This is a genomic window from Desulfitobacterium dichloroeliminans LMG P-21439 (assembly GCF_000243135.2).
Lineage (GTDB): Bacteria > Bacillota > Desulfitobacteriia > Desulfitobacteriales > Desulfitobacteriaceae > Desulfitobacterium > Desulfitobacterium dichloroeliminans.
The window spans coordinates 2,750,485-3,211,857 of the sequence record NC_019903.1 but is presented as its reverse complement, the minus strand read 5'-3'; the positions used below and the strand labels follow the sequence as shown (position 1 = coordinate 3,211,857).

Here is a 461,373-nt window from a genome sequence, read left to right as displayed (position 1 = left end):
TTTGGAAGGTCGCCGGTACTCCTGTGATCAGATCTCCTGAATCGACTAAATGCGTGGCGGTATATACATTCCCAACTTGTGTGAAGGTATCGGGGTTGCTTCCGTTAATTTTGAAGTTGCTTAATTTTGTAACAGGTACACTCGAGGTAAAGGTTAGAATAATAGTATCACCATTCATAGCTTTAGTCGTATCTGCATTATTCGAGGAGATCTTTACATTACTGATGATGGGTTGTGCTACGATATTTACCGTAGCTTGAGCGGTCTTTAGGCCATCCACTGTTGTGGCTGTAATTGTTGCCACACCCTGGGCTAAAGGAGTGACTACACCCTGAGTATTAACCGTTGCCACGGCTAAGTTGCTGGAAGTCCAGGTAACCTTCTTATTTGTTGCGCTGCTAGGGGATACTGTGGCGGTTAGTACACCTGTTGATCCGCCCGCAGACAGATTCAGGGTGGATGGGCTCAATGTGACACCGGTTACCTTTGTCACATCAGTTACTTGGGAATTAGCCACGGTAACCCTACAAGTCTTTTTCTTGCTTCCGTCTTCCGCCGTTGCTGTGACATAAGCTCGACCGGCGCTGACACCGACGACTTTACCATTGGAATCAACCGTTGCAACAGCCGTGTTGCTGGATTCCCAGGTGACCTTTTGATTTGCTTTTTTAGGAGCGATTTTCACGGCTAGGGTCGAACTTTCTCCGACCTTAAGGTACATTCTCTTTTTTAGAATGATAGAAGACACTTTGTGTGTTTTATAAGTCTTTTGGATTTGCTCATCTTTGGTTTTTTCGGAGATGCTATAGTTGGATTTTTCATGTGATTGAGCCCAAGATGGGGGTGAGGCTAACACAGGTAATGAAGAAGTTAAGATTAAACTCGCCATACAGATCGTTGAGAATAAAGCTTTCGTTGTTCGTTTCACTCGGTGTTCCTCCCTTAATTTTACTGATACGAAATTCTCTGAAGGGCACTGGATTTTTTTCGCCCTTATATTATCTACTACGAAGGGGTACAGGTATTTTATGGGGTGGCTACCTAATTTTATGGTAATAATTTGATGTTTATTGCGTCCTTATTCGTGCTTTGTACGAACGATGGATATTAAAAAAGTCAAGCCTTCATGCAAAATATTTTCGACTTATAAATTGTAGAAAATCTAAAATTCGATATTGACTTAGCATTTAACTTGTGTTAATTTTTACATGTCGGTACAATATTTACATTTGCAATAATTGATATAAGCAATAATTATTGACGCCAAGTTATCATTTTGTAGACGATACTCGAACTATTATTTTTTTTACATACTTTATGAAAGTAAGAACTTGGACTACATATTTGGTTAATTTTTTCTGTTGTTATTAGGGATGGATAGATTTGGGATTCATGACGTCGGGTTTTTGAGTCCTAAAAAATAAACTATTATTATTTTTATGAGGAGGAGAAAAATGAAAAAGACCCTAGCTATTATCTTATCTGCATCACTCGTTCTCTCTGCAACTGCATTGCCAGCCTTTGCTGCAGTTGACACAACGACATCTTCCACGATTCCTGCGGAATCAGCAGCACCTGTTGCTGCACCGGCAGCTCCAAAAGCTCCAGCAGCTACCAAAGCACCGGCAGCTGCAGCACCTGCAACCATGATTAAAGGTGATACTTACACTGTGGTAAGTGGAGATGTTCTCTGGAGGATCGCTCAGAAACATAACATGACAACAGATGCGTTGATTAAATTGAATCCACAACTCAAAAACACCAACTTAATCTTCCCTGGCGATAAAATCGTCGTCAAAGCTACCCCAGCTGCTGCTCCTGCAGCACCTGCTGTTGCTGCTAAAAAACTATACCAAGGAGTTGGTATGGTAGCTAACTATCGTGACAACAGTGCAAGAGGCGCTAATAACGACAACTTAAACATTACTACCGCTAGTGTATTATTCGATGACAAAGGTAAGATCGTCGAGCTCGAGTGGGATGTCGTGGAAATTACCCCCAAGATGTTCCCAGGCTGGATGGATCCTGCAGCAGAGGACAAGTCTTTTTACAAAGATGCTCAAACTAAGGGATTCCCTTGGGAAACCAAACGTGAAGAAGGCTACGCGTATGATATGACTCATTTGAAAGCAAAAGGCGCAGCTGATAACCTCTCTAAAAAAGAATGGTTCGAGCAACTTGACGTTTATGAAGAGCTCTTCAAAGGTATGACTGTAGCAGAAGTAAACGATTGGTTCGCTAAATACTGCGGTCCAGACGGAAGACCTTACAAAATGGCTTACCTTGATAAGCTGACAGATGCACAAAAAGCTGCTATTCCTGCTACCTTCACAGATGCTGAAAAGAAAATGCTTGTAGACGTTACAACTGGTGCTACCATGGCACTTCAAGATCCTCACTCCCGTTTCATCGATGCTTTAAACAAAGCAAACGATGACCAAAAAGAAGTAAAATTCTAAGATCAACTAACTCTTAGCGTAAAGGACCCTGATCACACGTTTGTGCGATTAGGGTCCTTTTGTTGTGCGCCACGCATCTACCCGATTTCTATGGTCCATTACAACGGAAGGCGAAAAATATTTAGCAAAATAATAAAGGTAAAATTCCAGTTCGTATTGAATTCTAGTATAAACTGGAATTTTGCTTACAGAGGAGGATTTAATGAAGATGAAGAAAAAGCAAGTTTTGCTTGTCCTGTTATTATCCGTGATGCTTGTATTGACAGGATGTACTTCGAACCAAATGGAAATTTTCGATGCTTCCCATAAAACGCAAAAGGCAACATCCATGCAGCAGCACCTTACCGTATCTCTAGATTTAAGCGGTTCAGGATTGCAACCGGATGTTCAGGCACAAGTCGACAGTATTGCGGCGATGCTTAATGAGTCAAACCTTGTTCTTGATATGAAGACTTCGGGTAATGAAGATAAGACTGCGGTTCAAGCTGAAGTCGATATGAAGATGGCAATGCCTGGACTAGAGCTCAATATGCCCTATTGGATTGACATGGATCTGAGTGGAGACAATCCTAAGCTAGTTGAGATTTTCCAACTGCCGACCATGGCTAAAGCCTCATTACCTCCAGAATTCATGGACAAGGATTATATGGTAATGAATCTAACGGAGATCGATAGTCAAGAATTAAGCACTCTAGATATGAAGAAACTTATGGACTTCAGCGTAAATTTCCAAACCAAGTGGAACGATTTCTTGGTTCGCTATGCTGAACAGTTTAACCCTGATTTGGAAATCGTAAAGGTTCCGGGCAATGATGGTTCCGCACAATACACAATCAAGCTTGATGATCAAGAATTTAAGAATTTGTTGAGCTACACGGTCAACAATTTCGCCCAAAATGAAGAAGCCGCTGGTTTCCTTAGTGATTACTTTGAGGCGATAATGGAGTTTAGCGCTGGCGCCGGTAGTCCTGAAGCGACCATGGAGATGGAGGAAGCTATCGCCGGGCTAGAGACTGATTCAGCGATGATGCTAGAACAATTTAATGAGATTTTAGAATCCATGCGGGATGTCACAGTTCTCGGTGAGCAGGGTATTGAATTAACGTATACTGTCTCAGACGGATATATTACGAATAGCACGGGTAGCATTGATTTCCAACTGGACTTGGCCCAGCTCAGTGAGCTTTTGAATGCTTCCGGAGAATTTGCTGAGCCTACGGAAGAGCTGGAAGGGGTTATCAATTTAGTCCTTCGTTATACTACGGATACCTCAAACATCAATGCTCCTTTGGACATCCAGATTCCAGAAATGACTGCTGCTAACTCCTTCGATTACTTTGAGATGATCGAAGCAACCATGTCTTCTCTGGAGCCGACTCCTGAGCCAACCACAGATTCAGAAGCGTTCCCTAGCCCAGTCGCTACGGACTATACCGTCCAGCCAGGGGACACTTTGGCGACGATCGCCCTGAATCATTATGGTAGCTATGAGAGCTCTATGAAAATCTACCAAGCGAATCTCGACTTGTTTAAGAAAAGTAATAATCGCTTAGATGCCGGAATGATTCTGCATCTTCCTGCCGAAGGATTACTGGCCTCTTTATCAACTGAAGGGGTCAAGGAAGTATACACTGTGAAGGCAGGCGAGACCTTAGGGGCCATTGCGGAAAAGGTATATGGGAATGGCGCACTTTACACAAAAATATACGAGGCAAACAAGGCAAGATTGAAGAGCCCGAACTTGATTTACGAGGGACAAAAGCTTATCATTCCTAATTAAGGTTTTACCAAGAAGGCAATTCATGAACTGACGAAGGAACCCAGGTCACTCTTTTGAGCGGCCTGGGTTTTCTGATTGTGGCGGCATTACTATCGCTTCAGTATCACTATCGCGTCGTATAAAAGAGAATAATGAATAGTATTTAGAACAAGGTGTCATAAGTGGTCGTTATTTTTCTAAAGGAATAATTCGAGAAAGCGAGAACTAATAAAGGACTGGTATCCTATGAGTGTAGTACCTTTGACCTAGTCGATTCAAAAGAGGAGGCGTTGAATGAAGGCATGCCAAATGACAGCCTTAGAATAGGGGAAAGCCTAACGAAAAGGTAGACACCAATCCGTTAGGCCTCAGAGTATGAAAAAGCACAGAATCTCCTTGAACTGATTGCAGCAGATCAAGAAGTAGAAGAACCGTGAAGACATAGTGTTTTCTCGGATGGTTTCTTATACGCTTTTTCAGATTAACGATACCATATTTTAAGGAGATTCTCCATTAATTTTTATTCATATCTTTAGTGTCTATGCTTAAAGCGTTTAACCGTTAAGAACATCTGAAAGGGGATTAGCGTGAAAAATAACTTAGCTCAGCTCTAAAATGGGTACACTAAACTAAGGCCTCTAAGGCCCAGAAAAAATTAAGCTTCGTTTTAAACCATAGAGATGTCAGTTTCTTTTATTAGACCCAGAGAAATCAGAAGTTTTGCTGCTTGTTTAACTGCTTTCTCTTTCTGCTTTTCCACCATTTCATGTGGCATATCAATTTTATACAGATCACTCGGATTAAACTCTTCACCCGTAACAAACATGTTGTAGATGGCGGTGAGTATCATCCTTGCGATAGCGATTATGGCTCTTTTTTTGCCTCTTCTTTTACTGATGCGTTCATACTTGACTCTGTAGTAAGGAGAGATGTTCGATTTCACGGCTGCATGGGCAACTTGTACCAATGCAGGTTTGAGGTAGACACCAGCACGTGTTATTCGAACCGATTTTTTCTTGCCAGCAGATTCATTGTTGCCAGGCGTTAAGCCCGCCCAGCAGCATAACCGCTTGGAGTTGGCAAACTGAGACATATCAGTACCAATCTCGGAGATGATGGTGATAGCAGAAGCTCTGTCAACTCCGGGAATGGTACAAAGAAGAGTAATCGCACTCTCATACGGTTCGATCAGCTTATCCAGCTTTTTATCTAACTTTGCGATAGACTGTTCGATGAATTCAAGATGAGAACGAACCAATACGATACGTTCCTTTTGCTCCTTGGTCATCTGATACCCTTCAATGGATTCAACCACTGTAACTGCTTTTTTCTTCAAAGACCTTTGGAGAAGGGATGAACAGTATTCCGGGTTGAAAGAGTCCGATGAAATTAAGTAATCCGTGATGGAAGAGGCAGATTTGCCAAACATGTCGGAAACGACAGCATCAAGGGCTACATTACAGATGGTGAAAGCGTTCTGAAAACGGTTCTTCTCACTACTTCTACAGGAAACAAGTTTGAATCGATAGCGGGTGTATTCACGCAGAATGCGAATGGGCTTAGGGGGAATATAACTTCCTGGAACTAAGCCTAAACGAAAAAGGTCTCCAATCCATTTGGAATCTTTGGTATCATCCTTGTTTCCCTTGACAGCCCTTACCCATTTGGGATTGGCGACAGTGGTACGAATGGTATCTTCCAAAAGGTTAAAGATGGGGACCCAGTATTTCCCGGTGGATTCCATGCACACATCAAAGCAGTTATTTTCAATTAGCCACTGCTTAAATTGGAGAATGGACTTGTTAAAAGTAGAGAATCTCTTTTTGGAATAGTGAGGGATAATTCCCTGTGAAGTAATGATTGTGGCGACGAGAAACGTCTTATGCACATCGACACCACAGCAGATAGGGTAAACAACTTTCATAGCACAACCTCCTTTCATTGTCGAGGAGGAAGACATTGACTGAATCGTCACACATTAGCGAATAGCTTAAACAATGATTAGCGTGCGGTCTCAAGGAACCACTTATTTGTGCTTGAAAGACGATTCTCACACAGGTTACTATACTGATTTAAGCCGCGAAGGACAGTCTACGACTCACCTCGCCGTGCTTTGTAGTGTATCTTCTCCTTAGAATAGTCTTAACAAATAATGGTAAAACCGCGCACCCATTTTTCATTACTATTTGTGCCGCCAGCGGTAGCGGCGGAATGGAGGATACTATGAAATATAAGTCAATAATGCCGACCCATAAAGCGAAGCAAAGTGCTTTGGCATGGGTGCTAAGCGTTTGTTTTCTTTTAACTCAAATCTTCTCAGCACCGCCTGTATGGGGTGCCACAGTTGACCCATCCACCAATGCTTTTAACACAGCGCGTCTTGCTGGTGGAGACAGATATGAAACGGCCATCGCGGTTGCCCAAAAGGGGTGGGAAGAATCCGAGTATGCCGTTGTGGCTAGAGGGGATGAGTTCCCAGATGCCCTCAGTGCTGGTCCCTTAGCCTACGCTTATGATGCTCCTATTCTACTGACTGCTCCTAATGCGCTTAATGAAGCTACCTTACAAGAGTTGAAGCGCTTAGGAAGTAAAAAGGTCTTCCTTGTCGGTGGAGAAGCTGCCATTTCTCAAACGGTAGCCGATAAAATTGTTAATTCCGGCATGGAGATCGAACGAATTATGGGAGGTTCCCGCTACGATACAGCTGTCGCTGTGGCCAAAAAACTTGGTGCGAAGAGCGAGGTTATCTTGGCTACAGGTAGCGACTTTCCCGATACTCTCTCTATTTCAGCTCTAGCTGCCAAACTCGGTATCCCCATTCTCCTTAGCGGGAAGGATGAATTGCCGAAGAGTGTGCAAGCTTATTTGGAAGAAAATGCAGTCACCAAGACCTATATTCTTGGCGGAACTGGAGTCATCAGCTCCGCTATCGAGAAATCCGTTCCTCATCCTGTACGTATCGAGGGAAAGGACCGCTATGGTACCAATATCGCGGTCATGGAGCATTTTGCCGCTGAACTGGATTATAGTAATGTCTATGTTGCCCAGGGCAATAATTTTCCAGATGCGCTAGCGGGAGCAGTCTTAGCAGCTAAGAAATCGGCGCCCCTCGTCTTAGCCGGTAAGACGCTATCGGACAGTACCACTGCCCATCTTACCTCTAGTCTTGAACTGGATACTAAGGTTATCGGACTTGGCGGCAAGCAAGTTGTGGCAGTCGACATCCTAGCCGGGATTGTCAACAGTAAGGCACAGATCAAGGTAAGTGAAAAATACAGTCTCGCAGGAACTTACGGACCGGAAAGCGGAACCGCCACGATCGCAGGAGATGTAATCATCAGTAGTCGCGACATTACCCTGCGAGACACGATTATCGAAGGAGATCTTTTACTGGCCGGTAGTATTGGTGATGGCAATGTGGAATTAAATAATGTCACGGTCCAAGGGAAAACCATTGTCAACGGTGGTGGACCGAATAGTATTATCTTAATAAATTTTAATGGTCAAAGCATAACTGTTGATGTACCCGAAGGAAGCAACGTCCGCTTAGTTGCTCAGGGGAGCACGAGTGTAGCAAGTCTTTCCATGGAATCAAACGGTCAGCTTCAGGAATCAAATCTTACCGGAGCCGGTTTCACGAATGTGGTGATCCCAGCCGGCGCTCAAGTGACTTTAAGCGGAACCTTTGACCAAGTCAATATACAAAGTGCGGGAGCCCAAGTCAATGTGCAGCAAGGTAGTATTAATACAATGACTATTGCCCAATCGGCGACGAATGCTGTTGTGAACTTAGCAAGCGAAGTCATGGTAACAACATTAAATGCCGAAGCAGCAGCCAGCGTCACTGGTCAGGGTCAAATAACCAACGCTAACATTAAGACAGATGGAGTGTCCATCGAGCAAAAACCACAGAATGTGACTGTTTCTGAAGGGGTTAAGGATGCCAGCGTAGGCGGTGCGAAGGTCGATGCTACAACGCCACCTCCAGCACCTCCGGCACCGGCAGCAGGTGGCGGCGGAGGCTTTGGTGGTGGAGGCGGCGGTGATAATACCCCGAGCACCACCCCAGTAAGCGGTATTAGTGTTACCGGTGATGCTACTGTTGGACAGACACTAACAGCAAATCCGACACCAGCAAGTGCGACGGTAACGTATCAGTGGATGAGATGCGATACAGTAAACGGCACGTATACAAACATTATCGGAGCAACAAGCAAAACGTATACCCTAACAAATGAGGATCTGTCCAAGTTTATCAAAGTTACTGCTACAGGAACTGGTAGCTATACGGGGACACAAACAAGTGCAGCGGCTCAGGTTGCCAAGATAGTCACAACAGCAGATGAACTAAAGTCAGCAGTAGCAGACCCAAGTGTAAATCTAATCAAATTAGGAGCAGATCTTACATTAGATAGTACGTTAGTTGTGGACAGAGCAGTTACAATTGACGGAAGGGGATTTTCTGTTAATCAGGCTGTTAATATTGCAGCAGACAATGTGACGATAAAGAATCTTACCGGCACGGTAGTGGATCGAGAAACACATCAATTAAGCGGTGTTGGGAGTGCAATGGCATTCTTTGTAAATGCGAACAATGTTACGTTGGATAACATAAAGGTAGATGGGAACTCAATTACTCCTTCAATTGCTGTCATTGGCTGGAAGGGTGCACAATACACAGTTGCGAATTCTGATTTTGCCAATGTATTGACAGGGGTATTTGCCCATCTTGGCAACACTGAATCAGCTTTTCAAAATAAGTTAACAGCTACTGGCAACACCTTTACAAATGTATGGGCCGGTATTGGTGGTACGCAAAAAACTGATCTAACCGCAACAGGTAACACATTTGCTTCTATTCAAGCGGGCGGAGAAGGTATTGGGCTAGGCAGTGGTGTCATGGTTATCGGCTCAACAACTCCAGGTGAAAGCGCTGCGGATGTTAGTTATCTGGAATCCAATAATACATTCAGTTATGGGGAAGGAAATAAAGTCAAGGATTATCGGCTAGCGGCTGTAACATCAAAAGAAGAGTTAGAAACAGCATTAGCCAATGTTAATACTACGATAATTAATATAAGCGGCACGATTGGAGCTGCCGACAATTATACCGCATACGAAATAACCAAATCAGTTAAGATCACTGGTCTACCGGAAGCAAAGGTTTACGGATCATTTATCATCAAAACTGACGGAGTCGTGATTAATGGATTAACTATGTACACTCGCGGTGGTGGCAATGGACCGTTAAAAGCAGCCATTGACGTTATTGCGAAGAATGTAACTATTACAAATAATATTTTTGAATTACCTAATCCAGCTGCCTTAGCATCAAGCGGTGGGGTAGGGAATGGCGTGACTATATGGCCTAATGGACTCGCAAGTACCACGGAAGCTAATTATAATATCAGTGGTAACACTTTTGTGGGATACAGCGCTGATACAGCAAATTGGTCATCTACAGGCTTACAAATCGCTGAAGGACTGGACTTGAAGAGATTTAACATGGGCGGTACTGTGTCTGCTGTGGTAGATCTTGGTGCGGCAGAAGAAATTTTAGCGACAGGTAATACTTATACTGGATGTACTAACAATTATGTCCACAGTAATTGGACTGGCGGAGTGGTGGAATACAAATATTACTTCGCTTCAAATAAAGAGCAACTAAGCAGTCTGGAATATATGGGAGACGGCGGGACAATGCTGTTGGCGGCTGGAGTGTATGAACTATCCGAACAACTGAAAATTACCAAACCGTTAGCTATTGTTGGCGCTGGGGGAGTGATAATTACAGTTGCTGACCCCTTCAATGGGGGAACTCAAAACTCAGATAAGCATTTGATTTCAATTAATAGTGTCCGGGGCCTCGTTAAGCTGGAAAATATGGTGATTCAAAGTTCTACACGATCAGGGATTAATGTCTTTGAATCGGACAATGTGGCATTGAAAAATATTTCTTCTATTAACAACGCGGGAGCTGGCTTGGTCGTAAATAACTCGATAGTTGTCGCTGATGGTTTAAATACAAGTGGCAATGCCTGGGGATATGGAATTAATGTTGACAACGGCTCTAATCCCAGTTTAGGCGCCCCAGCAACAAGATTTACGCTCAATAGCGGAATAATAGCTGAAGCGAAGCAAATTGTCTCAGATGCTGGTAATGTGGAAATAGTAGCACCACCAAATTATTCAGTATTTACTAAAGATGCAAGTAAGGTGTTCGGAGCGAACATCACCAGTTGGTATGGTGATGAGAATAAATACTTGGATACATCGATATACTTTGATTTCGATATCGTGAATGTTTCGGATATTGATTCGATTAAATTCTCATTGTATAACAACAATGAATTACTAGGCACGCGATTCTCAAACGGTGACAATCTGGTTAATCTCTTAAAAGATTGTGCCCAATATTGGGAAAAGAGTGCAGATACCTATACGGAAGTTAAGGGTAAAAGAACGATGTCAGCTGCATTTAGCACTAGGACTGAGGAATCTAACAATAGTTATTGGATAAGTTCGGCTTGTACAGCAACCAATGCAAGTGTACCGAATCAATTGGTTGTTGAAGTTGTATTTGATAATGTAACCTATATGGCGACTTATTCAAGATAATCGTAAAAGGCACCTTGAACTGAATAAGCAACATACGGGAACCCAGGTCACTCTTTTGAGCGACCTGGGTTCTTCAGGTTTACATCCTGCATTTTTATGGTAAAATAGGATTGATAGTTATTGATACTAAAATATATCAGACGGGGTGTGAAAGCGACTATGGAATTGAAAATCTTTACTGAGATGCTTAGAGATAAAAATGCCTTAAACTTTAATAAACTAAAGTACAAATATGGAGAAGAAAATTTAACTGGATATTTAGCTACACTAAGTGAGAGCTTTTATTATAAGATCCAATTGTGTGATTTTAAAGGTATGCCAATAGTACTGCTTCCTGCAAAAATCAACCTAACAACTCAGCTTTCAAGGTCTATAGCAATTTCCTATTCGGGTGAAAAGTACGGGATTCAAGCCATGGAGGATGAAATTATTTCAACGCTGTCCATTGAGCAAATTGACTCATCAAGGGAGAGTGTGAGGAAAATCTTAAATGGCGGGGCACCGGAAACAAGTAATGAAAATAAAGCATATGGCATTAAGCGAGGCTTAGATTTTATAGCAGACTCGACAAACAAAATCACAGAGGAAAATTTATATCAGCTCTACAAGCTTGCGGTTGGTGATTTTTTAAACGATGAAGATAGACTAATGCAGGAGCAAAAATATCGGCATGACGCAGTGTATGTAGTAGGGCAGGATATCGAACATCAGGGGCTTAAACATCAGCTGCTTCCGGAGTATATAGCAGATTTGATTGACTATATGCAGAAGGATGACGGGTTGGACCAAATTGTTAAATCCATTGTAATTCACTATTACTTTGCCTATCTGCATCCATATTTCGATGGCAATGGGAGAATGGCACGGCTCATGCAGCTTTGGTATTTGGTACAAAAGGGCTATACTTCTGCGCTGTTCATTCCGTTTTCTGCCTATATTAATGAAAGTAGGAGTACGTATTATAAAGCGTTTACATCAATAATGAATAATTATAAGGTTTCCCAGATTATAGATGTAACACCGTTTGTGGACTATTTTATCGACTATGTGATTATAAAGCTTCTGAAAAGAGCTGAACCAACGGATTCACTTCTGAAATTTGATGGGCTGCTTCAAAGTGGAGAGATTACAGCTAAGGAAAAGGATTTATTTCATTATGTACTATCTGCCTATGGTGCTCAGGAATTTTCCACAAAGCAGCTTGAAAAGGATTTTAAAAGCGCAGCCTATGCCACGATCAGGAATTTTGTTCTTAAACTTGAGAACAAAGGGCTGCTATCTTCACAGCGGTATGGCAATAGGGTGCGTTATAGGTTGAAATAAGTAAAATCCTGGTCGCTCAAAGAGTGGCCAGGATTTTTAATGGTTATGGTGATTTACCGTTTGTCCTGAGTTAAGCTTCAGGGTTTGTATCCGGTTCGGTCTCCGACTCTGTTCCCGGATTAGGTTCTCCGGGTTCGTCAGCAGGGGATTCTGGTTCGGTAGGAGTCTGAGGTTCTTCAGGCTCGGTGGGGGTTTCTGGTTCAGGTGCTGGCGGTTCGGGTTTGGGTTCCGGCTTCGGCTTTGCCGGTAGCGCCGGTCCCTTCACAATGATCTTCGCAAGAGAAATATAGGTGCTTCTGCCTAAGGCTTGAGTTTCCACTACTTCTCCATTGATCTTGATGATTCGGGAGGCGGAGGCCACATAGCCGTTTTGGCCGTTTTGCTTGACGATTTCGGTTCCGGGGGCTAAGGAATTATCTTGAGTGATTTGAGTCTCGAAGGGAATTACTTGCTCGACCTGATTAGTAATGATAATCTCTTGTCCGGGAGTTGCTTTGCCATAAAATTCGATCGTTACGGAACCACCACTGAGCTTAGAACGTAGGAGCATATAGCGGTCGGTATCATTTTTAAGCTTTAGATCAATAGCTCCATATACGACGGTAGCATCACGTCCTAGGGGTACATAGGCTACAGCCAAGCCGTGGTTGGTTCTTTCTTCAATCTTAAGGTTGGCAAGGACACCGGCATTGTAGAGGGTGCTGGAGACTTGGCAGATGCCGCCGCCCAGTCCGGGTACGAATTCACCGTTGACAATGATGAGGGCGTCTTGATAGCCTTTGTCGCCAGTTCTTTCGCCGACAATTTTATTAAAGGAGATAATCCCTCCGGGTTCAATCAGGGCACCATCCAAGGATTCGGCCGCAAGGCGAACATTAGCGCTCCGTTCAATATTACCCGGGTCAAACCACGTCGTATAGCTGGCAATCAGACCGTCAATTTTTTTGGCTTCCAGTTCGGCAGCGGTAACTGTAGGCTTTACTTCTACCCGATCGACCTTAAGTGGGGTTAGCTCTTGGAGCATTTGGATTTCTTTAATTTGAGTGAGAAGAGCGACCGTATCGACGGTTTGACCCATTTGTTCAGCCTGGATATCCATCTGGTTCCGGTCATTGACTGTAAAGGAAGCATCCACGGGGGCTTTTTCGAAGGAGGCTAAGCTATTCTTTAGGGTATCGGCAAGCTTCTGCTCATCCCAATGGAGTCCGAGATCCAAGGGAGCATCATGAGTAGCATTCGCTTTTTGGATTCGGGCAAAAAGCGAACCCGGTTGACTCTGTGCATAAGCTTCAGCAATGAGGGCATCGACTTCTACCCTAGGGTCGAGGTCTTTTAAGGGTAGTTCGGCAGTTTTTTCGTCAATCTGGAATTTGAGAGGTTGAGCTAACCAGGTTTCGAGCTCAGCGGTGATTTTCTCATGGGCCTGCTCCTGAGTGAGCTTGCCAATATCAACTCCGGCGATGCTGGTGCCTTCAGTGAAGGGGCGATCCTTTTGGGCATAGTACAAATAGTTAATTCCCAAGGTGGTGGCCAGGGAGAGGCCGACAAACAGGAGGGCCAATATTACATATTTTTTGGTGTTCAAGTTGTTTCCCCCAAATAGAAATTCTGTAGCTAGTAATTATTCTTCTAGTAATTATTCTTCGTCGATAGAGATTTTCCTTTATGTAAAAAAATCCCTATCGACGAGAATTTTATAGTAAGCGGTCATAGTGCAAAAAAGAGTATCACCGGCCTTGTTGAAAAAGGTTCAGTGACACTCCTCAGTATATGTGTGTAGATAAGACGATTATGTCTAGCGTCTCCTCGATCGGGAAGATTTACCATAGGCCACATTTTTTTGCTGCGAACTAGGAGAACTATCATCTGCGGAAGATTCCGCAGCATCATCATCGAGGGGGGCTAAGGGACTTAAAACATTATCGACATCGATATCGCTTTCTGATTCTCGCTCACTGGTCGAAGGCGCTTCTTCTGGAACTTTAACTTCTTTCAGAGTCTGTTTCTGAGCATCTTCCAAGAGACAGCTTGTGCCAATGAATTGGGCACCTTGGTCAATCTTCAGTTGCTTGCTAAAAATATTGCCTTTCATGCGGGCAGTAGAACAGAGCTCCAAGGTCTCTTGGGTTACGACATCGCCGCGGATTGCGCCGGAGAGGCTGACGGAATTGGCCTTGATATTGGCGTTGATCACAGCACTTGGCCCTACAATGAGGTCCCCGCTGATAATGATTTGTCCTTCAACCTTGCCGTCGATGCGGGCACTGCCTTTTAGGGTGAGCTTGCCGTTAAATTCGGCATCACTGGCGATATAGGTTGTTTCACCGGAACTGGCTTGAAAGGCACCGGACGTGCGCTTAGGACTCTCTGGATTTTTACCCCACATTAGCTCATTGCTCCTTTGTAAAATCTGTGAATTGGAGTGGATCTACGGTTACGCCATTGATACGGGCCCCATAATGGAGATGGGAGCCGGTGCTCCGCCCGGAGTTTCCGCTGTAAGCGATTAACTCGCCTTTTTCTATCTTATCTCCTACCTTAACGAGTAGGCGAGAGTTATGTGCATAGATGGTTTCGACACCTCGTCCGTGATCGATCTCGATGAGTCGACCATAGACTCGATCGAAGGTTGAGACAGTGACTATCCCGGAAGCGGTGGCATAGACTTCGGTACCGTAGTCGCAAGGCATGTCTACCCCATTATGAAACTCCTTCGACCACCCGCCAAAAGGATTGCGGCGATAACCAAACTCTGAAGCAATATCAAAATCCACCTTCAGGGGCAGAATGCTGGGGGTGCGGTCGATTTCCTCTTGGTGCTCTACGGCCAGTGCATAATAATTTTCCAAGAGCTTCAGCTCTCGAGAAATTTGTTGTGGATCACTGATTGTAGGGGCTGGGGTGGTGGGTGCAGGAGCCCCGCGGCTTATGGTAGAGGATGCGCTGAGGGTATTGCCGGTAGTTGAGAAGGTGGAAGACTCGGCAGGGTCGATCTTGAGGATCGAAGTGAGACGCAATTCGAGTTCTTGCATGGTAGCCATGTCTTTCACTACCTGTTGAGACTGAGCCTTTAGCTGAGCAATCTCCTGATCTTTGGCCAAGTTTTCCTGCTTAAGCTCTTCAATGGCTGCTAATTGAGCTTCTTGAGAATCGACAGTTTTAGATAGATAGAGATTAAAGGAAAACATTCCGACAAAGAGGAGGGATAAGGTGCATATACCAGAGATAATCAGCTGTTTTCCTTTGTGGGTCACTTGAAACTGCTTGGTGGGTCCATGATCCGGTGGGATCATTAAAAAGGTATATTTATTCTTCACAAGTTAGGCTCCTTCGTATCTGGTGTGTTAGATTCGCTGGGAGAATCCTCTACTAAGGGCAGAGGTTGATCTAAGGCTACTGTGCCTTGGGTATTCGTTGGTTGTGCCTCATGCTTGGCCATTGCTTCAACTTTGGCTATTTCCGCTTTGGCGGCTTCCGTTATGGCTTTAGCTTTGGCTGCTTCTGCTTCCGTTAGGGCTTTGGCGTCTGCTTTGGCCTTAGTCTTGGCCTTTCCTTTCAAACGAAACTCACGCCAGATGGCTATAAAGAAGACAATGAGGGCTCCGGCTAGGGCCGAACCCAAGATAACAAGGACTAAAGGGACCTCAGCCACATACCACAATAAATTTATGGCCACGGGGGCGGCATTTTGTACGGCAAAGATCGCCACGACTAAAGCAATAACGAGGGTGAAAATCAAAAAAATCATCTTAGCACCCCTTTCACTAAATTATTGAACTCCATAGACAAAAGGATTGAACTCCCAAAGACGAAGGACAACCAAATTTATTTTCGACTTTATCCTTTGAGAATCCTGCCAAAAGAATGGAATATGTTAAAATTTCTCTTGATTGTTACTTAGTATAGGGATTTTATTAAAAAATATATGTGGGAATTTTCTCATAAGGTCGGAATTTAGGCAGGAATTATTATAATTTGTCGAGAATTGATAGTAGAAGGAATCATTGTAATTTGTCGAGATTTCGTATAAAACATGGAATATGTAAAAATAGCCGTTAGTACTGTGAGGAATGACGAGTGCAAGTAGAGGAAAATAGCAAGTCAAGGCCCTTGTCCTTAAGTGTGATGGATTTCTGTGAATCCACAAGTGATATTTTTGCTCGGGTTTTTGAGTATGCCCAAGAAGGGATTTCCATTACGAATCCCCAAGGTGAGATTATCTATGTAAATCCGGCCTTTACCCAGACTACAGGTTACACGCTGGCAGAGGCTCTGGGCAAGAACCCGCGAATTCTCAAGTCCGGTCGCCATGCACAGCAATTCTACACGTCTATGTGGGGAGATCTGGCGGTCAAAGGTCAGTGGCAAGGGGAGATCTGGAATAGGCGAAAAAATGGGGAGATTTATCCGGAATGGTTGAACATTCATGCTGTTCGTCACGGCGAGCTAGGCCTAACCCATTATGTGGCGATTTTCCGGGATATAACGGAGGATATGAGAATTCGCCAAGAGGTCGAATTGGCTGGGCGAATTCAAAAAAGGATTTTACGGTCAGATTTTGCTAATGAGAAGTTAACAATGAAGAGTATTTTTCTTCCTTACCAGCACTTAAGTGGAGATTATTATGATTATCGCTGGGATGAGAGGAATCAGATTTTCAAGGGATTCCTTTTTGATGTGATGGGTCATGGGGTGGTCACAGCGTTACAAGTGTCTGCCCTGCGAGTTCTCTTCCGACAAGTAGTCGGGCGTCAAATTCCTCTGGCAGAGAAGGTGGAGTGGATGAATCAGGAAGCAATCGGCATTCTTCCGGAGGATTCTTTTGCTGCGGCGACTCTTTTTGAAATAGATTTAGCTCAAGGAAAGCTCGCCTACGTGATGGCGGGCATTAATCATTTCCTTTTATTTTCTGCGGAAGGAGGGTCGGGCGTTAAGGCCTTAAGCCAGCCGGGGACCTTCTTAGGGATTACGGAGCACGCTGAGTTCGAGGAGCATGAATGTCTCGTTAGATCGGGAGATGGGCTGATTTTTCTTACGGATGGCTTCTATGATTTAATCCAAGCAAAAGAATATCCTATCCAAGGGCAAGGCATTAAGGATGTGATGTCTTGGCTGGATTCCTTAGCCAAAGGGAAGGAACTAACGGATGACGCCACGGCTTTAGGGTTTATCCTCGGAGAAAAGGGTGGGTGAAGGTTATGCGACAAAAAATAATACGGGAAACTTTTTGTACAGAAGAGGAGTTTTGCACTTATCGGGATCAATTGCAACACTGCTTGCGGGAAGCTTTGGCGAAGCAGGATGGCAAGGATACGGACTCTTTGGAAAATGAGGTCACTTTACTGGAAATTGCTCTGAATGAAGCGGTGAACAATGCCTTTAAGTATGCTGAGGATAGGGTATCCATACCCGCGGTGACCCTTAGTATGTGCTTGCTCCATTCCCAATGGCTGATTATTCGGGTTAAGGATAGTGGAACTGGCTTTAAAGCCAATCAGGTCATGACCAAACTTGCCTGCCTGTGCGGGGAGGAAGAGGAGACCTGGCAGTGGGGAGAATCCGGTCGGGGTCTGTTTATCATGGCCCAAGTTATGGATAAGGTGCGTTATAATGCCAAGGGCAACTGCGTCATGCTCATGAAAACACTATTAAAGTGATAAAGATACCTAGTGAAAAAAATCTAGTAACTTGGGGAGGACAAATTTCATGTCAATAAATATCCAGTCAGATAAGCTTGAGGTCCAGGTGGAATTAGAAGGAAAAATCTACGTGGAGGATGCAGCGATCCTCCGAGAAAATCTACTCCAGTTGATTGATCAAGGGAAAACACGCTTTATTTTTGATATGAGCAAGCTGAATTACATTGATAGCTCAGGGTTGGGGGTGCTAGTAGCCATTCACAAGCGAACGATTGAACGAGGCGGCGGAATCGTCGTCAAAGGACTGCAAGGCGCCGTAAAGGAACTCTTTTCATTAACTCGCCTCAATCGGGTATTTGAGATTATTTAAGGGGAATAGAGAAACTACAGATACTACAGATATTAGAGAAACTAGCAATTCTAGGTACAAAGAAGTGAGGTGTTTGCGATGAAAATTGGGGTAAGGCTAAAGGTCCTCGGCGGTTTTTTAGGAATTATGGTTATTTTTATTGCGACGAGTTTGATCAATATGTATTATCAGAGTTTGGTGAATGATGAGATCGATAATATTTTGCATCATTCCGGCGTTGTTAACTCAACTCAGACAATTAAAGCGGATATCAGGAATGCAATCCAAAGTGATATGGTGGGAATTCTGCAAGGTTTCGAGCAGTTAAAGAACAACGAAAAGCTGGAACCGGAGGATCATCGGGATTTGGAGAAGCTCCAACCTTTGCTAAAGGCCCATGAGGCCGATCTTATTCAGGGTTCGGCGGGCACTCTTGGACCTATTCTAGAGGTTTTGGATTCTATCATAGACAGAAATAATGAGGTCCTGCTTGGGCATGAACAGGAAATACATAAGGATATCGATATGGCGGCTTTAGTGAGTAAACTAGGGATAGCTGTTGCCGCTTTGATCGCCTTATTCATGGGTTATCATATTTCTCGTTATGTCCTAAATTCTATCAATGAGATCCAAGAAACTATGAGTAAAGCAGGGCTGGGAGACTTGACTGTCGTAGCGCCAGTGAAGTCCAATGATGAATTTGGTGACTTAAGCGCGGCCTTCAACGTGATGATTACTCGCTTGTCTGATGTGGTGAAGAAGGTCCGTGAGATGACGGAGAATCTGGCTGCGACCTCAGAGGAGTTGGCCGCAACCAGCGAAGAGGCAACGGTGGCCGTTGCTGAAGTGAGTGAAAGCATGCAAAATGTAGCGGCGGAATCCGATACGGGGGCGAAGTCCATCGTGGAGGCTTCTCAGGTGTTGCTAGAGCTTTCCTCCTTAACCCAAATCGCGAAAAGCCAGAGTCAAGCGGCTGCGGTGAATTCGCAACAAACTATGAAGATTGCAGAGCAAGGGAAGCACACGGTGGACGATGCTATCGGCCGTATGGCGACCATCCGTTCTAAGACCCTCGAGACGGAAGAATTGATGCTACAGCTCAATGAGCTTTCCAAACAGATTGATTCGATTACCGGGACTATTACCGGGCTAGCGGACCAGACGAATCTCTTGGCCCTTAATGCTGCTATCGAGGCTGCTCGGGCGGGTGAATCCGGACGGGGCTTTGCCGTGGTAGCTGAGGAAGTCCGGAAGTTAGCAGAGCAGTCTACCCAAGGAGCCCATGATGTGGCAGGTTTAGTCCAGAAGGTTCTCCTAGGGGTTGAGGATGTGGTGCAAGCCACTCAAATCACCCGGCAAGAGGTGGAGAGTGGGGTTCAGGTCATGAACCAAGCCGGCGATGCACTCAATAACATCTACGGTGCCGTTAGGAAAACTGCAGAGGATGTCCAGTCCAGTGTGGAAGTGACAGACTCGGAGGTAGCTAGCTCAGATAAGATTGTGACCTTGATTAACTCTGTAGCTTCAGTCATTGAAAATACATCCGCTCATGCCGAAGAAGTAGCTGCTTCTTCCCAAGAGATCAACGCGTCCTTAGAAACGGTAGCCACTACCATTCAAGGAACTGCCTATCTGGCTCAGGAGCTTAATCAGAATGTCGAGCACTTTAAGCTGACGAGTGCTAATCTATCAACAATTGAGACCTTGGAAAAGGCTAAAACCGACCACTTACTCTGGAAATCCCGCATTGTCAACATGCTTAAAGGCCTAGAGGATGTAGCTCCTGAGGAAGTTACGTCACATGAGCACTGTCGCCTAGGGAAATGGTACTTCCAAGATGGTAATACTTTAAAGGAGAACTCAGACTTTAAGGCCTTAGATGAGCCTCATAGTCAGGTCCATATCATGGCCCAAGAGGCAGCCAAGGCTTACCACGAAGGAAATATCAAACACGCCCAAGCCTGCTTGAAGAAGCTCGATAGGCACTCAGGCAAGGTAATCAAGTATTTAAACAGTCTGATCGAGAAAGAAAAACGCAAAAGTATCTCTTAACGAGACACGTTATGATAAGTTCTGTAACGAGACATGGTTTCCGCAGTGAAATCAGTCTCGTTTTTTTATAGTGCCAGCCAAGGTTTGCCAATCAATTAATAGCGGATTTTTAATCTGGCTAAGTTGTTAAGATTTATATAAGAATAAATTAACCCAAGTTTCATGAATATGTGCTAAAAAGTATAAGAACAAGACTGGTTGAAATTGCTATATTCTTTATATTCCTACGAAATTCTACTAAAAAGCGGATAAAACACTAATCACTCTCGACATAATTTTCGATATTTTTTCACTAAAATAGATTAGAATAATTCTCAAACCATACACCCCCCCTCTCTAGAAAAAGAGCTAGTCAGATAAGAATGTCAGAAGGACAAGTCAGTGTGATTAATGGTACTCTTTTCCTATGCGTTGTATCAACATTCCTGTGTCGCCTGTCATGTAAAATGTTCTTGTAATGATGAAGGGAGTGGTTTAGGTATGATAGCTAAAGTTAACAGAGAGAGTTGTATTGGGTGTGGGGCGTGCGCGAGTGTGTGTCCTAAGGTTTTCGAGATGGATGAGGAAGGATTGGCTATTGTCATTGCGACTCCTGTTCCCCAGGATGAAGAGGCCGGGGCTCAGGAAGCAGCAGATGGCTGCCCAGTCGAAGCAATTACCTTGGAGTAGAAAGTGACTGATTTTATGGACAACGAGTATTTACTTAGAGAAATTGAAAATCTAAGGCATCAGCTTTATGTCTTATCGGCAGATAAGGAACTGGCGGACCCTGAGGTGGTCCAATTGAGCCAGGAGTTAGATATCTTGTTAAATATGTATTATAGGAACTATCTTAATAGTGACTATCTTAGGCTAGATTATCGTAAGGTCGTTTGAAGGGAAGAGTAACCCCAAAGCTGTAACTGCTTTGGGGTTTGCTTTGTTTGCTCTATACTAGGATTACCGATGCCGGGTTTTCTTTATCCAAAGGTCGGTATATAATCCAAAGTAGAGATTGGAGATGATGCACATGTCGGATAATAGAGGGATAGCATGGGTGGATGGTAAGATTACCAGTATGGAAGAGGCAAAGATACCTTTCCTTGACCGCGGGTATTTTTTTGGTGATGGAGTTTATGAAGCAGTCAAGGTCGTGGAAGGGAAGCTCTTTGCGTTGGAGGAACATCTAGAGCGTTTCGAACGAAGTATGAAGGAGATTCGTATTACCCCTCCTAAAACTAAAGCAGAATTTACGGATATCATCATGGAATGTTTAGAAAAAGCAGGAATACCTGATGCTATGGTCTACTTGCAGGTAACAAGAGGGATTGGGCCGAGAATGCATGCCTTTTTACCTCAAGGGGAGCCGATGGTCACTTTATTTGTTGCCCCGATGGCCTCCCTAGAGGAAAGCGTTCGGGTAGCGGGAGTCAGCTGTATTACGGTACCGGATGAGCGGTGGGCTCATCCTCATATCAAGACCCTAAATTTGCTGCCCAATGTCTTAGCCAAACAGGCCGCCGCAGAGCAGGGGGCGTTTGAAGCGATTTTTGTCCTGGGAACAGAGCCGGGTGGGGGTCTGGTTACAGAGGCCTCCAGTAGCAACATAGCCGCGGTCATCAAGGGAAAAGTAGTGACTCCACCCCTCAACGGACGAATCCTCCCCGGAGTCAGTCGGGCAATCATGCTGGAGACAGCCCGGGCAGCCAGAATTGAGGTAGAAGAACGGGAAATTACCTTAGAGGAGATGCGTGGCGCTGAAGAGGTTATCCTCACCAGCACGGGTGTCGAGGTTTTAGGGGTGTGCGAACTGGATGGTGTAACTGTAGGACAAGGGGTCTCCGGTCCGCTGACGCGACGGTTATATGAAGTTTTTATGGCTGGATCAGTTCAGCGATTAACGTAGCTATAAAGAAGGGTAACACCTAAAAGGGATGCTCCAAGAGAGCTCCTTTTTTAGATTAATGCATGTGGTACTTTGTGAAGACTGCTGGGTGAAATATCCAGAGCTTGGCTGGGGGAGATGCTATATAATAAGTTTCAGAGGATTAGCAGAGGAGAGCTGTGAAGAGAACAGTGAGAGAACTGGGAAGAGAGCTGGGATAGGAGCTGAGATGAAACCACAGATGAAAAACGAGATAGATACTCATATAAGATTCAATAATTGGGCTCCCAGCCTTGTGGGCTGGTATAGACGGGTCAAGCGGGATTTGCCTTGGCGAAGGTCAAAGTGTGCTTATGCCATATGGGTATCTGAGGTGATGCTTCAGCAGACTCAGGTTATCACTGTGATCCCCTATTACCAACGGTTTATGGAGCGGTTTCCGGATGTTTTTGCTTTGGCCGGAGCCAGTGAAGAAGAGGTGCAGGAGCTATGGCGTGGGCTGGGGTATTACTCTCGTGCCAGACGGTTATGGGAGGGTGCTCGCTATGTGGTGAGGACAACAGGGGGAAGAATGCCGGAAGACTTTGCTTCCCTGCTTATGATCCCCGGAGTCGGTGAATATACTGCCGGAGCTATTGCTAGTATTGCTTATGGGGAATGTGTCCCAGCGATTGATGGGAATGTCAAAAGGGTGTTGAGCCGCCTCCTGCGCTGGGAAGAAGATGTAGATAAGGCTAAATCTTATCGTTTTTTTCTAGAGTACATAAAAATAGTATTGCCTGCGGATTGTCCGGGGGACTTTAACCAAGGATTGATGGAGCTTGGGGCGACTGTGTGTACTCCTAAGAATCCAAAATGCGAACTATGCCCACTGCAGGTTGATTGTCAGGGGTATTCTTTAGGTAATCCTACTGTCTACCCGGTGAAAAAGAGTCGTGAGAAGGTTAAGGAAGTCCTTCGGCCAACTCTAATCCTAGTATGCGAGGGGCGAGTTCTTCTGAAGAAACGACCTTCGGAAGGGCTGCTGGCTAATCTGTGGGAATTTCCGGGGGAAGAACTCATCCTCGACTCCCTAGCAGATTATTCTTGGTATGATCTCTATAAAACACAGGTGATTGACCGTTCTTATGATGAAATCGTCGAAGAGCTGCTTCAGGCCAAAACGAATGTACAAGGGCCCTTAGTCCATACGTTCAGCCATCGACGTTGGCAGATGTATTGGGTAGTCCTTAATCTAGATGCCGGTCAAAGTCTAGATGTTCATAATTCAGAGCAAACGATTAGAGAGTCATCCTCAGATTATCTTGGGTCTGAAGATAGGACCTGTTGGTTGGATGTATCGCAGCTGGAGCGCATCGCTCTTCCGGTGGCCTTTCAGAAGATCTGGTCCACCGCAACAGGAATCACAGAATCTGTGTCGAATTCCTGTTAGAGATAAGGGGGATAAAAGATATGTTTAGAGTAAGAAGAATGTTGGCGACATCCGCCTTGGCATTGATTATTGGGATATCTGCGCCGGTTCAAGCTTGGGCAAGTCCCTTAGAAGATGTGCGCTCTTTATTAGAGAATCAATATGTGGAGCCAGTTGACGCCGAAGTGCTTGACGCACCTACTGTTGATGAGATGCTGAAGCGGTTAGAGGACCCTCATACCGTCTTTTTCTCCAATGCGCAGTATCAGGATTTTCTCAATTCTATGGACATGAGTTTTTCAGGGATTGGGGTGTATATTGAGCTGGTACCGCGGGGTTTACAGGTTGTTTCGGTGATTGAGGGCTCACCGGCGGAGGATGTGAGGCTCCAGTCGGAAGATGTTATTATTGAGGCAGCCGGGCAGAGTCTGGCCGGTCTTCCCCAGGAGGTGGCCACGGGCCTTCTCAAGGGACCCTCAGGCAGCAGTGTTGATATCGTGGTGCTACGGGGAGAGGAGCGCCTGAATATAAGGGTTGAGCGGCGGGCCATTGAGGTGCCCACCGTCACCGGCGAAATGCTCAATGAAGATATTGGCTATGTAGCAATTCAGTCCTTTGGGGTGACGACTGAGGAGACCTTTGCGAAGGTCGTCAAGGGATTAGAGGCTCAAGGGGCTGATGCTTGGATTATGGATTTGCGGAATAACCCGGGAGGGTATCTAACGTCAGCCTTAGGTTTGGCCGGATATTTTGTCGGTGAACAAACAGCCCTCCAAACCAAGGACAGCTCGCAAGAGTTCACTCCTTACAAGGGCGAAAAGCAAGATTTTATCTTTACCGAACCTGTGCTTTTTTTAACCAATGCGAATAGTGCCAGTGCCTCAGAGATATTAACTGCGGTTGTCAAGGATTATCAGAAGGCCGTGGTGGTGGGTGAGACAACCTACGGCAAAGGTTCTGTCCAGAGTTTATATGAGCTCACTAATGGGGATGTACTAAAGATTACCGTGGCCAAGTTTTATTCTCCCTTTGGCAAGGAAATCAACGAAGTAGGAATTCTTCCCGATGTCGAGATTCTCAAGAATGATCCGGTTTTGCTGGCCGAGTTAATGCTGGAGAAATATACACGGGATGATGGCGAGGGTGAGCTTAATTCGGACCTTGTGCAATTTACTGCCGGAGGGAAGGATTGGGAGGTACCCCTTGAGCAAGCTAGAACTCCGGAATACTGGTCTACCTATCGGGAATTTATCCAAGGCAACAATCCTCCCGGCGGGCTGACTTGGCGGAGTGGGTCGGCTTGGAAGGAGTTCTCTATTACTGAACAGAAGGCAGTGTGGCCACTTTTTTACCCCGGATATAAGGGGATGAGTGAATTAAGGGATATGCCCTTAGATAAAACCTTTACGATTCGATTCACGGCACCCATCAATTTTCAAAGTGTCACTGAAGATACGATCGAGCTCGTGGAGAGTGAGAGTGGGCAACGCATCCCTGTGAAATTCGAGGCCAAGGACGATCGGACCGTTCTGGTTAGCCCAGTGGAGCCGATGGAATCAGGAAAAACCTATTGGTTGATTACCCATCAAGGGATTGAGGATCAGGAGGGAGCGACCCTGCGCGAGGGAGTTCTCACCCTAATTAAAACTAAGTAAGACAGTGAAGTGGGAGTGTTAATGATGGAAAAGAGTAGGGGGGATTCCGTTCTGTGTCACTCGAAAACAGTGACCCTGCCGCGTTTAAATCGGCTTAGTCCCTCTTTAGAGAGTACGGCGCTAAAAATCATGGAAGAGTCGGGTGAGTTGGCGCAGGCCATTGGCAAATTTCGTGGGCTCAATGGTGAACTCTTAAGGATTGAAGAAGCGGAAGCTATGCATATGGTGGCTCAGGAGCTGATCGATGTGGCTCAAACAGCGGTGACCATGATGTTTGTCTTAGAGGAACAGTATGGAATAGATATTGAGAAAATTCTCGAGGAGCATGTCAAGAAGCTTAAGCAGAAAGGGTATTGCGATTAAGAACATTTGCAACCGATAGTCAAAAACAAGGAAAGATTGAAAAAGGCCAATATCTAACCTCTCGGGGGTCGGATATTGGCCTTTTTGTGCCTTTTTTACCATAAAAATGAATTTGTGTTATAAAAATCACTGAACTTGGGAAAGACTAGAAATAATTTATCCGATGACTATCAGCCGTAAGAGTCCCATGTTCCACAAATGGGAGTAACGGTTGCTACGTCTCTGGATAGGTTCTTCTAAGCTTCAGTTAGAGTAAGCATGCCTTCTAGGCAAACACCATCTGAAGCTAAGAATTAGTTAATGAATTCAAGAGGTGATTTTGTTTGCCACTCCGACGAAGCCGAAAAACCACGGCAATTTTCCTGGGCTGGTTGCTCGTAACATTGTTTTTATGCCAAGGGATGGTTTACCCAGTCAATGGAGAATTAGGTATGATTACGTTTGAAATAGCTGATATCCAGTTCCTAGATGAAGATAAGGATGCGGTTAAAGATGAAGCTGAGAAAGATCATGTAATTGAGAGCTCTCAAGAAGAAAGTAATGTTCAGGCTAGTAATGCGCAGATTAGTAATACTCAGATCAGTAATACAAATACACAAAAGGTCAACGATCAAAATATGGATACTAATACATCGACCTCGCCGTCTTATGAGCTGGACTTAAAGGGTGGGGCACAGTTAGTAACCATCCAGATGGGTGAAACTCTCTCGGAAGTTGCTCATAGGTACCAGACAACAACGGCTGAACTAGTAAGACTCAATAAGATTGCTAAGCCGAATTATGTCCAGGCCGGCCAAAAAATATGGGTTCCTGCCTCAGGTGTCATCATCTACTCGGCTACAGCAGATCCATCCCGAGGAAGGGCGTTTGTGACTCAAGAAGAACTTGATTTGCTGGCGCGCGTAATCCATGCTGAGGCGCGGGGCGAAGACTTCGAAGGTCAAGTTGCGGTAGGGGCCGTAGTACTCAATCGGGTTGAGGATGATCGTTTTCCGGACACAATCCACGATGTGGTGTATCAACCGGGTGCTTTTACTGCCGTCATCGATAAGCAAATCCATCTTACCCCTAACCAAAGTGCTTATCGAGCAGCGGAGGTTGCCTTAATGGGTGAGGATCCGACCCAAGGAGCGATTTATTATTATAACCCAAGAACGGCGACAGATCGCTGGATTAAGACTCGCCCTGTGGTAAGAACCATTGGGAATCATACCTTTGGCATTTAATTGTTTGATTTAATCGAGAGAGCCTGTTTTGCATAAGCAAGACAGGCTTATTCTCTTCTAAGTAGGAACACAAAATAGTTCGGATGTTCATATTCTATGGAGAGAAGTTTGTCGTCGGGAGGGAAAAATGTGAGATATACGTGGAATCAGGGTAGCGGATCCTTTGGACAGATGGATCCACGAGCACCGCGCCGGATGGACACCTACCAGGGAATGCCTGGGGGTGGGATGCCGCCTAGCCAAAGCCCAGGATGGGGCCCGACCGGAAATACACCGATGTTCACTGGCGGGGGATATACCTATGGACCACCAAACGGTTATAGTTATATGGGTCAACCCCCTATAAATGGCCCCGGGATGACGCCCGGGGGATCTATTCGCAATAATTTGGGCTCGGAACTAAAGAAACGGGGCTTTTTTCAAAAGGATGGGCAAATCAACAACTCCCGCGGGGGTTTCTTTGGTGCCAAGCCCCATAAGCAAGGGATACCTCAAGGAGGGGGAGCTATGGGCGTCGGACCTTTCTCATTCTTAGGTGGTGGGGGTGAGCCGGGGGCTCCTGGGATGCAACCCCGGCAATTGTTCTTAGAGGCGGCTCAACAAGGGATTAATGCGAATGGTATTGCCTCCATCTCCAACGATAATGTATTTTCCTGTATAGCCAATCTACCTTCGCCAAGCACGTTGATTGGGGGCGGTCCCGGAACTTATGCAGCTTATCTTGTGGATAGTAAAGGTCAAACCGGTTTCTTGGCGGGTATCTTAAGGCCCGTCGGTAATGGTGTATATCAAGCTCAGTTCCGTAGTCAGGTTCCCTTGGCCCATTATAGTCGGGTCGTCATCTCCGTGGAAAGTCCCCAGCAATTGGGTCATGTCCCCCAAGGCCCGATTATCTTACAGGTGAAACAATCCCCTGGTCCTATTCGTTTCCTTACTCCCATCAAGAAAGCGGGCGGGTCTGTGTGGGGTAAGGTTTCCGGATTGATTCAAAGACGCTTCGCTTCCCCGGGAAGTGTAGAAGGAGTTGCTTCAGAAGGGGCAACCATTGCGCCCACAACAGAACTACCTTTAAGTAGCTTAGAACCCGCGGTGGAAGGTAGTATTTCTGCTGACAGTGCCCTTGAATAATTTGTACCGTAATCGGCTAGTAATAAGATGGATATAACTGATCCAATTGCAGCTGAATATCCTTGATTCACTGTCTCGCTATTTGGCGAGACTTTTTTATTTAATCAAAATAAGAACAGGATCATTAGGATAATAAGTAAAAACCCTAAAACACTTAGGGTAACGGCAATGCCTAGGGTGCGCAGGGTAGCTGAATTCAGAATCGGGTTAGCGGAAAAGACAATGAGGAAAAAAAGAGTAATGGCAATGAAGCCGGCTCCGGCAGGTGGCGAGGTGAAGACGAAGGCTGAATTGTTCGCTGGACTATTCAAAGACATTACCTCCTTAGACACTGAGAGGCGGGCGTGCCGGTGGAGCCATTCACATTAGCTTGCTCGAGAAGAAATTGAGCGATTAGAGTGATCACAGCAATGATAAGATTTCCCGGGACTCCGGGGATGGAAAATAAGGGGACATTGAAGGAGGAATCCGGTGTTCCGTCAAAACCATCGAGGGGGCCACTCACGAAGAGGGAGACACTTAGATGATCTGGAAAAAGGGGCTCATCCTCGTTTGAGGCAACCCGGAGGTCGGGTCGGCACGGGGTAGGGTTAAGGCGAGTGCCTTGACCTTGGGAATAGTTTTGGATAAGCTCGGCGAGCTGGGCTAAGGTCAGAGTCACGGGATAGTTTTCCGGGGGAAGGCGTTGGGGAGATGTCGCTTCATGGGGGAAGCGCTTGGTCAAGAATGCTGTAAAGATATCTAAGGCGGCCACGACGAGGTTGGCATAGGGTAGTTTTACCTTTGCCAAGGGCAGTATGGCAGCAGTAACCGGGGCGAAGGGGATATTGCGTCGAATGGGACTGGAAATAAGCAAGGAAAAGGAAAGGGGAGTGATAGGCGGAGTAGGGATGGATTCAGTTGATGTTGCCAAATCACTCACATCCTCTCTACATAAACCAAGTGTTGAGGATGAGGAATCCTCCGATGGCGAGCACGATGAGAAAGACCAGAAGGGTAATGGGATGGGTTATCTCATTTTTAAATTGGGGGCCGCAATAATTGTTCGGTGGCATAGATGGTTCCCCCTGATTAATTATCAATCATCGGTTAGGCCGGGGATTTTTAAGCCGGGTGGCAGTTTTAGACCTGGGGGAAGCTTCATATCCTTAGGAATATCTAAGGTCTTCGTTTGCTTGCCGCCCCCCACACTGTCGAGCACTTTTTGGGCCATGTTTTTGATTTCATCAGGCAAGGGAAGCTGATCAACGCTGGGCATACCATGAATGGTGGTGGTTATGGTGAGATTAACCATGGCCATAACCCGTTCAAAGCTCTGTTGGGTTTGAAAATAGGTGCGAATCAGTGGGTATTTGTTCAAAAGACGAACCTTAAGGTCGATAAGAGCCAGAGCTTCCTTTTCCGGAATGACCTTACTAATCATTTGGGTGGTGACGATTTGTCGTTCTTTCTCTTGATACTGAAGAAACGCTTCGCTGGCTTCCGAATCAGCTTTGATGGCCGCTTCTGCAGCTAGAACAGCTTGTACTTCGTGGGTTTGGGCTAGAGCTTCCCCGAGTTCTCTGGCCTTGTCAATGTAGCTCATTAATAGGGCACCTCCTTCGCTTCCTAACACTAAAGTATGCATAGCAGGTGCTGAAGGTGATGAGGGAACCTCGAGGAGCTCTACACAGCAGAAATTCTCTTTAAGTTGGAGGGATTGAGGAGAGATTCGTAGAATAATCCTTCATTAGATGTTTTCGTTAAGGGGGATGACAGAAATATGCGGACGTATCGGATTGAAATACGCTTGATTCAGTTTTCAGTATTTATTAGTGTGCTTGTCGTGATTGCTGGCTTCTTGGGGCTATGGGATAATCAGACCGGCGAGCAAGCTGTCACTTCTCCTCAACAAGAAGATACTACCCCTCCCCCACTTGTGAATACTAAAATTGTGACACTGGGGGATTCCTTTACCTATGGCTATCCGGGCGATTCAAAAAAGGCTTGGCCTGCAGTATTACGGGAAGCCTTGCAGGTAGAGGTGGTGAACAAAGGTAAGACCTTTCAGAATGTGCAGGATCTCTATTCTCGATTTGAAACGGATGTGCTGAACGAAAAGCCTGGCCGGGTGATTATCTTTTCCGGTAATGGCGATGCTCTTCAGGATATTCCCATGGAAACCTATCAGGAATATATTCAGGCTATGGTCGATAAGGCTGAAAGCAATCATATTACTCCGATTCTGGCCTTACCTTTGCCGTATACGGGAGTACAATCTCTGATTAAGGAATATCGTGAATGGGAAAAGAACTATGCCAAGGAGAACGATATCCTTGTCTTGGATTTTGCCTCTGTGTTGATGGATGCGGATAATAAATATTTAGAGGGATTATCCAAAGATGGTAAGTATCCCACGGATACCGGCTATAAACTTATGGGGGAGTACGCAGCTCGCGTACTGCGTTAAGAGGCTATGGGTCGTGAAGCTACGCTCGAGGGTCTTTCTAATGCAGTAGGCTGATGAGAGCAAAGAGGATGTAACCAATGGCCCCGCCTAGTAAGGCGTAGTGAGGGTGACGTTCGCGGGAAAGGGGCCAGAGTTCGGCGAAAACTAAGAAGGACATGGCCCCACCGGCTAAAGCGAGGAAGAAAGACAGGGAATTTTGCACCCTATCCATAGCGAATAAACCGATCAAAGCGCCAAGGGGAGTGAAAAAGGCGATGCCGAAGTTTAAAAGGAGAATTTTCCAGCCCTTGATTTTGGCCATTTTCAGTGGCGCTGTCGTGGCCATCCCTTCCGGGAGATTGTGCAAGGTAATGGCTAGGGCGATGAGAAACCCAAGTTCCCCGGTGGCTTCTTGCCCCACCGAGATAGCCATCCCTTCTGGGAGATCGTGGAGGGCAATCCCCGCAGCGACTAATAGACCGATCCGCTTCAGCTTTTGTTGGCGGGAAAGCGGTAAAGAGGGAGAAGAAGAGTTAAGTTGATGATCGGCTATCTTCATAAAGATGATGCCGAGGGCAAAGCCGAATATAACCTGCTTTAAGGGACCGATTTGGCAAGCTGTGGGTAGCAGGTCCAAAGAGACCACTGCAAGCATGACCCCGCCGGACCCTGCTAAGAGGGTAGCGAGTACACGCTCTTGGGGGCGACCAAAGATTAATACCAGTACACTTCCTAAAGTTGTCGCAAGCCCTGCAACGGTGCTAACCCAAAGGATGGGGAGCCAATCCTGCATTACGTATTCCTCCCATGAAGTATATCTAAGTGTGTTTCCTTTGAGAGTAGGATAGGCAATCAAGCTGCTTGATGGAAAATGAAAGTCTGCTAGTACTGATAGTATGAAAAAAAGCATAAGGTTAGAAGGTGAAAAACGAGGCGGGACCCCATTTCGCAGACCCCTTTTCACTCTTGGCTAAATAAGTACATTTTTTAGCAATCATATGTCTAAACCCTGCCCCTCTCTGGACATAATGGAGTTAGATGGATGTTCTGAGAGAAGAGAGGGTTTTAGGGTGAAGGATACTCAATGTGCTGATTATCCAAAGATAGCAGGGACAATACTAGTTCTAATCTTAACGGTTCTTTTTCAAATCGAAGTTTTTCATTCCTCATTTGCTTATGCTCGCTCTGTAGAGCAGGCAAAGGACATGCTCGAAATAACCCAGGCCGCAGAGAATTGGCGAGAGCTTATTCGTTTTCATGTGGTGGCTAATTCCGATTCTGATGAGGACCAAGCACTCAAGCGCGCGGTCAGGGATGCGATTCTTAAAGAAGTCTCTCCCCAGCTTGCCCAGTCCAAGACTTTGGCGGAGTCACGCCAAATTTTAACTGGCTTGCGCCCGGTGATGGAAGAGATTAGCCGAGAGGTCATCGGGGCATGGCAAAAAGATTATGATGTAAATACGGAGTATGGCGATTTTATTTTCCCAACGAAGTCTTATGGCTCACTTATTCTACCGGCGGGAGAGTATGAGGCAGTGCGGGTAGTGATTGGCGAGGGAAAGGGTTCAAACTGGTGGTGTGTGCTATTTCCTCCCCTTTGCTTCGTGGATATCGAGCATTCAACGGCCCAACCTGTCGATGGTAAAGTAGGAATCCCTTATGACGAAGGCAACACCCTTTCTGATACTCTTCCCGTAGCCGAGAATTCGGAACGGCGGGTCCGTTTTTGGATAGTAGAGAAGCTCAGGAATATATTTTCTTAAGCTTTGCCCTATAGACGACTATGGCGATTAGTCTAATAAGCAACTTTGTAAAAAATTACAATAAGTAGAGCCCCGCTCCCTATGACGCGATAGAACGGTATCGCTGCATAAGGGGCGGGGCTTTATTCAATCAGCTGGAATTCCTATTAGAGACCAAGAATTTCTTTTAATTTGCGGGATTGGGTGCGGCTTACGGGGACTTCACTGCGCTCGTGATCATCGACCACAACGGAGTAGGTGCCATTAAAATAAGGAACGAGCTCGCGCATGCGTTTGATATTGACTAGGTAGCAGCGATGAGTACGGAAAAATAGATTGGGATTAAGGCGTGCTTCCAAATCTCTGAGGGTAAAACGAGTAAGGTAGGATTCTTTCTGTGTTTTGGCAAAAACATTGTCTTTATCGGTGTAGATATAGATAATCTCTTCTGGTCGCAAGAGGATGGTTTTGCCGCGCTGCTCCACGGGAATGACTTCCATGGCACGGGCGGTACCGTTTTCGGTCGAGGGCTTTGGGGGCTGGGCTTGGGTACTCACTTCAGGATCGCTCAGTTCTGATGAGAGGGAGTGCTCTGTGGTTGGCACAGCTGCCGAACCATTTAATGCTCCGTGCAGAACAAATAACTTTTTTATAGCTTGATCCAGTCGCTTCGTATTGATGGGCTTTAGCAAGTAGTCTAAGGCGTTCACACAAAATGCATCAACTGCAAATTCTTCATGGGCCGTGATAAAGATAATCGCCGGAGCATCTTTTTTGTCCTTGAGCTGGCGTGCGAGATCGATTCCTTTGAGACCGGGCATATCGATATCAAGAAAGACCACGGAGTAATCGAGATTATTGATGAGTTCTAAAGCTTCAATTGCGTTGGCTGCTTCACCGATAATCTGAAGATCCGCATAGTCTTGGAGTAAGTAGCGTAGCTCTTTACGAGCGGGAGACTCATCGTCGACTAATAAAGCACGTAATTTCAAGAGTTCCACTCCTTTCTGCGGGTGAAAAGCAAGAATTAACTACTTTTCATACTATTCTGATAATAATTGAAGATTCCTGCTTCTCGAAGAGAAATTTTTCTGATGACTACCAGCCGTAAAACTTCCATCTGAGCTAAGAATCAATGGATTCGAAGAATTTTGCTGGTAGACCTGTACTATTTTCTCGGACAAAGCATAGCATTAAGTAGAGGAATGGGAAGTTGGATTGGAGGAATGAAAATGAGAAAATACTTTCTCTACTTAGGAGTGCTTTTAATTGTATCCGCCCTGCTTGGAGGGTGTGGAACATTGCAAACATTGGTAAAAGAGGATAGTGAGAGTTCCTTTTTGGCTGATTGGATCGGGGGTAACAATGAAGAGACGACGATTCCTGCTACAAGCAATCTTGGCGATGGCAAGATGATCAGTCTATATTTCCCGGATGCCACCGGCAAGGTGCTCATCAAGGAGGAGCGGAGCATTCCCAAAACCTTGAGCTTAGCTCGCGAAACTGTGAATCAATGGCTGATGGGACCTGCAGTTCAAGGATCTACTCAAGGAGCAGTGGATCCTGCCACGACCTTAGTGGATATAGCCATAAAGGATGGAGTGGCGATTGTGGATTTAAGCCGAGAGTTTACCCAAGTCTATGGGAATGTCAATCAAGAAGTAGCTGTCTATGGTCTCGTCAATACCTTGACCCAATTTCCAACGGTCCGGGAAGTTACTTTTAGGATCGAAGGAAAAGCCTTAACCCAATTGGGAAGCCTTGATGTGACCCGCTTATCTTACCGAGAGGGCTTGGTGCTAGGTGGAGGAGCGGTCACAGGGGATAGTAGTAATATAGTCTCCCCGATTTCGCCCCAAAATTCTAACCCTGCGGATTCGCCAAGTTCTATCAATATTTTCTCAGCTCCCGTGACCACCAGTTAGGGTTGGGCAAATCGTTCCGCTATATAAAACTGCGTTTCATTGTTTGGATAAAAAAGAACAGCGGTGTAGTTGCTTTAAAATATTATAATATAAAATGATGGATTCGTGTAGGGTAATTTTCAAAATATTTTTATAAGCCCATGCTGCATTGATCAGTATTAATCTTTATTCGAGGAAGAAGAGTTACAAAGAAAAACGTCCAGGCTAGGACGTTTTTCTTTGTAATACTAAATATCTGCTTGTAAAGTACTATCAACGAGCACAAATTGAATGAGAGTATTCGGGCTGAGTACGAATTTTGCTAGCGATAATGGCTTTGTTTGGAACAGCTCCAGACTTCAGATTATAGTGAGTATTGTAAGAAACTACACCCACGGCAAGCGAGCCATAGATGGCGATTCCTATGATGATTAATAAAGTAGATAACATATAAATTCCCCCTCCAAACTATTAAGCTAATAATAAAACGAGTGCATAAAAATGTAAAATTGAAATAAATTATGCGATGGATTACCTTAATTTATAGACTGATAATTCAAAATCATACTGGCTTCCTCTGATGCTTAAGAGGTATAGAAATAAAACTATAATTAGTGAAAAAAATTTTAAATACATATTGACAGATTATCGCGAATCATATAAACTGATCCTAGTGGTAATACCACATACAACATACCACCTAAATAAGTGATAATAAGTTTAAAGGAGGAAACATGATGAGTAGCCATAAGTTTTTATTACATGAAGCTCAAGATGATGTTGGTGTCGCTGTTGCTGATATTAAAGCCGGCGAGGAAGTCATGGGTGTGGACATTCATAGCGGAAAAGAATTCCATGTTAAATCGAACGAAGATATTCAATTGGGACACAAAATTGCTCTAAAAGGCAAGAAGAAGGGTGAGACCCTAATAAAATATGGTGAGAATGTAGGTAAAGTCACCGAAGATATTAAGGTAGGGGACTGGGTCCATACACATAACTTAAAGACTGCGAGGTGGGACTATGGAAACTAAGATTTTAGGCTATCGCCGCGACAATGGACGTATCGGAATACGTAACCATGTTCTTATTCTTCCCGTCGATGATTTATCCAATGCAGCTTGTGAGGCAGTTGCCAATAATATTGCTGGAACGTTAGCACTTCCTCATCCCTACGGACGTATTCAATTCGGAGCAGACCTTGAACTGCATTTCAAAACGATCATTGGAGCAGGACGTAATCCCAACGTAGCAGCTGTCGTGGTCATTGGTATTGAGCAAAACTGGGCAAAACGAGTTGCTGATGGCATTGCCGAAACCGGCAAACCGGTATCTTATTTCGGTATCGAAGGTTATGGTGACCTAAAAACTATCGAAATGGCTTCCAGAAAGGCTCATGAATATGTAAAATATGCTACCTCCTTAGAAAAGGTCGAGTGCGAATTAAAAGATCTTGTAGTGAGCTTCAAATGCGGTGAATCCGATACGACTTCTGGACTCGCTGGAAACCCAGTCGCAGGTGTCGTCGGTGACCGTCTGGTGGAAATGGGCGGAACGGTTATCTTTGGGGAAACCCCTGAAACAACGGGTGGAGAACATATTCTTGCTAAGCACTTTGCTACGCCTGAACTTGGTCAAGAGTTTTTAAGAGTCCATAAAGAATATATGGATATGATTGAATCCAAAGGAGCCGATCTTTTGGGCACCCAACCAACTCAAGGCAATATTGCCGGTGGTTTAACAACGATTGAAGAGAAGGCCATGGGTAATATCCAAAAGGCGGGTAAGAGCCCTATTATAGGTCTGTTGGAAATGGCTGAAGAACCTACGAAAGCAGGACGCTATTTCATGAATACCTCAGCAGCAGCAGCTGAATGTATCACACTAATGATGGCTGCAGGAGCAACCCTCCATATTTTCATCACAGGTCAAGGTAATATCGTTGGTAATCCGATTGAGCCTGTAATTAAAATGTCTGCAAATCCGAAGACTTGTGAATTTATGGCTGAGCATATCGATGTGGACATCAGTGGTGTACTGAGCAGAGAACTGACTCTCGATCAGGCAGCTGATAAAGTGATGGAATGTGTAGTACAAACTTCACGTGGTTGTCTAACCGATGCCGAAGTACTCAATCATAAGGAATTTGTTCTGACTCGTCTTTATCCCAGCGCTTAAATTTTGTAATTCCATTAGAGGAATGTGCCGTTATTTTGCGAATTATAAGACATAAAAGGGAAAAATGTCACAATCCATGGGGATGCAGATGCAATTTTAACTATAAGTGAGGCAGAGGTGGTAGTGTGAAGACAATTGAAGTGCCTTATGGGCATGGGACACAATCTTGCTCAATACCAGATGATATTGACTGTGTATACGGTAGATTAAAATCGGTAGAGCCTAGTATTGAAGCCGGTGAACAAATTTCTACAGCTTTGCTGAATTTAATAGGTGATATCAATTTTGATAAACTTAGAAACGCAAAGTCAGTGGCTATCGCTGTGAGTGATATGACTCGTCCTGTGCCTTCTCGCCTCATTTTGGAAAAGCTGTTACTCTGGTTAGCTGAATTTGGAATCTATGGAGACCAAATTACAGTGCTTGTGGGTGGCGGATTGCATCATCCTGCAACCCGGGAAGAAATGATTTATATAGTTGGTGAGGAACTGCAAAAAAGAGTGAAACAGGTTCTTCCTCACGATGCAGACGATGAAGCTAGCTTAACTTTTTTGGGTACCTCTCCCTTAGGGACTCCGGTATACGTTAATAAATATTTTGCTCAGGCAGATTATAAAATCGTTACCGGAATGGTTGATGCTCATCAATTTATGGGATTTACAGCCGGTGTTAAAGGTGCAGTTATTGGCTTGGGTGGAAGACAGACGATTACAGGAAATCATGTCCGGCTTTTTCAACCCGGTGCTGAACTGGGGCATATGGAAGGAAATCCTGCGCGAATGGATTTAGAGGATTGTGGTCGGATTATTGGTGTAGATATGATTGTCAATGTCGTACTTAATACCCAAAAAAAGGTCATTAAAGCTGTCGCTGGTCATCCCGTAGCGGCCCATCGTGTTGCGGTTGAATTTGCTAAGAGTATTTTTGGTGTATCGATGAGTTTAGCTGATATTGTCATTGCATCACCAGGAGGTTTTCCGAAAGATATCAATGCATACCAAGCGCAGAAGGCTTTAACGCCTGCGTTACAGCTGGTTAAGCCAGGAGGAACTATCATATTAGTGGCTCAATGTGTTGAAGGGTCTGGAGAAGAAAGTTTTGAAGAGACAATGGCCATATATGATGATCTGTCAGATGTTGTGTCTTCTTTTAAAGAAAAAGAATTTGTTATCGGTCCACATAAAGCTTATCTTTGGGCTAGAACATTCTTAAAAGCGAAAACAATCTTAGTATCTGACAAAGTATCTCCAGAATTGGCAAAAACACTGATGATAAAGGTTACTAAGAGCCTGCAAGAAGCGATTGATGAAGTTATTCCTAATTCTTCGGCTAATTTAAAAATAACAGTATTAACCCATGCTAACTCTATTATTCCTATAATAAGGGATGATAGTAGCGAGGATTCAATCGAGATTTAATTAAGGAGGAAACATGATGAGTAGCCATAAGTTCTTATTACATGAAGCTCAAGATGATGTTGGTGTCGCTGTTGCTGATATTAAAGCCGGCGAGGAAGTCATGGGTGTGGACATTCATAGCGGAAAAGAATTCCATGTTAAATCGAACGAAGATATTCAATTGGGACACAAAATTGCTCTAAAAGGCAAGAAGAAGGGTGAGACCCTAATAAAATATGGTGAGAATGTAGGTAAAGTCACCGAAGATATTAAGGTAGGGGACTGGGTCCATACACATAACTTAAAGACTGCGAGGTGGGACTATGGAAACTAAGATTTTAGGCTATCGCCGCGACAATGGACGTATCGGAATACGTAACCATGTTCTTATTCTTCCCGTCGATGATTTATCCAATGCAGCTTGTGAGGCAGTTGCCAATAATATTGCTGGAACGTTAGCACTTCCTCATCCCTATGGACGTATTCAATTCGGAGCAGACCTTGAGCTGCATTTCAAAACGATCATTGGAGCAGGACGTAATCCCAACGTAGCGGCTGTCGTGGTCATTGGTATTGAGCAAAACTGGGCAAAACGAGTTGCTGATGGCATTGCCGAGACCGGCAAACCGGTATCTTATTTCGGTATCGAAGGTTATGGTGACCTGAAAACTATCGAAATGGCTTCCAGAAAAGCGCATGAATATGTAAAATATGCTACCTCCTTAGAAAAAGTCGAGTGCGAATTAAAAGATCTTGTAGTGAGCTTCAAATGCGGTGAATCCGATACGACTTCTGGACTCGCTGGAAACCCAGTCGCAGGTGTCGTCGGTGACCGTCTGGTGGAAATGGGCGGAACGGTTATCTTTGGGGAAACCCCTGAAACAACGGGTGGGGAGCATATTCTTGCTAAACACTTTGCTACGCCTGAACTTGGTCAAGAGTTTTTAAGAGTCCATAAAGAATATATGGATATGATTGAATCCAAGGGAGCCGATCTTTTGGGCACCCAACCCACCCAAGGCAATATTGCCGGTGGTTTAACAACGATTGAAGAGAAGGCCATGGGTAATATCCAAAAGGCGGGTAAGAGCCCTATTATTGGTCTGTTGGAAATGGCTGAAGAACCTACGAAACCAGGACGCTATTTCATGAATACCTCAGCAGCAGCAGCTGAATGTATCACACTAATGATGGCTGCAGGAGCAACCCTCCATATTTTCATCACAGGTCAAGGTAATATCGTTGGTAATCCGATTGAGCCTGTAATTAAAATGTCTGCAAATCCGAAGACTTGTGAATTTATGGTTGAGCATATCGATGTGGACATCAGTGGTGTACTTAGTAGAGAACTGACTCTCGATCAGGCAGCTGATAAAGTGATGGAATGTGCAGTACAAACTTCACGTGGTTGTCTAACCGATGCTGAAGTGCTCAATCATAAGGAATTTGTTCTGACTCGTCTCTATCCCAGCGCTTAATTAAATTAAAAAGAATATAATGGTTTTGCCCAGATAAGGGATACGGAACGTATTAAGCTAAGTGCTTCTTTCAGAGAAGCACTTAGCATCTAATATAAATCCATTAAAAAGGTGTCTAATACCTAGTGAAAAAAAACATTTGGAGATATCCAGCAAAGGGGGTGACGGTAAGAGCTGTAGTAGTTTGGAAATTCAAACAAAATATTACCTCTTAATTTTATCGATCTCTATCATTGTTCAAGCGAGAGAAATTGCTAAGAGCAGCTGGGTGTGGATTGTACTTTTGGGGTGCGAAACTTCAGAAGAGTATTTACATAATAGGTAACGTTTCAAATTGAGAAAGAATAAGGGAGGCTATTTTAGGTTATGAAAAAAAATAAAATTTTTCTAACACTTGCTGCTACACTAATAATGGTATCGTTAGTGCTTACTGGGTGTAGCAAATCGTCGAGCTCCGGTGATGCTCCAAAGTATCCTAGCAAACCTGTTAATATGGTAATAGCTTTTAGTGCTGGTGGTTCTAGTGATGTTCAAGCACGTCTTATGCAAAAGTATTGGAATCAGTATGTCCCTGAACAACCTTGGGTATTTGAATATAAAACAGGTGCAGGTGGAGCTATCGGTTTTGGAGAAATAGCACGATCTACTCCAGATGGATACACGATAGGCGGGGTTAACGTACCTCACATGGTACTTCAGCCGATGGGTCAAGGAGCTCAGTTTAAAATTGAAGATTTTGATTATATTTGTCAGGTAGTTAATGACCCGCAAGTAATCGCAGTTAAAAAAGATAGTCAATTTAAGTCAGTTCAAGAAGTTATAGACTATGCAAAGGCGAATCCTGGGAAATTAAAGGTGGGTATTGTGGGGACGTTTACCGGCCATCATTTAATGCTCCTCGAACTTCAGGAAAAGACTGGCATAGAACCTGCCCAAATTGTCTATAAGGGTGCCGCTGATCAGAATGCTGCTCTTTTAGGTGGCGAACTTGATATTATGATCGGTAATGTAAATGATGTAATGCGCAGCTTGGATATGATAAATGTTCTCGGAATCGCAGCCGAGAAAGAGCATGAATTCTTACCAGGCGTTAAGACCCTAAAAGACCAGGGAATTGATGTTGTATCTGATATTCGTCGTGGTTTCGTTGCTCCTAAAGGGATAGATGCTGGATCGCTTCAGTTTTTACGCGATACATTCAAGAAGATCAATGAGAACCCAGAATATATTGCGGATATGAAGAAGGCTGGACAGCCAATGGAATATATGTCAGGTGAAGAATTTGAAAAATTTGTTTTCGGCCAAAATACAAAAGCTGAGAACCTACTCAAGAAGTTTGGGTTAATTTAAGTAAATTGGCAAATGACATAATTGTGTTAGGGGCGATATATATTCGCCCCCTTCTAAAAAGGAGGTTACCTAATGTTAGAATATTTGCTGCCAAGCCTCGTTAATATTTTTTCTCCTTTTAACTTATTCCTTTTGATAGCGGGCATTGGCGGGGGTATTATTATTGGTGCACTGCCAGGCTTGACAGCAACTATGGGAGTCGCCCTGATGGTCCCTGTCACATTTGCAATGGATCCGATAAGTGGCTTAATAATGCTAGGTGGTATATATCAAGGTGCAATTTATGGCGGTTCAAACTCAGCGATTCTGATTAATACTCCGGGAACTCCTTCTTCCGTTGCGACTACCTTTGACGGATGGCCAATGACTCAAAATGGTAAGGCTCCAGAGGCATTAAACACAGCATTAGTGGGATCAGCTTTTGGAGGGATTATCGGTGCGATATTTCTCTTGCTGCTCGCTGGACCCTTGGCTAGATTTTCGCTAATGTTCGGGGCTGCAGAATTCTTTTGGCTATGTATATTCGGCTTGAGTACAATTGCAGCTATGTCACAAAACAACGTTGCCAAAGGGCTCGTTGCAGCTGCTTTGGGCATGTTAATTGCAACAATAGGCTTAGATCCGGTTATAGGAGCCCCGCGCTTTACTTTTGGAAATTACACTCTTGTTCAAGGAATTGAAGTCATTCCGGCGATGATTGGTTTGTTTTCTTTTTCCCAGGTAATTAGACTCGTGGGTAGTAGTAATGAAAATATTGCTTCTTATACTCAAGAAAAAGGCGTTATATTCCGAGTTTTGCGCTATACTTTTTCAAAATGTAAGGCTAACCTCCTGCGGTCATCTTTAATTGGTACAATTATTGGTATCCTACCTGGGGCTGGTGGAGAAATTGCTTCAATTATTTCCTATAATGAAGGGAAACGTTGGGATAAAAACTGTAGCAAGTACGGGAAAGGTTGCATGGAAGGCGTTATATCGAGTGAAACGGCAAATAATGCAGTAATTGGAGGTAGCTTAATTCCTATGTTGACACTGGGGATTCCCGGTAGTGCTGTAGCAGCTATCATTATGGGTGCCTTGTTAGCTCACGGAATTGTGCCCGGATTTAAGATATTTGAAACGAATGGTGAATTAGCTTATACATTTATCAATTCTCTTATTATCGGTAATGTTATTATGGTGATTATTGGTGCAATCCTGATTAAGGGGATTGCGAAAATTCTTAATATCCCTACTCCTTATATTGGCGTGGCAATCGTCGCATTAGCTGCTATTGGCTCATATGCAATCAGGAATAGCATGCTTGATGTTATTGTAATGCTCGTTTTTGGTCTCATTGGATATTTTGGCGATCGAGTTGGCCTTGATGTAGGAACGATGGCGTTAGGTATCATTCTTGGACCTATTGTTGAAGATAATTTCACTAAGGCTATCGCGTTGGGAACAGCAGATGGCTCTGTATTCGGTGGCTTCTTTGGAAGTGCAATCTCCGTCATTTTGATTATTTTAACCTTGGCCTCTATATTTTCACCATATGTGGTTAGTAAACGGCTTGCGAAAAAGGAGGCGAATCAAAATGACTAAAAGTAGGACAGATATTATAGCTGGTTTAGCATGTTTGGTTGTAGTACTAATGTTTTTTGTTCAAGGCAAGAATTTGAGTCCGGATGCTAACCTTTATCCCCAAGTGCTAGAAGTCTGTATTGCCCTGATTGGAGTATTTTTACTTGCTCGCGGAGTCGTAACTGCCAAAGCTTCTGAACAAGTTGCTGAAGTGGATTTTGATAAGGTTAAGGGCGTTGTTATTGTTATCGCATCGATTATTTATGTAGCAGCTATTTACTTTATTGGGTTTTATGTATCAACGTTTTTCTTCCTTGCTCTCTGTTCCTGGTATTTAAGTAAAAAGGGTCTAAACCTTAGAGCTATCGGTATATCAGCTGGGTTTGCTTTGTTCCTAACAGTAATGTTGTATCTTTTATTTACAGTACTTCTTAAAGTGCCAACCCCTGAAGGTATATTATTCTAGTAGAAAGTATGGTCTGAATAAGACGAATAAAATTAGAACTGAATATTAGGAATGGTCATAGAGGGCAATAAACTTTAAAACAAGTCGTTTATTGCCTCTTTGTTATTTTAAGTGGTATTATATATTACCGGAGAGTTTTGTAAGGGTGGTATTGATTTTGTTTGAACCAGTTAAAACACATGGTAATCTATCCGAGGAAATTGTGAAACAAGTAGTACAAAGTATAAGTAATGGTGAACTTAAGCCAGGCGATAAGTTGCCTTCCGAACGCGAAATGTGTAATGTGTTTTCAGTGAGCAGAACAGTGGTTCGCGATGCGTTGAAGACTCTGTCAGGACTGGGTATGGTTACGATTCGCCATGGTCTAGGGGCTTATGTTAATGAAGTGGATGAAGATGCATCGAGATTAGCATCATTGCTCCAGATATCCCTAGGTACCTTTGAAGAAATATTTCAGGTTCGAGAAATATTAGAAGGGTATGCGGCATTATGGTGTACTCAAAATGCTACTGATAAGGATATCGAAGAGCTCGGGAAGATCGTCAAGAGGGGTAAAGAGCTGGGCCCCGCGAGTGATGGTAAACTTACTTTACTTGATGCGGAATTCCATCTTAAGGTTGCTGAAGCATCGGGTAATAAAGTCCTCAAGCGGCTGATGATTAACATCTTGGATTTAACCGGAGAAATCAGAGACAGTAGCTTTAAAATTCCCGGACGTCAATATCTATCTGTTTTAGAGCATGAAGCGATTTATGAGTCGATTAAACAGCGTGATCCCGATTTGGCGTTTCAGAACATGATAAAACACATAGAAACCGTGGAAAAAGATATCCATTCGAGCGCCCATGGGGAGGGGGCTGGATCAGAGGGAGGTTGCGAGAATGAGTCAGGTGTTTGCTTGTCAGGTGATTGATGATTTTTGTAAACGTCTGTTAGAAGCAAGTGGCGTGCCGGTAGCTGATGCTGAAATCGTTTCATCCATAATGGTGGATACGAGCCTAGAGGGAGTTGATACCCATGGGATTAGCCGCTTACCAGTTTATCTGAAGTGTTTATTAAATGGACGCATCAACCCCAAACCTAATATTGGAAAAAATATCAATGCTGCTGTAGCTAGCGTGGACGGAGATAACGGGCTTGGTCAATTAGTTGCATATCGGGCAATGAATATTGCCATCGATTTAGCAAAGATGTATGGTATTGGTTTTGTTACTGCTAAGAACAGTAATCATTTTGGCGCGGCTTCTACCTATTGCAAAATGGCAACAGAGCATCAAATGATCGGGCAGGCTTATACGAATTCGCCTAGTGCTATTCCTCCTTGGGGAGGTAGAACTGCATACTTTGGAACCAATCCAATATCTTACGGATTCCCAAATTCTGATCATCCTATTGTTATTGATATGTCTTCATCAATAGTTGCGCGTGGTAATATTATCTTAGCAGCAAAGGAGAATAAGCCTATTCCAGAGGGCTGGGCTATTGATAAATATGGAAACCCCACAACGAATGCTAGGGATGCTCTCGATGGTGCGGTATTGCCTGTTGGCGGAGCGAAGGGTTATGCATTGGCTTTGGCAGGCGAGGTGATGTCGGGAATTATCAGTGGTTCTGCATATGGGACTCATGTGGGATGGATATATGATGAGAGAAGTGATTCTGTAAATATTGGACATAGTTTTATGGCAATGGATATTTCAAAGCTTTTGCCCGTTGAGGAATATACCCAAAGATTGGGAAACATGATTTGTGAAATTAAGGAAATTCCGAGGGCGGATGGTATTCATGAGATCAGAATTCCCGGCGAGAGGCGACAAGTGACCGCAGAGAAACGGAAGAATGAGGGAATACCGATTACTGATGGATTGTTGCAGGAATTAAATGCGTTAGCTGAAAATCTAGGCATCCCGACACTAAACGAACCTCTAGGTTGCCAATCTTATTAAGATGGTTTGTTGCTAAATTTCTAATAGACGAGTAACCAAAATACTATTTGAGGACTGATAGTATGAGAAGAGCAGATCGAGAAATAACAAGTTTTAACGAAATCATCACGGTCATGAAGGCGTGTGAGGTTTGCCATGTAGCCTTTTTGGATGAGGAATATCCATATGTGGTTCCGATGAACTTTGGTATGCATGTCGAAGGCTCTGATGTCATTCTGTATTTTCACGGTTCTAACGTAGGTAAAAAGCACGACTTGATAAAGAAGAATAATAAAGTCGCTTTTGTAATGGAATGTACCCATGGGATTGTGATTGGTAAACAAGTGGGTGCTTGTGAGTGTACTATGGAGTTTGAAAGCATAATGGGGACGGGTGTGATAGATTATTTGGGTGATGATCAAAAGGTTGAGGCATTGTACACATTGCTTAAACACTATAATGTGTGTGAAGACCCAAACTACCATTTTCAGGAGAAAGTTGTACCGAATACGTCCCTGCTTAGATTAAAAGTTACACATTTGACAGGGAAGAAAAGAAATGTTGCCCAGCAGCGCGTTTGATCGCCCTTCTCTTCAGCCATTCATCCGGGCTGCATCCCAACTCCGAAACTCTTTCAAAAAGTTAACCTATGGGCATGTTCATTTAAGTGGAAGTATGCTAAAATGGTAAAAAAATAGAGTGAAAATTGGCAATATTTGTCCATCATGAGGGGGTTGGGGAATGGAAATCAATGAAGAGTTGAGTAGAGAATTAGAAGAGGATATTCGTCGCTCAAATACTGTAATCTCTCGCAGAGGACAAGCTCTGCTTGCCGAAATGGGAATTTCAAATCCTCAGTTTAATACCTTATTAGCCTTGTATGAGTTTGGACCACTGACTATGGGTGATTTAGGGAAACATCTTTTTACTGCTTGCAGCACGGCCACTGATTTAGCCGATCGCTTAGAACGGTTTGGGTTAGTGGAGAGGAAGCGTGATGCTAGGGATCGACGGATTGTCAGGATGCATCTGCTTGCTAAAGGGAGGAAAACTGTAGAGGTCGTCATGAATGAACGCTATCGCTTTTTAAAAGAGGTGCTGACCGAATATACCTCTGAAGAGCATGAAACGATGTTGGAAAGTCTGAAACGCTTAATAGAGCGAGTCGAGCGTATCGATAAGGCAAATCCGGTTGAATTGGAGAACGTGAAAATATAAGATTTGTAAAGAAGTCCTGGTTTTTAAGTGCGCTACAAAGGTTTTTAATGATGAAGTGTCGAATAATCCGAATACATTACGAGTCGATGGATTCGCCTCGGCATAAAAATTGGTTTCGCCTCGGCATAAAACTGCGTCACTTAAGGAGGTTGGATTATCGGCATGATAAGTTGCAAGATCAATGAGTATATTGGATGGATTGAGCAGAAGAACCCTTTGACTAGCTGTCACTGTAGCAAATCAGCTGAGTATGCGGTACTTCTTGGTAGAAGCCTAACATTAACCAACGATGAGTTGGCGATTTTAAGTATTGCAGCACCCTTGCATGATTTGGGGAAGATTAGAGTGCCGGATGAGATTCTGATTAAGCCTACTTCCTTAACAGCTGAGGAGTTTAAGGTGATAAAGCGTCACCCTCTTTGGGGAGCAGAGATAATCTTCGATCGAGCAGACGGAAATCTTGAATGGCTCTACGTGGCGGAGGTTATCCTTAATCATCATGAACGTTTTGATGGGTTTGGATATCCAGCAGGCATCAATGGCAGGGAGATTCCATTTCTCTCTCAGATCATTTCTTTGGCCGATGCCTACGATGCAATGATATCGAATCGACCCTACCGTAGTGCCATGTCTAAGGAACAGGCTTTAAGCATCATTGAGGCTGAGCGCGGTAAGCAGTTCCACCCCAAATTGGCTGAAGAGTTTATCCGGCTCATTGCTTAAAACATAATAATCAAAGACCAACGAACGGGGTTTTACACCACGTTCTTTTTGTTTACCCGAGTAACATATGGGCCACTATTTTTTAAGCAAGATAATTTAAGTTTTTATCGGTTGATAGTATAATACAACTAGGGCAGCTACCGTCGCCCAGGGATAACAAGTGCCAAAGCAGTGCTTTTGTTATACCTGCTATGGATAAAGTGAGGCGTTTTTTGATATGAAACAGCATGTGATTGGGATGTTTGATTCGGGCGTGGGCGGATTGACGGTCATGAAGGAAATCTTAGCGCAGCTTCCGGAACTTCAAATTATTTACTTTGGTGATACGGCTCGGGTTCCTTATGGGAATCGGAGTCGGGAAGAGTTGATCAGTTTTGGTGAAGAGATTATATCCTTTTTAATCGATCAGGGTGCTGAGGCGATTGTAATTGCTTGTAATACCAGCTCAGCCAATGCACTTCCTGTATTGAAGGAGCAATTTAACCTGCCTTTGATCGGGACCATCGAGCCGGGAGCGAGAGCAGCAGTACGGGCAACAAAAAACGGTAAAATTGGCCTGATTGCCACCGAGGCGACAGTTCGCAGTAAAGCCTATACTTCGGCGGTGAAACGAGTTTTAACAAAGGGAGTTTTTCCGGAAAAGGATGAGCTACGTAAGGGGTGGCAGATGGAGAAGGCAGTGATTGAAGTGGTGCGAGCCCAGGCTTGTCCGCTGTTTGTTCCTTTAGTGGAAGCGGGCCTCTCTCACTCGCCGGAGGCAAAGGGGATTGCTCGTACTTATTTAGCTCCGATTCAAGAGGCGGAGGTGGATACTCTCATCCTGGGCTGCACCCATTATCCGTTTCTAGCTTCGGTTATCCGAGAAATAATGGAAGATAGGATTACTTTAGTGGACCCTGCCCAAGCGATGGTTGAAGAATTGAAAGAGGTACTTCTGCAGCTAGAGCTTGATAATGAAAAGAGTTTTGATGGGCATCGATTCTTTGTTAGTGGGGATCCGGCACTGTTTGAGCAGGTGGGTAATACCTTGCTTCCTGGGCAGATTCATGATGTGAAGCAAGTCAGTTGGGACGTTTAATTCTAAATTACTTGGTATTTCTTTGCACTCGTTTTAGGATAATAAGTAAGATAGAGCTATAATGGCTTTAAGTTTGTATAAGGGGCTTTAGATAAGATGAGTAAAATTGGTTTAACGACAACGGTGCCTGTTGAGGTCATTTATGCGGCTGGGGATACCCCGGTGGATCTAAATAATATATTTATTTCGGATCCTGTAGAAGCCATGCGCCGGATTGAAGAAGCGGAGCTAGCGGGGTATCCGCGGAGTGTTTGTGGGTGGATTAAGGGTTTGTATGCTACGGCTTTACAGAATCCGGAGATTAAGAAGATTGTGGCTGTAACCCAAGGGGATTGTAGCAATACCCATGCTTTGATGGAGACTTGGTCAGAGCATGGCATCGGGATTATTCCTTTTGCTTTTCCCTATGATCGAGATCGGGACATGCTTGTGCTGCAACTGGAGAAGTTGATTACAGCCTTAGGAACCTCATGGGATAAAGTGCTGGAGCAAAAGCGGCGCTTGGACGAGGTCCGTAAGCTTGCTTGGGAAATTGACCGACTTACTTGGGAGGAGAATAAGGTCAGTGGTTTTGAAAATCACCTTTGCTTGGTCTCTTGTTCCGATTTTAACGGAAATCCGGAAGGCTTTGCTCAGGAAATGGAGCAATTCATTGCGGAGGCTAAGGGGCGGGAGCCTCTGAGTAGCAAGTTTAAAGGGCGTAGGAAAAGAGAACTGCGGATTGGCTTTATGGGTGTTCCGCCCATTATGCCGGATCTCTATAATTTTTTAGAGGACCATGGGGCAAGGGTTGTTTTTAATGAAGTGCAAAGGCAATTTAGTATGCCTTTTGCGACGGAAGATATTGTGGAGCAATACCAACTTTATACCTACCCCTATAATGTTTTTGGACGAATTGAGGATGTGGCTCGGGAAGCGGAAAGAAGAGAATTGGATGGCATCATCCACTACACTCAGAGCTTCTGTTATCGCCAGATTGAAGATTTGATCGTGCGCAAACGACTCGAATATCCTATTATGAATCTTGAGGGTGAGAATCCCACAGGTATAGATGCCCGGAGTAAAATGAGGTTGGAGTCTTTCATTCAGATGCTGCGTGAGTAGGGGATTTTGCTTTACGGGGTTCACTCGGTAAGCTGCGCGGACAAAACTAATCGCTCAAGTACTCTGTTCCGACGGGTGCCAGCCCAATTCGCTCCTGCTCAGTGGGCTGTTGGAAACGTCCTGTTTCCAACCCGTCTCCACGCCGTACTTTTCGCGAAGTTTTGTTTCCTGCTCGCTTAGAAGTCGTTCACCTCCGTAAAGCAAAATCCTAGGATGCTTTGATTTAGATTTTCTACCAGCTAAAGCTAGTAGTTTGGTTGTGGCAGCATTAGTGGCGGCAGGAGTAGTAGCAGTGGTGGTATCAGTAGTTGGTTTTGATATGTGGGATTGATCTCCGTAGGGCAAAATCCTAGGATGCTTTGATTTAGATTTTCTACCAGCTAAAGCTAGTAGTTTTGGTTGTGGCAGCATTAGTGGCAGTAGGAGTAGCAGTGGCAGTAGGAGTAGCAGTGGCAGTAGTTGGTTTTGGTGTGTGGGATTGATCTCGGTAGAGCAAGATCCTAGGATGCTTTGATTTAGATTTTCTACCAGCTAAAGCTAGTAGTTTTGGTTGTGGCAGCATTAGTGGCAGTAGGAGTAGCAGTGGCAGTCGTAGTAGTGGTGATTATGGTAAAAAATATAGGGGAGTAATGTTTGAATGGCTTTGGTATGTGGGATTGATTTGGGGAGTCGAAGCGTTAAGATTGCGGTGATGGAGTGTTCTTTAGCTGGGGAGCTTCCGCAGATTAGGCGTTTGGACCGGTTGGATACGATTAAATTTTATCGGGAATATGGGCGAAAGGTTCAGGGTAAGCTAGCTGTTGACTTTAAGGCCTTGGGGTTACCTGAGGTGGATTGTATTATCTCGACGGGTTATGGGCGTAATACCCTGGAGGTAGCGGGGGGGGAGACGATTCCGGAATTGAAAGCCCATGTTAAGGGAGCGATATTTCAGACGGGGCTGGAGGACTTCACCCTGGTGGATCTTGGTGGTCAGGACAGCAAGATTATTAAGGTTAGAAAAGGGCGGATGTTGGATTTTCAGACTAATGATAAATGTGCGGCTTCTTCGGGACGATATCTGGAGAACATGGCTCATGTCATAGGGATGACCCTCGAGGAATTAGGGGAGCATTCGGTGGACCCTGTGATATTGAACTCGACCTGTGCGGTGTTTGGGGAGAGCGAATTGATCGGTAAGATTGTGGAAGGGCAACCTTTGTCGCGACTTGCTGCGGGGGTCAATGAGACCATTGTTAAGCGCATTCTACCCCTTCTTCGTAATTATACTAGCGAAGTCATCGTATTTACGGGAGGAGTGGCCCACAGCAAAGCGATTCGGGAGCTCTTGCGAGAGGGAACGGGGAAAGAAATCGTCGTACCTAAGCAACCCCAATTTAATGGGGCAATTGGCTGTGCGGTGTATGGATTTGAGGAACTGGAGGAGAATGAGGAGTAACTATAGAGGATTGTCGGGAAAGAAAGCGTTTGCGAAGGGGGTTGTCAGTGACGATGCCGAAGGTTATTCATGTGGATGAAATCACCGATGCGGTGGAAAAGCTTTGTATCGAAGCCAATTATAATCTTGGGAACGATATGATGCACAAGTTCAGGGAGGCTTTGCAAACGGAGGAATCTCCTTTGGGCTGTGAAGTTTTTGAACGCTTGATTGAAAATGCCACCATAGCCCATGAAGAGCGGGTTCCTATGTGCCAGGATACAGGTATGGTCGTAATTTTTGTTGAAGTGGGACAGGAGGTCATGGTCACGGGTGGGGCCTTAGGGGATGCTTTAAATGAAGGTGTCCGCCGAGGCTATGAAAAGGGCTACCTGCGTAAATCCATGGTGAAGGATCCCTTCGAGCGCGTGAATACCGGGGATAATACCCCGGCGATTATTCATTACGATATCGTGCATGGTGATGAGCTGAAGATTACGGTAGCACCCAAAGGAGCAGGTAGTGAGAATATGGGTGCTTTGAAAATGTGTAAGCCTTCCGATGGGTTGGAAGGGGCGATACAGTTCGTAGTGGATACTGTAGAGCGTGCCGGTGGAAATCCCTGCCCGCCGATTATCGTCGGGGTCGGTATCGGAGGAACCATGGAGAAGGCTACTTATCTGGCTAAAAAATCCCTCCTCCGCAATGTGGGGGTGCCCAACCCTGAAGAGCGTTTAGCAGCTATCGAAGCAGAGATTCTCCAGAGGGTGAATAAATTAGGGATTGGTCCGCAAGGATTTGGGGGAACGAATACCGCTCTTGGGGTTCAATTAGAGGTCTATCCTACCCATATTGCTTCCTTGCCGGTTGCCGTGAATATTCAATGTCATGCCGCCCGACATAAGGAAGTTGTTTTAAAGGGCAGACAGGAAGGTGCGCTATAAGATGGGTGAACCGATTCGTGTAGAACTTCCTTTAACACAGGATAAAGTGGCTGGACTTCACGCGGGAGACAGCGTCCTGCTGAGCGGAGTACTTTATACTGGTCGTGATGCTGCTCATAAGAAGATGGTGGAGTCCTTAGACCGAGGTGAGGAACTCCCCTTTGATGTGCGTGATCAAGTGATTTATTTTGTGGGACCTACTCCGCCCAAGCCAGGCCAGGTGATTGGTTCGGCTGGTCCGACGACCAGTGGGCGCATGGATGCTTATTCACCTAAGCTGATTGAACGGGGTTTGACGGGAATGATCGGTAAGGGTCTGCGTTCGCCTGAGGTCATTGAAGCTATGAAGAACCATGGGGCAGTCTATTTCGGAGCTATCGGAGGATCCGGGGCACTGCTGGCTAAGCGAATTATTTCTGCGGAGGTCATAGCTTATCCGGAACTAGGCACCGAAGCTGTTCGTAAATTAGTGGTCAAGGATTTCCCGGTGATGGTGGTTATCGATCAAAAGGGTAACAATCTTTACGAGTTAGGCAAGGCCAAGTATCGCAAAAAATAATGGCAAAAACAAAATGAGAAGGATGCAGTTTAAACTGGCGTCCTTCTCATTTTGTTTGATAAATTTCTTTGTTTTAAATTATGACACCTATGGTGATAGTTATACTAAATCTTGCGGTCTGTAAAACTCACATTCTAACTTTCTAAAATCCTTAGCATTCCAAGTTAATACCGGCAACCTTGAGCTTCTCGATTTTTCAGCTAAGTAAATATCAACGAAATCAACATTTACCCCTCGGAAACGAGCAAGGATACGTTGTACTAAACCTTCCTCATCAAGCTCAATTCCGTCAGCTTCGATAAAGTCCTCAAAGACTCGCAATATCGTTTCCTTGTTGAAGTTATATACCTTGTGTAAGACCCAATAGGCTTCTATTAGAACAATGGATAGCACGTGAAATACTATATCGCCCTGTTCCATAAGCCGAACTAATTGCTCAATCTGGGGGTCATCATCCTTCGTAAATAAACGAATAAGAATGTTAGTGTCGACTATCATTGCCTTATTCATCCCTTAACTCCTTCGATTTGGCTGAAATTTCTTTTGCCCGTTCCGCCCTAGCCACACCAATTGCTTCATCTGCGTCAACGTTCATGGTGGATTTCAATACTCCCATGACTTCGCGGATGGATTTCTTTGTTTTGGGCTGAACTTCAATAATTCTATCATTTTCATCTAAGACAAAAGCCAATCGGTCTCCTTCTTTGATGTTTAAAAGGGTTCTTAGTTCGACTGGGATAGTGAGTTGGCCTTTACTAGTTAACTTTCCAGAAAGAAGTTGCTTTGCCATAATAAAAAACCTCCTCTTAGAGTATTACCTATATTATAAGTAATACTCTAAGAGGAGTCAAGTTTTACCAAATGGCTACATGGATGAAGATTTTGCAGGTATATGAGTGTTATTTTTACTTGAGAGACCAAGGCTAGCATCTGGTTGGGGCTGGACCTTATCTTGCGACTGAAGATCCTTATACCAAAGACTATGGCGATGTTTTACATAGTCGTGGTCGATATAACCGGTGAACATTCCAGGTAGCAGGGCGCGATTTTCCTTGATGAGGAAGGCCGCTAGGTGGCCGACAATGCCGAGGATGAGTAAGACTGTTCCGATATTATGAAGCATTGTAGTCCAATAGAGAAGCGAACTCGACAGCTCCACACCGGGAACATTCTTATACATTTTGATTAACCCGGTAAGGATGAGCAGGAGCACATTACCGCCGATAAATAGATAGGCTAGGCGTTGCTCGGCTAGATATTTATGAGAGGGGGGTTCCTGGCCCTTGGTGAACATGGCTTTGATAATAAGGTAGGATTCTTTTAGATCCCCACGACGAGGGAAGATATCAAATTCTTTGCGAATAAAGGCATTAATGAGGTGATAGAAGGTGATAAAGATGAGGAGAACCGCTGCCAGGTAATGAAGGCCAATCGTGATGAAGTAATCGCCGAGCCATTCTGCCCCGGGAAGCTTGGTAACATTATACCGATTGTAGAGGGGCATTTGACCGAGGCCGGTGAGAATTAATATGAAGATGGAGAGGGCTGTTGCCCAATGAACGAAGCGATTGATAGCACTTTGGCGTAAGACCTTCCCCTCTTTTCCCTTAGTTTTCGTTGTGGTCATGCTCTTCTTCCTCCTCTCGCAGATTAACAGGGGATGAGGTGATGTCTTTGATCGGCTTACCCTTGAGGGTCCGATAGGCGGTTATGCCTGCTGCTGCTGCACCGGCAAAGGGGGCGATGATAGCGCTGTGGAATAATCCCTTTTCGCTTTCAAGGTAATTATCGACCTTTACGGGCATGCCTGGGCGTCCGGGAGATGTGTCTTTTTTCTCCTTTTTATCAGCTTTGATAGCTTTATCGATCTTGTCAAAGGGGACGCTGGAGACATAGAGGGTGGCAGTGCCGCCGTTTTCTTGATCTCCATAAACATAACCGCCTATCTCTTGGGCTTTTTTATGGGCTAGTGCTTTTATCTCCTCACGAGGGCCAATGGTTAATGCTCCTTGGGGACAGGCTTGGACGCAAGCGGGTTGCTTTCCGACCGCGAGGAGGTCGCTGCAGAGATCGCATTTATACATAACACCACCGCCTGCCAGATCAGGAGCGATCTGAAGATAGAGACCCACCCCGGCTTGGCGTTGGGGGATACCCCAGGGGCAGACATCGCGACATTTTGCTCCTCCGAAGCAGATTTCATCATCGATGGACACGGCCCCGGTGCTCTCTTTGGTAATCGCACTAAAGGGACAGAGTTTCAAGCATGTGGGGTTATCACAATGCATGCAGCGTCTGGGAACATGGACATCGTGTTCAAGGCCGTTGTGCTCGACTTTGACGTTGTCAACAAAGGTCCAATTGTAAGGTGTAAGACGGGAGGTAAGCTCTCTTTTGCCGGACCAGTCTTCTACCTTTTTTTGTGGCCAATACATTTTGAGAGGTTTCTGCGGCTCGGGAAAGCGATTTTGATTGTGTTGGCGACAGGCAGTCACGCAAAGTGGGGTGGGTCTGCCTTTACAGCCATCACATTGGGTAAGATCGATTAAAGTTCCTAGTTTTTCGTTAGTCAGTTCGGAAGCTTGAACGGATGGGCTAAAGCCAGTGGCGGCAAGTGCGCCCAATAAGCTAGCGGCTGAAGTCCGCTTGAGAAAGGCGCGGCGAGAAATTTTATTTTTCATACGGATACCCCCTATAGGTATTTAATACTCTCTTATTTTTTTATCATACCTTGTGGGGAATTGCAAGGGAAAAATTTAGTGATGCTTTCTAGAGAATTGCTCGCATTTGGTCGATATTTACATTTGTTCACCAAAAGTTCACACTTTCTTAAGAGGAAGTTAAGAATTGTCTGTTATACTATACGATATAATACTATCTGGATAGGTATACTGGCTTGGAGTTCGGTTGAGAGGAGTTGGCTGGTTTGAGTGTGTGCCCAATGTGTAGTTCGAGAGAGACTGGCAAGATTAACCGAGGAAGATACTTTTGCGGAGAATGTTGCCATGAGTGGACTGTGGAAAATGAAGGTAGTATTACGGTATATAGAATCACCAGTGATGGGACCATCGTGCGCTTGCGTCCTAAAGCGAACCTTACCGTGGACCTTTCTACAGCAGCTTGCTGATACAATGGATATAGATAATATGGAAGTAGTTAATAGAAGTAAATATTTTTAAAAAATTCCTGTAGGTAATATGTCCTGCAGGAATTTCGTTATTTTGAAAGAAGTAATAATAAGTAATAAATCTAAGAAATCTGCTGAACAATGCAAATATTAGATGAAAAGAGGCAAAGAGATGGCGAATCTCCAACAATTCGACATTAGTGAATCCATAAAGCTTTTAAGGTTAGACCAGGATCAGTTGAATCTCTTAAAGGATTTCAAGCCTATTATGGAGAGGGATGTCGACCAGATCGTCGACGAATTTTATGCTCATATTATGAAGCTTCCTCGACTCGGTGGGATTATCAATGAATTTTCATCTGTAGAACGGCTTAGAGGTTTACAAAGAAACTATCTATTATCCATTTTCCCAGATACGATTACTGAAGAGTATATTAATGGGCGGATTAAAATCGGCAATACTCATAAGCGCATTAATTTACCACCTTTTGTTTACTTGAGTTCGTACCAGACTTTTTTCGATTTAATTTTACCGAGAATTTTTGCTCATTACCGTAAGAAACCGGAGCAAGCGATGCGTTTAAGCTTAGCTGTCCTGCGCATTTTTAGCTTTGACCAACAGGTGGTTATGGCCAGCTACATACAGTCCTATATGGCTGAAATAGATAAAAAGGATGATTTGGAAAAAGCCTACGGGGAGATTGATCTTCTCCAGCGTCGAGTCAGTGAAGCCAGTCAAGCCTTAGCAGCAACCTCGGAACAAACAGCAGCCTCGGCAGCTCAAATGCATGAGGCTACTGAGCAAATCTCTCACAACGCCGGCGATGCCGCAGAGTTTTCCCGTCAGGTGGACAGTCTCGCTCAAGAAGGGGCTCAGAAGATTCAACAAATCTCGGAGCGGATTCTTGGGTTGGCGGGTATGTCCGAAAAGATGCAGGAAAAGATGACGGAGCTTGACCACAGTTCGGCTCGGATTGCTAATATTACCGACGTGATTAAAGAGATTGCTGCGCAGACCAATCTTTTGGCTCTGAACGCGGCTATTGAAGCAGCTCGAGCCGGTGAATCAGGAAGAGGCTTTGGGGTCGTGGCAGAGGAAGTGAAAAAACTTGCCAATAATTCAGAGCAATCCGTTAAAGAAATTAGTTCGATGATTGCTTTGACTCGGCAAAATACAACTGCGGTGAGCAAGGTCATTGAAGATACCACGAAGGCCATGCATGAAGCGGCGGCTGAGGCGCATGGAGTGGTCGATCGCTTTGGGGATATCATGTCGGCTATACAATCCAGTATTCAACAAGTTCGCGAGATTGCTTCGCAAATTGATGCTTTGACCATGACAGCTGGACAGATTGGGGCAGCTTCCGAGGATGTGGCTAATTCTGCTACTTCCTTAGCTCACATGGGCTTAAGAGAATAGGGATATTTAGATAGGAACATAATCCGAGGGAGAGAGGGATATTGTGAGATCAGAGGCTTTATACATCCGCAGAATGTGGAACTTCTCTAAAGCATTAGATCTTGCCCTAGTGGATGAAGAGATAGTGATCGGGCAGAATCTTCCTATTGGCATGAGGCATGGGGAGAGGGTCGGATACATGTGTTTAAGAATTGGCTTGACCCTGGGGATGTCCCATAATGAGCTGGTTCGCCTGCTCATCGCCGGTCTGATGCATGATATCGGTGCGGTGGGGGGATTTCATAAATTCCATGGAATTCCTTATTGGATGAAGGAGCATGCTCTTCTGGGAGCAGAGATTATCAAGCGCTTTCCGGAGGGGGAGATATTATCCGAGGCTATTCTTCACCATCATGAGGCCCCTCATCGTAACTATGCGGCCTTGAAGGCTGATCCATCCCAGGTGAGCCTCGTGGCAAAAATCATTTCGTTCGCGGATAAGGTGGATGTGAATCTTTCGCGGAAGGTGCTTAACCGGGAAGAACGAGGGAAGCTAATCCAGTGGGTCAAAGAGCATGAAGGAAGAAGCCTCTATGCGGAGGTTGTCCCTCCTTTTCTAAAGTTGGTTAAGACAGAAGCTTTTTGGCTGGATTTAGAGCACCAAGACCTGCTTCAGGTTTCCTTGGATCTTCTTTTTGATCAATGGGATATCTGGTCCACCTCTAGAATTGATGATAAGCAAACGTATATCTTGGCGAAAACGTTTGCTAGACTAATTGACCAAAAGAGTGCTTTTACAGCCTGCCATTCTCAAGATGTGGCTTCTAATGTCGAGAGATTGGCAATCGGGATTGGCTGGGATAAAAAAGCCTGCAAAGCGATTAGAATCGCCGGTTTGCTGCATGATCTGGGCAAGCTTTCCGTGCCCAAGAAAATCCTCGATAAGCCGGGACCCCTTGAATCCCATGAGGTCGAGGTGATTCGGACTCACACCTATTACACGTATCATCTGTTGGCTGGGGCAGGGTTTCCCCATCATGTGATTCAATGGGCGGCTTTCCATCATGAGCGTTTGGATGGGCAAGGGTATCCCTTTGGTATCTCTGAGGAGAAACTAAACACAGGGGCACGCCTCATGACCATAGCCGATATGTTTACTGCATTAACTGAGGATCGTCCTTATCGAGAGGCGCTCAGCGCTGAAAAGGCTCTCGAAATCATTGGGCGGGGTGTGGGTACCTCCGTAGATTCTAACCTCATGGAACGGGCGCGTAAAATTTTGCTCTAGATCACTACTGGGACGAATTGAATTTTTAAATTTCATGATGGGAATATTACACGTTGGGACAAAGGACAGGGAGCCTTTGTCCTTTCTTATGAGGCAGAATTGTTATTTTTTTATTTTGGGGTTATGATACTCACTAAGGAAAGGCTCGTTCAGATTCTTTTAAAGAAGGTGTAGTGGTGTTTTATTCTTTTGAGTTAGAACAGTTTCTAGGAGATTTGTTGCCCGAGCGGGAGCCATTATTCCTAGAGATGGAGGAGCAGGCTCTAAAGGAGACTATCCCGGTTGTTACCCCCCCTGTGGGGAATTTTTTGTCTTGGTTGGTTAAGGTTAGTGGTGCATCACGGATTCTTGAGGTAGGGACAGCTATCGGTTACTCTACCCTTTGGTTGGCTAAGGGATTGGAGAATCGTGAGGGGAAAATTACGACGATTGATATGAATGTTGATCGAGGGACTCGAGCCATAGAATATTTTAAACGTGGTGGTGTGTCAGCGAAGATTCAGGTTCTCCTAGGGGATGCACGCAAGCTATTGCCAGATTTCCAGGCGGGCGAATTTGATTTTGTGTTCGTGGATGCGGCTAAAGGAGAGTATCTGGATTATCTGGAATTGGTCACACCTTTGGTCGGTGCGGGGGGGATCCTCGTCGTCGACAATGTGCTCTTTCGTGGGTGGGTGGTGCCGGGTGCTGAATATGCTCCTAAGTATGAGCGCATGGTCAGTCATTTACGGGAGTTTTTAAGTCGACTGAATCAGAACCCCGAGTTTCAAACCAGTATCCTTCCTTTAGGGGATGGGTTAGCGGTAAGTTTACGAAGGGACTTTTCAAATTGACTTTTCCTGTCTACAATAGAGAGTAGTAATGGATAAGCCATAGGTCATAGATCTAATAATAAGTAATCCAACGAGTAAGCAAATTACTGAAAAGAGGTAGAAATATGAAACGATTCGATGGTCGCGAGACATCTGAGCTTAGACCTATAAAAATTACTCGAGGGTATACTCGTATTCCTGAAGGGTCTGTTCTTATCGAGGTGGGCATGACCCGAGTCATTTGCACCGCTACAGTGGAGGAAAAGGTGCCTCTTTTTAAAAAGGGTAGCGGAGTCGGTTGGGTTACAGCTGAGTATTCTATGCTGCCGCGAGCGACTCAAACCCGCAACCAACGTGAAGCCAGCAAGGGTAAGCTGACAGGCCGAACCATGGAAATTCAGCGTTTGATTGGGAGAGCGCTGCGTTCCGTTGTCGATCTCAAAAAGCTGGGAGAGCGGACCATCTGGCTGGACTGTGATGTTATCCAAGCTGATGGAGGGACTCGTACGGCTTCGATTACCGGAGCTTATGTAGCTTTAGTCGATGCGGTGAATTATCTTCTGACCAAAGGTTTATTAAAAGAAAACCCAATCATTGATTCCTTAGCGGCGGTTTCTGTGGGAAAAGTCGGTGGGGTGGCTCTTTTGGATCTTGCTTATGAAGAGGATTCTAAAGCTGAAGTGGATATGAATGTGGTGTTGACCGGGCAAGGGAAATTTGTAGAGATACAAGGTACCGCTGAAGATATTCCCTTTGATCGTGAAGAGTTAAATAAGTTTTTAGAGCTAGCGGAGAAGGGAATCCACGAGTTAATCCGCGAGCAAAAAGCGGCTCTTCAAGTGCTGTAGAATACCTAATGAACAGTGTGTGACTATTAGAGGGATTGAAAGCAGGTTGGTTATGAAGGTTTTGCTAGCAACGAAAAATCTCGGTAAGGTAAAAGAGCTTCAGGATCTTCTTTCGGGAGAAGATATAGAGGTGATTTCATTAGAGGATATCGAGGATTGGGAAGAGGTCGAGGAAACAGGAGTGACCTTTGCTGAAAATGCGGCCATGAAGGCGAGAATTGCAGCTGAGCGTACAGGGCTGATCTCACTAGCGGATGATTCCGGTCTAGAAGTGGACGCCCTAGATGGGGCTCCTGGGGTATATTCCGCGCGCTATGCGGGGGAATCTAAAGATGATGATAAAAACAATGATAAGTTATTAAATGAGCTGGAAGGGGTACCAGAAGCCCAACGCACTGGGCGCTTTCGTTGTGCTTTAGTCATTGCTACCCCAGCTGGAGAAGAATTTTTAACTGAGGGTGCGGTAGAGGGACGGATTTTGAATGAGCGTCGTGGCAAAGAAGGATTTGGCTATGATCCATTATTCTATTTGCCGGATTTTGGGCGAACCATGGCTCAACTTAATTTGTGTCAAAAGAATAAAATCAGTCATCGAGCACAGGCGTTATTAAACGCTATCCCGGTTTTAAAGGAAATTGCGCAAAGGCATACGACTCGTAAAGAAAACTTTTAAAAGTGCTTGACTATAGTAATCGAATCAGATAGAATAATCATTGTCACGAAAACGGGGTATAGCGCAGTTTGGTAGCGCGCCTGCCTTGGGAGCAGGAGGCCGGGGGTTCAAATCCCTCTGCCCCGACCAATTTTCGATGTTCGAGCTCCCTTTATTGGGCGCCTGTAGCTCAGTCGGATAGAGCATCTGCCTTCTAAGCAGGTTGTCGGGAGTTCGAATCTCTCCAGGCGCACCATTTAAACTTTAACGTGGTGGTTGTGGCGAAGTGGTTAACGCACCGGATTGTGGCTCCGGCACTCGGGGGTTCAAGTCCCCTCATCCACCCCATACGAAAGCAAAAGCCGTGCAGCGCACGGCTTTTTTTGTACGAATAAGGATGAGGGGACTTGAACGGGCGGAAAAAGAAAAGCCGACCTTTGGGAGGGTTTTCCCGCCCCGGCGTGATAGCGAGCGAGAGCGAGCGGAGCAAGTCCCCTCATCCACCCCATACGAAAGCAAAAGCCGTGCAGCGCACGGCTTTTTTTGTATGAAAAGGGATGAGGGGACTTGAACGGGCGGAGATAGAAAAGCCGACCTTTGGGAGGGTTTTCCCGCCCCGGCGTGATAGCGAGCGAAAGCGAGCGGAGCAAGTCCCCTCATCCACCCCAATAACGAAGGTGAAGCACCAGATATCTGGTGCTTTTTTGATACATACGAAAAACTTGGGATTCATGACTTGACTAAAGTTTTTAAAAAAGTCATACTAGTCAATGAGTGAGTAAGCGAAACAGAGTTTTGATTGATGAAACTTTATACCTGATTGGAGGATTTTTTAAGTGGCAGAAAAATATGTTCAAACGTTGGAACGTTCTTTGGATATTTTAGAAGTTCTTGCCCATACTGAGGAACCTTTGGGAGTAACAGAAATAGGGAACCGAATTAGTCTACACAAAAGTACTGTGCATCGAATTCTGCAAACCTTATGCTATCGAGGTTATGTAGAAAAGGAGAAGAACAGTGAACGCTATAAGCTAGGAATCAAAATTGTGGAGTTGGGAATTCGTTTCTTCAATGATCTTGAAATTCGCAAGGTGGCAGGACCTGTTTTAGAAGATTTGGCCAAGGAACTTGATGAAGTGGTCCACTTAGTGCTTCATGATGACGGTGAAGTCGTTTATATTGATAAAAGGGAAAGCTCACACGTAGTTAGTATGCGTTCTAAAGTCGGTCGACGCGCACCTATGCATTGTACTGCGGTCGGGAAGGCTCTTCTTTCCACTATGCCTGATGAGGAAGTCGTGAGAATTCTCGAGAGCAAGGGAATGCCGGGCTTTACCCCGCATACAATGGTCGAGCCAGCAGAGCTCATCAAGAATCTAGAGGAAATTCGTCAGACCCAGATTTCTGTAGAATATGAAGAGAACGAGATTGGTATTATTTGTCTGGGTACTCCTATCTATGATTTCTCAGGACGGGCGATTGGAGCTATTAGTGTTTCAGGACCGGCTGCTCGCATGAGAGAAAAGGGAATTGACTCGATTGGTCAAGAAATGAAGAAGAGCGGCGAGATTATTTCTGCTAAATTAGGATATGCCTATTTCCGGGGTCCAGGAATGTAGTCTATGCTAAAATCGAACGAATAAATATAATAATTTTTTGAAAATTCCCTATTGACCTTCTGGGGAAGAGATGATAATATAGCTTCAAGAAACATTGAAACGACGTATCAAATAATGAAACAACATCTGTTTGATGCATTGCTTTTGCCAGCTTCACAATGGTATACCCTGTTTCTTCTCTATTTTTCTTATCTCTTTCCTTTTTTCTTTTTTTTAAAGCAACTATGAAACGTAGTTTCATAATGTGAGACAAGCCAAGCCTAAAAATTAAGGAGTGTGACGGAATGAATGCAATGAGATTAACTGTACCGAGCTACAATCCAGTAAAACAATGCCAGGGCTATTCCCTACAAGACGAGAATAAGGTAGCGGCACAGATTTTGTCCTATCAGCTTGCTCATCTTTTTCTGAAGCGCTATTCAGGGACTTGGCAGATAAAGAAGGAAGAAATCCTCCTGCAATTAGAGGGTTTCGAACAACCCCTGCGGTTTGAATTAAATACGGGAACTATACGGTATAAGACCCTAAGGGCATCGCTTGTCTCTCGCTATTCAGTAGAAAGAGGCCTGAGTCGTTTGGCTGATGACATTTCTAAGGATTTTGCCTTTCCTTTGAGCTCTGCTGAGACTAAGGATGATTTGTTTGAGCTGTTTGTAAAGCTAATTGAAATTTACCATGCTCGGTGTGGACTAAAGATTGCCCAATGCGAGAAGGGGAATAATCTGCTAGGGTGGGAACTGATCCTCGGTGATGAGAAACTCCGTGGTTGGATTAGCTCAGAGTTTGTCGCTGAAAATCGCTTTGGAGAGCGGATGAACATTCTTAATTGGTTCAAACTCCGCCCTGAAAAAATGGCAGCCTATGTTTTTGGCTTTCATCGATTCTGTGAGAATTATCCATCTCCCGTGATAACTATTCAATAATTACTGGATAACCCTATTTATTAATCATTAAATAACAAAAATATAAGTGACATAACTTAGCGAGGCAGGGATTTTCCTGCCTCGTTTTGATGTCCTATACCTGAAATGCTGCGTAATTATTCATAGCATATAAAAATGTAGATTTCGTCCAGATAATTAAAATATTACTAAGTTTTGTAGAATGTTGAGATTATTAAATAAACTTTTTCACAATGGGTTGAAAGAAAATATGGATGAGTTATAATAGTCTCAGTGACTTGAATTGATACGCAGTTCAATTTATTTGCATCGGTGGTCTGACCATCTAACAGTGAAGGGGGAAATTAAAGTGGGGGTTTTAGCAGAAAAGTATGAAATGCTAAACACGTGTAACAAATGTGGTTTCTGTCATACTGCTTGTAAGACATACAAAGTTGATGGAGCTGAGCCAATGGTTTCTCGGGGAAGAATCCAATTAATCAAAGCAGTGGTCGATGGGAAAATCGAGCCTGACGCGGATTATGAGGATGCTATCAATAGCTGCTTGCTTTGTGGAGAGTGTGCTGTTGCTTGTCCCAGTGGAGTCAGCGCTAAAGAACTGGTCATGGCAGCTCGTCGTGATCTGAAGCTCAGAAAAGGAGTTAAACCTTTTGCTAAGTCTTATGCCCTTAACACCTTAGCCAACCCGCATAAACTTGAACGGGCATTTAAGCTCTTTGGTGGACTTGGCAAGAATGTCCTTAAAAAAGTCGACGGTATGGACTATTTCCGTGGTGTCGATATTAAAGGAATGAATGTGGCTCGCGTCCCATTCCTTAACCAAGTACCGGAAAGAATTCTTGTAGCACAACCTAAGCATAAAGTTGCTTTTTATGTCGGTTGCTTCTTAAACTTTTCACTTGATGATACAGCTAATTCCGTGGTTAAAGTTTTAACCAAGAATGACTGTGAAGTGATTATCCCCAAAGATCAAGTGTGCTGTGGATTGCCTCAATACGCTTATGGCGATTTCGAGACGGCTAAAGTGAATGCTCGTAAAACCATTGATACTTTCCTAGCTAAAGATGTTGAAGCCATCATTACTGCTTGTGGATCCTGTGCAGCTATGCTAAAAGAAGACTATCTTAAACTCTTTGCTGATGATGCATCCTATCTGCCAAAAGTAAAGATGTTCTGCGCTAAAGTAAAAGAGTTCTCTGAATATATGGCTGAAATCGGGGTGGATGAAAGTAAATTCCATAATTCTGCTCCCGTCAAGGTAACTTACCACGATCCATGCCATATGGTTCGCGGCATCAAAGTTAAAACACAACCCCGTCAGATGTTAAAGAGCCTGCCGAGAGTTGAATATATAGAGATGTTCGAAGCCGATCGTTGCTGTGGAGCTTCCGGACTGGTCCAAGCCTTCTATCATGAAATGGCTACCAATATTACACGTCAAAAGGCCAAGAACATTCAAGACAGCGGTGCTGAAGTTGTAGCTACCAGCTGCCCTGCCTGCATTATGAGATTACAAGGCGGAATCAATATGGCCGGTGGAAAACAAAAAGTAATGCACGTAGCTGATTTGATGGCTAAAGCTTACGAAGACTAGATTCTGAAGATCCATTAAAGCAGGAATGCTTTTAAGTAAATGAGTGGAAAGGCGGGTAGTCATGAGCAATACAATCATTAGTGAGTTAAAAGGGATTGTCGGCGAGAGTTATGTCTTGGACAATCCTGGGGATATGGCCCAATATCTTAAGGGAGATGGAAAGACAACGGCTGTTGTTTTCCCTGGAGATACAGCGGAAGTTTCTAATATCGTCAAGTTAGCCAATGCGCAAAACGTAAAAATCTCCGTCGCCGGTTTAGTCGCCGATACGAAGGATTTAGAGGGCGGAATCGTTCTGATCATGAACCGCATGAATAAAATGCTGGAGATTGACAGCAAGAATTTCGTTGCTACTGTACAACCGGGTATGCTTCATCAGGATTTTGTCCAACAGCTTGAGGCTGATGGATACTTATTCCCTGTGGAGCCCTATGCAGTGGATACTAGCTCCGTTGGTGGTTGCTTTGCCATCGGAGATGCGGATTCCAAATCCTTCAACTATGGTCCGACGAGGACCTTCATGATGGGATTTGAGATGGTAATGGCTACTGGTGAGGTTATGTTCATCGGTAATAAGTGCATTAAGAACGTTTCCGGCTATGATTTTATTCACTTTGCCGTGGGAAGCCAAGGAACCTTTGGCATCTTTACGAAAATCTTAGTCAAGCTTCTACCTCAACCTGCTGCGAAAAAGGCTGTTGTTGCCCGCTTTGATTGCATGGAAGAAGCCAATAAAACATTCAGCACCTTGCTTAAACGTCACATTCATCCAGACCGGATGAATCTTGTGAGTGCATCGTTAGCTAAAGAGATTCTTCCGGGAGAAGGACATCTGGTTCTGATTGATTTGGAAGGTTTTAATAATTCCGGTACGAAACTGGCCAATGAAATCGAAGCTATTCTTTGCTTAGGCGGGGGTAAGGACGTTCAAATCATCACGGACAAAGAAGCTTATGAAAAGCTTATTCAGGGCTGGCTTAAAGTGCGTCAAACCATTAATAATGCACCGGAAAGTGTTCTGGAATTTGCTGTAGGTCCTATGAAAATGCCGCAAGCCTTGGCTCAATTAAAGGCAATGAACGGTGCCCTAAGCGATTATCCCGGAGTCGTTGTCGAAGGACTTCTCGGAGCTGTTATGTTGTTGCTGCCTGAGAATACAGATAAAATGGCTCTTGCTCGTAAAGTAAACGATATGGCTATGTCCTTAGGTGGTAATGTTACTGGCCTCCTTGGTCATAAGCTTATGTGTGAAGCGTTTAATGATGAACAGATGTGGTCGGAGACAGCGGGTCTGCTCGACGGACTGCGGAAGCAATTCGACCCCAACGGTATTCTCAATCCAGGTGTAAAGCTGTTGGCTTAAGAAAGAAGGAGGGCTGAAAATGTTATCTCAAACAATTATTGATCGACTGCAAGAGATTGTCGGAGAGAAAAATGTGGTGACTCGTCCCACAGAGCTCTACGCATACGGCTATGACGGTACATTGCTCAGCGGTGACGCGATGGGCGTTGTGTTTCCACAAAGTACCGATCAAGTGGTTGAACTTGTCAAATATATGAATGAGCAAAATATTAAGATGGTTCCTCGGGGTGCCGGTACCAACGTTAGTGGTGGTACGATCCCTTCAGAGAAATCAATCGTTGTGAACTGCACGCGGATGACGAAGGTGCTGGAGATTGATACGGAGAATTTTGTCGCCGTTGTTGAGCCAGGGGTAGTTAACTTTGATCTGCAACAAGAGCTCGAGAAATACGGTTTTTACTATCCTCCCGATCCTTCTTCCTGGAAGGCTTCGACTCTGGGCGGTAATATCGGAGAGTGTTCCGGTGGACCTCGTTGCTTTAAGTATGGGGTAACCCGTGACTCCATTCTCGGCTTAGAAGTCGTTTTGCCCAATGGCAAAGTTATTCGTACGGGTGGACGGAACTTTAAAAGCGAACCGGGTCTTGATTTGACCCGTATCATTGTCGGTTCTGAAGGAACTTTAGGGTATGTTACCAAAGCATATCTGCGAATTTTACCCAAGCCGACCACGAAAAAGACGATGTTGGCTGTTTATAGTAAGGTAGAAGAGGCTTCTCAGACCGTTGCAGACATCGTTGCGGCTGGAATTATCCCCACGACGTTAGAAATGATGGACAACCTGCTCATCAATACCACTGAGGATTATTGTCATGCTGGATTGCCTCGTGATGCGGGAGCTATTCTCATCATCGAAATCGATGGTTATCCGGAAGATATGGAGGAGCAAATCGCGACCATTCGTGGCGTCACTGAGAAAGCAAATGCCAGGGACTTCAAAATTGCTCAGTCAGCTGCAGAAGTAGACCAAATCTGGCTCTCTCGCCGGGTCGCTTTTGGATCGGTTGCCCGTGTTAAGCCTTGCTATTCGATTCAGGATATTACCTTGCCGAGAGACAAGTTTCCACAAGCGATTGAGGGGATTCTCAAGGTGGCTAAGGATTACGATATGATTATCGGTATCGTAGCCCATGCTGGTGACGGCAATGTTCACCCCTTGGTGCTCTTCGATCAACGGAATCCTGATGAAGTTGAGCGGGTTCATGCTGCTGAACAAGCGCTGTGTGAACTGGCCGTCGATCTCGGCGGTACTATGAGTGGCGAGCATGGCATCGGGATTGTTAAGAAAAAATATCTAGATAAGGAATTCACTCCGGAAGCTATGGAAACATTCCGTAAGCTGAAGAGAACCTTTGACCCTGCTAACCGCTTTAACCCAGAAAAGATCATTTCTATATAAGTTTATAAATTGCAGTTTTCAATGAAAACTCTAAAGAAACCTAGTACAGGGCCTGCGGACTTGTACTAGGTTTCTTATTTTAGGTAGCTCCCATCGCAGTGCTTATCTGATCAACTATACAGAATGTCTTATACTAGTCATCGTATTTATTCTGATTTAGACTTATGTGATTCCTGGAGTTGCGCCTCAAATTACTGTCTAATAACCGAGCTAGAGAATAAACAAGTATTGTGCTAAAATGATTTAGAAGCTTTTTAAAATTAAAGGCTACAATAAATTGGGAGTTGATCGTATGGAAAAAAGATTATTTAATCTGGGTGAACTTGCGAAGTTTGATGCCAATGTGCCGCAAAAAGTCGTAGTGTACCAATCTGGAAAGACTCTAGCAGCTATGTGGTGCCTAGAACCCGGACAAGAAGTATTCCTGCATATGCATCCCAACGCTGATGATGTATGGATTTGCCTTGAAGGTGAATCTGGATTGTACTTTGCAGGTGATGGTAAAGAAGTCCCTATCTCCAAAGGAATGGCGATTCTCGCTGAGCCAGGCCAAACTCATGGCATGAGAAACACCGGTAAGGATCGCTTCGTCTTCATTGGTGTAGCAGCTCCTGTACCTGTCCAAACTGAAAGATTAGATTGATTGCAGAACCACATAACTAAAACTTAACTTTACCTTAATGAACTTAATGCTCTTGGCAAAAGGGGTGTGATGCACTCCCTTCGCTGAGAGCATTTTTGCGCTCCGAAGCTAACGTACTTGCACCAGTAGATGATTTTTTTGAGATGAAATTAGTTTTGTCCCCCCCGAAAAAGGAATAATGGGCTCGTAATTATAGATGAAAGCGCTAAAACCGAATTCGGAGAATCAAAAATAATAATTGGGAGAGAGAAAACATGAAAAAACAAATCGCACTCATATTGACAGCGGCCCTTATGGCTCTGCCGGTATCCCCGGTAATGGTACTAGCAGATACTACAGAAGAGACCGCTATTGTGTCCGCAACAGAAATCGATCCGGGAACTCTTCCTGATTCCCCCTTGTATTGGCTCGATGAGCTAGTTGAGAAATTGCAGGTTGCTCTTACTTTCGATTCTCAGAAGAAAATTAAACTTCTAGAGGAACATGCCAATGAAAGTATGGCAGAAATCTTAGCTCTGGCCAAGAAAGTAAATGACGATGAGAAAAACGAGGTAGTCACGGAGACCGAGGAAGCTACGGAGACCGAGGAAACCGAGGAGGCTGCGAAATCAATTTCTGAAAAGAAGCTCAAAGCTTTTGAGAAGGCTTTAACTCGCTATAATGAAAAGATTGCTAATGCCCAAGAAATTTTAACCCAACTGGAGAATCCGGAGTCAGAAGAATATAAAAATCTCCAAGAAGCTTTTACCAAGGTCAATGCTAATAATGTCATTGTCCTAGGAGGCCTGCTGGAAAAACTTCCTCCTCAAGCTTCCCAAAGACTTGCACTGAATATTGTCCGTTCTATGGAAAAGGCAGTAGATAAGATGGAGAAAATGGAAGCAAAGAATCAAGAAGAGGAAAAGACAACAGAGGATGATGTAACGGAGACCGATGCAGTAGATGAGACAACACCGGGTGTTGAGGATGCCGATGCTCTTGAAAAAGAAAATGCTAAGGCAATGGACAAACAAACAAAAGAAGATTACAAAGCACTGCGTAAGGAAGCAAAAGATACTTTGAAACAGTTACAAGCGGAATTAGGGCTAAAGGGTCCAGATAAAGATAAAGAAAATAACCAAGCTAAAGATGATGATAATGACCAAGTTCGTGATAATAAGGAAGCAGATAAATCAAACTCTGACAAGAACCGCAGTCGTGACAATCAAAATGACAATAAGGACAAGAATGCCCGCGATCGTGACGACGATCGGGGGAATGTGAAAGGAAGTCAGGAGCAAGACTAAGGTGCTTGTAGAGTTTTTCTATACATTAATATGTAAAGCAAAATAACCCAAAGCAAAAAAGCCGTTTTCTTTAGAGGTAAGCGCAAGAGGCCATTGCAAAACGAACAGATGAGTTCGTCAAGCAATGGCCTCACTCATGCTTGCTCCGTCGCTACACGACGATCACGACGGAGCGGAAAAATGCTCCCGAAATAAAAAAAGCACACTCATTTAGTGCGCTTAATCTTTTAATTTGGTGCGAGAGAAGGGACTTGAACCCCCACGGTTTCCCGCTGGAACCTAAATCCAGTGCGTCTGCCAGTTCCGCCACTCTCGCATGTTTGTTGCTGCACGTATGATTATAGCGTAGTTCTGATTAAAAGACAAGCTTTTTTATATGCTCATTATCTGCTAAAATATGGAATATAATATACTTGATTCAAGATTATGTTATAATGAGTTAAAATAATAAAAGATAAGCTAAACCCTAAGGAGGACAATAGCGTGGAGGAGTTAAGGGTCTTGGTATTTTCCGCTACCTTTGGAGCAGGTCATATTAGAGCTGCTGAAGCATTGATCGAAGCCTTACGCGAAAAATCACCAAATGCAGAAATTACCCACTTGGATTTTCTTGCTTTTATAAGTAAAAGATTTAATACACTTGCCAAGAATACATATATAAAATTGATTAAGCATACCCCAAAGCTCTACGGAATGTTTTATTATCGGACCTCTAAAATACGTCAGGATTCCTTGTTCCAACGATTTATTAATATCGTGGGGCGCAAAGAATTCTTGGATTATATCAAAAAACTAAATCCTGACGTGATTATCTGTACTTATCCAGTTATTGGAGTAGTTTTAGGCGAGCTACGTAATAAGGGAGTCTTAGATTGTAAGGTCGCCTCTGTAGTTACAGACTATGGGGTACATAGCCAATATATCCATCGCGGTGTGGATCTCTATATTGTTGGGTGTCAGGATGTCTATGATGGACTGCGAGCGGAAGGAATTGCTCCTGAACGTATTAAAATTACCGGCATCCCGGTAAGTCCGAAGTTTGAGCAAGTCCTTGATCGAGAAGAAGTGTCGCAACGGCTGAATCTGAAACCGATTCGCCCCACCATTCTCGTTATGGGGGGAGCTTACGGGGTGTTAGGCGGTTCTAAACAAATATGTAAGTTGCTCTTGAATTCTGAGACCTCCCTGCAGATCCTGGTCGTTTGCGGACGGGATGAAAAGCTTTATCGTACCCTCGAAGGCCTTGAAGGGCATAATCCTATGGTTTGTTATGGTTATATCAAAAATGTTGAAGAGCTGATGAGCGTTGCCGATTTAATTATCACTAAGGCCGGCGGGCTCACAGTATCTGAATCCTTAACGAAGAAGCTACCCATGATAGTCTTTAAGCCTATCCCAGGTCAAGAAGCCGAAAATGCGCACTTCTTAGAGAGGATTGGGGCCGCCAAATTGGCTACCACTGAGGAGGAGTTGGAGGAAACCATTACATTTCTCCTTAGTCATCCGGAGGAGATTGAGAACATGCGTAAAGCTGCCGCCAATGCTTTGCCGGGCCATGCTAGTGAAAGAGCAGTTGAACATATCCTTGCTATACTCTAATGAAATGATGTATACTTTTTAAAATAGGGCCTTTGAAGCCTTGACAACTTGATTTTAGGCATACTGTCTGGTAGAATGGTCAGGAAATTTGTTATTAGTACCTTTGGATAAGTCCATCTGAAGCAACTTTCCTTAATGGAAACCTTGCTTTGAAGGGGGAACGCAAAGTTCCCCCTTTAGCACTTGTTTGAAAAGCAGGAGTAGGCAATAAATGACGAAAAATGTCAAGTTTGCCTCAAGGAAATTCCGGACAAACTAGTTTCAGCATGAGGATGAACATAGATATGTTTTTTTTCCAAAGGAAGTATTAAGGGGGAGCACAGCAAATGTCAGTAAAAATGGAGAAAATAGAAAAGAATTCTGTGGAGCTTGAAGTGACCGTCGATGCGAAAGTATTTAGTGCAGCAGTAAACAAGGCTGCCAAAGCATTAGCTAGTAAAGTGAACGTACCGGGTTTCCGCAAAGGGAAAGCGCCACGCATCATGGTTGAACGTCACGTAGGAACTGCCGCACTCTATAACGATGCTGCGGATGATATTCTTGGTGCTGAGTACATGAAGGCTGTGGATGAAGCAGGAATCGAGCCGGTCGATCGCCCGGAGATCGAGCTTGTCCAAATAGAAGATGGCCAGGACTTGATTTTTAAGGCTAAGGTTACTGTGAAGCCTGAAGTTGAACTAGGAAGCTATCAGGGCTTAGAAGTGGAAAAGACGGCTGCTATGGTGACTGATGAGGAAGTAGAGCAAGATCTTGTTCGTAAGCAAGATCAACATGCTAAGATTCTCAATCTTGAAGAGGGATCTGTTCAAGATAAAGATAATACTAATATTGACTTTTCAGGTTCTGTCGACGGAGTTCTTTTTGACGGAGGTACCGCTGAAGGCTATGATTTAGTCATCGGATCCGGTTCGTTTATCCCTGGTTTTGAAGAGCAATTAATCGGAGCGCAAATTGGACAGGAAGTTGATGTCAACGTTCGCTTCCCAGATGAATATCATGTTGAAGACCTTAAAGGTAAGGAAGCTTTGTTTAAGGTCAAAGTCAACAGAATTAAGAGAAAAGAAATAGCTGCTTTGGATGATGAATTCGCCAAAGATATCAGCGAATTTGAGACTCTTGATGAATTGAAAGCAGACTTGAGAGACAAACTGATGAAAGCGGCAGAACAACGTGCAGAAGCGGAATATAAAAATGCTGTCGTTGCTAAAGCCGTAGATCATGCGAGTGTCGAAATCCCAACAGCTATGATTGATAATCGTATTGGTATGATGCTCGAGGATATGGCGCAGAATCTTTCTTATCAAGGTCTGGACCTAGAAACCTATTGTCAGTATACGGGTACCAGCATGGATTCCTTAAAAGAAAACATTCGCCCTCAAGCTTCGGAGAATGTCAAAACCGAACTCGTTCTAGAAGCAATTGCTAAAGCAGAAGGAATTGAAGTAACCGAAGAAGAACTAAATAGCGAATTAGCAAAACTCGCAGAACGTTATCAGACCAGCCCGGAAAATTTGAAACAGGCCCTCATGGCACGTGGTGAGATTGGCATGTATCGCCAGAGCTTAGTTTCCGAAAAAACGGTAAACTTCCTCGTCGAACAGGCATAGTCTATGTGCAGAGGTATTCTGTGCTAAAGAGGTGAGAGGAATGGCAAAGTACAACGACGAAAAGAACCAGCTTAAATGTTCGTTCTGTGGAAAGACTCAAGACCAGGTTAAAAAGTTAGTTGCTGGCCCTGGTGTATATATTTGCGATGAGTGCATTGAACTCTGCAATGAAATCATTGAGGAAGAGCTCAATGAAGATTTAGGGATGGAGATTGGAGATATTCCAAAACCCAAAGAAATACGGGCGATTCTCGACCAGTATGTGATTGGGCAGGATGAGGCCAAAAAGGCTTTGTCAGTTGCTGTTTATAACCACTATAAACGAATCAATCTGGGTATGAAAATCGATGATGTGGAACTCCAAAAGTCGAATATCGTGATGCTGGGACCTACCGGATCAGGCAAAACGTTGCTTGCTTCAACGTTGGCCAAAGTTCTGAATGTGCCTTTTGCAATTGCGGATGCGACCTCTTTGACAGAGGCTGGCTATGTGGGCGAAGACGTCGAGAATATCCTCCTCAAGCTGATTCAAGCTGCAGATTATGATGTGGAGAAAGCTGAAAAAGGCATTGTCTACATTGATGAAATTGATAAAATTGCTCGTAAATCAGAGAATCCTTCCATCACCCGTGACGTATCCGGGGAAGGAGTGCAACAGGCACTTCTGAAGATTCTAGAAGGAACTGTAGCTAGCGTCCCGCCCCAAGGGGGTCGTAAGCATCCTCATCAGGAGTTCATCCAATTGGATACCACGAATATCTTGTTCATCGTGGGCGGAGCTTTTGATGGGATCGATAAGATTATCCAAAACCGCATCGGGAAAAAGGTGATGGGCTTTGGAGCTGAGATTAAGGCAAAGGGCGAGCAGAATATTGGGGAGTCACTCAAAGAGCTTCTCCCTGCTGACCTTCTTAAATTTGGTCTGATTCCAGAGTTCGTCGGACGTTTGCCGGTTATGGTCAAACTGGATGCTTTGGATGAGGAAGCTTTGGTGCGGATTCTGACTGAACCTAAGAACGCTTTAGTGAAGCAGTATGAAAAGCTCCTTGAGCTCGATGGGGTCGCCCTGGAATTCAAGGAAGATGCACTCCAAGGGATTGCGGAAGAAGCGATTCGACGCAATACCGGGGCTCGGGGCCTAAGAGCCATCATGGAAGAGGTTATGCTCAATGTGATGTATGACCTGCCATCCCGTAGTGATGTGACCAAGTGCGTCGTCACCAAAGATGCCATCGCCAAGAAGGAAGAACCACTGCTCGTGACTATCGATAAAAACAAGAAAAATAAAAAAGAAGAATCAGCATAAAAACTGAGGCAAGGAGTTATCCTTGCCTCAGTTTTTTGCAAAAAGGGGTCAGGCCCCTCTTTTCACATTATTATTAAAAGTCTCTTCGCGGGCAATACTAGCAAGTATAAAAAGTATTAGCCTCAGGAGGGAATAAAACTATGGCTGGCTTAACCGGAATCGTTATGATGGTACAGTTTATCTTTGCCGTCATCATTGGCTTGTATTTTTGGGGTCTGCTTAAATCCCAACAAGGGAATAAGGTCTCAATCGAGAGGGAATCTAAGAAAGAATTAGAGAAGTTAGAAAAGATGCGGAAAATCGCTCTTACTACTCCATTGTCCGAGAAGACTCGACCTGCTCATTTTGAAGAAATTGTGGGGCAGATGGAGGGGATTAAAGCGTTACGGGCGGCTTTATGTGGGCCCAATCCTCAGCATGTTTTGGTTTATGGGCCTCCCGGTATAGGAAAAACGGCTGCGGCCCGTTTGGTTCTTGAAGAAGCAAAAAAGAATCCCCTTTCCCCATTTAAGGAAGAAGCTAAGTTCATAGAAATCGATGGGGCTACGGCTCGCTTTGATGAACGAGGGATTGCAGATCCCTTGATCGGTTCGGTCCATGATCCAATCTACCAGGGAGCTGGAGCCATGGGTATGGCCGGCATACCGCAGCCAAAGGCTGGAGCGGTAACGAAGGCCCATGGGGGAGTGCTCTTTATCGATGAGATCGGGGAACTTCATCCTATCCAGATTAATAAACTGTTGAAAGTATTGGAAGACCGAAAGGTCATTTTAGAAAGCTCTTATTACAGCTCAGAAGACACTAATGTTCCTGCTCACATTCACGATATTTTTCAAAATGGTTTGCCTGCGGATTTTCGTATGGTGGGAGCAACCACTCGGAGTCCGGAAGAGATTCCGCCGGCTATCCGCTCCAGATGTATGGAGATTTTTTTTCGTTCCCTCTTACCAGAAGAAATCGCCCAGATTGCTCGAGGTGCAGCTGCTAAGATGGAGATTCCCATCACAATGAGCGCCCTCAATGTGGTCAAATTGTATGCAACGAATGGACGTGAGGCAGTTAATATCGTTCAACTGGCCGCGGGTGTAGCCCAAACGGATAAGCAGATGGAGATCAATGCAGCCACAGTGGAATGGGTGGTTACTTCAGGTCAATATGTTCCCCGGCCCGATCGCAAGGTTCCTCTCGAAGCGGAAGCTGGTTTGGTTAACGGTCTGGCAGTCTATGGTCCCAATATGGGGATGCTCTTGGAGTTAGAGGTTACAGCCAATTCTGTGGCCCCTGGCACGGGAGAGCTCTTAGTTACGGGCATCATCGAAGAAGAGGAGCAAAGAAGTAACTTTAAGAAAACACGTCGCAAAAGTATGGCTAGAAGTTCAGTCGAAAATGTGCTAACTGTCATTCGGCGACAACTGGGGATATTCCCCCATGACTATGATATCCATGTGAACTTCCCAGGAGGGGTGCCTATTGATGGACCTTCGGCAGGGATTGCCATGGCTACGGCTGTGGTATCGGCGATTCGTAAAGAGAAGGTGGATAATTACCTAGCAATGACCGGTGAACTATCTATTCGAGGTGGGGTGAAGCCCGTAGGAGGGGTTCCGGCTAAGCTTGAGGCAGCCCATCAAGCGGGTTGCCGTAGGGTGTTTATTCCTAAAGAAAATTGGCAGGAACGATTCAAAAATTTCGCGGAGGGAATGGAAGTTATCCCTGTTGAGACACTCAATGAAGTCTTGGCGGGAGCACTACTGGCTGACCCTCATAAAGAAAAGGTGGTAAACCCTACCCCTTTAGATGAGATTTTGGCGCGGCTGGAGATTAACCCCAAGACGAATCCATCCTCGGTCAATTTGCCTGACCAAGGACAATCATGCTAGAATAGATGAAACAGAGAATGGCACACTAGTAGTAGTGTGCTTTTTCAGTCTAGCTGAAAAAAGATAATCTGTGGTTGTTATACCATTACCCATTGGGTAGGGAGGGAATTAAATGAGTAAAGAAAGAGAATTACCGTTGCTCCCCTTGAGAGGGATTCTGGTCTTTCCGTATATGGTCATCCATTTAGATGTCGGGCGGGAACGCTCCATGGCTGCTATCGAGCAAGCTATGCTGGACGATCGAATCCTACTTTTGTCAACGCAAAAAGTGACAGAGATTGATTCACCTCAGCCTGATGACATTCATACGATCGGTACTCTAGCCGAAATCAAGCAACTCCTAAAGCTTCCCGGGGGGACGATGCGTGTTCTCGTGGAAGGGAAGCAGCGGGGAAAAATTCTCGAGTACATAGCAGAAGAGCCCTATTTTAAGGTGCGGGTTGAAGAGGATGAAGAGGGAGTAAGTGATATTACCCCGGAAATTGATGCCTTGACCCATGGGGTAATCCACCAGTTCGAAGAATATGCCAAGCTCAGCAAAAAAGTTCCCCAAGAGACCTTGGGCACGGTTCTGGGAGTTAGTGATCCCGGGCGTTTGGCAGATATTGTGGCCTCCCATTTGAATCTAAAGATTGGGGATAAACAATCCATCTTAGAAGCTCTTGATGTAGCTGAGCGACTAGAGCGGTTAACAGAAATTATTATGCGGGAAAATGAAGTCCTTGAGTTGGAGCGACGCATCGGTCTTCGTGTTCGTAAGCAGATGGAAAAGACTCAGAAGGAATATTATTTGCGGGAGCAAATGAAGGCAATTCAGAAGGAATTAGGGGATAAGGACGAAAAGCAAGCTGAGGTCGAGGAGTATCGCGAGAAAGTTGCTCAGGGAAAGTTTCCCAAAGAAGTAGAAGAGCGAGCTTTAAAGGAAATCGACCGTCTGGAGAAGATGCCCCAAGCGTCCTCGGAAGGAACAGTGGTGCGTACCTATTTGGATTGGATTATTGCCCTTCCTTGGACGCAAATAAGCAAGGATAAGATGGATATCAAGCGTGCCGAAAAGATCTTGAATGAGGATCATTATGGTCTGGAAAAAGTGAAAGAACGGATTCTTGAGTTCTTAGCGATTCGCAAGCTGACACCCAAGATGAAGAGTCCCATCATCTGCTTTGTGGGACCACCGGGAGTAGGTAAAACCTCCTTGGCTAAGTCCGTAGCCAGTGCTCTTGATCGGAAATTTGTGCGCATGTCTTTGGGTGGAGTTCGTGATGAAGCTGAGATTCGAGGGCACCGGCGGACCTATATCGGGGCTCTGCCGGGGCGGATTATTCAAGGGATGAGGAACGCAGGAACAGCAAATCCTGTCTTTTTGCTCGATGAAATCGATAAGATGGCCTCGGACTTCCGTGGTGATCCGGCGTCAGCGCTCCTCGAGGTCCTCGATCCTGAGCAAAACAATAGCTTTTCTGACCATTACCTGGATTTGCCCTACGATCTATCGCGTACCCTCTTCATTATGACAGCCAATACTGTGCATTCCATACCGCAACCTCTCCTAGATCGGATGGAGGTCATCTCCCTGAGCGGCTACACCGAGGAGGAAAAGGTCAATATTGCTAAACGCTATCTTGTGCCTAAGCAACTCAAAGCCCATGGCTTGAAGAACGCTCAATTGGTGGTCGAGGACGAGATTCTTCTGAAGATCGTCCAAGGCTATACTCGTGAATCAGGGGTGCGGAATCTCGAGCGGCAGATTGCCAATCTGTGCCGTAAAGTCGCCACACGGGTAGTAAAAAAGGAATGGATGACTGAGACTCTGACTCCGGAGATGTTGGAGGAGCTCTTAGGAGCTCAGCGTTATCATTTTGAAAAGGCAAGACTGAAACCAGAAATTGGGGCAGCCACAGGTTTAGCTTATACACAAGTGGGTGGGGATGTCCTAACCATTGAGGTCGTTCCGCTGCCCGGTAAAGGGCAGCTGACTTTAACAGGTAAGCTGGGAGATGTGATGAAGGAATCTGCCTATGCGGGACGGACCTTTATTCGTTCCCATTCCCGTGAATTAGGGATACCGGATGATTTTTATGAAAAGACCGATCTCCATATCCATGTTCCGGAAGGAGCGATTCCCAAGGACGGCCCTTCTGCGGGAATTACTATGGCTACTGCTATGGCCTCGGCTTTAACTAAACGGGCAGTACCTTCTGATTTAGCCATGACGGGTGAAATCACCTTGCGAGGTAATGTCTTACCGATCGGCGGGGTCAAGGAAAAGGTCCTGGCAGCCCATCGGGCAGGGATCAAGAAGGTGATTTTGCCAGAGCAAAACCGCAAGGACCTAGAAGAAGTACCTAAGAATGTGTGCGAGGAAATGGAGTTTCACTTTGTGAGTCGGATGGAAGAAGTGGCTCAGATTGCCTTGCTGCCTGTGGCCGAATCTGAGGAATACTTAGGGAGTAGGAATCGTTTCCCTATTTTTGGGGAAGGGGATATCCCGGGGGCGGTTCAAACACCGGAGCATCCTATTTCGTAGGCGGGATAGAGGGTTAGTGGGTTGGTGGGACAGATATCCTGTCCCACTCCTACTACGTGTAAAAGAAAGAAAATGAAAAGAGGGGCCTGTCCCCTTGATTCAGAGGAGTATGTGTTGTGATTATCATTCGTAAGGCGGAATTTATTACTTCTGCCGTAAGTGTTAATGGATACCCGGAAGGGCCTGAACCGGAAATTGCTCTGGCGGGACGTTCCAATGTGGGTAAATCCTCGTTAATCAACAAGTTTATTAATCGCAAGAATCTTGCTCGGACGGGAAACACGCCGGGCAAAACCCAAATGATTAATTTTTATCGGATTAATGATGAATGGGGCTTTGTGGATTTGCCGGGATACGGTTATGCCAAGGTCTCCAAAGAGCTCAAGGCCAATTGGGGTAAGATGATGGAGGAGTATTTCTCTAGGAGGGGGAATCTAAGAGCTGTTATTCAGGTCGTGGATATTCGCCATATACCCAGTCTTGAAGATGAAGAGATGCATGGTTTTTTGCGGAATCGTGGACTACCGGTGCTTGTGGTGGCTACCAAGGCGGATAAGATTTCTAAGGGGCAATGGGGGAAGCATTTAAGTCAGATAGCTAAGGCCCTGAATATTCCGGATTGGCGTATGATTATCCCCTACTCGGCGGAGACTGGACTAGGGGTTCCTGAGCTACATCAAGCTCTTGAAGAAATACTCGCTATGACGGATGAAGATGTGGAAAGTGGCGAACAAGAATCTGAAGTCTGATAGTTTGCCGAAAAAGATAATATGGAGACCTTTCTAGATAATGAGAAGGCTTCCCTCTGAATATACATTATGGGGATAAAATACTTTGATCCCAAAAGTGTATGTAAGGAGCGGGAGCCTTTTGAACGATTTAGTGATGATGGTTATCGGTCTGGGGATTATTTTAATGTCCGCTGAAGTCTTTACCAATGGGGTGGAGTGGCTGGGAAAACGACTTAACCTTGGGGCGGGAGCGGTAGGGAGTGTGCTGGCAGCCGTGGGTACAGCTCTACCGGAGACGATGGTTCCGATTATTGCCTTCCTTGGTATGGGCGGTGGGGAAGAACTCGCCGATGTGGGAATTAGAGCGATTCTGGGTGCTCCTTTTATGTTAGTTACCTTAGCCTTTTTTATTTCAGGTGTGGCAGCATTGATTTTTAGGCGTAGCAACAAGCCCTTGTTTATCAACACGGCCGTGATAAAGCATGATCTTGCCTTTTTCTTAGTGGTGTATGGTATAGCAATCGGGGCCTCTTTTTTACCTAACCACCAAATGAAGTTAGCTGTGGCGGGTCTTTTACCTATTCTCTATTTAATTTATGTGATAAAAACTGTGTACAACTGCTTGGGGACGGATGAGTGCGGCTATTTAGCACCGCTTTATTTTTCCCAGCGTCATTCTAATCCTTCCCTCGCAATTATTTTTATCCAGCTGTGTTGTGCTTTGCTGGGAATCGTGGCGGGGGCTAATGTGTTTGTAGGAGCTGTGCAATCGGTCGCTCTACTAACTGGGATTCCAGCTTTTATACTGTCCTTGATTATTACTCCGATCGCGACGGAGCTTCCGGAAAAGTTTAATAGTGTCATCTGGTTGAGGAGAGGGAAGGATACTTTGGCCTTGGGAAATATTACTGGGGCAATGGTTTTTCAAAGCTCTGTGATTCCGGCCTTAGGTATAGCTCTAACGCCATGGCAACTGGAGCCTCTTGCTTTATGGAGTGCTCTACTGGCTATTGGTTCGGGACTTTTTATCTATTTGACGCTACGGCGAAGAGGGTCCCTTTGTCCTCTGCATTTGCTGGCGGGGGGAGGATTTTATTTATTCTTTATCATCACTCTGCTTCGGTTTCAGCTTTACTGATCAGGAGAGATTCGGAAGATTCACAACCACAGAAGTGCATTTTTGCATCAGCTAAGCATTGGTAATGGCGCTCTTCATCAGCCGAGATTTGGAGAAGAATGGTTTGAATCTCGGGAATAGGAATTTTCCCGGCTAGGTCGGTATAGTGTTTTGCGGCAGCGGCTTCATCTTTCATGTTGTAGTCAAGAATGGCGCAGAGGTCTGTGCTGTAATTTAGGTAACGAGAACGCCAATCAAACCAACGCCCTTTGCTGAAGGCTCCATAACGGGGGTCTAGACCCAAAAAGCGGATACACCAAGCCAGTTGTTCTAAATGGCGTAGTTCGTCATAGGCAAGAGGCCTTAGGAGCTCATCGAACTCTGGCCGATCGAGGACTACGGCTTGGTATAGGTAGGTCGTTACCGCGGAAAGCTCGGAATCTTTACCGGCATAGACATCGAATAGCCACATGGCATAAGTAAAGTTAGGCTCGGATAGTTCTCCGGGCGTGATATCTTGACATTCAGAGGTGGGTAACAAAAGCACCTGGCCAGGATAAATGCGGTCTGGATGTTTGAGGTGGTTGAGATTGATAATATCGGACATTTCCACTTTGTAAGCGTTGGCGATTTTATAGATGCTGTCCCCAGGTTGTACAACATAGCGGGTGTAGTCCATGGAGAATCCCCCTTCCTTGATTATTACTATATTCTCTAGCGGGTTAAGATGGGAAAGGAAGAATGTTCCTTTTATCTCGGACTTTCCTTGATTGCACGCATGAATGGGACAGGTCTGACATAGATATGAAGTAAAGAATGGAAGGGAGCGATCCGCATGGGAAATTCGATCCTTAAGGGGATGAGTGCCGCTCTATTAGTTACCGTCATTACTTTGCTTGCGGGATTATTTTGGACAGCCATGGGGTTTACGGGATTATCCACCACCATGTTAATGGATATTGGATTGGTAGTAAGTTGCCTTGCAGCAGGATATGTGACGGGCAAGGAAAGCGGGCAGTGGATTTTAGGTGGGGCGTCTAGCTTAGGTTATGTCTTGCTTTGTGTCTTTTTGATTGCCCTTTTTTTAGAGCTGAGTGCGTGGGGGGTTATCCAGGTTTTAGCTGAAGGAGGGTTAATCGGAATTCTTGCCGGAGCTTTTGGAGCGGGTAGTGGGGGAAGTGTACTACAATCCTCGCGAAGAGCTCCTAGGTCTTATGGGTGGGGCGACGATTATAGCGCTAGAAGGACATATAGTGGCTCGGCTGGACGAGCTAGTGGGTATGATGAGTGGGATAATCATATGGAGGATTGGGACGATTTTTTGGAAGATGATCGAAAGGCCTCCTACAAGGAACCGCCCTCTATACGGCAGAGAGAATTTAAAAAGCAGGACCGACAGGTAGATTTGACTGAAGAGGATTGGGAGTACAGTCAAAGGGAAGAGGAAAATAAGTTTACATCTAACCACAGTAAAGCATGGTGGGAAGAAGATGTCCTTTAGTATAGAATCTGGCATGGGTCGCAGACTATAAGTAAATATCAATAGGGTTTATAAAGGAATGGTTATGTGAACAGCGGCCTTGTCTATTTTGGTTTAGGGGTAGTAGCCAGCTTTCTCGGCTGGATGCTTTTAGTGTTGATAGCCTTCTTTCTAGGCAAACGTTTCTTTCGGACGGGAGTGCAGAGGATCTTTGATCTTGTGGTGAGTAGGTTGTTAGAGGATCCTTTTTCTGAGAACCTACTTGAGCTGTGGAGTGCTGTGAGGAGAACTTCCTTTCAAAACATCATTCATATCAGTATGCGAGCAGAAACAGGAAAAATCATCAAACGACCTTTAGGCAGTCCCAAACCCTTTAACCATTATGATAATCTTTTATTTGTTCCTGCCCAACTTGTACGGTCACCTATCGAGGTCAGTGTTCCCGTGGATTTATCTGTAACCCTCGGACCTAAAGCTGAGAAGCCAATGACCCTGCCTATTCCCTTGCTGATTGGCGGCATGGGTTTCGGAGTCGGCTTGAGTGAACAAGCAAAAGTTGCTTTAGCCAAAGCCGCCAAAGAATTAGGGACAGCTACGAATTCTGGGGAAGGTCCCTTTTTGGCTGAGGAAAGAAAGGCGGCGGGGAAATTCATCTGGCAGGTCAGTCGTCATGACTATGGCAGAGATCCTCAAGGAATAGCAGCAGCGGATATGATTGAAGTGCAAATGGGACAAGGGGCGCGCATGGGTGGACATGTGATAGAGCCTCATGAAATCAAGGGGAAGGCCCAGAAGATCATGGGGATTTCACCTGTTTCCTCTCTGAAGGGTTACGCAACTTTCCCTGATATTACAAGTCCTCAAGATTGGCCGCGCTTCATTAGAGATTTGCGCAAAGAGGTGGGTGGTAAACCCATCGGACTTAAACTCATGGGTGGGGGAAGGCTTGAGGCAGATTTGGCAATCGCCATCGAAGCTGGTTTTGATGTCATTTGCGTTGGCGGTTCACAGGGTGGGACGGCTGCATCTTCGCCCACAATCAGTGATGATTTTGGCATGCCGAGTATCAATAATCTTGTCCGAACGCAACGTTACCTTAAGGAACAGGGGGTAAGGCATGAGGTGAGTCTGATTGCCGCAGGGGGATATGCTACCCCCGGTGAATGCTTAAAGGCCCTTGCTTTGGGTGCTGATGCTATTTATGTTGGTACTGTACCTCTTTTTGCCCTAGTACATAAACAGATCGGTAAAGTGATGCCTTGGGAACCCTTGACTCAGTTGGTCTATTATAATTCAAAATATAAGAATCGGCTGGATGTCGAGCTGGCAGCACAGAGTGTGGTGAAGGTGATAAATTCTTTCACCATGGAGATGGAGGAAGGGATTCGAGCTATGGGTAAAAAATCGATAGCAGATCTTGGTCCTCATGACCTGGTGGCACTGGATCAATGGACTGCTGAGTTGACCGGAGTACCCAGAGCTTAATGTGGAGGGTAAAAGAGGGAGAAGGGAAGTTGTAGAAGTAAGTTGTAGGGAAGTTGAAAGTGAAGGTAGAAAGCACAAGTGAAAGGAAAAGAACAGGAAAAAAGCAGCTTTTGATGAGACTTAGCTCATCAGAAGCTGCTTTTAATATGTATTCAATAATAATAGATTAGTTCAGTCTAAATTTGCGGGCTGCCTGTTGGAGCTCCATCGCTGTATCGGATAGTTCTTGCGCAGAGGAATGAATCTCCTCCATAGCAGTCATTTGCTCAGAGCTACTGCTGGCGACTTCCTCAGTCTGAGCGGTTGTTTCTTGACAGACGGCGGAGACCTGGGTCACCTCATGAGCAATGACGTCGGAACTTTGAGTGATTTCGCGGGACAAAGAGGAAACCTTCTGGATTTGCTGACCAAGCGTTTGGGTGCTTTCTTTAATCCGGGTAAATGCTTCTTGTGCATTATGGATAGCATGTGCACCGCTTTGGACAACATCCTTTTCGGAATCCATGCTGGCTATGGCTTCATCGAGGCTATTTTTAATATCGAAGATAATGGTTTCGATCTGGGCGCTCGAGAGAGTGGATTGTTCAGCAAGTTTACGAACTTCCTCTGCGACCACGCTAAAGCCTCGTCCATGTTCTCCGGCTCGTGCGGCTTCGATAGCTGCATTTAAAGCTAAGAGGTTGGTTTGATCAGAAATAGCCTTAATGGTTTCCACAATCGAACCGATGACGGTGGATTTTTCGCCGAGGGCGGCAATAATCACTGCGGTGCTATCTACAGAATGATGGATATGATCCATCTGTTGATTGACTACACCCATGGCGGTATCGCCATCTTGGGCCAGTTGTAAGGACTGTTGGGAGGATTGATCAGCTAATTGGATATGATCTTCAATCTGGCGAACGCCCTGGGCCATGGATTGGATATTGGTCATAATGTTCTGGACACTATTGGCTTGGGTCTGTGACCCGATTGCTACTTGTTGAAGAGATGAGGAAACGAGCTGTGCAGATTGAGTGGTAGATTTTGATTGGGTTGATAAGACGTGCGTGGAATCGGCAAAGATATCCGCACTGTTCGTAATGCCGCCAACCAAGGAACGGAAATTCTCGGTCATTTCATTTAAGGAAGCACATAGAGTTCCAAGCTCATCCTTTTGTCCCATACTGTAAATGGTTGCCGTAAGGTCACCCTTGGCTACTTTTTCGGCGAAGGCAACGCTATTCCTTAGAGGAGTTGCTACCAAGAAGGAGATGTAAAGACCATAAAAAAGAACAATAATACCAGCGGTTATCAATAAACCAAGATAAAGTCCGATGTTCTGTTCAAGATCGGCTCCCGTCTTTACCATGTAATAGATTACTCCTCCAGCTGAAATGGTGATCATAGCATTGATGCCAAAAGCCAACGCAAGCTTTGATGATACTGATAAATTAAACCACCATCGTACAATACCGGAGTGCTTAAAAAAGAATTCGCTTATTCTGTTTAAGAAATGTTCCATTCCGACCCTCCCTATAGATAGATTCCCTTTGACATCTTTCAACATATTACCATTCCATATTGTATCATAAGAATTTGTAATTGTGGAGTGAAGATTTTGAAAACATTATTTCGAACACAATAGTAAAGTAAATACAATGAATGTCTTTTGACATTATGATATTATAAAGATATAATAAAAAAATAATAAAACCAATATAACCAATATAACCAATATAACCCGAAGAATGTGAGGAATAGCTGAACCTGCGGTTTAGAGAGGAAGACAGATGCTGAGAGTCTTTCCCGTTTGGAGGTTAGGGTCGCACAGGAGGGGCAGGGGTGAATAGGGTAGCCCTTGACGGTTTGCTCGTTATCGCATTATAGAGTGCAAGGAGTTCTTTTCTTATTGCCGCTTGATTGCTTTGTTTATAGAGCATATTGGCAAGAGTAATTTGACTCTTTGAAAAAAGGTGGTACCGCGAGTCTTTCGTCCTTTAGAGGAAGAAGGGCTTTTTTGTTATATTTTTTTGTTATCTATGAAAGGAGCATTACTAATGTCAGAGGAATTAAAAATGGAAAAGGTCTATGACCCTAGTCGAGTTGAAGGAAAATGGTATCCTTACTGGGAGGATAAAGGGTATTTTCATGCGGATGTGGATGATACCAAGGAACCCTTTAGTATTGTCATGCCTCCGCCGAATGTCACCGGTGCTCTGCATTTAGGACATGCAATCGATAGTACTATCCAAGATGTTCTCACCCGTTTTAAAAGGATGCAAGGCTACAATACCTTGTGGCTTCCCGGAACGGACCATGCAGGTATTGCCACCCAAGCCAAGGTGGAGGAGCAGTTAGCCAAGGAAGGCACCAACCGCCACGAACTCGGCCGCGACAAGTTCCTAGAGCGGGTCTGGGACTGGAAAAGCGAATATGGAGGACGGATTACTGGACAACTTCGTCGCCTTGGTGCTTCCTGCGACTGGTCGAGAGAACGCTTTACGATGGATGAGGGTTGCTCCGATGCAGTACGGAAGGTTTTTGTGGATCTCTATAATAAAGGCTTGATTTATCGTGGCAATTATATCGTCAATTGGTGTCCCCACTGCCATACCACGATCTCTGATATTGAAGTAGAGCATGTGGATCGGGAAGGGCATCTTTGGCATTTGCGTTATCCTGTAAAAGATAGTGAAGAGTTTTTAGTGGTAGCGACTACCCGTCCAGAGACCATGCTGGGCGATACGGCTGTTTCTGTTCATCCGGAAGATGAACGTTATCAACATCTGATCGGCAAGACTGTGGTGCTACCTTTAGTGAATCGGGAAATCCCCATCATTGGCGATGACTATGTGGATCGTGAGTTCGGAACAGGGGCGGTCAAGATTACCCCAGCTCATGATCCTAATGACTTTGAAATGGGTCTGCGTCACAATCTGCCTTCCATCTCGGTCATGGACCGTGAAGCGAACATGAATGAAGAGGCTGGAAAATACCAAGGTATGGAGCGCTATGCGGCTAGGAAGGCTATCGTCAAGGATCTTGAAGATTTGGGAGTATTGGTAAAGGTCGATCATCACGAGCATGCTGTAGGGGAATGCTATCGTTGTTCCACGGTTGTTGAACCCATGGTCAGTAAACAATGGTTTGTTAAAATGGCTCCCTTAGCTAAGCCGGCAATGGAAGTGGTAAAGGAAGGGCTAATGGAATTCGTGCCTGATCGTTTTACCAAAATCTATCTGGGCTGGTTGGAGAATATCCGGGATTGGTGTATTTCTCGTCAGCTCTGGTGGGGTCATCGGATTCCAGTCTGGTATTGTGAAGATTGCGGAGGGGAGATCTGCGTGCAGGAAGATCCGGAGATTTGTCCCAAGTGCGGTTCTAAGCATATTGCCCAAGACCCGGATGTCTTGGACACTTGGTTTTCTTCCGGGTTATGGCCCTTCTCTACCATGGGTTGGCCGGAAGATACCCCGGAGCTGAAGCAGTTCTATCCCACATCAGTACTCGTGACCGGACGGGATATCATCTTCTTCTGGGTAGCCCGCATGGTTTTCATGGGTCTGGAGTTCATGAAGGATGTTCCCTTTAAGAAGGTGATGATTCATGGTCTTGTCTTGGATGCTCAAGGGAGGAAAATGAGCAAATCCTTGGGTAATGGTGTCGATCCCCTAGAAATTATCGATCAATACGGCGCCGATACCCTGCGGTTCATGCTTATTACCGGCAATACTCCGGGTAATGATCTGCGTTTCCATCCTGAGCGCTTGGAGGCGACTCGCAACTTCGCCAATAAGATTTGGAATGCCTCGCGCTTTGTGCTGTTAAATCTTCAGGACTATACAGAAGGTCCACGGGGCGACCTTAAGCTAGAAGATCGTTGGATTCTCTCGCGCTATGAAAAGACCGTCAAGGAAGTCACAATAGCCCTTGATCGCTTTGATTTAGGTGAAGCTGCTCGTCTTCTCTATGAGTTCATCTGGAATGAATTCTGTGATTGGTATATCGAATTGGCTAAAGGTCGACTCTATGATAAGGAGCATCCGGAAGCACGTCATACTGTCCAATCAATTCTCCTTGAGGTATTAGAAGGAACGATGAAGCTCTTACACCCCTATATGCCCTTCATTACGGAGGAGATCTGGCATAATCTACCGGTCACTGGGGAAAGCATCATGATTCAATCTTGGCCTCAAGTCGAAGGATACCAAGACAGTTCGGCTGAGGAACACATGAATCAGATTATGGAGGTTATCAAAGCCATCCGCAATATCCGCGCTGAGATGAATGTTCAACCCGGTAAAAAAGCTGAGATTATACTCGTTGCTCCAGAGCAAGAATCCTTAGGAGTTCTGGAAATGGGTAAGGAGTGCATCAGACTTTTAGCCGGAGGTTCTCAAGTTGATGTGGTGGCGAGTTTGGAAGTTAAGCCAGCTCAAGCTGCCAGTGCAGTCCTAGAGGGTGTTGAGGTTTACCTCCCCTTACGAGGACTTCTCGATCTGGACAAGGAAATCGCCCGCGTCGAAAAAGAAATTGCCCAAGCCCTTCAAGAGCAAAGCCGTCTGTCTGGAAAGCTTAATAATGAAGGCTTTGTCGCCAAGGCTCCTGAGCAAGTTGTGGCCAAGGAGCGAGAGAAGCTTGAAGGAATCAACGGACGAATCGGGGCGCTACAGGTTCGCTTGGCAGAGTTGAAGGAGGCGTAAGCTTCGCGGAGCTGCTTCGTGGGGTTCGCTTCTAGGTAGGTCTTAGTAGAATAGTTTTTTAGTGAAGCATGCTGGTTTCTCTGGAGGGAATTAGCATGCTTTGCTTGTTTGAGATTCGCTGGAAGGGGTTGTCTCTAGGGTTTTTTGGGCGGATCACCAGTAGTCTCCAGGATATTGATTTGCACCGGTCACTCAGTAAGCTGCGCGCACCCGTTCTAACGCTCAAGCATACGGCTCCGAAAGGTTACCTGCGCCGTTTTGTCATTCTCTGTGGCTGGCGGCTTGGGCGAAAGCCTCATCCGGCTTTCGTTGACTAAAATCGCCATCCCGAAAAGCGGGCGAGCTTTTCGCACTTGTTTGGCTCTCTAGTCAGTTGGAAACGTCCTGTTTCCAACCCGACTCCGCTGCATGCTTTTCGCGAAGAACGGGTAGCTGCTCGCTTAGAAGTCGTTCCCTCTTGCAAATCAATATCCTTGGGTTTTCTAATGGGACTTTCAGCAGTATTCGGAGTATTCCAGCCGATTGTGGCCCATTCTTTGTAGGTGGGTAGCTCGAGCTTGAACATTCGGGTGTGAAATATTACTATCGAGCACTCCCGAGAAACTCTGTGATTATGCTACTTTGACCCCGTAACACAGCCCAAGGATTTTGCCATACAGCAGAGAACGGATTTAAGCGAGCAGGATGCCAAACTTCGCGAAAAGCTAGCAGCACAGACGGGTTGGAAACAGGACGTTTCCAACCGCCCATTGAGCAGGAGCGATTTGGGCGGGAACCCGTCGGAGCGAAGAGCTTGAGCGATTAGTTTGGCACCGCGTAGCTTATAGAGTGAACGCGTATGGCAAAATCCTGGAGACTGCTGCTTACACTAAGACAGCCGTTTTAAGCTAAGGAGACAGCCTCTAGCGAAGCAAAGCTACAACCCGCCCGCAAAATTCTCCCAACGAATTGCAGGAAAATCGACACTAATAGGGAATTATCGCATAGTAAACTCGTACATAATAACCATGTGCCAACGCATGCAAACCATAGAGGGTAGCACATGCGAGGATTCAAAGGAGGAGCATAAGGTGAAGGATAAGGAAACCTCGGGGATAAGCGAGCGGGGACACCAAGTAAATTTACAGGAGGGGTCCTCCTTAGAGCCTGAATATGAGGAAGCGCAGGAGTATCTTGTTAACCTTACGAAATTTGGTATGAACTTTGGACTCGGTCGCATTGAGGAACTTCTTAAGCGGGTGGGTAACCCTGAAGAACATCTGAAGATTATTCATATCGGCGGAACGAATGGCAAAGGGTCGACCAGCATGATGATTGCCGAAATCCTTGAAGATGCCGGATATAGGGTAGGGGTGTTTACTTCTCCCCATCTCCACGATTATCGTGAGCGGATCACGATCAATGGCGCAATGATTCCGAAAAGAGATGTTATTAAGCTGATTCAAATGCTTCGCCCGCATTTAGAGGACCTTGTGCAGCAGGGGGTAGAGCATCCTACCGAGTTTGAGGTCAATACGGCCATGGCGATAAAGTATTTTGCGAATCAAAAGGTGGACTTTGTGGTTCTCGAGGTAGGATTAGGGGGAGCTATAGATTCCACCAATGTGGTTAAGCCACTGATTTCCGTAATTACCAATGTAGGCATGGATCATATGAATTACCTCGGTGAAACCTATGAAGAGATTGCCCAAGTCAAAGCAGGGATTATAAAAACTGGCGCCACTACGGTAACCGCGGCACATCGCCCAGAGGCTTTAAATATTATCCGCGAAAAAGCGAAAGCTGTGGGGTCGCCCCTTTGGGTTGTGGGTGAAGATGTCCATTGGGAGACGCGTTGGAGTGGGGAGTTAGAACAGGAATTTGATCTCGTAGGGCTACGCGGGGTGTATAACAAGTTGCGTCTACGTCTAGTCGGGGAACATCAAATAGTGAATGCCGCGACTGCGGTAACCGTGTGTGAAGTGCTGAAATCAGAATATGGAGTCAAGCTCGAGCGAAGAAATGTTTATGAGGGTCTTTATAAGACTCTTTGGCCAGGTCGTTTGGAACTGCTCTCCCTTAAACCGAAGATTCTTATAGATGGTGCACATAACGTAGATGGGGCCGAGGCATTGGCGAAGGCTTTAGATATTTTTCAACGGCGGCGGCTGGTTTTATGTATGGGTATGCTGGGAGATAAGGAACGAGAGAAGGTCGTAAATCTCCTTGCACCCTTAGCTGATGAGGTTATCGTGACAAAACCCAATTCGCCTCGGGCTGGAGATTGGCAGTATTTAGCCCGTTTGATTGAAGAAAAGGGTAAGCCGGTCACCATCATTGAGGAGCCCCGTGAGGCAATGAGGGAAGCATTTGCCCGCTTGGCGATGGAAGATATGCTTTGCGTAACTGGCTCTCTCTACATGATTGCCGATGCTCGACAGACCTTATTAGAGTTATTGCAGCAAGGGCGCTAAACTAGGAAGGCCCCCAATAGGAATGTTAAAATTTGCAAGAAAAATTAACATAAACTTAACATTAGGGGCTACAGAATTTGCTACAATACAACAGGATATCGTTACAATAACGACTGGAGGTTAGTTAATGTTTGGTCTATCTACAAAAGAAGATAAATTTTATGCTTTATTTAGGGAGAGTGCAGAATTAGCCTGTTTAACGACACAGAAACTTGAAGGGTTAATCTGCCAAAATTCTGTATCTGCTGAAGAGGCTGAAATGATGCATGATTTAGAACATCGAGCTGACAAAGTAACGACAGAAATTGTGGACCGTTTGAATTCAACACTCATTACCCCTTTGGACCGTGAAGATATCTATACCCTTGCCCAAAACCTTGACGATATTGTGGATTTAAGTCAAGGAGCAGTGGAGCGTATGTCCCTTTACCATACTAAAAAACCTTCCATGGGGGCGCAGGAAATCGTCCGCACCATAGTCAAAGCTGTGGAACACCTCAAAACGGCATTCTGTTGCTTAAATAGTATCCACTTTAAGCGGAGTGAAATTCTTGCCGCTACAGAAGAAGTGTATCGCCTTGAGGCAATAGGAGATACCTTATACCGTCAAGAAGTGGCGCGTATGTTTGAACAAGAAAAAGATGCGATTGAAATCATTAAGTGGAAAGAAATTCTTGAACATTTGGAAAACACCTTGGATCAATGTGAAGAAATCGCGGATCTCCTTAAAGGAGTTGTATTGAAGTATGATTAGTTCCAGTGCGTTACTGATTCTCGTCGTATTTTTCGCACTGGCTTTTGACTACATCAATGGATTCCATGATACGGCTAACGCCATTGCAACGAGTGTTTCAACACGCGCGCTCACTCCAAAGCGAGCAGTTATAATTGCGGCAATACTTAATTTTACGGGTGCTCTAGTCAGTACAGGGGTGGCTCAAACGATAGCCAAGGATATTGTTAACCCGGAATTTGTGACTCAAGAGATTGTTATCGCTGCCTTGATTGGAGCAATTTTTTGGAATCTATTGACGTGGTATTTTGGTATTCCCAGTAGTTCCTCTCACGCTATTATTGGCGGAATGATTGGAGCTGCTGTCTCTAAAGTTGGTTTTGATGTTCTTCAGACTCAAGGCATCCTGAAAATTGTTGCTGCCTTACTTATATCTCCGATTGTCGGTATCATTCTAGGTTTTATTATTATGAAAATACTCTACTTTATTTTCGGTAAATTTGCTCCGTCTAAAGTCAATCAGGGTTTTCGCAAGATGCAGGTGCTTTCTGCGGGACTCTTGGCTTTTAATCATGGCTCCAACGACGCTCAGAAATCCATGGGTATTATTACGATGGCCCTTGTGGCGTCTGGTCTGCAAGACCCATCTAATCTTGATCCGGCCCTATGGGTTAAGATGGCCTGTGCTTTAGCTATGGCATTAGGTACAGCTGCCGGCGGCTGGAAAATCATTCGGACCATGGGTGGTAAGATCTTCAAATTAGAACCGATCAATGGCTTTGCTGCAGACTTGACCTCCTCAATCGTTATTTGGACAGCTACAGCTCTCCCGGGGCTGCATTTACCCGTATCTACGACTCATGTGGTATCGGGCTCAATTATGGGTGTGGGGAGCGCTAAGCGGATCTCTGCTGTTCGCTGGGGTGTAGCTCAGCAGATGCTGATAGCCTGGGTGGTTACGATTCCAACTGCGGCGATCACATCATTCCTTTGTTATAAACTGATTAGTGTTATTTTGTAACATAAGAATTTTTTAGAAGTTATATAGTTTTTTTAGAGGAACCGTTTTCGGTTCCTTTTTCGTATATAGATTGAGGTATGTAGATCGAAGTATGAAGATTGATGTATTTAGATTTTAACGTAGACAGATTTTAATCGATATACTCCCCAAATTTAATGACATGAACAGCTTCCCTGGCACATAAATTGATATTAGCTTCAGGTTGTCCGAAATGTGAAAGTTTTGTTAAATCTGACTTCAAACCATGATTTTCAATAGGAAGAAGTTGACAGCAAAAAGAGAGGGTGATAGTATTTATAAATATAATCGCTGGATTATTAAGTTATTCGGAGTTTTTGCTAGTATCTTGATTGTATGGATGACTTGTTATTTTGGTTATACTTATGTTAAGTTAGTCACACAACCCAAGGACTCCCCTTTATCCTCGAAAAGCTTGTCGGAACAAGAAGAATTCCTTTTGACTTTGGATAAAATTGAATTCTGGACTTGTCAGATGGGAGTATTTAATTCCGAACGAAACGCTAACCAGGAGAAAGAGCGATTACAAAAATTAGGGTGGGATGCCCAGGTTATCTCTAAAGATCCGTTTATTGTAGCAATAGGCTTAGCTTATGCAAAGGATGAATTGCTTCCGATTCAAGAGTTGCTGAAAGAGGGTGGAATGGTTACTGTTCCAAAATTTATGACTAATCCTGAACGTGCCTTTCAGATTCGAGGCATTGGAGCAAAGGAAACAGCTGAGATTTTAGTGGGTGTCAATACCTACCTAAATACACCTTACGCCACCAGGGAAAAAATCCTCCCGCAGTTTGAAAATTTGATGCTGACAACTTCTCGTGGGTTGAAGAATTTGCAAGAAGCTTCCTTATCAATGATTAAGGCGGAGAGAACTCTGATGGTCGATATGAGGAAAATTATGTCCTTGCGCCTTTATGGAGAATACCTGAGAGCTATAGAAGTATTGAAAAATTAAAATCTTATTTTATTATCTTATAATTAATATTTAATTTTTTAATCTTTAAGTCAAGCTAAAAATTTGTTTACCTACAGACTTAGTGATATAATGTACTTGCTTTAAGGAAATAAGAAACGGGGGATCACTTTAATGAAAACACTTAAAATCCCAGAAGCTACAATTATTCGTCTATCTGTTTATTCAAGACATTTGACAGATGTAGATCGTAAGGGGATTATCACAATATCATCGGGTGAGATTGCTGAAGGTGTTGGGGTAAGTCCAGCTCAAGTGCGTAAGGATTTAGCGTACTTTGGTGAATTTGGAACTCGTGGTGTGGGTTATAATGTAAAAGATTTGCATCGCCACATTTTGAAAATCCTTGGTTTGAGTGAGGATTGGAGCGTTTGCCTTGTTGGTATGGGTAACCTTGGTCTAGCTCTGACTACTTACAAAGGTTTTCGTGAGCGCGGATTTATTATCACCAGTATCTATGATAATGATCCGATGAAGATTGGTACCGTATATCATGGCGTCGAAGTCATGTGTATCGATCATATCGAAGAAGTTGCAAAAAATAACAAGACGCAGATTGGCATCATCGCTGTACCCTCTAGCGCTGCTCAAGCGATTGCGGATAAACTTGTCCGTGCCGGTGTGCAGGCGATTCTCAACTTTGCGCCTGTGGTATTAAACGTTCCACCGGAAGTCGAGCTTAGAAATGTAGACTTGGCGGTTAATCTTGAGGTGTTAACCTTTAATGTGGGCGCCCATCGTTTATAATATAAGATGGGTTATACTTTCTGACAGTATAAAAAATATAGATTTGAAGAAAAGTAAGACAAACTATTGTCTTGCTTTTTTGCATAAAAAATGAAAGTAAATGGAATGATGAGGAGTTATTATGCGTAAGGAAAAAGATCTACTCGGCATGATGGATGTCCCGGATCACGTCTATTATGGCATTCAAACCCTCAGGGCAAGAGAGAACTTCCCGATTACGGGATATCGACCACATCATGAACTTATACGTGCCTTAGGCCTAGTAAAAGCCGCAGCAGCAAGGGCGAATATGGAGATTGGCTCAATGTCCCGTGACGTGGGCGAGGCAGTTGTCCGTGCTTCCATGGAAGTTGTTGAAGGCCGGTTCGATGATTATTTCGTAGTGGATGTTATCCAAGGGGGCGCAGGTACTTCCTATAATATGAATGCTAATGAGGTCATCGCCAATCGGGCCATTGAAATTCTTGGCGGAAAAAAAGGAGATTATAATCGCGTGCATCCGAATGTCCATGTAAATATGGCCCAAAGCACTAACGATGTTTTTCCTACGGCTATTCGTATCGCTTGCCTAAATGTAGCAGACGATTTGCTCCTGGCCCTCAAGGAATTGCAGGCAGCCTTCGTGAGTAAGGCTCAAGAATTTGATGGAGTCATTAAGATGGGAAGAACTCACCTTCAGGACGCGGTTCCCATACGCTTAGGCCAGGAGTTTGCGGCCTATGCACAAATGCTGGAGCGAGATATTCGGCGTATCGATGGGGCTTCTCAATCCTTGCTGATTGTCAATATGGGAGCAACTGCAGTAGGAACCGGTTTAAATGCTGACCCGGTGTATATTGAGAAGGTTTCTGATCTTTTGAGAGAGATCACCGGTTTGCCGCTCAGAAGAGCGGAGAATTTAGTCGATGCCACTCAGAACACGGATGCCTTTTTGGAGGTATCTGGGGCTCTGAAGACTTTAGCGGTTAACCTTTCCAAGATTGCCAATGATCTAAGGCTGATGGCTTCTGGTCCAAGAACGGGTTTCGGAGAAATTACTCTACCGGCCATGCAGCCGGGCTCGTCCATTATGCCGGGGAAAGTTAATCCGGTGATGGCTGAGGTGGTCAATCAAGTTGCCTTCCAGGTCCAAGGCAACGATTTTACAGTTGCCTTGGCCTGTGGAGCGGGACAGCTGGAACTCAATGTGATGGAGCCGGTGGTAGTCTTTAATCTTCTTCAATCCTTAGATATTCTCCGAAATGTTATTAAAGTCTTTAAAGAGCGTTGTGTGGTCGGTATAGTTGCCAATGTGGAACGCTGTCGTAACCTGGTAGAAAATAGTGTGGGTGTTGTGACAGCAATCAATCCTCATGTGGGCTATGAAGTAGCATCACGAATTGCCAAAGAGGCGATTATTACAGGTCGTCCTGTGCGGGAGATTGTTCTCGAAAAAGGGGTATTAACGGTTGAAGAATTAGATTTAATCTTGAATCCTTTTGAAATGACAAAGCCAGGGATTAGTGGCTCAGAGTTACTTAAGGGGAGACGTTCCTAGGGTATTTAATGGACAATAGATGATGATTTTTGGATCAATAGAGTGTTAATAGTAAGTTTATCTTTTTAAGGTGAAGCCCCCCTTGCGAATTGGTTATGGAGATGCTAAACTAAAAAGTGTCGAAAAATTAGCCAGGAGCAACATGCCCTGGCTACATTTCTATGGTTGAAAGGGGGAAGAATATGCCGGCAGGTCGAAATAATTCGGGGACGGGTCGCACGATTCTCCTTATTCTGTCAGGAGCCGCCATTGGCACTTTATTGGGTTATGGGCTGGAGAAGTTTACCTTTTTAGCACCCTTTTTGCGCCCGGCGGTTATCGATTTTCCTTCTCATACCTATCTGGATTTCTTTTTTATGTCTTTCTCCTTTGGCTTCCGTTTAAGCATCACTATCGCAACGATATTAGGTGCTCTCGGTGGTTATTATCTAGCTAGGAAGTGGTAGAATGCTCGTACTGGCTTCAGCTTCTCCGCGTCGAGGGATGCTTCTGAATGAAGGGGGATTTCCCTTTACTCGAGTGGAAGCAGATGTTTCTGAAGAACTCTCCCAAGGGGTTTCCCCTGATTCAGCTGTAAAGGAACTGGCTTTGCGTAAAGCTCAGGCTGGATTGAAGAATTGGTTGGATTTGGGTGGGAGTCGCGAGGATGTGGTTATCGGAGCCGATACGATTGTTGTTTTAGAGGACCGCATTCTGGGCAAGCCTAAGGATGAAAAAGAAGCAGAGGAAATGCTTACCGCTTTAAGTGGGCGAGGACATAAAGTGTACACCGGGGTGGCGCTCATCAATGGAGCAGGCCGCCAAGAACATGGTGTAGTGCAGACAGCAGTTTTTTTTCGTTCACTGACTCATCAGGAAATCTTGGAATATATTGACTCTGGCGAGCCTATGGACAAAGCGGGTGCTTATGGTATCCAAGGTCTTGGCGGTCATTTAGTGGATTATTTTAGGGGATCCTTAAGCAATGTGATTGGTTTACCCATGGAATATGTCAAAGCAAGACTGAGCGTGTGGGGGATTAAGCATGGAGATATCGCCCTGCATGAGGTGAAGGATGGATTATCGCCGGTTGAAGGATCTTCCCGAGGAATTGCTACCTCGTGAACGCTTGTTTCAATGTGGTCCGGAGGCTCTCTCTAATCGAGAGATTTTAGCAATTTTGCTGAGGACCGGCCTTAAGGGAGAGAATGTTCTAGATTTTGCTGAGCGGCTATTGACTCAAGCCGGAGGATTATCCGGGTTGGCTCGCTTGACAGTTCATGAATTGACCCAGCTGCATGGTATGGGAAATGCTAAAGCGGCCGAGCTTAAGGCGGCCTTGGAGCTGGGACGGCGTTCGGTTTCCTCCGACCCCTTGGTTAGGCCCGTTATCAATTCTCCTCAAGATATTGCACATTTGGTCATGGAAGAAATGCGCTATCTGGATCGTGAGCATTTCCGAGTGGTAAGCCTATCCACCAAGAATCATGTCTTGGGAATTAGCTCTATCTCGGTGGGGTCTCTGAATTCTTCCCTGGTACATCCTCGGGAGTGCTTCAAAGAAGCTATTCGGCGCAACTCCAATGCGATTATTCTTTTGCATAATCATCCCAGCGGTGATCCATCACCCAGTCGTGAGGACCTTGATGTGACCCAGCGGTTATCCGATGGCGGACAAATTCTGGGCATAGAAGTCCTTGATCACGTAATTATTGGAGATAATCGGTACATAAGCTTGAAAGAACGAGGGATATTATAGGGGAAGCACATAGCCCTCGGGAAAGTAGCAGATTTTGGCTAAGGGTTGGCCCCTCAAAGGACTTATGGATTTCGTATTATTTCTTAGGATATATATATCGTAAAAACGGAAGGGGAATAACCAATGTTTTTTGGTAAGGATTTAGGAATTGATTTAGGTACTGCGAATACGTTGGTCCATATGAAGGGCAAAGGAATCGTTTGCAATGAACCTTCTGTGGTCGCGATTGATACAGAAAAGAAAACTCCTCTGGCTGTAGGGGATAAAGCCAAGGAAATGATCGGTCGAACCCCGGGCAATATTGTGGCGATTCGCCCATTAAAGGATGGAGTTATTTCAGATTTTAATGTAACTCAGAAAATGCTCAAATATTTCATTTCCAGGGCTTTAGGTACGGAATCTCCTTTTGCTCGCCCACGGGTTGTCATCTGTGTACCTTCCGGAGTGACCCCTGTTGAAGAACGTGCAGTTAAGGAAGCGGCCTTAGCAGCGGGAGCTAAGGATCCCATCATCATGGAAGAGCCTATGGCTGCTGCTATCGGCGCAGGGCTTCCGGTGAGTGAACCTACGGGAAATATGATTGTGGATATCGGTGGTGGAACCACGGAAGTTGCGGTTATTTCCTTGGGCGGAATTGTTACAAGTCGCTCCATTCGCGTTGCAGGTGATGAGATGGATGATGCCATTGTGGCACATATCAAACGTCGCTATAACTTAATGGTGGGTTATCGCACGGCTGAAGATATTAAAATGGAAATCGGTTGTGCTTATCAAGCTGAAAAAGATAAACGCTATCAAGTCCGAGGACGGGATCTGCTGACAGGCTTACCAAAAACTGTAGAGATTACGGCTGAAGAGATTCAAGAGGCTCTTCAAGAACCTGTGTTAGCTATCGTTGAAGGGGTAAAGTCCTGCCTCGAAAAGACTCCTCCGGAGTTGGCAGCAGATATTATGGACCGTGGCATTGTGATGGCAGGGGGAGGATCCCTACTGCGTAATCTGGACAAGCTCATTGCGGATGAGACGGGGATGCCGGTACATCTGGCCGAAGACCCACTTTCTTGTGTGGCTCTAGGGACGGGAAAGGTTTTAGAGAACGAGGATATATTCCGGAGAATTGCTGCATTGCAAAAAAGCTAGAGTTTAAGGCGGGGAGGAAGGCCTGGTGCGAAAAAGAGTGAATGCAACGGGGATCATGGTTCTCGTTTTCTTCCTCGTGTTAGGCGTGCTTGTGAGTATTCGCTTAACTGGACTGGGAAGCCAATTTCCTAACCCAATCGGTGGGGTATTGCAGCGTGCCCTCAGCCCAGTACAGAATGTTATTCTGAGCGCGGGAAACAGCTTCAAAGAGAACACTCGCGTTTTTTGGAATTTTAGTGATGTACAAAGGGAGAATGATGAGTTAAAGGCGAAAGTAGAGCAACTGACGGGTGATAATCTGAAGCTTAAAGAGCAAGTTTTGGCCGGATTGCGCTATAATGAACTGGATCAAGAGATGTTTAACAGTCCTAACATAGATAAATATTCGAAGATTGGTGCCAGTATTATTAATCGGAATCCTACGGCATGGTATCAGACCTTCAACATTAACCGTGGGTCTAAAGATGGGATAGCTGTGAATGATCCGGTCATCGTTGCTTTAGGACTGGTCGGCAAGATTGTCTCCGTGACGCCGACCACTTCAGAAGTTCTTTTAATCACAGATAGTGAAGGACAAGTCAGTGCTTCGGTGCGGGGAAGTACCGGATCACCAACCTTTGGTATTGTTGAAGGAACCTATAAAAGAACCACTCGACTGGAAGCTGAAGGTAATCTTCAGATGCTATTACGTCGTGATGATAATGTCAATATTGGCGATTTAGTATTAACTTCCGGTATGGGAGGAGTATATCCCAAAGATATTCCCGTCGGTAAAGTAGAGCAGATTCAATTGGATGGCTCCGGCTTGTTGAAAACGGCCTATATTTCTCCTTTTGTAGATTTTGAAGCATTAGAGGAAGTTTATATTGTAAGAAAGACAGGGGGGCAATAACGATGCGGCGGAATATCCTCATTATCGTTATGCTCCTTTTTAGCCTGATTCTGCCCGGAACCGTCTTTAATTTTTTGTCATGGGGTGGAATTAAGCCAGATTTATTGTTGCTCTTTACCATTTATATGGCTCTGCATCATCGGACACTGCCGGGTGCCTTATGGGGATTAGGAGCAGGTATATTAGCAGACTTTTATCTGGGCAGGCATTTCGGAATGTATGCCTTAACCTTAACGATGGTTGCCTTGCTTACCGGTTGGCTCTCCGAGCGATGGTATCGGGAAAACTTTTTCTTGATTGCCCTCTTGGTTTTTCTGGTTACGTTTGTGGGAGAAGGTGTCATCGCCTTTTTGAATATCCTCGTAGGGGCCCGATGGGCCTTCGATGATGCTCTGCGCTTGGTCCTCGGTGTCTCAGTTTATAACGCGGTTCTCGTGCCTATTACGTATCCCTGGATTCATCGGTCGTTTACGAGAGGGTGGCTTAAGTATCGGCCGAAGTATGATCGATAGGGTGGCTTTTGCTGTGCCTTGACTTGCTATGGGGGCTTGTGTAAGCATTTCCTTGGGCTAGAGTTACGTGCAAGTCGAGTTGCGTTACAGACGCTCGGAAATTACACTCGCAGACCGAACTAAGAGCCAGACTGCCTCTTGCAGCGGCGGGGTTACCTGCGCCGAAAAGCCGTTCTTTGTAGCGTGCGGCTTGGGCGAAATCCTCATCCGGATTTCGTGGCCTAAATCGCCATCCCGAAAAGCGGGTGAGCTTTTCGCACTTGTTTGGCTCTGTAGGCCGCGAGCAACGACCCGGCGCCGACGAGTGTTCTTATGAGCGGGCGGCTTGGGCGAAAGTATTCACTGGATACTTTCGTGTGTTGCTCGCCCCGCTATCTGGGGTGCAGTTTGGCCCAAGTTCGGTTGCTGCTCGCGTAAAAACCTCGCTTACTGTAATCGCAACTCACTTCGCAGGGTAGGACTTAGAATAGCTTTTCAGGGTGAGCTATGGTATGGCATACGAATCATTCCCGAAAACCTTATAAAAATTACCCAAGGATTTTGATTGACAGTAGAGAACGGCTTCTAAGCGAGCAGCTACCCGTTCTTCGCGAAAAGCACGCAGCGGAGTCGGGTTGGAAACAGGACGTTTCCAACCGCCCATTGAGCAGGAGCGATTTGGGCGGGAACCCGATGGAGCGGAGTGCTTGAGCGTTAGAACGGGTGCGCGCAGCTTACAGAGTGAGCGTGTCAAGCAAAATCCTGGAGAGGCCTCAGAGAATTTTGGGAAATCGCTATAGAGTCTATCGCATAAGAAATCTTAAAAACCTACTAATACAGACAAGTCTAGAATTATCAACCAATCCAAAGGAGGCGAGAAAATGGAAGAAGATCAAGAACGCAAACCCTACGTCCGTCGGCTCTGGGCACTCAGTGCCGTAGTATTCCTCATATTCCTGATGCTCGGCTTTAACCTTTGGCGCCTGCAAATCGCCGAAGCCTCCTATTACGAGAGCAAGGCCCAAGGCAATATCATGAAGCTTGTTTCGATTCCGTCGAATCGTGGCGATATCATTGATCGCAATGGTGAGCTACTCGTCACCAGCGTGCCTCAGTTTGCCTTGACCATTGATTGGATGGAATTACAAAGTGCCAAGAGTGGAGACTGGAAAGAAGTTATTACTCGTTTGGCTGGCTATATTAAACCCTATTGGCCCATTGAGAAACAAGGGGTTGAGTTCATTGCCGAAGATATCTTGGTAATGATTCAAAACCAGCAGTGGGAACGCTACCGTCCTGTAACAGTTATGAGCAATGTTCCTGACCCTCTCAAAGCAATTATCGCCGAGCATAAGGATGAGCTACCGGGTGTTAACGTAGAAGCCCTACCAGTGCGCGATTATCGAAAAAATACCCTCGCTGGTCATCTCCTCGGTTATGTGCGTGAAGTGAGTGAAGAGGAGATTGATAAGTTTAATCAGGATCCCTATGCTCAACAGGCAGGCTTTACTTACACACATGGGGATCTGGTTGGCAAAATGGGGGTAGAGAAGAGCTATGATTATTGGCTGCGCGGCAGAGAAGGGGTACAGCAGGTCATCGTTGACAACAGTGCTCGCCCCATAGCTAAAGAGGTCATCCAACCTGCGGAACCGGGAAAGACGCTGCAGCTAACCCTTGACGCTGAGCTTCAAGCTGTTATGGAAAAGTCTTTAGATGATGTGTTTAGGAATGAAGTGCACAAGGACCGTCCGGATGCTAATGCCGGAGCGGCAGTAGTTATTGAAGTTAAGACGGGAAAAATACTGGCCATGACTTCGCGGCCTTTTATGAATCCTAATGATCTGACCGGTATTATTTCAGAGGAAATTGCTACAAAATATTTCACAGCGGAAGAGGCGGCATCTTTTGACCGAGCATTAGCGGGGACTTATGCACCCGGATCAACTTTTAAGATGACGACGGCCTTAGCTGGTTTGCATTCAGGTGTGGTGACACCCAGCGAGCAGTTTAACAGCTCCAATGTAGTAGCCACCTTAGGGACTGTAAACGGTATTCAGGAATGGTCCCCAGGCGGATTTGGTTTAGTGAATTTGAATCGAGCGATGGCGAAATCCTCAAACACCTATTTCCAAGCAGTAGGGCAAAGGGTGTTCGCTAAAAATGGTGAAATGCTGAAACAGATTGCTAATGAGTTGGGGCTCGGTGTCTATTCTGGGATCGACATTCCCGGTGAATCTAAGGGTAACGCTCCATCCCCTGAATGGAAGAAAGCAACCTTCGGCCCTGCATATGAAAAAACCAGAGATAATAATCTTGCAGATATCGAAAAAGAGTTTAAGACAAAGCTTGCGGAAGCTAAGGATGAAGATGCCAGAAAAAAGCTAGAAAAAGAGAAAAAAGCTAAAATTGACCAAGTGCATGCTGAATACAACTACAATGTCCGTTGGTTTATAGATTGGCAGTATTTTGAGACCTTCAACACCGCTATCGGGCAAGGGGATAATACCTATACCCCTTTGCAACTGGCAAATTACGTTGCTACGATAGTAAATGGTGGCAAACGCATGCAACCCTATATAGTGGATAAGATCCTTGACCCAGTCACTGGAGAAGTAGTTCATCAAAATCAACCTGTGGTAAGAAATACAGTCTCTGTCTCTCCTGAAAACTTAAAGGCGGTTAAAGAAGCTATGAGCAAGGTAACCAGTGGAGAAGGAACGGCAGCTTGGCTTTTTGCTGATACTCCGCAATACACAGGCGGGGGCAAAACGGGTACCGCACAGCTCGGATCAAAGAATACAGCGGCAGGGGATTTATTTAATGGGGTCTATGTGGGTTTTGCACCTTATGATGATCCGGAAATTGCCTTTGCAGGAGTTGTAGAATACGGATATCACGGGGGAGATACAGCGGGTTTGATTGCCAAGGCAGCCTTTAAGCAATATTTTGGTTGGTAGTTGACCCTGTGACAGGGATTTGGTGGTAATATAACGAAAGATTGGATAAAAACGAGGAAATTTACCCTCGTTTTTTTCTTTTACCGAAAGGGAAACGGGTGAGCACTGTAGAATTAGTATGAGCGTCAGTTAAAATGGCGTGAATTTTTAATGCACAAAACTTTGGATTGGACAAGCTTTCTTAAAATGTCGAGGTCCGAAGGGCATACCATGGAATAAGTGGGGGTTTAACGGTTGACACGGACAGAGCATATTGCTTTAAAAGGTACTCGGGAGGGTCTGATTTTATATTTGGACCCCGAGGCTGATTTTTCTACTTTAATGGACGAATTGAAAAAACTGCTAGATGACTCCGACCACTTCCTACAAGGGGCCGCAGTTCGCTGCTATGCAGGAGAGAAAGAGTATACCCCGGAACAACAGGAGAAGCTGATGTCCTGTTTAACCAAGTATAGTCTTGCTTTTAATGGGTGGCTTACATCCGCTGAAGTATACTCTAGTGCACGCAAGACACCATCAGTTCAAGAAGTTGAGCCACCACGTGTTATGGAAGAAGGCATGGTAGAAGGACCTAGTCTATTTGTGGAGCGCACCCTTCGTTCCGGAGCTAGCATCCAGTATGACGGTCATGTGATTGTTGTGGGTGATGTGAATCCCGGCGCTGAGATTGTAGCTAGGGGAAATATTGTGGTTATTGGTTCTCTTAAAGGGGTTGCCCACGCGGGTGCTACTGGAGATCGAACAGCGACAGTGATTGCCTATCATTTAGCACCAACACAGTTAAGGATTGCGGATCTGGTGACGCGATCCCCAGAAGATGAGCTGGAATGGAGGGGCCCAGAATGCGCACGAATTAAGGGTGACCGCCTTGTTGTAGAAGGGATTCAGCTCAATGGACTAAGGGGAAAAAGGATATAGGATGAAGGAAATTTTGAAAGGTAGGTTGAACTATGGGAGAAGTCATTGTCGTCACCTCAGGAAAAGGTGGGGTTGGTAAAACTACCACTTCGGCCAATATTGGAACAGGACTTGCTGCAGCAGGCCAAAAAGTGGTTTTAGTAGATACTGATATCGGCTTACGTAATCTCGATGTGGTGATGGGGCTAGAGAATCGTATCGTCTATGATATTGTGGATGTCACAAGCGGGGTGTGCCGTTTGAAACAGGCGTTGATCAAAGACAAGCGATTCGAGAATCTCTATCTTCTTCCGGCGGCCCAGACCAAGGATAAAAACGCTGTAACCCTTGATCAAATGATAGCGCTCTGTGAAGATTTAAGGAAAGAATTTGACTATGCTATCGTTGACTGCCCTGCAGGAATTGAGCAAGGTTTTCGTAACGCGATTGTTGGAGCTGATCGAGCTGTTGTGGTTACCACTCCCGAGGTCAGTGCAGTACGCGATGCCGACCGGATTATTGGGCTTCTGGAAGCGGCAGACCTGCGCAATCCGCGTTTAATTATTAACCGGATTCGTCCCCATATGGTCAAACGTGGCGATATGATGGATATCTCAGATATTCTAGATATTTTGGCTATTGACCTACTCGGCGTTATTCCCGATGATGAAACCATCGTCATTTCTACGAACCGTGGTGAACCAGCAGTTATGGATCAATCCTCCCGTGCTGGAGAAGCATACCGACGGATTACCCGGAGAATCCAAGGAGAAGAGGTTCCCTTGATGAATCTCGATGCTCCGGATGGATTTATGGATAAACTGAAGAAATTATTCGGTATGAAATAAGTGCTTGGCACTCAAGAGGAGGAATAGGCCATGTTAGATTTTATCAATCGTATCCTTGGAAAGGAACCAGCTTCTAAGAACGTTGCAAAAGAACGCTTAAGGCTTGTCCTCGTGCATGACCGGGCTACCATCTCGCCACACATGTTAAATCAGCTGAAAGAGGACTTGATCAAAGTTATTTCGAATTATATGGAAATCGATGAGAATGCCTTAGAGGTTAACTTAAATCAAGATGATCGAGAAGTAGCCTTAATTGCCAATATTCCTGTCCTAAAAATGAAAAGAGATTATTCTACGAAGGGGTAATCATCCATAGTGTACCGCGACTTATACACCGCAGGAGTGTTGCTAGACAATCCTGCGGTGCTTTTGAATTAATGCTTATAGGGATAGGGGTAAGAAGATTAAATAGAAATAAACTTTGATCTGCAAAGCTTTGGCTGACTTATCCCTTGTGTTATAATGAAAGTTGTAATTTCTTGGTGAAAAAGGGGTACTACTTATGCTCGACCGTCGGATGCTGAAGAATATTGACATTCTCTTTGTTTTTTTCTTTCTTTTGCTATTGGGTTCTAGTCTAATCATACAGAGTACAGCATCATTTAACGTTATTGAGTCTAAACCCTATCATTACCTGAAGATTCAATCCATCTGGATTGCGACAGGACTTGTTTTATGCACAGTCGTAGCTTTGTTTGATTATCAGAAGCTGAGACGTCTTTCTTGGTGGATTTATGGGTTTAATATCTTACTATTGCTTGCTGTCTTCGCCTTTGGTGAGTCGGCTAAGGGAGCCCAACGCTGGATTCCGATCACTTCGACACAAAACATTCAGCCTTCAGAATTTGCAAAGCTTTTTATCATTATAACCTTCGCGGATTTTTTAGCTAAACGTCAAGGAAAGCTCAATCGATTCCGAGATTTTATTCCGCCATTCTTATATGTTCTCGTTCCGATGTTGCTGATCTTAAGGCAACCCGATTTAGGAACGACTCTAGTGTTTGTGGCTATTTTTATCGGGATGATGTTCGTAGCCGGGGCGAATCCTTGGAAATTCGGTGGCTTGATTGTCGGTGGAGGACTTCTGGTAGCCCTAGCATTGTGGCTGCATTTTTCCACGAACTTGCCGAGCTGGTTGCAGTTTGCCCAAGGACTTCCCTTGCCCCTTCATGAATATCAGCTCAAACGGTTGACTGTTTTCCTTGATCCGGCAGCTGATATAAGTGGCGATGGTTACCAGATTATTCAGTCCATCTGGGCTATTGGGTCAGGTGGATTTTGGGGAAAAGGCTTTCGGCAGGGGACACAAGCCCAATTGGATTTTCTACCTGAACACCATACGGATTTTATTTTTTCGGTGGTGGGTGAAGAATTTGGATTTATTGGTACCATCACCCTGTTGTTCTTTTTCTTTATCTTTTTACTCCGAGCCATTAATATTGGCATGAAAGCTAAGGATGTTTACGGGACGATTATTGCAGGGGGTACTGTCTCAATGTTCGCCTTTCATATTCTTGTCAACGTGGGCATGACGTCGGGGATTATGCCGGTGACCGGAATTCCCCTTCCGATTATAAGCTATGGCGGAAGTGCCATGTGGACAAACTTAATGGCCATCGGTCTCATACTCAGCGTTAACGTCCGGCGACAACGATTAATGTTTTAAGTAAAGTACGACCGGGACAACTAAGAACAGCTTATGAAGCTGTTCTTTTTTTTTCTCTCTTTGCATAAGTTTAAGCAGGATGTACGAGCTTAGCCCCACTTATCTTCGGTCTAAACGCAGGAGGAATAGTGGCGGTTAGTAATGGAAAAAGCGAGGGAAGAGTATGAATCCATATGAGCGATGGGACGATTGGGAATGGGAAAGGGCGGCCCAAGAGGTTGGTCGCGAAAGAGGATATCGCAATGAAGAGTGGCCCAGAAAACGACCATATATGACAAAAAGAAAGCGGTTGGGACCTTTATACCAATGGACTAATCTGCAGAAAAAGGCAACCCTTGCTGTAGTGTTCTTTTTAATGATCTTTTTTGCATCCAAAGGTGAGGATATGGTATCTGAAGGGCTCTATTCAGCCTATCAAGGAACTGTGCAAAGCGGCAATTACTATGCATCTCTTAACGAAATGGCTTTGCAAGTGCTAGGGATGAGCGTTGACAACAAGAGTACTCCGGTGGATGCCACCATGCAAGGAAAATTTATACCTCCGGTCTCCGGCAAGGTGATGGCGGGTTTTGGAGGAGCGGGGGATGGGGAAGCGAGCTTGCATCAAGGTATCGATGTCGCGAGTGCCTTGGGGATTCCGGTGGTCGCTCCCTACCAGGGGGTTGTCACTCAAGTGGGAGAGGATCCACAGTTGGGAAGAATAGTAAGGTTGGATTTCGGTAACGGTTGGACGGGGGTTCTCGGTAATTTTGGCGATATCGGAGTCACCACGGGTCAACGGGTTGAGGCAGGGCAAGCTTTAGGTACAGTAGGGCTGTCCGCCCCTCTGAAGAAAACCTGGTTGCATATTGAATTTCGCAAAGACGGTGTGCCAGTGGATCCTTTGCCCTATTTAGTGCCGGCTAATTAAACCATTACGATGATTTATTGACAGAGAAAAGGAAGAGATCTGATGGAGATTGCTCGAGTTCAAGGGATTAGCATCATTGTTCATCCGACCTTTTGGTTGGTTCTGCTGGCATATGGAGTCCTGGGCATGATGACCCAGGCTCTTCTTATCTTTCTTCTGGTGATGGGGCATGAATTAGCTCATCTCTTAACGGCTAAAGCTTACGGTTTCAGGGTGATTGGGCTAGAGCTTTATCCTTTTGGCGGCGCTGCCCATTGTGAGGATCTTTTTGAGGGGAGGAAGCTAGAAGAGAGCATGATGGCCATTGCTGGGCCGGTCTTTAATCTTACCCTTCTTTTTGGGGCTCAGGCCTTGCGTTGGGAAGGGATCTGGACGGGTCCTCTGTCGGAGGATTTTGTGCAATTTAACTTTTGGTTGGCAGTGTTTAACCTGGTCCCCGTGCTCCCTTTAGACGGGGGCAGAGTGGTCCGGGCCTTATTTTCAGATGTCTTTGGTTTTGTTCAGACAACGAAAGCCCTCGCACGTGCAGGTCAAGCCTTTGGGACTATCCTAGGAATTATCGGTCTTACCTTATTGGGTCAAGGAGCTTACGACGGTATCTCCATCTGCTTTCTCCTAGCGGGGTTCTTCTGGGTATCAGGGCACAAGGAAATTGCCTCCGCTCGATTGACTTTCTTGCGTCAAATTACCCGCAAGAAAGAGGAACTACTCCACAAAGGCCTCATGAAAAGCAAATCTATTACAGTGACTGCTGAGATCTCCTTGATTCGTGTCGTGGAGGAATTAACTCCGGATCGCTATGCATTAATCCATCTACCGGGAGGTGAAGCCTTTGGAATCGAGCGTACCTTAACGGAAACTCAAGTCGTAGAAGGGATGCTCAAGAAGGGCATACACTGCCCCGTGGGGGAGCTTTGAGTTTCGGGATATAAAGCAAGCTTTTTACATAATTTCGTAAGTAAACTTCGCTGAGCAAACTAAGACTCAAACTCGGTTTGGGGATAAGGGTCCCCGCCTAAATCGTCTCCTCGAAAGCACTGCTTTCGCACTTGTTCTCATAGGCGGCGCCTCACTTCCATGTGAGTCGCCCTTGCTGAAGTCTGGGTTCTCCTTTTCGTCAAATTTGCTTTTCAACTCGTTTAAAATCCTTCATTCCTGTAAAAAGCTTTCTTTTGGGTCTAGTAGACTGAAGCTTGCTTTCAAAGGGTTTAAAGCTGCGGTAGCTTGTGCAAATCCCCTAACGTTGTGCTATAATTAATAATTACTGACGAACAAGCATAACAAGGAGGAGTAGCTGAAGCATGAGCGAGAATAAGGCGGCTGAGATTCGCAAGCAGGTAGAACGTTTCCTGCCTAAAGTCATGAAGCCGAGTCGATATTTAGGTACGGAGTGGAATGCGATTCGTAAAGATTGGGATCAGACCAAGGTGCGAATGGCTTTTGCCTTCCCGGATGTCTATGAAGTTGGAATGTCTCATCTGGGTCTGCGGATACTCTATCACTTAGTTAACTCTTATGATGATTTTCTTTGTGAACGGGTCTTTGCTCCTTGGGTAGATATGGAAGATAAGATGAGGGAACGCCATATTCCCCTCTATGGGCTAGAATCCAATCGGCCTCTTACTGAATTTGACGTGATAGGATTTACCTTACAATACGAAATGAGTTTTTCCAATATCCTCAACATGCTTGATTTGGCAGGTATTCCAATGCGAGCCAAAGACCGGGGGACGGAACATCCGTGGATTATTGCCGGTGGTCCCTGTGCATATAATTCAGAACCCATCGCCCCATTTATTGATTTCTTGATGGTTGGTGAAGCAGAAGAGACCTTGCCGGAGCTGTTGCGATTAATCCAAGAGCAAAAGGAAAACCCGGTTTCCCGGGAAGAATTTCTGTTAAGAGTATCTCAAGTCGAAGGGGCTTATGTCCCTGAATTTTATGAGGTTCATTATCAAGAGGATGGCAGAATTCAAAGGATTGAAGCTGATTCTCGTGTCCCCCAAGTGGTACAAAAGGCGATTGTCAGGGACTTGGATCAAAGCTACTTTCCGACCAGTCCTGTTGTCCCCTATATGGAGATTATTCACGATCGTATGATGTTGGAAGTAATGCGTGGGTGCTCTAGGGGATGCCGTTTCTGTCAAGCGGGAATGATTTATAGACCAGTCAGGGAACGCTCGTCGGAAACTTTATTAAGGCATGCTGAAGAGTTGGTGAAGTCAACCGGTTATGAGGAAATCTCCTTAACCTCCTTGTCCACCGGAGACTACAGCTGTATTCAACCGGTGATACGGGGTATTCTAGATAAATATGGTGAAGATAAAGTGAGTGTGTCCTTGCCCTCATTGCGGCTTGATTCTTTTGATGTGAAGCTAGCCGAAGAGGTTCAGAAGGTGAGAAAATCCGGTCTTACTTTTGCTCCAGAAGCGGGCACTCAACGTTTGCGGGACGTCATCAATAAAGGGGTCACCGAAGAAAACCTGATGGACGCGGCCGAATCGGCTTTTAAAGCGGGATGGTCCAGTATTAAGCTTTATTTTATGATTGGTTTGCCGACAGAGACCCAAGAGGATCTCGATGGCATTGTAGTTTTGGCGAAGAAAGTGGTCGAGCTGGGAACGCGACTGGGTCGACGTAATGTTCATGTTACGGTATCGACAAGTTCTTTCGTGCCGAAAAGCCATACCCCCTTCCAATGGGAACCCCAAGAGGGAATGGCATCTCTTGACCAAAAGCAAAAGTATTTGAGAGAGAAATTGCGCGATCGCCGTATCAAGTATAACTATCATGATGTGGAGACCAGCTATCTTGAGGCCGTTTTTGCGAAAGGGGATCGGCGTCTGGCCGATGTGCTGGAGCTAGCGGTTAAGAAGGGCTGTAAATTTGATGGCTGGCATGAACATTTTAAATATGATACCTGGCTGGAATGCTTAGAAGAGTTAGGTCTTGACCCGCATTTCTATGCCAATCGGGCGATGGACTACGACGATGTCTTGCCCTGGGATCATATCGAGAGCGGGGTAAATAAACGCTTCCTCGTGAATGAACATCATAAAGCCTTGCAAGAAACACGCACAATGGATTGCCGGCATCTGGATTGCACCGGGTGTGGCATCTGTCCTGATCGAGGGGTTCAGATTGATTTGAAAGGGTGAGAACCTTGAGGGTAAGAATCGCCTATACAAAGCTTGAAGAAGCGAAATATATAGCCCATTTAGATTTAGCGAAAGTCTTTGAACGGGCTCTACGTCGAGCGGGTGTCCGCTTGGCCTATTCGGAAGGATTTAATCCCCATCCGAAGATTTCCTTTGGCTCGGCACTGGCCGTGGGAGTCGAAGGGGTAAATGAGTATGTGGATATTGAGTTGATGCAAGAAATTGATCTTAAGGAAATTCTCGGTCGTTTGCAGGAACAGCTTCCAGCGGGAATCCGTCTGAAGGAAGGACGGTTTGTTACCCCAGCGGCTAAAGCCTTGATGGCGGTTTTGAATGCGGCAAGCTATGAGATTACAGTTTCTCTCGGTCTGCCGATCAGCGAGGAACGGCTGCAAGAGGGAATTTCTGCTTGGCTGATGAGAAGTCATATTTCCTATGCTCGCTATAGTAAAAAGGGTAGGGTGGAAAAGGATATTCGACCTTGGGTTAAGGTGCTGACAGGTAAAATCCAAGAAGATGAGGCTGTTTTTGAATTAGAGGTTGAAGTGGGTAATCAAGGCAGCGTTCGACCGGAAGAGGTCATTGCCAGCCTCTGCGATTTGGAAAACCTTCCCTTAGATTTGGATCACTTACGCATCAAACGAACCGGGATCTATGTGAACTATGAAGGACAAAAGTTCTCCCCCATGGATCATGAAGCCTTCGGGAAGTGAGGAAACGCCCGTGAAAGAGATTGTACTGCAAGGTCAAGGCCAAACCATGCGGGCAGCGGTTCTTGAGGATGGAGAGCTCGTCGAGGTTCATGAAGAGGAAGGTATGCTAGCGCGTCTAGTCGGCAATATTTATCGAGGAAGGGTCGTCAACATTCTGCCGGGCATGCAGGCAGCCTTTGTCGATATTGGTTTGGAGAAGAATGCTTTCCTTTATGTAGGAGATGCGGTCCCCTTCCAATATGATGAGGATGAGAAACTCCCGACCTCAACCGAATTGCGCGTGGAACACGTGCTTAAGCCTCGACAAGAGCTTTTGGTTCAAGTAGCCAAAGAACCTGTGGGGTCAAAGGGGGCACGAATTACCACCAATCTTACCATCCCTGGTCGTTATGCGGTTCTAATGCCCCACACAGAATACGTTGGGGTATCACGCAAGATTACCGATGAACAGGAGCGGCTGCGTCTGCGGAAGATTGCTCGAGCAGCGTGTCCGCCTGGAAAAGGGATTGTGGTGCGGACCTTGGCCAAAGGAATTGATGCCCAAGAACTTGAGGATGACTTGCAAGAGCTCGTGGCTTTGTGGGACCAAGTGGAGAAAGAAGTTCTTCATATCTCGATTCCGGGATTGGTTCATCAAGACGTGAATTTAGTAGCGAGGGCGATTCGCGATTGGGTCGATCAAGAGGTTGAGGTGATTACGGTCAATCAACCGGAAGTAGCAGAAGGAATGCGTCAGGCTTTAAAGGAGTTAGGCCATCCGGCGGCGAATCAGGTGCGCTTAATTTATCAAGAGGATATCTTCTCTAACTATAGTATCGATGATGAAATCCGCCATGCCCTGCAGTCCAAGGTATGGCTGAAGAGCGGCGGCTATTTAGTGATTCAGCAGACAGAGGCCTTATCGGTCATTGATGTGAATACAGGAAAATATGTAGGGGAGAAATCCCTCCAAGATACGATCATGCATATTAATCAAGAAGCTGCTGCGGAGATTGCGAGACAGATTCGTTTACGTAATTTGGGTGGAATCATCGTTATTGATTTTATTGATATGACGACTGAAGAAGCCAAAGAACAACTAATGAACGTCTTGGAAAAGGCTGTAGCTCGGGATAAGGTAAAGTGTCAAATCATGGGTCTAACTCAATTGGGACTTGTGGAAATGACACGCAAAAAAGTAGGACAAACTCTCGAGGTACGCTATGGAAGAGCCTGTCCCCATTGTGAAGGTACGGGAAGAATAGTGAAGGGTTGAAGGTCTAGTGAGATCTTCAACCCTTTTTTTGTCAGACGGCATATTATGGGATACGACTTCCCTGGACTAAGGCTTGAGTCAATTCTTCCAGTTTATCTCGGGTGATTTGTGAATCTGTGATTAGACGAATGGTACTTAATAATTGGGCTGGGTCCGGAGCTTGGAAGATGTTTCTACCGATAGAAATTCCTTGGGCACCAGCCTGAAGAGCATCATAAACCATGAATAATAGTTGGGCTACAGTTGATGTTTTTGGACCGCCGGCAATGACGACAGGAACCTTAACACCTCGGGTCACTTCCCAAAAAGATTCTATTGATCCGGTATAATTGACTTTAATAATATCTGCCCCTAGTTCTTGGGCAATGCGGGCAGCATGTTTCACTTTTCCCGGATCAAACTCGCTTCCTGCAGAACCATCTCTGACGTACATCATAGCGAGTAAGGGGATTCCCCAGCGTTGACAGTCCTCAGATATTCTGCCAAAGTCCCGCAACATATGCGATTCAGAGGGGTTACCCAAGTTGACATGAATAGAAACAGCTGTCGCCCCCAGCCTGATAGCATGCTCTACGGTAGAAACAAGTTCTTTACGTTGAGAATCTGGGGAAATATTTGAGGATGCGGAAAGATGAAGGATGAGTTCACATTGGCTAGCTCCTAAAAGATGAGAAACTTGAGGAACAAGACCTTTATGAAGGACGATAGCATCAGCCTTTCCTTGAGTAATAAAGCGAACAGTCTTTGGAACATCCTCTATTCCTTCGATGGGTCCAGCTGTAACTCCATGGTCCATGGGTACGATGATAATCCGATCGGAGCTTTTAAAGAGACGTTTTAGGCGAATTTCTTTCCCAGCCACTCGTTTGTCCTCCTGTAATTGCTTCGGGACAAGGAATTTATGTCCCTTGTCTTATTACTTTTCTAGGATGGTTTCATTCACTTTAATACCTACGTGACGCCCTGGCTCGCCTACGAAGGATAGAAGTTGGTCCCCAGGTTTAATGAGAGTCGCATTTTTGGGTTTTCCCTCTGCCCCCATGATGCGAATATGCCAGTCATCTTGAACAATGACGTTGATATCTCTGCCTGCGGCCTCTCCCTTAATGAGGAGTAAAGGCCGTACTTCTGTTTTTATGCGCCCCACGCTGAGAGTCCGGATTTCTCCTTGGGTGTTTACGCAGAGGACATGGCTTCCTGCTGCAAGATCGGTAAGATATTCTGCAGTGTTATTAGGCATCCAGACATAGGAATGGACGGCTCCGGCATTTACTCGGAAGGGGCGTAGATTCATATAAGGGAGGTAATGGGTCTCCGAACACACAAAGATTCCGCCTTGGGAAGTAGAGCCAATGAGCATTCCTTCGTCTTGAGTCATGATGCCGGTGGTATCAATACAGGATCTCAGCCCCATACCAATATGGCGAACCTCAGTAACAGTTAAGGGCTGAAGATTAAGCTTTGCGATGTTATCCTTTTGCAAGTAATCACATACTCTTATAATTTCATGGATATCTGTACTGGCAAAGGTAACTCCGTCACTCCCTTGCTCCATGACACCGAAGCATACTTCCATATCGGTCAGAGTGGATACTGGTTTGAGGATACTTGTTTTTCCTTGTTGAAGTCTAGCGATGATGAGTTCAAGGGGAATATTCGTGGGCAAGTCAAAATCGACGAGGGTATAGTCATAATTTTCAGCGTCTTGCCAAGCGGATTCTAAAGCAGTCCGGCCGACGATATCGAAGAATACGCAAGTTTTGTGACCTTTTGCTTGGGCATATTTTAAGAGATCTTGGTCCTTTGAGAGAACCGTTGTCTCAATACAAAGATTATCAATTTCTTCTCGTGTAGATATTTCGATCATAACCCGTGTTTTTAAAGGGTAGTGCCCTTCGTCCCATTGGGGTTTAGTAAGAATAATTTTTTCGATCACCGAGTTATTAATTAAACTCCATATTTCTTGGCGATTAATAGGGAGATTTCTACCGTCAAACCAAACCTCACGTCGGGTACCTTTTTCCTTTTCCAAGCAATTTCATCTCCGTTTCTTAAAATGTCCACTTAATTCCAAAATAACGTCAGAATAATGTATTCAAAAACTAAACAAAGGTGAAGAAAGGATTAAGGAGCAAAAAAAAATATTTGGCATATTATGGAATAAAATTTTATATGGTCGCTAAAGCGGGGTGTTGGTATTGGAAAAGATCTATGAATGCAAGAAATGTGGTGCACATCATTGGGCCTCTGAATGGGAAGAGATTACCTTTAATATCACTAGAATTTCTGACCAAAGGGATACCCTCGATTATTGCCCTTCCTGTAAACAGGCAGGTAGTGTAGAGGAAATAGATTATATGTATACAGGATTTTTCAATAGATTCTGGCCATATTCTATAGATAAGAATGATCTTCTTAATCAGTACCCCGAAATAGATAAGTGGCTGTGAGTAAAACCTACGAGGTAGAGATATAGAAAAGAGAACAGCCATGATTCGATATGTTCGATCATGGCTGTAAGTACTCAAAAACTTAATCTTGTTCCAGTAATTTTTAGGGCCTACTCCTGTGCAATCTTTTTAAGAATTATTGGATCCTTCGTCATTTGGGAGAGTTTAGCCCAAACCGTCTTCATCTGCTCTATTTTTCCCACTCGTTTATAAGCGACCCCTAGATCATAGAGCACTTGGTGGTAAAAATCCTCACTAATTGCTTTTTTGTCATGCTCATACATAGTGATGAGTGTATTAAAATCCTCAACCGCTGAACCGGTACGATGAAAGACCATCTCGGGCAGGTTAAAGTTTACATAAGCTCGAATGCTCCGAGTTTCAATATTTTGAGGGTCCTTGGCGATTACTTTGTCTAGCATTTTTATTCCTCTGAGGGTAAGCTTCAGCTTTTGGTTTGGGTCAATAGAGTCCCGCCCTAAAAGAGCGGTTGAACTTCCGAAATAAGCTTCAGCGAGGTGGTCTTGAGGATCAGCTTTATGAAGCTTTGCAAAGATATCGCAGGCCTTTTTTACAGCGTTTTTATCCCCTGCAATACCGAGCTCATGGAGCTTTACTCCATCTGAAAAAAGTTTTTGATAGCTCGGGTCGTTTGTCATTTCAGACCTCCAGCATTGTTAGATTTCGATAAACTTTTTGAGATTTTCTTCATCTGCATGGAACTGTTCTGGAGTCCCTCCGTATACAATTTTTCCTTTGTTCATGATATAGATAAAGTCCGCTATTTTGGTTGCAAAGCGGATATTTTGTTCGACTAAAAGGATCGATAGCCCGGAGTTTTTTAGATTAAAGATCTTTTCGCCAATTTCTTTGATGATGGTTGGCGCAAGACCCTCAAAAGGTTCATCCATTAAGAGCAAATCAGGTTCAGTCATCATCGCTCGCCCAATAGCAAGCATTTGCTGTTCTCCACCACTTAATTTCTTTCCTGGCTGTTTCGAGCGTTCTTCGAGGATCGGGAATAATTCGTAGATCCGATTGAGAATATCTGTCGCAGCTGCTGTTTTCTTGCTATACCCTATCATTAGATTATCTTTGACTGTGAGGGAACGGAAGATTCTTCTTCCTTGGGGGACAAGAGCTATCCCCATCTGGGCTATTTTAAACGAGTGGAGTCCGCTGATCCGATGATTTCGAAAGGTAATTTCCCCTTGACTGGGCGGATTAATGCCGATAATCGAATGGATTGTTGTGGTCTTTCCCATGCCATTGCGCCCTAATAAGGCAACAACAGAACCCTTTTCAACCTCGAGTGAAACCCCTTGAAGGATATGACTCTCCCCATAATGAGCATGAACATCCCTAAGCTTAAGCATAGTGGCACCTCTTCTAATCGGTTGTACCCAGATAAACTTCCTTGACTCGCTGATCGGAGCGCACTTCTTCTTGAGACCCTTCAAACAGCACCTGACCATAATTCAGAACAGTAATACGATCGGCGAGATCAAATACAACCTCCATATCATGTTCGATAATCAGGACGGTGATTTCTCGGGAGAGATTGCGAATCATCGAAGTGATTTTTTGGGTTTCTACGGAGGACATACCTGCTGTAGGTTCATCAAGGAGGAGTAAGCGGGGGAATTGAGCCAGAGCTAGCAGCAGCTCGACTTGCCGTTGATCTCCATAGGAAAGCTCCTTCACATGTATATCACGCTTTTCCCACCAACCCCAAGTTTCAAGAAATTTCTGGGGCGACGATTGAGTTAGATGGGGGAGTATAGCCAGATGGATATTTTCTAAAAGAGTTAAATTAAAGAAGAGATTGTTCTGTTGAAAGGTGCGAGCTAGGCCTGCACGGGCTCTGCGGTAAGGGGAAAGGTGTTCAGATCGTTTGCCAAAAAGCGAGATTTTCCCCGAGTTGAGAGGAAGAGTGCCACTAATGACATTGAAAAGCGTAGTTTTTCCCGCGCCGTTAGGGCCTATGATAGCTCTTCTTTCTCCCACTTCGACAGAGAGGGAGACATCTTGCAATACTGCAAGCCCCCCAAACGTTTTATTAGCGTTCATTATTTCTAAAGCGTTCATAGTTCTTCAGACCCTTTTTGCTTAGTTTGATGGTGTGTCCGACCACACCATCACGGAGATACATGACGCAGAGGATGAATATGATTCCCATGGACATTGGCCAACGCTCAGTTTGTGCACTGATGAGGTTTTGCAGGATGAAAATGCTACCGGCTCCTATGACTGGTCCGACTAAAGTTCCTGACCCACCTATGATAACCATTAGGATGACGAGGCCGGACATGGACCAATCCAGTTGTTGAGGGCTAATAAACCCATTGAAGTAGACAAAGAGAACGCCGGCTAACCCGGCAAATCCGCCGGCAATAGCGTAGGATAGGTATTTTATTAACCAAGTGTTATAGCCTAGGGCTTGCATTCGAGATTCGCTTTCTCTGACCCCGATAATAACGCGTCCTAGTTTGGAACGAACGATTCTCCATAGGACGACGCTAGACAGAACAAAGAAAACAAGGACAAGATAATAAAAATTCTGAGAATCCCACATGGAAATGGGTAAGCCAAGATTCGGTCGAGGAACTCCGGATAGACCGTCATCACCACCGGTTAAGGAACGCCATCTCCAGGCGAGAGCAAAAATCATTTGCCCAAAGGCTAAGGTAATCATTAGAAAATAGGGACCCGAACTCCTCAAGACCAATGAACCGAGCAGAAACGCGAGGAGAAGAGAAATGAAAACTCCACCTAGAAGAGTTAACCAAAAATTTTCTACTCCTCGAGTGACAAGGATTGCAGCAGTATAGGCTCCCACGCCGAAGAAGGAAGCATGGTTAAAGGAGACCAGACCGGTATAACCAACTAAGAGATCCAGGCTCATAGCAAACAGGCCGAATATCAGGACTTGGGTCAAGAGACTTAGACCATAAGCGGTAAGAAGTGACGGTAAGATCACAATGGCGAGGAGGACAACGATACTTCCTATAATGGGAAAGCTACCCCTATTCATCTTCACTTCAACTCCTCCTTCCCCAATAGGCCGGAGGGTTTAAAGATGAGGACCAGAGCCATGGTGACATAGATAGTGAACATGGCGAGGTCAGGAAATAGGACTTTGCCAAAGGTTTCGGCAAACCCGATCAAGAGACTGCCTAGGAAGGCTCCTTCAAGGGTTCCTAGCCCTCCGACGACTACGACAGCCAAAGCAAGAACAAGGATCTCAAAATCCAAACCTGGGTAGGCACCGGTAATGGGACCGCTAATGACTCCACCTAGGGCGGCAAGTAAGGCCCCAAGGGCAAAGATTCCCGCAAAATAAAGTTGGATGTTAATCCCCAGCGCATTGACCATTTCCTTGTCGTCTACACCGGCTCGGATAATGTTTCCTGTTCGAGTCTTCTCCAAGAAAAGCCAGAGGGAAATGGCAATCATTAAACCCATGAGAATCATAGCAAAGCGATAAATGGGAAACGCTTCGCCTAAGATAGAAACTGAACCCTCGAGGAAAGAAGGCTTAGGCAGAATTCGGGGGACTCCGCCCCAGATCCATTTGGCAACGTCGAGAAATAGATAAGCAAAACCGAAAGTTATCAGGACTTGATCCAGTTCTCGCTTGTAGAGCTTACGGAAGAAGAAGCGTTCCATGAGGATTCCTAAAAGGGCTAAGGCCACACCGGCACCGAGTAACCCGATTAGGAAGTTCCCCGTTTTTTGAATGATGACGAATCCAATATAAGCTCCTAACATGTAATAGGAACCATGAGCAAGGTTAACAATCCCCATTAACCCGAAAATCAGAGAAAGTCCCGAGGCTAATAGGAAGAGGAGTAGCCCGTAAGATATTCCGTTGAGGATTTGGATAACGAGTGAAGAAAGATCCATTAGTTTCCCTCCCAAGGGTGAGAGTAGACACTTCTCAAGGATTACCTTGCCAATAATCTGACGTATCCGGAATACTCTTAATTACGGTGTTCACTAACTTGCCGTTAACTTTCTCAACCTTACGAATATGGGTATCAAATATGACGTTCTGCGTTTTCTGGTCAAATTTAAATGGTCCTCTAGGCGCGTCAAATTGGACGGTCCGAATTGCCTCGAGAAGTTTTGCTTTGTCGGAAGTATCTCCACCTATGGCTTCGAGGGCTTTGACAATAACTTGAGCGGAGACATATCCTTGCTCAGCAAACATATTGGGACCATCGCCGTATTTTGAAGTATAATTTTCAACAAAGTTTTGGTTCTCCGAATTTGTTAAAGCAGCACTGTAATGAAGGGCACTGATGATTCCCAACGCAGAATCACCTTGACCGGGAAGAGAGGACTCGTCGACAAGATCTCCGGCACTAAATAGTTGAATTCTTTGGAGTCCGTATTCTTCGTATTGCTTAACAAATTTGATGGAATCGGCTGCTGAAAAGTGAACAAATACAGCATCAGCATCCTTGACTTGGGCAAGATAGGGACCATAATCGGTTGTGCCTAGCTTAGGATAAATTTCTTGGATGACCTCGCCGCCTGCTTCTTTAAAGGAGATCATAAAGCCTTCGGCCTTTTCCAAGCCAGCAGCGTAATCCGGTGCCATAACGACGACCTTGCGGATTTTCAGTTCATTAAACATGTATTTGGCGAAGGGATATTCATACTGTCCATTGGCAAAGGACACTCGGAAGATATATTTACTGGCATCTCCTCGTGTTAAGTTTCGAGCCCCAGCGTTAGAAATAATAAAGGGTAATTCATTTCCTACGACATAGTCTCGGATAGCATAAGCGACAGTACTACTTACAACTCCGGTTAATATGTCAACTTTTTCGCTTTCTACAAGTCTCCTGGTTTTTTGTAGGCTCACTTGCCCGTTCATCTCAGAATCTTCTTTAATAAGTTTGAGGTCTCTACCGCCCGCTTTCCAGCCCACCTCATCTAGATATAATTCTACCCCTCGGGTGATGTCTACCCCATTACTTGTAAATACACCGGTGTAGGGAACGAGTAGACCAATTTTAATCGGATCTGCGCTGGCTTGCCTTTTATCCGCTGGGGCATTGTTCGATTGGGTCCCGCATCCGGTTCCTGTAAGGCTCAAAAGAATAATGAGAAAGAGAATACCCATTTGGATGATTAAACTTTTTTTGTGCATGACTTTTATCTCCCCCTTTAATTTCGACAGAGCTTCTTCTGCCTTATTTGAAATCTCTACCTTCAGCTTATTCTAAAGGGGCATAAACGGTGTTTGGGATTTTTAATCTCTTTTGTGTTGGAGCTATCACATATTCAAAACTGCAAGCATACTTTATAAAGAATAAAATACAAGGTTCATGAATGAAGATTTATTATAAGAAAGGGAGGCTGTTTAAAGATGCGAGTAACATTTAATATTAGTTCAGGTTCTGAGGATCCCAAACAAGCTGTTGAGCTAAGGGAAAAGTTTGAAGCTCTAATGGTAGAATACGGACTACAAGGAACCACCCGTGGAGACGAATATAGCAAGCGGGCGATCTTTAACGGTTCTTATCGTACAGAAGCAAAAGAGGAATAATACTTAAAAGCACCGTACCTGCCGAGGAGGCAGGTTTTTTTCTGCTAGTCAGACTTCCGTGCTGCATGAGCATCACCGGCGGATGGAAAAGAGCAAAAAGAGGGCTGGTGCCAAGATTTTTTTGGCTCCAGCCCTCTAGACTTATTACTGGTCTCGTTCAATCCTCTGGATTCTCTTCTTTCTTAGTGCGTTTGGCTCTGTTCATTGCTTTTTCAAGTGCTTCTGCTCTCGCCTTTTCTTTTTCCTCACGACGGACTTTTTTCTCCTCGGGGCTAAGTTTAACCCGTTCGGAGGTTGGTGTTGCGGGAGTGCTTTCGCCATTTTTACGGTCTTTTCTACGTTTGCGCGGAGTCGCCGTTGGGGTTAAAACAGCGGGGGTTGTTTCATCCTTTTTGTGGCGGCGACGTTTTTTTTCTGCTGTCTGCTCGGTGGGCTGTTCAGAGTTGATGCCTTTAGCGTGCTTTCTTTCTTTTCTACCTTTTGCTTTCTCCTTTGCTTTTTCTTGAGCGATATCTGTGGCGATCTCTTTGAATTTATCTCGAATCTTATCTTTATCCATATCGACTGCCCCTTTCTGTTCAACATTTACAAATTGGCTGTATTTCGGGTCAAGGGTGAGCTTTGAAAGCTTTTCCCAACACTTTTGGGCTTTCTCAGAGTCTCCGGCACGCTGATAACAAGCTCCTAGATCATAGAGTATCTGTAAATACTCCTCTTCTGGAAAAACACTATGGTCTCTTTCATAAGCGAGTTTAAGGGACTTCAATTCTTTAAGGATTTTATCATTTCCCTGGAAGAAGCTGGGGGAATAATGGTACATCACTTTTGCTAGAAGCAGGTGCAGGGTATAGTTGTGGGGATCCTTGGCGATGGCTTGCTTGATTTGTTTCATCCCTTTGAAGAAATGATGATAAATCTCCGCGGGATCTGTTTTGCCTTGTCCTAAAATAGCCAGACTGCTGCCGAGATAACCTTGGGCTAAGGGATTGGTGATATCTGCTTGATGAGCTTTGAGTAAAACTTCATAAGCTTTAGCACTCGCTTTCTTATGACCGGTGACTGCGAACTCATGAAGTCTTATTCCTTCACGGAGAAGTTCTTCTGGGGTTAAATCTGTGGTGGCAGTCAAAGGATTTTCTAGGTCTTCATCCAGAAGTTCACTCACAGCATTTGAATAGGGGGTATTTTCGCAGTGTGAAAGTTTTAGCCAAGTAGATTGGGACTCCTCAGACATGTCTAACCGATCATAGGCATCCCCCAAGTCATAGAGTATTTGCCAATAGGTCTCTTCAGGAAGCAAGGATGAGTCTTCTTCATACCGTCGGACAATATAGCTAAAATCATGAATGGCAGTAAGAGTTCGTCTGAAAAAGGCTTCTGGGATTTGATAACTATTGTATCCTCTAATAAATCGGATTGTTATATCGTCCGGCCTCGAGTTCACCGCTTGATCCAGGAGCTTGATTGCATGGGAGGCATGGCGGAACATTGTGCTGGTATCAGAGGAGTTTAAGCCAAGAAGACAGAGGCAATCTGCATAGTAGGCTTTAATTAGAGGGTCATGGGGATCGCGCTTATAAGCTTGTTTGAAGATCTCAAAAGCTTTATCAAGGGCGTATTCATCATCTTTGATCGCTCGACTATGCAGGCTGATCCCTTCCTGTAGTTTTTCATCGTACATGAGTTTAGACCAATCATTTTTGATACCGGATCTCCGTTCCGTTTGTCTCTGCCAACGGGGTAGTTTGGAACCCAAGAGCCCTTCCTGGTTAATAAGCTCTTTGTATTTGGGGTCGCTGGTGAGGGAAAGGAGCTTGCGGCTGGTTAACTCTGATTCCTCTCTTTTATCCAACCGATGGTATGCTGAGGCTAATTCGTAGAGAATCTGATAGTAGAATTCTTTAGGAAATAAGGAATCGTCTTCATCATATCGCGATACTAAGTAAGTGAAGTCTTCAATAGCAGTATCGCTGCGATGAAAGAACTGTTCAGGGAGCCTTGCACATACAAAAGCGCGCAAGCCGCGAATATCAAGATTATCAGAATCAAAGGAAACGACTTTATCAAGGATTTTTAATCCTTTGATTGCTAACTTGAAACGTTCACTGACGTCCTGGGCATCCCTCCCCATTAAGGAGATGACACATCCGAGATAGGCCTCCGCCATTAGATTTTGCCGATCATTTTGAAGTAAGTGGATAAGCAGTTTAAACGCTTGAGGGACAGCCTCTTTCTCTCCGGCCAACCCTAATTGATAAAGCGCTATTGCTTCAGAATATAACTCTTCATTTGACTTTCCGCCGGTATCCACGGACTCCGAATCTAAAGACCAGATTTTTATATGACGAATATCGGCTAGGGTATCAGAAATCGGTGGAAGGGAAGCCAACGGAGAATCAGGAACTTCTACGGACGAATCAGAGTCTGCTTCAGGGGCATCGGTGTATTCTTGTGGAGTTTGCAGATCAAAGGGCTCAGATATAATAGCTTGTTGAGGTGCTGGTTCTGAAGATTCCGCAGGTTCTAGGATTTCTACAGACTCATCCAGGGGGGGTGCCATTTCTTTTTCCGGAGTCTGAGGTGGTGATATTGGATTTTTGCGAAGAGGAACACTTGACGATCCTTTGTCCTTAGAGAGGATATCAATCACCAAATCAAGGGTTTGCTTGATTGCGGGATTCAGGGGGTGATTGGTAGCCTGTGGCTTTCCTAGTGAGCGTGGTTTGGGAATTTCATTCGAGGTAGTAGTGTCGTTAGTTACAACTAACGGAGGTATTTTTGCTTGTGCTTCAAGAATTTCGTTTGGGGTAGGTTTTCGTCTGGGTGATTGGGCTTGGATATTTGATTTGTTTGTATCAAGTTTTTTTTTCTCCGTTTTGGGTGGATGGTTGGTTTTGTCCAGCTGTTTTTTTTCTTTTTTGGCCCACGGTTTAAGCCAAAAGCTTGATTTCTTTGACATTAGACAACTACCCTCCTGTAAAGCGATATTTCGCCATTGATATCCTTCCTTACTTTATTCTGTGACTCAATAGTATGTGATAGGAGGCCGTGCTTAACTTTGTGCACGGCCACTTGATTTAGAGGTCTTTGCCCAGGGACATATTGTATTTTCTAGCCAGGCGACAAGGGAAAAAAGTGCGATTCCCATTATGGCCAGGATCGTTACTGCTGAAAAGGCCAAGGGTCCGTTCATCTGTGATGTTGTAATTAATAAGGAATAGCCCAGACCTTTGTCGGCACTAACAAATTCGCTGATTACAGCACCTACCACAGCCATACTTGTAGAAACCCGGAGCCCGTTAAACAGGTAGGGAAGGGCGGCGGGAAAGCGGATTTTAAGGAAAGATTGTACCCGGCTTGCCCCAAGAACATTAGAAAGCTCAAGTAACTCACGGGGTGTGGCCTGTAACCCAGAGACCATACCAACCATGATAGGGAAAAAGCACATGAGAAAGACCATGGCAATCTTGGAGGTTTGACCAAGGCCCAGCCATAGGACAAGTAAGGGGGCAATGGCGACTTTCGGGATGGATAGAGTTGCTGCCAAGAGCTTATAGAGGGTTTTCTCAAGTAGTGGAGAATAGGCAATAATTACTCCGAGGAAAATCCCAATTCCAAGGGCGATGATAAAACCAATCAGAACCTCTCGTAAAGTCACGATAGTGTGCATATAGAGATACCCGGAGGATTGCCCCATCTCACCGAGAATGGCTGACGGGGCAGGCAAAAGCCATTGGGGCAACTCGAAGAGATGAACGAGTGCCTCCCAAAGGACCAGCACGACTCCAAAGCTCAGGAGAGTCATGACCCATTCGCTGTTGTAAAGCTGTTTCCAGCGATTCTTCATCGCTATGACTCCTTTCACAGTGCGTTAGAGCCAAGGAGTTCATGCACCGTTTTCGCACAGATGCTGAAATCCTGCTCATAAAGATGTTCTTCCTTACGAGGGCGGGGCAGGGGGACATCGATAATGGCTGCAATTCTTCCGGGCCTGGGTGTCATCACAATAATTCGGTCAGCGAGAAAAACAGCTTCTTGAATGTTGTGGGTTACGAATAGCACCGTCGTCTGTTTGACGCTCCAGATGTCGAGTAATAAATGAGAAAGCTCAAAGCGAGTAATAGCATCAAGTGAGGCAAAGGGCTCATCCATGAGCAAAATCTTTGGGTCTGAAATGAGGGCCCGACAGATGGAAACCCTTTGCTGCATACCATAGGAAAGCTCTTGGGGTTTGCGATGAATAAAGTCTTTTAGTCCGACCATGTCCAGCAATTCATAGGCTGATGCTCGGGCTTGGGTCAAATTTTGTCCCCGAATCTCACTAGGCAAGAGCACATTATCTACTACTTTGCGCCAAGGGAGCAGGGCAGGTTGTTGAAACACCATGCCCAGAAGATGCCGGTGGGATTTTTGGAGGGGTTGACCATCGACGGTAATGCTTCCTTTCGACGGTTGAATCAACCCCGAGACGAGTTTAAGCAGGGTTGTCTTGCCACATCCACTTGGCCCTACGATGGCAATAAATTCTTGATTATTAATTTCAAGGTTGATTCCCTCGAGGGCGGTCATGCCCTCTCCGGAAGTAAACCGATAGCTCTTTTCGATATCGGTCAAGGATAGCAACGCAGTCAATTTATTCCCTCCTCTTTTTGATATGCTCTGCTATTCCTTAGGTGGGAATAGTGGTTCTTTGGGAAGGAATTCAGTAGTATAGACAGATTCTGGAGAAAGTTCCTTGTTGATCCCGTAGGCGTCCAAGACGATTTTAATGGTCTGGGTCATGCGGTCATTAGACATCGAACCGAGCCCGTTTGCGTAAGCTTCCTCGCCAACAATGGCTTTAAAGTTTAATTCGGATTCCCACATTTTCACAGTAATATCGGGATCGGATTCGGGCACATATTTTTTTATGATTTCCCCTACTTCGGAGGGATTTTCTATACTATATTGAAGTCCCTTTAAGAACCCGGCAACAAAACGGCGAACCAATTCGGGGTTTTCCTTAAGGATACTCTCATGCACTATGATGGTTTCACCGTAGCGGTCTAGTTTTCCATCATCTCTGTAAGAAAAGAAGGAAATAGATTTACCGATGAGTTTTTCAACCCGAGGGATATACTTTACCATTGTCGTAAAAGCATCTGCCTGCTTTTGAGCAAAGGCACCATAGTGAAGGGCGGGATCGATATATTTCCATTCTATCGTGTTCTGATCAATGCCTGTAGCTTTGGCAAAGGCGGGAAAGAAAAGAGTGTTTGAGGCGTTGGCAGCACCGATGATGGATTTACCTTCAAGATCTTTAGGAGATTTAATTCCCAGCCCATCATGATACATAACAATCCCTTGATAGGAATCTTTAAAGCTGGCTACCGCCTTTAAGGGGGCATTTTCCTTAGCCTGAGCTAGAATAACTGTGCCCACATCGGCAATTCCGAACTCTGCCTGCCTCGTTGCAATCTTTGTCACGGTATCTCCTGAACCATAGCCGCGAATGATGTTGACATCGAGATTTTGTTCTTTCCAAAAACCTTTCTCTAGAGCAACCCAGTAAGCGGCATCCTCAGGCAGCCATTGCAGGTTAAAGGTCACTTTATCAAGGTGGGCTGGAGTGGAAGAATCATCTGGGTTTGAAGCCCCCTGAGTGTTGCAGCCAATTGTTCCAAAAGTAAGGGAAAGAAGAAGCAGGGCAAAGGAAAGCAACTTCGGACACTTTTTCAGCATGAATAAACTCCTCTCTTAGATATGAAGCAGTTCTTTGATATTGCCGCTGAGGACTTTATCACGGTTTGCATCATTTAGCTTGAGAATAAGGATTTTGGTCAATTCAACCTTGGGGTTTGATAAGGGGAATTCGGATCCAAAGATGACTTTACTTGGACCTGCCTTAGCAATGGTTTCTTTAATATGCAGGAAACTGCCACTGGAGGTTTCTAAGAAGAAGTTATCCAGCTTTATCGCAGCCTCGAGTCCTTCCACATCGGCGGGACCAAATCCCATGTGACCAAGGATGAAGTTTGTCTTCGGGAATTGTTTGGCCAGAGCAATATATTTGGCTGTATTGGAGCCTGGGCTAAAGACTGTGTGTGAATAGACAGGGAAACCGTGTATACCGCAGATAGAAGCTAGTTCGGCAACAGCCTTGCTGGAAAAGGAGAATTGGTGAGTCATGGGGGAGAGCTTTAGGCCGCGAAATCCACTTTTGAAACCATTTTCTAACATGCTTACCACGTTGGCTTCGTGGGGGTCTAAATTCATGAACCCTATGAGGATGTCAGGGTGAGCTTTAACTGCTTGGGCAATATACTCGTTATTGGGGATTGGGTTCTCTGGCTTAGATTTTCCTGTGACATAGTTGGTCATTTTGCGAACATCCATTGTACCGCCGGGGAGGGTAACACCACGGTCGATGCCTGCTTCTTTCAGCTGTTCAAGGTAAAGGGCGAGATTCCCGTAAGAGCTATCCGATAGATGGGCATGCGCATCAATAATCATTAGGGTTCCTCCTATCGTTCAATCGCGGACGACACGGATTGATTTTGCCCCTGTTCGCATGAGCTTGGGTAGAAATTCAAATTCGCAGGGTATACCGAGGGAGTACTCCATTTTGCTGGCGAGACGATCGGCTAATTCTGGAGTAGGTTCAACCCCAGGGGCAAGTTCGGTGCGGATTTTTAGGTGATCATTATCTTCGGGTTGCACCACAAACTGATACCAGTTTCCTACCTCGGGTAACCGCATGAGGAATTCCTCTAGATAGAAAGGAGAGAACCCAATTCCTTGAATAGTGACTTGATCTACAGTCCGCCCCCTCATGAAAAAGCGAGGAAAGGTCATGCCACATTCACAAGGTTCGGGATCGATATATCCTAAGTCTTGAGTTCGATAACGAAGTAAAGGAGTATCGAAGCGCAAGAGAGGTGTCGTGACAATTTCTCCGATTTCCCCTGGCTCTAGGACTTCGCCTGTTTCGGGGTCGATGATTTCAATAATGACGTGTCCCATGGGAATATGATAACCCGCATGGTAATCGCATTCGATACCTAACCCCATGGCCTCAAGGGATCCATAGTAAAAATTAGTGATAGTCCCCCAGATTTTCTCCACGCGTTCCCGGAAAGCGGGTGAACAGCCTTCGCCTGTTAACCAAACCTTCTTGAGGTTAAGGCTGGCTAAGTCAAAATCCATCTCTGCCGCGGCTTCGGCAAGGGTAATAGAATAGGAGGGTGTCGTCATGACCACTGTGGGCTGCAAATCCTTCATGACTTGAACGGTTTTTCTGGGGGTAGAATATGCTCCACCTTTGCCCACGGGTACAACGGTGACACCGGAGATCTCCATAAACACTTTGTGGAAGGCTAGACCCGAGGAACTCATTTCATAAGGCAAAGCATTAATACAAATATCTCCGGGGACAAGTTTAAGCAAGTGGGGATATCCTGCAGAGAATTCATTAAGATAGAGATCCCTCCAGCTTTGCATCATATAAATTTCTTCTCCTCCGGTAGTACCTGTGGAGACGTGTACCAAACTGATATCTCGCTTGTCTGTGGCCAAGAGCTGCCAGGGATCTCTGCGCAGTTCTTCTTTGGTGGTAAAGGGGAGTTTAGCGAGATCGGTCAGGGTTTTTATATCTTGGGGCTTAACTCCCGCTTCTTTCATTTTTTCAAAATAAAAAGGGTTTTTATAAGCCTGGGCAACATTTGCGTGTAAGGCATCCTTTTGAAACTCTAGAAGTTTCTCAAGGGTCGCTTCTTCTTCTGTGAGGTTAGAATAACGATTGAGTATAGGCTCTTGAGTATAATTGCGCAGATGTTTAGTAAAGCGATATTTCATAACAAATTCTCACTCCATTTACATTTGTATTAATTGGAGAGTGTGCGATTAATCCGTATATATAACCCTCTTGACTTTTATCATGGGGCGATCCATTCTTTCGACGAATTGCACTTCACAGGGTAACCCTATTGCAGCATAGAGCTGGCTGGAACATTTATGGATTAGCTCAGGGGTCACTGCAACACCGCGAGCAGGTTCGGTTAGAATGGTAAGTTTTTCATTATCTCCATGCTGAACAATAAATTGGTACCAATTTCCGATTTCAGGGAGATTGATAAGATGTTCTTCTAAAGCATAAGGGGAGTAGGATTTTCCCTTGAGAGTAATGTGATCGGCCACGCGCCCTAAGTGATAGAGTCGAGGTAAAGCGACCCCGCATCGACACATCTTGGGATTAAGGTAACCTAAATCTTGAGTGCGGTAGCGAATTAAGGGGGTATCAAAGCGGAGAAGACAAGTCACGACAATCTCACCAATCTCGCCGGGCTTGACGACTTTACCTGTAGCGGGATCAACGATTTCGACGAGAACATGGGCTCCGGTTACATGCAGGCCATCATGCTGATCGCATTCTCTTGCGATAAAGCCACATTCTGTGGCTCCATAATGAAAATTAACTGTGGTATTCCATATTTTCTCCAGTCGGCCTCGAAAGGCGTTGGAGCACCCTTCCCCGGCGACGAATATCCTTTTTAAAGGAAGGGTTGTTAAGTCAAATGAGGCTGTCTCAGCCGCTTCGGCAAGATGAATCGCGTAAGAGGGAGAGGTAGCGAGGAAGTTAGGTTTGAGGTTTTTCATGAGTTTAATTGTTTTTTCTGGTGTAGAATAGGCACCGCCTTTCCCAACTGGAACGGAGGTGGCCTGGTGACCGATTAGAAATAGATTATGGAAATTAAGTCCTGACTGACTCATTTCATACGGCAGGGCAATAAAAGTAATGTCTTCTCTCTTGACTGGAGTAAGACGAGGATAAATAATAGAGTGATTGAAGTAGTACTCTTTCCAAGTATGGGGAGTATAGATTTCTTTTCCGCCTGTTGTCCCGGACGAGACGTGAATTAGGCTGATTTCTTTTTTGTCACAAGCTAAACGAATCCAGGGGTCTTGCCGTAAATCCTCTTTTGTCGTTAAGGGGACATTTGCAAAATCCTCTAGAGTTTGGATATCTTCGGGTTGGACCCCGGCTTGAGTCAATTTATCACGATAAAATGGAGAATTTTGATAGGCATGGCTGAGCACTTCTTTGACAGCTTCCTCTTGATACGCTTGGATGCGTGACCGGGACATTTGATCTGGAGTAATCGCTTTGGAAAAAGTGCGCTCGACGAAGGGAGGGAAGGATGCTTCTTGGATAAGTTTTTCAAAACGCGAGGCCATTACTGTTCACTCCTTACTTATAGTGAAGATTGATAAAACGTAAATATGTGAGAGAGTTTTTTCTTGGATAGAAAAGCTATTTATTGTTTTCCTTAACAATCTATTCCTAGCCGAAAGGATTGGTTAACTCTACGTAGTGTCCGGCTAAGTTTTTAGAGAACCTGCTTCATTTTATGCGGAAAGGCAAAGGGATGATTTTATGCAGAAAGCCAAAGGGTTGTCTGATTACTAATTCGATTGATTAATAATTGACAAGATTGGGTAATGGGTGCTAAAATATCTAAATGTGGTGACTTCTCACCGCAACCGCGCGAAACAGGCAAATTAACAGGTTTTTGGATTAAAATTTCATTTTTCGGGGTTTCTTCGAAGAAATTTTAAGCGAGCCGGCCTGAAAAGGCGAGTCTAGGCATGGGAGGTGTAATTATGTACGCAGTGATCGTAACAGGTGGCAAGCAATTCCGTGTTGAAGAAGGCGGAGTCCTCTTTGTGGAAAAGCTTGACGCTAATGTAGGAGATACCGTCACTATCGATGAAGTTCTTTTAGTTGAAAAGGACGGAGCGGTAAAGGTTGGGACTCCAGTTGTAGAAGGTGCTAAAGCTCTTCTTAAGGTCGTTGAACATGGCAAAGGCGAAAAGATAATTGTATTCAAGATGAAATCTAAGAAGAATTATCGTCGTAAACAAGGCCATCGCCAGCCCTACACAAAAGTAGTGGTTGAAGCTATTCAAGCCTAAGATGAAAAAACAAGGTATTATCTTGAATCTTTGGTTGGATGACAGCCAACGGATTCACAAGTTTGAATTAACAGGGCACGCAGGATATGCCGAGTATGGACTTGATGTTGTCTGTGCCGCCGTATCCGCGCTTGGTATCTCAGCAGTCAACGGCTTGGAACGTTATCTTCCAAACAAACCGGAGGTTGAAGTGGACGACCTGCAAGGGTTTTTAAGCTGTACTCTCCCAGAATTAGAGCCTGTGACACTGGATCATGCCCAATGGATTTTAGGGACCATGGTTTTAGGTATTGAAGGAATTCAACAAAGCTATGGTTCAGAGTATGTGAAAATCAATCGGAGGAGGTGGACTCCATGTTAAAAATGAATCTGCAATTATTCGCCCATAAAAAAGGGGTAGGTAGTTCTCGAAATGGTCGTGATAGTAATGCTCAACGTTTAGGCGTGAAGCGTGGAGATGGTCAATTTGTTACTGCAGGTAACATTATTGTTCGTCAACGCGGAACAAAGTTTCATGCTGGCAAAAACTGCGGCTTGGGTAAGGATGACACACTCTTTGCTACGATCGATGGCTATGTAAAATTCGAGCGCAAAGATCGCACCCGTAAACAAGTTAGCATTTATCCTGAGCGCCAGGTTGCTCAAGCTTAATTTTAGCAGTCAGAATCGCACCCCTGGGATAATCCCGGGGGTTTTCTTTGTATAGGGGCAAGGCTACAAAGCAAGCTGGACAATGTCTCCCAACAACAGCAGCAAATAAGCTCTGAAAGGACTGAATAGTGTGCCTGATAAATCTTCCTTAGAACGAACTCTCCTAGCAGAACAGCTGGATCACTACCGACTGCAGCGCCACGACTTTCTCAACCACTGGCAAGTGATTATGGGGTATTTGCAGCTGGGAAAAGCAGATCGAGCTTTACTTTATATGCAAGAAGGGGTCAAGGGATTAGAAGTTGAGCAGCAAATCGGGCAGATTCCTCAGGATATCGTGGTCGCTTCTTTGCTTGGTTTGGTTATTGCCCTACGTAAGGAAGGTCTTTGGGTTGATGTTCAGCTCGAGAGTTCTTTGAAAAAAGAAGAATTTTGGCAAGGCTTTTGGCAGAAGGAATATGGAGAAGCTCTATTCGGGTACACTAAAGAGTGTTTAGCTGCAATTCTTAAGAGCCATCGAGGTTTAGAGGATCCAGTTATAGAAATTGATTTGTGTTCTACGGAAAGCTTTGGCTGTCGTATAGCTTTATTTGATGATGAGAGAGTTATTTGGGAACAAAGTCTATGTTTGTAGTAATTTAAGGGAAAATAGATTAAAATACGATAAAGGAAACTTACTTAACTCTGGATAACTTTCGGATAAGTAAAGTTATGTGACACGATGTGTACTATATGGGCTTAGGGATCAGAAGGGGATAATGTCATGTTTTACGATCAGGCAAAAATCTATGTTAAAGGTGGAGACGGTGGAGCTGGAGCAGTGGCTTTCCGTCGTGAGAAATACGTTCCTGAAGGAGGACCCAATGGCGGGGATGGTGGCCGTGGCGGGAAGGTGATTTTTGTCGCCGATGAAGGCTTGCGGACCTTGGTGGATTTCCGCTATAAACGCCACTACAAAGCCGATCGCGGGGAGCATGGACAAAGTAAAAATATGCATGGGCGGAGCGGCGAGGATATGTCCGTGCGGATTCCTGTGGGCACCGTAGTGAAGGATGCGGATTCGGGTGAAATTCTCGCCGACCTCGTTGAGCATGGGCAACGCGTTATTGTAGCCACTGGCGGTCGTGGTGGGCGAGGCAATGCTCGTTTTATGAGCAATACGAACAAAGCTCCGACGGTCGCTGAAAAAGGGGAGCCCGGAGAGGAACGGAACCTACTGCTCGAGCTGAAGCTTTTGGCTGATGTAGGACTCGTCGGGTTTCCTAACGTTGGAAAGTCGACGATTATTTCGCGGATATCTGCTGCTAAGCCTAAAATTGCTGATTATCATTTTACGACGCTTGTTCCCAATCTGGGGGTAGTTGCTCTCGAAGATGGGGAAAGCTTTGTTGTGGCTGATATTCCCGGTCTCATTGAAGGTGCCCATACGGGCGCCGGCCTAGGGCATGAGTTTCTTAGGCATACGGAAAGAACTCGTCTCATCCTGCATGTTCTGGATATAGCAGGTTCAGAGGAGCGGGATCCTTTAGAAGATTTTCAAATCATCAAGGATGAGCTTCGCCAATATAGTCCTGAGCTGGCAAAGCGGACGATGTTGATTGTAGCGAATAAGATGGATATACCCGGCGCTGAGGAAAACTTTAAACGATTAGAAGATAAACTGGGCGAAGAGTATCGCATTTTCCCGGTGTCTGCTGCGACGGGGGAAGGACTTCAGGAGCTGGTTTATGGGGTAGCCCAGGTTTTACCGGAGGCGCCTGTTCCAGAAATCTTCGTGAAGGAGGAGGAGCAGCATAGGGTGACCCATGCGGAAGCCCCCAATCGTTTCGAGCTGACTCGTGAAGGGGATAGCTTTATTATTACGGGCCAAGAGATTGAACGACATGTGAAAATGACGATGTTCGAGACGGAGGATGGCCTTTACCGCTTCCAAAACATTCTTAAAGCCATGGGCATTGAGAAGGCTCTGCGCTCAGAAGGGATTAAAGAAGGGGATAAGGTTCATATTGCCGAGCTTCAATTTGAGTGGCAAGAGTAAACAGACTTAAAGTGAGATAGTGATACTCCGAGTGAAAAACTATGGAGTTGGCGATGGATAGGAGGTTTTGAGGTGTTAACTGGAAAACAAAAGCGTTTTCTTCGTGCCATGGGCAATGAAATGGATCCCGTTTTGCAGGTCGGCAAAGGTGGAGTGACAGATTCTGTCGTTGTTCAGACTGACGAGACATTGGCAGTTAGGGAATTAATAAAGGGTAGAGTCCTTCCGAATAGTACAGAAGATGTTCAGGGAGCGGCCGAGGTGTTGGCTGAACGTACTTCGTCTGAACTAGTTCAAGTGATTGGTAGAAATTTTCTGCTTTATCGCGAATCTAAAAAAAATCCCGTCATTATGTTGCCGAGATAAGCTAAGCTCGGTTCAAAAAAGGTGGAGCATGAGTTGATGGATCCAATGAGTAATAAATTTGTTGGTTCACCCAAAAGACTAGGGATCATGGGAGGTACCTTTGACCCCTTGCATTATGGGCATCTGGTCGCTGCAGAGATGGCTCGTCATGAGTTCAGCTTGGAGAAAGTGGTTTTTATTCCTACGGGTAACGCCCCGCACAAAATTGGTCGACGCATTACCGCTCCTAGGGATCGTTATGAGATGGTAAAGCGAGCGATTGCTGATAATGTTTTTTTTGAGATATCAGATCTTGAAATCGAGCGGAAGGGTTATTCCTATACAGTGGATACCCTGCGTCAATTGCATGGAATCTACCCAGATCATGAACTTTATTTTATAACAGGAGTCGATGCTTTTCGGGAGATTTTTACTTGGCGCGATGTCCAATCCGTTCTTTCTTTAAGCCATTTCATTGGGGCCTCCCGGCCTGGCTTTGCTCCAGATGAGTTTCTGCTAGAATTTGAAAGAAAATATCCAGAGTTTATCCCTCACATACACCTTTTCGATGTACCGGCGCTTGCCATATCTTCGACGGATATCCGTTCGCGGGTAAAAGAGGGGAAGCCTATTCGTTATCTGCTTCCGGAGCCGGTTCGGATCTATGTTGAAGAAGCGGGTTTGTATGTGATATAGTTGATTATACGATTAAGCAAGTATAGTTCTGATGCTTTTGCTTATACTAAAATCGAATTCAAAAAGCAAGAGGTGACAACAAAATGGCTACTTTATATGTTGGAAATTTGCCCTGGAACACGACGTCCGAAGATCTCAATTCTTTCTTTGGCCAGTATGGTCAAGTCATTAGCAGCCGCATCATTACCGATCGCGAAACAGGCCGTTCAAGAGGCTTTGGCTTTGTTGAGGTTGAAGATGACGATGCATCGCGTATGGCAGAGGATCTCAATGGGAAGGACTTCGGTGGTCGTCCTTTAACAGTGAACGAGGCCCGTCCAAAGCAACAGATGTAAAAAACATAATCCCAGGGAGACCCTCTTACCGCAAGGTAAGAAGGGTCTTCTCGGCGTATCTGAATCTATTTAAAGGGGTTTAAGTGTCATGGATATTCAGCAAGCCAATGAGCTCGCTCAACGCTCTATGTCGACGAAACGGTTTAGCCATACGTTGAGGGTCGTACAGTGGGCACAGGAGCTAGCCGAGAAGCATCATGTGGACGAGGTTAAGGCTCAGATTGCTGCTTATCTACATGATATAAAAAAAGAAATCAGCCTGCAGGAGCAAATAAAGTTAGCCAAGGAATGGCAGTTAAGCCAATATGCTGCAGCTGAAGATCATCCACATGTACTTCATGGCCCGCTAGCAGCCTATTGGTTGGAACATGAAGGGGGTTATAAGGATGCGGAAGTCCTCGCTGCCATAGCAAATCATACCTTGGGAGCTCCGGGAATGGGGAAGCTAGAGATGCTAATCTATAGTGCAGATTTAACAGAACCTCATCGAACATTTCCCAATGTGGACAAACTCCGTCAATCCTTGTATGATAATCTTGAGAACGGTACACTGTTGTGTGTTGAACATACTTTGAATTATTTACGAAAGAGTAAGCGTGTCATCCATCCGCAGACCCGGCTTACTTATGAAGATTTAAAAAGGAGGCAAAAATTTGCTGACAGATGATCAATTGCAAGGGGCTATAACTCTAGTTGAAGAGAAGAAGGGTCGAGAAGCCATACTCCTTGATCTCAAGGGTATTTCGATGGTCACGGATTATTTCTTGATCGTCACCGGAAATTCCACGACTCAAGTCAAAGCGATTACGGATAATTTAACCGATAAACTCCCTGCCTTAGGGGTGACTGTCTTAAGAGTCGAGGGTCTCCAAGAAGCCAAATGGGTTCTTGTGGATTGCGGGGATTTGGTGATTCACATTATGACTCCGGATCAACGTGAATTTTATAATCTTGAGCGGCTTTGGGGAGACGCCAAGCCAGTCAGCTTTACTACGACCTAAGCAAGTCGATTGGATCAGATAGATTTTAGAAAACTTGACATTTTCATTAATTATGGATAGTATAAAATATATTTCGTGCTATATTTTTAGTTAATGAGAAGAATAAGAGCGTTAAAGGCAATGAAGGGGAGCAATCTCATAGTCCTCATTTTAGAGAAGCAACGGCTGGTGAAAGTTGTTTGAGGGCTTGGTGAATTCTCACCCCTGAGCTGTATCCAGGTAAAAATGGGTACCGGTACGAACCGTTATGATCGGCAAAGTGCTATTGAAATTGGGTGGTACCGCGGGATTATGCTCTCGTCCCTTTAGGGGACGGGAGTTTTTTGCTATTTAATTTAGTTTTAAGTAAAACGATTAAGCAAGCTCGGATTTAAGGGGGAAGTATTTTATGCAAGAGAAATATCTGTTTTCGGAGATTGAATCCAGATGGCAGAAGCAATGGGTGGACAGAAAAGATTACAAGGCTGAGAATCATTCCGATAAGCCGAAATACTATGCTTTAGCTATGTTTCCATACCCTTCAGGTAATCTTCATATGGGACACGTTCGTAACTATTCCATCGTGGATGTCATTGCCCGATTTAAGCGGATGATGGGCTTTAATGTCCTGCATCCCATCGGTTGGGACTCCTTTGGTTTACCTGCCGAAAATGCAGCGATCAAGAATCAAACACCGCCAGCGGAATGGACTTGGAAAAATATCGCGAATATGAAGCGGCAGCTCCAAGAGATGGGGATTTCCTATGACTGGGATCGGGAGTTCGCCACTTGCCATCCGGATTATTATAAGTTCACCCAGTGGATGTTTTTGGAGTTTTATAAGCATGGTTTGGTATATAAGAGAAAAGCTGCCGTCAATTGGTGTCCTTCCTGTGCCACTGTACTAGCCAACGAGCAAGTCGTGGATGGGGCCTGTGAACGTTGTGATACGGAAGTAACGAAAAAAGATTTGGAGCAATGGTTCTTCAAGATTACGGATTACGCTCAAGTGCTACTGGATGATTTGGAGAAGCTAAAGGGCTGGCCTGAGAAGGTCAAGACCATGCAGAAGAACTGGATTGGTCGCTCCGAGGGGACAGAAGTAGAGTTTACGGTTGAGAATCGTGAGGATAAGATCAGAGTCTACACCACACGGGTGGATACGATTTTTGGGGTGAGCTATGTGGTTTTAGCCCCAGAGCACCCTTTGGTTCAAGAGCTGATTGCGGGTACAGAATATGAACAAGAGGTGCAAAATTTTGTTAGCCGGATGAAAGGCCTCAATGAGATTGCGCGAACTTCCACGGAAACCGAGAAGGAAGGCTTGTTTACCGGTGCCTATTGTCTTAATCCTTATAGTGGTGAGAGGGTTCCCATCTGGATTGCTAATTATGTCCTGTTTGATTACGGAACAGGAGCTGTTATGGGCGTACCTGCACATGATGAGCGGGACTTTGAGTTTGCAACAAAATATAAGCTTCCTATAAAAACGGTTATTCTTCCCGAAGACGCCTCTGTAACGGAGAAAGATGCTCCGCTTCAAGTGGCTTTTACTGGTGAAGGAATCATGGTGAATTCGGGAGAATATGATGGGCTGAAGAACATGGACGCTTGGGATAAAATGTCCGCTCAAGCTGAACAGGATGGCTTTGGGGAGCGGAAAGTGAACTTCCGCCTCCGTGATTGGCTCATCTCTCGCCAGCGCTATTGGGGGGCGCCTATCCCGATGGTGTATTGCGACCATTGTGGAATCGTCCCTGTCCCTCAGGATCAGCTACCGGTACAGCTCCCTGATGACGTGGTCTTTAAAGCCGGAGAAAATCCATTGACCTCTTCCGAAAGCTTTAAGCAAACCACTTGCCCTACCTGCGGTGGTAAGGCTCGACGTGAGACTGACACTATGGATACTTTTATGTGCTCTTCTTGGTACTTCCTCCGCTATACTGATCCGCAAAATAGTAAGCTGCCTTTCTCCAAGGAGGCTGCAGATCAATGGATGAATGTGGATCAATATGTCGGCGGAGTAGAGCATGCTATTCTTCACTTGCTTTATTCGCGTTTCTTTACCAAGGCATTGCGTGATTTTGGTTACCTCAAAGTTGATGAGCCCTTTGAAAATCTTTTAACTCAAGGGATGGTCTGCTTGGGTGGGGCAAAGATGTCCAAATCTAAGGGCAATGTGGTAAGCCCTGAGGAGATTATCTCCAAGTATGGCGCAGACACAGCCCGCCTCTTCATTCTTTTCGCAGCTCCTCCCGATCGGGACCTAGAGTGGAGTGATCAAGGAGTAGAAGGTTGTTACCGCTTCCTTAATCGGGTGTGGCGCCTGGCAGCTCAATATGAGGACGTCCTGAAAGGGCAATCTTCGGGTGAGGCCGCTAGTGTTCAGGGTCGCAACTTTGGCGAATTGGATAAAGCTGCTAAGGATATGCGTCGTCAAACCCACCAAGCGATTCAAAGGGTGACCTCGGATATTGGAGTGCGCTTCAACTTCAACACAGCAGTCAGCTCAATCATGGAGCTGGTCAATGCCCTTTATCTCTATAAAGAACAGCCTAATGTGAACGTAGCGGCTGCCAGTGAAGCTATGGAAAGCGTTCTCCTGCTCCTGTCTCCTTTTGCCCCGCATATGACGGAAGAGATTTGGAGTCAACTGGGTCACGAAGAAAGTATTCATCGCATGGAGTGGCCGAAGGTGGATGAAAGGGCGCTTGTTCAAGATGAAGTCACCGTAGTACTCCAAGTCAACGGCAAGCTTAAGGACCGAATTCAGGTTTCTGCCCAAATCTCTGCCGAAGAATTGGAAGCTCAGGTTCGACTGTTGCCTAAGCTTGAGGAGTGGACTCAAGGAAAGCAGATTGTTAAGATTATTACCGTGCCAGGTAAATTGATTAATGTGGTTGTTAAGTAGGTTTTTCGCGAAGAACGGTTACCGCTCGCTTTGAAGTTGTTCCCTTTTATAAACAAATCCTTGGGATGGTGTTAAAGCTAGATTTTGGACAGGTCGTGCACTCTGGAACGGCCTGTTTTTTCTGTATAGAGCGTATTGGCAGTAATAACGATTTAATGGTTCCAAGAATGAAAAAATTTTATGTGCCATTATGCAAAGCAGTATTTTGCGGATTCGACAAACCTTGCCGAAATTCGAGAGAGGAATTAGAGGAAAATATGGAGAAAAACCCCATATCACCATCGAGATACGATTAATCTCAGGGAATAGGGGGTGATTGTGTTGGAGCGGAAAATTCGCTATGTTTGGTGGGGAGTCTTAGGGCTTTTGATTGTGGTGGCTCTCGGGAAGTTTATCCTGCCTCACAATTCCAAGGTTTTAGTTGAGGGAACTGGCGAAAATCGGGAGATCATCGTCTATGTATCCGGTGCTGTAGAGAAGCCCGGGCTGGTTCATTTACCGGTGAATGCTCGTTTAGATGATGCTTTAAAACAAGTCAACCCTTTGCCTGAAGCGAATATCGATCAGATTAACCCTGCGGAAAAGCTTAAAGACGGTCAGAAAGTCATTGTTCCTTATAGGCCGGCGCCGCAAACTGTCGCCCAACAACCGGGAATTGTACCTAATACCCAGTACCCTGTTCAGGCAGCTTCTAACCTCATCAATATTAACACAGCAGATGGTGGGGAATTAGATAAATTGCCGGGCATCGGGCCAGCGCTCGCTGAACGGATTATTCAATATCGAATGGAGCATGGTCTTTTTCTTCAGCCGGAGGATCTGAAAAACGTTTCCGGTATTGGAGATAAGACTTATGAAAAGATGGCTGATATGGTTTCGGTGGGACCATGAGAGACACTTGGGCTAAACGTTTATCGGCACTACTTATAGGCGGATTAATCGGTGTTTATACCCCAGAGTCCATGAGGTGGATTGTTTTGGGGATTTTTCTATTAGTGCTTATTCGTATTGCCTTTTGGAAGCCTCGGGATTTCTTTGGACCTGTCATACGACCTGAAGTCTTCATCCTGTGTGCTAGTATTCTTGTGGGGTTTGTCTATGGACAGACGGCAAGCTATGACTTAGCACCTCCGCTTACGATGAGCCAAGTTCAAGTAATAGGAGAGTTGAAGGATTGGTCTGTTAACGATGATGGGGCAATAGGGATATTCGAGATACTTGAGCCTGTCACTATCCCTGAATCGTCACTTGCTCAGGAGAACGGTACAAAGAAGAGCCCGAAGGCTATTGACTTTCTTGAGAGAAAATATCGCCTTCGGGTTTACTTTGATGCAGAGGGAAATCTGCCTGAGGGCTGGGAAGGTGTGCGCCCAGGAGATAAGCTCAAATATACAGGTAAGATTGAACAGCCGAAACCCCCTGGCACACCGGGAGAATTTGATTATCCCTTATATTACGCGGTTCGCGGCCTTTCTGGAGGAATAACAGCTCAGGGTAAGGTAGATTTATTAAACCCAGGAAAACCGCCCTTAGGCTGGCTGGTCCGTAATCAGGTCAGGGAACATTTAGCGGCATTTTCTCTGGCTCAGACGGGTCTTTTAGAAGGGATATTGTTTGGCGATACAAGGAGGATACCTGAAGAAGCGCTGGAGAGTTATCGGATTACAGGAGTTTATCATGTCTTTTCCGCGTCTGGTTCTAATGTAGCCTTCCTGTTATTACTTTGTTGGAATATGTTATTCCTTGTGCATCGTTTTCCACGAGTGGGATTAACCATCGGGGTATTGATTTTCTACGCTATCCTATGTGGAGGAAATCCACCAATTCTAAGGGCGACGATTATGGTCGTTTTTGTTTTATTGGGTAAATTGGGCAAAGGAAGAGGAAATAGTCTACGGGGGCTCTTGCTGGCAGCTTTCTTTTTATTCATTTGGCAGCCTTTGATTCTTGAAGATATTGGCTTTCAACTATCCTTTATGGCCACTTGGGGAATTATTGTCCTCAGCCCTGTTGTAATAAAGGTGAAAGGGATTAGAAGCTGGCCCAAGTTTATAAAAAGTGCCTTTTCCATGTCCTGTGCTGCTCAAGTCGCCACTCTACCCTTGATGATTAGTGCCTTCCATCGTTTGTCTATCATAGGCCTTTTAGCGAATTTATTGGTCTTATTTATCCTGGGAAGTATCTTTCAACTGGGAATCCTCGGTGCTTTCCTTTCCTTTATCCCGCAGGTTGCTTTGCCTTTATTTCAGGTGAGTCTCTGGCTATTGAATGGGGTGAACAAATTCCTTATTCACTTAGCTGGGCTCCCCTGGGCTGATGTGTGGGTAGTGAATCCAGGAGCTCTCTTTTGGTTATGTTGGTATGGCTGGATACTAGTTCTCTTAGTCAGCAAAGCCAAACTTGGCTTTATTATCAGTGTGCGGGCCAGAAATCTACGGCGGAAAATAAGTCTCTTAGTTGAGAAAGTACCAGCCTCCATCAGGGAGGTTGGGATGAGGGTAAGGAAGTTTGCTGGATTAAATAAGAAATCCAAGAAATATGACGGTGTATTTAAGTTCGCAGGGCAAAAACTCGGGTTTAATGGGCAAAGAGCACTCATAGTGTTACTCTTGCTGCTTTTTATGTGGAGTCCTTGGAATACTCCCAGTGTCCTTCAAGTAACCTTTATTGATGTAGGACAAGGCGATTGCATCCTCATTGAGACGCCGAAGGGTGCTCGGGTTATGGTGGATGCTGGGCCCAAGACCAATCGCTTCGATGCAGGGGAGCAAATTATTGTGCCTTATCTTCTCCAACAGGGAATCAAAAGATTAGATGCTCTGATTCTGACTCATCCTCATAGTGATCATGTGGGAGGGGCGAGCGCAATCTTGGAGACGATTCCGGTAGGTTGGGTTGGCATTCCTGAGGATGGGAAAGACTGGTTAAGTCTCGATTCAGCAGAGGAGAGTGGTTCAGGGGGAAGCCAGTGGGACGGCTGGGAAGAAGTAGGATTGGATTGGAATCTGGTTAGGGTATTAGAGATGATGACGATTGAAAGATTGACCTGTGGAGATACCCTGGTTTTGGATTCGAATAGTAGGCTGAAAGTGCTGGCTCCTGGAGCGATACTCTCAGGTACAGAGTCTGATGAGAATAATAATTCATTGGTTTTGCGTTTGGAGAATGAAGCAGGCCAGAGTGTGTTGTTCACTGGGGACATGGAAGAGGAATTGATGGGAGAGCTTTATCGATCGGGACAGGTTTACGACGCGGATTTGTTTAAAGTGCCTCACCATGGCAGCCGCTACTCGATGATGACGGACCTGTTGGATCAGATTGACCCTCAAGCGGTTATTATTTCGGTGGGGAGGAACTCCTTCGGACACCCCAGTTCAGAGGTCCTCAGCTATTGGGAGGAGCGCCACGTTCCGGTCTTTCGGACGGATGAGGACGGTACTATCCAAGTGAAATTAGATGGGAAATCGATAGAGGTAGTCGCTGGAAGAGAAAAGTAAAAAAAATAATCCGTATTAGGTATAAATCTTTTATACGTGGTAAGAATAGGAAGGAACATCTCTTTTCTCCTCCTCTTTCTTTTGCCCCTTCATTTTTTGGAGGGGTCTTTTCTTTGCTTTCTTATCCTACCTTGGTTAAAATAGGAGGATAGGAGGGGTACTATGTTGGAAGTTGACCAAGTAAGGCAAGCAATCGCTAATAATCAAGTTCCTCCCGTCAGTCTTTGGTTTGGCGAGGAGCGTTTTTTTATTCAAGAAGCTCTTCATCTCTTAAAAAAGAGTTATCTTGCCCAAGACCCTTCGGGTAGTAGTATAGAAGTTTTGTCCGGGAAGGGTAGTAACCCGGAGCAGATTGTGGAAATAGCCAACACAGTATCCTTTTTTGGGGGTAAACTGATTATTGTCGAGGATATTCCTTATTTTCAGGATGGACAAGGGGATGCTCTTGAGCCTTTCTTCGGCTATTTCGAAAATCCCAATCCTGGGGTTTGTTTAGTTTTTCTGGCGCAAAGCGTGAATCGTGGACGAAAGTTCTATAAAGCCATTGATAAAGCCGGGGCAGTACTGGAATTCGGGAGTCCGAAACGTCTGCAAGAATGGATGGCTTGGCTGGATCGGGAATTAGCGTCCCGGAATAAAACTATGAAGCCTCAAGTAAAAACACTCTTCATTGAATGGGGAGGGCACCAAGTCGGAATCTTAAGCCAAGAGTTGGACAAACTCGCCCTCTATGTGCAAGGCCGAGAGATTCGGGCTGAAGATGTGCAAAGTATAGTTCCCCAAGCGGTAGAGGCTACCGTGTTTGAACTCTTGGATGCAGTGGCTGCCCGTTCGACCAAAGTAGCGGTGCAAAAACTTCAGCAGGTTCTGCGTCAGGAGCATCCTCTAAAAGTTTTGACCATGCTTTCGAGACAGGTGCGTTTACTGCTTGGCTCAAGAGCTATGCGTCAACAGGGTAAAGGGGTGGAAGAAGCTTCCCGGCTTTTGAGTATCAAACCTTTTGAAGCGCAAAAAATCTGGCAGAAATCAAGCCAATTGACTTGGGAACAATTAGCCTGGGCCTTGCAGGAGTGTCTGGAGACTGATGTAGCAATCAAGACGGGTAAAGGAGATCCGGAGTTTTTGTTGGAACTGATGATTACGAAGTTCTGCGAAGCATGAGGCCGGGAAATTAACGCAGTACAGCCATACTTGTCCCAAATTCCCAAGCGCTTGGGAATTTGGGACAAGTATGGCTTAATGAATCAAGGGGCTTGTCCCTTTGATTCATGTGCATACAAAAAAGAGCAGCGATGCTGCTCTTTTTCTATGTCGTTTCTTTATGTGAGTAGAACAGGGCTTAGCCCACTTGAGCGAAATGCTTCGCAAAACGCTTGGTTAAGCGAGATTTCTTACGGGAAGCCGTGTTTTGATGCACTAAACCTTTGGAAGAAGCTTTATCCAAAGCGCGGGTAGCTTTATTCAACGCGATTTTAGCGGTCTCGGCGTCCGTACTTAAAGATTCTTCAAAACGACGAATCGTTGTGCGTAAAGTTGATTTTGCAGCCGCATTTTTAATGGTACGGGCTTTGGCCACCTCAACTCGTTTGATTGCGGACTTAATATTCGGCACTTTTGGTCACCCCCTTTGGATCGAATCTTCCTAACATAATACGCAAAGACTATTTTAACATTGAATCCTAAAATTTACAAGAAATTATTCCGAATAAATCAGATAAATAATATTTGGAGAAGTTGCTCAAACTATAGTATGTATTTAGGCACATAAGCCTACAATCAATTTTGAATGGAGGAAACCAAATGTTAGGAATGATTGTACGATTTCTTGTTTCAGCTGTAGTTCTTCTGTTGGTTAGTTACTTAGTACCCGGTCTTCAAGTGGCTGGCTTTACAGGGGCACTCATCGCGGCAGTTGTCATTGCTGTTTTGGGATACGTAGTAGAATTAGCTTTCGGTCGCGAAAAGATTACCCGGATGAGTCGGGGTATCGTCGGATTTTTAGTATCTGCTGTAGTCATTTATGTAAGTCAATTTATCGTGCCCGGTTCCATTAACGTCACCATCTGGGGTGCTTTGCTGGCTTCTTTGGTCATCGGCATCGTCGATTCTTTTGTGCCGACAGAATTACGCTAATTAATGAGCAACAAGGCACTACTTAATTTAGGTATCGCGGACTAAAAAAACATATGGTTCTAAGAAAAACTTGTCCCTCATATTTCTTTAGTAAAGAAGGAAAGGGGGACAAGTTTTTGTTGAAGGAGGAAATGTTCTATACTAAGAAGTTGCGCTGGAGTTTTTGGCCCTCCTCCCGATGGGCTCGGGGTTTTCTGTTTATTTTGCTGACTCTGCTTTTTCTCAGCCTGTTCTTTTATACTATGCAAAAAGGAACCTCTCGAGAATTAATCCGTGTTATGACTCAACAGAGCTTTCCTTTTGAAGCGATCATCTTAGAGGGAATCCCCGGATATTCGTTGCCGGAACGAGAGCATCTCAATCAAGTCAGAGCTCAAGGTGTTTCTTTGGGGACGTTTTTATTGACTGGGGTCAATATCGCGGATGCTCGTACCTATTTCTTAAGTTATTTTACACCTCCACCGGATGGGCCGGCCTGGATAGGCTGGGCTTATAATCCTGGGGATCCAGAGTATGAGGGGGAAATCCCTGAGCTAGAGGAGATTCCGCTTAACCCCAGCCAAGGGGAAGAGGGAGTTGAGAAGCCAGCTCTACCTCTCGATGATGAAGTGTTGGTCGGGATTTACCATACGCATAATGCGGAGAGTTATGCGGGAGATGGAGGTGGGGAACGAGACAAGGGTGGTAATGGGGAAATTATGGGCGTAGGTGATACGTTAAAAGAAAGTCTGGAAAGCAATGGTATACGGGCAGTACAGGCTTTAGACGCACATGAACTTGATGATTTTAATAAAGCCTACAGCAAATCTGTGTATACAGCCACTGCGTTGGTTCGAAATTATCCATCCATAAAACTTCTTTTAGACGTGCATAGGGATGGACTACTGGGGGTCAATAAATCCACTGTAATGGTCGAGGGAAAAGAAGTAGGGCGTGTGATGATAGTAATTGGACAGAAAAATCCTCATTGGAAAGAAAATGAAGCATTGGCTGAAGAGCTTATGGCATTCGCGGAAGCTCGTTACCCAGGGCTATTTATCCCTAAAATAACCTATGCCTCAGATGCTCGTTATAACCAGCATCTCTTAGATGGAGCGATTCTTTTAGAAATTGGCAGCCAGCTCAATACCTTCGGTGAAGCGAAAGGGACAGCGGAAGTACTGGGAGATCTTTTGGCTGAGTGGATCAAAAAAACCTGATGAGTAAGAATGTGTTGCCTGGGGTTTGTCTTTCCCCTTGTATAGAAAAATGGTATAATTCGATATTAGAGAATTTTCACACCAGGACGAACTATTAAAGGGGCGAAACTATGTCAGGTACGCGGACGGTAGCCATGGCGGCCGGGCTCTTAATGCTAACTCAACTCGCATCAAGAATTCTAGGTTTCTTAAGAGAATCTTTGATGGCGAATTTTTATGGTAAAACGGGAGTGACTGATGCGTATCAAACAGCATTTATCCTTCCGGATTTAATATACTGGCTTTTAGTGGGCGGAGTATTAAGTTCTGCCTTTATTCCTGTATTCTCTCAATATATTCATAAGGGCAATGAAGAGGAGGGGTGGCGGGTAGCGAGCTCCTTTATTAATTTGATTCTTTTGCTCTTAAGCGTCTTGGTGATCTTAGCGCTAATTTTTACCCCCCAATTTGTAAAGCTGCAGGTTCCAGGCTTTTCGACAGAAAACCAAGCCCTAACAATTCAATTGACGAGGATTATTCTCATCCAACCACTGCTTCTGGCACTGAGCGGCATCACCATGGGAATCTTAAATTCCTATAAGATATTTTGGCCTAGTGCTCTAGGTACAGTGCTTTATAACGCCAGTGTGATTTTGTTTGGAGTCTTGCTTGCCCGTCCTGATGAACCGGAGACCATTTCCGGGTTTGCGATTGGGGTAGTAGTAGGGGCTTTGCTGAATTTTCTCGTGCAGATTCCAGCTTTGAAACGTCAAGGCCTTCGTTACTATCCCATTATCGATTGGCGGCATCCTGGGGTTCGGAAAATTGCTGTTTTAGCTATACCCATTATTCTTAGCTACTCATTGAACCAAATCCAAGTCGTGGTGAACTCTAACCTAGGTTCCCACCTCATTGAGGGTAGCTTGACGGCAGTTTGGTATTCATATCGGTTATTCCAATTACCCGTGGGTATCTTTGCCCTAGCTATCGCTGTGGCGGTGTTTCCGACCTTGAATGAGCATGCTACGTTGAAGAAATGGAAGGAATTCATCCATACCTCATCAAGAGCAGTCCGGATGGTTATTTTTATTACTCTGCCCATATCGGTAGGCATGATCGCTTTGCGCTATCCTTTGATTCGCGTCCTATTTGAGCATGGAGCCTTTACGTCTGAGGATACCTTGGCCACCGCGATTCCTCTTTTCTATTTTGCTGTCGGAATCTCCGCTCAGTCCGTCATCCAAATCCTGCCGCGCATGTTCTATGCCCTTCAAGATACCTGGACTCCTGTTATTATCGGTATTATTTCGATGCTAGCTAATGTAGGCTTTATGTTTCTTTTGGTCAAACCCTTGCAAACGGGTGGTTTGGCTTTCGCAACTTCCTTAGCCGCTATGCTCAATATGATTTTACTCCTACATCTCCTGCGCAAACGCTTAAAGAGGATTGATGGGTGGAGAATGCTGAACACCTCCCTGAAGACTTTAGTGGCATCCGGTGTGATGGGGATTGGCGTTTGGCTTGGGGGTCAGTGGCTCACCACACTTTGGGGGGTGGGGAAACTCGCCTCGACTTTTGTCTTAATTGCGGGAACCTTCATGGGTGCGTTGATTTTTGCGGTCATAACTAAGATCATGGGTATGGAAGAGTTTGAGCAGACCTTAGGGCTTGTTCAGAAACGCCTTAAGAGGAATGGTCACGAAATATAAACCAGAGCTCAAAGGTTTTCCTACAACCAATCATCAAGGTGCAACAGTTGACGGAATCCTGAGGGCTACCCTTGGCATTTGCATAGTAGAATCTTTTATGGTTTGTCGTCAGAAGTAAATGTGCTATAATTGTTAAAAACCGCATAGAAAGAAAGAAGAAGCGAGCTATTGCTTCTTTTTTCTTTATGGGGGGTGTTGGTAATAAGTACTGAATTAGGACGATCAGCTCATCAGGGGAAGAAACGTATCTTCTCTTTTCTGGGTAAACTTATTTTGGGTATTGCTGTTTTTTGTTTGATGGCCTTCGGCACAGCTTTTATATTAATTTTTCACGGACCATTCACTGAATTAAAAGAACTCTATGTGACAACGGCCATGACGACCTATACCCACCAGTATTTAGCCCATTGGTTTGTCAGCGATGAAGAAATTGCTGCCATCATGGTAAAAAATAAAGTACCGGAGCCTAAAGTAAACACGGATGAAAAAGCAGTGGCAGTCCTTAAGCCTCTGGAGAAGGAGAAACCTGCTCTGGAATTCATTGAAGTCTCGGGAAAAGGCTATAAGGGGTATCTGCTGAAAGTCGGTGATCCACAGCGTGTGCAGTTAGTCGCGACAGAGCAACTGGGGAGTCTTGGTTTGAAGGTTGCGGAATTTGTGGCGAATCATCAAGCTGTGGCAGGAATTAACGCCGGCGGTTTTTCAGACCCTGGTGGAGTGAGCCATGGAGGGACACCGACGGGAATTCTCATGACTGGCGGAAGAATCATCCACAAAGATCCTTTAGAGGTTTATAATTTAATCGGTTTGGATAAAAATCATGTCTTAGTACTAGGTCGTTATACTTTAGAACAGATTGAAGAATTGGGAATTCGGGATGCAGTTTCCTTTGCCCCCTTTCTCATCGTCAACGGAGAGCCGATGATCAAGGCTGGTGATGGAGGTTGGGGGATTGCCCCCCGCACGGCAATCGGACAAACTAGAGACGGTACGATCCTCCTGCTAGTCATCGATGGCAGGCAGTTGGGAAGCATTGGCGCCACATTGAGGGATGTACAAGATATTCTTTTAGAGCATGGGGCGGTAAATGGGGCAAATTTGGACGGAGGCTCATCTTCTACCTTGGTGTACCAGGGAGAAGTAAAGAACAAGCCCAGCAGTCAGTATGGGCCGCGGGAAGTGCCTTCCGCCTTCATCGTCATGAGGGAAGAAGGATTGAGTGGGGATTTTCGCCAAAAAAGACTGGAACGTTTAGAGCGATAGGAAGTTTTTTGCCTCATTTTCTTGCTGAAATAAATCATTGGCAGTATAATAATTGTTTAGAGTGTATCCTCGAAAAAGAGAGAGTTTTTCAGGGAATCACACTGGATTTTGCTGAAATGAGGGGTAAAACTGTGGCACAGGCCTCACAACGAATTAGAAACTTTTCTATCATTGCACATATTGACCATGGTAAGTCGACACTTGCCGACCGTTTGATCGAATATACTGGTGCACTAAGCAAGCGGGAAATGGAAGCTCAAGTTTTAGATAACATGGATTTGGAGAGAGAGCGGGGAATCACGATTAAATTGCAGACCGTTCGTTTGCAATACCCCGCTAAAGACGGACAAGTTTATGAACTGAATCTCATCGATACTCCGGGCCATGTGGATTTTACCTATGAAGTGTCCCGTAGTCTAGCTGCCTGTGAAGGAGCGCTTTTGATTGTGGATGCAGCCCAGGGTATTGAAGCCCAGACCTTGGCCAATGTCTATTTGGCTTTGGAAAATAACTTGGAGATCATCCCAGTCATCAACAAAATTGATTTGCCCAGTGCTGAACCGGAGCGCGTAAAGCAGGAGATTGAAGATGTCATTGGACTAGATGCCAGTGAGGCCATCTTAGCTTCAGCCAAGGCGGGAATAGGGATTGAAGAGATTCTGGAGGCTGTAGTAGCCAAGATTCCTCCTCCTCAGGGTGATGACAATACTCCTTTAAAGGCTTTGATTTTCGATTCTTATTTTGATGCCTATAAAGGTGCTATTTCCTATGTTCGAGTGATGGAAGGCCATGTAACTAAAGGAACGCAAATTAAAATGATGTCCTCGGGTAAAGTTTTTGATGTCACGGAAGTGGGCATGCTTAACCCAGGATTAAGACCCATGACAGATATAAGAGCAGGTCAGGTTGGCTATATTGCTGCTAGCATCAAAAATGTCAGGGATACTCAAGTCGGGGATACCATTACCGATGCTGAAAACTCCGCCCTCTATCCCCTACCGGGATATCGTAAGGCGACCCCTATGGTCTTTTGCGGCTTGTACCCGGTGGAGTCCAACGACTATACCCGGTTGAAGGATGCTTTGGAAAAGCTTCATCTAAATGATTCTAGCTTAGTCTTTGAACCGGAAACATCCAGTGCCCTTGGCTTTGGCTATCGGTGTGGTTTCTTAGGGCTTTTGCATATGGATGTCATTCAAGAACGTCTGGAGCGGGAATATGACCTGAACTTAATTACTACAGCACCAAGCGTAGTCTATCGGGTTAATAAAACCGACGGGGAAGTATTGAAAATTGATAATCCCTCCAATCTTCCCAAGACGGATGAGATTGAAAGCATTGAAGAGCCTATCGTTAAAGCAACAATTATGGTGCCTTCAGAGTATGTGGGGGCGATTATGGAGTTGAACCAGGAAAAGCGCGGTAATTATCTCAATATGAGCTATCTCTCCGCTAACCGAGTTAGCTTAGTCTATGAATTGCCCTTGAGCGAGATCGTTTATGATTATTTTGATCAATTAAAATCCCGGACCAAAGGCTATGCCTCCTTGGATTATGAATTAGCGGGCTATAGAGCAGCTCAATTAGTTAAGCTAGACGTTCTTCTAAATAGCGAGCTGGTGGATGCCCTTTCCTTTATCGTTCATAAGGAAAAATCCTATGCACGCGGTCGCCGCTTAGTAGAGAAGTTGCGGGAGATTATCCCCCGTCAAATGTTTGAAGTGCCGATCCAAGCAGTTATTGGTCAGAAAGTCATCGCGCGAGAAAGTGTGAAAGCCATGCGGAAAGATGTCTTAGCCAAATGTTATGGTGGGGACATTTCCCGTAAGAGGAAACTCTTAGAGAAACAAAAAGAGGGTAAAAAGCGGATGAAGCAAGTAGGGAGTGTAGAGATTCCTCAGGATGCTTTTATGGCGGTACTGAAGATCGACGATTAAGACTCCCTCATAAACTAACGTAGACTAGCTTGAAGCGAACCAATCATGCGATATAGTGAAGCATGGGGTTCGCTCCCTTATTATTCAGGAGAAAGTTTAGGTGCGGTTGATATGCGTTTGGATTGGGTATATTTGTTGTTAGCGGCGATTTTTGAGATGGGATGGGCAGATCCTTCCTAAGAAAGAGGTGCAACTATGCCATCGCTTTATGTCCATGTCCCTTTTTGTATTCGAAAATGTGCCTACTGTGCCTTTTATTCTGTTCCTCTGCAAAGGGCTAAAGTTGAAGACTATTTGAAAGGCCTAAATCAGGAAATTGCCTTGCGGCAAGAGGAAATTCCCGAGGAAGTATCTACCCTATTTATGGGAGGTGGTACTCCTACCGCTTTGAGTGAGATAGAGCTTGAAACCGTCTTCAGCTTGCTTAAGCAAAGATTTAATTTTGCGGCTTCGGCGGAGAAAACTATTGAAGCTAATCCCGGTACCCTAACGGCAGGAAAGCTTCATGTATTAAAGGACCATGGTATCAATCGGATATCTTTGGGTGTTCAATCCTTCAATGATACTTTGCTAAAACGCATTGGGCGAATCCATGGTGCTCAGGATATCCATGATGGGGTGAAGATGGTTCGCGAAGCAGGATTCCATAATCTCAATCTGGATTTAATGTTTGGTTTGCCGGGACAGTCCTTAGAGGATTGGCAAAAGACCTTAGCAGAGGCGATTGAAATTCAACCAGAGCATTTGTCTATCTATGGATTGATGATTGAGGAGAATACACCTCTGGAATTAGACACAGATTTGCTGAAGGACCTGCCGGGAGATGATGCCCAAGCAGAAATGTATGAATTAGGGCAAGAAATGTTAACCAAGGCGGGATACCTCCACTATGAAACTTCAAATTATGCCTTGCCGGGCCATGAATGCCGACATAATCTTGGTTATTGGCATGGGGAAGAGTACCTCGGCCTTGGTCCCGGTGCGGTGTCTTGCCTGAAGAATCGTCGCCGGAAAAATTGTGAGGATTTGGCTTTGTATCGGGAAAAGCTTAATCGAGAAGATTTGCCTATCGATAGTTTGGAAGATGAAAGTCTGACGAACGATCAGCAAAGATCAGAACGGATCATTTTAGGACTGCGTCTTGCCGAAGGGATCAATCTGGAGAATTTTAAAAAAGAGTTTCGCGTTGATCTTTTTGAACTTTATCCCACAGCTTTAGAACGTTATATAAACCGTGGCGTACTACGTGTTGAGGAAGGAAAATTTCTCAAAATGAATCCAGAGTTCTGGTTTGTGGCGAATTCGGTGCTGCAAGAATTTGTATAAGTCAGCAAAGAATCACTTTATAGGTTGTCAGATACTTGACAATCGCGAAAGTGAGCGGTACTATAATATCATAAATCGTTAGCACTCATTAAGGTTGAGTGCTAACAACGAAACGAACGTGGAAGGGCGGTTATGAGTATGCAAATGGATGAGCGAAAGAAAAAAATCCTGAGAGCCATTGTTCAGGATTATGTCAATACAGCTGAGCCAGTCGGCTCCAGGACAATCGCCCGGAAGTTTGACTTAGGTATCTCGCCGGCCACGATTCGTAATGAAATGTCCGATATAGAAGATTTGGGATTGATTGAACAGCCCCATACCTCATCGGGTCGTATTCCATCGGATGCTGGTTATCGTTACTATGTGGATTGCCTGATGGAAAAGACCAAGGTTTCTGAGGACGAAAAGGAAGTTATCGAAAGGGAGACCACTCAGCGGATCGCCGAGATTCAAAGCGTCATTTCTCATTCCAGCAAACTTCTCTCTGAGCTTACCCATTTGACCAGTATTGTCGTAGGGCCAGACAAAGGTAACAGTGTATTTAACCAAATGCACTTCCTTCCTTATCAGTCAGGCAAGGCCATTATGGTCGTTGTCAAGGAAAATGGAGTGGTTGAGAATCAGATTGTTGAGATTGGAGAAAATGTAACTGCTGAGGAACTACAAAGAATCGCGAACGTGTTTAATCATAAGATGCGGGGACATTCCATGACTGAAGTAAAACGGGATTTCCTGCATGAAATCTACAGCGAACTATCACGTCAGCGTTATCTTATTGATCATGCCTTAGAACTCCTAACTGCTATTTTAGACAGCAAACCTAAAGAGACCAATAAAGTTTATCTTGGCGGAACACTCAACATGCTAAACCAGCCTGAATTCCAGGATGTTGAAAAGATCAAAAATCTTTTTCAAGTTTTCGAAGAGGGAGATCAGATTAAGCAGTTTTTGCGTCCGAAGCTCGAGGGTATCACGGTTACCATCGGTGGCGAGAATATCATGAAGGAACTTAAAGATTGCAGCGTGATTACTGGGATTTATTGTGTTGAAGGTGAACCGTTGGGTACGATTGGACTTATCGGACCCACACGAATGGATTATGGTAAGTCGATGGCGATGGTGGAATACATGACAAGAACGCTCACTGAGCTTCTTACCAAGCGACGAAGGAAATAGGAGAGGTGGTTTCAATCATGGTGAATTGGGGCGGGAAAACCCCTCCATCAGCTCAGTCTGGATGGGAAAACAAAGAAGGCAGACAAGACCAATCTGAAAATCTAACGGATACTGTCGAAGAAATTCTGGGGGAGAGTGAGGCTGAGGGCAGGAAGTCTTCCGGGAATCAAGATGTATCTTTAGAGGAAAGAGTACTTACTCTGCAAGCTGCACTTGAGCAAAGCAAGAATCAAGCCGATGAGTATTATGCACATTTGCAACGCCTGCAAGCTGATTTTGACAATTATCGTAAGCGGACAGTAAAGGAAAAGGATGACTACTTAAAATATGCCTCTGAGCGTGTCGTCGAAGGACTACTTCCGGTGCTGGATAATTTCGAAAGAGCTCTTCTGGCCTCTAAAACCAATCAAGATTTCATGTCCTTTGCTCAGGGGGTCGACATGATCTTCAAGCAGATGCAAACGACCCTAGCCAAAGAAGGGCTGGCGGCTATTGAAGCTGTAGGGCAACCTTTTGATCCCAATATGCATGAAGCGGTGCTTCAAGTGGAGTCAGATGAGTATCCGGAAAATACGGTTGTTGAAGAATTACAAAAAGGATATTATCTTAAAGAAAAAGTAATACGCCCTAGCATGGTTAAAGTTTCCTGTTAGGTGTAATAAGGAGGAAGTATTTAATATGGGTAAAGTGATAGGTATTGATTTAGGGACCACAAACTCCTGCGTAGCAGTTATGGAAGGCGGCGAAGCGGTCGTTATTACGAACGCAGAAGGTAATCGCACGACACCCTCCGTGGTAGGGTTTTCCAAAACAGGCGAACGCTTAGTCGGCCAAGTGGCCAAACGGCAGGCGGTTTCTAATGCAGATAAAACAGTACTCTCCGTGAAACGGCATATGGGTACCGATTTCAAAGTGAAGATCGATGATAAGAACTACTCACCCCAAGAAATTTCGGCAATGATTTTAGGCAAACTTAAAACTGATGCTGAAGCTTATCTAGGGCAAACCGTTACTGAGGCAGTCATCACTGTACCTGCGTACTTCACTGATGCTCAGCGTCAAGCGACTAAAGATGCCGGAACCATCGCTGGTTTGGAAGTTAAGCGGATTATTAACGAACCCACAGCAGCAGCTTTGGCCTATGGCTTAGATAAGCAAGAGGATCAAACCGTTTTGGTTTTCGACTTAGGCGGTGGAACCTTCGATGTTTCGGTTCTTGAACTGAGCCAAGGGATGGTTGAGGTTAAAGCGACCAGCGGGAATAATAAACTCGGTGGGGATGATTTTGACCAACGTCTAATTGATCATATGGTAGCTGAATTCAAGAAGGAACAAGGGGTGGATCTGGGCAAAGACCGTGTTGCTCTGCAACGCTTAAAAGAAGCTGCCGAGAAAGCCAAGATTGAGCTTTCCGGAGTGAGCACTTCCAATGTGAATCTGCCCTTTATTACTATGACTGCTGAAGGCCCCGCCCACTTAGATATGAATATTACAAAGTCTAAGTTCGAAGAGTTGACGGCAGATCTAGTTGAGGCAAGTCTTGGACCAACTCGTCAAGCCTTAGCCGATGCTAAATTGTCTTGGAGCGATGTTCATCAAGTTATCCTAGTGGGTGGATCGACACGGATTCCTGCTGTTCAAGACGCCATTAAAAAATTGAGCGGCAAAGAGCCTCATAAGGGTGTCAACCCCGATGAAGTGGTTGCTTTAGGAGCAGCTATTCAAGGTGGGGTTCTCGCCGGCGAAGTGAAGGATATCATTCTCGTAGACGTAACTCCTCTTTCTCTGGGCATTGAGACTTTAGGTGGAGTATTCACACGGATTATTGAACGGAATACAACAGTTCCAACCACCAAGAGCCAGACCTTCTCTACGGCAGCAGATAGCCAAACTTCTGTAGATATCCACGTTCTCCAAGGTGAGCGGGAAATGGCTGCCTATAACAAGACATTGGGAAGATTCCAGCTTTCTGGAATTCCTCCTGCTCCACGCGGTATTCCGCAAATCGAGGTTAAATTCGATATTGATGCCAACGGTATCGTGCATGTCTCGGCTAAGGATATGGCTACAGGCAATGAGCAAAAGGTTACCATCACAGCCTCGACAGGCCTAAGCCAAGATGAGATCGAAAAGATGAAAAAAGATGCCGAAGCTCATGCTGAAGAAGATAAGCAACGCAAAGAGTTAATCGATGCTAAGAACCAAGCGGATTCGACGGTTTACCAAACTGAGAAAACCTTGAAGGACTTCGAAGGCAAGATTGCCGAAAATGAAGTAGAACCGATCAAGAAGGCGCTTGAAGAATTAAAGACCGCTGCTGCGGGAGAAAATCTTGAAGCTATCAAGGAGAAGACCGAAGCAGTAACTAAAGTGCTTTATCCGATCATTGAGAAAATGTACCAACAGACGGGTGGGGAAGCAGGAGGTCCGGACATGGGGACAGACCCAGGAGCCGGTCAAGCCAAAGCTGATGACAATGTCGTTGATGCAGAATATACTGAAGTGAACAAGGATGATAAATAGGCACAGCAAAGTTATAGATGCTGCGGGTGCTAAAGTTAGAATCTAAGAAAAGAAGATTGGGTGCAGGGTTTTCCCTGTGCCCAATCATCATGTACTGAAGGCGCATGCTTCGGAGGGTGAATTAGGAGTGATGGAGGAAACAATGAAACGCGATTATTATGAAGTTTTGGGAGTCTCTAAGGGAGCGGACGAACAAGAAGTTAAAAAAGCCTATCGAAAATTAGCCCGCAAATATCACCCGGATGTTAACCCTGGTGATAAAGAGGCAGAAGACAAGTTCAAAGAGGCGACCGAAGCCTATGATGTCTTAAGTGATTCGGAAAAACGAGCTAAATACGATCAGATGGGTCATGCTGCCTTTGATCCGAACCAGGCTGGCTTTGGCGGTGCGGATTTTGGTGGGTTTGGTGATATCTTCGATATGTTCTTTGGTGGTGGCGGCGGCGGTCAGCGTCGTAATGGCCCCACTCGAGGAAACGATCTGCGGTATGATATGACCATTGCCTTTGAAGAAGCTGCCTTCGGTATCGAAAAGGAGATTCAAGTTCCACGACAAGAGACCTGTACGGAATGTCAAGGTTCAGGCGCAGCTTCCGGAACACATCCGACCACGTGTAGTCAATGTCATGGAACAGGGCAGGTCAAAACCACGCAACGGACTCCCTTTGGAGCGATACAAACAGCCAAAACTTGTCCGACCTGTAATGGCTCGGGACAATTTATATCCTCCCCTTGCAAAGAATGTAGCGGCAGGGGCACCACTCGCCAAGTCAAAACCATCAAAGTCAATGTCCCGGCTGGCTCAGAGGATGGTCTTAATCTTCGTTTTAGCGGCAGCGGGGAAGCCGGATTACGCGGTGGCCCGGCAGGGGATCTTTATGTAGTTTTGAATGTCAAACCCCATAAACTCTTTGAAAGGGAAGGAAACGACGTTTATTGCGAGATGCCTATAACCTTTGTTCAGGCTGCTCTGGGCTCGGAAATTGATATTCCAACCTTGGATGGGAGAGTCAAGATGAAAGTGCCTGAAGGGACTCAGACGGGCACCATTTTCCGCCTCCGAGGACATGGCATCCCTTACCGCCGTGGCAATGGACGAGGGGATCAACATGTGAAGGTCGTCGTGGCTACACCAACAAAGCTCACCGATCGGCAAAAGGAATTGCTCCGTGAATTTGGTGATGTTACCAGCGATCAACAACAAATGGGCAAGAAATCCTTTTTCGAGAAGGTTAAAGATAATATCCGAGATGCCATCGACTTATAAGGAGTAAAGTGAATAATGGGGACAGGTCCCGTTATTCACTCTATTCATTTTTGCGGGGTAGTAATAAGGTTATAATCGTAGTGCATTAGCCCTTTGATGAGGAAGGGATACTGCACGCTGAAAAGGGGTCTGATTCATGAATTGGCGCGAAATTGGGGTAACTGTTTCATCGGCAGGTGAGGAAGCTGTTGCCGATCTTTTTTATCAGCTCGGCTGTCCTGGGGTGAGTATAGAAGATCCGGAACTTTTGAGGAGCTACGTAGAGTCAGGGACTTGGGATTACCATGATTTCGGAGAAGTGGCTTTAACAGGAACTTCTGTAGTCAAAGGCTATATCTGCGAAGATGAAGAACTTCAGGCTAAACTTCGGCAGCTCGATGAAGGTCTTAAAGAATTGCTCCGGAGCTTTCCGGACTGGGTTCTCCAAGTGAAAGGCTTGACAGTCCAGGAGGAAGATTGGGCCACCTCCTGGAAGGCTTATTTTAAGCCGACCCGTATCGGTCAACGCTTTTTAATTAAGCCCACTTGGGAAGATGTGGTCCCGATTCCGACTGATATAATTCTTGAGCTGGATCCCGGCATGGCCTTTGGCACCGGAACTCATGCTACCACATCTTTATGTCTCGAGGCTTTAGAGGAAATCGTGCGGCCTAGAACGCGAGTGTTCGATCTGGGTACAGGTTCGGGAATCTTAGCCATCGCTGCAGCTAAACTCGGTGCTCAGGTAGAGGCCATCGATTTAGATTCAGTTGCTGTAAAAGTAGCCCAAGAAAATGTGGAACTCAATCAGGTCGCAGATCAAGTCAGGGTCCAAAAGGGTGATTTAGGCTCTGTATTAACGGGGCAAGCCGATCTAGTCATCGCCAATATTATTGCTGATGTCATATTGATGCTACTGCCGGATTTGAAGCGAATTCTCAAGGATGATGGTGAATTTCTGGCATCGGGGATTATTGAACATCGTTCGCCCGATGTGGAAGAAGGTATGCGCGAGCACGGTTTAGAAGTCATCGAAAAGAGAGAGGATTCGGGATGGGTGCTTTTACGGGCGAGGTGGCAACGTCATGCATCGCTTTAAAATATCAGAACTAGGCCGAAATGTGTTCTGGCTGCAGGGCCCGGAACGCGATCATCTGGTCCGAGTTTTGCGGCTATCCCCCGGTGATGAAATTATTGGCTTTGATAACTCTGGAGCTGAGTACAAAGCAGTCGTCAACACAGTTGGGGATCATAGTGTTACCTGTGGTATCCTGGAGCAGGACTATCCGGAAGTTGAAGCGCGGACACAAGTTTACTTAGTAACTGGCCTCTCTAAAGGCGAAAAGATGGAGTGGGTCATTCAAAAAGGAACAGAGCTAGGCATGGCTGGCTTAATTCCCCTGCGCACCAAACGGGCTGTGATGAAACTAGAGGGGAACAAAGCAAAAGACCGTGTGGAACGTTGGCAGAAGATCTGCGGAGAAGCGGCAAAGCAATCCCATCGGGTTCGGGAGTCTAAAGTCTATCCGGTCGCTGACTGGAAAGAGCTAAAGGATTTGCTCCCGCCAACGACTCAGTGGATCATACCCTATGAGAATGAGAAGTCTATGACGCTCCGTTCGGTGCTTAAGGAGTTCAATCCTCAAGAACCGATAGCCATCTTAATTGGACCTGAAGGAGGCTTCGAGGAATCTGAAGTTCTCTTGGCCCAAAACACCCTACAGGCTCAAAGTGTTTCTCTAGGACCCCGCATTCTGCGAGCGGAAACGGCGGCTATTGCGACGCTTACCCTGGTGTTGGGCTACTACGGAGACTTGGGATAATGAGCCTCGGCTTGTGCTGTAAATCAAAATCCTTGGGTAGCTTCTGAGGATTTGCTGGAGAAACGTCAATATTTCTACATCGATCAATTAATTAATTCCGAAACGGGGGTGCCCCAATGTCAGATATTCTACAGGAAGCTAATCCGTCGTCCATATCCGAATGCTGCGGCGACAACTTAGATCCACGGACCCCCGGGGTTTGTTTCGTCACCCTTGGGTGTAAAGTCAATCAGACTGAGAGTGAAGCCCTAGGGCAGCTCTTTCGAAATAATGGCTATAAGGTAGTGTCGACCACTGAGAAGGCTGATGTAGTCGTCGTCAACACCTGTACGGTAACCAATACGGGCGATGCTAAGTCGCGTCAAACCATCCGGCGTATGGTCAAGGCACACCCGGATGCCTTTGTGGTCGTCATGGGTTGTTATGCTCAGACAGCACCGGGTGAGATTCTCGATATTGAGGGTGTGGATCTGGTTCTAGGGACTCAGGATCGAGGAAAAATCTTAGAGTGGATTGACCAAGTGCGGCGGGAACAGCAGCCTAAGAGCAGTGTACACACCATCTGGGATGCTAAGGAATTTGAGGAATTACCCTTAATCGAAGAAGAGAGCAGAACACGGGCAACCCTAAAAATTCAAGAAGGGTGTAATAAGTTTTGTACCTATTGCATCATTCCCTATGCTCGTGGGCCTGTAAGAAGCCGTATTCCTGAAAATGCACTCTCTGAAGCGGAGAAGCTCGTTGCTGCCGGTTACAAAGAAATAGTATTAACTGGAATCCATACTGGATCCTATGGAGAAGATCTTGGTGAAGATTGGAATCTTGCCCGATTAGTAAAAGAGATTGCTCAGGTCAAGGGCTTACATCGTTTGCGCCTAAGCTCTATTGAGCCGATGGAATTTACACCAGAGTTAATCGAGATCATCATCACTACCCCAACGGTTTGCCCTCATCTCCATATTCCTCTCCAATGTGGTAGCGATGCTATTTTGACTCGTATGAAAAGGCCATACACAGTAAGTGAGTTCAAAGAGCTGATTCACCGCTTACAGGGTCTTTTGCCGGGCATTGCAATAACGACCGACGTGATCGTCGGTTTCCCCGGCGAGACGGAGGAGAACTTTCAAGAATCATTAGAAACTGTTCGTTCTTGTGGCTTTTCCGGGGTCCATGTCTTTCCTTATTCCAAGCGGAAAGGAACCCCTGCTGCTAAATATCCTGATCAGCTCTCCAATAAAATCAAGGAGCAGCGCGTTAAGGACCTTATGAAGGTGGCAAAGGAAAGTCACGAAGAGTATGTTAACCAATTTTTAGGGCAAGCGATTGAAGTACTTGTTGAATGGGTTAATTCCGAGGGAATAGCCACAGGTCATACGCGGAATTACCTTCAAGTACATTTGCCACCCCGAGAAGGGAAACCCTGGGAAAGTGGCGAATTAGTTGAATGTGTGCTTGAAGAAAGCTACCTACGATTGCCCTAGCACAAGGGCAACGCACATTGCATATAAACATACAGGAGGGTTTTTATGTCAGATTGCATCTTTTGCAAAATTATTAATAAGGAAATCCCCAGTGAGGTGGTCTATGAAGATGAAGTCGTCCTGGCCTTTAAGGATATTAATCCTGTAGCGCCGGTACATGTGTTGATCATTCCTAAGAAACATAGTGAAAGCTTAAATGATCTTAGCCCGGAGGATGAAGCTCTAGTTGGGCACCTGATAATCGTGGCCACACGATTAGCCAAAGAACTAGGAATAGCTGATTCGGGTTATCGCTTGGTTAACAATTGTGGTGATGATGGCGGCCAAGTGGTGAAGCATTTACATTTCCATCTGATTGGCGGAAAACGGTTAGGTATTCACATTTGTTAGTAGAAATGCCGAAGAACGAAATAAAATCTTTATAATTGACCAATAAGTGCCAAAGGGTGACCCACAAGAACTTGACTCACTCCATCACATCCATTATAATAATCTAGTATATCTGTACATGATCCAGTGGAGGGAGGGATAAGATAATGAGCGAAATTAAAGTCGGTAAAAACGAATCCCTAGATAGCGCACTCCGCCGGTTCAAGCGCACTTGTCAGCGTTCAGGCGTATTATCAGAGGCTCGTAAGCATGAGGCCTATGAAAAGCCTAGTGTAAAGCGGAAGAAAAAGTCTGAAGCTGCACGGAAACGTAAGTTCAAGTAAGGAGTTGCACTGAATTGTCCCTTAAAGATCGCCTCGTTGAGGATATGAAGGTTGCCATGAAGGCCAAAGAGGAGGGGAAGGTTAGACTTTCCGTCATCCGTATGGCTCGGGCTGCCATTAAAAATGCTGAAATAGATAAGAGAATTGAATTTTCCGATGAACAAGTCATCGAAGTCTTAGCTAGAGAAGTTAAAATGCGTCGTGATTCGATGGAAGAGTTTTCGAAGGCGAATCGCCCCGATACAGTGAAAGCCCTGGAAGAGGAAATCTCCGTACTCATGGAATACCTTCCTCAGCAGCTTTCTGAGGGGGAAATTCGCCAGTTAGCCCAAGAAACGATTGCCGAAGTCGGTGCTCAAGGACCGAAGGATCTCGGCAAAGTGATGGGCAAAATTACTCCGAAGACAAAAGGACGCGCTGACGGCAAACTGGTAAACCAGATCGTGCGTGAACTTCTAGGATCTTAGCTCAGAAAGACCTGATTGCATTATGCAGTCAGGTCTTTGCACTATCTGAAAGTTTTTTGTTAAAGTTGGAGGTTATTTGATGTCAGTTGAAGCAGTAAAGGAATATTTTCTAAGGAAGGAAAAGGAGTTTCCAATCCTTAAATTTGAGGATATTAGTACAGTAGCTAAGGCGGCAGAATCTTTGGGGGTAACTCCCGGTGAGATTGCAAAATCTCTCCTTTTGAAAGTCAATGATGATTTTATCATAGTGATGATGGCAGGAGATAAAAAGCTCGATAATCGAAAGTTTAAAGATACCTTTAAAGGTAAAGCCAAAATGCCTGCCTTAGAGCAGGTTTTGGAAGTGACAGGACATCCAGTCGGAGGGGTCTGCCCTTTTGGTTTAAGGCAAGCGATTCCCGTGTATTTAGATAAGTCCTTAAAACAATATGAGGAAGTGTTTCCCGCGGCGGGTGCTCCTGATGCTGCTGTCAAACTGGCTGTGGAGGAATTGGAAGAGCTGGTGGCGACGGATTGGGTGGACGTAGCTCAAGGGTGAGCGACATTCACTTTCCCATCCCGAGGAGATAGAGGTATATCAAACTATACATCGTTCGCATAATGTATATACATAGAAGCCCAGCGAGGTGGTGATAAGCATTACGAATGGAATATATTTAGCCTTAGGTGATTCGCTGACAACGGGTTATGGAGTTGGCTTCAATCGATCGTTTGCCACTCTCTACTATGCAGGCTTGTTGTCCAGCTTTCCGAGGCTGAGGTATGAGAATAGTGGAGTGAACGGTCTGACAAGTGGCCAATTGGTGAATATGATCGAGCAAAGCACGATGTATCGAATGATCTCTCAGGCACAGTTTATCACTATAACCATTGGTTCCAATGACCTGTTAGCCATTGGCAAGGGGTTAGTAGCAGGTCAGAGGGCAAATATAAATTTGACCTTTGGAGAATTTCACCATAATCTTATGGCCCTGGGGGAGAGGATCCGTAGTGCTAACCCTACGGCAATTCTTAAACTAGCGAGCATCTACAATCCCCTACCTGATGGGGACCGACAAACGAACGCTTTAGCAAGAACCTTGGTTAAAGAAGCTAATCATGGTGTGAAGCAAATGGCGAGTGCCTATAGGGGAATTGTGGTTCCAATAGCTAAAGCATTTAAAGGAAAAGAGCAGTTAATGCTGGGATCTGACCAGCTCCATCCGAGTATGCTAGGGCATCAAGTCATGGCAGAATGTTTTCTGCGGTATTAAGAGCTGTTAATGAGCAAAAATAAAAAATGCATGAAACACAAAGATGTATCGACGATGATGTCGATACATCTTTTTACTAGTGAACAATGCCGTTGCTGGGATGATTTAAGTTCAAGCATGGGTGAAAGAAGTCAGGATATGAGGTATTCCCAAGTATTTGATGAGCAATTGCGATTGGTGAACAAATTTGCCAGTTTAGATGAAGAAATGCATAATCATGCAACTTGTGTATGGATGCGAAAGAGGAGTAAGATTAGGAAGTGCGTGTTATAGAACAATAGACAACAGACAACTTAAATAGCAGCGGAAGTTGCGTGTGTTATAGTACAAGCATTGTATGATGGAGGAGAGAAAATGATCATGGGAATGGAGCGAGGGCTTCGGGTCGGGACGATGGGATTAACAATGGTAGCGGCAATCATTGGGATAGTTTTCCTTGGTTGGAATTTCCCGGGGGGAGATGAAGGCCAGTGGCAGATAGCCGGACTTACTTTTGATGGGTTAACGGCCTTCTTTCTATTTTTGCTTTTTCTCGGGCAAGGAATTGCTTCACTCTATGGGATGAGCTATATGAAAGAATATGAGGGGAAGAAATCGTTAGTCTCTTTTTCTCTGGCCTGGCTGGGATTTCTCGGTAGCATGACGGGTGTCTTGATAGTCGACCAGGGTTTCTATTTTCTTTTTCTCTGGGAGCTCATGTCCCTTTTCTCCTTTTTTCTTGTAATCTTTGAACATGAGGAAGCATCAAATCGCACAGCAGCTTTTATTTATTTCGTGATGACCCATGTGGGTACGGTTTTTTTGACAGCTGCGATTCTTTATTTATATAGCAAGACAGGAAGCTTTGCTTATACAGATTGGGCTGCTTACGCTCCTGTTTTAAGCCAAGGAGAGAGGAGCTTCCTATTTGTTTTCTTGCTTATAGGCTTTGGGACTAAGGCAGGGCTCGTGCCTTTTCATATTTGGCTTCCCTATGCTCATCCAGTGGCACCTTCTCCTGTCTCGGCGCTGATGTCGGGAGTGATGGTGAAAATTGCTCTTTATATGATGATGAGACTGGTCTGGTTAACCCTCACCCCTATGGAGATATGGTGGGGAGTTGTTCTGCTTGTTCTGGGGGTGCTTTCAGCCTTCGTCGGCATACTCTACGCCTCGATTGCACAGGACGTCAAACGTTTGCTAGCCTATTCTACGGTTGAGAATATTGGGATTCTGGTCACGGCTTTGGGGACGGCTATGATTGCCCAGACTTTGGGTTACTCCGAGATTGTCGTCCTCGCGCTGGCTGCTTTTTTCTGGCATGGACTCCATCATCTGCTCTTTAAATCGACACTCTTTATGGCAGCCGGGAATATCATTCAAGCAACCCATACACGGCGCTTGGATCAACTGGGTGGCCTGCTCAAAAAAATGCCTAGAACTGGCTTGTGGGCTCTTGGAGGAGCCATGGGGCTTTCGGCGTTGCCGCCTTTGGGTGGGTTTTGGGGAGAATGGTTGTTATTCCACTCTTTGTGGAAGACTTCCGTGCAAGTCGGTGGGGGGATGCTTAAGCTTGTGCTACCCTTAATCATTGCTATAATAGCGTTTGTCTCGGCCCTAGCTTTGGCAACTATGGTAAAGTGGTTTGCCGGGGCTTTTCTCGGGCAAGCTCGTTCTCCCCAAGCAGAAGTTGCCCAAGAGCTAGCCTGGCCACAGACCACAGCTATGGGAATTGCCCTGTGTCTGACTTTTCTTCCCGTCCTTTGGCCCCAAGGTCTCTTGGCAATTTTTAACGCACCTATTGGGGTCTTGAGTTTGCCTGCCCTACCTACCACGAACTCGGTGGCCCTGCCCATCTTTGCTGACTTATATCATCTGATTACCCCTTATGCGCTGCTGATGCTGCTATTTACTGGAACACTGTTTCTTTTATCTAAAGGAAAACAGAGAAGAACTTCAGGGACTTGGAATTGTGGCGTTCCCCTGACTTCTCGTATGCAATACACTAGCTTAGGTATTACCATGCCTTTGCGGATCGTATTTAAAAGGATTCTAGCCTTCCACCCCAAGATTGATAAGGAGTATGGAGGAAATCGTTATATATTGCGGTCTTTGCAATATCATAGTCGTATTCGTGAGATGGTGGAGGATGTTATTTATCGGCCGACCATGAAGCTGCTTTTGTGGTGTGCAGATCGAATTCGCATCTTACAAACGGGGAGTATCCATATCTATCTGGCTTATACTCTCGTAACTTTGGTTGTCGTCTTAATTTGGACAATGTAGGGAGGAAAAAGAGATGTCTATGGTTTGGCAACTGGATTGGAAGATAATCGTCTTTTCCTGCTTTCATTTATTACTCTTTTTACTAGCCGCGCCATTACTTCAAGGGTGGATAAAAAAGGTAAAGGCTTTTTGGCAGATGCGTAAAGGGCCTTCCCTTTTACAACCTTATCGTGATCTGCGTAAGTATATGGGTAAGGAAGAGGTTATTTCTGAGCATTCCTCATGGATCTTATTGATTACCCCTTCTATTGCTTTGGGTAGCACACTACTGGCTAGTCTGGTCATTCCCGGTCCCTGGGGAAGTGCACCAATTCAGGGGATGGGGTCTTTGTTCTGGCTGGTAGCCAGCTTTGCACTGGCTCGGTTTTTCCTTGCGCTCGCGGGTTTGGACGCAGGGGGGACTTTCGGAGGCATGGGTAGTAGCAGGGAAGTGTTTGTAGCGGCTCTCGTTGAGCCGGCCTTCATTTTAAGTTTGGTTGTACTGGCCCTGATAACGGGGACCACCTCTCTTACAGGAATGATAGCTGAACTCCAAAGCATATCCATATTCGAGACGCCACGGATACTGGCCTTGCTTGCTCTTGTGCTGATTTCTATTGCTGAGATGGGAAGGATCCCGGTGGATAACCCCGATACTCATCTGGAGTTGACCATGATTCATGAAGGAATGCTTCTCGATTATTCGGGACGTTCGTTGGGCTTTTTGCATTGGGCGGAACAACTCAAGCAGCTGATTCTCCTTCAACTTCTCGCCTTATTGATTGTGCCCGTGAATATGAATCTACTTTATACCCAAGGTGGCGGAATTCAGTTCGGGACTCTCATGACTCAAAGTGTCTTGCAGTTAGGAATGGTGACTCTACTGGGAGCTCTTTTTGCCACGATCGAAAGTATCCATGTCAAGGTGCGCCTATTCCGGATTCCTAATTTTTTGGCGGTTGGTTTAGCTGCGGCCATCTTGGCTCTATTGACACTTTGGATTACGAAAGGAGGGATCTAGGATGGAAGGAACCATGGAAAATCTCCAACAACTAGTACTCTTTATTCTCTTGGCTACAGGTTTGTATATTGTTGGCTGCTCAAAATTGAAGAAGGCCTTGCAGGCTTGGACTTGGCAAGCTGTATTCCTTTCTCTGCTCATCTTACTGGAGGGAATTAAAGAAAAAGAGTTGGAGATGATGGCAATTGCCCTCCTCACCTTAGTGGTCAAGGGTGGAGTGATTCCTTGGGTTCTCCGGCGGACGGCGAGATTATCTCATACCCAATGGGTAGGGGAAGTGTTTCTGCGACGCAACTCTTCTTTGGTAGTGGCTGCGGCTCTGACAATTCTTGCTTATGCTATCACCCAACCTCTCTTATCCTTAGTGGAGCCTTCTCTACGTAACGGCTTAGCGATCGCGTTCGCTTTACTCTTTTACGGGTTATTGCTCATGGTAATTCGCAAAGTAGCTTTAATTCAAGTGGTGGGAATTTTAATTATTGATAATGGCATTTTCTTGGCGGGTTTCCTACTAACGAATGGTATGCCTCTTCTAGTCGAAGTTGGGGTCATCTTTGATATATTGATCGGGGTGTTAATCTTAGGGGTTCTCGCTCAGCGAATGATTCAGAAGTTTGACTCATTGAATGTAGAGCATCTCAATTCTTTGAAAGGTTAGGAAACTAAGATGTTTATAGTCGTGGCTTTTCTCGCAGCTCTCTGTATGCTCATCTCTTCCCGGAATCAAGTTTTAAGGACCATCAATAGCCTAGCGGTTTTGGCTTTATTGGGTTTGGCCGGAGATATGATCTGGCGAGTGTATACTCAAGGACCGCAAAGCATCTGGGGAGGATTCTTTACTTGGGATGCTCTAAGCGCCTTGCTTCTCACTGTCATTGCGGTAATCGCTGCTTACGTGGTTTTATACTCCTTTTCCTATATGGAACACGAGGTGGAAGCAGATAAAGTCCCGCAAAGCCGGTTGCCTTGGTACTATTTTTGGATCTGGATGTTTATTGGTACCATGCTTTGGGTGGTGAGCACCCCGAATCTTGGCTTGCTTTGGGTCGGAATCGAAGGTACCACCTTAGCTACTGCCCTTTTGGTGGGTTTTTATCGAGAGAAACCGGCTGTTGAAGCCGCCTGGAAATATATCGTCCTGTGCACGGTAGGAATTAGTTTCGCTTTGTTAGGAACCATGATTCTTTATGCTGCCTCAGGCAGGGTTAATGGATACAGCTTAGCAGCCTTGGATTGGCGACTACTTGTGAACCTGGCCAACCAATTGGATCCAGCTTTGGTAAAGCTGGGCTTTGTCTTTGCCTTTATCGGCTATGGGGCCAAAGTGGGCTTTGTTCCTATGCATCCTTGGTTACCGGATGCCCATAGTCAAGCTCCTTCCCCCGTCAGCGCCTTATTATCTGGGGTGCTTTTAAACTGTGCCTTATATGCTATCCTGCGTTGGCATATTCTCGTTCGCCAAACCAGTCTTGGCCCGGATTTTTCAGGAAACCTTCTTATTATTTTTGGTCTTCTTTCTTTAGGCGCTATGGTGGCCTTTATTCTTTTGCAGAAGGATATTAAGCGACTCTTAGCTTATTCCAGCGTTGAGCATATGGGGATTATCGCTTTAGGTTTTGGGATAGGGACACCTCTTGCGGTTTGGGGGGCTTGTTTTCACCTGATTCTGCATGCCTTGACTAAAGCCAATCTTTTTGTCGCTGTGGGGCGTGTGGTACAGATGATGGGTACCCGGCAGATCCCCAAGATGAGAGGTATCCTGAGTTTATGGCCTTATACAGGAGGGATGCTACTCATGGGCTTACTTGCCATTACGGGTACCCCGCCTTTTGGAACCTTTCGCTCAGAGATTAATATTATGGCTGGCCTTTTCCAGGCGGGCCATCCTTTCTTGGGATTTTTAACTGCTTTGTTCTTGTCCGTGATCTTTGCCGGCTTTCTATATCACTTTTTGGGGATGCTTTTCGGCAAGCCTAATGAACGCCACCTTGAAGAAAGGGGAGAGGGATCGGCTATGCTTTGGCTAGCCCTACCTCTAGCGCTTGTTCTCATTTTGGGTGTGGTTGTGCCAGAACCCCTTAATCAGGCCTTGAATCAGGTTGTTGAATTGATTCTGGGAGGAGGTGGAGAGTATGGAGAAATTATTAAACTTACAAGTGTATTTTGAGGAACGGGTGAAGGAAAACCCTGAAGGCTATGCGGTGGCCACCTGGACAAAAAACGAGGGACTGGTTTTATTGGATTCTCAGTGCCTGCCCGAGGTCATTCAGCATATCTGGGTAGAAGCAACGACCCGTCCCATGCTTCTGACTCATGTAGGAAATGATGAACGTGAGTTAGGGCATGACTTTGCGCTCTACCTGCTCTTCCATTTTCCGGGGGATTTCACCCTCACCTTGGTAGCTCGCGGCATTAAAGACAGTTACCCTTCTTTAACGATTCTTTGCCCGGCCTTAAATTGGGCAGAGCGAGAGCTCAAGGACCTTATGGGCCTAACCCCTGAGGGGCATCCTGATACGCGCTCCTTGGTCTTGCATCCGGGTTGGCCCGCGGATTTTCATCCGTTGCGAAAATCTAAGCCAAGGACTACGGGAGAGAGAGAAGCCGAAGCATTTGTTTCCCAGCCTCTTTCTTTCACGGCAGCCATAGGCGAAGGGACTTTTGAAATACCGGTGGGTCCTATTCACGCAGGTATTATTGAACCGGGTCATTTTCGTTTTCAAACCGTCGGGGAGACGATTCTTCACCTTGATGCTCAGCTTTTCTATACCCACAAAGGGGTGGAAAGACTTCTGGAAGGAAAGAGTATCGAAGAAGGCTTAAAGATTGTGGAGCGGGTCTGTGGGGTGTGCACGGTCAGTCATGCCTTAGCTTATTGTCAGGCTGTGGAAAAGCTAGGTGGTCTACAGGTTTCTCGCGAAGTCTTGGGCTGGCGTACGGTACTGGCAGAGCTAGAAAGGCTTTATAACCATGTGGGAGATATCGGCAACCTTTGCGCCGGCGTGGGCTTCGCCCTCGGTAATAGCAATGGTTTACAGCATAAGGAACAGCTCCAACGTCTGAATCAGGAACTTTTCGGACACCGTTTTCTGCGTGGAACGGTGACGGTCGGAAAAGCCAAGCGTCCCGCGCAGGAAAGAATAGCTCATTTGCTGGCAAGGCTGGCTGAGCTTGAAAAGGATTTTGAAGAGTGGATTCCTCTGATTCTGGAGCACGATGGATTCCGTCAGCGGGCTATAACCACAGGGGTCCTTCATAAGCAAAGTGCCTTAGATCTGGGGGTCACAGGTCCCGCAGTTCGTGCTTCCGGAGTAGCGCAGGACTGGCGTTCCTGTCATGGCTATCTTCTCTATCCTGAGCTTAATGTAGAGCCCCAAGTGGAGCTGGAGGGAGACGTGTGGGCCCGCCTTATGGTTCGAGTTCGCGAAACGAGGCAGAGTTATGCCCTCCTTAATCAACTGCTCAATGATCAGACAGTAGTAACGAACGCTCATCAAGCCACTCCCGTAAAAAATCTAGAGGAAGTTCGACCTTATGAGTTTGCTTGGGGATGTGCTGAATCACCGCGTGGAACGGATGTCATATGGCTGATGTTAGACCGTGAAGGCAAGATTTATCGTTGTCGAATTCGCTCGGCTTCCTATGCGAATTGGCCCGCTGTGCCCTTAGCGGTACTTGGGAATATTGTTCCAGATTTTCCGCTGATTAATAAGAGTTTTGAACTGTGTTACAGCTGCTGTGATCGTTAAGGAGGGAGGAAGAGCATTATGTGGAATCTACTAAGGCGAAGTTTGAAACGAGGACGATTAAGTGAAAAACGGTTAGATCAAGATGCAGCTCATCTTCATTCCTTTCGGCAATCCTGGCATATTAGGCATCTGGATTGCGGTTCCTGCAACGGCTGTGATTGGGAAATGTCCGCCCTACTGAATCCTATCTATGATCTACAGCGGTTTGGCTTTGACTTTGTCGCCTCGCCCCGGCATGCAGATCTGCTTATGTGTACGGGTCCCATGTCCACCCAGTTGAACCAAGCAGCAAAAGCAACCAATGAAGCCACACCCCAGCCGAAATGGGTCATCGCTGTGGGCGATTGCGCCATCAATGGGGGTGTGTTTAAAGAAGGATATGCAGCAGGTAGCGGTGTAGGTCAAGCTCTAACAGTGGATATTGCAATACCAGGATGTCCGCCCTCTCCGGACGACATCCTCCGTGCTTTGCTTCAGCTCAACCGTAAGGACATGGCCCCATCGGTTTAAGTTCTTAATACTTTGTCCGTCAAGCTTGGACTATTTAGCCTCCTTCCTTCATAAATATTCTTTAGAAGGGAGGAGGCTTTTTATGTTGGATAAACTCACTAAAACTGTAGGGGAAGTGTTGGATTTCCCACCGGACGTTGCAGGAAAAGGGCCGCGCATTACAATCACTGGCCGCCAAGAAGTTTTTGTGGAGAACTATTTAGAAATCGTCGAGTTTACTGCAGAAGAGATTCTTTTAAATACAACAGAAGGTGTTTTAACCATTACTGGAAAAGAACTCGTGTTGAAGACGGTATTATCTAGTGAGTTGAGGATTGAAGGACAATTTATTTCCTTGTATTATGGGGGAGGGGACTCCAAATGATCGCAAAGCTTAGAGCGTTCCTGCAAGGAAGAGTGTTTTTTGTGGCCCGAGGCAAGGAGCTTGCCCGTTTCATGAACGAAAGTATACGCCAAGGCATCGTTTTTTATAGAACCCAGCGCTCAGAAAGGGGCTTAAGAGCCCAAATCAGAATCCAGGATTTTGCTCGGCTGAAGGGACCGGCGCGTCTGACGCATACTCGAGTGCATATCATAGCAAAATACGGATGGCCCTTCATCGCGGCGCGGTGGTGGCGGAGAAAGTTCCTCTTAGGCGGAATTTTGTTAATCGGCATAACTTTAGCCATTCTATCGCAGATGATTCTTTCGATATCCGTTTCCGGTAATACGACCATCTCCAGCGTAGAAATTTTTGATAGTGCGGAGAAACATGGTTTAAGGACTTGGACTTGGCAGGATTCTGTAGACTTGAGTAAGGTCTCTAAAACTCTTGTTGAAGAATTTCCAGATGCGGCTTGGATTGGGATTAGGCGTTATGGGACCCGCGTGGAAATTAAAGTGGTGCAAAAGATTCGTCCTCAGGTCCCTGGGGAAGCGGGTAATCTAGTGGCTAGTAAGGCGGGGTTAGTTCAGCAAGTCATGGTGATTCAAGGGACCCCTCTAATTCATGAAGGGGAAATTGTCAAACCGGGGCAAGTGCTCATTCAGGCTCCGGCAACAGTCGAAAATCTCAGTGCCACCCCCCGGACGGATCGTCAACTTCAACAAAAGGATTTTATTCCAGAAACCGTTCCGGCGGCTAAGGGTTTTGTGCGTGGGAGGGTTTGGTACAGCGCGGAGGCTACTGTTCCCTATCAAGAGGAACTGATTGAGGAGAGTGGAAAAGTTGCTAAGGGCTGGGGTATAAAATTTGGCACACGAGTCATAATGGTAACAATACCGGAATCTCCTTATCCGCTAGTTAATGAGGAAGTTCAATATCATGGGGTTGACCTATGGAGGAATTGGCGTCTTCCTGTCGAAATAGTATCTATTCACTATAAAGAGTTAGCAAAGCTTCAGGTTGAACGAACTGAAGTTGAAGCTCGTCAAGCGGCGGAGGAACGAGCGCGAACTGAGGTACATAAGGCCATTACCCCCGGAGCCCATGTTCTGGAGGAGAAGGTTCGTGTTCTGGAAAGCAACGATGGTGAGCGCGTACGTATTGAAGTGGAAGCGTACGAGGATTTAGCAGTATATCCACACAGTGGATAAATAAGGAGTTTCATGCACCAGGGGGCGAAAAATTGACGAAAGAATCAAAGCTGTATTTGCAAAATGCGACTGAAGCAATGAATTTACTTGGGCCCGAAGATGCTCATTTAAAATTATTGGAGGAACATCTCGGAGCACGTCTAGTGGTCCGGGGTGAAGAGATGAGCATCACCGGAAGTGCTGCAGAAGTTGAACGTATGGAAACCGTAGTGAAGGAATTGCTTGATATGGTCCGTCAAGGGCATCATCTGACGGCTGCTGGTGTTAGCTATGTCATATCCCAAGTGGAAGAAGGTCATGGTTTGGGAATGGCTAATGCCCTTGCGAAGGTGATTGCGACAACCCATCGAGGACGTCCGATTAAAGCTAAGACCTTGGGCCAGGCGAAATATCTTGAAGACTTAGAGAAGAATTCTATTGTCTTTGGGATTGGGCCGGCAGGCACAGGGAAGACCTATCTAGCGGTTGTGATGGCTGTTTTAGCTTTGCGAGCTAAAGAAGTCAACCGTATCGTCTTAACTCGTCCTGCGGTTGAAGCGGGTGAAAAGCTGGGTTTCCTGCCGGGAGATTTGCAAGAGAAAATCGATCCTTATTTGCGACCCCTCTACGATGCGCTTTATGATCTGCTCGGTCCGGAAACGACTCAACGCTATGTTGAAAAGGGAACCATTGAGATTGCCCCGTTGGCCTATATGCGCGGACGGACCCTCGATGACTCCTTCATGATTCTCGATGAGGCGCAGAATACAACTCCTGAGCAAATGAAAATGTTCCTGACCCGCATAGGGTATGGTTCCCATGCGGTGGTCACAGGAGATGTGACCCAAGTGGATTTACCCCGTGGTCATTACTCAGGCCTAAAGGAAGTTCAAAATATCCTTAAAGGTATACCGGATATAGCCTTCCACTATTTTACTGCTGCTGATGTAGTGCGCAATCCTCTCGTTCAAAAGATTATTCAAGCATACGAAAAGGCTGAAGAGAAATTGGGAACGGGTCAGTGAAAGAGGGATGCGTTTGAAAATTCGCGGTTTAGATTTCCTAAAACATTTTTCTAATATCAACACCACTTGGCGACAAATTGCTGCACTAGTGGTGTGTTTTCTGCTGTTCATAGGTATACTCTCTTCGGGACTTTTTATCTCTAAGCTGAACCTTGAGCTTGGAGACCCTAGTCCCCAGCTTGTGACAGCACCCTATGAAAAAAACATCGAGGATTTAGATGGATATTATGAGGATCAAGAGGCGGCGGCCAAAGCCGTGGAGCCTGTCTTTAAACCAGATGAAAGCCACCTTACAAGCATTGCTCGTGACTTGAGTACAGCTTTTATGGCTTTAGAGGAAGGGATCACGGGCAATGAGGATCAAGCTAGTCGCTTAAATACTATTCGCAAAATTGTTCCTTTTGATGCTTTGTCTCAGGATGTACTCTTGAGGCTTATGAGTACTTCTGCTGATCTTTTGGACGAAAAAGAACAGAGGGCGACAGAGATTATCAATGGTAATGCTCGCAATGATGAGTCGGGTGCCCGTAGCAAGGAGGAAACTTCAGCCCTTCGTCAGCAAATGAAGCGGGATATCGATAATGCTCCTTTTCCTGATGAGTACAAGCTTTTCCTTAGTGAATTTGTCGATGCGAAAATCACACAACCCACTTTGATTGAGGACAGTGAAACTACGGAAAGCTTAAGGCAGAATGCTCGAGCATCGGTCCGCCTGGATGTGCACCGCTATAAAGCTCAACAGAAGATTGTTGGACCGGGAGAGATTGTGGATGAGGAAATCATGCAAGTTCTCGCGGCCTACGGCTTAGTGGAAAACCGTTCGCCTTGGCGGTCGGTTGCCGGAATCGCGCTGATTGTGATTGCTAGTATGGGAACTCTGCTTTTCTATGCCTATCAATATCGAAGACAGGTTGATCGTTTAGCCAAAAAGTTAGTGCTGATTGCTTTGATGATGCTCTTGGTACTCGCCATGGGCAAGGGTGTCATCGCCTTGAATTTGGGGGAGGCCGAATATAGTGCTTTGGCCGGTATCTTAATTCCTGTGGCCTGGGCTACTATGACCATTGCCATTCTGGTGGATGTGGAAATTGCCTATTTTTCTGCTGCTATTTTGTCTGTGTTTGTAGGCTTATTGGCGGATCCGTCTATTTCAACGACCACAGGCTGGCAGATTTCTCTCGTTGCATTATTCGGAGGTTTAGTGGGAGTACACAGTGTATCCTTATTAAGCCAGAGAGTAGATCTAGCACGTGCGGGAATTTATATTGCGGCGGTCAACGTCATAACAGTCAGTGGTATTGCCATGGTTTCGGGAATGCGCATTGCTACTTGGCTAATCAGCGTAGGTCTTGGTCTTGTGAATGGGGTTTTCGCCTCAGTCCTTGCGGTTGGAACACTACATTGGTTTGAGTCAGGCTTCGGTATCACATCAGCCATTCGGCTATTAGAGCTTTCCAATCCGAACCGACCTTTGTTGAAGAGGCTGTTAATGGAGGCTCCGGGGACCTATCATCACAGCATATTGGTGGGTAATCTTGCTGAGGCTGCGGCGGAAGAGGTTCAAGCCAATGCTATCTTGGTTCGGGTGGGAGCCTTGTACCATGATATCGGTAAATTGAAACGACCCTATTTCTTTATTGAGAATCAATTTGCTCAAGATAACCCGCATGATAAGATTGCCCCGACTCTTAGTGCCTTGATTATCACTTCCCATCTTAAGGATGGTCTGGAGATGGCCAAGGAAGAAAAGCTACCCCAAGTTATTCAGGACATAATTGCCCAACATCATGGCGATAGTGTTGTGAGTTTTTTTTACCATAAAGCTTTGGAGGACAATGCGAGCATTCCTGAAGAAGCCTTTCATTATGAAGGTCCAAAGCCTCAGACGAAGGAGGCGGCCCTGGTACTTTTGGCGGATAGTGTAGAAGCAGCGGTTCGTGCTATGAAGCAACCTACGCCTGGACGTATTGAAGGTTTGGTCCGCAAGATTATTAAGGACAAGCTTAATGATGATCAGCTCAGCCAGTGTAATTTGACCTTTCAGGATTTGGATAAGATTGCTACATCCTTCGTTCGCATTCTGAGTGGTATTTTCCATTCCCGAGTAGAGTATCCTGAACTGCAGCCGAAACAAGAACTGGAATCAGCTATGCTGCTTGGGGAAGGGGAAGATACTGATGAGATTGATTTAGAGAGAACTGGTTCGGACAAAGCTGATTCTGAGACAGTCGACTCAGAGACAGCTCACTCAGAACAGACCGAAACGCCAGTAACAGATAATACGATAGCTCAAGATTCGTTTGACCAAGATGAGTCTGGCGCAAAGAATCATTCATAGTAGGCTTTGTCTGTTTAGCTTTTAGTGAGGATATCATGGTAACGGAAGGGGGTGAGGAGTCGCCTATGCGGCTCCGCACCAATGATTTTGGATATTAATTGGGAAGAAGACACCATCCTGTTGGAAGATCGTGAAAGACTTTTGGGGCTCCTGAAGCAAGGGATCGAAAAAGCTATCACCATGACCGGTGGTTCAGAGGAAGCTGAGGTAAGTCTTACTTTAGTAGACGATGTAAGAATCCATGAACTGAACCGCGACTATCGCGGGGTGGACCGACCAACGGATGTCTTATCCTTCGCATTGCAAGAAGAAGTGGATGAAGAACCGGATATCTTGGGTTATGAGGACGATCTGTTGGGGGATATTATCATTTCTGTAGAACGTGCTCGAGCTCAGGCTACGGAATATGGACACTCCTTTGAGCGGGAGTTGATATATTTAGCCGTTCATGGGACACTTCATCTCCAAGGCTATGACCATATGGAGGAAGAGGAACAAGCAGAAATGCGTAAACAAGAGGAAGCAATCATGGGTGAAATCGGTTTGGTGCGTTGAACAATGGGGTCAGGCCCCTTGATTAAAGCCGTTAGAAAGATGAAGGAAGATTTAATATGGGTCAGCATCATCAGAGGAATTCTGAGTGGGGAAGTTTTCGAAATGCTTTCCGAGGAATATTCTATAACGTAAAAACTCAGAAGCACTTTCGCATTCATCTCTTCGTCACAATAGTAGTCCTCTTGACGGCCTATTGGCTGGGGTTAGAACGTTGGGAATGGGCAATCTTATTCCTGACCATTAGCAGCGTGCTGACGGCGGAGGCTATTAATACAGCTGTGGAAATTACGGTGGATTTAGCAGAACCTAATGTTCACCCATTAGCTGGGTTGGCAAAGGATGTCGCTGCTGGGGCTGTACTGATCGCGGTCATTATGGCTGTTGGGGTGGGGATTCTATTATTCGGACCACCCTTAGCCAAGCTACTTGGTTTACTACTTTAAAGAAGCCTCGAAAAAAGCTCAAAAGCGTAGCTTTACGTATAGGAGAGAACCCATTGCAACGAAGGGTCGTATGGGCTACGAAAGTGTCCAGTGGACATTTTCGCCGAGGCGGATGCCACGATTAATGCTGACCTAAAGACCAAAGCAGACGAAAGGAGGCCCTATGGATTCAGTTCAGGAAATTTCCCAGGAACAAATAGAAACTTTAATACATGAGGCTCAAGAGGCCTATAAAAATGCCTACGTACCCTATTCGCACTACCCTGTAGGGGCTGCCACTCTCTGGGAATCGGGGAGAATTGTCTCCGGTTGCAATGTTGAGAATGCCAGTTTTGGGTTAACACTTTGTGCTGAGCGCAATGCAGTTTTTCATGCTACCTTTCATGGGGAGCGACGCCTGAAGGCGGTGGCTATTGCTGTACCCACCGATGCTTTCCCATCACCCTGTGGAGCTTGCCGTCAGGTATTACGAGAATTTTCTCGGGATTGTTTGGTTATTTTAGTCAATGAGAAGGGACAAACTAAATTCACTCGACTAAGTGTCTTGCTCCCTGATTCTTTTGGACCGGAATTCTTAGGTTAAGCTTAAAGCTTGACCTTTTAAAATACGCGTTGTTAGCTACATTCATGAAATAAGGAAGTGAGTAATTTGCTAGGTAGTAAACCTAATGAAGAATTTCGATCGGGATTTGTCACAGTCATAGGTCGCCCAAATGCTGGGAAATCCACCTTGCTTAATCAACTGCTTGGGCAAAAAATATTAATCATGTCCGATAAACCCCAGACCACAAGGAATAAGATACATTGCATATTAACCGAAGAACGGGGACAGGTTATCTTTCTCGACACACCGGGAATTCATAAACCGAAGCATAAGCTCGGAGAATTCATGGTCGATTCGGCCTTGGAATCGCTCCGGGAAGTGGACCTGATTCTTTACATGGTGGACGTTACGGCAGAATTCGGGCCGGGCGAGGAATATATATTAGAAAATCTTAAGCAAATTAAGACGCCATGCATTCTAGTGTTGAATAAGATCGATCTGATTGAGAAGGATAAACTATTAAAGAAAATCAAGGATTTTTCCGCCTTAAAGGATTTTCTAGCTATCATCCCTCTCTCTGCTAAAACAGGAGAAAATAAAGAAGAGCTTCTGAAGATTATTTTTAAGGAACTGCCGAAAGGGCCCATGTATTATCCAGAGGATGAAGTTACAGATCAGCCCGAGCGTTTTATTATGGCCGAGCTAGTGCGAGAAAAGGTGCTTCAGCTTACGCGAGATGAAGTTCCCCACTCGATTGCTGTTTTAGTGGAAAGCGTGGAGGAAAAGAAGACACTAGTTAAGGTTCGTGCAGTTATTGTGGTGGAACGCGACTCCCAAAAGGGGATTATTATTGGCCATGAGGGAAAAGTCCTTAAGGAAATCGGTAGTCTGGCTCGTCAAGATATTGAAAAACTGCTGGGCAGTAAAGTTTTCCTTGAACTATTTGTCAAAGTAGAGAAGGATTGGCGAAACCGAGGAAGAAGCCTTCGGGAATTCGGATACACTAATCGAAGCTAGAAAGGATGAGGATCATGAACCTTGCGGGAATGATTGATCACACCATTTTAAAACCGGATGCTACGGAAAAGGATATCGTCAATTTATGTCATGAAGCGAAGCAACATAAGTTCGCTACCGTGTGTATTAATCCGGCCTATATATGTACTGCTGCCAAGCTCTTGCATGGGAGTGGTGTGGGTGTAGCTACAGTCATCGGCTTTCCACTCGGTGCGACTATGACAGAGATCAAGGTCCAAGAGATCTTCGCCGCTAAAGCTCATGGAGCTCGGGAAGTGGATATAGTTATGAATATCGGTTGGGCCAAGTCAGGAAATTGGGAAGCAGTCGAGAAAGATATTTCCCGGGCTGTTGAGGCAGCCCATTGTTGTGGTGTTACTGTTAAAATCATCATTGAAACCATTTTGCTTGCGGAAGAAGAGAAGCAAAAAGCTGCTCAGATCGTCAAAGCATCTGGTGCAGAATATATTAAGACTTCCACGGGCTTTGCCGGTGGCGGTGCGACGGTAGAAGATGTTCGCAAGCTAAAAGCTTGGGTGGGTGAATCTGTGAAGGTAAAAGCTTCAGGGGGTATACGGTCCCGAGAGTTTGCGTTGCAGCTGGTAGAGGCTGGAGCGGACCGCCTAGGAACAAGTTCCGGGGTGCAATTGATTAAGGAATAAGAACAAGATTTTTACAAAGACTAAGAGGTGAGGATGTGGGTGTTTACCACGCCGATGCTCTGGTGATTCGAAGCCGAGAGTACGGGGAATCTGACCGTTTGCTCACTTTATTTTCCAGAGAGTACGGGAAAATCCAAGCCATTGCTAAGGGAGTCCGTAAGCCCAAAAGCCGCCAAAGAGCAGGTGCCCAGCTGTTTACCTATGCAGAATACTTAATACATAAGGGTAAAACACTAGACACAATCAATCAGGTCAGCCCCAAGGAGAGTTTTCCTCATTTGTGGACGGACTTAGATATGAGCATGGCGGCCACAGCCATGGCCGAGCTGCTGGATTTAGCCACGATTCCCGGGCAGCCCCATCCAGAACTGTTCACCCTTATTTTTTCCAGTCTATTCCTCGTGGAAACCTGTGACCCGGCTCTCGTTCAGAGTGCGTATACCTTGAAGCTTATGACCCAGCTCGGTTATCGCCCTCGCTTCATGGAATGTGCGGAGTGTGGGCAAAAGATTCAAGGAGAACGCCACCTTTTTAGTCCTGAATCAGGAGGGGTGGTTTGCCGGACCTGTCAAACTCAAGCCGGTACTTCAATCATAGGGCGATGGGTAAGTGGAGGAAGTCTAGGGCTGATGAGGCAACTTCTGAAAGGGGATTTGGAGAAAATCAGTCGGTTGCGTTGGAATGAGTGGATGAAGAAAGAAATTCTTGATACCTTACAGTTTTTTTGTGAACAAACCCTAGATAGACAATTAAAATCTTGGAGTATGGGGATCCGCTTGGTGAACGTGGGACAAAACCCAAGCGGAAAGGATGATCTAAATCATGAGCGAAGCGTTGTGGACCGAACTGGAGAAAATTGATGTTCTATGTGACCGCTTAAATCTTACTTACGAAGAAGCAAACCAAGCCTTAAAAAGGGCTCACGGGGATGTGATTCAGGCTTTAGCTGATTGTGAAAAAGAAATGGAGCTTGAAAACGGAAAAGTCGGCAAGTTGTGGAACGGTACTAAGCATCAGTTTAATCGGATGTGGCAAAGTCAGGTTAAAATCAAGCATAATCAACGCACAGTATTTAGTGTCTCTGCTCCTCTGGGCATTGCTATAGGCTATATGATCTGGAGGCGACCAGCTCTGCGTGTACTCGGACTGATGGGAGTAGCCGCAGCAGCTATGCAAAATTATGAAATGGAACTGGAATCGATGACGGAAGTGAAGGACTTTGAACCTCACTTTCAGGCAACTCACCCAATGACCTATGCTGAGGGAGAGCTCGGGCTCCAATAGAGATTATAAAGGGAAGGCTTTGGAGAAATAAAAATTCTCTGAAGCCTTCTTTTTTTGTGACTAAAAGTAAAGGAAAGTTCTTACTTTCTTTATTGTCAAAATAGTTTGACAATTTTTGTTTGACATGACACAATTGATGATAGATATTTTTCGCTTACTAAAATAAATAGAGGGGGAGAGTAGATGGAAGTAACTCGTCGTGGGTTTCTTAAAATTTCTGGGGCATCTTTAATTGCTTTGGCTTCTGGTCTTGGATTTGATCCACAAATAGCCCAAGCTCAAGGCTTTGCGCTCAGAATTGAAGGAACCACAAAGATTCCTAGCATCTGTCATTTCTGTTCCGGCGGATGCGGATTACTGCTTCACATCAAAGATGAGAAGATTGTTTATTTGGATGGAGATCCGGATAATCCGGTAAACTCCGGTGCCCTTTGTCCTAAAGGTGCTAGTCTAAGCCATATTGCCGAAGACAGCAACCGTGTCCTTAAGCCGAGATACAGAGCACCCGGAGCGAGTGATTGGCAAGAGATTTCCTGGGATGATGCCATCAATAAGATTGCCTCAAAAATCAAGGAAGTTCGTGACACCACCTGGGTGGCTACTGAAGAAATTGGTGGTAAAACTTATGAAGTGAATCGCGCTGACGGCATTGCTGTCCTAGGTTCAGCAGAAGTCGATAACGAAGAATCCTACCTCATTAAAAAACTATCCGAGTTGATCGGAACACCCTATAACGAACATCAGGCCCGGATATGACACGCTCCCACGGTGGCAAGTTTGTCACCTTCATTTGGTCGCGGAGCCATGACCAACTCATGGACGGATATGCAAAACACAAAATGCTTCCTGATTGCGGGTAGTAATTGCGCTGAAAACCATCCCATAGCTATGCGCTGGATCAACAAGGCAAAAGAAAACGGTGCTAAGGTAATTGTGGTCGATCCACGGTTTACTCGTACCGCTTCACAAGCCGATATCTTCGCTCAGGTTCGACCTGGTGCTGATATTGCTTATTTAGGCGCAATCATTAAATACATCATCGATAACAAGCTTTACGATGAGGACTATATCCTTAACTTCACGAATGCACAATATAAAATTAGCAAGGACTTCAAGTTTGAGGAGGGTCTATTTTCTGGCTTCGATGCGGAGACCAAAAAATATAAATTTGATAGCTGGGCTTACCAACTCGATGATGAGAACAAGCCGGCTATAGCTGAAAGCTTAGAGGATCCGGATACTGTCTTTAGCAAAATGAAGGAGCATTTCTCCCGCTATACCCTAGAAACTGCTGCGGATATAAGTGGTATTCCAGCTGAAAAAATTAAGGAAATAGCCGATACATTCTGTAACACCAGACCGGGTAGTATCCTCTATGCGCTGGGCATGACCCAACATACTACCGGCGTTCAGGGCATACGATGCTATGCGATTATCCAGCTGCTTCTGGGCAATGTAGGCAAAGCCGGTAGCGGGATCCAGGCTCTTCGTGGTGAACCCAATGTTCAGGGCTCTACCGATATGGCCAATCTATTTGCTAATTTACCAGGCTATCTGCCGGCTCCGATTCATACGGATAAAGATCTTCGTAGTTATTTGGTCCGCAGTGGTTCTTTCTTTGAGAAACATATTGTTGCTCAATTGAAGGCTTGGTTTGGTGATAAAGCAACTAAGGATAATGATTATTGCTTCGATTACCTGCCTAGATACAACTCAACCAAAAACTACAGCATGTTAAAGCTCTGGGAATATATGAATGGGGATCAATTTAAGATTTTACTCAACTTTGGATCGAACTCCATGGTATCTATCCCCAACCGACAAATCGTGCGTGAAGGCCTGGCTAAGCTAGATATGCTGGTCGTGGCCGATCTTTACGAGATCGAAACCGCACAATTCTGGCGAGAAAAAGATCCGACCACTGGCGAGCCCCTCGTCGATCCGTCAAAGATTAACACGGAAGTTATAATGCTCCCTGCTGCTTTTGTTTACGAAAAAGGGGGCACCTTATCTAACTCAGGTCGTTGGATTCAGTGGAAAGATGCTGCGTTGAAGCCTCTGGGCGAATCCAAGCCGGATTTGGATATGCTGGATCTCATCTATCGCAAGCTCAAAGATCTCTACGCCGGTAGCACGGATCCCAAAGATGCCCCGATTCTTAATGCTCGCTGGGATTATGGGCAACATCCGGACCCGCTGAAAGTTCTCCAGGAAATCAGTGGTTATGATGAAACAACCGGTAAATTGTTGCCGACGATAGGGGACTACCTTAAAGCCCCTATCGGAACAGCCTCATCAGGCTGTTGGATTTATGCCGGCGCTACAGGTAATGGCAATCTCACTGCTCGACGTAATAACGAGGATCCTTCGGGGCTCGGTCTTTACCGGAATTGGAGCTTCTCTTGGCCTGGTAATATCCGCATCCTCTATAATCGTGCCTCCTGTGATATGAACGGTAAGCCTCTTGATGACAAGCTCAAGCTGATTTGGTGGGATGCTGCCAAGAATTCTTGGGAAGGAAACGACGGTGCCGATGTTCCTGATAAGACCAAAGGACCGGATACACCGCAGGGAAAACTTTCTTTCCGTATGAATCCAGAAGGAGTAGGTCGTCTCTTCGCCGCTAAGTATTTTAGTGGAATTCCTGCAACTCCCCCTGCTGACGGACTGCCACCCATTGGGGTACGGATTGCCGGTCAATGCAATGATGGTCCGCTGCCTGAATTTTATGAGCCCGTCGAAAGCCCGACGGAAAATGCGCTACACAAGAATGTGAATTCCAATCCCACGGTTTCAATCCCTAACTATCTACCCGGGATCACGAACCATGGGACAAAGGAAGATTTTCCTTACGTATTAACAACTTATGGTATGGTCGAACATTTCTGCGCCGGAGGTATCACTAGAAATATCCCTATGCTCAACGAGTTGATGCCGCAGCCCTTTGCTGAGATCAGCAAAAATTTGGCTCGGAAAATTGGTGTTAAAGAGGGCGACATGGTAGAAGTATCTTCTGCTCGGGGTAAAGTCCAGGTGGTTGCCTTGGTAACGGACAGAATTCAGACCTTAAAAATCAACGGTCAGGATTCCGAGACCATTGGTATGCCCTGGAGCTGGGGCTTCGCGTCTCTCAGTCCCGGACCAAGCACTAACAACCTCACAATTAGTGCTATTGACCCGACGGCAGGCACACCAGAATATAAGTGCTGTCTAGTCAACATAAGGAGGGCGTAGGCGATGAGTAAAAAAATGATTTTAGTCGACACCTCCAAATGTACCGGCTGTAAAGCCTGTTCTGCAGCTTGCAAAGAATGGAATGAGTTACCGGCGGTTAAAACGACTTTGGTTAAAAGTTACCAGTCTACGAAGGACTTGGATCCCAACACTTACACCTATGTTGCTTTTGATGAAAAGTATGAAAATAACAAAATGCTTTGGATGATGCGGAAAGCCCAATGCTTTCATTGTGCTGATGCTGCTTGTCTAAAGGCTTGCACTTCCGAAGCCATCTCCAAAACCGAGACGGGATTTACGATCATCGACAAAGACAAATGCATTGGCTGTGGCTATTGTGTAACGAACTGCCCCTTTGACATTCCCAGGGTTGATCAGAGTACTAAAAAAGCGACGAAGTGCACCGGTTGTTGGGAACGGGTGGAAAATGGTTTGGAACCAGCTTGCGTTGCCATCTGTCAGCCAGGAACCCTTACCGTTGGTGATGACTCTGAGATGATGCCAAAAGCTGAACAGCGTCTGGCTGAGCTCAAAACAAACTATCCCAAGGCGAATCTCTACGGCAAAGATGTTGTCGGCGGAACACTCTATAAGTATATTCTGCTCGATACTCCGGAATCTTATGGTTTACCGGCCAACCCTACGGTACCCTTTACCCTGACCCTATGGAAAGATATCGCTCGCCCGCTGGGTGCGATTGCTTGCGGTGGTGCGGCTGCAGCAGTTCTTGTTGGAACTTTAGTCAATGTGGCTAAAGGCAATTACAGCAAGGAACATTTTGTTGATGATGACCACCAAGGGAAAGGAGGGGCAGTATAATGGCAGAGAATTTAAAGCAAGTCCCTGAAGGAAAAGTTCTTAGATTCACCGGAGGAGAACGGTTGAGCCACTGGGTTCATGCTTTTTCCTACTTGATTCTCCTCTTTACAGGTCTAGCTGTTATGTCAGTGACTTTCCGACCGGTCATGGCGATCGTGGGTGGCATTGACAATGCACGAATCATCCACCGTGTTTTTGCGATAGTCTTTGTGGTCATTGTAGGACTGCTGTTCTTCATCGGTGAACGAAAGCATCACTGGTCCTGGTTACGTTCTGTATTTGTCTGGACGAAAGCCGATGCGATGCATGTGAAGGCTTTTGCTGTTGAGTTTTTTGGTGGCCATGGCAATTACCCTCCTCAAGCAAAGTATAACGGAGGGGAAAAAATCAACTCTCTAATCACCATCTTCGGTACAGTCTTTATAACTCTAAGTGGGGTTATTATGTGGTTCCCCCAATATTTCCCCATCGGACTGGTGCGATTTGCCTACCCCATTCATGATTTGTCCATGATCTTTATGACAGCGGCCTTGATTGGGCATATGTACCTTTCGCTATTGCACCCAGAATCACGGGTCGCCTTGCAGGGGATGGTAAAGGGTCATGTTCCCGAATCCTTTGCTAAGACCCATCATGGGGCTTGGTATGAGGAGATTCAAAAGCAAGAGAAATCCTAATTGTTCTGTGGTATTATTAAGTCTGTTGCAGGCCCTGAAGAAATTCCATGCTCAGGGTTTGCAGCAGACTTCCTTTAACGCATTATTGAGTGATTTTATGACGCATCTGAGAACTATTGACGTCGCATCTCTGCGAAGTCAGGTTTTCTGTAAGGAGGGTGAATTGTGCAGACGAACATTTTGAATAATGAGCTGAATGAACTGCATTTATCAGCAGTTAGGGAGAATTATCTAAAATTACAAGCAGAAATACAGCTTTGGCAAGAAAGTCAGGCTCCAGAGGTGGTGGCAGGAGTCCAGCTTGCCCAGACCTCGCCATATTTTACTTTGGATAGTTTACCCGAAGATAGCATCGTTGAGTTGTGGCAAAGGCTCAATCAAGTTGCAGGTGAGCCCCAGGAAGCTGCTGTTTTGCGCATACTCCTACACAAGTTCAAGGATGGGGAGACTTTGGAGGATGCTAATGCCGCTCGGCTGCAGTTAGCTCTCGCGGGTATTGCCCAGCTGATTTGTCAAACGAGCATTAATACCCCCAGCGAGGAAAACCAGTCGTTTGGAACTTGCCCAGTCTGCGGAGAAAAGCATTTTATGACCGTTTTGGCACGACCCTTAGGCAAACGCTACCAGAAATGTCTGGTCTGCAGCTATCAAAGACCTGTCGGTGCTTCCGGTTGCGCAAGCTGTGGCAGTGAGGATGCCAAAAAGCAGACCTATCTTAAATCTGAAAAATACCCTGGCATCGAGATTGGTGTTTGCTCTGATTGTGGTTCATATTTTAAACAGGTAGATTTGCGAGAATTGAACACCCAAGATTTGGTTTGGGAAGACATCCGCACGATGCCTCTCAATTATGCAGCAGAACAATGGCTAGCCGGACAAAAAGGGTGGAACTAATAAAAACAATTAGTAGAGCTAATAATATAATTATTTGAAAATTATATTAGATATGGTATAACTATTATTGGGGATGGATGGATCCCGGTGGGTTCCGCGGACTTCAAATCCGTTGTCGGGTGGGTGATCCGGCCGAGGTAGGTTCGACTCCTACACATTCCCGCCAACAAACATGGTAATGATTGCGATGGGCATGAGCAAGCGGCTGAGGCTGCGGAATTCATGTCCCTTTACATAGGGAGGCATTGTTTTGGAGAAGGATCAACTACACAAGGCGCTGCGAACCATCACTCCGATGAATGAAATTCTCGAGCACGCTGAAGTTGTGGCTTTGCTGCACACGATTGGAAAGCCTCTGCTTATGGATATACTAACGCAGGTCATAGGTGAATATAGACAACAGTTGCACACCGATTCATTATTTACAGAATCAATGTCCCTCCTCGATCGTCAGAAGATTACTACCTACTTAATTGAGAAGATTAAAAGTAAAATTAGTGAAGAAAAGAATACTGGACTAAAGAAAGTAATCAATGCAACAGGCATTGTTCTTCATACCAATTTGGGAAGAGCACCTCTGCCCTATGAGGCAATCGTTCAGATACATAAAGTCAATGAAGGCTACAGTAACCTGGAGTTCGACCTCGAAAGCGGCCACCGCGGTTCTCGTCACGCTCATATTGAGCCGTTGATTACCCGTTTGACCGGTGCCGAAAGTGCGATGGTCGTCAACAATAACGCAGCAGCAGTGTTCTTAAGTCTGAATACTTTGGCCAACCAGGGAGAAGTCATCGTTTCCAGAGGACAGCTGGTCGAAATTGGGGGAAGCTTTCGCATACCGGATATTATTTCCTCCAGCGGCTGTACTATGATCGAAGTCGGGACCACGAATAAAACGAAAGACAAGGATTACGCCCAAGCCCTTTCCGAAAATACGGCAGTTTTGTTGAAAGTGCACACTAGCAACTACAAAATCTCCGGCTTTACTGCAGAAGTCTCACGTCAGGATTTAGTGGGACTGGGCAGGGAAAAGGATGTACTGGTCATGGAGGATTTGGGTAGCGGTTGCCTCTATGATTTGACCCAAATTGGATTGCCCTATGAGCCTACAGTTCAGGAAGTTATCGCTAGCGGGGTGGATCTCGTCACTTTTAGCGGAGATAAATTGTTAGGAGGCCCACAGGTTGGGGTAATCGTCGGCAAGAAGGCCTTGATAGATAAAATCAAAAAGAACCCTCTGGCCCGCATTGTCCGCTGTGACAAAAGTTCAATTGCGGCTTTGACTGCGGTATTGACTATCTATTTGAACCCAGAAAAGGCTGTTGAGCAAATTCCGGCCTTAAACATGTTGGATTTAAGTCAAGAAGATTTGTTGCTGAGAGCACAGGAACTCGATCGACAACTGCTTGCTGTGCTAGGTGATCGATGCCAAACGGAAATTGTGGATGTCGAAGATGAAGCAGGGGGTGGCTCTTTGCCGGATGTTCTGCTAAAGGGTAAAGCCATATCTTTGACCATAGAGGGTTTGTCTGCCAATGAGCTGCAGATCCTTCTCAGAAAGGCGACCACACCAATTATTGGCAGAATCCATAAGGACAAAGTTCTGTTGAATGTTCGAACGATATTAGCAACCGAATTTCCGGTGATTACGCAGACCTTACAGGGCATCGTGGGGTGAATGAATGAAAAAGATTGTTTTAGGAACAGCTGGCCATATTGACCACGGCAAAACATCTCTAGTAAAAAGATTAACCGATGTCGACACAGATCGTCTTGAGGAAGAAAGACGCCGCGGCATGACCATTGAACTGGGCTTTGCTGCCTTGACGCTACCTTCCGGCCAGATGCTGTCCATCATCGATGTTCCCGGACATGAGAAATTTGTCAAGACCATGGTGGCCGGTGCTACGGGTATCGACCTGGTCATGTTGGTCATTGCAGCTGATGAAGGAATTATGCCGCAAACCAGGGAACACTTGGATATTCTAAATCTACTCAATGTCGAATCCGGTGTCATTGCTTTAACGAAGACCGATCTTGTCGATGCTGAATGGCTGGAAATGGTCTTTGAAGATATTAAGAATGCGGTTCAGGGGACGACACTGGGAGGAAGCCCTATCGTCCCAGTCTCTTCTGTAACGGGTGAAGGAATCCCTCAACTGTTAGAAGTTTTAGACCAACTTGCCTTAAAGGTGCACGCCAGAGAGGGACGAGAAATATTTCGGTTGCCCATTGACAGAGTGTTTTCCATGACCGGCCACGGGACCGTCATCACCGGAACGATAACAGGGGGCAAAGTAAACAAAGGAGATACCTTAGAAATATACCCTGCGGGGCTGACAGCACGTGTCAAGGGAATTCAAGTGCATAATACCGGTGTTGATGAAGCTACCGCAGGTGACCGCTGCGCTTTAAATCTCACAGGAATCGAAAAATCAGAAATCAAACGCGGAGATACTGCGGCACACGAAGGGACCCTGAATCCAATCCGCATTGCCGATGCCCTTGTCTACACTGTCAAAGGCAAAGGCAGCTTGATTCATAATCAAAGAGTGCATCTGCACAGCGGAACGAAGGAGGTTCTGGCTCGGGTCAGACTTTTAGGAACTGATGAGATTACTGAAGGAAGTAAAGGATATGTCCAGCTGCGTTTTGAAGAACCAGTCGTGATTCTGCGTAAAGACCGATTTATTATCCGTAGCTATTCACCGGAAGTGACTATTGGTGGTGGCTGGATACTGTATCATACGACCAAAAACAGGCAACGATTTGCACCGGAAACCATGCAGGCTATGGACATCGGCGAAAATGGTACCCTAGAAGAGTTGATCTCCTTGGTATTAAATTCTTCAGAAAAACCTCTCGGGCTAGATGAGTTGGGGCAAGCTCTGAATACAGATAGGAGTCAAGTCCAGGAAACTCTAGATAGAGAAGTTACATCAGGAAAGCTCATTTTACTGAAGGAAACGAATAAATACCTAAGTCACCTTCAATTAGAAAAATATTATACCAAAGCAATTGCTGCTTTTAGAAAAATGTATAATAAATATCCTTATCGTTATCAAATTGATAAGGAAGAAATGAAAAGCGGCATTTTTCAGGTGATAGACTCGAAAGACTTTGCCGCTCTGCTCAATCACTTTATCGTTAATCAGCGGCTTAGATTAGATGGCAATTTCTTATCTGAACCGAACGGTATTGCCTTAGAAAGAATACTAGCTTCTAAGGAAATAGCTCTTATGGAGAAGGCGTTCTTAACTTATGGTGTGAATACAGGGAGTACTCTGCAGGTTGCCAAAGATATCAATATGAAACCCGGTGACATCGAGGAGATTGTCAAATTCTTTCTCAAATCGGGCCAACTTGTGGATCTGGGTCAAGGAATCCTCGTCCATAAAGAAGCTTTTGAAAAGGTCTTGCAGACCATTCGCTCCTTAATGGATGCCCAAGGAACCATTAGCGTGGCGGAAGTCCGAGATGCTCTTCAGACCGGCAGAAAGACCGTTGTTGCTTATCTGGAGTATTTTGACAAGCTAAAGATTACTCTCAGAAAAGAAGATGTTCGCATACCGGGCCCTAACTACTAGGGTTTTTGTAAAATTAAGCTGCTATCCAGCATTGAGCAGTATCGCAGAGGTCAAAGCTGCTTTTAGAAGGACAATACATCGTAAAGAATGCCAAAAGGCTTCGATGAGAAATTCTCATCGAAGCCTTCTAAGTGCGCCATGCATGATGATTAACTAGACGGTGAAAGTCCGTTATGGGGGTATGTAGCGACCAACCATTAGCCTAAGGCAAGGGTGTCCATCGCGAGGTGGAATCTGAAGGAAGCCGGCAGCAAAGTTCCGGCCCGAGGAACACAAACATCATCAGGCGCGAAACGTGGGGTAAGACTGCTTAACAAGTTGAAGCCCAAAAGCTACACAGACACGTCAGCGTAAATGATGCGGGTACATGGAATGAAAGTGAATCGTCTTACCGTGGGAGGCCTCACGGACGGGTGGAAACAGAGTAAGAAACCCGGTTGAAACAAGATTTGTCGTGAGGAGTCAGCAGAAGCCATAGTACAGAGGTGGTCTAGACACCGACGAAAGGGCTGAACCAAAGGAGGTGCGGGTCAATGAAAGTTACTGAAAGTGGTAATTCAAAACACAGACAACTTCGATTGGAAGACTATCTGCAAAGGGTATCTGCGGAACAGAGAGAGTATGCGGAAGTGTGCGCGCCAGCTAAGATGACTGAAACCGACAGCACCAACACGAACGAGCAGATGGAAGGTTTGCTTGAGCAGATTCTTAGTGCCGAAAACCTTAACCAAGCTTATAAACAGGTAAAGAGGAATAAAGGTGCAGGTGGAATCGATGGTATGCAGGTGGATGAACTTCTACCCTTCCTGAAAGACCACAAGAACGAACTCTTGCAATCCCTCTGGGATGGCAAATACCATCCAAAACCCGTGCGGAGGGTAGAGATACCTAAAGAGAACGGGAAGACTAGAAAACTGGGAATACCAACAGTCGTAGACAGGTTAATCCAACAAGCGATAACTCAAGTCCTAAGTCCAATCTTTGAAAAACAATTCTCAGATAACAGCTTTGGGTTCCGACCGCACCGAAGTGCCCATGATGCGCTACAGAAATGCCAGATCCATATTACAGAAGGGTACAAGTATGTAGTAGACATGGATTTAGAGAAATATTTTGACACGGTTAACCAAAGTAAATTGATTCAAATGCTATCTGAGACAATAAGAGATGGACGAGTCATCTCACTGATCCATAAATTCCTAAGAGCAGGAGTTATGGCTGACGGGCTGTTCGAGGAAAGTCCAGAAGGCGTGCCACAAGGCGGCCCCCTGAGTCCCTTACTTGGAAACATAATGCTTAATGAGTGCGACCACGAACTGGAAAAGCGTGGGCATCGATTTGTACGCTATGCAGACGATATGATGATTTTCTGCAAAAGCAAGAAAGCGGCGCAGCGAACGCTCGACCACATACTTCCGTTCATCGAAGGAAAATTATTGCTAAAGGTGAATCGGGAGAAAACGAAGGTTGCACATGTAAGGTATGTAAAGTATTTGGGATATAGCTTTTACATCTATCGAGGAGAGGGACGTTTAAGAATCCATCCCAAGAGCATTCAGAAACTCAAGGACAAAGTCCGGGAAGTGACTGGGCGTAGCAACGGAATGGGAATCGAAGAACGCCGAATAAAACTCAACCAAGTGGTTCGAGGATGGACGAATTACTTCAAACTAGCGGATGCAAAGACCCTGCTCAAGAACGTAGATGAGTGGCTAAGAAGTCGAATAAGGATGGTTACTTGGAAACGATGGAAGAAAGTCCGGACACGTTTTGAAAACCTAAAGAAAACAGGAATTGCTAGGGAACAAGCATGGATGTGGGCAAACACAAGAAAAGGCTATTGGCGAACAGCCCATAGCCCTATCTTGACAAAAGCCCTATCCAACGAACGTTTCAAACGGATTGGATATCTCAGTTTTAGTGAATGTTATTCTGCGTAGTAACGCGTAAACTTTGGAAGCGCCGTATACCGAACGGTACGTACGGTGCTGTGGGAGGTCGGCCACTCAAATAATGGGTGGCCTCCTACCCGATTGCATCAAAGAATGAATCAAAGTCTCTTGAAACAAGCTAAGTACACTATATAATAGAATAAGATTGAGAAAAGTACGGACATGAACAGAAGGGATCTTTTATGAATATTCCAAGCTATAAGCCATATGTGTCAGAAAAAGAAAAGACGTATGTTATTGATGCCTTGGAAAGAGGTCAAATAAGCGGGGATGGATTTTACACTGAGAGAGTTGTAGCTTTTATCGAGAAGAGCTTTAAGGCAAGCAAGGCTCTGATGATGACATCAGGCACACATGCCTTGGAGCTGGCGGTGATCCTTGCCGACCTTGGACCTGATGACGAGGTTATTATGCCTTCCTTTACCTTTTCTTCAACGGCCAACGCTGTATTATTAAGGGGAGCGAAGCCGGTCTTTATTGAAGTAAAAGCGGACACCTTAAATATTGATCCCGTAGATTTAGAGAGAAAGATTACGGCAAAGACGAAAGCCATAATCCCAGTTCATTATGCTGGAGTAGCTTGTGATATGGACAGACTCATGACAATTGCTGCGAACCATCATTTGCAGGTTATCGAGGATGCTGCTCAAGGAGTAAATGCAAAATATCGGGGGCAGTATCTAGGGACCATCGGCGACTTTGGCTGTTATAGTTTTCATGGCACAAAGAACTATACCTGTGGTGAGGGTGGGGCCTTGCTTATCCATGAAAAAAACACACAAATTATTGAGAAAGCCGAGATCAGCCGGCAAAAGGGCACCAATCGTAGTCAGTTTTTGCGGGGTGATGTGCATAACTACAATTGGCTTGATCAGGGGTCAAGCTATTCTCCTTCCGATCTGCTGATGGCTGTATTGTTAGCCCAGCTTGAGGTGATGCAGGAGATTACGGAGCAGAGGAAAGCTATTTATACCTTGTATCGTAATGCTTTTGAGCCTTATGAGAAGCAGGGGATTCTGAAAGTGATGGAGATTCCTCCAGAGTGTGAATCTAATTATCATATCTTCTGGGTTATGTTCGATAGACAAGTTATCAGAGATTTCGTTTTGGCAGAATTAAAAAGTAGGGGAGTGGCGGCTTCTTTTCATTTTCTACCTCTCCATAGTTCTCCAATGGGTAGAAAAATGGGATATCAGCCGAGTGATTTGCCAGTTACGGAGAAATCAGCGCAAGGTTTGCTGCGTTTGCCACTTTATGCCGGAATGACGGAAGGCGAGTATCACTACGTTATTAAGACGACAGAAGCCGTTATCGGCGGATTGTGATATGATGGAAAAGATAAGTGTTGTGGTTCCTGTTTATAATAGTCAAAAGACCTTAGGGATGCTTTGTTACTATCTTCAGGAAACCTTGAATAAACTAAACCTTGATTTTGAAATCATTTTAGTTGATGATGGCAGCAAAGATGACAGCTTTAGCAAAATGCTTGATCTGCATAGGATGGAGCCACGTATCAAGATAATCCAACTTAAGAGAAATTATGGTCAACAAAATGCTATTATGTGCGGTTTGCGTTATGCCACTGGGACATATACAGTTATCATGGATGATGATCTGCAGAATCCTCCTGAGGAGATTGTTAAGCTCTGGCAGAAGATTCGAGAGGGTTACGACGTAGTTTATGGATTGCCGTCGCTGGCCGCTAAAAAGGATCAAAGGTATCGATATTGGGGTGCAGTGCTGAGAGATCTGCTCTTCAACCTCATGATCAATAAACCGGCCGGCATCAAGGTGAGCAGTTTTCGTATTCTTCATAAAAATTTACTTGCCAAAATTATTGTGGATCGGACTTCCTTTGTCTATATCTCGGCGATCATCTTCAAACACCGAGTTAAAGTAGCAAACATTGAGGTCAATCACCATAAAAGGGAATCTGGTCATTCCAACTACAGCATCTTAAAATTAGTGAGGCTTTATTTAAAGATTCTGCTGAACTATGGCCCGGGGATATCCAAGTTCGCAAGGACCACTCGCCCACAATACGAAATAGCGAATAATAAACTATAAGCTATCATTTCGAGTTTGAAGACTATCTAAAAGATATTCATGATGTGTTAGGAGGGAATGACTCTGGCTAGGTTGCTGATTTTAGGTGGTAGTAATATTCAGATTAATGCTATACTACGGGCTAAAGAAAAAGGGCATATGGTGATAGTTGCCGACTATTTAGATGACGCGCCTGGGAAAAAGTTCGCTGATTACAGCGAGTTGACCAGTACCTTTGATGCACAAGGGTGCCTAGCTGTTGCGCGCAAGTATAAAATAGATGGTATTTTGACCGTTGGCACGGATCAACCCGTTCTGACTTGTGCAAAAGTAGCGAATGAATTAGGGCTTCCATCTTTTTTAGATAGTGAGCAGGCACAAGCTGTAACTCATAAAAAAGTAATGAAGAAGATATTTAAAGAAAATGAAATTCCCAGCGCCGAGTATCGACTTATCCAGAAGGATTTTGAGGAAGCAGAGCTTGGGGCTATAAGATTCCCAGCGGTCATGAAACCCCTAGATAGCCAAGGGCAACGTGGAGTTTATAAAGTCGAGTCTTTACAACAAATACGAAGTTTATTGCCTGATGTGTTAAGCTACTCCAGAGAAGATGAAATTCTAATTGAAGAATTTTATCCGAGTGAAGAGATCACCCTAAGCGGCTGGGTTCGAGACCGCAAAGCTCATATCCTGACGGTGACCGACAGACAAACCATTGCAAACGGTCAACACATCGGTATTTGTATTGCTCATCATTTTCCTTCAAAATATCTTGCCGAATATGCAAAGGAGATAGAAGAGCTTACAGACAAAATAGTACAGGCTTTTGATATTCAATGCGGACCCATTTATTTTCAAATGCTGATTGGCTCGGAAGGGATCAAGGTGAATGAGATTGCTTGTAGGATCGGAGGAGCTTATGAGGATGAATTATTACCGGTGATTACGGGGGTAGATATTCTCGAAATGCTGATTCTTCATGCTTCAGGGCAAGACGTTGACTATACTGCCCTTGAACACTACGAACTTAAAAATAATACAAACCACGCCTCTGTCCAAATGATTTTTACCAAGCCGGGAACCATCGGTAGGATGGCACCGATGGAGGGAATAGTGGTTAGGTCGGGAGCGATTACAGGTGGGTTTAATTATGATGTGGGGAGTACGATTCAAGAAATCCAAAATGCTACCCAACGGGTGGGGTATATGCTATTTCAAGGTGATTCTGCCACTGGTTTAAAAACTAAGATAGAGAAAGCCCTTGCATGTCTGGAGATTAGAGATATACAGGGAAAGAATATGCTCGTGGATTTGCATTGTCAGAAATGAATCGGTAGGTGTCAAAAATCCGGAAATAGGTGCCATGACGAACACTAGTGGAGGTGAATTGTATGAAGAGGAAATTTTTTTTGGCTATCCTTGTCATAACATTTCTTTGCTTGATCTTAGTGGGCTGTAATACTTCAAGTGAAGTTCAGGCGAATAAGCTTCAAATAAAAATTGCCGAGCAATATGGTCTTGCTTATGCTCCGTTACAGATTATGAAAGAGAAACAGCTCTTAGAAAGCAAATTACCCGGCATTGAGGTGAGCTGGCGGCAACTCGGCAACACAACGGCCATTCGGGAAGCTATGCTGGCAGAGGAATTGGATGTAGGCTTTATGGCCATTCCACCTTTTTTGATCGGTTGGGATAAAGGTATGGAATGGAAGATTGCTTGCGGGCTTTCCACCACTCCCATCGGGCTGGTAGTCAATAAGGATTCGATTCAATCCATTGAGGATTTTACTCCGGAAGATAGGATAGCCTTACCTCAGCCGGGGAGCATCCAGCATATTTTGCTGGCCATGGCTTCTGACAAACTATGGGGGGATTCCAAGAGGCTAGACAATCAACTGGTCACCCTCGATCATCCTGATGGTATGAACGCACTTTTGGCACGCAGTGAAATTAGCGCCCATTTTACGACGCCACCCTATTTATTTATGGAACTTGAGGAACCGGGAATCCATCAAATTCTGGATGGCAAAGAGGTTATGGGGGAAGACTTTACTTTTTCAGTGGGTGTCACCTCGGAGAAGTTCTATGAAGAGCAGCCGGCGGTCTATGAAGCATTTCTTGAGGCGTTGGCTGATGCTTTGAACTTTATGGAAAGTAATCCAACAGAAACAGTGGAGATACTAGCCAAGGCGTATCAGATGGATGAGGCGGAGTTAGTAAATTATCTGGAGCGTTCGGATACCGCCTATGGTCTTGAAGTTCAAGGGGTTATGGAATTTGCCGACTTCATGCAGAAATATGGACTTATCAAGAGTCAACCTGCCAATCTAGAGGAAGTAATATGGGATAGGAAATGATGAATACCGGCTCGTATCGCAAATTGAAGACCAGATTATTTTGGATGATAGCCATCCTAGCTGCGTGGGAGATGACCGCCCAAAGTGGTGTCTTTCCAACATCCATTTTTCCATCCTTGTTGGTTATTGTAAGGGCCTTAGGTGATTCGGTTGTCCGTGGAGAAATTATCATTCAGACGGGTTTTTCCTTAGCTTTAATCCTCCAGGGACTTCTGATTAGTCTGTTGGCGGCAATTATGATAAGCTCTCTGGCTATCAGTAATAAAGTGGTTGACGGTCTTGTGGATACCCTAGTCGCGATTGCCCATCCTTTGCCGGGAATAGCTTTATTGCCTTTAATTATTATTTGGTTTGGCACCGGAACGGTCTCCATTCTCGTAATTATCATTCATTCGGTGATTTGGCCGCTGATTTTGAATATGATGACTGGTTTTCGATCTATACCGCCCATCTACAAAGAAGTTGGTTTGAACCTAGGCTTAAATCGTTTTCGTATCATTAAGGATATCTTGATTCCAGCCTCCTTGCCTTATGCACTATCCGGGTTGCGGATCGGTTGGGCTAGGGCGTGGCGAGCGTTAATCAGCGCGGAAATGATCTTTGGTGCCGTGGGCGCCAACGGTGGCTTGGGATGGTATATTTTCAAGCAAAGAGTTTTTATGGATACCCCAGGTCTCTTTGCCGGACTCTTTGTGATTGTCCTAATCGGAATTATCGTCGAGGACTTTTTCTTTGCAGTTATTGAAGAAAGGACCATTAAAAAATGGGGAATGATCTAATACAACTTAAGTCCGTCGAAAAATATTATCGAGGATCAAGCAAAACCCTAAAAGTACTGGAGAATATCAATCTCCATATTCAGCAGGGAGAGATTTTAGCTATTTTAGGGCCTTCAGGGTGTGGTAAAACCACACTATTAAGGCAAATTGCTGGGTTTGACCACCCTAGTTCGGGTGGTGTATTCATGGATGGCCAAGAGATTGCGAAACCAGAAGTGAAGAGGATGATGATTTTTCAGGATTTTAACCAGCTCTTTCCTTGGAAAACCGTAATTCAGAATACAATCTACCCCTTGCAGGTGAACCGTCTTGGGGATAGCGAAGCGACACGCCGTGAGATTGCCCTTAAGTATCTTAATTTAGTAGAGTTAAGTGGATTCGAAGACAGTTATCCACATCAGCTTTCGGGAGGTATGAAGCAAAAAGCTGCCATGGCAAGGGCTTTGGTAATTAAACCGAAGGTTTTACTCATGGATGAGCCTTTCGGGAGCTTGGATGCGTTAACACGGTTATCTCTCCAGAACTTGCTTCTGAAAGTCTGGAGGGAGACAGGGGTTACTATCGTGTTGGTAACCCACGATATTCAAGAAGCAATAATACTCTCAGATCGCATCGCAGTCATGGGCGGGAGGGGGAGCGGGGGAATTAAAAGAATAATCCCTAATCAGCTGCCAAGACCAAGGGCTGTAGGGGCAGAGGGATATTCTGAAGTTTATGATCAAGTCTATTCGTTATTGGATATCCATTCTGAGCATTGAGTTTAGTGATATAAATTAGATTATGAAAAAAGTAAGCCAGAGCCCTGAAGCTCTGGCTTATTCTTTAACTTTGTAGATTTTAATCTTCCATTCCTTTTGGTTAATATATCTAGCGATCCGCATTCCATACGTGGGTTCAGTAAACTCGTAAACTAATTGAGTTTTTGTTTGGAGAAACCTTTGCATGTCATCATAATATGAGGAAATATCTCCATAGACATTGTTCCATTCGGGTCTGTAGGCAAAAATAAAATCCATTTCATCGGGATATATTATGTAAGCGATTTCATGTTTATCGATATAGTGTTCAAAAGTCAGATTGCTTTCCTCAAGGTAAGCTAGGTTTCGATAATCGTAAAGTTTACCATTATCAAAATACATTTCGGCATTGAGATTAGCTAGGACGAGGTCCTCCTTTTTAACGACCTTCCCGATTTCTTGGAGATAGCTCTCATAGGAATGATTAAGATAAGGGAGAATATTGGCAAGGCTACTCATGCTTATCATGAGAGAAAGTAGTATTGCTAAATACACTTTAGCGTTTTTACCCATACGAAGTAACACATAGGTCACCAAAATATAGAACAAAGGAAATAGAAAGATTATACTCGGTTGGCTGAAGCGGCCGATCCATAGAATTCCTACGTTGATAGCTACAAGGGCAAGGATAATACTTATAAGGAGTTCCCTTGTTTTTTGCTTTTCATTAAATAATAAGAGCAGGGATGCAGCCAAGGCTATAGCAAAAAGATAAAACTCTAGCTTAATATCAGGGGTATAATAAGTTCCGCTTACTCCATAGTAGAGCTTTAGATAAAAGTTCTGAATAGCTGAGAATTTTGCGATAAGAGTATTTGTAACTCCAAATTGACTTCCGTATTGAGTGTAATTGCTAATGAAATTAGGATCAAAATAAAAACTTAGAGCAATGAAACTGAGGGCAAGAGCTCCTACCGTAGCAAGATAGGTAAATAGCCCGTAAATAGGGAGCTTTTTCGTAAAAAGAATATGGAATAGATAAAGAAAAAGTATAGTCAGACATAGGATAAAGCTATTGGGATGGATACCAATACTAAGGCCGATGATACTTCCCAGAACGACATGGTGGATTAGTTTCATGTTTGAAAGGGTAGACAAAAAGTAGTTTAAGGAAAATACCAAGACAAAGAGTAAAATTATTTCTTGCCGAGCAAAATGTGAAGCATAAATGAATTGAATATCCATAGACAAAAACAGGGTTGAAAGAGTAGCCGCTTTTTTGGAATTGAAAATAGTGTTACAGAGCCTATAGAAAAAGAATAGAGTGAGCAGGCCAAATATAAAGGATAATAAACGGATTGTAAAAATTTCATAACCCATCAGCTTGATGAAAAGGATTTGCAAGGTATGGAAGATACTCTTGATAGCGTGAGGATTTCGGGGATAAAGATCAAAAAAGGATTCCGTTACGCCATAACTATTTGTCTCCATGATGTTTCTAGACAAACCGCTTAACCAGGTTTCATCCGAATGAACAAAGGGAAAGCGAGTTAGAAGGATGATATGACACGAGATATAAAGAAAGGTAAAAAGGAGATAGCTGTATTTTGAGGTAATGAAGTTTTTTAGTATTCTCATTTCCACACCGCCATCGTTGATTCTTTGCTTTTTCAACATTTCATAGAACTGCTTTTTCCTTTTATTCTATCAAATATCACGAAGTCATAGAAGGGAAGGATATCAAATGTTTTGATAGGGTATATAGTAATGTCTTATAACACAGATTTGGATTCTTCCCTTATAATAAGTTTGTATAAATTTTAACAAATAAAAATTTTACAGACAAATTGAGGGAGGTTGATTTAGTTTCATGAAAAGGATAAGGTTATCTCTCACGGTTCTCCTTGGTTTATCTCTTGTACTTTCTGGGTGCTCCGCTACTTCTTCATCTGGTGTTTCGGCAACAGCTATTACCCAACAGCCCGTGGCTCAGGCTCCCCAGACACCTCAAGTGGATGTAGTACGAGAGGCTGCCGAAGCTTACTTCGCTAAAATGCCGGCAGATGTTTACAAAATCCCTGAGAAAGATTTTGTAGCTAAAGTCAAAGCCGGCGAAGATCTGTTTATCATGGACGTACGACAAGCAAAGGATTATGATGCAGGTCACATTAAAGGAGCGGTTAACATTCCTTGGGGTGAGGCTATCGCCCAAAACCTAGTGAACTTACCCAAGGACAAAACGATCATGGTGTATTGCTATACCGGCCAAACTGCAGGTCAGACCGTTGCTCTCTTAAACGTGGCTGGTTTCAATGCAAAATCAGTGAATCTGGGCTGGAATCTTGGGATCTCTAAAGTTGAAGGGGTCGCTGATGTGACTGAAACCACAGCGAACGTTATTCCGGCAGGAAAGGCAGAGATCAAGCCAGAAGTCCAAACTGCCATTACCGAATACTTCTCGAAAATGGCTGAGCTGAAAGGCACAACCTATGCCAATTATAAAATCAGTGAAGATGATGCAAAAAAAGCGTTAGATGCTAAAGACCCGAACGTTATGTTCTTATCCTTAAGAAAAGCAGACGACTTTAACAAAGGCCATATTGAAGGGGCGATTAATCTTCCTTTTGCAAAGGGAATGCAAGCCTATTTTGGGATGCTGCTTCCTCAGGACAAAAAAATAGTAGCCTACTGTTATACCGGTCAAACGGCTGGTCAGACTGTGGCCATTCTCCGCTTACTCGGTTATGACGCAGTCTCGTTAAACTCTGGTATGGGTATGCCTTCTACTCCCGGTTCTGGATGGGCGAATAAAGGATTCCCAGTGGTTGGAATAGAAAATGCTGCACCGCCTCAAGGTTCTTCCGGTAGCCAACCTTCAGGTGCTCAGCCTCAACCTAATGCAGGGGATCATTCTTAAGTTCACATTATATAGGGCGATTTAAAAATATGGGGAGGTTTTAAATTTATGAAAAAGCTAGGTCTTTTATCAATTGAAGTGCTCTTGGTTTTGTCTCTCGTTCTTACAGGATGTTCCACTTCTTCCAGTACTCCAGCTACGACCCAACCAGCGGCATCCACCCAACCGGCACCGACTGAGCCTGCTCAGCCCCCCGCACCTGAAGTGAATGTGGTTGAAGAGGCAGCGGAAGCTTACTTTGCTAACATGCCTGCAGATGTTTACAAAATTCCTGAGAAAGATTTTGTAGCTAAAGTTAAAGCTGGTGAAGATCTCTTTATCGTGGACGTACGCCAAGCGAAGGATTATGATGCAGGTCATATCAAAGGAGCGGTTAACATGCCTTGGGGTGAGGCTATAGCCCAAAACTTGGTGAACTTACCCAAAGACAAAACGATCATGGTGTATTGCTATACCGGCCAAACAGCAGGTCAGACCGTTGCTCTCTTAAACGTGGCTGGTTTTAATGCAAAATCAGTGAATCTAGGCTGGAATCTTGGGATCTCTAAAGTCGAAGGGGTCGCTGATGTGACTGAAACCACAGCGAATGCTATTCCGGCAGGAAAGACGGAGATCAAGCCAGAAGTCCAAACCGCCATTACCGACTACTTCTCGAAAATGGCTGAGCTGAAAGGCACAACCTACGCTAACTATAAAATCAGTGAAGATGATGCAAAAAAAGCCTTAGATGCTAAGGACACAAGTGTTATGTTCTTATCTGTAAGAAAAGCCGAAGATTATGCAAAAGGTCATATTGAAGGCGCCATCAATATTCCCTTCGCTAAGGGAATGCAAGCTTCCTTTAACCAGCTTCCTAAAGATAAGAAGGTAATCGTGCATTGCTATACCGGTCAAACAGCAGGTCAGACCGTGGCGATCCTCCGTTTACTCGGTTATGATGCAGTCTCCTTAAATTCTGGCATGGGAATGCCTTCTACACCCGGTACTGGATGGGCCAATAAAGGATTCCCAGTGGTTAAATAAAATATCTTTTCTCTAAGAGAGATGGCAGAGGTTTTTATAATAGAATCTAGGTTTAACCTAGAACGTACGACCTATAGGACGAGGAGCGTGCCGCAAAATGCTTTCAAGCATGGTGTGACACGCTCTTAATAATTCCACTATATTGTAGAAAACCATAATTTAGCTATAACACAATTTGTTGACTATTTTTAAGAAAGTATTAAACTTAGATTAAGTAATAACTTATATAAAAAGAGGTCAAAATGTTAAAAAAGTCACAATTAAAATTGAATATTGGTTTCCTGCTTTTTATACTGTTATTGTTCTTTTTATTGATACAAGTGAGTATCCAACTAACCATGATCTTTGCAGTAAGTTTAGCTATTGGCTTTACTTTGCAAAAATCAAGGTTTTGCTTTGTGGCGGCTTTCCGTGATCCTTTGTTAGTTGGCACAACCAAGCTGACCGAAGCGCTAATCCTATTGTTAGCCATTAGTATTGTTGGATTTGCGATTGTGTTTCATTTAGCTAATATGCTTAACTACCCATTGAATTTGTATATCACTCCTTTCGGCTTTCACACCGTTCTTGGGGGCATCTTATTTGGATTGGGTATGGTTTTGGCTGGGGGCTGTGCTACTGGTGTTCTCATGCGTGTTGGTGAAGGGTTTGCCATGCAAATGGTTGCGTTAGTAGGCCTACTCATTGGAGCATTTTTAGGTAAATACTCCGTATCCTTCTGGCGGACAATTTTTCATGAATTTCCGGGAGTATCACTTCCTGATACTCTAGGCTGGGTTACGTCAATAGCTGCTGAGTTATTGATACTACTCCTATTATGGAAAATCATTCGCAGGTGGCAGCAAAAGCAAAAGGAAGTTGGCTGATTCATGAAAACCTATACTTTAGATATTTGGGGTGAAATGTGCCCCATTCCTATCATTAAAACACAGCGTAAGTTGAAAGAAATAGCATGCGGCGATCGGTTAGTATTGGAAACGGACCATAGTTGTACGAGCAGGGCCATTGTTCTATGGGTACGTGAACATGGACATGAAATCACGGAAAGTGAAGTTTCCAATGGGATATGGCGGTTAGAAATAACAAAGAAACACTAAGAGGGAGAGCCATATGAGAAAAGAACTGCAAATCGTTTATAAGGGACCATGGGCCTATTGGGTTGGAGCAGTTGTGTTAGCAATTTTAAATCTATTGGTTCTGGTTATTAGGCAAAGGCCTTGGGGAGTTACAACATCTATTGAGGAATGGTCCGTATGGATAGGGTCAAAAATTGGCTTAGTCAATAGCACGGATATTACCCTTGGGCAATTGTTCTTATCTGATGGGACATATTTGAATCTGGGTGTGATATTGGGCGCTTTTTGGGCGACACTCGTTGCTGCACAGGCACGCTTTCGCCCCCTTAAGGATATGAAGTTTGCGATTTCTGCGTTAATCGGCGGGATTCTTATGGGCTATGGAGCTCGTATTGCATACGGGTGCAACATAGGTCTGGTACTCAATGGTATTGCTTCGGGTTCGTTATCGGGCTGGATTTTCACTGTTGCAGTGTTTATTGGGACCTGGCTTGGGTCGAAAGTATTATTGAGATTTTTAGTGTAAACAAATGCACGATAAAAGGAGGGAATTGCTCTTGGGCAATTCCCTCCTTTTATCGAAAGCCAATTTAAATCATGTCCTACACTTTTCTTATTGATTTAAATATAACTAACATAAAAAGCGTTCTTCTGGGTCCGTGAGAAACTTGATCAATTGTCTGGTTTTAGAAGATAAATAATGATTATTAAGTTTTAGAATATTATAGTTCACGGGCATATTCATATTCTCAACAGTAAGCGCTTTAAGTGATCCTTGATATATTTCCTTTTTGACGGACAAGCGAGGCACAACAGCCCCTCCCATGCCTGCCTGTACAGCTGACTTAATGGAGTCAATAGTATTCATTTCAGTAATTATTTTAAGATCCTTGAAGGTATAACCCTGAGTTTCAAGAAATTGGGTAAGCACTTTATGGGTACCCGATCCCGCTTCGCGCATGATTAAAGGTTGATTCAAGAATTCCTCTAAGGTAATTTTATCGGATTCGGCAGGATGGGAGGGTGGCACAATCAGCACCAACTCATCTGAAGTAACGTGATGGGTACTTATCCCCGGAGCTTCAGGAAATAGTTCAGCCACACCAAAATCAACTTGTTCGTCCTTTACTTTGCGCAGTATTTCTTCAGCATTGGCAATTTCGAGCCGAATATTCACCTCTGGATATTCCTCTTTAAATAGGTAGATTGAACAGGGAAGTGAAACATTACCAATGGTTGTGCTTGCACCAACAATAATCTGGTTATTTTCATGCTGCATGGTAATCTCCAATTGCTGATTCATCTCTTCTTCCAACGCTAAGAACCTTTGGGCATAGTTGTAAAAAACATGCCCTGCTTTAGTAAGCGAGACGCCTTGTTGCGTTCGCTCAAACAATGGACCTCTGTAATATTCCTCTAAATTTTTAATATGTGTGCTAACCGCAGGTTGGCTTAAATGCATGACCTTGGCAGCTTTAGAAATGCTTTGGAATTTTGAAACAGCGATGAAAATTCGTAATTGATGAGTGTCCAAGTAGTCACCCTCTCTTATAGAATTAGAACCTTTGGACATGTGTAATGGCTAGCACAAAAGGGTATTAACATTATGGTACACCATAAATCGCATTTTGAATAGCTGAAGGTTAAAATTCACCTCAAGTAAGATTCTTAATAGTATAAAAGTTCGTTATGAGGTTATAAGTAGTTGCGATAAGCTCAACTGTAGTAATATTTAAAAAGTTATGTGAAAATAGTATCATAATCATCAATATTATGGAGTTGGAGGGAAGAGAAGTGAGAAGGAGAGAGTTTTTAAAATATGCACTTTGTGGCGCAGGAGGGACAGCCATCACTGTGGGTAGTTTTGGTGCCCTGAATAAAATTTCACCGAAGACGGCTCTTGCTACTGAAACTACTGAAGAAGCTACGATTTTTTCAGCTTGTGAAATGTGCCGTAACCAGTGCCCGATCGCAGTCAAGGTTTCTAATGGAAAAGTCACAAAAATCGAGGGGAACCCTAATGATTCAGGGTTCGGAGGGGTCATTTGTGCCCGAGGAAATTCAGGACCCTCATTATTGTATGACCCGCAAAGGCTTAAGAAACCAATGATTAGAACAGGTGATCGAGGAACTGGAAAATATAAGGAAGTGTCTTGGGACGAGGCCTATACCTATATTGCAGAAAAAGTAAAAGAAATCCAAACGACCTATGGTAGCGAAGAAATTGCTTTTGCTAGCCGCAAAGGGCCTCATGATATGTTTTTTCGCGCTATCGGCAAGGGAATTGGCAGTCCTAATATATTTTCTCATGAAGCAACCTGCCCTATGACACGCTCGGTGGCTTTGGATAGCATGTTTGGTGTTGAAATGATTGCTGCTGATTATGCTAATGCAAAATATATCATTTCTTTCGGCCGCAACTGGCTAGAAGGCATTCACATTGCCCAGACCCGAGGGATAATGAAAGCTCTTGCTAAAGGGGCGAAGATTGTCTCTCTTGATCCTCGGCTTAATGTCACTGCAACCAAGGGAGAATGGTTGCCTATCAAGGGAGCCACAGACTTGGCCTTTGTTATGGCCATGGCGAATATCCTTATTAACGAAGAACTCTATGACAAAGAATTTGTCGAGCGGTATACATCAGGGTTCGAGCAATGGAAAGAGGCCGTTAAGGATAAGACACCGGAATGGGCAGAACAAGAAACCGGAATTCCCAAAGACACCATCATCAGAGTAACACGTGAGTTTGCGGAGGCTTGCCCCAACGCACTTATAGAATTCGGTTGGCGGACAGGACTTACACCGAATGATTATCAACTCCGTAGAGGCATTATGATCGTTAATATGATGATGGGCAATTTTGAAGTTCCGGGAGGTTACTACCGCGTAAAAAACGCCGGAGTAACCAACCGATTCCCAGGGATGACCGGCTATGCAAAACCCCTTGGCTCCGTAAGTCAACCGGAATTTCCCAAACCGATCACCAGTAGAATCGATGGTACCGGGATAAAAGGAGTGCCTGGGCAAATCATCCCTGAGGGTGATGGTGCTGTTGGGCAAATAGTCGAGTCTATTCTTACTGAAAGTCCTTATCCAATTAAGGGTTGGTTCGTCCATCGGTTTAACCCTGTGATCAGTATAACGGAAAGTGAAAGAACCATTGAAGCCTTAAAGAAATTGGATCTGTTGGTGGTATGCGATCTTTACATGACGGACACAGCGATGTATGCCGATGTGATTCTTCCTGAATGCACGTATTTGGAACGGTCCGAGCAAATCTATGATATGTCAGCTTTAACGCCGAAATATGTTATTCGCCAGGCGGCGGTTCCGTTAGTTTATCCTGATACTAAACCAGCTTGGCAGATTTACAAAGAACTCGGTGAAACCATGGGCATAGGTCAGTATTTCCCCTATGAAACCATTGATGATTATATTAATCAACAATTAACCCCCGCGGGAATAACTTTAGAACACATGAAGGAAAAAGGCGTTTGGACTCCGGAGGGAATGAAGCCGTTTTATGTGCGGAAGGATCCATTAGCCTCTTTGGATAACTTAATCGCTAAACCTAGTAAAAAAATCGAGTTCTATGCTGAAGAGGTTCAACAGGCTACAAAACAGGGAATCCCTCAATACACTCACTATCCTCAACCTGAGGAGGGCCAATTCCGATTTGTACAGGGAAAAGTGGCTGTGCATACTAATGCCGGTACAGCAAATGTTCCCATCCTTAATCAACTGATGCCAGAGAATTCCCTTTGGATCAACCCGGAGAGTGCCGGGAAGCTTGGCATAAAAGATGGTGATGAGATTGTTATTTCTTCAGGAAAATATGAGCATAAAGGAAGGGCTAAGGTCACTCAAGGAATACGGCCGGATACAGTATTTGCTTATCATGGATTTGGACGTATATCCCCTGAGATGAAGAGAGCCTATGGTAAAGGGATTAATGTCAATAAGCTTACTGATAACGTTATCGGCGAAGTAGGCAACGTCGTCACATCGATGAATTTTGTAACTCTTAAAAAGGCATAGGGGTCAGCTCCCAGGCAAAAGGAGCAGGCAAAGGTGGGGAGTGCATTGAGCAATATAGCAGAATTATACTTATCTTTTGCAGGGATATTTTCTAGGCCTCACCAGGAAGTTGCAGGTCATCTTGAAGAGCTTATTGATTTGTGGTGGGAGGAAATCCCTGGGGGTAAAGTATATATTGAAGAAATTGAAGAGTTTTGTCGAAAGTTTCCCTCGGCTAGTCGAAGGGTCGACGTGTTGTGGGAACACTACATTCCGCTGTTTGAGGTCGGGGATGTCGAGGCAGCTCCTTATGCCTCGGTTCATGTTTCTGATCATGGATTAATACTGGGAAAAGAGGCGGAATTGGTAAGAGAGTTCTACCAAGCCTGCGGTTATGAAGTCAGCGCAGAAGGCAAGGAACTGCCCGATCATCTGGCAGTTGAGCTTGAATTCTTGGCATTATTGGCCCGAGATTCTAGAACGAAGGAACGGATTGACTTTGAAGAAAAGCACTTAAGGATATTTCTCGCTAAACTTCTACCCCTGATTATTGAACGTAAGCGATCGATCTATTCAAGTGCTGCTAAATTATTGGAACTATGGCAATTAAATTTGGAAGGAAAGGATGATTAACTTGGCTAAGCATTACGGTATGGTCATAGAAATCGCAAAGTGTATTGGATGTCAGGCCTGTACGGTAGCCTGCAAATTTCAAAATAACGTTCCGGACGGACAATATAGAACCATGTCTCCGGCCTTTGGTCCTACTGGAACCTATCCGAATGTCACCATGCATTTCGGTAAAGAAGCGTGTCAGATGTGCCAAAATGCCCCTTGTGTCGATGTTTGTCCTACAAAAGCATCACATTACGATGAGAATGGACTTGTGATGATTGATCCGAATAAGTGTGTTGGATGTAAATATTGCCTAACGGCTTGTCCTTATGATGCACGTTTTATCAACGCAGATACGGGTGCGGCAGATAAATGTACGTTTTGTTTTGAAGAAAGGGTATCTCAGGGGCTTAAACCAGCATGTGTTACGACCTGTGTGGGAGGGTCATTAAGCTTTGGTGATGTCAATGATCCAGAGAGTGATGTGGCAAAAATTATGGCAAAGAGTAAGGTGGAGTTCCGCAAGGGAGAACTTGGAACACAGCCTAGTATTTATTATATTTATGATGGGGTGGTGAGATAACATGGATGTTACATGGGGTATGCCAATTCAAGAACACCTTCCCTGGGCGGGGATGATTGCTTTATACTTGTTCTTAGCGGGTATTGCTGGAGGGGGATTTTTGACGGCTTCTCTAACGGATCTATTTAACAAGAATCGTTCGGAACAACTCATTAAATCGGGTGCCCTTATTGCACCGATCGCCATAGTGCTGGGATTGGGGCTACTAGTAGTGGACCTCAGTAGGCCTTTAACCTTTTGGAAGCTTTTGATCTATATTAATACTCACTCAGTTATGTCCATTGGAACCTTTATCATTTCGACCTTTGTAACCTTTGCCTTTATTTACGCCTTTCTTGTTTGGGGGAAGTCCTTCAGTTCAAAAGGAGGTCTAGGTGCAACAATAGCTAAGCTAGCTGGAAAGTTTTCCGCCTTAAGGAAGCCGGTGGCGCTTCTGGGAGCAGTTCTGGCCTTGAGTACGACAACGTACACTGGGTTTCTTCTTTCAGCGGTTTCAACGAATGCATTGTGGTCTGTTCCTTTCCTTGGTTTAGTGGGGGTTCCTTTTCTAGCGGTTCTGTTCTTAATATCGGGAGTATCCACTGGTTTGGCAGCAACCTTGATTGGTGCTGCTAAAGAAGAAGGTTTAGGACTTTACAAAAAAGTAGATGTAGTTTTGATTGTGCTGGAGATTATTCTACTGATGGTATTATTTCTGTCCGTAAATCCACTCTACTTTACCGGCACCATGGCAAATCTGTTCTGGATTGGTGTAATGATGATTGGCTTGATGTTGCCTCTGGTCTTGTCGGTCTACGGCATGATCAAGGATCGCCATTGGGTTCTGCCCGTTTATGGAGCAGTTATAGTTGGAGGTTTATGCCTTCGTTACTTCATCGTCTTTTCTGGGCAGATGTTATAATTAGGTCTGTTAGGGGCATAAAACCGTTTTTGGGCTAAAGCCGGAAACGGTTTTATGCTTTCCATGGGCAAAATATCCGTAACTGGCTTTATGTGCTCGATCATTGTGATGTCATAAGAGTTGCAATGGAGAATGGCCAGGTAGGCGAAACCTATAATATAAGTGGAACACACGAGAAGAAGAACCTTGAAGTCGTGAATAGGTATCTGTGATCTGTTGGATGAAATGTATAGAGGTGGAAATGTATGACGAAGAAGGGAATTATCTTGGCAGGGGGATCAGGGAGCCGCTTGTATCCCCTCACTATAGCAGTCAGCAAGCACTTAATGCCGATCTATAACAAACCCATGATTTATTATCCTCTCACCACATTGATGCTAGCAGGCATTAGGGAGATTTTAGTCATCACAACACCTCAGGATCTATTTTCTTTTCAAAGAATTCTACAGGATGGAAGCCAATGGGGGATTAGCATTAAGTATGAAATCCAGCCAAGTCCTGGGGGAGTGGCCCAAGCATTTATTATTGGACGAGAATTTATTGGGAAGGATAGCTGTGCCCTTATTTTGGGTGACAATCTTTTTTACGGTTATCGGTTATCGGAGATTCTGGCTCGAGCAGCCAAGCAGGAGAGCGGGGCAACTGTCTTTGCTTATTGGGTGAAAGAACCGCAACCCTATGGAGTTGTTGAATTTAATATGGAGGGGCAGGTTTTTAATATAGAAGAAAAGCCAGCTTGTCCAAAATCCAATTACGCAATCACCGGACTTTATTTTTATGATAATCAAGTCGTTGATATTGTGAATCATCTTAAACCTTCCTCAAGGGGGGAACTAGAGATTAGCGATGTCAATGCAATTTATTTAGAAAAACAAGAATTAACTGTTGAAAAGCTGGGGCGTGGATTTACTTGGTTAGATACCGGCACCCCTGAATCCTTACTGCAAGCATCAAACTTTATTCTAACGGTTGAAGAACGTCAAGGGTTAAAGATTGCTTGCCCAGAGGAGATTGCTTACCGGATGGGATACATTGATGCGGTGCAAGTGGGAAGATTAATAGAGCCTATTTATAACACGAGTTACGGACACTATCTAAAGAGTCTTATCTGAGAAGTAAGCATATAATATAAAATGAAAAACTTGGGAAAGACGTCCGTAAGACACTTAGATTGACAAAAAGAACAGACCGTACTATAATTATTTCCAAATTGAATCTATTGTGCGATGATAAGAGGAAGATTTGTGTATCCCTAGAGAGAGTTTGGGAAAGGTGGAAACCAAACGGGTAAGCGAATCGGGGCACTTGGAGTGCATTTTAATGAAGGCGGATCCCGGAGCGGGATCAAGCAGGGTGGAACCGCGGGAAGAATACTCTCGTCCCTGTAGCAGAATGCTACGGGGGCGGGAGTTTTGTTTTTGTAAAAGGAACATCCTTCCGTAGCCCCTCCTTCAGGATGACAGACAGCTAATGCTGTCATCCTGACCAGAACAAAGTATCTTATAATACTTGAAACCTAGGCCATAAAAGAAAATTTACAAAACTTTTAAGTGGGAGGTAAACTATGAAATTTCAGGACATGATCCTTTCCCTGAATCAATTTTGGGGGGAGCAAGGCTGCATCATTGCCCAGCCCTATGATATAGAAAAAGGGGCAGGGACCTTTAACCCCAATACTTTTTTAAAAGCCTTAGGCCCCGAGCCTTGGAAAGTCGCTTATATCGAACCTTCCCGTCGTCCCACCGATGGACGCTATGGGGAGAATCCTAACCGTTTGCAACATTATTTCCAATATCAAGTCATCATTAAGCCTTCCCCGAACAATATCCAAGAGCTTTATTTGCAAAGCTTAGAGCGGTTGGGAATTAACCCGAAAGAGCATGATATTCGCTTTGTTGAAGATAACTGGGAATCGCCAACCTTAGGGGCTTGGGGTTTGGGTTGGGAGGTCTGGCTGGATGGCATGGAAGTCACCCAGTTCACCTACTTCCAACAATGTGGTGGGATTGACTGTAAACCCGTTTGCTCTGAGATCACCTATGGTTTAGAACGCCTAGCTATGTATATTCAAAACAAAGAGAGTGTCTTCGACATTGAATATGTAGGCGATATTACTTATGGTGATATCTATCTGCAAAACGAAATCGATTATTCCCATTACAATTTCGAAGCGGCCGATGTAGAAGCTCTACAGGTATGGTTTGATATGTACGAGAAGGAAGCAATCCGCACTGTTGAAAAAGGCCTAGTGCTTCCTGCTTATGATTATGTTCTGAAGTGTTCTCATACCTTTAACCTTCTCGATGCTCGCGGGGCGATCAGCGTCACTGAACGGACAGGCTATATTGCTCGTGTGCGCAACTTAGCTCGACTTTGTGCTCATGCCTATGTTGAGCAGAGAGAAAAGCTGGGCTTCCCCTTACTCAAGGGTCAGTCTGGAAAGGAGGTCGAATAAGATGGCTAAAGATTTTCTCTTAGAGATTGGTACGGAAGAAATTCCAGCGAAATTCGCTCCTGGTGTACTCCAGCAGCTTCAGGAACAAGCTATAGCGCAGCTTGAAGATTTGCGCCTAGATTATACGGACCTTAAGGTTTACACTACCCCTCGGCGCTTTGCCGTGCTTATTACTGGCTTAGCCGAAAAGCAAGCGGATTTTACTGCAGAGGTCAAGGGTCCTGCCGTCAAAGCAGCCTATGACGCGGCAGGCAATCCTACTAAGGCAGCCCAGGGTTTTGCTCGGGGGCAAGGAGTCGATCCCCAGGAACTTTTCGTTAAGGAATTGAATGGCGTTCCTTATGTCTATGCTCAGAAATCTGAAATCGGTCAAGCCACGTCAGAGCTGTTAGCTAAGTTTTGCTTGGATTTAATCACGGGACTCCATTTTCCTAAACCCATGCGTTGGGCGGACCTAGAGTTTCGTTTTGCTCGTCCCATCCGATGGATTGTGGCTTTGTTTGGCACAGAGGTCGTACCCTTTGAATTCGTCGGCCTAGAGTCTGGAAGAACCTCGCGAGGACATCGTACTCTAGGTGGTTCGGTTACGATTGAAAGTTCTGCCGAATATGTAGGGAAGATGCAAAAATCCTTTGTCATGGTGGATCCGCAACAACGCCGTCAGACCATTTTAGAACAGATTCATGTTCTTGCCGACAGGGTTGGTGGTGAAGTGGAAAAAGATGAGGATCTCCTTGAAGAAGTGACCCATATCATTGAATATCCGACCGCTCTCTTAGGTGAAGTAGCGAAAAACTATATGCATCTCCCTGAACCGGTAATTACCACTCCCATGAAAGAACATCAGCGCTATTTCCCGGTGCGCAATAAAGAAGGGAAATTGCTGCCTTATTTTGTAACGGTTCGCAATGGAGATGATTATGCTTTAGAGAAAGTACAAGCCGGGAATGAAAAAGTCCTCAAGGCACGGCTTGAAGATGCGGCCTTCTACTATCGCGAGGACCAAAAAACCTCCCTTGTTGACCTGGTCGAAAAGCTGGAGAAGGTCACTTATCATGAAAAGTTGGGCAGCGTTCGACAACGTGTCGATCGGATGTGTGCCTTAGCGGGAGCCATCGCTGAGCAAATCGGGGTGGCTGAAGAGCAAAAGTCCTTGGTTAAACGGGCGGCCCTTTTAGCAAAAGCAGATTTGGTCACGTTAATGGTCTATGATTTTCCTGAACTCCAAGGAATCATGGGTGCCGATTATGCACGAATTAGCGGTGAAAAGCCGGAAGTCTGCACAGGGATTCTTGAACATTACCAACCTCGTTTTGCCGGCGATGCTTTGCCGGAGTCCCTTGCTGGCCGGGTAGTCAGCATTGCTGATAAGCTTGACGCCATTGTGGGTGCCTTTGGAATTGGCATTCAACCCACCGGTTCGCAAGACCCATACGCCCTAAGACGCCAGGCTCAAGGCATTGTGGGAATCCTCTTGGAAGTAGGCTGGAATCTCGCCTTGGATCAACTTCTTAAAGCAGCCTATGTCAACTTCACCAACCAAGGGATAGGTCTGCTAGCCTTAGAAGATATCTCTGGGCCGCTTCAGGACTTCTTCCAACAGCGCCTACGCTTCGTATTACAAGAACAAGGACTGCGTTATGATACCATTGACGCAATCCTTGTCCAAGGCCATGATCAGATTACCCGGGCAGCTAAGAAAGCTCAAGTGCTGGCAGACAAAAGGGAGACCCCGGAATTTGTACCCTACTCCCAAGCCTATATTCGTTGCCTAAACCTTAGCAAAAAAGCCCAAGCTCAGCCCTTAGATACCAAGGTCCTCGTCGACCCTTCCGAAATCGCCCTCGCGGCCGCCCTTGAGGCAAGAAAAGAAACCTTAGCCGTATTGCTTGACCAAGGTGAATATGAGCAAGCTTACAACTTGGCGGCTGAGCTTATCCCTTTGATCGAAGACCTGTTTAATGCCGTTATGATTATGGTCGAAGATGAAGCTCTTAAGCAAGCCCGCCTAGCTCTTCTCACCGAATGTGCGGCTATTCTGGGCTGTATCGGGGATTTGAGTCTCTTAGCATAAGGATGCAGAAAGGAACCTGCCTAAAAAATGGGACAGGTTCCTTTTCACAACCGCCATTATTTTTTTTCAATTGGGCAATATAAATTAAAGGAAAACGAGAAATTGTGTGGAATAAATATCGGTATTATGTTAATTAGTATGTCACAATTGCCATATATTACGAATATATGTAAACACAAGCGAAGGATGAATGAGGTGAAAACGGGTTGGAGTTTTCGGAACGTCAAGCAAGAATTGTCGAAATTGTTAAGAGTTCAAGTCCAATTACTGGGGAACAAATTGCAGCCAAGCTTGATTTGACTCGAGCAACCTTGCGGCCTGATCTAACAATTTTAACCATGGCCGGTATCCTGGATGCCCGGCCTAGGGTGGGCTACTTTTTAAAAGAGCAGAAGGAAAGCTCACCCATTATGGAGCAGCTGCGTCTGCTAAGAGTTGGGGATTTTAAGTCTCTTCCTATTTCGGTCAGAGAAAACATAAGCATCTACGATGCTATCGTCACTATGTTTACCCAAAATGTGGGGACTTTAACGGTCGTAGGAGAAAACCAGAACTTAAAAGGGATGGTTTCCCGAAAGGATCTCCTCAAATCTGCTTTAGGAAAGACAGATCTTCAACAAGTGCCGGTAAGCATTATTATGACTCGGATGCCGAATATAATCATGACTACAGCGGATGAACCCATTCTTGACGCTGCTCGTAAGTTGACTTTACACCAGATTGATTCCCTTCCTGTTGTCGAAGCGTTCATCGATGAGAAGGGTGAAGAACGCTATGAGGTGATCGGTCGATTTACTAAGACGAATGTTGCTAAGATTTTTGTTCAGATCGGGACTCTGGGGAAACGATAGAATTTCCGGGGGCGGAAATATTTTATTTTGGAGGTGTAGCGTGACAAAGGAATTATCGGAGATGCCTGTCATATATATTATTTCGGATGCTTTAGGAGAAACCGCAGAATATGTGAGTCGAGCGGCGGCAGCTCAATTTTCGGGTGTCCGAACAAAAATTCGTAAAATCCCTTATGTACAGGATGAGATACACATCGATGAAATCATTGAAGAAGCGGTTAAAGAACAAGCTATTATTGTGTATACCCTCGTTGTCAAAAGGCTGCGTACATACTTAGAAGAAAAAGCGCAAGAACTTGGCCTAGATACTGTAGATATACTGGGACCACTGATTAACATTCTAGCAGATAAGACCAACCTTGCGCCCAGTTACACTCCGAACGTGACTCACCTCTTAGATGAACAATATTTCCGCAAGGTGGAGGCCATTGAATTCGCAGTAAAATATGATGACGGAAAAGACCCGCGGGGTGTGCTGTTAGCCGATGTCGTGCTAATTGGAGTGTCGCGGACCTCTAAAACTCCTTTAAGCATGTATTTGGCTCATAAAGGAATCAAGGCGGCCAATATTCCGCTGGTTCCGGAAGTATCTCCTCCTCAGGAGCTTTTCCAGATTTCCGGACAAAAAGTAGTAGGACTTACCTTAAAGCCTGATTTATTGAACCAGATCAGGACCGAGCGTCTAAGAACTTTAGGGTTAGGCGCTAGTGCTGATTATGCTAACTACCAGCGGATTGTTGAAGAATTGGAATATGCTCGAGGAATTATGCGGAAAGTAAGTTGCCCAGTCATCGATGCGACCGGGAAAGCGATTGAGGAGACAGCTTCCAGGATATTAGAAATCTTATATAAGGGGGATCGCAATGACTAAGAAGTTTGTGTACTTATTCCGTGAAGGTCAGGCTTCCATGAAAGATTTATTAGGAGGAAAAGGGGCTAATTTGGCCGAGATGACGAATATTGACTTGCCTGTACCTCCCGGGTTTACCCTTACGACCGAAGCGTGTAATGATTATTACGCCAATGGCCGCAACCTTCCCGAGGGAATTTGGGAGCAGATCGTACCGGCATTGGCTAATATAGAAGAGGCCACCGGGAAGAAATTTGGTGATAAAGTAAATCCTTTATTGGTTTCTGTACGTTCAGGGGCAAAGTTTTCAATGCCCGGGATGATGGACACAATTCTTAACCTAGGACTTAATGATGATACAGTAGAAGGGCTTGCGGAATCCACCCAAAACGCACGCTTTGCTTATGATAGCTATCGACGCTTTATTCAAATGTTTGGGAATGTGGTTCTCGAAGTTGAGCACCATGAATTTGAAAGAATCCTTGAGGAAACTAAAGAAAAACAAAAGGTGAGCTATGACTCTGAACTCTCTGCTGAGAGCTTAAAAGACATCGTAGTAGGATATAAAAGGCTTATTCAGCGGCGTACGGGCAGTCCTTTCCCCTTAGATCCCATGCAGCAACTTGAGCAAGCAATTCTAGCTGTATTTCGTTCTTGGAATAATGACCGGGCGATTGTCTATCGCAAAATCAATGAAATACCGGATAATATCGGAACGGCTGTGAATGTTCAATCCATGGTTTTTGGAAATATGGGTAATGATTCCGGAACGGGAGTTGCCTTCACCCGTAATCCTTCTACCGGAGAGCGAGCGCTTTATGGTGAGTACTTAATGAATGCCCAAGGAGAGGATGTGGTTGCGGGAATTCGTACTCCGCAACCTATTAAGAGCCTTGAGAATGAAAACAAGGATATCTATGCTCAATTTGTAGAGATATCCAATCGCCTAGAAGAACATTATCGGGATATGCAGGATATCGAATTTACAATCGAACGTGGTCGCCTCTATATCCTACAGACTCGTAACGGGAAACGAACTGCTCCCGCGGCCATTCGCGTTGCTGTAGAGCTGTGCCGGGAAGGGGTAATCTCTAAAGAAGAAGCTATCGTGCGTATCGAGCCCGGCCAATTGGGACAGTTGCTCCACCGGCGGATGGATAGTGAAGCGAAGTTAGAGGTTCTGGCTAAAGGTCTGCCGGCTTCCCCTGGTGCTGCTTCCGGGAAAATCGTCTTCGATGCTGATGAGGCAGAGCGATTAGGTCATGCCGGAGAGAAAGTTCTCTTGGTACGTACCGAGACAACACCTGATGATATTCACGGCATTCTTGCCGCTCAAGGCATCCTGACTAGCCGGGGCGGAATGACCAGTCATGCTGCTGTAGTGGCTCGTCATATGGGGAAACCTGCGGTATGCGGCTGTGAAGCCTTGAAGATTGATTATCAGAATGGCACTTTAACCATTGCTGGGATTACCTACTCAGAAGGTGCTCTTTTCTCTATTGATGGAGCGACAGGTCGAGTAATCAAGGGTCAAGTGCCGATGATTGACCCAGAGCTGAGCGAAGAATTCAAGGAACTCCTGGGATGGTCTGATGAGATTCGCAGCCTTAAGGTACTAGCCAACGCGGATAATCCCCGGGATGCCCAAAAAGCTCGTGACTTTGGAGCTCAAGGCATAGGCCTATGTCGGACAGAGCATATGTTCATGGATCCGGCACGGATTCCCATCGTTCAAGAAATGATCCTTGCGCAAAGTCTTCAGGAAAGAGAAGAAGCCTTGGCGAAGCTCCTGCCTATGCAGGAAGAGGACTTCTATGGCATTCTCAAAGTGATGCAAGGTTTTCCGGTCACTATTCGCCTTCTTGATCCTCCGCTCCATGAGTTCCTTCCGAATGTTGAAGAGCTCGTGGTGGAGATCACCAAGCTTAAAATGAACGGAGAGAATGAAGAAGAGCTCCGTGACAAGGAAGTCCTTTTGAGAAAGGTTAGAGCTCTTTCCGAATTGAATCCAATGCTAGGTCATCGGGGCTGCCGCTTGGGAATCACCTTCCCAGAGATCTATGCTATGCAAGCGCGGGCAATTTTCCAAGCCTCTTCCCGTCTCGTCAAGGAAGGCTATGAGATCCATCCTGAGGTTATGATTCCTCTCGTTATCCATGTAAAAGAACTTGAGAAGCTTCGCAAACTTACTGAGGAAAATGCTCAAGCTGTTATGGAAGAGCAAGGCGTCACCTTCGCCTATAAGGTAGGAACCATGATTGAAGTTCCTAGAGCGGCTTTGACTGCTGACGAAGTGGCCATTGCTGCAGACTTCTTCTCCTTTGGTACCAATGACTTGACCCAGACCACGTTAGGCTTCTCTCGTGATGATGCAGAAGGTAAATTCCTTCCAGCATATCTTGATCAGAACATCTTAGAGCACAATCCCTTTGCTGTCCTCGACCGCAATGGGGTGGGCAAGCTCATGAAGCTGGGAGTTCAGTTGGGACGCACTGCTAACCCAGACTTAAAAGTGGGAATCTGTGGCGAGCATGGTGGAGATCCGTCGTCGATTGAGTTCTGCCATATGATCGGGTTGAATTACGTGTCCTGTTCTCCATTCCGAGTGCCGATTGCTCGGTTGGCTGCAGCCCAGGCCGCTGTTATCAACAAAGACCAATCGAAGTAAAGTTTGACACTACTAGATGTTGCTCGCAAAGTAAAAACACCTAGTCTTTAAGGAACCTAATAAAAAATTAAGCAGGGTATTATCTCTTAGTGATTCAAGAGGTAGTATCCTGTTATTTTAGATAAAACTACTAACGAACTGAACAATTGTTTATTATGCCATAATTATGGTATAATAATGGCATAATAATATAATGAAAAGGAGGTTGGGAATTATGCCCCAAATTATTCCTATTAAGGATTTGAAAAATACAAGCGAAATTTCTCAAATGTGTCAAGCGTCCGATGAGCCGGTCTTTATTACAAAAAACGGTTATGGGGATATGGTTATTATGAGTATGAAACTATATGAAGAAAAAATGTTTATGCTTGATGTTTATGGTAAGCTTATTGCGGCTGAGGAACAAATAACTGAAGGTAAAGTGCTCGACGGGGACACTTCTTTAAAGAGAATTAGAGAAAAATACAATGTATAAGTTAAAGGTTTCTGAGTTAGCGCATCAAGATTTGGATAAGATCGTTTCATATATTGCTGTACAATTAGCCAATCCAAAGGCAGCAGGTGATTTCCTAGATGAAGTGGATACATGTTATGGTTATTTGAAGAGTAGCCCTTTGATGTATGCAAAATGTCAAGATAAACGGCTGGAGAAAGAGGGTTATCGCAAGTTAACGATTAAAAATTATGTACTTGTGTATAAAATTGATGAGGTCTCCAAAACTGTCAACATTTTACGCTTCTTCTACGGGGCGCAGGATTATGTAAATCTGATATAGAATTATGGTCGCAGGAAGTGTTCCATAATGTGAAAAAATGAGATTGGTCTTTGTTTGAACTCGAGAGCTTATATTAAATGAAGGTACAAATTCAGGGTTGTTTTTGCATAGAATATTCAATTCTTGCCGTCGGATGGTCATAATAGAGGAATTTTCTGCTGTCAAGAAAAGGAGGTGCAGCTATGCTTCGCATAGCAGTTTGTGATGACCTGCTTGATCAACTCGCAATCATCGTCGAATATATAAAGGATTTCATAGAAATTAACGCTCTTGATGCCGAGGTTCGCCAGTTTGATCATCCTGATGGATTGCTGACGGCTTGCGAAACGGAGCGGTTCCATATTTATATCCTGGATATTGTGATGCCGATGATTAATGGGATTGAGCTGGGCAAGGAGATTCGCCGACTAGATCGGGAAGGGCAAATTATCTATGCTACCACCGAGCCATCCTTTGCGTTTGAATCATTTTCTTCAAATCCTATTAATTACCTTCTAAAGCCTATAGATAAAGAGCGGCTATTTCAAACTCTGGATCTCGCCATTTCCAAGGTGAATACCGCTGAGGAAAACATCATTACCATCAAAACCAAGGACGGCCTTCGCGTGGTGAAGTTGTCGTCCATTATTTTCTGCGAATACGTGAAGCATACCGTTCTCTATACGCTGATGGGTGGAGAGAGGCTAACCACCCGCACCATCTCGGAAAGCTTTTCCGAGCATGTTCGTCCGCTCCTTTCTGATGGGCGCTTTCTTCAGCCCCATAGTTCGTTTGTGTTGAACATGAGCCGGGTAGAAGGGTTTTCAAAGGATGGATTCGTGATGCGAGGCGGAACGGTAATCCCGATTCCTGCCAAGCAATACCCAGCGGTGAGAGACATCTATATGGACTACCTGCTCGCCAGGGAGGGGTGTAAATGAGCGCTTTGCTTCCCGATTTTTTACGCGGTACGGTAACTGACATCATGAACATCTTGTTGATGCTCACGCTGCTTCAGGCAAAGTATAGTAAAAAAGTAACAGGTCTTGGGATGGCAGGCATTTTGATCGTCAATTTGCTAGTGAACGGATTCGGTTACCTTACCGGGAACCTCACATTGCTGGCCAAGCTAGACTTTATTTTATGGCTGGTCATTTGCTTTGGTGCACGTCCCTTGTTCCGGGACAGCTTTATGCAGTGGTTGTTTAGCGTCCTCACCGTGTGGAACCTAAGTATGTGCGTTATAGTGCTTAGTTTCTCTCTTTCTCGGTTGATGCCCTATCCCATGTATGCCAATACACTGGTGCGGCTGGTGCTGTATGCCGGGATTTTACTCCTGCTACACGGGTATGTCCGCCCCTTGTATCGGCAAATAGTGGAGTCTTGGAACGTGTTTTTTTACGTGGCGGTAGCTCTTACAGCTGCCCTATCCTTTTATTTTGTCAGTGGAGAGGATGTCGTCCGTACTCTCACCGAACAGGCGGTGCCAATCCATCTTCTTGTTCTCGTTACAGTGGCGGTCTATGTATCTATCGGCTTTTCCCTTAAAACCCTTTCTCGCGAGTATGCTCTGCGGGAGGAAAACCTGAGGATGCAAAACAGTCAGGAGCTGTTACACGTGTCGGCTTCCGCTATGGAAGATCGGATCAATCTGTTGGATGCGTCCCGTCAGCAAAGCTGTATTGCCGACCATGACCGCCGCCATTTCAACAACACCCTACTGGAGCTGTTGGAGCAGCATAAAACCGAGGACGCCATTGCCTTTCTCAAGCAGCAGTCCAGTAAGGCATCAGCCAAAGTGATAAGTTACTGCGAAAATACGGCGGTAAATGCTGCTGTGTGCTATTATGCAGGGCTAGCGGAGGACAAAAACATCACCACTGAGATGAGTCTGGATATCCCCAACGCCCTGCCGGTGGATTCGCTGGAGTTGGCCATGGTGATTTCCAATCTGATAGAAAATGCCATTCAAGCCTGTGAAGGCGTGGAAAAAGACAGAGAGAGGACGATCCGGTTCATCTGCCGCCAGGTAGGCAGGCTCGCCCTGGAGATCAGCAACCCCTGCGCCGTGGCCGTTCTTGACGAAAAGGGACACCCGATCGCTACAAAGAACGGTCACGGCGCAGGTACCAAAAGCGTGCTTGCCTTTGTTGAGAAATATGATGGGGAGATCCTGTATCAGATTGCCGACGATATTTTCCGGGTCCGTATGCTGGTATAACACAGCGGTCTTTGTATTTGTCCAATTTTAATAAATAATGCGGTTTTTTAGCGCTTTTTAAGCATAAAAACGAGTCCTTTGAGAAAAGAGGCTCGTTTTTTGTTTTCATATGGTACGTTTTCACTGTAAAGCTTAGAGCTAGAAAGGTCGTGAACGGTTATGGTAGAGCCAAAAAACAGACGGGATAAAGACGCGCCCCTGACTGCACCCAACGCAGAAGGAAACGTCTGGCCCAAACAAAGCTGCTCAGCCTTTGAACCTAGGGAAGGCGCAGCAGCTGGTCTGTGCCAATGCTGGTACTGCCGTTATGCGGACTTTCATTTGGATAAACCCAGGGCGCTGGAGGTAGGCATCTGCTACTGGCCCAAAAAGGTCATGAAATGAAGAAGAACATCACAGAAGGGAAATGAAAATGCACATGAAAAAGACACTCAGTATGCTACTGGTTGTGTGCATGCTGCTTGCACTGCTTCCGGTTCAGGCACTGGCTGCGGATCCTCATTCTCGCTGTTAAAAACATGGGAAGATCTAAGGGTAGCAGCTAATAATGCGCCGACAGACGGCACCTGGCAACCATCGTAATCAGCAATAGCTTTGAAGCGACCGGTAGTGCATTTATTAGATTGAAATTTTTTGAGGAATTGTTTTGCTTTGGTAAGAAATAAGTATTGATTAATATAGATAGTGAGAAAGGAGCTAATTCTTATGCCAGGTAAGATAGGAGAATTAATAGATAAGATTATTGAAGATAGGGCAAAAGGCAACTCAGCTATAGCAGAAATGACAAAAGCTGAATTAATCTTAAAAGGAATTTATTCTGATAAATATGACAATAATTGTAGTGACGAACCTGAAATTCTTGAAAAATTAATTAATATAAGGAATCAGTGGAATTGTAAAGAACTTAATAAGGATGGCTGCAATTTTAAGCTAGCCTTTTCAAAAGGGGATACTGAAGGTGAAGTTATCTTAGATATTCAAAGTCAACTGAGTAACTGTAATGAGATAAAATTTAGCAGCAATATTCTGGAGAATATGAAAGTTAGATTACTTAAATCAGGAGATATTGTACAAGAAACCCAAAAAGCCATAGAGGAAAAAAAGCAGGCTTTAGGTAAAAGACTTACCGGCATCTTAAGTTTTGATTGTTTATATCGTAGGTTGGAACTGGATCAGAAGCAGAAGGATATAGTTGAAGAATATGGTGAAATATTCAAGAGTATTTTTACAGTAGGTTGTTATACCTATGGTGAGGTTAATATAGGATATATGAACCAGACTTCTAATATGTTAATTTTTGAATACGAAGACAGAGGGCAAAGTGAGACTCAGGATGATTATGATTATGTATACAACAATGATAATCAGCGATTAACTGAAGCAAATCGTAAATTAGAAGGGGAAGTGGCGAATCTTAGACACAAGCTTGAGATGGCTACTCAGGAACTGAAAATATTTAACATTATGTTGGAAGAAGATATCACTGGCAGGACAGAAAGAGAAGAGTATATAAAGCATTTATGTTATCACGATGAATTAACGGGTCTTTATAACCGTAGGTTCTATGAAGAGGCAATCAAAAGGTTGGATAACGTAAATAATTTGCCTATATCAATTATTATAGGAGATGTCAATAATTTAAAGATGATTAATGATACATTGGGTCATGCTAAAGGAGATGAAATTCTACAAAAATCTGCGATTGCCTTGAAAGAATCGTGTCGCGGTGATGATATCATTGTACGTTTTGGTGGTGATGAATTTGTCATTTTGCTACCCCAGACTTCCCAAGAGAAGGCTGAGAAAATAGTTAAGCGCATAGGAGAATGTTCCTCCAAGCAATTTGTAAGCGATGTTCCTGTTAGTATTTCTTTGGGTTCGGATACAAAAGAGAATACCGATAAGAGTATAGCAGAAGTATTTAACAATGCTGAAAATTTAATGTATAAACAAAAAATGAATTTAAAGCATATTTAAGCCGCTATTCCGAAGGGCGTTGACGTTGAGGTTCCTTCGGATCACACATTCCTGATTCCTGTATATATTTTACAGGAGGAGGGTTTCCTTGCATCAAGGCAACGGCTTGTCCTTCATAGGTAGGCCTGTCAAATTTTGCACCAGTGCCAAATTTGACAGATACCTTTACCATTCCTTTGTTATTTCTTCTGATCTGTGTAGTAAGTCATTCTTTAGGCTAAGTTTGTATTGCTACACAAGGCCAACAGCTTCCTTAAGGATTTGTTAATTATTTAGCATGATTTTGATAATGGGCTTAAGAGCCTTTTTTTTCTATAATTTAATATGGATGGGTAAGGAGGGAGAAAAGGGTCTCAAGCTAAATCATGAAAGAAAGGGGGGGAATCATGAAATATAGCGGGGCGGAACATGAAAAAACCGATACTCAAGGTGGCAAACCCAAAAAAACATCTAGGAAAACATTAGTTATTGGTCTTTTGGCAGTATTGTGTCTCACAGCAGTTATAGGTGTTCAAGGAGTACACGCGCTTACAAAGGATCCTAGTTATTGTGTCTCTTGTCATGTTATGGAGCCTGTTTATGGAACGTGGAGCCATTCATCACACAGGGAAATAGTCGGTTGTAACGATTGTCATACCGATCAAACCAACTATGCGACAAAGACGTATACCAAAATTACCTCAGGAGTTCAACATCTTTATCACAATACCTTTAGTGATGTTCCTGACAGCATTCGAATGAACGAGAAAAACAACGAAATGGTTCAGAATAACTGCTTAAAATGTCATCAAGATGTGGTAAGAAATATAAGCATGGATCCTAGTCGACAATGTTTTGATTGTCACCGCTATACTCCACATAGTAATTATCGTTAAGGGAAAGGAAAGGTAGGTAAAGATTGTGAGAAAACGTGGAATAATACTCCTTAGCTTGATGGTCATCTTAGCCGTCAGTTTAGTTGCAGTTGGCTGCGCCTCATCGGGTAGCCAGCAGGCCGTTTCTTACCGTGCGGAAATCGCACCCGGAACCCTATCCGTAGACGAATATGCCAAATATTATCCTAAGCAATATGACACATTCATGAAAACTTCAGAAATGTCCAACGAAGGCAGTAAATATGGCGGTTCTGAGGAATTCGATAAGTTGGTCCAATGGCCCTTCTTAAAAGAAATATTTGCCGGTTATGGATTTGCTATCGAATATAATGAAGATAGGGGACATAACTACACCCTTGAAGATGTATCGAAAATTAAACGTATTAATGAAAAAAGTATCGCTTCCTGCTGGACCTGTAAATCAGCCAATATAGAGGGTATAGTGGAAGAGATGGGCGATGATTATTATGGCGCTAATTTCCATGACCTCAAGAGTAAAGTTACGGAAGGCATAACCTGTGCTAATTGTCATGATCCCCAAACCATGAAGTTAGTTATTACCCAACCCCCTTTACGCGATACACTCACTCGTTTGGGTAAAGATCCTGATAAGTTGACGACTCAAGAGCTACGGACGTTGACCTGCGCTCAATGCCATGTGGAATATTATTTCGCTGGGGATAAGAAAGTGGTCACTTTCCCATGGGATAAAGGCACCACTCCGGATGATATTCTCGCTTATTATGAAGAGAAAGGTTTCTCGGATTGGAAGCATGCAAAAGCAGGAACGCCTGAAATTAAGGTGCAACACCCTGAATTTGAAACATTTTCGGGTAGTACCCATGCAGAGGCCGGTTTATCTTGCGCAGATTGTCATATGCCTTATAGCATGAATGGTGGCGAAAAGATTTCTTCACACTGGTGGACCAGTCCGCTTAAGACAATGAATGAAAGCTGTATGACCTGCCATCGGGAAGGCGAAGAATGGTTAAAAGAGCGGGTATTCTATACTCAAGATAAAGTTGCGGATACGATGGCTACGGTAGGGAATGTGAATGTCGAGGCAATCGAAGCCATCGCGGCGGCAGATGCTGAAGGAGCTAATAAAGCACTTCTTGAAGAAGCGCGTGCTCTCCAGCGCAAGGCTCAATTCTATGTTGATTGGGTTGGAGCAGAGAACTCCATGGGCTTCCATAATCCTCAGCTGACCTTTGATAGCTTAAGTAAATCTTTAGATTATGCTTACCAAGCAATCAATAAGGCGACTGAAGCCAGAACGGGAGTGGCTACCCCACAATTTGAAGTGAACGCTCCCAAGACCAACAGCGAAACGGTCAAGCAAATGTCGAAAAAAAGTTAATCGACCAGTTTTACTAATCGTAAGTTAATGTTATCTGAAGGAAAACTCAATAGTTATTGAAAAACAGAGGTGTCTTCCTCTGTTTTTTCATATCCGTGCCAAATCCGTTGAATAAGTCCTAAACCACTGTTTAGATTAGGTAAACTTTATATAAAAAGAAACTTATATAGTAATATTGAGATTATTGAGGAAAAGGTATAAAATCAGTTTGTGAGCCGGAATAGATAGCTAAGACAGTATCTCTAGAGAAAAAATGGATAAGCGTGGTGAGTGATGCTGGACGAAGAAAAAGGACTTTATAGCATTGGAACGGTGGCAGAGTTAATTGGAGAACATCCAGAAACCCTAAGGGTCTGGGAAAGAAACAACTTAATTCATCCGGATCGGGCGAAATATCAAAGGAAATATTCCAACAACGATTTGTTACGCCTGAAGTTCATTAAATTTTTAATGGATGAAAAGGGATTAAACATCGCGGGTGTAAACCAAATAACGGCTATGTATTCCTGTTGGTATAATCGTAATTGTAAAGGTGGAGCATTGAAGAATAGCTCGACAATCGTTAATGAATCCAAGCCGTGTTGGAAGATCGAGGGGAGCTACTGCCCGATTGCCAGTGATAAGAGTGAGCTATGTAGTTCTTGTGAAATGTTGAGGACTTGTTCCGGCTGTACGGGGTCCAAGTAGATGGAGCCCCTAATTGAGAACCATTTTGTGGTTCTCTTTTTTCTTTGCAGGTGATTTTTCTGTAAGATTATGGTAATGTTGACAGCAAAAGTAGGGCAAAGAAGCTATACCAATGGTTGTAGTGTATTTCACCACAACTCTGTCGCAAATAATGTCGATGATTTTTAGGAGAATGGGCAAATATCCTGACATACTTAATTGAATGTTTGGTTTAAACTGAAGTAAACTAGCCAAAGGTATGTAGGCTCATTCTTGTATAAGAAGAAGCGATATCAAATGATATGGCAAGCATCAAAGGGTTCCTTAGTAAAATAATAACATAATTCTATTTAATGAAGGAGAAAACCTATGAACAACAACGTTTTAGAAAATAAGGTGGCGAAATCCTTTGCAATATCAGACTTATATCAGCTATTATCCCTTTCCTTGCGACTGCCCACCCATGAGCTTGCGGAGGCTCTCCTTAATGGAAGCTACCGGCAGGACAGCCTCAATATCCTAGAGGAGCTTTCCTGTAGCCAAGAGGATAGAGCACGAGTTGGGGAAGCATTCGGACGGTTAGTAGGGCCAAAATCGGAATCGACGCCCTTTTTGATTAAGATGAGGCGAGAGTATACACGACTTTTTGACGATCCCAAAAAGCCAGCATTAAATATTTATGAGACCTTATATCTCCATGATCCTGCTGATAAGCAAGGGGCTATGCTTTTTATGAGTCCTGCAGCCCTGGATGCTGAACGCTGCTACAAGGATGCCGGGGTGATTTTGGTCAACCAATCAGCAGAACCGGCAGATCATTTAGCTACCGAGTTGGAGTTTATGCTGTATCTTCATGGAAAAAAGGGTAAGGCCATGCAAGAACAGAACTTAGAAGAAATCGAGAAAATGGAAAAGCAAATCCAGCAATTTGAGACGCTGCATTTAAAAAAGTGGTGTCCGAGCTTTTTTGAACGCCTTGAAAACGAAGCAAAATGCCAATCTTACCAGGCCATTGCCTTATTAGCGAAAATAGGCCTAGCCCCAATACTAGTGTAAAGAGAATTTCACAAGAGGGTGCTATTCAAGCATAATTTGCGGGCATCTCATGCGGTGGGGTTCTGCTTAAGATAGCAATACTTAAAAGGAGTGGGAGCACATGTTATTCAATAAAGCTAGATATGTGCAAATTGACACAAATCGGTGTTTGAATCAGCAACACAATGGTGTGGAATGTAACCATTGTGTTTCCCATTGTCCGGGACAAGCTTTAATTTTATCAGATCATCAGATCTATTTAATTCAGGATCAGTGCTTCGGGTGCGGGCTCTGCTTTGCTGATTGCCCAACTGAGGTTTTTAGCTCTACCCAATGGGATGAAACCACCATTCGTGCTGCAGTGGAGGAACAGGATGCTGAAGTGACTCAGTTCTTTTGCGGGTATCATTCCAGTCCTTATCTGTGCAAAGAAGATAAGGAAAAGGGGGCAGTCCAAGTCCCTACTTGCTTAAGCAGTTTATCCAGGGGAATGTGGTATGATCTAGGCCTGATGACAGGGGTGGAGCTACGCTTGGATGAATGTCAGGATTGCCCCATGAAGTCCTGTTTGGACAGGCTGAACCTAGCAGTAGAGACAGCCATGGAATGGTTGACCGCTTCTGGTCACACCCCGGATTTTTCTCTAGTCTACAAAGCAGAAAAAGCTAAGAAAAAGAAAAAGCTTCAAGCAATTTCTTCAGGTTTAAAAGTCACTTCCCGTCGGGATCTTTTCTTGTCCTTAATGGGGCGCAAAGAAGAGAGTGAGCTTAAGAAGCAAAGAAAAGCTTCGCAAGAATCCGTCGAGACGAAGAAAAATGAACGAATCAATATCTTGCCGAATTGGCAAAGGCGTCTAGAAGAAAGTTATTCTATGAACAATCAGGGTGGGGGAAGTCCTGCTTATTGGCCTTCCATTCAAATGAGCACACAATGTGTGAACTGTGGAATGTGTGGACGTTACTGTCCTACTCAAGCCTTAAAGATTACAGTGGAAGATCAGCAATGCATCCATTCATTTGTCAGTGGACGATGTTTGGATTGTCGCATCTGTATGTTATCCTGTCCCACCAAGTCCATCCTCCGTGATCGGCTTCCCGATACGGAACCCTACGAGGAAAAGCCCATATTTAAGGCTCAGGTGGGGGAGTGCAAAGTGTGTGGGGCAGAAACCATTACCAGTAAGGATAATCTATGTTACTGGTGTAAGGAAGAACCATCTGAAGAGGATTTGCTGGCAGATGTTCGTAAAAATTTATTTGGAAGTAGATTAATTCATGGTGGAAAAAAATAGATTCATAAAAATATCCAATCAAGCTATTGTGAGATTGGGATATTGATTATGGGAGCACTGCTGCAAAATATTGGACTATTTTAACTAAATGTGGAAAGTATTTAAAAGGATTTCCTGAAGGGGGAGTCCTTTAGTTATGTCCGTAAAAGTCACCACAATAACAGACAAATCTATTTCCTTTGTTATCGGACAACAATTCCGGTAGATATACGATACAATAGGATAGGATAATAGCAAGTTTCTATGATATGATTTTCACATAGGGAAGTCTAGCCATCACATAGTAGTCATTTGAGCCATGATCAAAAATCACGCGAGGTGTTCAATAGATGGATGAACAAATGGTTTTAAAGCTTATAGCCGATAATCTGAATGCTCAAGCAGAGATACAACGATTGCAGCAGCGAGAAATGACGTTGGAGCGAATCTGTAAGCAAGCCATTGATGAGTTGGAAAACAGCAAGAAGCGACTATCAAGAGAACTTCATGATGAACTCGGACAAGCCATGACCTCGATTTTGCTCCAATTAAAGATGTTGCAACATGAAGAGAATGTGGAAGTGATCCATGATCGCTTAGGGGGACTCCGCTACCTTACCCAGCAGACCATCGAAGATGTAAGACGTTTGGCTATGAATCTACGCCCTACTGTGTTAGAGAACTTGGGATTGATTTCTGCACTAGAATGGTATATTGAGGATTATCGCCGCTACTCGGGAATAAAGGTTACTTTGGTAAGTCCAAGGCTAAAGAAACGTCTTCCAAGTGAAGTGGAAACTGTGGTATACCGTGCTGTACAGGAAAGCCTGACCAATGTCGCCCGTCATGCAGAGGCATCTCTTATTACCATAAGGGTTAATTTTTGTGAGCATGGTCTCGAACTTTACATAGGGGATAATGGGAAAGGAATGTCGTGTGGAGACCTAAAAAGAGGTCTTGGTCTCTTAGGTATGGAAGAACGCGTGAGGTTAGCTGGTGGAGATTTTAAGATAAAGAGTAGACTTGGGCAAGGAACGGAAATCACGATTACATTACCCTTGAAGGATGAAGGGGGAGAAATGAATGAACCGTAAAATCCGTGTTTTTCTTACAGATGATCACACCCTGCTGCGGAATGCCTTAACGATGCTACTGGAAGGGCAAGAAGATATGGAAGTGGTGGGCGAGGCAGCTAGCGGTTGTGAGTGTCTTGAAGGGGTGAAGCATAAAAAGCCGGACGTCGTGTTGATGGATATCAGCTTGCCTGATTGTGATGGGGTAGAGGCAACGGGTAAGATCTTGACCGCATTGCCCGAGACACGAGTTATTGCGGTGACCATGCATGTGGAGGATGAATACCTCCTTAGATTTCTCAATGCCGGCGGTAGAGGGTATGTTCATAAATCAGCTGCAGATCGAGAGCTCATTAAAGCCATACACACGGTCGTAAAGGGAGATGTGTTCTTGAGTGCTACCGGAGTACAAGTGATGGCCAACCAATACTGTAGCACAGAAAGTGTATCCGAGGTAACGCCGGATATCTTATCGGACAGGGAGCTTCAGGTGCTGCAATTTTTAGCCCGAGGCTTTACCAGCAGAGAAATTGGGGAAAAGCTCTTTTTATCCCCTCGCACTATCGAGACCTATCGGGAACGAATTACCGTCAAGCTGAAACTGGAGCACCGGTCTGATCTGGTAGATTATGCTATTCGATATAAGCTTTTAGGATAAGGGGAATTTTTACGGACACAACTGTCCTTTTTCTTACTGTTACCTCGAGAGAATAATCAAGGTTTTATCCCTACAGATAAAGGTTAAGGGATAGGCTAGAATGAAAATTAAGTTGTGCATAGTCGCACAAAGGAGCTGTTTTTGATTGGAAAAATTGAGTTGTATTGTGGCAATCCCCCATCTTTGGTTACGCCAAGTGGTTGCTAGAATCTTTGAAGCTGCCCGGGTTAAATGCCACTGCGTGGAAAGTATGGCAGAGCTCAATCAGGCCGTTAGCGATGGGGAAGACAGGATGGTTCTGGTTATCGTGGACGTCTTTTCCTACACCCAGTATTATCGGGACATCTTCGCTGAGAGCAAGCAGAAAAACCCAGGACTGTCCATCCTTGCGCTGGTTTCCACAAGCAATGAAGGTTACCGCTACGAGTTGATGACGGCAGGGGCAAGCGCGGTGGTGATCAAAGAAGAGGCAGATGAGGAACTATTTCCTGCTTTGATTAAAGTGCTTCGGGATAAAAAGCTCAACGATGCTGTGGCTCGGTTATTGGAAAATCAAAAACAGTGGATCACTCTCATCAAAGAGGAGGTAACTGAATTGGAAAAGGAAGAGCAAAAAGGTGCACTGCAATCAAAACTTTCACGCCGTACCTTTTTAAAGGCTTCGGCAGTGACTGCGGCGGCTACGGGAGCTATTGCGGCAAATCCTTGGGGTCCGGGTATGAAGGCACTCGTTACGGCCAGTGAAAGCCCTGCCCTTGTTAGCGAAGAGAAATTGGTGTCCAGTGCCTGCCGTTCTAACTGCTTCCAGAGCTGTCGGCTGAATGCCCATGTCCGAGATGGTAAATTAGTCAAAACTACACCGGCTCCTTGGCCTGATGGGGAATACACAGGATGCTGCTTGAAAGGTTTGTCCCTTGTTCAACGCACCTATAGTCCTACGCGTATCAAACACCCCCTGCGCCGTGTGGGTGAACGAGGAGAAGACAAATGGGAAGTCATCTCCTGGGATGAGGCCATTACTGAGATTTCTGAGAAGTTTATGGATATTCAAGCAAAGTATGGCCCCAAATCCCTAGCCTTTGATATCGGTTCAGGTAACTATGGTTTAGTCCATGGATGTCTGGGAATTTTCAATCGATTGACTAATTCCATTGGCTGTACAAAACTCAATGTTTGTTATGACCAAGCCACAGGGTATGGCGCTGACCGAGTTATTGGTGGGAGTGTTTGGCTGTGGGGAAATGAACCTCGTACCATGATGGATGCAAAAACAATTATTATCTGGGGATCTAACCCCGTCTATTCACAACCCCAGAACTGGCGTATCCTCAAAGAAGCTCAGAAAAACGGGACGAAGGTTATTACCATCGACCCCATCTATTCGGCAACAGCCAATAAATCCGATGAATACATCCCCATCGTTCCCGGCTCGGACCTCATGCTGGCGCTCGCTATGATCAAATATATTATGGATGAGGACCTAATCGATGTTGATTTCGTAAAGAAGAGAAGCACGGCGCCTTTCCTGGTGCGCAAGGATAATGGAAAAGTTCTACGCAAGAGTGATTTTGTTTCCGATATCCCAGCTGAAGAAGATGACTACTATGTCTGGGATAGTGCCGCCAACAGTCCGGCTCTCCTAAAAGAAGGTCCTCAAGATGTAGCCATCGAAGGAGCCTACACCATTCAGGGTGTTAAGGTGGAGACCGTCTTTACCCTGCTGAAGAACCATGTTCAGGAGTACACCTTAGAGAAAGCCAGTGACTATACCAAGATTCCGGTAGAGAAGATCAAGGATTTGGTCAAAGCCTATGTCTCTGGACCCACCATGATTTACACCAACTATGGAATCGACCACTACCAAAACGGCCACCTATGGTCTGCTGCAGCCTTCATGATGGCCTCCCTTACTGGGAATATTGGAGTCAAGGGTGCAGGATTCACGGGTTTATTTGTTCAGAATATCCCCTTTAATTACGTGGGTATGTATGTGACCAACGGCAAAATGGCTGATGGAACCACACTTCCTCAAACAGAGTTTTACAAGGCCGTGAGAGATCAAGCCTTAGAAGGAAAACCCTATCCCATTAAAGCGATGTACACTACCTCATCCAATTCCATGAGCAACTGGGCGCAACAAAACACTTGGTTCACCGATATTTTGCCCAACCTAGAATTCAATGTGGTGGTCGATACAGAACTTACAGATACAGCACGTTATGCGGATATCGTCTTACCTGCTTCCTTCTGGTTTGAAGTCAATGACCTTCGTACCGCCTATAATAACCCCTATATCTACATGCAAGAAAAAGCCATTGAGCCTTTGTATGAAAGCAAGCCTGACGCAGAAATCATCGCTATGATTGCTCACAAGATGGGACTGGGACAATACTTCCCTAAAGATATGGATGACACAGACTGGATCAAAGTCTTATTGGATTCTGATGATCTACGCAAAATGGGTATTACCTATGATCGACTTATGGAGGAAAAGGTCGTTCGGGGAACAGGAAGTGCGGAAAATCCCTTTGTTCGAGGTGAAGCTTTCTTCTACACCCCTACAGGAAGAGCTCAACTCTACTGTGAGAATCCTCTACCTAGAGTCAATTATGGGCAAGATCTAACAGGAATCATCGAGAAAGAACGATTGCCTTATTTCAAACCTCCCGGTGAGGCTTGGAGAGATAACCCCTTGTTCGCCAAATATCCCTTGGTGTTTATTCAGGAGCACGCAAAGTATCGTACCCATACCCAGTGGTACAATGTACCCTTGTTGCGTGAATTGGATCCGGAACCCCTCGTCAAAATCAGCCGCGAAGATGCAGAGATACGGGGAATCAAGACCGGTGATATCGTAGAGGTATTTAATGACCGAGGAAAGGCCGTGGTGAAAGCCGAAGTCAATGATTCCATAAGTACCGGTGTGATTAGCATTCCGAAGGGTTGGCAGCGTGAGCAGTTCATCGAGGGCTGTTTCCAGGAATTAACCAATGCTACTTCGGACCCTATGGCCGTAAATTTTGCTTATTTTGATTGCTTGGTTGATGTAAAAAAGAGATAAAGGGGGTATAGAATGATGCGTTATGCAATGGCGATAGATCTAGACCGCTGCACCGGTTGTCACGCATGTGCGGTAGCATGCAAGGTGGAAAACAACTTAGCCAACGACATTTGGTGGAATCGGATTTTGACCGTGGGTGGGGAATCGATGGATACCCCGAAAGGAAAATTTCCTAATTTGCAAATGGAATTTCTCCCTTTGAATTGTCAGCATTGTGAGAATCCTGCTTGCGTGAAGGCTTGCCCTATAGGAGCAACCTATCGACGTGAGGAAGATGGTATCGTGATACAAGACTACGATAAATGCATCGGCTGTCGGTATTGTATGGTAGCCTGTCCATACAGCGCTGTTCGTCAGTTTAATTGGAAAAAACCCGAATATGCCATCGAGGTAGCCATGGGTGATGCTACAGTCACCCCTCATCAGTACAATACGGTGGAAAAATGTACATTCTGCAGTCACCGCCTAGCTCAGGGGCAGAAGCCGGCCTGTATAGATACCTGCCCCAATCGTGCTCGTATTTTTGGAGATATTGATGATCCCAACAGCGATGTGAGCAAGGCGATTAGCGGCCGTAGTCATTTTCAACTGCTCGAAGAGAAGGGAACCAAGCCTTCGGTCTATTATTTAACTTAAAGAGGTGTAAAGATGGCTGTTGTAACAAATACAAAGAAAACCAGCTCCGTAAGTGGATGGAATATCTTGTTTGTTTTATTGACTGCTCTGGGTGGAGTTTGCTGGGGAATGCAGCTTAGCAAAGGCTTGCAGTTGACCAATTTAGGTACTAATAATATGTGGGGACTTTATATTGTAGGCTTTACAATTTTCACCGGAGTTGCGGCAGGGAGCTTGCTTCTGGCTGCCTTACCTTACCTGTTTAAGCAGAATGAGTTTAAACCCTACACCCGGATTGCCGCCTATTTAGGGGCGGTATCCAGCGTCGTAGCAGCTTCTCTGTTTATTATCGTGGATATAGGAAACCCTGAACGGGCCTGGCTCTTTATTACCAGTGGTAATTTAAGTTCACCCATGTTTTGGGATTTCCTTATGCTGGCTGCTTATATGGTGATTTCAATTATTTTTACTCGCCAGCTGATATTGGTGAATGAGGGCAAGAAGGCTGAAGGATCCGTTAAGACCATAGCAGTAATCGCCTTTGTGGCGGGGATCCTCGTTACCGTTACTTCCTTTGTATTCTCCTTCCAGATAGCCCGTCCCTTATGGAATACTCCCGTGCAACCCCTGTCCTTCCTGATTGCAGCCCTGATCGCTGCCCTATCCATTCAAATAATTATGGCTGTAATTCTTAATAAAAAGGGATACATCTCGATGCCAGTGAACTTACTGGCCAAGATGGGGAAAGTGGCTGCAATCCTGTTGTGTATTGAACTCATCGTGGTGGTGGGAGATGTGCTAATAGGGCTGTATCCCGGCGGTGGAGAAGAGTATGCTTCCTTTACTTGGCTCGTATCTGGAGAAGGCGCTTTGGGCTTCTGGGCGGAGATCGTGGCTTTGATTGTGGCCATTGTGTTGCTGGCCAACCAAGGTTCTGCATCAAAAGCAGGAGGGCTGGCAACCGGTGCCGTCATCGCCCTGATAGCCATCTATCTCATCAAGTCCAATCTACTCCAGGCTCAATTGTTCAATCCGTTAATCACCCTGCCCGGGCCGCAGATGCTTGGCGAGCCAACCGGTCCCTATATTCCTTCCTTGCTTGAAGTTGGTGTGTCTTTAGGTATCGTTTCCTTAGGAACATTGCTTTTGAATTTGGGCTTGAGCAAGCTTAATCTGGGAACAACTACAAAAGGCTAGGAAGTAAAGGGCACACATGAAGGAAATCTAGTATAGATCTTCGCAAATTTAAGAAGGACTTCTCAGATCATAATGACTTGAGAAGTCCTTCTTTGCTTATCCTCACTACTTTTTACCATTATTATAATTATGTCTGTCGCTCATGCTATAATAGGACTACAAAGCTAACCTCAAAGGAGGAGTCCCAACTATGGAGAACATTCGGCTCCGGACAGAACAAGAAGAAAGGGAGCGGCTGTCGCTCTATGCTGCCAAAAGCAGTGAAGCTAAACGGGATCGAGAGGAAGAGGAATGTACTATTCGGACGAAATTCCAACGGGATCGGGACCGGATTTTGCATAGTAAGCCCTTTCGTCGGCTTAAGCATAAGACCCAAGTCTATATTGCCCCGACAGGGGATCATTATCGGACGCGCATGACCCATAGTTTGGAAGTCTCCCAGATTTCCCGCACTATAGGCAGAGGGCTGCGCTTAAACGAAGATTTAATTGAAGCTATCTCATTGGGCCATGATGTGGGACACACTCCTTTCGGACATGTGGGAGAGGAGGCCATTACCAAGCTCATTGGCCGCTTTGAGCATAATGAACAATCGATCCGTATCCTTACCGTGCTCACAGAGGGAGGAAAAGGGTTAAACTTAACCCGCGAAGTTTTGGACGGTGTTCTCAATCATACAAGTGAAGGAATACCCTATACTTTAGAGGGTCAGATTGTCAAGACGGGGGACCGTATCGCCTATCTCTGTCACGACTATGATGATTCTTTACGGGCAGGACTGATTAAAAAAGGTGATCTGCCTGAACATGTGGTAAAAACTTTGGGGGAAAAGCCAAGCCAGATGATCACGACGATGGTAGTAGACATGATTGAGAGTTCCCAGAGCCAGACCGCTATTAAGCAGTCCTCACTCGTGGCTGAGGCCATGAAGCAGTTCAGGGTCTTTATGTTTGATCGGGTCTATAATAGCGATACCCTTCGCGAGGAACGCCGCAAAGGGGAGTATGTTGTTCAGGCTTTGTTTCAGTATTATATGGAGAATTTGTCTCAACTTCCTCAGGAGTATCTTGAATGGGCGAATGGAAATCAGGTGATGGCGGTCGTCGATTATATCTCAGGATTGACCGATAATTACGCCATCGAACTCTTTCAGAAGTTACTTGTGCCGAGGCACTAACCTTTCGTTCTAGTAATATACATAAAGATGGCGAGCCAGTAGGCTCGCCATTCGCTGTTAGATATCTCTATTCTTCAAATTACTTTAAAATCAAGCTCTCATCCGGCTCGACGGGAATTGAAGTGTCTAAGCCGCCGAGAATAGCTGCTTTAAGTTCGCCTTCGAGAAGGAACTCAACACTTTGAACATCCGGAAGTTTAGTAAGAGTGTTCACGATGCTGAAAAGAACCATTTCCTCCCCGGTGGTACCACCCTTGAAGTTTTCTCGAAAGGATTTAGAAAGATTAAGGGTTGCCACACCGTCTTTAATCTTAACATCGAGAAGTTCCGTTTTCTCGGGAAGGGGGGCAACGGACCCAGTTGAAGGATTGGTAAATTCCTTAAAAATTTCTTTTATGGCAGCCGCGCTAGTTTCCTCGGTCACATTGAGAGTCCGTTTCGTAGCGACAAGGCCCGAAGCATCAGGGGTAGGAAAATATAGTGTAACATCCATAGTTTTGTCAACGGTCGCAGTGGGTTCAGGAGGTTGGGGCTCAGCGCCATTGGGTGAAGAGGTATTCGTGGGCGGGGTATTTTTAGAGATATCATCGGATCCACAGCCTACCGTTGTAAAGACAAAGAACAAAAAAGAAACAGCAAGGATGAAACTGCGAAATTTCAATTTATTCATGGTTGACCTCCCACCTTTCTTATTTTATTTTAGCACGAAAAAGCTAAGCGGAAAAGGATAGACGGTTCCATTTGAAGTAAAGGAAAGAAAAAGTCGAAATAAAGGAGGAAATAGTTAAGCAAAGTAGAATAATAAATTAGAGATAATAAATATACCTAGAATATATATTGTACACCATTAACGCCGGATTTTAAAGAAATAGTTAAAAAGAGGATTCCAGAGTTTTTTGGCGAACAATAAATGTACTATTATCTTGACATTTTGTCAAAAATATGGCATAGGGTGGCGAAGAACAATCGGTGGATTATAGAATTCCTGAAGAAATCGTTGAAGAAGTTAGATTGCATTCGGACATCGTCGATACAATTTCCGATTATGTACGGCTTCAACGCAAAGGGAAGAATTATTTAGGCCTCTGTCCCTTTCATGCGGAGAAAACGCCGAGCTTTACGGTAACCCCAGAAAAGCAGATCTTTTATTGTTTTGGTTGCCATACAGGTGGTAATGTTTTTTCCTTTTTAATGAGAAAAGAGAATTGGAGTTTTCTTGAAACGGTAGAGAATCTAGCTGAAAAACACGGCATAATTCTTCCGGAAAAAGAACTTTCGCCCCGAGAGAAGGAACAGCAAACCCGTCGACGTCGTTGGGAAGAGATTCACGATTGGGCAACGGGTTATTTTCATGAAGTCTTGCTGCATAAGCCCGAAGGAGAGCCAGGTAGGCAGTATTTTCGGCAACGTGGGATAGATGATGAAACCATCAAGCAATTTCGTTTGGGTTATGCTCCAGAACGCTGGGAGGACCTCCTTGAGGCGCTGAGCGCACGAGGAGTAAGCCCCCAAGAGGTGGTTCAGGCAGGGCTTGCTTTAGAACGAGAACCATCCGAAGGAAGGTCCCGCGGATTTTATGATCGTTTTCGTAATCGGGTCATATTTGCGATTCTTGACTCGCGTCAACGAACCATCGGTTTTGGCGGGCGAGTTTTAGATAATTCAACACCCAAATATTTGAACTCACCTGAGACTGCTTTTTTTAACAAGGGACATCATTTATATGGTATGCACCGAGCCCATCAAGGAATCCGCGAACGAGGATTCGCTTTGTTGGCAGAAGGTTACATGGATGTTATCGCCTTGCAAAAAGCAGGCTTCAAGAACGCGGTAGCTTCTTTAGGAACAGCTTTAACCCGTGACCAGGCTAAATTGATTCGTCGCTACACAGGACGAGTAGTTATCGTCTACGATTCGGATCAGGCAGGAATTCAGGCAACACTACGAGCCGGAGAAATAGTGCGGGATATGGGCTTTCGCGTAGATGTCTTAAGTCTAAGCGGAGCTAAGGACCCGGATGAATACTTGAAAACCTTCGGAGTAGAAGAATTTAATAAAGCTCTCGCCCAAGCAGAGCCTTATATTCAATTTAAATACCATGTGTTAATCAAAACTAACCCTCCCGGATCAGCTCCGGAGAAAGCGGAATTAGTCCGAGAACTAGCACCCGATATCGTGAAAGTTCAGAGCCCGGTCGAGCGGGAAGGGTACGAGCGGTTTCTAAGTCTGGAGCTTAGTCTAACCTTAGATAAAGTCCAAGAGGAAATCGCCGGATTTGATCAAAAAACTGCGAAAAAGACGGCTGACAAGGAAAATTTAAGGCAGAAACAGGATATTTATGTAAAAAACAGGGATAATATCAATAGGTGTGCAAATCCATCTTCAGATGAAGTGTCAGTCTCTGATGGGGTGTATCGAGCAGAGCGGTTTCTTTTGCGTCTTTTGCTTGAGCAGCTGATTCCCCTCTCCAAATTTAAGGCAGATCTCGAAGCAGGATTTTGGAAAGTACCCTATCATCAACAGATATATACGCATATTGAAAAAGCACCCAAACTGGATAATGGAGCTCTACCGCACATGGACTCTGATGCTTTGTTAAGCAAAGTTGCCGAGCTGATGCTTGAGGAGATAGATTTATCCCATCCGGAACGACTTTTTCAAGATTGTCTGAAACAGATTCATTCCCTAAAAGAGGAAGAAACAGTAGAAGAGCTTCAGGCTCGCATGGTGGACTTAGAAAAATCCGGTGATTTGGCAGGCGCTTTTGCCCTGCTAAAAGAGATAGGAGAGCGGTTGAGAAGTGGCGAAAACTAAGGTCATGAGCACAAAAAAGAAAGAGCCTCAGGAAGGAGGGGAATCCATGAGCGTTAATCAATTGAAGCTCGATGCGGTGAAGGAACTGATTCTACAAGGCAAGAAGAAGGGTTCTTTAACCTACCGGGAGATCATGGATGCCCTCCAAGGAATTGAGCTCACCGCCGATCAAATTGACGAAGTGTATGAACAACTTGGCAAGATGGGAATAGACGTCATCAATGAGTCAGGTGAAGTCGAAGCCTTAGTCAAGGTCAATGATACCATTGCAGATGACGATGTGGATGAGGATGAAGTAGAAGAAGAGGTCGATGTGGACCTTTCTATTCCTGAAGGTGTGGGGATTGATGATCCAGTCCGTATGTACCTGAAGGAGATTGGCCGAGTTCCCCTTCTTTCCGCTGAAGAAGAGATCGAACTTGCCAAACGGATGGAGCAAGGAGATGAGAGCGCCAAACGCCGTTTAGCAGAAGCTAATCTGCGTCTGGTTGTCAGTATTGCCAAACGTTATGTAGGCCGGGGGATGCTATTCCTAGACTTAATCCAGGAGGGTAATCTTGGTCTGATTAAAGCGGTAGAAAAGTTTGATTATGTTAAAGGCTTCAAATTCTCTACCTATGCTACCTGGTGGATTCGGCAAGCGATTACCCGGGCGATCGCTGATCAAGCACGCACGATTCGGATTCCAGTGCATATGGTAGAAACCATTAATAAGCTCATCCGTGTCTCGCGTCAACTCCTCCAAGAATTAGGTCGCGAACCAACCCCTGAGGAAATCGCCACCCAAATGGATATCTCCGTGGAGCGAGTGCGGGAAATTATGAAGATTGCACAAGAGCCTGTATCCCTCGAGACACCGATTGGAGAAGAGGAAGACTCTCACTTAGGGGACTTTATCCCCGATGAGGATGCGCCAGCGCCCTCTGAAGCGGCGTCCTTCATCCTCCTAAAAGAGCAACTGGAAGAAGTCTTGGAAACACTTACTCCTCGCGAGGAGAAGGTATTACGTCTGCGCTTTGGTTTAGATGATGGCCGCACCCGTACCTTAGAAGAGGTCGGTCAAGAATTTGGGGTGACCCGCGAACGGATTCGTCAGATTGAAGCGAAAGCACTGCGGAAACTTCGCCATCCTAGTCGGAGCAAAAAGCTCAAGGATTATCTAGAATAAGACCTACTTTTGAAAAGCATGGCATTTGTCTATCGATTGGGTTGAGCTAGGGATAAATTTGAGAAATAAAAATTTGTCCCTAATGCTTGACTAGTAAATACGAATCTCGTATAATAAACCCTGCGAGAGCATTCCTCGATAGCTCAATGGTGGAGCAACCGGCTGTTAACCGGTAGGTTGTAGGTTCGAATCCTACTCGGGGAGCCATTTTTTTTGGGCCTATAGCTCAGCGGTAGAGCCCCCGGCTCATAACCGGTTGGTCCCAGGTTCGAATCCTGGTGGGCCCACCAACCCGAAACGGCCCGTTGGTCAAGCGGCCTAAGACACCGCCCTTTCACGGCGGTAACACGGGTTCGAATCCCGTACGGGTCACCATTTAGAACGAATGTAGCGAGATGTGTATAACATCTCGCTATTTTTGACATATGCCATAGTTAAAGGAGTCGGAAGGAGATTTCTTATGACAGTTTCGGTGAATATTGGTCCACGCCTACACATGGTGGCAACCTTTGTGCCTAAGGGTTCGCAGCTAGGCGATATTGGAACAGACCATGCCTATCTGCCCATCTACCTGTGGGAAAGTGGAAGAATAGAGAAGGCTATCGCCGTGGATGTCCACGAAGGACCGTATCGCTCGGCCTGTGCCGCCATTAAAGGACGTGGTTTAACCTCGGTTATCGATGTCCGCTATGGAGATGGCTTAACACCGATTCAGCCGGGGGAAGTGGATACACTGACCTTAGCGGGGATGGGTGGGAACACGATGTTGGAAATTTTCGCTGCCCAAGGGTTGGTGATGTCCCAGGTTGAGGACCTCATTCTGCAGCCCCAAGGCGCCGAAGGCAAAGTCCGCTTAACCTTACTTCAAGAGGGCTGGAAGATGATAGAGGAACGCTATGTAGCAGAAGAAGGACGTATCTACGTGGTCATGCATTTCTCCCGTCGTGTAGGGTACACATGGGAAGAATTGCAGACAAAGGTTCATACGTGGCTCGGGAAGCTTCTCATAGACGTGGCCTCTCCAGAGAGTCAACAAGATCAAGAACTATCCGAAGGTCTGATTAGGAAGTGGATTTGGGAATTTGGCCCCCTGGGCCTCGAAAATCCTCAAGAAGAGCTGCAGGTTCTGATTCATGAGCAAAAACAAACGCTACAGAGAACCATTGGTGAGATGCAGAAATCAGCCCAAACGAAAGTGCAGAAGCGAATAGATGAGTATAACCTGAGCATCAGGGTGTTGGAGGGGATGGAGAAATGCCTGTTTCGGTCGGTGTAATTGCGCAAACCATTGAAAAGATTGCCCCCAAGGCGTGGGCTGAAGAGTGGGATAATGTCGGTCTGTTGGTAGGAAGCTTTTCATCTTCTGTCGAGAGAGTTCTAGTGACCTTGGATCTTACTCCGGGCATATTGGAAGAGGCCATACAAAAGGATGCCCAGCTTATCGTCGCGCATCATCCGATTATGTTTCGGCCCCTTAAGAACCTGCGCTCAGATAGTCAAGGAGCACACTTGCCTCTAAAACTTGTTCAGGCTGGGATTGGTTATTATGCCGCCCATACCAATTTGGATCAAACTACATACTCTTCCTGCTGGAGCTTGGGGAAGGCCTTGGCTCTGGACAAGATGGAGTATTTGCGAGTTACGGATGCGGCTCATCCATACGAGGAGCCAGCTTATGACTTGATTCCGCTCTTTAATACGGGTGCAACTCGGGGTTATGGGGTGATGGGATATCTCAAGGAGCCAGTGAGTTTGGAGGCCATAGCAAGCTTACTGACTGTTGAGCTGAAGAAGCTTGCGCCCTCGAACCTTGAAGGGAAGCCTGTTTTACGTTTAGCGGGAGACTCTCAGCGGCGGATACGCAAAGTAGCCATAGTGAATGGCAGCGGCGGTAGCTTCATTGCTAAGGCCCTCTTCAATGGGGTGGATCTCCTGATTACAGGCGATGTGGATCATCATGAAGCTTTAGATGCCCTGGAGGCAGGATTATCCATCATCGATATGGGTCATTTCTGGGGTGAAGTTCCCATGGTACAGACTCTAGCTGGGTATTTAAGTAACGAAAAAGCTCTAGCTGGGGTAGACGTGCTAATAAGTCAAAGAATGAAGAGTCCTTGGCAGTCACTATAGGTCACTTTCCTTAAAAAAAGTGAATCTAGTGATTTGAATCACGGATTATAAATAATAGTTCTGTTAAACTAAAGGTGAGTGAAAATTCACTTTAATTACTATGAATTTAGGTGCTCGCCACTTAAAGTTCACTTATAAATAAGGAGGAATAATTTATGAGTCGTACCGAAATTTTAAGCCAAGAGCGTAATCGTATCATCATGCAGTTGTCTCAAGGTGTCAAGGAAAGTAAAGCAAAATTGCTAACATCACTGATGGATATCGATGCAGAGATGGAAGAGTTAGAAGAATCTGAGAAAGCTCTGCAAAAAATTAATTAGATTGGAAGCAAATCCATATTAATCAATTTGACCAAAAGGGCAGAATGAAGTAATATAGTTAAGCGAAGTCAATCAGATGGTCGCGGAAGCAGGAACCGAAAGGTTGCTTCTGAGGAAAGTCCGGGCTCCATAGGGCAAGGTGCTGGGTAACGCCCAGTGGGAGAGATCCTAAGGACAGTGCAACAGAGATATACCGCCGATAGCGGAGGTTGGTCGCTAGACTGACTTTCGAGTAGGTAAGGGTGGAAAGGCGAGGTAAGAGCTCACCGGCAGCCTGGTGACAGGCTGGCCCTGCAAACCCCACTTGGAGCAAGACTGAATAGGGAGACTATGAACGGCCCGTTTTTGTCTCCGGGTAAGGTCGCTTGAGGCCGTTGGTAACAACGGTCCTAGATAGATGATCATCGCCTTCTGAAAGGAAGGAACAGAACCCGGCTTATAGATTGGCTTCGCCTGATCTTCAGTATTTTATGTAGAGTTGCATTTTGCAGCTCTTTTTTATTGTCAACTGAAATTACAGCTTTGAATAGTTCCCCACCTCCAAGAGAAAGCTATATAAAATACTTATTCTAGAAGGTGTACTATGAGAGCTATTGTTTATGAGGGAGTTCGAGATGTAAAAGTTAAAAATGTCGGTGACCCAGCAATAATTAACCAAGATGATATCATCGTTAAAGTTACTTCGACAGCCATCTGCGGATCGGATCTCCATCTTATTCACGGTATGGTGCCCAATATGCCGGAGGGTTTTGTCCTAGGGCATGAAACCATGGGCATAGTTGAAGAAGTTGGGGACGAAGTCCATAAACTAAAAAAAGGCGATCGTGTTATCGTTCCTTTTCCAGTCGCTTGTGGGCATTGTTGGTACTGTGAGCATGACCTGTGGAGCCAATGTGATAATTCCAATACCAATGGGGAAACGGGGGCTTATTTTGGCTACAGCTCGACCTTTGGAGGCTATGATGGCGGGCAGGCTGAATACCTAAGAGTCCCCTACGCTAACGTAGGGCCAAGGATTATTCCGGAAGAACTAACAGATGAACAGGTTCTATTTCTCACGGACATACTTCCAACTTCCTATTGGGGAGTAGAAAATGGTGGGGTAAAAAAGGGAGATGTGGTTGTAGTTCTTGGGTGTGGACCTGTGGGTCTATTGACGATCAAGTGGGCTATTTTCCAGGGAGCAAAGCGCGTGATTGCTGTAGACCATATTAGCTATCGGTTGGACCACGCCTATCGGAATTACGGTGTGGAAACAATTAACTTTGAAGAACATGATAATACGGGAGAATATATCAAGGAGATAACGCAGGGAGGTGCAGACGTGGTCATTGATTGCGTAGGCATGGATGGTAAAGCCTCGACGATTGAAAAGATTGAGACCATCTTAAAACTCCAAGGAGGATCGAAGTCGGCCATTGAAATTGCCACCCAAGCAGTACGCAAAGGTGGCACAGTGTCATTAGTGGGCGTCTATGGAGCTAAATATAATCTATTTCCTTTAGGAGATTTCTTTTCTAGAAATATCACCTTGAAAATGGGACAATGTCCTGCCCATTCTTATGTGGATCGGATCCTAGATCATATTAAAACTGGACGATTTGATGCTACGGATATCATTACTCATCGTTTGTCCTTGGATAAAGGAGAGCATGCTTATGAGATATTCGACGAGAAGAAGGATAACTGTATTAAGGTTGTCTTAAAACCATAGAAAAACCACTATGTGTATCGAGTGAGGGACAAACCCTAGTATGCTTTGGTTTTGTCTCTCATGTTTTATTTGACCTCAACTTCATTGACATCCACCGCCTGATCAGAAGCCACCACAAGACCGACCTCGCCCTTTAATCTCGGATCGTTGACGACTGTGTAAGGTTTATTGTATTGGCGAGCAATTTTTATATATTTGGCACGAAAATCAAAGGCTAAATCCCCGTTGAGGAGAAGACGGGTAGAACGTGGGTCTTTCAGTGCCTCCTCGATTTCTGGGTAAATCTGCTTGTCGTCGACTTGGTCCTTGGTCAGTAATCTCAAAATGCGCTCGCGAAAGACACCGAGATGTTCAAGCTTCTCACCTAGCTTGAGTTCGGGGGTTCCGTGTAAACCGATCATAAGACGTTCTTCTAATTGGCTTTTATCTTCGCTCAAGCTTGTCACTCCCATTCAAGTTTTTCTATAGTTATCCTGCCCTGTTTTAACCTTTACAATCGGCTATTAGAGGGTGGATTCGGAAATCAGTTGATGCGTCTTAGCTAGGCGGCGATTGCGTAGGTAGAGCAGAAAATCGGTAGACACCATGATAAGATTCAAGACATAGAGGTAGATTACTAAATCATATTGAAAGAAGAGTTTATGAAGGATACCGGCGACATAGCCTAACAAAATAATGATCAGGAAAAAGGCGCTTTTGCCTTCAACGGAACGGGACACATAAGATCTATAAATTGAAAAAGGCCAGGCAGCCCCGAAACACATCAGCATTAGAGCCTCAAAAATACTCAACAAAGACCCCTCCTTATGAATGTATGATTGATCTAATCATAGCTCAATCTAGGCAACTATCTGAATTATAATCGATTCACGGGGTATTGTCTCTGGTAATTTTTCTTACTCCGAATGAATTTTCATACTTTTGCAACATAATGTATTCCTATTGTCAAAGAAGGAAAAATGGGTTTAAACTAAAAGGGATAGTAGGTTTTCTTCGCATAAATTGTTGATATTTTGCAACCCTATTTAAGAGTCATTTATAGTCCACTGTTGAGAAATTGGATAATAGCTAAAAGCGGACATATGCCACTTGCGGCAAATTCCGTTGAAATATTTTTATAACTAAGGAGGGAATTTTATGAAGATCTGCAAAACAGCACAGGCAGGAGCCTTCGAATCTAATGACGTGCTTATAACCGTTGCGCCTAATGAACAAGGCGGAGTTCAAGTTCAGCTGGAAACTAAACGCGTCATCCTCAAACAATTTGGCAAACAAATTGAGCAAGTGGTCAGAGACCAAGTCGCGAAAATGGGGGCAGAGGACGTCATTATTAAAGTTCAGGATAAAGGGGCCTTGAACTACACCATACGAGCTCGTGTTCAAACTGCGTTGGAGAGAGCACTTGTCTAAGTTGAATCTTTAGAACAATAGTTTTATAGAATGGTTTTGAAACACTGTTTTATATATTGGCGTATCCAAGTGTATCGCGTAATTTTGAAACCATGGTGGAAAGCTAAGGAGAAAAGAAGGGAGTCGTTTTTTATATGAAAAGGCTAAGAAGAAGTCTTTTGATTATATCCGGTAATAATCCCAAAAGCATACAAGATGCACCCGTGTTCGATCCGGATGTGGTAATTTTTGATTTAGAGGAGCGGGTAGCCCCCCAAGATAAAGATAGTGCCCGTAACTTGGTGAGAGAAGCCCTGAGCTTCCTAGACTATTCTCAAGTAGAAGTCATGGTACGAGTAAATCCCCTCGATACTGATGAGGGACAAAAAGACGTGGACCGTATTGCCCGTGTGAAGCCAGGCGCCTTGATTATACCCAAAGCAAACGAGCAAGTGATCAAGCAAGTAGAAGGTATACTAACTAAGATTGAAAAAGAAGAAGGGTTTCCTGTGGGGTCCGTTGAGGTGATTCCAGTTTTGGAAACCGCTTTTGGCATAGAAAATATTAATCAACTTATGGGCTCTTCCCCTCGGGTGACCGGGTTGTGGTTTAATGGGGAAGGACTTATGGCTGAGTTCGGAACTCAACGGACAAAAGAGGGCGCGGAGCTCTACTTTGTGCGTGGCCGAGTTGGCATCGCTTGCCGGGCTGCCGGAATCGACGCTATTGACACCATATTTTTAGACGGTAATGATTACGAAGGCTTGGCTAATGACGCTTCGGCGGCGAAAAGATTGGGCTTCACCGGTAAACTAGCCTTAGATGGTCGCCAAGTCGATACCCTCAATGCCATTTTTCAATAAATTGCTATTTAGGAAAGGGATGAAAGAAGTACCATGAAGAATATACTTGGAAGAGAGATTCCAGATTATATAGAAGGATATGGTGAGGTTAAACCTTTCATGGGGGCCTTTGCCAATTATGGGGAGAGAGCGAAAGCCTCGGTAACCCTTCGTTCGGTTAAGCCGGGGGAGAAGAAGCTATTAGCTAATATCGAAGAGGCCTTAGACAAAGTGGGCCTTAAGGATGGGATGACCTTATCCTTCCATCACCATTTGAGAAATGGGGACTATGTCCTCAATCAAGTGATGGCAGTCGTAGCTCAGCGGGGCTACAAAGACATTCACGTAGCCGCTACCGGGATTTTCCCTATCCATGAGCCACTTGTGGATTACATGAAAAAAGGGATCGTTACCAAAATTTCTGTGAATTATATTTCGCCTGGACCTGTGGCGAAAGCTATTTCCCAAGGCCTCTTAAAGCATCCTGCTGTATTCATGAGTCACGGAGGACGTCCGCGGGCTATTGAAAGCGGTGACTTGCACGTGGATGTAGCCTTTATCGCTGCACCGACTGCCGATGCTTATGGTAATGTCAACGGTGTAGGAGGCCCTGCAGCTTGTGGTACCTTATCCTATGCAGTTGCTGATGCGTTTTTTGCGGATAAAGTAGTGGCTGTTACCGATCATCTCGCCCCTTATCCGGCTTGCCCCATTGAAATCACTCAGGATTTCGTTGATTATGTGGTTCAGGTAGAATCGATCGGTGACGCCAATGGTATTGTTTCCGGAACTCTTACGGTCACCAAGGATCCCGTGGGATTGCGAATTGCCAAAATGGCTGCCCAATTGATTAATGAAGCGGGCTATATTCAAAACGAGATGTCCTTCCAAACCGGTGCAGGTGGTACATCCTTAGCCGTTGCTGCCGAAGTACGTAAATACATGCAGGAAAAGAATGTTGTGGGAAGTTTTGCTGCCGGTGGTATCACTGGCTATATCGTAGATATGCTCAATGAAGGGCTATTTAGAAACCTCTTTGATGTCCAGTGCTTCGACTTAAAAGCCGTGGCCTCTTACCGTGAGAATCCTCGCCACCAAGCTATGTCCGGTTCTCTCTACGGTAACCCGCATGATAAAGGGGCCATCGTCAATAACTTAGATGTCATGATTCTAGGTGCCACAGAAATCGATACAGACTTTAATGTTAACGTAGTGACCGGTTCCGATGGCGTCATTATGGGAGCGTCCGGAGGGCATAATGACACTGCAGCGGGCTCGAAGATCGCGATTATCGTGACTAGCCTCACCAAAGGCCGGCTGCCGGTTATTAAGGATCGTGTCACTACCGTGACGACACCTGGGGAAACCATCGATGTCTTGGTTACGGAGCGAGGAATCGCCATCAACCCCCGCCGCAAAGATCTTCTGGAAAAGCTGAAAGATAGTGATTTACCTATTACATCCGTTGATGAACTTAAAAGAATATCTGAGAGCTTAACCGGGGTACCGGAAACGGTAGAATTTACCGACCGCGTCGTGGCTGTGGTAGAATACCGGGACGGAACCGTCATCGATGTCGTCAGACAAGCAAAAGATTAAGAGTTATTCGTGGGGAAAAGCAAGTTGCAACGCGAGGGTGAATAGGATATGATTATCTTAACATCCGGTTAACAAAGTGTTAATAAAGCACTTAGCTTAAGCCGCAGGTTGTCTTTCTTAGAAGACTCGAAAACTGAATACAGTACTCCAGACTCCCGAGATTTACCTTACAGAGAGAAAATGGTATAAGGGGCGTGTGCACCATGAAATTTCAAGACTTAGGACGAGGCGCGCGTATTGAACTGGCAAACATGGCAAAACAGCTAGGGATGAAGTATATTGGATACAATCCTACAGCCCAGCAGGTTTCGCTGGAGTACAAAGGCAAAGGGATGACATATCACGTCGATGAGTTGGTAGCAGCTTACCAACAATCCAATCCCACGCCCTAATGGCATTCAGAAAAAAAGACACGAACTGAATACGATTTACAAAGAATAATGATACACAAAAAAGGGACTATAAAGTCCCTTTTTTGTATAAACAAAAGACGCATCCGTTTTCAGCTCTTTCCTATACATTAGCCATGAGCAAGCATGGGCTGTTGCATTAAATAAGCCGATTTACGTTTGCGCCTCTGATTCATATTGATGGGCAGACATTTAATGTTGCAGGTGATGGACATGGTTACAGGCAGCGGACGATAGATCGCTCCTTCTTCAAGAGCACGTGCTACCTCCAAGTCACGGTACTCCTGCCATTGGGCAAAGAACACCTCCTTGCTTACCTCACATACCTCTCCACCTGCCAGCTGGAAGAGAAAACGATCACAGCTGGGGTCTTGGACATAACAGATGATAAGATTATCGTGGAAGTACAATACAGATCCCACCTTCCTCTTAGTTTTAGTTAGCCGCTTGACCTAGTATTTTATAAGTGAATGTTAGTTAAAGTTTAACAAAATCTAAAGAGATTTGAAAGTGAAATGTCCGACAAAATATACCCGGGTACCCGCTTGGCTTGCTCGTTTCCTGGGTTTGACGAAAGAATTATAGTAAATAAGCGTGTAAAAAGTCGATTAAAAGCGAACGATTCTTTCGGGTCTTGTCCATTCAAAATCGTACACGTATACGATTTTGAATGGACAACCTTTATCAAAAAAGGGTCTGCCGCCTACGTTTGCTCACCAACGATTTGCGACAGACCCAGCTTCAGTTATAATGGGGTAGACGAAAGAAACTATTGACGATTAGAGCTGCTTTTGGTAAAAGAAAGAGGAGACGAGTTTAAAGCCCAAATGACTCATGCCAAAAAGATGCTCTGTACTCCCTGTAAAAAGAATCCCTCCCGGATTTAGGGAATCGGAAAACTTGCGATAAAGCATATCCTTAGCATCTTCTGTAAAGTAAATCACCACATTGCGACAGGCGAGCAAATCGAATCCTGAATCAAAGCGGTCAGTGAGGAGATTTTGCTTTTGAAAGGTTACCGCCCGTTTGACTTGTTCCTTAATCTGATAGCCCCCATCCACGGGCGTAAAATACTTGGGAATAATCTCTGGGGCCGTGCTCGCGAAATCAGCTTCTTTATAGATTCCTTTTTTCGCTTGTTCAAGTACGTTCACATCGATATCCGTAGCTAAGATTGTGAAGCGTGCTTGGGGGAAATATTCCATCAAGGTGATAGCCATGGAATAGGGCTCTTGACCGCTCGAACAACCGGCACTCCAGATTTTCAGAGGTACTTTCTTTTCTAGGAGCTTGGGGAGAATCTCTTCACGCAGGGTCTTCCATTGGTTTGTATCCCGAAAGAATTGGGTGACATTGATGGTTAGATGCTTGAAAAAGGCGTCGTAGAGATCTTTATCCTGGTCAAGGGCCTTTATGAAATCGGGATAATTTTTATAGCCACGGGAGGACATAAAGCTATTGATGCGTCTCTCCATTTGATTTTGCTTATAGAAGTTAAGATCCAAGCCGCTTTTCGGGTGGAATGCCTTAACGAACCATTCGTAGGTATTTGTATCTAGAATAGCCATGGTGATACCTCATTTCGTCTGTAATTATTTGTAAGTGAATTATCCCAATAAGTCGATAATCAAGCCGCGAATTTCGTCGACTTGCGTGAGAATTTCTAAAGGTTTGGCCTGGGTATCTAGCACCTTTTGTCCGAGGTCTTCAAGGGCCTTATCAATTTCGTTGATCCGGGAAAGCACTTTGGGCCGTCCTTGGAAATCCCAAAAGGATTCTTCGGAGACCTGACGACTTTGACCGAAGGTCGAACGCAAAAAGGATTTGACCATATCTTTAAAATCAGTTAGATCACGCAGGGAGAAGCTCTCGGCGAGTTGCTGTCCCTTTTTCTCAAGACGAGTTAAAAATTCCTGAAGCTCTTGGCTTTGCAACTTCCGAGTTTGAGTGAGGACCTTGTTGAAATCAAGATCCCCCTTCGGAGATGAGCCTGAGGAACGGGTGAGGGACTCTGCTTGTTGAGACACGTTAATTCGTAGCGGCATCTTTATTCCCCCTGTAATGGACTTGAAAGGACGTTGTTCATGCAAACAAGACGGGTATTTCTGAAAATACTCCTTGGTCTCGGGGCCATAGCCTTACCTTGGACCGGTGTAGGCTACAAAGTAAAATCGGTTGTTGAGCCTTTGCTGGCGCAACCTCGGGCAAAGCTCTATCTCATTCCGCCGGAAGCCCAAACTATTAATGAGTATTTCCAGTCCGAGAGCTTAAGCAGAACGGCTATGGATGATATCCTTGCTCTAAGTTCAGGCGAGATGGAAGGGCGTCGAGCTGGTGCAGTTGGTGAAGGTCGGGCTTCACAGTACCTGTCTCGGGAAATGAGTTTGCTAGGCTTGAAACCCTTGGGAGACAAAGAACGGAGCTATGCCCAAGCCTTTACCATTCCGGAGGTCAAAGAGGAATTTGTCGGTAGTCGTTTAACCTTCTCCGTTGGTAATACGCAAATGCTACGTGCTCCGAGTTTGAACCTGCTGGGTGGTCTCGTGGGGAAGACGGAAAAAGAGATTATAGTTATATCGGCTCATTATGACCACCTGGGAGTCTATAAAGGTAATGTCTATCCGGGAGCCAACGATAATGCATCCGGAGTAGCCTGCGTTCTCGGCGTCATCCGCCGTCTGGTTCGGGAGAAAGAGACTCCCCGCAAGACAGTTGTATTCGCCTTCTGGAGTGCGGAAGAAATGGGTTTTTTAGGTTCTAAGACCTTTGTAGCAAATCCCACCATACCTCTTGAGAGAATTAAAGCGGTCGTGAATGTCGATACCGTAGGAAATGGCATGGTCGGTAATTTTGGTCTCTGGACTGCGAACACTACGGATATAGCCTGCCAGGCGGTCCAAAAGGCAGCTGCGGATGCCGGCGCCAGTGCCATGCAGGTGGAGAGTGGTGGGCATAACAGCGATCAGATAAGCTTTGCTCAAGCAGGTATCCCTGCGGTGACCCTATTGGCTCGGGAGTGGCTGGTGAATAATCATACCCCACAGGATTCGCTGGGGAATGTGAAGATTGAACAAGTGGAGTTAGCTGCGGATATTGTGTATCGGGCGATCAAATCGTTGGCTTATTAGTTGTAGTATGATTAAGAGTGTTAACCAAGGACAGTGGTCTCCAGGATTTTGTTTTACATCGTTCACTCAGTAAGCTGCGCGGACCAATCTAACGCTCAAGCACTCCGCTTCGACGGGTAACCTGGCCAAATCGCTCCTGCTCAATGGCCAGCTGGAAACGTCCTGTTTCCAGCCCGTCTCCGCTGCGTGCTTTTCGCGAAGATTGGTTTTCCGCTCGCTTAGAAGGCGTTCACTTTTGTAAAACAAAATCCTTGGGTAGTTTCTTAAGATTGTTAGGCAAACTCTAGAATATACTCTATGGTCAACCCTCTTTTTGATGAAGATTTATTAGATTAGAGTATTATTCTACTATTAACGATAACTCAGGAGATTCGCCAGACAAACTGTTGATTACGGATTATTGAACGGAGTTGGGATGGTACCGGAAGTTGGATCAGCTTCTAGGGATTGTCCCGGCTCCGTTAAGTCGTATTTGGAGCGGAGTATGACGAGGTCGACGCGACGATTTCTGGCTCGGTTGGCCTCGCTATCGTTGTTGGTGACTGGGCGGAACTCCCCGTAGCCTGTGGCAGAAAGCTGCTCAGCATGAATTGTTTCTTGCATGATATGGAGGACATTGGTTGCCCTTAAAACAGATAGCTCCCAGTTGCTAGGGAAACGGTCAGTACTAATAGAGAGGTTATCTGTGTGTCCTTCGACTTTGATATAGTTGGGAGCGGAGGCCAGCACATTATTGATTTTTTCGAGGATTTCGCGTGCTCGCGGGGTAATGACCGCAGAGCCACTCTCGAAAAGGAGTGTATCTTGGATACTTATGACCAGACCTCTCTCTTCAATAGAGGAGACCAGCTTGGTTTCAATCTGATTATCAAAGGCGAATTTATCCAGTTTCTGCTTGATCGATTCAATCGTCATGTTCTCGATATCCGCATTGCCGAGGCCTGCACCTTTCCCTTCATCCAAGGTTTCCCCGGAAGGCTCTGGTGTTTTTGCGGGAAACGTCTCGATTAGGTTCGGCCCAGAGGGAGAGGTTCCGATTTCAACTTGAGCAGCTGAGGCTCCTCCCAAGGTAATGTTGAGGGATTCGGCCATGGCTTGGAATTTATCGGCATCAACCTTGCTCATAGAGTACATCACTACGAAGAAAATCATGAGTAAGGTGATGAGATCGGAGTATGTAAGTAGCCATCGTTCCGAATTATCTTTCTCTGGTTCTCCACCGCGTTTTCTTGCCATTATCTCACCCAAATTCTATGCTTTAAGTTTATTACTCAATCTTAAACTTTTTATTTAAACTTGTTATTAATTTATGTTAAAAATCTCTGATCTTGATTCATCACGAGCTGGTACGGGCTCAGAAGACATATTTCCAAGGTGAGTCTTGAGCTTCTCTTTGAGGATAGAGGGGTTTTCTCCTGCTTGGATGGAGAGGATCCCATCCATCACCATTTCCATAGCGGCTACTTCGAATCTATCCTTTTGCTTTAGCTTTGTGGCGATAGGAAGGTAGAGAAGATTGGCAAAGGCTACACCGTAGAGGGTTGCCAAAAACGCTCCGGCAATAGATTTGGAGAGGGAGTCGGGGTCCGTTAGATTGCCTAAGACGTGCACAAGCCCCATTACAGTTCCGATAATCCCGAGGGTCGGGCTATAGCCACCAGCCGCTTCGAAAACGGAGATGCCTACTTTGTGACGTTTTTCCATCACGGCAATATCGGATTCGAGAATCTCACGAGTAATATCCGGATCCGTACCGTCGATGACCAACTGCATTCCTTGGCGAGTATAACGATCTTCGACCGTTTCTAACTCTTGTTCGAGACTGAGTAGCCCTTCACGGCGCGCTTTCTCAGCGAAACGAATAAGGGTATCGTAGGCTTCGGCAGTACCGTAGGTTTTTTCTGTGAAGGCTATTTTAATCCAGGTAGTGAATTTTTTCATTTCCCTCAAGGGAAAACTAGCAAAGACTGCTCCAAAGGTACCACCAAAAACGATAATAGCTGGCGGTAGGAGGAAAAGAGTGCTTAGATGGCCACCTTCAAGGAGAAAACCTATGATTAATGCACCAAAACCGATAAGTATCCCGAGTATCGTTGTAATGTCCATTGTGTAACGGCCGGCTGCCCGGCCACCTCCTTTGCGCTTAATTTTTTGGACTCGATAAAGAATGAGGGCATATAGTTTTATCGTAAAATAGTTCAAAAAACTTTATAGGTCTTAAGCCCCAATCTCAGACAGCCCTGCTGAAACAAGGTTCTATACTCTATGATTATATAGGAAAATGAGATAAGGGACTAGCATTAACACAAAAAACTTCTTCTATCAAGGGAAGAAGGCGTTAATAAGAGAAAAATGAAGGGATATGGATAATGAGCGAGATAATTTCGGATGATGGCCGCTTATGTTTTTTAGGAGAATGCCGATAATAGAGATAAGATAGTGTGTACGGGAGTGGATTCGTATGAAAATTGATGGAACATCAATGTCCTCAATCGGTAGTGTTCAAGCGACTAACCGGGTGGCAGCGGTTAGTAGAAGAGTTGCAGTGCCCGGTCTTGAGCAAGATGGTATGAAGGTATCTGACAAAGGACAGGTTTATCAGAACCTACTGCAGAAGATCAAGGAAATGCCGGAAGTTCGCGAAGATCGGATTCGTGAGATAACCGAGCGCATCAATCAAGGGGAATTCAGAATCGATGCTCAAGCCATCGCAGCCAAGCTGTTAACTGGCGAGTAAGCAGACCGGATGACATGAGGAGGTTGCACTGTGCCTGAGATCAAACAACTCAATGAAAATCTAAAACGACAGGCGGCTCTTTATGAGGAGCTTAAGATGTTCGCAGAATACAAGCAACAGGCACTGGTGAACAATAACCTCCATGAGATTGAAGCAGCTACTGTTCGAGAAGAACAGCTTATCATGGAAGCCTCCCGTTTAGAAAAGGAACGTCTTCTGTGGGCGGAGCAGATAGCAAGGGAGATAGGCAAAGCCCCTGAAAATATCACCTTGAGTGAATTAGCTGAGCGTTTTCCTGAATTAACAGGGGTTAAGACAGAATTAGATAACGTTCTTACCAATTTACGACAGGTTAATGAATTGAACACTCAGCTTTTAAAACAAGCTATTAAGGTCATTGACTTAACACTCGGCTTAATGACAGCTCAACCCAATGGCAGCACTTATGTTCGTCCTGGGGGCAAGGAAAATGAACCCAAAAGCAATGTTCACTTTTTAGATCGAAGCATTTAGAGGAGGATTCTTATGCGCTCCACATTTTCAGGATTAGAGCTTGCACGGCGGGCCTTAGAATCCCAACAGACCGCCTTGGATACAACAGGGCACAATATTGCCAATGCCAATAGTAAGGGCTATACCCGACAAGTCGTCAACCTCCAAGCCACCGTACCCAGCAGTATCCCCAGCATGGGACATAATCTGAGTATCGGCACAGGAGTGACAGTTCAGGGCATCGAGCGGGCACGAGATATTTTCGTAGACCGGCAATATCGCTGGGAAAACACCAAGCAGTCTTACTGGTCAGCCCGGCAAGATAACTTAAATAAAGTCGAGGGGCTTCTCAATGAGCCCGCCGACAATAGCTTCAGTAATGATATGGACAAGTTCTGGAACGCCTGGAGCGAATTATCTAAGAACCCGGAGAATCTGGGTTCTCGGTCTGTTCTTCTCGAGCGGGCGGAAACTCTCGCTGGTACGTTTCATCATATTGACCAGCAACTTACTGAAATGCAGAAGGGTTTGGATTCTAGTGTCCGTGTCCAGATCAATCAAATCAATGTCGCTGCCAAGCAGATTCAGGAACTAAATTTCCAGATCAAACGAGCAGAAGTAGCAGGGGACAATCCCAATGACCTGAGAGACAAGCGGGATACCCTAGTAGATGAGCTCTCACAGATGGTGAACGTCCGCGTCGTGGAAAGCCGAGACGCCACATTCAAAGATCGTGAGGTCAATATCTTTAAGGTATATATCGGTGATGATAAAGTTGTGAATAATATTCTCGTGGATGATACTACAGCTTATCAGTTAGCGGAGCCAGTGATGGCGGGAGCCGATGGGCTTCCCTTTGCTGAGGTGAGATGGGATGCCGGACACCCTCACTTAGCTGGAAACACAGTGAGCTTAGGTGATAAGATGGGAAAGCTGCAGTCCGATCTTTTATTGCGTGGTACAGGTTATAATCTAGGTGCTGGTGAAAGTAAGGATGATGCTTACCTTTCCTATTTGAGGCGGAAATATGATGATCTAGCTGCTGGAATCGCCGAAGCGGTGAACCTGATTCATAGTACAGGAATTGCCCGGGGCATTACTCCTCCGGCTACAGTTCCGGACTTTTTTGATACAAGTGTTGGAACCATAACTGCTGCTAATATTTCAGTGAATACTGCACTCACTATAGACCCTTGGAAGATAGCCACGGGTGAGACCACCTACGGAGACGGGGGAATTGCTCAAGATATTTCCTCATTGTCATCAGGTTGGACGGCGCCGGCACTCGGTGGAACACCGCCAGCTACGATATCTGCCGCTTCTTTTGGGGACTTTTATGGCTCATCTATCTCCGAACTGGGAGTAGATGTACAGCAAGCAACTCGGATGGCCGAGGGGCAAGCTGTTCTTGTAAATCATATGTTTAATCAGCGTGAATCCCTGTCCGGAGTGTCTCTGGATGAGGAAATGACCAATCTCGTGCGCTTTCAGAAAAGTTACTCGGCTGCCGCCCGGATTGTAACTATGCTAGATGATATGCTCAATACTATAGTCAACGGAATGGGTATCACGCGATAATATATTAATTAAGGTCATAAATCTAATTATGAGGGGTAAGCCCCTGGAAAGTAGGTGAATCCCCGTGCGGGTTACCAATAATATGCTCTCTAATAACTTGTTGCGTAATCTTAATTCGGCCCAAGGCCAGATGGAAAAGCTCCAGAATCAGATGGGCTCTGGACGCCGGATTACTCGTCCTTCCGACGATCCAGTGGGAATTGAGAATGCCTTGCGCTATAAAAGTAGCATCTCCCATATGGAACAGTGGAAAAACAATGCAAAAGAAGGAACATCCTATTTGGATACAGTAGATGAGACCTTGGGTGAGATGACACTTATGATCCAAAGAGCCAAGGAATTAGCGCTCCAAGGGGCTAATGGCACCAATACAATAGGGGATCAGAAGAAAATGGCCATCGAGATTAAGCAAATTAAAGAACAGTTAATGCAGTTCGCCAATACACGGGTAGGAACTAAGTATGTTTTTGGTGGGACAGCCAATGAGGAGCCTTATCCACCTGGAGCGATTCCGGGAGTAACCCAATGGGCGGGTTCTGATGATGTCATGAAGTTCCAAGTGGGTAGTAACTTAAGTATAGATGTGTCTGTCAATGGACGGAAGCTATTTGGGGTGGATCCTCTTGATACAACTCAAATTGGAATGTTTAAAATCTTGGAGGACTTAAGTTTGGCTTTAGAGACTTCTGACCAGGCAGGAATCCAAGCAAGCATTTCGGCATTGGAAAATCAATCAGACAGCATCATTGACTTTCGTGCCGAGCTAGGTGCGCGGCAAAATCGCATGGACTCTATTGTTTCCCAATTAGATGCTACTGCTTCCAACTTATCCAACTCACTGGCTAATGTTCTCTATGTAGATATGGCTGAGGCTCTCATTGACTTTAAGACCACGGAAAACGTCTATCAAGCTGCTTTGTCGGTTGGAGCAAAGATTATTCAGCCATCACTTGTAGACTTCATGCGTTAGAGGTGACATAGATGCTTCAGCTAAATATAACCTCACAGCCGATTCGACTTGAGTATACTATTCAAAACGCTCAATTGAACCAGAAAACTACGCACCCCATACTGGAGATGGAGAGAATCCCTCCTAGGTTAGAAATCAGCCAGCCAAAGGGGAAATTGACTATAGATAGCACAGAATTTTACCACTCCATCGGTCTCAAGACTAGGGAGGCCCTATCTAAAGAGTGTGCCGAACGCGGGAGGCAAGCGACCTTAGATGCGATTGCAGCCACTATAGTCGAAGGAAATCGCTTGGCTCAGATTACTAACCCTTCCAATGCCTTTGCTGATTTAGCCTTCGAATCGCGTTTTTCAAAGAAGGGCGAGCTCAGTTGGGAGCCTATCATAGCACCCTCTGTGCGCTATGAAGCTATACCTCCTCAGATCGAAGTCATCGAAGGCAAGGTCAACTATAACCTAGTGAGGGGAAGCGTAGATGGGGAGTATGTGCCAGGCAAGGTGAGTTTTCAGGTCGCTCAATACCCTCGTGTGGATATATCAACTATTGATGTTAAGGCATAGGGATTATTAAACTGTGAAATTTGGAATCCAAGGAGGAAAGACTATGATCATACAGTCTACACGTTTCGGGGAGCTAGAAGTGATCGAAGAGCAAATAATCAGCTTCCCTCATGGAATTCCGGGCTTTCTCGACGAGAAGGCCTTTGTGCATTTACCGCATACTGAGGATAGTCCTTTTTACTTCCTTCAATCTATCACGGAACCGAATCTCAGTTTTTTGCTTGTGGATCCCTTTGCTTTTCTCTCGGATTATGAATTCAACCTTGAGGACGAATTGGCTGATGAGTTGAGGATTGCCTCAACAAGCGCCATACAGGTTTTTCTCGTCGCAACTGTCAAAGAGAAGGTGGCTGATATGACAGTTAATCTCCAAGCCCCACTTGTTATTAATAAAAACCAACGTTTGGGCATTCAGCTTATCTTAGATAACCCTAAGTACTCCATCCGCCATAGGCTTTTCGAGAATGCCACTACCACAGGATCCTCCGAAGGAGGTCGGTGATATGCTTGCACTTACTCGTAAAGTGGGGGAACGCATTGTCATCGGTGATGATATTGTCGTTACCGTAGTTGGAATAAAAGGAGATAACATCCGCCTCACTATCGAGGCTCCTAGAGAAATAAAGATTTATCGTGGTGAGATCTATGATGCCATCGCCGCCGAGAACAAAGAGGCATCAGCATCATATGATTTAGCAAAGCTGAACGAACTCAGTATTTCTCTGCCTCGCACTAGGATAGGGATAGAGCGATAATTACAAGAGATTAGATACTTTAATAGGGCTAAGACTTCTGATTAGAGGGCTTGGTCCTATTATATTTTTAAAGTTTACTCAAGTATTTAGATTTTTTTCCGATATTCTATATAGAGGAATGTTGAAGGAAAGAAGGTGATGTCAAATGGATTTAACTGCGGTCAAAGCAACGACACAGATAAACACGAATAACTACTCATCGAACTCTGCGGTAGCGGTGCCCCAAGAGTTTTCGATACATAAACCTATGTCAATCAACAAATCCGAGGCGGGAAAAAATCAAGGTGATTCAGAAGATCAGGGGAAAGAGGAGCTGACCCGCGAAGATATTAATAATCTGGCAGAGCATCTAAATAGATTCATGAAGACGATCGACTCGGATCTGCAATTTGAAATGCATGAAGATACCAAGCGCCTCATGGTCCGTTTTATTAACAAGAAGAATCATCAAGTTATCAAGGAATTCCCCCCCCGGGAATTACTTGATACTCTAGCAGCGATTCGTGATTATGTCGGAATACTCCTCGATAAGAAGGTCTAGAAGCGAAAGGATGCTATGTTGGGGAAATACTTTAACATTAGCTATAATTTAGAGATATAGAGAGATAATGCGCGATATTTATTTAAAGATAGTATATTTGGCCGTTTTTTAGACTAAGAAATATATCGCTAAGCAGCGATATACTAAGTAGCAGGACAGTAGCAAGCCTCGACCCAACCGGCCGGAGGGAAAGGTGCCCTACTCCCTACAACATCAAATGCACGGGCAAGGATGCCCGGCATCAAAATCAAGGAGGAATATGTAATGATTATTAACCACAATATGTCAGCCCTCAATACCCATCGTCAGTTAAGCGCTAACAACGTAAGCACCGGTAAGTCGCTAGAAAAACTGTCCTCAGGTCTTCGCATCAACCGTGCTGGTGATGATGCTGCAGGTCTAGCAATCTCCGAAAAAATGCGTGGACAGATTCGTGGGCTTGATCAAGCTGCTCGTAATGCGCAAGATGGTATTTCATTGATTCAAACAGCCGAAGGTGGCTTGAACGAGGTACATTCCATTCTTCAGAGAATGAGAGAACTTGCTGTTCAGTCTGCAAATGATACTAACGTTGGAGCAGACCGTACGGCTTTACAAAACGAGTTCTCTCAATTAACTTCCGAAATTGGAAGAATCAAAGACAATACTGAGTTCAACACTCAAAAACTGTTGGACGGATCTGCGACTGCTGCGTTGAAAATTCACGTTGGTGCAAATGCATCTCAAGCTATTGATGTAGATTTGGATACGGCTGGTGTTGATTTGACAGCTATTCATACCGCGCTTAGTGCAGTTAACATTTCTACGAATCAGGCTGCTGCAAATACGGCAATTACTACAGTTGAAACTCAACTTAGTTCCGTATCTGCCGGACGCTCATATTTAGGCGCTTTGCAAAATCGTCTGGAGCACACAATTGCTAACGTGTCAAATGCAAGTGAAAACTTAACCGCTGCTGAGTCCCGCATACGTGACGTAGACATGGCGAAAGAAATGATGAGCTTCCAAAAGAACAGCATCCTTTCCCAAGCTGCTCAAGCAATGCTGGCTCAAGCCAATCAACAACCTCAAGGTGTTCTTCAATTACTCCGGTAATTTTTATTAAGGTTAACCATTAGAGGCCAGAGTTATAATCTGGCCTTTTTCTATTAAAGAAAGAGGATTAGAGTATGAGATTATCCGCATGCATGATTGCAAAGAATGAAGAAAAGAATATTGCTCGTTGCATAGAAAGTTATAAAGATGCGGTCGATGAAATCATTGTAGTTGATACCGGCTCAAATGATAAGACAGTAGAAGTTGCTATAAGTATGGGGGCGACGGTGTACCATTACGAGTGGACTAACAATTTTGCTGATGCGAAGAATTATGCTATCAATCATGCGACGGGAGATTGGATTATTTTTCTGGACGCGGATGAGTACTTTGTGAACAATTCTGCACAGAATATTGTTTCTTTAATACAACAACTAAACTCGAAATATGACGTTATAGCCTGTAAAATGATTAATATTGATAGTGCAACTGGCAAGAAGATTGAAGAATTTACGCAATTCCGTGTTTTTAGGCGGGATAAACATATTCGTTACACCAATAGTGTTCATGAAATGCTAAAAAAGACGGCAGAGAATAATACACTAGAGGTTTTTCTAGCAAAAGACAGGGAACTTTTAATCTACCATACTGGGTATTCTCGGACTAATAAGCTAGAAAAGGCAGAAAGGAATTTAGAACTGCTACTTGCTGAATTAGATAAAGATGAGAGTAATAAGTCATTTTACCATTATATTAGTGATAGTTATTGTGCATTAGGTGACTGGGAAAATGCTATTAAGTATGCTCGCCTGTTTATTAAAAGCGGGATAAGCTTAATGGGATACAATACCAAACCTCATGAGAATATCATAAAAGCCATGATAATTCTAAAATATAATACTGAAGATATCCTATCAGAAATTAACAACGCGCTAGAAATATTCCCCGACAATCCGATGTTTCATTTCTATTTAGCAAACGTGTTAATGGAATTAAAAAAATATAATCATGCATTATTAGAATATAATTTGGTATTGAAGCTCCACAATGAGTATGATGATATTGAAGTTAATTCTATCCCGTTAAATCTATACTATGTTCATTACTATAAAGGTGTAATTGCCTCGCATTGCAATCAACACGAGGAGGCATTTGCTAGCTTTGTAGAATCCTTGAAACTTGAAAATAAACAAGCAGACTGTTTCAGAAGACTTTTGATGATTATTAAGGATTTTCCCGTAGAGGATATTATTTTATTATTGAACAGTGTTTATAAAAAGGATGACAAAGAAGATTTGCATTTTATAATCACTACTATGATGGGAGTCCCCTTACCACAAGTGCTTGCCTACTACTCGGTCTTGTTGATAAAAGAATATGGTAGCGATGATTTGACGGCGGTGTATATGCTTCTGGCCAATAGTCAGTTTGATAAAACCTTTGCAATTGCTCAGAAGTGTTTGCATGAAGATCCAAGCAATAATACTTTTGCGGCTATTGCCGTAGTATCGGCCCTCATGAGTGAACGCGAAGAATATCTGGACTGGGTTGAAGAACATACATCTGAACCGATGAAAAGTTTTGTCAAAGGAATGGTTAGGCATGAGTTAGTCGTGTTTGACCAGAAATATACGGAAGAATATTTGAATCTAATTAACTATATGTATCTTTTTGGGACTAAGGAAATATTGGATAGAGGGGTTCGACTGGCTCAATATTTTGAAGAGAAAATTGTTTATGCAGAACTGGGGAATTTTTTCTTCCAACATGAAAACTACTTAGTCGCATTAAAACTTTATCAACAATATAGGAAGCAGTTAGTGATCGAAAATAAGCAATTGGTTAACCAAATATATGCTGAGGGCATTTGCTGGTATAAGCTGCGTGAATATAACAATGCAGCGGCTTCTCTAATTAAGGCATATGATTTAGGGTATAGAAAAAATGATATCTATGAATTTCTACGATGGAGTATGGATAATCTTCCAAGGGGCAATGACTTGGAGCAAAAGTACTTGGAAATTAATGAACATGGTTTAAAAACTCAAACGGGTTCAAAAACATAATGTAAACAGCTGGAAAATGGCAGTGTGAGAAGAGAGCTGCTTCCTTAAGGTATAGTAAAACAAATCATTGGATTCATGTCGGATTCATGCTATACTTTCTCCTAAAATGCCGAGAAGATATAATAATTCACGAAAGAGTTGGGGACATGCGAAGATTCGATCAGAAGAAAATTTTGGAACTGTTACAAACACTGAATGAGGCAAATGCGGAACTCAAGCTGCTTTTCTTGCAAGGGGAAGATTCCGCTGTTCTTCAAGTTTTGGCTGATTGTCAAGATTTCGTGACAGCAATCTGCGATTTTATCGTAGGGATCGAAGGAGAAGGTACACAAACAGTTGCACTGCTCGGAGAATACTATGGATCTTTGTATCAAGCAAGCCTTGCTGTTGAGCAGAAAGGTAGCGACAAGTTTTGGAAAAGCTTAAAAAAGCAGCTGATTAAAATCGAAAATAACGTAAAAACCGAACTGAAGCCTAACAAGCTGGAGGTAGTATTCTTCCCTTACAACGCGTCAATGTGGGACAGCTTGGAATCGGTGTGGCTGGAAGCAAAGGATGACCCTTGCTGTGATGCCTATGTTGTGCCAATTCCCTACTATGAGCTTGCTCCTAACGGAACCTTCGGGAAGATGCACTATGAAGGCGGTAAATACCCGGAAAATGTCCCTATCACCAATTGGCAGGAATATGATATTGCGGCACGTCGTCCAGATGTGGTCTTTATTCATTATGCCTATGACGATGCGGCTAGAAATGCGAGCATTCACCCTGATTTTTACAGCAAACGCTTGCGTGAGTATTGTGATCTGCTTGTATACATACCTTATTTTGTCGTCGCCGGAGCGTATGTAGAGGATTACTACACAACACTTCCCGGTGTACTATATGCCGACCGTGTTATTTTGCAATCGGAAGAGCAGCGGCAGTCTTATATCGATCAATATAAACACTATGATAAGCAAAACAGCTGGAACGGTCGTTACGGGAACCCGACGGAAAAGTTTGTCGCCCTTGGTTCGCCGAAATTCGATAAGGTTTTGAATGTGAAACGGGATGACTACTCCCTTCCCGAGGGTTGGGAACAACTGCTTTATCGAGAAGACGGAACTACCAAGAAAGTCATTCTTTACAACACCCATATGTTCACGTGGATCAATGGCGGAGAGCCGTATTTTAAGAAGCTAGAGTCTGTGTTTGAGTGCTTTCGCTCCCGTGAAGATGTTGTCCTTTGGTGGCGACCCCATCCCAATACAGAGCTGAATTTTCGGAGATTTCGTCCGGAGTTGTTCGATAGATATATGTGGGTTGTCCAAGAATACAAGGAGGCAGGCTGGGGTATCTACGATGATACCAGCGATTTGCACAGGGCCATAACCGTTTCTGATGCTTATTATGGGGATGCAAGTTCGGTAGTGACATTGTATGCGGCTACAGGGAAGCCAGTTATGATTGCCAATATGAAAATTTTATCAAGTGCTGATGAGATTGAATTAATATTCGAGGTGCTCTGTGATGGTGCGGACTATCTTTGGTGCGTTCCGGTAAACATGAACAGCTTGTTTAGAATTAGTAAGGAAACTTGGACAGCTGAACATATTGGTTTTTTTGAAAATGAAAAGTTCGCAAGCTGGCGAGCGTTTTTGAATGTAATCATGGTAAATGACAGACTCATCTTTGCACCGTATTCAGCAGACAATATCACGGGATATTCTCTTGCAAGTGATTCTTTCAAATGTAGTCCCATTAAAAAGCCGAAGAAAGAAGGAAAAGTCAAGTATAATCCAGAATGCAAATTTTCACAGGTGTTTCATTGTGGGGATTCTTTATTTTTTATACCTCACACTTACCCTGGAATCTTGCGTTATGATTTGATCACAGGCAAAGTTAAGTGTTATTCGGGCTGGATAAAGGATATGGAGCGCCTAATAAAAAAAGCGGAATATGGTTATTTTTATCGCGGTGTATTGCTGGGAGATAAACTATTCCTTGCCGGTAGTGGAGCAAATGCAGTGTTGGAATTTGATGTAAAAGATTTTACTCATCGGATTCATGAAGTAAGAAGCTGTAATACTGGGTATGTTGGCATATGCTCTGATGGAGAATATTTCTGGATGGCTCCTATAGAACATGGAGCGATTGTCAAGTGGAATCCTCAAGAGGGTGTTGTTAAGGAGTGCGGATATAATGTTTGCAATGATAGCAGTTGTAAACCTTTTCCTTATCAAAATATTAGTTATGAGAATGGCAATGTCTTTGTACTTCCGGCAAGTGGGAATTGTGCATTTAAGCTAAACATAAGGAATGATACTGTAACAATTCTTGATGTGTTTCAGAGTGAATGTGAACAGGAAAGTTCACCAACACAACCGATTCAAAGTAAGTATCTATTGCAGGAAATCATAGATGGAGAGGTTTATGGTTATTCGACTAAGACCAATCGGTTGATGGCTTATAATACGAAAACTGGTGAGACTCGTAGGCAAACGGTGTTTGTTTCAAACGAAGACAGTTGGGAAATAGGATCTGAGCAATATCGTCGCAGGCAAAGGGGAATAGTTAATAATGATACGGCCATATTTCAGGAAAATACCCTCTCCCTCAAAGACTATCTGCGATGTGTAATTGAGGATACAGGAGAAACATGTACCAAGTGCAGTGTGTCCAGAGCAGGGAAAAATATTTATGAGTGTGTTAGGAAAGCAGTGAATGTGGTTGGCTAAGCGTGTTTTTGATGAGGATATAGAACGAATCATTTCCGACCCACATCTGCCGTGGTGCGAAATGTTAGATAAATCGGTGCTTATTACCGGTGCTACCGGATTGATTGGTACGGCACTGACTCGTGTGTTAAGGGCTGCCAGTAAGAAATACCAGCTTAATCTTAATCTTATCGGCAACGGCAGGAATAACGCTAAGGGCGAGAAGTTGACGAAAGAGTGCGGACTGGATGTGTTCATCGACGGTGATATTCGTCAGCCCTTATCTATTGAAGACATCCCCAGTACAGTGGATTATATCTTCCACTGTGCGGCAATTACCAAGTCGGCGGACATGGTGGGGAAACCGGTTGATGTCATAACCACAGCCGTGGATGGTACGAGGAATTTGTTGGAGCTTGCCAAAGGACGGAAGTGTAAGAGCATTGTTTATCTGTCATCTATGGAAGTCTATGGACAGAGCTTGTTCGGCGAAGTAAGGGAAACGGACTTGGGATATATAGATTTGTCCAACCCTAGGAGTAGCTATCCCGAAAGCAAGCGACTTTGTGAGACTCTGTGCGTTGCATACGCGGTACAGCACGGAGTTCCGGTAAAAATCGCACGGTTAGCGCAAACATTTGGCGCAGGAACATCGAAAGAGGATACGCGAGTGTTCACGCAATTTGCGCAAAGTGTATTGGCAGGAAAAGACATTGTATTACATACTGAGGGAAAATCCAGAGGGAATTATTGCTATTTGGCAGATGCTGTGCAAGGATTATTGACGCTCTTACTGTATGGTGCAGATGGTCAGGCCTATAATATAGCTAATCCGGGGGCCAGTGTTACCATCAGGGAAATGGCGGAGCTGGTGGCAAGCGAGCTTGGTCAAGGCAGAATAAAAGCAGTTGTTCAAATCCCCAATGATATTGAGAAGCGCGGCTATGCACCGGATGCCGGTTTTCAACTCAACGTGGATAAACTGAAATTGTTAGGGTGGCAGCCCCATTTCGGGCTAATGGCTATGTATAAACGAATGGTTGCAGATTGGCAGGGACAGTAAATGTGAAATCACGTATTCGAATTAGGAGGAAACTGCTTTGGTAACAGCGCTTATCTTTGCGGGAGGCACCGGGCAACGGATGAATGCCAGCGCCAAACCGAAACAATTTCTAGAACTGCATGGAAAACCGATTATTCTCTATACCTTAGAACATTTTGAGGGACATCCTGAAATTGACAATATTGTCGTAGTCTGTTTGGAAAGCTGGATTGCCGAACTGAAGCTTTGGCTCAAACGCTATGACTTTAGAAAAATTACGCGAATCGTAGCCGGCGGACCCACTGGTCATGAATCGATCTATAATGGGCTTAAAGCCATGGAAGCCATCTGTCAGTCTGAGGATATTGTTCTAATTCATGATGGGGTACGGCCGCTGATTAACAAGGAACTTATCACTACTAATATCGCCAAGGTTAAAGAATGCGGCACTGCAATCACAGTTGAGCCGGTGATTGAGAGCGTTATCTACAGCGAGCAAGGTGATTTAATTAATTCTGTCCCTGAACGCGGACGTATGTATGTTGCTAAGGCTCCCCAGTCTTTTCGCTATGGCGTAATCTGGAAATTGCATCAAAAGGCACACAAGGATGGTATTGTGGCTGTTGACTCTGCGCACCTTTGCAATATGTACGGTATGGAGCTTCATATGGCGATCAGCCCTCCCAATAATATGAAGATTACAGCTCCAGCTGACTATTATATATTTCGCGCATTGTACGAAGCCAAGGAAAATCAGCAAATATTGGGGATATAAGACCAAGCGGGGGGATTCCATTGAATATCCTGTATGAGTGCATTTATGAAGATTTCGTCGCCGAAGTGAAGGCAGGCGAAAAACATATCATATGCTTTGGTGCCGGTATGGTTGCCACTTCGATTGAACATATTTTTCAAAAGGCTGGTATTAGTGAGTGTATTTGTTGTTTTATTGACAACAATCCAGAAAAACACGGTACTTATATCAAGGTTGCCGGTCGGGATATAACTATTCAAGGGATTTCCGCATTGCTGACTATGGATTTTACAGACAAGCTACTTCTCATTACTTGCCAAGCCTTCGAGTCGGTCATTCACGCCTTGGAGCAATACGAGGAATTGCAAAATCTGAAATGTTATTCATTCACTGCTATAAACCGTTCGTATATCAAAGAGGTGGTTGCAACCGACAAGTTCTGCTCAGCAGGTTATAAAGAGGTGCAGGGGATAAGCCTGATACCGAAGACCCTCCACTATTGCTGGTTTGGCGGCGGAGAGTTGTCTGCTTTTATGCAGGACTGCATAGCAAGCTGGAGGCAATATAATCCTGAATATGAAATCATCTGTTGGAATGAAGACAATTACGATGTCTATCAAACCAGCTATATGCGTCAGGCTTATGGGAATGAGAAATTTGCCTTTGTATCCGACTATGCTAGGCTTGATATTCTCTACCGTTATGGAGGGGTTTACTTGGATACTGATGTCGAAGTCGTGAAGTGTTTTGACAACTTGCTTTATAACCAGGCATTTATCTCCTATGCAGAGTGGCCTTTACTTAATAGTGCTATCGTCGGCAGTGTTCCGGGCCATGAGACACTTAGGCAGATGCGGGATAAGCCGCGCGCTGTGATGAATTTTATCAATGCTGATGGTAGTTGCAATTTAACGACAAACAGTGTTTATGAATCGGCAGTGCTTCTAGAGGCAGGTATGCAAAAGAATTTTGCATACCAACTGATCGCCGATATAGCGGTCTATCCCCCTTGTTTTTTGGTTACAAGTGGTTTAGCAGGTTGCAATGCTGAGATTGATGAGAGAACCTTTGCCATCCACCATTGCTTGGGTTCATGGACAGATGGCAAAGGAAAGCGCTAAATATCGGAGAATTTTTTATAGATTAGAGCAATATTTTCGCTAGAAAAGTGGGAAAATGTGATGTTTAAAAACTCTACACTTATGATAACAGGCGGTACGGGTTCATTTGGAAATGCAGTGTTGAAACGCTTCTTAGACACTGACATCAAGGAAATTCGCATATTTTCCCGTGATGAGAAGAAGCAGGATGATATGCGCAAGCAGTACCGCAACCAGAAAATCAAGTTTTGCATCGGCGATGTTAGGGATGTGCAGAGCATTCGCAATGCGATGTACGGTGTTGATTATGTTTTTAATGCGGCAGCCTTGAAGCAGGTGCCATCCTGCGAGTTTTTCCCGATGGAGGCGTTGAAGACGAATTGTGTCGGCACTGACAATGTTCTGACCGCAGCCATTGAGGCCGGGGTCAAAAAGGTGGTTTGCCTGTCTACGGATAAAGCGGCCTATCCGATTAATGCCATGGGGATTTCCAAAGCAATGATGGAGCGCATATTTGTAGCCAAATCGCGGACCACAGATCGGACGCTCATCTGCGGGACACGTTACGGCAATGTCATGTGCTCGCGCGGATCGGTGATACCGCTGTTTGTGGAGCAGATTAAGAGTGGAAGGCCCCTGACGATTACAGACCCTACTATGACCCGTTTTCTAATGAACTTAGACGAAGCTGTAGACTTGGTGCTGTTCGCCTTTGAACATGCTGCTCCAGGGGATATTCTAGTACAGAAATCCCCAGCTTCCAGCATTGGCGATTTAGCTCAAGCGGTTAAGGATCTGTTTCATGCGGATAATCCTATCAACTATATTGGGATTAGGCATGGTGAGAAGTGCTATGAAACCTTGCTGACTAAAGAAGAGTGTTTGCATGCGGTTGACCTGGGAGGTTTTTACCGGATACCGTCTGACAATCGCGATTTGAACTATGAACAATATTTTGAACAAGGCAAAGCCAACTGGTCGAAAATAGATGAGTTTAATTCTAATAACACAGTGCAACTTAGTGTTGAGCAAATAAAAGACAAACTTCTAACAACGGAATACATTCGCGAGGAGCTGGCATAATGAGGGTGCTTGTACTTGGCGCCGGCGGCATGGCCGGACATGTTATTGCGCTAAGTCTAGCGGCGAAGGGGTACTCTGTCACCGGACTTGCCAGGAGAGATTTGCCTTTCTGTGAGATGATTGTAGCTGATGCCTGTGATATCCAAGTGTTGGAGTCCGTATTCAAACAGCAAAGCTTTGATGCAGTGGTCAATTGTGTTGGCGTATTGAATCGCGCTGTGGATATTAGTCCCTATACCGGTATTTGGTTGAATAGTTGCTTACCGCATTTGCTCTCGGAGCTGACGGCAAATTCTCCTACCCGTGTGATTCACCTGAGTACCGACTGTGTATTTTCCGGTCATGAAAAGGGCAATTACCAAGAGGATAGCTTCCGATCTGCCAATACACTTTATGGTAGGTCAAAGGCTTTGGGAGAACTCAATGACAGCAAGAACCTGACGTTTCGCACATCCATTATCGGACCGGATATTAACGAGAATGGCATTGGGCTGTTCAATTGGTTTATGGGGCAGACTAGTCTCATACATGGCTATACTAATGCTATTTGGACAGGCGTCACAACGATTGTTCTGGCAGAGGCAATTGCCTTGGCCTTGGAGCGGAATCTGACGGGATTGTATCACTTGGTCAATAGCGAGAGAATCAGCAAGCACGAGCTGCTGAGGTTATTAAATTCACTCAGAACTGAACCGATTAATATTCAGCCTGACAACAGGGTACAAGAAGATAAATCCTTGCTTAACTGCCGTACAGATTTTCCTTTTGTAGTGCCTTCTTATGAACAGATGGTAGCAAATATGGGAAAATGGATTATTGCGCATAAAGCACAGTACACGCATTATCGCATTAAGGAGCAGTAGTGTGAAAAAATTGAAATTGGTGACCATTGTCGGAACTAGGCCGGAACTCATCCGTCTGTCCGAAACGATCAAGAAAGCAGACCGTTATTTTGAACACATTTTTGTTCATACTGGACAGAATTACGACTATAACTTAAATGAAATTTTCTATCAGGACTTAGCTATCCGCAGACCTGACTATTATCTGAATGTTTCTGGTGACGACTTGGGACAGACTATGGGGAATATTATCGCCAAAACCTATGCACTTCTGGCAGAGGTTAAGCCAGATGCGCTCTTGATACTGGGAGATACCAATTCTGCACTGGCTGCAATTTCGGCGAAAAGGCTGAAGATCCCCATCTTCCATATGGAAGCAGGTAATCGCTGCTTTGACGAAAACTTGCCGGAGGAGATCAACCGCCGCATCGTTGACCATATAAGTGATGTCAATCTGCCATATACGGAGCATGCCCGGCGCTACCTACTGGCAGAAGGGGTACGTAAAGAGTTTGTTTATGTAACAGGCTCACCGATGGCAGAGATTATAGCTGCAAATAAGGAAAAAATAACGGTGAGTACGGTGCTAAACAAAATGCATCTAAAAGAACGACAATATATGGTGCTTTCCGCTCACCGGGAAGAAAATATTGACAACCCCGCAGCGTTTATAAGCCTGATGGAAGCTATTAATGCGTTGGCGGAACGCTATGCTATGCCGATTATTTATTCCGTACATCCCCGTAGCGCAAAATTTATTAAGGAACGTAACGTCAAGCTCCATGCCTTGGTGCGAGAACTGCCGCCATTTTCCTTTACCGATTACAGCAAGCTGATGCAGCACGCCTATTGCGTGGTTTCCGACAGCGGCACACTACCGGAAGAAGGAGCCATTAGCGGCTTCCCGGCGGTGAGCATCCGAACATCTACTGAGCGGCCGGAAGCCTTGGATAAAGGTGCATTTATTCTTGGCGGCATTGACTCTGAATCGGTGCTGCAATCCGTCGAAATGGCAGTAGGCATGTACGCAATGGGTAATAATCATAGCGCTGTACCAGATTATGCTGATTTGAATGTATCGGACAAGGTTATCCGAATCATCCAGAGCTATGTTGATGTTATTAACCAGCGTGTATGGGGAAAAAAGTTGTAGGTGGTGGGATATTCACACAGCAATAAATCAAATTGAGGAAAAACTAAAAAAGTTAATTTTTATAAATACACCGATTAATGAAGTTAATCGGTGATTTGAGTTTAATTGTTATCTCCTTATCGTTGCTGGCGAGCCGGCTATGCTGCAAAAATATATATGAGGGTTACTTGCTGGAACGTATCTATTGCCACCGTGTTGTTACTACTATTAATAGATATATCTGAATCTATTTATTATAGGGAAATAAGCTGATGTGTTGATCATTATTCCAGTCTACAATGATGGGAGTACATATTATGAGATGGACGAGTAAAGGCCATGAACTAGATAAATTTGGAGAAGAATACCTCCAGGTTGAAGATCTGTATATCTGGGGCGTGTCAGAGGTTGCGAAAAAGTGTTATGATTTTCTTTTGTTCCTAAACTTTAATAACAAATTTAATATTATTTTTTTGGATAAATGTAGCGAAAAGCAGAACGAACTATTTTGCGGTAAAAAAGTGTTTTCTCCCCAATCGCTATTGGAGTCTACAAGACAAAATGCTAAAAAGAAGGCAGTAATTTTGGCATTTTCAAATGGACAAGACGAAGTAAGGGAGTTATTAAATAGGTATGGTATAGTTAATGTATTTTCCGCTTTACAACAGCATAACCGAAACGATAATTTTATACAGAATTTTCTGTGTGTATGGGCGATGTATAAATACGGAATTCTCATATCGCATTGGACAAATTATTGTCTCACAACACGTTGTAATTTAAACTGCAAAGGATGCTTGAATTTTACTTCTTACATAAATAATCCTAGGGATGAGACCTTTAACGAGTTTAAAAGCCATATTGATATGGTATTTTCGAAGTTTGATTATTTGTATTCACTGCATTTTTCAGGAGGAGAACCATTATTGCATAAAGAGCTACCGCGCTTTCTTGACTATATTTCTGAAAATTATAGAGAGAGGATTTTTGAACTTTTTGTGATTACAAATGGTAGTATTGTGCCTTCTGTAGGTGTTTTGAAAGCAATTAAGCAAGCAAGGTGTTCAGTTAGTTTAGATGATTATTCTAAGAATGTTCCTCTGTGTGCTTCTAGAATAGAGTCGGTCAAGTGTGCATTTGAAAACGCAGATATTCCTGTTACGCTTGTTCGAACCGATAGTTGGTATGACTTTGAAATTAATGATACTGATAATTCATCACTAAGTGAAGAAGAAATGATAAAACACAAGGATAATTGTAATAGTTTTCTGCACGACTTTTACAATGGACAAATTTATGGATGTTGTTATCATAAGTTCGCGCAAAAAGCAGGAATAGCATCGGAAACTGATAACGATTATATTGATATAGCAAGTTCAAGTAAAATGGAGATACTTGAGTTTCGACAAGGTTTTACCAATAAAGGATATGTCGGTTTTTGTCGTCGCTGTCGTGGCTTCAGTAGCAATGTTAAATCCATTCCGTGTGCAATTCAAATTCCTCTAAAATAGGTAGAAGTTTCGTTGAGTTAAAATGAATAATACGGTGTTTATTTATGATTAGAGAAACGCGGAGGAATACAATGACAGTTTCAATTATTGTGCCTATTTATAATACAGAAGAATATTTAAAAAGGTGTGTGGACAGTTTAGTCAATCAAAGCTATCACGATATTGAGGTATTGTTGGTTGATGACGGCTCTACTGACTCATCTGGTTTAATCTGTGATGAATATGCTGCCACAGATGTACGGGTGTGTGTTATTCATAAACCGAATAGCGGAGAAGCCAGTGCGAGAAATGCGGGACTCATAAAGGCAACCGGACAATATGTTATGTTTTGTGATTCAGATGATGAATTGCCTCTATATGCGATAGAACGGTTTGTGAATGCAATGGATGAATCTGCGGCTGATATGGCTGTGGGAGCATATATAGAGAAGAGCAATAACCTATCATCACGCGATTTTGCTACGAGATACTGCCTACCACACTATGAAACCTACACTAGTACACAAGCCATAATCAGTATTCTGCGCGGTGAAGAAGGGCCGGGGCAAATTGGTCATGCTCTTAGTGCAGTTAATGGCTCTATCTTTAAACGCTCAATTATCTTTGATAACAAGATTATGTTTGATGAAAAATTTGTGATTGGGAATGACTCCCTGTTTGTCGCGGATTATTTGAACTTTGCGAAAAACATATACAATGTGTTTTCTATCCAATATATTTATTATCAATATGGGGATGAAAGAGTCCAAGGGATGTCATGGTTATATCCAGACCGATTAAAGTTGTATGTAACCATGTTCGGGAAATTTTGGCGTGTCATAGCTACCAGTCAGGGTATCTCCGAAGATATAAAAAATGCGCTTCTTTTTAAGTTTTTTGATAATATGATTGCAGAGATGGTGAAAGCAGTAGCATATGAAGAATATTTTTTCGATGGATTTCTACCAGAATTGACCGAGCTTGTTAACACATCTCTTGTGTATGAGGCTAGCCAGGTGTATTATCCAACAAGGCTGACTGACAGCCGTGTCATCCCTATGCTTTTCAAATTAAAGCAATCGCGGTTATTACTTTTGACCTTACGCAGAAGGGCAAAGAAGCATATAGAAAAATACGGTAAATCTTCTCACGTCCGCTTGATGGTTCGGGGATAATAGTTTAATCATTTGTTCAGCTTTTTTGCATGCGTCATATTTGTTGACAGGGCAATTTGAGATGTGTAAATACTGTTAACCTAGCATGATACATAGCTAGAGTGGGATTTGCGAAAGGTCCGTATATTTTTTATACGAATGGGAGGATGACGCTATGCAAGCTACAAGGACAAAACAATTATTACATAAGAATAGCATTAAAGGAGATGCTAAAATTTGCATATTTGGGGCGGGAGATTATGGGAAAAGATTGTATTGCCTATTGAAATTTTCGTCCATTGCCATAGCCATGTTCGCTGATAATAATCCGATTAAATGGGGTAAGCCGGTTTTTGGTGATGTTATCTGTCAAGGTCCGGATACGCTGCTTCCAAACAAGGAATGTTTATTGATGATCGTTGCCATAAAAAACGAGCCGGAAAAGATTGCGGCGGCATTACGTGACATGGGCTTCCCGTATATTGTACTTATGGGAGATATCATTGACAAGTTGGAAATTAACGCAATGAATTTAGTTGAAGATATAGGCGCAGAGCTAGTTCGATATATGGCATATAGTGGAGTGGGAACAGACAAATGCTTGGAATATGATTGTTTGCCGATGCAAAGGCATTTTTATCAGCCCATACCCGATATTAAGGATTTAGAACGCCGCAATATTTGGGAGCGAAAAAGCAAGTTATCGGGTATTCGCTGGGAGGCTGATAGATATGTTGCCAATCTTAAGGACATAGCGAAATATCAACCGGCATACGACTGGGCTTTGTCAGCTACGGCTGATCCGCTGGAGTTTCATCTTGCTAACAGCTCGTTTAGTTATATTTGCGCATCCTTCCTATACGGTATGATTAGGAAGCACCGCCCTCAAAAAATTATTGAGATCGGTAGCGGTAATTCAACCAGAGTTATTCGTAAAGCTATCATGGACAATATGAGTGATGGTGTGCCACCGACTTCTTATAAGGTTATTGATCCCTATTGTGCTTTTGGTTCATTGGATCATGCAGAGATAATAAACATGCCTGTTGAGGAAGTAGATTTAACGATATTTGAGGAGCTAGAGGAAAACGATATCCTGTTTATTGACTCCTCACATACTGTTCGTATCGGTGGGGATGTAAATTATGAAATTTTGGAGATATTGCCGATTTTAGGGCCAGGGGTATTGATTCATTTCCACGATATTCCTATGCCTTATGAATATGGTAAGACTTACGCCACTGACCCAACATTTCGGGTATTTTGGACGGAAAGTTATCTATTGCAAGCATTCTTTGTCTTTAATGATTCGTTCGAGGTTTTATTGCCAGCTATGTATTTGTTGCAAGAACAGCTTGCGGTATGTAATGAATGTTACCCTAGCATGATGAATACCGATAGTTGGCATAGTGCGAGCTTGTGGCTACGGCGGATGAAATAGGCTTAGTGCGCTGCTTAGGGGTGAAATTATGGCTAGTCCTTTGGTATCCATCATTATTCCTGTATATAACGGTGCAAACTATCTTCGTGACGCGATTGATAGTGCGCTGGCTCAGACATATTCCGAATGCGAAATCATCGTTGTAAACGATGGTTCAACCGACAACACTGAAGAAATCTGTCTCAGCTATGGTAAGAAGATACGATATTATGCGAAACAGAATGGCGGTGTAGCCACTGCAGTAAACATAGGCGTTGAACACATGCAGGGAGAGTATTTCTCTTGGTTATCCCACGATGATGTTTATTATCCACATAAGGTGGAGTATTCAATAAACGCCCTTTATCGCGATGGAGATATGACTGCGCCGCTCTTTGGCGATGCGGATCTTATCGACATGCATAATCAGCAGCTGATACGCCTGCGGGCTAATGAAGGCCATACAAATGCCAAGCTGACTACTGGGGTGTATTCACTCTTGTATGGAGTGGTAAACGGAAATACCGTAATGTTGCATCGCAGTGTTTTTGAACAGTGTGGATTGTTTGATCCCCTGCTAAGAACAACCCAGGATTATGATATGTGGTTTCGGGCCTTTCGCAACCGTCGACTGGTTTACGTTAATCAGCCATTAGTAAAATACCGTATTCATGCCAATCAAACCGGTGTAATCGACCCAGCACATAATATGGCACGGGAAGAACTGCACTTAGGATTTTATCAAGCTCTTTCTGAGGTTGAAATTATTTCTTTATTTGGTAGCCGCTATAATTTCCATTATGAAATGGCGCGGTGTGACAGCCTAGCAGGCTTTTCAAACTGTGCAGATTGGAACCGGGAACAGCTGTTTGCATTAGTTGAACCAGCAAACGGGGCGAAGCTGCGCGAAAGTGCGAAAGTAGCATTATTGCAGTGGTGTAGCAATCGTTCAGACCGTATTATCCTATTTGGTGCAGGGAAGCGCGGTAAAGCGCTATGCCGCGAGCTTACTGTGCGCGGCATAGAGGTAGAGTGTTTTATAGATAATAACCCAGGCCAAGGAGTGGTAGAGAATCTGCCCTGTTTTTTGCCTGAGGCAACCATGGTGCAAAACGCGATGATTATTATTACACCGGAAAATGGGACAGAGCAAATCTGGAGCCAACTGCTTAGCTTGGGGTGCGAATATTGGATTGATTATGCGGAAGTGATGAAAATTATCCGGTTTGTACCAGCTATCCGTGCCTTAGTATGTGACTGTTGTGGAGGACAGAAAAAATGACAAGAATTGCTTTAGTTGTTTATGGTATGCTTGGAGGAGGGATTGAAACCTTCCTATTGAACTTGGGTGCATATCTTAAATGCTGTCAGTATGATGTGACGATTGTAACGACAAACTGCCTGGGCAATTGGTTTGAGCGAATCGCTCAGATGGGACTCGAAGAAATATATGTGCCTGGTTTAAATTCTGTAGAGCCTTTAGAGCATGTGAGTAGGGTATCAAAGGTGCTGTATGATGGAGAGTTTGATATTGTATTTTCAAACCATGCATTATTCGCTCAAATCGGTATTGGCACTGGCAAAGCTAATCCCGTTGTTATTCCTATTGTACATGGGACTGATGAGTATTGCGCGAGAATTGGCACTTATAATGCTGGACTTTGCGACCATATTGTTGCAGTTAGCCCTGCGGTAAAAAAGACAGTAGAGAGAATAAATAAGCATTATAAGTGCGATGTAATTCTACATGGTATTCCGAAAGCTAATGTAGATATTGCAATTGAACGAGATTTTTTCTTAAGTACGATAAAGCTTATGTATGTGGGGAGAATAAGTAATTCAGATAAAGGGGTATTTTTACTTCCACCGATAGTAAAGACCTTAATTGACGATGGGTTGAAAGTGACACTAGACGTCGTAGGGGATGGTTCAGATAAAGGGCAATTGAAGGAATTGTTTCAGAATAATGGAACAGAGAAGTTTGTTAAGTATTGGGGAATGCTTAGTTCGGAACAAGTGCGTGCTCTAATGCATAGTGCTCATATTCTTTTGTTTCCTTCTTATATGGAAGGTTTGGGCATTGCTCCAATTGAGGCACAGCTTTGCGGCTGCATACCTGTAGCATCTCGATTGACCGGTGCTACAGACTGTACCATTCAAGACAAAAAAACTGGATTTTTAGTGGATCATGGTGAAGTAAAACAATTTAGCCAAGCAATTAAACAGCTTTATTTTGATAGGCCATTGTTGATGCGCATGAGTCAACAAGCGAAGGATTACGCAGAAATCCATTTTAGTATCGAACGTATGGGAGATCAGTACCATAAATTGATTCAAATGGCACTTGAAAATAAATCCGAGAACAAATTAGTGAGTGAGAGAAATGATCCGCAAAAAGGCCTAGAGAAGTTTACTGATAAAAAAGTTATACTTTGGGGAACTGGCGCGGGCTGCGAGTGGTTATGTAAGATGATACCATTTGAGGCATTCTATTTTGTGGATAACAATCCGCTTAAATGGCAGTGTTATTTCAGGGGGAGGCCTATTTGCAGCCCCCAAACTCTATTACAGGAGCATGCAGATAAGATTATGATTATAATTGCCAGTCACTCTTATATGGAAGAAATTTCAATGCAACTTTCTCAAATGGGATTTAATGAAGACGAGCATTTTACAAATATATTTAAGATTCTTGAACCAGAACTTCTTTTGCGTTATGATCTCAACTTTCGCACATAGTAATTAGGCAGTCATAAAACGTAAAGCTATATGGAGAGAAAAGACCATGAATATTGTGTACGTAAATAATTGTGATTTGGTTGGACGGCGATTTAACGGATATGATTTGCATTTGTCGCTGAGTCAGACGGGATATGACACACATCAATTGGTTTTAGAAAAAAGAAGCGAGGAACCATCAATATTAGCTTTGCCTGATAGGCATGGGGGCCATATCCGAGCAGTTTTAAAGAATTTTGAGTACCAATTGAGTATGGCAAATTTGCTTTCTCCGGTTGGCAAGCTATTGGCTGAACACCCTGTATTTCAGAATGCAGATATTGTACATTATCACTTAATTCATAATCAGATATTGTCTCTTTTGGATCTTCCTGCTTTAATATCTAGGAAGCCATCTATTTGGACGATTCATGATCCGTGGTTGGTAACCGGCCATTGTGTGCATCCATGTGATTGCAAGAGATGGCAGGATGGTTGCGATCCTTGTTGCAACCTGCGGGATGCTAATTTCCCATTGCAGCACGATAACGCCCATGCTATGTGGAAAATAAAAAAGGCCGTATATCGTGAGATGGATATTGACCTTGTAGTTGCTTCAAAGTTTATGGAAAATTATATTAGGAATAGTCCGTTGACAGCGCACTTCAAGCGAATACATAGAATTCCTTTTGGTATTGAGATTGATCGTTTTTCCCAATCAGAACGGAATGAAGTTCGAGATCGTTGGCGAATACCCTACGATAATTTTGTTATCGGCTTTCGAAATGAAGCGAATGAAATTAAAGGGACGCGCTATATTGAGGAAATGCTGGACAAGTTAACCTCCGATATTCCGATAACGGTACTTACCCTTGGAACAGGAAAATTGCCTATAGAGTATACCTCGAAGTATCAAGTTCTAGAGCTCGGCTGGACTAATGACTTTCCTACTCTAGTCGACTTCTATACTGCCTGTGATGTTTTTCTTATGCCTTCTCTGGCCGAGTCTTTTGGTCTGATGGCGATAGAAGCGATGGCCTCTGGTTGCCCGATCATTGTATTTGAAGATACGGTTTTATATGATATTACATTTGCGCCTGAATGTGGGATTGGGGTTCCTTACAAGGACAGCGATAAACTAAAATTGGCGGTAGAGCGCCTGATTCAGAGTCCTCCGGAACGCCAACGACGTGGAGAAATGGGTAAACGTATTGTTAAAGAACATTATCGATATAAAGATTATGTAAATCGTCATATTGAGCTGTATCGGGAAGTTATGGAGAGAAGGCAAAAACCGGAAAAAGCCTATCGCTATGCAAATCAAAGATTGCAAGAAACAGAGGTGCCGCAGAAGATGACTGAGCAATTATTGCAATTGGAGCAGCAGATAAAGGAACTTTCGGGTGGCAAGGCTGAAAATCTTTGTGTTTTCGGTGCGGGAGAATATGGAATCCAATTATATCAGGAGCTGCGAAGCAGAATGGTCACAGTCCATTGCTTTGCTGATAACAATCCAGATAAATGGGGTTATCTTTTCGATTCTGTTAACTGCATTTCTCCGCAGAACCTGTTAGAAAGAAAGGAAACCATATTAATTATTGTAGCTATACAAAATCCGCAATCTGTGGTAGAGCAATTGCGTTCAGCCGGCTTTCCGTTCATTACAACTAAACAGACACTTGATGAAATATTACTTGCGGTGCCTCCTATAAAATGGATTACAGGTCTAGAAGATATTGAAGGGATTGATTATTCTTCTAAAGAATCAGTGGTTTTAATTCAGAAGTTTAATCGGATCATTTTTGAAATCTGTAAATATTATGAGAGCAGGATGCCTGCAAAATAAGAGGAAATGGAGTATGTGAACTATATGACAATGCCGATGATTTCGATTATCATACCTGTATATAATGGTTCTAACTATTTAAGGGATGCTATTGACTCGGCTATAGCACAAACGTATTCCAACAAAGAGATTATTGTGGTCAATGACGGTTCAAAAGATTATGGGCACACTGAAGCTATTTGTTTGACATACGCCGACAAGATTCGGTATTTTCATAAAGAGAATAGCGGTGTTGCATCCGCTTTGAATCTTGGTATTGCCAATATGCGGGGGGAGTATTTTACTTGGCTGGCACACGATGATTTTTTTTATGAATATGCATTAGAAAAGCAATTGCTTGCTTTGCAGAATTGCGACGATAAAACTAGAATTGTTCATGGCAACTACGATTTATTAAATGTTTCGTCTGGCTCTGTTTCTTCTGTGCGCCAAGAGCATGCATACACGATAGACCAGTTGACGAATTCGGTATTTCCAATTGTAATAGGAACGCTGCATGCAAACGCTTTGTTAATACATAAGAGTCATTTTGACAGAGTTGGGTTATTTGATGAGAAATTGCCATTAACACAAGATTATGACTTAATGTTTCGAATGTTTAGAGGGCAGCAAACGATATTTCTGCCTGAAGTATTATTATGCTCTCGATTACATATGCAGTCCGGCAAAGTGACGAACAATAGATTTGCTCTATCATGTGCAGAGTTATACTATACCTTTTTCAAGAAGCTTTCTCAGCAAGAAATCCAGATGATGTTCCCTTCACTAAGAGCCTTTTACCATCGGGTCGCCTGTATAATGAAAAATCGAGCTGATATACCAGAAATTTCAGATGTAATGAAGTGTATGTCGGAGTTGCCTAAGGAAGAATATAATCAGAAGCAAGAATTCTTAATAAATCGGCTATGGGAATTTTCCGGTGGATGCAATAGAAAGATTTGTATCTTTGGAGCGGGTTTTCATGGCAAGATTCTCAAATATGAACTTGATGCCAGGACTATTCCTGCCGAGTGTTTTTGTGACAACAATCCTGACAAGCATAAAACTATGACTGCTGGTTTGTCTTGTGTCCCGCTTTCTGTGCTTGAAGCGGACAAACAGAATTGGCTTGTCATTATAGCGGTAGATGCTTATGCTGAAATCGAAGAGCAACTTGTAACGGCGGAATTTCCTTATGTTATAACAAAACAGTGCATTGATAATCTATTGCTTGCTTGTCCGCCGCAAATTTTAGGGATAGATGAATAATCCGGTCTAAAATGAGCCACAGTGTTTGACTGCCCCCCAAAATTTAGACAAAATCTGCGGAAGTCTGGTTGGAAATTATTATATCATAATGTCCAATGTATGGGGTTCAGTTTAAATAGCGGCTCTCGTGAACCGTAATATTCAGATAGATTTGGATTATGGAGTTTCTAAAATCAAATAAGAAGTATGAAAGGCACCAAAGATGAATAAAGAGCAAACAGAGAAATTTATTGAATTATTAAGTACAGAAATTACTCCCTCATGCCCGAGTGAGATATTCTATGATAAGGAGATCTTATTATATGGTGCGGGGCGTGTGGGCGGACTGGTTTATGATGCACTTACTGGGAACGGTCAGAGTGTGACAGCTTTTCTAGATATACGTGGATCACGGGAAATGCGTTATCGTTCTAAGCCGGTTTATAATTTGGATGATATTGCTTTGCCGCAGGATGTAATCGAAAATGCAATCGTGCTCTTAAGCTTTGATTCCTCGGAGGCCTATTTTAACGCAGTAGCCAATCAACTGCGTGCAGTGGGATTTCGTGATATATTGCATTATAAATATGCAGCAGTTTTTTTATATAATCCGCTGGCTATCCAAAAGGCGCAGCAAGATATTCTGGAATTTGCGGACTTGCTAGAAGATGAAGCTAGCATACAAGTGTTCTACCAGTTTATCAAAGCAAAGCTGATAAGTGATTTCTCTGCGTTCTGTATGCCTTGCGATGAACCGCAATACTTTGCCAAATCTATAAAATTTCGTAAAGGCTACCAGAGATTTGTTGACTGTGGAGCATATTCAGGGGATAGCATTTTGACAGGGTTGAGTCATGGGATTCCGATTCAATCCGTAGTGTGCTTTGAACCGGATGAGAAGAATTTCTCCTTACTACATCAGAATATGGAAAGCTGTAAGGATATCCAATCAGCTATATGCTTTCCTTGCGGAGTTGCGGATCGGACAGGCAAGTTCTTTTTCACGAATCAAGGGACAGCGGGTAGCCACATTTCTGAGTGTGGGGGAGAGATGATTCGGTGTGTATCACTATCTGAGGCGCTGGTAGGGTTTCATCCAACCTTTATCAAAATGGATATTGAGGGTGCAGAATACAGCGCTATACTGGGAGCGAAGAAAATTCTCGTGGAGGATAAGCCCGACTTAGCAATCGCGGTCTATCATAAAAATGATGACATTTGGCGAATTCCACTACTGATTCACTCAGTTATTCCTGAATATAAATTCTTTCTACGAAGTCATGGCCTTTATGGCGTGGATACAGTGCTATATGCAACAATATAACGGTTATAAATATTTAAAAAACGCACCCCGATACTGGCCCTTTATTCGAGGGAAGGTTTCCCATTCGGTCAATCTTCCCGTGGTGTTCTGGACCTGAAGAAATCTGACGAAATTGGATGAACCCGCCTTTTATTGAGTGGGTAGTTCTTCACCTCGGGTTCGGCAGTCTCTAGGTACGACTAACAAGCGGAAAAGAAGTATTTTGGTTTAAAGTTAAGAGACATTCTGTTCGATAATACTAATAACATCATAATTTGGCGTTTTAGTAGATGCTAATTATGAAATGAATTAGCTATAAAAGTGGTGATGGTATGATAATTTATCATAATATATCAGCTCAAAATACCTTTAACAAATTATCAATTAAGCAAAATGAAGTAAGTAAAGGCTTGAAAAAGGTTTCTTCTGGGTTACGAATCAATAATGCTAGTGATGATGCCGCTGGGCTTACTATATCAGAAAAAATGCGTGGGCAAATTCGTGGACTTAGCCAAGCGATCCGTAATGCCCAAGATGCGATTTCTTTGGTTCAAACTGCTGAGGGTGCGGCTGCTTCAATTCAGGATATGTTGCAAAGGAGCAGGGAGCTTTCTGTTCAAGCCGCTAACGGAACATTAACTAATGAAGACAGGGCCTACTTGCAGGATGAGATGGTTCAGATTTTAAGTAATATTGAAATGATTGCTAACGATACTGAATTTAATACCAAAAAATTGCTAAATCAAAGTGGTAGTGTAGTGTCTCAGTATACGGGCATCTCTCAGGCGGCCTTAGACGAACTTACTTCAAAGCTGCCTGGATGGCTCAATGATAGTATGGTGGCTATTTATACACGATTGGGGATTGACTATCCGGATAGCCCAATAAAACGACCAATGCGTGTAGAATATTACTATAACGATATAACTTCGACTGGAGCTTCGATGGGTACAGCGGACGGTGGAGCTACTCTAACGCTTCGAGTCAATACTGCGAAGGTCTTTGACGGCTCAGGTAATCTGAGGCCGGAAGGCATTTTAGATACTTTATTAGCTCACGAAATGGTCCATGCTTTTCAGTTTACAGAAATGCCCTTTAGTAGAGATGGAGTAGATACAGCTGAAGAAAATTGGTTTATCGAGGGCTTGGCAATGACCATTCAAGGGGGAAATCTGTTTGGCGTAACCGACCATCATGTTAGCATGGGATACCCTTTTGATGGGGATTATCGTTCGGCTTACGAAGCAGTTAAGGTGCTCCATGAGGTTACTGATGATGGGATCAATGCAATAATTGACCGGTTGGAAGCAGGAGATACGCTCGATCAGGCGTTATTAAACACTACGCAGAATTTTACAGGGACAGAATTAGATGGTGCGATAGGAGCTGCAGATTTGACAACTGCAACAGAATTTATAAATTGGTTTAATGCTAATTCGTCTAGTGCGGGGGTTCTAAATACCTATCTGATGGGAAGTGCTGATTTTACACAAGGGTCTGGCGTTATCACAATCGGTGGTGCAAAAGGTAGTAGTAGTGACTTAACTCTTGATCAGACAATCCCCAATGCTACGGGTGTGGCCACTTTGAATACGCATTTCACCTTGGATTTCGTTAACTCTGCAGGATCAGTAGGATTAGGGGAAATAGTTTTTCACGTTGGTGCAAATTCTGGACAGAATATACCTTTCCAAAGCTTTGATCTTAGGACGTCTGCATTAGAGCTAGTAGGAACAAATATTAAGACACAGAGTGGGGCTAATGCAGCAATAGGTACAATTAATAAAGCTTTAGGGTTGGTATCAAATGCCCGAAGCTATTTTGGAGCTGTTCAAAACAGATTAGAGCATACAATATTAAACTTGGCCAATGCCGAGGAAAATATAACTGCGAGTGAGTTACGTATTCGTGATGTAGACCTAGCAAAGGAAATGATGAATTTCCAAAAGAGCAGCATCCTTAGCCAAGCTGCCCAAGCAATGCTGGCTCAAGCGAACTTCCGGCCTCAAGAGATTTTGCAATTATTGAAATAAATAAATATATATAGCAGAAATCAATTGAAATCGTGTAAGGAGGCCCTTTAATGGATATAGCGGCTATGTCAATTGTAATGAATCAAGCTAAAGTCCAGCAACAAGCATCAATTTCTGTGATGAAGATGACCATAGATGTGGCGAGAGAACAAAGCAAGTCGTTGGCAATGATGCTTGAAGGAATGTCAGGCGTAAGCGACTTATCGGTTGTTACGCAATTAGGGAGTAATATTGATATATGGGTGTGATTTGGAGTCGTTAAGGGTCGCCAAACCTATAGGGAATAGTGGTTTTGTAGTTTTAACTTATATATTTCTGTATTTATCATTGACTACAATTATTGTTACACATAGTCTGCTTTGTTTGATCCCTATTTTAATGTCTCAAATGATGCTATTGGCTCCTATTCCAAAACTATCGAGTTTTCATAAAAGCTATCTAAACAGTAGCTTAAAAAACAAGGTAAACCAAATCTATATGATATCATGCTTAGCGATTAATCAAAAAACAATCATATCCAATTTCCTTTAAAATTTAAAACGCTAAAGTTTTTTGGAAATCATCCGATATTTATTATAGAAGAATAGTATGGATGTTAAAAGATTCATATGCGTAACATCTGAATTACTATAGTTGCTTGCAGACAAGGGGGAATTTTCAATGGCAATACGGAGTTATGGTCTGAGCGGTTCAGGCATTGATGTTGAACAATTAGTTAAGGATATGATGGCTGCACGGCGTACCCAATATGACAAAGTCTGGCAGAAGAAGACGCAGCTGGAGTGGAAAAAAGCGGATTACAATACGATGTATACCTCGCTACGTGATTTTCGCAATACAACCGCATTTAATTATAAATTGCAGAGTACCCTAATGCCTAAGATTGCTTCCTCAACAGCAGAAGGGATTGTTTCGGCAACGGCTAATGCAGAGGCGGCCAACGTGAGCCATACAATTAATGTGACTCAGCTTGCTGAGGGCGCTAGAATGACAAGTTCAATCTCGTTAGGAAGCCAATCGCTCAAAGATACTTTAAGGAATCAATTCGCGATGGATGGAGCTACCCCTGATACCTTTGATATTAAGCTAAGTAACGGGACCGAATCTCAAACAATTACTGTCGACACTACGAAGAGCATTAATGAATTTGTCAGTAATATCAACAATTCTGGTCTGGGAATTAAGGCGAACTATGATGCAAATTTAGATCGCTTTTTCATCTATTCTACGAAATCTGGTGCAGAAGCGAAGATTGATTTTACAGGTACCACAGATATAGACGGTCTTGATTTTCTGACATCGACCTTAAAACTTCAGACGTCTGTAGAAGGAAAAGATGCTATCTTTGACTTTGATGGCGTACTTGGGCTTAGCCAATCTAGTAACACTTTCACTATCTCCGGTGTGACATATAACCTTAAAGCAAAGGGCGTTGCGAATGTCGTCATTGCTGCAGATAATGAAAAGTCTTTATCAGTGGTGAAGGATTTTGTCAATTCCTATAATGACTTGCTCGCGAAACTCAATGGTGAATTGAATGAAGCGAAATATACTAAATTTATGCCTTTAACTAATGAGGAGAGAAGTGCCCTGAAGGAATCGGAGATAACCGAGTGGGATAAAAAGTCGAAAAGCGGAATGTTGCGTCGAGATACTATTCTTCAAGAGGCTGTATTCAAGTTGCGCAGTGATATTTCTTCGCCAATCAGTGGTCTCACAGGAAATTATGTGAGCCTAGCGTCGATCGGGATAACTACAGGGAATTATTCCGAGGGGGGCAAGCTTTATATCGATGAGATTAAGCTTAAGAAAGCCTTAGAGGAAGATCCGGATGTTATTAATAAACTATTTAGCACCAGTGGTGATACTAGTGATAAACAGGGTGTTTCAAATCGAATTTATGATACGATAAAGACGTCCATGGATAAAATCTTTACGGTAGCCGGTATTAGCAGTACTCTTGATGGTGATACAAAAAGCAGTCTAGCAATGCGGATTCGGGATTATAATGACAGTCTTGATCGAATGAATGATCGTTTAGCAAGCATTGAGGCGCGTTACTATAAACAATTCGATGCCATGGAATCTGCCCTAAGTAAGATATCCCAGCAAAATAGCTGGTTGCTTTCGCAGTTTACCGGTCAGTAAGTAGTACGATAGGCGATTCTATATCATTTTCATTTAGAAAAAGAAAGAAAAAGTAGAATGAATATTTAAGATGGAAGTGAAATGAATATGTTAAATTCCCAAATGGCTGCAGCCTATAAGAATCAACAGATTATGACAGCATCACCAGAGCAGCTGACTTTGCTTTTATATAATGGAGCTTTACGGTTTTTAGCTGAAAGCATCCTAGCCCTGGAAAAAGGCGAGATGGAGAAATCCCACAAAGCCAATCTGCGAGTGCAGGCCATCGTTCGTGAATTCATGGTGACCTTAGATATGAATTATGAACTCTCACAAAATTGGGCAGCACTCTATGAATATATCGAGAATTGCTTGATTGAGGGCAATATTAAGAAGGATGTTCAGCAACTGAATAACGCCAAAACTATCTTAGAGGAAATGCGCAATACTTGGCAAGAGGCTATGAAGCAAGCTCAACAAAGTAAGCTGGCAGTGAGATAACGGTCGCAATTGGGAGGGGGAGAGGATACAAGGCATGATCAATAAAACTGCGCCTGAATTATGGCAAGACTACCTTTTCCTCACCAAGGAAATGCTGAAATTCCTCGATCGCCAGGATATGGAGTTGTTCTATGAACTCATGAACCAGCGAGAGCGGTTGCAGGTCCTCATCGAAGACGCTTCAGACGATGGGTATATCTCTTCTCCCGCCGGTAAGAAGCTACAGGCACAGGTCCTAAGTGCGAATCAAGTCCTCATGAATCATTTTCAAGCGACCCATAGCAAGATGAAGCACCACCAACAAGTAGCGGAAGCCTACTCGGGAGGAAATCAACCTCCTATGGCTAGCAGAAACTGGGAACGCTAAAGGAGGAATTGCGATGATCACCATCGAACCGATTCAACCAAATAATCAGAAGACCATGATGCCTGTGGATGCTTATGCTGGTCAAAAACTGGAACGTTCCCATGATATCGCTCGACCGGTTGTGGAACGTAAAAATGAAATCCCTGATGCCCGGGAAGACATTCCCAGGGAAGAAGTGGAGAAGGCTTTAGATAAATTAAACCGCTTTATGAATCTAATCAATAAGGGAATGCGTTTCGATCTTCATGAAGAGAAGAATTCGGAAGAGATTCTCGTCCGGATTGTCGATCAGGATTCTGAAAAGGTCCTCAAGGAAGCTTCTCCAAAATGGGTCTTAGAACTCCTTCACAATCTTACAAATGAAGCCGGGTTATTCGTGGATCAACGAGTTTAGGATGCATTCGATAAGCAAGCTTTAGGAAAACACTCCAAGCTATTAGTGGGAGTGTTTTTTTAATGCTTATTTCTTCTTCGTAAGCGCCTAATAAGGTAGTGTATAGCCCCATCTCGGAAACTATGAGACAATCCTCGTAAATTGAAGTTTTTAGAGTTTTTCAAGTAGACTTGAAAAACTTCAAAGGAGGATTAAAGTGGATACTCAGAAAGTCACACAAAACTATCGATTGAAGAAATGGACTCGACTTATTAGTGAATGTCGCAGCAGTGGGCAAACAGTCTCCGCATGGTGTGCTGAACATAATATTCATCCAAGTAGTTACTTCTATTGGTTGAGACGAGTCCGCACTGCCGCCTGTGAGGCTCTTCCGGCACTTCAAAACGAAAACAATTCTATCGTACCCGTATCCTTTTCACTTCCCCAGGTCAGTTCTCCGGCGACAGATTCCTTGTCACCAGCGATCGTGGTTCGCTTAGATTCCGCAAGTCTAGAAATTCATAACACTGCCTCGTTGAACTTAATCGAGAATACTCTTAGAGCACTTCAACATGTTCGGTGACATCTCTAAGGCCGAGAAAATCTACCTCGCCTGCGGGTATACCGACATGCGTAAGTCCATAGACGGACTGGCAGCCCTAGTTCAGCAAAACTTTCAGCTCAACCCCTTTCAAAATAGTTTGTTTCTCTTTTGTGGCCGTCGGCATGATCGACTGAAGGCACTCTATTGGGAAGGGGATGGCTTTGTTCTTCTGTATAAGCGACTTGAAAAGAGCAAATTCCAATGGCCCAAGAATGCTGAAGCAGTTCGCGGGATTACCCGCCAGGAATTCCGCTGGCTTATGGAAGGGCTGTCTATTGATCAGCCTAAGGCCGTGAAAAAGTGGGATTCCACAGGCTGCTTTTCGGTATAAAGAAATGGCCCAAACCTGCATGGTTACTGGACTTTATGGCGTTTTCATGCTATACTAAATGCAGTGAGAAACGCAAAGGATTTAGGGCTGATGAGTGAAGTAAAATCGGTAAAAACTCTTGAAAACCGCATCACCGAACTAGAGAAGGAAAACAAACTTCTTCATGAAACCGTTCATCATCTGACCCGTAAACTCTTTGGTCGAAGCTCTGAGAAGACATCCGTCCTTTCTGTGGGACAGATGTCTCTTTTTGATGAAGCAGAAACGGAATCTAATCCTAAGGCTGTGGAACCGGACCTTAAGCAAGTCGAGGGGTACCAGAGAAAGAAATTCGACGGTCAGCGTAAGGAACTTTTGAAAGACCTTCCCCATGAAAAGCGGTTCTGTACTCTCTTAGAAGATGACCGGTCCTGCGAAGAGTGTCAGACGACACTGGTCTCTGTGGGAGAAGAGTTCGTGAGAACCGAAATTGAATTCATCCCTGCAAAAGTAAGAGTAATCGATATTTACCGCGAAACCTTCGAGTGCCGTAGCTGCCGTAAGAATAACTTGCCCTATATGGAGAAAGCACCTGTACCTTCTCCAGTCATTCAGCACTCCATGGCATCTCCCTCCACAGTAGCTTGGGTAATGCATCAGAAGTTTGTCAACGCGCTTCCTCTGTACCGTCAGGAAAAGGAGTGGAAGACGCTGGGCGTTGAATTAAGCCGTGCAACCATGGCCAATTGGATCATGGTCGCAGCCCGAGATTGGCTGACCCCGCTTTTGCAACGGATGCATCAGAAGCTCTTGGAGGAAAACTTCCTGCATGCTGACGAAACTCCGGTTCAAGTCCTCAACGAAGAGGGCCGAAAGAATACCACGGATTCTTACATGTGGGTTTACAGTACGAGCAAACACTGTAAGCATCCCATCCGGATCTTCGAGTACCAACCGGGTAGAAGTGGTAAATATCCTCAGAAATTCCTAAAAGGATTTAAAGGATACCTCCACTCGGATGCCTACTCAGGCTACCAAAAGGTGGAGGGAATCACGCGATGCCTGTGCTGGGCTCATGTTCGAAGGAATTTCGTTGAGGCCCTGCCAAAGGATATCCATAGCCCGGAAGCCACTTTGGCAAGCGATGGGGTTCGATTTTGTAATGAACTCTTTGAGATAGAGAAAACTCTTGAAGGGTGTTCAAGAGAAGAGCGACAATCCGAGCGTCTGAAGCAGGAACAACCTGTTTTGGAGGCCTTTTGGGTATGGGTGGATTACACTAAGAACAAGGTTCTCCCTAAATCTAAACTTGGGCAAGCTCTTAATTACGCCATAAACCATAAACAGGAATTGATGAATTATCTGTTGGATGGAAACTGCGCCATCTCGAACAACTTAGCCGAAAACAGCATCCGCCCCTTTACGATCGGACGAAAAAACTGGCTGTTTAGTGGAAGCCCGAAAGGAGCAACTGCTAGCGCTGCCGTTTACAGCATGATTGAAACGGCTAAGGCCAATGGCCTGAATCCCTATAAATATCTTTGCTTCATCTTTAAAGAGTTACCCGGGGTGCAGTTCGGTCAATACCCAGAATTTCTTGAAGATTATCTGCCGTGGAGTCCAGATGTACAGGCTGTCTGCAAATAGGGTAAAAACTTAGTTTATACTGGTTTTTACCCTTTTTCTATACACCGACTTGTTTGACGCTTACTCTTCTTCTATAACAAGGACGGCTAAGCTCAGAATCAAGAATAGATACCAAACAGGACAAAAGTCCTATAAAAATGGGACTTATAAATACAGAATTTGTCAGTTCGTTGTATTTACACGTGGAATGAGAAGATGTTAGTATTATTAAGTAAAAGTATCGAGAAGTAACCAGAAGCATCAAACTTATCTTAACAACTCTTTGCTTGGAGGAATTATAAAATAAACGGCGAATTACTCAAAGATATGATTACTCTATGGTTTTATTGATTACATAAATGATAGGTATTGAGTTTTTAAATATGCAAAAGCAAAAGTTAGGGGTGGAACTGGATATGAGCCAAGAGGACAATCAAAATATGGGTGTCGATTTGGGAGAGTTCCTAGAGTTTTATCTCCTTGATTCGCAGGAACAAGTCGAAAAGCTTGCGGCAGGATTGTTGCAACTAGAAAAGGAAGGCAATAATGTCGGTCTTATTAATGACTTATTTCGATCAGCACATAGTTTAAAAGGGGCCTCCGGGACCATGGGTTTTACCTCCATTGTTGCCTTGACGCACTCAGCCGAGGATTTACTCGATCGGTTGCGCCAAGGGAAAATGGAAGTTTCTCTTCCCATGGTCGATCTTTTGTTAGCGGTCACCGATCGTGTGAAGGAAATGTTAAATCAAGTCGAGCAGCGAGTGGAAATAAACGTTGATTATCAGGATCTGGTCGATGAAATGAATGCCCTGATGCGGGGCGAAGTTCCTGTACCGGCCAAGAGCATTGAAGTCCCTGTACATACTGAAACACCCTCTGAATATCCACCCATCGATTTCCAACTGATAGAGGAAGTCCGTGATCAAGTGCGGGATGCCCAGGGTTTAGGACATGGCATCTACCAAGCAGTCATAAAATTTGCTCCCAATACATTAATGAAGGCTGTGCGTGCAGTCATGGCGGTGCAACGCATGGAAAATGTGGGGAAGGTCGTAAAAATGATCCCCAGCGTCGAAGATCTTGAAGTGGGCAACGAAGATGAATTTGCCATGCTCATCCTCTCTGATGATTCGCCGGAGGACATTCGGGCAGAGCTCTTAACTGTTTCGGAATTAGCAGAAGTTGTCATCCACCCCTATTCCAGTACTGAAGCTGTGGCTCCATTCGTCGTGAATCAAGTGGCGGCTACAGCGCAAGCTGAAGTGTTAGAGGGCACAGAAGCACCTTCTGTTGTTGAACAACAGAAGCAAATTAATAAACCGGTACAATCTGCTCCGCTAAAGGCTGTGGCCTCATCTCCCGCTAAGCCGGTGACAGGGAATGTCAACAATGGTGTAAGTGAAGGAAATAATCAAGTCCATACGATTCGGGTCGATACCGTTCGCATGGACAACCTGATTAATTTGGTCGGAGAAATGGTAATTACCCGGACCCGTCTTGTTCAAATCGGTCAGGATTTAAAAGAACAATATCACATGGATGCCATGGTCAATAACTTGAATGAGACGACGGTATATTTAGGGCGTCTTATGAGTGATCTGCAAGAAAGCGCTATGCGTTTGCGCATGGTTCCAATTGGCACTGTATTCAGCCGCTTCCCACGCTTGGTTCGGGACCTAGCACGCAAAACCGAAAAAGAGATCGAGCTGGTGCTTAAGGGTGAAGATACGGAATTGGATAAGACGGTCGTCGAAGTGATTGGCGATCCCCTTATGCATCTCATTCGTAACTCTGTCGATCATGGTATTGAATCGCCCGAGGAACGCCGCGCTGCCGGTAAGTCCGAGTTGGGAACCATCACCCTTGATGCATATCATGAAGGAAACCATATTGCTATTCTCATCTCTGATGACGGCAAGGGTTTGGATCTCAATAGAATCTACGAAAAAGCACTGAGCCGTGGGTTGGTCGGGGAAAGAGAAGGCCTTTCTGAACGAGATATCGCCAATCTGATTTTCTTGCCGGGCTTTAGCACAGCGGACCAAGTAACGGATATCTCCGGACGGGGAGTCGGCATGGATGTTGTTAAGAAAGCCTTGAATAATCTGGGCGGCATGATTGACATCACCACGCGAGCCGGCGAAGGGACAACCTTTACCATACGCCTACCCTTGACCTTAGCCATTATCCAAGCCCTACTGGTCGAAGCAGACACAGAAATTTATGCTGTTCCCTTATCATCTGTACTGGAGACTCTGCTGGTCGAGCAAAAAGAAATCAAGAATGTGGGCGGCATACCTATGGTACAGCTTCGTGGCAATACATTGCCCTTGATTTCTCTGCGTGAAAAATTCGAACTTCCCCCGGCCGAAGTTGAACCGGAAGAAGTTTTTGTTGTCGTCGTTGGCTTAGGCGATAAGGCCTTGGGTCTGATCGTAGATGGATTACGCGGGCAACAGGAAGTAGTCATAAAATCCTTAGGTGAGTTCCTTAATAATCTCCCTGGAATTGCCGGAGCTACTATCCTTGGTGATGGTAAGGTGACGCTGATTCTCGATATCGGGAGCTTGATTCAAGATATACTTGTGACCAGAAGAGGTTAACTTGTTGGAGAAATATAGATATTCCATGCGGGATAATAAAAGGAGGGCATAAAAATGGCAGAAGAACAATTGGTTACATTCGGTCTCGGCACAGAGGAATTTGGGGTGGACATCATGCTTGTCCAAGAAATTATTCGTATCCCTCCCATTACTCGAGTCCCCAAAGCTCCGGACTATGTGGAAGGTGTCATTAATCTGCGGGGTAATGTTATTCCTGTCGTGAGTCTGCGGACACGTTTTGGTATGGAGCGTGTGGAAGAGAGTGATTTGAGCCGGATTATCGTGCTCCAAGTCCAGAATAAAGTCTTTGGTATTCGGGTGGATGCAGTCACGGAAGTGTTGCGTTTGGATACCGAATCTATTGAACCACCACCGCCAGTGGCCTTAGGTATGGATTCTCATTTTATCCGTGGTGTGGGCAAGATTGGAGAGCGTTTGCTCATTCTTCTCAATCTCGATAACATCATGGGTGGTGAGATAAACCATGAATCGGCCTAATTCTCCAATCACAGTTCTGATTGTGGATGACTCCCCCTTCATGCGTCTTACACTCCAGAAGATATTAAGCCAGGATCCGGAAATTAAGGTCCTGGATACTGCTCGAGATGGCCGAGAAGGTATTGAAAAGCTTCAAGCCCTCCGCCCTCAAGTGGTGACGATGGATATTGAGATGCCGGTCATCGATGGTCAACAAGCACTAGGGGAGATTATGCGTTGGCAACCGACGCCGGTTATTATACTGAGCGCTTTGACCACAGAAGGGGCACAAGCCAGCCTGAAAGCCTTAGAGGCGGGAGCCTTTGAAGTGGTGACCAAGCCTTCCGGTGGTCCCGGAGCCGATGTGCAGGCTTTGGCTCGGGATCTGATTGAAAAAGTAAAAGCAGCGGCTCAAATTGATCCTAACCGTTTAGCTAAAAAAAGGGTAAACCGTTCAATACCAAGTACTGGGTCACGACCGACCTGGTCTGCGGGAAACACACCCGACTCGACCCCTCGGCCCGGCACCAGTGCCTTAGGAAATTCTGTTACAGGGCAGTCTTCCTTAGGAAATGCCAACACTGTCTCGGGAACAACCAAGGGACGTTCCTTAGAACGGGGGGAAGCTCTTCCTAAGCATCCGATCGAGATTGTGGCGATTGGGACTTCTACCGGAGGACCCTCGGCCCTTCAAGCTGTATTAACACAACTTCCGGCTAATTTTCCCGTTCCTGTTCTGGTCGCTCAACATATGCCGCCCGGCTTTACGGCGCCTTTGGCTCAACGCCTCAATGGCATGTCACCTCTCAATATACGAGAAGGAGTACACGGTGAGGCTTTAAAGGCGGGAACTATCTATGTTGCCCCTGCGGGTAAACAAATGCAGGTTCAGCGCCAGGGCTCCCAGCTCCATCTACATATCGGTGATGAATCTCCTATAACGACCCTTTACCATCCTTCGGTAGATGTTATGTTTTTATCCTTGGCCAAGGAAGTGGGCAAGGGGAGCTTAGGGGTGGTGATGACCGGCATGGGTAACGATGGCCTTAAAGGGATGAGAGAGATCAAAGAACGAGAAGGCTTCGCCATTGCCGAGGCGGAAGAGACCTGCGTGGTTTATGGTATGCCGCGAGCGATTGTCGATGCGGGATTAGCCAATCGGGTTGTTCCCTTGGGAGAGATCGCTCGAACAATTGTTGAATGTGTGCAAAGGAGGTAACAACCATGAGTATTTTTGGGTCAATGGATACCAGCGCCTCGGGCTTGACTGCTCAGCGGTTGCGCCTGGATGTCATATCCAATAATATCGCTAATATTAATACCACCCGGACCAGCGAGGCTACGCCCGGAGGGAATCCTATCCCGTACCGACGCCAAGTGGTCGTATTTAAAGCGAGAGAACCCCAATTTAGCTTTGCTGAAACTTTAAATCAAGCCTTACAGGGAAAACAGGTGAACCCAACAGCGTTAACCTCAGGACTCGCGACCCGTAGTGCGACCGGCAATGGGGTGGATGTTCAAGCCATTGCGGGAGATCCTGCTGAATTCCGTCTGGAATATAACCCGGATTCTCCTGATGCAGCCCAAACTCCTGAGGCAGGGGTTCCTGCCGGCTATGTGAGATTACCTAATGTCAATATCGTCACTGAAATGGTGGATATGATATCAGCCTCACGGGCTTATGAAGCGAATGTTACGGCGATGAATGCCTCTAAATCGATGATGAGTAAAGCTTTGGAAATAGGGAGGTAATATATTAAATGGCAATTAATCCAATCGCTCCTATGAACCCTATGCTTTTGACTCCTAATCTGAATTCAATTCAGGGGGCAACTACCCAGGGGAGTCAAGAGAAGTTAGGGGATGTGGGAGCAGGCAAAGTCGGTGCAGATTTTGGCCAGTTTTTGAATGAGGCCTTACAGAAGGTCGATGCCCTTCAGAAGGAAGCGGACGTAGCTAGTTTCGGACTAGCCACGGGCCAGATTCAGGACCTCCACACAGCGGTCATTGCCATGGAAAAAGCCAGTCTTTCCTTATCCTTAACTGTAGAAATGCGCAACAAAGTGCTGGATGCTTATCATGAAGTCATGAGAATGCAGATTTAATAGTTTATTTATGACTACATAAATAGATACGGTTTTTTGATTCTGTTTTAAGGGGTTAACTTGTAGAAAATATGAGTAGATACATAAAAGAGGAGCGATACCTTTGGATTTTTCGTGGGCTGAAACTAAATCATCCGTACAAGCATTTTGGGGCAGACTCTCTCGCCTACAAAAGGTTATTACTGTCGCCGCTCCTCTGGCAGTTGCTATTGCACTTATTTCCTTGCTTTATTGGGCAAGTAATCCTAATTATGTGCCAATCTTTACGGAATTATCTGATGTAGAGGCTGGAGAGATTACGACCGAATTAAAGGCCTTAAAGGCTGACTACAAATTAGGTAACAATGGTTCTTCTATCTTGGTTCCTGAAAAAGCGGCTGCAGCGATTCGATTGGAACTGGCCAATTCTGGCTTGCCAAAAGGAAGTCAATTCAGTTGGAGTGAAAGCCTTAACGAGATGCGTGTCGGAGAGACAGAATCCGATCGCAGATTGCGTTATAATTTAGGATTACAAACAGAGCTCGAGACAACCTTAAGGACCTTAAGCAGTGTCAAAGCTGCCAGAGTGCATTTGGCAATACCAGCGCCGACCCTTTTCGTGGAGCAGCAGGAGGATACAACCGCAGCCGTCACCCTAACTCTTAAAGAAGAGGAGCCTATCACTGAGGAGCAGGTCCGAGGGATTGCAAATCTTTTATCGGCCTCTGTGGAGGGTCTTCAGCTGGAGAACGTGACCATCGTGGATTCCAATGGGAATGTTCTTTCTGACGTACTAAGTGAGGATCAATTACCGGGAAAGATGACAGCTACTCAAATTCAGCTTAAGCAGCTTACGGAAGAGAATATTCGTAAATCTGTACAAAGTATGTTAGATAAGGTGTTTAGCCCCGGGAAGACGGTTGTACGAGCCAATGCAACCTTAGATTTTGATGAAGTAAAGACGGACTCTGTGGTTCATGGACCGGGGGCCGTGCTTAGTGAGGCTCATACAACGGAGAATACGACTAATACCTCTGCAGGTGGAACAGCTCCGGGGGTTAATACTAATGTTCCGGGTTATATCGCCCCGGATGGGCTGGGCACAACCTCAACTTCGGAGAGCACCAGTGATACCATTAATCATCAGGTCGATAGTACTCAAGAACAACGCATTAAAAACCAGGGAGACATCAAACGTCTTTCTGTTTCGGTCATGTTGGATGCCGACACTATAAGTGAAGATCAGGTGGAGCAGATTAAAGCTATTGTCGGTTCAGCAGCCGGAATTGTTCTGGAACGTGGGGACGAAATTCAGGTAGCCGCTCTGCCGTTCGACAAAACAGGTGCACTGGAGCAAGAGCAGGCAATGGCCGAAGCAGCCCGTCAGGAGCAGATACGCACATATATCGAATGGGGAGTGGGGGCTTTATTAGCCTTAGCCTTCTTATTTGTTCTTTTCCGCATGCGATCAAAACGCAAACAAGAGGCAGGAGCTTTGGGCTTCGGTCAAGAGCTTCAACCTGTGCCATTGGCGGCAGCAGAAGAGCTTCTACTGGCTCAGCAAGAGGCTGAACACGAAGCTGAGCTTAAGCTGGCTCAAAACAAACAAAAATCTGCCGAAGAAATCGAGCGCCAAAAAATCAAAGAAGCCGTGGATACTTATGCCCAGAGTAATCCTGATGAAGTGGCGCGTCTTGTTAAAACTTGGCTAGCGGAGGAAAAGTGACATGAGCCAGCAGCTTACCGGAATTCAGAAAACAGCCATATTGATGATTGCCTTAGGGTCTGAACGGTCAGCGAAGGTCGTTCAGCACTTAACCGAGGCGGAGATCGAGCAACTGACCTTAGAGATGGCTAATGTACGAAAGATTTCATCAGAACAGCGGGATAAGGTTGTCGATGAATTCTATCAGATGTGTGTAGCTAATGATTATATCTCCCAGGGGGGGATTGATTATGCACGGGATGTTTTGGAGAGAGCCCTAGGTGAGCAACGGGCTTTTGAGATTATCACCCGTCTTTCTACTTCTTTAAAAATGCGCCCCTTTGATTTAGTACGTCGAACCGATCCTAAGCAATTGCTTTCTTTTATTCAAGGGGAGCATCCACAAACTATTGCATTAATCATGACTCACTTGCCGGCGGATAAAGCGGCGATTCTCCTCTCTAGCTTACCTCAGGAACGACAAGCGGATGTGACGAAACGGATTGCATTAATGGGCAGAACAAGCCCCGATGTCTTAAAAGAGATCGAGAAGATACTTGAACGCAAAATCTCCAGTTTGGCTCCCGCGGATTACACGTCATCCGGAGGCATCCAAAGTGTTGTCGATATTCTTAACCGCAGTGATCCCGGTACCTTAAAAGTGGTTATGGAATCTTTAGAAGTGGATGATCCGGAATTAGCTGAACAGGTTAAACGTCAGATGTTTGTCTTCGAGGATATCGTTATGCTGGATGACAGGGGTATTCAGCTGGTGCTGCGTGAAGTGGATATGAAGGATATGGCCCTCTCTCTCAAAGGCTCTAATCCTGAAGTGGCCCAAAAAATCATGGCCAATATGTCTGCCAGAGCATCACAAAACTTACGCGAAGATATGGAATTCATGGGGCCTGTCCGCTTGAGAGACGTCGAAGAAGCTCAACAACGTATTGTTAAAGTAATTCGTCGACTGGAAGAAACCGGTGCAATCGTCATTTCGAGAGGTGGCAGTGATGAGATCATATATTAGGGCTCGAGTAGTTAAATGCAATGCCGTGGCCGTCAGCAGTCCCTGTGTGGTTGAACAGACTGAGGAGTTGCAATACCTGGGTAAGCATCTATCCCTGCTCAAGAATCAAAGAGAAAGCTTTACTCAGCAAGAAGATTTCCAACTTCAAACGATTACTAGGGTAGAAGAAGTTCAAGAAGGCGAGAGTGCCCAGCTTCAAGAGGCTCAGGCTCAAGCCGAGAAAATCATCGCCGAAGCGGAGATGAACCATGCTGAGGCCTTGTTAGCTCTAGAGAAGGCAAAAAAGGAAGCGACTACTATCCTAGAAAAGGCACGTGTCGAAGCAGAAGATTTTGCAAAAAAACTTCATGAAGAAGTCTCCCAAGAAGCTTTCCAAGAAGGGCATACCCGAGGTTTGGCTCAAGGTCTAGAGGAGGGTAGAGTTCAAGGGACGAGTGAAGCAGAGCTCATCAAGTCCGAAGCCCAAAAAATTCTTGGACTCGCCCAAAAAGCTTCCCAGGAGGAATGGGGTAAAGTCGATGAGACTATGCTCCAACTTGCCTTGAAAGTTGCAGAGCGGATTCTGAGGGTTCATATCCATGAGCATCCCAAGCGATTGCTACAACGTATTCGAGCTTTATCCTTACTCCCTGAAGAGCGAGAAGGATGGAAGCTTCATGTTTCCTTGGCAGACTATGCATGGCTTTCTCAATCAGCAGAAGATATTAATATCCCCTTATTAGAAGACCAAACCCTGGTCGCGGGAGATTGTTTTCTTGAATGCTCTGAAGGGATTTTCGATGCTCGTGTTGAGGCGCAGCTGGACCGCTGTGAACAACTCCTAAGAGAGGAGCTCAGGCATGACCGATTGGCCGAACTTGGTTGACAAGATTGACGATTTGGATTTGATTGTATCTCATGGGCGGGTGGCGAAAATCGTTGGACTCATGATTGAATCCGATGGTCCCCGAGCGAGCGTGGGAGAATATTGCAAGATCCATACCCAACATGGTCAAGAAATTCCGGCTGAGGTGGTGGGATTTCGCAATTCTACGACTTTGCTGATGCCCTTGGCCGAGTTGGAGGGAATTTCCCCGGGTGATCGGGTCATCCCTCAACAGCATAAACTTAAGGTTGGTGTCGGATCGGCCCTTCTTGGTCGCATCATTGATGGTCTCGGGCAGCCCTTGGACGGCCGTCCCTTGTTCACAAGCCGGGATTATCCTTTGCAAAACGCCCCACCCAATGCCTTTCAGCGCCCCCGCATCCGTGACCACCTGAGTGTGGGAGTAAGAACAGTTGATGGACTCTTGACCTTGGGTAGAGGACAGAGATTAGGGATTTTTGCTGGATCTGGGGTCGGGAAAAGCACCTTATTGGGGATGATGGCACGGAATACCACCGCCAGCGTGAATGTAATCGCATTGGTGGGGGAACGTGGCCGAGAGCTCCGCGACTTTATTGAAAAGGATCTGGGCGAAGCTGGTTTAGAGCGTTCGGTATTGATAGTAGCGACCTCAGATCAACCGGCATTGGTTCGCTTGAAAGCAGCCTTTACCGCTACTGCCATTGCCGAATACTTTCGGGATCAAGGGCAAGACGTTCTTTTAATGATGGATTCCGTGACACGTTTCGCCATGGCCCAACGGGAAGTCGGTCTAACCGCCGGAGAACCACCAGCCACTCGTGGCTACCCTCCATCGGTTTTTGCGCTCTTACCTAAGCTACTGGAACGTTCGGGGATGAGCGAGAGTGGTAGCATCACTGGAATCTACACAGTACTTGTAGATGGTGATGATCACAACGAACCCATCGCCGACTCCGTCAGGGGAATCCTCGATGGGCATATTGTCTTAACCCGGGAATTAGCGATGCAAAACCATTATCCGGCCATTGACACCCTACAATCCGTCAGTCGGGTTATGAATGATATTATTTCTCCAGAACATAAGGACCTTGCCGGGAAATTTCGAGAACACCTAGCCGTCTACAACGATGCCAAAGATTTGATTGATATTGGTGCCTACGTGACCGGTAGCAATCCTCGCATCGATGATGCTATCCAGCATATCGAAGGGATCAATCGCTTCCTCCGCCAAGATGTAGAGGAGATGGCCACCTTCGACGAGATGATTGAACAGCTTAAGTTGGCTCTCCAATGACGTCTTCTCATTAACTGCCGGACCCGTAAGCGTAGCTTTTCGCACAAGAGTGAACGATTTTAGCGGAAGGGCGATAAAGTGCCTGATGCTTTTTTGGGGTAGCGGCGCCACCGGTTCACATGCAGAAAGCATAAGGGTTTGGCAGAGCTCCCATAAAAGCGAAGGCATTAGCCCTGGAGCTACTGAGTGAACGATGTGCGAAAAGCTACTTGACCCTAGCTAAGACATGCAGAAAAACTTTGACGAGGAGGCCACCTGAGTGCCCAAATTCAAATTCCGTCTCGAAGCAGCCCTAAGCCTCGCAAAACGTAGCCTTGAAGAACAGCAACGGCGCTTGGCTCATGAAACTCAAAAGCTCTTCCAGCTCCGAGAGGCATGCCAAGAGCAAGAACGAGTTTGGCAGTTTGCCCTGGAAGGTCAAAAAGAGGCCTGCCAGAGTTCACCCCAGGACCTAGGACTGTGGCAAACTTTCACTCAGAAGCAGTTGGAACTCCTACGTCAACGGGAGAAGCAAGTTCTCCAACAGGAGGATATTGTCGAGCGACAACGCGAAAGACTTCTGGAAGCCCATCAAGATAGCGAGAAGTTGAAAAAGCTAAGAGAAAAGAAAAAAATAGTATTTAATCTTAAGGAACAGCGCCGTGAACAAGCAGTCCTTGATGAAGCTGGCCAAATCATGTTTGGACGGAGGAACAGCTCATGATTGAAGTCACGCGCCTAAATGGTAAAAAGCTAGTTATTAATGCAGATCTTATTGAAACCATGGAAGCAACCCCGGATACGGTTATTACCTTAACCGGAGGGAATAAATATGTGGTTGTGGAATCGACACAAGAATTGATTCGCAAAGTTGCGGAATATAAAAAGTTTTGCCATCCGCTATTTCGGGAAGGGGAGATACCAAAAGAATGAACCAGCGAACACTGATTACACTTTTCCTGGCGGGATTCCTAGGCTCAACAATTGGAGTTATAGGAACCATAGGGGTCCAAAAGATATTTTTTGATGACGGCCCCTCTCAACAAGTGGTAGAGATGAAAGAAGGCCCGGTGATACCCATCGGGGAATTTACTGTAAATCTCCGCGGGGGGGCTTTTCTGAAGGCTACAATTGCTATTGAAGGTATGAATGCGAAGTCGGAAGAGCCAATTTTGGCCAAGGATGCATTTATCAAGGATCGCATCAATACCGTGCTTTCCAGCAAGTCCTTACAGGACATGCAACCTGAGGTGCGCGAGGATTTGAAGAACGAACTCGTGACCCAATTGAATGAAGTCACAGGCAACCAAGTGCAGAGCATATTTTTCTTATCCTTTGTGTATCAATAAAAAACGTTATCTAATATAAATACTAAAAATTCTCGGTTTGTTGACAAATCTATCTTAAAATTAAGATATACTGAAAATTGAGAGGGGGGATCTTATGGGAGAGGTATTGTCTCAAGACGAAATTGATGCCTTACTAAACGCGCTTTCCGATGGACAGGTCGATGCAGAAGAGATTAAGACGACAAAAACTCAAAAGAAAATCCGAGTTTATGATTTTAAACGACCGAATAAATTCTCCAAAGATCAGATTCACTCCCTCCAAAATATTTATGAGAATTATTGCCGGTCACTGACTACATATTTGTCTGGGAATCTCCATACCGTTATTGAAGCTAAGGTAAGCTCCATTGAACAGATTACTTATGATGAGTTCATTCGCTCCTTGCCAAATCCGACGATTCTTAGCCTGTATACCTTGAACCCTTTGGAAGGGACGCTGTTGATGGAGATGAGTCCGGCTGTCGCCTTTGCGATTATTGATCGATTATTAGGGGGCCAAGGACAAAGCTCGGAGAAGAATAGAGACCTCACCGAAATAGAACGTACGATTATTGCTCATCGCACTGAGCAGATGATTGAAATGATTAGTGAGGCTTGGACAGAGGTGCTGGAGAGCGAGCCAGAGTTTATCGTACTAGAAACCAATCCACAGTTTACTCAGATTGTAGCTCCCAATGAAATGATTATCCTAGTCACTCTAGAGGTTACTATCGGAGAGATGGTAGGGATGATCAATATGTGTCTCCCCTACCTTGTACTGGAACCGATCTTGGATAAGCTCAGTACCCTATTCCTTTTCTCTACCCAAGCTAAAGAAAACTCAAAGGAACAGGTCAATATCATTCGCAAGAAGATAGAATGGGCTAAAGTAGATATGACCACATTGTTGGGATATTCAGAGATATTAGTGCGCGACCTTTTAGAACTCGAACCGGGGGATGTTATTCCACTGATGCAAAATGTGAAGGAACCGCTCCCAGTCTTTGTGGGGAGTTATCGTAAGTTTAAAGGAGTTCCCGGTTTGCAAGGAGATCATGTCGCTATCCAATTAACAGAAATCGTTGAGGAAGGAAGGGATCAGGATGGGTAATGGGATGCTTTCCCAGGAAGAAATCGATGCCCTGCTGGGAGGGAATCTTGAATCAGGTCCCCCAATCGAAGAACAACCCACTCAAGAGTTTAGTGATATGGAAAAGGATGCAATAGGAGAGATTGCCAATATCTCTATGGGGACTGCAGCCACAACCCTATCCCAGCTCTTAATGCGAAAGGTAGAGATCACCACACCCAAGGTCGACTTGGCGGATTCTGATCAAATTCGCAAAGACTATCCAATTCCTTCAATCATTGTGGATGTCCGTTATAAAGTAGGTATTGAGGGATCCAACCTTCTCATCCTCTCGCAGCGGGATGGGGCCGTCATCGTCGATTTAATGATGGGGGGGAATGGTCAAAATCCCTCTGAAGAGCTCAATGAGATCAGCATCAGTGGTGTTGCCGAAGCCATGAACCAGATGATGGGTTCAGCTGCTACATCAATGTCAACTATGTTTAACTCCGTTATTGATATCACACCACCGCAACTGGTCTTAAATGATATGTCTGGGCAGGATACCAATGCAATTAATAACTTCCTTAATACTCAAGAAAAGCTAGTCAGAATCTCTTTCCGTATGGTTGTGGAAGACGTTATTGATAGTATTTTAGTCCAAGTGATTCCGATTCCTGTGGCGAAAGGGATGGTCGAAAAACTTCTCGGGTCCATGGGAGGAACAAGTTCAAAACAGGAAACAAAGCCGACACCACCTCCACCCGCTCCTGTCCAGGCCCCTACTGCGAGTTATGGGCAGCCTGTTCAACACCCACCAGAACAACCCCCTCAAGTAGCTTATGCACCTCAGCCGGAGTATCCTCAGCAAGGCTATGGTGGTCCTGCTTATGGGCATGCTCCGGGAGGACAATATGCCGGGGGATATGGGGCTCCGCCAACCACGGTACAACCGGCCCAATTCGTTCCCTTAAAGCCAGCAGAGCTGATTCAGGGGCAAGATAATCTCGGACTCATTCTGGATGTCCCCTTACAAGTCAGTGTGGAATTAGGTAAAGCGAAGAAAACCATTAAGGAAATTCTTGAACTGGGACCCGGATCAGTCATTGAATTAGACCGACTGGCAGGAGAACCCGTAGATATGATCGTCAATGGTAAGCTTGTCGCAAAATGCGAAGTTGTTGTTATCAATGAGACCTTTGGGATTCGCATTACTGATATCGTGCAGCCCAGCGAGCGTATGACAAAGGCCATGGGACTCTAGTACGTTCCGGCCAACAAAGGACTAGGAAGTAATTCAGTTCTTATAAGGAGGAAAAATAGTGGGTGCTAATATTTTAATTGTTGATGACGCAGCATTTATGCGGATGATGGTGAAGGATATTTTAACAAAGAATGGCTTCAATGTCGTAGGGGAAGCAGAAAACGGTGCAGTTGCCGTGGATAAATTTGTAGAGTTGACCCCGGACTTGGTCATTATGGATATTACCATGCCCGAAATGGATGGGTTGCAGGCTGTGCGTGAGATCAGAAAGCGCGACCCACAAGCCAGAGTCGTTATGTGTAGTGCGATGGGGCAACAAGCCATGGTTATTGATGCCATTCAATCAGGTGCCAAGGACTTTATTGTCAAGCCCTTCCAAGCAGATCGGGTGGTTGAGGCTGTACAAAAGGCGTTGAAATAAAATGCCCTACACCCAAGTGAGCATAGACGATGCTACACCTTATCAAGGTCAACTTACTGAGACCGTGAGCCAAACAGGGCTTGATTCCTCCTATTGGGGGGGACTTGTGGGAACGATCCTAATCTTTATCCTTATCCTGGTGGTGGCCTTATGGGTCATTCGTCGTATGAACCAAGCATCCTATCGGGGCATGCAGGCGCCCTGGGCGAGGGTTCTGGATCGGCAAATGCTCAATACCAACCAGTCCCTCTATCTCGTTGAGGTCGCCGGGAAGCTCCAAGTCTTAGCGGGAACAGATCATCATTTGACTAAAATCGATGAGATTAATGATCCGGAGCTGGCGGCGGAGATTCTCGATGAGCTTGCCCACCGACCCGCTGAGAGAGCGGAGAACATTTTTGCGGGCATTGCTAAGCAGGCCTTTGGTAGCAAACGCGGCAAAGGGAAAGAGCCGTTTGAAGATGAACTCGAACGTTTGCTAGAGGAGGTGGAACGCTAATGGCCACCAAGCGACCTTGGAATTCAGTACGAGGTTATATAGGGAAAGTGCAAGGTCGTGTAGGGAAGGCAGGCTTGCTGATCCTGCTGATGGTGGGTTTGCTTCTTAGAAATACCGAACCCGTATTGGCAGCAGGTTTAACCCTTGATTTCGGGGCATCGACGGCTGAGCAGACCAGTACTACTCTGCAGATCCTGCTCATGATGACCGTTTTATCGATTGCTCCCGCCATCCTCGTGTTAATGACCTCCTTTACCCGTATCGTTATTGTACTCTCTTTTGTACGTAATGCTCTGGGAACTCAGCAACTGCCACCAACTCAGGTAATTATCGGTCTGTCCTTATTCTTAACTTTTTTTGTTATGGCACCCACCTGGAACGAAGTGAACACCCAAGCCCTTCAACCGTACATGCAAAGCCAAATCACTCAGGCTGAAGCGCTGGATCAAGCGGAAGCTCCCCTGCGGCAATTTATGTTTGAACAGACTCGGGAAAAGGATCTTGAACTTTTTGTCGGTTTGGCCCGCATGGAACGGCCACAAACCTACGGAGATATTCCAACCTATGTTTTAATTCCTGCCTTTGTTATCAGCGAATTAAAGACAGCCTTTCAAATGGGCTTTGCCATATTTATTCCCTTTATGGTCATTGATATGTTAGTGGCTTCCGTCTTAATGTCCATGGGTATGATGATGCTCCCACCGATGATGATTTCCTTGCCCTTTAAGATTCTCTTATTTGTTCTTGTCGATGGTTGGCATCTTGTGGTCCAATCCCTCGTCACTAGTTTTTACTAGCTATCGGGTCAAGATACTATGGCTCATTATGAAAAATCACAGGATTTCTGCTATCACTCAGTGACGGTTTTTGATCAGGAGGGGTGTATGGATGACCCAGAATGATGTACTATATCTTGCCAAGGAAGCCTTGATGACAGCCCTCATGATTGGAGGCCCTATTTTGGGTGTGAGCTTGCTTGTGGGTTTATTGGTCAGTATTTTTCAGGCCATGACCCAGATTCAAGAGCAGACCCTGACCTTTATACCCAAGATATTAGGGATTGCTCTGGTGATGTTACTACTGGGACCTTGGATGCTTGACGTGCTCACTGGTTACACAGCGAATCTATTTAACGAGCTAGCCACGTTTGGGAATTACTAAATTATCCGGAGGAGTGATATGGGCTTAGCAGAATTTTTGCAATGGAATCTCACACTGTTCCTCCTCATTCTCTCCCGGTGGGCGGGGATGATTATGTTAGCTCCTGTATTCGGAGCTCGTGGTGTTCCGGCAATGGTTAAGCTTGGCTTGGCCGTGAGCATATCTGTTATCCTTTATCCAGTCATCCTAGCTAGGGGACCTCTGATTCCCAGTGAGACCTTACCCTATGTAGGGCTCCTGATTAAAGAGATCTTTGTCGGGTTGGTCGTGGGTTTTGTCATTTATGCTATTACAGCAGTTTTAGAAGGTGCCGGTCGATTAATCGATATGCAGATGGGATTTAACATGAGTGGTGCTATCGATCCCATCTTCGGTGTACAAAGTGCCATGATGGGGAATTTTCAGATGATTATCGCCATTATGCTACTGCTGGCGACCAATTCCCACCATTATATGATCGCTGCCATGGTCGAGAGTTATAACTATGTACCGATTGATCCGTCAGCTCTACCCCAAGGGATTAATTATTTTGTTCATCTTTTCCGCGATACTTTTACATTATCCATTCAGCTTGCTTTGCCAGTTATGGGCGCTTTGGTCCTTTCTGATATCGGGGTAGGACTGTTAATGCGGACTGTTCCACAGATGAATATTTTTACGGTTATTTTTCCGGTGAAGATTATTTTTGGTTTCATTATTCTATTCTTAGGTATTAGTTTTTTCGGAGAAACGGTGAATATGCTTTTTGACCGAGCGATGAACATGCTTTTAGAGCTTTATAAGGGGTGGCAGCAAACATGAGTGAAAAAACACATCAGGCCACACCCAAGCGCCGGCAGGAGGCGCGCAAGAAAGGTCAAGTCTTTAAGAGTACGGAAATGGTCTCCGCACTCATGCTAGTCAGCTTTATTGCACTTCTGAAATACTATGTCCCGACCATGTTGGAAAAGGCTCAAGGAATATTCACTTACGTCTATAGGCTCTCGAGCGAATGGACGACTCGCTCCGTTGCTAGCTTAATGGTGGATCTAGTTTGGCTAGGCATTCAAATCGGCGCACCTATATTTATTGTCGGGGCAGTTATTGCCATAGGTGCCAACTACCTGCAAGTACGTACTCTTTTCACCCTTGAGCCATTAAAGCCTCAGCTTAGTCGCATTAGCCCTCTTAACGGGGCCAAGCGCATGTTTGGGGTGAAAGCTTGGGTAGAGCTGGCCAAATCCTTGCTAAAAGTTATCTTTATTGGCTATTTCCTCTACGCAACAATCCGCGATAACTTTGAAGTCTTTCCGGTTATGGCCCGCTTTACAGTAGGCCAAGGGGCCGTATTTATAGGTGGATTGATTGTCGATCTGGGTTGGAAAATTGCTTTATCCTTTTTTGTCATTGCCGGGATAGATTTCCTCTATCAGTGGTGGGACTACGAGAAAAACCTCAAAATGTCCCATGAAGAAATGAAGCAAGAGTATAAGCAAACCGAAGGTAATCCTCAAATAAAAAGTGAGATTAAGCGGAAGCAAAGAGCCATGGCTATGCAACGTATGATGCAGGACTTAAAGACGGCCGATGTGGTCGTGACCAACCCGACTCACTATGCAGTTGCTCTGCGCTATGACCCTAAAGAGAATGCAGCTCCCGTCATCGTTGCCAAAGGAGCTGACGAAATTGCACAACGGATCAAACAGCTTGCCAAAGAATATGGCATCATTACCATGGAAAACAGGCCGCTGGCCCGTGCCCTCTTCGCGCAAGCAGAAATTGGGCAAGCCGTACCCGCGGAACTCTATAAAGCTGTAGCAGAGGTCCTTGCCTTCGTCTATAAGCTCAAAAGAAAGAAATATACTGGATAAGAAGTATACGGGGTAAGAAAGGAGGAATCCACTCATGGCCACAAACATTAGCCGACGCTGGTATAACAATATCGATGTACTTGCCGCAATTTTTATCGTTTCTATTGTTGTCATGATGGTCATCCCGATCCCGCCCTTACTACTGGATATTTTATTGACGGTCAGCATCACTTCTGCGGTGCTTACCCTGATGATTGCGGTGTTTACTAAGGATCCGCTGGATTTTTCGGTGCTACCTTCCTTGATTCTTATCTTGACCTTATTCAGGCTATCTCTTAATGTATCCACAACTCGTTTAATTCTTGCCGATGCTCACGCCGGCAATGTCATCGAACAATTCGGGGAGTTCGTTGTGCGCGGCGAACCAGTGGTCGGTTTTATTATCTTTGCCATCCTCGTTGTCGTAAATTTTATTGTTATTACTAAGGGTTCGGAACGGGTATCGGAAGTAGGCGCTCGTTTTACATTGGATGCTATGCCAGGAAAACAGATGAGCATTGATGCGGATCTTAACGCCGGTATGATTACCGATCTACAAGCTCGGGATCGACGAAAAAAAATTCAATCCGAAGCCGATTTCTATGGAGCGATGGATGGAGCTAGCAAATTTGTTAAAGGGGACGCTATTGCCGCGATAATTATTCTCTTTATCAATATCATCGGTGGATTTGTAACTGGAATCGCTATGCGGGGCATGGATATCATGGAAGCCCTACATACCTATACGTTGCTTACGATAGGGGATGGACTCGTCACACAGATTCCAGCCCTTTTGATGTCTACTGCAACTGGCCTTGTGGTCACTCGAGCGGCTTCTGAGACCAACTTGGGGCAAGATTTATCCAGTCAACTCTTTCGTACCCCGAAAGCCCTCTATATTACTGCTGGAGTGTGCATAATCCTCGCTATGTTTGGTCTTCCTTGGGTACCCTTACTCATCGTGGCTATCGCTTTGGTGCTTCTTGGAAGAACCATGGATAGGGGCAGCCAACAGAACCTAGTTGAAGAGACAGCAGCGGCACGGGAAACGGCCATCGAAGAAAGCAAAAAGCCGGAGAACGTCCTTAACCTGTTGACTATCGATAATATGGAACTGGAGCTGGGGTATGCACTCATCGCCCTGGTAGATGTCCAGCAGGGCGGAGATTTACTGGACCGGATAGTCTTAATTCGCCGCCAGGTAGCCAGTGAGCTGGGCTTTATAGTGCCAGTCATTCGCGTTAGAGATAATATGAATTTACAACCTAATCAGTACTCCATAAAATTACGCGGTGCCGAAGTGGCCGGAGGGGAGATTATGGCTGACCATTATTTGGCTATGAGCAGCGGCCTAGGCGATGATAACATCCCGGGTATCCCCACTAAGGAACCGGCCTTTGGCTTAGATGCAAAATGGATCAATGCGATTTACCGGGAAGAAGTGGAGATGAATGGTGGAACTGTCGTGGACGCCCCTACGGTATTAGCGACGCATATTACCGAAGTCATTAAGAGCAATGCCTGGGAGATTTTAAGCCGCCAGGATGTGAAGACCCTTCTTGATCACGCTCGCGAGCAGGCTCCGGCAGCTGTGGATGATGCCATGGAGCACATCAATCTGGGACAAATGCAAAAGATTCTTTCCAATCTGCTGAGAGAACGGGTTTCCATTCGGGATATGGTCACTATTCTTGAGACTCTGGCTGATTATGCCGGAACCACGAAGGATCTCGATCGTTTAACGGAGTACGTACGTCAGTCCTTAGGACGACAAATCGTGCAACCTCTCTTAGGTAGCAATAAGGAATTACCGGTACTTACCCTGGAACCGAAGTTAGAGCAACAGATTCTGGATAGCATTCAACCTTCGGACTATGGTAGCTATATGACACTGGACCCCCGCGTTTTACAAGAGGTTATGCAGTCTTTGGCTCGAGAAATGGAAAAGATGATTCTTAAGGGATTCAACCCAGTACTGGTATGTGCACCGGTTGTGAGGATTAATTTAAAACGGGTAACTGAACGACAGTTGCCCCAACTCATAGTATTATCTTATAACGAGCTTGTCCATGGGGTACAAGTTCAGGCGGTAGGGATGGTGATGACTGGAAATGCGAGTTAAACGCTTTATTGGCGATACTGTCGCGGAAACCATGGGCAAGGTGAAACAGGAACTAGGCTCAGATGCCGTTATCCTGCAAACACGACAATTTAAAGATGGCGGTTTTTTGGGTTTTTTCGGCAAACCTAAGGTGGAAGTGATGGCTGCAATTGAAGAGGAACCTGTGAAGAAGCAAATATCAGCAAAAGCTATGTACCCATCGAACCCCTATGGGGCTCGCCCAGAGAGTTCTCTACTTAGGGAAGTCGCGCCTCAGGAAGCGCCTAGCCAAACTCCCCGATTTCTTGAGAAGCCGCAAAGTACTCCTCAGGGTGAGAGCAGTCTTTCCAAGGCTAGAGAAGCAGACGATTTAGAAACAGAGATTTTAGCTATGCGCAAACTGTTAGAGAACATGAATCGTCAGCTTGAGGGACTAGAGGGCGAACAAGTAGTATGGCCCGTATCTTTGCAAAAATGGGCTGATCGCCTTAAAGAGCAGGGCATTCGCTCGAAGCTGATTAAAAGGATTCTACGCAATGTTCAACAAAATGTACGCGAGGAAGATTGGAATGAAGACCATCGCGTCAGGGCCTGCATTAAAGAATCGATACGTCAGATATGTGTTAATACAGCTGCCATACAGCCGGGGGTTCGCAAACCACGGGTTATTGCTTTAATCGGACCGACAGGTGTAGGTAAAACTACGACCATTGGCAAGTTAGCTGCTGGTTTTAGCATTGTCGATAAGCGACGGGTGGCCTTAATCACCGCCGATACTTATCGGGTAGCAGCGGTGGAACAGCTAAAGACCTTTGGCGAGATTATCGGTGTTCCTGTAGAGGTGGTCATGACGCCCTCAGGCCTGCGTGATGCTATTCAACGTCATGAGGATAAAGAACTTGTATTTATTGATACAGCCGGTCGTAGCCCTCATCATGAGCTGCATATGTCTGAGCTAAAATCCTTCCTCGACAAGGCACAGCCGGATCTTACCCTGCTGGTTATGAGTGCAGCGACTCAATCCGCGGATTTAGCTAAAATTTATCAGCGCTTTGAGCCCTTAACCACTCATCTCATTTTTACAAAACTCGATGAAACCGTGGGCGGAGGTATCATTCTAAACCTATTGGAAAAAACGAACCTGCCGGTGGCTTATATTACCAATGGGCAAAATGTTCCGGATGATATTGAAGTGGCGACCCCGGAGCGCCTAACTCGGTATATTCTTGGTGAGGGGGATGGACGTGAATGATCAGGCTAAGGTATTAAAACGTCTTGCTTCTCGCCACAAATTAGAATCAAAGCAGAGTTTGCGTGTGCTCGCTGTCACCAGTGGCAAAGGTGGAGTGGGGAAAACGAATTTCAGTGTGAATTTAGGCATAGCACTAATCGATCTTGGCTATCGGGTCATCTTGCTTGATGGGGATTTAGGTCTAGCCAATCTTGATATTGCCTGCGGTGTAACGCCACGTTATACCTTGGAGCACCTTCTTAGTGGTGAGAAGGAGATTGAGGAGATTCTTATCTACGGACCCAAGGGAATTGGAATATTACCGGGGGGATCTGGAGTGCAGGATCTTGCCAACATTGAGAGGGAACGACTAGAAGAAGTCGTGAGGAATTTAGGTCGTTTAGAGGGTTTAACGGATATTATCATCATCGACACCGGCGCAGGGCTGGGACATACGGTGTTAAATTTCCTCAAAGCAGCTGATGATATTATCTTAATTACCACTCCAGAACCGACCGCTTTAACGGATGCTTATGGACTCCTTAAGGCTCTGCAACAGGTGAGAAACAATTTTTCAGTCAACGTTGTGGTGAATCGTGTTCAAAAGGAATCCGATGCTAAGGATACATATGAGCGTCTAGAGAGTGCCTCCTATCGGTTCTTAAATATCTCCTTAAACCTTTTAGGATGGGTGTATGAGGATGCAGCAGTAGGCAAATCTGTGATGAGGCAAGAACCGGTGGGTATTTCTTATCCGCAAAGTTCAGCCTTTCAATGTATTCAATGGATTGCCAGTTCAGTATCTGGTTTATATCTCAGTCCACCGAAGCAAGCGGGAGGAATACGGGGGTTCCTAACGAACCTATTACGTGCTTTTAATTAGCTCACAATAATTATTGAGGGAGTAATCTGTTCACAGGAGGTGAGGCAATGCAATACCTAGATAAATTAGTTCCTGGATTATCAGTAGAGGTGCACGTTCCGGAAGGAGATTACGAAGGTAATTATCGAACCCACATCGATGAAGTGGGCAAGACGCGGATATCTGTCTATGCTCCGCAGCACCGTGGGATGATTATACCTCTCCATGAAAGGACTCCCCTCGTAGTCACCTTCTGGGATGAAGTAGCTTCCTATGCTTTTAATACAACCGTTATTCAGCGTATCGCGGTCCCCATCTCAATTTTTGTTCTCGAAATGCCAGAGAGCATTAAGCGGGTTCAAAGAAGGAATTACGTGCGAGTCGCTGCTTTTTACCCGCTGACCTATCAAGTAGTGGAGAGAACAGGACTTGGCGATTTAAAAACGGGCAATATGTTGGACTTGAGTGGTGGAGGAATGCGCTTTCAGTCAAAGGAAAAGTTGGACATAGGCACCATTCTTTTTGCTAATCTTGAGTTGCCTTCCTATACAATAGGGACACCGGGGCGGGTATGCCGCGTTGTGCCAGTCGAGGATACCAGTAAATTTGCAATATCTGTAGATTTCTATCAGATTTCTGAACGGGATCGCGACCGCATCGTACGATGTGTTTTTAATATTCAAAGAGACTTGCGCAAGAAGGGATTGGTATAGAATGGAAATCAATCAAATACAATTGGATGCGTTGCGTGAGGTCGGAAATATTGGGTCCGGGCATGCGGCGACGGCCTTATCGACTATGCTTAACCGCCGGATAGATATGTCGATTCCGGAGGTGCGGGCTATCGAGTTTGACAGAGCTCCTGCTGTGATCGGAAATATCGAGGTTCCTCAAGCTGTCATCTACGTAAAAGTCGAAGGTGATGCCCCCGGGAAGGCAGTGTTCTTCTTCCCTTTGCAGAGTGCTGAGATTTTAGTGCAAGCTCTCTTCGGAACGAACGAGTCCTTTAACCTTTTTGAAAATGAAATGGCGCAATCAGCCATGAAAGAGGTAGGAAATATAATGGTGAGTTCCTTCCTCGTTGCCCTTACTCAATTTTCCGGTATTCCCCTCCAGCCTTCGGTACCGGCTTTAGCGGTGGATATGGTTGGAGCAATCTTTGATGCGATTCTTCTGGAAGACGGGGTGCTGGAGGATACAGTGCTTTTTATAAACACCCAGCTTTCTGGATTACCACAAATAGAAGGGAAATTTGTTTTCTTACCCGATGAGGGATCATTAAGCAAATTGCTGGGAGCTATTGGAGTATGAGCAATGTGATTAGCGTAGGAATGGCTGATTTAAAGGTGGCAAAAGCTCCCGATATTTTAATGACAGCAGGTCTTGGTTCATGCATTGGGATCTGCATTCATGATCCCATCCAAAGAGTCGGTGGTATGGCTCATATAATGCTACCTACAGCAGGTGGGAACAATGGCGGAAACCTTGCCAAATACGCTGATACAGCGATGGGTGTGCTCGTCGAAGAGATTCTGCGCTTGGGAGCAGTCAAGACTCGCCTGCGGGCTAAAATCGCCGGCGGCGCTCAAATGTTTTCCTTTCCGGGCAAGCCACCGGTTCTGAAAATTGGCGATCGCAATGCTGAACAAGTCATTATAGAATTAAAGCGCGTAGGAATACCTCTGCTCGTTTCTGATGTAGGAGGAAATTTCGGTCGAACCATTCATTTTGATGTAGGAACAGGGGATTTGAAGGTTCGGACCATTAACCACGGCGAAAAGGTGATTTGAGTAATGATGGACAAACTACGGATTTGGGCTTGGTATTTGGCGATAGGCTGTTCAGTTATATTAGCATTAGTCAGTTTCTTGGTGGATGAGAGTTTTCTAAGGGTGATTCTCAATGCGATAGTTGGGTTTGCCTTGATTTACGGAATATGCATCGTAAGTATTGCTATCTTTGAAAAATCCGCGATCGATCAAGAAACGGAGTACCTGGGCGCTGTCTTTGATATTGCTGTGGGGCAAGAAGATGATTTGAACAATGCAGAGATAGAACGAGATTCGGCGACTGAACAAACTCCAGCAACGATTCAAGCTCCGTCCGCTGTCGCGGGCCAATTGAATCATGAGTTAGTAGAAGGGTTACCTAATGCTGAAAAACAAGCAGAAATTGTGAGAAGAATGGGTTGGGGTGATTGAACGAGTCCGGTATTGAACGAGCGACTTGTAAGGGAGGGGAGTCAACATGATAGCGAATCCTTATGAAGCGGCCAATCGAGGAGCCTGGCGAGAAGAACAGATCGAAAATTATTTGCCGTTGGTCAAGCGTATTTCCGGTCGGTTGGCTATTTCCTTACCTCAACATGTTGATGAAGATGATTTAATCGGCTACGGTGTCTTTGGCCTAATGGACGCTTTAGAACGCTTTGATATTGGACGAGGAGTCAAATTCGAAACCTATGCTACCTTGAGAATCCGTGGGGCTATGATTGATGGCTTAAGGACGATGGACTGGGTTCCTCATTCCGCCCGGCAGAAAGTCAAACGGGTTCAAGAAGCTTTCACTGAAATTGAGGCTCAGCAAGGGCGCCCGGCTCGCAACGAGGAAGTGGCGGTATTTTTACAGATGGAACTGCGGGATTTGGAAGCGGTTATCCATCAAGGACAAATGCTCAATATAACCTCATTAGATGAAATGGCTGCGGGGGAGGATGGAGAATTTCATAGCTCTCCTAAAACTCAGCTCAAAGACCCGCTGGCCCAAGAAGCTTATCAAGAAGTTGAACTCAAAGAGCAAAAGAAAATCATGGCCGATGCCGTTGAAAAACTTCCTGAGAAAGAAAAGCTAGTGGTTGCTCTGTATTATCAGGAGGATTTAACTCTTAAAGAAATAGCCGTCATTATGAAACTTTCGGAATCGAGAATCTCCCAACTTCATTCCCAAGCCATACTGCGACTAAGAGGCCGACTCAGCCGCCAAAAGAAGAATTTATTCTAGATGTGAACTGGGGTCAGGCTGTGTTATGACGAATGAACGTTGGATTGTGTAGAAAGCTAAAGTTTTTTCTCGCATATTACGATATTATAGTTGGACTATAATTTGCGGAGGTGATGCCATGACAGCAATTAAGGCTCTGTCCACGGGATCTATCAATAATGCGGATAATGGATCAGTAGTTGTAGACAGCTCTCCCAAAGGCAATGATGCGGCGGCAATGATGTTTGCTGCAATCTTTGGCAACTGGATGAACCAACATAGTGGACAAGAGCAAGACTCTGATGATCAGAGCAACGCACCGGCGGGCAAGGAAGCCAATTCCGGACGTAACGCCCTATTGGGGATAGAGGGACTTCAGGCTATGATGGCTATGCTTCAAGGAGAGGGAAATCTTCAAGAAGTTTTGGCACGACAGGTTCAGAATCCTATGAGTGAAGAGGAGTTCTCAGGTCAACTGAATCTCCTTTTGAGTCAAATGGATACTTTGCGTGGTCAAAGCAATTTCTCGAACCCCCTAGGAACATTAGAGGTAGCCCAAATGTCAGGGATGACAGGGCAACTTCAGGGGAATACCCCACAGTCGGAATTGGATTTATATAAGAATGTGATTGTCGATTTACTTACGGATATGTCAGGAGAAGTGAAAGTAAAAACTCATCCTGAGGGATTGAACACCTTAACCCAGCAAAAATCCGCTATCGCTGCCCAACGCTTTAATAGCGGTCTGTTTATCGGATTAGTAGGAGAAGGACAGGCGTCCGGTACGGGTATCGCGGCGGACAAGGTCACAGTAGCTCAGACAGCAATAGGTCAATCGATGACTTCAGTAGTAGATGATGTTGAAGTACAGGTCGTACCGAGCACACAGCAAGGCAATGGCCAAGGGACACTAGTAAGTGCTCTTGCTACAAAGCCGGCTGAGGGTGCAGTAGGCTTGGAAGAAAATATAGCTGGGACTCTGGGGAAAAATGGGCCGGAGGGCACGGCTAAGCACTCGGGGGTTCTGAATATGGAATCGGAAAACCCGGGAAATTTCCAACTGCCCGGCGAGCAAGACCCAAAGGGTCAATCGTCTACACAAAATGGAGCTAACCAAGGCAAGGGAAGTGGTTCCGACAAATCTTTGGGAACAGGTGTAGGGCTTCAAGAAAAGGGTAGCCTCGACTTCCCCAAAGATGAACAATTCACCCTGCAGGATTCCCACATGGAAAGTGTTGTGGGATTGAGCTCAACAAAGGAGACATCTCAGGTCCAGGGAAAGGTGTTAGAAAAGGGCACCCCCGTATGGACGCAAGTCGCTAATGAGGTTTTTGAAAAAGCCTACCAGGCTCGCCCTCAACTCCGCGAAATGATAATTCATCTGCGTCCCGCTGAATTAGGGCAAATCAATATCTCCATGCGTTGGGAAGAAGGTCAAATGCATATTCGCATGGTGGCCACTGACGCAGGCACTGGACAACTACTGCAAACCAATCTGTCGGATCTCAGGGATAACCTGACTCAGTTAGGTATTCAATGTGGCATGATGGAGATGGGATTAGGAGAACAAAACCGGCATTCCCAAGAAGGCCAAGGGCAAGAAGACAAAGCTCGGGCCCAGGAGAATGGCGATGAAAAATTAGGATTCACGAGTAATGAAGAACTCGAGAGTATGATGGACTCCCAAGTAGACGAACAAGGAATCCGTCGGATTAATGTAACGGCCTAGGAGGAAAAGAATGGGGAACACGATTGATCCTAATTACAAATCCAATGCTCCCACGTCTGCACCAAAAAGTAGTGCTTTTTCCGATGCTACTAAGGAAGTCATGGGTAAGGATGATTTTTTAAGGCTACTGGTCACTGAACTCAGCAACCAAGACCCTCTTTCACCCATGGATAATAAAGATATGATTACCCAAATGGCTCAGTTCAGCTCACTTGAGCAAATGAATAATGTAGCAAGTTCTATGGAAAGTATGTCGAGCGCCTTTTCCTCCCTTTTCCAGCATTCACTCCTGGGTCAAGGAGCTGCTCTGATCGGCAAGTATGTCGCCGGAATGGATGTAGACACTGAGAACATCGTGGAAGGGGTTGTGGAATCCGTCCAATGGTTGGATGGTAATCCCCAATTGGTGATTAAAAAGGCTGATGGTACCTATAGCGCAGTGGAAATGAATGAGATTATTTCCGTGGCCGATGAAGCGATGACTGCAGAGTCAGGAGAGCCACCTAAAGACCCTACCGATGCAACTGATCCGACAGATCCGGAGGTTCCGGATACTGGCGAGACAGATACGGAGATGCAGGTATAGGATTATTTTGACCCAATGCCTATTCGGTAAGATATGATATGAAACGGCAAATAAGAAATGGGGGAACGCCTTAATGTTACGTTCTTTGTATTCAGCAATTTCCGGGTTGAAAAACCATCAGGTTAAAATGGACGTTATCGGTAATAACATCGCTAATGTCAATACTACAGGCTTTAAGCGCAGCCGGGTTACATTTTCCACCATGCTCAGCCAAACCATGAAGGGTGCAGGCTCGCCCTCAGCCAACCAAGGGGGAACCAATCCGGCTCAAATCGGCTTGGGTTCCATGCTGAGCTCTATCGACCAAATTATGACAGAAGGAAGCTCCCAATCCACAGGAAAAAACACGGATATGATGATTCAGGGTAAAGGATTTTTTGTCTTACAGAATAACGGAGAGACCGTGTATAGTCGGGCTGGAGCCTTCACACAAGATAATGACGGTACCTTGGTTGAACCGGGGACAGGGGCAAAGGTCATGGGATATATGTATGGTGTGGAAAGAATGGTAGATGATAGTACCACAACAGATGTTGATGAGTCAAAGATAGATTGGACACAACTAGAAGCCATTAGATTTAATATTGGCGAAAATCCTCCACTTGTTACGCCGGCGGCGATAAGTATTCCCAGAGATGCTTGGGCTAAGTCTGGGGACTCTTGGGTATATTCTAATCCTTCATTAATTGGCGCGACTGCAACTATTACTGGCGGCGGCACATTAGACAGCGCACGGGGAACCATCACAGTACCACCCACCGGCACTGATCCAACATTAAGCACCACTGCTTATAATACTTTTACGATCACAAACCATGACGCAAAATACGCCGATGGCACGGATATCCCACTAGCAACCTTAAGTAGCTTCTCCATAGATTCCAAGGGAGCCATTACTGGAGTCTATAGTAATGGTGATGCTTCCGCGACTCGCATAATCGGGCAAGTGGCTGTCGCCAATTTTGCCAATGAAGCTGGTTTGCAAAACCTCGGCAATAGCTTTTATGCGGCCTCCAATAACTCGGGTGCGGCATCAATAGCTGGCGCGGGTGAAGATGGCCGTGGAGCTATCATTCCCAGCACCGTAGAAATGTCTAACGTGGATCTCTCTCAAGAGTTCACAGACATGATTGTGACTCAGCGGGGATTCCAAGCTAATTCTCGGGTTATCACTGTATCGGACTCCTTATTGCAGGAGCTTATTGATCTTAAACGTGGATAAGGGACTTAGGACTTGGGCTTTAGGTTGTACCTGAAGTCAAAGTCCTTTTAGGCTTATCTCTGCGTATATTCCCGAAAAGGGAGGGGGCAGGTAACTTGCGAATTCTTAATACAGCGGCCACAGGGGTTCGAGCCCAGCAAATGGCCTTAGATACTCTCGGCAACAATATTTCCAACGTGAATACCCCCGGCTATAAGGCACAGCGGGTGGAATTTGCGGAAGCCTTAGCTTCGGAAATGAGACCCGCCGGTCAGCAATTTAATGAACAAGCCGTCGGAGATCGTCTTCCTGTGGGGGCAGGGGTAATCTTACCGACCATCAGCTCTAATTTTAAACAGGGGACGATTATGAGTACGGGAAATCCCTTTGATCTGGCTATTGAAGGTGAAGGATTTTTTCCTGTACGCACTGCGGATGGCACTAGTGGCTATACACGAGTAGGGAATTTCCAAACGGATGCCCAAGGAAAACTAGTCAATGCCGATGGCTATATCCTTGAACTGCGGATTCCTACAGAGGCTATCGATTTATATGTGAATGAGACAGGCAAGATCACCGGCTTTATCGATGAAGAGGAACGGGTTTTTGGCCAGGTCGTAATCGATGATGCGGAAGGTGAGGGGTATTATCCAGAAGGACCCATTGAAGTTGATGAGTCGGGGCGGCCGATGGACTGGAATGGGGATTTGCTGACAGCGGCTCTTGTGATTCCCCCAGGTGTAGAAGAAGTCCAGATCGACAGCAACGGAGTAATCAGGGGAACCATAGATGGAAATCTGGAGACCTTGGGGCAGATCAATCTTGCGAGTTTTGCCAATCCCGAGGGCTTAGTCAAGGGTGGGGATAACCTCTATCTAACACCTGAAGCCCCGGGGGTTACCGGGGAAGAGCTGATCGGGACGCCGGGTAGCCAAGTTCAGGAGCGCAACGTAGGTATGCTGCGGACTCAGTCCCTGGAGCAATCCAATGTGGATTTAGCCGCAGCTATGACTGATCTTATTCAAGTGCAACGAGCGTACCAGATTAATGCCCGTATGATTACGAATGGAGATCAGATGTGGAGCATGGCAAACTCCCTAAGGAGGTAAGATAGATGTCAGATTGGTTGAATACACCGATGTTTAATGTTTTAGAGAAGAGCATGGACGCCGCTAGCTTAAGGCAAAAGGTGCTGGCCGATAATATTGCCAATGTGGATACCCCGGATTTTAAGCGGTCCGATGTGGATTTTGACACTCTTCTGGGACAGGCTATTGGCAAGGTTGATGGTGAGCTTCCTTTAAAAGTCACGGCCGAACGGCATCTTCAAAAGACGGAACTCAATACCAGCGGGGTTGTCAACGATGAAAGCACGACCTATCGCAACGACGGTAATAACGTGGATATCGATCGGGAAATGGTTAATGTGGCCGAAAATGGGATTTACTACAATTCCGTGACCCGGGCGATTTCCGCTCAGTTATCCAACTTACGAACGGTAATCGGACAAAGATAAAGCTGCTTTCGCATAGGGTAGTCATGTAGTTATATAGAAAGATATGAAGGTGATCATCTATGATCAAAGGACTATATACAGGTGCAGCGGGAATGCTTGCTGCCCAGACACAGAGCGAGATTATCGCGGATAATGTAGCCAATATACGAACACCCGGCTATAAAGCCGAAGAATCTAGCAACAAGGCTTTTCCGGAACTGCTGATGATGAGAACAAGTACTGAAAATGAGATTCCAGGAAATACAGTGATCGGAGGCATGGGGACAGGGGTGGTGGTGGATCAAGTCACCCGCATGAATGTTCAAGGTGCCCTTCAAACTACAGATTTAACAACAGACTTGGCTCTTACCTCAGAGGCACTTTTTGTGGTCGAAACTCCCAATGGCGAGCGCTACACTCGGAATGGACAGTTTCAATTGAATGCAGAGGGCATGCTGCAAACGGCGGATGGCAATCCTGTCCTTGGTGAAGAGGGGCCTATTGGGCCTTTGAGCCGAGATTTTTCTGTGGATACTAATGGAGCTATTTATGATGGAGGAGTATTGGTCGATCAGTTGAGGTTGGTACAGATTCCAAATGAAGAGTTGATTCGGGAGGGCCAATCACTGTATACCTCAAACCAAGCGGTTCAAGCTTGGCAAGGTGAGCCGGGTATTCGCCAAGGCTTTCTGGAGGGTTCCAATGTAGATTTGACCGGCCAGATGGTTAAGATGATTACAGTGATGCGGGCTTATGAGGCCAATCAGAAGGTCATCCAGACTCAAGACTCGACTTTAGATAAAGCGGTGAATGAAATCGGCAGGATCGTCTAAGAAACAAATAAGGAAGTGGCTTCATGGCTAATCAAGTCGTCATATTTGAATTAGGGCAGGAAGAGTATGGAATGCCCATCGAAATCGTGCGTGAAATAACTCGCTTAGGGGATATTCGACCAATACCCAAAGCGCCTGAATATGTCAAAGGGTTAATCAACTTGCGCGGCTCGGCAATTCCTTTAATTGATTTGCATGTTCGTTTTGGAGTGGCCAATAAAAAGAATGCTGCGAATATTGCTGAGTCCGTGGTAGATGACTTCGCCTTGATTACAGAGGTCGATGGCTTTCTCGTCGGCTTTGCGGTTGACCAAGTTAAGGAAGTGCGCATCTTCGAAGATGTAGCTCCTCCGCCTCCCTTAGTCACTGCTCCGTTTATAGGTGGTATTGTCAATCTTCCGGATCGAATTATCATGATTTTGATTCCCAACAAAATTCTCGAACAAACAGAACTTCAAGGGATTTCCCAATTAATCTAAGGGCAGGAGGCGATGACCGATGAATAGTGCGGAAGCATTGCTTCTTTACCAGCTCCAAAGTATGAATAATGCTTGGCAGGATTCTGCCAAGAGTGGGAATAAGGGAATTGATGGAACTCAGGCGATGCTTTTTGCAACTTTGCTGCAGTCGGCATTAGCTGGTGAAGAAGGATTGGACTCCGGCGCTGGAATGGCTTTAGAAGCTTTGGCAGGCATGGGTATGGAGATGGGTTCCCCAACTGGATTATCGATGACTGATTATTCTCAGCTGTCTACCATGAATCTTCTTGGGCTAGGACAAACTTTGTCCGGTTCAGTAGCTAACCCATACGCAGGATATACTCATAGTCGTCCTTTTGATGGGATCGATGCTCTTGGCAGTTCTCAATCGTTACCCAGCTCGCAATACCGACCGGATCAACCTGAAATTGAACGGCTAATTTCTGAAGCAGGGCAACGGCATGGAGTTGACCCCAATCTTATTCGTCAAGTTGTGATTGCAGAATCTAATTTTAATCCTAAAGCGGTTTCCTCTGCGGGAGCCATGGGCCTAATGCAACTTATGCCTGGTACAGCTAAGAGCTATGGAGTGACGGACCCATTTAATCCGGCTCAGAATCTAGACGGAGGAACTCATTTCTTGAAGGATCTATTGGAGCGATTCAATGGCAATATTCCCTTGGCCTTAGCAGGCTATAATGCAGGCCCAGGGGCAGTTGAGAAATACAATGGGATTCCTCCCTATAATGAAACTCAGAATTATGTGAAGAAGATCATTGCTGCCTTGGGAAAACTAGATGCTCAAATATAAGAAGCCTTCAGGCCGTTGAAATGGATTGCCAGGAGGCGTTTCTTTTTATAATTTGACCTTATAAACAAGAGAATTTATAATAATTTCAAGGAAGAAATTTCAATCATGGGGGAACTATGGGAGAATATTATAATTACCTATGGAAAGCGACGTGGATTGAAGCCCTCGGCATTCTTTTGCTGGGTATCTTCATTCTCCTGCGCACTATTTGGAAATTTTACTCTGTAGCCCAAAAAGAGATGAAGTTGACTGCTAAGTTACTGCTCGTCTTTAGAGGATTCGGCTGGCTCACGATTTTTACAGCTTATCTTCTTATGTTTCAGGCTAGTGAACCGGATTGGTTTGCAAGGCCTGTGGTTGTTCAAGGGGGAATTCAAGGGAAGAGCATGGTTTCAGACACCCTTCACCCCTATAGTGTCGAGATCGAATGGGAGTCGGGAAGAGAAACACTCCATGTGGATCTCTATACATACCAAGCACTTGAGCCCGGTAAAAGAGTGAATATGACGTTTTTGCCTCATCGCCTGGAAGTGATCGCCTGTGAAATCCTTCCACCGGTGAAGGAAAAAAAGGAAGATGGAGTTAAACTGGGTCAAGGGAACGGAGGAAAACTATGATTTCGGATGTGTATTTTACAAGTATGAAAATCACACAAGGTCAAAGCCTTCTGGTGAAACTAGAAAAACTGATCCGTCGGTCGGGTATTCTCAAAGGCATTGAGAAGGATGATATGGTTGCGATAAAGCTTCATTTTGGCGAGAGAGGTAACCTCGCTTACGTCAGACCCCAGTTTGTACGGCGAGTCGTGGATCAGGTGAAAAAAGCCGGAGGACGCCCGTTCTTAACGGATGCGAATACCCTCTATGTGGGGTCTCGTTCGAATGCTATTGATCACCTGGAAACAGCGATTGAAAATGGGTTTGATTATTCTGTAGTGGGGGCCCCTTTAGTGATTGCCGACGGGCTAAATGGGAAAGACTATGTATCAGTACCAGTAAACTTAAAGCATTTTAAAGAGGTAAAGATTGGTAGTGCTGCAGTTCATGCTGACGCCCTGATTGCGATTTCGCACTTTAAAGGCCATGAAGCCACCGGTTTTGGCGGTACCTTAAAGAACGTAGGGATGGGCTTGGGAAGTCGTGCCGGGAAGCAACAGCAGCACTCGGATATACTTCCGCAAATTGATACTGAGCGTTGTACGGCTTGTGGTCGCTGTCGGAGTTGGTGCCCTGCCTCGGCCATAACAGTTGGGGATAAAGCAAGGATTGATGCCAGTCTTTGTATAGGCTGTGGCGAATGTGCAGTAACCTGTACTTTTAAGGCTATAGCCGTGAACTGGAAGACCACTCCGGATGTGATCCAGGAGAAAATCGTGGAGTACACTGTGGGTGCTTTAAAAGAAAAAGAGAGAAAGAGCGGGTTCATCACCTTCGTTAACAATGTCTCCCCAATCTGTGATTGCGTGAGTTGGAATGACATACCGATTGTGCAGGATATTGGAATTTTAGCCTCTGAAGATCCGGTAGCCATTGATCAAGCCGCTGTAGATCTTGTCAATCAAGCTCATGGGAACCCTTATTCGATATTGGGAGAGCGTCATCACGAAACAGATAAGTTCAGGGTCATTCACCCTGAAGTTGATTGGTCTGTTCAATTAGATTACGGTGAGAGTGTGGGCTTAGGGTCCAGAAAATATAATCTCATCACCCTATCTTAAAGAAGTTCAAATACAAAACTCTAGAAGATGCACCTTTATTTGTAAAAGCTACAAAAAAAATCTCGCGTTTTAGCAACACATTCTTGTAGTAATGTGATATCATAAGAGATAACTATTCATTACGATTGGAAAGGAGAGGTGAGGGTTATGCGTATTCAAAAAGTCAATGATAATACAATCCGCATCTTTATTTCCTTTACCGAACTTGCCGACCGAGAGATTACTATGGCGGATCTTTTACAAAGATCCCAACGAAGTGAGCAACTCTTTTGGGAATTGATTTCACAGGCAAGGGAAGAAGTGGAGTTTAATCTGGACCAACCCTTCTGGATACAAGCTACGGCATCTTCTAACGAAGAATTCGTGATTACGGTTATCAAACAAGAAGATGTCATCGAAGCAATACCAAAAGAGAAGGAAAACAAGAGACCAAGCCGTTCAAAAGCTACGGAGTGGGTCTATGTTTTTGCTGATTTGGAGGATGTCCTGTCCGTTGTGAGGCGAATGCCTGATATTTCCCGTGTTCGCTCCAGCCTCTTTGAGTTTGATGGGGAATACTATCTTGTCGTTAGCCATTTAGGCTCTGGTAAGAAGAAACAAATAGCGGAAGCCTTATTGGATGAATATGGTGAGTTGGTCGATGTCGCTAAGATTTTCCTAGAAGAACATGGGAAAGTGATTCTGAAGGAACGCGCCCTACAAAACTTGAAAAGCCATTTCAAATTTTAGGGGGAAATGCAAAAAAGGAAGTCAGAACGACTTCCTTTTTCAGTGGTTGACTCTTGAGCTGAACCTTTCCCACGATTGTAATATTTTATCGTACCTCCCTTTCCAAGAACAACTTAAGGATGTTTTGTGAGCAGGTAGGACATACTGCTTTTCCTTTGAAATTTCGCAAAGGAAATGTTGTATCACAGAAGATACAATGCTGAGCGTCTTTTTTGTGCGAGCTATAGGAATTAAAGGGGAGAAGTATTCCTCGGCGCGAACAGGTTTTTGATTCCATGATGTTTTGTAATGGAGTCGGATGAGAAAGATGCATCGATGATCGTACCTCCTGTTATAACGATATGCCTATAATAGGCTATAGTTGATGTCGAAATCCTAAAAAGTCTGCGGGGGTATATCAAAAAAATCAGACAATCTTGCCGAATAAAAGGTATAATAAGTTGGGCTGTGAATATTAAATCTACTTGGGCAAGGTTTATGGAGTGATATTGTGCGCAGAAAGAGCGATAGCAATAGTAAAAGAAGAAAGAACGGAAGGAAAAGAAAACTTTTTCTTACGTTCATGGTGATGATTCTTCTTGCGGTCGGTGTTTTACTTGGATTTAGTGTGTTAACAGACTTGAAGATTATGCCAAATAGTCCGAATGGTCAATTAACGACTGAAGAGCTTAAGAATAGCATCAGTGTTCTTCTCATAGGCGCGGATCAGCGCCCGGGCGAGGAGAAGTTCAACACAGACACGATTATTTTGGCTACCATTGACCCAAAGAGCGCCCGGGTCAGTTTGTTATCAATACCTCGTGATACCCGGGTTTCAATTCCCGGCTATAAGAACATCAAAATCAATGGGGTAGCTCCATTAACGGATTTAGAAAACCTCGTGGATGTGGTTGCCGATCTTACAGGAGTTCCTATTGCAGGCTATATACAAACCAACTTTAACGGATTTAAGCAGATCATTGACACTTTAGGCGGGATTACCGTAGATGTTGAGAAGGATATGTATTATGAGACAGGAGATGCTGTCGATGGGATAATTAATCTGCAAAAAGGTCTTCAACAGTTAGATGGTGCACAAGCTTTGCAGTATGCACGTTTTCGAAATGACGCTTTGGCAGATATATCTCGGACCGCTAGGCAACAGGTTGTGCTCAAAGCTGTGGCGGAGGAAATGCTCCAGCTGAGTACCTTGCCCAAGCTTCCTTGGCTCATTCCCCAGTTGAATGATGCGGTAAATAGCAACGTTGAGTTGAGAACAATGTTCAAGATGTCGACAACGGTTGTGAAATTTAAAGACATCAGCATTCTAACCCAGACCTTACCCGGGCGATTTCATGATATCAATGGCATAAGTTACTGGGATGTTGATCGTGAGGAAGCCCAAAGGGTGGTAAGCAATCTTTTTCGCGGCATAACGACGGAAAAAGTGATCGATGACACGGTTATTGATTTGCTTGAGCCGATTGAGCCTATTGACGATAATCCATTGCCTCAGGTTCCGGGAAGCCCAGTTGACCCCAATGGTCAAGAATCTTCGGAATATCAGGATGCAGTTCCGGATGCGGGAAATCCTCAGGAAGAAGCAGACGTAGATGGGGAAAATAGGGAGGAAGAGAAAGAAAGTAAACCGCAAGAAATCCCAAGAATTCCAGAGAATATCCAAAATCCAGATGAAGAAAATACCAAAAAACCAAATGAACCACAGACAGATGTGTTATTAAACAAGGAAACGTAGGCCCTAAAGGCTTTCGAGAGATAGATTTTCTGATGTAATAAAGGTAAGTTGGGTTAGGTTACCCTTAAAGAGGATAAGTGAGGTGACGGACATGTCAGAGATGGCGGAAAAGAAAGATGAGAGTTTATCGAATGCCTGCTCCGTATGCTGGAAACCCGATGAAAAAAAGTATCTTATTATGTTGACAGACGCAGTTAAGTTTATCGTGCCCGCCCCGCAGGCAGGGTCATTGTGTATCAATGGCGAATCTCAGCAAAGGGCATTTAAAGTGGAGCCAGGCGATGTTCTTGAGTTTTATCCTACGGTCTTTCCGGGAGAATTGAATTGGGATTTAGAAGTTCGCGATCAGGGATTCGCCGCAGTGGCCAAGGTTGTTCATCAAAGACCAGGATATTATACTCTTCCTGATAGTATTGAAGAGGATATGACCATTCGTTTTGATGAAATAATTATCTGGCGGGATTCTAAACCGCAAGGTCAATATTCGAATGAAGAAAAGCTTCAGGCAGATCTGCTGAACCAAGGAATTATTTTTGGCGTTTTTCCCTCGGTATGGGAGGCTATTACTGCCGTACAGGGTATCGGTGAGGTGCTCATAGCCCAAGGAAAGGCACCAACCTTACCTGTTCATGCCCAACTTGTGGACTTAATAGCCAAGAAACAGCCGGCTCAACATGAAGAGCAACGTGTGGATTATTTTGCCTCCAAGATCAATTTGATTCAGGCAGGACAAGCTTTAGCTCGCAAAATACCAGGCAAGCCCGGAATTCCCGGGAAGAATGTATATGGGCAGGAAATTCCGGCACCTTTGCCAAAGGATTTCCAATTAAAATTAAAGAAGAATGTCCGTTTATCTGAGGATGGACTGGAAGTAATAGCGACTATTGCAGGACTCCCCCTTCGTATGGACGAATTATCCTTTGGGGTAGAGGCTGTATTTATGCTTAATCAGGACCTTGACCTAGCGGTGGGAAGCATAGAATTCCCGGGCGATGTTTTTGTTTCGGGAGATGTCCATGATGGTTTACATATCTATTCAGGCGGAAAGGTTGAAATTCGAGGCTCGACTTCTCGAGCGGAGATCCGAGCGGAGAAGGGCCTCAACATATATCGCAATGTTTTGGCAGGCAAGTTAGTTGTGGGAGCACGTTTTGTCGTCCGTTCCAAGCTTCTAAAGGATTTGCAAAGTCTATATGATGATCTGAACGCCTGTTTATTGATCACGATTGATTTTATGAAGTCTCCCCAGGCTAAAAGTCTACGGGAAGGGCAAAGCCTTAAGGTTATTATCGAGCGGAGATTCCCGGATTTACCCAAGAAAGCTACTGACCTTGAGAAGTTTCTCTTGTCAACAAAGGATGAGCTGATTACTCAGGAGTTGATTGTTTTTGCACGTACGACGAAGCGTTTTTTGACAGGCTTAGGGCCTCTTGAGCCCCAAGCTCTACCTTTGCTCGGACGGGTTAATCAAGCATTCAAGCAGCTTATTGATAGTATGGCCTTTGAATTACCAGAAAAGCTCGATTGTAATGTCGACTATGTTCAAGGGGCTATCGTAGAATGCGCCGGCGATTTTGTCTGTCGGAAAGGTAGCTACAATTCGGTTATTCAAGCCGCAGGGGACCTCAAGATTGAAGGGGTCTGCCGAGGGGGCAAGATTATAGCGGGGGGCAATGTCGTGATTAAGGAACTTGGCGGATCGGGAGTAAGCACCACGACAGTCCAATTCCCCGGTACGAAGCGCTTGAAAGTTGGCTATTGCCACGCTAATGTCACGATTATTGTCGATAAAGAAATCATCTCAATGGAAGAGCCCTATAAATCACTGGAAATATATCGCGAGGAAGGCAGAGTAGCAATTGAACGTTTAAAGGGGTGAAGTAATGGAAACCATGATTTCTCTTGAGCGAGCTTTAGATATTGTCTATGAACAGGTAAAACCTCTGGGAACAGAAAAAGTGCACCTAGCCCAGTCCTATGGCAGAGTCTTGGCAAAGGATATTGAAGCAGCAATTGATATGCCTCCCTTTGATCGTTCACCTTTGGATGGATACGCATACTGCGCCCAAGCATCAGATCCGGCGCCCTTGACTTTAGCAATTGTCAGCGAAATTCCTGCTGGAACTTGGTCTGAGCGCGAGCTTAAACTAGGGGAGTGTGCTCGGATTTTCACGGGAGCACCGATTCCTCAGGGTGCCAACTGTGTGGTTAGGCAGGAGGATACGGAGCCGTTGGGTGACCGTGTCCAGATTAATCAGCCTGTTCGACCCCGAGCAAATGTTGTGTATCGTGGTGAGGAGACTAAGAAGGGTGATATCGTCTTATCAAAGGGCGAACTGCTCTCACCTGCGGGAGTAGGATTGCTTGCCTCTCTGGGTGTAGAAGAGGTGGAGGTCTATCAGTCTCCCAAAGTTGGAATTCTTTCCACCGGTTCTGAGCTTCGCGAAGTTGGCGATTCCCTAACGCCGGGTAAGATATATAATAGCAATACATATACTTTGCAAGGACTATTGATGGAGGCAGGGTGCAAAGTAAAAGTCGCTCCCTTTGTTGCAGATGATTTAGATGAGACTGTTGCCGCATTAAAGGCACTAGAAGATATGGATTTTGTAGTGACGACCGGAGGAGCCTCGGTAGGGGATTATGATTTGATTAGAGATGCTTTAGAGGGTGTGGGCTGTAAACTGCTCTTCTGGAAGGTTAATTTTAAACCGGGGACCCCGGTGGCGGTGGGCATTAAGGGAGATACGCTCTACTTCTCCTTGTCAGGGAATCCGGCAGCGGCCGTAGTGAACTTTGAGCTTCTAGTCCGTCCCGCATTGCGGAAGCTCAAGGGTAGAAAATTGCCAGAACGTACTTTCCCTGTTTACATGGATGGTGATTTTGGTAAATCGGGTAAACAAAGAAGATTTATACGGGCTCGAGCCGTTTTCCGTAATGGTGAAATTTGGGCTGACCCAAGTTTTGCCCAAGGCTCAAGTGTTCTGCGCTCTATGAAGGGTAGCCACTTACTTATCGATGTGCCGGGGGGACATGGACCTGTGCAAAAGGGAGAGCGTCTCCAAGGTCGTTGGATCTCCTCTTGGGAGGAGGACTAAATGGGAATCCCTGTCGTTTCGATTGTTGGACAACACTCCAACTCCGGTAAAACCACTCTTCTGGTCAAGCTGCTAACGGAAGCAAAGCGGCGAGGCTGGCGTATTGCAGCTGTGAAGCATGATGTACATGGATTCGAGATGGATAAGCCGGGCAAGGATACTTGGAGATTCGCTCAGGCGGGAGCGGATGTGGTTGTAATCTCTTCACAAGAGAAGATGGCCATGATTGAAAAAGTCGAAGAAGAACGGACACTTGAAGAGGTCATAGCACGAATCCCGCAAGTGGACCTGATTTTTACCGAAGGGTATAAGCATGGCAAGCAGCCACGGATTGAAGTCTTTCGCTCAGCGGTTCATAAGGAGCTTTTATCCAAGCCGGAGCAGTTGATTGCTATTGCCAGTGATGTTTCCATCGATGTGGGAGTGCCTTGCTTTGACTTAGATGATGCTGTGGGGATTTGCGACTTCCTAGCGGAGAAATATAGCTTATAGTGGGACAAGGGTATGTTAACCGTAAGCGCCTAATAAGGTAGTGTATAGCCCCATCTCGGAAACTATGAGACAATCCTCGTAAATTGAAGTTTTTAGAGTTTTTCAAGTAGACTTGAAAAACTTCAAAGGAGGATTAAAGTGGATACTCAGAAAGTCACACAAAACTATCGATTGAAGAAATGGACTCGACTTATTAGTGAATGTCGCAGCAGTGGGCAAACAGTCTCCGCATGGTGTGCTGAACATAATATTCATCCAAGTAGTTACTTCTATTGGTTGAGACGAGTCCGCACTGCCGCCTGTGAGGCTCTTCCGGCACTTCAAAACGAAAACAATTCTATCGTACCCGTATCCTTTTCACTTCCCCAGGTCAGTTCTCCGGCGACAGATTCCTTGTCACCAGCGATCGTGGTTCGCTTAGATTCCGCAAGTCTAGAAATTCATAACACTGCCTCGTTGAACTTAATCGAGAATACTCTTAGAGCACTTCAACATGTTCGGTGACATCTCTAAGGCCGAGAAAATCTACCTCGCCTGCGGGTATACCGACATGCGTAAGTCCATAGACGGACTGGCAGCCCTAGTTCAGCAAAACTTTCAGCTCAACCCCTTTCAAAATAGTTTGTTTCTCTTTTGTGGCCGTCGGCATGATCGACTGAAGGCACTCTATTGGGAAGGGGATGGCTTTGTTCTTCTGTATAAGCGACTTGAAAAGAGCAAATTCCAATGGCCCAAGAATGCTGAAGCAGTTCGCGGGATTACCCGCCAGGAATTCCGCTGGCTTATGGAAGGGCTGTCTATTGATCAGCCTAAGGCCGTGAAAAAGTGGGATTCCACAGGCTGCTTTTCGGTATAAAGAAATGGCCCAAACCTGCATGGTTACTGGACTTTATGGCGTTTTCATGCTATACTAAATGCAGTGAGAAACGCAAAGGATTTAGGGCTGATGAGTGAAGTAAAATCGGTAAAAACTCTTGAAAACCGCATCACCGAACTAGAGAAGGAAAACAAACTTCTTCATGAAACCGTTCATCATCTGACCCGTAAACTCTTTGGTCGAAGCTCTGAGAAGACATCCGTCCTTTCTGTGGGACAGATGTCTCTTTTTGATGAAGCAGAAACGGAATCTAATCCTAAGGCTGTGGAACCGGACCTTAAGCAAGTCGAGGGGTACCAGAGAAAGAAATTCGACGGTCAGCGTAAGGAACTTTTGAAAGACCTTCCCCATGAAAAGCGGTTCTGTACTCTCTTAGAAGATGACCGGTCCTGCGAAGAGTGTCAGACGACACTGGTCTCTGTGGGAGAAGAGTTCGTGAGAACCGAAATTGAATTCATCCCTGCAAAAGTAAGAGTAATCGATATTTACCGCGAAACCTTCGAGTGCCGTAGCTGCCGTAAGAATAACTTGCCCTATATGGAGAAAGCACCTGTACCTTCGCCAGTCATTCAACACTCCATGGCATCTCCCTCCACAGTAGCTTGGGTGATGCATCAGAAGTTTGTCAACGCGCTTCCTCTGTACCGTCAGGAAAAGGAGTGGAAGACGCTGGGCGTTGAATTAAGCCGTGCCACCATGGCCAATTGGATCATGGTCGCAGCCCGAGATTGGCTGACCCCGCTTTTGCAACGGATGCATCAGAAGCTCTTGGAGGAAAACTTCCTGCATGCTGACGAAACTCCGGTTCAAGTCCTCAACGAAGAGGGCCGAAAGAATACCACGGATTCTTACATGTGGGTTTACAGTACGAGCAAACACTGTAAGCATCCCATCCGGATCTTCGAGTACCAACCAGGCAGAAGTGGTAAATATCCTCAGAAATTCCTGAAAGGATTTAAGGGATACCTCCACTCGGATGCCTACTCAGGCTACCAAAAGGTGGAGGGAATCACGCGATGCCTGTGCTGGGCTCATGTTCGAAGGAATTTCGTTGATGCCCTGCCGAAGGATATCCATAGCCCGGAAGCCACTTTGGTAAGCGATGGAGTTCGATTCTGTAATGAGCTCTTTGAGATAGAGAAGACTCTTGAAGGGTGTTCAAGGGAAGAGCGACAATCCGAGCGTCTGAAACAGGAGCAACCTGTTTTGGAGGCCTTTTGGGCATGGGTAGATTACAATAAGAAAAAGGTTCTCCCTAAATCTAAACTGGGGCAAGCTCTTAATTACGCCATAAACCATAAACAGGAATTGATCAATTATCTGTTGGATGGAAACTGCTCCATCTCGAACAACTTAGCTGAAAACAGCATCCGCCCCTTTACGATCGGACGAAAGAACTGGCTGTTTAGTGGAAGCCCGAAAGGAGCAACTGCTAGCGCTGCCGTTTACAGCATGATTGAAGCGGCTAAGGCCAATGGCCTGAATCCCTATAAATATCTTTGTTTCATCTTTAAAGAGTTGCCCGGGGTGCAGTTCGGTCAATACCCAGAATTTCTTGAAGATTATCTGCCGTGGAGTCCAGATGTACAGGCTGTCTGCAAATAGGGTAAAAACTTAGTTTATACTGGTTTTTACCCTTTTTCTATACACCGACTTGTTTGACGCTTACTGTTAACCTTGTCTCACTTTTTTTGTTTGCAAGATTTGGGTCGAATAGCTTCTCACACATCGTTCACTTCGTAAGCTGCGCGCACCCGTTCTAACGCTCAAGCTCTTCGCTTCGTCGGGTGCCCCGCTAAATCGCCATCCTTGGCTCTCTAGCGGGTTGGAAACGTCCTGTTTCCAACCCGACTCCGCTGCGTGCTTTCGCGAAGAACGGGTAGCTGCTCGCTTAAAATCGTTCACTATTGTGTGAGAAGCTACGCTTGTGGGTCTTTGCATGACGAGCTTTTGTGTTAAAAAGGGGCTGTGTGAAAATACAGCAAATAAAGGCCGACTAAAGATCGCGAGATTTTAGGCGGTTTTTGACGTATTCACACGCCCTCTTTTTAACGAATTTTTCCGAGTTGCTTTGTGGCCCAGGGTAGGAGGGGCATGGCTGCTAGGGAAGAAATGACGTTGAAGAGGGTGTGGGCGTTGGCTACTTGTAAGCTAATGCTGCCGCCAAGCCATTCCAAAAAATAGGCTAGTGGGGTGACAAAGGGGAGGAAAAGGAGCGCACCAAAAATATTGAGACAAACGTGGAAGATGGCGACCCGTTGAGCGGCTCTGTTCGTGGCTAAGGAAGCGATGACAGCAGTGAAGCAAGTGCCGATGTTGGCTCCAAAGATAAAGGCTAGGGCTGTAGGTAGAGTAATCCAGCCATCCGAGGCTAGAATCATCACAATACCAGTGGTAGCAGCTGAAGAGTGGAGGACAGCGGAGAGCAAGGTTCCGGCGACGATTCCTTGTAAATGGTGGTCTCCTAATTGATGGAGAGATTTTTGGACCCATTCCAGTTCGGCAAGAGGAGCCATACCGCTCTCAAGAAGGCTTAAGGCGAGAAAGAGCATACCCAGACCTAGACATGAGAGAGCTAGATAACGCCAGCGCTGAGGAAAGAAGAGGTATCCTAATGCCCCGAGTACAAGAGCATAGGGTATTAGGGGCTCAAGAGGTAATGCTAGGAGCTGTGTGGTTATGGTTGTGCCGATGTTACTGCCCAAAATAAGACCTAAGGCGTTTGGAAAAGCAATAAGGCCTGAATCAACAAAGGAGACGACCATCACCGTTAAGGCCGTGCTGGATTGGAGAATTGCCGTTGCTAGGGTTCCGCTCCAAAATCCTCGCCAGGGTGTTGCTGTCATCTGGTGGAGAAGGGTTCGGAATGTATCCCCAGCAAAGGATTGTAAGCCATAACGCAATATGTGCATTCCATAAAGCAGAAAAGCGAGTCCTAAGGTTAGGGCAAGGAGAATGGTCAAGACAAAGGCCTCCCCTTCTGGGACAAGGGACTGTCCCTATGTCCCATACGATGTTTGCTGTAAAAAGTATATGGGCAATTTTTCATCGGCAGAACAGGCGCAACAGTGCCCTGGAGCGCGTAAATTATCCCAAGGGGTGATGGTATGCTCGTTCGCCAAGGCACTGTAAAGGATTGGCCCTTTATGTTTGAACTCGCTAAGGATGTAATTCCGGTGAATATTTCACCGTGGCGCCAACAGCCACTGGAAGAGACCCTAAAATATCGGGTGAAGATGCTGAAAAACTTTTGGACTTGGATTAAACAAAGCGACTCCAAGGTTTTTATTGCTGAAACAGAACTGCATCAGCCGGTGGGCTTTTTGGTCCTTTATGCCCATGCAGTTGAAGAATTAACGGGACTACATCAAGCATGGATTATGGATCTCGCTGTCCTTGGGGAGTACCGCAAAAAAGGGATTGGTAAAGTTCTGATGGAAGCTGCTGAAGGATATTGCCGGGAAGAGTCTATTCGATATCTTGGATTGGCGGTTAGCACTCATAATATTCAGGCCCTCAACCTTTATCAAAGCCTTGGCTTTGTAGAAGAACGCAAGCTTATGGTGAAGGTTTTAAAGGACTAATCCATAACAGGACATGAATTAATAGATGGGAATTAAAGAGAGCATTGGAGTAGTTCTTAATAGTACTTTGTAATTAAGATGCAATTTAAGAATGCTGTGAAGTCGGGGACTTCACAGCATTTAGTTTTTCTTGGTCTTTAAAAATGGTCTTAATAGGGTTTAGAAATAAAAAAAAGCTTGCGAGAAAACCGCAAGCCGAAGTAAAAGAGAGGAGTGGGGATAAAAAATTGGAAAACGTGAGACTACCTTAATTGTTTCCTGAGATAGTTGACATTATACATACGATTAAGAATTTTATGTTAAAAGTACTTTTTACAGCTGTTATATAGTATAATGCATAATCAAAGACGGTGGTATAATAGAGAAAACTTCGTTGATGGAGGAATACCGTGAAACGGAAAGAAATAGCAGAGATTGTCCAATCTATCTTGCAAGTAGAGGGATTGAAAACTGAAGACGGTTGTTATTATGTTGTGCGTGCTCAATTTAGGCGAGAATGGTCCCTTAAGCTGACCAATGGCCGCTTTGAAAGGGTTTCAACCGCAAGTGAAAGTGGAATAGGGATACAAGCATTTACTCCCGAGGGTGCCTCGGGTTTTGCTTCAGTCGATACATTAACTGTCGAGGCGGGAAGGGAAGCTATGAAGCGTGCCCTTTCCCTCGCTCAGCACAATGCCAGGATTGGGGCTGAATTAAATCAGGAGATATTTAGGCTCTCGCCTCTTCAGGCTGAGGGGGATAACCCAGCAAAGCTGGAATTTGACCATTTTTCGCTCGAAGATCTGCAGGAGCAAGTTGTGTTTTTACATAAGCGATTAGTGGACAAGGGTTCAGAGACTTCTTGGCAGTCCAATTATCGGCAAGTTGAGGATATCTGGTGTATCGGGCGAACGGATGGGACCTTAGTATCCTATACAGTTCCTCGAGCAGTGCTTATGCATCAAGGAACTGTTCGCGAACAAGGAAGAGCTAAAAATGTCTTGGTTCAACGAAGTGGGGTGGATGCCAATTTGCTGCTGGTGGAGAAGGAGGATGCTAGCCTAGAGCAAAAAGCCGTGGAGCGGGCGGAATTTGCTAGACGGGTCTGCATAGCACCGAGCTTACCAAGTGGTCATTACCCGTTAATTATTGATTACGGCTTAGCCAAGGGCTTAGCTCACGAAGCTTTTGGACATGCAGTAGAATCAGACCATATGAAGGAGTCAGTGTTAGGGGAAAACGGGAAGTTCAAAAAAGGGCTTCAAGTCGCTCGTAAAGGTGTCCATATTATCGACGGACCCTTGGTAGGGGATTGGGCTTATCAGCCTTATTCTGCAAATGGTCTGGTTCGTGAAATGGTGGAGATTGTCAAAGATGGTGTTCTGGAAGCGGGTCTAGGCGATGTTTTCTCGGCTCGTGAGGCCGGGATGCCTATCACCGGGGCTGGGAGAGCGGAAAGCTATGGGTCAATTCCCTTGCCACGGATGACGAATATCCGTTTATTAGTTGATTATGAACTAGCTTTGCCGAACACCGCCGGATTGATGGACGAGGTGTCACAAGTGCGCAAGGTTTTGCTGGAAGAGGGCGAGCTTCAGCAAGAGGGGAAGCATCTTCTACTCCTAGGCTATCGAGGTGGACAGGTTAACCCCAAAACTGGTGATTTTGTCTTCCAATGTGATGGGATTATTGATGTTGCAGATTCAGATTTAACTATTTATCAACCGAGTATCTTCAGTGGAAAAATCCTCTCGGCCTTGCAGGCGATACGCGCCGGCTTAGGTGGAGGATGTTATGATGCCATTGGGACCTGTGGCAAAGGGGGACAATCTGTTCCTTCCAGCGGAGGGAGTCATCGCTACCTCCTTCTCGATCAAGATGAAAATGTTAATTTGGGAGGGGAGTAAAGATGAAGCTCGTAGCTCAGCTTGAGGAATTTCTCCAGAGTGCAAAAAGCGCACCGAATAGAAATGACTTGGGGATTCGTGGATGGAGGATTTTGGTTCACGAGGCTTCGGTCTTATCCATAGGGATTAAGGAAAACTCTCCGGGTAGTGTCTATACTCCTCCCAGCTATCGGCAGGGGGAGAGCGGCGACATCTATATTATCTGGGAGGATGGTCGCTTAACCCAGGCTCAAGTGCAAGTGCCTCATCTACAAAGTGGGATCGCTTATTGGCAGATGCAATTAGAGGAATGGCGACAAGCTTCATACGAAGATCCCGAGGGAGCAGATATCCCTCAACCCGAGCCCATACCGATTGTGACTGTGGAGGATCGGGAGATAGAGCGGATTTTGGCTGGAGAAGACGACCTGCTTTTCGAACAACTGGCAAGGCTACTGAAGGATATTCCGCAAGGGATCAACTTAAACGCCAGTATTCAAGCAGGCTGGGGATACCGTCATGTTCGTAATTCTAAAGGCCTCGCGGTCAGTTACCAACAGTCTCAATACGCTCTTTCCTATTCCTTTGATAGTTTAGTTGGGGCAGGCTTTGCTAAGCGACGATTGATTAGCCCTGAGGAATGGACTAAGCTATGGAAGCGGACAAATTTATATTATGAAGCTTTGCAAGATAATGCTCCTGAAATTAGTGCTAAGACAGTAGTTGTCTTTTCACCTAGTGTTGTTGGAAGCTTCCTTGGTCAATTCATTTTTCCGAACTTGATTGGACAAAGCATCTTAGAAGGACAAAGTGCCTTTAAGGTTGAAGAATTTAAAACACATAAGGTGGTTTTCCACGAGGATTTGGATCTGTATGTAGACCCTCTGCGGCCACTTGAGTGGGGTTCGTATCTCTTGACCCCTGAAGGAGTGCCAGCTAAAAAGACCGTTCTTATTAAGAATGGAAGTCTGCAAACTCCAATTCTGCGTATGAAGGATGCGAAAAAATGGGGAGCACCAACCACCGGGATCTCCAGTGGGACATCGGGACTTTACCTCGAATCAAGGCAAGGGAAACCTTGGGAGGAAGCGCTCTCCGGCATTGAGGATGGTATCCTTATTCTATCCGTGTTAGGCATGCATACCCAAAATAGCGCTTCGGGAGATTACTCTCTAAGCGCTCCGCAGAGCCTACGTATTCTCAAAGGGAAGATCGCTGGAAAGCGGGATGTGAAGCTCAATGGAAACTTCTTCAAGGATCTGGCATCCTTGGAGACGATTCTTGGGCAAGGAGAGATAGAAACTAAGCCTTACATGGTGGTGAGGACTGGGGTTCAGAATATGTAAGGAAGTCGTTTTCTGTGGTAAAGTAAGATCTGGTATTTTATAGAGCATGGCTTTGGAGGAAAAGAAAAATGCTGGACATGCATGTACACTTAACGGGACATGAGGATCGCTTAGCAACAGCCGAGACTATTCGGGAGTTTCTTGAACAGGCTCGGCAAGTTGGTCTTAAGGAGATCGGCTTTGCAGATCACGATTATTATTATCAGGACTTGGATTTGCCCTTAATTCGTAAAGTGGCCAATGAATATCCCGACCTAAAGGTTTCGATTGGTCTTGAAGTGGACTATCGACCAGAAGAAGAAGAGAAGATAAGAGCCCTTTTAAGGCAGTTCCCCTTTGATTTTGTGATTGGTTCGGTTCATGAGGTGAATAGGTGGATTTTTGATCTTCCTGAGGCAGAGCCGATGCATCATCAGCGCGATGCTGATAAAATGTACGAGGAATATTTTTCTTGGGTCGAACTGGCTGCTGCTAGTGGACTGTTTACTACCCTAGGCCATTTTGATCTTATTAAGTTATTTGGTGTCCGACCACAGACCGACGTCCTTAGTTTAGCGGATGCAGCCTTGACACGCATTCAAGAGAAGGGGTTGGTCGTTGAGCTGAATACAGCAGGACGGTATAAGCCGGTGGGGGAGTATTACCCTGAGGCCAAGATTATCCGGGATATTCAACGCCGTGGAATACCGATGACCTTAGGTTCTGATGCCCATCAAGCAGGACACGTGGGGCGTGATCTGGATCTTGCTTCACAACTTCTCAAAGAGTGTGGCATCAAGGAATGCACAGGGTTTAATCAAGGTGAAAAGATATACTATTGTTTATAGCTAGCAATTTTCTCAGCTAATGATTACAATGGATTTTGATCGTTAACATTTGTCGCGACATAGACCAAAAGGCTTTCATAGAAAGGAAATTACTGTATGTACGGTAAAGAAATACGACTTCTCTTGCAAGATCTCGCTTGGCTGGATGACATTAGCTATTATCATAGCTTGCGGGTAGGATATCTGATGAGCTGTTTTGCGGAAGTTGAAGTGGGTAAGCAGTTTGTAAAACAAGCTTGGGTTACACGCAACGAGTTTGTCGCGACAGGTCTTTTACATGATATCGGAAAGTTGCGTTGGCCCGCTGAAGTGCTTCTTGTGGGTGACCGTCTTAAAGATCTTGAACGGGAAATGTTGCTCAAGGTATGGAATCATATGATTGAACATCCCTTAGGATCAGCAGAGATTGTTCTCGACTACTACAAAAAGACGGGTAACCGGTTCTGGGAGAGAATGGTGAAGGGAGTCGTCTCCCATCATGAGGCCTATTCCGGTAATGGCTATCCCTATAAACTCAAAGGGACAGAGATTCCCTTACTGGCAAGGGGACTTCGGGTTTTTGACAATTATGCGATGGGAATTGAGGTGCGCCGTTATTCAAGTGCTCCCCAAGACCCTAATGTAGTGATCAAAGAAATGCGCCTCGCTTTAGGAAGTGTCTATGATCCATTCTGGGGAGAAAAGATTTTGGATTTCTTAGAGACAATTCAAACCATCCCAAGCAATTTGGATGAATGGTTTTACAAGGAGATATCCCTGAATCAAGGAACCTGACCCCATTTCACACCCCACGGATAAAAATCCTGCGCCTAAGCCAAACTAGGCAAAGATTTGATTTGGGTAAGGAGCGAGAGTATGCCTTGGATGGAATTATGTTTAGATCCTCTGACAGACTGGGATGAAGAGGGGTTGGCTGATTGGGCTGAGGCTTTGGGTGCTTTTTTAACGGAAAGGGGAAGAAAGATAACAACTTCTCTGCAGCGGCTTCCGGGCTATCTCATCGTACGTATGGGTGAAGAAGATGAGGCTGGGGAGTTACTGGTGAGCTCATCTGAACGACTGATTGTGATGATGGGTCTAACTGTTAAGAATGACTCTGAGCGTGAGTTTGCGGAGATGTTAACTCGATTTGCTAAAGAGATGGGAGCCGTGGCTTTAAGAGCCCCTATCCAATATCTTGCGGAGAAGAGATTCTGGCAAAGGCTGGGGGCCCTTGATGTACCGGAACCCGTTCTTTTGCAAGAAGAAATACAACGAGAAAAGGTAGGGGTTGAGCTTCTCTATAAGCAAAGTTTACTTGTGACCTATCGAGATCACCCCGCACTTTGTTTGGAACCGATCTTTTGCTCCGCTCGGCCCGATGGTCCCCAAAGCCTGGCTGCCCGAAGAGTGGAGAAGCTTCTCGGCGGGGGACGCCCGATTGGGTTTGCCAGTCGAGTGTCAGCCTATTCGCCCTGGCAGTTTGACAAAAAGGAATGGGAAGAAATTTTGGCTTACAGTCGACTTGAATCCTACGAATTACTAGAGCAGCTTGTCAATCAGAGTCTGCCAAGCGAGTATACTAATTTCTATTGATTATTCCTATCCATAACCCTTGCTTAAAAATCTGCAACTACCCCTTGGGTGCTTGCAGATTTTTTGCGTCGAATTGGGTCAGGTCAAAGTAATTTGTTAAGAAGTCTGAATTTTCAAAAGTCGCAACTCGTGATATGATGAGGGTAATTTAGTTCTGTGATAGTCGAGGCATTCTGCCGGTTTAAAAAAGAAAACTGATCCATTAGAATAAGAACCGAAGTGAAGTGGAGGAGGGAACATATGAAGCTGGATATGACATTGAATGATTTTGAGCAGGCCTTGACACGAGAGGGCTATATTACTGAAAAAGAAGATCGGATTGCGCTCACGGCCTATCTAGCGGCTCAGTTAGAGAAGCCCATACTTATTGCGGGGCCACCGGGGGTGGGAAAAACTGAGATCGCAAAAGCCTTGAGTCAGGTTTTCTCGGCCAACCTGATTCGTTTGCAATGTTATGAAGGACTCGATGAGAACAAGGCTCTTTATGAATGGAATTATCAGCGGCAGCTTATTCGGATTCAGATGAAAGAAGAAAGTCTTAAGGAAGAGGATCTCTTTGGTCTGGATTATCTTCTTCCCCGCCCCCTTCTGCAAGGACTCATGAGCGAAGAGCCTTCGGTGTTGCTCATTGATGAGATTGATAAAACGGATGCTGAATTTGAGGCCTTTTTGTTGGAGGTTTTAGGAGAGTTTCAAGTGACAATACCCGAGATGGGAACGGTGAAGGCTAAGCAACGGCCTTTTGTCATTCTTACCTCGAATGGGGAGCGGGAATTGTCTGACGCCTTGAAACGTCGCTGTGTCTTTCTTTATGTTAATCCACCTACCGTGGAGAAGGAAGTGCGAATCCTTCGCTCTAAATATCCGGATTTACCGGATAAATTAGCCTATCAAGTGGCTAAAGCCGTGAGCATTCTTCGGGAAAGACTGGCGCTGCAGAAGATTCCATCGATCGCTGAGACGATGGATTGGGCGAAAGCATTATTGGTTATGGGTAAAACTGACCTTGATCCTGCTTGGGTCGATGCCACCTTGAATCTGCTCATCAAAAGCAAGGAAGATCTCGAACTCTTCTACCGGGAAATGGGGGCGGAACGACTCTTAGGGGAGGCGAAAGGAATTTAAGGGGGGACCCCGAGTGGAACGAAGTGAGTTGGACCGTCATCTTTTAGATTTTATTCGTCTCCTGCGTGAAGGAGGCATACCTGTGAGCCTTACAGAGGTTCAAGATGCTTTGCAAGGTTTAACTATAATTGGAATGGCAGATAAATCCTTAGTAGAGGGGGTTCTTCGAAGCACTTTAGTGAAATCTGTGAATCAGTTGTCCTGGTTCGAAGAAGTCTTTCGCGTGTTCTTCGCTACCCCAGAAGCCCAGTCGAATTGGCAGAAAGAGGCACAGGAAAAGACGGAAAGCTGGGAAAAGGGGATAGCAGAGACTCGAGAAGAGTTGCGTTTTCAAGGGGAGGAATTAGAGCTTACGGATGAACAGCGGGCAACCTATATGAGTCTTCCCGAAGATGAAAAAGAGCGGCTGAAGAAGTTCCTTGGGCGCTCAGAGGAAGGGGTCAGAAATGGGATTCCCGTGGATCATTCCTTCCAACCCTTGGTGGAAAAGATGTTTCACGGCTCCTTGGAATACTGGAAAAGAAAATTAGGAGAAGATTTTCTAATCGCCCCGCCGGGACAAGAAGGCTTGTTGAGCGAGGTTGAGCGGGCTGTGCGCCAGAAGGAAATGCACTACCTTACTAAAGATTTAAAAGATATACCTCCTGAAGAGTGGCCGGAAGTGAGTAAATTAATCCGTCGTTTGTCCCGAAGATTGGCTTCACAGGTCTCACGGAGACTTAGGCAAGGCAAAAGGGGAAGCTTGGATATGCGTCGAACAGTTCGAGAAAACCTTCGCTATGGAGGTGTCTTATTAAAACAGACCTATCGAAAAAGGCGTAAAGGCAAGCCCAAGTTTGTTCTAATCTGTGACTTGTCCGGGTCCATGGTGAAATATACAGAGTTTATTTTGCAATTCATTTATGGTTTGACCAGCTTAGTTGCCGGAATTGAGACTTATGTTTTTGCTAGTCATCTAGTAGATATTACCCCAAGACTTCGGGGGATTCAGTCCTTTCAAGGAATGGTGAATACATCCTTGACAGGTTTAGTTGAAGAATTTGGCGGTGGAACGAATTTAGCTGTGTCTCTAGAGGAACTTCATGAACAGCATGGGCATTCCCTTTCTCGTCGCACCGTTCTCTTTATTCTAAGCGACGCCCTAACTTTGGAGGGGGAGAAAGCAGCGGTCTATCTTAAAAAGACGCGCAGGAAGGTACGGGAGATTGTTTGGCTTAATACTTTGCCCGAGAAACGCTGGAAGGATGTCAATTCCATTGAACTTTTCCGACCCTATTGCCAAATGTTTGAATGCAATACTTTAGAACATTTGCAGGATATTCTAAAGAAATCACCAGGGTTTGTTTAAATTCCAAAGTTGTGAGACATACTAGAGGTGTAAATACATCGTTCATAAGCTCACAATCTAGGAGGTTAATCAGGTGTTAGAAAGATGTCGTTCTTGCGGATTTGAACATGAGGATTTAGACAAGGTCCTTTTTCGGAGAAATCATGTAAGCAATCGTATGCTCCCTTATTGTTCTCATTGTATGCGGAGACTTTATCAAGTGCCTTATCGTCCTGACCGGGATATCTAATCTCGCATAACAATTAGTACTTTGGACAAAATATTAAATTGCATATTGCCATACTTTCTTTCCTTATGTTATAGTGACACTTGAGAATGGAGAGAAAGGGGTTGTGTACAATGGCATATTTTATTAATTCTGAGTGCATAAGCTGCGGAGCTTGTGAAGCTGAATGCCCAGCAGGAGCTATTAGCGCTGGAGATGATTCATACGTCATCGATGCTGATGCTTGTACTGATTGTGGATCTTGTGCTGAGGTTTGCCCAACTGGCGCACCAAATCCAGCTTAAATGTGTACTGAAAAGGGGAGTCAGAAAAAAGACTCTCTCTTTTTTTATATATTCAGAAATATTTCTATTGACAGTTGGCATATATTTAACTAAACTAAAACTAATAATAATTTTAAAGATCAAGGAGATGAGGTCATGACTGCAATAGAAATTCTTAAGCACCTCAAAGATAAAGGGGTACGCTTTACACCCCAACGTCAAGCTATCTTAGAATTTCTGTTAGGTACCGATACTCATCCAACTGCTGAGGAGATATATCATCATGTCAAGGCAAAATTTCCTGGGGTAAGTTTGGGGACAATCTATAACACCTTGAATATGTTGAAGGAACATGGATATATCTTAGAACTTTCCTATGGAGATATGTCAAGCCATTTTGATGGGAATGCGAATAATCACTATCATGTTGCCTGCACAGAGTGTGGGAGAATTGTAGATTTGCATCGTCCATTACTGGAGTTGGAGAATGAAGTTGAAGTGAAGACAGGTTTCCAAGTCCACGGTCACCGCCTGGAGTTTTACGGGGTTTGTCCTAACTGTGTATCGCCAGATCTGAAGAAAATGAATTAACTGTAAAGTAAAGCTATTTTAAAAGTCTGATCCTTGATCAGGCTTTTTTTATCTCGTCAGACTCCCATGTCGCTCTTAGGCTACATCACTGATGAAAAATCTTTCTGGGGTCAAGTAGCTCATGGGTCACTATTTTCTAGGGCGACTACCCGGATAAAGGAATTTGAGAGGTTTTCTAGAAATTATAACGGATGAATAATCTATTGGTTCTTAATAGGTTGATTAAGAAAGGCATTGGCTACTATGTTTAATAGACGTCTTTATATATTAATACTTACCCTTGCCATAACCCTAGGGCTACTCCTCTGGAATTGGCATTCGACTCCTGGAGTTCTGCTTGAATCTGCCTCATCTTTAACTAGTGTAAATCGCTGGGAAATGGATTTGGGCGGGCAGTGGAAGATATATCCTTCTTTGAGACAAGCATGGATTACGGAAACGGATCTTGAGGAGAAAGGGAACAACTCACCGTTAACAGGTGGAGAGTATGGTTTGCTACCGTCGAACTTAGATTTCCATGTGGCAACAAAAGCCTTTACAGTACCGGCGGAATGGAACGCTCGGAGCCTCATGCTCCAAATCAATGGAGTGTACGGGGAGGGTGCAATTTACCTCAACGGAATGGAGAGTAGCAACCGGATTGGGTATGTGGAAAGCGAGGGAGGCAGCAGCCGAATACAAGTACCTGTTTCGGCTTTGCGACATGGTCAAGAAAACCTCCTTCTACTGGAGATTACAGCTCCCCCATCTCAGAGAAAAACCTTTTTAGGATCGCCCTATCCGGCCAAAGGTAGGATTACGGGAGCAGTTTCGTTACAAGCGATAATGGAGACAAGTATTGAAAATCCTCAGCTTCATAGTGTTTGGGAGAAGGAAACGGCCCTTGTTCGAGTAGATTTCCAACTTAGCCATCATGGGTTCTCAGAGTATGGTCCCTGGACTGTTCAAGGGGTGATTTCCGATGGTTCGGCAGAGGTAGCTCAAATCATGACCCAAGTTCAAGCCGATGAGAGCCCTGTACAACCAGTAAGCGTCACTTTCCAGATTCCCAACGGGCATGTCTGGAGCCCTGAAGATCCTTTTCTTTACCAGGCCTATTTAACTGTAAGCAACACCCGTGGAGATCGAGATGATATCGCCTTTGCTGTTGGTCTTAAGTCCTTAGACTATCAGGAAGGAAGCTTCTCCTTGAATGGTCAACAGCTTGCTATCAGAGGATTGGCACTCTCCCCGGCCAAGGGGTATGAATTGAGAAATCGTGGTGAAGTTGCGGATTGGCTTAAGGAATGCAAGGCCCAAGGTTATAATCTCATCTATTTTTCGGGAGATTTACCCGATGAATATTGGTTGGTCGAAGCCGACCGGGTGGGCATCGGAGTATGGACAGAACTTCCTAGTAGCTCGATGATACCTGCTCAGCATCTCCCAGAACCTCGTTCATGGGAAGATTGGATCCGGGTAAGTAGCCTCCATCCCTCAGTGTGGGCCTATACCTCAGGCATAGGGTTGGAATATAATCCCCAAGCTTTGTTAAAAGACTACGAACAAGCAGTTCAGACTATGGTGAAACCGATTCCGGCGTTTAACTTTAACTTAACTGATGAAATAACTATTCAAGGTACTTGGGGAGAGATTGAGCAGCCTCAAGTAAACCGAACAACTTCGGAGCTTTTATGGCCCGCAGAGCAATTGGTAAGCTGGGTATGGACTGCCCTGCTTATTATAGTAGCTTGGTCGAATTTGGTGGCGGTGAATTGGCGATACAAGGAACTGCAAAATAAGAAACCCAAAAGGGCTTTGCGAATCGCTTGGTTTTGGCAGTGCTTAGCCATGTTGACTCGGGAGATGACGATAGCGGGTTTGTTGACTGCCCTAATTTTTAATACCCATGTACCGTGGGCGCACTGGATTCCCAATCAATGGCCGATTTGGGAGGGGATACGTCTCCAATCACCATGGTTAATTTGGGTGATGATGGGGAGCCTATTTGTTCTATTTCGATTGCTACAAATTGGAGTTGTGGCGCCAAGAATGCCGGGCACACCTGACGTCATGGGACTTGCGGCATGGCTGGAAAGAAGATATTTCTGGAACTGGATGGTGGGAGTTTTGTGGGTGTTACAAGGATGGGGGGTCCCTCGCTCCGTACCTATATTAGCCTATGTAGCTTTTCATATTCTCTTTCTCCCTTTGAAAATTCGGGATACCCATCGCGTAGGAGGTCGATATGCAGCCTTTCTTTGGGTTCCGGGAATTCTTATCTTAATTCTCGGTGCCGTGGCGGCTTTTCGCTGGGAAGATTTTTTCTATGCACTACATTTACTCCAACAATCCGACTGGCTCAAGGTGATTCTCTTTGAGTAGAAGGAGTTGAACTTATCACCAAAATCCTTTATAATAAATCCGAGTGATTTAGTGAGAATTGAGAGATGATAGGAGGCCGTTACATTGATTACCAAGGATATGACTGTGGGTCAAGTCTTACGAACCTACCCTCAGACGGTTCAAACCTTTCTTGAATTAGGTATGCACTGTTTGGGTTGCCCTTCATCCGCTATGGAAAGCATCGAAGGTGCAGCACTTACACATGGCAAGAAACCGGATGAATTAGTGGAGCACTTGAATAAAGTCATTACATCCAATTGACAGCTTCAATTAACAGCTATTAATTTTGGATAATAAGGGAAGCCTATTTGTGAGTACACACAAAATAGGCTTTTTTCACTATCATTGCTAAGGTAGTGACTCAATAAGGCGAGAGGAGAGATGACTATGGAACGTTATCAGGTGGGCATTTTAGGGGGAGGACCTGGAGGATATGTTTGCGCCTTACGTGCGGCTCAGCTTGGCTTATCTGTGATTCTCATCGAGGAAGGGCGTCTGGGCGGGACCTGCTTAAACAAAGGATGTATTCCTACGAAGACCTTAGTCAAAAGTGCCGAGCTTTGGCGAGAGTTAAAGCATGCTGAAGACTTTGGTATCACGATTCACGATGCAGGTTTTGATTTCGCGCGCATCATGGCGAGAAAGGATCAGGTGGTCAATACTTTGGTGGGCGGCATAGAGCAGCTTCTAAAGGCCAAGAAGATAAATGTGGTGAAGGCTTGGGGTGAGGTTAAAGAAGCCGGCTATCTGGAAGTCCAGTCCGAAACAGGTATAGATCGGATACAGGTCGATCACATAGTTCTAGCTACTGGTTCACTTCCGGCAAGTATACCCGTACCGGGACTGGAGCTACCGGGCGTGGTCACTAGCGAAGAAATCCTCGAACAGAAGACCCTGCCGGAGAGCTTGGTCATCATCGGTGGGGGAGTCATCGGCTTAGAATTTGCCTCCATCTATCATGAGCTTGGGGTCCAGGTAAGTGTCATAGAAATGCTCCCCACGCTCCTCCCCATGATTGATGAGGAGATTCCCAAACGTTTAACGCCCTTGCTTAAGAAAAGTGGCATCCAGATTCTGACGAAAACCTCGGTCAAAGCAATTAGCGCCGGAGACGGAGCATTGATTGTCCATGTTGAAGATGCTAAAGGACTTAAGGAGTTGCCGGCTCAGCAAGTGCTTTTAGCAACGGGGAGAAAACCAAATATGCGTGGAATTCAGGTGAAGGCCTTAGGGCTTGAGCTTGAATGCGGAGCCATTCGCGTCAACGGACAGATGCAAACTTCCGTCCCGAAGATCTATGCCATTGGGGATGTTGTCGGCGGGACTATGCTTGCCCATGTTGCCTCAATGCAAGGTATGGTAGTAGCTGAGCATATTGCCGGAAGACAGGTTACGATGGAAGGTCGGGCGATTCCCAGTGCGATTTTTACATATCCGGAAATCGCTACTGTAGGAGAAACTGAACAAGCTTTAAAGGCTTCCGGAAAAGCCTATAAGATTAGTAAGTTTCCCTTCAGTGCCAATGGCAAAGCTTTAGCATTAGGAGAAGTCATGGGACTGGTGAAGCTTCTTGCAAATGAAGAGGGCGTAGTGATCGGTGCTAGTATTATGGGACCTCAGGCCAGCAGCCTGATTCAAGAATGTGTTCTTGCCGTGGAGAAAGGCTTAACTGCGGATGACCTTGCGAAAACTATTCATGCTCATCCGACGTTGCCGGAGGCCATTATGGAGGCGGCCCATGGAATCTTTGAGAAGCCATTGCATTTAGCCTAGACGATCGAATCAAGGGAGTATGGCATAGCATCTAAAGCGCTTGTCTACTCCCTTTTTTGTACATAAATTTAGGTTTTCACTATTTTTATCGGTCGATAGTATAACGGCAATCCGGGACTACGAATTACTTCAATGCGCGAAACCTAAGCGCAGTGAAGCGGGGTTTTCTTTGTCCTCCTTTCTATGGTATGTGTTTAACTAGACAAAGAAGTAACTAGAAAAAAGTAACTAGAGAAAGAGAAAAGGAAAAGAAACTCCCGAACGAACTGGAAAAAGTATGGACTAACGTTCGGAAATAAAGTATAATACATTCATTAAATAAATGCTGTTTGATGTCTGTTTAAGACGAAAAGCGGCAAAGATGACAATAAACAGGAGGAATCAGGGTGGAAAACTTTTTTAAACTAAGGGAAAACGGCAGTAATATTCGTACTGAGGTCGTTGCCGGACTAACTACCTTTTTCGCAATGGCCTACATCATTATGGTTAATCCAACAATGCTCTCACAAGCGGGTATGCCTTGGGGTGCAGTATTCCTAGCGACGATTATCGCGTCAGTGATTGGAACCTTGGTTATGGGTCTAGTCGCTAATGTACCTTACGCCCAAGCACCTGGAATGGGTCTGAACGCATTTTTTGTCTTTACTGTTGTTTTTGGTCTTGGCTTTACTTGGCAAGAAGCCCTCGCAATGGTTTTCTTATGCGGTATTATTAATATTTTAATCACTGTGACAAGCATTAGAAAAAAGATCATTACTTCGATTCCGCCAAGTCTGCAAAACGCGATCGGTGGCGGTATTGGTATTTTTATCGCTTATATCGGAATTAAAAACGCTGGCTTACTTTCTTTTACCTCTGATCCTGGAACCTATGTGCAACTAGGTGAAGCAGGAACCGTTATCGCCAGTTCACGTGCCATTCCCGGGCTAGTGACCTTAAATTCTGCTCCGGTACTTCTAGCTATCTTCGGTCTTATCCTTACCGTTATCTTGCTTATTCGCAATGTTAAAGGTGCAATTTTAATTGGAATTGTCGCAACTGCTCTAGCAGGTATTCCCCTAGGAATTACGCACATGGGTTCTTCCATTAGCTTTAGTGAAGCTCTCGCGGAATTGCCGCAAACCTTCCTGGCCGCTTTTGGTAATCCTGGCTTAGGCTCACTTTTTAGCGATCCTGCCAAGGTTCCCCTCGTCTTAGTTACTATTTTTGCCTTTAGCTTATCGGATGTGTTTGATACCATTGGTACGTTTATTGGAACAGGTCGCAGTTCAGGAATCTTCTCTGAAGCGGACCAAAAAGCGCTTGAAACTAGCAAAGGGTTTAACTCCAAGATGGACAAGGCTCTTTTCGCTGACGCCATAGCTACCTCCGTGGGTGCTGTTTTCGGTACTTCCAACACGACCACCTATGTGGAAAGTGCTGCGGGTATCGGCGCAGGCGGACGCACAGGATTGACCAGTGTTGTCGTCGCCATCCTCTTTGCAGTGAGTGCTTTCTTGGCTCCGGTGCTAAGTGCAATTCCTGGTGTGGCAACAGCTCCGGCATTGATTATTGTGGGGATCATGATGCTTTCTTCCTTTAAAGATATTAAATGGGGAGATTTAAGTGAAGCTATTCCCGTTTTCTTTGCTGGTATTTTCATGGCTCTGTGCTATAGTATTTCCTACGGTATTGCTACTGGATTTATCTTCTACTGCATCGTTAAGATTTTTAAAGGTGAGGCAAAAGATGTTAGTCCTGTATTGTGGGTCGCAACGCTTCTGTTTATCCTGAACTTTATTCTCCTAGGGAGACTCTAAACTTCAAAAATGAATTAGCCTGACTCGGGGAGGATGGCAAGCTGTTTTTAAGCAGTTTGTCTCCTCCCTTTTTTTGTTGAGACTAGGACTTTCTTCCCTATTTTGATATTTTTCTTTAAAAGAGGAGGCAGAAAGAAGGAATATCCCTGCGAATGGAGAATAAGTGGGGTAAAGTGGAGTAAAGTGGAGTGAAGTGTGCTCGATGTGGGGTGAAGGAACATGTTCATGGGGGAATACCTCCATACGATCGATGGAAAAGGTCGGCTGATTGTGCCGGCAAAGTTCCGAGAAGCCTTAGGCGAGCGATTTATAGCCACTAAAGGCTTAGATCACTGTCTCTTTGTTTACCCCCAAGAGGAGTGGAAGATCCTCGAAGAGAAACTTCGCGCTTTACCTTTTACCCAACAGGATGCACGAGCATTTGTCCGTTTCTTTTTTTCCGGGGCCACTGAATGCGAGATAGATAAGCAAGGGAGAATTCTTTTGCCAGCAAATTTGCGGGAATATGCCCAGCTTGATAAAGATGTGGTATTGGTTGGAGTCTCCTCACGAGTGGAGATTTGGAGTCAAGGCCTTTGGGCAGACTATTCTCGTCAGGCTGAAGATGCCTATGCTAGTGCGGCAGAGTCTTTAGTGAACCTGGGAATATAGAGAAGAGGTCGAATGCTTTGGAATTTCATCATGTTACGGTTTTGTTAAAAGAAACTGTTGAAGGGGTTGTCAAAGATCCCTCCGGGACCTATGTGGATTGCACTTTAGGGGGTGCAGGACATAGCGCCTTGCTATTGTCTCAACTTAACAACGCTGGCAAACTAGTGGGTTTAGATCAAGATCCTTTGGCCATCGACAACGCACGCCTAAAGTTTAAGGAAGATCCTCGGGTTTTTCTGGTCAATCGCAACTTTGAATCCCTAGAGGAATCACTTCAAGCTCTTGAGCTTCTGCCTGTTCAAGGTATTCTCTTTGATCTTGGGGTATCGTCTCCTCAGTTGGATGAGGCTGAACGGGGATTTAGTTATATGCAGGACGCCGAACTGGATATGCGGATGAATCCGCAGAATCCTGTATCGGCGAAGGTTTTAGTCAACGAGTGGAAACCAGAGCAACTCTCGGAGATCCTCTGGAAGTATGGAGAAGAGAAATGGTCGAAAAGAATCGTTGAATTTATCGTTAACACTCGGGAGCAAGGATCGATTGAGACAACGGGGGAGTTAGTCGATATTATTAAAAAGGCGATTCCGGCAGGGGCTCGCCGCGAAGGGCCTCACCCGGCGAAAAGAACCTTTCAGGCCCTTAGAATTGCCGTGAACGACGAACTGGGAGTTTTGGAAAGGACCTTAGATCAGGTTCTACCCTGTCTCGCCCCCGGTGGGAGGGTTGGAGTCATAACTTTTCACTCCTTGGAAGATCGCATTGTGAAAGAGAAGATGAACTCTTGGTTAGGGCGATGCAGTTGCCCCCCCAGTTTCCCAATCTGTCAATGTCACGCAAAACCTTTAGCGCGTTTAATCAATAGAAAACCAATTTTGCCTAGTTCCCAAGAGATTGAGGCTAACCCTCGAGCACGCAGTGCCAAGCTGAGGATAGCAGAAAAACTATGAAGTAGAATTTGAAGTATAAAGAGAACGGAGGAGGAATACCTTTGGTAGTAGCGCAGGAAAAAATGGAATGGGAACAGCCCATAGAGGAATTACCCCGCAAAGCGAAAAGGCCCGTCCGTCGCCAGAGGCCCCGTTCTCACTGGAAAAGTGTTCTCATCTTAAGTTTAGTGGTGACCCTTGCGACTATATTTGCTGTGGAAACCATTAATCTCACGGTGGTAAAGGGAGCCCAAATTCGGGGAATGCAAAGAGAGATCACAGCCCTTGAGGCTAATAATGATCTCTTAGAAGCGCAAGTGGACAAATTGCGTTCCGTAAGCCGGATTGAAAGTGCGGCACTTGCCATGGGTATGGAAAAACCTGCGGGAACGGTCTATGTGGCTGGAACATTGCCTGTCGCCAAGACAGAAATGGGCGTCCAGTCAACTCCAGCCGCACAGGAAGAGGTTGTACAAGAACCTTCTGCACTCGAGCAAATATCGCAGAAATTTACCAGTTTTTTTGCTTCCACACAACGATAATAAACAAAAGCGGTAGAGTTTACGGTGACGCCCTAGAATAGGGGGTGGGACATTGAGTCCTTATGTTGTCATGCGTAAACGTATCGCTTTTCTTTTTCTCTGTGTAAGTGCTTTCTTGGTGGTATTAGTTGTCCGGCTAGCCTTTGTGCAATTAGCTCAGGGGGCAATTCTGAGCGATAAGGCCGATGAAAGCCATTACCGAGGGGTGCCGGTTGCCGCCAAAAGAGGTAATATTGAGGATCGCAATGGGGACGTTCTCGCTATGAGTGTAAGCACGGAGACAGTATTTGCTGTTCCGGCTCAAGTAAGATCTTCGAAACGTGCTGAAGAAATCGCTCACACCTTATCAGGAATACTAGAAATGCAGCCAGAGCAGGTGCTTGAGAAAATCACCAAGCGATCGGCCCTAGAGTATGTAAAAAAAAGAGTCACAGCAGAGGTTGCTGCTCAAGTCCGGGCCTTAGAGTTACCTGGGATCGGCGTTACCGAAGATAGTGTGCGTTATTATCCCAATGGGACATTAGCTGCCCATATTATTGGTTTTGCAGGGATTGACAACCAGGGGTTGGAAGGAATAGAGTTGACTAGGGATTCTGCGTTGATTGGCGTGCCGGGGGCCGTCTTGACGGAATTTGCTGCCAATGGCATTCCCTTACCGTTTGCCAATCAGATGTATGTTACACCCAAAAACGGGAATACGGTGCGATTGACCATCGATAAAAATATCCAAGCCTTTGCCGAGCGTGAGCTGCAGAAATTAATGTCCGGACAAGGTATGAATATGAATGGGCAGACCCCGAAAAGTGCCTCCATCCTTGTCATGGATCCCAATACAGGGGAGGTTTTGGCACTAGCCTCAGCGCCTACTTATGATCCGAATTATTACCAGAATTATGAACAAAGTACGCGACGCAATATTGCTATTCAAAATGGCTATGAACCGGGGTCGACATTCAAGATTATTACCTTAGCAGCTGCTCTTGAAGAGAAGAAAATTAGCCCAAATGGTGGTTTTTTTGATCCAGGTGGCATCACGATCCTCGGTAAAACGGTCCATTGCTGGAAGCATGGGGGACATGGAAGTCAGACCTTTACACAAGTGGCCGAAAATTCCTGCAACCCGGGTTTCGTAGAAATGGGGCAGCGTTTGGGTACGGATAAATTCTATCAGTACCTTGCTGATTTTGGCTTTGGCAAGAAGACGGGAATCGAGATGTCGGGGGAGGCTGTGGGGATTCTAGCCAATAAGAAGCGAGCCACCGCCTTGGATTTAGCCACGATGTCCATCGGGCAAACCAATAATGTAACTGCGATTCAGCTGCTAACGGCCGTTTCAGCAGTGGCTAATGGCGGAACCTTGATGAAGCCTCAATTGGTCAAAGAAATTGTGGGCCCCACCGGGAAAGTGGTTGAGTCATTTGAGCCCCAAGAAGTCCATCGTGTAATTAAGGAAGAGACATCCAAAACAGCTCGGCAGATGCTCGAGTCTGTGGTAACCAATGGCACGGGATATCGGGCCTTCTTGCCTGGCTATCGGGTGGCAGGAAAGACCGGGACCGCTCAAAAAGTAGCTAATGGCGCGTATATCCAAGGGGAGTATGTAGCTTCCTTCATAGCCTTTGCTCCAGCGGACAATCCAAAGTTGGCCATTCTTTGCGTGATAGATGGTGTGCCTTTCTATGGAGGTTCAGTAGCAGCTCCACCTGTAAGAGGAGTTTTGTTGGATTCCTTGAAATACTTGAATGTGGAGATGGATATGAAAGCTCCCTTAACACTTGGAAAGCCACGGCTGGATATGATTATTCCTCCTATTAAGAAAGCTGTTAAGGTACCTTCCGTACTGGGTCTTACTTACTCCGAAGCCGATAAGGCGCTTAAGAAAGCTGGATTCAAGATTATGACCGAAGGAAGCGGTAGTATTGTTCTGGATCAAATCCCACATGCGGATTCCCTTGTCGAAGCGGAGTCATCTGTTCTGGTCTATCTTGGTTCAGAGGCGGGTTCCCCGACGACAGGAAATTGGTGGGCCATCGAAGAGGAAGTGGATGTGGATATTCCAGCCCTACTGCAAATGCCCTGGAGACTACCCTTGAGTGAGTAATGAACAAACTACGTCCATGATTGCAATAAATTTATACTGTCTATACTAGAGTTGAAAGGTAGTGATGAGGGTGAAGTCTGTTCAAAAAAAGCTATCCGAGATTTTATCTGGCATTGAAATAATGAGTATTACCGGAGACCAAGAAACTTTGGTCCGAGGGATTTCTATGGATTCTCGCCAGGTTCAGCCAGGAGATTTATATGCTTGTGTTCCTGGAATGAATGTGGACGGTCATGACTTCGCAGTCCAAGTCATCGAAAAAGGAGCAGTAGCCTTACTGGTGGAAAGGGTTCTCCCTTTGGATGTGCCGCAAATCCAAGTAAAGCATATACGCGAGGTCATGGGCGAAATCGCTGCCAATATCTATGATCATCCTGCTGATAAGCTGGAAGTCATCGGCGTAACGGGTACCAACGGAAAAACCACCATTACCTATTTGGTCGAGAGTATTGCAACCGAGGAAGGGAAAAAGGTAGGTTTAATCGGAACCCTTGGGGCCCGCATTGCCGGAAGAGAGTTACCGGGAAACCGCACTACTCCGGAAGCTATTGATCTACAGAAGCTGCTGAAGGAAATGGTGGACGAGGGAGTCCAACTGGCGGTCATGGAAGTGTCCTCCCATGCTCTAGACTTAGGCCGAGTTAGGGGATGCGAATTTGATGCGGGGATTTTCACTAATTTGACACAAGATCACTTAGATTATCATAAAACAATGGAGGAATACCTCCAGGCGAAAGCAAAACTTTTTAGCGGCCTTACTGGAGCTAAAAGCCCGAAGATCGGCGTTGTGAACGGAGATGATCCGGCAGCAGAGACATTAATAAAGGTTGCGACTGCTCCCGTAATAACCTATGGGGTGAACGCTGCTCATCTCGATTATCGGGCGTCGGATATTGAGTTAACCGCTCATGGGGTTCGTTTTACAGTTCACTTCAAAGGTCAGACAGAGCAAGTGAACTATGCAACACCCGGTATGTTTAGTGTGTATAACGCTTTAGCAACCTTTGCCTGGGGTGTAGAAAGCGGCCGTAGCCCGGAACTTGTCAAAAAGGCCTTGGCAGATGTTCAAGGTGTACCGGGACGTTTTGAGAGCATAAGGATGGGGCAGCCCTTTCAAGTGATTGTGGATTATGCTCATACTCCAGATGGGCTGGCCAATGTCTGCCAAGCTGCTTTGGAATTTACGCCAGGACGCTTGATTACGGTATTTGGCTGCGGAGGGGATCGGGATAAGGGGAAACGACCACAGATGGGTGCTATCGCTGAACAACTCAGTGATCACGTCATTGTCACTTCAGATAACCCTCGTACCGAAGACCCTCGACAGATTATCCAAGATATCCTTGAGGGGATAGAAGGAATTGATTATACAGCTAATGTCAAACGTCAGGAGGCTATCGAATGCGCCCTTATTCTTGCTAAAGAAGGAGACACGGTGCTCATAGCAGGAAAAGGCCATGAAGATTATCAGATTATCGGCAAAGAAGTATTGCCCTTTGATGACCGGGAAGTCGCCCGGGAAGCCTTGAGGAGGCTGGGTTATGTGGGATAGCCAATGGATTGCCACCCTACTAGAGGGGGAATTGAGGGGAGATAGCCAAGCTAAAGCTCATGGTTGTTGTATTGACAGCCGCCTAGTTAAGGACGGTAATATCTTTTTTGCCCTAGTGGGTGAAAAGGTCGATGGACATGATTATATAAAAGCAGCTTGGCAAAAAGGCGCTAGTGTAGTAGTTGCCGAGAAAGAACGTTTAAAGAACCGACCTGAAATTAGTATCCCTGAAGGAAAAGCGCTGATCCAAGTGGATTTGGGCCTTATTGCTATGCAATCCCTAGCCCAAACCTGGGTCCGGCAATTGGGAGCCAAGGTTGTAGCTATCACCGGTAGCAATGGCAAAACCACCACGAAAGATATGGTAACTGCAGTGCTCAGTCAAAAATACCGAGTTCATAAGAATCTGGAGAATCAGAATAATGAGCTTGGTGTTCCCATGACCATCCTGAATGCATCGGAGAACACGGAGATCCTCGTTTTAGAGATGGGTATGCGCGGATTAGGGCAAATTGCCTTTTTATGTGGTATTGCTCGTCCGGATATCGGTGTCATTACCAATATTGGCACAACTCATTTGGAGCTATTAGGTACTCAAGAGAACATTGCCCGAGCTAAATGGGAGTTAATCCAAGCACTTCCTCCCGAGGGATTCGCTGTGCTCAATAGTGAAGATGAGTGGAGTGTGAAACTCGCCCAGGAAAGCTCTGTTCACCAATTTTTCTATGGCTTAGGCGGAAAGTTCCATAAGCCGGACCTCCGTGGCCTGAAGCTAACCCCCTTTGGAACCCTAGGCACTCGCTTCACCGTGGAAAATGAAAACCGGAGCCAGGTCCCTGTTCTCACTTCGCCGGTAAAAGTTGATTTGCCACTACCGGGAGAGCATAACGTGCTTGATGCTTTGGCTGCCCTCAGTGTAGGACTGCTCTTAGAGGTCCCTCTTCAAGAGGGATGTGAGGGTTTAGCGACGATGGAGTTGTCTAGGATGCGGTTAGAGCTACAGCAGGGAATTTATGAAAGCACCCTGATTAGCGATGTTTATAATGCTAATCCGACCTCTATGAAGGCATCCTTGCAAGTCTTGCGAGAAAGAGGAGGAGCATCGACCCTAGCCATCTTAGGTGAGATGTACGAACTAGGTGAGGCTAGTCGGGAAGGTCATTATGAGGTGGGGCAAGCTGTAGCCGACTTGGGAATTTCTGAACTTATCACCGTAGGGAAACTTGCCGAGGAAATTGCTCGGGGAGCCATTGCAAGAGGGTTGTCTCCTGAGAGAGTCTATTCTTTTCCAGAACAAGCAGGAGCGATAAAGAAGGCGCAAGAAGTGCTCGCCCAATTAAGTCAAGGCACTTGGGTCTTAATCAAAGCTTCCCGTGGTATGAAGATGGAAGAAGTGACAGAAGCACTTCGTAGAGGTTTGGAGTAAAGGAAGGAATATATTCCATGTCTGAACGTATTTTTTTGGCTGCTGCCGTAGCACTGATTATCACATTAATTCTTGGGCCGTTATTGATTCCTATTCTACGGGTGTTGAAGTTCGGCCAGAATATTCGTGAGGAAGGCCCCAAACGGCATCTTGCCAAGGCGGGTACCCCCACTATGGGTGGCATTATCTTTTTAGTGGGAATTGTGGTAAGCGCTCTGACTATTGCTGAAAAACCAACGTCTTTAGAAATGGTTTTGGTTGTCAGTTCAATGCTCGGGTATGGCCTGATTGGTTTTATTGATGATTTTATCAAGGTAGTCATGCATAGGTCCTTAGGTCTAAGAGCTTATCAAAAATTAATAGGACAATTTACTCTAGCTTTCCTCCTTACGTGGGCGGCTAATCGCTACTTAGGCCGAGGGACCGATCTCGTCATCCCTTTTACCACGATACATCTCGAATTGGGTCTGATTTATTATCCTTTTGTTGCCTTAATCATTGTGGGGATTACCAATGCGGTGAATCTGACCGATGGGCTGGACGGCTTAGCGGCGGGAACGACCTTGTTTTCTGCGCTGGGATATGTGGGTATAGCTTGGCTGGCGACAACACAAGGGGGTAGGGTGCCCGTATTGGCTTATGAATCTGACCTCGCAGTCTTTGCCGCGGCTGTAGCGGGCGGTTGCTTTGGCTTTTTGCGTTTCAATAGATTTCCTGCACGAGTTTTCATGGGTGATACGGGCTCCTTGGCGTTAGGAGGAGCATTGGTTGGTTTAGCAGTGCTGACAAAAACAGAGCTAATCCTACTTATCCTTGGTGGTGTTTATGTCATAGAAGCCATCTCGGTTATCATTCAGGTTATCTCTTTCCAGACTACCGGAAAGCGGGTCTTTCGGATGAGCCCCTTGCATCACCATTATGAATTAGTGGGTTGGCATGAGTGGAAAGTCGTCATCATTTTTTGGTTAGTCTCTCTACTTTGTGCTGTGCTAGGAGTTATCGCCTATTTTGCCGGGATACTATAATTATCTCCTAAGAGGGTGGAATCATGAATTTAGAAGCTAAAAAAGTACTCATTGTGGGCGCCGGAAGAAGCGGGTTGGCTGCAGTTAAAAGGCTTAAGGCCTTGGGCGCGAGGGTGAAATTAACGGATCGCCAAGAACCCGACAAACTTAAGGGTGTTTACGAAGTGGGCTTAACAGAGGGACAACTTATTTTAGGTCGTATACCTGAATGGGATGAGGTTCAGTCTGAAATTGTCGTACTTTCGCCTGGGGTTTCCCCTGCACTTCCCTTTATCCAAGTGGGTATCAGTCAAGGGGCACAAATCTGGAGTGAGGTCGAACTCGCTTTGCGAGACCATCCGGCCTTTAAGATTGGTGTTACGGGTACAAATGGAAAAACAACGACGACAACACTCATCGGTGAGTTAGCGAAAAAAACAGGCCGTCCTACCATAGTGGCAGGAAATATCGGCGTTGCTCTAAGCGATCAGGTAGATGAGTTGAACGACCGGGGAATTGTGGTCGCCGAGCTTTCGAGCTTTCAGTTAGAACATATCGATAGCTTGCACATGAATGTTGGAATTCTACTTAATGTGACTCCCGATCATTTGGATCGACATGGAACGATAGAAAATTATCTGGCAGCCAAAGCTCGGATTTTTGAAAATCAAAGAGCTGAGGACTGTGCAATCTTAAATTGGGATGATACCCGTGTCCGCGAGTTAGCATCTCATCTAAAAGGTAGGGTAATCTTTTTTAGCCCCACCAGCTTTCTGGAGAATGGCTATAGTGTTCAAGGGGATGAGCTTGTTTCTGCGGAGAAGGGGAAGATTACTCCCATTATGAACCGGCGAGAACTGCTGCTGCGGGGTAATCATAATCTGGAAAATATTCTAGCCTCCATAGCAGCTGTCAGGGAATTGGGACTTTCCTGGGAACAGATTGTCCAAGGACTTCAAGAGTTTAAAGGGGTAGAGCACCGCCAAGAGGTCGTAGGAACATATGAAGGGATCCTCTATATCAATGATTCGAAGGGGACCAATCCAGATGCAGCGGAAAAAGCTTTGTATGCTTTTGCAGAGCCGATCGTCCTGATTGCCGGGGGCAAAAATAAAGGCCTTGATTTCCACGACTTTATGAAAATTGTGAAGGAACAAGTCAAAAGTCTTGTTCTTGTCGGTGCAGCTGCTGACGAGATGGAAATCGCTGCTCAAGACGTAGGAATCCAGCGCTATTTACGGGCGAGAACCTTTGAGGAAGCCGTGGAGCTGGCCATAGCTGAAGCGAAGTCCGGAGATGTTGTCTTACTCTCCCCGGCTTGTACAAGTTGGGATATGTTTAAGAGTTATGAAGAAAGAGGGGAATTCTTTAAGGAGTTAGTGCGTAGGCATTATAGGGAACCCATTTTTTAAATTGTCAAAGGGGGAACTTGAAATGCCAAGACGTCGTCGCCCTGATTTAGTCCTACTGGGAGCAATCCTAGCGCTCCTTGCTATAGGAACCGTCATGGTCTATAGTTCGAGTGCAGTTAAAGGATATGTGATGTATGATGATCCTTATCACTTTTTGAAGATGGAGGTGATTTGGGTTACCATTGGGTTAGTGGCGATGATTTTGGCAATGCGCTTTGATTTGCAGTTATTGCGCCGATGGGCAAAACCGGCCCTCATTATGGCTATTGTCCTCTTAATTATGGTTAAGATACCCGGAATCGGACGTCGAGTTAATGGTGCTGACCGCTGGATAGGTCTTGGTCCTTTGTCGATCCAGCCGTCAGAGGTTATTAAATTAACCATGGTTTTGGTAATGGCCAGTATCTTATCGGCTGACCCCCATAAGATAAAATCTTTTCGCAAAGGTTTGCTTCCTGTGCTTGGTCTGCTTGGCCTTGTGGCAGGGCTCATTATGCTTCAACCCGACTTGGGGACAACTCTCGCCATTGCCGGTACGACTTTCTTTATGCTTATAGCGGCAGGTGCCAAGGCAAGCCATATTGTGGCTTTGGGCGGCGCAGGTATCGCTTTGGTCGTGGCGGCGATTGCCACGGCACCTTATCGAATGAATCGCATCTTCGCCTTCCTGGATCCATGGGCAGATCCTTCTGGCAAGGGATATCAGACGATTCAAGCCTTGCTAGCTTTGGGACCGGGAGGCCTTTTCGGCCTAGGTCTTGGGCAAAGCAAGCAGAAGTTCCTCTATCTTCCGGAAAATCATACAGATTTTATCTTTGCCATGATAGGGGAAGAACTGGGCTTTGTGGGAGCCACCATCGTAATTTTGCTCTTCTTCTTGTTTGCCTGGCGAGGATTTCGAGTAGCCATGGGGGCACCGGACCCCTTTACCGGTTTTCTGGCAGTTGGCCTCACTTCAATGGTATCCATCCAGGCCATGATCAATATGGGCGTGGTCAGCGGTGTACTCCCGGTCACGGGAATTACGTTACCCTTTCTAAGTTATGGAGGCACTTCGCTGGTATTTACAATGGTAGGAGTTGGGGTGCTGTTGAATATTTCGCGGGAGTCGCGATAAAGTCGACTGGGACATTCTTTCGAGAGATTTTGTGCAATAGAGTTGCGTTACAGACGCTCGGAAATTACGCTCGCAGAGCAAACTAAGGGCCAAACTGCCTCGTGCGAGCGGGCGGGTAACCTGCGCCGATAGGTCATCCTTTGTGGCGTGCGGCTTGGCCGAAATCCTCATCCGGATTTCGCTGCCTAAATCGCCATCCCTGGCTCACTAGGCGGCGTGCAACATCCATGTTGCCCGCCCCGCTGTCTGGGGTGCAGTTTAGCCCAAGTTTGCGGGCTGCTCCCGTAGAAACCTCGCTTTCTGTAATCGCAACTCACTTCGCAGAAAGGCTGGAGAATACTTTCAAGATTTGCATGAGATTCTTGTTGGCAATTCTTGTGAAAAGTTCTAAGCAGCTTTAAAGAGTTCTTGGGGTTCTTGCAGTTATATTGGATTCTTTGCAGTTCATCAGCAGTACCCCAAAGGCAACTCGAGCATATACTTAAAAGAAGACCCAAGGATTTTGATATACAGCAGGGAACGCCTTCTAAGCGAGCGGAAACCAATCTTCGCGAAAAGCACGCAGCGGAGTCGGGTTGGAAACAGGACGTTTCCAACCGCCCATTGAGCAGGAGCGATTTGGGCGGGAACCGGACGGAGCGGAGGGCTTGAGCGATTAGATTGGTCCGCGCAGCTTACGGAGTGACCGCGTATAGCAAAATCCTGGAGACAATACTTAAAAGAATTCCAAGAAACGAAGACCCAAGAACCGCGAACCAACGAAAGGAGCAACAATTCCATGCGTGTGATTGTCACAGGTGGAGGAACAGGCGGCCATATTTACCCAGCCCTAGCGATTGCGAAGGGGATTCTCGCCAAAGTACCGGATAGTGAAATCCTCTATGTGGGTACACGAGAAGGCATGGAAGCACGCCTAGTTCCTGAAGCCGGAATTAGCTTTAAAGGGGTGTCGGGGCAAGGGCTTCCCCGCAAAATTAGCCTGGATACGCTCAAGGTAGGGGGCAAAACAATCAAGGCCTTGTGGGAGACAAAAGAGATTCTCAAGAAGTATAAACCGGATCTCGTTGTCGGAACCGGAGGATATGTATCAGGGCCTGTGGTATTGACCGCGGCCTTATTTGGGATTCCGACCTTGCTTCATGAACAGAATGCCTTGCCGGGTATCACCAATAAAATCCTCACCCGTTTTGTGCGCAAGGTGATGGTAACCTTCCCGGAAAGCATTGCTCACTTTGGTGTGCGCAAGAAATTGATCTTAACCGGTCTCCCGGTGCGTCCCGAGATCGGAAGTATATCCCGGCAAAAAGGGGCAGATTGTTTGGGATTACGTCCTGAGCATTTGACCTTGCTCGTGACAGGAGGCAGTCGGGGTGCACGCAGTATTAACCAAGCCATGCCTAAGGTACTCAGGCAGTTAGCAAATCATCCGGAGATTCAAGTGATTTGGGCTACAGGCAAAGCAACCTATCAGGAGACTGTGGAGACTTTAAAGGCTGAAGGAATTCAGTGGCAAAGAGAGAACTGGCGGATATTAGAATATCTTAAGGCTATGCCTGAAGCACTGGCTTGTGCTGATTTATTCGTGGGGCGGGCTGGGGCTACGACCTTAGCGGAAATCATGGTGGCAGGTAAACCGGGGATACTTATTCCTTACCCCTTTGCTGCCGAAAACCATCAAGAATTTAATGCGCGGGCTTTGGAAAAGGATGGCGCAGCTCGTGTGATTCTAGATCAGGATTTAACCGGTGAGAATCTTTGGGCAGTGATTCAAGGCCTGGCGGAAAACCCTGAGCAATTAGCAGAGATGTCTCGTTCTGCTCGGAAGTCAGGGCAACCGGATGCGCTAGAGAAAATTGTCAAGGTTTGCCTGGACACTGCTTGGAAATAATCCTCTTCTTTCACACCTTCTGACTTACTTGCATAACATATGACAGTCAGAAGGAAGGGAGTGGGTTTGTTATGTGGCCTAAGCAAAAAATATTACTTCTCGTTCCCCGAGGGTTTGAAGGCTGGCAAGGAATTCTTAGCTTGCTGAATGCCCTACATAGAAACGTAATCGTCAGAGAAACCTCAGCGGAGACTCCGATGGACTTGGCGGATTTTTCATCCTCAGGCCTAGAAGAGGAATCCTATAGATTAGCTGATGTTGGGCCTACAGAAATTCTCTATTGGCCGGGAATCCCACCGGAAGATCCCTATCGAGAATGGGGCCTTTCTCGAGGACTTATGCAGACAGTACTTACGGAATTTCTACATAGGTATTGGGCGGAAGAGATCCTTCTGCCAGTATCTCACACTGAATCTGAAGAAGAACCCTTCTTATGGAGGATCTTAAATAAGGCAGGGTTCGAACCTTCCTTGTTGTGGCAGAAGGAAGAAGGGCAATGGGATGTACGAATCGGCAATGGCCTTCATTGGGTTATTTCTGCTGAGTGGTTACAGAATTGCTTAGGCGGTGAGGCTTTTGGACGCCGTCCACAGTCGGTTCTTCCCGAGAGTTGCTGGATTCGTCGGGAAAATCGGGTGGAATTCTATGGGGATCAGAAGCATTACGAGTATCTGGGTTGTATTTTGCCCAGTGAAGATAATGCCAAGGAAGATATAATATATTCCATAGTGCTACAAGCACTGCGAATAGGAGTGCCTTGGGATACGATTCGGCGCATCCAGGATGTGAATCTGAATATCTTCCTCGGTATTGATCCTAGGGAAAACATAAGGTGGTATGCTGATGATTTTGCATGGGGTATTACAAGGAATGAAGGGACGGGTCGAACGCCAATTTCCTCTGAAAAGCCTGAATACATGGCGAATCGGGGGATTGGCTGAAGCAGTTTTTTGGCCTGAAAATGAAGAAGAATTAATGGCGGTGTGGTTGTCTTGTCACGAAAAAGAGATACCTGTTCGGCTATTCGGTCGCGGATCGAATGTTCTTTTTCCTGATGAGGGACTAACGGGGGTTACGATAATCAGTACGGGCGTGGCTCAATGCGTTTGGGGTGGGTCGCAGGTTAGAGTGGGAGCGGGATATTCCTTAGCCCGTCTTTCTCAAGATGCTGCTGAATGCGGATACACAGGATTAGAATTTGCTCGCGGAATTCCCGGGACTGTGGGCGGGGCGATAGTGATGAATGCCGGAGCCCACGGAGGAAGTATCCAAGATGTCTTGGTAGAAGTGAAGATTATTAACCGAGAGGGTAAGGTTGAAAGACTTGGGAAGGAACATATTGAATTTGGTTATCGGGAATGTTCCCTAAGGGATCAGGCCATTGTGTTGGAAGGGGTCTTCTGCCTTAAGGCGGGTGACTCGGCTACGATTCGTCAAATCATGAGTGAGAATCTTGCCAAACGAAAAGTAACACAGCCTTTGGAACTACCTAATGCCGGAAGCGTGTTTCGAAATCCTGATGGGGATTCGGCGGGAAGATTAATCGAAGCAGCCGGCTGGAAGGGGAAAACGATAGGTGGAGCTCAAGTGTCCCTAAAGCATGCTAACTTTATTGTCAATCACGGCAGCGCCACAGCGCTGGATGTTTTGAATTTGATTCATGGGATACACACGGATGTACAAACGAAGTTTGGTGTCGAGTTAAAGACAGAGGTGAGGTATATCTCACCAAACTGAGAAGGAGGAATCTGTCATGGCGATGGATCGCTATGTCATTACCGGAAAACAACGATTAGAAGGCAAGATTCGCAATAGTGGGGCCAAAAACTCGTCCTTACCCTTATTAGCCGCTTCCTTACTCGTTGCCGGCAAGACCACCTTATTGGACATTCCCCGCTTAGCCGATATTGATCACATGATTGAAGTGTTGGAATGCCTTGGTGCGCGTGTCGATACCCAGAATGAAGCCATTCTCGTGAATGCCTCAGATCTCAGCAGCTGCGAAGTCGATGAAGGACTCATGCGCCAAATGCGGGCCTCTAATCTCATTCTAGGTCCTCTGATTGCTCGTCATGGTCGAGTGAGGATTTCCAAGCCTGGGGGCTGTGCCATTGGCTCTCGCCCGATGGACCAACATATTAAGGGTTTGCAGGAGTTGGGAGTTAAGGTCAAAGAAAAACACGGATATATTGAGGCCTGGGTAGACCAGTTACAAGGATCCACAATCTATCTTGATGTTCCCAGCGTTGGGGCAACGGAGAATTTGATGATGACGGCAGTACTGGCCAAGGGAACCACGACGATACACAATGCAGCTAGGGAACCGGAGATAATCGATTTACAGAATTTCCTGAATAAGATGGGAGCTAAAGTCCGTGGTGCGGGTATGGATGTTCTACGCATTGAGGGGGTAGACACCCTCTATCCAGTTGAACACACGGTCATCCCCGATCGAATTGAGGCCGGAACGCATATGGTGGCTGCAGTAATGACGCAGGGTGATATTGAGATTAGCAATGTGATTCCTGAGCATCTGGAGCCTGTTATAGCGAAGCTTCGTCAGGCCGGAGCGGTAATTATTGTGGGAGATGATTTTATCCGCGTCAAAGGTAAGGGTAGAATTAAGGGAGTGGATTGCAAGACCATGCCCCACCCTGGCTTCCCGACCGATATGCAACCCCAATTCATGGCGCTTTTGGCGACGGCTGAGGGAACCAGTATTATGACAGAAACTATCTTCGAAAACCGTTTTCAGCACGTGGATGAGCTTCGCCGGATGGGAGCCCAGATTACTGTGGAAGGGCGGGCAGCGATTATTCGCGGAGTGGAGCGACTGGAAGGGGCCTTTGTCGAAGCTACAGATTTGAGGGCGGGAGCAGCGCTTTTCCTGGCAGCTTTGGCGGCAGAAGAGGCCACTGTACTGGAAAAGGTAGGGCATATTGATCGGGGTTATGATAATCTTGAAGAGAAGTATCGGAGTCTGGGTGCCAAGCTAAAACGTGTAAGCTCTTGATCAGAGCACGATCTGAGATGTCTTGAAAAGAAAAACATGACAGAGAGGGTTGTATTCGATATACTAGGAAACTAGGAGGAGTGATCATGGAGCCTAGGAAATCGACTACATCCTTTCTGTATATTTCATTACTTGTGATACTTTTCGTAGTGGGGCTGAGTTTCTTCTTTCAGTCAAGTCATTTTACGACTCAGACAGTGAAGATAGAGGGTCTGAAACAAATTACTCCCAATGAGATTGAACGTTTAACTACGGATGTAACAGGGCAGAATCTTTTCATGTTAGATTTAAAGCAGCTTAGCCAGAAGGTGCAGCTGCATCCCCTTGTGGAATTCGTGGAGTTTAAAAGGAAGTTCCCCAATCAACTAATCGTTCAGATTACAGAACGAACGCCAGTTGCTCTAGTAGCCGTCCCACGAGGTGTCGTGGAGGTGGACCACAAAGGTATCTATCTCCGTCGTCTTGAAGGATGGCCGGAACAAAGTTATCCTGTGATTAATGGATTGACCATCCCTGATACGGCTGGTCCGGGGCTGGAGTTGGATCTGCCTGGACTTAAGGCTGCCCTAATTGTAGTCGGACAAGCCCCTGAGGAGTTAAAGCCTTGGATTGGGGAAGTCTATGTAAATACGATTGAACAGATCACCCTTTATCTGACGGATGGGGTGGAAGTCCGCTTAGGTAAAGCGAATGTCTGGGAGGATAAACTCAAGTCACTTTATGTATTGATTAATGATGATGGGTATAAGTCTTTTAAGAACGGGGTAAGGTATATTGATTTTACCGCCGCAAAGCCCGTAATAGGTCGTTAATGAGGAGGAATTTCTTGAATGTGGTTACCAATCTTAGGGCTCATACTTGGACTAGTTATTGGTTGGTTTAGTCCGTTTTCGGTTCCGGTAGAATACTCAAAGTATCTTTCTGTGGCCATCTTGGCTGCTCTGGACTCAGTCTTAGGAGGTATCCGAGCTGCTCAAGAAAACCATTTTGATTCTGTGGTGTTTCTTTCCGGTTTCTTTACCAATATCTTGCTGGCAGGAATACTTGCTTATGTGGGTGACCGCATTGGGGTTGACCTATTCCTAGCGGCTGTGGTGGCCTTTGGAGTCCGATTATTCAACAACTTAGCGATTATTCGCAGACATTTGCTTCAAAAAAGGATACTTTAGGGATAGACCACCCTTTTTGGTGCGAATCCATGCTAAAATAGCATAGTGGGTGATATTTCCTGTTAAAAAAGTTGAAGTGAAAAGAAGGATAAAATGCTTATCCATAGAATTTATCACGGGTATAGGTGTTTTTTTTGTGTCATTATCACGTGAACGTGACCGTGAATAGGTAATGCTCTAATACTAGCGGGGGGGTCGTAAGCTAAATGCTTGAATTCGACATGGACTTTAATCAATTCGCCCAGATCAAAGTAATCGGAGTTGGCGGTGGTGGAAATAATGCTGTAAATCGTATGATTACAGCCGGTTTAAAAGGTGTAGATTTTGTAGCGGTGAATACTGATGCTCAAGCAATTAACCTCTCACGTGCCGGAGAGAAGATTCAAATTGGTAATAAGATTACCAAGGGTCTTGGTGCCGGGGCTAATCCGGAAATCGGTTTGAAGGCTGCTGAAGAAAGTCGCGAAGAATTGATAAGTGTCCTAAAAGGTGCAGATATGGTCTTTGTCACCGCCGGAATGGGCGGTGGAACAGGAACCGGTGCAGCTCCGATTGTGGCTGAGATTGCTAAAGAATTGGGGGCCCTGACGGTGGGTGTAGTAACCCGTCCCTTCTCCTTTGAGGGAAGAAAACGGGCAATGCAGGCGGAAAAAGGAATCGCCGAGCTAAAGTCCAAGGTGGATACTTTGATTACTATTCCCAATGATCGTTTGCTTCAAGTGGTGGACAAGCATACAGCTCTTCATGAAGCTTTTCGAATTGCTGATGATGTATTGCGTCAAGGGGTTCAAGGAATTTCTGATCTGATTGCTGTTCCTGGCTTGATTAATCTGGACTTTGCTGATGTGAAGACGATTATGCGTAACACTGGTTCAGCTTTGATGGGAATCGGAGCGGCTACCGGAGAAAATAGAGCGGCAGATGCTGCCCGTAAAGCTATTTCCAGTCCTTTGTTGGAAACCTCGATTGAAGGCGCTCAAGGGGTTCTCTTAAACATTACCGGTGGTTCCAATTTAACCTTGTTCGAAGTCAATGAGGCTTCGGAAATCATTGCTGAGGCAGCTGATCCGGAAGCTAACATTATCTTTGGTGCAGTCATTGACGAAAGCCTGAAGGAAGAGATTCGAGTGACTGTCATCGCGACAGGATTTGAACAACAGAAAACGGCTACTGTCGGGTTAAGAGGGAGTGCTAATGAGGCTATTCGTCCCGTAGCAGCCACTGCCGAGGAGCTGGATATCCCAGAGTTTTTGCGTCGTAAACGCTAAGTGAGTTTTACTTTAGCTTCAAGACGTGTTCGCTGTTAGTTGCCTTTAACTTATATGACGAAAGTTGTGCAATCAATAAAATGAGTTAAGTAATTAAGCCATGGTTGGGCCTTGTAAGGTCAACAAACCATGGCCTTTTTATATTCCGGGCAGGTCCTGAGCCTTGGGTCAGGTCTTCTTCCGGAGCAGGTGGTTTCAAACGCGATTATTTGTCAGAAGTCGCATTAGTTTTCCTAAATATTCCCGCCTATTCCGACAGCTTTTATTCTCCTTATTCGGTATAATTTGGGAGAGACGGTGGAAAGGGCTGCAATGTAGTCATGGAGAGGTATTTAGATCTTGATCTTGTAGTGAACGGGAGTATGGATGCTTTGCTTATAATCCTCGCTGCCCGCTTATTGAATCTTCCCCTCCGAGGCAAGAGAATTGCGGCCGGAGTGATGGCTGGAGAAATTCCGGTAATTCTCTCCGCCTATGCTCCGGCCTCGTTCGTTTTTGAATTGAGCAAATTTCTCGTCCCTTGGCTTATGATTGGGCTTGCTTTTTCTTATCGAGGAATACGACCTTATCTCAAGACTCTTCTATTATTTTGGATTGTCTCAGCGGGTCTTGGGGGGCTCGTCTACGCTTTGTGGGGCTGGGTTAGCTTCGATGGTATCCTTGGTAGCTCTTTGCGCTTAGGCCTGAAAAACCTATGGATTCTGCCTTTAGGGGCCGGATTGTGGTGGGTTAGCCAAAAGTATTGGCATAGGATATTGGGATCCTCTGCCCAGACGAGAGCTACTCTCTATGATCTCCAGATTGATCTAAGCAAGGAAATGGGGAAGGCAGGTTCAATCACGGTGAGGGCCTTACTGGATACAGGGAACCAATTGCGAGACCCTCTCACAGGGAACCCTGTCATTCTGGTGGAAGAGGAAATAGCTGCGGCGGTCATGCCCGAAGAGCTGTTGCCAGCTTTGCAGGGAGCTTGGCGAGACTTAGAAGATCCTTGGCCATGGCTTTGGCAGTCTGATTCCTCGTGGATTAAGTATTTTGTCTTTATCCCCTATCAAGGGGTGGGACATAAGAGTTGGCTTCTCGGCATCCGACCCTATAAGGTGGTTTGTACATCCATGTCGGAACCGAAAGAAATGAAAGCAACCTTAGCGTTAGTGCAGCATGGGCTTAGTTCGGATAGAACCTACCAAGCCTTGCTGCATCCAGAGCATGTTCGAGGAGCGGAGGAAGGCTAATGAGCAGGATAGTAGAACGCATCAAACTTTGGTTTTTTAAAATTAAATCCCTTTTAATACGTAAAATCGGTGATTGGGATGAAATCTATTATGTGGGTAGCAGTGAAGCGCTGCCTCCTCCACTTACTTCGGATGAGGAAGGCGAACTTTTAGTACGCCTGGAGCAGGGGGATTTTAGTGTTCGCGATATTCTCATCGAGAGGAATTTGCGCTTAGTGGTGTATATTGCCCGTAAATTTGAGAATACCGGAATCAATATTGAGGACCTCGTTTCCATCGGGACCATTGGCTTGATTAAAGCAGTCAATACCTTTGACCCTCAGAAGAAGATAAAATTGGCTACCTATGCCTCGCGCTGCATAGAAAATGAAATTCTCATGCATCTGCGTCGCAACAATAAGACACGCACGGAGGTCTCCTTCGATGAACCCCTGAACATCGATTGGGATGGTAATGAATTGTTGCTATCCGACGTGTTAGGGACAGAAAATGATATTATCTCACGACCTCTTGAAGAAAAAGTTGATCGCCAGCTTTTGCATTTAGCTATGGCTAGACTGACGGATCGAGAAAAAATGATTATGGAATTGCGCTTTGGCTTAGACAATGGTGAGGAAAAGACCCAAAAGGAAGTAGCGGATCGGCTGGGTATTTCTCAATCCTATATTTCTCGTTTGGAAAAGCGGATAATCCGCCGTTTAAGGAAAGAATTCATCCGTTTGGAATAAGTTTTAATCCCATCGGGCATACTCTTCCAAGAGAAAATTGGCTTGGAGGGTGCTCAAATGGCTTTAAACAAAGTGGAAATCTGTGGAGTGAACACCTCAAAGTTGCCTGTTCTTAGTAGCGCAAAAATGAAGGAATTATTCATTGCCTATCAAAGCGGCGAAAAAGAAGCACGGGAGAAGTTGATTTATGGAAATTTGAGATTAGTCCTGAGTGTAATTCAGCGATTTACCAATCGGGGAGAGTATGTGGATGATCTTTTCCAGGTAGGTTGCATTGGCTTGATGAAAGCCATTGACAATTTTGATCTGGGTCAAAATGTAAAGTTCTCTACCTATGCGGTTCCCATGATTATTGGTGAGATTCGCAGATACTTGAGGGACAACAACCCGATTCGGGTCAGTCGCTCCCTGCGGGACATTGCTTATAAGGCGCTGCAAGTTCGAGACCAATTGGTCAGTGAATGTTCACGAGAACCTACGGTATCGGAGATTGCTGCCAAACTTACATTACCCAGAGAAGAAGTTATTTTTGCCTTAGATGCTATCCAGGAGCCGATTTCCCTGTTTGAACCGATTTATCATGATGGTGGAGATCCCATCTTTGTGATGGATCAAATCGGTGATGAGAAGCATTCCGATAACAGCTGGTTAGAAGGTATCGCAGTTCGGGAAGCCCTACGGCGGCTAAGTGAACGAGAAAAGCTCATTTTGTCTCTGCGTTTCTTCCATGGCAAGACTCAGATGGAGGTTGCCGACGAAATCGGAATTTCCCAAGCCCAAGTTTCCCGTTTAGAAAAAGCAGCCTTAGGACATATGCGTAAGTTCGTCTAGTATAGAATAAACATCTCCCCTCTCGAATATAAATTTAGAGAGGGGAGGTAGTATGAATGCGGATCTCTGAGCTACGCTTATTAGATATTGTAAATATTAAAGATGGTCGCCGCTTGGGCCCCATCAAAGATTTGGATCTGGATTTAGAACGAGGCTCCATTAAAGGGATCGTGGTGCAGGGCGCCTCTCGAAGCTGGGGTTTTTTCGGCGGCAGGAATGAGGATATTCTCATTCCTTGGGATCGGGTAAAGAAAATTGGGGTCGATGTAATTTTGGTCGATGCCACTGATTTGCCGGATTTTAATGTCTTAGTAGATGATCGTCGCTAATATGTATGGCTTCTCGTTCAAGATAGAAGAGCCTTCTGAAGGGAAAATCCTTTAGGAGGCTTAAATCATGTAAAGAATAGGACTTTCGGGGAGTACATCCCCTGGGGACTTTATGATATAGTTACAATAGAATGTTGATGGGGGTAACCGAATGGTATGGAGTTGGCGTCAGGGAAAGGAACTAGTCTATCTTACTCTTCCTGCATGGGAAGCGGAGGGTATTCAGATTGGATTTTCAACACGCTGGGGAGGGGTTAGCTCATCTCCCTATTCGACCTTGAACCTTGGACTCCATGTGGGCGATTCCCCAGATCAAGTGAAAAATAATCGCAAGTTATGGTTTGCTGAATGGAATACTTTGCCGGGGGAGGTCGCCCTAGGGGAACAGGTCCATGGAACAAAGGTCCATCAAGTCACTGAAGGAGATGCCGGACGAGGTTCCGAATCTCTTGATACTGTAATTACTGGTGTCGATGGGTTAATGACTGTGACCCATACCGCTCTTATGGCCTTCTTTGCGGATTGCGTTCCGGTGTTCTTTTATCATCCTCTTCTCCAAGCGGTAGGCATTGCTCATGCGGGCTGGAAAGGTACTTCTGGCAAGATCGTTAGTGAGATGTTAGAACTGTTTCGTCTACGAGGGGGTGACCCTGCAGAATGTTGGGCAGCCATTGGGCCGAGTATTGGCCCCTGCTGTTATGAAGTGGATGAACCCGTGCAGAAGGAGTTTGAGAAGAGCTTTTTAAGAACACCTTTTCTAAAACCGGGCCGACAAGGACATTTCCAACTGGATTTGCGGGAAGCGAATGCGATGGTCCTGAGGGAAGCGGGGATACCACCGGAGAAGATTTGGATTGCCCGAGAATGTACTGCCTGTCATACGGACTCCTTCTTCTCCTATCGCATAGAAGGTCCGAATACAGGACGAATGGCGGGTTGGATTCGCCGGTTGCCAACAAGGGAGGGGTAATCATGGCCGTTATTTTGGTCGTTGATGATGATGAACTAATTCAAGAGTTGCTCAAATTTAATCTGGAGAAGGAGGGCTATCAGGTACTGATGGCTTCCGACGGCCCTGAGGCGTTAAGAGTTATAAAGGAAAAACTTCCCGATCTTGTGGTGTTAGATATTATGTTGCCTGGTATGAGCGGTCTTGAAGTATGCAATCAACTGCGCAGGGTGCCAAAGCTTGCTGATTTACCGGTCATTATGCTTACCGCCAAGGGCGAGGAGATCGATAAGGTACTTGGATTGGAGATTGGGGCTGATGACTATATTACGAAGCCCTTTAGTCCCCGAGAGCTGGTGGCAAGAATTCGGGCAAGGCTGCGACGCAATAAGCCAAGCGAAGAGGGAGCAGATATAGTACGTCAGGATTTGCGTATTGACCTTGAACGTTTCCGAGTGTCTGTACGAGGGGAATACATAGAACTGACCCCGAAGGAATTTGAGCTTTTACGTGTACTAGCCACTCATCCGGGTAAAGTATATACCCGGGATGAACTTCTCGAACGAATTTGGGGCTATGAATATGCGGGAGATACTCGAACGGTGGACGTTCATGTGAGACATCTCCGCCAAAAAATTGAGAAGGACCCATCCGATCCCGATTATATCGAAACACTGCGGGGTATAGGATATCGGCTGAAAGGTTAGATTATGAGAATTAAATGGTTGATTATCCCAATCTATCTCTTGGTCTCATCACTTTCCCTTCTGCTTTTCTGGTTGGGGGCTCAAGTTCAAACAGGGATTCGTCTGGAGATAGATTTCATGGCACTTGCCTTTGCCATTCTGCTACCGGGGGGGATTGTTTACTTCTTTGCTGACCGGCTCGGAGAACGGATAGAAAGGATATATAGTGCAGTTAAAGGGATTGCGCAAGATCAATCTCAGCCCACAAATCTGCCGGAGTTTACTTATGAATTGGGAAACCTGTCCAGAGAGGTTACTGAGCTTGGACAAAGACTCAAAGTCAGTATATCGACTAACCGTCGGGAATCGCAGAAAATCCAAGCTATTCTTGCGGGTATGCAAGAAGGGGTCATTTCCCTGGATCGTGTGGGGCGAATCGTCCTTCTGAATCGTGCTGCAGAGAAGCTTTTTGGCAAGAAGCAAGACGCAGTAAGGAATAGATACCTTTCCGAATTAAATGGATTTGAAAAGTTAGAAGAGCTCATCTCTATAGCTTTAGAGAAAGGCCTCCCCGGGCAAACAGAGCTTCTCATCCGTTCCAAAATGATGATTCGCGTTCAGGTCAATCCAATTTTGGAAGAGAAGGATCGTTCCCAAGGAGCAGTTATCGTCTGCTATGATATCACTGAGCTTCGTCGCTTAGAGCAGTTGCGGACAGAGTTTGTCGGCAATGTATCTCATGAATTGAGAACACCTCTGACTTCGATCAAAGGATTTGTGGAAACCCTTTTAGACGGGGCGGCAGAGGTCCCCGACTTGCGGGAGCGCTTTCTCAATATTATCCATAAAGAGACTCTTCGCTTACAGCGCTTAGTGGATGAATTGCTGACTTTATCGCGGATTGAAAACCAACGCCCAGATGTCTGCAATGGCAGAAGTAGGATCCAAGAGGCTTATGAGAAGATTAAACCGGTGATTGGACCCTATGCTGAAGCTAAAAGCATCGAACTTGAAGTCGTAATTCCTAATACGTTGCCGGAAGTAGCTATGGGAATTGATTTGTTGAGTCAAGTACTTCTTAACTTGATGGAAAATGCTGTAAAGTATACAGCGAAAGGTAGAGTATGGCTACATGCGTCTTATGTTAATCAATCCATTCGTTTAGAGTTTGGCGATACAGGCTGTGGTATTCCTCAAGAAGATCTCCCCCGTGTCTTTGAGCGTTTCTATCGAGTGGATAAGGCCCGTTCTCGTGAACAAGGAGGGACAGGGTTGGGATTAAGTATTGTTAAGCATATTGTCGAAGGAGCTGGAGGGAAGATTTGGGTGACATCGAAGTTGGGTTCAGGATCCCTATTCATCTGCGAATTACCGACCAGAAATGGAGGGATAACAAATGAAGAGGAGCCCAAGGACACTAATCTATAGAATGATACGAGTCGTTGGGGTGGGGGCTCTTCTGCTGCTCCTCATCGGTTCGTTAGGCTGGGTTTATCGTTCGAATTTCTTAACGGGTTCGCTGAAGGTAGAGTTGGCCAAGCAAGGAGATATTGAACATCAGCAGACGGTCTCCGTGGTATTTGCCAATGAAGAAACTCTCCTTAAGGCGCCTGCTGCAGGGACACCTAAGTTTTTGGCCCAAGAGGGGGAACGAATCCGCAAAGGGGAACCTATCGCTACAATCCAATCGGGAGGGGTTGCCCTTGGACAGGATAGCATATCCCAGTCGAATACTCTGGTTGCACCGATTGGCGGACTTGTATATTCTGCAACGGATGGGCTAGAAACGTTTTTGACTCCTGAGAATCTTGTCTCCATGGATGTCAGCAAAATTCTTCAACAGACCGTTGCCAATAGCTCTGAGTCCGTCGCAAAGTCCACAATCCCTCAGAACGATCCGACCACTCAAGAAGCTCAAGCTTCTCAGTCTACTCAGGCGTTACAGAATACAAGCGGAAGCGTGGCCAGCGGCAAGGTTATCGGTAAGATCGTCAATAATCTTCTGCCTACGGTAGCAGTGGTTAAGGTGGATACCAAGGGGTATGAGGTGGGTAAGAATGTGAAGATGCTCATCAATGGCCAGAGCTTCACTGCTAAGATTATGCGCCTTCTAGATGATCCTCAAGGATTGGTAGTTCAATTCAATCAATATATCGATGGGACAAGCCGAGAAAGATTTCAGGAGATTGCCCTGGTTGTGAAGCCCACGGTTAGCGGAATTCTGATTCCCAAGAGCAGCCTTTGGATTAAGGGGGAAGAACAGGGCGTTTATGTGGTTCAGGAAAGTGCCATTCAATACCGCAAGGTTAAAATACTTGATGAGAATGATCAAGTCATCTGTGTAGAGAATTTACCTCATGGTATTCCCGTCATTATCAATCCCCGTATGGGTCTAGATGGTTTAACCATAAATATAAAAAATGTCACTCAATTATAAACTGTGCTATAGAAGTAGCAGGAAATAGGCATTCTTTGTAGAATTGAATCAAAATGGACGGTGTTCGAATTGGATATAAATGGAAATATATCAGATATCCGTCAGAGGATGAATCAGGCGGCCGGTAAGAGTGGTCGTAACCCTTCCGAGATAAAGCTTCTAGCAGTAAGCAAAACCATGAGTTCCGACGTGGTTCGCTGTGCTTATCAAGCCGGACTACGTGCATTTGCTGAAAATCGGGTTCAGGAATGGCAAGAGAAGGTGGATCATCTCCCTGAGGATTGTGAATGGCACCTGGTTGGCCGTTTGCAAACCAATAAGGTAAAGTATTTAGATACTAGGATTACACTTATTCATTCCCTTGATAGGATAAGCTTGCTTGAAGCATTGGAACACCATGGTACTCAGCGGCAGATGATTTGGCCAACCTTGGTCCAGGTTAATATCGCTCGCGACCCTCATAAAGCAGGAGTGTTAGAAGAAGAAGTGGAGGATTTCCTGACGGAGGTGACTCGTTGTGAACATGTCCGGGTGCATGGACTGATGACCATAGGGGCATTAGGTGCTTCTCAGGAAGAGACACAAGGATATTTTCGCCAACTGCGCTTGCTGAAGGAGCGAATTCAGGTAAAGACTATACCTCATGTCGCCCTCAAGGAACTTTCCATGGGGATGAGTCATGATTTTGAGTGGGCAATTCAAGAGGGTGCTACCATCATCCGAGTTGGCAGGCAGATTTTTGGAGAACGCTCCTAAGGGACAAGGTTTGTTCACAAGATTCAGATAGAAGTATATATTTATGATTTTAAGGAGGTTGCTAAAATGGCAAAGTTGTTAGACAAAGTGATTGGAATTATGGGTTTTGCTGATGAAGACTTTGAAGACGATTATTTCGAAGAAGATGAAAAGGAAGAGGTTGTTCGAGAAGAACCAAGAGCAACAAACAATCGCAAAGGGGCACAAGTGGTAAGCATCCATACCCAAAAGCAAGTTAAGGTCGTTGTGCTCGAACCCCAAGCTTTTGAAGATTCTCAAAACATTGCTGATCAGCTAAAAAACCGCCGTCCTGTGATTGTGAACCTGGAAAATGCAGATCGTAATTTGGCAAAACGGATTGTCGATTTTGTGAGTGGGACAACCTATGCTTTGGGTGGAAACATGCAAAAGGTCGGCAATGGCATTTTTCTTTTTGTTCCCAATAATGTAGATATTTCCGGCGAAATGAAGGACGATTTTAAGGAAAAGGGATTTTTTTGGTCTTTAACTAAATAAGGAGTGATTAATATACTATTCGTTTATCAAGTAATTCACACCGTCATCACGATCCTTATGTATGCTATCATTGCACGGGCGTTGCTATCTTGGTTTCCTAACGTACCCTATAATGCTTTAGTTCGAGCTTTGTATGAAATTACAGAGCCTCTGTTGAAGCCCTTTCAGCGGTTTCAGTTTGGGGGGCCTGGATTTGGCATTGATATTTCTCCGATTCTCGCCTATTTTACCCTTATGATTATTAAGACGGTAGTTTTACCCGTCTTATTAAGTCTTTTGCTTCGCTTTTAGAGGCTAACTATGAACTATCGGATGGATCGTGCTATCTTGAATTTTTGGTCTGATAAGGAGTTAAAACTTGAAGGGGCTCATCTGTTGGATTTGTGCGAGGAAGCCATCAGCACTTCAAGGCCGGTTTGGACTCCCTTTTTAAGTCAAGCCCTAGGGAACTGGTTCGGAGGGATTCTGCGAAGTGAAGGTCTCGCTTTTCGAGTCGAGGGCGGATTGCCAGACGCGGAAAGGGCTCGATTTTTAATGGTTGAAGATGCCGGTATGCTTGATCAAGTTGCCAGTGAGGTTAAAGTTATACGTGCAAAGCCCCTTGACCCGCGTGGGACGATGGAACATCGTCAGATTTTGGGTTCCCTGATGGGCATGGGGTTAAAACGGGATGTAATTGGGGATATTCGTGTCGGTGAACACTGCTCTTTTGTAGCGGTAGCCCATGGCATCGCCGATGTTTTGCTCAGCCAATGGGATAAAGCCGGGCGGGAACGGATCCAGGTGGAGCTCGTCGAGGGAAATCAAGAGATTCCGGCTGAACAGGGAGAAGAGTGGCGCATTACCGTAGCTTCTTCAAGGGTAGACGCAGTAGCTTCCAGTAGTTTTAATGTCTCTCGCTCTACCTTCCAAGAGCTCATTCAGCAGGGGAAGGTAAAGCGTAACGATCTAGTGGTGTCCAAACCAGACTTGGAGGTTAAGCCGGGAGATATCCTATCTTGTCGGGGCTACGGTCGAATTCGCTTAGTGGAATCGACGGGGACTCGCAAGGGAAGAATTGCCTGGAGCATCATACGATATATACCTCGGAAGACATAAGAGGGGGATGAATTATGGCATTAACTCCTATTGATATTCAGAATAAAGAGTTCCGCAAAGGGGTCCGAGGTTATCATACGGAAGAAGTGGACAAGTTTCTGGAAAGCGTAAGCAAGGAATTTGAGGTTGTCTATGCTGAGAACTTCGAACTGAAAGATAAGGTCCAACGTTTGGATGCGGAGTTAAGGCATTACAAGCAGTTAGAATCCACTTTGCAGCAAACGATGGTATTAGCACAGCAAACAGCTGATGAAGTCAAGCAATCTGCTCGCCATGAAGCTGAACTCATTCTCAAAGAAGTCGAACAAGAGAAAGTAAGGCGGATAACCGAAGCTCAGAATAAGCTGCAACATGTTAATGATGAAATCGAAGAGTTGCAAAAACGCCGAGAAATGACTCGCACTCAACTGAAATCCTTTTTGCTTGCTCAATTGGATTTGGCGGAAGCCTTTGAGAAGGATCGTGTCTCATGAATGCTTGCACTACCATAAGAGATTGTGCTAGAATAAAATCTAGACATTTTTTAAAGGGGAAGAAGATTTCTTATGAAGAGCATTTTGTATTCGGAGCTTGACTCCGACTTTCTTGTGCAAGGTTTAGGAATGCATAAGGAGGAACAAGGTTTTTTTACAGGGAAGATTGGGCGCCACGAAATAGAGCTTACCTCTTCGCCTGACACTCTGAAGAATATTGAAGAAACTCAAGTCATTTATATTGGCAAGGCCGAGCCTGGTCCTTATCGCGAGGGCGATATCTTGATGGCCGGAAGTGATGATCTTTTGGATCGCGCTTTCCATGCTTTGGATGAAATGGAGCAGCGGGGTGTGGTTGTCGGCTTATCTACCGAGCCGGATTCTTACCCGATGACTTTGAAACGGGAGGATCTCAATCAATTCACTATCGAGTGGAAAGATAAGAAAGTTCCCTATCTTTGCTTGTTTATGGGGGAGCCGGTCAATCTTGAAGGTCAAGCCAAACTGGTTACGATCGTCCGCAAGGTGTTAAACGATTAAATACCATTAGGTATGGGTAGTATAAAGTGTATCATAATGCTAAATAATTAAGAGCGTTGAAAAGGACTGTCCTTGAATGGAGCCTCTATAGCGAGCAGGAGATGGTGAAAGCCTGTGAGGTGAACCAAGGAGTATCCCCTTTGAGTGAAGTGCTGAAACTTTGAGTAAGCCTTCCGCCTCGTCCCCGTTAAAGGACTCCGAGTGGCTGGGACAACCGGCAACAAGGGTGGTATCGCGAGTAATATCCCGTCCCTTTTTTGGGGATTGGGATTTTTTATACTTTAACAGCAAAAAGGCATATGATCTCAGGGTCGCGCCTTTGTATTGAAAATCACAGGAGGAATTTATTATGGATTATCGGGATACGTTGAATTTACCGGAAACAGAGTTCCCTATGCGTGGTAATCTCCCCCAGCGGGAACCGGGAATTTTGCAAAAATGGGAAGATCTCGACATTTATGAAACAGTGCAAAAAGCACGGGACGGACGTCCGAAGTTTGTTCTCCATGATGGACCGCCCTACGCCAATGGGGATATTCACCTTGGCCATGCTTTAAATAAAGTCATCAAAGATATCATCGTCAAATATAAAACCATGGCTGGCTTTGATGCCCCTTATGTTCCCGGTTGGGATACTCATGGTTTGCCCATTGAGCAACAGGTCATTAAAAAGTTAGGGGTGAACCGCCATGCGGTCTCTGTGGTTGAGTTCCGCAGAATGTGCAAAGAGTACGCTAAAAATTATGTCAGCATTCAGCGTGAGCAATTTAAACGGCTGGGTGTACGGGGAGATTGGAAAAACCCCTATCTGACTTTGGAAAAAGAGTATGAGGCCGCCCAAATCGGTGTCTTTGGTAAAATGGCACGTAAGAATTATATCTATAAGGGCTTGAAGCCAGTCTATTGGTGCCCCTCTTGCGAAACGGCTTTGGCTGAAGCAGAGATCGAATACGCAGAGAAAACTTCGGATGCTATTTTTGTGAAGTTTCCTGTCAAGGAAGGCAAGGGCATCCTTACGGATGAAAACACTTTTGTCATCATCTGGACCACAACCCCCTGGACGCTTCCGGCAAATTTAGCGATTACCTTGCATGAGGAATTTACCTATGTACAGGTTCAGGTAGAAAATGAACATTGGATTGTGGCAGAGGGGCTATTAGATAGCCTTCGCTCGACTTGGAATTTAGAACTGCCTATTGAAAAGCGCTTTGTGGGGAAAGAACTGGAAGGCGTGATTACTAAACATCCTTTCATCGATCGGGATTCCGTGCTCATCCTTGGGGATCATGTAACCTTGGAAGCAGGAACCGGGTGTGTACACACGGCTCCTGGACATGGGGAAGAAGACTTTAATGTGGGCAAGGAATATGGCCTGCCAGTCCTTTGCCCTGTTGACCATCAAGGGAAATTTACTGCCGAAGGCGGGGCCTATGCCGGCATGAAGGTAGATAAGGCAAATCCGGTGATTATTGAAGACCTCAAGAATCTCCATGCCTTGGTTCATGAGGCTAAGATTAAGCATAGCTATGCTCACTGTTGGCGTTGCAAGAACCCCATCATCTATCGGGCAACTGAGCAATGGTTCGCCTCTATTGATGGTTTCCGCAAAGAGGCTCTGACCGAAATTGATCATGTCCAATGGATTCCCGCCTGGGGTAAAGACCGCATCTATAACATGGTGGCAGATCGGGGAGACTGGTGTATTTCACGTCAACGGACTTGGGGTGTGCCCATTCCCATTTTCTACTGCGAGGATTGTGGAAAAGAGATTATCACCGATGAAACCATCGCCAAGGTTCAAGAGATCTTCCGTGCCGAAGGCTCAGATGCCTGGTTTATCCGTCCGGCTGAAGAATTCTTGCCGGAAGGCTTCGCTTGCTCCTGCGGTGGCAAGTCCTTCCGCAAAGAGACCGATATCATGGATGTTTGGTTCGATTCCGGTACCAGTCATACAGGGGTGTTGATGGAGCGAGAAGAGCTTGCTTGGCCTGCTGACCTTTACCTGGAAGGTTCGGATCAACATCGAGGCTGGTTCAATTCCTCCCTTTCGACATCTGTTGCTGCCTATGGCAAGGCCCCCTATAAAGCTGTCTTAACCCATGGCTTCATTGTGGATGAAAAAGGACGTAAAATGTCCAAGTCATTAGGTAACGGTGTGGATCCCTTACAAGTAGCCAAGGATATGGGTGCAGATATCCTCAGACTCTGGGTTTGTTCAACAGACTACAAAAACGACGTTGCAGCCTCGCCGCGGATTATGAAACAGATGACGGAAGCCTATCGTAAGATCCGTAACACCTTAAGATTCTTGCTCAGCAATCTCAATGACTTTGACCCTGTTAAGGATCGGGTCGCTTATGAGGAGTTGCCGGAAATCGACCGCTGGGCTTTGCTCCAACTGGGCAAAGTTATCGACCGTGTTTTGCAGGGATATGAAAAATATGAATTTCACTGGGTCTATCATACCGTTCATAACTTCTGTGCGGTAGAATTGAGCGCTATTTACTTGGATGTCGTCAAAGATCGCCTTTATGTAGAAGGTAAGGATTCCGCTCTGCGTCGCGCTTCTCAGACCGTACTCTATGATGTCCTTGATGCTCTTGTGCGCCTGATTGCTCCAGTATTAACCTTTACGGCAGATGAGATTTGGCCATATATCCCCGCCGTAGCTGAAGGCTCGAATATCCAAACCGAGGAAATGCCAAAAGTAAATCCCCGCTGGATGGATGAAGTTTTGGAGAAGAAATGGGACACTCTATTGGCTGTGCGTTCTGAAGCGACAAAAGCTCTCGAAAAGGCTCGTCAAGATAAGCTAATTAACCATTCTTTGACAGCTCGAGTCGAGATTTACCCGAATGCTGAACTCGAAGTATTCTTGAAGGCTATTCCGAACTTGGCGGAGATTTTTATTGTCTCTGAGGTTTATGTTCACCAGGCAGGAGAGGGAAAACCAGAAGGAATCACCATGGCGGAATCTATGGAAGAGCTTGGTATCGCAGTGAGCTCGGCAGCCGGTGAGAAATGCGAACGTTGCTGGATTTATGATACTAAAGTGGGTCAAGACCAAGACCATCCGAACTTATGCCCAAGATGCGCATCGGTGGTAAGCCATCTTTAAAACTTAGGTACTTGATTGCTTAGTTGCTAAAAAGACTTCCTGGAACCTACCAGGTAAGTCTTTTCTTTATATTAAAACCCAAATTAAAGTAGTTATTCACAATTAATTCCTCGAAATTATGGACAATTATTAGAAAAGTTAGTATTATTAAAAATGGTATTAGTATTGCGCGTTTTTAAATACTTTACGGCCCATTAAGGAGTTGACCCTAAGACGCACAGCAGAGGTGGGAGAGGGATTATGAAAAAAATTACGGCAAATCTGGCCAACCGAATTGTTGATTTAATTTACTCGGAAAGTGGGTACCATGGCATCGTCTGTGACCCCCAAGGCATTATTATCGCTGACTCAGCAAAGATACGTCTGGGAGTTTTACATACGGGCGCCCAGCGCATTATGAATACTTCAATCAACGAAATCAAAATTACAGCGGAAGATGAAGCCAATAGTTCAGGACAGGTCCGTGAGGGTTTGAATTTGGCGATTTTTTTAGAAGAAGAGAAAGTGGGTACCTTTGGAGTTGCAGGACCTCTTGCCATCGTATCTCCTGTAGCTAAGGTTGCGGCAGCCATGGTTGCTTATTTGCTGCGTGATGAAGAGCTGAAAGACATTCTTAAGAAGCATGTCGATCATATAGGGGAGTCTATAGAGCAAGCCGCAGGAGCCCTGGAAGAAATGGCTGCCTCTTCTGAGGAGGTTGCCAGTGTGAGCCAGACCGTGGCTACTGTCGCCCAAGAGGCTAAGCAGCAAGTAAAGGCTACAGAAGGGGTCACTGAATTTATTCGTCGTGTGTCGAAGCAAACGAATCTTTTAGGACTTAATGCGGCGATTGAAGCAGCCCGGGCCGGTGAACTGGGTAAAGGGTTCTCGGTGGTAGCCGGTGAAGTTCGAAAGCTAGCCGACGAAAGCAATCGTTCAGCTAATGAGATCAATGAGCTGTTGATGAAGTTTCAAGAAACCATGGAGGAAATCGTCAAGGGTGTATTCCAGAACAATGTGATTGCCCAAGAGCAAGCAAAAGCTACTCAAGAAATCGCTATGATGGTTCAAGAATTACAGCAGGTGGGCAATGATCTGAATGGTATCGCTCACAAGCTTTAAGAGGTAGACCATCGTTGATTCTACATAATAATTATTAGAATATAGGGGCAATGGTGTAGACGAATCTCCATTAGCTGACTATAATGAAAGCAGATAATCGAATAGGTTTCGAATGATTCCAGTAGGAGAGACTCATAGGTGAGCGCCGAAGGAGAAACGGCCAGAATGTCGCATCTATTCTGGGGGAAACTCTCAGGCAAAAGTACTGCTGGAAGACGAAACTCTGGAGAGCTTCTCAGATGAGAACACCAAAGGGGTAGCCGCAAGGTAATCTCTCAGGTTAAAGGACAGAGGTAACGCGACGCGTTATTCCCTCTGTTTTTTTATTTGTGTTCATCTTTTAAGCTGAATTAGCAAATACTCATACTTTAGGAGGTGGCTGAAGTGACAGAACTGAAAAGAACTCCGCTCTATGAAGAACATCAAAGGTTGGGAGCCAAGCTCATTGATTTTGGCGGTTGGGAGATGCCTGTCCAATATGCAGGAGTTATCGAAGAACACAAGGCCGTGCGCAATCAGGCAGGACTCTTTGATGTCTCTCACATGGGTGAAGTGGAGGTCGAGGGTCAGGATGCGCTTCCCTTTATTCAGTACATACTTACCAATGATCTATCCCGCCAGCAGGATGAGCAGATTCAATATTCCCCCATGTGCTATCCGGATGGAGGGATCGTAGATGATCTGCTCGTGTATCGGCTTCGTGAGAGTCATTACTTAATCGTCGTCAATGCCTCTAATACGGATAAAGATTTTGCTTGGATGCAGGAACAAGCTCAAGACTTTACCGTGAATCTGGTGAATCGTTCCCAAGAGTATGCGCAATTGGCCATACAAGGGCCCCAAGCGGAGAGGATTCTGCAAAAGTTGACAGGCATGGATTTGCAGGAAATTAAGTATTACTGGTTCAAGCAAGGGGAAGTGGATGGCGTTCCTTGTCTGGTTTCACGGACGGGGTATACGGGGGAAGATGGGTTTGAAGTTTACTTATCCCCTGAACAGGCATCACAAATGTGGCGGAGAATCTTAGAAGTGGGAAGTGAAGAAGGTGTGCAGCCCATCGGGCTCGGGGCTCGCGATACTCTACGTTTTGAGGCTCGCCTACCCTTATACGGCAACGAATTAGGTCCTGATATTACTCCTTTGGAAGCAGGACTTGGCTTCTTTGTAAAGATGGAGAAAAAGGATTTTATTGGCAAGGAGATTCTTTTGGCTCAGAAGGAAAAAGGTGTGCCCCGTAAGCTCGTCGGCCTAGAGATGATCGAGCGGGGGATTGCTCGTTCCCACTATCCTCTTCATAAGGAGGGTAAAGAAATTGGGTTCATTACTTCAGGCTCTTTTTCTCCTACCTTGAATAAAAACATTGCTTTAGGTCTTATTCCCTCGGAATATGCCCAAATAGGAGAAACACTCGATGTGATGATTCGAGGCAAAGCAGTCAAGGCTCAGATTGTGCCTTCTCAATTCTACAAGCGGCAAAAATAGGGATCTCACCATACCACTAACTTGAGTCGATGCCAGCGAACGTAAGCAATAATCAGGGACTAGAGTCCCGCATTATTAAGGAGGATGAATGTATGAATCCAGTGGAATTAAAGTACAGCAAATCTCATGAGTGGACTAAGGTAGAAGGAAATACGGTAGTTTTAGGAATCACGGAACATGCCCAAGAGAGCTTGGGGGATGTAGTTTTTGTTGAGTTACCGGAGAACGATACGACCGTGGTAACTGGGCAAGCTTATGGAACGGTGGAGTCTGTGAAGGCAGTATCGGATATCATCTCATCAGTCTCTGGCAAGGTCATCGAATTTAATCAAGAGGTCCTCGATTCTCCGGAACTTCTGAATAATGATCCCTATGGCGAGGGTTGGCTGGTTAAAGTAGAAGTGGATGACTTGAAAGATCTAGATGGATTAATGTCTGCCGCAGAATATGAAGCGTTTCTAGCGGAGGAGGGCCATTAACATGAATTATGTGCCGAACACAGTGGACCAGCAAGAACAGATCCTGGCCCGGATTGGAGTCAACTCCATTGAAGAGCTTTTTGCGGATATCCCAGAAAGCGTTCGGCGCCAAGCCCAATTAAAGATTCGGGAAGGTTTGTCTGAATATGAATTGGTGAAGTCGATGCAAGGACTTGCTGCCCAAAATACCACCGTTGAAGAGTATGACTCTTATCTGGGAGCAGGTGCCTATGAGCACTTCATTCCTAGTTATGTGGACCAGCTTCTGCTCCGTTCGGAGTTTTATACGGCCTATACCCCTTACCAACCGGAGATCAGCCAAGGGACCCTGCAAGCGATTTATGAGTTTCAGACCCTTGTTTGCGAATTAACGGGAATGGACGGGGCCAATGCTTCTATGTATGATGGAGCATCCGCCTTAGCTGAAGCAGCCTTAATGGCTTGCGATGCTACCCGTCGCAAGAAAGTGCTCGTGCCGCAAACCCTTCATCCGGAATATCGAGAAGTACTCCAAACCTATCTGCTTCCTCGGGGTGTAGAAATTGAGTCTATCTCCTCCAGCAACGGCGTTCTAAGACTCGATGAATTAGAAGCAGCGCTTAATCAAGAGGTGGGAGCAGTCTTGTTGCAAAGCCCCAATTTTTTTGGAGTTATTGAACAGGCTGAGGAAATTGGCAAGTTAGCCCACGCCAAGGGGGCACTGCTGGTCATGGCGGTGAACCCGGTATCCTTAGGGTTACTCAAATCTCCCGGAGAGCTCGGTGCGGATATCGTGGTGGGCGAAGGACAGCCTTTTGGCAATCCTTTGAACTTCGGAGGTCCTTATCTTGGTTTCTTAGCTTGTCGTGAGAAATACACACGTCGGATGCCTGGGCGGATTGTCGGAGCTACCAAGGATAAAAACGGTAAGAAGGGTTATGTACTCACCTTGCAGGCTCGGGAACAGCATATTCGTAGGGAAAAGGCAGCGTCTAATATCTGTTCGAATGAGGCCCTTTGTGCCCTAGCGTTTACCATTCATCTCTCGGGATTAGGGAAAAAAGGTCTCAAAGAGATGGCGCACCTTAATCTACAAAAAGCCCATTATGCGGCTCAAGAGATTGGGAAGCTCCCAGGAATGTCCTTAGCTTTCAGCGGCCCGTTTTTTCACGAGTTTGTGATCAAAACCGAGATCAGTCCTCAGAAAATCAATGAGCAGCTTTTGCAGCATAAGATTATCGGCGGTCTTGATCTGTCCCGTTTCTACCCGGAACTGAATCAGCATCTTCTTTTCTGCGTCACGGAGACCAAGAGCAAGGAAGATATCGATCGGCTTGTGGCCAGAATGGGGGAGATACAATGAAAACACTAGAACCGCTAATTTTTGACCTGAGTCAGGAGGGTAGGAGTGGAGTCAGCTTGCCTCCCTGTGATGTTCCAGAGGTCTCTTTAGAGACCCTAGTTCCAAGAGAATTCTTAAGAGAACGGGAAGCGGAGCTACCGCAAGTCTCGGAAGTCGATGTGGTCCGTCATTTTACTAGACTGTCCACCTTTAACCATGGGGTGGATACAGGCTTCTATCCCTTAGGCTCATGCACTATGAAGTATAATCCCAAGGTTAATGAAAGACTGGCTCGTCTCCCGGGCTTTAGTCAGATTCATCCCTATCAACCGGAAGGGTTAGTTCAAGGTGCACTGGGTTTGATGGTTGAACTTCAGGAGGATCTGGCGGAGATTACGGGGATGGATGCCTTTACTCTCCAGCCGGCAGCCGGAGCTCATGGAGAAATGACAGGAATTCTCATCATTAAAGCCTACCATGAACAGCAGCGTGATTTTAAGCGAACGAAGGTTATTGTACCGGATTCTGCCCATGGGACGAATCCCGCGACAGCAGCCATGGCGGGCTTTGAGATTGTGCAAGTACCTAGTAATGAGCGTGGCGGTGTGGATATTGAGGCCTTGCGCCAAGCGGCCAATGAAGAGGTAGCCGCCTTAATGCTGACCAATCCGAACACCTTAGGTCTTTTTGATGTTAATATCTTAGAGATTGCTAAGATTATCCACGATGTGGGTGGTCTGATTTACTATGATGGGGCCAATGCCAATGCGATTATGGGGATTGCCCGTCCCGGAGACATGGGCTTTGATGTGGTCCATCTTAACCTCCACAAGACCTTCTCTACTCCTCACGGTGGAGGCGGTCCAGGGTCAGGACCTGTAGGAGTCAAAGAGTTCCTCGCACCCTATTTACCGAAGCCTGTGGCAGTGCGCACGAGCGACGGGAAATTCACCCTCGATGCAGACCGTCCTCTTTCCATTGGACGGGTCAGAGCCTTCCAAGCTAATTTTGGGGTATTGGTCAGAGCCTATGCTTATATACGGGCTTTAGGAGGTGAGGGGTTGACTGCAGCCTCCCAGAATGCTGTCCTCAATGCCAACTTCCTGATGAACATCTTAAAAGAACACTATCATCTGCCCTATGACCGAATCTGTATGCATGAGTTTGTCATCACCCCACAGAACCTCAAGGGTTATGGTGTTCATACTTTGGACATCGCTAAACGACTTTTGGATTATGGCTATCATCCGCCCACGATTTACTTTCCGCTCATCGTGGAAGAGGCGATGATGATTGAACCCACGGAAACGGAAAGCATGGAAACCCTTGAACAATTTGCCCAGGTCATGATAAAAATTGCCGCAGAAGTGCAAGATGATGTGGAAATGGTCAAAAACGCTCCTTATACTACTTTGGTGACCCGTTTGGATGAGACTGGCGCGGCCAGAAAACCCGATCTCCGTTGGCGAAAAGTGGAAGATTGAATAGTATTGAATAGTAATTTTAAAGTACTAATTTTCTGATGCAGATTTTTAGCGAAATATGGAGTATAATTATTAGTTGTGTATTAGGCATAATAAAAAACGTCTAGAAACTTAACCAGGAGGTCATGTTCATGAAAACCTTTCAAGTACCCGTCGGAATTTCCAATCGTCACCTTCATCTCTCTGAGGAACATATCGGTATCCTTTTTGGTGCCGGACACCAACTCACTCGGACTAAGGATCTATCTCAACCGGGTCAATTTGCCAGCGAAGAGACTGTAACCTTAGTAGGACCTAAGGGCTCGATGCCCAATGTGCGTGTGTTAGGACCTGCTCGCAAGGCCACTCAAGTGGAGCTTGCAGCTACAGATACCTTTAAGCTTGGGGTAAAGCCCCCGGTTCGGGATTCGGGAGATATTAATGAGACCCCGGGCTTGGAAATTGTCGGTCCCGCGGGAAAAGTCCAAGTTGAGGCTGGAACAATCATTGCAGCTCGTCATATCCATATGACTCCAGAAGATGCTGAGAAATATGGTTTAAAAGATGGGGACCATGTAAAGGTTCAAGTGAATGGACCACGGGCAGGAGTTCTAGAGCGGGTTCTGATCCGAGTGAGCTCCAATTATGCCTTAGATATGCATGTGGATACGGACGAAGGCAACGCCTTCGGCTTAAGAAATGGAGATTTATTGGACGTTATCCTCGATTAAGCTTTGCGCATCATAAAATCTTAAAATAAAGTGGACAAGAGCTGCGGTGTTTCACAGGAACACCGTGGTTTTTTTGTACGGATCATATATCAGTTCCGCCCGAGCGCTATAGGCTAAGATAGTCTAGTCGCTAAAAATGGTGTATTATAGTAAGAGACTTACACCGTAAGGGGGATATCAATGCCTAAGGGGAAACAACTCAAAGTCGTCGTGATCGGAGGCGGAGCCGCCGGTTTGTTTGCTGCGGTCATAGCCGGTCGGGATGGAGCGGCGGTTACTATCTTAGAGAGAAATCAGCGGGTCGGCAAGAAAATCTTAGCCACGGGTAATGGGCGTTGTAATTTAACGAATACGGATCTGCAACTAGCGCATTATCATGGTCAGAATCCGCAATTTGCTATGAAGGCTTTGCAAGCCTTTGATAATAATCAAGCGATTGAGTTTTTTGAGGGCCTTGGCATTGCTCATAAAGTGGAAGAGGAAGGTAAAGTGTTTCCTTTTTCCAATCAAGCTTCCAGTGTCTTAGATGTTCTACGCTATGAAGTGGAACGCTTAGGAATTGAAGTAGTATTGGAAGCGGAAGTGAAAGGGCTCCACAAACTGGACAAAGGCTTTGATGTGCAGACGAAGGATGGGAAAAAGTACTTTGCCCATCGTGTCATTCTTGCTACAGGCGGAAAGGCTGCTCCGAATTTAGGTTCTACCGGGAGCGGATACCCTTTGGCTGAAAATATGGGGCATCGTCTTGTGGAGCCGTTCCCGGCTTTAGTGCAGCTTAAGCTGGCGGAACCCTTTCTGAAGCAGATCAAAGGCATCAAATTCGAGGGGTTGGCTGAGATCCTTGTCAAAGGTAAGTCCTTGGCCCAAGCCCAAGGTGAATTGCTATTCACGGAGTATGGAATTTCCGGGCCACCGATTTTTCAATTAAGCCGGACTGCTGCCGAGAAATTAAAGGGTAATCACGAGGTCTGGGTAAAGGTTGCGATGCTTCCTACCTGGACTAAGGATAAGTTGGCCCACTACCTGCACAAGCGCTGGCAAGATCAGCCAGAGAAAAGTGTGCACTTTAGCTTTGTAGGCTTTATTAACAAGCAATTAACACCTGTTGTTTTGAAACAGGCGGGTATTGAAGATATGCATAAACCAGTCAAAGCGCTGACTTCCCGCGAGAAGGAAGATATCCTGCAGATACTGCAGGACTGGCGCTTTCAGGTTACCGGGACGAATACCTGGACGGCAGCTCAGGTCACAGCCGGTGGCATCGACGTTCGCGATATTAACCCGGCAACTATGGAATCCAAGCTTGCGACGGGACTTTACTTTGCTGGAGAAATTATGGATATTGACGGGGACTGCGGTGGCTATAACCTTCAATGGGCCTGGTCTTCTGCCTATTTGGCAGGTAAAAGCGCTGCAGACGATTAAGGAGTTGGGGAATGTTGGTATCAAAATCCATTGCACATCCTGATGTGTTTAAGCACATTAATCCCAATGATAATCAGGTGTCTTATGGTTCCTGTCAAAGATGGTATCCGACGACTTTCCAGCGTCTAGCGGGCTGTGGGCCTTGTGCTGCTTCGAATATTTTTTATTATCTAACCTATGACCAACGCTCTACTGCGGACCGGCTGCAAAGTCAAAAGGACTGGATTGCTCTGATGAAAGAGCTGTGGCACTATGTCACCCCCTCTTTTCGTGGCGTTCATAAGCTTAGCATGTTTTACAAACCGATGCTGGCTTTCGCTCAGACTAAGGGAATCGAGCTTGAATATCATCTTTGCGAAATGCCTGAGGCCGTCTACCGGCGACCGACTTTAGTCAAGGTGATTGATTTTCTAGCTGAGGCATTGGATTGCAATGTGCCGATCGCCTTTTTGAATTGGCACAATGGTGAGGTGAAAAATCTGAGCCGCTGGCACTGGGTCACAATTATTCAACTTGATTATGAGGAGGATAAGAGCAAGGCCAGCGCTACGATTTTGGATGAAGGTATCTTAAAAAAGGTTGATCTGGCCTTGTGGATTAAGACAACGACTCTAGGCGGAGGATTTGTTTACTTTATAAAAAGTAGCGAAGATTAAAGGGAGCCAATGGGCTCCTTGAATTTTTTCCTTTATTGCCGTTGAGGTATTGGTTATAATAAATGATGTTAAGCTTGTCTCAAAGCACAGGTCTGAATAGGATATTAGCCTTTTATCAGGTATAGCAGTATTGTCGATTATTGTAGCTTGTTAAGTATAAATTGACTACGCTTTTTGCATGGTGATGTCTTAAAAGAGGAGAAAGTTATGCATATAGAACACGACGACGCACAGTCAAATAAAAAAAGTTGGAAGATATGGTGGGAGTTAATTCGTCCACATACTTTAACAGCGGCCTTTGTGCCGGTTCTCTTAGGCTCGGTTCTGGCTCTGCTGGAAGGCAAAACAAACGCCCTGCTCTTTGTTGCGATGATGGTGGCAAGTGTGCTTATTCAAGCTGCTACCAATCTATTCAACGAGTATTATGATTATAAGCGGGGGTTGGATACAGAAAAATCAGTAGGTATCGGCGGTGGCATTGTGCGCCATGGGATGTCGCCACGCTTTATTATGACCCTGGCCCTGACGATGTATGGGGTTTCCGTTCTTTTGGGTGTTTATATCTGTGCATCTTCCTCTTGGTGGCTGGCAGTGGTGGGCTCTTTCTGCATGCTCATGGGTTATCTCTACACAGGGGGACCTTACCCTATTTCTTACACCCCTTTAGGAGAACTATTTTCCGGATTGTTCATGGGTTTTTTGATTATATTGATTGCCTTCTTTATCCAAACGGATTATGTTTCTGGTATAGCGGTCTTGGTTGCTGTACCCAGCGGTATTTTAGTAGGTCTGATCAATTTAGGTAATAATCTCCGAGATCATGATGGGGACAAGGCCAATGGGAGAAAGACTATCCCGGTCGTCTTAGGACCAAAAAACGCCGTGAAATTTATGGGTGTGATGTTTGGAGTCGCTTATTTATGGCTGGTGGGACTTGTGGTGACTGGGACGATTACCCCTTGGATTCTTTTGTCCCTGCTGAGCATTACCAAAGCGATACAAGCCACCCGAGGCTTTGTCGGCAAGACCGAGCCTATAACCATGATGCCGGCGATGAAAGCCGCAGGACAAACGAATACCTACTTCGGATTGCTGATGGTTCTTGGACTTTATATCAGCTATTTGGTATCTGTTTGATATCGGACTAACCCCGCCCTATGGCCCCGCTAGACAGTAGACTTCCCTTTAGCTTAGGGGGTGCTTTACCCTGTTTCAACCACAGAGTTTTGAGAAATTCAGTAATAGGATTCTGGGAATTAAAGTGATAAGAATTGAAAAACCGAATGAAAATAGTTAGGGTGCTCCTCTTGCGATAGACAGTTAAGATACGATAACTGTTGGTGACAAAGAGGAGCTCTTTTTTATACTTAACCTTCAGCAAAGCGCGAAATTTAAGACATGGCAAAAGTCGAGTTTTCTTTATCCTTTAAGGGTAAGGATATTTATTTTTCTGCGTGGGAAAACTGAGTTTGAGAATCGTGAGGTGAATGAGTTGACGATCTCAGGCAAAAATGAAAAATTAGTTACTAGTCCAGAACCGGAAATCGATCATGACAAGGCCTTAAGACGGTCTAAAGAAGGACTTCAGTCTGAAGAAGGACCGGAACTAAGAAAACAGGTTCAAGATTTGTCACTTATCTTGGAGAAAATAAACCTGACGGAATATATTACTTATCTGAATAATCCTCGCCGACTGCTCTTGCTTAATTTTGGAGTGGGACTTGTCAGGGGTCTCGGCGGTGCTATAGGGGCGACCATTCTCCTAGGATTACTGGCGATGTTTTTGAAAAATCTGGTACTGTTGAACCTGCCGGTAATCGGTGGGGTCATCGGAGAGCTTGTGGAGCTTGTCAATGCGCATAATGGGTATTAGGAATAAGGAGGAGGCTCATCATGTCAGAAAGCAAATATGCAGGACTTATTGAACAGCTAAAGAAAGATAAAGAAGAAGCGATGGAAATGGCAGCAGAACTGATTACTGGGGATATGAGAGAATCCCTCGGGGAGCTCTCGGTCATCGACAATCATCCTGCGGATATTGCCACGGAAGTGTATGAACGTTCTCGGGACGTAGCAAGTCATGATCGCCTTAAGCATAGGATCAATGCTATCAATTCAGCATTACAGCGTTATGAAGAAGGTGAGTATGGAGTCTGTGAGCATTGTCAAAAGGACATTCCCTTGGAGAGGTTAGAAGCCTTGCCCTATACCACTGTTTGTACCGCCTGCAGTCGTTTAGAGGAAAAAGAAGAGCAGCATTCATTGCATCGTGACCCCGTGGAAGATGAGCTCATCAACAGTCCTTTTTCGAGAACCTTTAATGATGGAACCGACCGCGTTGGCTTTGATGGGGAGGACTCTTGGCAGGCTGTAGCCAGCTTTGGAACCTCTGATTCACCTCAAGATTTAGGAACGAATCGAGATCTGAGTGATCCTAATACCTTTTATGAGGATGGGGATGAAGTTATCGGAGCCGTTCAAGCGGTGGAGACATTGGAAGTTGAAGTGGAACCCGGCTTGGACAACACGGTATATTATGGGAGAAAACACGGCCGAACTTAGCAGGTACAGCATTGCCCGCCCCCACCTTAGTATGTTAAGATAAATGAGCAAATATTGAGTTCGGGGAGGGTAACAGATTGTTGGTATGGCTAACCATTGCGGGGATTTGGATTTTCGACCGTGTTTTGAAGTTCTATATCCAAGGAAATATGGTCCCTGGCGAATCAGTCATTGTGATACCCAAAATTTTTCATTTAACCTATGTCTTAAATCCGGGAGCGGCTTTTGGTTTATTGCCCGGTCAGTCCTGGGTGTTTATCCTTACAGCGGTAGTGGTCCTAGCGGGAATAATCTATGCCCAGTTGAAGGTGTTTCCCCGAGAAGAATGGGTGACGCGTTTGGCCTTGGGGCTCGTCGGCGGCGGAGCTTTAGGTAATCTTTATGATCGAGTTTTTATTGGTAAGGTTGTGGATTACCTTGATTTCCAGATTTGGCCTTTCGTGTTTAATTTCGCCGATAGTGCGATTGTTGTCGGTGTTGGTTTGTTGATGCTGATGATGTTCCTGCAAGATCGTAAGGAACAAAAGGCCGAGTGAGTTTTGGAGAAAAGGGAATAGAATAGGGGACAAGTATGGATTGCGATGGGTTAAATAGGTCAGAAACGAATGAAGAAAGTCTCGAGCCAGAGTTCGAGATCGAAAACTCGGAGACGGTGGGTGTAGGAGAAACATTGGAACTCGAGCTACAAGAAGGAACCCGCTTAGATGTTGGTCTTACTGAAGTAGTCGGCAAGAGCCGCTCCACTGTTCAAGGTCTGATTGGGGACGGTCATGTTCTCGTTAATGGAACTGTAAAAAAATCGAATTATAAAGTTCGCTCAGGAGATAAGATTACGGTTGTGATTCCTCCCCCGCAAGAGCTGAAGGTGGACGCAGAAAATATTCCACTGGATATCGTGTATGAGGATGAGGATTTACTGGTTGTCAATAAACCACAGGGTATGGTGGTTCACCCGGCACCGGGGGCCTGGACAGGGACTTTAGTCAATGCCTTACTTCATCACTGTCGGAATCTCTCCGGCATAAATGGTGTATTACGTCCTGGAATCGTGCATCGTATTGACAAAGATACCTCGGGGCTTCTTGTGGTGGCAAAAAGTGATTTAGCCCATCATGGTTTGGCCGAACAGGTTAAGGCTCATAGCATGACACGCCAATATCAAGCTATTGTGCACGGGGTGTTGTTCGAACCTTCTGGAACGATTGATGCTCCTATTGGTAGGGATCCGGTGGATCGTAAAAAAATGGCGGTGGCTTTTCGTAATTTCAAAGAGGCGATAACTCATTATGAGGTTCTGGAGCGCTTTTTTGATTTTACCTATATTCAGGCTCGCTTGGAAACAGGCAGAACCCATCAGATTCGAGTCCATTTGGCCTACCTTAAGCATCCAGTTTTAGGAGACCCGTTGTATGGACCAAGGAAAAATCCTTTTGCCCTCCAAGGTCAAATGTTGCATGCCCAGCGCTTAGGGTTTATTCACCCAAGGACAGGAGAATATCTTGAGTTTAGTGCTTCGCCACCGGAACGCTTTCAGAAGACTTTACAAGCGATTCGTGAGGGAGAGAGATAGTTATTTTCAGCTCTAGCCTTCTGGATGACAGAATAAGCGCTAGTATACCATGGTGTGAAAAATGCTTGGGAATTCTGATTGACAACAGCTTGTAACTAAGTTAGACTAAAATTGTGATAGCCTTTAAAAAGGTCCTGTGAGACGCAGAAGGCAGAAAGATGTGGGATAGCTGTCTGCTGTGCAAGTAGGCAGTTTTTTTGTACATATTCATAAATATAGGTGTTTCACCCGATGCAGGGTAGCATAAGGGCAAGGGGGCAAAGCTGTGGAAGGGATTGCGAAGAGCAAGATTCTGGATGCTGATGGAATTCGACGGGCAATCACGCGGATTGCTCACGAAATCGTTGAGAAAAATAAAGGAACGGACGGAGTTGTCCTGATTGGAATCCGACGCCGCGGCGTTCCGTTGGCGGAACGAATTCGGCAACGCATCGAAGAATTTGAAGGCGTTAAACTTCCCTTAGGGATATTAGATATTACCCTATATCGAGATGATCTAAGCCGGATTGATGTGCAGCCGGTAGTTCATCAAACCGAGGTGCCCTTTCCAATTGAAGGGAAGACGGTTGTTTTGGTAGATGATGTCTTGTTCACGGGGCGCACTGCTCGAGCGGCTCTCGATGCTACCATGGATTTAGGAAGGGCGGAAAAAATCCAATTAGCTGTCCTTGTAGATCGAGGCCATCGAGAACTCCCCATTCGTGCCGATTATGTGGGGAAAAACCTTCCCACCTCGAGCCGAGAGATTGTATCCGTCTGCATTCAAGAAATTGATGAGGCAGAAGAGGTGCTTTTACTGGAGCGTTCTGAACAAAAGAAATAACCATAAGGTATGAAATCAACGTGACTAACTTAAGATACCCTTTAAGAGCTTTCCTGAGAGTGAGCCAAGGGTAGAGAATACAGGGTACTTGTATCCTTATATCCTCTTACCTTTGGTAAGGGGATTTTTTGTTAAATAATTAGTGAATGACAAAAGAACTGTAAGGGGAGAGAAGTATGGGCTGGACACGCAAAGATATTCTGCATATGGAAGATCTGAAACCAAGTGAGATCCAAATCATAATCAATACGGCAAAACCTATGAAGGAAATCTTGTCAAGGGCCGTAAAGAAGCTGCCAACCTTTCGCGGGAGATCGGTATATAACTTGTTTTTTGAATCCTCTACCCGCACCAGAACCTCCTTTGAGACAGCGGCGAAGATACTTGGTGCCGACACCACCAGCTTGGCAGTGGCTCAGAGCAGCGTCAATAAGGGTGAAAGTTTGCTTGATACCGTAAGAACCCTGCAAGCCATGAAGCCGGATCTTGTGGTCATTCGACACTCCAGTTCGGGAGCGGCACATTTTCTTGCTAAGGAACTGAAAGCAGGTGTGATTAACGCTGGGGATGGACAACATGAGCACCCCACCCAAGCCTTGCTTGATTTATATACCATGCAGGAGCATCTAGGTAGTGTTGAGGGAAAGAAGATTCTCCTCGTCGGAGATATTCTGCACTCCCGCGTTGCCCGTAGCAATGTCTGGGCCCTTAAAGCCTTGGGAGCAGAAGTAGTGCTCGTCGGCCCTCCGACCTTGCTCACTCCTGAAATTAAATCCTGGGGTGTGAAAACAACCTATCATCTCGATGAAGAACTGGCTGGAGCGGATGTCATCATGGCTTTAAGGCTACAGCTCGAGCGGCAAAAGGCAGGGCTACTGCCGAGTCTGCGGGAATACTCGCAACTCTACGGGATTACTGCCGAAAGAGTTCAGAGGACCGGTAAAAAGACCTTGATTATGCATCCTGGACCGGTGAATCGAGGGGTAGAAATTGAGAGTAGTATCGTCAATTCCACCCAGTCGGTTATTGAGGAGCAAGTAACCAACGGCGTCGCCGTCCGCATGGCCATTATGTATCTATTATTGGGAGGGGGAACAAATCATGTGGTGGATTAAGAATGCACAAGTCATTGATCCGGCTCAAAATATCTCGGGCATCTACGATGTTTTGGTAGGTGAAGGTAAAATTATTGAGCTAAAGAAGAACATGACTGCCGAGGAAGTTCGGGAGAAATTAGGAGAGTCCTCGACTTGGGAGGAAATTGACGCCACAGGTAAATACCTCTTTCCGGGCCTGATTGATGTGCATACCCATCTCAGAGAACCGGGTCGAGAGGATAAAGAGGATATTGCTAGCGGTTCTCGGGCAGCAGTCCGAGGGGGCTTTACCACCATCTTAGCGATGCCCAACACAACTCCCGTACTGGATCAAAAGGCCTTGATCGAATATGTAGTAAACCAAGGAAAAAAGGTAGGCTTAGCCAAGATTCATCCCATTGCCGCCATGACGAAGGGACAAGAGGGGAAGGAACTTGTGGAAATGGTTGAGCTGTCTACGGCCGGAGCGGTAGGTTTTTCCGATGATGGCCGGGGGGTTCAGAATGCAGAAATGATGCGTCTGGCTCTGGAATATGCTAAGCTAACCCGCTGCCCCGTCGTCAGTCATTGTGAAGATGAAAGCCTCGCCCATCATGGGGTGATGCATCGGGGACTCGTGAGTACTCACCTGGGCTTGCGGGGAATTCCCAGCAGTTCGGAAAGCGTCATGGTAGCCCGCGATCTTCTCTTGGCAGAAGAAGGGGGCGGAAAGCTGCATTTGGCTCATATCTCAGCTATGGAAAGTGTAGTACTTATTCGGGAAGCCAAAAAGCGAGGGGTGGATGTGACCGCTGAAGTGAATCCTCACCACTTGATCTTCACCGACGAGGCCATCGCCGAGACTCCATATGCTACTTCCTATAAAGTCAATCCTCCTCTTCGCACAGAAGCGGACCGCCAAGCCTTAATTGAGGGATTGCTGGATGGAACCATTGACATGTTAGCCACCGATCACGCCCCTCACACTTGGGAAGAAAAAGCGAATCCTTTTGATGAAGCCCCCTTTGGGATTTCAGGGCTAGAGACGGCTTTGGCCGCAGTATGGCAGCACTTGGTTGTCCCGGGTGTGCTTCCTGTAGAAATACTGGTCCAAGCCTGGAGCATGAACCCTGCTCAGCGCTTTCAGCTGACCGGAGGGTCCTTAAAGCCCGGTGCAGTTGCCGATTTGCTGCTTTTTGATCCTAAGCACTCGGAAACCATCTCAGCCGAATCTCTAGCAACAAAAGGTAAGAACACACCTTTCTTAGACCAAGAACTCCAGGGGTTGCCCATGAAGGTTTGGGTAGAGGGGCGCCTCTGGGAGAGATAAATTTAGAGGTAAGATGAACAGATGTAAGAATGTAAACATGTAACACCGAAACAAAGGTAAGATGTAACAAATGTGAAATGGGACCTATCCCCAGTTCACACTTAAAAGGAGGGCTTAGGATGCCGTTTCTCGTATTGCAAGATGGTACTATGTTTGAAGGAGAAGGGTTTGGAGCATGGCCGGAGGATTTAGAAAAGACGCAGGCTGGGGAAGTGGTTTTTAACACTTCGATGTCAGGGTATCAAGAGATGATCACCGACCTTTCCTATTCGGGTCAGATTCTTGTTCTGACCCATCCGCAGATCGGCAACTATGGCTGGCATGATGAGGAGAATGAAGCGGATAAAATCCTCCTTAGAGGGCTAGTGGTTCGGGAACTTTCCCAAGGGGAAGGCAGTGAGCACGGGGATCGTTCCTTAGAGGAGTTCTGCAAAGTTCAGCACATTTGGGGGCTGAAGGGAATCGATACTCGGGCCCTAACCCGGCATATTCGCAAGCAGGGCACCCTGCCGGGGGTTTTTGCCCATACTTTCCAACAAGGAATGAAGTATTGGGAAGATCACTCTCAAAACCCTATGGACATGGAGAAGACGAAGCACTGGGTCTACAAGGCAACAGTTCAGGAGAGCTACGAGATCCCTGGCAGTGGTCCTTATGTGGCGGTACTCGACTGTGGGGCCAAACGCAATATCCTACGCAGCCTGCAACAACGTGGACTGCGCATTCGCGTGTTTCCTGCATGGAGCAGTGCTGAAGAGATTTTAGCCAGCTCTCCCAAGGGGATCTTTTTGAGCAATGGACCGGGAGATCCCAGTGATCTTCCCTGTTTAGTGAAGACAGTCCAGACCTTGCTTCCCAAACTTCCCATGATGGGAATCTGCTTAGGTCATCAAATTTTAGCCTTAGCAGCTGGAGGTAAAACCTATAAACTACCTTTTGGGCACCGAGGAGGTAACCACCCGGTTCAGGACCTGCGTACAGGCAAAACGACCATGACAGCCCAGAATCACGGGTACGCAGTAGAAGCTGATTCTTTAGCTGGGACAGGCTTTGAAGTGATTTATAAGAATTTGAATGATGGCACAGTAGAAGGGATGGCGCATACTCAATACCCTGTTTTCTCCGTGCAATATCATCCCGAAGGTGCCCCTGGTCCTGACGAGAATATCGAACTTTTTGAACGTTTTTATACGGCGATCGGAGCGTAGGCTCACCTATTTGACGGCACTTTAGCCAAGAGGAGGAAGTTATGAAAAATAAGAAGTGGAATAAGGTGCTCGTGATCGGATCAGGTCCGATTGTGATTGGTCAAGCTGCAGAATTTGATTATGCCGGAACTCAGGCCTGCCGTGCCTTGCGGGAAGAAGGAGTTGAGGTAGTTCTCGTCAACTCTAATCCTGCCACAATTATGACGGATCAGGAGGTCGCTGACCGAGTCTATATCGAGCCTTTGACAGTGGAATTTTTAGAACGGATTATCGAAAGAGAACGGCCCGATGGCCTTATTCCAACAATGGGCGGGCAAACGGGTCTGAACTTAGCCTTTCAATTGGCGGAGCGAGGAATACTGGATCGCTGCGGGGTGCAGCTCATGGGAACCTCTCTCGAAAGCATTACCAAGGCAGAAGATCGGGAACATTTCCGGAGCCTGATGAATTCCCTTGGGGAGCCTGTTCCGCCCAGCGTGATTGTCTCAGAGGTGGAAGAAGCTCTAGACTTTGCGGAGGAAATTGGTTTTCCCGTGATTGTTCGACCGGCCTATACTCTTGGCGGTACCGGGGGCGGAATTGCCCAAGATCGTCAATCTCTTCAGGAAATCTGCAAAAGCGGTTTGCAAGCTAGCCTCATCGGCCAAATTCTGGTGGAGAAAAGTGTGGCGGGTTGGAAGGAAATCGAATACGAAGTGCTCAGGGATGGTGCGGGCAATTGCATCACCATTTGTAATATGGAGAATATGGACCCGGTAGGGGTTCATACCGGTGACAGTATCGTGGTAGCTCCTTGTCAGACTTTAACGGATCGGGAGGTGCAAGCCCTGCGTACCTCATCCCGCAGGATTGTGGAAGCCTTGGGTATTGAAGGTGGGTGTAATGTGCAATATGCCCTGCATCCGGAACGCTTGGATTATGTGGTCATCGAGGTGAACCCGCGTCTGAGTCGCTCCAGTGCCTTGGCTTCCAAGGCCACCGGCTACCCAATCGCTAAAGTAGCTGCAAAAATCGCTTTAGGCTATACCCTTCCGGAGCTGACCAACGCTGTAACCGGAAAAACTTCAGCCTGTTTTGAACCGGCCTTGGATTATGTAGTGGTCAAAATTCCCCGCTGGCCCTTCGATAAATTCTCAGATGCAGATCGGCGCTTAGGAACGCAGATGAAGGCCACAGGGGAAGTGATGGGCTTGGGCAGGAATCTGGAGACCGCCTTGCAGAAAGCTGTACGTTCCTTGGAGATTAAAGCCTACGGACTGCTCCTGCCCGAGTTGGAGGGGCTTTCAGACGAAGAAATTCTTAACCGTTGCCAAAAGCCTGATGATCAGCTGCTTTTTATCTTAGCGGAAGGATTCAGACGAGGCTTTAGTCTAGAGCGGATTCAAAAAGCCAGCCACTGGAATCCTTATTTTTTGCTGGCAATTCAACGCATCGTGAAGTTGAGCTATGAGCTCCAGACTTCTCCTTGGCATCAGGAACTTTTATTGAAAGCGAAAAGAATGGGCTTTGCCGATCGGGAGATTGCTCGTTTATGGAAGACCACAGAAAAAGAGCTCTATGACTATCGTGAGGACAAAGGAATTCATCCGGTCTTCAAAATGGTCGATACCTGTGCCGGGGAATTTGAGGCCCTCACCCCCTATTTTTACTCCAGTTATGATCAAGAAAATGAGGGAATCCCTTCCCCTAAACGTAAAGTGGTGGTTTTAGGTTCCGGGCCGATTCGCATCGGGCAAGGGATTGAATTTGATTATTGCTCAGTCCACTCTGTACTGGCCCTCAAGAAGGCTGGAGTAGAGACCATTATCATCAACAACAATCCGGAGACTGTATCCACAGACTTTGATACAGCAGACCGGCTTTATTTTGAGCCCTTAACTCTTGAAGACGTCTCGGCGGTCTTGGACCTAGAACAGCCCGAAGGAGTTATCGTCCAATTCGGGGGGCAAACGGCCATCGGTCTAGCCAAGCCTTTAGCGGAACGGGGCTATAAAATCCTTGGCACCAGCATTGAGGATATCGACCGGGCGGAAGAGCGTGGCCTCTTCGATGAGGTTCTCAACGCCATCGGTGCTAAACGACCCAAGGGAGGTCAAGCATCTTCTCTGAAAGAAGCACGCGATGTGGCGGCTCAAATTGGCTACCCGCTGATGATTCGTCCTTCCTTTGTCCTAGGTGGACGAGCCATGGAGATTGTCTATGACCCCACCGAACTAGAAAACGTGGTCAACCGAGCGATGGCCGATTTTCCGGGCCAAGAGCTCTGGATGGACCAATATCTGGTCGGAACAGAAGTAGAAGTGGATGCAATCTCCGATGGAGAAAATGTAAGCATTCCGGGAATTATGGAGCATCTAGAAAGGGCGGGAGTACACTCCGGTGACTCCATTGCAGTCTATCCTCCTTTGACCCTGCCCGAGCCGCTAAAAGAACGAATCACACTACTCACCACAGAGATTGCGCGGACCCTCAATGTGTTGGGCCTCTTAAATATCCAGTATGTCATTTACCAAGGCGAGGTTTATGTGATTGAAGTAAACCCACGCTCCAGTCGTACCGTGCCTTTCATCAGCAAGGTCACCGGGCTATCTATTGTGGATTATGCTACGGATGTCATAATGGGGAAAACTCTGCCGGAATTGAACTTACCCTTGGGCTTATGGCCGGTACCGGATCGAGTGGCAGTCAAGGTCCCTGTCTTTTCCTTCTCCAAGCTTCATCGAGTGGAGCCCTCTTTAGGGCCGGAGATGAAATCCACCGGCGAGGTGATGGGGGTAGACCGGACTTATGAAAAAGCTCTCTACAAAGCCCTTCTGGCTGGAGGGTTCAATATGTCTGCTCATGGTAGTTTGTTGGTTACCTTAGCGGATCGGGATAAGCAAGAGGGACTTTCTTTAGTTAAGAAGTTTGTAGACTTAGGATTTCGGATCTTAGCTACGGAAGGAACAGCCAAGGCTCTTCGTGAAGAGGAAATTGAAGTGATTCCGGTGGCAAAGCTACATCAAGGATCCACGGAAATCACAGACGCCATCCGTCAAGGTGTAATTCAATGCGTGCTCAATACCACGACTCATAATAAGAAACAAGCCAGCGATGGTTTTGCGATTCGCCGCACAGCGGTTGAGCAAGGCATCCCTTGCTTTACGAGCCTAGATACAGCCTCGGCCTGGGTTCATGTGCTGATGTCCTTTTTACCCAGCCTGATGCCACTCAGTTGAAAAAAAGGGGTCTGGTACATTATTAAAAAGTACCAAAAGCAAGCTGTACAATGAACCTATTGTGTTATGAAGGATTAGTTGCAGGGTTATAGAATCTAGAACTAGTAATACCATACAGAAGGAAACAAGAAAGGTGGGGTTCTTTTGTTAGGAAAGGCCCAAATTATTGCCCATGATTTCGTGGGTGATCCTCTCTACAAAATCAGGAGACTCGTTCTCCGGACGGAAATTGCTCGAGAGGCTCAACCCGGACAATTTGTCCATGTGCAAGTCACCAAAGGAATAGATCCTTTGCTGCGCCGCCCGATCAGTATCGCGGACATTCAGCGAGAAGCTCAAGAAATCACGCTACTCTACCGCATCAAGGGAAGAGGGACAGAGATATTATCCGAAGCTAAAGTCGGGGAGGAACTGAGCCTGATGGGTCCTCTGGGTCGTGGATTTACCCTGCCTACACAGGGAGAGCTCATCTTGGTAGCCGGTGGGATTGGGGTATTTCCTTTGCTTCCCTTGGCTAAAGCCGCGCAGGAGAAGAGTCTTGCTGTGAGTTTATATTGGGGTGGGGAAAATGAAGGCTTCTTTACCAGTTCTGGACTGGAACTGTGGCAAGAAGCTGGTATCCCTGTTTTCCTTAGCACAATGGATGGTAGCATCGGTGAGAAAGGAAATGTCCTAGATCTTATTCAAAAGCAGGTGGAAAGTCGGGTCAATCATGGTAAGGACGCTGTAGCAGGTGCTTGTAGTGACGATTTATCTGTGGCAGTGTGTGGTCCCCAGGTTATGACTCAGGTCGTCAGTGATTACTTTTTACTAAAAGGAGCTTCGGTGGAGGTTTCCTTAGAGGAGCGGATGGGTTGCGCAGTGGGAGCCTGCTTGGGCTGTGTGTGCACTCTTAGGGATGAAGTGAGCGGTAGAATATACAGGGGTAAAGTGTGTAAGGATGGACCGGTGTTTAAAGGGAAGGAGGTGCTCTGGGATTATGAACAGTAATTCTGTCGAAAATATAGACATGAGAGTAAACCTCGGACCCTTAACCTTGAAAAATCCCGTCCTCACCTGCTCCGGCACCTATGGCTTCGGAGATGAGTATGCCCCCTACTGTCCGGTGGAAAAGCTGGGGGGAATCACTCTCAAAGGGCTTACTCCTGAGCCTCGCTTAGGTAACCCCTTACCACGATTGGCAGAAACCCCTGCGGGAATGCTCAACTCCGTAGGACTGGAGAATCCTGGCCTAGAAGAATTTCTCCAATCCTATCTCCCTAAGGTGCGGGAATTACCGACGACGGTCATTGCTAATATCTCCGGGTTTTCCTTAAGGGACTATGAAATTATGGCCAATGCTTTTCAAGCAGGTTCAGGAATCGATGCTATCGAAGTTAATATTTCCTGCCCAAATGTGAAGCATGGAGGAATGCACTTTGGCACTCATCCGGAGAGTGCTCAGGAAGTCATCGCTTTGGTCAAGGCTAAGACGAATCTTCCTGTGATTGCCAAGCTATCGCCCAATGTTACGAATATTGTGCAGATGGCCAAAGCGGTGGAGCAGGGTGGCGCTGATATTATCTCCATGATCAACACCTTGCTGGGTATGAGTATTGATATTGAACGACGTCAACCCATCTTAGCTAATAAAGTGGGAGGACTTTCCGGACCGGCGATTCGGCCGGTGGCGGTGCGTATGGTTTGGCAAGTCACTCAGGCTGTAAATATCCCAATTATCGGTATGGGAGGAATCCTCACCTGGCAGGACGCGGTGGAATTCATGTTGGCCGGTGCAAAAGCCGTTAGTATCGGTACGGGGAATTTTGTGAATCCGCTAGCGCCGCTCGAGGTGCTTGAAGGAATCGAGGAGTATTGTCGCAGACACGGCTTTGCTTCTGTGAGCGATATTGTAGGGTTAGCACACTAGATTTAGTACACAAGGGTTAGTGTACTATAGTTAGACACAGGGTATGAAGAGTACATTCGGTTTTGAAGCCAAACGGGTTAATAGTTCATCCTATGAAGTGCGATAGATTAGCTAAGCGAAAGGAAGATAAGTATGGAGCAAGAAGGAGCAATTCAGGAGAATGCTACCAAGGTGATGGTAGCCTTGGATGTGGACAGCAGGGAAAAGGCTCTAGCTTTGGCGGACCAACTGCAGGGGAGTGGGTGCTGGCTCAAAGTAGGGATGGAGCTGTATAACGCAACAGGGGCAAGCATAATCAAAGAGTTAAAGGAGAAAGGCTTCTCCGTCTTCTTAGATCTTAAGCTCCATGACATTCCCAATACGGTGGAAAGAGCGGTGCGAGTTTTAGCCGGATATGGTGCAGATATGCTTACAATTCACTGTAGCGGTGGTTATGATATGATGGCACGAGCAGTCCAAGCCACTCATGAGGTCAAGGAGCAAAGAAACGCCGCAAAACGGATGAAAATTATTGGGATTACAGTCTTAACCAGTCTTGACGAAGCGAGACTGCATGAGGAGCTAGGAGTAAGCCGTACCCTGCAAAATCAGGTGGTGGCCTTAGCCGAGCTTGGGCAAAGGGCAGGTATCGATGGGGTCGTTGCTTCCGCACAGGAAAGTCAAATCCTCCGTGAACATTTAGGACCAGATTTCCTGGTCATTACTCCTGGAATCCGTCCCCGAGGAAGCGAGACCCATGATCAAGCCCGTACCCTCACCCCCAAGGAAGCTCTTGGGGCGGGCAGCTCTTATCTGGTGGTAGGTAGACCGATCACACAAGCTGCGAATCCTCGGCAGGCATTAGAACATCTCTGGGATTGAGTAAGCGCTTTGGTTTGAAAGGAGTTAATCACTATGACACTATCCAATAAATCGATAGCCCCTGAAGAGGTTTTAGGTATTTTTAAGGAGAGCGAGGCGTTACTGGAGGGGCATTTCCGGCTGACTTCAGGCAGACACAGCCGTCAATATATGCAATGCGCCAAAGTTCTGCAGTACCCTCATCATGCAGCTCGCTTAGGTGAGGCTCTGGCAGAATCCTTTCAGGGTCATAACATTGACCTAGTCATTGGACCAGCCATGGGCGGAATTTTGGTTGCTCATGAGGTAGGCAAGGCCTTAGGAACGAAAGCCTTGTTTACTGAACGGGAAAACGGAGAAATGAAATTAAGGCGGGGTTTTGAACTCCAACCGGGTCAAAGAGTCTTGGTTGTGGAAGATGTAATCACCACCGGAGGATCAGTCCGGGAGGTTATCGAGGTTGTAAAGGCTTATGGAGCAGAGCCCGTCGGGGTGGGAGTAATCGTGGATCGCAGCTGTGGGAAATCTGAGTTTGGAGTACCTTTAGCCGCTTTGCTAGAGATCGAAATTGAATCCTTCGATCCTGAAGCTTGCCCTCTTTGTGCGGAGGGGATTCCTGCGATTAAACCAGGAAGCCGTGCTGTGCCTACGGGAAAATAGCTTTTAGCTCATTACCCTTAGGTGCCCATTGATTAACTCACCACAAAAAATCCGAACGTATTCTGATGAAAACGTTTGCAGCAGGTGAATGCGCAAACGACGGGACTTGGGGAGCTAACCCGGCCGCCGTCAACGTCGTGTTCGGCCGGATTGCGGGCCAGAACGCTGCTGCTTACATTAAGTAATATCGGAATCAGCTGACTTCAATGGGCAAAGTAAAAAGCAATGGGCAGGTTAGTTGGATAAAGAAATAGCCGGCGCAAAACAAAAATACGAAGTAGAAACTATACTTAACAATAGTTTCTACTTCTTTTTTATGTGCCTAGAAACTGTATTAGGTAAAGTCTTTTTTTGTCACCATAATTAACTCATGCATATCCCAGGAAAATTCGACACACAATAACCTTGCTATGGTCACAGACCTGCTCGAGGTCCCCCCTAGAATGTTTCGATTTCAGAATATGAGGTAGGGAATATGACGAAGAAAAATCAATGGGTAATTAAAGATCTTATTTTCTTTATTGTCTTCAGCTTCTTGTTGCTCTTTGACGGAGCAACAGTATCGGCGCAAGTAGATTGTAATCAGTGTCACGGTAATCAAGTGAACGAACTTAAAGCCTCGATTCATGCCTCCCTGAGCTGCACGAGCTGTCACAGTGAAGTGACTGCCTATCCTCATCCAGAGGGGGTGGAAGTCACAAAGAAGGAGAGTGTTGCAATGTGTAACACCTGCCATACAGGTCGAGTGGCGGAAACCTATCAGCAGAGTTTTCATGGTAAAGGGGTTTTTCTTGGGAGCCAAAGAGCCGCAAGTTGTGTAGACTGCCACAGTGCCCACGAGGTTTTAGGGCAAGATCATCCTAATTCACTGGTAGCTAAGAAAAATATCCCCCAGACCTGTGCCAAGTGCCATGACAATCCCTCCCCAGGCTTTGCCCAAGGGACGGAGCATTTCGAGCTAAATGCAATGGGGCCGGGAAAACCCATGTACTATACAGCTAAGTTCTTTGTTTGGTTGACGATAATTGCTATGACCTTGTTGGTGATTCACATTGAATTGCAGTTGTATCGCGAGCTGCGAACTATATTGCAGACCCGCAACAGGAGGTAATCCTATGGGACAGGATAAAGTGTATGAGCGATTTGATATTCATCAGCGAATTCAACATATGGGTATGTTCACCAGTTTCTTTGTTCTTACCCTTACAGGTCTGCCGATTAAATTTGAACAAAGCAGTTTTGCCCAAGGGGTTGTGTCCACGTTTGGTGGTTTTGATAATCTTTACTATGTCCATCTCCTGGGGGCTGTGCTCATGATTTTCGTAAGTGTTTACCACTTGATATATCTGGTGGTTGTGCCTTTAGGTGGCAAAAGAAAATCCTGGGCGATTATGCCCAATGGAAAAGACTTCAAGGATCTCCTTCAGAACCTAGGTTACTTTTTTGGATTCAGAAAGGAACCTGCCCGTTTCGACCGCTACTCCTATAAAGAGAAATTCGATTACTGGGCAGTATTTTGGGGGATGTTTATCATGGGGGGGTCCGGTCTCATGATGTGGTACCCTCAGTTCGTTACTCAATTCCTACCCCGTTGGGTGATCGATTCATCCCGCTATGCCCATACAGATGAGGCTATCTTGGCTATTAGCGCCATTTTTATCTGGCACTTTTATAATGTCCACTTTAATACCAGATCCTTTCCCATGAGTAAAGTGTGGTATGTGGGGACGATGAATCGAGAGGAGATGGAAGAGGAGCACCCCGTTGAATTAGAAAGAATTAAGAGAGAAAGAAATCGTTAAGGGGTGAAAGTGATGGGAGTACCTCGGTTCAAATATAGTGTGACCCTAATTCTTGTGGAAATGGTTGCCTATGCAGCCGGCCTAGCCGTGATTCTAAATTGGGCCTTTCATTCAGTCCTATAAACGAGCCCGTAGAACTTTAGAGACTAGTTGTAAAGGCTAATTTTACTTGTTAGGCAAGCTCCATCTAAAGCAACCTCCATCTGAGGCCAAGAATCACTTGATAGATAACCCATGTTAAAGAGCAAGCTCTAATTACGCCCCTGTCGAATCAGGTAGGGCATAATAGAGAGCTTGCTCTTTTTCTTGGGTGATCCTTTGCTCTGCTCAGGATCCTTCAATTTGTTGACTTATTCATGTTCTAGGGGGAGGTCTTCCGCCTCACTGGCCAGTAAGCGTTCTACGATCTCTTCTTTAGGAGTTAAATAAAGTGTCCAATTGGTGTCGTAGATCACCATGCCGGGTTTAGCGGCATTGGGTTTTTTAATGTTCTTCACATGCGTATAATCTACCGGAACTAAGGTAGAGCCTTTGGCCTGGCTGAAGTGAATGGCGAGGGCTGCTGCTTCTTCTAAAGTAGCATCATCAGGGAACTCTTCCCCTTCGGTGAGAGGTATGAGGACATGGGAGCCGGGGATGTTTTTGGTATGTAACCAAAGGTCCTGAGGACGGCCCTTCTTGAGGGTAAGCCAATCGTTTTGACGATTATTTTTACCCACGAGAATCGGATGATTTTGACTTGAAAAGTAAACTTTTGGTTGCGGGGACTCGGGTTTGTTGCTGCTCTTACTCTTTTTGGAATCTTTGCCATGCTTAGGGAGTTTGCCCTTCTTTTTATGGTTTGAGGTATTCTTCTCCTGGGCATGCGAAGATTTACCGTGTTGCTTACCGGATAGATAGTCTTGTTCAATGAGCTCTTTATGAACTTCGTCCAGCTCGGAGGGTGTGGATGCTTGTTCTAAGCTCAGCAGGACTGAGTTGAGATAAATAAGTTCACTTTCTACGGCTTTTTGGAGCGGAGTCGTCTTTTGGATCGTGGCTTTGGCTTTATTGTAAAGGCGGTAATAGCGCTGGGAGTTTTCGATGCCCGTAAGCTGTGCTTCAAGGGGAATGGTGAGCTTAGGGAGAGTTTCTTCATTGTAATCCTCGACGAGGATTTCTTTCATGCCCAATTCAAGGCGGTAGAGGTTAGCGGTAAGCAGCTCACCCCACCGTTGATACTTGAGACCTTTTCCGGCATTAGCGATGGTATCTTCATAGATGCCTCTTTTTTTAGACAAATGCTGCAAATGCTCCTGGGTGATTTTGCGCAAGGATCCCCGTTTGGCTTCCAAGGTATTGTTAGAGGCCTTGGTCTGATAGAAATTTTCCACGGCCTCGGCCAAAGTGGGAAAGTCTTGGCTGGGAAGTCCTTGATAGATTTGAAAAGGCAAAAAAGAAAAGGATGTGGGCAAAGAGTTAGGGCGTGTAGGTTGAACTCCCTTTAGATAGTAAAGAGTTGGCTCTAAATTAGGGGTATAAGCTGGGTTTGCCAATTGGGTATAGGCCTGAAAAATTCGCGAAAGGTCAATATCCCCGCATTGGTCAAGAGAAATGCCCAGTTCCAGTCCGGCCCGGGTCACGATTTCTCTGGCTAGCTCAGGGCTAATCCCGGCATAATGTTTGACCAGCAGATCCACAACCTTTTCGTGGATTTCTTCTTGGAATAGGACTTCGCGCCACTCCTCTTCATGGGTGAGGGGATCCAACTTGCCTTGGGAGGGGGGAGCGATGTATTGGCGACCGGGCAGAACCTCCCGATGGCGGCTTAAGGCATGGGAATATCGCTTAAGCCCATCTAAAATAGCGCCGCTTTGGGGGTCTACCAGAATCAGATTACTATGCTTGCCCATAATCTCCAGATAGAGATGAAGGGTCGCTAAATCACCATATTCGTTATAGTTTTGTACGGAAAGAAGGATGATGCGTTCCAAACCCAGTTGCTCGATCTTAAGAATTTTACCGCCTTCGATATGTTTACGAAGAATCATGCAGAACATGGGGGGAGAAACGGGATTTTTTTTATTTTTTCGGCTGAGATGAAGGCGAGCTGCTGTAGCAGAGATGTTGAGAAGCAGACGATAGGATTGTCCTTGGCTGCGGAGCTGCAGGTGGATTTCTTCCTTCTCCGGCTGAGTAACTTTATCGATGCGAGCCCCCGTAAGTTGGGGCGCTAATTCACGGATGAGATGATGCAAAGTGATGCCGTCTAAGGCCATGAGAAATCTCCTCTCTTAGCTTGAATATCTATTGGATAGGATTAAATACCGAGCCCGAGGATATGTCAGGCTGTGAAACAATTGCATAGTGCTGCAATATATTATAATGCCATGTAAGTGCGAGTGAAGAACCTTGTCCGAAGAAGGTTTTTTCTCTGCCTTCAGAATGGCAATCACTACTTAGGTTGGAATGTCCATAGTATAACACAAATCTTGGGTATTTTTCCTTCTCTACCTGAATAAGCATGTACAAAAAGGTTGGACAGGAGTCCAGAGGAGGACGATAAAGAAATGAGGCAGCAAGCATGGCATGTTTTGCCTTGGCTCGATGTAGTGAAGGCCTTAGGAGTGCACCCCGGCAAGGGGTTGACTCCTAGAGAGGTTAGCCGTCGGTTGGGTGAGGTTGGGACAAATATACTGGAAAGTAAAAAAGGGGTGCATCCCGTTTTCCTCTTTCTCGGTCAATTCAAGGATTTTATGGTCCTCGTTCTTTTGGCGGCTACGATTGTTTCGGCGCTCTTAGGTGAGATTGCTGATGCCGTGACAATTATGGCTATTCTCGTGCTCAATGCAGTCCTAGGATTCATTCAGGAATATCGAGCTGAGCGTTCTATCGAATCGCTCAAATCACTTACCGCTCCAGAGGCTCGTGTCTTGCGGGATGGATTGGAAAGCAGAATTCCTGCTACTGAACTTGTGCCCGGGGATATCGTACTTCTGGAGGCGGGGGATCGCATTCCCGCTGATCTTCGTTGGATTCAAGCTGTGAATGTGGAAGTGGAAGAGTCCGCCCTGACCGGAGAGTCTCATCCCGTAGCTAAAAGAGTAGCTCCCTTGACAGATGAGCTGACTCCCATGGCAGATCGGGCAAATATGGGCTATATGGGGACCGCCTTAGTCGCAGGCCGTGGTGCCGGTGTGATTGTCGCCACGGGCATGGAGACGGAAATGGGCATCATTGCAGGCATGATTCAAAGCGTAGAAGAAGAAGAGACTCCTCTCCAAAAACGCTTAGCCCAATTAGGGAAATACCTTGTCGTTATTAGTATTGCGGTCTGTGGTATTGTGGTTTTGACCGGTATTTTACGGGGTGAAGGCGTCTACAAAATGTTTTTGGCGGGGGTATCCTTGGCTGTAGCGGCTATTCCGGAAGGATTACCGGCTATTGTCACGGTGGCGTTGGCCATTGGTGTGCAACGGATGGTTAAACGTAAGGCTATCATTCGCAAACTACCGGCGGTGGAGACCCTGGGCTGCGCCACCGTGATTTGCTCCGATAAAACCGGTACTTTGACTCAAAATGAGATGACTGTGCGTCAAATCTATACTGATCGCAAAATGATTGTCGTGACAGGACAGGGATATGATCCGAAGGGTGAATTTCATGGGGCTGATCCCCTGAAGGAAAAAGGACCCCTGCAAAATGCTTTGAAGATTGCGTCCTTGTGCAATAATTCTTCCTTAACCCGGAAGGGTGTTCAAGTGGCCGGCATGTTTCGGTCAGCCGGTAAAGAGGCCCCCTGGGGTATAGAAGGAGACCCGACTGAAGGAGCCTTGCTTGTTGCGGCTGCTAAAGCAGGGATTTGGCGGGAGACCTTGGAGCGAAAAGAAGAAAGGGTTGGCGAAATTCCCTTTGATTCGGATCGTAAGCGCATGAGTGTTATTTATAAAGGTAGACGTGAGAAAAACGCTTATGTCAAAGGGGCACCTGATGAAATTTTAAGACGCTGTACCCATGAGCTGACCGGCGATGGGGTGGTTGAACTCAGTGAAATTAGAAGAAGGGCTATTTTTAGAGCCAATGATGAGATGGCTAAAAAAGCACTGAGAGTACTGGCTCTGGCCCAGAAACCCCTGAAAGAATATGAGCGAGTCGATGAGCGGGTGGAAGAGGATCTGGTTTTTGTTAGCTTAATGGGGATGATTGATCCCCCCCGGACTAGTGCCGGCAAAGCAATCGTAGTTTGCCGCAAAGCAGGGATTAAACCTGTTATGATTACCGGAGATCATCGCTTAACTGCTGAGGCTGTAGCCCGCGAATTGGGAATCCTTAAAGGGAACAACGGGGGCATCCTGACCGGAGTCGAATTGGATAAAATGTCCGATGAGGAGCTGGAAAAGGAGGTTATGGATGTTTCTGTGTACGCCCGTGTGACACCGAAGGATAAGCTAAGGATTGTGCGTGCTCTGAAAAAGAACAATCAAATAGTGGCAATGACTGGGGATGGAGTAAACGATGCCCCGGCTGTAAAAGAAGCAGACATTGGCATCTCCATGGGCAAAACAGGAACGGATGTGACCAAAGAGGCTTCAGCCATGGTTCTGGCAGATGATAATTTTGCCACGATCGTCGCCGCCGTTGAAGAGGGTCGGGCCATCTATGATAACATCCGTAAGTTTATTCGCTACTTACTCTCCTGTAATATCGGCGAGGTGCTGGTCATGTTCTTAGCCGCTTTGATAGGATTACCCTTACCCTTGTTGGCCATTCAAATTCTTTGGGTGAATCTCGTGACGGATGGATTGCCGGCGATGGCGCTCGGGGTTGATGGTATGGATAAAGATATTATGAATCGTAAACCGAGAGAGCCGGGAGAAAGTATTTTTGCCCGTGGGTTAGCTCGTAAAATCCTAACCCGCGGTGTCATAATAGGGGTAGGAACTCTCGTAGTCTTTGTAGTTGCCCTCCTTCTAGGGGTCAATATGCTGGTCGCCCGGACCATGGCGTTTACTACTCTGGTCTTCTCGCAGCTCTTCCACGTATTTGACTGCAAATCAGAGACCCGGGGAATTTTCGAGGTCAACTTGTTTTCTAACCCCTATCTCATCGCCGCAGTCGCCGGATCAACGATTATGCAGCTCAGTGTCATTTACTTCCCACCTCTGCAAGCTATTTTCAAGACGACGGCTCTCCTGGGCTGGCAGTGGGGATTGATTCTGCTGGTTGCAGGAGGTCCCTCAATACTCATCGGTCTATATCGCTTAGTAAGAAATACTTGGCATGGTAAAAGAACGATGGTAGGGGCGAAATAAAAACCATAATGAGCTTCTCAGGTCTAGGTTGAGTAATTTACTTGCCTAGACTTTCCTTTTTTAGAACCTTCGCATAAAAGGTTCCACGTTCAATGTCTAAAATAGGTTCGTCTTGGGCAGAAGAAAGTAAGGGCTCATGCCAAAAAAGGATTTTATCTAACGATGAAGAATACCTAGAGGGTACTATTTGCGGTAAGAGGAGGCCAAAATGATTGAGCTATTCGGTGGAGGTATTGTATTAGATAGTATTGATCTGATCACATATGCTGTGGTTGGAATTTTAGCGATTTTTGTTTTTTCCTTAATCATAAAAAAGGTGTTTAAGCTGGCTCTTATTTTTATTATTATCACGATTATAGCCTATTACAACGTTCCAGATCTCATTGCCTCCATAGCCTTTCCCTAAGAGGCTGACAATGGATTAAGGGATAAGGAGTTGAGTATTTATGGAATTTATTAAAATGCATGGCTTGGGCAATGATTTTGTCTTTCTTGATCAGTTTGAGAGTGTTACCGACTTAGGAGATAGGTCGTATCCGGAACTCGCGCTTAAGCTTTGTCACCGTCAATTTGGGGTGGGTGGCGACGGACTTATCGTTGTGCTTCCCTCTGAACAAGCCGATGCTAAGATGCGCATTTTTAATTCAGATGGTTCTGAGCCGGAGATGTGCGGCAATGGCATACGTTGCTTTGCCCGCTATATCTATGATCAAGGATATGTGAAAAAGAACCCACTACAGGTTGAGACCTTGGCCGGTATCCTCACTTTGCAACTTGCTCTCGAAGGCGATCGGGTGACAGGAGTTACAGTGGATATGGGAGAACCCATCTTAAAGCCGGAGTTTATTCCCGTCAGGGCTCAGAGAGAGCCTGTCGTGGCTGAGACTATACAAGTCGAAGGACAAGAATTCAAGTTTACAGCGGTCTCCATGGGAAATCCCCATTGCGTTATTTTTATGGAGAACTATGAAAGTCTCGACTTTGAGCGTTGGGGTCCTGCTATTGAAAAGCATGCTCTTTTCCCCCGCAAAACCAATGTCGAATTCATCGTTGTGAATAATAGAAACGAACTGACTATGAAGGTATGGGAGCGCGGGGCAGGCCCGACCCTTGCCTGTGGAACTGGAGCTTGTGCTTCCGCCGTGGGTGCGGTCTTAAATGGGAAGACAGAAAGAAAGGTCACGGTCCATTTGCCCGGTGGAGATCTCCTGATTGATTGGGGAAGCGATAATCGTGTCTATATGACTGGACCAGCTACCTATGTCTTTAGAGGGATAGTGCTGGAGGATAGCCTTTATTGATTTCTGCCACGAGAGTAATCCGGCAAATGAATTAAATGCTACTAATTAAATTATTGAGTCATAGAAAACAGATATGGACTGCTTCCTTGAGTTGAAGCAGTCCATATTTATATAGGGTACTCAATATCGATGTTAGATGATACACAACTAACACTAAAAAGAAATGGCAATCACGTGAAAATCTCAGCTAATTGGTCACAAAAACGGCTTTCCACCGTCTTATAGTGTGGAGGGAAAACATGAAAGAAGATTTTTTAAGCCTATATAAAAATTCTTTTGACGCAAGGATGAGGTACACTATTGGATTGAGGAAGCTATTTTGCAAGGATGAGTTCGGCTTTTTCCCCTATTTTCAAGGGAATATCCTCGGCAAGGGAGACCTTTATTTTCATACTTTCTTTATTCTTATTGGCCGAGGTTTGCAGGTCCTTGGGTGAATATTGAGCGACGACATCAATAAAGATGACCGTTCCCTTGTATTCTTCTGTTCTGTTCCTTATGAGCATCTCCTGACCGTAACTGATCTTAGACAGATGTTCTTCAGGGATGTAGACGACTAAATGCTTTTCGGTCTCGGAAGCGATATCGGCAATATTATATCCGGGAGAGACCATATTCCCCAACAGATAGTTCTTGCTAATAATTGTACCGTCCTGAAGAGCGGTCAGCTTATATTTTGCTAGGTTCTCTTGAGTCTGGCGAATTTGAATCTCCGTCAAGGCTATGTCGGCTTGGGCGGAGTCAATTTTTTCCTGAGGAGCTCCCTTTTCAACAAGAGCCAGTTTTTGTCTGGCATTGTCTGCTTGTAAAGTCGCAGTAGAAACCGCAGTCTCCGCCAGATCCGCTTGGTATTTGACTTTATCCAGATCAGCTTGGGGCAGGGCACCGCCTTTCCACAAGGCTTGGACGTTTTCATAGTCTTTCTGAACGCGATCTCTGGATAACTGGGCATTAGCCAAGGCGATTTCAGCCAGCGCGACATTGTTCCGGCTCTGTTGGATTTCTTCAGAATCGACACTGGCGGTCAGCTCAGCTAAAGTCGTTTTTTTCTTGGCTAAGGTTGCCTCCAGTTGCTTCAGTGCATCCTTTTCCTTGCGGTCATCGATTACAGCTATCAAATCTCCAGCCTTGACCCCTTGTCCCAGCTCCGGGGACAGCTGAGTAATTTTCCCGGCGACTTCGCTATAATGGGAATAGATTGTCGTCTCCACGATTCCCTCAAATACTAAGTCGGATGAAGAACAGCCGCTCATTGCCAGAATCAGGCAACTTAGCCCCACTGCCCAAAGAATTCTCCTCATGTCCTTGTCTCCTCCCGTAGTGCTATGAATCGAAAATTTGTTTTGTTGTAAAGATACTATCCCAACGAACACTTCATTAAAGTAAAGAAACCGCGACAACTAAGATTTTAAACACACAATCTCTAATAAGATTCGATTAGATCCGGCGGTATTTCTTTAAGAGAATGGTATTGAGAACCATAAAAAGTATCGAGCACGCGAGGATAACCCCTAAGTCCCAGGCGATTGCCATAAGACCGCTTCCTCTGATCATCACTTCTGTCAAGGCATCGGCTATATAGTATAAAGGCATAACCATACCCACCGCCTCCACCCCAGGGGGGAGGTCAAACAGACCGGAGAAAAAGATTTGGGGAACAATAATCAAAGGAATGAATTGAATCATTTGAAATTCGTTATTGGCTAAGGTGGAGGCTAAGATACCCAGGGTAAGGGCGATGATAGCCGAAAGTAAGGTGATAAGGAGTATCAGGACAAAGGAACCGATCATCATGACTTTTAACACATATACGCAATACCAGGAAATTAGGAAAGACTGTAGAACTGTAAAGACACCGAAGCCTAGCACATAGCCGACCACGATCTCCCAGCGTCGAACCGGGGTAGAGAGTAGTTTCTCTAGGGTCCCTGAGGTTCTCTCTTGGAGAAAAGAAATCCCCGAGACCAGAAAAACAAAGAAGAAAATAATAAAGCCGATGAGGGTCGCTCCGAAATTATCGAAGGTGGGCAAATCCTCTTTGCCATAGACATATTTGACATCAGACTTCAGATCAGCCCTAGAATAAAGGGTATTGACCTTGGCTTGTTCCATAGCCGTTAAAGCAGCCTTGGCCTTGCCCGGGTTACTACCGTCTACTTCAATAGAGGATTTACCGTTATTGATGCTAATGGTAGCGATAACGTCTCCCTGCTCTAAGGCCAAGCGAGCGGTAATTTCGTCATAGCGTAAAGCCTTTACATTCAAGTCCTCGAGCCGATTAATGAAACCAACTGGGGCATTGACGACGGCGACTTTTATATTAGGAACTGAATCGGCAAGGATGAAGTAAACTAGAGTCAGCAGAAAAATCGGGGCGACCAGCATGAGAGCCAAGGTGCGCCGGTCATGTCGCAACTGGTTTAGGATTCGCAGGGCCATTGCTCTAACTCTCATCTGCTTGCCCTCCGTAATAAATGAAAGCTTCCTCGAGACTGTTCACACCGATATGCGCCTGTAGTTCCTGGGAGGTCCCTTTGGCAATGAGCCGGCCATTCCTCATCATGGCTAGGTTATGGCACTTGTCTGCTTCATCCATGACATGGGTTGTCACCAGGATGGTGGTACCCTGTTCGGCAAATTTGTTTAATTCCTGCCAGATGTTTTTGCGCAAGAGCGGGTCAATGCCGACCGTTGGTTCATCTAAAACCAATACGGGAGGGCTATGCAAGATGGCCATCGCTAAGGAAAGCCGTCGCTTCATCCCACCAGAAAACGCTTGGACAGGTTTATGGAGATCGGCGGAGAGATTGACTAAGTCCATAACCTCCGCTGACTTTCTCTTAATGTCAGATTTACTCATGCCGTAAATTGCCCCGAAAAAATGCAGGTTCTCCGCAGCGGTCAGAGAAGTATATAAAGCATCGGACTGAGCCATATAGCCAATTTTCGTCATTAGGCTCAGCTTCGGCATCGCTTCATTGAGGACATAGGCTTCACCGGAAGTAGCTTCAAGAATCCCAGCGATTATCTTCACTACTGTCGTTTTTCCACATCCAGAGGGCCCGAGTAAGCCATAGATATGACCATAAGGAATCTCCAGATCAATATCCTTCAGAACATGTTTTTTGCCGAAGAATTTGTTTACTCTGCGGACAACGATGCAATGAGGATATTCCATATTAAGAGAATGCTTAGGTTTGCCCTCTTTAGGAATTACAATTCTCGTAAAGACACCCCCTTAAGTCTAATAGTTTTTAGACAGTGAGTTGATTATTTCTCCAGTTTGATTATAATTCAACTGGATTTATCCTTCAATAAACAAATCGACGAGTGATCCGAACAAAAGCTGCAATTCGCAGCACCTTTTATTTGCATTATGTAGACAAGTTTGACCTCTTTGATCAGACCCTCGAAGGAATAAGTCAAGATCTTCATAAAATACTCACAGAAATCATTTCTCTCAGCCCAGCGAATTTCCAGGATATTACAATGCCCTTTGCCACAATAGTAAAAGTATTTGAATATTTTTTTGCTAATGCACCATCCATTAATCGAGGAGCCCTAGGTGGGTTCCTTTTCTTTTCTAGGCCTTTTCGGTTGCGTAGATTGCATCAATGAATAAGAAGTGCTCATAAATTGTTTTTTCGAACTCCACTAGCTATAATAGAATAAAAGGTTAGAGAAAGTTGGGCTAGACATGGCAAATAGCATGACAGGATTTGGTAGAGGGGAAGCCTCTGGCCACGGCTATCAGTTCACCATCGAATTAAAAGCAGTCAATCACCGGTTCTTTGAAACAGCAGTACGGATGCCCCGCCATCTGAATAGTTTAGAAGATAGAATACGGAAAATCCTGCAAGCAAAAATTAACCGAGGACGTATTGATGTCTTTGTTAATGTTAAGGAAACAGAAGAGAAAAAGAGATTGGTGAAGGTTGACAAAGATTTAGCCCTATCGTATGATAAAACCTTGAAGGAACTAGCTACAGCCCTAAATACGACCTATGAGACAGATATTTATCGCTTAGCGGCTTTGCCGGAGATTTTTTCGGTGGAGGATGCGGAAATTGATCTCGAATTAATCTGGGAACCTTTGGGCCTTGCTGTCTCTGAAGCCTTAGCTGGATTCATCGCCATGCGGCAGGTGGAAGGCGGGCGCTTAGCAGAAGACCTTTTAGAACGCTTACATACCATAAGGACTGCCAAAGATGAGATAGCCGGATATACCGATAGCATCGTGGCAGATTACCAAATCCGCTTACAGGAAAGGATTGAGGTTCTTCTGGGGGATAAGGCTATTCTCGATGAAGCTCGCCTGGCTAACGAAGTGGCTTTTTTTGCAGATCGGGCATCGATTACTGAAGAATTGGTTCGCTTGCAAAGTCATATGGATCAATGCCAAGAAGCTCTTAATAGTTCTGAACCCGTCGGGCGCAAGCTTGATTTTCTGGTTCAAGAGATGAATCGGGAGATTAACACCATTGGCTCGAAGGCTAATAATATCAGTATTACACAGCATGTTGTTCAGATGAAAAGCGAATTAGAGAAAATCAGAGAACAAGTTCAGAATCTAGAATAATTGGAGGGTAAAGTTTTGGACATTAAATTAATTAATATTGGGTTTGGCAATATCGTCTCGGCTAATCGCATCATCTCCATTGTCAGCCCGGAGTCCGCTCCCATTAAGCGGATTATCCAGGAAGCACGAGATGCAGGGATGCTGATTGATGCCACCTATGGTCGCAGAACACGTGCCGTTATTATCTGCGATAGTCATCATGTCATTCTGTCCGCTGTTCAACCAGAAACTGTAGCCCATCGCTTAACTGCAAAAGAAGCTAACAACACTACAGAAGACCCAGCGGATTAAGGGGGAGACATGGTGGAACAGAATCATGGATTGTTGATTGTTCTATCCGGTCCTTCTGGGGCGGGTAAAGGAACCCTTTGCCAGGAACTGTTGAGACAAATGCCTCAGGTAAAGTATTCCGTGTCGGCGACGACGCGCCAGCCTCGTCCGGGTGAAGTAGATGGATTGCATTATTACTTCCGTAGCCGGGAAGAATTTCAAACCATGATCGAGCAGGATCAACTTTTGGAGTGGGCGGAGTTTTGTGGGAACTTCTACGGGACTCCAAAGTTTGCAGTGGAACAAGCCATTCAGGCAGGCAACGATGTCATTCTCGAGATTGAAATTCAAGGAGCTTTACAAGTCAAGAAGGGCTTCTCCCAAGGGGTGTTTATTTTTGTTGTTCCGCCGTCCATGGATGAACTTGCACAACGCATCCATAAGCGTGGAACCGAATCTGAGGAAATCATCCAAAAGAGACTAAAAACTGCAGCTCGTGAACTGGAATATGTTAGTGAGTATGACTATGTGGTCATCAATGATGAAATTCCTGCCGCAGTGGATAAGCTAAAAAGCATACTCGTTGCCGAAAAATGTCGTGTTAAAAGAAAACCATATGTATTTCAGGGGGTGTAAACATGAAACAACCTTCCCTCGATATTCTGCTCAGTAAAGTGGATAGTAAGTATACACTGGTATTGGCAGCAGCTAAGAGAGCTCGTAACCTGATGGAAGAACCGGAATTCGAAGCAAACCATCCGGGAGAAAAGCCGGTCAGCATTGCTTTCGAAGAAATTGCCAAGGGGAAATATCATTTTGAATTGACCACTGAGGGAATCAAATAATGCTGCGGGATAAGAAGATCTTGGTCGGAGTTACCGGTGGTATCGCTGCTTATAAGGCAGCAGATGTCATCAGTAGGCTTCGCAAGCAAGGTGCAGCTGTATATGTGGCAATGACCAAAGGGGCAACAGAATTTATTGCCCCTTTGACCCTAAGGACCCTATCCGCTAACCCAGTCTATGTGGAGATGTTTGAAGAACCCAAGGTATGGAATGTTGAGCATATTGCCTTAGCGGAAGCTGTCGATGCAGTTTTAGTTGCTCCTGCTACGGCTAATATATTAGCCAAAATGGCTGCGGGCATAGCTGATGATTTTCTTTCAACAGTTTTACTAGCCACTCGAGCACCCATCTTCGTGGCACCTGCAATGAATCATAATATGTATCACCATCCGTCGACCCAGGAGAACTTGCAGAAGCTACAACAACATTCCGTGCGCATTCTAGGACCGGCTACTGGTTTTCAGGCTTGTGGCACGTCTGGGGATGGTCGGATGAGTGAGCCTCAGGAGTTAGTCGAAGCATTGCAAGGTTTTTTTGCTGTTTCAAGGCTACTGGCGGGCAAAAAAGCTTTAGTTACTGCAGGTGGAACCCAAGAACCCCTTGATCCTGTTCGCTACCTTGGCAATCGTTCTTCGGGGAAAATGGGCTTTGCTGTTGCTGAGGCATTAAGGGAGGCCGGTGCGCAGACAATCCTAATATCTGCTCCAACCGAATTGTCGACTCCTTATGGCGTAAGGCGAATTCCAATCATGACAGCCCAAGAAATGTACGATGCAGTCATGAGTGAATTTACGGATGTGGATATTGTGGTCAAAGCAGCAGCAGTTGCTGATTATCGTCCCAAAGCAAGTGCTGAACAAAAAATCAAGAAGGATGGGACAAGCCGAACTCTTGAGCTTGTTCCTAACCCTGATATCCTAGCAGAGTTAGGTGAGAAAAAAGAACAACAATTCTTGGTGGGATTTGCCGCTGAGACGGAGAAGCTTTATGAACATGCTCAAGCCAAAATGCAGCGCAAAAATGTAGATATGCTGGTAGCCAACGACGTCACCCAACCCGGTGCCGGATTTGGTAGCCCGACGAATATTGTCAGTTTTCTTTTCCCCGAGGGGACAAGAATAGATCTACCCCAGATGAAAAAGCTGGAAGTGGCCAGACGCTTGGTTCAAGAGATTGCTGAACGACTCAGGGAGAAGGAGTGATTGATATGGTAAAGAAATTGTTTACTTCCGAGTCTGTAACGGAAGGACATCCCGATAAAATCTGTGACCAAATATCCGATGCGATTTTAGATGCGATCTTCGCCAAAGACCCCAATGCTCGGGTAGCCTGTGAAACCTCAGTGACCACAGGATTGGTCTTAGTAAGTGGTGAAATTACGACCAATTGCTATGTGGATATCCCCAGCACGGTTAGGCAGACCATTCGCGAGATTGGTTATACCCGTGCCAAATTTGGCTTTGATGCTGATACCTGCGCAGTTCTCACTTCCATCGGTGAGCAATCGGCGGATATCGCCTTAGGGGTTGACAAAGCTCTGGAAGCCAAAAACGGTGAGATGTCGGACGAGGCTATCGAAGCCATTGGTGCCGGTGACCAAGGTATGATGTTTGGCTACGCCACCAACGAAACGGATAGCTATATGCCCCTTCCTATTGATTTGGCCCATCGCTTAGCACGTCGTTTAAGTGAAGTTCGCAAGACCGATCTTTTAGACTATCTTCGTCCGGATGGCAAGACCCAAGTTACCGTCGAATATGAGGGTAATCGGCCGGTACGAATTGATACCATTGTTATTTCCACACAGCATCATCCGGAATCATCTCAAGAGCGAATCCGCCGTGACCTTCTGGAGCATGTGGTGTTCCCGGTAGTCCCTTCGGAACTGCTGGATGAAAAGACCCGATATTTCATTAACCCCACGGGTCGCTTTGTGATTGGTGGTCCCCAAGGGGATGCCGGCTTAACCGGGCGCAAGATCATCGTCGATACCTATGGTGGTATGGCTCGTCATGGGGGCGGTGCCTTCTCTGGTAAAGATCCTACAAAGGTTGACCGTTCCGCTGCTTATGCTGCTCGTTATGTCGCTAAAAATGTCGTGGCAGCCGGTTTAGCTGATCGCTGCGAAATTCAAATCGCCTACGCTATTGGGGTGGCTCATCCTGTCTCTGTCAACGTGGAGACCTTTGGAACAGCCAAGATTGCCGAAGATAAAATTGTTGAATTGATTCTTGCCAACTTCGATTTGCGTCCAGCAGGAATCATCAAGACCTTGGATCTTCGTCGTCCCATCTATCGTCAGACGGCAGCCTATGGGCATTTTGGTCGCAATGACCTCGATCTCCCTTGGGAAAAGACCGATAAGGCAGCAACCCTAAGGGAACAAGCTGGATTACAGTAAATGCACAATGACATTATTACTTAGATATGGAAGTCGAGCTAATAATGAAGAGTATATACGGGCAGCGGCCTTCTTCTGCGTGAAAAAAGTGTGGATCTTGAAGATCCACACTTTTTTAATTTGAAACTTTTAGCCTTATCGTTCTTTATTGTCCAGTGAGCTTTGGCTTACGCTGGTCCAACCGGTGCGGATTTACCAAGTGGCTACGACGCCATCGGTTCGCTGTTCGGTGGCGCCCATTAACACATCATTTTCATTGCGCCACACAATCTGCCCTCGTCCAAAAAGTCCGGTATTGCCACTCCATTCGATATCATGGCCCATGCGGCATAAAGCATCGGCGATATGATGGGGGAAGGAGCGCTCTACTTGAACATGGCGATCTTTATTCCAAAGAAAACGGGGAGCATCTAAAGCCGCTTGGGGATTTAGATTGAAGTCAATAGCATTCATCAGAACCTGAACATGGCCTTGGGGCTGCATGAAGCCTCCCATAACCCCAAAGGGTCCTAGCGCTTTCCCGGCTTTAGTAAGAAAACCAGGGATGATGGTGTGGTAAGGACGCTTCCTTGGACCTAAGAAATTAACATGTTGAGGATCTAAGGAGAAATTATTGCCGCGATTATGCAGGCTGATGCCCGTTCCGGGAACCACTAGACCTGAACCAAAGTCCATATAGTTGCTCTGAATCATGGAAACCATATTGCCTTCGTTATCAGCGGTAGCCAAATAGACCGTTCCTCCTTTGGGAGGAGTACCCGGTTCAGGGAGAAGCGCTGTTTTACCGATAAGCTTACGGCGTTCCAGAGCATATCCTTCGGAAAGCAGATCATGTACCTTAACTTCCATATCCCGTGGATCAGCGATATATTTGCGTCCGTCCACATAAGCCAGTTTAATGGCCTCTATCTGCTTGTGGTAGGTTTCAATACAGTCCTTGTCGGTGAAATCAAAGCCTTTAAGGATGTTCAGTGCCATAAGAGCCACTAGACCATGGCCGTTGGGGGGAATCTCCCAGACATCATAACCCCGATAATTGATATGGATAGGATCGACCGATAAGGGTTGGTATTCCTCTAAGTCCGCTTTGCGAAGATAGCCGCCATACTTTTGCGAGAAGGCGTCGATCTTTTCGGCCAGTTCTCCCTTGTAAAAGGATTGGGCATTGCTTTCAGCAATTTTCGTTAAGGTCTGAGCATGATCAGGGGAACGCCATATTTCCCCGATCAAGGGAGCCCGCCCTTGGGGAGCAAAGGTTTCAAACCAGGAGGCGTATTCCTCGCCCTTAAGATCTTGGGAAAGTTTTTCATAGGCTATCTGCCAATTGTGCCCGAGAATCGGGGATACGGGGTAGCCTTGTTCTGCATATTCGATGGCAGGCTTTAGAGTCTCGGTTAAAGGTAGTCGGCCAAAACGCTCTGCTAAGGCAGCCCAAGCAGAAGGTGCACCCGGTACCGTCACGGGAATCCAGCCGTATTGCGGCATTTCGTTGTAGCCCTTTTTTATTAAAGCCTGGCCCGAGAGGGAAGCCGGTGCTGTACCGCTGGCGTTAAGTCCGTGCAGTTGTCCTTTGGTCCAGACTAAAGCAAAAGCATCGCCACCAATACCATTAGAGGTGGGCTCCACAACGGTCAGACAAGCGGCGGTAGCAATAGCCGCGTCGATGGCATTTCCTCCTTTCTTGAGGATGTCCAAGCCCGCCTGAGCGGCTAGAGTCTGGGAGGTTGCTACCATCCCACGGCTAGCATAATTAAGTAATCGTTTTGAAGCATAAGGGTAGTACAAGGGATCGAAATTCATGACGATACCTCCTCAAAAATAATGTGTATGTGAATTATTGGCTGTAGGCAATCGTTTCGAGCCACCGTGAAATACTCTCCGATTCAGCGGAGCCATTGATAGCAATTCCGGACAAAAGGGTGGCTTCTGAACACTCCTTAACAATATCATCCTCGATTTGGCAGAATCCTCCGCCACCGTGAGTACAAAAGGGGATGACTGTCTTACCAGTAAAATCAAATTGTTTAAGGAAACTCAAAACCGGTGGAGCTACTGTTTTGAACCAGTTTGGTGTACCGATAAAGATTGTTTGATAATCATCTATTGATTCATTTCCGCGAATGAGCTTCGGACAAAATCCTCGTGAAATTTCATTCCTTACTTCTTTGGCAGCCGTATTATAGTCAAACGAATATTTTTTGTCAGGAACTAGCTCCCTCATCGTGCCACCAGTCTGCTTAGCTATTTCTATGGCTAAGTTCTTTGTGTTGCCAAAAAGTGAGTAATAAACTATCAAAGTATCGTTCACTTACCGTAGTTTCCTTTCGCAAATTGTCGGCGCTAATAGCTGGTTAGGTCATAGCATGTTGTATTATATCATTTTATTATTGGGAAATCCCTATTCTTTAATGCAAGAATAAAGAAGGGGCATCGCTAGCTACTCTAAGTAGTTTCGCGACACCCCCTGTATGCAAGAGATTCAATTCCAAACCTTATCCAAGTCTAAGTTGTTTACTTAAGCTACATCTTTATGTGGCTTAATCCTCTTTTTCTTCCCGAAGGATGAGATTGAGGATAATTCCGGCTAAAGTCGCATAGGCAACACCGTGGCTTTGGACTCCAATTCCGACGGCGAAGATGACCGAGGCGATGATCAGGTTCTTGCTCTTCGAGAAATCCACACGTGCTTCAATCAGAGTACGCAGACCAGTGACCCCAATCATACCGAAGAGATAGAGAGAGACGCCGCCCATGACGGCTGTAGGAATAGACATAATCAAGGCTTGGAGGGGACTGACGAAACTAAGGATGATGGCGATAATAGCGGCTACCCAGATGTTAAAGGTGCTATAGACCCGAGTTACGGCTAGTACACCAATATTTTCGCCATACGTGGTTACCGGAGGGCCGCCCAAGAAGCTAGCGATTCCAGTAGCGAGACCATTGCCCAACAAGACTCGGTTGAAGCCTGGCTTCTCGATGGGATCTGAATGGGTAATATTGCCGAGGACAATCATATGACCTAAGTCTTCAATGATGGTGACAAAAGCTAGAGGGGCAAACATTAGAATTGCAGCTTTATTCAAGCTTGGCATAGCCCAAGTGTCAGCATTGATAGGTGAAGCAAAGATTTTATCCAGAGAAGCTACGGAAGCAGTTACCCCGGTGAAGTCTACTAAACCGGCGAAGGCTGCGACAATATAGCCGATGATAATTCCGGAAAGAATGGGAATGATTTTCAAGAAGCCTTTAGCATAGGTGCTTAGAAAGATGGTCACCCCGAGGGTGAATATGGCGATATACCAATTATTAGCCGACATGCCTGATGCGACGGGCGTTAAACTTAAGCCAATAATGGCGACAACCGGGCCGGCCACAACCGAAGGGACAATCTTATGAATCCAAGCGCTGCCAAAAACACTCATGAGGGCAAAAAGAATGATGTAAATAATACCGATGACGAGGGCCCCGCCCATGGCAGCAGCTAAGTTATTCTGATCTTGCACAAAATAAGTTAAGGCAGCAATGTAAGCAAAGGAAGAACCTAAGTAGGCTGGAATCATGCTTTTGGTCAAGAGTAGGAAAACGATCGTGCCGATTCCCGAGGAAAGAAGGGCGATGGCTGGGCTTAAGCCAGTTAAAAAGGGCACGAGGACTGTGGCTCCGAACATAGCAAAAACATGTTGCAGGCCAAGGGGAATCGTTTGGGCAAGGGAAAGTCTTTCATGAATCTGAACTTCTCTAATCATGGGTTAGCCTCCTTTTCATTCACAACAAAAAACCTCTTCCTTGCCCGCAAGCAAGAAAGAGGTGCCCATGTCAACATTATCATGGTACGCCATTTCCTTCTTAGCCTCACGGGACTAATTTAAAGGTCATAGAATATTTACCTTGTTTAGAGCATAGCATATTAAAAATTAGTTTGGCAAGATATTTTTCATGATATGATGATTAATAATAATATTTAAAGAATTTATACTAAAATGCGTATTCTTTGGAAGAATAAGGAGCGAAAACTTGCAATTAACCTCTAGCATCTAATTCCTTAAAAGCAGGAATCTTTTAAGTTTCAGAGAATTATTTCCTGTTGGATAGGCATATTCAGTTTGCTGGGTTAGTTATAAACAAGGAGGTATAAGTTATGATTATGACGACAACTCCCAATATTGATGGGCGAAAAATCCAGTCCTACCATGGAATTGTAACGGGAGAAGCTATTATGGGTGCCAATGTGATTCGGGACGTATTTGCCAGTATCACTGATATTATTGGCGGTCGTTCGGGGGCCTATGAAGAAAAACTTCAGGATGCTCGACAAATCGCCTTCCAAGAAATGCAACAAAATGCAGCTCAGCTAGGGGCCAATGCTGTAGTAGGGGTAGATATCGATTATGAAGTGGTCGGCCAAAGTGGCAGCATGCTCATGGTCAGTGTCTCGGGGACAGCGGTTACGGTAGTATAAGTTATAAGGTAGCAAAAGGCGGCAAGATAGCCTTAAAACAAGATAGAATCAAGGTTTTCGGGATGTTGGGTAGACCAGCATCCCTTTATTGATTGGCCAGATGTATTTGGAAAGTGGGTCTATACCTACAACTCTTCATCTATGTTAAAATGTAAATCAGGAAAGAAAAAGAGAATGGACAAAAAGGAGGCGATGAAAATGCACTATGCAGAGGTTCTTGTCGATGTAGCAAATCGTCGCCTTGATCAAGTATTTCATTATCAAATTCCTGAGGGAATGGACCTGAAACGAGGTATGCGGGTACTTGTACCCTTGCAATATCGTCAAGTCCAGGGAGTCGCTGTACGGTTTACGAATGAACTACCCCAAGGGGTTTCTGATCGGGCAATCAAACCGATCATAGGTATAGTGGGCACTCTGGAAATCATTCCAGAAGATTTAATCGATCTAGCACTGTGGCTAGCAGAGACCACGATCTGTTCTATTGCACAAAGTCTCCACACAGTTTGGCCCCTTTTAAAAGGGAAGGTAGAGGAGTGGGTTATCCCCGTTGCAGCGAAAGAAGACGAAGATGTTAAGACGCTGCAGATTCTTGATCCCGAGTCCTACCACGCCTTGGCGGTACTCTTTCGCTCACGGAACAAGGCCCTGTCCCTGAGTATTTACCTCAAACGATCAGGATTGACCAAAAATCAAGTTGAACAGTTAGCGAAACAGGGTTGGATCAGGTTGGAATCTCGTTTTACCTCGGGTGTTCCTCAAAGTGTGCGAAAGGCACTTTCGAGCGGAATGTCAGATGAAGGAGTAGAGGTAAACACTGCCGATATTCAGAGATTTTCTTCAGATTATCGTCGGGTACTTACTTCTGAACAATCGAACGTAAGCCAAAAGATTATGGGGGCTTTAGCCAAGCAGCAGTATGAAACCATTCTTTTGCACGGCATAACGGGCAGTGGAAAGACGGAAGTGTACCAAAGAATTATTGGAGAAGTATTAGCTCAGGGAGGCTCGGCTATTTTGCTTGTGCCGGAGATCTCTTTGACTTCTCAGATTGCTAGTTATTTTCGTGAGCACTTCGGAGATCAGCTGATTGTATTGCACTCTGGTTTACAAGTCAGTGAAAAGGCTAAGGCTTGGCAGGATATTTTGCAGGGTAAAATCAGAATTGTCATCGGCGCTCGCTCGGCGGTCTTTGCACCTCTTCCCAATCTGCGCATGATTATCTTGGATGAAGAACATGAGGGAGCTTACCATCAGGAGGAAAACCCCAAATATCATGCTCGAAATGTAGCCCGCAAACGGATGGAACAGCTCCGGGGAGTTGTAGTCTTGGGTAGTGCTACCCCTTCTCTGGAAGCTTATGCCGCAGCCCAGGCAGGGAAAATCTCCTTGCTTTCAATGGAGAATAGAGTCGCTAACCGCCCGCTACCCCCTGTTGAGGTGGTCGATATGCGAGAAGAACTGATTAAAGGCAATCGCAGCATGTTCTCTCTCTCTTTACAAAATAAGCTTAAGGGGACCTTGGAGCGGGGAGAACAGGGGATGCTCTTTTTAAACCGACGGGGCTATTCGACCTTTGTCGCATGCCGAGAGTGCGGTTATGTGGTTCGCTGTAGTGACTGCGACATTGCTCTGACCTACCACACCCAAGGCAATTCCATGCGCTGTCATTATTGTAATCACGAAGAGATTCCCCCGCGCACTTGTCCGGAATGCGGCAGCCGCTATATTCGTTTCTTTGGGCAAGGGACACAGAGAGTTGAAGAAGAGATTAAAGGACTCTATCCGGCAGCCAGAATTCTGCGGTTGGATTTTGATACGACGCGCTCGAAAGAAGGATATGGGGAAATTCTGGGTCGATTTCGCCGTCAAGAAGCAGATATCTTAGTGGGGACTCAGATGATGGCCAAAGGCCTAGATTTCCCTAATGTTACTTTAGTCGGAGTTATCGCGGCTGACCAGATGCTGAATATGCCGGATTTTCGGGCAAGGGAGAGAACCTTCCAACTCCTAACCCAAGTGGCCGGTCGGGCAGGTCGCAGTGATAAACCGGGTCAAGTCGTTATTCAGACCTATGCTCCTGAAGATCGAGCCATTATTAAAGCCTCGCATCATAACTTTAAGGGTTTTTTCTGGGAGGAGATTGCCTATCGCAAGGCAAGAAATTATCCGCCCTACACTCATGTGATTCGAGTCACCCTGACCCACGAAAAAGAAGATCGGGTCATTAAAGGAGCACATAGCTTGGCCCGTGCCTTAAATCAAGGAATAGGTTCTCATGAAAATGGGAATACTTCTTTAGATATTCTTGGCCCGGCTCCAGCCGTGATACCACGCCTAAAAAATCACTATCGCTGGCAGGTATCTCTAAAAGGAAAAAACATCGTGTTCTTGCGTGAATTTATGCATCAAGGGGTACAACGCTTTGCTCATGATTCAAGCAGTTCGGGAGTTCAATTGAATATTGAAGTGGATCCATTAAGTATGTAAGGATACTGTCACAGGAGAGAGACATGTAATATAATGATGATCAGGTAGAATGAGAAAGGGGAAGAGCTAAATGGCGATTTATCAGATTGTGGAAATAGGTTCAGACGTATTAAGGGAAAAGGCAGTCCCGGTTAAAGAGATTACCCCAAATATTGTTAAGCTGTTAGATAATATGCTGGATACACTCTATGATGCTGAAGGAGTAGGCTTGGCCGCTCCTCAAGTCGGAGTTTCCAAACGAGTTGTAGTTGTTGATGTGGGAGATGGCCCTATAGAACTAATCAATCCTGTCTTCCTCGAGACAGAAGGGGAAGATATCGATGATGAAGGTTGCTTAAGCATCCCCGGCGTTACAGGCCAGGTGAAGCGAGCAGCCAAAGTAAAGGTCGAAGCCCTCAACCGCAAAGGAGAACTCCAAGTCATCGAGGGAACAGGCTTGTTAGCTCGTTGCCTTCAGCATGAGGTCGATCACTTAGAAGGAGTCCTTTTCGTCGATAAAGCGGCAAAGACTCATAGACGGTAATCCATCAAACTGAATCTCAAGTAGCTTACTTAGCGAACGGTGTAAAGCAAAATCCTAGAGACAGAAACACAAGCTACATATCCCTCCATATCCTCTCAAAGATACAGAACCATAATCGACGTTAGGAGAATCACTATGCGACTCGTTTTCATGGGAACGCCAGACTTTGCCGTTCCAACCTTACAAGCCCTAGTAGCTCACGGACATGAAGTGGTGGGCGTTTTCACTCAGCCCGATCGTCCGTCCGGACGGGGCAAGGCCCTGAAGCCCAGTCCGGTAAAGGTAGCGGCTCAAGAACTGGGGCTTACGGTTTACCAGCCGCAAAAGGTGAAGAATCGTGAAAGTATACAATGTTTGCAAGAGCTTGCTCCGGAAGCAATCATTGTCGTGGCCTATGGTCAGATATTATCTAAAGAAATTCTAGAATTGCCACCCTCTGGGTGTATCAATGTTCATGCCTCTCTCTTGCCGGATTGGCGTGGAGCAGCCCCGATTCATTGGGCTATCTTGGCTGGTGATCATCAGACCGGGGTGACAACGATGCAGATGGATGTCGGCTTAGATACGGGAGATATGCTCCTTAAAGTCGAGAGCCCGATTGGGGAAGACACCACCACCGGGGAATTGCATGATGATCTAGCTCACAAGGGAGCTGGACTTCTCATTACAACCTTGGAGCAACTTCAAAAGGGTGAGCTAAAGGGCATTCCGCAAAGCGGGCCGACTCGCTATGCTTCCTTACTTACTCGTGAACATGAGAAAATTGATTGGACACGCAGCGCCCAAGAGATTCACAATCAAATTCGTGGGCTACATCCTTGGCCGGGTGCCTATACGACCTTTCGCGAAGAAACGGTCAAAGTTCGTACTGCCAAAAAGAGCTCCGAGGAATCGGTCAAGGAGTCTTTCGTGAAGACACCAAAACCGGGCGAAGTAGTGAACTATCGTCAAGAAGGGTTGCTGGTTCAGACGGGGGAAGGCTTAATCTTGGTGACGGAAGTTCAGCCGGCCGGAAAAAAGACCATGCCTGCACGGGACTTTTTCTTAGGTCGTCATGCCCATGTGGGTGAGGGCTTTGGTGAAGGATGGATCAATCATGAATAAGCTAACCGCAAGAGCTTTAGCTGTCCGGATTCTCAAACGGATTGAAGAGGAAAATGCTTATGCTAACCTGCTGTTACAGAAGGCTCTTCATGACCTTGCCGATCCTCGAGATCGCCAACTGACTACCCTTCTGGTCAATGGCAGCTTAAAGAATCGACTGACCTTGGATTATGCTTTAAGGCGGCATTTGCGCAAGCCCTTATCCCAATTGCCTCATGAGGTGCGCTGGATTCTGAGGGTCAGTACCTTTCAAATTCTTTACCTTTCAAGAATCCCTGCCTCAGCGGCCATCAACGAAGGGGTGGAATTAACCAAACGACGCCAAGGGAAATACACCTCTTTAGTCAATAGTGTTTTGCGGAGGGTCTTGGAAAGCGGTTGGGATATGGAATGGCCGAGTAAGGAAAGAGAACCGAGCCGCTATCTTTCACTGCGCTATTCTCATCCCGAGTGGATGGTGAAGCGCTGGTTAAAACGTTATGGCATGGAGGAAACAGAAGCCCTTTGTCAAGCCAATAATGAACCGGCCCCCACATGGATTCGCACGAATACCCTGAAAATCACTCGGGATGAACTAGTAGAGAGGCTGACTAATGAAGGGGTACAGGTGACTTGGGGAGAACGAGTGCCGGAAAGCCTACTCATCGAAGACTTTGGCTCCATTGAGAGGCTCCCTAGTTTTCAAGAAGGACTCTTCACTGTTCAAGATGAGAGTTCTCAACTGATTGCTCATGTCTTGAATCCGCAAAGGGGTCAAAGGGTTTTAGATGTTTGTGCGGCGCCTGGAGGGAAGACCACTCACTTAGCCCAAAGGATGGAGAATGAAGGCGAGATTCAAGCCTTTGATCTCCACCCCCATAAAGTAAAGATCATTGAAGAGCTGGCCCAGCGTTTGGGAATCACGATCATTCATGCTCAGGCAGGGGATGCGCGAGAACTGCAAGGTATAGGTAATTCAACTTGCCATAAGGTGTTAGTGGATGCCCCGTGCTCCGGGCTCGGTGTGATACGTCGGCGGGCGGATATGCGTTGGCATAAGACAGAAGAAGAAATCAAGTCCTTGCCTGAGCTTCAGTTGGCCTTATTGGAACGGGCCGCTCAATGCGTAGCTTTGGGTGGAGAATTGGTTTATTCGACCTGTACCATAGAACCTGAAGAGAATTTCGAAGTCATTAAAGCTTTTCGAGCCCAACATCCGGAGTTTGCGACTGTGGATCTGGTGGAGGGGCTCCCCTATTCTTTAGACTCTGAACAGGATCGGAAGCAAGCGACGAAGGGTTTTTTGCAGATTTTACCTCATAAACACGGTATGGATGGATTTTTCCTGGCTAAATTTCGCCGGGTTGAAGTTTAGGTGGAAAGATTTGGGTGAATACTATGATGAGAACGGATTGCCGAGATTTAAATCAAGAGGAGTTAATCCGGCTCTGTAGTGAGTTAGGACTACCGAGTTTTCGTGGTCGTCAGGTGTTTCAATGGGTCCAACAGAAAGCTATTCAGGGCTGGGACGAAATGAAAAACATCAGCGTACTCGATCAGAAGAAGTTGCAAACAGGGCTAACTCTACAACCTTTTACGAAAGTCAAAGAACAGGTTTCCCGAGACGGAACTAGGAAGTTTCTTTTCCGTTGCTATGATGGAGAAACCATTGAGTGTGTGCTCATGGACTATGATCGACTTAAAAACCGCGATCGCCATACCGTCTGTGTGTCCACTCAGATTGGCTGCGCAGTAGGCTGTAGTTTTTGTGCTACTGGGTTGGGAGGCTTGCGGAGAAACTTAAGCCCGGGAGAGATTGTGGGTCAGGTTTTGGATATCACCCATATCATGCGTCAAGAAGATCCGGACTTTCAGGTTACCAATATCGTCTTCATGGGAATGGGAGAGCCTTTATTGAACTATGACCCCGTCCTTAAAGCGCTTCATTTACTGAATCACCCGTCGGGCCAAGGCATTGGCATGCGCCGTATGACGATTTCCACGAGTGGGGTGGCTGCGAAAATTCGCAGACTCGCCAGAGATAATCCTCAAGTAGGGTTGGCAGTTTCTTTACATAGTGCCAATAACACGTCCCGTAATCAACTCATTCCGATGAATCGACGTTATCCCTTGGAAGAATTGATGGCAGCTTGTCAGGAATATACGGAATTGACAAACCGCCGGATTACTTTCGAGATTGCTTTAATCTCCGGACAAGCGACTCGGGAAGCCGCCGAAGAAGTAGGACAGCTCTTAAAGGGGCAGTTGTCCCATGTGAATTTGATACCAGTCAATCCTGTCGTAGAGACTGGCATGGCTCGTCCTACGGCACGGGAAATTCAAGAGTTTGCCCAGGTTTTAGAGGCTATGGGAATACCTGTATCTGTTCGTGAAGAGAAGGGAACAGATATCGATGCAGCCTGCGGTCAGTTGAGACGGCAAGTGGAGGGTGAGCAAATATGAATCTAATCGCCCGCTTTGAAGAAGTAGCAGAAAACTTATTTACGGGCATGTTTAAAAAAAATAATAACGCAAAGCTACAACCGGTGGAGCTGGCCAAAGAACTGGTCCGGACAATGCACAAAAACAAGCAGGTAAGCATTTCCCAAGTCTATGTTCCCAATGTGTATCGGGTTTTTCTCCATTCCAGTGATTGGAGCCCCTTCGCCAGCTTCGGAGATGCCTTTCTAGTTGAACTCTCTAAATATCTCCATGCGGAAGGGAAGAAGAGCAGTTTTACCTTTCTGAGTAAACCCTCTATTGAGCTCCATTGCGATGACACAGTAAAGCCTCATGAGATGTTCATTGAAGTGGATTTTGATGATTCCATCGAGGTGCTTTGGGATGAGGATGATGAGTATGAGGAAGAGGGTCAGGAAGTCAATGCCGATGTAGAGTGGCGGGATCACACTAATATTTTTCAGGATGAATTGCCTTCTCATCTGCTAAATTCTCAAATGCAGAGCAGGAAAACCGCCTATGGTCTCGAAATTATTAAAGGACCCGATTCTGGAAAAATTTTCCCCTTAGAAGGAGACGACTACCATGTCGGTCGCCATGCTCAGTGTGAAATTGTCTTACAAGATCCTGAAGTGTCACGAAGGCATCTTAAGCTCAGCCGTGTGGGCGAAGACTGGCTGCTTGATGATTTGGGTAGTACCAATGGAACATGGCTAAATGGTCAAAGGATAGCTAAGCAAAAGATTGCCTTAGGAGATCATATTGAACTGGGGCAAACGGTCTTTGTTTTAAATCATCAGGGATTGTCTAGCGGCTATTAGGAAGGTTCGGATTGGTCAATATAACGCGGAGGTTTCTCTATGCAAGGGATTTTAGTACTGGGAAGGATACTGTTTATTGTCTTGATTTATCTCTTCCTCTTTCGGATACTCACAGCCTTATTAGCAGATTTGCAACTTAAGGGATTGATTCGCAGGGAAGATAAGGATTTTGGGCGTCTAGAAGTGCTCACGGGAGGAGAACTTTTACCCAAAGGTCGGGTTTTTCGGGTAGACCCCAAAGGCCTAAAAATGGGCCGTGGAAAAAACAATGATGTGGTCTTGGCAGATCACTTCGCATCCCAGGATCATGCCTTAGTACGTCATCTGAAAGGCGTAACTACCCTAGAAGATTTAGGTAGCACCAATGGAACATGGGTGAATGGTGAACGAGTTCATTCCTCGGTTCAGTTGGTTGCTGGAGATTATGTGAAAATTGGAAGTATTACTTTCCAATATTCGAGGTGGCAAAATGAGAGTTCTAAGCTTTAGTGAAATGGGCTGTGTGCGCAAAAATAATGAGGATGCCTACCTTGCGCTCCCAGAATATCAGGTCTATGCAGTAGCGGATGGGATGGGTGGACATCTAGCAGGCGAAGTGGCGGCACAGACGGCGATTGAAGAATTAATCAAAAGTGCTCCCGACTTAAGCGCTACCGGCAATGAGGAGTTGGAGAGTGAAGTCAAGGAAATCTTGGTCCGGGCGAATCGAGAAGTATTTATGAGCTCGAATCGTAACCCTGCTACCGAAGGAATGGGCACCACCATGACGGCCGTAGTTTTTCGGGAGAATAAGGTGGTACTTGCCCATGTTGGGGATAGCAGAGCTTATGTATGGCGAAATAATCAACTGATGCAACTGACCAACGATCATTCTTTAGTCAATGAGCTTGTACGTTTAGGTCAGATAACTCTCGAAGAGGCGGACAATCATCCGAAGCGCCATATGTTAGTTCGAGCCGTGGGTGCAGGGTGGGATATTGAGGTTGACGTCCAGCGCTTGGATTTCCAGGCAGGGGATGTATTCTTCCTTTGTACTGATGGTGTCTCGAATGTGTTGAGTGATGGAGAGATAGCGGAGGAGTTCTTACAGGATTGTTCGTGGGAAGAGCATCTTGAACATATGCAAAAGCTAATTATTGAGCGAGGTGCACCCGATAATTTTACAGCCTTATGCTGTATTGCGGAGTGACAGAATGAAAAGGGTTTGGATTTTACGTTTAATAACTCTGAGCGTTCTTTGGGTAGGACTTGGAGTCCTGACCTTAGACGGCAAAACCAATGAACAAATCCTCTGGCAGGCGGGGGTCTTTTCCCTGCTGCTTTTGATCGGAGCTACGGTAGAAAAGCTTGTGGCCTATCGAGGGGACCAGTATTTACTGCCGACCGTACAACTTATTCTCGTGATTGGACTTGTTGTTTTAACACGAATACGCCCTGCCGCTGCCCTCAAGCAATTCTGGTGGGCTTGTCTGGGTTTGTTTGTGTTTTATTTGATTCTTTATGCTCTTCGAGATTATCGTGCGCTAGGGCACTATCGTTATCTTGCAGGGCTAGGGGCAGTGGTGCTGTTGTTCATCACCTTGCTTTTCGGAGTTGCCCAAGGCGGTGCAACCAGCTGGCTTAAGTTTGGTAATCTGAACTTCGAATCGGAAGAGTTAGTTAAAGTGGCTATGCTCATTTTCTTGGCCTCTTACTTAAGTGAATATGAGGAAATACTTAGAATCGGGACAGTGCAGATCGGCCGATTTTCTCTGCCTGATTGGCGTACCTTGGGACCTTTTTTAGCTATGGGAGGATTTTCTCTGCTTCTGCTGGCTGCCCAAAAAAGCCTAGGAACTGCCCTAGTTTTCTTCTCCTTATATGTCTTGGTTCTTTATGTGGTCACAGAACGCTGGATCTATCTTGGTGTTGCGATACCTGTCTTCCTCTGTACGGGGACTTTAGGATACTTTCTTTTCGGCCATGTCCAAGTGCGAATTGCTACCTGGATTAATCCTTGGCTGGATGCCAGCGGGGGAGGGTATCAGATTGCCCAATCCCTCTTCGCCATTGGTGGTGGTAAAATCATCGGCACAGGCCTTGGCAACGGTATCGGAGCTTCTCAGGTGCCTGCTGCCAGTACGGACTTCATCTTCGCCATTATTGCTGAAGAACTTGGATTTGCCGGAGCTATGGCAGTGTTGATGCTGTTTCTGATTGTGGTCTTGCGAGCTTTTCATATCAGTATGAAGGCGACGGATCGCTTCGGGCAGATTTTAGCGGCAGGTATTGGGATACTGGTGGGGACAGAGGCCATTATAATTCTAGCGGGAGTGACCAAACTACTTCCTTTGACAGGGATACCCCTGCCTTGGGTTAGCTATGGCGGCAGCTCCTTGCTCATTCACTTTTTGCTTTTAGGTATTTTAGCTAATATTTCTCATGCCGAAGCTGCCGGACCCATGCATAGCAAGCACAAGGGAAGGGAGTATGCAGCATGAAGAAAGGGCTAAGAAATGTTGCGATTGGCTTCTCCTTAAGCATTATCTGCTTGAGCTTGGGTCTTGTTTACTGGCAAGTGGTTCGTTCTACTGACTTGATAGAGAATCCCGCGAATCGCCGACTTATTCTTCTCGAGCAACGGGTCGTTAGGGGAGGAATTTTCGACAGAAACGGCGAAGTATTGGCACAAACCGACCTGAATGAAGAAAAGAAAACGCGAGTTTACCCTAAAGGGGAGGCCATAGAGCCTCTGATGGGTTATGCTACCCTTCTCCATGGTTCTTCAGGCTTGGAGGCCTACCTTGGGGATTGGCTTTTGGGTATTAAAGATGCCACGCCTACCCAGGCCTTGGAACAGGTTTTTCAGCTACCACGTCGTGGTAATGATGTAGTCCTTACCATAGATTATCGTCTTCAAAAAGTTGCGTATGAAGGTCTAAAAGGAAAGATCGGATCGGCAGTTGCTTTGGACCCGCGCAGTGGGGAGGTTTTGGCTTTAGTCAGTCAACCCAGTTTTGAGGGGAGCAGCATCGATGAGAACTGGGAGAAAATCAGTCAAAAGCCAGGGAGCCCCTTTTTGAATCATGCCTTTGCTCTCTATACCCCAGGATCTACTTTGAAGATTATGACTTCGGGGGCACTACTGCGTGCAGGGCTGAACACCGGTGATCTCTACAATTGTACGGGTACAGCGGTGATCAATGGACAAGTTATCCGTGAACAAAATGATAAGGCACATGGTTGGGTGAATTTTAATCTTGCCTTAGCGGAGTCCTGTAATACCTATTTTGCGACTTTCGGAGTAAAGGCCGGAGATAAGCAATTTCTACAAACTGCTAAAGCCTTCGGGTTTGGCGAAGAGATTCCTTTTGAACTACCGGTGAAGTCCAGTACCTTGACCAACGAAGCGGCTGTCCCCCGCCGCTTAGACGATAATCTACTGGCAGCCAGTGCTTTTGGTCAAGGAGAAGTTTTAGTTTCACCTTTTCATATGGCCTTGATTACGGCGGGGGTAGCCAATCAAGGTGTAATAATGCAGCCATATATTGTAGAGCAGGTCAGGGATGAGAACCAAAATGTACTCTATCATAAGAATCCGGAGCCTTGGTTAACCGCTCTGTCCGCAGATCAAGCAGCAAGAATAAAGAGTGCCATGGTCACGGCAGTTAATGATGGGACAGCTTCCCCAGGTAGAATCGCTGCGTTTCAGGTAGCGGCCAAGACAGGTTCCGCGGAACCGGGAGGGAACGTCCCAACCCATGCTTGGTATATTGCTTTTGCGCCAGCAGATAATCCCCAAATTGCGGTAGCAGTTCTTGTGGAAAATGGGGGTACGGGGGGAGGGGCTTCGGCACCCATCGCCCGGGCCATCATCGAAACCGCATTAAGTCAGAAAGTAGGTGATAACTCGTGAGCAAGATATTTAGCAATCGTTATGAAATAATTGAAAAGATTGGATCCGGAGGCATGGCCATTGTCTATAAGGCCAAGGATCTTTTGTTAAACCGCATCGTCACTATTAAAGTTCTGCGTGAGCAGTTCACCGCGGATGAGGAATTTGTGCGTCGTTTCCGTAGGGAAGCTCAATCGGCGGCCAGTTTATCTCATATGAATATCGTATCGATCTATGATGTCGGCAAGGATGGCGAATCGGAATATATTGTCATGGAGTACGTGGAAGGGCAGAATCTAAAGGAGATTATACGCAGTTATGCCCCCTTATCTACAGAACAAACCTTAGACCTCGGAATTCAGATTGCGGAAGCCATTCACCATGCCCACGAACATCATATTATTCATCGCGATATCAAGCCTCATAACATACTCGTCACCGATGATGGACGGATTAAAGTAACAGATTTTGGGATTGCTCGGGCAGTTTCCGCCGCGACTATGACTCATTCGGGAGATATCGTCGGATCCGTGCATTACTTATCCCCTGAACAGGCCAAGGGAGTTCAGACCAATGAGCAATCCGATGTCTATTCCTTGGGAATTATTCTCTATGAGCTTTTGACCGGCAAGGTGCCCTATGATGGTGAGTCACCCATAGCGATTGCCCTCAAACATTTACAGGAACAAGCTGTTCCACCCAGCAAGCTGAACCCAAGAGTTAGCCCAGCCTTTGAGAATCTGGTGATCCGAGCGATTGCCAAATCCCCAGACCAGCGCTATGCAACAGCCAAGGAATTGATGCAGGATCTCCATAAGGTTCAGGCCGGGCTGCCGGTGGATAAAGTCGACTCAGGGGATCAGGACTTAGATAATACCCGAATTCACCGTTCCTTAAGCAATGGTGTCAATTCTGTTTTAGCTTCCGAAGCCGCAGAAAATGATCGAAAGAAGATCCCTCGCAAACCTCGTAAGCGTTGGCCTTGGGTAGCGCTGGGGATTCTTGTTCTGCTTGTAGGAGGATTATGGATCGGCCTCTCCAACTGGTTTAATGTGGACACTACGACGGTCCCACCCTTAGTCGGCAAATCGATTAATGAAGCTGGTTATTTCGTTGAGCGGGCTAATTTATTTTTAGATCCGGAGACACTAGAGGAGAATAGTGATACCGTGGAAAAGGGGAAGATTACCCGTAGCGAGCCTCAAGAGGGAAGTGCTGTGAAAGAAGGGAAATCAATCAAGATTTGGATGAGCTTAGGCCCTCAACAAGTTAAATTCCCTAATTTTAAGACAGGGGATATTACCCATGAAACGGCTGTCAATAATCTGAAAAGCCTCGGCTTTGTTGAAGAAAACATCACCATCCAAACAGATCAGAATTCTGCCTTGCCGACCGGAATTATAGCTGAGCAAGATCCTGCTCCCGGAATCGATTGGCCTAAAAACGGGTACATCACCTTGTTTGTCAGTGCGGGTAAGGGTAGCCAACCGCAACCTTTACCTAGTGTCATCGGCAAATCACCGGCAGAAGCCCAAGCTATCTTAATACAATACGGCTTAGTGGTCACTCCGGCGACTGAAGACTCCACAGAATTTCCACCTGATGTGGTCATGGATACAATACCCAAACCAGGTACCATGGTCAAAAAAGGAGATAGTGTCAAGATCATCATATCCCGGGGACCGGGACCCATAGCTTTCAATCCGGTCATTTTAGCTAGTGTGGCGAATTCTAGGTAAGACAGTACACTTACAGATATAGGTCTCGGAGAAAGGGTTTATTAAACGCATGATTTCAGGAATACTACTCAAGGGCTATAGTGGATTTTATTATGTGTTTGCGGAAGGCCGAGTATGGGAATGTTCCCTGCGCGGTCGCTTTCGTATTCGCAATCAGGAGTTTCTCCCGGGAGATCGAGTGAAGATTCTACCAGGGACAGGAATAAAAGCGACCATCGAAGAGGTGGAACCACGACGGAATTCTTTGGTCAGGCCGACCATTGCCAATGTGGATCAGGCCTTTCTCGTTTTTGCTTATGTATCGCCTGAGCCCGATTTGAACTTATTGGACCGGCTCATCATTCAAGTTACCGACGCCCAGATAAAGCCCGTGATTATTATGAACAAATTAGACTTAGCAAGCACTCAAGCAGATCCCTCGGGAAAGACCATCGCTGCAGATGGGATGGACTTCTACCGAGAGCTAGGCTATGATCTGATCAAGGTTTCCACGAAAACGAGAGAAGGGCTTGTGGAATTACAGGAACAGATCAATGGGAAAGTGACTGTTTTGGCCGGACCCTCCGGAGTAGGAAAGTCCAGCCTTCTTAATGCTTTATCCCCCGATTTAGAGTTAAAAACAGGGGATGTCAGTCAGAAACTCAAACGGGGCCGCCACACCACCCGCCATGTGGAGCTCATGGTGTGTGGTGAAGGATTGCTGGCAGATACCCCGGGTTTCTCTTCTCTCTATCTTCCCGAGATGAAACGAGAAGAGCTTACGGATTATTTTGTTGAATTTCGGGGGGCAGTAGGGAAATGTCGCTTTGCTAATTGTATGCATCATAAGGAGCCGGATTGTGCGGTGAAAGCCGCAGTGGCTTCTGGGATGATTCATCCCTCCCGCTACGAGCATTATGGTCAGTTTCTAGAGGAAGTTATTGCAGCTGAGAGGAGATATTAACGATGATTAAGATAGCCCCTTCCATTTTGTCGGCAGATTTTGCTCGCCTAGGTGATCAAGTGGCCCTTGTGGAAAAAGCAGGTGCAGATATTTTGCATATTGATGTGATGGATGGACATTTCGTTCCTAATATTACCATTGGCCCGCTTGTCGTCAAGGCTTTGCGCCCCCATTCGAAACTTCGTTTTGATGTCCACTTAATGATTGAACATCCCGAACGCTATATTGATGAATTTGCCAAAGCCGGAGCAGACCATATTACTGTCCATTTAGAAGCGACGCCTCATCTTCATCGGACTATTCAGCAGATCAAGGGTTTAGGTCTTACGGCAGGGGTATCTCTCAATCCGGCAACCCCCTTAGATGGGATCAAATATATTCTGGATGAATTAGATATGGTGTTGATCATGAGCGTCAATCCTGGCTTTGGTGGTCAGAAATTTATCCCGGCTGTGCTTCCTAAGATAGAAGTATTGCATCGCCACTTGGATCAGATGCAATCCTCCTGCGAAATAGAGGTTGACGGTGGAATTAATCCTGAAATTGCTCCGGTAGTTGCCAAGGCCGGTGCCACGATTCTTGTGGCTGGGGCAGCAGTCTTTGCATGCCCGGATCCCGCTCAAGCTATCCAAGAGCTGCGAGCTGCCTGTAATAAGCATCTGGGTGGTCTCAAATGAACATAGCCGTGGTTGCCAACGGAGAGTGGAATCAGGAATGGGGTAAGCGGGAGTTGTCGACCTATGAGCGATTAATCGCGGCTGATGGTGGCGCTAATCGGATCATCGAGTCGGGGTATCTGCCGGATGCGCTAGTGGGTGACCTTGACTCCATCAAAGAAGAGAACCTGGAAATCTGTCGTCAGCAAGGTATCCGTATTCTAAGCTATCCCTGCGAAAAGGACGAAACAGATTTGGAGTTGGCTTTAGACTATGCGGCTAAAGTCAGCGAAGAAGAGGCAAACGGAGACAGTGACGCTGGCAGAATCAAAGAGATTTTTCTGCTGGGAGCTACAGGAGGAAGAATCGATCATCTATTAGGTAACCTCTCGATCATGTTCGGTTTTTTAAAACGAGGGTTTCAGATTCGCATGAAAGATCCTCATCAAGAGCTCTGGCTCTTGGCGGGGCAAAAGAAGCTCACAGGACTAAAAGGCCAAAAACTATCCATCGTTCCGGTGACGGAAAAGGCAATTGTGAGAACTGAGGGCCTCTATTATCCTCTTCATCAAGAAGTTTTACATCAAGATTCCCCGCGGGGAATCAGCAATGCTTTTTTGGGGGATGAGGCACTAATCGAAGTCTCGTCAGGCACGGTAGCCGTCGTGACCTTACACTCCAATTTTGCGTCTTGACAGGCTAATGATAAAAATAGATTGAGGTTGGATAAAACTATGAGCAATAAATATGCCGATGAATTATGGCTAGGTACATTGGGTAAGGGTGAAGTTCGTTGGGTGGCGATAGGAATGACGAACACGGTGGAAGAGGCGGCCAATCGTCATCAGACGACGCCGGTGGCCACAGCAGCCTTAGGACGACTCATGGGAGCCTCCCTGCTGCTAGCGAGCTCTATGAAGGCGGAAGAAGCCATTACATTACGCTTGCTTGGGGATGGACCCTTAGGGGGTGTTGTCGCCGTTGGCAACGCCCGTGGCGAGGTGCGCGGGTATGTTCATGAGCCCCAGGTCAACCTTCCCTTGAATGAGAAAGGGAAACTGGATGTCGCCGGTGCGGTTGGAGCCGGAGAATTTTGTGTGAGTCGTAGCCTTAGCAATGGCGAGAGCTATACAGGCATGGTTCCCATCGTTAGCGGAGAAATTGCCGATGATTTGGTTCATTATCTCCATACCTCTGAACAGGTCCGCTCTGCTGCTCTATTGGGTGTCCTTGTCGAGAGGGATTTACATGTGGCCGGAGCGGCAGGGATGTTGTTCCAGTTGTTGCCCGGTGCCTCCGAAGAAAGCATTCAGATGCTGGAAAACCGTTTGTCCCAGATTCAGGGGATTAGTCCAATCGCTGTGGACAGTGACAGCATGGAGGATTTGGTACGCAATATCATGGGGGACATGGAATACCGGGTCTTGGAGAAGCGTCCGGTGGGCTTCTGCTGTACCTGCTCGAAAGAGCGAGTGAGCGAGACCTTGATTAGTGTAGGTAAAGAAGGTTTTAAGGACCTGCTCGAGGATCAGCATGCTGAATTAATCTGTCATTTTTGCAATGAGCATTACAACTTTGATGAGGCTGATTTGCGTGAGCTTTATCAGCAAGCAAAATAATCCGGGAAAATCGGCGTAGAAAAGCAATGTCCGTGGTTGCGATAAAACAGAAGAAAGAGCCCGAGTTGCCTCGGGCTCTAAAATTAGAAAACTAAAGCTGGTATCAACTTAAGTTAATACCAGCCAAGCTTACACTCTATGTTAGGAGTTGTTTGTAATTATATTGCACGTTGAACTTTGCCGGACCGTAAGCATCGAGTGCAAACATTAATCCGAGTTGAAGTGCCGTTGATGAGGGCGTGAACCCTTTGCAGGTTAGGTTTCCAAGTCCGCTTTGTCCGGATATGGGAGTGGCTGACCTGAATACCTGTAGCAACCCCTTTTGCGCAAATAGCACATACATTAGCCATGCTCTTACCTCCTTTACACCGGAAATGATACTTATGTATTCTATCAGATGTACAGGATATTAGCAAGGTTTTTCCTGAGCTTTTTCACTAAAGGTTGTTTTTTACCTTGACTGGAGAGTTTTATTGATATTAATTAGACTTTTTAATAATTTTCTTTGAACATTTCGTGAATACTTGGTAAAATAGTGACGATGTGGACACAGCCGAAAAGGAGGTCCTTGAATATGGGTCAAGAGATTAATAATAATTTGGGGAAAATCGATATTTCAGAAGAGGTTATCGCAACCATCGCCGGTGCAGCTGCCGTTGAATGTTACGGTCTAGTGGGAATGGCCTCCCGGAAATCTACCGATAAGTTTTCCGAGCTTCTTGGTCGAGAAAATCTTGCCCGTGGAGTTGTTGTATCTATCGACGATCAGGAGGTCGTCATTGACTTGTATATTATAGTTGGTTATGGCGTCAAGATTTCCGAGGTAGCTACGAATGTCATGGAACGCGTTCGCTATACCACCGAAAATCTAACCGGCCTGAAGGTTGCGCAAGTCAATGTCAACGTCCAGGGAGTTCGCGTCCTGGAATGACCTAGGTTCTGATAGAGTAGGGGGATTATTTTGAAATCAGATGGAGATACAGTCAATATGATTACTGGATTGCAGTGGAAACAGATGATGCGATTCGGTGCCAGGGCGTTGGAACGCAAGAAGCATGATGTGGATGCGTTGAATGTCTTCCCTGTACCCGATGGTGACACTGGAACAAATATGAACTTCACGATTCAATCTGCTGTCAAGGATGCGGAGAAGACTTCGGGAGCATCGGTTGCTGAAGTCGCTACCGCAGTCTCTATGGGATCTTTGATGGGTGCCCGTGGAAACTCAGGGGTGATTTTATCTCAGCTTTTGCGGGGTATAGCTAAAGGCCTGGAAGGCCATAAGGAAGCAAATGGTCTGCAGGTTGCCCAGGCCTTACAGGTAGGAGTAGATACTGCCTATAAAGCAGTGATGAAGCCTGTGGAAGGGACCATTCTAACCGTAGCTCGTGAAGTGGCTAAGGGTGCTCAAAATAGTGCCAAACACGGTGCCCCTCCTTTGCAGATATTAAAGGACGCCTATGTTCGGGGACAGCTGACTCTTGAAAAAACTCCTGATATGCTTCCCGTCTTGAAACAGGCTGGGGTTGTCGATGCCGGGGGACAAGGATTTCTAATCATCTTAAGCGGTTGGATTGCAGCTTTAGAAGGTCAAGAATTTGAAGAAGAGGTCGTTCTTGCTACCCCACAGGCTGAATCGCAAATGATACGAGGAATTACCGCTATTGAAGACTTGGAGTTCCCTTATTGTACGGAGTTTTTGGTCAAAGGTCAGAATCTGCGCGTGGAAAAAATCCGAGAGGATTTAGCGGCAAGTGGCGATTCACTCTTGGTTGTCGGAACTGAAGAAGTCGTCAAAATCCATGTCCATGTCAAGAACCCAGGCAATATTTTGGATTATGCTATCCAATGGGGATCGCTTCATCAAGTAGCTATCCATAATATGCTGGAGCAAAATGAAGCTATGGCTCATGCACAGAAGCATGAGGAGCTGGATGAGAGTTCCTTGCAGGAGACCCCCTCAGAGGAGAAAGAGCATGGTATTGTTGCCGTAGCCATGGGGGAAGGAATTGCCGATGTCTTTAGAAGTCTGGGCGTGGATGAGGTTATCTTTGGTGGGCAAACCATGAATCCTAGCACAGAGAATATCGTCGAGGCTGTACGCAAGGTACAGGCCAAGAACGTTTATATTCTTCCTAATAACGGAAATATCGTGATGGCCGCTCGTCAAGTTAAAGAACTTGTGACCGACCGCAATGTGTATATTATCCCAACTAAATCAATTCCCCAAGGCATTTCGGCCTTAGTGAATTATAATCCTCAAGGTGATGCAGCTGAAAATGCCAAAAATATGGAGGATGGGCTATCCCTGATCAAATCAGGAGAAGTCACCTACGCAGTTCGTGATTCCCAATTTGGGGATTTGGAAATCAGTGAAGGTGATATCTTGGGACTGATTGAGGATGTCATTCAAGTCACAGGAAAAGACCGTCTGCAGGTTGCTAAAGAAACCCTTGATACCATGAAGTGGAAGGATCATGATTTGGTGACGATTTTCTACGGAGAGGATGTTTCCGAAGAGCAAGCGGAAGAACTGAGGACTTGGATTGCCGCAGAGGCTCCCCATATCGAGTTAGAGCTGTACCCCGGTTACCAACCCCTATATTATTATATTTTTGGGGTAGAATAATAAGCGATAATGAATGACAAGAAATACCCTCCGGAGCGATCCGGAGGGGTTTTTATAGGTTAGTTGAGCGGAGTATTCGGAAGAATAAGGAGAGAAGGTTATGGGACGGAGTACCGTTTTTGATTTGATTGGCCCGATCATGGTGGGGCCTTCCAGTTCACATACTGCAGGGGCAGTGCGCTTAGGTGCTATGGCCAGAAAGATATATGGAGGTCAACCCCAGGAAGCGGTGTTGACGCTGCATGGCTCCTTTGCGGAGACAGGTAAAGGCCACGGTACAAATCTTGCCTTAATAGCCGGGCTATTGGGGATGCGTACAGACGACGAGAGGATTCCGCAGGCTCAAGACATTGCTGATGAGCAAGGCCTATCCATTCGCTTTAGGACAGAAGATTTAGGGGATGTTCACCCGAACACGGTGAAAATCAGTCTGAAGGCTGGGGAGGGGCATGAGGTTGTCGTCATGGGCTCTTCCATCGGCGGCGGGCGAATTAAGATTCAAGGCATTAATGAGTTTAAGGTTGAAATCATGGGAGATTATCATACCTTAGTCGTTCTGCAAAATGATCTGCCGGGAGTGGTAGCCCAAGTCACCTCCTTAATTGCCACGACTCAAATCAATATCGCCCAAATGAGAGTTTCCAGAGAGAAAAAAGGGGCTCATGCCTTGATGATCATCGAGACCGATCAGGCTATCGACCCAGCTGCATTAGCTTTGATCAATAAGCTTCCAGCAGTAAACGAGGCCATGGCTATAGAACCTTTAGAATAAGGAGGGAAGTTCATGCGTTCCACCATGGATTATGTATCCCTTGCCGAGCAAGAAGGGAAGAAAATTGGCGAGATCGTCCTTGTCGAGCAAGCCGAAGAAGCAGAAAAAAGCCGGGACGAGCTAAGTCGTCGAATGGCCCAAAGCCTTCAAGTCATGAGGGAGGCTGTCCAAAGCGGACTGACCGGAGAGAGAAAATCTTTATCTGGGTTGGTGGGCGGTGAGGCTCTTAAAGTAAACCAATGGCGAAGCTCACAGAAGAGCTTAATCGGGGACCGAATGAATGGTGCCATAGCTCGAGCCTTAGCGGTTGTGGAAGTCAATGCCAGCATGGGTAAAATCGTCGCCGCCCCCACCGCTGGGTCCTGTGGTGTGCTACCGGCAGTATTGCTGACTGCTGAAGAGGCTCTCCAGTCTTCTGAAGAAGAAGTAGTGACGGCCCTGTTTTGTGCTGCGGGTATCGGCATGATCATTGCCGACCGAGCCAATGTCTCGGGGGCTGAAGGTGGATGTCAAGCTGAAATTGGGTCTGCCGCAGGAATGGCAGCCGCAGCCGCCGTAGAGTTGGCAGGCGGAAGCCCTGCCGCATGTGCTCATGCAGCCGCTATAGCTATGAAATCCTTCCTGGGCTTGGTGTGTGACCCTGTGGCCGGACTTGTAGAGGTGCCATGTGTTAAGCGTAATGCTACTGCTTCTACGGTTGCTCTGGCAGCAGCCGAGATGGCTTTGGCTGGTATAGAAAGTGCTATCCCTTTAGACGAAGTGATTGATGCCATGAACGAAATCGGTAAAAGCATGCCCTGCTCACTTCGGGAAACGGCTCAAGGGGGATTGGCTATTACTCCCACTGGTCAAAGGATTCAGGCGGATTTTTTATGATCGGTAATCAGGGTAAAATAGTCTTGAATCATCTCCAACGCGCGATGGTGGCAGAAGAAAAGCAGGGCTGCTGTAATACGGGAGTCGTGGGCGGTTTCCATTTGTTTTTAAAAGGTATTCTCAGCCGTTTAGGGCAATTGGAGCAGGATGGGGATTTCAGTGTCCTTAAGGATATAACCCATCACTATAAGGATTGGAGTCCTTTACAACGCCGTCAAGCTCTCGCCCACCTACGCCGTTTTCTCGAAGAACAAAAGGAACCGGCATTATCCTCACAGATCGATCTGAAACAAGATGAAAGAGAGCCCAAAGAGCCTGTAGAGACTACAGATTTTCATGGCCCAGACTCACATGCTGAAGATTCCCATGACAAAGAGAGAACCGTTAGGTCTAATCCCTCGCGCGCCTTGCAATATCTGAAGGGAGTAGGACCGGAGCGTGCAAAGTTCCTTGCCCAGCTTGGTTTACATAATGTTAAGGATCTTTTCTTTTATTTTCCTCGCCGCTATGAGGATAGGAGTTTGCGCGGGATTGGTGAGCTAAAAGATGGAGAAGTTGCGACCATCGCCGGCAAAGTCGTTGCCAGCCAACTTTCTCGAGGCAAGATTAAGGTCGTTAAGCTGAGCATCGAACAAGAGGGGCGCTTAATCTACGGAGTTTGGTTTAATCAAACCTTTATACTTAAGCAGTTTCCTGTGGGTACATCAGTAATTGTGACGGGAAAGGTACGGTGGCAGCAACGGGTTCCGGAAATCCAAGCCACTGATATTCAGAAGTCCGGGGCAGCAAAACTTGCCGAGATCATTCCGGTTTATTCGGAAACTGCACGGCTTTCCTCGAAAGTCCTGCGCGGTATTATTCAGGGGGTTATGGATCAGGCTTCAGAGATCTTCCCCGAATTTCTACCCTCGGAGGAGGGAGGAAGATGGTATTCCCGTGCCCAAGCCTATCAAGAAATTCACTTCCCCCAATCCTTTCATAGCCTAGGTCAAGCTCGAGAGCGCTTAGTTTTTGAAGAAGTGCTATTCCTACAGTTAGCAGTAGCTCGCTTACGAGCAGGGGTGCAAAAGGATGATAGTCCTCAACTGAAGGACGGGGAACAGCTGGTCAAACGCTTCTATGACCAGCTACCTTTTGAACTAACCCATGCGCAAAAACGAGTAATACAGGAAATCTTTCGTGATATGGCCGAGACCAAAGGCATGGCTCGCTTGGTTCAAGGGGATGTGGGTTCAGGAAAGACAGCGGTGGCTATGGCGGCATTGTTGATGGCTGTGGGCTCAGGGTATCAGGGTGCCATGATGGCTCCCACAGAAATCTTGGCCTTGCAGCATTATCAATCCTTAGAAGCGGCCTTTAGGCCCCTCGGATTAAATGTTGTATGTCTTTTAGGTAGTCAGACGAAGAGTGAGCGGGATAAGATTCTCTCGGAAATCGCCTACGGAAAAGCTCAGGTCATCGTCGGAACCCATGCCTTGATCCAGGAAAGTGTGCAATTTCACTCCCTTGGGCTAGCCATAACTGACGAACAGCATCGCTTTGGTGTCAAGCAGAGAACTTCTCTCCAAACTAAAGGGGAGAACCCCCACGTCCTGGTCCTTACAGCGACTCCTATTCCCCGCACCTTGGCCTTAACCCTCTATGGGGATCTCCAACTTTCAGCTCTCGACGAAATGCCCGCCGGTCGCAAGCCCATCATCACCCGTAAGCTCACGGAACGCGGCAGGCTGAGCCTGGAAAAGTTTATGGATGAGCAGATGGACAAGGGGAGGCAGGTCTATGTGGTATGCCCTCTCGTGGAGGAATCGGAAAGCTTGGACTTAATTTCGGCAACGGAGCGCTTTGAGTCCTTGCAGGAACGGTTTCCCCACCGTCAGGTCCGTTTGCTTCACGGTCGCATGAAGGGGGCACAAAAGGAAGAAGTAATGGAAGCTTTTCAGAAAGGTGAAACCCATATTCTCGTCTCTACCACAGTCATTGAAGTAGGGGTCGACGTTCCTAATGCGACCGTTATGGTGATTGAAGGGGCAGAACGTTTTGGTCTAGCTCAACTGCATCAGCTCAGAGGTCGAGTGGGAAGGGGAAGTGAGCAGTCCTATTGTTTCCTCTTATCCGATACGAAAAATAGTCGCCGTCTCGATGTTCTGTGTGAGACCCAGGATGGTTTTAAAATAGCTGAGGAGGACTTAAAGCTTCGGGGAGCCGGAGAGCTATTAGGGACAAGACAACATGGTCTTATGGAATTGCGTCTGGCAGATTTGTCCCGGGATGGCCGACTGGTGGAACAAGCCTACCAATTCACCCAAAAAGTTCTCGCCCACCCTGAGCACTATGTTAGAGTGTGGCAAGAATGTGATCAATTTTTTTCCATAGAAAATGTGGGTCTTCATTAAATTCCAACTTCACCATCTATTGTCGGGAATGATTAGGGCAGTCTTAGAAGATAATAATAGCGAAGTGAAATGAAGTAATAAATCGTTATAGCAGCGATGTAGGTCTGCCGAAAGATTTGCAAAAGAAAGAGGAGGGCTTACGTATGGCAGATACCAAACAAACGAATCAACCCGTTTTAAATGCTGCGTTAGAGCAATTCAAGTATGAAGTCGCGCAGGAAATCGGCATCGCAAATCGTAAGCACAAAAAGACCCCTAATACCTAATCTACAATTCAATCCATAAAAAGAGAGCGAAAGCCGCTCTCTTTTTATTATTGCATATACATCTGATATTCTTCTGTACTGATGCCGGGATGGAGACTCATACCTAAAGCCCCGGCGATGATGCGAGCGGTGGTCTGAATTAGAGAATCGACCTCTTTAGGGGTGACCATGAGATTGTTGTGATAAGGATACAAGGCCTTTTCTAAAATCTGTTCAAAGACTTTGGGGCTGAACTCCTTGTAAAGACGGAAAAGGGCTGGACTGGTCTTTAGCTCATCCAATAAGGAATCGAGACAGTTATTGGCAATAATGGCGGCATTCATAACTGTGGGCAGACCGATGGCGATGACTCGGCAACCCAGTGTTTCCTCATTGATTCCTGTGCGCCGATTGCCCACACCCGATCCCGGAGAGATTCCCGTATCGGAGATTTGAATGCTTGTGCCGATGCGTTCGAGCGAACCGGCTGCTAAGGCATCGATTGCTATGACCAGATCCGGCTTCACATGCTCAACGATGCCACGGATGATTTCTGCAGTTTCGATACCGGTTATACCTAGAACGCCGGGTGCTATGGCGCTGACTTTGCGCAGCTTACCTTGTAGTTCGACGGGAGTATAGTTGAATAAATGGCGAGTTACTAAGCTTTTATCAATGACCTGGGGACCCAGAGCATCAGGAGTCGCATTCCAGTTGCCCAATCCCACAAGGAGAATGCTGGCGTCTTCGGATAAACTCATCAACTCAGTCAGCTCATCGGATAAGGTTTTAGTGATATCTTGGTGGGTCAAGTAATTGTTATCATGTACTTCTGGAACATCGATGGTGATATAGGTCCCTTGGGGGCGTCCCATCTCCTGAACGCCTTGTTCATTTAAGATTTTAATCGTCGTCACTGTGGCATGATCGAGGTTATCTACCTCCATACTCACCCCGGGGACTTCGGTGTCTGCATCTCCCCTTAATAATTCATGGGCTTCGACTGCCAGATCAATATTCACATTAAAGGCGCGCAACAAATCTGTTTTTTTCAAGGGATAGACCTCCTTAAAATGCCAGTTTTAGATAATTAAAAAAAATCACTGGCCCTCGCGACCAGTGACCAAGTGAAAAACGAAAGGAAGAACTGGATGGGGGAAAGGTCTTCGATGAGAAATTTTCGATGACCTATTTTAGTATTCTCTGAGAAAATACTTTTATTCAAGAATTTTAGGGAAGAATTTTGAAGATTGTGTTATACTTATGCTGATATAAAATAGAGATTTGCTGAAGTAAAATAGATGGTATCAGCACTAGCCCACTCGAAGGTCGTGAAATTTGATGCGAATTATTGCTGGAGATTATCGCGGACAGCGTCTAAAAGCTGTACCAGGGATAAACACTCGTCCTACCGCGGATAAGATTAAAGGAGCCATATTCAATGTACTGCGAGAAAAAGTCGTTGACGCTAAAGTATTGGATATGTTCTCAGGTACGGGAAATTTAGCTCTTGAGGCCCTGTCGCGAGGAGCAAAAGAAGCAATACTTATTGAAAAAAGCCGAATAGCACAACGGGTGATTCAAGAGAATCTTGAACATTTGGGGGTACAGAATGCCAAGCTTATGGAGATGGATGCCTTTGACTATCTTGCGCGGCATCAGGAAGAGATTTTTGATCTTATATTTATTGACCCGCCCTATCATTTGGGCCTAGCCGAAAAGTCCCTAAAGTATTTGCTGGATCCATGTCGCCTTACATATTCCGGAGTCATTATTGTGGAAACAGCGAAGGATGAAAACCTTACGAATGTAGCTCCCTTTGAAATAAGAAAAACGGGAGAATACGGGGATACAAAGATTTGGTATCTGCAAAGAATCGATTAAAAGATTGGAGAGGATCCTATTGGAAAACGAAGTATTAGCATTACTTGATGAATTAGAAGAAATTGTGGATCGCGGAACCAAGATCCCGATGACGGGGAAAGTTTTAGTGGATGATAATGTTATTTTTGACTTGCTCGATCGGGTGAGAACAGCACTTCCAGAGGAACTTCAAAATGCAAAATGGGTACTAGCGGAAAGACAAAAGATTATGGATGAAGCGCAAGCGGAAGCCGGACGATTGGTTGAGCGGGGCAAAAGCTACATCGAAAAGATGGCCGAAGAGAGCGAGGTTGTGAAGCAGGCTCAGGGCTATGCTGAAGATATTGCTCGCCAAGCTCAGGCTTATGCCAAAGAGGTTAAATTGGGAGCGATCCAGTACACAGATGAGATGCTGCTCCAAGTAGAGCAAAGTGTGGCGGAAACCTTGCAGTCGGTACGCCGCAACCGTGAGGATTTGCGAAACTTGGCCAAACGGGATCAGAGAGAAAAGCCTAGTGATAAAGGAAATTCGCAGCAGCAGGAGTCTTAGAGGCGGTTAGCAATGGACAAAGCAAGCGCTGTAAAAGAATAAGGGATACCTCCGGGTAGCCCTTAAGACTATAGTCTATTGTGATTTTTATTACAAATTATTATGCTTCCCTAAGCGATTATTTACGGGAGTAGAAAACACGCATTCCGAAGCTGATTCCTAGGAAAATAAGCATTGTAGAACAGAAGAACCATGAACTTAGACGCCAAGTTTCCATGAAACTAAAGGGGCCTGGGGTAAGCCGGAGAGCGAAGACGGGGAATTTCATAAGGCTCAGAAAGATCTGGCTGAGGACTAAGGCGAAAATCATGTGAAGTCCTCTTCCCACGACAAAGGGCAGAAAACGCAAATCTGTCGTACTGGTGAAAGTGGCAACTTGGGCAAAAGAGGAAAGCCCTCCCCAACCTAAGACGGCAGCCAGGAGCCCAATCTGGAGATGAAGGCTAGAAAAGGTGTCAATAACCGACCGACAGCCTAAGGTTGTCTCAAGGAAAGCGGTCATTAGAGCATCGACGGCTTGAGTGGTAATCAGCCCGCCGGTAAGTCTGGATAAAAGACTACCCATGGCCTGGGTGACATGGATTGACTCCAGTAAATTGACTAATACGGAGAAAAAAACGATGAAGCCACCCACTAAGAGAAGGGTATTGATACCCTGTCGAATAGCATCGCCAAGCTGTTGGGCAAATGGCCTGGGGTCTACTCTCTGGGCATTCTGTAGCTCTTGGAAGGCTTTACGTAAAGAAGGCGGGGAAGGAGGATACTTTGTAGATTCACTAGCCCGATAAAAGCGGAAAAGGATTCCGACTAAGAGATTCCCCAGATAAACGGATCCGACAAGGACAATGCCAAGCTCAGGCCTTAATAGCATGCTGGAAGCGACTGCTCCGAACATGAACCCCGGGCTGGGATTGCAGGTAAAGGCTAAGAGTCGTTCTCCTTCTACACGAGTAAGAACTTTATTTTGACGTAGCTTGGTGGTCAGTACAGCACCAATCGGGATACCTGAGGTATAGCTCATCGCCACCACAAAGGAAGCTTGCCCCGGGAGACGGAAGATGGGGCGCATTAAGGGTTCTACTAATACTCCCATAAAGTGAACAAAGCCTGAGGCAAGTAAGAGTTCGGAAAGTATGAAAAATGGCAGGAGCGCCGGAAGTACATAACGCCACCATAGGGAAAGGCCATCTGCAGCCGACCGAACAACCTCTTGGGGAAAATAAAACATGACTAAACCTAAAAGAAAAAATGGGATGATGCGAAAAATTGCAGCCATATCTCACCCGTCCTTCCACATAAATATATATGGAGAAAGAGGGCTGGCTAGAAGAGTTTTGGTCGTCAGGAGGTCGAATTATGAAAAAAGGATTAGTTCTGGGGTCGGGCGGAGCGCGGGGTTTGGCTCATTTGGGTTTTTTGCAGGTGCTCGAAGAAGAGAAGATTGAGGTCGATTGTATCGTCGGTTGTAGCATCGGGGCCGTCTTTGGTGCACTCTGGGCAGCGGGAGTAGATCTCTATCGTTTAGAACGATTGATTACCTACCAAGGATTTAGCAAGAGGCTCATCGATCTCTCCGTTTCTAGAGACGGCTTTGTCAAAGGGGAAAAGTTCTTAGAAGCTATGCGACTTCTCACTAAGGATTTAACCTTTGCTGAACTACGGATCCCCTTAGCTATCGTGGCAACAGATATTGAAACAGGAAATAGGGTTGTTTTCCGAGAAGGCAGCGTGGCCCACGCAGTTCGTGCCAGCGTTTCCATTCCCGGGGTATTTAAGCCCTATAGTTATCAAGGTCATCTCCTGGTGGATGGGGCTGTGAAGAATCGTTTGCCTATCATGGTAGCCAAGGAATTGGGCGCGGATAGAATTTTAGCAGTAGATGTAAAAAAGGGATTGTCAGCCAAGCTCAACACGGCCATGGATGTGATGATGCAATCGCTAGGGATACTGGAAGAAGAAGTCTTTCAGACCCAAAAGGATAAAGCTGATGTGCTCATTCAGCCTGAGGTGGGTCATATTGGTATTTTACAATTTGATCAGGCTGAAGAAGCCATTGCCTTGGGAAGAACCGCAGCAAATTCTAAACTTTCCGACATTGTTCGCATTTTTGGTTAACACTTGAAATGTAAATGATTTGTGTTAAACTAAAAAAGTGTTTTCCACGCTGTGGACATCAGAAACTAGATTGCTTTGCAAGTTTTAGTTGGCTTGTGCTCAGCGAGGCTAAGTCCATCTTCAGGGGAAGTGAAGCTCCACTGAAGTAGGTACCCTTTATCGTGTGAAGAGAGAGATAAATTCACACGTATTTGTGTTATTTCTTTATAGATATCTTTAAAAGAGGTAAGAGAATGTCTCATTCTGGGCAAAATGATAAGAGATCATCTTTTGCGTTCTTAGAGAAGAAACTAGAAATAAGAAAAAAAGAAAAATGGGTGGAAAAGAAAAATAGGGGGTAATTTATTGTGAAGGTTCTTGTGATTAACTGTGGGAGTTCCTCGCTGAAGTATCAATTGCTTGATATGAATACCAAGACTCCTATCGCCAAAGGTTTAGTAGAACGGATTGGTCTTCCTGGTGCAGTCCTAACCCATCGTCCGGCTGCCGGAGAAAAGGAGATTATTACTGCGGAAATACCCAATCATACTGTAGCCATTCAATTGGTATTAGATGCTTTAGTTAATCCTGAATATGGAGTACTAAAAGGCCTTGAAGAAATCGGTGCTGTGGGTCATCGTGTGGTCCATGGAGGCGAGAAATTTGCTAGTTCCGTCCTGATTGACGATGAAGTTATGCAAGCCATTGAGGAGTGCATTGAATTAGCACCTCTTCATAATCCTCCTAATATCGCAGGCATTGAAGCGTGTCAAAAACTCATGCCTGGTGTACCTCAAGTCGCTGTTTTTGATACAGCCTTTCATCAAACCATGCCTGCCCATGCCTATCTCTATGGATTGCCCTATGAACTTTATGAAAAATATAAAATCAGGAAATATGGTTTTCATGGGACTTCTCATAAATATGTAAGTCAACGTGCTGCGGAGCTCTTGGGTCGCCCTGTAGAAGGCTTGAAGCTGATTAGCTGCCATTTAGGCAATGGCTCTTCCATCACAGCTATTAAAGATGGAAAATCCCTCGAAACCTCCATGGGTTTTACTCCCTTAGAAGGACTTATGATGGGGACTCGCTCAGGTGACTTAGACCCTTCAATCGTATCGTTCATTCAACAGAAGGAAAATCTGACCTCCGATGAAGTGAATGACTTCCTTAATAAAAAGAGCGGAGTCTTAGGACTTTCCGGGGTGAGCAGCGATTTCCGTGATATTGAGCAAGCTCGTGATCAAGGAAATTACCGTGCCGGTCTAGCGCTACAAGTGTTTGCCCATGATGTAAAGAAATACATTGGCTCCTATGCTGCGGTTTTAGACGGCGCAGATGCCATTATCTTTACAGCTGGCTTAGGCGAAAACTCTGCCGAAATGCGGGAGACTGTTGTGCAGGGACTGGATTACCTTGGTACTAAACTTGATCTGGAAAAGAACAAAACACGCGGTCAAGAGATTGACATTTCGGTTCCTGAAGCGACCTGTCGAGTTCTCGTTATTCCTACTAATGAAGAATTGATGATTGCTTTGGATACTTTAGATATTGTAAGTAAGGGTTAAGGAGTTTTCCTTGACAAAGAAAATCTAGCCAACTATAATAATGGTTGTGTATTGGAGTGGTCATTGTGATAATTAATGTCGCTCAAATTCGCCGCGATGAAATTGGTACTGCTCATTTTGATTTAAAAGACGACTTTTCCGCCTTTGAATCAGAACTTGAGGGGATTACTTTTGTCGCTCCTGTACACGTTCAACTTCAGGTGAACAATACGGGGGATTCCTTGCTTGTCCAGGGTACGATCGATGCTGAGATTAAAACTCAATGTGGTCGTTGCCTAGAACCTTTTCATTATACAATTCATCAGGATTATGAAGATGAGTGGGTATATGCTCCCCAAGCAACGGAAGAACAAATAGAGACTGTGCTGGTGTTCGAAAAGGATGAAATTGAACTCAGTGACCGCATTCTTGAGCAAATCGTGTTGGCCTTACCGATGAGGTTTATCTGTTCTTCTGAGTGTAAAGGGTTGTGCCCTGTTTGCGGTGTGAATCACAATGTTGAATCTTGTGACTGTGTCCAAGATCAAGTGGATCCCCGTCTTGCAGCGTTAGCCAACTGGCCTCGTGAAGATTAATTATTCGAAAGTTTAAAGGGGGTGTAATCCATGGGTGTTGGTCAACATCGCCAATCCAAATCCAGAGTTCGTAAACGTCGGGCAATGTGGAAGTTAACAGCTCCAAACCACATTGAATGCCCCCAATGTCATAAGCCTACATTGCCACATCATATTTGCCCAAGCTGCGGCTTTTATAAAGCCAAGGAAGTAGTATCGATGGGTGAGTAATCGCAAAGAGAGAGAAGCCGCAAGGCTTCTTTTTTTGTGCGTATCCGAATATAAGCTTTATCCACTTCGTGGATGCGTCAACTAAATGCGCTCAAAAAAGCAACGTATTAACCATTGTTGAGGCTAATACGTTGCTTTAATTTTAATAATTAGGAGAAGACAAGAGTCGGCGATGAGTATAACTTCGTCTGACGCAAGTCTCGTTTATCTAGTGCTTACTCGACCCAAATGATAGCTCCTGCACCCTGTGTCAGACCGCCGCAAATCGCACAAGCTGCATACCCGCCGCCGGTTTCTTTGAGATGATAGGCAGCCGTCATCATAATGCGTGCTCCACTTGCGGTGTTAGGATGTCCGACAGCAATTGCGCTTCCATTTGGGTTAAGTTTTTCCTTAAGCTTTTGATAGCTGGCAGGATCATAATCCAAGATGGGTTGAGTTGAGGCCTCTTTGACCATCACCTGATAGTCACTGTTTAAGAAGCGTTCATTAGCTAAGAGTTTCAAGGAAACCAACGGAACACAAGCAAAGGCTTCATTAATTTCAATCGTTTGTATGTCAGCCATGGTCAATTCTGCTTCATCCAGGCATTTCTTAATGGCGAAAGCTGGGGAAACCGGCATAATCCTTGGCTGCAGGGCGATGGCGGAAATACTGACCAGGGTATAAAGAATAGGCAAACCCAATTGCTCAGCATTTTTTCTGGTGGTGATGATTTGAGCGGTGGCACCATCATTCATTCCTGGAGCATTGCCGGCTGTACAAGTCGGGTTGTCGAAAATCGGTTTCAGTTTTGCCAGACTCTCTATAGTAATATTCGGACGAAATTGCTCATCGATATCTAAAAGTTTGGAAGTGAGGGTTTTTCCTTTGCGATCTTTTTGCATGATCTCAAGGGGCTGCAGTTCATTGTTGAAAAATCCGCGTTCCCGGGCCTGGCCGTATTTAAGGTGACTGGCCAGGGCCAATTCATCCTGTTCTTCACGTAATACTCCGTACTCTATGGCGACATTACCTGAATCTACTGCTACAGGGGCATAATCTTTGTATCCCAGAGGGATAATTGGGTCTTCAACCATAAAGGAAGAATGTTTTTTTCCTTCCCATCGAATATCCCGGAGTAAAAAGGGAATAGTGCTAAAACTGGTCGCCCCTCCAGTCATAACGATTTTTGCTTCCCCTAGTTTAATGCTCCGAGCACCATATTTTATGGTACTTAAGGCGGAGGTGCAGGCTTGGTCGAAAGCAACCGACGGGGTTTCGGGTGGAATCCCGGCTTTAAGCATGGTTTGGCGAGCTACAACGGGTGTGAACGGATCCTTCGTGCTGCTAGTATCCCCATTGCCCCACCATACTTCATCGATGAGAGCCGGGTCAAGGTCAATTTTGGCCATCGCATTTCTCATGGCAATAGCACCAAGTTCGTAGATATCGATGTCTTTCAACGAACCACCGAATTTACCAAAGGGCGTTCTGGTTGCACTAATACAAACAATATCATCTTCACTTTTGCGGAAACTCATAATCACATCACCTCGTTTATTTATAGTGTTCGGCCATAGATTTCACGATACTCCTGTCGGAGCTGCTCTCGGAAATTGGGATGGGCGATACTGATTAGCGCCGCGGCTCGTTCGCTTTCCGATTTGCAGTATAGATTGACAGCACCATACTCTGTCACAACCCAACGAACATCGTTTCGCGTTGTGGTTACAGGAGTTCCGGGCTTTAACTGACAGGAAATTCGGGAGATTGTTCCGTTTTTAGCTGAGGATTGGAGAACGATAATTGCTCGACCATTCTTGGCAGCCCCAGCTCCGCGGATAAAATCCAACTGTCCGCCGATGCCGCTGTACTGCTTTGTACCGATGGCTTCAGCGCAAACTTGACCGCCTAAGTCAATTTCCAAGGCAGAATTGATGGCGACCATATTATCGTGTTGGGCGATGATGCAAGGATTATTAACATAATCGACCGGGCGAAACTCAAAGAGAGGGTTATTGTGGATGTATTCATAAACTTTCTTTGTTCCTTGGGCAAAGGCGACCACAATTTTTCCAGGGTTGATAGTTTTCTTCGAGCCATTCACGATTCCGGCTTCAATCAATTCAATTAAGCCATCAGAGAACATTTCCGTGTGAATGCCTAGATCATTTTTATCCTTAAGGTAATTAAGAATGGCATCAGGAATCGTCCCAGCACCCATTTGGAGTGTGTCGCCGTCTTTAATCAGCGCCGCTACGTGGCGGCCGATGGCTTGTGTAACTTCATCCATAGCGGCAAAACGGGTAAGCTCGAGAATCGGACCATCGTTTTCAACTATATAATCGAGATCATTGACATGAACGAGTGTATCGCCATAGGTTCGAGGAACATTGGGATTAACCTCAGCGATGACAATCTTAGCACAATTCACCAGTTCCTTGGAGTGATCGACCGACATGCCCAGACTACAGTACCCATGCTCATCCGGCGGGCTAACCATTGTAATAAAGACATCGGAGCCTAAATGACCCTCTCGAAAAGCTCGTGGGAACTCATTGAACATCAACGTGAAAAAAGTCCCACGGTTATCCCACACTGATTTTCTGGTATTGGCACCGAGGAACATGGATTTCAAGATAAAATGACCTTCCATTTCAGGTTTGCAGTAAGGCGAACTGCCAAGGGACACCCCTTGAATAATGGTGACATTCTCCAATTCGTTGTAACGTTTGGCGAGAGCATTGACAAGTAGTTCCGATTCACTTGCAGCATGGCCGGGTATAACAAAGTCGCCTGATTTTACAACTTTTACAGCTTCATCAGCGGTTGTTAAGCGGCTCTTGTACGTTTCTCTCCAATCCATTAGGAAGACGCTCCTTTCCAGCTATAAATTATTTGAACGTTTTTATTTATAGCAAGAACCATGCCATCCACCTCGATACCAAAAACAAACACGGCAGAGGGGGATTTCCGGCGATTAGCAAAGGGCGTCGGCTGTGCGGTCAGTGAAACATATTGTATTACTACAACGGACGATGTTGAAATTTAGCGACATGTGTGATAAATACGACACATTGAGCTTGTAAACAGAGTTTTATAGATCTATAATTATTTTAATGATTTATATCTAAATTCTTAAACGCAGTCATGAGAATTACCAGAAGGGGTGAATCATCAATGATTGAGCCGAATAATTCTATACAAATCAACGCTTATTCCCTTGAAGAAGTCATGGATAATTCTTATGATTCTATTTTTGTTACCGATGCTGAGGGGAATATCATAATGGCGAATCCTACGGCCGAACGGTTATTGAATTTGTCGATAGGGCAAATGGTCGGTAAAAATATTCAGGAACTTGTGGAAGAGGGCTATTGGGATAAATCAATAGCTTTGGAAGCTATAGAAAAGAGAGCTAGCGTGACCGGCACAATCAAAACCAGGGATGGAGTCAATCTGATGTGCACCAGTCGGCCCTTATTCGATTCCCAAGGCAATATTACCATGGTCATCAGCAATAGCCGGGAAAAGGACACCCTTGTAAAATTGGCACAGAGTTTAGATAAAGAGCGGGAGCTCGTGCAGCGTTATAAAGAGGAGGTCCAGTACTTAAGAGAGCAAGGGGTTAAGAACCAACAGCTGGTTGCTGAAAGTGCAGCTATGAAGAATTTACTGATGGAAGTTAATTGGGTAGGACCGACTGAGTCATCGGTTCTTTTGTATGGCGAATCCGGTACGGGAAAAGAAGTACTGGCCAAGTATATCTATAGCATCAGCCGCCGGGCCAAGGAAGCCTTCATTACCGTGAATTGTTCGGCCATTCCTGAAAACCTGATTGAAGCTGAACTGTTTGGTTATGAAAAAGGATCGTTTACCGGTGCGGATGCCAAAGGAAAACCCGGATTATTTGAGCTGGCAGATAAGGGAACAATCTTCCTGGATGAGATAGGTGAGATGCCGCTTGTCCTCCAGGCGAAATTATTGCGAGTCTTGGAGAATGGCGACGTGAGAAGAATAGGAGGGGTAAGTTCTAAAAAAGTTGACTTTCGACTGATTTGTGCCACAAACCGCGATTTAAAAAAGATGGTTGAGAATAAGGCTTTTCGAGAGGATCTTTTTTATCGCATTAATGTTGTCCCTCTTCAGCTGGCTCCTCTACGCGACCGACCAGAGGATATCATAGCGATGAGCAACATCTTTTTGAAGGAATTAAATAAGAAAAACGGCTATAACAAGGTTTTTTCAACCGAAACCCTTAAGGGATTTCTGAACTATAGTTGGCCCGGGAATGTTCGCGAACTGCGCAATTTAATTGAACGCTTGGCTATCACAACCAGGGATAGGGTGATAGATTATCAAGTTGAGGAAATTTCCAATCTGCCGGGAAATCGTGTATCAGGTCTGAAGCATGATCAAATGGATACCTTTCGCATCACGGTAAGTTCTAAAGCTCCGCTCAAGAAGGTCATGAATCAAATCGAGCAGGAATATATTCGGAATATCTTACAGGAATGTAATGGATGCGTTAGTGAAGCTGCAAGAATTTTAGATGTTGACCGTTCAGCGATCTACCGAAAGGTTCAGGTCGTCAAAGTGAGGGAGCGGGAATAATAACGTATTAATAAATATGAAAGAAAGTCTCTCCAATGCTGGAGAGGCTTTCTTTTACTCTTGTGCTTACGTCGTTTCCATTCGTCATTACCATTCGTGGTAATAATAAGATATGTTGTAAACAAACTACACGCCTTGTTGCATATTTACCACAGACTAGGCCGGTAATTCACGAGTGAAATTAGGGAATTCCCAAAAAACCCCTGATAAATCAGTTTGGTAAAAAGAAGTTTTTAATCTGGCATGCTTCTTGCTTGTATTTAATATGACTCTAGATTTTATGAGATCCTGCTCGAATTTTCCGAGAGGTATTCTCAAAGACAAAAAGTAGAAGAGGAAGGTGTTATTTATGGCAAAGTTTGATGGAAGAATTGCAGTAATAACCGGTGGAGCCAAAGGGATCGGGGAAGCGATAGTCAGAAAGTTTTATGCAGAGGGAGCGAAGGTTGCGATTCTGGATGTGGATGCTGTAGGAGCCCAGCAATTGGCCGAGAATCTTGATCCCAGCGGCGAAAAGGTTATGGGTGTTGGCTGTAATGTCGTCAAGCGTGATGATGTAAAGGCTGCTTTTGCAGCGATTATGAAGAAGTTTGGAACGGTGGATATCCTTGTTAATAATGCAGGGATTACACGGGACGTGATTTTCCACAAAATGACGGAAGAGCAATGGGATGCTGTGATGGCCGTGAATGGCAAAGGCTTGTTTAACTGCACTCAGGAAGCCTGGCTAATCATGAGGGAGAAGAAATACGGTAAAATTTGCAACTTGTCTTCCACAAATTCTAGCGGCGAAGCCGGGCAGGCTAATTATTCTTTCACCAAAGCGGGTACCATCGGATTTACCAAGAGTCTGGCCAGAGAAGGAGGAAGATATAATATCAATGTCAATTGTGTACGCCCTGGGGTGATTGATACGGAGATGATGCGCGCTGTACCGGAGAAGGCACTGGAAGATTACATTGATAAGACCGCATTTAAGCGCATGGGGCAACCATCCGAAGTAGCTGACGTTATCGCATATTTGTGCAGTGAAGAGTCTTCCTTTGTTACCGGTGAGGAAATTTTGGTAGCCGGGGGCTATATATACAGATAATACGAAAATCTGGGAGGGCAAACATTAATATAGGAACAGCAGGGAGGGATAGATTTGCAGGACGTAGTCATCGTCAGTGCGGTTCGTACGCCCATCGCCTCCTTCGGAGGCGCCTTGAAAGGGTACGGGGCCATCGATTTAGGAGCACTGGTTATCAAGGAAGCGGTGCATAGAGCAGGTATTCAGGGAGAGCAAGTGGATGAAGTCATCATGGGCAATGTTCTGCAAGCCGGACTGGGGCAGAATCCTGCCCGCCAGGCAGCCTTGAAAGCAGGGTTACCTGTAGAAACGACAGCGCAAACCATCAATGTGGTTTGTGGTTCGGGACTTAAATCCATTGCTTTAGCAGCACAGGCTATTATGGCTGGAGATGCCGAAATTGTTGTAGCAGGTGGTATGGAAAGCATGTCTGATGCGCCCTTTCTCTTGGAGCAGGCGAGATGGGGCCAACGCATGGGCAATGGAGCCATCGTCGACAGCATGATTAAGGATGGTCTTTGGTGCGCCCTCAACGATTATCATATGGGCATAACCGCCGAAAATGTGGCTGAACAATTCGGAATCAGCCGCGCCGAGCAGGATGAGTTTGCGGCTTGGAGCCAGGAAAAGGCAGTAGCGGCCATCGAAAGAGGTAGATTTAAAGACGAGATCGTTCCAGTGGTGATTCCACAGAGACAAGGAGAACCGCTTATTTTCGATACTGATGAATATCCTCGGGCTGGTACAACCGTGGAAACCTTAGGGAAGCTAAGATCCGCCTTTAAACCGGACGGTACAGTAACCGCCGGTAATGCTTCCGGCATTAATGATGCTGCTGCAGCTTGTGTGCTGATGCTTAAAGAGAAGGCTGATTCCTTGGGGCTAACTTATCTGGCGAAGATTAAAGGCTATGCCATGGCAGGAGTGGACCCGGCGATCATGGGTGTCGGGCCGGTCACTGCGGTAAAAAAAGCCTTAAAGAAGGCAAAAATTGCGTTGGCTGAGCTTGATCTCATCGAAGCCAATGAAGCCTTTGCCTCCCAAACCCTAGCCGTGGCCAAGGAATTGGATTTTCCCACGGACAAGGTGAACGTCAATGGAGGGGCCATTGCCCTGGGACATCCCATCGGTGCCAGCGGCACACGGATCCTTGTGACACTACTTCATGAAATGGAGAAAAGAAATGATAAACTCGGCCTGGCCACCCTTTGTATCGGCGGCGGGCAGGGTATCGCTCTTGTCGTTGAGCGCTAACCCTTGAGGAGCTCCCCATTCGGCAGCTTCGCATTTTGTTCTTACTTGTGCAGATTCAAAATAGCGAAGCTGCTTATTTTTTAACCACTTCGTTTACTATAGATAGATATCGCTTACTTAAAAGTTCTATAGTCACCTCAGTTCAACCAGTGTAGATTAGACGCAGTTTATCTCCTTAGAGTTTCATCCATTTAAGTACCTTCAGTACAGGGAAAGGAATGATACTTAAGATGTCGACTACCTTGGTAAAAACCCGCTTCGGTATGGTGGAAGGTAGAAGAGAAGGAAGGGTTAGCATTTGGCGGGGCATACCTTATGCAGCACCTCCCCTTAACTCTCGCCGCTTTCGTCCACCACAAGAACCAGAATCATGGGCAGGGGTGAGAGAAGCCAAAGAGTTTGGGCCGGCTTCACTTCAAGGGGAAAGCCCTTCCATGATATTTTTGAGTGACTCGCCAGTACATAAAAATGAAGATTGCTTATATCTCAACATTTGGTCCCCAGGTGCCGATGATAAACGACGACCGGTGATGGTTTGGATTCATGGGGGTTCCTTCATGTATGGCTCGGGTTCAAGCCATTTATATGACGGGAAATCCTTTGCGGAACAAGGAGATGTGGTTATTGTAACGCTCAACTATCGCTTGGGTGTTTTTGGTTTTCTTCATTTAAGTGATATTGGAGATGAGGAATATCGAGGTTCAGGCAATTGCGGACTCCTGGATCAAGTAGCAGCCTTAAAATGGGTTAAGGAAAATATTGAGGGATTTGGTGGAGATCCGAATAATATCACGATTTTTGGTGAATCAGCAGGAGCTGTCAGTGTGGGCAATTTATTATCTATGCCCATGGCCAAAGGTCTTTTTCAGAAAGCAATTCTGCAAAGCGGAACGGCCCGCTGTAAAGTAGCCCTTGCGACAGCAACGAAAATGACAGAACAACTCCTTAGCGAGCTCCAGGCTGATAAGCAAAATTTAACGGCATTACAAACCATTCCGGCCGAGAAAATCTTAAAGGCCATCGAGATTTTCCCCCGTCGGGCTTTGGGTCCGGTTGGGGATGGAATTATCATTTCGGAACAACCGGAAAAAGTTCTATATGAAGGTTTTGCCAAAGATATTCCGGTACTAGTTGGCACGAACGCCGATGAAAATGCACTTTTCTCTTATTTCGATCCGGCCTGGAAACAGATGGATGAACATAAGATAAAGCTGTTTTTTGAGCAAACATTTGGCTCAAGCTGGACGAATATTTCCCAATATTTTGCCCAGGAAGAAGCCTTAACCAAAGCCAGCTATGAAGATGCCATGACTCATTATGTCTTTACCTATCCGGCCATTTACTTTAGCGAAGGTCAAGCAAGGCACGGCGCCCCGGTGTGGATGTACCGGTTTGACTATGGAAGTAGGGCCTTAGGAGGGGAATTAAAGGCTTTTCATGGCCTGGAAATTCCTTTTGTATGGAATACCCTACTCAATCCGGCTACGGAAAAGATAACAGGGAAGGATGCCGATCGTTACCGCTTAGCCGAACTGATGCATCGAGCCTGGATCGCTTTTGCTCATCAGGGTGATCCGAACAACACGACATTACCTAATTGGCCGCTATACGATGAGGAGAACAGGGCCACAATGCTTTTCAACACTAACAATGAAGTTATAAATGATCCTAATGGTCAGAAACGTTTGAGTTGGAAAGAAATCTTTGCTTAGTAAAAGAGGAGGGATGGATTGCCGAGACATGAATTGGGAACAAGTCTTTGATAATCTCTGCTAACAAGAAGGAGGAAAAGAAATGTCAAAACCAAAAAAAAGTGTAGCTATCCTAACGTTTTTAGTTGTTTTGATGATGGTCCTATCGGGATGTGGTTCACAATCTAGTTCAGCAGACAAACAAAATACTCCAGATACGAATCAAGCCAGCCAGTCACCGGGGACCCCCCAACAGGGTGGATCCTTGACGGTGGCTTATGTGGCCGATGTAACTAATTTTGATCCAATAAAAGGTACGACAGGTAATGATCATGCCTTGCTATGGCCCATTTATGATACCTTGGTTAAATTTACAACGGATATGAAACCAGAACCAGGTTTAGCCGAATCCTGGGAATTTACGGATAGCAAGACCATCGTGCTCCATCTTCGCGAGGGTGTAAAGTTCTCCGATGGTACCCCCTTCAATGCTG

The 461,373-nt window shown here is 45.4% G+C and carries 440 protein-coding genes, 8 tRNA genes, 1 other RNA gene, 2 riboswitches and 3 other annotated features (2 of these 454 cut by a window edge); of the genes, 388 read left to right on the top strand and 61 right to left on the bottom strand.

Going from position 1 to position 461,373, the window contains the following annotated elements:
* Window positions 1–928, bottom strand: partial view of an Ig-like domain-containing protein gene (locus tag DESDI_RS15290; RefSeq protein ID WP_015263517.1) — the 5' portion only. The gene continues 413 nt to the left of window position 1, outside the view; only the first 928 of its 1,341 coding nucleotides appear in the window; the start codon lies at window positions 926–928; its stop codon lies off the left edge, out of view.
* A gap of 526 nt (window positions 929–1,454) precedes the next feature.
* Between DESDI_RS15290 and DESDI_RS15285 the strand changes: the two genes are divergently transcribed.
* Window positions 1,455–2,459, top strand: a complete 1,005-nt coding sequence (locus DESDI_RS15285) for a LysM peptidoglycan-binding domain-containing protein (RefSeq protein WP_015263516.1) — start codon at window positions 1,455–1,457, stop codon at window positions 2,457–2,459.
* Window positions 2,460–2,667: 208 nt separating this feature from the next.
* Complete coding sequence (locus DESDI_RS18455) at window positions 2,668–4,239, top strand: LysM peptidoglycan-binding domain-containing protein (RefSeq protein ID WP_282432533.1); 1,572 nt, start codon at window positions 2,668–2,670, stop codon at window positions 4,237–4,239.
* A 646-nt stretch (window positions 4,240–4,885) separates the two neighbouring features.
* On the opposite strand, the gene DESDI_RS15275 is transcribed toward DESDI_RS18455, so the two are convergent.
* Window positions 4,886–6,142, bottom strand: a complete 1,257-nt coding sequence (locus DESDI_RS15275) for an IS110 family RNA-guided transposase (protein WP_015263514.1) — start codon at window positions 6,140–6,142, stop codon at window positions 4,886–4,888.
* 299 nt (window positions 6,143–6,441) lie between these two features.
* On the opposite strand from DESDI_RS15275, the gene DESDI_RS17375 reads away from it, so the two are divergent.
* Together DESDI_RS17375 and DESDI_RS15265 are read left to right on the top strand one after the other, a co-directional pair.
* Window positions 6,442–10,836 carry a cell wall-binding repeat-containing protein gene (locus tag DESDI_RS17375; RefSeq protein ID WP_015263513.1) on the top strand — a complete coding sequence of 1,465 codons (4,395 nt, stop codon included), beginning with the start codon at window positions 6,442–6,444 and terminating at the stop codon, window positions 10,834–10,836.
* Between the two features lie 159 nt (window positions 10,837–10,995).
* Window positions 10,996–12,159: a Fic family protein gene (locus DESDI_RS15265; RefSeq protein ID WP_041219534.1), complete on the top strand. Its 1,164-nt coding sequence runs from the start codon at window positions 10,996–10,998 to the stop codon at window positions 12,157–12,159.
* A 70-nt stretch (window positions 12,160–12,229) separates the two neighbouring features.
* Here DESDI_RS15265 and DESDI_RS15260 read toward each other — a convergent pair whose 3' ends face one another.
* From DESDI_RS15260 to DESDI_RS18340, 4 genes are all read right to left on the bottom strand, one after another.
* A complete protein-coding gene (locus DESDI_RS15260) occupies window positions 12,230–13,744 on the bottom strand; it encodes a VanW family protein (protein ID WP_015263511.1) in 1,515 nt (504 codons plus the stop codon).
* 210 nt (window positions 13,745–13,954) lie between these two features.
* Window positions 13,955–14,545 (bottom strand): bactofilin family protein, encoded by a 591-nt coding sequence (locus DESDI_RS15255; RefSeq protein ID WP_015263510.1) that lies wholly within the window; start codon window positions 14,543–14,545, stop codon window positions 13,955–13,957.
* Window positions 14,546–14,549: 4 nt separating this feature from the next.
* Window positions 14,550–15,476 carry a M23 family metallopeptidase gene (locus tag DESDI_RS15250; protein WP_015263509.1) on the bottom strand — a complete coding sequence of 309 codons (927 nt, stop codon included), beginning with the start codon at window positions 15,474–15,476 and terminating at the stop codon, window positions 14,550–14,552.
* The gene (locus DESDI_RS18340) at window positions 15,473–15,907 is read right to left on the bottom strand and encodes a LapA family protein (protein WP_015263508.1); all 435 of its coding nucleotides are present in this window, start codon (window positions 15,905–15,907) and stop codon (window positions 15,473–15,475) included. Before DESDI_RS18340 ends, DESDI_RS15250 begins: the two co-directional genes overlap by 4 nt.
* A gap of 377 nt (window positions 15,908–16,284) precedes the next feature.
* Between DESDI_RS18340 and DESDI_RS15240 the strand changes: the two genes are divergently transcribed.
* From DESDI_RS15240 to DESDI_RS15185, 12 genes are all read left to right on the top strand, one after another.
* The gene (locus DESDI_RS15240) at window positions 16,285–17,352 is read left to right on the top strand and encodes a SpoIIE family protein phosphatase (protein ID WP_041220014.1); all 1,068 of its coding nucleotides are present in this window, start codon (window positions 16,285–16,287) and stop codon (window positions 17,350–17,352) included.
* Window positions 17,353–17,357: 5 nt separating this feature from the next.
* Window positions 17,358–17,816 (top strand): ATP-binding protein, encoded by a 459-nt coding sequence (locus DESDI_RS15235; RefSeq protein ID WP_015263506.1) that lies wholly within the window; start codon window positions 17,358–17,360, stop codon window positions 17,814–17,816.
* 49 nt (window positions 17,817–17,865) lie between these two features.
* Window positions 17,866–18,168 (top strand): STAS domain-containing protein, encoded by a 303-nt coding sequence (locus DESDI_RS15230; RefSeq protein ID WP_015263505.1) that lies wholly within the window; start codon window positions 17,866–17,868, stop codon window positions 18,166–18,168.
* Between the two features lie 78 nt (window positions 18,169–18,246).
* A complete protein-coding gene (locus DESDI_RS18450; protein ID WP_015263504.1) occupies window positions 18,247–20,199 on the top strand; it encodes a methyl-accepting chemotaxis protein in 1,953 nt (650 codons plus the stop codon).
* 480 nt (window positions 20,200–20,679) lie between these two features.
* A complete protein-coding gene (locus DESDI_RS15220; RefSeq protein WP_015263503.1) occupies window positions 20,680–20,868 on the top strand; it encodes a ferredoxin in 189 nt (62 codons plus the stop codon).
* Between the two features lie 3 nt (window positions 20,869–20,871).
* A complete protein-coding gene (locus DESDI_RS15215) occupies window positions 20,872–21,075 on the top strand; it encodes an aspartyl-phosphate phosphatase Spo0E family protein (RefSeq protein ID WP_015263502.1) in 204 nt (67 codons plus the stop codon).
* A 133-nt stretch (window positions 21,076–21,208) separates the two neighbouring features.
* Window positions 21,209–22,084 carry a D-amino acid aminotransferase gene (locus DESDI_RS15210; protein WP_015263501.1) on the top strand — a complete coding sequence of 292 codons (876 nt, stop codon included), beginning with the start codon at window positions 21,209–21,211 and terminating at the stop codon, window positions 22,082–22,084.
* A 220-nt stretch (window positions 22,085–22,304) separates the two neighbouring features.
* The gene (gene mutY, locus DESDI_RS15205; protein ID WP_051015726.1) at window positions 22,305–23,495 is read left to right on the top strand and encodes an A/G-specific adenine glycosylase; all 1,191 of its coding nucleotides are present in this window, start codon (window positions 22,305–22,307) and stop codon (window positions 23,493–23,495) included.
* A 20-nt stretch (window positions 23,496–23,515) separates the two neighbouring features.
* Window positions 23,516–25,129, top strand: coding sequence for a S41 family peptidase (locus tag DESDI_RS15200; RefSeq protein WP_015263499.1), 1,614 nt, complete (start codon window positions 23,516–23,518; stop codon window positions 25,127–25,129).
* 24 nt (window positions 25,130–25,153) lie between these two features.
* Entirely contained in the window at window positions 25,154–25,492 is a 339-nt protein-coding gene (locus tag DESDI_RS15195) for a MazG-like family protein (protein ID WP_041219532.1), read from the top strand.
* A gap of 323 nt (window positions 25,493–25,815) precedes the next feature.
* Window positions 25,816–26,718, top strand: a complete 903-nt coding sequence (locus DESDI_RS15190; RefSeq protein WP_015263497.1) for a cell wall hydrolase — start codon at window positions 25,816–25,818, stop codon at window positions 26,716–26,718.
* 129 nt (window positions 26,719–26,847) lie between these two features.
* A complete protein-coding gene (locus DESDI_RS15185; protein WP_015263496.1) occupies window positions 26,848–27,846 on the top strand; it encodes a hypothetical protein in 999 nt (332 codons plus the stop codon).
* Window positions 27,847–27,950: 104 nt separating this feature from the next.
* Here the strand turns inward: DESDI_RS15185 and DESDI_RS15180 are convergent, their stop codons facing one another.
* Genes DESDI_RS15180 through DESDI_RS15170 form a run of 4 tightly spaced genes read right to left on the bottom strand, consistent with a single transcriptional unit; the run spans window position 27,951 to window position 29,431 of the window.
* Window positions 27,951–28,163: a hypothetical protein gene (locus DESDI_RS15180; protein ID WP_015263495.1), complete on the bottom strand. Its 213-nt coding sequence runs from the start codon at window positions 28,161–28,163 to the stop codon at window positions 27,951–27,953.
* Entirely contained in the window at window positions 28,163–28,759 is a 597-nt protein-coding gene (locus tag DESDI_RS15175; protein ID WP_015263494.1) for a hypothetical protein, read from the bottom strand. Before DESDI_RS15175 ends, DESDI_RS15180 begins: the two co-directional genes overlap by 1 nt.
* 16 nt (window positions 28,760–28,775) lie before the next feature.
* Window positions 28,776–28,901, bottom strand: a complete 126-nt coding sequence (locus DESDI_RS18445) for a hypothetical protein (protein ID WP_015263493.1) — start codon at window positions 28,899–28,901, stop codon at window positions 28,776–28,778.
* Between the two features lie 23 nt (window positions 28,902–28,924).
* Entirely contained in the window at window positions 28,925–29,431 is a 507-nt protein-coding gene (locus tag DESDI_RS15170) for a YlbF/YmcA family competence regulator (RefSeq protein WP_015263492.1), read from the bottom strand.
* A 177-nt stretch (window positions 29,432–29,608) separates the two neighbouring features.
* On the opposite strand from DESDI_RS15170, the gene DESDI_RS15165 reads away from it, so the two are divergent.
* Window positions 29,609–30,295 carry a GDSL-type esterase/lipase family protein gene (locus DESDI_RS15165; RefSeq protein WP_015263491.1) on the top strand — a complete coding sequence of 229 codons (687 nt, stop codon included), beginning with the start codon at window positions 29,609–29,611 and terminating at the stop codon, window positions 30,293–30,295.
* 37 nt (window positions 30,296–30,332) lie between these two features.
* Here the strand turns inward: DESDI_RS15165 and DESDI_RS15160 are convergent, their stop codons facing one another.
* The gene (locus tag DESDI_RS15160; RefSeq protein WP_015263490.1) at window positions 30,333–31,067 is read right to left on the bottom strand and encodes a ZIP family metal transporter; all 735 of its coding nucleotides are present in this window, start codon (window positions 31,065–31,067) and stop codon (window positions 30,333–30,335) included.
* A gap of 277 nt (window positions 31,068–31,344) precedes the next feature.
* Here DESDI_RS15160 and spoIIR point away from each other — a divergent pair, with 277 nt between their 5' ends.
* Window positions 31,345–32,037, top strand: a complete 693-nt coding sequence (gene spoIIR / locus DESDI_RS15155) for a stage II sporulation protein R (protein WP_015263489.1) — start codon at window positions 31,345–31,347, stop codon at window positions 32,035–32,037.
* A gap of 146 nt (window positions 32,038–32,183) precedes the next feature.
* On the opposite strand, the gene DESDI_RS15150 is transcribed toward spoIIR, so the two are convergent.
* Window positions 32,184–33,008: a LytR/AlgR family response regulator transcription factor gene (locus DESDI_RS15150; protein WP_015263488.1), complete on the bottom strand. Its 825-nt coding sequence runs from the start codon at window positions 33,006–33,008 to the stop codon at window positions 32,184–32,186.
* 240 nt (window positions 33,009–33,248) lie between these two features.
* Between DESDI_RS15150 and DESDI_RS15145 the strand changes: the two genes are divergently transcribed.
* From DESDI_RS15145 to DESDI_RS15055, 20 genes are all read left to right on the top strand, one after another.
* Complete coding sequence (locus DESDI_RS15145; protein ID WP_015263487.1) at window positions 33,249–33,941, top strand: GerMN domain-containing protein; 693 nt, start codon at window positions 33,249–33,251, stop codon at window positions 33,939–33,941.
* Window positions 33,942–34,211: 270 nt separating this feature from the next.
* Window positions 34,212–34,355: a hypothetical protein gene (locus tag DESDI_RS17955; RefSeq protein ID WP_156801144.1), complete on the top strand. Its 144-nt coding sequence runs from the start codon at window positions 34,212–34,214 to the stop codon at window positions 34,353–34,355.
* A 302-nt stretch (window positions 34,356–34,657) separates the two neighbouring features.
* Entirely contained in the window at window positions 34,658–34,954 is a 297-nt protein-coding gene (locus DESDI_RS15140) for a UxaA family hydrolase (protein WP_015263483.1), read from the top strand.
* Window positions 34,944–36,098: a UxaA family hydrolase gene (locus tag DESDI_RS15135; protein ID WP_015263485.1), complete on the top strand. Its 1,155-nt coding sequence runs from the start codon at window positions 34,944–34,946 to the stop codon at window positions 36,096–36,098. The genes DESDI_RS15140 and DESDI_RS15135 overlap by 11 nt, the downstream gene beginning before the upstream one ends.
* 125 nt (window positions 36,099–36,223) lie before the next feature.
* A complete protein-coding gene (larAH5, locus tag DESDI_RS15130) occupies window positions 36,224–37,516 on the top strand; it encodes a nickel-dependent malate racemase, LarAH5 family (RefSeq protein ID WP_015263484.1) in 1,293 nt (430 codons plus the stop codon).
* 16 nt (window positions 37,517–37,532) lie between these two features.
* Window positions 37,533–37,829, top strand: coding sequence for a UxaA family hydrolase (locus DESDI_RS15125; RefSeq protein ID WP_015263483.1), 297 nt, complete (start codon window positions 37,533–37,535; stop codon window positions 37,827–37,829).
* Window positions 37,819–38,973, top strand: coding sequence for a UxaA family hydrolase (locus DESDI_RS15120; RefSeq protein WP_015263482.1), 1,155 nt, complete (start codon window positions 37,819–37,821; stop codon window positions 38,971–38,973). The genes DESDI_RS15125 and DESDI_RS15120 overlap by 11 nt, the downstream gene beginning before the upstream one ends.
* Before the next feature lie 366 nt (window positions 38,974–39,339).
* Entirely contained in the window at window positions 39,340–40,323 is a 984-nt protein-coding gene (locus DESDI_RS15115; protein ID WP_015263481.1) for a tripartite tricarboxylate transporter substrate binding protein, read from the top strand.
* A gap of 72 nt (window positions 40,324–40,395) precedes the next feature.
* On the top strand, window positions 40,396–41,907 hold the full coding sequence (locus DESDI_RS15110; RefSeq protein WP_015263480.1) for a tripartite tricarboxylate transporter permease: 1,512 nt from the start codon (window positions 40,396–40,398) through the stop codon (window positions 41,905–41,907).
* Window positions 41,900–42,352, top strand: coding sequence for a tripartite tricarboxylate transporter TctB family protein (locus DESDI_RS15105; RefSeq protein ID WP_015263479.1), 453 nt, complete (start codon window positions 41,900–41,902; stop codon window positions 42,350–42,352). Before DESDI_RS15110 ends, DESDI_RS15105 begins: the two co-directional genes overlap by 8 nt.
* Before the next feature lie 157 nt (window positions 42,353–42,509).
* A complete protein-coding gene (locus DESDI_RS15100) occupies window positions 42,510–43,265 on the top strand; it encodes a FadR/GntR family transcriptional regulator (RefSeq protein ID WP_015263478.1) in 756 nt (251 codons plus the stop codon).
* A complete protein-coding gene (locus DESDI_RS15095) occupies window positions 43,234–44,298 on the top strand; it encodes an Ldh family oxidoreductase (protein WP_015263477.1) in 1,065 nt (354 codons plus the stop codon). Before DESDI_RS15100 ends, DESDI_RS15095 begins: the two co-directional genes overlap by 32 nt.
* A 62-nt stretch (window positions 44,299–44,360) precedes the next feature.
* Window positions 44,361–44,858 carry a pyridoxamine 5'-phosphate oxidase family protein gene (locus DESDI_RS15090; protein WP_015263476.1) on the top strand — a complete coding sequence of 166 codons (498 nt, stop codon included), beginning with the start codon at window positions 44,361–44,363 and terminating at the stop codon, window positions 44,856–44,858.
* Between the two features lie 160 nt (window positions 44,859–45,018).
* A complete protein-coding gene (locus DESDI_RS15085; RefSeq protein ID WP_015263475.1) occupies window positions 45,019–45,495 on the top strand; it encodes a MarR family winged helix-turn-helix transcriptional regulator in 477 nt (158 codons plus the stop codon).
* 162 nt (window positions 45,496–45,657) lie between these two features.
* A complete protein-coding gene (locus DESDI_RS15080; RefSeq protein ID WP_015263474.1) occupies window positions 45,658–46,218 on the top strand; it encodes an HD-GYP domain-containing protein in 561 nt (186 codons plus the stop codon).
* A 217-nt stretch (window positions 46,219–46,435) separates the two neighbouring features.
* Window positions 46,436–47,296 carry a glutamate racemase gene (gene murI / locus DESDI_RS15075; RefSeq protein WP_015263473.1) on the top strand — a complete coding sequence of 287 codons (861 nt, stop codon included), beginning with the start codon at window positions 46,436–46,438 and terminating at the stop codon, window positions 47,294–47,296.
* Between the two features lie 96 nt (window positions 47,297–47,392).
* On the top strand, window positions 47,393–48,400 hold the full coding sequence (locus DESDI_RS15070; protein ID WP_015263472.1) for a 2-hydroxyacyl-CoA dehydratase family protein: 1,008 nt from the start codon (window positions 47,393–47,395) through the stop codon (window positions 48,398–48,400).
* Between the two features lie 637 nt (window positions 48,401–49,037).
* Window positions 49,038–49,838 (top strand): acyl-CoA dehydratase activase, encoded by an 801-nt coding sequence (locus DESDI_RS15065; protein ID WP_015263471.1) that lies wholly within the window; start codon window positions 49,038–49,040, stop codon window positions 49,836–49,838.
* A gap of 53 nt (window positions 49,839–49,891) precedes the next feature.
* Window positions 49,892–50,761, top strand: a complete 870-nt coding sequence (locus DESDI_RS15060; protein WP_015263470.1) for a fumarate hydratase — start codon at window positions 49,892–49,894, stop codon at window positions 50,759–50,761.
* A 1-nt stretch (window position 50,762) separates the two neighbouring features.
* Window positions 50,763–51,320, top strand: coding sequence for a Fe-S-containing hydro-lyase (locus tag DESDI_RS15055; protein WP_015263469.1), 558 nt, complete (start codon window positions 50,763–50,765; stop codon window positions 51,318–51,320).
* Window positions 51,321–51,419: 99 nt separating this feature from the next.
* Here DESDI_RS15055 and DESDI_RS15050 read toward each other — a convergent pair whose 3' ends face one another.
* From DESDI_RS15050 to DESDI_RS15035, 4 genes are all read right to left on the bottom strand, one after another.
* Entirely contained in the window at window positions 51,420–51,830 is a 411-nt protein-coding gene (locus DESDI_RS15050; protein ID WP_015263468.1) for a type II toxin-antitoxin system VapC family toxin, read from the bottom strand.
* Entirely contained in the window at window positions 51,823–52,110 is a 288-nt protein-coding gene (locus DESDI_RS15045) for an AbrB/MazE/SpoVT family DNA-binding domain-containing protein (protein ID WP_015263467.1), read from the bottom strand. The genes DESDI_RS15050 and DESDI_RS15045 overlap by 8 nt, the downstream gene beginning before the upstream one ends.
* Before the next feature lie 75 nt (window positions 52,111–52,185).
* Window positions 52,186–52,947, bottom strand: a complete 762-nt coding sequence (locus tag DESDI_RS15040; RefSeq protein ID WP_015263466.1) for a formate dehydrogenase subunit gamma — start codon at window positions 52,945–52,947, stop codon at window positions 52,186–52,188.
* A complete protein-coding gene (locus tag DESDI_RS15035; protein WP_015263465.1) occupies window positions 52,928–54,001 on the bottom strand; it encodes a 4Fe-4S dicluster domain-containing protein in 1,074 nt (357 codons plus the stop codon). Before DESDI_RS15035 ends, DESDI_RS15040 begins: the two co-directional genes overlap by 20 nt.
* A gap of 618 nt (window positions 54,002–54,619) precedes the next feature.
* On the opposite strand from DESDI_RS15035, the gene DESDI_RS15025 reads away from it, so the two are divergent.
* From DESDI_RS15025 to DESDI_RS14950, 15 genes are all read left to right on the top strand, one after another.
* On the top strand, window positions 54,620–55,867 hold the full coding sequence (locus tag DESDI_RS15025) for a globin-coupled sensor protein (protein ID WP_015263463.1): 1,248 nt from the start codon (window positions 54,620–54,622) through the stop codon (window positions 55,865–55,867).
* A gap of 43 nt (window positions 55,868–55,910) precedes the next feature.
* Window positions 55,911–57,134 (top strand): HD domain-containing phosphohydrolase, encoded by a 1,224-nt coding sequence (locus tag DESDI_RS15020; protein WP_015263462.1) that lies wholly within the window; start codon window positions 55,911–55,913, stop codon window positions 57,132–57,134.
* A gap of 176 nt (window positions 57,135–57,310) precedes the next feature.
* Window positions 57,311–57,967, top strand: coding sequence for an O-methyltransferase (locus DESDI_RS15015; protein WP_015263461.1), 657 nt, complete (start codon window positions 57,311–57,313; stop codon window positions 57,965–57,967).
* Window positions 57,968–58,071: 104 nt separating this feature from the next.
* On the top strand, window positions 58,072–58,794 hold the full coding sequence (gene rph, locus DESDI_RS15010; RefSeq protein WP_015263460.1) for a ribonuclease PH: 723 nt from the start codon (window positions 58,072–58,074) through the stop codon (window positions 58,792–58,794).
* 52 nt (window positions 58,795–58,846) lie between these two features.
* On the top strand, window positions 58,847–59,467 hold the full coding sequence (locus DESDI_RS15005) for an XTP/dITP diphosphatase (RefSeq protein ID WP_015263459.1): 621 nt from the start codon (window positions 58,847–58,849) through the stop codon (window positions 59,465–59,467).
* 52 nt (window positions 59,468–59,519) lie between these two features.
* Window positions 59,520–59,596: transfer RNA gene (locus DESDI_RS15000), tRNA-Pro, on the top strand.
* A 29-nt stretch (window positions 59,597–59,625) separates the two neighbouring features.
* Window positions 59,626–59,702, top strand: a tRNA-Arg gene (locus DESDI_RS14995).
* 16 nt (window positions 59,703–59,718) lie between these two features.
* Window positions 59,719–59,794: transfer RNA gene (locus DESDI_RS14990), tRNA-His, on the top strand.
* A 488-nt stretch (window positions 59,795–60,282) separates the two neighbouring features.
* Window positions 60,283–61,065, top strand: coding sequence for an IclR family transcriptional regulator (locus DESDI_RS14980; RefSeq protein ID WP_015263458.1), 783 nt, complete (start codon window positions 60,283–60,285; stop codon window positions 61,063–61,065).
* Between the two features lie 284 nt (window positions 61,066–61,349).
* Window positions 61,350–61,988, top strand: coding sequence for a hypothetical protein (locus tag DESDI_RS14975; protein WP_015263457.1), 639 nt, complete (start codon window positions 61,350–61,352; stop codon window positions 61,986–61,988).
* A 328-nt stretch (window positions 61,989–62,316) separates the two neighbouring features.
* Window positions 62,317–63,561 (top strand): (Fe-S)-binding protein, encoded by a 1,245-nt coding sequence (locus DESDI_RS14970; RefSeq protein WP_015263456.1) that lies wholly within the window; start codon window positions 62,317–62,319, stop codon window positions 63,559–63,561.
* 61 nt (window positions 63,562–63,622) lie between these two features.
* Window positions 63,623–64,924 (top strand): FAD-binding oxidoreductase, encoded by a 1,302-nt coding sequence (locus DESDI_RS14965; protein ID WP_015263455.1) that lies wholly within the window; start codon window positions 63,623–63,625, stop codon window positions 64,922–64,924.
* 19 nt (window positions 64,925–64,943) lie between these two features.
* Window positions 64,944–66,323, top strand: a complete 1,380-nt coding sequence (locus DESDI_RS14960; RefSeq protein ID WP_015263454.1) for an FAD-binding oxidoreductase — start codon at window positions 64,944–64,946, stop codon at window positions 66,321–66,323.
* Window positions 66,324–66,615: 292 nt separating this feature from the next.
* Window positions 66,616–66,966 (top strand): cupin domain-containing protein, encoded by a 351-nt coding sequence (locus tag DESDI_RS14955; RefSeq protein WP_015263453.1) that lies wholly within the window; start codon window positions 66,616–66,618, stop codon window positions 66,964–66,966.
* Window positions 66,967–67,220: 254 nt separating this feature from the next.
* A complete protein-coding gene (locus DESDI_RS14950) occupies window positions 67,221–68,252 on the top strand; it encodes a DUF5667 domain-containing protein (RefSeq protein ID WP_015263452.1) in 1,032 nt (343 codons plus the stop codon).
* A 233-nt stretch (window positions 68,253–68,485) separates the two neighbouring features.
* Here the strand turns inward: DESDI_RS14950 and DESDI_RS14945 are convergent.
* Window positions 68,486–68,568 (bottom strand) — tRNA-Leu (locus DESDI_RS14945).
* A 167-nt stretch (window positions 68,569–68,735) separates the two neighbouring features.
* Here DESDI_RS14945 and DESDI_RS14940 point away from each other — a divergent pair.
* The 7 genes from DESDI_RS14940 (at window position 68,736) to DESDI_RS14910 (ending at window position 79,040) form a co-directional block, all read left to right on the top strand.
* On the top strand, window positions 68,736–69,851 hold the full coding sequence (locus DESDI_RS14940; protein WP_015263451.1) for an MGDG synthase family glycosyltransferase: 1,116 nt from the start codon (window positions 68,736–68,738) through the stop codon (window positions 69,849–69,851).
* Window positions 69,852–70,177: 326 nt separating this feature from the next.
* On the top strand, window positions 70,178–71,458 hold the full coding sequence (gene tig, locus DESDI_RS14935; RefSeq protein WP_015263450.1) for a trigger factor: 1,281 nt from the start codon (window positions 70,178–70,180) through the stop codon (window positions 71,456–71,458).
* Between the two features lie 40 nt (window positions 71,459–71,498).
* Window positions 71,499–72,764 (top strand): ATP-dependent Clp protease ATP-binding subunit ClpX, encoded by a 1,266-nt coding sequence (gene clpX, locus DESDI_RS14930; protein WP_015263449.1) that lies wholly within the window; start codon window positions 71,499–71,501, stop codon window positions 72,762–72,764.
* Window positions 72,765–72,904: 140 nt separating this feature from the next.
* Entirely contained in the window at window positions 72,905–74,644 is a 1,740-nt protein-coding gene (lonB, locus tag DESDI_RS14925; RefSeq protein ID WP_015263448.1) for an ATP-dependent protease LonB, read from the top strand.
* 112 nt (window positions 74,645–74,756) lie between these two features.
* Entirely contained in the window at window positions 74,757–77,171 is a 2,415-nt protein-coding gene (lon, locus tag DESDI_RS14920) for an endopeptidase La (protein WP_015263447.1), read from the top strand.
* Window positions 77,172–77,287: 116 nt separating this feature from the next.
* Complete coding sequence (gene yihA / locus DESDI_RS14915; protein ID WP_015263446.1) at window positions 77,288–77,920, top strand: ribosome biogenesis GTP-binding protein YihA/YsxC; 633 nt, start codon at window positions 77,288–77,290, stop codon at window positions 77,918–77,920.
* A gap of 121 nt (window positions 77,921–78,041) precedes the next feature.
* Entirely contained in the window at window positions 78,042–79,040 is a 999-nt protein-coding gene (locus tag DESDI_RS14910; RefSeq protein WP_015263445.1) for a sodium:calcium antiporter, read from the top strand.
* On the opposite strand, the gene DESDI_RS14905 is transcribed toward DESDI_RS14910, so the two are convergent.
* Window positions 79,012–79,698, bottom strand: a complete 687-nt coding sequence (locus tag DESDI_RS14905; RefSeq protein ID WP_015263444.1) for a LysM peptidoglycan-binding domain-containing protein — start codon at window positions 79,696–79,698, stop codon at window positions 79,012–79,014. The genes DESDI_RS14910 and DESDI_RS14905 overlap by 29 nt on opposite strands.
* A 156-nt stretch (window positions 79,699–79,854) precedes the next feature.
* Here DESDI_RS14905 and DESDI_RS14900 point away from each other — a divergent pair, with 156 nt between their 5' ends.
* Complete coding sequence (locus DESDI_RS14900) at window positions 79,855–80,520, top strand: YrzE family protein (protein WP_015263443.1); 666 nt, start codon at window positions 79,855–79,857, stop codon at window positions 80,518–80,520.
* A 123-nt stretch (window positions 80,521–80,643) separates the two neighbouring features.
* Window positions 80,644–81,984, top strand: a complete 1,341-nt coding sequence (locus DESDI_RS14895) for an FMN-binding glutamate synthase family protein (RefSeq protein WP_156801187.1) — start codon at window positions 80,644–80,646, stop codon at window positions 81,982–81,984.
* 166 nt (window positions 81,985–82,150) lie between these two features.
* On the opposite strand, the gene DESDI_RS14890 is transcribed toward DESDI_RS14895, so the two are convergent.
* A complete protein-coding gene (locus DESDI_RS14890; protein WP_015263441.1) occupies window positions 82,151–83,488 on the bottom strand; it encodes a methyl-accepting chemotaxis protein in 1,338 nt (445 codons plus the stop codon).
* 213 nt (window positions 83,489–83,701) lie between these two features.
* Window positions 83,702–83,967, top strand: a binding site (T-box leader).
* A gap of 56 nt (window positions 83,968–84,023) precedes the next feature.
* Between DESDI_RS14890 and DESDI_RS14885 the strand changes: the two genes are divergently transcribed.
* The gene (locus DESDI_RS14885; RefSeq protein ID WP_015263440.1) at window positions 84,024–86,669 is read left to right on the top strand and encodes a valine--tRNA ligase; all 2,646 of its coding nucleotides are present in this window, start codon (window positions 84,024–84,026) and stop codon (window positions 86,667–86,669) included.
* Between the two features lie 313 nt (window positions 86,670–86,982).
* Here the strand turns inward: DESDI_RS14885 and DESDI_RS18130 are convergent, their stop codons facing one another.
* Complete coding sequence (locus DESDI_RS18130) at window positions 86,983–87,234, bottom strand: hypothetical protein (RefSeq protein ID WP_041219524.1); 252 nt, start codon at window positions 87,232–87,234, stop codon at window positions 86,983–86,985.
* 505 nt (window positions 87,235–87,739) lie between these two features.
* Between DESDI_RS18130 and DESDI_RS14870 the strand changes: the two genes are divergently transcribed.
* From DESDI_RS14870 to DESDI_RS17940, 13 genes are all read left to right on the top strand, one after another.
* Window positions 87,740–89,122, top strand: coding sequence for a bifunctional folylpolyglutamate synthase/dihydrofolate synthase (locus tag DESDI_RS14870; protein ID WP_015263439.1), 1,383 nt, complete (start codon window positions 87,740–87,742; stop codon window positions 89,120–89,122).
* 127 nt (window positions 89,123–89,249) lie between these two features.
* Window positions 89,250–89,876 (top strand): DUF47 domain-containing protein, encoded by a 627-nt coding sequence (locus DESDI_RS14865; RefSeq protein ID WP_015263438.1) that lies wholly within the window; start codon window positions 89,250–89,252, stop codon window positions 89,874–89,876.
* Complete coding sequence (locus tag DESDI_RS14860) at window positions 89,869–90,876, top strand: inorganic phosphate transporter (RefSeq protein ID WP_015263437.1); 1,008 nt, start codon at window positions 89,869–89,871, stop codon at window positions 90,874–90,876. The genes DESDI_RS14865 and DESDI_RS14860 overlap by 8 nt, the downstream gene beginning before the upstream one ends.
* Before the next feature lie 463 nt (window positions 90,877–91,339).
* On the top strand, window positions 91,340–91,849 hold the full coding sequence (locus DESDI_RS14855) for an SPOR domain-containing protein (RefSeq protein ID WP_242825408.1): 510 nt from the start codon (window positions 91,340–91,342) through the stop codon (window positions 91,847–91,849).
* Window positions 91,850–91,981: 132 nt separating this feature from the next.
* Entirely contained in the window at window positions 91,982–92,614 is a 633-nt protein-coding gene (locus tag DESDI_RS14850; RefSeq protein ID WP_015263435.1) for a redox-sensing transcriptional repressor Rex, read from the top strand.
* Between the two features lie 121 nt (window positions 92,615–92,735).
* Entirely contained in the window at window positions 92,736–94,151 is a 1,416-nt protein-coding gene (gene aspA / locus DESDI_RS14845) for an aspartate ammonia-lyase (RefSeq protein WP_015263434.1), read from the top strand.
* 182 nt (window positions 94,152–94,333) lie between these two features.
* A complete protein-coding gene (locus DESDI_RS14840) occupies window positions 94,334–94,597 on the top strand; it encodes a DUF4321 domain-containing protein (RefSeq protein ID WP_015263433.1) in 264 nt (87 codons plus the stop codon).
* A 1-nt stretch (window position 94,598) separates the two neighbouring features.
* Window positions 94,599–95,255 (top strand): Maf family protein, encoded by a 657-nt coding sequence (locus DESDI_RS14835; protein WP_015263432.1) that lies wholly within the window; start codon window positions 94,599–94,601, stop codon window positions 95,253–95,255.
* Window positions 95,206–95,889, top strand: coding sequence for a RadC family protein (gene radC / locus DESDI_RS14830; protein WP_015263431.1), 684 nt, complete (start codon window positions 95,206–95,208; stop codon window positions 95,887–95,889). The genes DESDI_RS14835 and radC overlap by 50 nt, the downstream gene beginning before the upstream one ends.
* 123 nt (window positions 95,890–96,012) lie before the next feature.
* Window positions 96,013–97,029 (top strand): rod shape-determining protein, encoded by a 1,017-nt coding sequence (locus DESDI_RS14825; RefSeq protein WP_015263430.1) that lies wholly within the window; start codon window positions 96,013–96,015, stop codon window positions 97,027–97,029.
* 25 nt (window positions 97,030–97,054) lie between these two features.
* Window positions 97,055–97,921 carry a rod shape-determining protein MreC gene (gene mreC, locus DESDI_RS14820; RefSeq protein ID WP_015263429.1) on the top strand — a complete coding sequence of 289 codons (867 nt, stop codon included), beginning with the start codon at window positions 97,055–97,057 and terminating at the stop codon, window positions 97,919–97,921.
* Window positions 97,922–97,923: 2 nt separating this feature from the next.
* Window positions 97,924–98,433 carry a rod shape-determining protein MreD gene (gene mreD, locus DESDI_RS14815; protein ID WP_015263428.1) on the top strand — a complete coding sequence of 170 codons (510 nt, stop codon included), beginning with the start codon at window positions 97,924–97,926 and terminating at the stop codon, window positions 98,431–98,433.
* A gap of 245 nt (window positions 98,434–98,678) precedes the next feature.
* Window positions 98,679–98,891 carry a hypothetical protein gene (locus DESDI_RS17940; protein WP_172635913.1) on the top strand — a complete coding sequence of 71 codons (213 nt, stop codon included), beginning with the start codon at window positions 98,679–98,681 and terminating at the stop codon, window positions 98,889–98,891.
* A gap of 26 nt (window positions 98,892–98,917) precedes the next feature.
* Here DESDI_RS17940 and DESDI_RS18125 read toward each other — a convergent pair whose 3' ends face one another.
* The gene (locus DESDI_RS18125) at window positions 98,918–99,076 is read right to left on the bottom strand and encodes a hypothetical protein (RefSeq protein ID WP_172635912.1); all 159 of its coding nucleotides are present in this window, start codon (window positions 99,074–99,076) and stop codon (window positions 98,918–98,920) included.
* A 217-nt stretch (window positions 99,077–99,293) separates the two neighbouring features.
* Here DESDI_RS18125 and mrdA point away from each other — a divergent pair, with 217 nt between their 5' ends.
* The 10 genes from mrdA (at window position 99,294) to DESDI_RS14765 (ending at window position 110,819) form a co-directional block, all read left to right on the top strand.
* Complete coding sequence (gene mrdA, locus DESDI_RS14810) at window positions 99,294–101,372, top strand: penicillin-binding protein 2 (RefSeq protein ID WP_015263427.1); 2,079 nt, start codon at window positions 99,294–99,296, stop codon at window positions 101,370–101,372.
* Window positions 101,373–101,606: 234 nt separating this feature from the next.
* Entirely contained in the window at window positions 101,607–102,290 is a 684-nt protein-coding gene (gene minC / locus DESDI_RS14805) for a septum site-determining protein MinC (protein ID WP_015263426.1), read from the top strand.
* Between the two features lie 32 nt (window positions 102,291–102,322).
* Window positions 102,323–103,117: a septum site-determining protein MinD gene (gene minD, locus DESDI_RS14800; RefSeq protein WP_015263425.1), complete on the top strand. Its 795-nt coding sequence runs from the start codon at window positions 102,323–102,325 to the stop codon at window positions 103,115–103,117.
* Window positions 103,118–103,147: 30 nt separating this feature from the next.
* Window positions 103,148–103,423 (top strand): cell division topological specificity factor MinE, encoded by a 276-nt coding sequence (gene minE / locus DESDI_RS14795; protein ID WP_015263424.1) that lies wholly within the window; start codon window positions 103,148–103,150, stop codon window positions 103,421–103,423.
* Between the two features lie 196 nt (window positions 103,424–103,619).
* A complete protein-coding gene (gene rodA, locus DESDI_RS14790; protein WP_015263423.1) occupies window positions 103,620–104,783 on the top strand; it encodes a rod shape-determining protein RodA in 1,164 nt (387 codons plus the stop codon).
* A gap of 163 nt (window positions 104,784–104,946) precedes the next feature.
* The gene (locus DESDI_RS14785) at window positions 104,947–105,693 is read left to right on the top strand and encodes a murein hydrolase activator EnvC family protein (RefSeq protein WP_015263422.1); all 747 of its coding nucleotides are present in this window, start codon (window positions 104,947–104,949) and stop codon (window positions 105,691–105,693) included.
* A 42-nt stretch (window positions 105,694–105,735) separates the two neighbouring features.
* Window positions 105,736–106,611, top strand: a complete 876-nt coding sequence (locus DESDI_RS14780; protein WP_015263421.1) for a M50 family metallopeptidase — start codon at window positions 105,736–105,738, stop codon at window positions 106,609–106,611.
* A 383-nt stretch (window positions 106,612–106,994) separates the two neighbouring features.
* On the top strand, window positions 106,995–108,851 hold the full coding sequence (locus DESDI_RS14775) for a TIGR03960 family B12-binding radical SAM protein (RefSeq protein ID WP_015263420.1): 1,857 nt from the start codon (window positions 106,995–106,997) through the stop codon (window positions 108,849–108,851).
* On the top strand, window positions 108,848–109,564 hold the full coding sequence (locus DESDI_RS14770; RefSeq protein WP_015263419.1) for a TIGR03936 family radical SAM-associated protein: 717 nt from the start codon (window positions 108,848–108,850) through the stop codon (window positions 109,562–109,564). The genes DESDI_RS14775 and DESDI_RS14770 overlap by 4 nt, the downstream gene beginning before the upstream one ends.
* A 10-nt stretch (window positions 109,565–109,574) precedes the next feature.
* A complete protein-coding gene (locus DESDI_RS14765) occupies window positions 109,575–110,819 on the top strand; it encodes an Rne/Rng family ribonuclease (protein WP_015263418.1) in 1,245 nt (414 codons plus the stop codon).
* Between the two features lie 43 nt (window positions 110,820–110,862).
* Here DESDI_RS14765 and DESDI_RS14760 read toward each other — a convergent pair whose 3' ends face one another.
* From DESDI_RS14760 to DESDI_RS14720, 8 genes are all read right to left on the bottom strand, one after another.
* A complete protein-coding gene (locus DESDI_RS14760; protein WP_015263417.1) occupies window positions 110,863–111,681 on the bottom strand; it encodes a 2-amino-3,7-dideoxy-D-threo-hept-6-ulosonate synthase in 819 nt (272 codons plus the stop codon).
* Between the two features lie 54 nt (window positions 111,682–111,735).
* A complete protein-coding gene (locus DESDI_RS14755) occupies window positions 111,736–112,851 on the bottom strand; it encodes a 3-dehydroquinate synthase II domain-containing protein (RefSeq protein ID WP_015263416.1) in 1,116 nt (371 codons plus the stop codon).
* A gap of 528 nt (window positions 112,852–113,379) precedes the next feature.
* Window positions 113,380–113,928: a tetratricopeptide repeat protein gene (locus tag DESDI_RS14745; RefSeq protein WP_015263415.1), complete on the bottom strand. Its 549-nt coding sequence runs from the start codon at window positions 113,926–113,928 to the stop codon at window positions 113,380–113,382.
* A gap of 18 nt (window positions 113,929–113,946) precedes the next feature.
* Window positions 113,947–114,645 carry an ABC transporter ATP-binding protein gene (locus DESDI_RS14740; protein WP_015263414.1) on the bottom strand — a complete coding sequence of 233 codons (699 nt, stop codon included), beginning with the start codon at window positions 114,643–114,645 and terminating at the stop codon, window positions 113,947–113,949.
* Window positions 114,646–114,658: 13 nt separating this feature from the next.
* Window positions 114,659–115,339, bottom strand: a complete 681-nt coding sequence (locus tag DESDI_RS14735; protein WP_202950015.1) for an ABC transporter ATP-binding protein — start codon at window positions 115,337–115,339, stop codon at window positions 114,659–114,661.
* A complete protein-coding gene (locus DESDI_RS14730; protein ID WP_041220002.1) occupies window positions 115,329–116,303 on the bottom strand; it encodes a branched-chain amino acid ABC transporter permease in 975 nt (324 codons plus the stop codon). Before DESDI_RS14730 ends, DESDI_RS14735 begins: the two co-directional genes overlap by 11 nt.
* Window positions 116,304–116,305: 2 nt before the next feature.
* Window positions 116,306–117,175 (bottom strand): branched-chain amino acid ABC transporter permease, encoded by an 870-nt coding sequence (locus tag DESDI_RS14725; RefSeq protein WP_015263411.1) that lies wholly within the window; start codon window positions 117,173–117,175, stop codon window positions 116,306–116,308.
* 34 nt (window positions 117,176–117,209) lie between these two features.
* Entirely contained in the window at window positions 117,210–118,430 is a 1,221-nt protein-coding gene (locus DESDI_RS14720) for an ABC transporter substrate-binding protein (protein ID WP_015263410.1), read from the bottom strand.
* 219 nt (window positions 118,431–118,649) lie between these two features.
* Between DESDI_RS14720 and DESDI_RS14715 the strand changes: the two genes are divergently transcribed.
* Window positions 118,650–118,829, top strand: a complete 180-nt coding sequence (locus DESDI_RS14715; RefSeq protein ID WP_015263409.1) for a hypothetical protein — start codon at window positions 118,650–118,652, stop codon at window positions 118,827–118,829.
* A 157-nt stretch (window positions 118,830–118,986) separates the two neighbouring features.
* Here DESDI_RS14715 and DESDI_RS14710 read toward each other — a convergent pair whose 3' ends face one another.
* The 7 genes from DESDI_RS14710 to DESDI_RS14680 form a co-directional block, all read right to left on the bottom strand.
* A complete protein-coding gene (locus DESDI_RS14710; RefSeq protein WP_015263408.1) occupies window positions 118,987–121,788 on the bottom strand; it encodes a tetratricopeptide repeat protein in 2,802 nt (933 codons plus the stop codon).
* Window positions 121,789–121,881: 93 nt separating this feature from the next.
* Window positions 121,882–122,676 carry an ABC transporter permease gene (locus tag DESDI_RS14705; RefSeq protein WP_015263407.1) on the bottom strand — a complete coding sequence of 265 codons (795 nt, stop codon included), beginning with the start codon at window positions 122,674–122,676 and terminating at the stop codon, window positions 121,882–121,884.
* A gap of 14 nt (window positions 122,677–122,690) precedes the next feature.
* Window positions 122,691–123,461, bottom strand: coding sequence for an ABC transporter ATP-binding protein (locus DESDI_RS14700; protein ID WP_015263406.1), 771 nt, complete (start codon window positions 123,459–123,461; stop codon window positions 122,691–122,693).
* Window positions 123,462–123,491: 30 nt separating this feature from the next.
* Complete coding sequence (locus DESDI_RS14695) at window positions 123,492–124,550, bottom strand: ABC transporter substrate-binding protein (protein ID WP_015263405.1); 1,059 nt, start codon at window positions 124,548–124,550, stop codon at window positions 123,492–123,494.
* Between the two features lie 15 nt (window positions 124,551–124,565).
* Window positions 124,566–125,321 carry an amidohydrolase family protein gene (locus DESDI_RS14690; RefSeq protein ID WP_015263404.1) on the bottom strand — a complete coding sequence of 252 codons (756 nt, stop codon included), beginning with the start codon at window positions 125,319–125,321 and terminating at the stop codon, window positions 124,566–124,568.
* 18 nt (window positions 125,322–125,339) lie between these two features.
* Window positions 125,340–126,662, bottom strand: a complete 1,323-nt coding sequence (locus tag DESDI_RS14685) for a phenylacetate--CoA ligase family protein (protein WP_015263403.1) — start codon at window positions 126,660–126,662, stop codon at window positions 125,340–125,342.
* A gap of 48 nt (window positions 126,663–126,710) precedes the next feature.
* Window positions 126,711–128,042: a phenylacetate--CoA ligase family protein gene (locus tag DESDI_RS14680; RefSeq protein WP_015263402.1), complete on the bottom strand. Its 1,332-nt coding sequence runs from the start codon at window positions 128,040–128,042 to the stop codon at window positions 126,711–126,713.
* A 426-nt stretch (window positions 128,043–128,468) separates the two neighbouring features.
* On the opposite strand from DESDI_RS14680, the gene rplU reads away from it, so the two are divergent.
* The 14 genes from rplU (at window position 128,469) to holA (ending at window position 141,394) form a co-directional block, all read left to right on the top strand.
* Complete coding sequence (gene rplU, locus DESDI_RS14675; RefSeq protein ID WP_015263401.1) at window positions 128,469–128,780, top strand: 50S ribosomal protein L21; 312 nt, start codon at window positions 128,469–128,471, stop codon at window positions 128,778–128,780.
* A gap of 1 nt (window position 128,781) precedes the next feature.
* The gene (locus DESDI_RS14670) at window positions 128,782–129,141 is read left to right on the top strand and encodes a ribosomal-processing cysteine protease Prp (protein WP_172635911.1); all 360 of its coding nucleotides are present in this window, start codon (window positions 128,782–128,784) and stop codon (window positions 129,139–129,141) included.
* Window positions 129,135–129,431 carry a 50S ribosomal protein L27 gene (rpmA, locus tag DESDI_RS14665; protein ID WP_015263399.1) on the top strand — a complete coding sequence of 99 codons (297 nt, stop codon included), beginning with the start codon at window positions 129,135–129,137 and terminating at the stop codon, window positions 129,429–129,431. The genes DESDI_RS14670 and rpmA overlap by 7 nt, the downstream gene beginning before the upstream one ends.
* 130 nt (window positions 129,432–129,561) lie before the next feature.
* The gene (locus DESDI_RS14660) at window positions 129,562–130,065 is read left to right on the top strand and encodes a Spo0B domain-containing protein (RefSeq protein WP_015263398.1); all 504 of its coding nucleotides are present in this window, start codon (window positions 129,562–129,564) and stop codon (window positions 130,063–130,065) included.
* A gap of 129 nt (window positions 130,066–130,194) precedes the next feature.
* A complete protein-coding gene (obgE, locus tag DESDI_RS14655; RefSeq protein WP_015263397.1) occupies window positions 130,195–131,469 on the top strand; it encodes a GTPase ObgE in 1,275 nt (424 codons plus the stop codon).
* Between the two features lie 72 nt (window positions 131,470–131,541).
* Window positions 131,542–131,835, top strand: a complete 294-nt coding sequence (gene yhbY / locus DESDI_RS14650) for a ribosome assembly RNA-binding protein YhbY (RefSeq protein ID WP_015263396.1) — start codon at window positions 131,542–131,544, stop codon at window positions 131,833–131,835.
* 45 nt (window positions 131,836–131,880) lie between these two features.
* Window positions 131,881–132,510: a nicotinate-nucleotide adenylyltransferase gene (nadD, locus tag DESDI_RS14645; protein WP_041219997.1), complete on the top strand. Its 630-nt coding sequence runs from the start codon at window positions 131,881–131,883 to the stop codon at window positions 132,508–132,510.
* 83 nt (window positions 132,511–132,593) lie between these two features.
* On the top strand, window positions 132,594–132,845 hold the full coding sequence (locus DESDI_RS14640) for an RNA-binding regulator (protein ID WP_015263394.1): 252 nt from the start codon (window positions 132,594–132,596) through the stop codon (window positions 132,843–132,845).
* Window positions 132,846–132,933: 88 nt separating this feature from the next.
* On the top strand, window positions 132,934–133,512 hold the full coding sequence (yqeK, locus tag DESDI_RS14635) for a bis(5'-nucleosyl)-tetraphosphatase (symmetrical) YqeK (protein ID WP_015263393.1): 579 nt from the start codon (window positions 132,934–132,936) through the stop codon (window positions 133,510–133,512).
* Window positions 133,499–133,846: a ribosome silencing factor gene (gene rsfS, locus DESDI_RS14630; RefSeq protein ID WP_015263392.1), complete on the top strand. Its 348-nt coding sequence runs from the start codon at window positions 133,499–133,501 to the stop codon at window positions 133,844–133,846. The genes yqeK and rsfS overlap by 14 nt, the downstream gene beginning before the upstream one ends.
* A 111-nt stretch (window positions 133,847–133,957) precedes the next feature.
* Window positions 133,958–134,154: a binding site (T-box leader), on the top strand.
* An 80-nt stretch (window positions 134,155–134,234) separates the two neighbouring features.
* Complete coding sequence (gene leuS / locus DESDI_RS14625; RefSeq protein ID WP_015263391.1) at window positions 134,235–136,736, top strand: leucine--tRNA ligase; 2,502 nt, start codon at window positions 134,235–134,237, stop codon at window positions 136,734–136,736.
* A gap of 321 nt (window positions 136,737–137,057) precedes the next feature.
* Complete coding sequence (locus DESDI_RS14620; RefSeq protein ID WP_051015681.1) at window positions 137,058–137,627, top strand: ComEA family DNA-binding protein; 570 nt, start codon at window positions 137,058–137,060, stop codon at window positions 137,625–137,627.
* Entirely contained in the window at window positions 137,624–140,233 is a 2,610-nt protein-coding gene (locus DESDI_RS14615) for a ComEC/Rec2 family competence protein (RefSeq protein WP_015263389.1), read from the top strand. The genes DESDI_RS14620 and DESDI_RS14615 overlap by 4 nt, the downstream gene beginning before the upstream one ends.
* A gap of 162 nt (window positions 140,234–140,395) precedes the next feature.
* The gene (holA, locus tag DESDI_RS14610; protein ID WP_015263388.1) at window positions 140,396–141,394 is read left to right on the top strand and encodes a DNA polymerase III subunit delta; all 999 of its coding nucleotides are present in this window, start codon (window positions 140,396–140,398) and stop codon (window positions 141,392–141,394) included.
* Window positions 141,395–141,572: 178 nt separating this feature from the next.
* Here the strand turns inward: holA and rpsT are convergent, their stop codons facing one another.
* Complete coding sequence (rpsT, locus tag DESDI_RS14605) at window positions 141,573–141,845, bottom strand: 30S ribosomal protein S20 (protein ID WP_015263387.1); 273 nt, start codon at window positions 141,843–141,845, stop codon at window positions 141,573–141,575.
* Window positions 141,846–142,033: 188 nt separating this feature from the next.
* Between rpsT and DESDI_RS14600 the strand changes: the two genes are divergently transcribed.
* From DESDI_RS14600 to DESDI_RS14360, 49 genes are all read left to right on the top strand, one after another.
* Window positions 142,034–142,366: a phage holin family protein gene (locus DESDI_RS14600; RefSeq protein WP_015263386.1), complete on the top strand. Its 333-nt coding sequence runs from the start codon at window positions 142,034–142,036 to the stop codon at window positions 142,364–142,366.
* Window positions 142,367–142,482: 116 nt separating this feature from the next.
* Window positions 142,483–143,565, top strand: a complete 1,083-nt coding sequence (gene spoIIP, locus DESDI_RS14595) for a stage II sporulation protein P (RefSeq protein ID WP_015263385.1) — start codon at window positions 142,483–142,485, stop codon at window positions 143,563–143,565.
* A gap of 110 nt (window positions 143,566–143,675) precedes the next feature.
* Window positions 143,676–145,253 (top strand): murein biosynthesis integral membrane protein MurJ, encoded by a 1,578-nt coding sequence (gene murJ, locus DESDI_RS14590; protein ID WP_015263384.1) that lies wholly within the window; start codon window positions 143,676–143,678, stop codon window positions 145,251–145,253.
* Window positions 145,254–145,448: 195 nt separating this feature from the next.
* Window positions 145,449–146,516 carry a phosphodiester glycosidase family protein gene (locus DESDI_RS14585; RefSeq protein ID WP_427846171.1) on the top strand — a complete coding sequence of 356 codons (1,068 nt, stop codon included), beginning with the start codon at window positions 145,449–145,451 and terminating at the stop codon, window positions 146,514–146,516.
* Window positions 146,517–146,647: 131 nt separating this feature from the next.
* Entirely contained in the window at window positions 146,648–148,453 is a 1,806-nt protein-coding gene (gene lepA, locus DESDI_RS14580) for a translation elongation factor 4 (protein WP_041219995.1), read from the top strand.
* Between the two features lie 195 nt (window positions 148,454–148,648).
* Entirely contained in the window at window positions 148,649–149,779 is a 1,131-nt protein-coding gene (gene hemW / locus DESDI_RS14575) for a radical SAM family heme chaperone HemW (protein ID WP_015263381.1), read from the top strand.
* Between the two features lie 138 nt (window positions 149,780–149,917).
* Window positions 149,918–150,955, top strand: coding sequence for a heat-inducible transcriptional repressor HrcA (hrcA, locus tag DESDI_RS14570; protein WP_015263380.1), 1,038 nt, complete (start codon window positions 149,918–149,920; stop codon window positions 150,953–150,955).
* A gap of 17 nt (window positions 150,956–150,972) precedes the next feature.
* Window positions 150,973–151,608: a nucleotide exchange factor GrpE gene (gene grpE / locus DESDI_RS14565; RefSeq protein ID WP_015263379.1), complete on the top strand. Its 636-nt coding sequence runs from the start codon at window positions 150,973–150,975 to the stop codon at window positions 151,606–151,608.
* Window positions 151,609–151,633: 25 nt separating this feature from the next.
* Complete coding sequence (gene dnaK, locus DESDI_RS14560) at window positions 151,634–153,478, top strand: molecular chaperone DnaK (RefSeq protein WP_015263378.1); 1,845 nt, start codon at window positions 151,634–151,636, stop codon at window positions 153,476–153,478.
* A gap of 142 nt (window positions 153,479–153,620) precedes the next feature.
* Window positions 153,621–154,745 carry a molecular chaperone DnaJ gene (gene dnaJ / locus DESDI_RS14555; RefSeq protein ID WP_015263377.1) on the top strand — a complete coding sequence of 375 codons (1,125 nt, stop codon included), beginning with the start codon at window positions 153,621–153,623 and terminating at the stop codon, window positions 154,743–154,745.
* A 136-nt stretch (window positions 154,746–154,881) separates the two neighbouring features.
* Complete coding sequence (gene prmA, locus DESDI_RS14550) at window positions 154,882–155,823, top strand: 50S ribosomal protein L11 methyltransferase (RefSeq protein WP_015263376.1); 942 nt, start codon at window positions 154,882–154,884, stop codon at window positions 155,821–155,823.
* Window positions 155,810–156,547, top strand: coding sequence for an RsmE family RNA methyltransferase (locus DESDI_RS14545; protein WP_015263375.1), 738 nt, complete (start codon window positions 155,810–155,812; stop codon window positions 156,545–156,547). The genes prmA and DESDI_RS14545 overlap by 14 nt, the downstream gene beginning before the upstream one ends.
* Window positions 156,548–156,663: 116 nt before the next feature.
* Window positions 156,664–158,028, top strand: coding sequence for a tRNA (N(6)-L-threonylcarbamoyladenosine(37)-C(2))-methylthiotransferase MtaB (mtaB, locus tag DESDI_RS14540; protein WP_015263374.1), 1,365 nt, complete (start codon window positions 156,664–156,666; stop codon window positions 158,026–158,028).
* A gap of 45 nt (window positions 158,029–158,073) precedes the next feature.
* Window positions 158,074–158,418 carry a histidine triad nucleotide-binding protein gene (locus tag DESDI_RS14535; protein ID WP_015263373.1) on the top strand — a complete coding sequence of 115 codons (345 nt, stop codon included), beginning with the start codon at window positions 158,074–158,076 and terminating at the stop codon, window positions 158,416–158,418.
* 146 nt (window positions 158,419–158,564) lie between these two features.
* Window positions 158,565–158,741 (top strand): 30S ribosomal protein S21, encoded by a 177-nt coding sequence (gene rpsU / locus DESDI_RS14530; RefSeq protein WP_015263372.1) that lies wholly within the window; start codon window positions 158,565–158,567, stop codon window positions 158,739–158,741.
* A 14-nt stretch (window positions 158,742–158,755) separates the two neighbouring features.
* Entirely contained in the window at window positions 158,756–159,208 is a 453-nt protein-coding gene (locus DESDI_RS14525) for a GatB/YqeY domain-containing protein (RefSeq protein WP_015263371.1), read from the top strand.
* 79 nt (window positions 159,209–159,287) lie between these two features.
* Complete coding sequence (locus DESDI_RS14520) at window positions 159,288–159,746, top strand: YbaK/EbsC family protein (protein ID WP_015263370.1); 459 nt, start codon at window positions 159,288–159,290, stop codon at window positions 159,744–159,746.
* Between the two features lie 88 nt (window positions 159,747–159,834).
* The gene (locus DESDI_RS14515; protein ID WP_015263369.1) at window positions 159,835–160,461 is read left to right on the top strand and encodes a GDSL-type esterase/lipase family protein; all 627 of its coding nucleotides are present in this window, start codon (window positions 159,835–159,837) and stop codon (window positions 160,459–160,461) included.
* A 357-nt stretch (window positions 160,462–160,818) separates the two neighbouring features.
* Window positions 160,819–162,726, top strand: coding sequence for a proton-conducting transporter transmembrane domain-containing protein (locus DESDI_RS14510; protein ID WP_041219994.1), 1,908 nt, complete (start codon window positions 160,819–160,821; stop codon window positions 162,724–162,726).
* Window positions 162,727–162,739: 13 nt separating this feature from the next.
* The gene (locus DESDI_RS14505; RefSeq protein ID WP_015263367.1) at window positions 162,740–163,726 is read left to right on the top strand and encodes a respiratory chain complex I subunit 1 family protein; all 987 of its coding nucleotides are present in this window, start codon (window positions 162,740–162,742) and stop codon (window positions 163,724–163,726) included.
* A 1-nt stretch (window position 163,727) separates the two neighbouring features.
* Window positions 163,728–164,384 (top strand): hydrogenase, encoded by a 657-nt coding sequence (locus tag DESDI_RS14500; RefSeq protein ID WP_015263366.1) that lies wholly within the window; start codon window positions 163,728–163,730, stop codon window positions 164,382–164,384.
* 9 nt (window positions 164,385–164,393) lie between these two features.
* Window positions 164,394–165,893: a hydrogenase 4 subunit F gene (locus DESDI_RS14495; RefSeq protein ID WP_015263365.1), complete on the top strand. Its 1,500-nt coding sequence runs from the start codon at window positions 164,394–164,396 to the stop codon at window positions 165,891–165,893.
* Window positions 165,859–167,475, top strand: a complete 1,617-nt coding sequence (locus DESDI_RS14490; RefSeq protein WP_015263364.1) for a hydrogenase large subunit — start codon at window positions 165,859–165,861, stop codon at window positions 167,473–167,475. The genes DESDI_RS14495 and DESDI_RS14490 overlap by 35 nt, the downstream gene beginning before the upstream one ends.
* 18 nt (window positions 167,476–167,493) lie before the next feature.
* Window positions 167,494–167,985 carry an NADH-quinone oxidoreductase subunit B family protein gene (locus tag DESDI_RS14485; protein ID WP_015263363.1) on the top strand — a complete coding sequence of 164 codons (492 nt, stop codon included), beginning with the start codon at window positions 167,494–167,496 and terminating at the stop codon, window positions 167,983–167,985.
* Between the two features lie 82 nt (window positions 167,986–168,067).
* Window positions 168,068–168,349 carry a YabP/YqfC family sporulation protein gene (locus tag DESDI_RS14480; protein WP_015263362.1) on the top strand — a complete coding sequence of 94 codons (282 nt, stop codon included), beginning with the start codon at window positions 168,068–168,070 and terminating at the stop codon, window positions 168,347–168,349.
* A complete protein-coding gene (gene yqfD / locus DESDI_RS14475) occupies window positions 168,346–169,560 on the top strand; it encodes a sporulation protein YqfD (protein ID WP_015263361.1) in 1,215 nt (404 codons plus the stop codon). The genes DESDI_RS14480 and yqfD overlap by 4 nt, the downstream gene beginning before the upstream one ends.
* Before the next feature lie 32 nt (window positions 169,561–169,592).
* Window positions 169,593–170,564 (top strand): PhoH family protein, encoded by a 972-nt coding sequence (locus tag DESDI_RS14470; protein ID WP_015263360.1) that lies wholly within the window; start codon window positions 169,593–169,595, stop codon window positions 170,562–170,564.
* Between the two features lie 13 nt (window positions 170,565–170,577).
* On the top strand, window positions 170,578–172,902 hold the full coding sequence (locus tag DESDI_RS14465; protein WP_015263359.1) for an HD family phosphohydrolase: 2,325 nt from the start codon (window positions 170,578–170,580) through the stop codon (window positions 172,900–172,902).
* A gap of 81 nt (window positions 172,903–172,983) precedes the next feature.
* The gene (gene ybeY / locus DESDI_RS14460) at window positions 172,984–173,457 is read left to right on the top strand and encodes an rRNA maturation RNase YbeY (RefSeq protein ID WP_041219518.1); all 474 of its coding nucleotides are present in this window, start codon (window positions 172,984–172,986) and stop codon (window positions 173,455–173,457) included.
* 56 nt (window positions 173,458–173,513) lie between these two features.
* Window positions 173,514–173,900 (top strand): diacylglycerol kinase family protein, encoded by a 387-nt coding sequence (locus DESDI_RS14455; RefSeq protein WP_015263357.1) that lies wholly within the window; start codon window positions 173,514–173,516, stop codon window positions 173,898–173,900.
* A gap of 163 nt (window positions 173,901–174,063) precedes the next feature.
* Window positions 174,064–174,483, top strand: a complete 420-nt coding sequence (locus DESDI_RS14450; RefSeq protein WP_015263356.1) for a cytidine deaminase — start codon at window positions 174,064–174,066, stop codon at window positions 174,481–174,483.
* 66 nt (window positions 174,484–174,549) lie between these two features.
* On the top strand, window positions 174,550–175,461 hold the full coding sequence (era, locus tag DESDI_RS14445; RefSeq protein WP_015263355.1) for a GTPase Era: 912 nt from the start codon (window positions 174,550–174,552) through the stop codon (window positions 175,459–175,461).
* Between the two features lie 5 nt (window positions 175,462–175,466).
* Window positions 175,467–176,123, top strand: coding sequence for a deoxyribose-phosphate aldolase (gene deoC, locus DESDI_RS14440; RefSeq protein WP_172635909.1), 657 nt, complete (start codon window positions 175,467–175,469; stop codon window positions 176,121–176,123).
* Between the two features lie 35 nt (window positions 176,124–176,158).
* Complete coding sequence (gene recO, locus DESDI_RS14435) at window positions 176,159–176,983, top strand: DNA repair protein RecO (protein ID WP_015263353.1); 825 nt, start codon at window positions 176,159–176,161, stop codon at window positions 176,981–176,983.
* Window positions 176,946–177,407 carry a DUF4342 domain-containing protein gene (locus tag DESDI_RS14430; protein WP_015263352.1) on the top strand — a complete coding sequence of 154 codons (462 nt, stop codon included), beginning with the start codon at window positions 176,946–176,948 and terminating at the stop codon, window positions 177,405–177,407. The genes recO and DESDI_RS14430 overlap by 38 nt, the downstream gene beginning before the upstream one ends.
* Window positions 177,408–177,590: 183 nt before the next feature.
* Entirely contained in the window at window positions 177,591–180,641 is a 3,051-nt protein-coding gene (fdnG, locus tag DESDI_RS14420) for a formate dehydrogenase-N subunit alpha (protein WP_015263351.1), read from the top strand.
* A 3-nt stretch (window positions 180,642–180,644) separates the two neighbouring features.
* Window positions 180,645–181,460 carry a 4Fe-4S dicluster domain-containing protein gene (locus DESDI_RS14415; protein ID WP_015263350.1) on the top strand — a complete coding sequence of 272 codons (816 nt, stop codon included), beginning with the start codon at window positions 180,645–180,647 and terminating at the stop codon, window positions 181,458–181,460.
* Complete coding sequence (locus DESDI_RS14410) at window positions 181,460–182,137, top strand: formate dehydrogenase subunit gamma (protein WP_015263349.1); 678 nt, start codon at window positions 181,460–181,462, stop codon at window positions 182,135–182,137. Before DESDI_RS14415 ends, DESDI_RS14410 begins: the two co-directional genes overlap by 1 nt.
* A 165-nt stretch (window positions 182,138–182,302) precedes the next feature.
* Window positions 182,303–183,031 (top strand): formate dehydrogenase accessory protein FdhE domain-containing protein, encoded by a 729-nt coding sequence (locus tag DESDI_RS14405; protein WP_015263348.1) that lies wholly within the window; start codon window positions 182,303–182,305, stop codon window positions 183,029–183,031.
* A 69-nt stretch (window positions 183,032–183,100) separates the two neighbouring features.
* Window positions 183,101–183,197: transfer RNA gene (locus DESDI_RS17935), tRNA-Sec, on the top strand.
* Window positions 183,198–183,281: 84 nt separating this feature from the next.
* Window positions 183,282–184,709 (top strand): L-seryl-tRNA(Sec) selenium transferase, encoded by a 1,428-nt coding sequence (gene selA, locus DESDI_RS14400; protein WP_015263347.1) that lies wholly within the window; start codon window positions 183,282–183,284, stop codon window positions 184,707–184,709.
* A gap of 4 nt (window positions 184,710–184,713) precedes the next feature.
* Window positions 184,714–186,618 (top strand): selenocysteine-specific translation elongation factor, encoded by a 1,905-nt coding sequence (gene selB / locus DESDI_RS14395; protein ID WP_015263346.1) that lies wholly within the window; start codon window positions 184,714–184,716, stop codon window positions 186,616–186,618.
* Between the two features lie 533 nt (window positions 186,619–187,151).
* On the top strand, window positions 187,152–188,558 hold the full coding sequence (gene ltrA / locus DESDI_RS14390; RefSeq protein ID WP_015263345.1) for a group II intron reverse transcriptase/maturase: 1,407 nt from the start codon (window positions 187,152–187,154) through the stop codon (window positions 188,556–188,558).
* Between the two features lie 194 nt (window positions 188,559–188,752).
* Window positions 188,753–189,895, top strand: coding sequence for a dTDP-4-amino-4,6-dideoxygalactose transaminase (rffA, locus tag DESDI_RS14385; protein WP_015263344.1), 1,143 nt, complete (start codon window positions 188,753–188,755; stop codon window positions 189,893–189,895).
* A gap of 1 nt (window position 189,896) precedes the next feature.
* Window positions 189,897–190,637, top strand: a complete 741-nt coding sequence (locus tag DESDI_RS14380) for a glycosyltransferase family 2 protein (RefSeq protein ID WP_015263343.1) — start codon at window positions 189,897–189,899, stop codon at window positions 190,635–190,637.
* A gap of 57 nt (window positions 190,638–190,694) precedes the next feature.
* Window positions 190,695–191,945: an ATP-grasp domain-containing protein gene (locus DESDI_RS14375; protein ID WP_015263342.1), complete on the top strand. Its 1,251-nt coding sequence runs from the start codon at window positions 190,695–190,697 to the stop codon at window positions 191,943–191,945.
* Window positions 191,946–192,007: 62 nt separating this feature from the next.
* Window positions 192,008–192,973, top strand: coding sequence for an ABC transporter substrate-binding protein (locus DESDI_RS14370; protein ID WP_015263341.1), 966 nt, complete (start codon window positions 192,008–192,010; stop codon window positions 192,971–192,973).
* A complete protein-coding gene (locus DESDI_RS14365; RefSeq protein ID WP_015263340.1) occupies window positions 192,970–193,752 on the top strand; it encodes an ABC transporter permease in 783 nt (260 codons plus the stop codon). The genes DESDI_RS14370 and DESDI_RS14365 overlap by 4 nt, the downstream gene beginning before the upstream one ends.
* The gene (locus tag DESDI_RS14360; protein WP_015263339.1) at window positions 193,737–194,510 is read left to right on the top strand and encodes an ABC transporter ATP-binding protein; all 774 of its coding nucleotides are present in this window, start codon (window positions 193,737–193,739) and stop codon (window positions 194,508–194,510) included. Before DESDI_RS14365 ends, DESDI_RS14360 begins: the two co-directional genes overlap by 16 nt.
* Before the next feature lie 57 nt (window positions 194,511–194,567).
* On the opposite strand, the gene DESDI_RS14355 is transcribed toward DESDI_RS14360, so the two are convergent.
* A complete protein-coding gene (locus DESDI_RS14355) occupies window positions 194,568–196,166 on the bottom strand; it encodes an ArnT family glycosyltransferase (protein WP_015263338.1) in 1,599 nt (532 codons plus the stop codon).
* A gap of 193 nt (window positions 196,167–196,359) precedes the next feature.
* Here DESDI_RS14355 and DESDI_RS14350 point away from each other — a divergent pair, with 193 nt between their 5' ends.
* From DESDI_RS14350 to DESDI_RS14330, 5 genes are all read left to right on the top strand, one after another.
* Entirely contained in the window at window positions 196,360–197,406 is a 1,047-nt protein-coding gene (locus DESDI_RS14350; protein ID WP_015263337.1) for a rhodanese-like domain-containing protein, read from the top strand.
* Between the two features lie 48 nt (window positions 197,407–197,454).
* On the top strand, window positions 197,455–198,429 hold the full coding sequence (locus DESDI_RS14345; RefSeq protein ID WP_015263336.1) for a rhodanese-like domain-containing protein: 975 nt from the start codon (window positions 197,455–197,457) through the stop codon (window positions 198,427–198,429).
* 242 nt (window positions 198,430–198,671) lie between these two features.
* Window positions 198,672–199,295: a YeeE/YedE thiosulfate transporter family protein gene (locus tag DESDI_RS14340; RefSeq protein WP_015263335.1), complete on the top strand. Its 624-nt coding sequence runs from the start codon at window positions 198,672–198,674 to the stop codon at window positions 199,293–199,295.
* 3 nt (window positions 199,296–199,298) lie between these two features.
* The gene (locus DESDI_RS14335) at window positions 199,299–199,526 is read left to right on the top strand and encodes a sulfurtransferase TusA family protein (RefSeq protein ID WP_015263334.1); all 228 of its coding nucleotides are present in this window, start codon (window positions 199,299–199,301) and stop codon (window positions 199,524–199,526) included.
* Between the two features lie 13 nt (window positions 199,527–199,539).
* Window positions 199,540–200,031 carry a YeeE/YedE thiosulfate transporter family protein gene (locus tag DESDI_RS14330; protein WP_015263333.1) on the top strand — a complete coding sequence of 164 codons (492 nt, stop codon included), beginning with the start codon at window positions 199,540–199,542 and terminating at the stop codon, window positions 200,029–200,031.
* A 105-nt stretch (window positions 200,032–200,136) separates the two neighbouring features.
* Here the strand turns inward: DESDI_RS14330 and DESDI_RS14325 are convergent, their stop codons facing one another.
* A complete protein-coding gene (locus DESDI_RS14325; protein ID WP_242825406.1) occupies window positions 200,137–201,078 on the bottom strand; it encodes a LysR family transcriptional regulator in 942 nt (313 codons plus the stop codon).
* Between the two features lie 221 nt (window positions 201,079–201,299).
* Between DESDI_RS14325 and phsA the strand changes: the two genes are divergently transcribed.
* The 16 genes from phsA to DESDI_RS17370 all read left to right on the top strand — a co-directional run bounded on the left by phsA (window position 201,300) and on the right by DESDI_RS17370 (window position 219,472).
* Entirely contained in the window at window positions 201,300–203,543 is a 2,244-nt protein-coding gene (gene phsA, locus DESDI_RS14320) for a thiosulfate reductase PhsA (RefSeq protein WP_015263331.1), read from the top strand.
* 45 nt (window positions 203,544–203,588) lie between these two features.
* Entirely contained in the window at window positions 203,589–204,155 is a 567-nt protein-coding gene (locus tag DESDI_RS14315; protein WP_156801140.1) for a TorD/DmsD family molecular chaperone, read from the top strand.
* Window positions 204,148–204,720: a 4Fe-4S dicluster domain-containing protein gene (locus DESDI_RS14310; protein ID WP_015263329.1), complete on the top strand. Its 573-nt coding sequence runs from the start codon at window positions 204,148–204,150 to the stop codon at window positions 204,718–204,720. The genes DESDI_RS14315 and DESDI_RS14310 overlap by 8 nt, the downstream gene beginning before the upstream one ends.
* 1 nt (window position 204,721) lies before the next feature.
* On the top strand, window positions 204,722–205,621 hold the full coding sequence (gene nrfD, locus DESDI_RS14305) for an NrfD/PsrC family molybdoenzyme membrane anchor subunit (protein ID WP_015263328.1): 900 nt from the start codon (window positions 204,722–204,724) through the stop codon (window positions 205,619–205,621).
* 92 nt (window positions 205,622–205,713) lie between these two features.
* Window positions 205,714–205,833, top strand: a complete 120-nt coding sequence (locus DESDI_RS17930; protein WP_242825405.1) for a hypothetical protein — start codon at window positions 205,714–205,716, stop codon at window positions 205,831–205,833.
* Window positions 205,834–205,866: 33 nt separating this feature from the next.
* A complete protein-coding gene (gene rfbA / locus DESDI_RS14300; protein ID WP_015263327.1) occupies window positions 205,867–206,733 on the top strand; it encodes a glucose-1-phosphate thymidylyltransferase RfbA in 867 nt (288 codons plus the stop codon).
* A 452-nt stretch (window positions 206,734–207,185) separates the two neighbouring features.
* Window positions 207,186–208,076 carry a glycine--tRNA ligase subunit alpha gene (glyQ, locus tag DESDI_RS14290; protein WP_015263325.1) on the top strand — a complete coding sequence of 297 codons (891 nt, stop codon included), beginning with the start codon at window positions 207,186–207,188 and terminating at the stop codon, window positions 208,074–208,076.
* A 1-nt stretch (window position 208,077) separates the two neighbouring features.
* Window positions 208,078–210,150, top strand: coding sequence for a glycine--tRNA ligase subunit beta (glyS, locus tag DESDI_RS14285; RefSeq protein ID WP_015263324.1), 2,073 nt, complete (start codon window positions 208,078–208,080; stop codon window positions 210,148–210,150).
* A 206-nt stretch (window positions 210,151–210,356) separates the two neighbouring features.
* The gene (gene ccpN / locus DESDI_RS14280; RefSeq protein WP_015263323.1) at window positions 210,357–211,001 is read left to right on the top strand and encodes a transcriptional regulator CcpN; all 645 of its coding nucleotides are present in this window, start codon (window positions 210,357–210,359) and stop codon (window positions 210,999–211,001) included.
* Window positions 211,002–211,062: 61 nt separating this feature from the next.
* Entirely contained in the window at window positions 211,063–211,872 is an 810-nt protein-coding gene (locus DESDI_RS14275) for a pyruvate, water dikinase regulatory protein (RefSeq protein WP_041219986.1), read from the top strand.
* Window positions 211,865–214,519 carry a pyruvate, phosphate dikinase gene (gene ppdK, locus DESDI_RS14270; RefSeq protein WP_015263321.1) on the top strand — a complete coding sequence of 885 codons (2,655 nt, stop codon included), beginning with the start codon at window positions 211,865–211,867 and terminating at the stop codon, window positions 214,517–214,519. The genes DESDI_RS14275 and ppdK overlap by 8 nt, the downstream gene beginning before the upstream one ends.
* 214 nt (window positions 214,520–214,733) lie before the next feature.
* The gene (locus DESDI_RS14265; protein WP_015263320.1) at window positions 214,734–214,994 is read left to right on the top strand and encodes a type II toxin-antitoxin system Phd/YefM family antitoxin; all 261 of its coding nucleotides are present in this window, start codon (window positions 214,734–214,736) and stop codon (window positions 214,992–214,994) included.
* Window positions 214,987–215,295 carry a type II toxin-antitoxin system RelE/ParE family toxin gene (locus DESDI_RS14260; RefSeq protein ID WP_015263319.1) on the top strand — a complete coding sequence of 103 codons (309 nt, stop codon included), beginning with the start codon at window positions 214,987–214,989 and terminating at the stop codon, window positions 215,293–215,295. Before DESDI_RS14265 ends, DESDI_RS14260 begins: the two co-directional genes overlap by 8 nt.
* 182 nt (window positions 215,296–215,477) lie before the next feature.
* A complete protein-coding gene (locus DESDI_RS14255; protein WP_015263318.1) occupies window positions 215,478–216,215 on the top strand; it encodes a LytR/AlgR family response regulator transcription factor in 738 nt (245 codons plus the stop codon).
* A complete protein-coding gene (locus DESDI_RS14250; protein WP_015263317.1) occupies window positions 216,212–217,495 on the top strand; it encodes an ATP-binding protein in 1,284 nt (427 codons plus the stop codon). The genes DESDI_RS14255 and DESDI_RS14250 overlap by 4 nt, the downstream gene beginning before the upstream one ends.
* A gap of 705 nt (window positions 217,496–218,200) precedes the next feature.
* Entirely contained in the window at window positions 218,201–219,472 is a 1,272-nt protein-coding gene (locus tag DESDI_RS17370; protein ID WP_015263315.1) for a sensor domain-containing diguanylate cyclase, read from the top strand.
* A gap of 4 nt (window positions 219,473–219,476) precedes the next feature.
* Here the strand turns inward: DESDI_RS17370 and DESDI_RS17925 are convergent, their stop codons facing one another.
* Window positions 219,477–219,644, bottom strand: coding sequence for a hypothetical protein (locus DESDI_RS17925; protein WP_156801139.1), 168 nt, complete (start codon window positions 219,642–219,644; stop codon window positions 219,477–219,479).
* A 214-nt stretch (window positions 219,645–219,858) separates the two neighbouring features.
* Here DESDI_RS17925 and nrfH point away from each other — a divergent pair, with 214 nt between their 5' ends.
* The 11 genes from nrfH to DESDI_RS14185 all read left to right on the top strand — a co-directional run bounded on the left by nrfH (window position 219,859) and on the right by DESDI_RS14185 (window position 232,459).
* On the top strand, window positions 219,859–220,347 hold the full coding sequence (nrfH, locus tag DESDI_RS14235; protein ID WP_015263314.1) for a cytochrome c nitrite reductase small subunit: 489 nt from the start codon (window positions 219,859–219,861) through the stop codon (window positions 220,345–220,347).
* A gap of 25 nt (window positions 220,348–220,372) precedes the next feature.
* The gene (locus DESDI_RS14230; RefSeq protein WP_015263313.1) at window positions 220,373–221,707 is read left to right on the top strand and encodes an ammonia-forming cytochrome c nitrite reductase subunit c552; all 1,335 of its coding nucleotides are present in this window, start codon (window positions 220,373–220,375) and stop codon (window positions 221,705–221,707) included.
* A gap of 273 nt (window positions 221,708–221,980) precedes the next feature.
* The gene (locus tag DESDI_RS14225; protein ID WP_015263312.1) at window positions 221,981–222,394 is read left to right on the top strand and encodes a MerR family transcriptional regulator; all 414 of its coding nucleotides are present in this window, start codon (window positions 221,981–221,983) and stop codon (window positions 222,392–222,394) included.
* Window positions 222,395–222,742: 348 nt separating this feature from the next.
* A complete protein-coding gene (locus tag DESDI_RS14220) occupies window positions 222,743–223,429 on the top strand; it encodes a TorD/DmsD family molecular chaperone (RefSeq protein WP_015263311.1) in 687 nt (228 codons plus the stop codon).
* Between the two features lie 100 nt (window positions 223,430–223,529).
* Window positions 223,530–224,699 carry a 4Fe-4S dicluster domain-containing protein gene (locus tag DESDI_RS14215; RefSeq protein WP_015263310.1) on the top strand — a complete coding sequence of 390 codons (1,170 nt, stop codon included), beginning with the start codon at window positions 223,530–223,532 and terminating at the stop codon, window positions 224,697–224,699.
* 329 nt (window positions 224,700–225,028) lie between these two features.
* Window positions 225,029–225,772 (top strand): sensor histidine kinase, encoded by a 744-nt coding sequence (locus tag DESDI_RS14210; protein WP_015263309.1) that lies wholly within the window; start codon window positions 225,029–225,031, stop codon window positions 225,770–225,772.
* Entirely contained in the window at window positions 225,762–226,409 is a 648-nt protein-coding gene (locus DESDI_RS14205) for a response regulator (protein ID WP_015263308.1), read from the top strand. The genes DESDI_RS14210 and DESDI_RS14205 overlap by 11 nt, the downstream gene beginning before the upstream one ends.
* Before the next feature lie 145 nt (window positions 226,410–226,554).
* Window positions 226,555–229,470, top strand: a complete 2,916-nt coding sequence (locus DESDI_RS14200; RefSeq protein ID WP_015263307.1) for a molybdopterin-dependent oxidoreductase — start codon at window positions 226,555–226,557, stop codon at window positions 229,468–229,470.
* A 15-nt stretch (window positions 229,471–229,485) separates the two neighbouring features.
* Window positions 229,486–230,106 (top strand): 4Fe-4S dicluster domain-containing protein, encoded by a 621-nt coding sequence (locus DESDI_RS14195; protein ID WP_015263306.1) that lies wholly within the window; start codon window positions 229,486–229,488, stop codon window positions 230,104–230,106.
* A gap of 12 nt (window positions 230,107–230,118) precedes the next feature.
* Complete coding sequence (nrfD, locus tag DESDI_RS14190) at window positions 230,119–231,282, top strand: NrfD/PsrC family molybdoenzyme membrane anchor subunit (RefSeq protein ID WP_015263305.1); 1,164 nt, start codon at window positions 230,119–230,121, stop codon at window positions 231,280–231,282.
* A 190-nt stretch (window positions 231,283–231,472) separates the two neighbouring features.
* Window positions 231,473–232,459: a deoxyguanosinetriphosphate triphosphohydrolase gene (locus DESDI_RS14185; protein WP_015263304.1), complete on the top strand. Its 987-nt coding sequence runs from the start codon at window positions 231,473–231,475 to the stop codon at window positions 232,457–232,459.
* Window positions 232,460–232,538: 79 nt separating this feature from the next.
* Here the strand turns inward: DESDI_RS14185 and DESDI_RS14180 are convergent, their stop codons facing one another.
* Window positions 232,539–233,129 carry a GerMN domain-containing protein gene (locus tag DESDI_RS14180; RefSeq protein ID WP_015263303.1) on the bottom strand — a complete coding sequence of 197 codons (591 nt, stop codon included), beginning with the start codon at window positions 233,127–233,129 and terminating at the stop codon, window positions 232,539–232,541.
* A gap of 299 nt (window positions 233,130–233,428) precedes the next feature.
* Here DESDI_RS14180 and dnaG point away from each other — a divergent pair, with 299 nt between their 5' ends.
* From dnaG to DESDI_RS14140, 10 genes are all read left to right on the top strand, one after another.
* The gene (gene dnaG / locus DESDI_RS14175) at window positions 233,429–235,273 is read left to right on the top strand and encodes a DNA primase (RefSeq protein ID WP_015263302.1); all 1,845 of its coding nucleotides are present in this window, start codon (window positions 233,429–233,431) and stop codon (window positions 235,271–235,273) included.
* A complete protein-coding gene (gene rpoD, locus DESDI_RS14170; RefSeq protein WP_015263301.1) occupies window positions 235,260–236,441 on the top strand; it encodes an RNA polymerase sigma factor RpoD in 1,182 nt (393 codons plus the stop codon). Before dnaG ends, rpoD begins: the two co-directional genes overlap by 14 nt.
* 132 nt (window positions 236,442–236,573) lie before the next feature.
* A tRNA-Asn gene (locus DESDI_RS14165) sits at window positions 236,574–236,648 on the top strand.
* A gap of 8 nt (window positions 236,649–236,656) precedes the next feature.
* Window positions 236,657–236,731: transfer RNA gene (locus DESDI_RS14160), tRNA-Ile, on the top strand.
* Window positions 236,732–236,740: 9 nt separating this feature from the next.
* Window positions 236,741–236,816: transfer RNA gene (locus tag DESDI_RS14155), tRNA-Glu, on the top strand.
* A gap of 85 nt (window positions 236,817–236,901) precedes the next feature.
* A complete protein-coding gene (locus DESDI_RS14150) occupies window positions 236,902–237,717 on the top strand; it encodes a tRNA (adenine(22)-N(1))-methyltransferase (RefSeq protein WP_015263300.1) in 816 nt (271 codons plus the stop codon).
* The gene (locus DESDI_RS14145) at window positions 237,696–238,571 is read left to right on the top strand and encodes a Nif3-like dinuclear metal center hexameric protein (protein WP_015263299.1); all 876 of its coding nucleotides are present in this window, start codon (window positions 237,696–237,698) and stop codon (window positions 238,569–238,571) included. Before DESDI_RS14150 ends, DESDI_RS14145 begins: the two co-directional genes overlap by 22 nt.
* Before the next feature lie 155 nt (window positions 238,572–238,726).
* Window positions 238,727–238,891: a hypothetical protein gene (locus DESDI_RS18120; RefSeq protein WP_015263298.1), complete on the top strand. Its 165-nt coding sequence runs from the start codon at window positions 238,727–238,729 to the stop codon at window positions 238,889–238,891.
* 64 nt (window positions 238,892–238,955) lie between these two features.
* Window positions 238,956–239,346, top strand: an RNA gene (gene rnpB, locus DESDI_RS17430) — RNase P RNA component class A.
* Window positions 239,347–239,474: 128 nt separating this feature from the next.
* Window positions 239,475–240,605, top strand: a complete 1,131-nt coding sequence (locus DESDI_RS14140; protein ID WP_015263297.1) for a zinc-dependent alcohol dehydrogenase — start codon at window positions 239,475–239,477, stop codon at window positions 240,603–240,605.
* A gap of 65 nt (window positions 240,606–240,670) precedes the next feature.
* Here DESDI_RS14140 and DESDI_RS14135 read toward each other — a convergent pair whose 3' ends face one another.
* A complete protein-coding gene (locus DESDI_RS14135) occupies window positions 240,671–241,051 on the bottom strand; it encodes a YueI family protein (RefSeq protein ID WP_242825480.1) in 381 nt (126 codons plus the stop codon).
* 57 nt (window positions 241,052–241,108) lie between these two features.
* Window positions 241,109–241,396: a hypothetical protein gene (locus tag DESDI_RS14130; RefSeq protein WP_015263295.1), complete on the bottom strand. Its 288-nt coding sequence runs from the start codon at window positions 241,394–241,396 to the stop codon at window positions 241,109–241,111.
* Between the two features lie 346 nt (window positions 241,397–241,742).
* Here DESDI_RS14130 and citD point away from each other — a divergent pair, with 346 nt between their 5' ends.
* From citD to DESDI_RS14110, 4 genes are all read left to right on the top strand, one after another.
* Entirely contained in the window at window positions 241,743–242,015 is a 273-nt protein-coding gene (gene citD, locus DESDI_RS14125; RefSeq protein ID WP_015263294.1) for a citrate lyase acyl carrier protein, read from the top strand.
* 134 nt (window positions 242,016–242,149) lie between these two features.
* On the top strand, window positions 242,150–242,857 hold the full coding sequence (locus DESDI_RS14120) for an HpcH/HpaI aldolase/citrate lyase family protein (RefSeq protein WP_015263293.1): 708 nt from the start codon (window positions 242,150–242,152) through the stop codon (window positions 242,855–242,857).
* Between the two features lie 33 nt (window positions 242,858–242,890).
* Entirely contained in the window at window positions 242,891–244,435 is a 1,545-nt protein-coding gene (gene citF, locus DESDI_RS14115) for a citrate lyase subunit alpha (RefSeq protein WP_015263292.1), read from the top strand.
* Window positions 244,436–244,638: 203 nt separating this feature from the next.
* Window positions 244,639–244,827 (top strand): hypothetical protein, encoded by a 189-nt coding sequence (locus tag DESDI_RS14110; RefSeq protein ID WP_015263291.1) that lies wholly within the window; start codon window positions 244,639–244,641, stop codon window positions 244,825–244,827.
* Between the two features lie 128 nt (window positions 244,828–244,955).
* Here the strand turns inward: DESDI_RS14110 and DESDI_RS14105 are convergent, their stop codons facing one another.
* The 3 genes from DESDI_RS14105 to DESDI_RS14095 form a co-directional block, all read right to left on the bottom strand.
* Window positions 244,956–245,255 carry a hypothetical protein gene (locus DESDI_RS14105; protein WP_015263290.1) on the bottom strand — a complete coding sequence of 100 codons (300 nt, stop codon included), beginning with the start codon at window positions 245,253–245,255 and terminating at the stop codon, window positions 244,956–244,958.
* 369 nt (window positions 245,256–245,624) lie between these two features.
* On the bottom strand, window positions 245,625–246,413 hold the full coding sequence (locus DESDI_RS14100) for a CheR family methyltransferase (RefSeq protein WP_015263289.1): 789 nt from the start codon (window positions 246,411–246,413) through the stop codon (window positions 245,625–245,627).
* A 39-nt stretch (window positions 246,414–246,452) separates the two neighbouring features.
* Complete coding sequence (locus DESDI_RS14095) at window positions 246,453–246,890, bottom strand: YaaR family protein (RefSeq protein WP_015263288.1); 438 nt, start codon at window positions 246,888–246,890, stop codon at window positions 246,453–246,455.
* A gap of 39 nt (window positions 246,891–246,929) precedes the next feature.
* Here DESDI_RS14095 and DESDI_RS14090 point away from each other — a divergent pair, with 39 nt between their 5' ends.
* Complete coding sequence (locus tag DESDI_RS14090) at window positions 246,930–247,973, top strand: M28 family metallopeptidase (RefSeq protein ID WP_015263287.1); 1,044 nt, start codon at window positions 246,930–246,932, stop codon at window positions 247,971–247,973.
* A gap of 390 nt (window positions 247,974–248,363) precedes the next feature.
* Here DESDI_RS14090 and DESDI_RS14085 read toward each other — a convergent pair whose 3' ends face one another.
* Both DESDI_RS14085 and DESDI_RS14080 read right to left on the bottom strand, forming a co-directional pair.
* Window positions 248,364–249,209 carry a flagellar motor protein MotB gene (locus DESDI_RS14085; protein ID WP_015263286.1) on the bottom strand — a complete coding sequence of 282 codons (846 nt, stop codon included), beginning with the start codon at window positions 249,207–249,209 and terminating at the stop codon, window positions 248,364–248,366.
* Between the two features lie 66 nt (window positions 249,210–249,275).
* Complete coding sequence (locus DESDI_RS14080; protein ID WP_041219509.1) at window positions 249,276–250,079, bottom strand: flagellar motor protein; 804 nt, start codon at window positions 250,077–250,079, stop codon at window positions 249,276–249,278.
* A gap of 355 nt (window positions 250,080–250,434) precedes the next feature.
* Here DESDI_RS14080 and flgM point away from each other — a divergent pair, with 355 nt between their 5' ends.
* The 80 genes from flgM to tnpC (DESDI_RS13680) all read left to right on the top strand — a co-directional run bounded on the left by flgM (window position 250,435) and on the right by tnpC (DESDI_RS13680) (window position 328,608).
* Complete coding sequence (gene flgM, locus DESDI_RS14075) at window positions 250,435–250,710, top strand: flagellar biosynthesis anti-sigma factor FlgM (protein ID WP_015263284.1); 276 nt, start codon at window positions 250,435–250,437, stop codon at window positions 250,708–250,710.
* 30 nt (window positions 250,711–250,740) lie between these two features.
* On the top strand, window positions 250,741–251,223 hold the full coding sequence (locus tag DESDI_RS14070) for a flagellar protein FlgN (protein WP_015263283.1): 483 nt from the start codon (window positions 250,741–250,743) through the stop codon (window positions 251,221–251,223).
* A gap of 12 nt (window positions 251,224–251,235) precedes the next feature.
* On the top strand, window positions 251,236–252,780 hold the full coding sequence (gene flgK / locus DESDI_RS14065; protein WP_015263282.1) for a flagellar hook-associated protein FlgK: 1,545 nt from the start codon (window positions 251,236–251,238) through the stop codon (window positions 252,778–252,780).
* 64 nt (window positions 252,781–252,844) lie between these two features.
* Window positions 252,845–253,750 carry a flagellar hook-associated protein FlgL gene (gene flgL, locus DESDI_RS14060; protein ID WP_015263281.1) on the top strand — a complete coding sequence of 302 codons (906 nt, stop codon included), beginning with the start codon at window positions 252,845–252,847 and terminating at the stop codon, window positions 253,748–253,750.
* 11 nt (window positions 253,751–253,761) lie between these two features.
* Window positions 253,762–254,310 carry a DUF6470 family protein gene (locus tag DESDI_RS14055; protein WP_015263280.1) on the top strand — a complete coding sequence of 183 codons (549 nt, stop codon included), beginning with the start codon at window positions 253,762–253,764 and terminating at the stop codon, window positions 254,308–254,310.
* A gap of 43 nt (window positions 254,311–254,353) precedes the next feature.
* On the top strand, window positions 254,354–254,812 hold the full coding sequence (gene fliW, locus DESDI_RS14050; protein WP_015263279.1) for a flagellar assembly protein FliW: 459 nt from the start codon (window positions 254,354–254,356) through the stop codon (window positions 254,810–254,812).
* 1 nt (window position 254,813) lies between these two features.
* A complete protein-coding gene (gene csrA / locus DESDI_RS14045) occupies window positions 254,814–255,065 on the top strand; it encodes a carbon storage regulator CsrA (protein ID WP_015263278.1) in 252 nt (83 codons plus the stop codon).
* Window positions 255,066–255,210: 145 nt separating this feature from the next.
* The gene (locus tag DESDI_RS14040) at window positions 255,211–255,606 is read left to right on the top strand and encodes a flagellar protein FlaG (RefSeq protein WP_015263277.1); all 396 of its coding nucleotides are present in this window, start codon (window positions 255,211–255,213) and stop codon (window positions 255,604–255,606) included.
* Between the two features lie 264 nt (window positions 255,607–255,870).
* Window positions 255,871–256,701: a flagellin N-terminal helical domain-containing protein gene (locus tag DESDI_RS14035; RefSeq protein WP_015263276.1), complete on the top strand. Its 831-nt coding sequence runs from the start codon at window positions 255,871–255,873 to the stop codon at window positions 256,699–256,701.
* A 74-nt stretch (window positions 256,702–256,775) separates the two neighbouring features.
* Window positions 256,776–258,707 (top strand): glycosyltransferase, encoded by a 1,932-nt coding sequence (locus DESDI_RS14030; RefSeq protein ID WP_015263275.1) that lies wholly within the window; start codon window positions 256,776–256,778, stop codon window positions 258,705–258,707.
* A 146-nt stretch (window positions 258,708–258,853) separates the two neighbouring features.
* Window positions 258,854–261,427, top strand: a complete 2,574-nt coding sequence (locus tag DESDI_RS17365; protein ID WP_015263274.1) for a hypothetical protein — start codon at window positions 258,854–258,856, stop codon at window positions 261,425–261,427.
* Window positions 261,420–262,469: an NAD-dependent epimerase/dehydratase family protein gene (locus DESDI_RS14020; protein ID WP_051015724.1), complete on the top strand. Its 1,050-nt coding sequence runs from the start codon at window positions 261,420–261,422 to the stop codon at window positions 262,467–262,469. Before DESDI_RS17365 ends, DESDI_RS14020 begins: the two co-directional genes overlap by 8 nt.
* A gap of 37 nt (window positions 262,470–262,506) precedes the next feature.
* The gene (locus tag DESDI_RS14015; RefSeq protein ID WP_015263272.1) at window positions 262,507–263,223 is read left to right on the top strand and encodes an IspD/TarI family cytidylyltransferase; all 717 of its coding nucleotides are present in this window, start codon (window positions 262,507–262,509) and stop codon (window positions 263,221–263,223) included.
* Between the two features lie 20 nt (window positions 263,224–263,243).
* Window positions 263,244–264,323 (top strand): glycosyltransferase family 32 protein, encoded by a 1,080-nt coding sequence (locus DESDI_RS17360; protein WP_015263271.1) that lies wholly within the window; start codon window positions 263,244–263,246, stop codon window positions 264,321–264,323.
* A 60-nt stretch (window positions 264,324–264,383) separates the two neighbouring features.
* Entirely contained in the window at window positions 264,384–265,385 is a 1,002-nt protein-coding gene (locus tag DESDI_RS14005; protein WP_015263270.1) for a polysaccharide biosynthesis protein, read from the top strand.
* The gene (locus DESDI_RS14000; RefSeq protein ID WP_015263269.1) at window positions 265,385–266,248 is read left to right on the top strand and encodes an SDR family oxidoreductase; all 864 of its coding nucleotides are present in this window, start codon (window positions 265,385–265,387) and stop codon (window positions 266,246–266,248) included. The genes DESDI_RS14005 and DESDI_RS14000 overlap by 1 nt, the downstream gene beginning before the upstream one ends.
* 1 nt (window position 266,249) lies before the next feature.
* Entirely contained in the window at window positions 266,250–267,380 is a 1,131-nt protein-coding gene (gene wecB, locus DESDI_RS13995) for a non-hydrolyzing UDP-N-acetylglucosamine 2-epimerase (protein WP_015263268.1), read from the top strand.
* Window positions 267,381–267,676: 296 nt separating this feature from the next.
* Entirely contained in the window at window positions 267,677–268,870 is a 1,194-nt protein-coding gene (locus tag DESDI_RS13990) for a radical SAM family protein (RefSeq protein WP_015263267.1), read from the top strand.
* 71 nt (window positions 268,871–268,941) lie between these two features.
* Window positions 268,942–270,024, top strand: coding sequence for a glycosyltransferase family 2 protein (locus DESDI_RS17680; protein WP_015263266.1), 1,083 nt, complete (start codon window positions 268,942–268,944; stop codon window positions 270,022–270,024).
* 154 nt (window positions 270,025–270,178) lie between these two features.
* Entirely contained in the window at window positions 270,179–271,444 is a 1,266-nt protein-coding gene (locus DESDI_RS17355; protein WP_015263265.1) for a class I SAM-dependent methyltransferase, read from the top strand.
* 28 nt (window positions 271,445–271,472) lie between these two features.
* Window positions 271,473–272,705 carry a glycosyltransferase gene (locus DESDI_RS17350; RefSeq protein WP_015263264.1) on the top strand — a complete coding sequence of 411 codons (1,233 nt, stop codon included), beginning with the start codon at window positions 271,473–271,475 and terminating at the stop codon, window positions 272,703–272,705.
* Window positions 272,702–274,162: a glycosyltransferase family 4 protein gene (locus tag DESDI_RS13970; RefSeq protein ID WP_015263263.1), complete on the top strand. Its 1,461-nt coding sequence runs from the start codon at window positions 272,702–272,704 to the stop codon at window positions 274,160–274,162. The genes DESDI_RS17350 and DESDI_RS13970 overlap by 4 nt, the downstream gene beginning before the upstream one ends.
* Window positions 274,163–274,208: 46 nt before the next feature.
* Window positions 274,209–275,987: a glycosyltransferase gene (locus DESDI_RS13965; RefSeq protein WP_015263262.1), complete on the top strand. Its 1,779-nt coding sequence runs from the start codon at window positions 274,209–274,211 to the stop codon at window positions 275,985–275,987.
* Between the two features lie 24 nt (window positions 275,988–276,011).
* Complete coding sequence (locus tag DESDI_RS17345) at window positions 276,012–277,235, top strand: glycosyltransferase (protein ID WP_015263261.1); 1,224 nt, start codon at window positions 276,012–276,014, stop codon at window positions 277,233–277,235.
* 202 nt (window positions 277,236–277,437) lie between these two features.
* Window positions 277,438–278,538 carry an FkbM family methyltransferase gene (locus DESDI_RS13955; protein WP_015263260.1) on the top strand — a complete coding sequence of 367 codons (1,101 nt, stop codon included), beginning with the start codon at window positions 277,438–277,440 and terminating at the stop codon, window positions 278,536–278,538.
* 311 nt (window positions 278,539–278,849) lie between these two features.
* On the top strand, window positions 278,850–280,550 hold the full coding sequence (locus tag DESDI_RS18320) for a flagellinolysin (protein WP_015263259.1): 1,701 nt from the start codon (window positions 278,850–278,852) through the stop codon (window positions 280,548–280,550).
* Window positions 280,551–280,600: 50 nt separating this feature from the next.
* Window positions 280,601–280,798, top strand: coding sequence for a YjfB family protein (locus DESDI_RS13945; protein WP_015263258.1), 198 nt, complete (start codon window positions 280,601–280,603; stop codon window positions 280,796–280,798).
* Between the two features lie 412 nt (window positions 280,799–281,210).
* A complete protein-coding gene (gene fliD / locus DESDI_RS13940; RefSeq protein ID WP_015263257.1) occupies window positions 281,211–282,698 on the top strand; it encodes a flagellar filament capping protein FliD in 1,488 nt (495 codons plus the stop codon).
* Between the two features lie 87 nt (window positions 282,699–282,785).
* Window positions 282,786–283,178, top strand: coding sequence for a flagellar export chaperone FliS (fliS, locus tag DESDI_RS13935; protein ID WP_041219507.1), 393 nt, complete (start codon window positions 282,786–282,788; stop codon window positions 283,176–283,178).
* Between the two features lie 34 nt (window positions 283,179–283,212).
* Entirely contained in the window at window positions 283,213–283,545 is a 333-nt protein-coding gene (locus DESDI_RS13930; RefSeq protein WP_015263255.1) for a hypothetical protein, read from the top strand.
* A 13-nt stretch (window positions 283,546–283,558) separates the two neighbouring features.
* Window positions 283,559–283,939 (top strand): flagellar protein FlaG, encoded by a 381-nt coding sequence (locus DESDI_RS13925; RefSeq protein ID WP_015263254.1) that lies wholly within the window; start codon window positions 283,559–283,561, stop codon window positions 283,937–283,939.
* 196 nt (window positions 283,940–284,135) lie between these two features.
* Window positions 284,136–284,501 carry an IS66 family insertion sequence element accessory protein TnpA gene (tnpA, locus tag DESDI_RS13920; protein ID WP_015261246.1) on the top strand — a complete coding sequence of 122 codons (366 nt, stop codon included), beginning with the start codon at window positions 284,136–284,138 and terminating at the stop codon, window positions 284,499–284,501.
* Window positions 284,491–284,853: an IS66 family insertion sequence element accessory protein TnpB gene (tnpB, locus tag DESDI_RS13915; RefSeq protein WP_015261245.1), complete on the top strand. Its 363-nt coding sequence runs from the start codon at window positions 284,491–284,493 to the stop codon at window positions 284,851–284,853. Before tnpA (DESDI_RS13920) ends, tnpB (DESDI_RS13915) begins: the two co-directional genes overlap by 11 nt.
* 90 nt (window positions 284,854–284,943) lie before the next feature.
* On the top strand, window positions 284,944–286,479 hold the full coding sequence (gene tnpC, locus DESDI_RS13910) for an IS66 family transposase (RefSeq protein WP_015263253.1): 1,536 nt from the start codon (window positions 284,944–284,946) through the stop codon (window positions 286,477–286,479).
* A gap of 395 nt (window positions 286,480–286,874) precedes the next feature.
* Window positions 286,875–289,064: a chemotaxis protein CheA gene (locus DESDI_RS13905; protein ID WP_041219967.1), complete on the top strand. Its 2,190-nt coding sequence runs from the start codon at window positions 286,875–286,877 to the stop codon at window positions 289,062–289,064.
* 54 nt (window positions 289,065–289,118) lie between these two features.
* Window positions 289,119–289,562: a chemotaxis protein CheW gene (locus tag DESDI_RS13900; protein ID WP_015263251.1), complete on the top strand. Its 444-nt coding sequence runs from the start codon at window positions 289,119–289,121 to the stop codon at window positions 289,560–289,562.
* Complete coding sequence (locus tag DESDI_RS13895) at window positions 289,549–290,760, top strand: protein-glutamate methylesterase/protein-glutamine glutaminase (RefSeq protein WP_015263250.1); 1,212 nt, start codon at window positions 289,549–289,551, stop codon at window positions 290,758–290,760. Before DESDI_RS13900 ends, DESDI_RS13895 begins: the two co-directional genes overlap by 14 nt.
* A 5-nt stretch (window positions 290,761–290,765) precedes the next feature.
* On the top strand, window positions 290,766–291,293 hold the full coding sequence (flgC, locus tag DESDI_RS13890) for a flagellar basal body rod protein FlgC (RefSeq protein ID WP_015263249.1): 528 nt from the start codon (window positions 290,766–290,768) through the stop codon (window positions 291,291–291,293).
* Window positions 291,294–291,301: 8 nt separating this feature from the next.
* Window positions 291,302–291,646: a flagellar hook-basal body complex protein FliE gene (gene fliE, locus DESDI_RS13885; protein ID WP_015263248.1), complete on the top strand. Its 345-nt coding sequence runs from the start codon at window positions 291,302–291,304 to the stop codon at window positions 291,644–291,646.
* Between the two features lie 103 nt (window positions 291,647–291,749).
* The gene (gene fliF, locus DESDI_RS13880) at window positions 291,750–293,351 is read left to right on the top strand and encodes a flagellar basal-body MS-ring/collar protein FliF (protein ID WP_015263247.1); all 1,602 of its coding nucleotides are present in this window, start codon (window positions 291,750–291,752) and stop codon (window positions 293,349–293,351) included.
* 1 nt (window position 293,352) lies between these two features.
* Window positions 293,353–294,357 carry a flagellar motor switch protein FliG gene (fliG, locus tag DESDI_RS13875; protein ID WP_015263246.1) on the top strand — a complete coding sequence of 335 codons (1,005 nt, stop codon included), beginning with the start codon at window positions 293,353–293,355 and terminating at the stop codon, window positions 294,355–294,357.
* Window positions 294,341–295,222, top strand: a complete 882-nt coding sequence (locus DESDI_RS13870; RefSeq protein ID WP_015263245.1) for a FliH/SctL family protein — start codon at window positions 294,341–294,343, stop codon at window positions 295,220–295,222. Before fliG ends, DESDI_RS13870 begins: the two co-directional genes overlap by 17 nt.
* Window positions 295,197–296,498, top strand: a complete 1,302-nt coding sequence (gene fliI / locus DESDI_RS13865; RefSeq protein ID WP_015263244.1) for a flagellar protein export ATPase FliI — start codon at window positions 295,197–295,199, stop codon at window positions 296,496–296,498. Before DESDI_RS13870 ends, fliI begins: the two co-directional genes overlap by 26 nt.
* Window positions 296,499–296,757: 259 nt before the next feature.
* Window positions 296,758–297,201: a flagellar FliJ family protein gene (locus DESDI_RS13860; RefSeq protein ID WP_015263243.1), complete on the top strand. Its 444-nt coding sequence runs from the start codon at window positions 296,758–296,760 to the stop codon at window positions 297,199–297,201.
* Window positions 297,198–297,410, top strand: coding sequence for a flagellar FlbD family protein (locus DESDI_RS13855; RefSeq protein WP_015263242.1), 213 nt, complete (start codon window positions 297,198–297,200; stop codon window positions 297,408–297,410). Before DESDI_RS13860 ends, DESDI_RS13855 begins: the two co-directional genes overlap by 4 nt.
* On the top strand, window positions 297,407–297,826 hold the full coding sequence (locus DESDI_RS13850; protein WP_015263241.1) for a flagellar basal body-associated FliL family protein: 420 nt from the start codon (window positions 297,407–297,409) through the stop codon (window positions 297,824–297,826). Before DESDI_RS13855 ends, DESDI_RS13850 begins: the two co-directional genes overlap by 4 nt.
* Before the next feature lie 94 nt (window positions 297,827–297,920).
* Window positions 297,921–298,916 (top strand): flagellar motor switch protein FliM, encoded by a 996-nt coding sequence (gene fliM, locus DESDI_RS13845; protein WP_015263240.1) that lies wholly within the window; start codon window positions 297,921–297,923, stop codon window positions 298,914–298,916.
* The gene (gene fliY, locus DESDI_RS13840; protein ID WP_015263239.1) at window positions 298,909–300,138 is read left to right on the top strand and encodes a flagellar motor switch phosphatase FliY; all 1,230 of its coding nucleotides are present in this window, start codon (window positions 298,909–298,911) and stop codon (window positions 300,136–300,138) included. The genes fliM and fliY overlap by 8 nt, the downstream gene beginning before the upstream one ends.
* 58 nt (window positions 300,139–300,196) lie before the next feature.
* Entirely contained in the window at window positions 300,197–300,559 is a 363-nt protein-coding gene (locus DESDI_RS13835; protein ID WP_015263238.1) for a response regulator, read from the top strand.
* Window position 300,560: 1 nt separating this feature from the next.
* Entirely contained in the window at window positions 300,561–301,058 is a 498-nt protein-coding gene (fliO, locus tag DESDI_RS13830; protein WP_015263237.1) for a flagellar biosynthetic protein FliO, read from the top strand.
* Window positions 301,058–301,855 carry a flagellar type III secretion system pore protein FliP gene (fliP, locus tag DESDI_RS13825; protein WP_015263236.1) on the top strand — a complete coding sequence of 266 codons (798 nt, stop codon included), beginning with the start codon at window positions 301,058–301,060 and terminating at the stop codon, window positions 301,853–301,855. Before fliO ends, fliP begins: the two co-directional genes overlap by 1 nt.
* A 91-nt stretch (window positions 301,856–301,946) precedes the next feature.
* Window positions 301,947–302,219, top strand: a complete 273-nt coding sequence (gene fliQ / locus DESDI_RS13820; protein ID WP_015263235.1) for a flagellar biosynthesis protein FliQ — start codon at window positions 301,947–301,949, stop codon at window positions 302,217–302,219.
* Between the two features lie 18 nt (window positions 302,220–302,237).
* A complete protein-coding gene (gene fliR / locus DESDI_RS13815; RefSeq protein WP_015263234.1) occupies window positions 302,238–303,020 on the top strand; it encodes a flagellar biosynthetic protein FliR in 783 nt (260 codons plus the stop codon).
* Window positions 303,017–304,069 carry a flagellar biosynthesis protein FlhB gene (gene flhB, locus DESDI_RS13810; protein WP_041219505.1) on the top strand — a complete coding sequence of 351 codons (1,053 nt, stop codon included), beginning with the start codon at window positions 303,017–303,019 and terminating at the stop codon, window positions 304,067–304,069. Before fliR ends, flhB begins: the two co-directional genes overlap by 4 nt.
* Window positions 304,070–304,103: 34 nt before the next feature.
* Window positions 304,104–306,170, top strand: a complete 2,067-nt coding sequence (flhA, locus tag DESDI_RS13805) for a flagellar biosynthesis protein FlhA (RefSeq protein WP_015263232.1) — start codon at window positions 304,104–304,106, stop codon at window positions 306,168–306,170.
* Window positions 306,160–307,401 (top strand): flagellar biosynthesis GTPase FlhF, encoded by a 1,242-nt coding sequence (gene flhF / locus DESDI_RS13800; RefSeq protein WP_015263231.1) that lies wholly within the window; start codon window positions 306,160–306,162, stop codon window positions 307,399–307,401. Before flhA ends, flhF begins: the two co-directional genes overlap by 11 nt.
* Window positions 307,394–308,263, top strand: a complete 870-nt coding sequence (locus DESDI_RS13795; protein WP_015263230.1) for a MinD/ParA family protein — start codon at window positions 307,394–307,396, stop codon at window positions 308,261–308,263. Before flhF ends, DESDI_RS13795 begins: the two co-directional genes overlap by 8 nt.
* Before the next feature lie 47 nt (window positions 308,264–308,310).
* The gene (locus DESDI_RS13790) at window positions 308,311–308,955 is read left to right on the top strand and encodes a flagellar brake protein (protein ID WP_015263229.1); all 645 of its coding nucleotides are present in this window, start codon (window positions 308,311–308,313) and stop codon (window positions 308,953–308,955) included.
* A gap of 1 nt (window position 308,956) precedes the next feature.
* Window positions 308,957–309,553 (top strand): chemotaxis protein CheC, encoded by a 597-nt coding sequence (locus DESDI_RS13785; RefSeq protein WP_015263228.1) that lies wholly within the window; start codon window positions 308,957–308,959, stop codon window positions 309,551–309,553.
* Complete coding sequence (locus tag DESDI_RS13780) at window positions 309,550–310,032, top strand: chemotaxis protein CheD (protein WP_015263227.1); 483 nt, start codon at window positions 309,550–309,552, stop codon at window positions 310,030–310,032. The genes DESDI_RS13785 and DESDI_RS13780 overlap by 4 nt, the downstream gene beginning before the upstream one ends.
* A gap of 3 nt (window positions 310,033–310,035) precedes the next feature.
* Window positions 310,036–310,443, top strand: a complete 408-nt coding sequence (locus DESDI_RS13775) for a hypothetical protein (RefSeq protein ID WP_041219503.1) — start codon at window positions 310,036–310,038, stop codon at window positions 310,441–310,443.
* Between the two features lie 46 nt (window positions 310,444–310,489).
* Window positions 310,490–311,242, top strand: coding sequence for a FliA/WhiG family RNA polymerase sigma factor (locus DESDI_RS13770; RefSeq protein ID WP_015263225.1), 753 nt, complete (start codon window positions 310,490–310,492; stop codon window positions 311,240–311,242).
* 118 nt (window positions 311,243–311,360) lie between these two features.
* Window positions 311,361–312,950, top strand: a complete 1,590-nt coding sequence (locus tag DESDI_RS13765) for a flagellar hook-length control protein FliK (RefSeq protein WP_015263224.1) — start codon at window positions 311,361–311,363, stop codon at window positions 312,948–312,950.
* Window positions 312,951–312,960: 10 nt separating this feature from the next.
* Window positions 312,961–313,536, top strand: coding sequence for a flagellar hook capping FlgD N-terminal domain-containing protein (locus DESDI_RS13760; protein ID WP_015263223.1), 576 nt, complete (start codon window positions 312,961–312,963; stop codon window positions 313,534–313,536).
* A gap of 73 nt (window positions 313,537–313,609) precedes the next feature.
* Window positions 313,610–314,758: a flagellar hook protein FlgE gene (locus DESDI_RS13755; protein WP_015263222.1), complete on the top strand. Its 1,149-nt coding sequence runs from the start codon at window positions 313,610–313,612 to the stop codon at window positions 314,756–314,758.
* A gap of 95 nt (window positions 314,759–314,853) precedes the next feature.
* Complete coding sequence (locus DESDI_RS13750) at window positions 314,854–315,846, top strand: flagellar hook-basal body protein (protein ID WP_015263221.1); 993 nt, start codon at window positions 314,854–314,856, stop codon at window positions 315,844–315,846.
* 5 nt (window positions 315,847–315,851) lie between these two features.
* Entirely contained in the window at window positions 315,852–316,253 is a 402-nt protein-coding gene (flgB, locus tag DESDI_RS13745) for a flagellar basal body rod protein FlgB (protein ID WP_015263220.1), read from the top strand.
* A 59-nt stretch (window positions 316,254–316,312) separates the two neighbouring features.
* Window positions 316,313–317,065: a flagellar basal-body rod protein FlgF gene (flgF, locus tag DESDI_RS13740; RefSeq protein ID WP_015263219.1), complete on the top strand. Its 753-nt coding sequence runs from the start codon at window positions 316,313–316,315 to the stop codon at window positions 317,063–317,065.
* Window positions 317,066–317,088: 23 nt separating this feature from the next.
* Window positions 317,089–317,544, top strand: a complete 456-nt coding sequence (locus tag DESDI_RS13735; protein WP_015263218.1) for a chemotaxis protein CheW — start codon at window positions 317,089–317,091, stop codon at window positions 317,542–317,544.
* A gap of 19 nt (window positions 317,545–317,563) precedes the next feature.
* The gene (locus DESDI_RS13730; RefSeq protein WP_015263217.1) at window positions 317,564–318,355 is read left to right on the top strand and encodes a lytic transglycosylase domain-containing protein; all 792 of its coding nucleotides are present in this window, start codon (window positions 317,564–317,566) and stop codon (window positions 318,353–318,355) included.
* A 116-nt stretch (window positions 318,356–318,471) separates the two neighbouring features.
* A complete protein-coding gene (locus tag DESDI_RS13725; protein ID WP_015263216.1) occupies window positions 318,472–318,972 on the top strand; it encodes a hypothetical protein in 501 nt (166 codons plus the stop codon).
* Window positions 318,969–320,072: a DUF362 domain-containing protein gene (locus DESDI_RS13720; RefSeq protein ID WP_015263215.1), complete on the top strand. Its 1,104-nt coding sequence runs from the start codon at window positions 318,969–318,971 to the stop codon at window positions 320,070–320,072. The genes DESDI_RS13725 and DESDI_RS13720 overlap by 4 nt, the downstream gene beginning before the upstream one ends.
* A gap of 147 nt (window positions 320,073–320,219) precedes the next feature.
* A complete protein-coding gene (locus tag DESDI_RS13715) occupies window positions 320,220–320,801 on the top strand; it encodes an adaptor protein MecA (protein WP_015263214.1) in 582 nt (193 codons plus the stop codon).
* Window positions 320,802–321,363: 562 nt separating this feature from the next.
* On the top strand, window positions 321,364–322,536 hold the full coding sequence (locus DESDI_RS13710; RefSeq protein ID WP_486599225.1) for an LCP family protein: 1,173 nt from the start codon (window positions 321,364–321,366) through the stop codon (window positions 322,534–322,536).
* A gap of 91 nt (window positions 322,537–322,627) precedes the next feature.
* Window positions 322,628–324,415, top strand: a complete 1,788-nt coding sequence (locus DESDI_RS13705) for a FapA family protein (RefSeq protein WP_015263211.1) — start codon at window positions 322,628–322,630, stop codon at window positions 324,413–324,415.
* A gap of 4 nt (window positions 324,416–324,419) precedes the next feature.
* Window positions 324,420–325,634 carry a molybdopterin molybdotransferase MoeA gene (locus tag DESDI_RS13700; RefSeq protein ID WP_015263210.1) on the top strand — a complete coding sequence of 405 codons (1,215 nt, stop codon included), beginning with the start codon at window positions 324,420–324,422 and terminating at the stop codon, window positions 325,632–325,634.
* The gene (mobB, locus tag DESDI_RS13695; protein ID WP_015263209.1) at window positions 325,635–326,126 is read left to right on the top strand and encodes a molybdopterin-guanine dinucleotide biosynthesis protein B; all 492 of its coding nucleotides are present in this window, start codon (window positions 325,635–325,637) and stop codon (window positions 326,124–326,126) included. It abuts the gene before it with no gap.
* 138 nt (window positions 326,127–326,264) lie between these two features.
* Entirely contained in the window at window positions 326,265–326,630 is a 366-nt protein-coding gene (gene tnpA / locus DESDI_RS13690) for an IS66 family insertion sequence element accessory protein TnpA (protein ID WP_015261246.1), read from the top strand.
* Window positions 326,620–326,982 (top strand): IS66 family insertion sequence element accessory protein TnpB, encoded by a 363-nt coding sequence (tnpB, locus tag DESDI_RS13685; RefSeq protein ID WP_015261245.1) that lies wholly within the window; start codon window positions 326,620–326,622, stop codon window positions 326,980–326,982. Before tnpA (DESDI_RS13690) ends, tnpB (DESDI_RS13685) begins: the two co-directional genes overlap by 11 nt.
* Window positions 326,983–327,072: 90 nt before the next feature.
* Window positions 327,073–328,608, top strand: a complete 1,536-nt coding sequence (gene tnpC, locus DESDI_RS13680) for an IS66 family transposase (protein WP_015261244.1) — start codon at window positions 327,073–327,075, stop codon at window positions 328,606–328,608.
* 443 nt (window positions 328,609–329,051) lie between these two features.
* On the opposite strand, the gene DESDI_RS13675 is transcribed toward tnpC (DESDI_RS13680), so the two are convergent.
* Entirely contained in the window at window positions 329,052–329,966 is a 915-nt protein-coding gene (locus tag DESDI_RS13675; protein WP_015263208.1) for a Na/Pi cotransporter family protein, read from the bottom strand.
* 144 nt (window positions 329,967–330,110) lie between these two features.
* On the opposite strand from DESDI_RS13675, the gene DESDI_RS13670 reads away from it, so the two are divergent.
* From DESDI_RS13670 to DESDI_RS13325, 69 genes are all read left to right on the top strand, one after another.
* Complete coding sequence (locus DESDI_RS13670; RefSeq protein ID WP_041219500.1) at window positions 330,111–330,587, top strand: GNAT family N-acetyltransferase; 477 nt, start codon at window positions 330,111–330,113, stop codon at window positions 330,585–330,587.
* A 389-nt stretch (window positions 330,588–330,976) separates the two neighbouring features.
* Window positions 330,977–332,473, top strand: coding sequence for a TldD/PmbA family protein (locus DESDI_RS13665; protein ID WP_015263206.1), 1,497 nt, complete (start codon window positions 330,977–330,979; stop codon window positions 332,471–332,473).
* A 2-nt stretch (window positions 332,474–332,475) separates the two neighbouring features.
* A complete protein-coding gene (locus tag DESDI_RS13660) occupies window positions 332,476–333,798 on the top strand; it encodes a metallopeptidase TldD-related protein (RefSeq protein ID WP_015263205.1) in 1,323 nt (440 codons plus the stop codon).
* Window positions 333,799–333,866: 68 nt separating this feature from the next.
* Entirely contained in the window at window positions 333,867–334,625 is a 759-nt protein-coding gene (locus DESDI_RS13655) for a histidinol-phosphatase (protein ID WP_015263204.1), read from the top strand.
* Window positions 334,626–334,721: 96 nt separating this feature from the next.
* A complete protein-coding gene (locus tag DESDI_RS13650; protein ID WP_015263203.1) occupies window positions 334,722–335,399 on the top strand; it encodes an HD-GYP domain-containing protein in 678 nt (225 codons plus the stop codon).
* Window positions 335,400–335,480: 81 nt separating this feature from the next.
* Complete coding sequence (locus DESDI_RS13645) at window positions 335,481–336,200, top strand: hypothetical protein (protein ID WP_015263202.1); 720 nt, start codon at window positions 335,481–335,483, stop codon at window positions 336,198–336,200.
* A gap of 240 nt (window positions 336,201–336,440) precedes the next feature.
* A complete protein-coding gene (locus DESDI_RS13640; RefSeq protein ID WP_015263201.1) occupies window positions 336,441–337,325 on the top strand; it encodes an AAA family ATPase in 885 nt (294 codons plus the stop codon).
* 13 nt (window positions 337,326–337,338) lie between these two features.
* A complete protein-coding gene (locus tag DESDI_RS13635) occupies window positions 337,339–338,673 on the top strand; it encodes a vWA domain-containing protein (RefSeq protein ID WP_015263200.1) in 1,335 nt (444 codons plus the stop codon).
* Window positions 338,674–339,012: 339 nt separating this feature from the next.
* Window positions 339,013–339,183: a 4Fe-4S binding protein gene (locus DESDI_RS17670; protein ID WP_015263199.1), complete on the top strand. Its 171-nt coding sequence runs from the start codon at window positions 339,013–339,015 to the stop codon at window positions 339,181–339,183.
* 135 nt (window positions 339,184–339,318) lie between these two features.
* Window positions 339,319–339,753: a Fur family transcriptional regulator gene (locus DESDI_RS13625; RefSeq protein WP_015263198.1), complete on the top strand. Its 435-nt coding sequence runs from the start codon at window positions 339,319–339,321 to the stop codon at window positions 339,751–339,753.
* 243 nt (window positions 339,754–339,996) lie between these two features.
* The gene (locus DESDI_RS13620; protein WP_015263197.1) at window positions 339,997–342,117 is read left to right on the top strand and encodes a glycoside hydrolase family 2 protein; all 2,121 of its coding nucleotides are present in this window, start codon (window positions 339,997–339,999) and stop codon (window positions 342,115–342,117) included.
* Window positions 342,118–342,201: 84 nt separating this feature from the next.
* Window positions 342,202–342,399, top strand: coding sequence for a DUF1858 domain-containing protein (locus DESDI_RS13615; RefSeq protein WP_015263196.1), 198 nt, complete (start codon window positions 342,202–342,204; stop codon window positions 342,397–342,399).
* A 126-nt stretch (window positions 342,400–342,525) separates the two neighbouring features.
* The gene (gene lpdA / locus DESDI_RS13610; protein ID WP_015263195.1) at window positions 342,526–343,911 is read left to right on the top strand and encodes a dihydrolipoyl dehydrogenase; all 1,386 of its coding nucleotides are present in this window, start codon (window positions 342,526–342,528) and stop codon (window positions 343,909–343,911) included.
* A 386-nt stretch (window positions 343,912–344,297) separates the two neighbouring features.
* Window positions 344,298–345,710, top strand: coding sequence for an NCS2 family permease (locus DESDI_RS13605; RefSeq protein WP_015263194.1), 1,413 nt, complete (start codon window positions 344,298–344,300; stop codon window positions 345,708–345,710).
* 219 nt (window positions 345,711–345,929) lie between these two features.
* The gene (gene mraZ, locus DESDI_RS13595) at window positions 345,930–346,361 is read left to right on the top strand and encodes a division/cell wall cluster transcriptional repressor MraZ (RefSeq protein ID WP_172635907.1); all 432 of its coding nucleotides are present in this window, start codon (window positions 345,930–345,932) and stop codon (window positions 346,359–346,361) included.
* 17 nt (window positions 346,362–346,378) lie between these two features.
* On the top strand, window positions 346,379–347,311 hold the full coding sequence (gene rsmH / locus DESDI_RS13590) for a 16S rRNA (cytosine(1402)-N(4))-methyltransferase RsmH (RefSeq protein WP_015263192.1): 933 nt from the start codon (window positions 346,379–346,381) through the stop codon (window positions 347,309–347,311).
* A 41-nt stretch (window positions 347,312–347,352) separates the two neighbouring features.
* Entirely contained in the window at window positions 347,353–347,832 is a 480-nt protein-coding gene (locus DESDI_RS13585; protein WP_015263191.1) for a septum formation initiator, read from the top strand.
* A 52-nt stretch (window positions 347,833–347,884) separates the two neighbouring features.
* Window positions 347,885–349,933 carry a penicillin-binding transpeptidase domain-containing protein gene (locus DESDI_RS13580; RefSeq protein ID WP_015263190.1) on the top strand — a complete coding sequence of 683 codons (2,049 nt, stop codon included), beginning with the start codon at window positions 347,885–347,887 and terminating at the stop codon, window positions 349,931–349,933.
* 64 nt (window positions 349,934–349,997) lie between these two features.
* On the top strand, window positions 349,998–351,485 hold the full coding sequence (locus tag DESDI_RS13575) for a UDP-N-acetylmuramoyl-L-alanyl-D-glutamate--2,6-diaminopimelate ligase (protein WP_015263189.1): 1,488 nt from the start codon (window positions 349,998–350,000) through the stop codon (window positions 351,483–351,485).
* Entirely contained in the window at window positions 351,475–352,911 is a 1,437-nt protein-coding gene (locus DESDI_RS13570) for a UDP-N-acetylmuramoyl-tripeptide--D-alanyl-D-alanine ligase (RefSeq protein WP_015263188.1), read from the top strand. The genes DESDI_RS13575 and DESDI_RS13570 overlap by 11 nt, the downstream gene beginning before the upstream one ends.
* Window positions 352,912–352,928: 17 nt before the next feature.
* Window positions 352,929–353,936 carry a phospho-N-acetylmuramoyl-pentapeptide-transferase gene (gene mraY / locus DESDI_RS13565; RefSeq protein ID WP_015263187.1) on the top strand — a complete coding sequence of 336 codons (1,008 nt, stop codon included), beginning with the start codon at window positions 352,929–352,931 and terminating at the stop codon, window positions 353,934–353,936.
* A gap of 23 nt (window positions 353,937–353,959) precedes the next feature.
* Window positions 353,960–355,327, top strand: coding sequence for a UDP-N-acetylmuramoyl-L-alanine--D-glutamate ligase (gene murD, locus DESDI_RS13560; protein ID WP_015263186.1), 1,368 nt, complete (start codon window positions 353,960–353,962; stop codon window positions 355,325–355,327).
* Window positions 355,328–355,349: 22 nt separating this feature from the next.
* The gene (gene spoVE / locus DESDI_RS13555; protein WP_015263185.1) at window positions 355,350–356,444 is read left to right on the top strand and encodes a stage V sporulation protein E; all 1,095 of its coding nucleotides are present in this window, start codon (window positions 355,350–355,352) and stop codon (window positions 356,442–356,444) included.
* Between the two features lie 778 nt (window positions 356,445–357,222).
* Complete coding sequence (murG, locus tag DESDI_RS13550) at window positions 357,223–358,332, top strand: undecaprenyldiphospho-muramoylpentapeptide beta-N-acetylglucosaminyltransferase (RefSeq protein WP_015263184.1); 1,110 nt, start codon at window positions 357,223–357,225, stop codon at window positions 358,330–358,332.
* 71 nt (window positions 358,333–358,403) lie between these two features.
* Window positions 358,404–359,273, top strand: a complete 870-nt coding sequence (locus tag DESDI_RS13545) for a hypothetical protein (protein ID WP_015263183.1) — start codon at window positions 358,404–358,406, stop codon at window positions 359,271–359,273.
* Window positions 359,203–360,069 (top strand): UDP-N-acetylmuramate dehydrogenase, encoded by an 867-nt coding sequence (murB, locus tag DESDI_RS13540; RefSeq protein ID WP_015263182.1) that lies wholly within the window; start codon window positions 359,203–359,205, stop codon window positions 360,067–360,069. The genes DESDI_RS13545 and murB overlap by 71 nt, the downstream gene beginning before the upstream one ends.
* A gap of 16 nt (window positions 360,070–360,085) precedes the next feature.
* Window positions 360,086–361,345 (top strand): UDP-N-acetylglucosamine 1-carboxyvinyltransferase, encoded by a 1,260-nt coding sequence (gene murA, locus DESDI_RS13535; protein ID WP_015263181.1) that lies wholly within the window; start codon window positions 360,086–360,088, stop codon window positions 361,343–361,345.
* A gap of 86 nt (window positions 361,346–361,431) precedes the next feature.
* Entirely contained in the window at window positions 361,432–362,157 is a 726-nt protein-coding gene (locus DESDI_RS13530; protein ID WP_015263180.1) for a cell division protein FtsQ/DivIB, read from the top strand.
* An 18-nt stretch (window positions 362,158–362,175) separates the two neighbouring features.
* Window positions 362,176–362,514 (top strand): small basic family protein, encoded by a 339-nt coding sequence (locus DESDI_RS13525; RefSeq protein ID WP_015263179.1) that lies wholly within the window; start codon window positions 362,176–362,178, stop codon window positions 362,512–362,514.
* Window positions 362,515–362,720: 206 nt separating this feature from the next.
* Window positions 362,721–363,782 carry a cell division protein FtsZ gene (gene ftsZ / locus DESDI_RS13520; RefSeq protein WP_015263178.1) on the top strand — a complete coding sequence of 354 codons (1,062 nt, stop codon included), beginning with the start codon at window positions 362,721–362,723 and terminating at the stop codon, window positions 363,780–363,782.
* Between the two features lie 320 nt (window positions 363,783–364,102).
* Complete coding sequence (locus tag DESDI_RS13515; RefSeq protein WP_015263177.1) at window positions 364,103–365,017, top strand: sigma-E processing peptidase SpoIIGA; 915 nt, start codon at window positions 364,103–364,105, stop codon at window positions 365,015–365,017.
* The gene (gene sigE, locus DESDI_RS13510) at window positions 365,017–365,745 is read left to right on the top strand and encodes an RNA polymerase sporulation sigma factor SigE (RefSeq protein WP_015263176.1); all 729 of its coding nucleotides are present in this window, start codon (window positions 365,017–365,019) and stop codon (window positions 365,743–365,745) included. The genes DESDI_RS13515 and sigE overlap by 1 nt, the downstream gene beginning before the upstream one ends.
* Window positions 365,746–365,802: 57 nt before the next feature.
* The gene (gene sigG / locus DESDI_RS13505) at window positions 365,803–366,576 is read left to right on the top strand and encodes an RNA polymerase sporulation sigma factor SigG (RefSeq protein WP_015263175.1); all 774 of its coding nucleotides are present in this window, start codon (window positions 365,803–365,805) and stop codon (window positions 366,574–366,576) included.
* Between the two features lie 56 nt (window positions 366,577–366,632).
* The gene (locus tag DESDI_RS13500; RefSeq protein WP_015263174.1) at window positions 366,633–366,905 is read left to right on the top strand and encodes a YlmC/YmxH family sporulation protein; all 273 of its coding nucleotides are present in this window, start codon (window positions 366,633–366,635) and stop codon (window positions 366,903–366,905) included.
* Between the two features lie 151 nt (window positions 366,906–367,056).
* Window positions 367,057–367,875 (top strand): peptidoglycan editing factor PgeF, encoded by an 819-nt coding sequence (pgeF, locus tag DESDI_RS13495; RefSeq protein ID WP_015263173.1) that lies wholly within the window; start codon window positions 367,057–367,059, stop codon window positions 367,873–367,875.
* 2 nt (window positions 367,876–367,877) lie between these two features.
* Window positions 367,878–368,561: a response regulator transcription factor gene (locus DESDI_RS13490; protein WP_015263172.1), complete on the top strand. Its 684-nt coding sequence runs from the start codon at window positions 367,878–367,880 to the stop codon at window positions 368,559–368,561.
* Between the two features lie 3 nt (window positions 368,562–368,564).
* Entirely contained in the window at window positions 368,565–369,968 is a 1,404-nt protein-coding gene (locus DESDI_RS13485) for a sensor histidine kinase (RefSeq protein WP_015263171.1), read from the top strand.
* A complete protein-coding gene (locus DESDI_RS13480) occupies window positions 369,937–370,977 on the top strand; it encodes a biotin/lipoyl attachment domain-containing protein (protein WP_015263170.1) in 1,041 nt (346 codons plus the stop codon). The genes DESDI_RS13485 and DESDI_RS13480 overlap by 32 nt, the downstream gene beginning before the upstream one ends.
* Window positions 370,978–371,046: 69 nt before the next feature.
* Complete coding sequence (locus DESDI_RS13475; RefSeq protein WP_015263169.1) at window positions 371,047–371,733, top strand: YggS family pyridoxal phosphate-dependent enzyme; 687 nt, start codon at window positions 371,047–371,049, stop codon at window positions 371,731–371,733.
* A gap of 66 nt (window positions 371,734–371,799) precedes the next feature.
* The gene (locus tag DESDI_RS13470) at window positions 371,800–372,249 is read left to right on the top strand and encodes a cell division protein SepF (RefSeq protein WP_015263168.1); all 450 of its coding nucleotides are present in this window, start codon (window positions 371,800–371,802) and stop codon (window positions 372,247–372,249) included.
* A gap of 3 nt (window positions 372,250–372,252) precedes the next feature.
* Window positions 372,253–372,540 carry a YggT family protein gene (locus DESDI_RS13465; RefSeq protein WP_015263167.1) on the top strand — a complete coding sequence of 96 codons (288 nt, stop codon included), beginning with the start codon at window positions 372,253–372,255 and terminating at the stop codon, window positions 372,538–372,540.
* 9 nt (window positions 372,541–372,549) lie between these two features.
* Window positions 372,550–373,347 carry a YlmH family RNA-binding protein gene (locus DESDI_RS13460; protein WP_015263166.1) on the top strand — a complete coding sequence of 266 codons (798 nt, stop codon included), beginning with the start codon at window positions 372,550–372,552 and terminating at the stop codon, window positions 373,345–373,347.
* A gap of 14 nt (window positions 373,348–373,361) precedes the next feature.
* A complete protein-coding gene (locus tag DESDI_RS13455; protein WP_015263165.1) occupies window positions 373,362–373,820 on the top strand; it encodes a DivIVA domain-containing protein in 459 nt (152 codons plus the stop codon).
* A 72-nt stretch (window positions 373,821–373,892) separates the two neighbouring features.
* On the top strand, window positions 373,893–374,360 hold the full coding sequence (locus DESDI_RS13450) for a hypothetical protein (protein WP_015263164.1): 468 nt from the start codon (window positions 373,893–373,895) through the stop codon (window positions 374,358–374,360).
* Between the two features lie 47 nt (window positions 374,361–374,407).
* Window positions 374,408–374,617 (top strand) — a binding site (T-box leader).
* A gap of 92 nt (window positions 374,618–374,709) precedes the next feature.
* Window positions 374,710–377,478 carry an isoleucine--tRNA ligase gene (ileS, locus tag DESDI_RS13445; protein ID WP_015263163.1) on the top strand — a complete coding sequence of 923 codons (2,769 nt, stop codon included), beginning with the start codon at window positions 374,710–374,712 and terminating at the stop codon, window positions 377,476–377,478.
* A 240-nt stretch (window positions 377,479–377,718) separates the two neighbouring features.
* Complete coding sequence (locus DESDI_RS18440; protein WP_015263162.1) at window positions 377,719–378,579, top strand: sugar diacid recognition domain-containing protein; 861 nt, start codon at window positions 377,719–377,721, stop codon at window positions 378,577–378,579.
* Window positions 378,580–378,691: 112 nt separating this feature from the next.
* Window positions 378,692–378,797: riboswitch (glycine riboswitch) on the top strand.
* A 1-nt stretch (window position 378,798) separates the two neighbouring features.
* Window positions 378,799–378,874, top strand: a riboswitch (glycine riboswitch).
* A gap of 89 nt (window positions 378,875–378,963) precedes the next feature.
* Entirely contained in the window at window positions 378,964–380,061 is a 1,098-nt protein-coding gene (gcvT, locus tag DESDI_RS13435) for a glycine cleavage system aminomethyltransferase GcvT (protein ID WP_015263161.1), read from the top strand.
* A gap of 92 nt (window positions 380,062–380,153) precedes the next feature.
* Window positions 380,154–380,540, top strand: coding sequence for a glycine cleavage system protein GcvH (gene gcvH / locus DESDI_RS13430; protein ID WP_015263160.1), 387 nt, complete (start codon window positions 380,154–380,156; stop codon window positions 380,538–380,540).
* Between the two features lies 1 nt (window position 380,541).
* The gene (gcvPA, locus tag DESDI_RS13425; RefSeq protein WP_015263159.1) at window positions 380,542–381,882 is read left to right on the top strand and encodes an aminomethyl-transferring glycine dehydrogenase subunit GcvPA; all 1,341 of its coding nucleotides are present in this window, start codon (window positions 380,542–380,544) and stop codon (window positions 381,880–381,882) included.
* Entirely contained in the window at window positions 381,879–383,345 is a 1,467-nt protein-coding gene (gene gcvPB, locus DESDI_RS13420) for an aminomethyl-transferring glycine dehydrogenase subunit GcvPB (RefSeq protein WP_015263158.1), read from the top strand. The genes gcvPA and gcvPB overlap by 4 nt, the downstream gene beginning before the upstream one ends.
* Window positions 383,346–383,476: 131 nt before the next feature.
* Window positions 383,477–384,055, top strand: a complete 579-nt coding sequence (gene pduL / locus DESDI_RS13415; protein WP_015263157.1) for a phosphate propanoyltransferase — start codon at window positions 383,477–383,479, stop codon at window positions 384,053–384,055.
* 180 nt (window positions 384,056–384,235) lie between these two features.
* A complete protein-coding gene (locus DESDI_RS13410) occupies window positions 384,236–385,480 on the top strand; it encodes a BaiN/RdsA family NAD(P)/FAD-dependent oxidoreductase (RefSeq protein WP_015263156.1) in 1,245 nt (414 codons plus the stop codon).
* Between the two features lie 11 nt (window positions 385,481–385,491).
* Window positions 385,492–386,136: a hypothetical protein gene (locus DESDI_RS13405; protein ID WP_015263155.1), complete on the top strand. Its 645-nt coding sequence runs from the start codon at window positions 385,492–385,494 to the stop codon at window positions 386,134–386,136.
* A 207-nt stretch (window positions 386,137–386,343) separates the two neighbouring features.
* On the top strand, window positions 386,344–387,273 hold the full coding sequence (locus DESDI_RS13400) for a 1,4-dihydroxy-2-naphthoate polyprenyltransferase (RefSeq protein ID WP_015263154.1): 930 nt from the start codon (window positions 386,344–386,346) through the stop codon (window positions 387,271–387,273).
* A gap of 406 nt (window positions 387,274–387,679) precedes the next feature.
* Entirely contained in the window at window positions 387,680–388,009 is a 330-nt protein-coding gene (locus DESDI_RS13395; protein WP_156801185.1) for a DUF5665 domain-containing protein, read from the top strand.
* Window positions 388,010–388,029: 20 nt separating this feature from the next.
* Window positions 388,030–388,698 (top strand): TraR/DksA C4-type zinc finger protein, encoded by a 669-nt coding sequence (locus DESDI_RS13390; protein WP_015263152.1) that lies wholly within the window; start codon window positions 388,030–388,032, stop codon window positions 388,696–388,698.
* Between the two features lie 77 nt (window positions 388,699–388,775).
* A complete protein-coding gene (gene lspA / locus DESDI_RS13385) occupies window positions 388,776–389,234 on the top strand; it encodes a signal peptidase II (protein ID WP_015263151.1) in 459 nt (152 codons plus the stop codon).
* Between the two features lie 35 nt (window positions 389,235–389,269).
* Complete coding sequence (locus tag DESDI_RS13380) at window positions 389,270–390,268, top strand: RluA family pseudouridine synthase (RefSeq protein WP_015263150.1); 999 nt, start codon at window positions 389,270–389,272, stop codon at window positions 390,266–390,268.
* A gap of 265 nt (window positions 390,269–390,533) precedes the next feature.
* Window positions 390,534–391,091 (top strand): bifunctional pyr operon transcriptional regulator/uracil phosphoribosyltransferase PyrR, encoded by a 558-nt coding sequence (gene pyrR / locus DESDI_RS13375; RefSeq protein WP_015263149.1) that lies wholly within the window; start codon window positions 390,534–390,536, stop codon window positions 391,089–391,091.
* Between the two features lie 176 nt (window positions 391,092–391,267).
* Window positions 391,268–392,206, top strand: a complete 939-nt coding sequence (locus DESDI_RS13370) for an aspartate carbamoyltransferase catalytic subunit (protein WP_015263148.1) — start codon at window positions 391,268–391,270, stop codon at window positions 392,204–392,206.
* Window positions 392,193–393,497 carry a dihydroorotase gene (locus DESDI_RS13365; RefSeq protein ID WP_015263147.1) on the top strand — a complete coding sequence of 435 codons (1,305 nt, stop codon included), beginning with the start codon at window positions 392,193–392,195 and terminating at the stop codon, window positions 393,495–393,497. The genes DESDI_RS13370 and DESDI_RS13365 overlap by 14 nt, the downstream gene beginning before the upstream one ends.
* 119 nt (window positions 393,498–393,616) lie before the next feature.
* On the top strand, window positions 393,617–394,705 hold the full coding sequence (gene carA / locus DESDI_RS13360) for a glutamine-hydrolyzing carbamoyl-phosphate synthase small subunit (RefSeq protein ID WP_015263146.1): 1,089 nt from the start codon (window positions 393,617–393,619) through the stop codon (window positions 394,703–394,705).
* Window positions 394,706–394,746: 41 nt separating this feature from the next.
* Window positions 394,747–397,923: a carbamoyl-phosphate synthase large subunit gene (carB, locus tag DESDI_RS13355; protein ID WP_015263145.1), complete on the top strand. Its 3,177-nt coding sequence runs from the start codon at window positions 394,747–394,749 to the stop codon at window positions 397,921–397,923.
* Between the two features lie 144 nt (window positions 397,924–398,067).
* Window positions 398,068–398,913 (top strand): dihydroorotate dehydrogenase electron transfer subunit, encoded by an 846-nt coding sequence (locus DESDI_RS13350; protein WP_015263144.1) that lies wholly within the window; start codon window positions 398,068–398,070, stop codon window positions 398,911–398,913.
* Window positions 398,903–399,832: a dihydroorotate dehydrogenase gene (locus tag DESDI_RS13345; protein ID WP_015263143.1), complete on the top strand. Its 930-nt coding sequence runs from the start codon at window positions 398,903–398,905 to the stop codon at window positions 399,830–399,832. The genes DESDI_RS13350 and DESDI_RS13345 overlap by 11 nt, the downstream gene beginning before the upstream one ends.
* Before the next feature lie 132 nt (window positions 399,833–399,964).
* A complete protein-coding gene (pyrF, locus tag DESDI_RS13340) occupies window positions 399,965–400,693 on the top strand; it encodes an orotidine-5'-phosphate decarboxylase (RefSeq protein WP_015263142.1) in 729 nt (242 codons plus the stop codon).
* 33 nt (window positions 400,694–400,726) lie between these two features.
* Window positions 400,727–401,332 carry an orotate phosphoribosyltransferase gene (gene pyrE, locus DESDI_RS13335; protein ID WP_015263141.1) on the top strand — a complete coding sequence of 202 codons (606 nt, stop codon included), beginning with the start codon at window positions 400,727–400,729 and terminating at the stop codon, window positions 401,330–401,332.
* Between the two features lie 475 nt (window positions 401,333–401,807).
* A complete protein-coding gene (locus DESDI_RS13330; protein WP_015263140.1) occupies window positions 401,808–402,443 on the top strand; it encodes a cytochrome c3 family protein in 636 nt (211 codons plus the stop codon).
* 4 nt (window positions 402,444–402,447) lie between these two features.
* Window positions 402,448–403,134 (top strand): formate dehydrogenase subunit gamma, encoded by a 687-nt coding sequence (locus tag DESDI_RS13325; protein WP_041219494.1) that lies wholly within the window; start codon window positions 402,448–402,450, stop codon window positions 403,132–403,134.
* Between the two features lie 350 nt (window positions 403,135–403,484).
* On the opposite strand, the gene DESDI_RS13320 is transcribed toward DESDI_RS13325, so the two are convergent.
* Entirely contained in the window at window positions 403,485–405,392 is a 1,908-nt protein-coding gene (locus DESDI_RS13320; RefSeq protein WP_015263138.1) for an Rqc2 family fibronectin-binding protein, read from the bottom strand.
* 291 nt (window positions 405,393–405,683) lie between these two features.
* Between DESDI_RS13320 and DESDI_RS13315 the strand changes: the two genes are divergently transcribed.
* The 3 genes from DESDI_RS13315 (at window position 405,684) to dapF (ending at window position 409,726) form a co-directional block, all read left to right on the top strand.
* On the top strand, window positions 405,684–408,425 hold the full coding sequence (locus DESDI_RS13315; RefSeq protein WP_015263137.1) for a calcium-transporting P-type ATPase, PMR1-type: 2,742 nt from the start codon (window positions 405,684–405,686) through the stop codon (window positions 408,423–408,425).
* Window positions 408,426–408,633: 208 nt separating this feature from the next.
* Window positions 408,634–408,831, top strand: coding sequence for a hypothetical protein (locus tag DESDI_RS13310; protein WP_015263136.1), 198 nt, complete (start codon window positions 408,634–408,636; stop codon window positions 408,829–408,831).
* A gap of 40 nt (window positions 408,832–408,871) precedes the next feature.
* On the top strand, window positions 408,872–409,726 hold the full coding sequence (dapF, locus tag DESDI_RS13305) for a diaminopimelate epimerase (RefSeq protein WP_015263135.1): 855 nt from the start codon (window positions 408,872–408,874) through the stop codon (window positions 409,724–409,726).
* A gap of 314 nt (window positions 409,727–410,040) precedes the next feature.
* On the opposite strand, the gene DESDI_RS13300 is transcribed toward dapF, so the two are convergent.
* From DESDI_RS13300 to DESDI_RS13290, 3 genes are all read right to left on the bottom strand, one after another.
* Complete coding sequence (locus DESDI_RS13300) at window positions 410,041–411,027, bottom strand: HlyD family secretion protein (protein ID WP_015263134.1); 987 nt, start codon at window positions 411,025–411,027, stop codon at window positions 410,041–410,043.
* 136 nt (window positions 411,028–411,163) lie between these two features.
* Window positions 411,164–412,180: an ABC transporter permease gene (locus DESDI_RS13295; protein ID WP_015263133.1), complete on the bottom strand. Its 1,017-nt coding sequence runs from the start codon at window positions 412,178–412,180 to the stop codon at window positions 411,164–411,166.
* Complete coding sequence (locus DESDI_RS13290) at window positions 412,170–412,904, bottom strand: ABC transporter ATP-binding protein (protein WP_015263132.1); 735 nt, start codon at window positions 412,902–412,904, stop codon at window positions 412,170–412,172. The genes DESDI_RS13295 and DESDI_RS13290 overlap by 11 nt, the downstream gene beginning before the upstream one ends.
* A gap of 519 nt (window positions 412,905–413,423) precedes the next feature.
* On the opposite strand from DESDI_RS13290, the gene DESDI_RS13285 reads away from it, so the two are divergent.
* The 6 genes from DESDI_RS13285 to metK are packed head-to-tail and all read left to right on the top strand — an operon-like array spanning window position 413,424 to window position 417,821.
* On the top strand, window positions 413,424–414,305 hold the full coding sequence (locus tag DESDI_RS13285; RefSeq protein ID WP_015263131.1) for a YicC/YloC family endoribonuclease: 882 nt from the start codon (window positions 413,424–413,426) through the stop codon (window positions 414,303–414,305).
* A gap of 15 nt (window positions 414,306–414,320) precedes the next feature.
* Window positions 414,321–414,596, top strand: coding sequence for an extracellular matrix/biofilm regulator RemA (remA, locus tag DESDI_RS13280; protein WP_015263130.1), 276 nt, complete (start codon window positions 414,321–414,323; stop codon window positions 414,594–414,596).
* 12 nt (window positions 414,597–414,608) lie between these two features.
* Window positions 414,609–415,211 carry a guanylate kinase gene (gene gmk, locus DESDI_RS13275; RefSeq protein ID WP_041219491.1) on the top strand — a complete coding sequence of 201 codons (603 nt, stop codon included), beginning with the start codon at window positions 414,609–414,611 and terminating at the stop codon, window positions 415,209–415,211.
* A gap of 2 nt (window positions 415,212–415,213) precedes the next feature.
* The gene (gene rpoZ, locus DESDI_RS13270; protein ID WP_015263128.1) at window positions 415,214–415,420 is read left to right on the top strand and encodes a DNA-directed RNA polymerase subunit omega; all 207 of its coding nucleotides are present in this window, start codon (window positions 415,214–415,216) and stop codon (window positions 415,418–415,420) included.
* Window positions 415,420–416,622 carry a bifunctional phosphopantothenoylcysteine decarboxylase/phosphopantothenate--cysteine ligase CoaBC gene (gene coaBC, locus DESDI_RS13265; RefSeq protein WP_015263127.1) on the top strand — a complete coding sequence of 401 codons (1,203 nt, stop codon included), beginning with the start codon at window positions 415,420–415,422 and terminating at the stop codon, window positions 416,620–416,622. Before rpoZ ends, coaBC begins: the two co-directional genes overlap by 1 nt.
* A 5-nt stretch (window positions 416,623–416,627) precedes the next feature.
* A complete protein-coding gene (gene metK, locus DESDI_RS13260; protein ID WP_015263126.1) occupies window positions 416,628–417,821 on the top strand; it encodes a methionine adenosyltransferase in 1,194 nt (397 codons plus the stop codon).
* A 192-nt stretch (window positions 417,822–418,013) separates the two neighbouring features.
* Here the strand turns inward: metK and DESDI_RS13255 are convergent, their stop codons facing one another.
* From DESDI_RS13255 to DESDI_RS13245, 3 genes are all read right to left on the bottom strand, one after another.
* On the bottom strand, window positions 418,014–419,621 hold the full coding sequence (locus DESDI_RS13255; protein WP_015263125.1) for a gamma-glutamyltransferase family protein: 1,608 nt from the start codon (window positions 419,619–419,621) through the stop codon (window positions 418,014–418,016).
* Between the two features lie 34 nt (window positions 419,622–419,655).
* Window positions 419,656–420,129, bottom strand: a complete 474-nt coding sequence (locus DESDI_RS13250) for a flavodoxin (protein ID WP_015263124.1) — start codon at window positions 420,127–420,129, stop codon at window positions 419,656–419,658.
* A gap of 229 nt (window positions 420,130–420,358) precedes the next feature.
* Window positions 420,359–421,570 carry a solute carrier family 23 protein gene (locus DESDI_RS13245; protein WP_015263123.1) on the bottom strand — a complete coding sequence of 404 codons (1,212 nt, stop codon included), beginning with the start codon at window positions 421,568–421,570 and terminating at the stop codon, window positions 420,359–420,361.
* 392 nt (window positions 421,571–421,962) lie between these two features.
* On the opposite strand from DESDI_RS13245, the gene DESDI_RS13240 reads away from it, so the two are divergent.
* From DESDI_RS13240 to hslO, 16 genes are all read left to right on the top strand, one after another.
* Entirely contained in the window at window positions 421,963–422,283 is a 321-nt protein-coding gene (locus tag DESDI_RS13240; RefSeq protein WP_015263122.1) for a heavy metal-binding domain-containing protein, read from the top strand.
* A gap of 198 nt (window positions 422,284–422,481) precedes the next feature.
* Window positions 422,482–424,773 carry a replication restart helicase PriA gene (priA, locus tag DESDI_RS13235; protein WP_015263121.1) on the top strand — a complete coding sequence of 764 codons (2,292 nt, stop codon included), beginning with the start codon at window positions 422,482–422,484 and terminating at the stop codon, window positions 424,771–424,773.
* 70 nt (window positions 424,774–424,843) lie between these two features.
* Window positions 424,844–425,296, top strand: coding sequence for a peptide deformylase (gene def, locus DESDI_RS13230; RefSeq protein WP_015263120.1), 453 nt, complete (start codon window positions 424,844–424,846; stop codon window positions 425,294–425,296).
* A 135-nt stretch (window positions 425,297–425,431) separates the two neighbouring features.
* Window positions 425,432–426,400, top strand: a complete 969-nt coding sequence (gene fmt, locus DESDI_RS13225; RefSeq protein WP_015263119.1) for a methionyl-tRNA formyltransferase — start codon at window positions 425,432–425,434, stop codon at window positions 426,398–426,400.
* On the top strand, window positions 426,393–427,754 hold the full coding sequence (gene rsmB, locus DESDI_RS13220; protein WP_015263118.1) for a 16S rRNA (cytosine(967)-C(5))-methyltransferase RsmB: 1,362 nt from the start codon (window positions 426,393–426,395) through the stop codon (window positions 427,752–427,754). Before fmt ends, rsmB begins: the two co-directional genes overlap by 8 nt.
* A gap of 14 nt (window positions 427,755–427,768) precedes the next feature.
* The gene (gene rlmN / locus DESDI_RS13215; protein ID WP_015263117.1) at window positions 427,769–428,842 is read left to right on the top strand and encodes a dual-specificity RNA methyltransferase RlmN; all 1,074 of its coding nucleotides are present in this window, start codon (window positions 427,769–427,771) and stop codon (window positions 428,840–428,842) included.
* On the top strand, window positions 428,839–429,660 hold the full coding sequence (locus tag DESDI_RS13210; RefSeq protein ID WP_015263116.1) for an FhaA domain-containing protein: 822 nt from the start codon (window positions 428,839–428,841) through the stop codon (window positions 429,658–429,660). Before rlmN ends, DESDI_RS13210 begins: the two co-directional genes overlap by 4 nt.
* A 39-nt stretch (window positions 429,661–429,699) precedes the next feature.
* Window positions 429,700–430,149, top strand: a complete 450-nt coding sequence (locus DESDI_RS13205; RefSeq protein WP_015263115.1) for an FHA domain-containing protein — start codon at window positions 429,700–429,702, stop codon at window positions 430,147–430,149.
* Window positions 430,130–430,849, top strand: a complete 720-nt coding sequence (locus DESDI_RS13200) for a Stp1/IreP family PP2C-type Ser/Thr phosphatase (RefSeq protein ID WP_015263114.1) — start codon at window positions 430,130–430,132, stop codon at window positions 430,847–430,849. Before DESDI_RS13205 ends, DESDI_RS13200 begins: the two co-directional genes overlap by 20 nt.
* Before the next feature lie 4 nt (window positions 430,850–430,853).
* Window positions 430,854–432,140, top strand: a complete 1,287-nt coding sequence (locus DESDI_RS13195; protein ID WP_015263113.1) for an FtsW/RodA/SpoVE family cell cycle protein — start codon at window positions 430,854–430,856, stop codon at window positions 432,138–432,140.
* Window positions 432,137–433,555 carry a peptidoglycan D,D-transpeptidase FtsI family protein gene (locus DESDI_RS13190; RefSeq protein ID WP_015263112.1) on the top strand — a complete coding sequence of 473 codons (1,419 nt, stop codon included), beginning with the start codon at window positions 432,137–432,139 and terminating at the stop codon, window positions 433,553–433,555. The genes DESDI_RS13195 and DESDI_RS13190 overlap by 4 nt, the downstream gene beginning before the upstream one ends.
* A complete protein-coding gene (gene pknB, locus DESDI_RS13185; protein ID WP_015263111.1) occupies window positions 433,552–435,273 on the top strand; it encodes a Stk1 family PASTA domain-containing Ser/Thr kinase in 1,722 nt (573 codons plus the stop codon). The genes DESDI_RS13190 and pknB overlap by 4 nt, the downstream gene beginning before the upstream one ends.
* A 49-nt stretch (window positions 435,274–435,322) precedes the next feature.
* The gene (gene rsgA, locus DESDI_RS13180) at window positions 435,323–436,216 is read left to right on the top strand and encodes a ribosome small subunit-dependent GTPase A (protein WP_015263110.1); all 894 of its coding nucleotides are present in this window, start codon (window positions 435,323–435,325) and stop codon (window positions 436,214–436,216) included.
* Between the two features lie 2 nt (window positions 436,217–436,218).
* Complete coding sequence (gene rpe / locus DESDI_RS13175) at window positions 436,219–436,893, top strand: ribulose-phosphate 3-epimerase (RefSeq protein WP_015263109.1); 675 nt, start codon at window positions 436,219–436,221, stop codon at window positions 436,891–436,893.
* Window positions 436,890–437,567 carry a thiamine diphosphokinase gene (locus DESDI_RS13170; RefSeq protein ID WP_015263108.1) on the top strand — a complete coding sequence of 226 codons (678 nt, stop codon included), beginning with the start codon at window positions 436,890–436,892 and terminating at the stop codon, window positions 437,565–437,567. Before rpe ends, DESDI_RS13170 begins: the two co-directional genes overlap by 4 nt.
* 39 nt (window positions 437,568–437,606) lie before the next feature.
* Window positions 437,607–438,491 carry an Hsp33 family molecular chaperone HslO gene (gene hslO, locus DESDI_RS13165; RefSeq protein WP_015263107.1) on the top strand — a complete coding sequence of 295 codons (885 nt, stop codon included), beginning with the start codon at window positions 437,607–437,609 and terminating at the stop codon, window positions 438,489–438,491.
* A gap of 158 nt (window positions 438,492–438,649) precedes the next feature.
* Here hslO and rpmB read toward each other — a convergent pair whose 3' ends face one another.
* Entirely contained in the window at window positions 438,650–438,841 is a 192-nt protein-coding gene (rpmB, locus tag DESDI_RS13160) for a 50S ribosomal protein L28 (protein ID WP_015263106.1), read from the bottom strand.
* Window positions 438,842–439,065: 224 nt separating this feature from the next.
* Between rpmB and DESDI_RS13155 the strand changes: the two genes are divergently transcribed.
* The 6 genes from DESDI_RS13155 to DESDI_RS13130 all read left to right on the top strand — a co-directional run bounded on the left by DESDI_RS13155 (window position 439,066) and on the right by DESDI_RS13130 (window position 445,427).
* Window positions 439,066–439,422 carry an Asp23/Gls24 family envelope stress response protein gene (locus tag DESDI_RS13155; RefSeq protein WP_015263105.1) on the top strand — a complete coding sequence of 119 codons (357 nt, stop codon included), beginning with the start codon at window positions 439,066–439,068 and terminating at the stop codon, window positions 439,420–439,422.
* 57 nt (window positions 439,423–439,479) lie between these two features.
* Window positions 439,480–441,120: a DAK2 domain-containing protein gene (locus DESDI_RS13150; RefSeq protein WP_041219961.1), complete on the top strand. Its 1,641-nt coding sequence runs from the start codon at window positions 439,480–439,482 to the stop codon at window positions 441,118–441,120.
* Window positions 441,121–441,220: 100 nt separating this feature from the next.
* Window positions 441,221–441,892, top strand: a complete 672-nt coding sequence (gene sdaAB, locus DESDI_RS13145) for an L-serine ammonia-lyase, iron-sulfur-dependent subunit beta (RefSeq protein WP_015263103.1) — start codon at window positions 441,221–441,223, stop codon at window positions 441,890–441,892.
* Window positions 441,893–441,904: 12 nt separating this feature from the next.
* Window positions 441,905–442,768, top strand: coding sequence for an L-serine ammonia-lyase, iron-sulfur-dependent, subunit alpha (sdaAA, locus tag DESDI_RS13140; RefSeq protein ID WP_015263102.1), 864 nt, complete (start codon window positions 441,905–441,907; stop codon window positions 442,766–442,768).
* Window positions 442,765–445,161, top strand: coding sequence for an ATP-dependent DNA helicase RecG (gene recG / locus DESDI_RS13135; protein ID WP_015263101.1), 2,397 nt, complete (start codon window positions 442,765–442,767; stop codon window positions 445,159–445,161). The genes sdaAA and recG overlap by 4 nt, the downstream gene beginning before the upstream one ends.
* Window positions 445,162–445,304: 143 nt before the next feature.
* A complete protein-coding gene (locus DESDI_RS13130) occupies window positions 445,305–445,427 on the top strand; it encodes a small, acid-soluble spore protein, alpha/beta type (protein WP_015263100.1) in 123 nt (40 codons plus the stop codon).
* Between the two features lie 47 nt (window positions 445,428–445,474).
* Here the strand turns inward: DESDI_RS13130 and gpr are convergent, their stop codons facing one another.
* Entirely contained in the window at window positions 445,475–446,461 is a 987-nt protein-coding gene (gene gpr, locus DESDI_RS13125) for a GPR endopeptidase (protein WP_015263099.1), read from the bottom strand.
* Window positions 446,462–446,747: 286 nt separating this feature from the next.
* Between gpr and rsmD the strand changes: the two genes are divergently transcribed.
* Both rsmD and DESDI_RS13115 read left to right on the top strand, forming a co-directional pair.
* Complete coding sequence (rsmD, locus tag DESDI_RS13120; protein WP_015263098.1) at window positions 446,748–447,290, top strand: 16S rRNA (guanine(966)-N(2))-methyltransferase RsmD; 543 nt, start codon at window positions 446,748–446,750, stop codon at window positions 447,288–447,290.
* Between the two features lie 19 nt (window positions 447,291–447,309).
* Entirely contained in the window at window positions 447,310–447,819 is a 510-nt protein-coding gene (locus tag DESDI_RS13115; RefSeq protein WP_015263097.1) for an ATPase, read from the top strand.
* 118 nt (window positions 447,820–447,937) lie between these two features.
* Here DESDI_RS13115 and DESDI_RS13110 read toward each other — a convergent pair whose 3' ends face one another.
* Window positions 447,938–449,095 (bottom strand): nucleoside recognition domain-containing protein, encoded by a 1,158-nt coding sequence (locus tag DESDI_RS13110; RefSeq protein WP_015263096.1) that lies wholly within the window; start codon window positions 449,093–449,095, stop codon window positions 447,938–447,940.
* 80 nt (window positions 449,096–449,175) lie between these two features.
* Here DESDI_RS13110 and DESDI_RS13105 point away from each other — a divergent pair, with 80 nt between their 5' ends.
* From DESDI_RS13105 to rpmF, 4 genes are all read left to right on the top strand, one after another.
* Window positions 449,176–449,934, top strand: a complete 759-nt coding sequence (locus DESDI_RS13105; protein WP_015263095.1) for a patatin-like phospholipase family protein — start codon at window positions 449,176–449,178, stop codon at window positions 449,932–449,934.
* A gap of 347 nt (window positions 449,935–450,281) precedes the next feature.
* Window positions 450,282–451,481 carry an acetate kinase gene (locus DESDI_RS13100; RefSeq protein WP_015263094.1) on the top strand — a complete coding sequence of 400 codons (1,200 nt, stop codon included), beginning with the start codon at window positions 450,282–450,284 and terminating at the stop codon, window positions 451,479–451,481.
* Between the two features lie 65 nt (window positions 451,482–451,546).
* Window positions 451,547–452,056, top strand: a complete 510-nt coding sequence (locus DESDI_RS13095; protein ID WP_015263093.1) for a YceD family protein — start codon at window positions 451,547–451,549, stop codon at window positions 452,054–452,056.
* A gap of 30 nt (window positions 452,057–452,086) precedes the next feature.
* Entirely contained in the window at window positions 452,087–452,266 is a 180-nt protein-coding gene (gene rpmF / locus DESDI_RS17665) for a 50S ribosomal protein L32 (protein WP_015263092.1), read from the top strand.
* Window positions 452,267–452,481: 215 nt separating this feature from the next.
* Here the strand turns inward: rpmF and DESDI_RS13090 are convergent, their stop codons facing one another.
* Together DESDI_RS13090 and DESDI_RS13085 are read right to left on the bottom strand one after the other, a co-directional pair.
* Window positions 452,482–453,789, bottom strand: coding sequence for a thiolase family protein (locus DESDI_RS13090; RefSeq protein WP_015263091.1), 1,308 nt, complete (start codon window positions 453,787–453,789; stop codon window positions 452,482–452,484).
* Between the two features lie 20 nt (window positions 453,790–453,809).
* Window positions 453,810–455,114 carry an acetyl-CoA hydrolase/transferase family protein gene (locus DESDI_RS13085; RefSeq protein ID WP_015263090.1) on the bottom strand — a complete coding sequence of 435 codons (1,305 nt, stop codon included), beginning with the start codon at window positions 455,112–455,114 and terminating at the stop codon, window positions 453,810–453,812.
* A gap of 314 nt (window positions 455,115–455,428) precedes the next feature.
* Here DESDI_RS13085 and DESDI_RS13080 point away from each other — a divergent pair, with 314 nt between their 5' ends.
* The 5 genes from DESDI_RS13080 to DESDI_RS13060 all read left to right on the top strand — a co-directional run.
* Window positions 455,429–456,862, top strand: coding sequence for a sigma-54 interaction domain-containing protein (locus tag DESDI_RS13080; RefSeq protein WP_015263089.1), 1,434 nt, complete (start codon window positions 455,429–455,431; stop codon window positions 456,860–456,862).
* A 349-nt stretch (window positions 456,863–457,211) separates the two neighbouring features.
* Window positions 457,212–457,955, top strand: a complete 744-nt coding sequence (gene fabG, locus DESDI_RS13075) for a 3-oxoacyl-ACP reductase FabG (protein WP_015263088.1) — start codon at window positions 457,212–457,214, stop codon at window positions 457,953–457,955.
* 54 nt (window positions 457,956–458,009) lie between these two features.
* The gene (locus DESDI_RS13070; RefSeq protein WP_015263087.1) at window positions 458,010–459,188 is read left to right on the top strand and encodes an acetyl-CoA C-acetyltransferase; all 1,179 of its coding nucleotides are present in this window, start codon (window positions 458,010–458,012) and stop codon (window positions 459,186–459,188) included.
* Between the two features lie 230 nt (window positions 459,189–459,418).
* Window positions 459,419–460,900 carry a carboxylesterase/lipase family protein gene (locus DESDI_RS13065; RefSeq protein WP_015263086.1) on the top strand — a complete coding sequence of 494 codons (1,482 nt, stop codon included), beginning with the start codon at window positions 459,419–459,421 and terminating at the stop codon, window positions 460,898–460,900.
* 82 nt (window positions 460,901–460,982) lie between these two features.
* Window positions 460,983–461,373, top strand: the beginning of a protein-coding gene (locus tag DESDI_RS13060) for an ABC transporter substrate-binding protein (RefSeq protein ID WP_015263085.1). It continues 1,187 nt past the right edge of the window; 391 of the gene's 1,578 nt are visible here — the first part of the coding sequence; its start codon is at window positions 460,983–460,985; its stop codon lies off the right edge, out of view.

What these genes read in the sequence shown, in the direction of transcription:
- DESDI_RS15050 (WP_015263468.1), bottom strand. Translation starts at nt 51,830, where the DNA reads ATGAATAAGGCAATGATAGTCGACACTAACATTCTTATTCGTTTATTT.
- DESDI_RS13470 (WP_015263168.1), top strand. Translation starts at nt 371,800, where the DNA reads ATGGCAAAGTTGTTAGACAAAGTGATTGGAATTATGGGTTTTGCTGAT.
- DESDI_RS13770 (WP_015263225.1), top strand. Translation starts at nt 310,490, where the DNA reads ATGATAGCGAATCCTTATGAAGCGGCCAATCGAGGAGCCTGGCGAGAA.
- DESDI_RS14890 (WP_015263441.1), bottom strand. Translation starts at nt 83,488, where the DNA reads ATGGAACATTTCTTAAACAGAATAAGCGAATTCTTTTTTAAGCACTCC.
- DESDI_RS13720 (WP_015263215.1), top strand. Translation starts at nt 318,969, where the DNA reads ATGATTTCGGATGTGTATTTTACAAGTATGAAAATCACACAAGGTCAA.
- DESDI_RS13765 (WP_015263224.1), top strand. Translation starts at nt 311,361, where the DNA reads ATGACAGCAATTAAGGCTCTGTCCACGGGATCTATCAATAATGCGGAT.
- DESDI_RS13245 (WP_015263123.1), bottom strand. Translation starts at nt 421,570, where the DNA reads ATGATTAGAGAAGTTCAGATTCATGAAAGACTTTCCCTTGCCCAAACG.
- DESDI_RS14495 (WP_015263365.1), top strand. Translation starts at nt 164,394, where the DNA reads ATGTTTATAGTCGTGGCTTTTCTCGCAGCTCTCTGTATGCTCATCTCT.
- DESDI_RS13780 (WP_015263227.1), top strand. Translation starts at nt 309,550, where the DNA reads ATGAGCAATGTGATTAGCGTAGGAATGGCTGATTTAAAGGTGGCAAAA.
- DESDI_RS13790 (WP_015263229.1), top strand. Translation starts at nt 308,311, where the DNA reads ATGCAATACCTAGATAAATTAGTTCCTGGATTATCAGTAGAGGTGCAC.
- DESDI_RS14340 (WP_015263335.1), top strand. Translation starts at nt 198,672, where the DNA reads ATGTTAAAAAAGTCACAATTAAAATTGAATATTGGTTTCCTGCTTTTT.
- DESDI_RS13380 (WP_015263150.1), top strand. Translation starts at nt 389,270, where the DNA reads ATGGATTGCGATGGGTTAAATAGGTCAGAAACGAATGAAGAAAGTCTC.
- DESDI_RS13080 (WP_015263089.1), top strand. Translation starts at nt 455,429, where the DNA reads ATGATTGAGCCGAATAATTCTATACAAATCAACGCTTATTCCCTTGAA.
- DESDI_RS15095 (WP_015263477.1), top strand. Translation starts at nt 43,234, where the DNA reads ATGAGTCAGGTGTTTGCTTGTCAGGTGATTGATGATTTTTGTAAACGT.
- DESDI_RS14380 (WP_015263343.1), top strand. Translation starts at nt 189,897, where the DNA reads ATGATGGAAAAGATAAGTGTTGTGGTTCCTGTTTATAATAGTCAAAAG.
- DESDI_RS15210 (WP_015263501.1), top strand. Translation starts at nt 21,209, where the DNA reads ATGTCGGATAATAGAGGGATAGCATGGGTGGATGGTAAGATTACCAGT.
- DESDI_RS14005 (WP_015263270.1), top strand. Translation starts at nt 264,384, where the DNA reads ATGTTTAAAAACTCTACACTTATGATAACAGGCGGTACGGGTTCATTT.
- DESDI_RS14725 (WP_015263411.1), bottom strand. Translation starts at nt 117,175, where the DNA reads ATGGATCTTTCTTCACTCGTTATCCAAATCCTCAACGGAATATCTTAC.
- DESDI_RS13110 (WP_015263096.1), bottom strand. Translation starts at nt 449,095, where the DNA reads ATGGCTGCAATTTTTCGCATCATCCCATTTTTTCTTTTAGGTTTAGTC.
- DESDI_RS13850 (WP_015263241.1), top strand. Translation starts at nt 297,407, where the DNA reads ATGAACCAGCGAACACTGATTACACTTTTCCTGGCGGGATTCCTAGGC.
- DESDI_RS13460 (WP_015263166.1), top strand. Translation starts at nt 372,550, where the DNA reads ATGAACTATCGGATGGATCGTGCTATCTTGAATTTTTGGTCTGATAAG.
- DESDI_RS14100 (WP_015263289.1), bottom strand. Translation starts at nt 246,413, where the DNA reads ATGGCTATTCTAGATACAAATACCTACGAATGGTTCGTTAAGGCATTC.
- DESDI_RS13700 (WP_015263210.1), top strand. Translation starts at nt 324,420, where the DNA reads ATGGAAACCATGATTTCTCTTGAGCGAGCTTTAGATATTGTCTATGAA.
- DESDI_RS15040 (WP_015263466.1), bottom strand. Translation starts at nt 52,947, where the DNA reads ATGACCACAACGAAAACTAAGGGAAAAGAGGGGAAGGTCTTACGCCAA.
- DESDI_RS13905 (WP_041219967.1), top strand. Translation starts at nt 286,875, where the DNA reads ATGAGCCAAGAGGACAATCAAAATATGGGTGTCGATTTGGGAGAGTTC.
- fliY (WP_015263239.1), top strand. Translation starts at nt 298,909, where the DNA reads ATGGGTAATGGGATGCTTTCCCAGGAAGAAATCGATGCCCTGCTGGGA.
- DESDI_RS14960 (WP_015263454.1), top strand. Translation starts at nt 64,944, where the DNA reads ATGTTATCTCAAACAATTATTGATCGACTGCAAGAGATTGTCGGAGAG.
- DESDI_RS17350 (WP_015263264.1), top strand. Translation starts at nt 271,473, where the DNA reads ATGGCTAGTCCTTTGGTATCCATCATTATTCCTGTATATAACGGTGCA.
- DESDI_RS14975 (WP_015263457.1), top strand. Translation starts at nt 61,350, where the DNA reads ATGAATGCAATGAGATTAACTGTACCGAGCTACAATCCAGTAAAACAA.
- DESDI_RS14180 (WP_015263303.1), bottom strand. Translation starts at nt 233,129, where the DNA reads ATGAATAAATTGAAATTTCGCAGTTTCATCCTTGCTGTTTCTTTTTTG.
- DESDI_RS17670 (WP_015263199.1), top strand. Translation starts at nt 339,013, where the DNA reads ATGGCATATTTTATTAATTCTGAGTGCATAAGCTGCGGAGCTTGTGAA.
- DESDI_RS15255 (WP_015263510.1), bottom strand. Translation starts at nt 14,545, where the DNA reads ATGTGGGGTAAAAATCCAGAGAGTCCTAAGCGCACGTCCGGTGCCTTT.
- DESDI_RS13370 (WP_015263148.1), top strand. Translation starts at nt 391,268, where the DNA reads ATGGGCTGGACACGCAAAGATATTCTGCATATGGAAGATCTGAAACCA.
- DESDI_RS13620 (WP_015263197.1), top strand. Translation starts at nt 339,997, where the DNA reads ATGTTTAATAGACGTCTTTATATATTAATACTTACCCTTGCCATAACC.
- DESDI_RS14505 (WP_015263367.1), top strand. Translation starts at nt 162,740, where the DNA reads ATGTCTATGGTTTGGCAACTGGATTGGAAGATAATCGTCTTTTCCTGC.
- gcvH (WP_015263160.1), top strand. Translation starts at nt 380,154, where the DNA reads ATGAATCCAGTGGAATTAAAGTACAGCAAATCTCATGAGTGGACTAAG.
- murG (WP_015263184.1), top strand. Translation starts at nt 357,223, where the DNA reads ATGCGTGTGATTGTCACAGGTGGAGGAACAGGCGGCCATATTTACCCA.
- fliD (WP_015263257.1), top strand. Translation starts at nt 281,211, where the DNA reads ATGGCAATACGGAGTTATGGTCTGAGCGGTTCAGGCATTGATGTTGAA.
- DESDI_RS14055 (WP_015263280.1), top strand. Translation starts at nt 253,762, where the DNA reads ATGCTTCAGCTAAATATAACCTCACAGCCGATTCGACTTGAGTATACT.
- DESDI_RS13295 (WP_015263133.1), bottom strand. Translation starts at nt 412,180, where the DNA reads ATGAGAGTTAGAGCAATGGCCCTGCGAATCCTAAACCAGTTGCGACAT.
- rodA (WP_015263423.1), top strand. Translation starts at nt 103,620, where the DNA reads ATGCTCGACCGTCGGATGCTGAAGAATATTGACATTCTCTTTGTTTTT.
- rsmB (WP_015263118.1), top strand. Translation starts at nt 426,393, where the DNA reads ATGAATAAGCTAACCGCAAGAGCTTTAGCTGTCCGGATTCTCAAACGG.
- def (WP_015263120.1), top strand. Translation starts at nt 424,844, where the DNA reads ATGGCGATTTATCAGATTGTGGAAATAGGTTCAGACGTATTAAGGGAA.
- DESDI_RS14250 (WP_015263317.1), top strand. Translation starts at nt 216,212, where the DNA reads ATGAGCGCTTTGCTTCCCGATTTTTTACGCGGTACGGTAACTGACATC.
- DESDI_RS14895 (WP_156801187.1), top strand. Translation starts at nt 80,644, where the DNA reads ATGCTTTTAGTGTTGATAGCCTTCTTTCTAGGCAAACGTTTCTTTCGG.
- DESDI_RS14480 (WP_015263362.1), top strand. Translation starts at nt 168,068, where the DNA reads ATGTTGGATAAACTCACTAAAACTGTAGGGGAAGTGTTGGATTTCCCA.
- DESDI_RS13205 (WP_015263115.1), top strand. Translation starts at nt 429,700, where the DNA reads ATGCAAGGGATTTTAGTACTGGGAAGGATACTGTTTATTGTCTTGATT.
- DESDI_RS14345 (WP_015263336.1), top strand. Translation starts at nt 197,455, where the DNA reads ATGAAAAAGCTAGGTCTTTTATCAATTGAAGTGCTCTTGGTTTTGTCT.
- DESDI_RS14720 (WP_015263410.1), bottom strand. Translation starts at nt 118,430, where the DNA reads ATGCACAAAAAAAGTTTAATCATCCAAATGGGTATTCTCTTTCTCATT.
- DESDI_RS13300 (WP_015263134.1), bottom strand. Translation starts at nt 411,027, where the DNA reads ATGAGGAGAATTCTTTGGGCAGTGGGGCTAAGTTGCCTGATTCTGGCA.
- DESDI_RS13130 (WP_015263100.1), top strand. Translation starts at nt 445,305, where the DNA reads ATGGCAGATACCAAACAAACGAATCAACCCGTTTTAAATGCTGCGTTA.
- mtaB (WP_015263374.1), top strand. Translation starts at nt 156,664, where the DNA reads ATGTCAGATATTCTACAGGAAGCTAATCCGTCGTCCATATCCGAATGC.
- glyQ (WP_015263325.1), top strand. Translation starts at nt 207,186, where the DNA reads ATGAAATTTCAGGACATGATCCTTTCCCTGAATCAATTTTGGGGGGAG.
- DESDI_RS17925 (WP_156801139.1), bottom strand. Translation starts at nt 219,644, where the DNA reads ATGGTAAAGGTATCTGTCAAATTTGGCACTGGTGCAAAATTTGACAGG.
- selB (WP_015263346.1), top strand. Translation starts at nt 184,714, where the DNA reads ATGAAAAAGATTGTTTTAGGAACAGCTGGCCATATTGACCACGGCAAA.
- DESDI_RS13480 (WP_015263170.1), top strand. Translation starts at nt 369,937, where the DNA reads ATGAAGAGGAGCCCAAGGACACTAATCTATAGAATGATACGAGTCGTT.
- DESDI_RS15200 (WP_015263499.1), top strand. Translation starts at nt 23,516, where the DNA reads ATGTTTAGAGTAAGAAGAATGTTGGCGACATCCGCCTTGGCATTGATT.
- rplU (WP_015263401.1), top strand. Translation starts at nt 128,469, where the DNA reads ATGTACGCAGTGATCGTAACAGGTGGCAAGCAATTCCGTGTTGAAGAA.
- DESDI_RS14680 (WP_015263402.1), bottom strand. Translation starts at nt 128,042, where the DNA reads ATGGCCTCGCGTTTTGAAAAACTTATCCAAGAAGCATCCTTCCCTCCC.
- fliE (WP_015263248.1), top strand. Translation starts at nt 291,302, where the DNA reads ATGGCAATTAATCCAATCGCTCCTATGAACCCTATGCTTTTGACTCCT.
- fliG (WP_015263246.1), top strand. Translation starts at nt 293,353, where the DNA reads ATGAGCCAGCAGCTTACCGGAATTCAGAAAACAGCCATATTGATGATT.
- DESDI_RS14350 (WP_015263337.1), top strand. Translation starts at nt 196,360, where the DNA reads ATGAAAAGGATAAGGTTATCTCTCACGGTTCTCCTTGGTTTATCTCTT.
- DESDI_RS15070 (WP_015263472.1), top strand. Translation starts at nt 47,393, where the DNA reads ATGAGTAAAATTGGTTTAACGACAACGGTGCCTGTTGAGGTCATTTAT.
- DESDI_RS18320 (WP_015263259.1), top strand. Translation starts at nt 278,850, where the DNA reads ATGATAATTTATCATAATATATCAGCTCAAAATACCTTTAACAAATTA.
- holA (WP_015263388.1), top strand. Translation starts at nt 140,396, where the DNA reads ATGTTGGAAGTTGACCAAGTAAGGCAAGCAATCGCTAATAATCAAGTT.
- DESDI_RS17345 (WP_015263261.1), top strand. Translation starts at nt 276,012, where the DNA reads ATGACAATGCCGATGATTTCGATTATCATACCTGTATATAATGGTTCT.
- pyrF (WP_015263142.1), top strand. Translation starts at nt 399,965, where the DNA reads ATGGAGCAAGAAGGAGCAATTCAGGAGAATGCTACCAAGGTGATGGTA.
- DESDI_RS14325 (WP_242825406.1), bottom strand. Translation starts at nt 201,078, where the DNA reads ATGTCCAAAGGTTCTAATTCTATAAGAGAGGGTGACTACTTGGACACT.
- DESDI_RS14085 (WP_015263286.1), bottom strand. Translation starts at nt 249,209, where the DNA reads ATGGCAAGAAAACGCGGTGGAGAACCAGAGAAAGATAATTCGGAACGA.
- DESDI_RS14150 (WP_015263300.1), top strand. Translation starts at nt 236,902, where the DNA reads ATGACAGTTTCGGTGAATATTGGTCCACGCCTACACATGGTGGCAACC.
- DESDI_RS13195 (WP_015263113.1), top strand. Translation starts at nt 430,854, where the DNA reads ATGAAAAGGGTTTGGATTTTACGTTTAATAACTCTGAGCGTTCTTTGG.
- glyS (WP_015263324.1), top strand. Translation starts at nt 208,078, where the DNA reads ATGGCTAAAGATTTTCTCTTAGAGATTGGTACGGAAGAAATTCCAGCG.
- DESDI_RS14120 (WP_015263293.1), top strand. Translation starts at nt 242,150, where the DNA reads ATGAAAAGGCTAAGAAGAAGTCTTTTGATTATATCCGGTAATAATCCC.
- carB (WP_015263145.1), top strand. Translation starts at nt 394,747, where the DNA reads ATGAAAAATAAGAAGTGGAATAAGGTGCTCGTGATCGGATCAGGTCCG.
- rfbA (WP_015263327.1), top strand. Translation starts at nt 205,867, where the DNA reads ATGACGAAGAAGGGAATTATCTTGGCAGGGGGATCAGGGAGCCGCTTG.
- fliM (WP_015263240.1), top strand. Translation starts at nt 297,921, where the DNA reads ATGGGAGAGGTATTGTCTCAAGACGAAATTGATGCCTTACTAAACGCG.
- ppdK (WP_015263321.1), top strand. Translation starts at nt 211,865, where the DNA reads ATGACTAAGAAGTTTGTGTACTTATTCCGTGAAGGTCAGGCTTCCATG.
- DESDI_RS14000 (WP_015263269.1), top strand. Translation starts at nt 265,385, where the DNA reads ATGAGGGTGCTTGTACTTGGCGCCGGCGGCATGGCCGGACATGTTATT.
- DESDI_RS14775 (WP_015263420.1), top strand. Translation starts at nt 106,995, where the DNA reads ATGAGCGAGAATAAGGCGGCTGAGATTCGCAAGCAGGTAGAACGTTTC.
- clpX (WP_015263449.1), top strand. Translation starts at nt 71,499, where the DNA reads ATGGCAAAGTACAACGACGAAAAGAACCAGCTTAAATGTTCGTTCTGT.
- DESDI_RS13320 (WP_015263138.1), bottom strand. Translation starts at nt 405,392, where the DNA reads ATGGCCTTAGACGGCATCACTTTGCATCATCTCATCCGTGAATTAGCG.
- DESDI_RS13625 (WP_015263198.1), top strand. Translation starts at nt 339,319, where the DNA reads ATGACTGCAATAGAAATTCTTAAGCACCTCAAAGATAAAGGGGTACGC.
- DESDI_RS18125 (WP_172635912.1), bottom strand. Translation starts at nt 99,076, where the DNA reads ATGGGCGGTTGGAAACGTCCTGTTTCCAACCCGACTCCGCTGCGTGCT.
- DESDI_RS15180 (WP_015263495.1), bottom strand. Translation starts at nt 28,163, where the DNA reads ATGTCTTTGAATAGTCCAGCGAACAATTCAGCCTTCGTCTTCACCTCG.
- DESDI_RS18340 (WP_015263508.1), bottom strand. Translation starts at nt 15,907, where the DNA reads ATGATTTTTTTGATTTTCACCCTCGTTATTGCTTTAGTCGTGGCGATC.
- DESDI_RS18440 (WP_015263162.1), top strand. Translation starts at nt 377,719, where the DNA reads ATGAAAAAAATTACGGCAAATCTGGCCAACCGAATTGTTGATTTAATT.
- DESDI_RS18455 (WP_282432533.1), top strand. Translation starts at nt 2,668, where the DNA reads ATGAAGAAAAAGCAAGTTTTGCTTGTCCTGTTATTATCCGTGATGCTT.
- rffA (WP_015263344.1), top strand. Translation starts at nt 188,753, where the DNA reads ATGAATATTCCAAGCTATAAGCCATATGTGTCAGAAAAAGAAAAGACG.
- rpmF (WP_015263092.1), top strand. Translation starts at nt 452,087, where the DNA reads ATGGGTGTTGGTCAACATCGCCAATCCAAATCCAGAGTTCGTAAACGT.
- DESDI_RS14370 (WP_015263341.1), top strand. Translation starts at nt 192,008, where the DNA reads ATGAAGAGGAAATTTTTTTTGGCTATCCTTGTCATAACATTTCTTTGC.
- DESDI_RS13855 (WP_015263242.1), top strand. Translation starts at nt 297,198, where the DNA reads ATGATTGAAGTCACGCGCCTAAATGGTAAAAAGCTAGTTATTAATGCA.
- rph (WP_015263460.1), top strand. Translation starts at nt 58,072, where the DNA reads ATGAAACGATTCGATGGTCGCGAGACATCTGAGCTTAGACCTATAAAA.
- DESDI_RS14215 (WP_015263310.1), top strand. Translation starts at nt 223,530, where the DNA reads ATGTTATTCAATAAAGCTAGATATGTGCAAATTGACACAAATCGGTGT.
- flgF (WP_015263219.1), top strand. Translation starts at nt 316,313, where the DNA reads ATGATCAAAGGACTATATACAGGTGCAGCGGGAATGCTTGCTGCCCAG.
- DESDI_RS14690 (WP_015263404.1), bottom strand. Translation starts at nt 125,321, where the DNA reads ATGATTATTGATGCGCATGCCCATCTATCGGATAGCTCTTACGGGAAT.
- DESDI_RS13455 (WP_015263165.1), top strand. Translation starts at nt 373,362, where the DNA reads ATGGCATTAACTCCTATTGATATTCAGAATAAAGAGTTCCGCAAAGGG.
- yqfD (WP_015263361.1), top strand. Translation starts at nt 168,346, where the DNA reads ATGATCGCAAAGCTTAGAGCGTTCCTGCAAGGAAGAGTGTTTTTTGTG.
- DESDI_RS14670 (WP_172635911.1), top strand. Translation starts at nt 128,782, where the DNA reads ATGAAAAAACAAGGTATTATCTTGAATCTTTGGTTGGATGACAGCCAA.
- nrfD (WP_015263305.1), top strand. Translation starts at nt 230,119, where the DNA reads ATGGCTGTTGTAACAAATACAAAGAAAACCAGCTCCGTAAGTGGATGG.
- sdaAA (WP_015263102.1), top strand. Translation starts at nt 441,905, where the DNA reads ATGCGTTCCACCATGGATTATGTATCCCTTGCCGAGCAAGAAGGGAAG.
- fliI (WP_015263244.1), top strand. Translation starts at nt 295,197, where the DNA reads ATGACCGATTGGCCGAACTTGGTTGACAAGATTGACGATTTGGATTTG.
- mobB (WP_015263209.1), top strand. Translation starts at nt 325,635, where the DNA reads ATGGGAATCCCTGTCGTTTCGATTGTTGGACAACACTCCAACTCCGGT.
- DESDI_RS15125 (WP_015263483.1), top strand. Translation starts at nt 37,533, where the DNA reads ATGAGTAGCCATAAGTTCTTATTACATGAAGCTCAAGATGATGTTGGT.
- DESDI_RS13640 (WP_015263201.1), top strand. Translation starts at nt 336,441, where the DNA reads ATGAAGCTGGATATGACATTGAATGATTTTGAGCAGGCCTTGACACGA.
- fabG (WP_015263088.1), top strand. Translation starts at nt 457,212, where the DNA reads ATGGCAAAGTTTGATGGAAGAATTGCAGTAATAACCGGTGGAGCCAAA.
- DESDI_RS15285 (WP_015263516.1), top strand. Translation starts at nt 1,455, where the DNA reads ATGAAAAAGACCCTAGCTATTATCTTATCTGCATCACTCGTTCTCTCT.
- flgC (WP_015263249.1), top strand. Translation starts at nt 290,766, where the DNA reads ATGAGTATTTTTGGGTCAATGGATACCAGCGCCTCGGGCTTGACTGCT.
- DESDI_RS14205 (WP_015263308.1), top strand. Translation starts at nt 225,762, where the DNA reads ATGAACCGTAAAATCCGTGTTTTTCTTACAGATGATCACACCCTGCTG.
- fliR (WP_015263234.1), top strand. Translation starts at nt 302,238, where the DNA reads ATGGGCTTAGCAGAATTTTTGCAATGGAATCTCACACTGTTCCTCCTC.
- fliQ (WP_015263235.1), top strand. Translation starts at nt 301,947, where the DNA reads ATGACCCAGAATGATGTACTATATCTTGCCAAGGAAGCCTTGATGACA.
- DESDI_RS15055 (WP_015263469.1), top strand. Translation starts at nt 50,763, where the DNA reads ATGGGTGAACCGATTCGTGTAGAACTTCCTTTAACACAGGATAAAGTG.
- DESDI_RS14900 (WP_015263443.1), top strand. Translation starts at nt 79,855, where the DNA reads ATGGGAAATTCGATCCTTAAGGGGATGAGTGCCGCTCTATTAGTTACC.
- DESDI_RS14825 (WP_015263430.1), top strand. Translation starts at nt 96,013, where the DNA reads ATGTTTTTTGGTAAGGATTTAGGAATTGATTTAGGTACTGCGAATACG.
- DESDI_RS15060 (WP_015263470.1), top strand. Translation starts at nt 49,892, where the DNA reads ATGCCGAAGGTTATTCATGTGGATGAAATCACCGATGCGGTGGAAAAG.
- DESDI_RS14955 (WP_015263453.1), top strand. Translation starts at nt 66,616, where the DNA reads ATGGAAAAAAGATTATTTAATCTGGGTGAACTTGCGAAGTTTGATGCC.
- DESDI_RS17680 (WP_015263266.1), top strand. Translation starts at nt 268,942, where the DNA reads ATGACAGTTTCAATTATTGTGCCTATTTATAATACAGAAGAATATTTA.
- DESDI_RS14415 (WP_015263350.1), top strand. Translation starts at nt 180,645, where the DNA reads ATGAGTAAAAAAATGATTTTAGTCGACACCTCCAAATGTACCGGCTGT.
- DESDI_RS13785 (WP_015263228.1), top strand. Translation starts at nt 308,957, where the DNA reads ATGGAAATCAATCAAATACAATTGGATGCGTTGCGTGAGGTCGGAAAT.
- DESDI_RS13925 (WP_015263254.1), top strand. Translation starts at nt 283,559, where the DNA reads ATGATCACCATCGAACCGATTCAACCAAATAATCAGAAGACCATGATG.
- DESDI_RS15045 (WP_015263467.1), bottom strand. Translation starts at nt 52,110, where the DNA reads ATGGCAAAGCAACTTCTTTCTGGAAAGTTAACTAGTAAAGGCCAACTC.
- DESDI_RS14035 (WP_015263276.1), top strand. Translation starts at nt 255,871, where the DNA reads ATGATTATTAACCACAATATGTCAGCCCTCAATACCCATCGTCAGTTA.
- DESDI_RS13715 (WP_015263214.1), top strand. Translation starts at nt 320,220, where the DNA reads ATGCGTATTCAAAAAGTCAATGATAATACAATCCGCATCTTTATTTCC.
- DESDI_RS13570 (WP_015263188.1), top strand. Translation starts at nt 351,475, where the DNA reads ATGTGGGATAGCCAATGGATTGCCACCCTACTAGAGGGGGAATTGAGG.
- DESDI_RS13255 (WP_015263125.1), bottom strand. Translation starts at nt 419,621, where the DNA reads ATGAATTTCGATCCCTTGTACTACCCTTATGCTTCAAAACGATTACTT.
- DESDI_RS17355 (WP_015263265.1), top strand. Translation starts at nt 270,179, where the DNA reads ATGCAAGCTACAAGGACAAAACAATTATTACATAAGAATAGCATTAAA.
- DESDI_RS14735 (WP_202950015.1), bottom strand. Translation starts at nt 115,339, where the DNA reads ATGAACGCTAATAAAACGTTTGGGGGGCTTGCAGTATTGCAAGATGTC.
- radC (WP_015263431.1), top strand. Translation starts at nt 95,206, where the DNA reads ATGGATTATCGCCGGTTGAAGGATCTTCCCGAGGAATTGCTACCTCGT.
- mraZ (WP_172635907.1), top strand. Translation starts at nt 345,930, where the DNA reads ATGTTCATGGGGGAATACCTCCATACGATCGATGGAAAAGGTCGGCTG.
- DESDI_RS18450 (WP_015263504.1), top strand. Translation starts at nt 18,247, where the DNA reads ATGAAAATTGGGGTAAGGCTAAAGGTCCTCGGCGGTTTTTTAGGAATT.
- DESDI_RS14030 (WP_015263275.1), top strand. Translation starts at nt 256,776, where the DNA reads ATGAGATTATCCGCATGCATGATTGCAAAGAATGAAGAAAAGAATATT.
- pduL (WP_015263157.1), top strand. Translation starts at nt 383,477, where the DNA reads ATGAAAACCTTTCAAGTACCCGTCGGAATTTCCAATCGTCACCTTCAT.
- tnpB (WP_015261245.1), top strand. Translation starts at nt 326,620, where the DNA reads ATGTTCGGTGACATCTCTAAGGCCGAGAAAATCTACCTCGCCTGCGGG.
- DESDI_RS14965 (WP_015263455.1), top strand. Translation starts at nt 63,623, where the DNA reads ATGAGCAATACAATCATTAGTGAGTTAAAAGGGATTGTCGGCGAGAGT.
- leuS (WP_015263391.1), top strand. Translation starts at nt 134,235, where the DNA reads ATGCAAGAGAAATATCTGTTTTCGGAGATTGAATCCAGATGGCAGAAG.
- DESDI_RS13965 (WP_015263262.1), top strand. Translation starts at nt 274,209, where the DNA reads ATGAATATTGTGTACGTAAATAATTGTGATTTGGTTGGACGGCGATTT.
- DESDI_RS13310 (WP_015263136.1), top strand. Translation starts at nt 408,634, where the DNA reads ATGATTGAGCTATTCGGTGGAGGTATTGTATTAGATAGTATTGATCTG.
- nrfD (WP_015263328.1), top strand. Translation starts at nt 204,722, where the DNA reads ATGGATGTTACATGGGGTATGCCAATTCAAGAACACCTTCCCTGGGCG.
- DESDI_RS18130 (WP_041219524.1), bottom strand. Translation starts at nt 87,234, where the DNA reads ATGTTCAAGCTCGAGCTACCCACCTACAAAGAATGGGCCACAATCGGC.
- murD (WP_015263186.1), top strand. Translation starts at nt 353,960, where the DNA reads ATGAATTTAGAAGCTAAAAAAGTACTCATTGTGGGCGCCGGAAGAAGC.
- DESDI_RS15230 (WP_015263505.1), top strand. Translation starts at nt 17,866, where the DNA reads ATGTCAATAAATATCCAGTCAGATAAGCTTGAGGTCCAGGTGGAATTA.
- DESDI_RS14145 (WP_015263299.1), top strand. Translation starts at nt 237,696, where the DNA reads ATGCCTGTTTCGGTCGGTGTAATTGCGCAAACCATTGAAAAGATTGCC.
- DESDI_RS14355 (WP_015263338.1), bottom strand. Translation starts at nt 196,166, where the DNA reads ATGTTGAAAAAGCAAAGAATCAACGATGGCGGTGTGGAAATGAGAATA.
- DESDI_RS13650 (WP_015263203.1), top strand. Translation starts at nt 334,722, where the DNA reads ATGTACGGTAAAGAAATACGACTTCTCTTGCAAGATCTCGCTTGGCTG.
- citD (WP_015263294.1), top strand. Translation starts at nt 241,743, where the DNA reads ATGAAGATCTGCAAAACAGCACAGGCAGGAGCCTTCGAATCTAATGAC.
- DESDI_RS13390 (WP_015263152.1), top strand. Translation starts at nt 388,030, where the DNA reads ATGTCAGAAAGCAAATATGCAGGACTTATTGAACAGCTAAAGAAAGAT.
- fliO (WP_015263237.1), top strand. Translation starts at nt 300,561, where the DNA reads ATGCCCTACACCCAAGTGAGCATAGACGATGCTACACCTTATCAAGGT.
- DESDI_RS14865 (WP_015263438.1), top strand. Translation starts at nt 89,250, where the DNA reads ATGTTTGGTCTATCTACAAAAGAAGATAAATTTTATGCTTTATTTAGG.
- DESDI_RS15195 (WP_041219532.1), top strand. Translation starts at nt 25,154, where the DNA reads ATGGAAAAGAGTAGGGGGGATTCCGTTCTGTGTCACTCGAAAACAGTG.
- DESDI_RS14710 (WP_015263408.1), bottom strand. Translation starts at nt 121,788, where the DNA reads ATGTCAAAGAAATCAAGCTTTTGGCTTAAACCGTGGGCCAAAAAAGAA.
- DESDI_RS14225 (WP_015263312.1), top strand. Translation starts at nt 221,981, where the DNA reads ATGCTGGACGAAGAAAAAGGACTTTATAGCATTGGAACGGTGGCAGAG.
- DESDI_RS15140 (WP_015263483.1), top strand. Translation starts at nt 34,658, where the DNA reads ATGAGTAGCCATAAGTTTTTATTACATGAAGCTCAAGATGATGTTGGT.
- rpmA (WP_015263399.1), top strand. Translation starts at nt 129,135, where the DNA reads ATGTTAAAAATGAATCTGCAATTATTCGCCCATAAAAAAGGGGTAGGT.
- citF (WP_015263292.1), top strand. Translation starts at nt 242,891, where the DNA reads ATGAAGAATATACTTGGAAGAGAGATTCCAGATTATATAGAAGGATAT.
- DESDI_RS15220 (WP_015263503.1), top strand. Translation starts at nt 20,680, where the DNA reads ATGATAGCTAAAGTTAACAGAGAGAGTTGTATTGGGTGTGGGGCGTGC.
- aspA (WP_015263434.1), top strand. Translation starts at nt 92,736, where the DNA reads ATGCGTAAGGAAAAAGATCTACTCGGCATGATGGATGTCCCGGATCAC.
- DESDI_RS14185 (WP_015263304.1), top strand. Translation starts at nt 231,473, where the DNA reads ATGGAGAACATTCGGCTCCGGACAGAACAAGAAGAAAGGGAGCGGCTG.
- DESDI_RS13525 (WP_015263179.1), top strand. Translation starts at nt 362,176, where the DNA reads ATGTGGTTACCAATCTTAGGGCTCATACTTGGACTAGTTATTGGTTGG.
- DESDI_RS13990 (WP_015263267.1), top strand. Translation starts at nt 267,677, where the DNA reads ATGAGATGGACGAGTAAAGGCCATGAACTAGATAAATTTGGAGAAGAA.
- gcvPB (WP_015263158.1), top strand. Translation starts at nt 381,879, where the DNA reads ATGAAAACACTAGAACCGCTAATTTTTGACCTGAGTCAGGAGGGTAGG.
- DESDI_RS15025 (WP_015263463.1), top strand. Translation starts at nt 54,620, where the DNA reads ATGGCGAATCTCCAACAATTCGACATTAGTGAATCCATAAAGCTTTTA.
- DESDI_RS14220 (WP_015263311.1), top strand. Translation starts at nt 222,743, where the DNA reads ATGAACAACAACGTTTTAGAAAATAAGGTGGCGAAATCCTTTGCAATA.
- DESDI_RS14545 (WP_015263375.1), top strand. Translation starts at nt 155,810, where the DNA reads ATGCATCGCTTTAAAATATCAGAACTAGGCCGAAATGTGTTCTGGCTG.
- DESDI_RS13730 (WP_015263217.1), top strand. Translation starts at nt 317,564, where the DNA reads ATGAATAGTGCGGAAGCATTGCTTCTTTACCAGCTCCAAAGTATGAAT.
- ltrA (WP_015263345.1), top strand. Translation starts at nt 187,152, where the DNA reads ATGAAAGTTACTGAAAGTGGTAATTCAAAACACAGACAACTTCGATTG.
- DESDI_RS14490 (WP_015263364.1), top strand. Translation starts at nt 165,859, where the DNA reads ATGGAGAAATTATTAAACTTACAAGTGTATTTTGAGGAACGGGTGAAG.
- DESDI_RS13490 (WP_015263172.1), top strand. Translation starts at nt 367,878, where the DNA reads ATGGCCGTTATTTTGGTCGTTGATGATGATGAACTAATTCAAGAGTTG.
- DESDI_RS14255 (WP_015263318.1), top strand. Translation starts at nt 215,478, where the DNA reads ATGCTTCGCATAGCAGTTTGTGATGACCTGCTTGATCAACTCGCAATC.
- DESDI_RS13775 (WP_041219503.1), top strand. Translation starts at nt 310,036, where the DNA reads ATGATGGACAAACTACGGATTTGGGCTTGGTATTTGGCGATAGGCTGT.
- DESDI_RS15170 (WP_015263492.1), bottom strand. Translation starts at nt 29,431, where the DNA reads ATGAGCTACATTGACAAGGCCAGAGAACTCGGGGAAGCTCTAGCCCAA.
- rpe (WP_015263109.1), top strand. Translation starts at nt 436,219, where the DNA reads ATGATTAAGATAGCCCCTTCCATTTTGTCGGCAGATTTTGCTCGCCTA.
- DESDI_RS14330 (WP_015263333.1), top strand. Translation starts at nt 199,540, where the DNA reads ATGAGAAAAGAACTGCAAATCGTTTATAAGGGACCATGGGCCTATTGG.
- DESDI_RS13345 (WP_015263143.1), top strand. Translation starts at nt 398,903, where the DNA reads ATGAACAGTAATTCTGTCGAAAATATAGACATGAGAGTAAACCTCGGA.
- rpmB (WP_015263106.1), bottom strand. Translation starts at nt 438,841, where the DNA reads ATGGCTAATGTATGTGCTATTTGCGCAAAAGGGGTTGCTACAGGTATT.
- hslO (WP_015263107.1), top strand. Translation starts at nt 437,607, where the DNA reads ATGAGCAATAAATATGCCGATGAATTATGGCTAGGTACATTGGGTAAG.
- fliS (WP_041219507.1), top strand. Translation starts at nt 282,786, where the DNA reads ATGTTAAATTCCCAAATGGCTGCAGCCTATAAGAATCAACAGATTATG.
- DESDI_RS13725 (WP_015263216.1), top strand. Translation starts at nt 318,472, where the DNA reads ATGGGAGAATATTATAATTACCTATGGAAAGCGACGTGGATTGAAGCC.
- DESDI_RS15265 (WP_041219534.1), top strand. Translation starts at nt 10,996, where the DNA reads ATGGAATTGAAAATCTTTACTGAGATGCTTAGAGATAAAAATGCCTTA.
- DESDI_RS13895 (WP_015263250.1), top strand. Translation starts at nt 289,549, where the DNA reads ATGAATCGGCCTAATTCTCCAATCACAGTTCTGATTGTGGATGACTCC.
- tnpC (WP_015261244.1), top strand. Translation starts at nt 327,073, where the DNA reads ATGAGTGAAGTAAAATCGGTAAAAACTCTTGAAAACCGCATCACCGAA.
- mreD (WP_015263428.1), top strand. Translation starts at nt 97,924, where the DNA reads ATGCGGCGGAATATCCTCATTATCGTTATGCTCCTTTTTAGCCTGATT.
- DESDI_RS13325 (WP_041219494.1), top strand. Translation starts at nt 402,448, where the DNA reads ATGGGACAGGATAAAGTGTATGAGCGATTTGATATTCATCAGCGAATT.
- DESDI_RS14310 (WP_015263329.1), top strand. Translation starts at nt 204,148, where the DNA reads ATGATTAACTTGGCTAAGCATTACGGTATGGTCATAGAAATCGCAAAG.
- DESDI_RS14110 (WP_015263291.1), top strand. Translation starts at nt 244,639, where the DNA reads ATGAAATTTCAAGACTTAGGACGAGGCGCGCGTATTGAACTGGCAAAC.
- minD (WP_015263425.1), top strand. Translation starts at nt 102,323, where the DNA reads ATGGGAGAAGTCATTGTCGTCACCTCAGGAAAAGGTGGGGTTGGTAAA.
- DESDI_RS13240 (WP_015263122.1), top strand. Translation starts at nt 421,963, where the DNA reads ATGATTATGACGACAACTCCCAATATTGATGGGCGAAAAATCCAGTCC.
- DESDI_RS17365 (WP_015263274.1), top strand. Translation starts at nt 258,854, where the DNA reads ATGCGAAGATTCGATCAGAAGAAAATTTTGGAACTGTTACAAACACTG.
- DESDI_RS13870 (WP_015263245.1), top strand. Translation starts at nt 294,341, where the DNA reads ATGAGATCATATATTAGGGCTCGAGTAGTTAAATGCAATGCCGTGGCC.
- DESDI_RS15160 (WP_015263490.1), bottom strand. Translation starts at nt 31,067, where the DNA reads ATGCAGGATTGGCTCCCCATCCTTTGGGTTAGCACCGTTGCAGGGCTT.
- DESDI_RS18445 (WP_015263493.1), bottom strand. Translation starts at nt 28,901, where the DNA reads ATGCCACCGAACAATTATTGCGGCCCCCAATTTAAAAATGAGATAACC.
- DESDI_RS13930 (WP_015263255.1), top strand. Translation starts at nt 283,213, where the DNA reads ATGATCAATAAAACTGCGCCTGAATTATGGCAAGACTACCTTTTCCTC.
- DESDI_RS13970 (WP_015263263.1), top strand. Translation starts at nt 272,702, where the DNA reads ATGACAAGAATTGCTTTAGTTGTTTATGGTATGCTTGGAGGAGGGATT.
- lon (WP_015263447.1), top strand. Translation starts at nt 74,757, where the DNA reads ATGAGTAAAGAAAGAGAATTACCGTTGCTCCCCTTGAGAGGGATTCTG.
- DESDI_RS13515 (WP_015263177.1), top strand. Translation starts at nt 364,103, where the DNA reads ATGGAGAGGTATTTAGATCTTGATCTTGTAGTGAACGGGAGTATGGAT.
- DESDI_RS17370 (WP_015263315.1), top strand. Translation starts at nt 218,201, where the DNA reads ATGCCAGGTAAGATAGGAGAATTAATAGATAAGATTATTGAAGATAGG.
- DESDI_RS14335 (WP_015263334.1), top strand. Translation starts at nt 199,299, where the DNA reads ATGAAAACCTATACTTTAGATATTTGGGGTGAAATGTGCCCCATTCCT.
- DESDI_RS13090 (WP_015263091.1), bottom strand. Translation starts at nt 453,789, where the DNA reads ATGAGTTTCCGCAAAAGTGAAGATGATATTGTTTGTATTAGTGCAACC.
- gcvPA (WP_015263159.1), top strand. Translation starts at nt 380,542, where the DNA reads ATGAATTATGTGCCGAACACAGTGGACCAGCAAGAACAGATCCTGGCC.
- DESDI_RS14695 (WP_015263405.1), bottom strand. Translation starts at nt 124,550, where the DNA reads ATGCTGAAAAAGTGTCCGAAGTTGCTTTCCTTTGCCCTGCTTCTTCTT.
- DESDI_RS14260 (WP_015263319.1), top strand. Translation starts at nt 214,987, where the DNA reads ATGTATAAGTTAAAGGTTTCTGAGTTAGCGCATCAAGATTTGGATAAG.
- recG (WP_015263101.1), top strand. Translation starts at nt 442,765, where the DNA reads ATGATCGGTAATCAGGGTAAAATAGTCTTGAATCATCTCCAACGCGCG.
- DESDI_RS14275 (WP_041219986.1), top strand. Translation starts at nt 211,063, where the DNA reads ATGCCTGTCATATATATTATTTCGGATGCTTTAGGAGAAACCGCAGAA.
- DESDI_RS13530 (WP_015263180.1), top strand. Translation starts at nt 361,432, where the DNA reads ATGGAGCCTAGGAAATCGACTACATCCTTTCTGTATATTTCATTACTT.
- csrA (WP_015263278.1), top strand. Translation starts at nt 254,814, where the DNA reads ATGCTTGCACTTACTCGTAAAGTGGGGGAACGCATTGTCATCGGTGAT.
- tnpB (WP_015261245.1), top strand. Translation starts at nt 284,491, where the DNA reads ATGTTCGGTGACATCTCTAAGGCCGAGAAAATCTACCTCGCCTGCGGG.
- DESDI_RS14485 (WP_015263363.1), top strand. Translation starts at nt 167,494, where the DNA reads ATGTGGAATCTACTAAGGCGAAGTTTGAAACGAGGACGATTAAGTGAA.
- DESDI_RS14640 (WP_015263394.1), top strand. Translation starts at nt 132,594, where the DNA reads ATGGCTACTTTATATGTTGGAAATTTGCCCTGGAACACGACGTCCGAA.
- yqeK (WP_015263393.1), top strand. Translation starts at nt 132,934, where the DNA reads ATGGATATTCAGCAAGCCAATGAGCTCGCTCAACGCTCTATGTCGACG.
- DESDI_RS15120 (WP_015263482.1), top strand. Translation starts at nt 37,819, where the DNA reads ATGGAAACTAAGATTTTAGGCTATCGCCGCGACAATGGACGTATCGGA.
- DESDI_RS14600 (WP_015263386.1), top strand. Translation starts at nt 142,034, where the DNA reads ATGTTAGGAATGATTGTACGATTTCTTGTTTCAGCTGTAGTTCTTCTG.
- DESDI_RS17955 (WP_156801144.1), top strand. Translation starts at nt 34,212, where the DNA reads ATGAGAGTATTCGGGCTGAGTACGAATTTTGCTAGCGATAATGGCTTT.
- flhB (WP_041219505.1), top strand. Translation starts at nt 303,017, where the DNA reads ATGAGTGAAAAAACACATCAGGCCACACCCAAGCGCCGGCAGGAGGCG.
- flhF (WP_015263231.1), top strand. Translation starts at nt 306,160, where the DNA reads ATGCGAGTTAAACGCTTTATTGGCGATACTGTCGCGGAAACCATGGGC.
- DESDI_RS14730 (WP_041220002.1), bottom strand. Translation starts at nt 116,303, where the DNA reads ATGAATAGGGGTAGCTTTCCCATTATAGGAAGTATCGTTGTCCTCCTC.
- DESDI_RS13085 (WP_015263090.1), bottom strand. Translation starts at nt 455,114, where the DNA reads ATGGATTGGAGAGAAACGTACAAGAGCCGCTTAACAACCGCTGATGAA.
- DESDI_RS13485 (WP_015263171.1), top strand. Translation starts at nt 368,565, where the DNA reads ATGAGAATTAAATGGTTGATTATCCCAATCTATCTCTTGGTCTCATCA.
- DESDI_RS13170 (WP_015263108.1), top strand. Translation starts at nt 436,890, where the DNA reads ATGAACATAGCCGTGGTTGCCAACGGAGAGTGGAATCAGGAATGGGGT.
- DESDI_RS13660 (WP_015263205.1), top strand. Translation starts at nt 332,476, where the DNA reads ATGAAGCTCGTAGCTCAGCTTGAGGAATTTCTCCAGAGTGCAAAAAGC.
- DESDI_RS14455 (WP_015263357.1), top strand. Translation starts at nt 173,514, where the DNA reads ATGGGTCAGCATCATCAGAGGAATTCTGAGTGGGGAAGTTTTCGAAAT.
- DESDI_RS14840 (WP_015263433.1), top strand. Translation starts at nt 94,334, where the DNA reads ATGCCGGCAGGTCGAAATAATTCGGGGACGGGTCGCACGATTCTCCTT.
- DESDI_RS15005 (WP_015263459.1), top strand. Translation starts at nt 58,847, where the DNA reads ATGAAGGTTTTGCTAGCAACGAAAAATCTCGGTAAGGTAAAAGAGCTT.
- hrcA (WP_015263380.1), top strand. Translation starts at nt 149,918, where the DNA reads ATGCAAATGGATGAGCGAAAGAAAAAAATCCTGAGAGCCATTGTTCAG.
- DESDI_RS15235 (WP_015263506.1), top strand. Translation starts at nt 17,358, where the DNA reads ATGCGACAAAAAATAATACGGGAAACTTTTTGTACAGAAGAGGAGTTT.
- DESDI_RS13410 (WP_015263156.1), top strand. Translation starts at nt 384,236, where the DNA reads ATGCCTAAGGGGAAACAACTCAAAGTCGTCGTGATCGGAGGCGGAGCC.
- fmt (WP_015263119.1), top strand. Translation starts at nt 425,432, where the DNA reads ATGCGACTCGTTTTCATGGGAACGCCAGACTTTGCCGTTCCAACCTTA.
- DESDI_RS13710 (WP_486599225.1), top strand. Translation starts at nt 321,364, where the DNA reads ATGGTGATGATTCTTCTTGCGGTCGGTGTTTTACTTGGATTTAGTGTG.
- DESDI_RS17375 (WP_015263513.1), top strand. Translation starts at nt 6,442, where the DNA reads ATGAAATATAAGTCAATAATGCCGACCCATAAAGCGAAGCAAAGTGCT.
- DESDI_RS14615 (WP_015263389.1), top strand. Translation starts at nt 137,624, where the DNA reads ATGAGAGACACTTGGGCTAAACGTTTATCGGCACTACTTATAGGCGGA.
- DESDI_RS15115 (WP_015263481.1), top strand. Translation starts at nt 39,340, where the DNA reads ATGAAAAAAAATAAAATTTTTCTAACACTTGCTGCTACACTAATAATG.
- DESDI_RS13900 (WP_015263251.1), top strand. Translation starts at nt 289,119, where the DNA reads ATGGCAGAAGAACAATTGGTTACATTCGGTCTCGGCACAGAGGAATTT.
- ybeY (WP_041219518.1), top strand. Translation starts at nt 172,984, where the DNA reads ATGATTTTGGATATTAATTGGGAAGAAGACACCATCCTGTTGGAAGAT.
- DESDI_RS14080 (WP_041219509.1), bottom strand. Translation starts at nt 250,079, where the DNA reads ATGGACATTACAACGATACTCGGGATACTTATCGGTTTTGGTGCATTA.
- hemW (WP_015263381.1), top strand. Translation starts at nt 148,649, where the DNA reads ATGCCATCGCTTTATGTCCATGTCCCTTTTTGTATTCGAAAATGTGCC.
- DESDI_RS13400 (WP_015263154.1), top strand. Translation starts at nt 386,344, where the DNA reads ATGCATATAGAACACGACGACGCACAGTCAAATAAAAAAAGTTGGAAG.
- DESDI_RS13065 (WP_015263086.1), top strand. Translation starts at nt 459,419, where the DNA reads ATGTCGACTACCTTGGTAAAAACCCGCTTCGGTATGGTGGAAGGTAGA.
- deoC (WP_172635909.1), top strand. Translation starts at nt 175,467, where the DNA reads ATGAGGATCATGAACCTTGCGGGAATGATTGATCACACCATTTTAAAA.
- dnaK (WP_015263378.1), top strand. Translation starts at nt 151,634, where the DNA reads ATGGGTAAAGTGATAGGTATTGATTTAGGGACCACAAACTCCTGCGTA.
- DESDI_RS15035 (WP_015263465.1), bottom strand. Translation starts at nt 54,001, where the DNA reads ATGAAAAATAAAATTTCTCGCCGCGCCTTTCTCAAGCGGACTTCAGCC.
- DESDI_RS14500 (WP_015263366.1), top strand. Translation starts at nt 163,728, where the DNA reads ATGGAAGGAACCATGGAAAATCTCCAACAACTAGTACTCTTTATTCTC.
- DESDI_RS13450 (WP_015263164.1), top strand. Translation starts at nt 373,893, where the DNA reads ATGAAGAGCATTTTGTATTCGGAGCTTGACTCCGACTTTCTTGTGCAA.
- DESDI_RS13285 (WP_015263131.1), top strand. Translation starts at nt 413,424, where the DNA reads ATGGCAAATAGCATGACAGGATTTGGTAGAGGGGAAGCCTCTGGCCAC.
- flgK (WP_015263282.1), top strand. Translation starts at nt 251,236, where the DNA reads ATGCGCTCCACATTTTCAGGATTAGAGCTTGCACGGCGGGCCTTAGAA.
- DESDI_RS14195 (WP_015263306.1), top strand. Translation starts at nt 229,486, where the DNA reads ATGCGTTATGCAATGGCGATAGATCTAGACCGCTGCACCGGTTGTCAC.
- DESDI_RS13315 (WP_015263137.1), top strand. Translation starts at nt 405,684, where the DNA reads ATGAGGCAGCAAGCATGGCATGTTTTGCCTTGGCTCGATGTAGTGAAG.
- murB (WP_015263182.1), top strand. Translation starts at nt 359,203, where the DNA reads ATGAAGGGACGGGTCGAACGCCAATTTCCTCTGAAAAGCCTGAATACA.
- mrdA (WP_015263427.1), top strand. Translation starts at nt 99,294, where the DNA reads ATGGAAGAAGATCAAGAACGCAAACCCTACGTCCGTCGGCTCTGGGCA.
- DESDI_RS13200 (WP_015263114.1), top strand. Translation starts at nt 430,130, where the DNA reads ATGAGAGTTCTAAGCTTTAGTGAAATGGGCTGTGTGCGCAAAAATAAT.
- flgB (WP_015263220.1), top strand. Translation starts at nt 315,852, where the DNA reads ATGTCAGATTGGTTGAATACACCGATGTTTAATGTTTTAGAGAAGAGC.
- rpsU (WP_015263372.1), top strand. Translation starts at nt 158,565, where the DNA reads ATGAGCGAAATTAAAGTCGGTAAAAACGAATCCCTAGATAGCGCACTC.
- DESDI_RS13155 (WP_015263105.1), top strand. Translation starts at nt 439,066, where the DNA reads ATGGGTCAAGAGATTAATAATAATTTGGGGAAAATCGATATTTCAGAA.
- rsgA (WP_015263110.1), top strand. Translation starts at nt 435,323, where the DNA reads ATGATTTCAGGAATACTACTCAAGGGCTATAGTGGATTTTATTATGTG.
- murA (WP_015263181.1), top strand. Translation starts at nt 360,086, where the DNA reads ATGGCGATGGATCGCTATGTCATTACCGGAAAACAACGATTAGAAGGC.
- DESDI_RS14450 (WP_015263356.1), top strand. Translation starts at nt 174,064, where the DNA reads ATGGATTCAGTTCAGGAAATTTCCCAGGAACAAATAGAAACTTTAATA.
- carA (WP_015263146.1), top strand. Translation starts at nt 393,617, where the DNA reads ATGCCGTTTCTCGTATTGCAAGATGGTACTATGTTTGAAGGAGAAGGG.
- tig (WP_015263450.1), top strand. Translation starts at nt 70,178, where the DNA reads ATGTCAGTAAAAATGGAGAAAATAGAAAAGAATTCTGTGGAGCTTGAA.
- DESDI_RS13755 (WP_015263222.1), top strand. Translation starts at nt 313,610, where the DNA reads ATGTTACGTTCTTTGTATTCAGCAATTTCCGGGTTGAAAAACCATCAG.
- DESDI_RS14040 (WP_015263277.1), top strand. Translation starts at nt 255,211, where the DNA reads ATGGATTTAACTGCGGTCAAAGCAACGACACAGATAAACACGAATAAC.
- DESDI_RS15105 (WP_015263479.1), top strand. Translation starts at nt 41,900, where the DNA reads ATGACTAAAAGTAGGACAGATATTATAGCTGGTTTAGCATGTTTGGTT.
- nadD (WP_041219997.1), top strand. Translation starts at nt 131,881, where the DNA reads ATGAGTAATAAATTTGTTGGTTCACCCAAAAGACTAGGGATCATGGGA.
- DESDI_RS15275 (WP_015263514.1), bottom strand. Translation starts at nt 6,142, where the DNA reads ATGAAAGTTGTTTACCCTATCTGCTGTGGTGTCGATGTGCATAAGACG.
- DESDI_RS13290 (WP_015263132.1), bottom strand. Translation starts at nt 412,904, where the DNA reads ATGGAATATCCTCATTGCATCGTTGTCCGCAGAGTAAACAAATTCTTC.
- DESDI_RS13735 (WP_015263218.1), top strand. Translation starts at nt 317,089, where the DNA reads ATGGCTAATCAAGTCGTCATATTTGAATTAGGGCAGGAAGAGTATGGA.
- DESDI_RS13210 (WP_015263116.1), top strand. Translation starts at nt 428,839, where the DNA reads ATGAATCTAATCGCCCGCTTTGAAGAAGTAGCAGAAAACTTATTTACG.
- DESDI_RS14905 (WP_015263444.1), bottom strand. Translation starts at nt 79,698, where the DNA reads ATGGACTACACCCGCTATGTTGTACAACCTGGGGACAGCATCTATAAA.
- DESDI_RS15145 (WP_015263487.1), top strand. Translation starts at nt 33,249, where the DNA reads ATGAGAAAATACTTTCTCTACTTAGGAGTGCTTTTAATTGTATCCGCC.
- DESDI_RS13945 (WP_015263258.1), top strand. Translation starts at nt 280,601, where the DNA reads ATGGATATAGCGGCTATGTCAATTGTAATGAATCAAGCTAAAGTCCAG.
- DESDI_RS14785 (WP_015263422.1), top strand. Translation starts at nt 104,947, where the DNA reads ATGAATCCATATGAGCGATGGGACGATTGGGAATGGGAAAGGGCGGCC.
- dapF (WP_015263135.1), top strand. Translation starts at nt 408,872, where the DNA reads ATGGAATTTATTAAAATGCATGGCTTGGGCAATGATTTTGTCTTTCTT.
- DESDI_RS15240 (WP_041220014.1), top strand. Translation starts at nt 16,285, where the DNA reads ATGGATTTCTGTGAATCCACAAGTGATATTTTTGCTCGGGTTTTTGAG.
- DESDI_RS14410 (WP_015263349.1), top strand. Translation starts at nt 181,460, where the DNA reads ATGGCAGAGAATTTAAAGCAAGTCCCTGAAGGAAAAGTTCTTAGATTC.
- DESDI_RS13670 (WP_041219500.1), top strand. Translation starts at nt 330,111, where the DNA reads ATGCTCGTTCGCCAAGGCACTGTAAAGGATTGGCCCTTTATGTTTGAA.
- DESDI_RS13150 (WP_041219961.1), top strand. Translation starts at nt 439,480, where the DNA reads ATGATTACTGGATTGCAGTGGAAACAGATGATGCGATTCGGTGCCAGG.
- DESDI_RS13105 (WP_015263095.1), top strand. Translation starts at nt 449,176, where the DNA reads ATGAAAAAAGGATTAGTTCTGGGGTCGGGCGGAGCGCGGGGTTTGGCT.
- DESDI_RS13190 (WP_015263112.1), top strand. Translation starts at nt 432,137, where the DNA reads ATGAAGAAAGGGCTAAGAAATGTTGCGATTGGCTTCTCCTTAAGCATT.
- DESDI_RS13545 (WP_015263183.1), top strand. Translation starts at nt 358,404, where the DNA reads ATGTGGCCTAAGCAAAAAATATTACTTCTCGTTCCCCGAGGGTTTGAA.
- DESDI_RS14365 (WP_015263340.1), top strand. Translation starts at nt 192,970, where the DNA reads ATGATGAATACCGGCTCGTATCGCAAATTGAAGACCAGATTATTTTGG.
- pyrE (WP_015263141.1), top strand. Translation starts at nt 400,727, where the DNA reads ATGACACTATCCAATAAATCGATAGCCCCTGAAGAGGTTTTAGGTATT.
- DESDI_RS15080 (WP_015263474.1), top strand. Translation starts at nt 45,658, where the DNA reads ATGATAAGTTGCAAGATCAATGAGTATATTGGATGGATTGAGCAGAAG.
- rsmD (WP_015263098.1), top strand. Translation starts at nt 446,748, where the DNA reads ATGCGAATTATTGCTGGAGATTATCGCGGACAGCGTCTAAAAGCTGTA.
- DESDI_RS13705 (WP_015263211.1), top strand. Translation starts at nt 322,628, where the DNA reads ATGTCAGAGATGGCGGAAAAGAAAGATGAGAGTTTATCGAATGCCTGC.
- DESDI_RS14535 (WP_015263373.1), top strand. Translation starts at nt 158,074, where the DNA reads ATGTCAGATTGCATCTTTTGCAAAATTATTAATAAGGAAATCCCCAGT.
- nrfH (WP_015263314.1), top strand. Translation starts at nt 219,859, where the DNA reads ATGAAATATAGCGGGGCGGAACATGAAAAAACCGATACTCAAGGTGGC.
- sigE (WP_015263176.1), top strand. Translation starts at nt 365,017, where the DNA reads ATGAGCAGGATAGTAGAACGCATCAAACTTTGGTTTTTTAAAATTAAA.
- murJ (WP_015263384.1), top strand. Translation starts at nt 143,676, where the DNA reads ATGTCAGGTACGCGGACGGTAGCCATGGCGGCCGGGCTCTTAATGCTA.
- rpoZ (WP_015263128.1), top strand. Translation starts at nt 415,214, where the DNA reads ATGAAACAACCTTCCCTCGATATTCTGCTCAGTAAAGTGGATAGTAAG.
- DESDI_RS13365 (WP_015263147.1), top strand. Translation starts at nt 392,193, where the DNA reads ATGTGGTGGATTAAGAATGCACAAGTCATTGATCCGGCTCAAAATATC.
- DESDI_RS14860 (WP_015263437.1), top strand. Translation starts at nt 89,869, where the DNA reads ATGATTAGTTCCAGTGCGTTACTGATTCTCGTCGTATTTTTCGCACTG.
- DESDI_RS13655 (WP_015263204.1), top strand. Translation starts at nt 333,867, where the DNA reads ATGCTGGACATGCATGTACACTTAACGGGACATGAGGATCGCTTAGCA.
- DESDI_RS14090 (WP_015263287.1), top strand. Translation starts at nt 246,930, where the DNA reads ATGCAAACAAGACGGGTATTTCTGAAAATACTCCTTGGTCTCGGGGCC.
- priA (WP_015263121.1), top strand. Translation starts at nt 422,482, where the DNA reads ATGCACTATGCAGAGGTTCTTGTCGATGTAGCAAATCGTCGCCTTGAT.
- spoVE (WP_015263185.1), top strand. Translation starts at nt 355,350, where the DNA reads ATGCCAAGACGTCGTCGCCCTGATTTAGTCCTACTGGGAGCAATCCTA.
- fliP (WP_015263236.1), top strand. Translation starts at nt 301,058, where the DNA reads ATGGCCACCAAGCGACCTTGGAATTCAGTACGAGGTTATATAGGGAAA.
- DESDI_RS15165 (WP_015263491.1), top strand. Translation starts at nt 29,609, where the DNA reads ATGCGGACGTATCGGATTGAAATACGCTTGATTCAGTTTTCAGTATTT.
- fliW (WP_015263279.1), top strand. Translation starts at nt 254,354, where the DNA reads ATGATCATACAGTCTACACGTTTCGGGGAGCTAGAAGTGATCGAAGAG.
- sigG (WP_015263175.1), top strand. Translation starts at nt 365,803, where the DNA reads ATGGCTTTAAACAAAGTGGAAATCTGTGGAGTGAACACCTCAAAGTTG.
- ftsZ (WP_015263178.1), top strand. Translation starts at nt 362,721, where the DNA reads ATGCTTGAATTCGACATGGACTTTAATCAATTCGCCCAGATCAAAGTA.
- DESDI_RS13955 (WP_015263260.1), top strand. Translation starts at nt 277,438, where the DNA reads ATGAATAAAGAGCAAACAGAGAAATTTATTGAATTATTAAGTACAGAA.
- DESDI_RS14715 (WP_015263409.1), top strand. Translation starts at nt 118,650, where the DNA reads ATGCGAGTAACATTTAATATTAGTTCAGGTTCTGAGGATCCCAAACAA.
- grpE (WP_015263379.1), top strand. Translation starts at nt 150,973, where the DNA reads ATGGTGAATTGGGGCGGGAAAACCCCTCCATCAGCTCAGTCTGGATGG.
- tnpC (WP_015263253.1), top strand. Translation starts at nt 284,944, where the DNA reads ATGAGTGAAGTAAAATCGGTAAAAACTCTTGAAAACCGCATCACCGAA.
- DESDI_RS14685 (WP_015263403.1), bottom strand. Translation starts at nt 126,662, where the DNA reads ATGAAATATCGCTTTACTAAACATCTGCGCAATTATACTCAAGAGCCT.
- DESDI_RS14210 (WP_015263309.1), top strand. Translation starts at nt 225,029, where the DNA reads ATGGATGAACAAATGGTTTTAAAGCTTATAGCCGATAATCTGAATGCT.
- DESDI_RS15065 (WP_015263471.1), top strand. Translation starts at nt 49,038, where the DNA reads ATGGCTTTGGTATGTGGGATTGATTTGGGGAGTCGAAGCGTTAAGATT.
- DESDI_RS14095 (WP_015263288.1), bottom strand. Translation starts at nt 246,890, where the DNA reads ATGCCGCTACGAATTAACGTGTCTCAACAAGCAGAGTCCCTCACCCGT.
- DESDI_RS18120 (WP_015263298.1), top strand. Translation starts at nt 238,727, where the DNA reads ATGAGTCGTACCGAAATTTTAAGCCAAGAGCGTAATCGTATCATCATG.
- sdaAB (WP_015263103.1), top strand. Translation starts at nt 441,221, where the DNA reads ATGGGACGGAGTACCGTTTTTGATTTGATTGGCCCGATCATGGTGGGG.
- flhA (WP_015263232.1), top strand. Translation starts at nt 304,104, where the DNA reads ATGGCCACAAACATTAGCCGACGCTGGTATAACAATATCGATGTACTT.
- DESDI_RS14780 (WP_015263421.1), top strand. Translation starts at nt 105,736, where the DNA reads ATGGAGATTGCTCGAGTTCAAGGGATTAGCATCATTGTTCATCCGACC.
- dnaJ (WP_015263377.1), top strand. Translation starts at nt 153,621, where the DNA reads ATGAAACGCGATTATTATGAAGTTTTGGGAGTCTCTAAGGGAGCGGAC.
- DESDI_RS15110 (WP_015263480.1), top strand. Translation starts at nt 40,396, where the DNA reads ATGTTAGAATATTTGCTGCCAAGCCTCGTTAATATTTTTTCTCCTTTT.
- coaBC (WP_015263127.1), top strand. Translation starts at nt 415,420, where the DNA reads ATGCTGCGGGATAAGAAGATCTTGGTCGGAGTTACCGGTGGTATCGCT.
- DESDI_RS14885 (WP_015263440.1), top strand. Translation starts at nt 84,024, where the DNA reads ATGTCAGAGGAATTAAAAATGGAAAAGGTCTATGACCCTAGTCGAGTT.
- DESDI_RS14705 (WP_015263407.1), bottom strand. Translation starts at nt 122,676, where the DNA reads ATGAAGAATCGCTGGAAACAGCTTTACAACAGCGAATGGGTCATGACT.
- DESDI_RS13645 (WP_015263202.1), top strand. Translation starts at nt 335,481, where the DNA reads ATGCCTTGGATGGAATTATGTTTAGATCCTCTGACAGACTGGGATGAA.
- DESDI_RS13330 (WP_015263140.1), top strand. Translation starts at nt 401,808, where the DNA reads ATGACGAAGAAAAATCAATGGGTAATTAAAGATCTTATTTTCTTTATT.
- obgE (WP_015263397.1), top strand. Translation starts at nt 130,195, where the DNA reads ATGTTTTACGATCAGGCAAAAATCTATGTTAAAGGTGGAGACGGTGGA.
- DESDI_RS14740 (WP_015263414.1), bottom strand. Translation starts at nt 114,645, where the DNA reads ATGCTTAAGCTTAGGGATGTTCATGCTCATTATGGGGAGAGTCATATC.
- mraY (WP_015263187.1), top strand. Translation starts at nt 352,929, where the DNA reads ATGTCTGAACGTATTTTTTTGGCTGCTGCCGTAGCACTGATTATCACA.
- DESDI_RS13575 (WP_015263189.1), top strand. Translation starts at nt 349,998, where the DNA reads ATGAGGGTGAAGTCTGTTCAAAAAAAGCTATCCGAGATTTTATCTGGC.
- DESDI_RS14950 (WP_015263452.1), top strand. Translation starts at nt 67,221, where the DNA reads ATGAAAAAACAAATCGCACTCATATTGACAGCGGCCCTTATGGCTCTG.
- DESDI_RS15135 (WP_015263485.1), top strand. Translation starts at nt 34,944, where the DNA reads ATGGAAACTAAGATTTTAGGCTATCGCCGCGACAATGGACGTATCGGA.
- mutY (WP_051015726.1), top strand. Translation starts at nt 22,305, where the DNA reads ATGAAAAACGAGATAGATACTCATATAAGATTCAATAATTGGGCTCCC.
- murI (WP_015263473.1), top strand. Translation starts at nt 46,436, where the DNA reads ATGAAACAGCATGTGATTGGGATGTTTGATTCGGGCGTGGGCGGATTG.
- DESDI_RS14375 (WP_015263342.1), top strand. Translation starts at nt 190,695, where the DNA reads ATGACTCTGGCTAGGTTGCTGATTTTAGGTGGTAGTAATATTCAGATT.
- DESDI_RS15090 (WP_015263476.1), top strand. Translation starts at nt 44,361, where the DNA reads ATGAGAAGAGCAGATCGAGAAATAACAAGTTTTAACGAAATCATCACG.
- DESDI_RS14520 (WP_015263370.1), top strand. Translation starts at nt 159,288, where the DNA reads ATGTCAGTTGAAGCAGTAAAGGAATATTTTCTAAGGAAGGAAAAGGAG.
- DESDI_RS14360 (WP_015263339.1), top strand. Translation starts at nt 193,737, where the DNA reads ATGGGGAATGATCTAATACAACTTAAGTCCGTCGAAAAATATTATCGA.
- lonB (WP_015263448.1), top strand. Translation starts at nt 72,905, where the DNA reads ATGGCTGGCTTAACCGGAATCGTTATGATGGTACAGTTTATCTTTGCC.
- pgeF (WP_015263173.1), top strand. Translation starts at nt 367,057, where the DNA reads ATGGTATGGAGTTGGCGTCAGGGAAAGGAACTAGTCTATCTTACTCTT.
- DESDI_RS13500 (WP_015263174.1), top strand. Translation starts at nt 366,633, where the DNA reads ATGCGGATCTCTGAGCTACGCTTATTAGATATTGTAAATATTAAAGAT.
- lpdA (WP_015263195.1), top strand. Translation starts at nt 342,526, where the DNA reads ATGGAACGTTATCAGGTGGGCATTTTAGGGGGAGGACCTGGAGGATAT.
- ileS (WP_015263163.1), top strand. Translation starts at nt 374,710, where the DNA reads ATGGATTATCGGGATACGTTGAATTTACCGGAAACAGAGTTCCCTATG.
- minE (WP_015263424.1), top strand. Translation starts at nt 103,148, where the DNA reads ATGTTAGATTTTATCAATCGTATCCTTGGAAAGGAACCAGCTTCTAAG.
- flgM (WP_015263284.1), top strand. Translation starts at nt 250,435, where the DNA reads ATGAAAATTGATGGAACATCAATGTCCTCAATCGGTAGTGTTCAAGCG.
- DESDI_RS14430 (WP_015263352.1), top strand. Translation starts at nt 176,946, where the DNA reads ATGAGCGAAGCGTTGTGGACCGAACTGGAGAAAATTGATGTTCTATGT.
- DESDI_RS15085 (WP_015263475.1), top strand. Translation starts at nt 45,019, where the DNA reads ATGGAAATCAATGAAGAGTTGAGTAGAGAATTAGAAGAGGATATTCGT.
- DESDI_RS14745 (WP_015263415.1), bottom strand. Translation starts at nt 113,928, where the DNA reads ATGACAAACGACCCGAGCTATCAAAAACTTTTTTCAGATGGAGTAAAG.
- DESDI_RS14265 (WP_015263320.1), top strand. Translation starts at nt 214,734, where the DNA reads ATGCCCCAAATTATTCCTATTAAGGATTTGAAAAATACAAGCGAAATT.
- DESDI_RS13405 (WP_015263155.1), top strand. Translation starts at nt 385,492, where the DNA reads ATGTTGGTATCAAAATCCATTGCACATCCTGATGTGTTTAAGCACATT.
- DESDI_RS13760 (WP_015263223.1), top strand. Translation starts at nt 312,961, where the DNA reads ATGGGGAACACGATTGATCCTAATTACAAATCCAATGCTCCCACGTCT.
- DESDI_RS14140 (WP_015263297.1), top strand. Translation starts at nt 239,475, where the DNA reads ATGAGAGCTATTGTTTATGAGGGAGTTCGAGATGTAAAAGTTAAAAAT.
- prmA (WP_015263376.1), top strand. Translation starts at nt 154,882, where the DNA reads ATGAATTGGCGCGAAATTGGGGTAACTGTTTCATCGGCAGGTGAGGAA.
- metK (WP_015263126.1), top strand. Translation starts at nt 416,628, where the DNA reads ATGGTAAAGAAATTGTTTACTTCCGAGTCTGTAACGGAAGGACATCCC.
- DESDI_RS14835 (WP_015263432.1), top strand. Translation starts at nt 94,599, where the DNA reads ATGCTCGTACTGGCTTCAGCTTCTCCGCGTCGAGGGATGCTTCTGAAT.
- DESDI_RS14850 (WP_015263435.1), top strand. Translation starts at nt 91,982, where the DNA reads ATGAAAACACTTAAAATCCCAGAAGCTACAATTATTCGTCTATCTGTT.